This is a genomic window from Shewanella sp. LZH-2, from assembly GCF_016859145.1.
Classification (GTDB): Bacteria; Pseudomonadota; Gammaproteobacteria; order Enterobacterales; family Shewanellaceae; genus Shewanella; species Shewanella xiamenensis.
Map to the genome: position 1 here is coordinate 1,245,344 of NZ_CP069350.1, position 461,373 is coordinate 1,706,716.

390 protein-coding genes, 28 tRNA genes, 1 pseudogene, 1 riboswitch and 1 other annotated feature (2 of these 421 only partly in view) are annotated in these 461,373 nt (G+C 45.3%); of the genes and pseudogenes, 255 read left to right on the plus strand and 164 right to left on the minus strand.

What is annotated here, in order from left to right:
- Window positions 1-454, plus strand: the 3' portion of a protein-coding gene (locus tag JM642_RS05590) for a phosphatidylglycerophosphatase A (RefSeq protein ID WP_069454451.1). 41 nt of this gene lie to the left of the window's left edge; the window shows 454 of its 495 coding nt (coding positions 42-495); its start codon lies beyond the left edge, outside the window; its stop codon occupies window positions 452-454.
- A gap of 116 nt (window positions 455-570) precedes the next feature.
- Here the strand turns inward: JM642_RS05590 and recN are convergent, their stop codons facing one another.
- Both recN and JM642_RS05600 read right to left on the minus strand, forming a co-directional pair.
- The gene (recN, locus tag JM642_RS05595; RefSeq protein ID WP_037421122.1) at window positions 571-2,229 is read right to left on the minus strand and encodes a DNA repair protein RecN; all 1,659 of its coding nucleotides are present in this window, start codon (window positions 2,227-2,229) and stop codon (window positions 571-573) included.
- A 129-nt stretch (window positions 2,230-2,358) separates the two neighbouring features.
- Complete coding sequence (locus tag JM642_RS05600) at window positions 2,359-3,321, minus strand: AEC family transporter (protein WP_037421125.1); 963 nt, start codon at window positions 3,319-3,321, stop codon at window positions 2,359-2,361.
- 252 nt (window positions 3,322-3,573) lie between these two features.
- Between JM642_RS05600 and lldR the strand changes: the two genes are divergently transcribed.
- Window positions 3,574-4,473: a LysR family transcriptional regulator LldR gene (gene lldR / locus JM642_RS05605; RefSeq protein WP_088586863.1), complete on the plus strand. Its 900-nt coding sequence runs from the start codon at window positions 3,574-3,576 to the stop codon at window positions 4,471-4,473.
- Between the two features lie 2 nt (window positions 4,474-4,475).
- Here lldR and JM642_RS05610 read toward each other — a convergent pair whose 3' ends face one another.
- From JM642_RS05610 to barA, 3 genes are all read right to left on the minus strand, one after another.
- The gene (locus JM642_RS05610) at window positions 4,476-4,709 is read right to left on the minus strand and encodes a DUF3319 domain-containing protein (protein WP_037421131.1); all 234 of its coding nucleotides are present in this window, start codon (window positions 4,707-4,709) and stop codon (window positions 4,476-4,478) included.
- 142 nt (window positions 4,710-4,851) lie between these two features.
- Window positions 4,852-5,451, minus strand: coding sequence for a YjaG family protein (locus JM642_RS05615; protein WP_144344791.1), 600 nt, complete (start codon window positions 5,449-5,451; stop codon window positions 4,852-4,854).
- Window positions 5,426-8,233 (minus strand): two-component sensor histidine kinase BarA, encoded by a 2,808-nt coding sequence (barA, locus tag JM642_RS05620; RefSeq protein WP_203433101.1) that lies wholly within the window; start codon window positions 8,231-8,233, stop codon window positions 5,426-5,428. The genes JM642_RS05615 and barA overlap by 26 nt, the downstream gene beginning before the upstream one ends.
- A gap of 101 nt (window positions 8,234-8,334) precedes the next feature.
- On the opposite strand from barA, the gene rlmD reads away from it, so the two are divergent.
- Complete coding sequence (rlmD, locus tag JM642_RS05625; RefSeq protein ID WP_203433103.1) at window positions 8,335-9,684, plus strand: 23S rRNA (uracil(1939)-C(5))-methyltransferase RlmD; 1,350 nt, start codon at window positions 8,335-8,337, stop codon at window positions 9,682-9,684.
- Window positions 9,685-9,873: 189 nt separating this feature from the next.
- Window positions 9,874-12,081 (plus strand): GTP diphosphokinase, encoded by a 2,208-nt coding sequence (gene relA / locus JM642_RS05630; protein ID WP_144344788.1) that lies wholly within the window; start codon window positions 9,874-9,876, stop codon window positions 12,079-12,081.
- A gap of 663 nt (window positions 12,082-12,744) precedes the next feature.
- Here the strand turns inward: relA and JM642_RS05635 are convergent.
- The 4 genes from JM642_RS05635 to JM642_RS05650 all read right to left on the minus strand — a co-directional run bounded on the left by JM642_RS05635 (window position 12,745) and on the right by JM642_RS05650 (window position 15,561).
- Complete coding sequence (locus JM642_RS05635) at window positions 12,745-13,176, minus strand: ribonuclease E inhibitor RraB (protein WP_229777861.1); 432 nt, start codon at window positions 13,174-13,176, stop codon at window positions 12,745-12,747.
- A 519-nt stretch (window positions 13,177-13,695) separates the two neighbouring features.
- Entirely contained in the window at window positions 13,696-13,869 is a 174-nt protein-coding gene (locus tag JM642_RS05640) for a hypothetical protein (RefSeq protein ID WP_203433105.1), read from the minus strand.
- A 215-nt stretch (window positions 13,870-14,084) separates the two neighbouring features.
- Window positions 14,085-15,062 (minus strand): transposase, encoded by a 978-nt coding sequence (locus JM642_RS05645; RefSeq protein ID WP_088586145.1) that lies wholly within the window; start codon window positions 15,060-15,062, stop codon window positions 14,085-14,087.
- Window positions 15,063-15,120: 58 nt separating this feature from the next.
- Window positions 15,121-15,561, minus strand: a complete 441-nt coding sequence (locus JM642_RS05650) for a hypothetical protein (protein ID WP_088586868.1) — start codon at window positions 15,559-15,561, stop codon at window positions 15,121-15,123.
- 568 nt (window positions 15,562-16,129) lie between these two features.
- On the opposite strand from JM642_RS05650, the gene mazG reads away from it, so the two are divergent.
- The 11 genes from mazG to rpoS all read left to right on the plus strand — a co-directional run bounded on the left by mazG (window position 16,130) and on the right by rpoS (window position 26,575).
- The gene (gene mazG, locus JM642_RS05655) at window positions 16,130-17,065 is read left to right on the plus strand and encodes a nucleoside triphosphate pyrophosphohydrolase (RefSeq protein ID WP_140906926.1); all 936 of its coding nucleotides are present in this window, start codon (window positions 16,130-16,132) and stop codon (window positions 17,063-17,065) included.
- 116 nt (window positions 17,066-17,181) lie between these two features.
- Window positions 17,182-18,822: a CTP synthase gene (locus tag JM642_RS05660; RefSeq protein WP_037421150.1), complete on the plus strand. Its 1,641-nt coding sequence runs from the start codon at window positions 17,182-17,184 to the stop codon at window positions 18,820-18,822.
- A 213-nt stretch (window positions 18,823-19,035) separates the two neighbouring features.
- Window positions 19,036-20,331, plus strand: a complete 1,296-nt coding sequence (gene eno, locus JM642_RS05665) for a phosphopyruvate hydratase (RefSeq protein ID WP_037421154.1) — start codon at window positions 19,036-19,038, stop codon at window positions 20,329-20,331.
- A gap of 100 nt (window positions 20,332-20,431) precedes the next feature.
- A complete protein-coding gene (ftsB, locus tag JM642_RS05670; RefSeq protein WP_086023979.1) occupies window positions 20,432-20,731 on the plus strand; it encodes a cell division protein FtsB in 300 nt (99 codons plus the stop codon).
- 10 nt (window positions 20,732-20,741) lie between these two features.
- Window positions 20,742-21,491, plus strand: a complete 750-nt coding sequence (gene ispD / locus JM642_RS05675) for a 2-C-methyl-D-erythritol 4-phosphate cytidylyltransferase (RefSeq protein ID WP_172591540.1) — start codon at window positions 20,742-20,744, stop codon at window positions 21,489-21,491.
- 51 nt (window positions 21,492-21,542) lie between these two features.
- Window positions 21,543-22,022 carry a 2-C-methyl-D-erythritol 2,4-cyclodiphosphate synthase gene (gene ispF, locus JM642_RS05680; RefSeq protein WP_037421163.1) on the plus strand — a complete coding sequence of 160 codons (480 nt, stop codon included), beginning with the start codon at window positions 21,543-21,545 and terminating at the stop codon, window positions 22,020-22,022.
- Window positions 22,023-22,051: 29 nt separating this feature from the next.
- Window positions 22,052-23,179: a tRNA pseudouridine(13) synthase TruD gene (locus tag JM642_RS05685; protein ID WP_203433107.1), complete on the plus strand. Its 1,128-nt coding sequence runs from the start codon at window positions 22,052-22,054 to the stop codon at window positions 23,177-23,179.
- Complete coding sequence (gene surE / locus JM642_RS05690) at window positions 23,176-23,925, plus strand: 5'/3'-nucleotidase SurE (protein WP_037426213.1); 750 nt, start codon at window positions 23,176-23,178, stop codon at window positions 23,923-23,925. The genes JM642_RS05685 and surE overlap by 4 nt, the downstream gene beginning before the upstream one ends.
- Window positions 23,922-24,557 carry a protein-L-isoaspartate(D-aspartate) O-methyltransferase gene (locus JM642_RS05695; protein WP_203433109.1) on the plus strand — a complete coding sequence of 212 codons (636 nt, stop codon included), beginning with the start codon at window positions 23,922-23,924 and terminating at the stop codon, window positions 24,555-24,557. Before surE ends, JM642_RS05695 begins: the two co-directional genes overlap by 4 nt.
- A 59-nt stretch (window positions 24,558-24,616) precedes the next feature.
- The gene (locus JM642_RS05700; protein ID WP_203433111.1) at window positions 24,617-25,513 is read left to right on the plus strand and encodes a peptidoglycan DD-metalloendopeptidase family protein; all 897 of its coding nucleotides are present in this window, start codon (window positions 24,617-24,619) and stop codon (window positions 25,511-25,513) included.
- An 81-nt stretch (window positions 25,514-25,594) separates the two neighbouring features.
- The gene (gene rpoS, locus JM642_RS05705; protein ID WP_037421178.1) at window positions 25,595-26,575 is read left to right on the plus strand and encodes an RNA polymerase sigma factor RpoS; all 981 of its coding nucleotides are present in this window, start codon (window positions 25,595-25,597) and stop codon (window positions 26,573-26,575) included.
- Between the two features lie 83 nt (window positions 26,576-26,658).
- Here the strand turns inward: rpoS and mutS are convergent, their stop codons facing one another.
- The gene (mutS, locus tag JM642_RS05710; RefSeq protein ID WP_172589573.1) at window positions 26,659-29,229 is read right to left on the minus strand and encodes a DNA mismatch repair protein MutS; all 2,571 of its coding nucleotides are present in this window, start codon (window positions 29,227-29,229) and stop codon (window positions 26,659-26,661) included.
- A gap of 382 nt (window positions 29,230-29,611) precedes the next feature.
- Here mutS and recA point away from each other — a divergent pair, with 382 nt between their 5' ends.
- The 13 genes from recA (at window position 29,612) to JM642_RS05775 (ending at window position 37,128) form a co-directional block, all read left to right on the plus strand.
- Entirely contained in the window at window positions 29,612-30,685 is a 1,074-nt protein-coding gene (gene recA / locus JM642_RS05715) for a recombinase RecA (protein WP_037420979.1), read from the plus strand.
- Between the two features lie 74 nt (window positions 30,686-30,759).
- A complete protein-coding gene (locus JM642_RS05720) occupies window positions 30,760-31,170 on the plus strand; it encodes a regulatory protein RecX (protein ID WP_047537217.1) in 411 nt (136 codons plus the stop codon).
- A 554-nt stretch (window positions 31,171-31,724) separates the two neighbouring features.
- Entirely contained in the window at window positions 31,725-34,349 is a 2,625-nt protein-coding gene (gene alaS, locus JM642_RS05725; RefSeq protein ID WP_203433113.1) for an alanine--tRNA ligase, read from the plus strand.
- A 9-nt stretch (window positions 34,350-34,358) separates the two neighbouring features.
- A complete protein-coding gene (locus JM642_RS05730; RefSeq protein ID WP_037420970.1) occupies window positions 34,359-35,615 on the plus strand; it encodes an aspartate kinase in 1,257 nt (418 codons plus the stop codon).
- A 118-nt stretch (window positions 35,616-35,733) separates the two neighbouring features.
- Window positions 35,734-35,931, plus strand: a complete 198-nt coding sequence (gene csrA, locus JM642_RS05735; RefSeq protein ID WP_006082602.1) for a carbon storage regulator CsrA — start codon at window positions 35,734-35,736, stop codon at window positions 35,929-35,931.
- Between the two features lie 203 nt (window positions 35,932-36,134).
- Window positions 36,135-36,226 (plus strand) — tRNA-Ser (locus JM642_RS05740).
- 20 nt (window positions 36,227-36,246) lie between these two features.
- Window positions 36,247-36,323: transfer RNA gene (locus tag JM642_RS05745), tRNA-Arg, on the plus strand.
- Between the two features lie 30 nt (window positions 36,324-36,353).
- A tRNA-Arg gene (locus tag JM642_RS05750) sits at window positions 36,354-36,430 on the plus strand.
- An 82-nt stretch (window positions 36,431-36,512) separates the two neighbouring features.
- Window positions 36,513-36,589: transfer RNA gene (locus JM642_RS05755), tRNA-Arg, on the plus strand.
- 43 nt (window positions 36,590-36,632) lie between these two features.
- Window positions 36,633-36,709: transfer RNA gene (locus tag JM642_RS05760), tRNA-Arg, on the plus strand.
- A 43-nt stretch (window positions 36,710-36,752) separates the two neighbouring features.
- Window positions 36,753-36,829 (plus strand) — tRNA-Arg (locus tag JM642_RS05765).
- 36 nt (window positions 36,830-36,865) lie between these two features.
- Window positions 36,866-36,957: transfer RNA gene (locus JM642_RS05770), tRNA-Ser, on the plus strand.
- A 94-nt stretch (window positions 36,958-37,051) separates the two neighbouring features.
- Window positions 37,052-37,128 (plus strand) — tRNA-Arg (locus JM642_RS05775).
- Between the two features lie 417 nt (window positions 37,129-37,545).
- Here JM642_RS05775 and JM642_RS05780 read toward each other — a convergent pair.
- The 3 genes from JM642_RS05780 to raiA (JM642_RS05790) form a co-directional block, all read right to left on the minus strand.
- The gene (locus JM642_RS05780) at window positions 37,546-40,422 is read right to left on the minus strand and encodes a valine--tRNA ligase (protein WP_203433115.1); all 2,877 of its coding nucleotides are present in this window, start codon (window positions 40,420-40,422) and stop codon (window positions 37,546-37,548) included.
- Between the two features lie 15 nt (window positions 40,423-40,437).
- Window positions 40,438-40,902, minus strand: coding sequence for a DNA polymerase III subunit chi (locus JM642_RS05785; RefSeq protein ID WP_037420941.1), 465 nt, complete (start codon window positions 40,900-40,902; stop codon window positions 40,438-40,440).
- A gap of 1,168 nt (window positions 40,903-42,070) precedes the next feature.
- Window positions 42,071-42,427, minus strand: coding sequence for a ribosome-associated translation inhibitor RaiA (raiA, locus tag JM642_RS05790; protein ID WP_037420938.1), 357 nt, complete (start codon window positions 42,425-42,427; stop codon window positions 42,071-42,073).
- 297 nt (window positions 42,428-42,724) lie between these two features.
- On the opposite strand from raiA (JM642_RS05790), the gene JM642_RS05795 reads away from it, so the two are divergent.
- Window positions 42,725-43,414, plus strand: coding sequence for a cytochrome b/b6 domain-containing protein (locus tag JM642_RS05795; RefSeq protein WP_203433116.1), 690 nt, complete (start codon window positions 42,725-42,727; stop codon window positions 43,412-43,414).
- Between the two features lie 61 nt (window positions 43,415-43,475).
- Here JM642_RS05795 and JM642_RS05800 read toward each other — a convergent pair whose 3' ends face one another.
- Window positions 43,476-43,925 carry a cytochrome c gene (locus tag JM642_RS05800; protein ID WP_037420929.1) on the minus strand — a complete coding sequence of 150 codons (450 nt, stop codon included), beginning with the start codon at window positions 43,923-43,925 and terminating at the stop codon, window positions 43,476-43,478.
- Window positions 43,926-44,114: 189 nt separating this feature from the next.
- Here JM642_RS05800 and trpR point away from each other — a divergent pair, with 189 nt between their 5' ends.
- Entirely contained in the window at window positions 44,115-44,390 is a 276-nt protein-coding gene (trpR, locus tag JM642_RS05805) for a trp operon repressor (protein ID WP_011073277.1), read from the plus strand.
- Window positions 44,391-44,421: 31 nt separating this feature from the next.
- Here the strand turns inward: trpR and JM642_RS05810 are convergent, their stop codons facing one another.
- A complete protein-coding gene (locus tag JM642_RS05810) occupies window positions 44,422-44,799 on the minus strand; it encodes a hypothetical protein (protein ID WP_037420926.1) in 378 nt (125 codons plus the stop codon).
- 192 nt (window positions 44,800-44,991) lie between these two features.
- Window positions 44,992-45,654: a peptidylprolyl isomerase gene (gene slyD, locus JM642_RS05815; RefSeq protein ID WP_203433118.1), complete on the minus strand. Its 663-nt coding sequence runs from the start codon at window positions 45,652-45,654 to the stop codon at window positions 44,992-44,994.
- Between the two features lie 643 nt (window positions 45,655-46,297).
- Between slyD and thrA the strand changes: the two genes are divergently transcribed.
- The 5 genes from thrA to JM642_RS05840 all read left to right on the plus strand — a co-directional run bounded on the left by thrA (window position 46,298) and on the right by JM642_RS05840 (window position 55,963).
- Window positions 46,298-48,766, plus strand: a complete 2,469-nt coding sequence (thrA, locus tag JM642_RS05820; protein WP_203433120.1) for a bifunctional aspartate kinase/homoserine dehydrogenase I — start codon at window positions 46,298-46,300, stop codon at window positions 48,764-48,766.
- Window positions 48,763-49,701, plus strand: a complete 939-nt coding sequence (gene thrB / locus JM642_RS05825) for a homoserine kinase (RefSeq protein ID WP_109277911.1) — start codon at window positions 48,763-48,765, stop codon at window positions 49,699-49,701. Before thrA ends, thrB begins: the two co-directional genes overlap by 4 nt.
- 66 nt (window positions 49,702-49,767) lie before the next feature.
- Window positions 49,768-51,051: a threonine synthase gene (thrC, locus tag JM642_RS05830; RefSeq protein WP_203433122.1), complete on the plus strand. Its 1,284-nt coding sequence runs from the start codon at window positions 49,768-49,770 to the stop codon at window positions 51,049-51,051.
- Window positions 51,052-51,598: 547 nt separating this feature from the next.
- Window positions 51,599-52,483 (plus strand): transporter substrate-binding domain-containing protein, encoded by an 885-nt coding sequence (locus tag JM642_RS05835; protein WP_055647795.1) that lies wholly within the window; start codon window positions 51,599-51,601, stop codon window positions 52,481-52,483.
- Window positions 52,484-52,678: 195 nt separating this feature from the next.
- On the plus strand, window positions 52,679-55,963 hold the full coding sequence (locus JM642_RS05840) for a S41 family peptidase (protein WP_203433124.1): 3,285 nt from the start codon (window positions 52,679-52,681) through the stop codon (window positions 55,961-55,963).
- Between the two features lie 205 nt (window positions 55,964-56,168).
- Here JM642_RS05840 and JM642_RS05845 read toward each other — a convergent pair whose 3' ends face one another.
- The 4 genes from JM642_RS05845 to JM642_RS05860 form a co-directional block, all read right to left on the minus strand.
- Window positions 56,169-56,606: an OsmC family protein gene (locus JM642_RS05845; protein WP_055647797.1), complete on the minus strand. Its 438-nt coding sequence runs from the start codon at window positions 56,604-56,606 to the stop codon at window positions 56,169-56,171.
- 99 nt (window positions 56,607-56,705) lie between these two features.
- Window positions 56,706-57,056, minus strand: coding sequence for a DUF3325 domain-containing protein (locus JM642_RS05850; protein WP_037428781.1), 351 nt, complete (start codon window positions 57,054-57,056; stop codon window positions 56,706-56,708).
- Window positions 57,053-58,732: a PepSY-associated TM helix domain-containing protein gene (locus JM642_RS05855; protein WP_203433126.1), complete on the minus strand. Its 1,680-nt coding sequence runs from the start codon at window positions 58,730-58,732 to the stop codon at window positions 57,053-57,055. Before JM642_RS05855 ends, JM642_RS05850 begins: the two co-directional genes overlap by 4 nt.
- Before the next feature lies 1 nt (window position 58,733).
- A complete protein-coding gene (locus JM642_RS05860; protein WP_037420902.1) occupies window positions 58,734-59,102 on the minus strand; it encodes a DUF3649 domain-containing protein in 369 nt (122 codons plus the stop codon).
- 381 nt (window positions 59,103-59,483) lie between these two features.
- Here JM642_RS05860 and JM642_RS05865 point away from each other — a divergent pair, with 381 nt between their 5' ends.
- A complete protein-coding gene (locus JM642_RS05865; protein WP_037420899.1) occupies window positions 59,484-61,052 on the plus strand; it encodes a PAS domain-containing methyl-accepting chemotaxis protein in 1,569 nt (522 codons plus the stop codon).
- Window positions 61,053-61,281: 229 nt separating this feature from the next.
- Window positions 61,282-61,638 carry a ribosome-associated translation inhibitor RaiA gene (raiA, locus tag JM642_RS05870; protein ID WP_023266557.1) on the plus strand — a complete coding sequence of 119 codons (357 nt, stop codon included), beginning with the start codon at window positions 61,282-61,284 and terminating at the stop codon, window positions 61,636-61,638.
- Between the two features lie 65 nt (window positions 61,639-61,703).
- On the opposite strand, the gene JM642_RS05875 is transcribed toward raiA (JM642_RS05870), so the two are convergent.
- The 3 genes from JM642_RS05875 to JM642_RS05885 all read right to left on the minus strand — a co-directional run bounded on the left by JM642_RS05875 (window position 61,704) and on the right by JM642_RS05885 (window position 64,918).
- Window positions 61,704-62,399: a response regulator transcription factor gene (locus JM642_RS05875; protein ID WP_109277906.1), complete on the minus strand. Its 696-nt coding sequence runs from the start codon at window positions 62,397-62,399 to the stop codon at window positions 61,704-61,706.
- A 44-nt stretch (window positions 62,400-62,443) separates the two neighbouring features.
- The gene (locus JM642_RS05880) at window positions 62,444-63,586 is read right to left on the minus strand and encodes a histidine kinase (RefSeq protein ID WP_203433128.1); all 1,143 of its coding nucleotides are present in this window, start codon (window positions 63,584-63,586) and stop codon (window positions 62,444-62,446) included.
- Between the two features lie 609 nt (window positions 63,587-64,195).
- Window positions 64,196-64,918, minus strand: a complete 723-nt coding sequence (locus JM642_RS05885; protein ID WP_037420892.1) for a YebC/PmpR family DNA-binding transcriptional regulator — start codon at window positions 64,916-64,918, stop codon at window positions 64,196-64,198.
- A gap of 383 nt (window positions 64,919-65,301) precedes the next feature.
- Between JM642_RS05885 and JM642_RS05890 the strand changes: the two genes are divergently transcribed.
- On the plus strand, window positions 65,302-66,870 hold the full coding sequence (locus tag JM642_RS05890; RefSeq protein ID WP_203433130.1) for a methyl-accepting chemotaxis protein: 1,569 nt from the start codon (window positions 65,302-65,304) through the stop codon (window positions 66,868-66,870).
- A 323-nt stretch (window positions 66,871-67,193) separates the two neighbouring features.
- Window positions 67,194-67,418 carry a TIGR02922 family protein gene (locus JM642_RS05895; protein ID WP_037420886.1) on the plus strand — a complete coding sequence of 75 codons (225 nt, stop codon included), beginning with the start codon at window positions 67,194-67,196 and terminating at the stop codon, window positions 67,416-67,418.
- A 100-nt stretch (window positions 67,419-67,518) separates the two neighbouring features.
- Here the strand turns inward: JM642_RS05895 and JM642_RS05900 are convergent, their stop codons facing one another.
- Window positions 67,519-68,100 carry a TetR/AcrR family transcriptional regulator gene (locus JM642_RS05900; protein WP_055647802.1) on the minus strand — a complete coding sequence of 194 codons (582 nt, stop codon included), beginning with the start codon at window positions 68,098-68,100 and terminating at the stop codon, window positions 67,519-67,521.
- A gap of 129 nt (window positions 68,101-68,229) precedes the next feature.
- Between JM642_RS05900 and JM642_RS05905 the strand changes: the two genes are divergently transcribed.
- Window positions 68,230-69,297 (plus strand): alkene reductase, encoded by a 1,068-nt coding sequence (locus tag JM642_RS05905; protein ID WP_203433132.1) that lies wholly within the window; start codon window positions 68,230-68,232, stop codon window positions 69,295-69,297.
- A gap of 79 nt (window positions 69,298-69,376) precedes the next feature.
- Here the strand turns inward: JM642_RS05905 and JM642_RS05910 are convergent, their stop codons facing one another.
- Window positions 69,377-71,797: an ATP-binding protein gene (locus JM642_RS05910; protein WP_203433133.1), complete on the minus strand. Its 2,421-nt coding sequence runs from the start codon at window positions 71,795-71,797 to the stop codon at window positions 69,377-69,379.
- Between the two features lie 536 nt (window positions 71,798-72,333).
- On the opposite strand from JM642_RS05910, the gene JM642_RS05915 reads away from it, so the two are divergent.
- Together JM642_RS05915 and JM642_RS05920 are read left to right on the plus strand one after the other, a co-directional pair.
- Window positions 72,334-74,991 (plus strand): bifunctional diguanylate cyclase/phosphodiesterase, encoded by a 2,658-nt coding sequence (locus JM642_RS05915; protein ID WP_203433135.1) that lies wholly within the window; start codon window positions 72,334-72,336, stop codon window positions 74,989-74,991.
- A gap of 107 nt (window positions 74,992-75,098) precedes the next feature.
- The gene (locus JM642_RS05920; RefSeq protein ID WP_203433137.1) at window positions 75,099-76,328 is read left to right on the plus strand and encodes a DEAD/DEAH box helicase; all 1,230 of its coding nucleotides are present in this window, start codon (window positions 75,099-75,101) and stop codon (window positions 76,326-76,328) included.
- 367 nt (window positions 76,329-76,695) lie between these two features.
- On the opposite strand, the gene JM642_RS05925 is transcribed toward JM642_RS05920, so the two are convergent.
- Window positions 76,696-77,205, minus strand: a complete 510-nt coding sequence (locus JM642_RS05925; protein ID WP_144375292.1) for a hypothetical protein — start codon at window positions 77,203-77,205, stop codon at window positions 76,696-76,698.
- Between the two features lie 201 nt (window positions 77,206-77,406).
- Between JM642_RS05925 and JM642_RS05930 the strand changes: the two genes are divergently transcribed.
- The 12 genes from JM642_RS05930 to JM642_RS05985 all read left to right on the plus strand — a co-directional run bounded on the left by JM642_RS05930 (window position 77,407) and on the right by JM642_RS05985 (window position 87,636).
- On the plus strand, window positions 77,407-78,360 hold the full coding sequence (locus tag JM642_RS05930; protein ID WP_037420865.1) for a DUF523 and DUF1722 domain-containing protein: 954 nt from the start codon (window positions 77,407-77,409) through the stop codon (window positions 78,358-78,360).
- Between the two features lie 120 nt (window positions 78,361-78,480).
- A complete protein-coding gene (locus tag JM642_RS05935) occupies window positions 78,481-79,518 on the plus strand; it encodes a MerR family transcriptional regulator (RefSeq protein WP_203433139.1) in 1,038 nt (345 codons plus the stop codon).
- Complete coding sequence (gene phrB / locus JM642_RS05940; protein WP_203433141.1) at window positions 79,508-81,046, plus strand: deoxyribodipyrimidine photo-lyase; 1,539 nt, start codon at window positions 79,508-79,510, stop codon at window positions 81,044-81,046. The genes JM642_RS05935 and phrB overlap by 11 nt, the downstream gene beginning before the upstream one ends.
- A 44-nt stretch (window positions 81,047-81,090) precedes the next feature.
- Window positions 81,091-81,537, plus strand: a complete 447-nt coding sequence (locus JM642_RS05945; protein ID WP_037428819.1) for a nuclear transport factor 2 family protein — start codon at window positions 81,091-81,093, stop codon at window positions 81,535-81,537.
- Window positions 81,537-82,337: an SDR family NAD(P)-dependent oxidoreductase gene (locus JM642_RS05950; protein WP_069453298.1), complete on the plus strand. Its 801-nt coding sequence runs from the start codon at window positions 81,537-81,539 to the stop codon at window positions 82,335-82,337. Before JM642_RS05945 ends, JM642_RS05950 begins: the two co-directional genes overlap by 1 nt.
- Window positions 82,334-83,584: an FAD-dependent oxidoreductase gene (locus JM642_RS05955; protein ID WP_203433143.1), complete on the plus strand. Its 1,251-nt coding sequence runs from the start codon at window positions 82,334-82,336 to the stop codon at window positions 83,582-83,584. The genes JM642_RS05950 and JM642_RS05955 overlap by 4 nt, the downstream gene beginning before the upstream one ends.
- Window positions 83,581-84,372 (plus strand): DUF1365 domain-containing protein, encoded by a 792-nt coding sequence (locus tag JM642_RS05960; protein WP_203433145.1) that lies wholly within the window; start codon window positions 83,581-83,583, stop codon window positions 84,370-84,372. The genes JM642_RS05955 and JM642_RS05960 overlap by 4 nt, the downstream gene beginning before the upstream one ends.
- A 1-nt stretch (window position 84,373) precedes the next feature.
- The gene (locus JM642_RS05965; RefSeq protein ID WP_203433147.1) at window positions 84,374-85,630 is read left to right on the plus strand and encodes a cyclopropane-fatty-acyl-phospholipid synthase family protein; all 1,257 of its coding nucleotides are present in this window, start codon (window positions 84,374-84,376) and stop codon (window positions 85,628-85,630) included.
- Between the two features lie 42 nt (window positions 85,631-85,672).
- Window positions 85,673-86,224, plus strand: coding sequence for a DUF2878 domain-containing protein (locus JM642_RS05970; RefSeq protein WP_239000508.1), 552 nt, complete (start codon window positions 85,673-85,675; stop codon window positions 86,222-86,224).
- A gap of 20 nt (window positions 86,225-86,244) precedes the next feature.
- On the plus strand, window positions 86,245-86,793 hold the full coding sequence (locus JM642_RS05975; protein WP_203433149.1) for a chalcone isomerase family protein: 549 nt from the start codon (window positions 86,245-86,247) through the stop codon (window positions 86,791-86,793).
- Window positions 86,781-87,332 (plus strand): DUF3833 domain-containing protein, encoded by a 552-nt coding sequence (locus JM642_RS05980; protein WP_144375284.1) that lies wholly within the window; start codon window positions 86,781-86,783, stop codon window positions 87,330-87,332. The genes JM642_RS05975 and JM642_RS05980 overlap by 13 nt, the downstream gene beginning before the upstream one ends.
- 91 nt (window positions 87,333-87,423) lie before the next feature.
- Window positions 87,424-87,636, plus strand: a complete 213-nt coding sequence (locus tag JM642_RS05985) for a hypothetical protein (protein ID WP_047540153.1) — start codon at window positions 87,424-87,426, stop codon at window positions 87,634-87,636.
- Window positions 87,637-87,711: 75 nt separating this feature from the next.
- On the opposite strand, the gene JM642_RS05990 is transcribed toward JM642_RS05985, so the two are convergent.
- Window positions 87,712-88,056, minus strand: a complete 345-nt coding sequence (locus JM642_RS05990) for a DUF3634 family protein (protein WP_037420843.1) — start codon at window positions 88,054-88,056, stop codon at window positions 87,712-87,714.
- A gap of 154 nt (window positions 88,057-88,210) precedes the next feature.
- Between JM642_RS05990 and JM642_RS05995 the strand changes: the two genes are divergently transcribed.
- On the plus strand, window positions 88,211-88,396 hold the full coding sequence (locus JM642_RS05995; protein ID WP_037420841.1) for a hypothetical protein: 186 nt from the start codon (window positions 88,211-88,213) through the stop codon (window positions 88,394-88,396).
- Window positions 88,397-88,453: 57 nt separating this feature from the next.
- Here JM642_RS05995 and JM642_RS06000 read toward each other — a convergent pair.
- The 4 genes from JM642_RS06000 to JM642_RS06015 form a co-directional block, all read right to left on the minus strand.
- Window positions 88,454-88,529: transfer RNA gene (locus JM642_RS06000), tRNA-Thr, on the minus strand.
- Between the two features lie 21 nt (window positions 88,530-88,550).
- Window positions 88,551-88,626 (minus strand) — tRNA-Phe (locus tag JM642_RS06005).
- Between the two features lie 444 nt (window positions 88,627-89,070).
- A tRNA-Thr gene (locus JM642_RS06010) sits at window positions 89,071-89,146 on the minus strand.
- 21 nt (window positions 89,147-89,167) lie between these two features.
- Window positions 89,168-89,243 (minus strand) — tRNA-Phe (locus tag JM642_RS06015).
- A gap of 387 nt (window positions 89,244-89,630) precedes the next feature.
- Here JM642_RS06015 and JM642_RS06020 point away from each other — a divergent pair.
- Both JM642_RS06020 and JM642_RS06025 read left to right on the plus strand, forming a co-directional pair.
- Entirely contained in the window at window positions 89,631-90,182 is a 552-nt protein-coding gene (locus tag JM642_RS06020; RefSeq protein ID WP_144375280.1) for a cytochrome b, read from the plus strand.
- A 4-nt stretch (window positions 90,183-90,186) separates the two neighbouring features.
- Window positions 90,187-90,762 (plus strand): YceI family protein, encoded by a 576-nt coding sequence (locus tag JM642_RS06025; protein ID WP_172587811.1) that lies wholly within the window; start codon window positions 90,187-90,189, stop codon window positions 90,760-90,762.
- Between the two features lie 70 nt (window positions 90,763-90,832).
- Here JM642_RS06025 and JM642_RS06030 read toward each other — a convergent pair whose 3' ends face one another.
- Both JM642_RS06030 and mutY read right to left on the minus strand, forming a co-directional pair.
- The gene (locus JM642_RS06030; protein ID WP_023266529.1) at window positions 90,833-91,111 is read right to left on the minus strand and encodes an oxidative damage protection protein; all 279 of its coding nucleotides are present in this window, start codon (window positions 91,109-91,111) and stop codon (window positions 90,833-90,835) included.
- Between the two features lie 9 nt (window positions 91,112-91,120).
- Window positions 91,121-92,218 carry an A/G-specific adenine glycosylase gene (gene mutY / locus JM642_RS06035; protein WP_203433151.1) on the minus strand — a complete coding sequence of 366 codons (1,098 nt, stop codon included), beginning with the start codon at window positions 92,216-92,218 and terminating at the stop codon, window positions 91,121-91,123.
- Window positions 92,219-92,397: 179 nt separating this feature from the next.
- On the opposite strand from mutY, the gene trmB reads away from it, so the two are divergent.
- From trmB to JM642_RS06060, 5 genes are all read left to right on the plus strand, one after another.
- Complete coding sequence (trmB, locus tag JM642_RS06040) at window positions 92,398-93,114, plus strand: tRNA (guanosine(46)-N7)-methyltransferase TrmB (protein WP_037420811.1); 717 nt, start codon at window positions 92,398-92,400, stop codon at window positions 93,112-93,114.
- Window positions 93,115-93,161: 47 nt separating this feature from the next.
- Window positions 93,162-93,488, plus strand: coding sequence for a YggL family protein (locus JM642_RS06045; RefSeq protein WP_037420808.1), 327 nt, complete (start codon window positions 93,162-93,164; stop codon window positions 93,486-93,488).
- On the plus strand, window positions 93,488-94,402 hold the full coding sequence (gene glsB / locus JM642_RS06050) for a glutaminase B (protein WP_011621971.1): 915 nt from the start codon (window positions 93,488-93,490) through the stop codon (window positions 94,400-94,402). Before JM642_RS06045 ends, glsB begins: the two co-directional genes overlap by 1 nt.
- Window positions 94,403-94,580: 178 nt before the next feature.
- The gene (locus JM642_RS06055) at window positions 94,581-95,402 is read left to right on the plus strand and encodes a YggN family protein (protein ID WP_203433153.1); all 822 of its coding nucleotides are present in this window, start codon (window positions 94,581-94,583) and stop codon (window positions 95,400-95,402) included.
- 404 nt (window positions 95,403-95,806) lie between these two features.
- Complete coding sequence (locus JM642_RS06060; protein ID WP_011625622.1) at window positions 95,807-96,748, plus strand: LysR family transcriptional regulator; 942 nt, start codon at window positions 95,807-95,809, stop codon at window positions 96,746-96,748.
- A 624-nt stretch (window positions 96,749-97,372) separates the two neighbouring features.
- Here JM642_RS06060 and JM642_RS06065 read toward each other — a convergent pair.
- The 8 genes from JM642_RS06065 to JM642_RS06100 form a co-directional block, all read right to left on the minus strand.
- Window positions 97,373-99,220 (minus strand): DUF885 domain-containing protein, encoded by a 1,848-nt coding sequence (locus JM642_RS06065; RefSeq protein ID WP_203433155.1) that lies wholly within the window; start codon window positions 99,218-99,220, stop codon window positions 97,373-97,375.
- 152 nt (window positions 99,221-99,372) lie between these two features.
- Complete coding sequence (gene hemW, locus JM642_RS06070) at window positions 99,373-100,530, minus strand: radical SAM family heme chaperone HemW (protein ID WP_203433157.1); 1,158 nt, start codon at window positions 100,528-100,530, stop codon at window positions 99,373-99,375.
- Complete coding sequence (rdgB, locus tag JM642_RS06075) at window positions 100,530-101,147, minus strand: RdgB/HAM1 family non-canonical purine NTP pyrophosphatase (protein ID WP_011625625.1); 618 nt, start codon at window positions 101,145-101,147, stop codon at window positions 100,530-100,532. Before rdgB ends, hemW begins: the two co-directional genes overlap by 1 nt.
- A gap of 114 nt (window positions 101,148-101,261) precedes the next feature.
- Entirely contained in the window at window positions 101,262-101,696 is a 435-nt protein-coding gene (locus JM642_RS06080) for a DUF4426 domain-containing protein (RefSeq protein WP_172589097.1), read from the minus strand.
- 73 nt (window positions 101,697-101,769) lie between these two features.
- The gene (gene yggU, locus JM642_RS06085) at window positions 101,770-102,060 is read right to left on the minus strand and encodes a DUF167 family protein YggU (protein WP_037420787.1); all 291 of its coding nucleotides are present in this window, start codon (window positions 102,058-102,060) and stop codon (window positions 101,770-101,772) included.
- Window positions 102,060-102,608, minus strand: coding sequence for a YggT family protein (locus tag JM642_RS06090; protein ID WP_037420784.1), 549 nt, complete (start codon window positions 102,606-102,608; stop codon window positions 102,060-102,062). The genes yggU and JM642_RS06090 overlap by 1 nt, the downstream gene beginning before the upstream one ends.
- A gap of 74 nt (window positions 102,609-102,682) precedes the next feature.
- Entirely contained in the window at window positions 102,683-103,501 is an 819-nt protein-coding gene (proC, locus tag JM642_RS06095) for a pyrroline-5-carboxylate reductase (RefSeq protein WP_144344750.1), read from the minus strand.
- Window positions 103,502-103,724: 223 nt separating this feature from the next.
- The gene (locus JM642_RS06100; RefSeq protein ID WP_203433159.1) at window positions 103,725-104,438 is read right to left on the minus strand and encodes a YggS family pyridoxal phosphate-dependent enzyme; all 714 of its coding nucleotides are present in this window, start codon (window positions 104,436-104,438) and stop codon (window positions 103,725-103,727) included.
- Window positions 104,439-104,473: 35 nt separating this feature from the next.
- On the opposite strand from JM642_RS06100, the gene JM642_RS06105 reads away from it, so the two are divergent.
- The 4 genes from JM642_RS06105 (at window position 104,474) to hemH (ending at window position 108,390) form a co-directional block, all read left to right on the plus strand.
- Complete coding sequence (locus JM642_RS06105) at window positions 104,474-105,511, plus strand: type IV pilus twitching motility protein PilT (RefSeq protein ID WP_037420775.1); 1,038 nt, start codon at window positions 104,474-104,476, stop codon at window positions 105,509-105,511.
- Between the two features lie 9 nt (window positions 105,512-105,520).
- Window positions 105,521-106,633: a PilT/PilU family type 4a pilus ATPase gene (locus JM642_RS06110; RefSeq protein WP_037420771.1), complete on the plus strand. Its 1,113-nt coding sequence runs from the start codon at window positions 105,521-105,523 to the stop codon at window positions 106,631-106,633.
- Between the two features lie 171 nt (window positions 106,634-106,804).
- A complete protein-coding gene (locus JM642_RS06115; RefSeq protein ID WP_037420768.1) occupies window positions 106,805-107,338 on the plus strand; it encodes a glutathione peroxidase in 534 nt (177 codons plus the stop codon).
- A gap of 68 nt (window positions 107,339-107,406) precedes the next feature.
- Complete coding sequence (gene hemH, locus JM642_RS06120) at window positions 107,407-108,390, plus strand: ferrochelatase (RefSeq protein ID WP_172589094.1); 984 nt, start codon at window positions 107,407-107,409, stop codon at window positions 108,388-108,390.
- A gap of 63 nt (window positions 108,391-108,453) precedes the next feature.
- Here hemH and ruvX read toward each other — a convergent pair whose 3' ends face one another.
- The 4 genes from ruvX to JM642_RS06140 form a co-directional block, all read right to left on the minus strand.
- The gene (gene ruvX, locus JM642_RS06125) at window positions 108,454-108,879 is read right to left on the minus strand and encodes a Holliday junction resolvase RuvX (protein WP_203433161.1); all 426 of its coding nucleotides are present in this window, start codon (window positions 108,877-108,879) and stop codon (window positions 108,454-108,456) included.
- Window positions 108,880-108,908: 29 nt separating this feature from the next.
- A complete protein-coding gene (locus JM642_RS06130) occupies window positions 108,909-109,472 on the minus strand; it encodes a YqgE/AlgH family protein (protein ID WP_069453279.1) in 564 nt (187 codons plus the stop codon).
- 68 nt (window positions 109,473-109,540) lie between these two features.
- On the minus strand, window positions 109,541-109,870 hold the full coding sequence (yciH, locus tag JM642_RS06135; protein WP_047533731.1) for a stress response translation initiation inhibitor YciH: 330 nt from the start codon (window positions 109,868-109,870) through the stop codon (window positions 109,541-109,543).
- Between the two features lie 162 nt (window positions 109,871-110,032).
- The gene (locus JM642_RS06140; RefSeq protein WP_037420754.1) at window positions 110,033-110,347 is read right to left on the minus strand and encodes a hypothetical protein; all 315 of its coding nucleotides are present in this window, start codon (window positions 110,345-110,347) and stop codon (window positions 110,033-110,035) included.
- Window positions 110,348-110,525: 178 nt separating this feature from the next.
- On the opposite strand from JM642_RS06140, the gene JM642_RS06145 reads away from it, so the two are divergent.
- Entirely contained in the window at window positions 110,526-111,086 is a 561-nt protein-coding gene (locus tag JM642_RS06145; protein ID WP_055647824.1) for a DUF4136 domain-containing protein, read from the plus strand.
- Window positions 111,087-111,439: 353 nt separating this feature from the next.
- Complete coding sequence (locus tag JM642_RS06150) at window positions 111,440-112,081, plus strand: trimeric intracellular cation channel family protein (RefSeq protein WP_037420748.1); 642 nt, start codon at window positions 111,440-111,442, stop codon at window positions 112,079-112,081.
- Between the two features lie 38 nt (window positions 112,082-112,119).
- Here the strand turns inward: JM642_RS06150 and tpx are convergent, their stop codons facing one another.
- The 3 genes from tpx to JM642_RS06165 form a co-directional block, all read right to left on the minus strand.
- On the minus strand, window positions 112,120-112,710 hold the full coding sequence (gene tpx / locus JM642_RS06155) for a thiol peroxidase (protein ID WP_037429419.1): 591 nt from the start codon (window positions 112,708-112,710) through the stop codon (window positions 112,120-112,122).
- Window positions 112,711-112,820: 110 nt separating this feature from the next.
- Entirely contained in the window at window positions 112,821-113,648 is an 828-nt protein-coding gene (locus JM642_RS06160; RefSeq protein WP_037420742.1) for a mechanosensitive ion channel domain-containing protein, read from the minus strand.
- Window positions 113,649-113,679: 31 nt separating this feature from the next.
- Window positions 113,680-114,255, minus strand: a complete 576-nt coding sequence (locus tag JM642_RS06165; RefSeq protein WP_203433745.1) for an OmpA family protein — start codon at window positions 114,253-114,255, stop codon at window positions 113,680-113,682.
- Window positions 114,256-114,554: 299 nt separating this feature from the next.
- Between JM642_RS06165 and ltaE the strand changes: the two genes are divergently transcribed.
- Entirely contained in the window at window positions 114,555-115,568 is a 1,014-nt protein-coding gene (gene ltaE, locus JM642_RS06170) for a low-specificity L-threonine aldolase (RefSeq protein WP_055647827.1), read from the plus strand.
- Between the two features lie 162 nt (window positions 115,569-115,730).
- A complete protein-coding gene (locus tag JM642_RS06175) occupies window positions 115,731-117,194 on the plus strand; it encodes an HDOD domain-containing protein (protein ID WP_169547838.1) in 1,464 nt (487 codons plus the stop codon).
- Between the two features lie 4 nt (window positions 117,195-117,198).
- Here JM642_RS06175 and JM642_RS06180 read toward each other — a convergent pair whose 3' ends face one another.
- The 6 genes from JM642_RS06180 to JM642_RS06205 all read right to left on the minus strand — a co-directional run bounded on the left by JM642_RS06180 (window position 117,199) and on the right by JM642_RS06205 (window position 123,295).
- Window positions 117,199-117,771 carry a nuclear transport factor 2 family protein gene (locus JM642_RS06180; RefSeq protein WP_203433163.1) on the minus strand — a complete coding sequence of 191 codons (573 nt, stop codon included), beginning with the start codon at window positions 117,769-117,771 and terminating at the stop codon, window positions 117,199-117,201.
- Window positions 117,772-117,806: 35 nt separating this feature from the next.
- Window positions 117,807-118,631 (minus strand): M90 family metallopeptidase, encoded by an 825-nt coding sequence (locus JM642_RS06185; RefSeq protein ID WP_037429412.1) that lies wholly within the window; start codon window positions 118,629-118,631, stop codon window positions 117,807-117,809.
- A 122-nt stretch (window positions 118,632-118,753) separates the two neighbouring features.
- Complete coding sequence (locus JM642_RS06190) at window positions 118,754-120,478, minus strand: GGDEF domain-containing protein (RefSeq protein ID WP_203433165.1); 1,725 nt, start codon at window positions 120,476-120,478, stop codon at window positions 118,754-118,756.
- Window positions 120,475-121,902: an extracellular solute-binding protein gene (locus tag JM642_RS06195; RefSeq protein WP_235522191.1), complete on the minus strand. Its 1,428-nt coding sequence runs from the start codon at window positions 121,900-121,902 to the stop codon at window positions 120,475-120,477. The genes JM642_RS06190 and JM642_RS06195 overlap by 4 nt, the downstream gene beginning before the upstream one ends.
- 198 nt (window positions 121,903-122,100) lie before the next feature.
- On the minus strand, window positions 122,101-122,553 hold the full coding sequence (locus tag JM642_RS06200; RefSeq protein ID WP_037420723.1) for a hypothetical protein: 453 nt from the start codon (window positions 122,551-122,553) through the stop codon (window positions 122,101-122,103).
- Entirely contained in the window at window positions 122,513-123,295 is a 783-nt protein-coding gene (locus JM642_RS06205; protein WP_037420721.1) for an AAA family ATPase, read from the minus strand. The genes JM642_RS06200 and JM642_RS06205 overlap by 41 nt, the downstream gene beginning before the upstream one ends.
- 532 nt (window positions 123,296-123,827) lie before the next feature.
- Here JM642_RS06205 and JM642_RS06210 point away from each other — a divergent pair.
- The 5 genes from JM642_RS06210 (at window position 123,828) to JM642_RS06230 (ending at window position 126,358) form a co-directional block, all read left to right on the plus strand.
- Window positions 123,828-124,286 carry a GNAT family N-acetyltransferase gene (locus tag JM642_RS06210; RefSeq protein ID WP_037420719.1) on the plus strand — a complete coding sequence of 153 codons (459 nt, stop codon included), beginning with the start codon at window positions 123,828-123,830 and terminating at the stop codon, window positions 124,284-124,286.
- A 148-nt stretch (window positions 124,287-124,434) separates the two neighbouring features.
- Complete coding sequence (locus JM642_RS06215; RefSeq protein ID WP_011622004.1) at window positions 124,435-124,644, plus strand: DUF3820 family protein; 210 nt, start codon at window positions 124,435-124,437, stop codon at window positions 124,642-124,644.
- 127 nt (window positions 124,645-124,771) lie between these two features.
- On the plus strand, window positions 124,772-125,074 hold the full coding sequence (locus JM642_RS06220) for a hypothetical protein (RefSeq protein WP_011622005.1): 303 nt from the start codon (window positions 124,772-124,774) through the stop codon (window positions 125,072-125,074).
- 150 nt (window positions 125,075-125,224) lie between these two features.
- Window positions 125,225-125,764, plus strand: a complete 540-nt coding sequence (locus JM642_RS06225; protein WP_203433167.1) for a GNAT family N-acetyltransferase — start codon at window positions 125,225-125,227, stop codon at window positions 125,762-125,764.
- Between the two features lie 63 nt (window positions 125,765-125,827).
- Window positions 125,828-126,358, plus strand: a complete 531-nt coding sequence (locus JM642_RS06230; protein ID WP_037420716.1) for a GNAT family N-acetyltransferase — start codon at window positions 125,828-125,830, stop codon at window positions 126,356-126,358.
- 103 nt (window positions 126,359-126,461) lie between these two features.
- On the opposite strand, the gene JM642_RS06235 is transcribed toward JM642_RS06230, so the two are convergent.
- Window positions 126,462-127,157 carry a pirin family protein gene (locus tag JM642_RS06235; protein ID WP_047533700.1) on the minus strand — a complete coding sequence of 232 codons (696 nt, stop codon included), beginning with the start codon at window positions 127,155-127,157 and terminating at the stop codon, window positions 126,462-126,464.
- 10 nt (window positions 127,158-127,167) lie between these two features.
- Window positions 127,168-127,611: a DoxX family protein gene (locus tag JM642_RS06240; protein WP_011716306.1), complete on the minus strand. Its 444-nt coding sequence runs from the start codon at window positions 127,609-127,611 to the stop codon at window positions 127,168-127,170.
- A 164-nt stretch (window positions 127,612-127,775) separates the two neighbouring features.
- On the opposite strand from JM642_RS06240, the gene JM642_RS06245 reads away from it, so the two are divergent.
- The gene (locus JM642_RS06245; RefSeq protein WP_037420707.1) at window positions 127,776-128,669 is read left to right on the plus strand and encodes a LysR substrate-binding domain-containing protein; all 894 of its coding nucleotides are present in this window, start codon (window positions 127,776-127,778) and stop codon (window positions 128,667-128,669) included.
- Between the two features lie 108 nt (window positions 128,670-128,777).
- Here the strand turns inward: JM642_RS06245 and JM642_RS06250 are convergent, their stop codons facing one another.
- Entirely contained in the window at window positions 128,778-130,529 is a 1,752-nt protein-coding gene (locus JM642_RS06250) for a bifunctional metallophosphatase/5'-nucleotidase (RefSeq protein ID WP_203433169.1), read from the minus strand.
- A gap of 95 nt (window positions 130,530-130,624) precedes the next feature.
- Window positions 130,625-131,716, minus strand: a complete 1,092-nt coding sequence (locus JM642_RS06255) for a hemolysin family protein (protein WP_037424927.1) — start codon at window positions 131,714-131,716, stop codon at window positions 130,625-130,627.
- 144 nt (window positions 131,717-131,860) lie between these two features.
- Here JM642_RS06255 and JM642_RS06260 point away from each other — a divergent pair, with 144 nt between their 5' ends.
- The 13 genes from JM642_RS06260 (at window position 131,861) to JM642_RS06320 (ending at window position 147,283) form a co-directional block, all read left to right on the plus strand.
- Window positions 131,861-132,982 carry a bifunctional tRNA (adenosine(37)-C2)-methyltransferase TrmG/ribosomal RNA large subunit methyltransferase RlmN gene (locus tag JM642_RS06260; RefSeq protein ID WP_011622013.1) on the plus strand — a complete coding sequence of 374 codons (1,122 nt, stop codon included), beginning with the start codon at window positions 131,861-131,863 and terminating at the stop codon, window positions 132,980-132,982.
- A 32-nt stretch (window positions 132,983-133,014) separates the two neighbouring features.
- On the plus strand, window positions 133,015-133,803 hold the full coding sequence (gene pilW, locus JM642_RS06265) for a type IV pilus biogenesis/stability protein PilW (RefSeq protein WP_203433171.1): 789 nt from the start codon (window positions 133,015-133,017) through the stop codon (window positions 133,801-133,803).
- Window positions 133,800-134,924 carry a RodZ domain-containing protein gene (locus JM642_RS06270; protein ID WP_203433173.1) on the plus strand — a complete coding sequence of 375 codons (1,125 nt, stop codon included), beginning with the start codon at window positions 133,800-133,802 and terminating at the stop codon, window positions 134,922-134,924. Before pilW ends, JM642_RS06270 begins: the two co-directional genes overlap by 4 nt.
- A 42-nt stretch (window positions 134,925-134,966) precedes the next feature.
- Window positions 134,967-136,082, plus strand: coding sequence for a flavodoxin-dependent (E)-4-hydroxy-3-methylbut-2-enyl-diphosphate synthase (ispG, locus tag JM642_RS06275; RefSeq protein WP_037420691.1), 1,116 nt, complete (start codon window positions 134,967-134,969; stop codon window positions 136,080-136,082).
- 158 nt (window positions 136,083-136,240) lie between these two features.
- A complete protein-coding gene (gene hisS / locus JM642_RS06280; protein WP_047534061.1) occupies window positions 136,241-137,518 on the plus strand; it encodes a histidine--tRNA ligase in 1,278 nt (425 codons plus the stop codon).
- Between the two features lie 12 nt (window positions 137,519-137,530).
- A complete protein-coding gene (locus JM642_RS06285) occupies window positions 137,531-138,151 on the plus strand; it encodes a tetratricopeptide repeat protein (protein WP_047534057.1) in 621 nt (206 codons plus the stop codon).
- A gap of 11 nt (window positions 138,152-138,162) precedes the next feature.
- Window positions 138,163-139,350, plus strand: a complete 1,188-nt coding sequence (gene bamB, locus JM642_RS06290) for an outer membrane protein assembly factor BamB (RefSeq protein ID WP_203433175.1) — start codon at window positions 138,163-138,165, stop codon at window positions 139,348-139,350.
- A gap of 79 nt (window positions 139,351-139,429) precedes the next feature.
- Window positions 139,430-140,896, plus strand: a complete 1,467-nt coding sequence (gene der, locus JM642_RS06295; RefSeq protein ID WP_037420678.1) for a ribosome biogenesis GTPase Der — start codon at window positions 139,430-139,432, stop codon at window positions 140,894-140,896.
- Between the two features lie 510 nt (window positions 140,897-141,406).
- Window positions 141,407-142,921 (plus strand): flavocytochrome c, encoded by a 1,515-nt coding sequence (locus JM642_RS06300; RefSeq protein ID WP_239000493.1) that lies wholly within the window; start codon window positions 141,407-141,409, stop codon window positions 142,919-142,921.
- Window positions 142,922-142,930: 9 nt separating this feature from the next.
- The gene (locus tag JM642_RS06305) at window positions 142,931-143,305 is read left to right on the plus strand and encodes a cytochrome c3 family protein (protein ID WP_203433177.1); all 375 of its coding nucleotides are present in this window, start codon (window positions 142,931-142,933) and stop codon (window positions 143,303-143,305) included.
- A 96-nt stretch (window positions 143,306-143,401) separates the two neighbouring features.
- Window positions 143,402-145,051, plus strand: a complete 1,650-nt coding sequence (locus JM642_RS06310) for an aromatic amino acid ammonia-lyase (RefSeq protein WP_047534051.1) — start codon at window positions 143,402-143,404, stop codon at window positions 145,049-145,051.
- 139 nt (window positions 145,052-145,190) lie between these two features.
- Window positions 145,191-146,315 (plus strand): hypothetical protein, encoded by a 1,125-nt coding sequence (locus JM642_RS06315; RefSeq protein WP_203433179.1) that lies wholly within the window; start codon window positions 145,191-145,193, stop codon window positions 146,313-146,315.
- A 122-nt stretch (window positions 146,316-146,437) separates the two neighbouring features.
- Window positions 146,438-147,283, plus strand: a complete 846-nt coding sequence (locus tag JM642_RS06320) for a LysR family transcriptional regulator (protein ID WP_047534045.1) — start codon at window positions 146,438-146,440, stop codon at window positions 147,281-147,283.
- Between the two features lie 162 nt (window positions 147,284-147,445).
- Here JM642_RS06320 and xseA read toward each other — a convergent pair whose 3' ends face one another.
- A complete protein-coding gene (gene xseA, locus JM642_RS06325) occupies window positions 147,446-148,783 on the minus strand; it encodes an exodeoxyribonuclease VII large subunit (RefSeq protein WP_047534042.1) in 1,338 nt (445 codons plus the stop codon).
- A 122-nt stretch (window positions 148,784-148,905) separates the two neighbouring features.
- On the opposite strand from xseA, the gene guaB reads away from it, so the two are divergent.
- From guaB to tadA, 3 genes are all read left to right on the plus strand, one after another.
- Window positions 148,906-150,372, plus strand: a complete 1,467-nt coding sequence (gene guaB / locus JM642_RS06330; RefSeq protein WP_140907529.1) for an IMP dehydrogenase — start codon at window positions 148,906-148,908, stop codon at window positions 150,370-150,372.
- A gap of 116 nt (window positions 150,373-150,488) precedes the next feature.
- Window positions 150,489-152,066, plus strand: a complete 1,578-nt coding sequence (gene guaA / locus JM642_RS06335) for a glutamine-hydrolyzing GMP synthase (protein WP_203433181.1) — start codon at window positions 150,489-150,491, stop codon at window positions 152,064-152,066.
- Window positions 152,067-152,246: 180 nt separating this feature from the next.
- Complete coding sequence (gene tadA / locus JM642_RS06340) at window positions 152,247-152,798, plus strand: tRNA adenosine(34) deaminase TadA (RefSeq protein ID WP_275403231.1); 552 nt, start codon at window positions 152,247-152,249, stop codon at window positions 152,796-152,798.
- Between the two features lie 453 nt (window positions 152,799-153,251).
- Here tadA and mltF read toward each other — a convergent pair whose 3' ends face one another.
- Entirely contained in the window at window positions 153,252-154,688 is a 1,437-nt protein-coding gene (mltF, locus tag JM642_RS06345; protein WP_037420663.1) for a membrane-bound lytic murein transglycosylase MltF, read from the minus strand.
- Window positions 154,689-154,966: 278 nt separating this feature from the next.
- On the opposite strand from mltF, the gene purL reads away from it, so the two are divergent.
- The 4 genes from purL to cydX all read left to right on the plus strand — a co-directional run bounded on the left by purL (window position 154,967) and on the right by cydX (window position 162,935).
- A complete protein-coding gene (gene purL, locus JM642_RS06350) occupies window positions 154,967-158,848 on the plus strand; it encodes a phosphoribosylformylglycinamidine synthase (protein WP_203433749.1) in 3,882 nt (1,293 codons plus the stop codon).
- 1,240 nt (window positions 158,849-160,088) lie between these two features.
- Entirely contained in the window at window positions 160,089-161,645 is a 1,557-nt protein-coding gene (locus JM642_RS06355) for a cytochrome ubiquinol oxidase subunit I (protein WP_088212036.1), read from the plus strand.
- A 15-nt stretch (window positions 161,646-161,660) separates the two neighbouring features.
- Window positions 161,661-162,800 carry a cytochrome d ubiquinol oxidase subunit II gene (gene cydB, locus JM642_RS06360; protein WP_037420654.1) on the plus strand — a complete coding sequence of 380 codons (1,140 nt, stop codon included), beginning with the start codon at window positions 161,661-161,663 and terminating at the stop codon, window positions 162,798-162,800.
- 18 nt (window positions 162,801-162,818) lie between these two features.
- A complete protein-coding gene (gene cydX / locus JM642_RS06365) occupies window positions 162,819-162,935 on the plus strand; it encodes a cytochrome bd-I oxidase subunit CydX (RefSeq protein WP_011622029.1) in 117 nt (38 codons plus the stop codon).
- 546 nt (window positions 162,936-163,481) lie between these two features.
- Here the strand turns inward: cydX and JM642_RS06370 are convergent.
- Complete coding sequence (locus tag JM642_RS06370) at window positions 163,482-165,485, minus strand: Cache 3/Cache 2 fusion domain-containing protein (RefSeq protein ID WP_037420650.1); 2,004 nt, start codon at window positions 165,483-165,485, stop codon at window positions 163,482-163,484.
- Between the two features lie 270 nt (window positions 165,486-165,755).
- Between JM642_RS06370 and JM642_RS06375 the strand changes: the two genes are divergently transcribed.
- Window positions 165,756-166,001, plus strand: a complete 246-nt coding sequence (locus JM642_RS06375; RefSeq protein ID WP_037424904.1) for a DUF465 domain-containing protein — start codon at window positions 165,756-165,758, stop codon at window positions 165,999-166,001.
- Here JM642_RS06375 and JM642_RS06380 read toward each other — a convergent pair.
- Both JM642_RS06380 and JM642_RS06385 read right to left on the minus strand, forming a co-directional pair.
- Window positions 165,986-169,066 carry an efflux RND transporter permease subunit gene (locus JM642_RS06380; protein ID WP_203433185.1) on the minus strand — a complete coding sequence of 1,027 codons (3,081 nt, stop codon included), beginning with the start codon at window positions 169,064-169,066 and terminating at the stop codon, window positions 165,986-165,988. The two genes, JM642_RS06375 and JM642_RS06380, sit on opposite strands and share 16 nt — an antisense overlap.
- Before the next feature lie 2 nt (window positions 169,067-169,068).
- Window positions 169,069-170,184, minus strand: a complete 1,116-nt coding sequence (locus JM642_RS06385; RefSeq protein WP_203433187.1) for an efflux RND transporter periplasmic adaptor subunit — start codon at window positions 170,182-170,184, stop codon at window positions 169,069-169,071.
- A 137-nt stretch (window positions 170,185-170,321) separates the two neighbouring features.
- Between JM642_RS06385 and JM642_RS06390 the strand changes: the two genes are divergently transcribed.
- Window positions 170,322-170,942, plus strand: a complete 621-nt coding sequence (locus JM642_RS06390) for a TetR/AcrR family transcriptional regulator (protein ID WP_037424895.1) — start codon at window positions 170,322-170,324, stop codon at window positions 170,940-170,942.
- A gap of 175 nt (window positions 170,943-171,117) precedes the next feature.
- Complete coding sequence (locus tag JM642_RS06395) at window positions 171,118-171,993, plus strand: DUF6268 family outer membrane beta-barrel protein (protein ID WP_239000509.1); 876 nt, start codon at window positions 171,118-171,120, stop codon at window positions 171,991-171,993.
- On the opposite strand, the gene JM642_RS06400 is transcribed toward JM642_RS06395, so the two are convergent.
- From JM642_RS06400 to JM642_RS06410, 3 genes are all read right to left on the minus strand, one after another.
- Window positions 171,994-172,554 (minus strand): chalcone isomerase family protein, encoded by a 561-nt coding sequence (locus tag JM642_RS06400; protein WP_037424887.1) that lies wholly within the window; start codon window positions 172,552-172,554, stop codon window positions 171,994-171,996.
- 243 nt (window positions 172,555-172,797) lie between these two features.
- The gene (locus tag JM642_RS06405) at window positions 172,798-173,277 is read right to left on the minus strand and encodes a DUF2947 domain-containing protein (protein ID WP_203433191.1); all 480 of its coding nucleotides are present in this window, start codon (window positions 173,275-173,277) and stop codon (window positions 172,798-172,800) included.
- A gap of 104 nt (window positions 173,278-173,381) precedes the next feature.
- The gene (locus JM642_RS06410; RefSeq protein ID WP_172590048.1) at window positions 173,382-175,850 is read right to left on the minus strand and encodes a 6-hydroxymethylpterin diphosphokinase MptE-like protein; all 2,469 of its coding nucleotides are present in this window, start codon (window positions 175,848-175,850) and stop codon (window positions 173,382-173,384) included.
- Between the two features lie 382 nt (window positions 175,851-176,232).
- Here JM642_RS06410 and pseB point away from each other — a divergent pair, with 382 nt between their 5' ends.
- Together pseB and pseC are read left to right on the plus strand one after the other, a co-directional pair.
- Window positions 176,233-177,228 carry a UDP-N-acetylglucosamine 4,6-dehydratase (inverting) gene (pseB, locus tag JM642_RS06415; RefSeq protein ID WP_203433193.1) on the plus strand — a complete coding sequence of 332 codons (996 nt, stop codon included), beginning with the start codon at window positions 176,233-176,235 and terminating at the stop codon, window positions 177,226-177,228.
- Entirely contained in the window at window positions 177,225-178,370 is a 1,146-nt protein-coding gene (gene pseC, locus JM642_RS06420) for a UDP-4-amino-4,6-dideoxy-N-acetyl-beta-L-altrosamine transaminase (protein WP_203433195.1), read from the plus strand. The genes pseB and pseC overlap by 4 nt, the downstream gene beginning before the upstream one ends.
- A 15-nt stretch (window positions 178,371-178,385) precedes the next feature.
- Here pseC and JM642_RS06425 read toward each other — a convergent pair whose 3' ends face one another.
- Window positions 178,386-180,110 carry a glycosyltransferase family protein gene (locus JM642_RS06425; RefSeq protein ID WP_203433197.1) on the minus strand — a complete coding sequence of 575 codons (1,725 nt, stop codon included), beginning with the start codon at window positions 180,108-180,110 and terminating at the stop codon, window positions 178,386-178,388.
- Window positions 180,107-182,023 (minus strand): glycoside hydrolase, encoded by a 1,917-nt coding sequence (locus JM642_RS06430; RefSeq protein ID WP_203433199.1) that lies wholly within the window; start codon window positions 182,021-182,023, stop codon window positions 180,107-180,109. Before JM642_RS06430 ends, JM642_RS06425 begins: the two co-directional genes overlap by 4 nt.
- A gap of 207 nt (window positions 182,024-182,230) precedes the next feature.
- Between JM642_RS06430 and JM642_RS06435 the strand changes: the two genes are divergently transcribed.
- Complete coding sequence (locus tag JM642_RS06435) at window positions 182,231-183,142, plus strand: class I SAM-dependent methyltransferase (RefSeq protein ID WP_203433201.1); 912 nt, start codon at window positions 182,231-182,233, stop codon at window positions 183,140-183,142.
- A gap of 20 nt (window positions 183,143-183,162) precedes the next feature.
- The gene (locus tag JM642_RS06440) at window positions 183,163-184,365 is read left to right on the plus strand and encodes a methyltransferase domain-containing protein (RefSeq protein WP_144375211.1); all 1,203 of its coding nucleotides are present in this window, start codon (window positions 183,163-183,165) and stop codon (window positions 184,363-184,365) included.
- Between the two features lie 23 nt (window positions 184,366-184,388).
- Here JM642_RS06440 and JM642_RS06445 read toward each other — a convergent pair whose 3' ends face one another.
- The 9 genes from JM642_RS06445 to JM642_RS06485 form a co-directional block, all read right to left on the minus strand.
- Window positions 184,389-185,627, minus strand: coding sequence for an ATP-grasp domain-containing protein (locus tag JM642_RS06445; protein ID WP_203433203.1), 1,239 nt, complete (start codon window positions 185,625-185,627; stop codon window positions 184,389-184,391).
- Window positions 185,624-186,850, minus strand: coding sequence for a methyltransferase domain-containing protein (locus tag JM642_RS06450; protein ID WP_239000494.1), 1,227 nt, complete (start codon window positions 186,848-186,850; stop codon window positions 185,624-185,626). The genes JM642_RS06445 and JM642_RS06450 overlap by 4 nt, the downstream gene beginning before the upstream one ends.
- On the minus strand, window positions 186,822-187,556 hold the full coding sequence (locus JM642_RS06455) for an SDR family oxidoreductase (protein WP_203433205.1): 735 nt from the start codon (window positions 187,554-187,556) through the stop codon (window positions 186,822-186,824). Before JM642_RS06455 ends, JM642_RS06450 begins: the two co-directional genes overlap by 29 nt.
- Window positions 187,549-189,294 (minus strand): thiamine pyrophosphate-binding protein, encoded by a 1,746-nt coding sequence (locus tag JM642_RS06460; RefSeq protein ID WP_203433207.1) that lies wholly within the window; start codon window positions 189,292-189,294, stop codon window positions 187,549-187,551. The genes JM642_RS06455 and JM642_RS06460 overlap by 8 nt, the downstream gene beginning before the upstream one ends.
- Window positions 189,294-190,166: an N-acetylneuraminate synthase family protein gene (locus JM642_RS06465; RefSeq protein ID WP_203433209.1), complete on the minus strand. Its 873-nt coding sequence runs from the start codon at window positions 190,164-190,166 to the stop codon at window positions 189,294-189,296. The genes JM642_RS06460 and JM642_RS06465 overlap by 1 nt, the downstream gene beginning before the upstream one ends.
- Window positions 190,167-190,233: 67 nt before the next feature.
- A complete protein-coding gene (locus JM642_RS06470; protein ID WP_088585280.1) occupies window positions 190,234-190,515 on the minus strand; it encodes a hypothetical protein in 282 nt (93 codons plus the stop codon).
- On the minus strand, window positions 190,515-191,840 hold the full coding sequence (locus JM642_RS06475; protein ID WP_203433211.1) for a 6-hydroxymethylpterin diphosphokinase MptE-like protein: 1,326 nt from the start codon (window positions 191,838-191,840) through the stop codon (window positions 190,515-190,517). Before JM642_RS06475 ends, JM642_RS06470 begins: the two co-directional genes overlap by 1 nt.
- A 47-nt stretch (window positions 191,841-191,887) precedes the next feature.
- A tRNA-Arg gene (locus tag JM642_RS06480) sits at window positions 191,888-191,963 on the minus strand.
- 55 nt (window positions 191,964-192,018) lie between these two features.
- Complete coding sequence (locus JM642_RS06485; RefSeq protein WP_037420626.1) at window positions 192,019-193,194, minus strand: flagellar assembly protein FlgT; 1,176 nt, start codon at window positions 193,192-193,194, stop codon at window positions 192,019-192,021.
- Window positions 193,195-193,472: 278 nt separating this feature from the next.
- Between JM642_RS06485 and JM642_RS06490 the strand changes: the two genes are divergently transcribed.
- Window positions 193,473-194,105 (plus strand): FlgO family outer membrane protein, encoded by a 633-nt coding sequence (locus JM642_RS06490; RefSeq protein WP_037420623.1) that lies wholly within the window; start codon window positions 193,473-193,475, stop codon window positions 194,103-194,105.
- Window positions 194,102-194,551, plus strand: a complete 450-nt coding sequence (locus JM642_RS06495) for an LPP20 family lipoprotein (protein ID WP_037420620.1) — start codon at window positions 194,102-194,104, stop codon at window positions 194,549-194,551. The genes JM642_RS06490 and JM642_RS06495 overlap by 4 nt, the downstream gene beginning before the upstream one ends.
- A 122-nt stretch (window positions 194,552-194,673) precedes the next feature.
- On the opposite strand, the gene JM642_RS06500 is transcribed toward JM642_RS06495, so the two are convergent.
- The 3 genes from JM642_RS06500 to flgA all read right to left on the minus strand — a co-directional run bounded on the left by JM642_RS06500 (window position 194,674) and on the right by flgA (window position 196,210).
- Window positions 194,674-195,099 carry a flagellar protein FlgN gene (locus JM642_RS06500; protein ID WP_037420616.1) on the minus strand — a complete coding sequence of 142 codons (426 nt, stop codon included), beginning with the start codon at window positions 195,097-195,099 and terminating at the stop codon, window positions 194,674-194,676.
- 2 nt (window positions 195,100-195,101) lie between these two features.
- Window positions 195,102-195,428, minus strand: a complete 327-nt coding sequence (gene flgM / locus JM642_RS06505) for a flagellar biosynthesis anti-sigma factor FlgM (RefSeq protein WP_037420613.1) — start codon at window positions 195,426-195,428, stop codon at window positions 195,102-195,104.
- A 74-nt stretch (window positions 195,429-195,502) separates the two neighbouring features.
- The gene (gene flgA / locus JM642_RS06510; protein ID WP_203433212.1) at window positions 195,503-196,210 is read right to left on the minus strand and encodes a flagellar basal body P-ring formation chaperone FlgA; all 708 of its coding nucleotides are present in this window, start codon (window positions 196,208-196,210) and stop codon (window positions 195,503-195,505) included.
- A 205-nt stretch (window positions 196,211-196,415) separates the two neighbouring features.
- Between flgA and JM642_RS06515 the strand changes: the two genes are divergently transcribed.
- The 50 genes from JM642_RS06515 to JM642_RS06760 all read left to right on the plus strand — a co-directional run bounded on the left by JM642_RS06515 (window position 196,416) and on the right by JM642_RS06760 (window position 245,248).
- Window positions 196,416-197,336: a chemotaxis protein CheV gene (locus JM642_RS06515; protein WP_037420608.1), complete on the plus strand. Its 921-nt coding sequence runs from the start codon at window positions 196,416-196,418 to the stop codon at window positions 197,334-197,336.
- Between the two features lie 102 nt (window positions 197,337-197,438).
- On the plus strand, window positions 197,439-198,278 hold the full coding sequence (locus JM642_RS06520; RefSeq protein ID WP_037420607.1) for a protein-glutamate O-methyltransferase CheR: 840 nt from the start codon (window positions 197,439-197,441) through the stop codon (window positions 198,276-198,278).
- Between the two features lie 143 nt (window positions 198,279-198,421).
- Window positions 198,422-198,826, plus strand: coding sequence for a flagellar basal body rod protein FlgB (gene flgB, locus JM642_RS06525; protein WP_037424822.1), 405 nt, complete (start codon window positions 198,422-198,424; stop codon window positions 198,824-198,826).
- A 2-nt stretch (window positions 198,827-198,828) separates the two neighbouring features.
- Window positions 198,829-199,245 carry a flagellar basal body rod protein FlgC gene (flgC, locus tag JM642_RS06530; RefSeq protein ID WP_011716396.1) on the plus strand — a complete coding sequence of 139 codons (417 nt, stop codon included), beginning with the start codon at window positions 198,829-198,831 and terminating at the stop codon, window positions 199,243-199,245.
- 24 nt (window positions 199,246-199,269) lie between these two features.
- The gene (gene flgD / locus JM642_RS06535) at window positions 199,270-200,049 is read left to right on the plus strand and encodes a flagellar hook assembly protein FlgD (protein ID WP_037420602.1); all 780 of its coding nucleotides are present in this window, start codon (window positions 199,270-199,272) and stop codon (window positions 200,047-200,049) included.
- A gap of 69 nt (window positions 200,050-200,118) precedes the next feature.
- A complete protein-coding gene (gene flgE / locus JM642_RS06540; RefSeq protein ID WP_047539503.1) occupies window positions 200,119-201,480 on the plus strand; it encodes a flagellar hook protein FlgE in 1,362 nt (453 codons plus the stop codon).
- 171 nt (window positions 201,481-201,651) lie between these two features.
- The gene (gene flgF / locus JM642_RS06545; RefSeq protein WP_011716399.1) at window positions 201,652-202,395 is read left to right on the plus strand and encodes a flagellar basal-body rod protein FlgF; all 744 of its coding nucleotides are present in this window, start codon (window positions 201,652-201,654) and stop codon (window positions 202,393-202,395) included.
- Between the two features lie 10 nt (window positions 202,396-202,405).
- A complete protein-coding gene (gene flgG / locus JM642_RS06550; RefSeq protein ID WP_011716400.1) occupies window positions 202,406-203,194 on the plus strand; it encodes a flagellar basal-body rod protein FlgG in 789 nt (262 codons plus the stop codon).
- 12 nt (window positions 203,195-203,206) lie between these two features.
- A complete protein-coding gene (gene flgH / locus JM642_RS06555; RefSeq protein ID WP_011716401.1) occupies window positions 203,207-203,881 on the plus strand; it encodes a flagellar basal body L-ring protein FlgH in 675 nt (224 codons plus the stop codon).
- 11 nt (window positions 203,882-203,892) lie between these two features.
- Window positions 203,893-204,984, plus strand: coding sequence for a flagellar basal body P-ring protein FlgI (locus tag JM642_RS06560; RefSeq protein WP_037420597.1), 1,092 nt, complete (start codon window positions 203,893-203,895; stop codon window positions 204,982-204,984).
- A 17-nt stretch (window positions 204,985-205,001) separates the two neighbouring features.
- Window positions 205,002-206,156, plus strand: a complete 1,155-nt coding sequence (gene flgJ / locus JM642_RS06565) for a flagellar assembly peptidoglycan hydrolase FlgJ (protein ID WP_144375195.1) — start codon at window positions 205,002-205,004, stop codon at window positions 206,154-206,156.
- A 40-nt stretch (window positions 206,157-206,196) separates the two neighbouring features.
- Window positions 206,197-208,122: a flagellar hook-associated protein FlgK gene (gene flgK / locus JM642_RS06570; protein ID WP_037420590.1), complete on the plus strand. Its 1,926-nt coding sequence runs from the start codon at window positions 206,197-206,199 to the stop codon at window positions 208,120-208,122.
- Window positions 208,123-208,133: 11 nt separating this feature from the next.
- Window positions 208,134-209,345: a flagellar hook-associated protein FlgL gene (gene flgL, locus JM642_RS06575; protein ID WP_203433214.1), complete on the plus strand. Its 1,212-nt coding sequence runs from the start codon at window positions 208,134-208,136 to the stop codon at window positions 209,343-209,345.
- A gap of 94 nt (window positions 209,346-209,439) precedes the next feature.
- A complete protein-coding gene (locus JM642_RS06580; protein WP_144375192.1) occupies window positions 209,440-210,261 on the plus strand; it encodes a flagellin in 822 nt (273 codons plus the stop codon).
- A 254-nt stretch (window positions 210,262-210,515) separates the two neighbouring features.
- Entirely contained in the window at window positions 210,516-211,334 is an 819-nt protein-coding gene (locus tag JM642_RS06585) for a flagellin (protein WP_144375190.1), read from the plus strand.
- A gap of 131 nt (window positions 211,335-211,465) precedes the next feature.
- Window positions 211,466-211,852, plus strand: a complete 387-nt coding sequence (locus JM642_RS06590) for a flagellar protein FlaG (protein WP_047539514.1) — start codon at window positions 211,466-211,468, stop codon at window positions 211,850-211,852.
- Between the two features lie 47 nt (window positions 211,853-211,899).
- The gene (gene fliD / locus JM642_RS06595) at window positions 211,900-213,270 is read left to right on the plus strand and encodes a flagellar filament capping protein FliD (protein WP_203433216.1); all 1,371 of its coding nucleotides are present in this window, start codon (window positions 211,900-211,902) and stop codon (window positions 213,268-213,270) included.
- A 28-nt stretch (window positions 213,271-213,298) separates the two neighbouring features.
- Window positions 213,299-213,619: a hypothetical protein gene (locus tag JM642_RS06600; protein WP_047539517.1), complete on the plus strand. Its 321-nt coding sequence runs from the start codon at window positions 213,299-213,301 to the stop codon at window positions 213,617-213,619.
- Window positions 213,620-213,625: 6 nt separating this feature from the next.
- On the plus strand, window positions 213,626-214,039 hold the full coding sequence (gene fliS / locus JM642_RS06605) for a flagellar export chaperone FliS (protein WP_144375186.1): 414 nt from the start codon (window positions 213,626-213,628) through the stop codon (window positions 214,037-214,039).
- Between the two features lie 286 nt (window positions 214,040-214,325).
- Window positions 214,326-215,759 carry a sigma-54 dependent transcriptional regulator gene (locus JM642_RS06610; RefSeq protein WP_069453234.1) on the plus strand — a complete coding sequence of 478 codons (1,434 nt, stop codon included), beginning with the start codon at window positions 214,326-214,328 and terminating at the stop codon, window positions 215,757-215,759.
- A 107-nt stretch (window positions 215,760-215,866) separates the two neighbouring features.
- Window positions 215,867-216,949, plus strand: coding sequence for an ATP-binding protein (locus tag JM642_RS06615; RefSeq protein ID WP_109277549.1), 1,083 nt, complete (start codon window positions 215,867-215,869; stop codon window positions 216,947-216,949).
- The gene (locus JM642_RS06620) at window positions 216,942-218,282 is read left to right on the plus strand and encodes a sigma-54 dependent transcriptional regulator (protein WP_037420334.1); all 1,341 of its coding nucleotides are present in this window, start codon (window positions 216,942-216,944) and stop codon (window positions 218,280-218,282) included. The genes JM642_RS06615 and JM642_RS06620 overlap by 8 nt, the downstream gene beginning before the upstream one ends.
- Before the next feature lie 178 nt (window positions 218,283-218,460).
- Window positions 218,461-218,799, plus strand: a complete 339-nt coding sequence (gene fliE / locus JM642_RS06625; RefSeq protein WP_011625692.1) for a flagellar hook-basal body complex protein FliE — start codon at window positions 218,461-218,463, stop codon at window positions 218,797-218,799.
- A gap of 44 nt (window positions 218,800-218,843) precedes the next feature.
- Window positions 218,844-220,529: a flagellar basal-body MS-ring/collar protein FliF gene (gene fliF / locus JM642_RS06630; RefSeq protein WP_037420337.1), complete on the plus strand. Its 1,686-nt coding sequence runs from the start codon at window positions 218,844-218,846 to the stop codon at window positions 220,527-220,529.
- The gene (gene fliG, locus JM642_RS06635) at window positions 220,522-221,568 is read left to right on the plus strand and encodes a flagellar motor switch protein FliG (RefSeq protein WP_011716417.1); all 1,047 of its coding nucleotides are present in this window, start codon (window positions 220,522-220,524) and stop codon (window positions 221,566-221,568) included. The genes fliF and fliG overlap by 8 nt, the downstream gene beginning before the upstream one ends.
- Complete coding sequence (gene fliH / locus JM642_RS06640) at window positions 221,555-222,502, plus strand: flagellar assembly protein FliH (RefSeq protein ID WP_086903747.1); 948 nt, start codon at window positions 221,555-221,557, stop codon at window positions 222,500-222,502. The genes fliG and fliH overlap by 14 nt, the downstream gene beginning before the upstream one ends.
- Window positions 222,471-223,808: a flagellar protein export ATPase FliI gene (gene fliI / locus JM642_RS06645; protein WP_037420345.1), complete on the plus strand. Its 1,338-nt coding sequence runs from the start codon at window positions 222,471-222,473 to the stop codon at window positions 223,806-223,808. The genes fliH and fliI overlap by 32 nt, the downstream gene beginning before the upstream one ends.
- Window positions 223,809-223,819: 11 nt before the next feature.
- Window positions 223,820-224,263, plus strand: a complete 444-nt coding sequence (gene fliJ, locus JM642_RS06650) for a flagellar export protein FliJ (protein WP_037420348.1) — start codon at window positions 223,820-223,822, stop codon at window positions 224,261-224,263.
- 150 nt (window positions 224,264-224,413) lie between these two features.
- A complete protein-coding gene (locus JM642_RS06655; protein WP_172590031.1) occupies window positions 224,414-226,039 on the plus strand; it encodes a flagellar hook-length control protein FliK in 1,626 nt (541 codons plus the stop codon).
- Between the two features lie 83 nt (window positions 226,040-226,122).
- The gene (gene fliL, locus JM642_RS06660; protein WP_037420354.1) at window positions 226,123-226,644 is read left to right on the plus strand and encodes a flagellar basal body-associated protein FliL; all 522 of its coding nucleotides are present in this window, start codon (window positions 226,123-226,125) and stop codon (window positions 226,642-226,644) included.
- 40 nt (window positions 226,645-226,684) lie between these two features.
- Window positions 226,685-227,716, plus strand: a complete 1,032-nt coding sequence (fliM, locus tag JM642_RS06665) for a flagellar motor switch protein FliM (protein WP_144344712.1) — start codon at window positions 226,685-226,687, stop codon at window positions 227,714-227,716.
- Between the two features lie 12 nt (window positions 227,717-227,728).
- A complete protein-coding gene (gene fliN, locus JM642_RS06670; protein WP_037420360.1) occupies window positions 227,729-228,103 on the plus strand; it encodes a flagellar motor switch protein FliN in 375 nt (124 codons plus the stop codon).
- A 34-nt stretch (window positions 228,104-228,137) separates the two neighbouring features.
- Window positions 228,138-228,545 (plus strand): flagellar biosynthetic protein FliO, encoded by a 408-nt coding sequence (gene fliO / locus JM642_RS06675; RefSeq protein WP_037420363.1) that lies wholly within the window; start codon window positions 228,138-228,140, stop codon window positions 228,543-228,545.
- Complete coding sequence (gene fliP / locus JM642_RS06680) at window positions 228,545-229,288, plus strand: flagellar type III secretion system pore protein FliP (RefSeq protein WP_172588141.1); 744 nt, start codon at window positions 228,545-228,547, stop codon at window positions 229,286-229,288. Before fliO ends, fliP begins: the two co-directional genes overlap by 1 nt.
- Before the next feature lie 17 nt (window positions 229,289-229,305).
- Window positions 229,306-229,575 (plus strand): flagellar biosynthesis protein FliQ, encoded by a 270-nt coding sequence (gene fliQ, locus JM642_RS06685; protein ID WP_037420368.1) that lies wholly within the window; start codon window positions 229,306-229,308, stop codon window positions 229,573-229,575.
- A 4-nt stretch (window positions 229,576-229,579) separates the two neighbouring features.
- On the plus strand, window positions 229,580-230,377 hold the full coding sequence (gene fliR, locus JM642_RS06690) for a flagellar biosynthetic protein FliR (protein ID WP_069453227.1): 798 nt from the start codon (window positions 229,580-229,582) through the stop codon (window positions 230,375-230,377).
- Between the two features lie 17 nt (window positions 230,378-230,394).
- The gene (gene flhB / locus JM642_RS06695; protein WP_037424768.1) at window positions 230,395-231,525 is read left to right on the plus strand and encodes a flagellar biosynthesis protein FlhB; all 1,131 of its coding nucleotides are present in this window, start codon (window positions 230,395-230,397) and stop codon (window positions 231,523-231,525) included.
- A gap of 586 nt (window positions 231,526-232,111) precedes the next feature.
- Window positions 232,112-234,211, plus strand: a complete 2,100-nt coding sequence (gene flhA / locus JM642_RS06700) for a flagellar biosynthesis protein FlhA (RefSeq protein WP_037420379.1) — start codon at window positions 232,112-232,114, stop codon at window positions 234,209-234,211.
- A gap of 11 nt (window positions 234,212-234,222) precedes the next feature.
- Window positions 234,223-235,602, plus strand: a complete 1,380-nt coding sequence (gene flhF, locus JM642_RS06705; RefSeq protein WP_037420382.1) for a flagellar biosynthesis protein FlhF — start codon at window positions 234,223-234,225, stop codon at window positions 235,600-235,602.
- 4 nt (window positions 235,603-235,606) lie between these two features.
- Entirely contained in the window at window positions 235,607-236,488 is an 882-nt protein-coding gene (locus tag JM642_RS06710; RefSeq protein ID WP_037420384.1) for a MinD/ParA family protein, read from the plus strand.
- Complete coding sequence (locus tag JM642_RS06715) at window positions 236,481-237,194, plus strand: RNA polymerase sigma factor FliA (RefSeq protein WP_047539533.1); 714 nt, start codon at window positions 236,481-236,483, stop codon at window positions 237,192-237,194. The genes JM642_RS06710 and JM642_RS06715 overlap by 8 nt, the downstream gene beginning before the upstream one ends.
- Before the next feature lie 47 nt (window positions 237,195-237,241).
- Window positions 237,242-237,625 (plus strand): chemotaxis response regulator CheY, encoded by a 384-nt coding sequence (gene cheY / locus JM642_RS06720; RefSeq protein WP_007649667.1) that lies wholly within the window; start codon window positions 237,242-237,244, stop codon window positions 237,623-237,625.
- Window positions 237,626-237,638: 13 nt separating this feature from the next.
- On the plus strand, window positions 237,639-238,376 hold the full coding sequence (locus tag JM642_RS06725) for a protein phosphatase CheZ (RefSeq protein WP_037424753.1): 738 nt from the start codon (window positions 237,639-237,641) through the stop codon (window positions 238,374-238,376).
- A 15-nt stretch (window positions 238,377-238,391) separates the two neighbouring features.
- Window positions 238,392-240,695: a chemotaxis protein CheA gene (locus JM642_RS06730; RefSeq protein ID WP_203433218.1), complete on the plus strand. Its 2,304-nt coding sequence runs from the start codon at window positions 238,392-238,394 to the stop codon at window positions 240,693-240,695.
- Window positions 240,696-240,715: 20 nt separating this feature from the next.
- Entirely contained in the window at window positions 240,716-241,840 is a 1,125-nt protein-coding gene (locus tag JM642_RS06735; RefSeq protein ID WP_203433219.1) for a chemotaxis response regulator protein-glutamate methylesterase, read from the plus strand.
- Window positions 241,841-241,877: 37 nt separating this feature from the next.
- Window positions 241,878-242,372, plus strand: coding sequence for a membrane anchored protein in chemotaxis locus (locus JM642_RS06740; protein WP_109277579.1), 495 nt, complete (start codon window positions 241,878-241,880; stop codon window positions 242,370-242,372).
- Window positions 242,373-242,438: 66 nt separating this feature from the next.
- The gene (locus JM642_RS06745; RefSeq protein WP_069453224.1) at window positions 242,439-243,230 is read left to right on the plus strand and encodes a ParA family protein; all 792 of its coding nucleotides are present in this window, start codon (window positions 242,439-242,441) and stop codon (window positions 243,228-243,230) included.
- Window positions 243,214-244,194 carry a chemotaxis protein CheW gene (locus tag JM642_RS06750; RefSeq protein ID WP_203433221.1) on the plus strand — a complete coding sequence of 327 codons (981 nt, stop codon included), beginning with the start codon at window positions 243,214-243,216 and terminating at the stop codon, window positions 244,192-244,194. The genes JM642_RS06745 and JM642_RS06750 overlap by 17 nt, the downstream gene beginning before the upstream one ends.
- 7 nt (window positions 244,195-244,201) lie before the next feature.
- Window positions 244,202-244,696, plus strand: coding sequence for a chemotaxis protein CheW (locus JM642_RS06755; RefSeq protein ID WP_011073088.1), 495 nt, complete (start codon window positions 244,202-244,204; stop codon window positions 244,694-244,696).
- 153 nt (window positions 244,697-244,849) lie between these two features.
- Window positions 244,850-245,248, plus strand: a complete 399-nt coding sequence (locus JM642_RS06760; protein ID WP_037420401.1) for a DUF2802 domain-containing protein — start codon at window positions 244,850-244,852, stop codon at window positions 245,246-245,248.
- 90 nt (window positions 245,249-245,338) lie between these two features.
- Here JM642_RS06760 and JM642_RS06765 read toward each other — a convergent pair whose 3' ends face one another.
- Together JM642_RS06765 and JM642_RS06770 are read right to left on the minus strand one after the other, a co-directional pair.
- Complete coding sequence (locus tag JM642_RS06765) at window positions 245,339-245,647, minus strand: EscU/YscU/HrcU family type III secretion system export apparatus switch protein (RefSeq protein WP_037420403.1); 309 nt, start codon at window positions 245,645-245,647, stop codon at window positions 245,339-245,341.
- A 15-nt stretch (window positions 245,648-245,662) separates the two neighbouring features.
- The gene (locus tag JM642_RS06770; protein WP_203433223.1) at window positions 245,663-247,663 is read right to left on the minus strand and encodes a flagellar hook-length control protein FliK; all 2,001 of its coding nucleotides are present in this window, start codon (window positions 247,661-247,663) and stop codon (window positions 245,663-245,665) included.
- 220 nt (window positions 247,664-247,883) lie between these two features.
- On the opposite strand from JM642_RS06770, the gene JM642_RS06775 reads away from it, so the two are divergent.
- Both JM642_RS06775 and JM642_RS06780 read left to right on the plus strand, forming a co-directional pair.
- Complete coding sequence (locus JM642_RS06775; protein ID WP_037420409.1) at window positions 247,884-248,669, plus strand: VacJ family lipoprotein; 786 nt, start codon at window positions 247,884-247,886, stop codon at window positions 248,667-248,669.
- A 120-nt stretch (window positions 248,670-248,789) separates the two neighbouring features.
- Window positions 248,790-249,893, plus strand: coding sequence for a response regulator (locus JM642_RS06780; protein ID WP_037424734.1), 1,104 nt, complete (start codon window positions 248,790-248,792; stop codon window positions 249,891-249,893).
- Between the two features lie 312 nt (window positions 249,894-250,205).
- Here the strand turns inward: JM642_RS06780 and JM642_RS06785 are convergent, their stop codons facing one another.
- A complete protein-coding gene (locus tag JM642_RS06785; RefSeq protein ID WP_203433225.1) occupies window positions 250,206-251,708 on the minus strand; it encodes a peptide MFS transporter in 1,503 nt (500 codons plus the stop codon).
- Between the two features lie 475 nt (window positions 251,709-252,183).
- Here JM642_RS06785 and rfaH point away from each other — a divergent pair, with 475 nt between their 5' ends.
- The 18 genes and pseudogenes from rfaH (at window position 252,184) to glmM (ending at window position 272,462) form a co-directional block, all read left to right on the plus strand.
- Window positions 252,184-252,684: a transcription/translation regulatory transformer protein RfaH gene (gene rfaH / locus JM642_RS06790; RefSeq protein ID WP_144344705.1), complete on the plus strand. Its 501-nt coding sequence runs from the start codon at window positions 252,184-252,186 to the stop codon at window positions 252,682-252,684.
- 935 nt (window positions 252,685-253,619) lie between these two features.
- A complete protein-coding gene (locus tag JM642_RS06795) occupies window positions 253,620-256,325 on the plus strand; it encodes an SLBB domain-containing protein (RefSeq protein ID WP_203433753.1) in 2,706 nt (901 codons plus the stop codon).
- A gap of 95 nt (window positions 256,326-256,420) precedes the next feature.
- Window positions 256,421-257,410 (plus strand): Wzz/FepE/Etk N-terminal domain-containing protein, encoded by a 990-nt coding sequence (locus tag JM642_RS06800; protein WP_203433227.1) that lies wholly within the window; start codon window positions 256,421-256,423, stop codon window positions 257,408-257,410.
- Window positions 257,411-257,481: 71 nt separating this feature from the next.
- Entirely contained in the window at window positions 257,482-258,552 is a 1,071-nt protein-coding gene (gene rfbB, locus JM642_RS06805) for a dTDP-glucose 4,6-dehydratase (protein WP_203433229.1), read from the plus strand.
- A 69-nt stretch (window positions 258,553-258,621) separates the two neighbouring features.
- On the plus strand, window positions 258,622-259,491 hold the full coding sequence (gene rfbA / locus JM642_RS06810; RefSeq protein ID WP_203433231.1) for a glucose-1-phosphate thymidylyltransferase RfbA: 870 nt from the start codon (window positions 258,622-258,624) through the stop codon (window positions 259,489-259,491).
- Window positions 259,488-260,363: a dTDP-4-dehydrorhamnose reductase gene (rfbD, locus tag JM642_RS06815; RefSeq protein WP_203433233.1), complete on the plus strand. Its 876-nt coding sequence runs from the start codon at window positions 259,488-259,490 to the stop codon at window positions 260,361-260,363. Before rfbA (JM642_RS06810) ends, rfbD begins: the two co-directional genes overlap by 4 nt.
- A gap of 58 nt (window positions 260,364-260,421) precedes the next feature.
- The gene (gene rfbC, locus JM642_RS06820) at window positions 260,422-260,973 is read left to right on the plus strand and encodes a dTDP-4-dehydrorhamnose 3,5-epimerase (protein WP_203433235.1); all 552 of its coding nucleotides are present in this window, start codon (window positions 260,422-260,424) and stop codon (window positions 260,971-260,973) included.
- 43 nt (window positions 260,974-261,016) lie between these two features.
- Window positions 261,017-261,190, plus strand: coding sequence for a DapH/DapD/GlmU-related protein (locus JM642_RS06825; protein ID WP_203433237.1), 174 nt, complete (start codon window positions 261,017-261,019; stop codon window positions 261,188-261,190).
- A complete protein-coding gene (locus JM642_RS06830; protein WP_203433239.1) occupies window positions 261,180-262,112 on the plus strand; it encodes a hypothetical protein in 933 nt (310 codons plus the stop codon). The genes JM642_RS06825 and JM642_RS06830 overlap by 11 nt, the downstream gene beginning before the upstream one ends.
- Window positions 262,105-263,208 carry a DegT/DnrJ/EryC1/StrS family aminotransferase gene (locus JM642_RS06835; protein WP_203433241.1) on the plus strand — a complete coding sequence of 368 codons (1,104 nt, stop codon included), beginning with the start codon at window positions 262,105-262,107 and terminating at the stop codon, window positions 263,206-263,208. Before JM642_RS06830 ends, JM642_RS06835 begins: the two co-directional genes overlap by 8 nt.
- A gap of 92 nt (window positions 263,209-263,300) precedes the next feature.
- Window positions 263,301-264,530: a hypothetical protein gene (locus JM642_RS06840; protein WP_203433243.1), complete on the plus strand. Its 1,230-nt coding sequence runs from the start codon at window positions 263,301-263,303 to the stop codon at window positions 264,528-264,530.
- Window positions 264,523-265,371: a glycosyltransferase gene (locus tag JM642_RS06845; protein ID WP_203433245.1), complete on the plus strand. Its 849-nt coding sequence runs from the start codon at window positions 264,523-264,525 to the stop codon at window positions 265,369-265,371. The genes JM642_RS06840 and JM642_RS06845 overlap by 8 nt, the downstream gene beginning before the upstream one ends.
- Window positions 265,372-265,459: 88 nt before the next feature.
- Window positions 265,460-266,530, plus strand: a complete 1,071-nt coding sequence (locus JM642_RS06850) for a hypothetical protein (RefSeq protein ID WP_203433247.1) — start codon at window positions 265,460-265,462, stop codon at window positions 266,528-266,530.
- A gap of 33 nt (window positions 266,531-266,563) precedes the next feature.
- On the plus strand, window positions 266,564-267,445 hold the full coding sequence (locus tag JM642_RS06855; protein WP_203433249.1) for a glycosyltransferase: 882 nt from the start codon (window positions 266,564-266,566) through the stop codon (window positions 267,443-267,445).
- A gap of 11 nt (window positions 267,446-267,456) precedes the next feature.
- Complete coding sequence (locus JM642_RS06860; RefSeq protein WP_239000495.1) at window positions 267,457-268,383, plus strand: NAD-dependent epimerase/dehydratase family protein; 927 nt, start codon at window positions 267,457-267,459, stop codon at window positions 268,381-268,383.
- Window positions 268,380-268,934 carry a sugar transferase gene (locus JM642_RS06865; RefSeq protein ID WP_203433253.1) on the plus strand — a complete coding sequence of 185 codons (555 nt, stop codon included), beginning with the start codon at window positions 268,380-268,382 and terminating at the stop codon, window positions 268,932-268,934. Before JM642_RS06860 ends, JM642_RS06865 begins: the two co-directional genes overlap by 4 nt.
- A gap of 131 nt (window positions 268,935-269,065) precedes the next feature.
- A complete protein-coding gene (locus tag JM642_RS06870; protein ID WP_203433255.1) occupies window positions 269,066-271,006 on the plus strand; it encodes a nucleoside-diphosphate sugar epimerase/dehydratase in 1,941 nt (646 codons plus the stop codon).
- A gap of 104 nt (window positions 271,007-271,110) precedes the next feature.
- A pseudogene (glmM, locus tag JM642_RS06875) lies at window positions 271,111-272,462 on the plus strand (phosphoglucosamine mutase).
- Between the two features lie 78 nt (window positions 272,463-272,540).
- On the opposite strand, the gene JM642_RS06880 reads toward glmM, so the two are convergent.
- Window positions 272,541-273,308 (minus strand): HutD family protein, encoded by a 768-nt coding sequence (locus tag JM642_RS06880; protein WP_203433257.1) that lies wholly within the window; start codon window positions 273,306-273,308, stop codon window positions 272,541-272,543.
- Window positions 273,309-273,448: 140 nt separating this feature from the next.
- Window positions 273,449-273,895, minus strand: a complete 447-nt coding sequence (locus JM642_RS06885) for a copper resistance protein NlpE (protein ID WP_203433755.1) — start codon at window positions 273,893-273,895, stop codon at window positions 273,449-273,451.
- 389 nt (window positions 273,896-274,284) lie between these two features.
- Here JM642_RS06885 and JM642_RS06890 point away from each other — a divergent pair, with 389 nt between their 5' ends.
- The 3 genes from JM642_RS06890 (at window position 274,285) to rfbC (JM642_RS06900) (ending at window position 277,204) form a co-directional block, all read left to right on the plus strand.
- On the plus strand, window positions 274,285-275,646 hold the full coding sequence (locus JM642_RS06890; protein ID WP_144344672.1) for a GAF domain-containing sensor histidine kinase: 1,362 nt from the start codon (window positions 274,285-274,287) through the stop codon (window positions 275,644-275,646).
- Window positions 275,647-275,784: 138 nt separating this feature from the next.
- On the plus strand, window positions 275,785-276,675 hold the full coding sequence (gene rfbA, locus JM642_RS06895; RefSeq protein ID WP_203433259.1) for a glucose-1-phosphate thymidylyltransferase RfbA: 891 nt from the start codon (window positions 275,785-275,787) through the stop codon (window positions 276,673-276,675).
- The gene (gene rfbC, locus JM642_RS06900; RefSeq protein ID WP_203433261.1) at window positions 276,662-277,204 is read left to right on the plus strand and encodes a dTDP-4-dehydrorhamnose 3,5-epimerase; all 543 of its coding nucleotides are present in this window, start codon (window positions 276,662-276,664) and stop codon (window positions 277,202-277,204) included. The genes rfbA (JM642_RS06895) and rfbC (JM642_RS06900) overlap by 14 nt, the downstream gene beginning before the upstream one ends.
- A 19-nt stretch (window positions 277,205-277,223) precedes the next feature.
- On the opposite strand, the gene JM642_RS06905 is transcribed toward rfbC (JM642_RS06900), so the two are convergent.
- The 12 genes from JM642_RS06905 to JM642_RS06960 all read right to left on the minus strand — a co-directional run bounded on the left by JM642_RS06905 (window position 277,224) and on the right by JM642_RS06960 (window position 291,957).
- Window positions 277,224-279,602, minus strand: coding sequence for a YjbH domain-containing protein (locus JM642_RS06905; protein ID WP_203433263.1), 2,379 nt, complete (start codon window positions 279,600-279,602; stop codon window positions 277,224-277,226).
- Complete coding sequence (locus tag JM642_RS06910) at window positions 279,602-280,387, minus strand: capsule biosynthesis GfcC family protein (protein WP_203433265.1); 786 nt, start codon at window positions 280,385-280,387, stop codon at window positions 279,602-279,604. Before JM642_RS06910 ends, JM642_RS06905 begins: the two co-directional genes overlap by 1 nt.
- A gap of 10 nt (window positions 280,388-280,397) precedes the next feature.
- Window positions 280,398-281,108, minus strand: a complete 711-nt coding sequence (locus JM642_RS06915) for a YjbF family lipoprotein (RefSeq protein ID WP_203433267.1) — start codon at window positions 281,106-281,108, stop codon at window positions 280,398-280,400.
- Window positions 281,109-281,257: 149 nt separating this feature from the next.
- Window positions 281,258-281,506, minus strand: coding sequence for a hypothetical protein (locus JM642_RS06920; protein ID WP_037420505.1), 249 nt, complete (start codon window positions 281,504-281,506; stop codon window positions 281,258-281,260).
- Window positions 281,507-281,774: 268 nt separating this feature from the next.
- Complete coding sequence (locus JM642_RS06925) at window positions 281,775-282,899, minus strand: patatin-like phospholipase family protein (protein WP_203433269.1); 1,125 nt, start codon at window positions 282,897-282,899, stop codon at window positions 281,775-281,777.
- A gap of 267 nt (window positions 282,900-283,166) precedes the next feature.
- The gene (locus tag JM642_RS06930; protein ID WP_037420511.1) at window positions 283,167-284,879 is read right to left on the minus strand and encodes a proline--tRNA ligase; all 1,713 of its coding nucleotides are present in this window, start codon (window positions 284,877-284,879) and stop codon (window positions 283,167-283,169) included.
- 197 nt (window positions 284,880-285,076) lie between these two features.
- Window positions 285,077-285,706: an acyltransferase gene (locus JM642_RS06935; RefSeq protein WP_203433271.1), complete on the minus strand. Its 630-nt coding sequence runs from the start codon at window positions 285,704-285,706 to the stop codon at window positions 285,077-285,079.
- Window positions 285,707-286,441: a tRNA (N6-threonylcarbamoyladenosine(37)-N6)-methyltransferase TrmO gene (gene tsaA / locus JM642_RS06940; RefSeq protein ID WP_203433272.1), complete on the minus strand. Its 735-nt coding sequence runs from the start codon at window positions 286,439-286,441 to the stop codon at window positions 285,707-285,709.
- 95 nt (window positions 286,442-286,536) lie between these two features.
- Entirely contained in the window at window positions 286,537-286,917 is a 381-nt protein-coding gene (rcsF, locus tag JM642_RS06945; protein WP_037420516.1) for an Rcs stress response system protein RcsF, read from the minus strand.
- 76 nt (window positions 286,918-286,993) lie between these two features.
- On the minus strand, window positions 286,994-288,283 hold the full coding sequence (locus JM642_RS06950; RefSeq protein WP_203433274.1) for an amidohydrolase family protein: 1,290 nt from the start codon (window positions 288,281-288,283) through the stop codon (window positions 286,994-286,996).
- Window positions 288,283-291,357: an amidohydrolase family protein gene (locus JM642_RS06955; RefSeq protein WP_203433276.1), complete on the minus strand. Its 3,075-nt coding sequence runs from the start codon at window positions 291,355-291,357 to the stop codon at window positions 288,283-288,285. Before JM642_RS06955 ends, JM642_RS06950 begins: the two co-directional genes overlap by 1 nt.
- A 207-nt stretch (window positions 291,358-291,564) precedes the next feature.
- Window positions 291,565-291,957: an H-NS family nucleoid-associated regulatory protein gene (locus JM642_RS06960; RefSeq protein WP_037420523.1), complete on the minus strand. Its 393-nt coding sequence runs from the start codon at window positions 291,955-291,957 to the stop codon at window positions 291,565-291,567.
- 309 nt (window positions 291,958-292,266) lie between these two features.
- Between JM642_RS06960 and JM642_RS06965 the strand changes: the two genes are divergently transcribed.
- The 3 genes from JM642_RS06965 to JM642_RS06975 all read left to right on the plus strand — a co-directional run bounded on the left by JM642_RS06965 (window position 292,267) and on the right by JM642_RS06975 (window position 295,883).
- Window positions 292,267-293,016: an electron transfer flavoprotein subunit beta/FixA family protein gene (locus JM642_RS06965; RefSeq protein ID WP_037420526.1), complete on the plus strand. Its 750-nt coding sequence runs from the start codon at window positions 292,267-292,269 to the stop codon at window positions 293,014-293,016.
- Entirely contained in the window at window positions 293,017-293,943 is a 927-nt protein-coding gene (locus JM642_RS06970; protein WP_203433278.1) for an FAD-binding protein, read from the plus strand.
- A 95-nt stretch (window positions 293,944-294,038) separates the two neighbouring features.
- Window positions 294,039-294,235, plus strand: a riboswitch (Lysine riboswitch).
- A 79-nt stretch (window positions 294,236-294,314) separates the two neighbouring features.
- Window positions 294,315-295,883, plus strand: coding sequence for a Na+/H+ antiporter NhaC family protein (locus tag JM642_RS06975; protein WP_203433280.1), 1,569 nt, complete (start codon window positions 294,315-294,317; stop codon window positions 295,881-295,883).
- A gap of 92 nt (window positions 295,884-295,975) precedes the next feature.
- On the opposite strand, the gene JM642_RS06980 is transcribed toward JM642_RS06975, so the two are convergent.
- Both JM642_RS06980 and JM642_RS06985 read right to left on the minus strand, forming a co-directional pair.
- The gene (locus JM642_RS06980) at window positions 295,976-298,126 is read right to left on the minus strand and encodes a M3 family metallopeptidase (protein WP_203433282.1); all 2,151 of its coding nucleotides are present in this window, start codon (window positions 298,124-298,126) and stop codon (window positions 295,976-295,978) included.
- 171 nt (window positions 298,127-298,297) lie between these two features.
- A complete protein-coding gene (locus tag JM642_RS06985) occupies window positions 298,298-300,412 on the minus strand; it encodes a cytochrome c3 family protein (RefSeq protein WP_037428301.1) in 2,115 nt (704 codons plus the stop codon).
- A gap of 538 nt (window positions 300,413-300,950) precedes the next feature.
- Between JM642_RS06985 and JM642_RS06990 the strand changes: the two genes are divergently transcribed.
- Together JM642_RS06990 and JM642_RS06995 are read left to right on the plus strand one after the other, a co-directional pair.
- The gene (locus JM642_RS06990; RefSeq protein ID WP_203433284.1) at window positions 300,951-301,529 is read left to right on the plus strand and encodes a thymidine kinase; all 579 of its coding nucleotides are present in this window, start codon (window positions 300,951-300,953) and stop codon (window positions 301,527-301,529) included.
- Window positions 301,530-301,812: 283 nt separating this feature from the next.
- Window positions 301,813-304,884, plus strand: coding sequence for a transglycosylase domain-containing protein (locus JM642_RS06995; RefSeq protein WP_203433286.1), 3,072 nt, complete (start codon window positions 301,813-301,815; stop codon window positions 304,882-304,884).
- Between the two features lie 125 nt (window positions 304,885-305,009).
- Here the strand turns inward: JM642_RS06995 and JM642_RS07000 are convergent, their stop codons facing one another.
- From JM642_RS07000 to JM642_RS07055, 12 genes are all read right to left on the minus strand, one after another.
- A complete protein-coding gene (locus JM642_RS07000) occupies window positions 305,010-306,389 on the minus strand; it encodes a sigma-54 dependent transcriptional regulator (protein ID WP_203433287.1) in 1,380 nt (459 codons plus the stop codon).
- The gene (locus JM642_RS07005; protein ID WP_203433289.1) at window positions 306,386-308,197 is read right to left on the minus strand and encodes an ATP-binding protein; all 1,812 of its coding nucleotides are present in this window, start codon (window positions 308,195-308,197) and stop codon (window positions 306,386-306,388) included. The genes JM642_RS07000 and JM642_RS07005 overlap by 4 nt, the downstream gene beginning before the upstream one ends.
- A 99-nt stretch (window positions 308,198-308,296) precedes the next feature.
- Window positions 308,297-309,694 (minus strand): TRAP transporter large permease subunit, encoded by a 1,398-nt coding sequence (locus JM642_RS07010; RefSeq protein ID WP_037428311.1) that lies wholly within the window; start codon window positions 309,692-309,694, stop codon window positions 308,297-308,299.
- The gene (locus JM642_RS07015) at window positions 309,694-310,338 is read right to left on the minus strand and encodes a TRAP transporter small permease (RefSeq protein ID WP_037420550.1); all 645 of its coding nucleotides are present in this window, start codon (window positions 310,336-310,338) and stop codon (window positions 309,694-309,696) included. The genes JM642_RS07010 and JM642_RS07015 overlap by 1 nt, the downstream gene beginning before the upstream one ends.
- A gap of 65 nt (window positions 310,339-310,403) precedes the next feature.
- A complete protein-coding gene (locus JM642_RS07020) occupies window positions 310,404-311,423 on the minus strand; it encodes a TRAP transporter substrate-binding protein (protein ID WP_037420553.1) in 1,020 nt (339 codons plus the stop codon).
- Window positions 311,424-311,815: 392 nt separating this feature from the next.
- Window positions 311,816-312,046, minus strand: coding sequence for a hypothetical protein (locus tag JM642_RS07025; protein ID WP_011073026.1), 231 nt, complete (start codon window positions 312,044-312,046; stop codon window positions 311,816-311,818).
- Window positions 312,047-312,196: 150 nt separating this feature from the next.
- A tRNA-Val gene (locus JM642_RS07030) sits at window positions 312,197-312,272 on the minus strand.
- 25 nt (window positions 312,273-312,297) lie between these two features.
- Window positions 312,298-312,373: transfer RNA gene (locus tag JM642_RS07035), tRNA-Val, on the minus strand.
- 25 nt (window positions 312,374-312,398) lie between these two features.
- Window positions 312,399-312,474: transfer RNA gene (locus JM642_RS07040), tRNA-Val, on the minus strand.
- 40 nt (window positions 312,475-312,514) lie between these two features.
- Window positions 312,515-312,590: transfer RNA gene (locus JM642_RS07045), tRNA-Val, on the minus strand.
- A 27-nt stretch (window positions 312,591-312,617) separates the two neighbouring features.
- Window positions 312,618-312,693, minus strand: a tRNA-Val gene (locus tag JM642_RS07050).
- A 48-nt stretch (window positions 312,694-312,741) separates the two neighbouring features.
- Window positions 312,742-312,817 (minus strand) — tRNA-Val (locus tag JM642_RS07055).
- A gap of 514 nt (window positions 312,818-313,331) precedes the next feature.
- Between JM642_RS07055 and gltX the strand changes: the two genes are divergently transcribed.
- From gltX to JM642_RS07105, 10 genes are all read left to right on the plus strand, one after another.
- Window positions 313,332-314,741 (plus strand): glutamate--tRNA ligase, encoded by a 1,410-nt coding sequence (gltX, locus tag JM642_RS07060; protein ID WP_037431714.1) that lies wholly within the window; start codon window positions 313,332-313,334, stop codon window positions 314,739-314,741.
- Between the two features lie 104 nt (window positions 314,742-314,845).
- Window positions 314,846-314,921: transfer RNA gene (locus tag JM642_RS07065), tRNA-Ala, on the plus strand.
- Between the two features lie 59 nt (window positions 314,922-314,980).
- A tRNA-Glu gene (locus JM642_RS07070) sits at window positions 314,981-315,056 on the plus strand.
- 107 nt (window positions 315,057-315,163) lie between these two features.
- Window positions 315,164-315,239, plus strand: a tRNA-Ala gene (locus JM642_RS07075).
- 63 nt (window positions 315,240-315,302) lie between these two features.
- Window positions 315,303-315,378: transfer RNA gene (locus JM642_RS07080), tRNA-Glu, on the plus strand.
- 78 nt (window positions 315,379-315,456) lie between these two features.
- Window positions 315,457-315,532 (plus strand) — tRNA-Glu (locus JM642_RS07085).
- Window positions 315,533-315,630: 98 nt separating this feature from the next.
- A tRNA-Glu gene (locus tag JM642_RS07090) sits at window positions 315,631-315,706 on the plus strand.
- Between the two features lie 98 nt (window positions 315,707-315,804).
- Window positions 315,805-315,880, plus strand: a tRNA-Glu gene (locus tag JM642_RS07095).
- A 98-nt stretch (window positions 315,881-315,978) separates the two neighbouring features.
- Window positions 315,979-316,054 (plus strand) — tRNA-Glu (locus tag JM642_RS07100).
- Window positions 316,055-316,152: 98 nt separating this feature from the next.
- Window positions 316,153-316,228: transfer RNA gene (locus tag JM642_RS07105), tRNA-Glu, on the plus strand.
- Between the two features lie 326 nt (window positions 316,229-316,554).
- Here JM642_RS07105 and JM642_RS07110 read toward each other — a convergent pair.
- Window positions 316,555-318,384 carry an ABC transporter ATP-binding protein gene (locus JM642_RS07110; RefSeq protein ID WP_203433291.1) on the minus strand — a complete coding sequence of 610 codons (1,830 nt, stop codon included), beginning with the start codon at window positions 318,382-318,384 and terminating at the stop codon, window positions 316,555-316,557.
- A 181-nt stretch (window positions 318,385-318,565) separates the two neighbouring features.
- Here JM642_RS07110 and JM642_RS07115 point away from each other — a divergent pair, with 181 nt between their 5' ends.
- From JM642_RS07115 to JM642_RS07145, 7 genes are all read left to right on the plus strand, one after another.
- Window positions 318,566-320,191, plus strand: a complete 1,626-nt coding sequence (locus tag JM642_RS07115) for an AlkA N-terminal domain-containing protein (protein ID WP_203433292.1) — start codon at window positions 318,566-318,568, stop codon at window positions 320,189-320,191.
- A 109-nt stretch (window positions 320,192-320,300) separates the two neighbouring features.
- A complete protein-coding gene (locus JM642_RS07120; protein ID WP_203433294.1) occupies window positions 320,301-320,867 on the plus strand; it encodes a methylated-DNA--[protein]-cysteine S-methyltransferase in 567 nt (188 codons plus the stop codon).
- 37 nt (window positions 320,868-320,904) lie between these two features.
- A complete protein-coding gene (locus JM642_RS07125) occupies window positions 320,905-322,188 on the plus strand; it encodes a DEAD/DEAH box helicase (protein ID WP_203433296.1) in 1,284 nt (427 codons plus the stop codon).
- A 66-nt stretch (window positions 322,189-322,254) separates the two neighbouring features.
- Window positions 322,255-322,725 carry a dual specificity protein phosphatase family protein gene (locus tag JM642_RS07130; RefSeq protein ID WP_037420279.1) on the plus strand — a complete coding sequence of 157 codons (471 nt, stop codon included), beginning with the start codon at window positions 322,255-322,257 and terminating at the stop codon, window positions 322,723-322,725.
- 135 nt (window positions 322,726-322,860) lie between these two features.
- Complete coding sequence (locus tag JM642_RS07135) at window positions 322,861-323,760, plus strand: chemotaxis protein CheV (protein WP_203433297.1); 900 nt, start codon at window positions 322,861-322,863, stop codon at window positions 323,758-323,760.
- Between the two features lie 169 nt (window positions 323,761-323,929).
- Window positions 323,930-325,156 (plus strand): serine/threonine transporter SstT, encoded by a 1,227-nt coding sequence (gene sstT / locus JM642_RS07140; protein WP_037420273.1) that lies wholly within the window; start codon window positions 323,930-323,932, stop codon window positions 325,154-325,156.
- 77 nt (window positions 325,157-325,233) lie between these two features.
- On the plus strand, window positions 325,234-325,758 hold the full coding sequence (locus tag JM642_RS07145; RefSeq protein WP_037428213.1) for a CIA30 family protein: 525 nt from the start codon (window positions 325,234-325,236) through the stop codon (window positions 325,756-325,758).
- Window positions 325,759-325,823: 65 nt separating this feature from the next.
- Here the strand turns inward: JM642_RS07145 and JM642_RS07150 are convergent, their stop codons facing one another.
- On the minus strand, window positions 325,824-327,203 hold the full coding sequence (locus tag JM642_RS07150) for a Gfo/Idh/MocA family oxidoreductase (protein ID WP_047537287.1): 1,380 nt from the start codon (window positions 327,201-327,203) through the stop codon (window positions 325,824-325,826).
- A gap of 336 nt (window positions 327,204-327,539) precedes the next feature.
- Here JM642_RS07150 and JM642_RS07155 point away from each other — a divergent pair, with 336 nt between their 5' ends.
- A complete protein-coding gene (locus JM642_RS07155; RefSeq protein WP_140906740.1) occupies window positions 327,540-327,974 on the plus strand; it encodes a hypothetical protein in 435 nt (144 codons plus the stop codon).
- Window positions 327,975-328,107: 133 nt separating this feature from the next.
- On the opposite strand, the gene JM642_RS07160 is transcribed toward JM642_RS07155, so the two are convergent.
- From JM642_RS07160 to JM642_RS07170, 3 genes are all read right to left on the minus strand, one after another.
- Complete coding sequence (locus JM642_RS07160) at window positions 328,108-328,779, minus strand: RluA family pseudouridine synthase (protein WP_172589792.1); 672 nt, start codon at window positions 328,777-328,779, stop codon at window positions 328,108-328,110.
- Between the two features lie 79 nt (window positions 328,780-328,858).
- Window positions 328,859-329,308, minus strand: coding sequence for a protein disulfide oxidoreductase (locus JM642_RS07165; protein WP_172589795.1), 450 nt, complete (start codon window positions 329,306-329,308; stop codon window positions 328,859-328,861).
- Window positions 329,309-329,432: 124 nt separating this feature from the next.
- The gene (locus JM642_RS07170; protein WP_037428216.1) at window positions 329,433-330,047 is read right to left on the minus strand and encodes an acyl carrier protein phosphodiesterase; all 615 of its coding nucleotides are present in this window, start codon (window positions 330,045-330,047) and stop codon (window positions 329,433-329,435) included.
- A gap of 188 nt (window positions 330,048-330,235) precedes the next feature.
- Here JM642_RS07170 and JM642_RS07175 point away from each other — a divergent pair, with 188 nt between their 5' ends.
- The 9 genes from JM642_RS07175 to JM642_RS07215 all read left to right on the plus strand — a co-directional run bounded on the left by JM642_RS07175 (window position 330,236) and on the right by JM642_RS07215 (window position 338,458).
- A complete protein-coding gene (locus JM642_RS07175; protein ID WP_172589791.1) occupies window positions 330,236-330,442 on the plus strand; it encodes a hypothetical protein in 207 nt (68 codons plus the stop codon).
- Window positions 330,443-330,506: 64 nt separating this feature from the next.
- On the plus strand, window positions 330,507-331,544 hold the full coding sequence (gene queA / locus JM642_RS07180) for a tRNA preQ1(34) S-adenosylmethionine ribosyltransferase-isomerase QueA (RefSeq protein ID WP_144375777.1): 1,038 nt from the start codon (window positions 330,507-330,509) through the stop codon (window positions 331,542-331,544).
- A gap of 160 nt (window positions 331,545-331,704) precedes the next feature.
- The gene (gene tgt / locus JM642_RS07185; RefSeq protein WP_011622165.1) at window positions 331,705-332,829 is read left to right on the plus strand and encodes a tRNA guanosine(34) transglycosylase Tgt; all 1,125 of its coding nucleotides are present in this window, start codon (window positions 331,705-331,707) and stop codon (window positions 332,827-332,829) included.
- A 26-nt stretch (window positions 332,830-332,855) separates the two neighbouring features.
- Window positions 332,856-333,188, plus strand: coding sequence for a preprotein translocase subunit YajC (yajC, locus tag JM642_RS07190; RefSeq protein WP_037420249.1), 333 nt, complete (start codon window positions 332,856-332,858; stop codon window positions 333,186-333,188).
- 17 nt (window positions 333,189-333,205) lie between these two features.
- Window positions 333,206-335,056 carry a protein translocase subunit SecD gene (secD, locus tag JM642_RS07195; RefSeq protein ID WP_172589790.1) on the plus strand — a complete coding sequence of 617 codons (1,851 nt, stop codon included), beginning with the start codon at window positions 333,206-333,208 and terminating at the stop codon, window positions 335,054-335,056.
- A 12-nt stretch (window positions 335,057-335,068) separates the two neighbouring features.
- Window positions 335,069-336,016 (plus strand): protein translocase subunit SecF, encoded by a 948-nt coding sequence (secF, locus tag JM642_RS07200; protein WP_037420245.1) that lies wholly within the window; start codon window positions 335,069-335,071, stop codon window positions 336,014-336,016.
- A 261-nt stretch (window positions 336,017-336,277) separates the two neighbouring features.
- Window positions 336,278-336,595 (plus strand): DUF2007 domain-containing protein, encoded by a 318-nt coding sequence (locus JM642_RS07205; protein ID WP_037420242.1) that lies wholly within the window; start codon window positions 336,278-336,280, stop codon window positions 336,593-336,595.
- A 320-nt stretch (window positions 336,596-336,915) separates the two neighbouring features.
- Window positions 336,916-337,827, plus strand: a complete 912-nt coding sequence (locus JM642_RS07210) for a bifunctional precorrin-2 dehydrogenase/sirohydrochlorin ferrochelatase (RefSeq protein ID WP_055648740.1) — start codon at window positions 336,916-336,918, stop codon at window positions 337,825-337,827.
- Window positions 337,828-337,912: 85 nt separating this feature from the next.
- Window positions 337,913-338,458 (plus strand): YaeQ family protein, encoded by a 546-nt coding sequence (locus JM642_RS07215; RefSeq protein WP_037420235.1) that lies wholly within the window; start codon window positions 337,913-337,915, stop codon window positions 338,456-338,458.
- A gap of 44 nt (window positions 338,459-338,502) precedes the next feature.
- Here JM642_RS07215 and JM642_RS07220 read toward each other — a convergent pair whose 3' ends face one another.
- The 17 genes from JM642_RS07220 to JM642_RS07300 form a co-directional block, all read right to left on the minus strand.
- Window positions 338,503-340,932, minus strand: a complete 2,430-nt coding sequence (locus JM642_RS07220) for a S8 family serine peptidase (protein WP_203433299.1) — start codon at window positions 340,930-340,932, stop codon at window positions 338,503-338,505.
- Between the two features lie 585 nt (window positions 340,933-341,517).
- Window positions 341,518-341,916: a rhodanese-like domain-containing protein gene (locus JM642_RS07225; protein WP_203433301.1), complete on the minus strand. Its 399-nt coding sequence runs from the start codon at window positions 341,914-341,916 to the stop codon at window positions 341,518-341,520.
- Window positions 341,917-341,941: 25 nt separating this feature from the next.
- On the minus strand, window positions 341,942-342,154 hold the full coding sequence (locus tag JM642_RS07230) for a DUF2892 domain-containing protein (RefSeq protein WP_037428231.1): 213 nt from the start codon (window positions 342,152-342,154) through the stop codon (window positions 341,942-341,944).
- 40 nt (window positions 342,155-342,194) lie between these two features.
- On the minus strand, window positions 342,195-345,437 hold the full coding sequence (locus tag JM642_RS07235) for an efflux RND transporter permease subunit (protein ID WP_203433302.1): 3,243 nt from the start codon (window positions 345,435-345,437) through the stop codon (window positions 342,195-342,197).
- 35 nt (window positions 345,438-345,472) lie between these two features.
- Entirely contained in the window at window positions 345,473-346,486 is a 1,014-nt protein-coding gene (locus tag JM642_RS07240) for an efflux RND transporter periplasmic adaptor subunit (protein WP_099458386.1), read from the minus strand.
- Between the two features lie 186 nt (window positions 346,487-346,672).
- A complete protein-coding gene (locus JM642_RS07245; protein WP_037420219.1) occupies window positions 346,673-347,389 on the minus strand; it encodes an SIMPL domain-containing protein in 717 nt (238 codons plus the stop codon).
- A gap of 158 nt (window positions 347,390-347,547) precedes the next feature.
- The gene (locus JM642_RS07250) at window positions 347,548-347,934 is read right to left on the minus strand and encodes a VOC family protein (RefSeq protein ID WP_037428235.1); all 387 of its coding nucleotides are present in this window, start codon (window positions 347,932-347,934) and stop codon (window positions 347,548-347,550) included.
- A 100-nt stretch (window positions 347,935-348,034) separates the two neighbouring features.
- Window positions 348,035-349,330 carry an outer membrane protein transport protein gene (locus tag JM642_RS07255; protein ID WP_037420213.1) on the minus strand — a complete coding sequence of 432 codons (1,296 nt, stop codon included), beginning with the start codon at window positions 349,328-349,330 and terminating at the stop codon, window positions 348,035-348,037.
- A gap of 339 nt (window positions 349,331-349,669) precedes the next feature.
- Complete coding sequence (gene putP / locus JM642_RS07260; RefSeq protein ID WP_037420210.1) at window positions 349,670-351,121, minus strand: sodium/proline symporter PutP; 1,452 nt, start codon at window positions 351,119-351,121, stop codon at window positions 349,670-349,672.
- Between the two features lie 158 nt (window positions 351,122-351,279).
- Complete coding sequence (locus JM642_RS07265; protein ID WP_037420207.1) at window positions 351,280-351,984, minus strand: DUF3379 domain-containing protein; 705 nt, start codon at window positions 351,982-351,984, stop codon at window positions 351,280-351,282.
- Window positions 351,977-352,540: a sigma-70 family RNA polymerase sigma factor gene (locus JM642_RS07270; RefSeq protein WP_088586930.1), complete on the minus strand. Its 564-nt coding sequence runs from the start codon at window positions 352,538-352,540 to the stop codon at window positions 351,977-351,979. Before JM642_RS07270 ends, JM642_RS07265 begins: the two co-directional genes overlap by 8 nt.
- 80 nt (window positions 352,541-352,620) lie before the next feature.
- Window positions 352,621-354,282: a BatD family protein gene (locus tag JM642_RS07275; RefSeq protein ID WP_203433304.1), complete on the minus strand. Its 1,662-nt coding sequence runs from the start codon at window positions 354,280-354,282 to the stop codon at window positions 352,621-352,623.
- Window positions 354,276-356,339 (minus strand): VWA domain-containing protein, encoded by a 2,064-nt coding sequence (locus JM642_RS07280; protein WP_203433306.1) that lies wholly within the window; start codon window positions 356,337-356,339, stop codon window positions 354,276-354,278. The genes JM642_RS07275 and JM642_RS07280 overlap by 7 nt, the downstream gene beginning before the upstream one ends.
- The gene (locus tag JM642_RS07285; protein ID WP_047535099.1) at window positions 356,339-357,355 is read right to left on the minus strand and encodes a VWA domain-containing protein; all 1,017 of its coding nucleotides are present in this window, start codon (window positions 357,353-357,355) and stop codon (window positions 356,339-356,341) included. The genes JM642_RS07280 and JM642_RS07285 overlap by 1 nt, the downstream gene beginning before the upstream one ends.
- Window positions 357,349-357,942, minus strand: a complete 594-nt coding sequence (locus JM642_RS07290) for a DUF4381 domain-containing protein (RefSeq protein ID WP_047535101.1) — start codon at window positions 357,940-357,942, stop codon at window positions 357,349-357,351. Before JM642_RS07290 ends, JM642_RS07285 begins: the two co-directional genes overlap by 7 nt.
- A gap of 60 nt (window positions 357,943-358,002) precedes the next feature.
- Window positions 358,003-358,986 (minus strand): DUF58 domain-containing protein, encoded by a 984-nt coding sequence (locus JM642_RS07295; RefSeq protein WP_037420190.1) that lies wholly within the window; start codon window positions 358,984-358,986, stop codon window positions 358,003-358,005.
- Window positions 358,987-359,081: 95 nt separating this feature from the next.
- Window positions 359,082-360,038 (minus strand): MoxR family ATPase, encoded by a 957-nt coding sequence (locus tag JM642_RS07300; protein ID WP_140906728.1) that lies wholly within the window; start codon window positions 360,036-360,038, stop codon window positions 359,082-359,084.
- 272 nt (window positions 360,039-360,310) lie between these two features.
- Here JM642_RS07300 and fadI point away from each other — a divergent pair, with 272 nt between their 5' ends.
- Together fadI and fadJ are read left to right on the plus strand one after the other, a co-directional pair.
- Window positions 360,311-361,621, plus strand: coding sequence for an acetyl-CoA C-acyltransferase FadI (gene fadI, locus JM642_RS07305; RefSeq protein ID WP_144375784.1), 1,311 nt, complete (start codon window positions 360,311-360,313; stop codon window positions 361,619-361,621).
- A 5-nt stretch (window positions 361,622-361,626) separates the two neighbouring features.
- Window positions 361,627-363,744 carry a fatty acid oxidation complex subunit alpha FadJ gene (gene fadJ / locus JM642_RS07310; protein ID WP_203433308.1) on the plus strand — a complete coding sequence of 706 codons (2,118 nt, stop codon included), beginning with the start codon at window positions 361,627-361,629 and terminating at the stop codon, window positions 363,742-363,744.
- Between the two features lie 746 nt (window positions 363,745-364,490).
- On the opposite strand, the gene JM642_RS07315 is transcribed toward fadJ, so the two are convergent.
- The 3 genes from JM642_RS07315 to JM642_RS07325 all read right to left on the minus strand — a co-directional run bounded on the left by JM642_RS07315 (window position 364,491) and on the right by JM642_RS07325 (window position 372,506).
- Window positions 364,491-365,039, minus strand: a complete 549-nt coding sequence (locus JM642_RS07315; protein ID WP_203433756.1) for a hypothetical protein — start codon at window positions 365,037-365,039, stop codon at window positions 364,491-364,493.
- Window positions 365,040-365,148: 109 nt separating this feature from the next.
- Complete coding sequence (locus tag JM642_RS07320) at window positions 365,149-369,432, minus strand: EAL domain-containing protein (RefSeq protein ID WP_239000496.1); 4,284 nt, start codon at window positions 369,430-369,432, stop codon at window positions 365,149-365,151.
- Between the two features lie 284 nt (window positions 369,433-369,716).
- The gene (locus JM642_RS07325) at window positions 369,717-372,506 is read right to left on the minus strand and encodes an insulinase family protein (RefSeq protein ID WP_203433310.1); all 2,790 of its coding nucleotides are present in this window, start codon (window positions 372,504-372,506) and stop codon (window positions 369,717-369,719) included.
- A gap of 169 nt (window positions 372,507-372,675) precedes the next feature.
- Here JM642_RS07325 and sixA point away from each other — a divergent pair, with 169 nt between their 5' ends.
- On the plus strand, window positions 372,676-373,146 hold the full coding sequence (sixA, locus tag JM642_RS07330; RefSeq protein WP_047536562.1) for a phosphohistidine phosphatase SixA: 471 nt from the start codon (window positions 372,676-372,678) through the stop codon (window positions 373,144-373,146).
- Between the two features lie 75 nt (window positions 373,147-373,221).
- Here the strand turns inward: sixA and smrB are convergent, their stop codons facing one another.
- Window positions 373,222-373,752, minus strand: a complete 531-nt coding sequence (smrB, locus tag JM642_RS07335) for an endonuclease SmrB (protein WP_041416788.1) — start codon at window positions 373,750-373,752, stop codon at window positions 373,222-373,224.
- Window positions 373,753-373,832: 80 nt separating this feature from the next.
- Here smrB and prmB point away from each other — a divergent pair, with 80 nt between their 5' ends.
- The 6 genes from prmB (at window position 373,833) to JM642_RS07365 (ending at window position 379,412) form a co-directional block, all read left to right on the plus strand.
- A complete protein-coding gene (gene prmB / locus JM642_RS07340; protein WP_099458373.1) occupies window positions 373,833-374,777 on the plus strand; it encodes a 50S ribosomal protein L3 N(5)-glutamine methyltransferase in 945 nt (314 codons plus the stop codon).
- Window positions 374,778-374,905: 128 nt separating this feature from the next.
- Window positions 374,906-376,000, plus strand: coding sequence for a chorismate synthase (gene aroC, locus JM642_RS07345; protein ID WP_203433312.1), 1,095 nt, complete (start codon window positions 374,906-374,908; stop codon window positions 375,998-376,000).
- A 69-nt stretch (window positions 376,001-376,069) separates the two neighbouring features.
- A complete protein-coding gene (locus tag JM642_RS07350; protein WP_203433314.1) occupies window positions 376,070-377,239 on the plus strand; it encodes an MFS transporter in 1,170 nt (389 codons plus the stop codon).
- Between the two features lie 64 nt (window positions 377,240-377,303).
- Window positions 377,304-378,434 carry an ATP-NAD kinase family protein gene (locus JM642_RS07355; RefSeq protein WP_140907251.1) on the plus strand — a complete coding sequence of 377 codons (1,131 nt, stop codon included), beginning with the start codon at window positions 377,304-377,306 and terminating at the stop codon, window positions 378,432-378,434.
- A gap of 84 nt (window positions 378,435-378,518) precedes the next feature.
- A complete protein-coding gene (locus tag JM642_RS07360) occupies window positions 378,519-378,800 on the plus strand; it encodes a YfcL family protein (protein WP_011622202.1) in 282 nt (93 codons plus the stop codon).
- 3 nt (window positions 378,801-378,803) lie between these two features.
- Window positions 378,804-379,412, plus strand: coding sequence for an RNA methyltransferase (locus JM642_RS07365; RefSeq protein WP_140907252.1), 609 nt, complete (start codon window positions 378,804-378,806; stop codon window positions 379,410-379,412).
- A 194-nt stretch (window positions 379,413-379,606) separates the two neighbouring features.
- On the opposite strand, the gene mnmC is transcribed toward JM642_RS07365, so the two are convergent.
- Complete coding sequence (gene mnmC, locus JM642_RS07370) at window positions 379,607-381,706, minus strand: FAD-dependent 5-carboxymethylaminomethyl-2-thiouridine(34) oxidoreductase MnmC (RefSeq protein ID WP_140907253.1); 2,100 nt, start codon at window positions 381,704-381,706, stop codon at window positions 379,607-379,609.
- A gap of 138 nt (window positions 381,707-381,844) precedes the next feature.
- On the opposite strand from mnmC, the gene fabB reads away from it, so the two are divergent.
- From fabB to purF, 9 genes are all read left to right on the plus strand, one after another.
- On the plus strand, window positions 381,845-383,056 hold the full coding sequence (gene fabB, locus JM642_RS07375) for a beta-ketoacyl-ACP synthase I (RefSeq protein ID WP_181159844.1): 1,212 nt from the start codon (window positions 381,845-381,847) through the stop codon (window positions 383,054-383,056).
- A 150-nt stretch (window positions 383,057-383,206) separates the two neighbouring features.
- A complete protein-coding gene (locus JM642_RS07380; protein WP_140907255.1) occupies window positions 383,207-384,337 on the plus strand; it encodes a 4-phosphoerythronate dehydrogenase in 1,131 nt (376 codons plus the stop codon).
- Between the two features lie 2 nt (window positions 384,338-384,339).
- Window positions 384,340-385,356 carry an aspartate-semialdehyde dehydrogenase gene (locus JM642_RS07385; RefSeq protein WP_055648755.1) on the plus strand — a complete coding sequence of 339 codons (1,017 nt, stop codon included), beginning with the start codon at window positions 384,340-384,342 and terminating at the stop codon, window positions 385,354-385,356.
- Window positions 385,357-385,535: 179 nt separating this feature from the next.
- On the plus strand, window positions 385,536-388,865 hold the full coding sequence (locus JM642_RS07390) for a FimV/HubP family polar landmark protein (RefSeq protein ID WP_203433316.1): 3,330 nt from the start codon (window positions 385,536-385,538) through the stop codon (window positions 388,863-388,865).
- A gap of 112 nt (window positions 388,866-388,977) precedes the next feature.
- Window positions 388,978-389,763, plus strand: a complete 786-nt coding sequence (gene truA / locus JM642_RS07395) for a tRNA pseudouridine(38-40) synthase TruA (RefSeq protein ID WP_172591106.1) — start codon at window positions 388,978-388,980, stop codon at window positions 389,761-389,763.
- A 52-nt stretch (window positions 389,764-389,815) separates the two neighbouring features.
- The gene (folC, locus tag JM642_RS07400) at window positions 389,816-391,114 is read left to right on the plus strand and encodes a bifunctional tetrahydrofolate synthase/dihydrofolate synthase (RefSeq protein ID WP_047536579.1); all 1,299 of its coding nucleotides are present in this window, start codon (window positions 389,816-389,818) and stop codon (window positions 391,112-391,114) included.
- Window positions 391,107-391,937 (plus strand): SPOR domain-containing protein, encoded by an 831-nt coding sequence (locus JM642_RS07405; RefSeq protein ID WP_047536581.1) that lies wholly within the window; start codon window positions 391,107-391,109, stop codon window positions 391,935-391,937. The genes folC and JM642_RS07405 overlap by 8 nt, the downstream gene beginning before the upstream one ends.
- A gap of 110 nt (window positions 391,938-392,047) precedes the next feature.
- Complete coding sequence (locus JM642_RS07410) at window positions 392,048-392,536, plus strand: CvpA family protein (protein ID WP_011072963.1); 489 nt, start codon at window positions 392,048-392,050, stop codon at window positions 392,534-392,536.
- A 181-nt stretch (window positions 392,537-392,717) separates the two neighbouring features.
- Window positions 392,718-394,232, plus strand: coding sequence for an amidophosphoribosyltransferase (gene purF / locus JM642_RS07415; RefSeq protein WP_037420099.1), 1,515 nt, complete (start codon window positions 392,718-392,720; stop codon window positions 394,230-394,232).
- A 113-nt stretch (window positions 394,233-394,345) separates the two neighbouring features.
- Here the strand turns inward: purF and JM642_RS07420 are convergent, their stop codons facing one another.
- A complete protein-coding gene (locus JM642_RS07420; RefSeq protein ID WP_144345085.1) occupies window positions 394,346-395,830 on the minus strand; it encodes an alanine/glycine:cation symporter family protein in 1,485 nt (494 codons plus the stop codon).
- A gap of 372 nt (window positions 395,831-396,202) precedes the next feature.
- Window positions 396,203-396,490, minus strand: a complete 288-nt coding sequence (locus JM642_RS07425) for a hypothetical protein (protein ID WP_037420093.1) — start codon at window positions 396,488-396,490, stop codon at window positions 396,203-396,205.
- Window positions 396,491-396,691: 201 nt separating this feature from the next.
- Between JM642_RS07425 and JM642_RS07430 the strand changes: the two genes are divergently transcribed.
- On the plus strand, window positions 396,692-398,818 hold the full coding sequence (locus JM642_RS07430) for a DNA topoisomerase III (protein ID WP_203433318.1): 2,127 nt from the start codon (window positions 396,692-396,694) through the stop codon (window positions 398,816-398,818).
- A 249-nt stretch (window positions 398,819-399,067) separates the two neighbouring features.
- A complete protein-coding gene (locus JM642_RS07435) occupies window positions 399,068-400,237 on the plus strand; it encodes a porin (RefSeq protein WP_140907259.1) in 1,170 nt (389 codons plus the stop codon).
- Between the two features lie 86 nt (window positions 400,238-400,323).
- Here JM642_RS07435 and JM642_RS07440 read toward each other — a convergent pair whose 3' ends face one another.
- Window positions 400,324-401,850, minus strand: a complete 1,527-nt coding sequence (locus tag JM642_RS07440; protein ID WP_140907260.1) for a sigma-54 dependent transcriptional regulator — start codon at window positions 401,848-401,850, stop codon at window positions 400,324-400,326.
- Between the two features lie 165 nt (window positions 401,851-402,015).
- On the opposite strand from JM642_RS07440, the gene JM642_RS07445 reads away from it, so the two are divergent.
- From JM642_RS07445 to JM642_RS07455, 3 genes are read left to right on the plus strand one after another with little or no spacing between them, the layout of a single operon-like run.
- The gene (locus JM642_RS07445; RefSeq protein WP_203433320.1) at window positions 402,016-403,569 is read left to right on the plus strand and encodes a flavocytochrome c; all 1,554 of its coding nucleotides are present in this window, start codon (window positions 402,016-402,018) and stop codon (window positions 403,567-403,569) included.
- Between the two features lie 35 nt (window positions 403,570-403,604).
- Complete coding sequence (locus JM642_RS07450) at window positions 403,605-405,242, plus strand: aromatic amino acid ammonia-lyase (protein WP_203433322.1); 1,638 nt, start codon at window positions 403,605-403,607, stop codon at window positions 405,240-405,242.
- A 41-nt stretch (window positions 405,243-405,283) separates the two neighbouring features.
- On the plus strand, window positions 405,284-405,667 hold the full coding sequence (locus JM642_RS07455; RefSeq protein ID WP_203433324.1) for a cytochrome c3 family protein: 384 nt from the start codon (window positions 405,284-405,286) through the stop codon (window positions 405,665-405,667).
- A gap of 217 nt (window positions 405,668-405,884) precedes the next feature.
- On the opposite strand, the gene JM642_RS07460 is transcribed toward JM642_RS07455, so the two are convergent.
- The gene (locus JM642_RS07460; protein ID WP_203433326.1) at window positions 405,885-407,174 is read right to left on the minus strand and encodes an alpha/beta fold hydrolase; all 1,290 of its coding nucleotides are present in this window, start codon (window positions 407,172-407,174) and stop codon (window positions 405,885-405,887) included.
- A gap of 179 nt (window positions 407,175-407,353) precedes the next feature.
- Between JM642_RS07460 and JM642_RS07465 the strand changes: the two genes are divergently transcribed.
- The 9 genes from JM642_RS07465 (at window position 407,354) to JM642_RS07505 (ending at window position 418,108) form a co-directional block, all read left to right on the plus strand.
- Window positions 407,354-407,998, plus strand: a complete 645-nt coding sequence (locus JM642_RS07465) for an MBL fold metallo-hydrolase (protein ID WP_037431095.1) — start codon at window positions 407,354-407,356, stop codon at window positions 407,996-407,998.
- Between the two features lie 325 nt (window positions 407,999-408,323).
- The gene (locus JM642_RS07470; RefSeq protein ID WP_055648764.1) at window positions 408,324-410,063 is read left to right on the plus strand and encodes a methyl-accepting chemotaxis protein; all 1,740 of its coding nucleotides are present in this window, start codon (window positions 408,324-408,326) and stop codon (window positions 410,061-410,063) included.
- 213 nt (window positions 410,064-410,276) lie between these two features.
- A complete protein-coding gene (locus tag JM642_RS07475) occupies window positions 410,277-411,290 on the plus strand; it encodes an XdhC/CoxI family protein (RefSeq protein WP_088585388.1) in 1,014 nt (337 codons plus the stop codon).
- Window positions 411,290-412,012, plus strand: coding sequence for a nucleotidyltransferase family protein (locus JM642_RS07480; protein ID WP_203433328.1), 723 nt, complete (start codon window positions 411,290-411,292; stop codon window positions 412,010-412,012). Before JM642_RS07475 ends, JM642_RS07480 begins: the two co-directional genes overlap by 1 nt.
- Before the next feature lie 3 nt (window positions 412,013-412,015).
- The gene (locus JM642_RS07485) at window positions 412,016-412,513 is read left to right on the plus strand and encodes a (2Fe-2S)-binding protein (RefSeq protein ID WP_203433330.1); all 498 of its coding nucleotides are present in this window, start codon (window positions 412,016-412,018) and stop codon (window positions 412,511-412,513) included.
- A gap of 1 nt (window position 412,514) precedes the next feature.
- Complete coding sequence (locus JM642_RS07490) at window positions 412,515-414,761, plus strand: molybdopterin cofactor-binding domain-containing protein (protein WP_203433332.1); 2,247 nt, start codon at window positions 412,515-412,517, stop codon at window positions 414,759-414,761.
- A gap of 369 nt (window positions 414,762-415,130) precedes the next feature.
- Window positions 415,131-415,622 (plus strand): DUF1097 domain-containing protein, encoded by a 492-nt coding sequence (locus tag JM642_RS07495; protein WP_037420065.1) that lies wholly within the window; start codon window positions 415,131-415,133, stop codon window positions 415,620-415,622.
- A gap of 113 nt (window positions 415,623-415,735) precedes the next feature.
- Window positions 415,736-417,190, plus strand: a complete 1,455-nt coding sequence (locus JM642_RS07500) for a methyl-accepting chemotaxis protein (protein ID WP_203433334.1) — start codon at window positions 415,736-415,738, stop codon at window positions 417,188-417,190.
- Between the two features lie 480 nt (window positions 417,191-417,670).
- Window positions 417,671-418,108, plus strand: a complete 438-nt coding sequence (locus JM642_RS07505) for a hypothetical protein (RefSeq protein WP_203433336.1) — start codon at window positions 417,671-417,673, stop codon at window positions 418,106-418,108.
- 164 nt (window positions 418,109-418,272) lie between these two features.
- On the opposite strand, the gene xthA is transcribed toward JM642_RS07505, so the two are convergent.
- The 16 genes from xthA to JM642_RS07585 all read right to left on the minus strand — a co-directional run bounded on the left by xthA (window position 418,273) and on the right by JM642_RS07585 (window position 436,228).
- A complete protein-coding gene (gene xthA / locus JM642_RS07510) occupies window positions 418,273-419,085 on the minus strand; it encodes an exodeoxyribonuclease III (RefSeq protein WP_011072940.1) in 813 nt (270 codons plus the stop codon).
- Complete coding sequence (locus tag JM642_RS07515) at window positions 419,085-419,384, minus strand: YciI family protein (protein WP_203433337.1); 300 nt, start codon at window positions 419,382-419,384, stop codon at window positions 419,085-419,087. The genes xthA and JM642_RS07515 overlap by 1 nt, the downstream gene beginning before the upstream one ends.
- The gene (locus JM642_RS07520) at window positions 419,384-419,929 is read right to left on the minus strand and encodes a septation protein A (RefSeq protein ID WP_037428627.1); all 546 of its coding nucleotides are present in this window, start codon (window positions 419,927-419,929) and stop codon (window positions 419,384-419,386) included. Before JM642_RS07520 ends, JM642_RS07515 begins: the two co-directional genes overlap by 1 nt.
- A gap of 160 nt (window positions 419,930-420,089) precedes the next feature.
- On the minus strand, window positions 420,090-421,112 hold the full coding sequence (fhuF, locus tag JM642_RS07525) for a siderophore-iron reductase FhuF (RefSeq protein WP_203433338.1): 1,023 nt from the start codon (window positions 421,110-421,112) through the stop codon (window positions 420,090-420,092).
- Window positions 421,113-421,203: 91 nt separating this feature from the next.
- Window positions 421,204-423,417, minus strand: a complete 2,214-nt coding sequence (locus JM642_RS07530) for a TonB-dependent siderophore receptor (RefSeq protein WP_203433758.1) — start codon at window positions 423,415-423,417, stop codon at window positions 421,204-421,206.
- 84 nt (window positions 423,418-423,501) lie between these two features.
- Window positions 423,502-425,394 (minus strand): IucA/IucC family siderophore biosynthesis protein, encoded by a 1,893-nt coding sequence (locus tag JM642_RS07535; protein ID WP_203433340.1) that lies wholly within the window; start codon window positions 425,392-425,394, stop codon window positions 423,502-423,504.
- 4 nt (window positions 425,395-425,398) lie between these two features.
- Window positions 425,399-426,040, minus strand: coding sequence for a GNAT family N-acetyltransferase (locus tag JM642_RS07540; protein WP_050991358.1), 642 nt, complete (start codon window positions 426,038-426,040; stop codon window positions 425,399-425,401).
- Complete coding sequence (locus JM642_RS07545) at window positions 426,040-427,536, minus strand: SidA/IucD/PvdA family monooxygenase (RefSeq protein ID WP_203433342.1); 1,497 nt, start codon at window positions 427,534-427,536, stop codon at window positions 426,040-426,042. The genes JM642_RS07540 and JM642_RS07545 overlap by 1 nt, the downstream gene beginning before the upstream one ends.
- A gap of 580 nt (window positions 427,537-428,116) precedes the next feature.
- The gene (locus JM642_RS07550) at window positions 428,117-428,401 is read right to left on the minus strand and encodes a DUF2798 domain-containing protein (RefSeq protein WP_037428620.1); all 285 of its coding nucleotides are present in this window, start codon (window positions 428,399-428,401) and stop codon (window positions 428,117-428,119) included.
- Between the two features lie 193 nt (window positions 428,402-428,594).
- A complete protein-coding gene (locus JM642_RS07555) occupies window positions 428,595-429,020 on the minus strand; it encodes a hypothetical protein (RefSeq protein WP_037420023.1) in 426 nt (141 codons plus the stop codon).
- Between the two features lie 226 nt (window positions 429,021-429,246).
- Complete coding sequence (gene trpA / locus JM642_RS07560; protein ID WP_203433344.1) at window positions 429,247-430,083, minus strand: tryptophan synthase subunit alpha; 837 nt, start codon at window positions 430,081-430,083, stop codon at window positions 429,247-429,249.
- A 5-nt stretch (window positions 430,084-430,088) separates the two neighbouring features.
- Window positions 430,089-431,279, minus strand: coding sequence for a tryptophan synthase subunit beta (gene trpB, locus JM642_RS07565; protein ID WP_037428614.1), 1,191 nt, complete (start codon window positions 431,277-431,279; stop codon window positions 430,089-430,091).
- Window positions 431,280-431,387: 108 nt separating this feature from the next.
- Window positions 431,388-432,797 carry a bifunctional indole-3-glycerol-phosphate synthase TrpC/phosphoribosylanthranilate isomerase TrpF gene (gene trpCF / locus JM642_RS07570; protein ID WP_231640426.1) on the minus strand — a complete coding sequence of 470 codons (1,410 nt, stop codon included), beginning with the start codon at window positions 432,795-432,797 and terminating at the stop codon, window positions 431,388-431,390.
- 77 nt (window positions 432,798-432,874) lie between these two features.
- The gene (gene trpD, locus JM642_RS07575; protein ID WP_069455224.1) at window positions 432,875-433,918 is read right to left on the minus strand and encodes an anthranilate phosphoribosyltransferase; all 1,044 of its coding nucleotides are present in this window, start codon (window positions 433,916-433,918) and stop codon (window positions 432,875-432,877) included.
- Window positions 433,918-434,526: an aminodeoxychorismate/anthranilate synthase component II gene (locus tag JM642_RS07580; RefSeq protein WP_037420014.1), complete on the minus strand. Its 609-nt coding sequence runs from the start codon at window positions 434,524-434,526 to the stop codon at window positions 433,918-433,920. The genes trpD and JM642_RS07580 overlap by 1 nt, the downstream gene beginning before the upstream one ends.
- A gap of 10 nt (window positions 434,527-434,536) precedes the next feature.
- Window positions 434,537-436,228, minus strand: a complete 1,692-nt coding sequence (locus JM642_RS07585) for an anthranilate synthase component 1 (protein WP_052183955.1) — start codon at window positions 436,226-436,228, stop codon at window positions 434,537-434,539.
- A gap of 52 nt (window positions 436,229-436,280) precedes the next feature.
- Window positions 436,281-436,386: a sequence feature (Trp leader region), on the minus strand.
- A gap of 210 nt (window positions 436,387-436,596) precedes the next feature.
- On the opposite strand from JM642_RS07585, the gene JM642_RS07590 reads away from it, so the two are divergent.
- The 6 genes from JM642_RS07590 (at window position 436,597) to JM642_RS07615 (ending at window position 441,593) form a co-directional block, all read left to right on the plus strand.
- Window positions 436,597-437,457 (plus strand): PHP domain-containing protein, encoded by an 861-nt coding sequence (locus JM642_RS07590; RefSeq protein WP_037428606.1) that lies wholly within the window; start codon window positions 436,597-436,599, stop codon window positions 437,455-437,457.
- Window positions 437,454-438,074 carry an L-threonylcarbamoyladenylate synthase gene (locus JM642_RS07595; protein WP_037420004.1) on the plus strand — a complete coding sequence of 207 codons (621 nt, stop codon included), beginning with the start codon at window positions 437,454-437,456 and terminating at the stop codon, window positions 438,072-438,074. The genes JM642_RS07590 and JM642_RS07595 overlap by 4 nt, the downstream gene beginning before the upstream one ends.
- 197 nt (window positions 438,075-438,271) lie before the next feature.
- Window positions 438,272-439,060 carry a ScpA family protein gene (locus tag JM642_RS07600; RefSeq protein WP_037420001.1) on the plus strand — a complete coding sequence of 263 codons (789 nt, stop codon included), beginning with the start codon at window positions 438,272-438,274 and terminating at the stop codon, window positions 439,058-439,060.
- 3 nt (window positions 439,061-439,063) lie between these two features.
- On the plus strand, window positions 439,064-439,660 hold the full coding sequence (gene scpB, locus JM642_RS07605; protein ID WP_037419998.1) for an SMC-Scp complex subunit ScpB: 597 nt from the start codon (window positions 439,064-439,066) through the stop codon (window positions 439,658-439,660).
- Window positions 439,653-440,528, plus strand: a complete 876-nt coding sequence (rluB, locus tag JM642_RS07610; protein ID WP_037428604.1) for a 23S rRNA pseudouridine(2605) synthase RluB — start codon at window positions 439,653-439,655, stop codon at window positions 440,526-440,528. The genes scpB and rluB overlap by 8 nt, the downstream gene beginning before the upstream one ends.
- Window positions 440,529-440,630: 102 nt before the next feature.
- Window positions 440,631-441,593 (plus strand): exo-alpha-sialidase, encoded by a 963-nt coding sequence (locus tag JM642_RS07615; RefSeq protein ID WP_203433346.1) that lies wholly within the window; start codon window positions 440,631-440,633, stop codon window positions 441,591-441,593.
- A gap of 64 nt (window positions 441,594-441,657) precedes the next feature.
- Here the strand turns inward: JM642_RS07615 and JM642_RS07620 are convergent, their stop codons facing one another.
- Complete coding sequence (locus tag JM642_RS07620) at window positions 441,658-442,395, minus strand: YciK family oxidoreductase (RefSeq protein WP_037428600.1); 738 nt, start codon at window positions 442,393-442,395, stop codon at window positions 441,658-441,660.
- Window positions 442,396-442,656: 261 nt separating this feature from the next.
- Here JM642_RS07620 and JM642_RS07625 point away from each other — a divergent pair, with 261 nt between their 5' ends.
- The 3 genes from JM642_RS07625 to JM642_RS07635 all read left to right on the plus strand — a co-directional run bounded on the left by JM642_RS07625 (window position 442,657) and on the right by JM642_RS07635 (window position 447,481).
- Window positions 442,657-445,140, plus strand: a complete 2,484-nt coding sequence (locus tag JM642_RS07625; RefSeq protein ID WP_037428598.1) for a VolA/Pla-1 family phospholipase — start codon at window positions 442,657-442,659, stop codon at window positions 445,138-445,140.
- 111 nt (window positions 445,141-445,251) lie between these two features.
- On the plus strand, window positions 445,252-446,268 hold the full coding sequence (gene sohB, locus JM642_RS07630; RefSeq protein ID WP_037428596.1) for a protease SohB: 1,017 nt from the start codon (window positions 445,252-445,254) through the stop codon (window positions 446,266-446,268).
- Between the two features lie 193 nt (window positions 446,269-446,461).
- Window positions 446,462-447,481: an AraC family transcriptional regulator gene (locus JM642_RS07635; protein WP_037428594.1), complete on the plus strand. Its 1,020-nt coding sequence runs from the start codon at window positions 446,462-446,464 to the stop codon at window positions 447,479-447,481.
- A 443-nt stretch (window positions 447,482-447,924) separates the two neighbouring features.
- Here the strand turns inward: JM642_RS07635 and JM642_RS07640 are convergent, their stop codons facing one another.
- Both JM642_RS07640 and JM642_RS07645 read right to left on the minus strand, forming a co-directional pair.
- On the minus strand, window positions 447,925-449,106 hold the full coding sequence (locus JM642_RS07640; RefSeq protein WP_037428591.1) for an SO2930 family diheme c-type cytochrome: 1,182 nt from the start codon (window positions 449,104-449,106) through the stop codon (window positions 447,925-447,927).
- Window positions 449,107-449,243: 137 nt separating this feature from the next.
- Window positions 449,244-451,976, minus strand: coding sequence for an SO2930 family diheme c-type cytochrome (locus tag JM642_RS07645; RefSeq protein WP_203433348.1), 2,733 nt, complete (start codon window positions 451,974-451,976; stop codon window positions 449,244-449,246).
- 396 nt (window positions 451,977-452,372) lie between these two features.
- On the opposite strand from JM642_RS07645, the gene mprF reads away from it, so the two are divergent.
- Both mprF and JM642_RS07655 read left to right on the plus strand, forming a co-directional pair.
- Window positions 452,373-454,925 (plus strand): bifunctional lysylphosphatidylglycerol flippase/synthetase MprF, encoded by a 2,553-nt coding sequence (mprF, locus tag JM642_RS07650; RefSeq protein ID WP_203433350.1) that lies wholly within the window; start codon window positions 452,373-452,375, stop codon window positions 454,923-454,925.
- A gap of 7 nt (window positions 454,926-454,932) precedes the next feature.
- Window positions 454,933-455,664: an AcvB/VirJ family lysyl-phosphatidylglycerol hydrolase gene (locus JM642_RS07655; protein ID WP_172591075.1), complete on the plus strand. Its 732-nt coding sequence runs from the start codon at window positions 454,933-454,935 to the stop codon at window positions 455,662-455,664.
- Window positions 455,665-455,764: 100 nt separating this feature from the next.
- Here JM642_RS07655 and JM642_RS07660 read toward each other — a convergent pair whose 3' ends face one another.
- Both JM642_RS07660 and JM642_RS07665 read right to left on the minus strand, forming a co-directional pair.
- On the minus strand, window positions 455,765-456,832 hold the full coding sequence (locus JM642_RS07660; protein ID WP_037419975.1) for a DUF3083 family protein: 1,068 nt from the start codon (window positions 456,830-456,832) through the stop codon (window positions 455,765-455,767).
- Between the two features lie 144 nt (window positions 456,833-456,976).
- Window positions 456,977-457,576, minus strand: coding sequence for an arylesterase (locus JM642_RS07665; protein WP_169547874.1), 600 nt, complete (start codon window positions 457,574-457,576; stop codon window positions 456,977-456,979).
- A 52-nt stretch (window positions 457,577-457,628) separates the two neighbouring features.
- Between JM642_RS07665 and JM642_RS07670 the strand changes: the two genes are divergently transcribed.
- Entirely contained in the window at window positions 457,629-458,378 is a 750-nt protein-coding gene (locus tag JM642_RS07670; protein ID WP_144375821.1) for an ABC transporter ATP-binding protein, read from the plus strand.
- A 3-nt stretch (window positions 458,379-458,381) separates the two neighbouring features.
- Window positions 458,382-460,883 carry an FtsX-like permease family protein gene (locus tag JM642_RS07675; protein ID WP_203433352.1) on the plus strand — a complete coding sequence of 834 codons (2,502 nt, stop codon included), beginning with the start codon at window positions 458,382-458,384 and terminating at the stop codon, window positions 460,881-460,883.
- Between the two features lie 164 nt (window positions 460,884-461,047).
- On the opposite strand, the gene gltS is transcribed toward JM642_RS07675, so the two are convergent.
- On the minus strand, window positions 461,048-461,373 hold the final stretch of the coding sequence (gltS, locus tag JM642_RS07680) for a sodium/glutamate symporter (RefSeq protein ID WP_037426727.1). Its footprint extends 898 nt past the window's final position; the window shows 326 of its 1,224 coding nt (coding positions 899-1,224); the start codon falls outside the window, past its right edge; it ends in the stop codon at window positions 461,048-461,050.

A 461,373-nucleotide genomic window follows, 5' to 3' on the forward strand; every position in this document is an offset into this window, starting at 1 on the left:
CCTTAAAAATCCTATTCATTTTTTAGCCCTCGGTTTTGGCAGTGGTTTAGCGGCTAAGGCTCCAGGTACTTTTGGTACCTTGGCGGCAGTCCCGCTCTATTTATTATTGGCCCAGTTGCCCTTGAGTTGGTATTTAGCCCTGACCTTAGTGTGCGTACTCGCGGGGATTTATATCTGCGATAAGGCCGCTAAGGACATGGGCGTACATGACCATGGCGCGATTGTATGGGATGAAGTTGCAGGTTTATTGATCACTATGATTGCCGCCCCCGCTGGTATTCTGTGGCTCGCTGTCGGTTTTGTGCTGTTTCGGCTATTCGACATCCTAAAACCTTGGCCGATTCGATGGCTTGATGCCAAAGTTGAAGGTGGTTTTGGCATTATGATAGACGATGTATTAGCAGGATTTTTTGCACTTATTTGTCTGCAAGTAATTGTCTTTATTAGCCAATAATATCTTTAGTTAACCCAAACTAAAGTTCGTTACCCTATAAATGCCAATGCCTTATCTGCTGTAGATAAGGCATTGGTTATAAAGCTTTATTTTCGTTGCGGTGGCTTACTGTATTTTTACTGTAATAGTTCTCGTGCATTGGCGAGAGTGTTAGAAGTAATTGTATCGCCACCAAGAAGTCTGGCTAATTCTTGGATACGTTGCTCCCTATCCAAAGGCATCATAGTGGTTTCTGTACTGCCCGCCTTGTTGAATTTATTCACAAACATATGTTGATGGCCATTACCAGCAACTTGAGGTAAATGGGTTACACAAAGTACTTGAGTCGATTCTCCTAGACTACGCAGCATTCTGCCAACCACAGCAGCGGTCGGGCCTGAAATTCCCACATCCACCTCGTCGAAAATCAGGGTAGGAGTGGCAACCTTTTTTGCAGTAATCACTTGGATGCCTAAACCGATACGCGACAATTCACCGCCAGAGGCTACCCGTGAAATCGGTTGTAAAGGCTGGCCAGGGTTGGTTGTGACCATAAACTCTATATTATCGCTGCCATTTACCGACATAATCTCGGGATTAAAATTCACTTCAATGGTGAACTTACCCTTGGGCATGTTGAGTTCGTGGATAGATTGAGTCACTAACTTATCCAGTTCTTTTGCATAACGGGCGCGGCTCTGGCTCAGTTTTTGTGCGTTCGCTAAATAAGCTGTTTTACTCGCTTCAACTTGGAGTTGGATTTCCTCTAACTTAGTTTCATCATCATCGAGGGTTGTGAGTTCCGCTTTGAGTGCCAAATGATGTTCGGCTAATTTGTCAGGGCTAACATGATGCTTACGGGCCAGTTGCATAGCCTTTGAGAGTCGTTCCTCTAAATAGGCAAAATGCGCGGGATCGAGTTCGAGTTTACTCAGGTAATGCTGTAATTCTCCCGCGCTCTCTTGTACTTGAATGAGGGCCTCATTTAACATAGTACTGACATTGGTTAATGCGGGATCATAGCTTTGCAAATTTTCAGCAAGGCTTACAGCCTTGTTAAGCAGTGACTCAATATTGCTCTCTTCGCCATCAGTGAGTAAATATAGGCTGGCTTGGCAGCTATCCACCAGTTCAGTGCCATTGGCGAGGCGTTTATGCTCTTGCTCAATGTCCTCAAATTCACCGACCTTGAGGTCGAATTCATCTAGCTCTTCAACTTGATATTGCACCAGCTGTTTTCGGGCAATACGTTCATGCTGTGAGGCTTCTAATTGCTTGAGTTCGGCTTCGATTTGTTTGCAGCGTTGATAGCTTGCTGCCACTGTGTCTATCAGTAGTCTGTGATTGGCGTAGCTGTCGAGCAAGGTGAGTTGATGCTCACTCTTTAGCATAGCGTGGTGGGCGTGCTGACCATGGATACCGACCAGCAATTGCCCGAGTAATTTCAGTTGAGTTAACGGCACAGGATTGCCATTAATGTAGGCGCGTGAGCGGCCATCACTGCCAATAGTTCGACGCAGAATACACTCATCATCAAGTTCGAGATCGTTATCTTCGAGCCAACGTTTGGCAAGGGGAACATCGTGTAGTGAAAATCGAGCACTGACTTCGGTTTTACTTGCACCAGGGCGAACGCTGCTGGCATCGGCACGATTACCTAGGCACAAACCTAAGGCGTCGATGGCGATGGATTTACCTGCGCCGGTTTCACCAGTAATGCTGGTCATACCGGGACGAAAATCCAGTTCGAGAAAACGGACGATAGCGAAATTATTGATGCTGAGTTGGCAAAGCATAATGAGTTCCTGTCGAAAAACTTACCAAATCACTGTATTGATAAACAGTATATACTGATTTTATATACAGTAAAGTGGCTTTGGGTAAATATTCGACACATTGCAATAAGCTAGAGTTTAATCGCTTGTTTATGAATAGGTTTTAACAAGTTGTTCTAAAATAGGTAAGCTAAAAAAAGTCACTATAGTGCCAAATAATATCCCCTGCGCACTGGTTGAGGCTTGGGTGTTATAGCGCTGAGCAAGTAAATAGACGCTGGCCGCCGTAGGTAAGGCACTGAGGATTACACCCATCACTAAGTAATCTCCACTAACGCCAACGCTTTTAAGCATGAAGAAAACCAATGCGGGTTGTAGGATTAATTTAAAGAGGTTGATAAGGCTAAGTTCGATAAGATTCGTCAGGCTAAATACCTTGCTATCTTTTTGGTAGCGCATGGCTTTGGCTAATACCATGCCAACGGCAAATAAAGCGCAGGGGCTTGAGGTATTGCCAATTTGTTGGATCATCATCGCTACGCCAGAGGGCAGTGTTATCCCCAATGCCGAAATTGCAATGCCGATAAAGCAGCCGATAACGATGGGATTTTTAACCACAGCTAAACACATGATCACTACGGCGTGGTGTTGTCTGTGGGTATTTGTCGTAAGCTCCAGCGAGACCAAGGCCACGGCAAACATAAGCACGGACAATAAACTGGCTATGGCGGCGGCAACTAGGGCGCTTTGTTGTTCAGGAAATATAATCACCAGCAGCGGAATACCAATAAATGCGGTATTGCCAAAGGTGGCATTTAAGGCGCGCACGGCGGCAATTGCATGCTGTTTAGGATTGAAAAGTAAGGATATACCAACACAAATCAGATAAATCATCAGCATGGCGGCGCTATAGCCTGCAATAAATCCCCATTGCAGAATTTCTTCAATCGGTTGCTGGGCCAGTGCAATCAAGAGAATGGCAGGAAACGCAATATAGTAGACATATTGATTGAGCACTTGGTCGGTTTCTACTGGGAGAAAACGCAGTTTTTGTACAAGTGTGCCGAGCAGCATGATCCCGAAGACGGCAAACAGAGGGGTTAAAATGGTCATATCCCTCACTCATCCTTTTGTGTTTTTGCTTTCCCGCAAGAAGACGTTGTGGGTGCGCTAGCAGGGAATAATACCTAGGGTAATTGACGATAATCGGTGTTAGCGCAGTAAACTTATTGGCAAAATAGCATAGGATTAGCCTTGGAAGCTATTGCGCTATGGTCGTAGAAATGAATAATTCTACGTTTAAAACACAATGAGTTAGTGCCTTATATCTGTGAGCGGCACTCACGCTAAACGATGGGATTGAACATGGCTGATGATGTTGGCGCTGAGCTGCAGTTAATTTATCTGTTTGTGCATTTGGTGAATGCGGGCAGTTTTTCTCAAGCCGCGAAAGTGCTCGATATGCCTATCGCTACTGTGAGCCGTAAGCTGGCCAAGCTTGAAGAAAAGCTCGATAAGCAATTGTTTATGCGAAGTACCCGCAAGCTGCGATTAACCGAGGAAGGTTTAGCGTTATTTCAGCGATATCAGAGTGTGATTGCGCAGTTCGATGAACTCAGTGGCATTGGCAGCGATAAACCTGAAGGCACATTGCGGATAGCTGCGCCAATCTCAATTATTTCAATTATCTTTATTCACGCATTAAACGAGTTTGGCCGTTTATATCCCGATATTCGTTTACACATTTCCCAAAGCAATGAGTTAGTGGATTTAATTGATAAAGGGATTGATGTCGCGATTGTCGGTGGTGCACAGCCTGATTCCTCTTGGGTGTCGAGTACTTTAGGTGAGCTTGATTATCGTTTGTTTGCGACGCCGGAATATTTAGCCCATGCCCCTGAATTGATCCATCCCGATGATCTTGAAAACCATCAGTTGATCAAAGTTTGGCCGCTATTTAATTGGCATTTAAAGCATCCTAATGGCGAGTCTTTCTATTTTAATGGCCCAACAAAACTCACGCTCACGGATCTCCATGGCGCGATTCAGGCGACCTTAGATCATGGTGGTATTCTGTATGGGCCAGAATTATTCGTAAAACAACAGATTAAAGAAGGGCGTTTAAAAGTGCTCTTACCGGAATGGATTGGCGAACAACGTAGAATTTCGATTCTTTATCACCAGCGTAGTCAGCAACCGCTGAAAGTGAAGGTGTTTATCGAGTTTATGCAATCCAAAGCGCCTGAACTTTTTTCAATGGCTTAAGATTAACGTTTACGGGGTTTTAAAGTATTTTGGCTCATGGAGTTTTGCGTTTGCTTAGCATCTTGCAGGCTCGCGCGGGTGGCGGGCACAATCCCAAGCTCACGGTAATAATTCACTAAACGGCGTAATTCAAATAGAGAACCAATACGGTTTTGACCGCCTATGGTGAGTTTCCAGGTATCGGTAAGGCCTTCGCTATTGGTTAAAATAAAACCTTGATAAACAATTTTTTTCATATTGAATGGGTTATAGAGTTAACTCTATTCTCCGGTGATTCAAACCCGTCGCTGATGCTACCTAAGCAGTAAAAATGTTAGGTAACATCGCCGGATTTTCAAGGCAACTGAAGAGATAAACCCTAGACCTTAAACGGGTTTATTACGCGACGCTGATCCCGATATTCGATACACCCGCTTCGATAATCTCTTTGCGTAACCCCTTCACTAATTCGGCAGTGATCTTAGGGTTTTCTTCGATAATTTCCAGCAGGGTATTTTGCAGCGCGCGCTCTTCTTCCATCACTTCATGGGCGAAGACGTAGTCATCTAAGGCATCATCGGTTAACTCTACATCGCTGATAGTCTCGATATAGTTCGCCACAGTGCTTGAGGATAACTTGCTGATATTGGTTATATCTTCCTCAAGGTTGGTTTGAATCGCCCCAAGCAAAGTGGAAAGTGCAACCACGGCATCCATTGCTGGGTATACGCCATAGCTATCAAAATCGACAGGATCTGGGGTGTTATCTTCTAAGCGTTGCAGATGCACATCGATGTTGAATTTCAGCTTATTGTCGTACTGGGATTGCCAAAGAAGCTCGAGCACAGTGCTTAATACCGCAGGATCACCAAACTCACAAACCTCTGAAAACAGTTGATAGTTAGGCAACATTCGTTGGCAAAGGGCAATGGCAAAGAGTTTTTTCTGTGGTAGTTCTAGCGCTTTTAAACGCTTAAAGAAGCCCGTTTTTTTGGTCATCTGTTATTTCCGCTGATAGCTGTGATAGCACTTGTTTTGCCGCCGATTCTACCTTAGTTAGCTCATCAAGTAACTCTAGTATTTCCGGTTCGAGATCTTCGACACGGGCATCACGTTTCAATGCCGATTCAATCTCTTGGCATAATCGCTGTGTGGTAGGCACTCCGCAATAGCAACTGGCGCCATGAAGTTTATGGATAGTGCTGAGCATCGTGGTTTGATCGTTTTGACTCAGTGCCGTCTCTATCGCCGAGACCGTTTGAGGTAACGATTCCAATAACATGCGTAGCATATCTAATGCTAGGTCAGACTTATGGTTAGCTTGGGTTAAGCAAAGATCCCAGTTGAGGGTATGTAAATCAAAGTGAGTGAATTTGGGCCGAGTAATCCAGCGGTTAATCTCTGCTTTAAGTGCGGCTTCATCTATGGGTTTGGGCAAATAACCATCCATGCCACTACCTAAAATTAGCTCACGTTCCTCGGCAATGGCATGGGCGGTCACGGCAATAATCGGCGTATTGCGGTTCATCGACCCTTGGCGAATTTGCTTGGTTGCACTGATGCCATCGGTGCCCGGCATCTGGATATCCATAAAGATAAGATCAAAAGTGCGAGTCTTCGCCTGTTTTACCGCTTCTTCACCGCTATTGACGGCGATAACGGTAGTGACTAGCTCGTTAAGCAGTGTATCAATCAGTTTTAAATTGGCGAAGTTATCGTCCACCGCTAATACGGTAAGCGATTGGCGCGCCGCTGGAACTGTAATACTTGCGAGTGGTAATAGGTCATATTCCATTGGTGGATAGAGCATATTACGCGCCAGTTGGTGCTCGCTTACTGGCAGAGACAATACCACGTCAGCATTGGGGCGAATAAACTGACTTAACATGTCTTGCTCTTGGCAGTCGAATAGCACGACTAAACAATCTGTTTTTGTCTTGGCTAGATTTAACGTACTCACCAATTGATTGGGATTGCTAAATCCATGGCAACTTAATAACACATAATCAAACGGATGCTCAGTCGTTGATAGGGTTGTCTGCAAACTAGGAATATGTTGATGATGAGTGACCTTAGTATCCCACTGTGTTAGTTGGCGACTAATCACTGAATGGGTGAGCACTCTGGGCTCATAAAAGAGCACGGTTTTATCTTTCAGTTTTTCAAGCGGTAGTGAATCACCAATTTGGAATTGACCAAGGCCCAAAGGCAGCGTAAACCAGAAGTTCGAGCCTTTATCCACTGACGAGGTAAAGCCAATTTGCCCGCCCATTTGGTTGACGAGGCGTTTGGTGATGACTAATCCAAGCCCTGTTCCGCCAAAGCGGCGGGAAATCGAGGAGTCCGCTTGACCAAAGGCTTGGAACAGGAAGTCTTGCTGACTTTCATCAATCCCAATCCCGGTATCGATAACATCACAGCGCAGTACCACTTGTTCATCGGTCTGCGCTTGTAATTCTAATTTAACCAGTACGCTGCCTGAGTCGGTAAACTTGATAGCATTGCCCACTAAGTTATTGATAATTTGGCACACACGCATGGCATCGCCATTAACGTTGTCGGGGACGTTGGGCGCAATATCGACGACCAATTCCAGCCCTTTGGCCTGCGCACTGCCGGAGATTAAAGTGATTGTCTCACCTAGGGTTTCCCTTAAACCAAATGGCATGTTTTCTAACACCATTTTACCGGCTTCAAGTTTCGAGAAGTCGAGGATATCGTTGATAATCGCCAGTAGGTTAGTCGCGCTGCGCTCAATGGTATTAATGTAATCGACTTGGCTTGAGTGCAATGGGGTTTTAACGAGTTGGCGCGCAAAACCAATCACACCATTAAGCGGTGTTCGCAGTTCATGGGACATATTCGCCAAAAACTCTGACTTAATGCGGCTAGCTTCTAACGCGCGTTTTTTGGCTAAATCGAGCTCGACGTTTTGGATCTCAATTTGTTCTAAGGTTTCCCGCAGATCCGATGTCGCCTGATCGATATTTTGCTGCATCTCATCGTGGTATTCCGATAACGATCCTGCCATGGCATTAATGCCGCGTTTTAGCAGATCCAGCTCGCCGATAAGATTGCCTTCGAGCCGCGCATCCAGTTTACCCTCACGGATTTTGGCGACCACCCGCACCATTTCGGTAATCGGCTGGGTGACGTTTTTAACCAGACGAAAGGTAAACAACAGGTTCAATTGCACCCCAATCAACACGATAATAAAGGCGGCCACGGCGGCTCTGTGTTGCTCTAGCAAGGCGCGTTCTTTATTGATAATGACCGAAATATAGCCGAGTAACTCGCCATTATCGGTTTGGATATCAAAATTTGCAGGCTCGCCACCCGTAGGCTGAGCGGTGGCAAAGATCGGTGTGCGTAGAATAAGGCTGTCGCCTACATGTTCAATTTCGGTTTTGTGAAGATTGGTTAGCGCCTCTTTGTAGCGCATGATCTCGAAATCTTTATGGTAGTGCGATGTAACAAAGAGTTGATTATGGATATCAAAAATCGCAATCGATTTAACCAGCGTGGATTTATTGAGTTGGGCTGCGGCAAGGAGTCTTTTCGTTGCTTCCCTATCATTACCGACCAGTCCCACTTCGCTGGCAATCGCTAAAGGCTCGATAATATTACTGCCCTGTTCAATCAGCGTATCTTCGAGTTCATAGAAGCGATTTATGGTAAAGTAGCTGCCCAGCAGAATACCGACTAAGATCGTCGGCGCAAGCGCAAGCACCAGAACCCAGGAACGTAAGCTGTATTTGGTCATGTTGTTGACAGGGTTCATAGCCGCAGCGCAGTTTCCTAAGTTCTAGGGACGATATAATTTTATAAGACTGCCAGAAAAAGGGCGGTCTTGACCAGTTTTTTATTGATTTAGAGGCCGAAATGGCACAATTTTTTAAAGCAAAACCAAATAGTTCCAAGCAATTGTCCGCGAAGCAATCCTTTAGCGTGCAACAGCTCGATCACCTTGGGGCAGGTATAGCACAACATCAGGGAAAAGTCGTATTTATCCCCGGCGCTTTGCCCAGTGAAATCGTGCAGGCGCAGCTGACCGAACAAAAGAAAAACTATGCCCGAGCCAAGCTGATTAAAGTCGAGACGCCAAGCGCTGAGCGAGTCACGCCGCTATGTCCACACTACCAAAGCTGTGGTGGCTGTGATTTGCAGCATATGTCATTAACGGGGCAGCGTGAGCATAAGTCGGCGGCCTTGATTGATATTATGGCCAAATTTGCCGGCGCCGAAGGCAACTCAGTGCCCGCATTGACGGGCGAAGGTTGGCACTATCGCCGCCGCGCCCGACTTGCAACGTTATTTGATAAAAATACCAAGCAGTTAAGCCTTGGGTTTCGTGCATCGAGCAGCAACCAAGTGGTGCCTATTGATAGCTGTTTAGTCTTGGCGAAGCCCTTAGCGGATTTAATCGCCCCGTTTGCTAAGTTACTTAATCAACTTGCGGCCAAATCGAGTCTTGGGCACTTAGAATTGATTGACGCCGACAATGGTCATTTTGCGGTAATTCGAATCACTAAATCCTTAAACGATAAGGACATGGTAAAGCTTGCGCAGTTTGCCGAGCAGCATCAAATCCATATTTGTTTGCAAGACAACGACGGTGAGTTCCATGGGGTGAATGGCTCGCTGTTATTGCCCGTCTATCAGCTGCTCGATGATAAAGCCGATGCAACGCCTGTGAGCTTAACCTTTACCCCTGGCAACTTTGTGCAAGTCAATGCGCAAATTAACAAGGCCATGGTGGCGCAGGCGTTAGACTGGTTAGCACCGCAGCCGGGTGAGCGTATTCTCGATCTCTTCTGCGGTATGGGGAACTTCAGTTTGCCTTTAGCTAAACTGGGCGCCGAAGTGATTGGGGTTGAAGGGGTACCAGAAATGGTCAGCCAAGCCCGTGAAAACGCGGCGGCAAATGGCTTAAGCAATTTAACCTTTTACCATGGCGACTTAAGTGCCGATTTATCCTGCGAGCCTTGGATGGGCAAGATTGATAAATTGCTACTCGATCCTGCGCGCGCGGGTGCATTTGAGAGTTTGCAATGGCTTAAGAAGATGAAGCCCCGCCGAGTGGTGTATGTGTCTTGTAATCCGGCGAGCTTAGCCCGCGACAGTGCGGTGTTACTCGAGCGTGGCTACAAGTTACAAAAGTTAGGCTTAATCGATATGTTCCCGCAGACACATCATATCGAAGCCATGGCGTTGTTTGAGCTTGCAAAATAAGGCTTGTATGTCGGGCAAGGTTTTCTCATTTGCCCGCGTTATTCGAGTGTAAAGTAAGCAAAGCGTTTGAATAACGTAAAAAATGTGAAGTTTCGTCTCGTTGGGTTTGACAAGTCCGTGCCAATGCTGAAGATAGGAGTGCCGAGGTGGTGCCACTTTTCTCTGAGCACGAATAAGGAAATAAATTAGATGGTCTCTGTTCGCGAAGCGCACTTTAATGATCCCGATTTTCATCTTGAAGAGTGGGTGGCTCGCTATGTTAGTCATGTCGAGGAGGCGCAAACCTTACTCGCCCTGATTGAGCAGGTCGATGCTTTACCCGCTAAGAGTCCTGCCGCGAAAAGAGAACTGCTTGAACGTGCCCGCGAGATGATTGAAATCCTCGCGCCGCTGAATATGGACATTGAGACGCTGCAAGCGGCCATCCTGTTTGTGGTGTTTGATGCCGGTTTATTAGACGAAGAAGCGATCAAAGAAAAGTTTGGTGAGCCGCTGGCGCGGTTAGTCGCCAGCGTGGTGACCATGGATGCCATTGGCGCGTTAAAAATCAATCCCAATAGCCGCTCAACCGAGCCGCAAATCGACAATATCCGCCGCATGTTGCTGGCGATGGTCGAAGACGTGCGCGCCGTGGTGATAAAACTGGCCGAGCGTGTTTGTTTGCTGCGCGCCGTGAAAAATGCCGACGAAGAAACCCGCGTCTTGCTGGCCCGCGAAATTGCCGATATCTATGCGCCGCTCGCTAACCGTTTGGGGATTGGTCAGTTAAAGTGGGAATTAGAAGATATTTCCTTCCGTTATCTGCATCCAGATACCTACAAGGACATTGCCAAACAGCTTGATGGTAAACGGTTAGACCGCGAAGTCTATATCGAAAAATTTGTTGAACAGTTGCAGCAGCGCCTCGATGAGGATCATATCCGCGCTAAGGTGTATGGTCGTCCAAAACATATCTACAGCATCTGGCGCAAGATGAAGGGCAAACACCTCAAGTTTGATGAGTTGTTTGACGTGCGCGCCGTGCGGATTGTCACAGAGCGTTTGCAGGACTGTTATGGCGCCTTAGGCGTAGTGCACACTCTTTGGCATCATATTCCACGCGAGTTCGACGACTACGTGGCCAACCCTAAACCTAACGGTTATCAATCCATCCATACGGTTGTGGTGGGGCCTGAGGGTAAAACCGTTGAAATTCAAATTCGTACCCAAGATATGCATGAAGATGCAGAGCTTGGGGTTGCCGCGCACTGGAAATACAAAGAGGGTAATCACTCCGGTAAGCAAAGCGGTTACGAAGAAAAAATCAATTGGCTGCGTAAAATTCTGCAATGGCAGGAAGACGTGGTCGAAAGCGGCAACTTGGTCGAAGAAGTCCGCAGCCAAGTGTTTGAAGACCGAGTCTATGTGTTTACCCCAAGCGGTGAAGTGGTCGATTTACCACTCGGCTCAACCGTGCTCGACTTTGCCTACTATATTCACTCGCAGGTCGGCCATAAGTGCATCGGCGCTAAGGTTGATGGCCGCATTGTGCCGTTTACCTATCAGGTTGAAACGGGTGAGCGCATTGAGATCATCACCTCGAAACACCCCAATCCTAAGCGCGATTGGCTTAATCCAAACTTAGGTTATATCCGCACATCGCGGGCGCGCTCGAAAATTCAGCATTGGTTTAAGCAGCAAGACCGCGATAAAAACATTATCGCCGGTAAAGAAATGCTCGAAGCCGAGCTGGCGCGAGTCAGCCTTAAAATCAAAGATGCCGCCATCGCCGTTGAGCGTTTTAATATGGCGAGTATGGACGATTTGCTTGCGGCAATTGGCGGCGGTGATGTGCGGTTACATCAAGTCGTTAACCATATCCAAAGTAAGTTGCGCCTCGATGAGGCTAGCGAAGAAGATGCGGTAGAAGAATTAGTTAAGAAGAGCCAACCTAAATCTGGCACCAACAGCCGTGGGCAGGTGGAAGTGAATGGCGTGGGTAACTTACTCAGCCATATCGCCCGTTGCTGCCAGCCCGTGCCTGGGGATGAGATTTTAGGCTTTATCACCAAAGGGCGTGGTATTTCGGTGCATCGCTCCGACTGTGAGCAGGTGAAAGAGTTAATGCGCGTTCATCCAGAACGTGGCGTCGATGTGGTTTGGGGCGAGAACTATTCAGGTGGTTATCGCATGCGCCTGCGCGTCTTGGCCCATGATCGCAGCGGATTATTGCGGGATCTCACCTCAGTACTTGCCGCCGAAAAATCCAATGTGCTCGCCATGAGCTCGTCATCGGATATTAAGAATCAGACGGCAGCCATCGAGCTGGAATTAGAGCTATACAACCTCGATGGCTTATCGCGGGTGTTATCTAAGCTCTCCCAAGTCGATAGCGTGATAGAAGCGCGCAGATTGTAATTCTCGACTCCAATGGTTATCGGTTGTAAAAGGCGGTAGGGCATAAAGCACTACCGCTTTTTTGTATTTGGGAGTTTGTAGGGTAAAAGCGTTAAAATAGGAGTGCTAATACCTATACGGCTAAATCACTTATTTGGTCAATTGAAAGCTGCGGAAGATTGATGGATGAGCCATGGCACTTGCTCCCCGACGCGCAGCAAGTCCGTCCTTGGATGCTCGACCGCCCCGTCCATGGGGCGGACGGTCGTCTCGCTAATCTCCATGGCTCACCTTTTTAGTATTGGCGTAATCTGTCGGTTTGAAAGAAGGTACTTGTCTCGTTTTGGGACAAAAGCTTGCTAGATTATTCCCCCTTCTTAGCCTGATTTGGATTAGCTCTTCTAATAGCAATGCTTCGTTTGGCAACAAACCAACCAACACTCAATATCTCCAGTCTAAATACGGATAACAGGGGCATGGTAGGGATTTTAGCGGCTCGCGTGAATCAGTCTGGTGTAGAGTGATTCATGAGCTCACTTTGGGATATAAATGAGTTATCTCAATAACTCTAACTCGTTAAATTCGGATTAAAATATCTATGGATTTATCTTTTGCAAAATAGTAAGAGCCGCAACGAGGCCAAGTGAGCTATAGCAGACGGTTGGGCAACTTATATTAGATGCACTATTGCTTCATAGGTCCAACATCCATTCCATCGTAGCTATCCAAAGCATACTTATTTGCAAAGATGTATAGTTCATCGTTTCTTTTATCTAGTGTCTTAGGTGAATGAATTTCAACCTTTTCTACATGTAACCAATAGATATCTGGCTCATTAGGATCATCTTTATCAGACAAGTATATATCTACGTATTTATATCCTTGTTTTATTAATTCTTCGGCTGCTTGCTCTAATTTCTGTGGCTCGTGATGTGTAAAGAAATACCCCCAGAGCATGGGGCCAGATATATTCCATGATGTTTCATTTTTTATGTTCTGGAACATTTCGTTTAAGGAATCAAGTGTTATTTTTTTCCCAGGGATATCTCTCATATCTGCCCCATATGCATATGAATTGGCAATTATCAAACCTAGTAGGAATGTTCTAATATTCATTTTTCTTCTAACATTTTATCTGTGCGCATGCGCGATAATGGTTAACGTTGTTGGACCAACACAGTTAACTATCTGTATTGTAATGAACTTATCAGCTTCCGATTAAATATACCATCTGGGAAAACGCGAATGCACGTTTTCAAAACCAATTAACTAATCCATATCTCTAGTAATTATTTGATTTTAAATATTATTTTTCAATAAGACAAGCTAATGGGCGAAGGCGCGTAATGGGGGGAATGCTCATGAACCAGACTAGGCAAGTTTGATTCACTGTAACGATTTTTAAAATCTCTCATGGGCAGGTCATACTTTTTGGTATTCATTACTTTATGTATCTCAAACTATCAGACTAAGCAAGAGCTAGCCTTCTAGCCGTAGCAAGCTTTGGGGCATATCCTCTTCATTAAAACCTAATATCAGACTCAAAATAGCACTTTGAGCTTGGCTACTTTATTATTAGCGTTTTATTGCCCTTATTACGGCCTTAGTTGTGACTCAGCTTGAGTGTATTCCTGTTTACGCATCCTGCACCTGTGTCGACTCTCTTTCTTGAAAGGATATCTGCATGACTTCCCATACCACGCCTTCTACTACTGAGCTTTCAGCAACAGAGCTATCAACCAAAGAACCCTCTTCAAAAGTGCCATCACCAAATAAGCTTCCCGCAACCAAATAGATCGAGCCACCCATTTTGAATCAACAACATAATGCACTTTCCGTTTACCTACAACTTGTAAAAGTTAATATTGTTCAAAAAAGAACCATCAAAAGTCACAGGGATAGCATCTGAGGTAATAAATTGAGCTAATTCCTTCAAAAATAGTGTATTTCAGACGAGGTAAGTCATCCCATAGTGCTTGGGAAGTTTTAGGCAATGATTGTTGTCGAAGGGATATAAGCAGTTGTCAGTCACTGTAAAAGTGCTGGCAGCTTGCGACAAAGTGCCGTCGTCGCTTTTCTAAGTGTTCGCAGTAATGAGTCAGTTCTTGTAATGTGCCTACTGGACCATGAAATAGCTTACCAAACTCGGTAGTCAATTTGAGCCAATTGTCATGGGGGATATTTAATCTGGTCAGTAACTTACCACTATTTTCACTAATGCTTCCACGTTTATCATTGCGAATGATTCGGCCTGTATCTTCCACCAATTGAAGGTAATCGGTTAAGGAAAACGCAATGCCATTGGGTTGGTTGTCACACTCGTTACCAATAAACGGTAATAGATTACTCGGCTGCTCACCTTTTAATGCGGCCCGAATACGTAGTTGGATACTGGTATGGTCGGATTGTTCTAGTGTATCAGCAAGTTGCGCTCGAATCGGATTCAAATCAACATAGGTCATACAGGCTAATACCGCAGCTTCATCGAGTAGGGCTTGCGATTTAAATCGCCCCTCCCAGAAACGACCTGTACAGTTATCCTCTTGATTTGCTTGCCTTGCTATTGGTTCGTTAAGGCAGCGCATAAACCATGAGATATCACACAAACGACTACGATAAAGGGCGATTGAGTGCTTTAATCGGTTGACCTGATGGGCTTCGACTAACTCACCTTTAGCGAATTTTTGCGTTAACTCATCGCCTTTAAACAACTTATGCCACTGCTCAAGCACTTCGCGGTCAGTCCAACGATTTGCCGTCTCGATATCGACTCGCAACACCAGATGCAGATGATTAGACATCACGGCAAAGGCTGCGATATCAATAGCAAAAACAGCTTCAAGTTCAAACATTAGCGATTCTACCCAACCTCGACGATGGTCATAATTTTTACCCGAGTAACTGTCATCACCACATAAAAATGCCCGCCGCACCACGCGGCTACAGCAATGGTAATAGGGCGTGTCTTCAAGACTTATCTGAGTTCTGCGAGGGCGCGGCATATAAACCTCCTTGTTCAATGCTTAACCAAAGCATAGTCGGAGGTTAGCTACCTCGCTATTAAGGTTGGGTGTCCATGTTTTGTTCCCCAGATAGATAATATGAGCCACCAAATTGCTCGAATGAATAGCGACCATGAGAAAAGTACTTCGAGTATTTCTTTAGTAATGGGATAAGTGGAGTTCCTGTTGATGTGAGAAAATTCGTCTCAACCGCGCTCTGGGTTTCTGGCTTTAACTGCGTAAAGATTGCGTACAAGTCGTGACCTCGAACGGCTGACTCAGTATTTACAGCCTTCAGGAGTCCGTCGGGCGTGACTTCTGAAAATTTAACTAAGCCCTCTGATGCTTTTAGGCTTAGCTCACAACTGAAGGCGTAATTTACTATCAGCGGGTACACGTAACGTTCAAGTTCAGCGGTGTCATCATTCCAAATGTGCTCTGCAGCATTAAAAAATTGTTCAGCTGCCATCCATATATGACCATTTGGCTTTGTTCTCATGCAGATGCCTCCGATGCATCACGTCTTAGTATTTATACGCTGTGCTGTTTGCTGCACATAAATCGCTTGCTGGACTTGGCCGCTGCCACATCCATGTCAATTGGTACAAATGATGCTATAGGGATTTGCTTTTTTGCGATAGAAGTTTTTTATACGGTTTGATGGGTAATTACTTGATATCATTTTAGCTTTCTTATTGTGTTATGCTAACGATTGATTAATTATTGACTTTAAATCACTGCATTTAGAATAACACTCGTACCATATTTTTTCATTGGTTAGGAGGTGATAAAGGATCAGGCTAAAACTCTGTAGCATTACTTAAATTGGGTCAATGTTCTTCTGTTGGAGTTAGCTAGATGCCAATTTGCCAACGCACAATGGGGCATATCCTCTTCATTAAAACCTAATACCAGACTCAAAATAGCACTTTGAGCTTGGCTACTTTATCATTGGCGCTTTATTGCCATGATTACTGTGTTAGTTGCGACGCGACTCTGCTTGAGTGTATTCCTTTGTGCTCATTCTGCGTATTAGTCTGTGTCGACTCTTTTGAAAGGATATCTGCATGACTTCCCATACCACGCCTTCTACTACTGAGCTTTCAGCAACAGAGCTATCCACAAAAGAACTCTCTTCAAAAGTGCCATCACCAAACAAGCTTCCCGCAGCAGTTTCAGCAACCGATGTTGCGCCGTTACTGAAGATTATGGAGAAGCTACGCGATCCGCAAACGGGTTGTCCTTGGGATAAGGCGCAGACCTTTCAAACCATAGTGCCTTTTACCCTCGAAGAGGCCTATGAGGTGGCCGATACGATTGAACGTTTAGCCTTAGATGAATTACCTGATGAGCTGGGGGATTTATTATTCCAAGTGGTATTTTATTGCCAGCTAGGTAAAGAGCAGGGCAGGTTCGATTTCAGCACTGTCGTCAATAAAATCACCGACAAACTCACCCGCCGTCATCCCCATGTGTTTGGCGAAGCCACGTTTGAGGCCGATGCTAGTAGTCAGCAAATGAAGGCCAATTGGGAAGCAATCAAAGCCAGCGAGCGTGAGCAAAAGGCATTAGCGGCTGGGGTGACGTCACCAAGCGAGGTTTCTGTGCTGGATGATATTCCGCGCGCACAGCCAGCGTTATCCCGTTCTATCAAAATTCAACAGCGGGTCGCGCGCGTTGGGTTCGATTGGCCTGAGCTTGAGCCAGTTGTGGCAAAAATCCATGAGGAAATTGAGGAAGTGCTGGCGGAGGTGAACCAGCCAACGCTCGACCAAGCCAAAGTTCAGGCCGAAATGGGTGACTTATTATTTGCAGTGGTGAATTTGGCGCGTCATTTAAAGGTGGACCCAGAACAAGCGCTGCGCCAAGCCAATGTTAAATTTGAACGCCGTTTTAAAGGTGTTGAGGCATTTGCAAGGCAAAATAATAAAGCATTAGAAGAACATAGCTTAGAAGAGTTAGATGCCTACTGGGATAAGGTTAAACAGGGCGAGCCAAGATAAAGGGCAAATTATCCGGATTGGTGTTTGTCGAATGGCAACACCTTTGGTATACTACTGCCCCGTCCTAGTGCTTTCTTACAAGCACGTATTTTCAAACTCATTTTCTCAGGTTCAGCATGACTACAAGGTATATCTTCGTTACTGGTGGTGTGGTTTCATCACTAGGTAAAGGCATTGCAGCCGCTTCATTAGCCGCAATTTTAGAGGCCCGTGGTCTCAATGTAACCATCATGAAACTGGACCCATACATTAACGTTGATCCAGGTACCATGAGCCCAACGCAACATGGTGAAGTGTTTGTGACTGAGGACGGCGCAGAAACAGACCTCGACCTAGGCCACTATGAGCGTTTCATCCGCACTAAGATGAATCGTCGCAACAACTTCACCACAGGCCGTATTTACGAAGAAGTATTACGTAAAGAACGTCGAGGTGACTATTTAGGCGCGACAATTCAGGTGATCCCGCACATCACTAACGCGATCAAAGAAAAAGTATTAGCTGGTGGCGAAGGTCACGATGTGGCTATCGTTGAAATCGGCGGTACTGTGGGTGATATCGAATCACTGCCATTCCTTGAGTCTATTCGCCAATTAGGCGTTGAACTGGGCCGGGATCGTACCCTGTTTATGCATTTAACCTTAGTGCCATTCTTAGGCGCTGCGGGCGAAGTGAAAACGAAACCGACTCAACACTCTGTAAAAGAGTTGCGTTCTATCGGTATTGCACCAGACGTATTGATCTGCCGTGGCGACCGTGCGATTCCTGCCAACGAGCGTGCGAAGATTTCGCTATTCTGTAACGTTGAAGAACGTGCAGTTATTTCATTAAAAGACGTCGACAGCATCTACAAGATCCCAGCGCTGCTGCGCTCACAGGGCTTAGATGACTTAGTCGTTAAGCGTTTTGGCTTAGAATGCCGCGAAGCTGACTTGTCTGAGTGGGAAAACGTCATTTACCAAGAAGCCAATCCAAACGGCGAAGTCGTGATTGGTATGGTGGGTAAATACATCGAACTGCCAGACGCCTATAAATCAGTCAACGAAGCGTTAAAACACGCAGGTCTGAAAAATCGCGTATCAGTTACCATCAAGTATATCGACTCACAAACCGTTGAAGCCAAAGGCGATGAAGTCTTACAAGGTTTAGACGGTATCTTAGTCCCAGGGGGCTTCGGTGAGCGCGGTGTGGAAGGTAAGATTCAGGCGGCTAAATTTGCCCGTGAAAACAACCTGCCATACTTCGGTATCTGTTTAGGTATGCAAGTGGCACTGATTGAATTTGCCCGTAACGTTGCAGGCATGGCCGATGCTCACTCAACCGAATTCAATAAAGCAACGCCATTCCCAGTGGTTGGCTTAATCACTGAATGGGTTGACGAAGAAGGTAATGTTGAACAACGCCATGAAGCCTCTGATTTAGGTGGCACTATGCGTTTAGGTGCGCAGTTATGTCACCTGTTGGAAGGCTCAAAAGCGGCGCAAGCGTACAAAGGTAACACTTGTGTTGAGCGTCACCGTCACCGTTACGAAGTGAACAACAAGTACAGAGAACGTTTAGAACAAGCGGGTCTGGTATTTAGTGGTTTATCTTCTGACCGTAAACTGGTTGAGATGATTGAGCTCAAAGATCATCCTTGGTTTGTAGCGGGTCAATTCCACCCAGAATTTACTTCGACCCCACGCGATGGTCATCCATTGTTCGAAGGTTTCGTTGCTGCCGCGAGTGCACATCAAAAACGTGATCTGAAGAAATAAATTTTAAGGCCGGACCCGCGACAGTGGGCCCGGCCTTTTGTTACACTCAGGCCGCGTAAACATGAGTCAAAACTCATACCCATGTGTATAAACGACATGCGTCTAGACGGAAATAGTAAACGGAATTTAAAGATTTTGGTCGTACTCTACATCTGTTAATTCCCATTGGTATTGGTTTTTTCTTTTCTCTTTTAAACTTAAATCGAGGGTAATATGGCTAAGATTATTAACGTGATTGGTCGCGAGATTATGGATTCTCGTGGTAACCCAACAGTTGAAGCCGAAGTGCATTTAGAAGGTGGTTTTATCGGTATGGCGGCTGCGCCATCTGGTGCTTCTACCGGTAGCCGCGAAGCACTAGAACTGCGTGATGGCGACAAGAGCCGTTACTTAGGTAAAGGTGTATTAACTGCTGTGGCTAACGTAAACGGTCCTATCCGTGCTGCGTTAATCGGTAAAGATGCGACTGCCCAAGCCGAACTTGATCAAATCATGATCGACTTAGACGGCACTGAAAACAAAGACAAGTTAGGCGCTAACGCGATTCTCGCTGTGTCCTTAGCGGCGGCTAAAGCGGCTGCGGCATTTAAAGGCATGCCTTTATACGCTCACATTGCGGAATTAAACGGCACACCTGGCCAATACGCTATGCCTGTACCGATGATGAACATCCTCAACGGTGGCGAGCACGCGGATAACAACGTTGATATCCAAGAGTTCATGGTGCAACCTGTTGGCGCGAAAAACTTCCGCGAAGCTTTACGTATGGGCGCTGAGATTTTCCACACCCTGAAAAAAGTACTGCACGGTAAAGGTTTAAGCACTTCTGTGGGTGACGAAGGTGGTTTCGCTCCTAACCTGTCTTCTAACGCCGATGCATTAGCGGTAATCAAAGAAGCCGTTGAATTAGCGGGTTACAAGCTGGGTACTGACGTGACTCTGGCATTAGACTGTGCGGCTTCTGAGTTCTACAAAGACGGTAAATATAACCTGTCTGGCGAAGGCAAAGTATTCGATTCAAACGGTTTCTCTGACTTCCTGAAGTCACTGACTGAACAATATCCAATTGTCTCTATCGAAGACGGTCTGGACGAGTCAGATTGGGATGGTTGGGCATACCAAACTAAGATCATGGGCGACAAGATCCAATTAGTGGGCGACGATTTATTCGTAACCAACACTAAGATTTTAACCCGTGGTATCGAGAACGGCATTGCAAACTCAATCCTGATCAAGTTCAACCAAATCGGTTCATTAACTGAAACCTTAGCGGCTATCCGTATGGCAAAAGCGGCGGGTTACACTGCGGTGATTTCACACCGTAGCGGTGAAACTGAAGACGCTACTATCGCTGATTTAGCGGTAGGTACTGCGGCTGGCCAAATCAAGACCGGTTCACTGTGCCGTTCTGACCGTGTGGCTAAATACAACCAATTGCTACGTATCGAAGAGCAATTAGGTGAAAAAGCACCGTATCGCGGTTTGAAGGAAATCAAAGGTCAGGCGTAATTTAGCCGACCGATGTAAAAAGGCCACCACTTGGTGGCCTTTTTTGTTGTACTATCTGCAGTATCTTTTTTTAATCCAAGACATTGACGCTAATTCCTCCATGAAATTTTTTGTCATTGCACTCATAGTGCTACTCGGTTTACTGCAATATCGGCTGTGGTCGGGCGATAACAGTCTGCCCGAATACTTTGTTCTGCAAAAACAGATTGCGGCTCAGCAAGATGGTAATGCAAAACTCAATGAGCGTAACCAAGTGCTTAAAGAAGAAATTATCGATCTTAAGAGTGGTACCGAAGCGATTGAAGAGCGGGCGCGTAACGAGCTTGGCATGGTGAAAGAGGGCGAAACCTTCTATCGCGTGGTGGGCGGTGACCGTGCAGTATCGAGTCCCTCGCAGTAACGGAGCACAAATGGATATCGTCTTAGAAGCCGCGCCACAGACTGAAACAGAAGTCGCTATTCAGCTGGATCCTTTCTCACCTAATGTGGTTGCGATTGTGCCAGCCGCAGGGATTGGCAGCCGCATGGGCGCGGGTAAACCCAAGCAATATTTAACTTTGTTGGGACAAAGCATTCTGGCTCATACCTTAGACAAGTTATTGTCCCATCCGCAAATTAACCAAGTGATTGTCGCGCTGCATCCTGAGGATACCGAGTTTGCCGCGTTGCCCCAGGCCAAGCATCCCAAGCTGGTGACTGTTATTGGCGGCTCTGAGCGCGCCGACTCAGTGCTGGCGGCACTCGATAAGGCGCCCGACAATGGTTGGGCTTTAGTACACGATGCGGCTAGACCCTGCTTAACGGCGCAAGACATAGATAAATTGCTGGCTTCGCGGGTGCACTTTCCCCAAGGTGCCATTTTGGCGATGCCAGTCCGCGATACCATGAAGCGCGCCAATAGCTTAGGTGAAATCAGCTCGACCGTTTGCCGCGATAATCTCTGGCATGCCTTGACGCCGCAGTTATTTCCAACCTCCTTGTTGCGATTGCATTTAAAAGCCGCGCTTGCCGCAGGGGCCGTTGTGACCGATGAAGCCTCGGCGATGGAGTGGGCGGGTATTTCCCCTGGATTAGTCGCCGGGCGGGCGGATAACATTAAAGTTACCCATCCCGATGATTTGGAGTTAGCAGAGCTTTTTTTACTGCGCGCAAATGCTTGAAGGCAAGCTGAGCGAATTGTGCAATTTATTAAATACGTTAGGAAATAAGTCATGAAAATCCGTATCGGCCATGGTTTTGATGTTCATAAATTTGGTGAACCACGCCCGTTAATTTTATGCGGGGTCGAAGTACCCTACGAAACGGGGCTAGTAGCTCATTCCGATGGTGATGTAGTCCTGCATGCCATCTCCGATGCCATTTTAGGGGCGATGGCCCTTGGGGATATAGGTAAACATTTCCCCGATACCGATGCCGCCTATAAGGGCGCCGATAGTCGCGTCTTGCTGCGCCATTGTTATGCCTTAGCGCGGGCGAAGGGATTTGAGCTGGGTAATCTGGATGTCACTATTATTGCCCAGGCGCCTAAGATGGCGCCGCATATCGAGGATATGCGCCACGTGCTGGCAGCCGATCTTAATGCTGATATTGCAGATATCAACGTCAAGGCCACTACCACAGAAAAACTCGGATTTACCGGCCGTAAAGAAGGCATCGCGGTCGAAGCCGTCGTATTACTCAGCCGCCAATAGCCTGCAACTTTAAGAGATAAGAAAGACCCATGAGCGAACTACATTACCTGTACGGCAAACCGACGGGCACCGCAGATTTAAGAACCGTTAACAGCGACTTTATCGTCAAAGAGATTTTGCCTTTTAGCCCGTCGGGCGAGGGCGAACATCATTTAGTCCACATTCGTAAGGATGGATTGAACACGGTACAAGTGGCTGAAATGCTGGCAAAGTTCGCTAAGGTTCATCCCAAAGAAGTGACCTATGCAGGACAAAAAGATAAAAATGCCATCACAGAACAGTGGTTTGGCATTCGTATCCCAGGTAAAGAAACCCCTGCGTGGAGCGAGATAAACAGCGAGCGTTTAACCATATTATCCAGTAGTCGCCACAGCAAAAAATTACGTATTGGCGCGCTCTTGGGCAACCGTTTTATCCTTACCCTGCGCAATGTCACAAACGTGGAAGACATTATCAGCCGCATCGAGAAAGTCAGCCAAATAGGTGTGCCCAATTATTTTGGTGAGCAGCGTTTTGGGCATGATGGTAAAAACCTGGTGCTTGGTCGGCAAATGCTAGCGGGCAAAAAGGTGAAAGACCGTAATAAGCGCAGCATGTATCTGTCTGCGGTGCGCTCCAATCTATTCAATACCGTTGTCTCCTATCGTTTAGCGAATTATGGCACTAAACCCTTAGCGGGGGATTGCGTGATGCTGGCGGGCAGCAAAAGCTTTTTCGTTACGCCTGAATGGGATTTAGTGGTATTAAAACGTTTGATTGAGAAGGATATTCAACTTTCTGCGCCACTCTGGGGCCGCGGAAAAATGCTGCCGCAGGGCGAAGCCGCCGAGGTTGAAACCCAAGCCATGGCTGAGCTGAGCGACGATTGCTACGGCCTTGAGCACGCAGGTCTTGAGCAGGAACGCCGCCCATTGCTACTGGAACCTCAAGGACTTAAATACGAGCAAACCGCGGATGGATTGGTACTCGAGTTTATTTTACCTGCGGGTAGCTTTGCGACATCGCTGTTAAGAGAGCTGGTTGATTATCAAGATGTGAAAGAGCTGCAATGGCAAGCGACAGTTACGCCGGATACGAATGCTCCTGAGGCAAAGACTGCAACTGAAAGCGATGTTGCAGAGGTCAATCTAATCGACAATGGCGAGTCCAGTTTATGATCCGCATCCTTGTCAGCAATGATGATGGGGTGAATGCGCCGGGAATAAAAGCCTTAACGGAGGCGCTTGCCGAAATCGCCACTGTGATGACGGTCGCACCTGATCGTAATTGTTCCGGTGCAAGTAACTCTTTAACCTTGACTAATCCATTAAGAATTAATAGGTTAGATAATGGTTATATTTCGGTGTACGGTACACCAACAGATTGCGTCCACTTAGCCATACGGGAGCTCTGTGATGGTGAGCCGGATATGGTGGTATCGGGCATCAATGCTGGCGCGAATATGGGGGATGATACTTTATATTCGGGTACGGTCGCGGCGGCAATGGAAGGGCGTTTTTTAGGCTTCCCCGCAGTAGCGATTTCGCTTAATGGCAAAGCCTTTAAGCATTATCACACTGCCGCCGTTTACGCGCGGCGAATCGTGCAGGGGCTATTAGCGCACCCGATTGCCAGTGATCAGATCCTCAATATCAACGTGCCGGATTTACCGTTGGATGAGATTAAAGGCATAAGAGTGACGCGCCTTGGAGCGCGGCATAAAGCTGAAGGCATTGTGCGTACGCAAGATCCCGCAGGACGAGAAATTTTTTGGCTCGGCCCACCGGGTGTTGAACAAGATGCGAGTGAAGGTACCGATTTCCATGCCATTGCTCATGGTTATGTGTCGATCACTCCGTTAACCGTAGACTTGACCGCGTATAAACAGTTATCGATATTGCAAAATTGGGTAGATAAAATATGACTCGAGTTGCCTTAACATCGGCGGTGAATTTAGCGAAAAAGCTTCAGGATGCAGGGATCCGCAATCCAGCCGTGCTTAAGGCAATATCCTTTACCCCACGCGAATTGTTTCTTGATAATGCGTTAGCCCATAAAGCCTATGAGAATACAGCCTTACCTATTGGCCAAGGGCAAACCATTTCTCAGCCTTATATCGTCGCGCGAATGACTGAGTTACTGCTTCAACATAAACCCCATAAGGTGCTTGAAGTCGGAACGGGCTCAGGTTATCAAGCGGCGATTCTCGCCCAATTAGTACCAGAGCTTTGCACTGTGGAACGTATAAAGACGTTACAGATCCAAGCAAGGCAAAGATTAAAGCGGCTCGATCTGCATAATGTTTCCTTTAAGTATGGCGATGGCTGGCAGGGCTGGCAGAATCGTAGTCCCTATAATGGCATTATGGTCACCGCAGCTGCTGCAAAGGTTCCTGAAGCGTTATTATCCCAGTTAGCCGAAGGCGGCGTATTAATTATCCCCGTGGGGGAAGAAACGCAGCAATTGATGCGGATTACGCGTCACTTGGATAGTTTTAGTTCTGAAGTGATAGAGACAGTCAAATTTGTTCCTTTAGTAAATGGTGAGCTTGCATAGCGCGTTTATCGATTTATAAATTACTAAAACAGTAAGATAGCCCCAAAAAGGAGTTTTTATTGTTGAATGCGGGTTTACTTTTAAACCTCAGTTTACTGTTGTTGCTTGCGGGCTGTAGCTTTCAGGCGAGTCGCCCCGCACCTGTCGAAAGTCTTTCCCACAATTATTCAAAGCACAACAAAAGCAATATTAAATCTAATTCATATAAAGTTAAGAAAGGTGACACTCTTTACTCTATTTCTTGGGCTGCAGGCAAAGATTACGCCGAAATTGCTAAAATTAATCAATTAGATAAATCGTATACCATCTATCCTGGTCAGGTTTTGTATTTAACATATGACCATAATCAAAATAGCAAATCTTCTACGACTTTAGGTGGAATTAATTCGGCAAGCAAAGGTGGGTATCAGCATAATCAAAATAAAAAACAATCAGTTAGTGATGATTTTCCTCAGAATTCTGTATCTAGTGAAACACCGAAAAAAACACTTGATCAGAAAGCAAAGCCTGCGTATTCTGCAACAAGTTCCCAACAAAATATTAACCCTTCAATTATTGCTCCGACATCGACACTACCCGATAGTGTAAGCCAGTGGCAATGGCCTGTAAGAGGTAAATTGATAGGAACATACTCTGCCAATGAGCAGGGAAATAAAGGTATTAAGATCGCAGGAAAACGTGGAGATATCATCAAAGCTGCAGCAGATGGGCGGGTGGTATACGCAGGTAGTGCGCTTAGGGGTTATGGTAATTTAGTCATTATTAAGCATAGTGACGATTACCTTAGTGCTTATGCTCATGCGGATCAGATCTTAGTCGACGAAAAGCAACATGTCCTCGCTGGACAGACGATTGCTAAAATGGGTAGTACAGGTACTAATCAAGTAATGTTACGTTTTGAAATTCGTTACCATGGTCAGTCTGTTAACCCACTCAACTACTTACCTAAGCAATGATTGTTTAGGGCCTTGTTTTGGCATGGAGGATAATAAATTGCAGTAATACAAGCAGTTAAATTAGGTTTGGGAGATTCGATCATGAGCCGCATAAATAGCACTGCCGTAGAAGAACTAGTAGATTTTTCCGTTGATGCCGCAGAGTTTGATCTCGATAAAGAGGATATCGCCGCTGATTTAGTTCAAGAACTAGGACTCGAACAACAGGTTCAAGATGACCTGCAAAAAAATCTTGATGCCACACAACTCTATTTAGGTGAAATAGGGTTTTCCCCACTGCTTAGTGCAGAAGAAGAAGTTTACTTTTCCCGTAAAGCCTTAAAAGGCTGCGAAAAATCCCGTAACCGCATGATCGAAAGCAACCTGCGACTCGTGGTTAAAATTGCCCGTCGTTACAATAATCGTGGTCTTGCGCTGCTGGATTTAATCGAAGAGGGTAATCTTGGTTTGATACGTGCTGTCGAGAAATTCGACCCAGAAAGAGGTTTCCGTTTCTCAACCTATGCGACTTGGTGGATCAGACAAACCATCGAACGTGCAATCATGAACCAAACTCGCACAATTCGCTTGCCTATCCATGTAGTAAAAGAGCTTAACGTATATTTACGTACGGCTCGGGAATTAGCGCAAAAACTTGACCATGAACCTACGGCAGAGGAAATTGCCGAAAAATTGCAAGTCTCCAGTGTTGACGTCAGCCGTATGCTGAAACTCAACGAGAAGATCACTTCTGTCGATATTCCCTTAGGTGGCGATAACGACAAGGCGTTACTCGATGTGCTTGCTGATGACGATAACGTAGGTCCAGACTTTAAAGTACAAGACGAAGACATCTCTAACTCAGTTGTGAAGTGGTTAAATGAACTTAATACCAAGCAAAGAGAAGTGTTAGCGCGACGCTTTGGGTTATTGGGTTACGAGCCATCAACTCTTGAAGATGTTGGCGCTGAAATTGGTCTCACCCGTGAACGTGTGCGCCAAATCCAAGTGGAAGCCTTAAAACGCATGCGCGATTTGCTGGGGGCGCAAGGGCTATCTGTAGAGGCTTTATTTAGAAACTAATGCTTAAGGTTGTTTAATCAACCCATAAAAAAACGCCCATTTTTTGGGCGTTTTTATTATTAAGTTACGATGAACAAAGCTATTTAACTCAAGCGTTTAAGCTCATAGAGTAAATCCAGTGCCTGTTTGGGGGTCAGGTTATCGGGATTGATGGCTTTTAGCTTGCTTACGGCCGGATTTTCCACTGGCTCCGGCAGGGCTAACAGGGTTTGAATCGGTGCCTTTGTGCCCTCTACTTGATGGTCGCGGCTCTCAAGCTGATGTAACTTATGTTTTGCCGCCTTAATCACCCGAGCTGGTACCCCTGCAAGGGCCGCGACTTGTAAGCCATAACTCTTACTGGCCGCACCTTCTTGCACCGCGTGCATAAAGGCGATAGTGTCTTCGTGCTCAATCGCATCGAGGTGCACGTTATAGACCCCAGCCATGAGTTCCGGTAATTGTGTTAGCTCGAAATAATGGGTCGCAAACAGCGTCATCGCGCCGACTTGCTGTGCTAAATACTCAGCCGAAGACCAGGCTAATGACAGGCCATCGTAGGTTGATGTGCCGCGACCAATTTCATCCATCAAGACTAAACTCTGCGCAGTGGCATTATGGAGAATATTGGCCGTTTCAGTCATTTCCACCATAAAGGTTGAACGGCCTGAGGCGAGATCGTCTGAGGCGCCAATACGGGTAAAAATCCGATCGATAGGGCCAATAATGGCACGATCTGCGGGTACAAAGCTGCCAATGTGTGCCATTAGGGTGATCAGTGCAACTTGACGCATATAGGTCGATTTACCGCCCATGTTTGGACCTGTAACAATCAACATCCGGCGTTGATTGTGCAGAGTGACAGGGTTGGCGATAAAAGGCGTTTGACTCACACGCTCAACCACAGGGTGACGACCCGCTTCAATTTTTACCCCGATTTCGCTGCTCAGTTCTGGGCAGGTATATCCTAAGGTTTCGGCACGTTCGGCAAAGTTACTGAGCACATCGAGTTCGGCTGCTGCTCTGGCAAAGGCTTGTAGCTCATGCAATTTGGGGAGGATTAAATCAAACAATTCGTCCCACAGTTGTTTTTCAAGAGCGAGCGCCTTACCTTGGCTTGACAGCACTTTTTCTTCATATTCCTTAAGCTCGGGCGTGATATAACGCTCCATATTCTTAAGGGTTTGACGGCGTTGGTAATTTAATGGCACTTGCTGTGATTGCAGACGGCTGACTTCAATATAGTAACCATGGACTCGGTTGTAGCCTACCTTCAGCGTGGCAATGCCAGTGCGTTCTTTTTCCCGCGCTTCGAGTTGTACTAGATAATCGCTGGCACCTTCACTTAAGCCACGCCATTCATCTAACTCGGCATTGTAGCCTTCACGGATCACGCCGCCATCACGGATAAGCATGGGCGGGTTATCGACAATGGCGCGCTCAAGCAGTTGTTGCTCTTCGGGAAACTCGCCTAAGAGTTGGCCTAGTTTCACTGTATGGGGGGCACTTAACTGTGCTAATGATTGCTGCAATTGAGGCAATAGGTTTAATGCTTGGCGTAGTCGGGCAAAATCCCGTGGACGAGCGGTACGAAGCGCCAGTCTTGCCATGATACGTTCGATATCACCTAGGGCTTTAAGCTGCTCATGCAATGACTCATGGGCCGCGGTCGCGAGCAACTCATTGACCGCCGTTTGGCGAGCAAAAATCTGTGCATGGTCCCTCAACGGCTGATGGATCCAGCGTTGTAACATACGGCTGCCCATGGCTGTGGCAGTATTGTCGAGCACGGCTGCTAGGGTGTTATCCCGACCACCACTCAAATTTTGTGTCAGCTCGAGGTTGCGGCGCGTTGCCGCATCCAAGACAATCGTATCGGTTTGATTAAAACGGGTAATAGCATTGATATGGGGCAGGGCGGTGCGCTGGGTGTCTTTTACGTACTGCATCAAGCAGCCTGCCGCTTGCAGCGATAGGCGAGCATCGGTTATGCCGAAACCGTGTAAATCCTTAGTGCCAAACTGGGCCAACAGCAGTTTGATACTGGTATCGTAATCAAATTCCCACTCAGGGCGGCGACGTTTGCCTTTAAAATGATGCAATAACTCCAGTGCACCAAAATCTTCGCTATAAAGAATTTCGACCGGATTCGTACGTTGCAATTCGGCTTCGAGGGACTCCTTCGTTTCTAATTCGGCAATCACGAAACGGCCAGAAGACACATCAAGAGTCGCATAGCCAAAGCCCACTTTGCCTTGATAAACCGCGGCCAACAGATTGTCTTGCCGCTCCTGCAATAGCGCTTCATCGGTTAAGGTTCCTGGGGTGACAATGCGTACGACTTTACGCTCAACCGGACCTTTTGAGGTGGCAGGATCGCCAATTTGTTCACAAATCGCAACCGATTGGCCAATTTGAACCAATTTTGCGAGATAGCCTTCAACTGCATGGTAAGGGATACCCGCCATCGGGATCGGGTCGCCACCACTTTTGCCTCGGGCCGTAAGTGAAATGCCCAATAATTCAGAGGCTCGTTTGGCGTCATCATAGAAGAGTTCATAGAAGTCACCCATACGATAAAACAGCAGCATGTCGTGATGCTCTGCTTTCATGGTCAAATATTGACGCATCATCGGGGTATGTTTTTCTAAATCATCGGTATCTATAGGATTCATTAAATCGTTATCGTCCGCTATGCCGGCCCTGAAATAGGGAATAAAGTCATACAGTAATAGGAGATAAAATCAGTTGATTTGCACTATTACTGTCTAAAATCAATTGGCGCCAATCTTAGCAACAATTTACAGAAAATTGATCCTGAAAGCGTGGATATTCACTGATATCTTGATAAATCTGCAGGATGGGTGGGTAAAAGCTTGTCTAAATGGAAAAATTTTCTGACTGAAAAATAATTCATTCACAGGTATTGATACTGTATGATTGTACAGTATACTAGTCAGCAGATTACGACAAAGAGCCTCGCTTTTTGATCACCCGCTTTATTAAATTGAATATCACTTTTGACAGTACTGATGCTGTCTAGATGAGGGAACAGGAATGAAGGTCGATCCAAACAAAGAGAAAGCACTTGCTGCGGTATTGAGCCAAATTGAGAAGCAATTTGGTAAAGGCTCCATCATGAAGCTGGGCGAAGACCGCTCTATGGATGTCGAGACCATTTCTACTGGCTCACTTTCCCTTGACGTCGCCTTAGGGGCTGGCGGTTTACCAATGGGCCGTATTGTTGAGATTTATGGTCCTGAATCATCAGGTAAGACAACTCTGACATTAGAAGTGATTGCTGCTGCTCAGCGCGAAGGTAAAACCTGTGCCTTTATCGATGCTGAGCACGCTCTCGATCCTATCTACGCGAAAAAGTTAGGCGTAGATATTGATAACTTATTGTGTTCACAACCCGATACCGGTGAACAAGCTCTTGAGATCTGTGATGCGTTAACCCGTTCTGGCGCGGTAGATGTGATCATCGTTGACTCGGTCGCGGCATTAACACCCAAGGCAGAAATTGAGGGCGAAATCGGTGACTCACATATGGGCTTAGCGGCGCGTATGATGAGCCAAGCGATGCGTAAGTTAGCGGGTAACCTCAAGCAATCGAATACACTGTTAATCTTCATCAACCAAATTCGTATGAAGATTGGTGTGATGTTTGGTAACCCAGAAACCACAACGGGTGGTAATGCTCTGAAATTCTATGCTTCTGTTCGTTTAGATATTCGCCGTACTGGTGCTATCAAAGAAGGCGATGAAGTGGTTGGTAACGAGACTCGTGTCAAAGTGGTTAAAAACAAAGTGGCTGCACCATTTAAGCAAGCTGAGTTTCAAATCCTTTACGGTCAAGGTATCAACCGTACTGGCGAGTTAGTCGATTTAGGGGTAGCCCATAAACTGATTGAGAAAGCTGGTGCTTGGTATAGCTACAAGGGCGATAAAATTGGTCAAGGCCGTGCCAATGCGGGTAAATATTTGACTGAAAACCCAGCCATTGCCGCTGAAATCGATAAGACATTGCGTGAGTTATTATTGAGTAACCCAAGTGCACTGGCATCATCAGCATCCGATGATGATAATATCGAGGGGAATATTGATTTAGAAACAGGCGAAGTATTCTGAGCCAGTCTGCCCGTCAAATTGCGGTCGCGCTGTTAGCGCGCCGCGATTATTGCCGCCAAGAAATCCGCACAAAACTGCTCGAAAAAGGCTTTGAGGTCGCTGATATCGATCCTGTGCTTGATGATTGTGAAGCGTCAGGATTTATCAATGATAAGCGCTATGCCGAGCTTCTCGTTCGAAGCCACATTGCCCGTGGTCATGGACCAATACGCATTCGTCAAGCTATTGCTCAAAAGGGGCTTACTAAAGATTGTATCGAAGCTGCCTTATCTGCAAATGAGCATGATTGGTTTGAGTTGGCAAAAGCGAAAGCCATCAAAAAGTATACGGTCCCTAAAGTGCTTGAAGTAAAAGGCTCACTATCCCGCGAGCAAATCGCAAAAGAAAAAGCCAAACGAGTACGGTTTTTACTGAGCCAAGGCTTTAATTACGAACAAGTCACCTATGCCTTAGATTATGATCCTTTGGAAGATAATGATGACTAGGGCGTGTAGACGTTTCGAGATTACATTTTGTTCGTTCTGGCAAGTTCGTGCTCGCGAAACGAGGAATGATGTGTAGTTTACTCAAATGACGAGCGGCTCTTATGGCAGAAAGTAAGAGCAAGGGCTTGCCAGACGAACCCTTCGGGCAGTATTTGGCTGGCTTTTCTGCCGCGTTATCGTCCGTTTATGTAGAATAACTACACTGCACGGACTTTGCCTTGCATAAAAGCCAGCCAAACTGCTGCAAAAATAACCCTGAAACGTCAACACGCCCTAATGTAATCATATAAACTTGCCCTGGTAAGTTTGTGCTTATCATTCTTAACTCAGTTCATCTCCCTCACAGAATTAGTCCTTTTTCACCACTTTCACCTTGGGTTGTTGTGATAAGCCCTGTATTAGATGAAAACTCATCGAAAATATTAGACTCCGAAGCGCGATATCGCTATTCAAGGCTGGTCGTCTTTCTTCAGTCTGCTTATAATGCTGGGCAAATAGAAATACGGCTACCTTATGGTGTAGCTGGTCATGCTTACCCAATTCAGGACGATTTCATGTATCAAACGACAGCAGCGCTTAGAAGTGCTTTCCTCGAATTTTTCCGCAGCAATGGTCACCAAGTTGTGGACAGTAGTTCTCTTGTACCAGGCAACGATCCCACGCTTTTATTCACCAACGCCGGTATGAACCAGTTCAAGGACGTGTTTCTTGGCATGGACAAACGTAGCTATACACGTGCGACCACTGCCCAACGCTGCGTCCGTGCGGGTGGTAAACACAACGATTTAGATAACGTTGGTTACACCGCGCGTCACCATACTTTCTTCGAAATGCTGGGTAATTTCAGCTTTGGTGATTACTTCAAAGAAGATGCGATTCGTTTTGGTTGGACCTTCCTGACTGAAGTATTGAAGCTACCAAAGGAGCGTCTGTGTGTAACTGTTTATCAAACAGATGATGAAGCCTTTGAAATTTGGAATAAAAAGATTGGCGTTGCTGCTGAGAATATCATCCGTATCGGTGATAACAAGGGCGCGCCATATGCTTCAGATAACTTCTGGCAAATGGGCGATACTGGTCCTTGTGGCCCTTGTACCGAAATTTTCTATGATCACGGCGATCACATTTGGGGTGGACGTCCTGGTAGCCCAGAGGAAGATGGCGATCGTTTCATCGAAATTTGGAACATCGTATTCATGCAATACAATCGTCAAGCCTCTGGTGAGATGTTGCCGCTGCCAAAACCTTCAGTCGATACTGGTATGGGGATTGAGCGTATCGCTGCGATTATGCAGGGGGTTCATTCAAACTACGAAATCGATATTTTCCGCGCCTTGATCGCCAAAGCAGCCGAAATCATCGGCGTGACAGACTTATCTAACAAGTCACTGCGCGTGATTGCCGACCATATTCGTTCATGCGCCTTCTTAGTTGCAGATGGTGTGATGCCATCGAACGAAGGTCGTGGTTATGTACTGCGCCGTATTATTCGCCGTGCCGTGCGTCATGGTAACAAGTTAGGGGCAACTGAAGCCTTCTTCTACAAGTTAGTTCCGACCCTAATCGAAGTGATGGGCGATGCCGCTAAAGGTTTAGCCGATACTCAAGTGATTGTTGAAAAAGCCCTTAAAGCTGAAGAAGAACAGTTTGCCCGTACGCTTGAGCGTGGTTTAGGCATTCTGGATAGTGCGTTAAACGAATTGCAGGGCGACACCTTAGACGGTGACACTGTCTTTAAACTGTACGATACCTATGGCTTCCCAGTGGATTTAACCGCCGACGTATGCCGTGAGCGCAACATTATCGTCGATGAAGCAGGTTTCGAAGTGGCAATGGCAGAACAACGTAGCCGCGCGCAAGCCGCGGGTAACTTCGGCGCCGATTACAATGCTGCATTGAAAATTGATGCTGAAACCGCATTCTGTGGTTACACAGAACTCACAGGCAATGCCAAAGTCACAGCACTTTACCTGAACGGCGAGTCTGTTTCAGCGATCAATGCGGGTGATGATGCCGTAGTGGTGCTCGATGTAACGCCTTTTTATGCTGAATCGGGCGGCCAAGTCGGTGACAAGGGCGTATTAGTGGCTCAAGGTATTGAGTTTGCTGTTAGCGATACGCAAAAGTTTGGCCAAGCTTCAGGCCACAAAGGGACCTTAATGGCTGGTAGCTTAAGCGTTGGTCAAGTACTTGAAGCGAAAGTGGATAAAAAGCTACGTCACCGCACTCAGTTAAACCACTCTGTGACTCACTTATTACATGCTGCGCTGCGTCAAGTGTTGGGTACTCACGTTACTCAAAAAGGTTCGTTAGTTGACCCTGAGCGTTTACGTTTCGACTTCTCTCATTTCGAAGCAGTCAAACCTGCTGAGCTGAAACAGGTTGAAGAGTTAGTTAACACCCAAATTCGCCGCAACCATGAGTTGAAAGTCGCTGAAATGGCGATTGATGAAGCCAAAGAAAAAGGCGCTATGGCACTCTTCGGTGAGAAGTACGATGCTCAGGTGCGTGTTGTCACCATGGGCGATTTCTCTATCGAACTGTGTGGCGGTACCCATGTTGGCCGTACCGGTGACATTGGTCTGTTCAAAATTACCTCTGAAGGGGGGATTGCTGCGGGCGTTCGCCGTATCGAAGCGGTAACCGGCGCGGCAGCGATGGCCTATGTGGCACAGCAACAGGCACAACTTGAAGAAGCGGCAGCACTACTTAAAGGCGATACTCAATCCGTTGTGACCAAGCTTAAAGCCCAGCTGGATAAAATGAAGCAGCTTGAAAAAGATATGCAGCAACTGAAAGATAAGTTAGCTGCGGCAGCGAGTGCGGATTTAGCGGGTGATGCGGTTGTGGTTAATGGCGTTAACGTGCTGATTAAGAAGCTGGAAGGCGTTGAGGCGGGGGCACTGCGCGGCCTGCAAGATGAGTTAAAGCAAAAGCTGAAATCTGCCGTTATCCTGCTCGGTGTTGCTCAGGAAGGCAAAGTAAACCTTATCGCGGGTGTGAGCAATGACTTAGTTAGTAAAGTCAAAGCTGGTGAACTGGTTGCTATGGTTGCTGCACAAGTGGGCGGTAAAGGTGGTGGTCGTCCAGATATGGCTCAAGCGGGTGGTAGCCAACCAGAAAATCTGGATGCGGCTCTATCTCAAGTATTACCTTGGATTACTGAGCGTTTAGCTTAAGAGGTTGCTGTGCTCGAAAAACGAAAGCTTAGTGGTAGCAAGCTTTTTGTGAAGAAGTTTGGCGGCACCTCGGTGGGTTCGATTGAACGCATCGAAGTGGTTGCTGAGCAGATTGCAAAGTCCGCTCACAGTGGTGAGCTGCAAGTATTGGTCCTTTCTGCTATGGCAGGAGAGACAAATAGGCTATTTGCGCTTGCGGCGCAAATCGATCCCCGCGCAAGTGCGCGGGAACTCGATATGCTTGTCTCTACGGGTGAGCAAATCAGTATTGCGTTAATGGCGATGGCGTTGCAACGCCGCGGTATCAAGGCAAGATCCCTGACTGGCGATCAAGTGCAAATCCATACAAATAGCCAATTTGGTCGGGCGAGTATTGAAAGTGTTGATACGGAGTACTTAACCTCCTTGCTGGAACAAGGCATCGTGCCTATTGTGGCAGGATTTCAAGGGATCGATCCTAATGGCGATGTCACCACTTTAGGTCGTGGTGGTTCGGATACGACGGCTGTGGCGCTAGCGGCGGCGCTAAGAGCCGATGAATGCCAAATATTTACCGATGTACCAGGCGTTTTTACGACAGACCCTAATATCGACAGCAGTGCTAGACGTCTCGATGTGATTGGTTTTGATGTCATGCTCGAAATGGCTAAGCTAGGTGCTAAGGTGCTTCATCCTGACTCGGTCGAATATGCACAACGGTTTAAAGTACCGCTGCGGGTGTTGTCGAGTTTTGAAGCTGGTCAGGGCACATTAATTCAATTTGGTGATGAGTCTGAGCTTGCGATGCCCGCATCCGTACAAGGAATTGCGATCAATAAGGCCTTAGCAACCTTGACCATTGAAGGGTTATTTACCAGCAGTGAGCGTTATCAAGCCTTATTAGCCTGTTTGGCTCGACTTGAGATAGACGTTGAGTTTATTACTCCTTTGAAATTGAATGAAACGTCACCAGCGGAGTCTGTCAGCTTTATGTTGGCCGAGACGAAAGTGGATGTTTTATTGCATGAGCTTGAAGTTTTAAGTGAAAGTCTTGATCTAGGCCAATTGAATGTTGAGCGTCAACGTGCAAAAGTGTCCTTAGTTGGCAAAGGTTTACAGGCAAAAGTTGGATTATTGACTAAGATGTTAGATGTATTGGGTAACGAAACAATCCATGCTAAGTTACTTTCGACATCGGAGAGTAAATTGTCAACTGTGATCGATGAAAGGGACTTACACAAGGCAGTTCGAGCGTTGCATCACGCATTCGAGCTAAATAAGGTGTAATTAAATAACTGTTTGAGTATTGAATACTATTAATTTGTACTCAGCTGACCCTATAATAAGCCCATCTACCGGATGAGTGCCGTGTGTAAGCTGAATTAAGACATAAAGGAGCTATCGAATGCTGATTTTGACTCGTCGTGTTGGCGAAACACTGATGATTGGTGATGAAGTCACAGTTACAGTGCTAGGGGTAAAAGGCAATCAAGTGCGTATCGGTGTGAATGCACCGAAAGAGGTTTCTGTTCACCGTGAAGAAATCTATCAACGCATTCAATCTGAAAAATCAGGTACGCCTTCAGAAGGCGGTAACTTTTAATACGAAGCTTATGCGAGTATTAGTCAGATAAAAAAGTCAGTTTTTAAACTGACTTTTTTATTTTTGAAACCGAAAGATTGGCGTAAATCAACACATTGGCTTGATATAACCGCAATGTGATTAAAAACAGTTCAAATGGAATCGGTTTCAGAAAAAGGGTTTGACTTATTTTCGTCAAACAGTAATATGTGCGCCAAGAAAACGGAGAGGTGGCCGAGTGGCCGAAGGCGCTCCCCTGCTAAGGGAGTATGGGCTTTATCTCCCATCGAGGGTTCGAATCCCTCCTTCTCCGCCATTTCTTACAAATAAAAAACTGCGCGTGTAGCTCAGCTGGATAGAGTACCTGGCTACGAACCAGGCGGTCGGAGGTTCGAATCCTTCCACGCGCACCATTTTTTATTGAAGCAAGATAGATACAAGTCGCGCATGTAGCTCAGCTGGATAGAGTACCTGGCTACGAACCAGGCGGTCGGAGGTTCGACTCCTTCCATGCGCACCATTTCTGCATCAGTTATGTTTAACTCATCAGGTTTGAATTTCAGAAGAAATTTTGTAATTAGTGCTTCAAGTAAGTGTTTTAAGCGCGTGTAGCTCAGCTGGATAGAGTACCTGGCTACGAACCAGGCGGTCGGAGGTTCGAATCCTTCCACGCGCACCATATTCAATCTTAATGCGAATGTGTTGAGATAACTGTTAAAACTGCGCATGTAGCTCAGCTGGATAGAGTACCTGGCTACGAACCAGGCGGTCGGAGGTTCGACTCCTTCCATGCGCACCAATTAGCTGACAGAGCAATTGCTTTGTTAGCAAAACGCAAAAATGCGCGTGTAGCTCAGCTGGATAGAGTACCTGGCTACGAACCAGGCGGTCGGAGGTTCGAATCCTTCCACGCGCACCATTTTAGTAAGCAATAGCTTACAAATGCAGATTTTGCGGAGAGGTGGCCGAGTGGCCGAAGGCGCTCCCCTGCTAAGGGAGTATGGGCTTTATCTCCCATCGAGGGTTCGAATCCCTCCTTCTCCGCCATTCTATTCCTAGTGAATAGATTTAATTTGCGAGACTTAAGTGCTTCTTCTAGACTCAAGTCTGTCGGTAAGGTAGCAACTTACCCAGTATTTAAGCGCGTGTAGCTCAGCTGGATAGAGTACCTGGCTACGAACCAGGCGGTCGGAGGTTCGAATCCTTCCACGCGCACCATCTACTTAGTTAGATTAGATGAGCCCTGCAAGTAATTGCAGGGCTTTTTTAATGGGATTTTTCTGGATTATATTGCTTCAATCCTTATCTCTTCTCGAGCTTTACGCCTTGATAACCCGTCTTTTACGCCACGTTATGCTTGTTGAAATGCCAACGCCTTAAGCGATGATGTTTATCGCTCTGGCTTGCTATTTTACGCGCTATAAAGAGATAGCAATAAGTGCTATCTGGGCTAGCAAGATCTGCCGTAAAAGAGAGAAGGGGAGATAAGCATGGAACAAGGGATCGATGAGCCTCTTTGGGTCTTAGGGGGGCGAGTTCTGAGAGAGGTTTGAAGAGTGTTAACGCGATTTAGGATGGAACAGGGGAAATAAAAAGGGCTGTAAAATACAGCCCTTTTTAGCGTAGATGTCGTGATTAGGCTTCTAGCTTAGCAAACTCGGCTTTTTGCTCTTTTAGTTTGTCCATATCACGGCTGAGATCGGCCATCTTAGCGCGCTCTTTATCAATTACGGCTGGCGGTGCTTTTGCCACGAAGCCTTCATTGGATAATTTACCTTCGATACGGGCAATCTCTTGAGTCAGCTTTTCAAGCTGCTTGTCGATACGAGCCATTTCGGCCGCTACATCCACCAGACCTGCCATCGGAATTAATAATTCCATTTCGCCAATCAGACCTGTGGTCGACATTGGCGCCGTTTCACCTTCACCAAGAATTGTCATACTTTCTAAGCGTGCAAGCGTTGTGAAGAAGGCTTGGTTAGCTTCAACACGGGCTTTGTCTTGGGCACTCACGCCACGCAGTAGGGCATTTAATGGCTTAGAAGGCGCTATATTGAGCTCTGCACGGATATTACGAACCGCAACAATGACTTGCTTAACCCACTCGAGATCGGCCATCGCGGTCGCATCTACTTTGGCAGCATCATAGCTTGGGAATGGTGCCAGCATGATGGTGTCGCCTTGGGCGCCTGTCAGTGGTTTAACGCGTTGCCAGATGGTTTCAGTGATGTACGGCATCATTGGGTGCATCAGACGTTGCATCGCTTCTAACACATTGACCAGTGTATGGCGGGTGCCACGCATTTGCGCTTCATTGCCGTTTTGCAGCACTGGCTTAGTTAACTCTAAGTACCAATCGCAGAACTGGTTCCAAGTGAACTCATACAGTGTGTTAGCCGCAAGGTCGAAGCGGTAGTTTGCCATTTGGTCGTCGTAGGTTTTCACGGTTTGGTTGAATAAACCGATGATCCAGCGATCCGCCAGCGATAGTTCCATCTCACCACCTTGGTAGTCAGGTGAGTTCGGGCCGCAATCTTGGCCTTCGGTATTCATCAATACGTAACGTGATGCGTTCCAAAGCTTGTTACAGAAACTGCGGTAACCGTCTAAACGCTTCATATCCCAGTTGATATCACGGCCAGTTGAGGCCATTGCAGCTAGGGTAAAGCGCAGGGCATCAGTACCGTGGGCTTCGATACCATTTTCGAATTCTTTGCGGGTGCTCTTTTCGATCTTGGCGGCTAGTTGAGGTTGCATCATGTTGCCGGTGCGTTTTTCAACTAGGGCTTCTAGATCGATACCGTCAATCATATCCAATGGGTCAAGTACGTTGCCCTTAGATTTTGACATCTTGTTACCCGCTTCATCGCGGATAAGGCCTGTCACATAAACGGATTTAAAGGGTACCTGTGGCTTACCGTCTTCATCTTTGATGAAGTGCATGGTCATCATGATCATACGGGCAACCCAGAAGAAGATGATGTCAAAACCCGTTACCAACACATCGGTTGGATGGAAGGTTTTTAAATCTTCAACATTGTCAGGCCAGCCTAAGGTTGAGAATGTCCACAGGGCTGAGCTGAACCAGGTATCCAGTACGTCTTCATCTTGGCGTAGGGCGATTGCATCATCGATATTGTGTTTAGTACGTACTTCAGCTTCGGTGCGGCCCACATAAACCTTACCATTCGCATCGTACCAAGCGGGGATGCGGTGACCCCACCATAATTGGCGAGAGATACACCAATCTTGAATGTCGCGCATCCAGGAGAAGTACATGTTTTCGTACTGCTGCGGCACAAATTTAATGTCGCCATTTTCAACGGCTTCAATAGCGGTTTTGGCCATAGGTGCCACAGCTACGTACCATTGGTCGGTCAGCATCGGCTCAATAACTACGCCTGAGCGGTCACCGTAGGGCACTTTTAGGCCGTGTGGAGCGATTTTTTCGAGCAGACCTAAGGTTTCAAACTCTGCCACGATTGCATCACGGGCTTTGAAACGATCTAAACCTGCATAACGCTCAGGTAGGCTGCCATCTAAGGTGGTGTTGATGGTGCCATCGGTGTTAACCACTTCGGCTGATGCGCGAATGGCCGCATCTAAGGTCAACACGTTGAACATGGGCAGCTTATGGCGCTTACCAACTTCATAGTCATTAAAGTCGTGGGCAGGGGTGATTTTCACGCAACCTGTACCAAAAGCCATGTCCACATAGTCATCGGCAACGATTGGGATGCGACGATTAACGATAGGCAGCAGAATAAATTTGCCGATCAGTGCTTGATAACGCTCATCGTCTGGATGAACTGCAACCGCGCTATCGCCTAACATAGTTTCTGGACGCGTGGTGGCGACTTCGAGGTAATCTTTACCGTCTGCAGTCAGCTCGCCATCGGCTAATGGATAACGCAGATGCCACATGTGGCCTTGCTTTTCTTTGTTTTCCACTTCGAGATCAGAAATCGCGGTATGCAGCTTGGGATCCCAGTTTACTAAGCGTTTACCACGGTAAATCAAATCATCTTCATAGAGACGGACAAACACTTCTTGAACGGCTTTAGACAAGCCTTCGTCCATGGTAAAACGCTCACGGTCCCAATCCACAGAGGCGCCCATACGACGTAGCTGCTTAGTGATGGTGCCGCCCGATTGCGCTTTCCATTCCCAGACTTTTTCCATAAAAGCATCGCGGCCAAGATCATGGCGGCTCTTGCCTTCTTCGGCTTCAAGCTTACGCTCAACCAGCATTTGAGTCGCAATACCCGCATGGTCAGTACCGACTTGCCACAGGGTGTTTTTACCCTTCATACGTTGGTAGCGGATCAGGGTATCCATGATGGTATCTTGGAAAGCGTGACCCATGTGCAGACTGCCCGTCACATTGGGCGGTGGGATCATGATGCAATAGTTGCCCTGTGAGGCATCGCCGTGGGGCTTAAAGTAACCTTGCTCTTCCCAGTTTTGGTAAAGAGTCTGCTCAATGGACTGAGGATCGTATGTTTTTTCCATGGGAACGTATCTGTCTCAAGCTAAATTAAGTGGATGTGTTGCTAAATTTTGGGTTGTTAATTCAATCCCTAAGCCACGATATTGGCGGTAGCGTTCACGTGCTATCGCCTTATGTTGGTCGTCATTAGCTACAAAATCGAAGATTTGACCAAAGTTTACCGCAAATGGCGGTACTTGGTCTGCAAGATTAATCAGAAGTTGACGACTTTTGTTAGGTCCAAGTCGATCAAAACCGATTTCAACGGGGGAACCCGTGGTTGGGCCTTCACCTTTGAGGTTATGGGGGACAAATGCACTGGGTTCAAACTGCCATAGTAACTCGTCGATTTCGAAGGCGATGTTCTTGTCCTGACAGTGAATATAGACCTGCTGCTGGTTTATAAATCCCTGTTGGGCCAAGCGGCAAGCCAATTGATACATGTCACTAAAGGCCGTGTTCACGCCCATCGGCGGCAGTAGATAAAACAGCGCTTGAGTCATGATTTCAATGCCTTGCTTTGAGTTATGGACGAACGGGTAAGTCTACACTAAAACTCGAGCTGGGTTAACGCTTAGCTCTGGGGTTTTTAGCGGTAGATTAAGCTACGGGGGACTGGTGTTTCACTTAAACAGTTACTGTGCGAAATGTGCATTAGCTTAAGAACAAGCTTGATACTAAGTGCTTAAGTAAATGGTTGAACGACTATGGAGTATAAAAGCAAAGCGCACCCGAAGGTGCGCTGGTTGAAAGACTGGTCAAACAAACTATTCCTCCTAGGTTATTGAGCATTGTTATTAAAGGATTCATTGACGCTTTGTGAATAAACAAACAGATATTGCATTAGATTTGTTTATTCAGCATGTTAACTCACTTTTCAACTTACAACTTTAGCTTACATTTTCACTTACGATTACACTTTAGAACATAGATAAAGAAATCTGGCCGATATTAGTACTTAAAAAGGTACTGGGTATTTTGCTGTTAAGCAGCTCGCCTTGTTCCGTGTTATCTAAATTCTTTTTACTCACTATTTGTAATATGCCCACTTGCTCATATTACCGATAACGCTATTAACCTCCTCATATTGTTTGACTGTTAAGAAGCTAATTCACCTAAAGTGGCCTTTCATGGTACCTATGTGGCTCTATTGCTAACGTCCTCCTCTTGGTTGTTACATTTGTGCTTGAAGAGTGTGTAAGACTTAAACTGGCAATATGATGTAGTAGGTTACTCCTTAATGATCGACTCGTGAGTTAACACCCCTTAGTGCATTTGTCGTTAGTTTTTGGTCATCGGTTTGTACTTTTAGTAACCTCGCATCTCATTTGATAATCAGATGGGAAACGCATAAACATTACAGCTTGGCGTTACCGAATTTATGTGGCTGCTTTAATGCTTTATGTGACTACCTGTGTCACTGTTTTTGAGTGTGAGTTTTGTATGGCGGCGTACTCCTTCTTGTGGTGGTATTAAATGCTATTAAGCTGAAATTCACATCACTTCGATTCTGCTGTCACTTAGTAAAGTGTAGTAGTTCTTTAAAGGTTCACACTCTTTTTACTGGCCATTAGGATGGTCTATCAAACTTTTGCTAAAAAATGTGACCTATTAAACCTTATCTACTTTTATGCTCTCGAAGTGATGTGGTCTCGCACTACATTGAGTAACTTAAGCTGCATCTTCCTCCTCGTAATCATCCTCGACATTAATAGCCTCTTCGGGATGAGCAATGGATGTAAAACGTTGTGCTTCAGGTTTGTGGGTTAAACGATTGAGTTGCTTCTCTAATTTTTGACCCATAGCAGTGATAGCTGCATAAAGATTATCGTGTTTAGCTTGAGCAAAAAGTTCTCCATTTGGGATGCCAACCGACGCTTCAATTTTGAAACCAGGTTTCTCCTCGGTAATAATGACATGGGGATTAATCAACTGCACATCATGTCTAGAAAGTTTCTCCAAACGGCTTTCAATGCGTTCACGGATTGGGGCAGTTACTTCTAATTGCTTGCTCGTAATCTTTAGCATATGTCGAACCTTCTATTTATTTTCTTCAGTTTCAGATTACCAATCTACACCTTTAAAAACGAGATATAAATCACATTTTTTGTCCGGTTAGATACTGTTCGTTGGATATTTGATCGCTTAGACAAATCTCGGTGATTCTTAGCCGAAAAGGCTTGTATTGGCTATCAGAACAGGCCATATTTGATGGGATAACTCCGCAGTCTTTCCTATCATTTACCTATCTTTACTTTAAGTTTTTCATTAGATCCCGATAAAATACCTTCACTTATTTCATTGTTTCGTCGAGTGGCAGGTATTATGGAAACCGAACATATCAAAGTTAAGGTCTGGGATTTACCCATACGCTTTTTTCACTGGGGCATGGTGGCCCTAATAGCTTTATTGTGGTGGAGCGCCGAAGTGGGCGAAATGCAATGGCATCAGATCTTTGCTTATAGTCTGTTGATCTTGATTGGCTTTCGTCTTTTGTGGGGCTTAATTGGCAGTGATACAGCCAGATTTAGCCACTTCGTGCACCACCCTAGGGTTGTGTTTGAGTATTTAAAAGAAGTTCGAACAAAGGGCGTGTCTGTGGTATTAGGACATAATCCGATGGGCGGTTATATGGTAATTGTGTTGATTGCCATTATTAGCTTACAGCTAATCACTGGACTGTTTGCTACCGATGATGTGTTTACCGAAGGTCCGCTATACAGCTATGTGAGTGCTGATACAGGTTCGTTTCTCACTTGGTTACATAAGATGAATTTTAACCTGATCTTAGCCTTAACTGCCGTGCATGTGTTGGCGGTTATTGTGCACGCGCTTAAAGGTGACAAGTTAGTAGGTGCGATGGTTAGCGGTTACAAGCGTGTATCTAAGCTTGAGTACGCAAAGTTAGAGTCTCAGTTGGTTTTTAAATCACTGTGGCTGGCATTAATCCTGCTGTTAATCATCGCAGGGGTTGTATTTACTTATTTGATGTGGCCTGTAGTGCAAGTGCTTTAGCGAATGCTCAGGAGTAAAAAGCCTGCATATTGCAGGCTTTTTACAAGCGATTACGAGAACATTAATCTTTTTTGTAAACGTCATGGCAGCCTTTACAGCTCTTGCCTGTATCCATAAAGGCTTGCTTGATTTCAGCTTGGTCACCTTTTTGAGCAACAGTCGCTAAAATTGCAGCATTTTCTTGGAAGGTTTTCATCTTAGCGTCAAAGTCAGCCTTGTCTTGCCATACTTTGGCTAGGGCTTCGGTATCGCCTTTATCTGAACCTTCAATAAAACCTTCGAAAGGGATGTGTGAAAGCGCAGCGACATTTTTTGCGCGCATCGCAAAGGTTTCAGCATCGAAAGGCTTTTTACCTTTCATCATGGCGCCCATATCACCAAAGTTATAAGCAATTAAGCTGAATCCAGATTGGCGATATTGAATCGCATCTTTTGCATCTTCAAAATTGTGTGCTTGAGCAGTTGAAGCCAATAAGGTACCGGCAACGAGAGTTAGGAGTAATTTTTTCATCGTATTCTCACAAATTAGCGTCGAAGTGTGACATTGCTCTGCTATTGTACACAAATTAACTCAATGTACTAGAAGCAAATTTGTCAGTTTTTGTCTAGATAAGAGGGATAAACGTAACAAGTTATTTGCCGGTAGAGTAAATCTGCTAAACTGCCGTTGTAATGCTTAAACAATACTTATGGGGCGATTATGCGAGCCAATTGGGACTTAGTATTAGAAAAAATTTTGAGCCATGGGAATTATGAAGAGCTGTCGGTATTGTTTCATTTATTGCTGACCGAGGAAGAGCGCAGCGCTATTGCCGGTCGGCTAAAAGTCTTCCAGCTATTGCTAAATGGAGAAATGAGCCAGAGACAAATTGCTGCCGAGTATCAGGTGAGTATTGCGACTATTACCCGTTGTTCTAACTATTTAAAGAATATGGCACCTAGCCATAGGGATAAAATCCAACAGCTTATCAGTTAATTATTGGGTCTCCATTGGACTAGATATTTGATTAAAACTGGGGAGTTGTCGGTATTTTATGTCGGCGGTGGATGGAGCGTCTAACGAGAATATAAAAACTATAACTGAGTAACATAATGGCCAACAATGGATAAAGATTTTTAGGGAAAAATTTAAAAATAGCTAAGGCAGAAAAGAGATAAATAAAAGGCAATAAATCGTAAATTGTCTTAGGTAGATATCCAGATTTTCGACGTTTTACAGGATCGGTTCGGCGATTTTGAGAACGTAAATTGTAAATTCTGGCGCCCAAAACAAACACAACAAGAGCAGCAATCAGCGCATAATCAGGTTCTAACAGCATAAAGCTTAAACAGCCTAGTACCATATAGCCAAAGGGTAAAACTTCATATACTGGTTTTGCTAACATATGCACTCCGTTGCGTGATGTTTATATCGATTTGAAAATATTGTTTTTTTAGCTGAAAATGCTGTTTGATTTTAAACTTCCCTATTTATCTGCTGATTATAATCATTTGGCGATAAAAAAAGCACCTCCTTATTTAAGGAAGTGCTTTTTTATCAGCTCCTCTGGGAGGGCTATTAGGCTTGTGAACCTACATTAGCCGCGGCAGCCGCAGCCACCGTTGCCATCACATCCCGCTTTAGGTGTGTCACAAGCTTCGTGATCATGGTCATGGTGGTGATGCCCATGGTCATCAGAACCCCCACAGCAGCCACCAACATCATGACCTGAGCCACCACAGCATCCGCCGCCATGGTCATGTTCATGGCTGTGTCCATGACTGCCACATCCGCCGTGTGCATGAATATGTCCATGGGCAATTTCTTCAGCTGTCGCTTCACGTACATCGATGACTTCAATGTTAAAGCTGAGTGTTTGGCCTGCTAATGGATGGTTGCCATCAACAATCACAACATCATCTTTAACTTCGATGACTTGAACTGGACGCTGGCCCATTTCGGTTTCTGCAATAAAGCGCATACCTGGCACGATGTCTTCGATATCACCAAATGCTTCTAATGGTACTGCCTGGCGAAGGCCATCATGGTACGGACCATAGGCCTCTTCGGCACTGATCGTCACGTCCAGTTTTTCGCCCTTAATTTTACCTTCTAATGCGGCTTCTAATCCTGGGATTAGGTTTTCTGTACCATGCAGATACAACATTGGTTCGGCATCAAAAGAGTCTTCTAAAAGTCTGCCTTCTTGATCTGATAAACGGTAATGAATGGTTACCGCGCTGTGTTGGGTGATCTTCATATCGCCTCCGGTTCGGAATGTGCGCGCATAATAACGCGCTTTTAGGGTGCTGGCGATAATTTGAAGTTGCTTATGTTAGATATCGCACAGCTTTTTGTGAGTTCGATTTACTGAGATTAAGGACGATACAAAAGATGAATTGTGGTTTTTTATGAGTTGCCCTTTGTTATGTGCGGAAACAGACTGAAATGCTTTAATTTTCGAAAGATGGAAAATTTTCATTATAAATTATTTATTTTTTAATAGGTTAAGTTGATTGTAATTGTCTAGCATTACGTTTACGTAAACAGTTTTGTATTGATGAAAACGTATTTTTAGCCTATGAAAACTTGATATTTATTAATCTTGAATCACTAATTTACTCAAGTGAAAGATTTGTGCATAAATAATCCAGTTTGGGGGTTGACAAGGTTAGGTGAAAAAGGCAATTCTGTTTAACATCACATTGACATAGATAAGTCTAAACGTATGCATAGCCTTGGTTTCGTAGTAATTACCATTATTACAACCACCACTACAACCAGAGTGGGGGCGGGCTGATACACCCTAAAGAATTTTAACGACGAGCCCGCTTCCCACAAAGAAGCGGGCTTTTTTGTTTTTAGCTTATGTTTCTTAGTCGGGCGCGGTACAGGAGATCAAGATGAAAGTGATGAAATTTGGTGGTACCTCGCTTGCAAATTGGCAGCGATTTTCAATGGCGGCGGATATTGTTGCCAAGGCAGCGAAAGCTGAGCCGGTCGCGACAGTGCTCTCTGCGCCTGCAACAGTGACAAACGCTCTGCTAGAAATGGTCGATGTGGCGGTGAAAGGGGAAGATTATTCACCAGTCATTCAACACGTTGAGCGGGTGTTTACCTCGCTCTATCAGGATGCGGTTAGTTCTGGACTCTCTAGTAGCCAGAGCGAAGTGCTGTTCGCCGGACTAAGCGCGCAGCTTGCACGTTGGCAGGACAGATTACGCGGTATTACGCTGTTGCAGGAATGCCCAGACGGGGTGCGCGCCGAGATCGTGGTTGCGGGTGAGCGTTTGTCTGCTGCGTTGATGGAGCAAGTCATGCTGGCAAAAGGCATTACTTCGGCGCAGCTAGACCCACGTGAACTATTTTTAGGCCGTGGTCGTCCGCTAGAATCCGTGGTCGATATTGCCGTCAGCAAACCGCGATTCAAAAATCTTGCCCTCGATGAGAAGCGGGTTTGGGTGATGCCCGGCTTTACCGCCGCCGATGAAGACGGCAAGGTTGTGACCTTAGGCCGTAACGGTTCTGATTACTCTGCTGCCGTGCTGGCCGCTTGTTTAGATGCTTCAAGCTGCGAGATTTGGACCGACGTTGACGGCGTATACAATACCGATCCTCGGGTTGTTACCGATGCTAAGTTGTTGTCACAGCTCAGTTATCAAGAGGCGATGGAGCTGTCTTACTTTGGGGCTAAGGTGCTGCATCCTAAAACTATTGCGCCTATCGCCCAGTTCCACATCCCCTGTTATATCAAAAACAGCTTTAATCCCGATGCGCCCGGCACTCTGGTATCGAATCAGGCCGATGAAAGCGGTTTGCAGGTGAAGGCCATTTCTAATCTGGATAATCAAACCATGTTTGATGTATCAGGCCCTGGTATGAAAGGCATGGTCGGCATGGCGAGTCGCACACTGGCTGCAATTTCCCGTAGTGGCGTTTCTGTGTCACTCATCACCCAGAGTTCTTGCGAATACAGCATCAGTTTTTGTGTGGCGACCAGTGAGTCCGCCAAGGTGAAATCGGCGCTTGAGCAAGAGTTTGAGTTAGAAATTAAAAGTGACTTGCTAGAACCGATTGCAATGCGCCATGACTTAGCCATTGTCTCGTTAATTGGCGATGGCATGCGTACCCATAAAGGTGTGGCGGCGCGGTTTTTCCAAGCATTAGCACAGGCGAGTGTGAATATTATCGCGATTGCCCAAGGCTCTTCTGAACGTTCTATTTCAACAGTGATCGAACAGCGAAAGACCAAGCATGCGGTTGCCGCCTGTCATCAGGGCTTTTTCGATGTGCAGCAGTATCTAGATGTGTTTTTAGTGGGGTGCGGTAACGTTGGTGCAGGCTTACTGGAGCAGATCAAACAACAGGCGAGTGTGCTAAAAGAGCAGCACATTAGCATCCGTGTCTGCGGTATCGTCAATTCAAGCAAGATGTTACTCGATAGTGCAGGTATCGATTTAAACAATTGGCAAAACCTGCTTGCCGATAGCCAGCAGCCAAGCGATATACCTGCGCTATTGGCGTGGGTGAAAGAGCAACAGTTATTAAACCCTGTGCTGGTGGATTGTACTTCAAGCGATCAAGTATCGAACCAGTATTTAGAGGTGATGAACGCGGGCATGCACGTGGTGACGCCGAATAAAAAGGCTAACACTCGCGATTACGCCTATTACCAAGCTTTGCGTCAAACAGCATTAAAGCAACGTCGGCAGTTCCTTTACGAAACCAACGTGGGCGCAGGATTACCCGTTATCGATAACTTGAAAAAACTGTTATTCGCCGGTGATAAATTGCACAAGTTTAATGGCATTTTGTCAGGCTCCTTATCCTTTATCTTCGGTAAACTTGATGAGGGGATGTCACTTTCTGAGGCGACTAAACTGGCGCGGGAAAAATGCTTTACTGAACCTGATCCTCGCGATGATTTAAGTGGCATGGATGTGGCGCGTAAGGTACTGATTTTGGCCCGTGAAGTGGGTTTGAAACTTGAACTAAATGATATTGTTGTCGACTCAGTCTTACCCGCAGGTTTTGATGATTCAGGCGATGTGGAAAGTTTTATGGCACGTTTACCCGAGGCTGATGCGGCGATTGCGGCGCGAGTGGCGGAGGCGAAAGCGCAGGGTAAAGTGCTGCGTTATGTCGGGCAGATTGAAGAAGGCGCGTGTTATGTGCGTATCACCGAAGTCGATGCCACTGATCCACTTTATAGCGTAAAAGGCGGTGAAAACGCCTTGGCATTCTACAGCCGTTATTATCAGCCTATTCCCTTTGTGTTGCGTGGCTATGGTGCGGGCACAGAAGTGACTGCGGCAGGTGCCTTTGCCGATGTATTAAGAACCTTAAATTGGACTCGTGAGGTGAGTGTATGAGTTTGACCGTTTACGCTCCCGCCTCTATGGGTAATGTGGGGGTGGGTTTTGATTTATTGGGCGCTGCACTTGCGCCCATTGATGGCAGTTTACTTGGCGATAGAGTCACGATTGCGGCGGCGGATGCTGGGGTGAGTCTCACTCAAGTGGGAGCTTGGGCGCATAAGTTACCCAGCAATCCCGAGGAGAATATCGTCCATCAATGCGCGGTGTTTTTCTTAAAAGCCCTTGGGAAAGAAAACCAAGGCGTGGCATTAACCCTAGAAAAAAACTTGCCCGTCGGCAGTGGCTTAGGTTCGAGCGCTAGTTCAGTGGTTGCAGCGCTTTACGCGCTTAACGAGCATTTTGAGCGTCCATACGATAAGCAAGCGCTACTCGAACTCATGGGCGAATTTGAGGGCAAGATTAGCGGAAGCGTGCATTACGACAACGTCGCGCCCTGTTATTTGGGCGGCATGCAGCTAATGCTCAATGTGCCCGGCGCTATCTGTGAGGCTATTCCCAGTTTTAAACAATGGTATTGGGTGGTGGCGTATCCTGGGATTTCACTCTCAACGGCCATGATGCGTAAACTCATGCCAGCACAATACGATAAGTCTGTGGCCATCGATTTTGGGCGTTATTTGAGTGCCTTTGTGCACGCCTCTTATCAGCAAAACGCCAAGCTTGCGATTCAAGTATTAAAGGATGTATTGGCTGAGCCTTACCGCGCGGCGGCGATACCGGGTTATGACAATGCTAGGGCGGCGCTCGCCGAATTAGGCATGTTAACTACTGGCATCTCGGGCAGCGGGCCAACGCTGTTTTCGGTGACAGACGATCTTGCGACCGCTAACGCCGCCAAGGCGTGGTTGGAGGCTCATTATCTGACTGAAGCGGGGGGCTTTGCCCATGTGTGCCGTCTCGATGAGCAAGGCACGCGCCGAGTCGATTAATTTTCTTACTTTTAAAAGCATTAAGCCCAAGCCTTAAAGGTTTGGCACTGATAAGGTCGAGTGAGCATGGAACTATATAATTTAAAACACCCTTCACAGAAAGTGAGCTTTAAAGAAGCGGTGCAATTAGGACTTGGTAAAGACAGAGGGCTGTTTTTTCCTACACAAATCCCAGTATTGCACGATATTGAGGCGCTGCTGGCGATGCCTTTTGTCGAGCGCAGTAAAAAAGTGCTCGGTGCTTGGCTCGCCTCTGAACTGGGTCAAGATACGGTAGATCAACTGGTTGAGCGTGCCTTTAATTTCGATTTACCCTTAGTGGCAGTTGATGAGCAGCGCTCGTGCCTCGAGCTTTTCCATGGGCCGACCTTAGCATTTAAGGATTTTGGCGCGCGCTTTATGGCGCAATGCATCAATGTTTTTGCTCAAGACTCGCGCTTAACCATTTTAACGGCGACATCAGGGGATACAGGGGCGGCAGTGGCCGATGCCTTTTATGGTCTAGATAAAGTCAATGTTGTGGTGCTTTATCCTAAGGGCAAGATCAGTGAGCTACAGGAAAAAATGTTCACTACTTTAGGCAAGAACATCCACACAGTCGCGGTTGAGTCAGATTTCGATGCCTGCCAGCACTTAGTCAAACAGGCATTTGAAGATAGCGATGTGCGTGATGGTTTGCATTTAAACTCAGCTAACTCAATCAACATCAGTCGCTTACTGGCACAGATTTGTTATTACTTCGAAGCTGTTGCTCAGTCAAAACAGCGTCATGAGGCCGATCCTGTGATTGCCGTGCCCAGTGGTAATTTTGGTAATCTCACCGCGGGTTTGTTTGCTAAAGCCATGGGGTTACCCGTTAAACGTTTTATTGCTGCTACTAATGCGAATGACACTGTGCCACGCTATTTAGAGAGTGGCGATTGGCAGCCTAATGCCACTCAAGCCACTATGTCCAATGCGATGGATGTGAGTGAGCCAAGCAACTGGCCGCGCGTTGAAGCTATTTGCGAGAAACTCGGTTGGCCATTGGCAGACTTAGTGGGGATTCGCCTGTCAGAGGTGCAAACCTCGGAGGCGTTGGCAGATCTTTATGTTAAAGGTTATGTATCTGAGCCACATGCAGCGATTGCGGCTAAAGCGTTAACCCTTAACTTAGTGCCTGATGAAGTGGGGATTTTTTTAGGTACGGCTCATCCCGCTAAGTTTAAGGATGTGGTCGACAGGGAGCTTGCCCTTAACTTACCCCTTCCGCCTGAATTAAAAGTGGTAGAGCACAAAACAATATTATCGGCTGAATTACCAGCTGATTTTTCCCAGCTAAAAAACCATTTATTTGCGGTATTAAACTAGGGCGTGTTGACGTTTCGAGATTAAATTTCGTTCTGGCAAGCGCAAGCGCAAGCGCAAGCGCATGCTCACGAAGCGAGGAATGAAGTGTAGTTATTCTACTCAAATGGCGAGTGACAAGTGACAAAGAGCAAGTGCTTGCCAGACGAACTCTTTGGGCAGCACTTGGCTGAAGTTTCTGCTGCGTTATCGTCTGTTTATGTAGAATGCTACACAGCACGGATTTTGCCTTGCATAAACATCAGCCAAATTGCTGCAAAAATAACCCTGAAACGTCAACACGCCCTAATCTTTTAAACGACGATAAACAGGAACTTGATGAAATACAAAGGGAGTCGTTTGACTCCTTTTGTATAGATGTTTTTATTATTGTTCACGCTAGTTCGACCAATGGACTGTACAGAGCAACTTGATGGCATCAAGTTGGGATGCCGACTAAGCTTAGATCGAGTCATAAATAAGCCGTAGTAGCTTACATAGCATTAAGCCGTAAAAACTGAGCATTAAGCCGTAAAATCATCGAAGAATAACTCGCGACGGGGCAACGATAATGCCAAAGTGCATTTTTCAGTTTAGCCATATCTTGCTGTTATATATTTTTATTTTCCCCGCTTGGAGTGTTCCATCCGAAGCGAATGCTTCCGCTTGTTCGAATCCCATTAAAGTCGGTTATAACGATTGGCCTCCCTATGCCTGGCAAGATATGCAGGGGGAGGCTCAAGGACTGGATGTTGAATTACTGCGCGCGTTTGCTGAGTTTTTGGGATGTGAGATTAACTTTATCAATGTCCCTGCGAAGCGTTCACATCAAATGCTGAAAAGTGGCTCACTAGATATAATGATGGGTGCTACAAAAACCGTCGAGCGTGAAGAATATTCATTTTTTTCAGATCCCTACCGTGATGAAGAAGTGCGCTTATTCGTATTAGATGAAAACAAAGACAATGTTAAGTTAGAACGATGGCAGGATATTTTTACTCAAAAGTTGCGGCTATTAGTGCCAATCAGTGGTTGGTATGGTGCCGATTATGAGAACACTCGAGAACGTTTAGCACTGGAAAACTTATTGATACTGAGTCCTGATGTCGACAAATCAGTGCAAATGCTCACTTATGACAGAGCGGATCTGATGATTGGGGATGCTATAGCGATGCCCTATATTGCGAGTCAACACCAAGGGATCAGGTTATCAGCACTTAAACCGATATTGGACCATAATCCGATACACTTAATGCTAAGTAAGCAGAGTATGTCTCCCCTACAGTTAGCGCAATTTAATCGTGCCATTAAGGCGTTAACAATCAATGGTGAAATTGCGCGAATTGTCTATAAATGGCAGCAAATTTCGCTGGCACAGCAATCGAAAATCAGCAATCAACATGGTCCATTTTATCGCTTGTATGCTGGGTTATTAACGTTTGATATAGCAAGATAAGCGCTATTCTAATGAGTATGCAAAATGGTAAGTCTATGACACATTTGCTAAAACATCTCTTATTTTAAGTTACTGCTCTCTCTATCAATTTCTGCTAGCTTGTTGGGTTACTGGGTTAGACTTTGGGTCATTATTGGTGAATTTTGCCCACTTGAAAGTCCATTGCTAACAATAACAATAGGATAGAGATTACACATGAAACTTCGTCACTCCGTTGCCTGCTGCATGCTCGCCCTTGGCACTTTGTCTGCAGCGCAGGTATTTGCAGCACAATCGACTAGCAATCAAGGTTATTACCGCGCGCCAGCGTTGCATGACCAGACCTTAGTGTTTACCGCTGAAGGGGATCTGTGGACGCAAACCCTAGGCCAAAAGGCGGCGACGCGCTTGACTACCTTGCCAGCTGAAGAACTGGGCGCGGCAATGTCTGCCGATGGTAAATGGGTGGCCTATGTGGCCAATTACGAAGGTGCGAGTGAGGTCTATGTTATTCCTGTGACGGGCGGTGTTGCAAAACGAGTGAGTTTTGAAAATAGCCGAGTGCGCGTGCAAGGGTGGACCAGTAAAGGAGAGGTGCTTTATTCCACCGACACTGGCTTTGGCCCCGCGAATAATTGGATGCTGCGACTGGTGAACCCTGAAACCTTGGCGACGACCGACTTACCACTTGCCGATGCGGTGGAAGGGGTGATCGATGCCAATAATCAGTATGTCTATTTTACCCGTTTCGGCCTGCAGGTGACGGGCGATAATGCAAAGGTATATCGCGGCGGCGCTAAGGGCGAATTATGGCGCTTTAAACTGGGTGGTAAAGACGAGGCACAATTACTTAGCAAGCAGCACCAAGGCTCGGTCCGCCAACCTATGCTATGGCAAGACAGACTCTATTTTATTAGCGATAGCGATGGTAACGACAATCTCTGGTCAATGGCGCTTGATGGCAGTGATGCTAAACAGTTGACTCAGTATAAAGATTGGCAAATGCGCGCTGCCCGCATGGAACAAGGTAAAGTGGTGTTCCAGCAGGGCGCAGATATTCATGTTTTTGATATCGCCTCCGCTAAAGACTCATTATTAGATATTGAATTAACCTCCGATTTTGCCCAACGTCGCGAACATTGGGTAAAAGATCCGATGGATTATGCTACCTCCGCTAATCTTGCCCTTGCTGGCGATAAAGTGGTGATTACCGCCCGCAGTCATGTGGCGATTGCTGGGACTGATGGCTCGCGGTTAGTGCAAGTCGCGCTTCCTGGCACTTATCGTGTACGCAATGCCATTCTGAGTCAGGACGGCAAGTCGGTTTACGCCATCAGCGATATGAGCGGCCAACAGGAAATTTGGCAATTTCCTGCCGACGGCAGCAGTGGTGCTAAACAGCTTACTAAAGATGGTCATACTTTTAGAATGTCGCTGAGTCAGTCAAGCGATGGTCGTTATCTTGCCCATGACGATAACGACGGTAATGTGTGGCTATTGGATTTAAAGAAAAACACAAACCAAAAAATCATCAGCAACGGTGAAGGACTCGGTCCCTACGCTGATATTCGCTGGTCGGGTGACAGTCGTTTTATCGCGCTAACCAAAGCTGAAATCGGCAAGCAAAGGCCACAAATCGTACTCTATTCGGTGGATGAGAATAAGGCCCAAGCACTCACCAGTGACAAGTATGAATCCTATTCACCGACTTTCAGTAGTGATGGTCAGTGGTTATATTTTCTCTCCAATCGCCAGTTTACCGCAACGCCAAGCTCACCTTGGGGTGACCGCAATATGGGGCCTGTATTTGATAAGCGCAGCCAGATTTTTGCGATTGCCTTAGTGAAGAATGCCAAGTTCCCCTTCAGTAAACCAACGGAATTAGTGGCAAAGGCGGCAGAAAAAGCTGACTCAAAAGATAAACCGACGCCTGTAAAAATTGATTGGGCGGGAATTAGCGAGCGTTTATGGCAAGTACCTGTTGATTCGGGTAATTACAGCCAGCTATCCGCCATTGATGGTCGTTTGTATGTACTCGATCAAGCGATTGGTGACGAAAGCCAACCTAATCTCATGACAGTTAAGTTCACTGAACAGCGCCCTAAAGTCGAAGTGTTTGCTGAAGATGTGGCTAACTACAGTGTCTCTGCTGATGGTCAAAAGTTGTTGCTGCGTAAACAAAGTGATGAAAAGTCGCTGATGATTGTTGATGTGGGCGATAAACTCGGCGATACCGACAATGCCAAGGTACAAACTGACCAATGGCAATTAGCGATTTCGCCAAGCTTAGAATGGCAACAAATGTTTGAAGATGCGTGGTTAATGCATAGAGATTCCTTCTTCGATAAAAAAATGCGCGGTCTCGATTGGCAGGCAACCAAGGCTAAGTACCAACCATTACTCGCACGTTTAACGGATCGTAATGAGCTAAACGATATCTTTATGCAGATGATGGGCGAGTTAGATTCGTTGCACTCGCAGGTGCGTGGTGGTGATTTGCCGAAGGACCCTGACGCGGCGAAGGGCGCGAGTTTAGGCGCTCGATTACAGCAAACTAGCGACGGGGTGAAAATTGCCCACATTTATCGAAATGATCCTGAACTGCCGAGCCAAGCATCACCTTTGAGCCGTATCGAAGTCGATGCGAAAGAAGGCGATGTGCTACTCGCCATCAATGGCACGCCGGTGGGGAATGTGGCTGATGTGACCCGCTTATTGCGTAATCAACAGGATAAGCAAGTGTTACTGGAGCTTAAACGTGGTAGCCAAAACCATAAAACCGTAGTGATGCCTGTGAGCACTCTGGTCGATGGCCAATTACGTTATTTAGATTGGGTCAACCATAATGCGGAGGTCGTGACCAAGGCGAGCCAGGGCAAGATGGGTTATCTGCACTTATATGCCATGGGCGGCGGCGATATTGAGAGCTTCGCCCGTGAGTTTTACACCAATTATGATAAAGACGGTCTGATTATCGACGTTCGCCGTAACCGTGGTGGCAATATTGATAGTTGGATTATCGAAAAACTGTTACGCCGCGCTTGGGCATTTTGGCAGCCAACCCATGGCACGCCTAATACCAATATGCAGCAAACTTTCCGTGGGCATTTAGTTGTGTTAACCGACGAGCTGACTTACTCAGATGGTGAAACCTTCTCGGCGGGGATCAAGGCGCTGGGAATTGCTCCGCTGATAGGTAAACAAACCGCAGGCGCTGGCGTGTGGTTATCGGGTCGTAACTCACTCACAGATAAAGGGATGGCGCGGGTCGCCGAATATCCGCAGTATGCGATGGATGGTCGCTGGGTACTCGAAGGTCATGGTGTAACACCGGATATCGAGGTGGATAACTTACCCTTTGCGACCTTTAACGGCCACGATGCACAGCTCGAAACCGCCATTAGTTATCTTAAGGATGAATTGATTAAGCAGCCTATTCCAGCATTGAAGGCGCAACCTATGCCAGCGAAAGGTATGGCGGAAGATATAAAGGCTAAGTAGTTGGCTTAACGTAAATTTTTAACCGAAATTTAAGCTAATTCAGCTAAGCTGAGTCTGTTCAATGTTAGGGCGTGGTCTTGTAGTTCCCAAGACCAGGCCCATTTTTTTGCCTATAGATTTGGTGCTGGTTAACGGTTCATCGTTATTTTTGCGGCAAGGTAATTGGTCTATGGCAAGTCTATCTGCATGAACTTGCCTATAACCATCAAAACTTTATTTGAATATCCGTTGCTAAGCTATTAGCGATAAAGCAGTTTGCATGGGCTTTTTCGTGAATTTTCTCAAGTGTTTCCTGAGTGACTTCCACACCTTCAGCAAAAACGACCTTAGGATTTAAGATCATTTTAGTGACGGCAAGTTTACCAGCTTCATTTTTTCCTAGTTCCGCAGATGCTTCATCGACATAGGACACGACGGGGAGGCGTTTGAGGTGCGCAATAGCGAGGAAGGTCAGCATATGGCAGGAAGACAACGCCGCGAGCAGGCTTTCCTCTGGATTGACAAAATGTGCATTGCCCTTGTACTCAGGGGCTGAGGATGCCTGAATCGTTTGACCGCTGCCAAAGGTAATACTGTGATCACGGCAAAATTCGCCTTCTTCTGCTGGCGAGGTTTGCCAATTCACTGTTAAGTTAAAGCCCATGTTTTTCTCCTTATTGCAGGACATCAGGGCACTATAGCTTAGCTAAAAATACTTCTCCAGCATGGGGCGCACAGTTTAGTGCGCCATCTGTGAAACGGTTTAGATCCCACCACTTAACAGTAAGCTGCCAGTCAATACACTGCCAGTGACTATCCCTATGGGAAGGTGGCGTGGGCTGTAGCTTAGGGTCAAAATCACTAACATGGCGGCTAGTGAGATGATCCCCATAAACAGAATACTGCCATAGGTCCAGCCTTGTCCGTGGGCGCAGGTGCTTAAGCTAATGATTAATAACAGCCAAGCAAACAGGGTTAATAGGCGGCTCTGCCATTGTGACGGTGGGCGTTTAAACACATCTTTAAAGTGGCCAAACTTAGCTAACGCAAACAGCGCAAGGGAGAGATAACTAAGCCCGAGAATGCCGAGCATAGGGATAAATTCTGGCATCATGACTTTGCTTCCTCCAAGGGCGATGAGGTAAGTTTGGTAGCGTAAGTGGTCTCAACGGGTTTTCGCATAGGTTTTTTATCTGAAATAGTGTTTTTTCGATTCGTTTTTTGCAGTGTTTTTTCCACCACAGAGAGTTTTGTGCTGGCAAATAGCATTACTACACCGATTAAAACCGCTAACACATCAAAACCAACCAAAGCCCACTGTTGAGACTGGATATTATCAATAAAGTGGCTTGGCGATGTGAGTGCATTGAGTATGGGTAGCGCACAATAGAGTGTGCCAATCAGCACCAGAGCTATTTGCCAATCGCGTCTGCTGCGCCCGAAAAATGCCCACACGCCCATAGCACCTAAAGCAATAAAGAAGCTATGTACTTCCCAAGCAGAACGCGTTGCAAAATCGGCGGGTAATATGCGATTGGCATAGAAAAATGCAGCCGCACCCAAGGGCAAGCCTAAGATAAACATGAAGTTTAATCCCTCAACTAAGCGCAGGCCACTGCTCGGTTTCTCGCCTTTATCGATTGCCTTTTGCTGTTTCTGGCGCAAACGAATTGCCCACATTAAGGTGCCAGTCGCTACCATGGCGCAGCCGAGTAAGCCGCAGAAGAAGAACAAAATACGCAGCAACGGCGCAGCAAAACGCGCGGTGTGCAGTGACATCATAGTGTCGTAGGTTGCCACCGTTCCTGACACTTCGTGTGGACTGGCGTATTTGAGTTCACCTGTCACGCCGTTAAACACGAGGAGTGTTGATTCATCGGTGACCTCTTTGCCAGTATTTTGATAGAAGGTCACTTGGCTATTTTTATCTTGAGGATAGGAAACAATTACCTGCTTGATTGGCGCATTGCCCCATTCAGCCTGAACTTGGGGTAACAGTTGGCTTAAACGTACTTGCTCGGCATAAATGCCTGAGGCCTTCTCCGTTTGTCTTGCCGGATTGAGTTCTTTTAAAAAGGCTTGATTATCCTCAGGATAAGCTGTGCTTACCGTCCATGGGATATAGATCAGCATCAAGGTAATAAGGCCGGTATAGGTGATCATCAGATGATAAGGCAGCGCAATAACAGAACTGACATTATGGGCATCGAGCCAAGAGCGTGCGCCCTTGTTTTGACGAAAACTAAATAAATCCTTAAAGATACGCTTATGGATAACGATACCGCTGATAAGGGCAATCAGCATAAACATGGTGCAGATGCCCACAATGTAGCGCGCTGTAATGGCGGGCATATAGTGTAGGTCGAAATGTAAACGATAGAAGAAGTCACCCCCACGACTATCGCGGACGTCAGTGATGACGCCACTCCCATCAGCAAGTACCGTATGTTGCTCGATTTTGCCACGACGTTGCCCTTTTTCAGGCGGCAGTTGCCAAGCAAAGCTAAGCATAGGGCTACGCTGGGTCGGAAAATTTATTAACCAGCGTTGTGTTTCCGCTGGCGAATGACTCTCGATATAGTATTGGCCCTTATCAAGCTGGCTTATTAATTGATTTGCTTGATAGTCTTGAAATGTACCGCGGTGAAGTTCTGGCTCAGCCCATAGGCTGATTTCATGGCGAAAATAACTCAGGCTGCCTGCAAAAAAGATCAGCAATAATACCCAGCAAACGAGTAAACCCGCCCAAGTGTGTAGCCAAGATAAGGTTCTAAAAAAGGTTTCTTTCATCTTACTGTCCACACACCTTAAGCAGAGTAAAACACAGGAGGCTAAATAACATCAGATCCCGCCACGCATGCCAGGTTTTACGAACGCAAAAGGCATAAATAATGGCGATGGCATAAAACAAGAATGCCAGCATATTGGCCGTTAATGTGCTCTCAAATCGAGACATTGGCAGTATTTGAGTCAGTAAACAGGCCAGCGTTGCCGCTGCAATATAGCCAGCCAATAACGCAGCACTCGCGCGAACAAATACCTGCAAACCAAATTGAGTTTGCTCTTGTTTTAGCCACCGAATGGCGGCTTGAAAATAACCCGATACAGGACGTACAGCTATCGCTGAGAGGGGGGAATTTGATGTTGGGATATGTGACATAAGTGCTACTTATTTCAGTCAATATTAAACGGTTAATCCAAATGCCAATTCAGCCATAGCTGAATACAGCGGGCATTCTAATGAGCTATCAGGCTATTGTTTTGATGATTATAACGCAGTTGATTTAAATGATAAACAATATCATTTGCATTTATTGAGGCGGTGCACAAAATATCCTTAACGCATTTTGAGTGCTAGCTCGCGTTATGCATAACCCTGTGCAATATGTCACAAATGTTTGGTTTTATTGATGAGATTGATCTTACTTGTTTAGCATTTGGTTAAATTTTCTGCTTTCAGTGTGAACTTAATCAAAGTAGGTGTTCTGTCATTTTGGCAAAATCCCCTGCAACTTTCACTTGGAGTCATTTTGATATCCCTATGCAAACACATTCAAAAAAAGGTGAAAAACACCTATCTGAAAACGCAATCCTACTCTCTACGACCGATTTGAAAGGAAATATTAAGTACGTTAATCAAACCTTTTCGCAGATAAGTGAATATAGCGTTACTGAGTTGCAAGGGAGTCCTCACAATATCGTTCGTCACGAGGATATGCCTGCCGCTGCGTTTAAAATGCTTTGGGATAGAATTAAAAGCGGCAAACCTTGGATGGGCATAGTCAAAAACAAGACCAAAACTGGCGGTTACTATTGGGTCAATGCCTATGTTGCACCTGTATATGAAGATGGCAAAATTCATGAATATCAATCAGTACGTCGCCAGGCGACACCTGAGCAAATCAGAGCAGCTGAAGATGTTTATCAAGGCATTAATCAAGGTAAACAACCTAAAGCATTAAAAAAAGATAGATTAGGATTTCGGGGGAAAATTCTCTCCTCCATGTTTTTAGCTATTGCGGCGACGGCGTTTTTGGCATGTTACTCCCCTTTATTAGCCGCACTTGTGGGGGCTTTAGTTGCTTGGGTATTGTGGTACAAGCTTATGCAACCATTACAAGCATTGGTCAGCGTTGCTACTCATATTATTGATGATCCCGTCGCGATGGGTATTTATACCGGTAGACAGGATGAAATCGGGAAAATTGATCTGGCTCTGCGGTTTTTAATTACTGAAATCGGTGGGGTTGTTGGCCGGATGGCGGATTCAGCAAGTGAAATACAAGAGCAGAGCGTCAATCTCAAACAAACCATCACTAATACCTGGGAGCATGCCGATAGTCAGAGCGTACAAACCACCCAGGCGGCAACGGCAATGGAACAAATGAGTGCCAGTTTTGCTGAGGTAACAGATAATATCCATCGCACGGCATCTGAAATGGTCTCCAGCCATGAGGCTGCACAGCGCGGCCATTCACGGCTTGAAACTGTTATCGAAGCTATCCATCAACTGAGTGTGCAGGTGAGCCATTTTTCCGATGTGGTCCAAACCATAGAGCAGGATAGCCAAGCGATTTATCAAGTGTTAGAAGTTATTCGCTCTATCGCCGACCAAACTAATCTACTGGCGCTTAATGCGGCAATTGAAGCGGCACGGGCTGGGGAGACTGGCCGGGGATTTGCTGTCGTTGCCGATGAGGTGCGGCAATTGTCTAGCCGAACCAGTCAGTCAACTTCACAAATTGAGCAAATTGTGAGTCGATTTAAAGATAGCACGCAAAAAGCGACATCGACGATGACGGCCGGACAGGAGCAGGTTAAGCGCTCAGTCTCTTTAGCACAGGATGCCAGTGTGGCTTTTGGTGAGTTGTTATCCTCTATCGCTCGGATCAACTCTTTAAGTGATGACAATGCAGCAGCAATGACTCAACAGACATCTGTGGCGGCGGAAATTAGCCGTGCTATCCATGTGATCAGCGATTTGGCGCAGCAGAGTTTAGAGCAGACTCAAGATGCGGCGGCAAGGGGCGAGCAGGTTTCGCGCTTATCGACAAAAACTCATCACCTATCGCAGCAATTCTGGCAACAAAGCGTGCAGCGTAAGTATTAGCACTTGGCATTCAACTGGTTGATTTATTTTTTTTGTCGGTTATAAATCAACCAGTTAATTTATTTTAACGTTCCCGTATTGTGCTATTTCTTTGATGAGCCTCACATTTAGCTGCTGCTAATACCTGTTTCATTCGAAATATTTGTCTAGGGGGCTTGTGTTTTATTTGCCATGCCCCAAGCTCTAATGTGAAGCGAAAAAAAAGTAAAGACACTAAAAGGGACAACCTATGAAAATTAATCTTTCTGGTCACCATGTCGATGTTACTGATTCTGTCAAAGAACACGTTAACGAAAAGTTTTCAAAAATCGCCACTCATTTCCCCACTCTCATTGGGCTCGATATCATTATTGCTAAGGAGCATGGCGAGTTTCAGGTTGAAATTCGAACAAATTACGAAGGCAGTCGCATCTCCGCCTCAGGTACGGATGAAATCATGTACCCCGCGATTGCTGCAGCAGCTAAAAAATTGGATGCTGCACTAAAACACCGTAAAGGTCAGTTAAAGGCCGATTTACATGAAAAGCCGACCTGCACAACACCACCTATTGCCCATGAAATTATCCAAGAGATGGATTTACGCTAGTTTTTTGCGGCAGTGATTACATTGAAAAGGGCCTTTAAGGCCCTTTTTCGTTGGTGTGATCCGTCCTAAATTAAGCCGATTTGTAAGCCTCTTAGTACTGCTTGAGTACGGTCTCGGCAATTGAGTTTAGCCAAAATGGTTGAAACGTGGTTTTTCACGGTTCCTTCGGCCAAAAATACTGCATCGGCGATTTCTTTATTGGAAAACCCTCCCGCCATATAGCGTAAAATCTCTTGCTCGCGAGCCGATAACAACGCTTGAGCTGCAATGTTGAGAGGCGCAGGAGATAGAGATGTAGGAGATCGGTGCTGCATCTGTTCAAGTACTGAAGGTTCTATCAGATACTCACCTTTGGCAACTGTTTCAATGGCATGCAGTAACTTATCCAGAGACACATCCTTCAATAAGAAGCCATTTGCGCCAGCATGTAAGCTATTTAAAAACAATTCGCTGTCATCAAAGGTGGTTAACATTATTACTGGTAAGGGATTTTGTGCGGCGCGAAGCTGTTTTAGCAAACTAATACCATCGAGCACTGGCATGCGAATATCGCTTAATAGTAAATCTACGGCTTCAGTTTCCAGCAGCCTAAGTGCTTCTTGACCATTCTCGGCCTGCCAAGTCACCTTGATATGCTGAGAAATGGCAATCAGGCTCGCGATCCCCTGACGAACTAACTGTTGGTCTTCCACTAATCCCACCCTGATAGTATGAGGTGCGGATGGGTTATCAGTTGTGATTGCCGATTGAAATTTTTCCATAAGTAGCGACTTATTCCTTGTAACCCGTTTTGTTGGGATGTCTTTTACATTGTTGTATTTTGTGGCAGCCGGATAATAAGGCTACAACCTTTAGCATTTTCATTGGGCTGCAAACACACCTTACCATTAAAGGCTGATAACCTTTCCTGCATGCTATTGAGCCCGATACCTGTTGAAGCGGTTTGGTTAATACCTTGACCATTATCGTTAAGTTGAATGATAAGTTCGGTTTGTTGCTGTTGCATCGACAGCGTGAACTGATTGGCCTTGCCATGGCGCACCCCATTACTGATCCCTTCCTGCAATACCAGTAATAAGGCTTGAGCCAGTTCAGTCGACTGTAGCGGCACTAATGATTTATACCGCAAGCTAACATTAGGTAAACGGCTTGCTATTGCATCAAGCGGCGGCTTTAAGTCGAGGCCAATATTAACCCGCTGCGCACGAACCACGGCGCGGATACTCTCTAATAATTCCTTGGCAAGTGATTTACTCTGATTGACTGTGGATTTGAGCTCCGTAGGTGCTTGATGACTTAATAGCTCAAGTTGCAATGATAACGCAGTGAGTTGGTGGCCGAGAATATCGTGCAAATCCCGTGAGATCCTCAACCTTTCTTGCTGCTCGCTGGTTTGACTCAGCAAGGCTCTCGTGGCGATAAGTTGTTGATTAAGATGTTCCTGTATCCGGCGAGACTCGCGCTCGGACAATCTCGCTTGACTACTGCTGTAAGCAAATAGCTGGAATCCCATATAAATAAGGACATTAAAAATAATACTGTTTGAGGTGTGTGAGTGCAGAATGAAGTAATAGCTAAGATTGGCTAACAGGATTTGTCCTATCGCGGCATTGCGGCTAAAGAACTCGGGTAACAGTGACGCCCATATTACGAGCAAGATGGGTAACAAAGAATGCTCACTTAACAGCATTAAGCCGAGGGTACAGCAAACAAGTACTATGGTTAAAAACCTATTTATCTTGAGACTTTTACGAGAATGTTCGAAGATTGTCAGCAATAAAAACAATAATATAAACAATGCATAAAGTGCTATATGGCAACTTTTGTTGAGCGTGGGTAGCTTGGCTTGAATATCTTGATTAAATCCCAGCCAAGCGACAAGTGCCCAAGTGAGGCTACCCGCACCAATTAGCATCGTTTCTGCTTTGGTTAATCGATTTCCTTGCACCTATTTGCTTCCTTCAATCACAATTTATCATCCATTCTAAGGTAAGTATTCCATAAGAGACTATGTCTATCACGCAGGCAAAGTCTTAATCCGCTAAGTTATTCGAATTATTTATTTAATTCAGTTTGTGAAGTTTTATCTGATATGTGGTTTATTAACCACGCCTAATAGCGCCAGCTATATGGAGATGCTGCATATTTATTTCAAATCAATATATTAGAGTCCTATCTCAATGTGAGCAGCGTTTTTGATAAAACCAAGCTACGTTGTTTTTATTAAGCGGGAGTTGCGGTGTCGTTAACCTATGAGGTAATGAGTTAGTGATAGTAGGAATGCAACCTTGGCATTGCGATACCAATTGCCGGATGCGGTAACGCTTTGTTACTCGCAGGTGTTAGTGGTCGGTGGGTATTGTATGGATATGGCGCCGCTTTCGGCAGTGGCAACTATTTTCCATAATGATTATGGCCCATCGCGATGATGAGTCCCTCCATGAAGCGCGCTACGAGATCTCGCGCGTTTGGCCAAGTGTGCTGCGATTGAATTTCATGCATGATCGCAAATAAAAACGCAGCTCATTGGCTGCGTTTTTGTTAAGTAAGATTTTAATTAATCTTGAATTTCTGCATTGTGATAAACGTTTTGCACGTCGTCACAATCTTCTAAAGCGGCGATAAATTTATCGAATACTGCCACATCTTCACCGGACACTGGGGTCATGGTTTGAGGCACAAAAGTGATGTTCTCGACTTCAAAGTTGATGTTAGGCATTGCATCTGTCAGTGCCGTTTTAACTTTGAAAAACTCGGTGTGTGGTGCGATAACACTGATCATGCCATCTTCCACTTCAACGTCATTCACATCGACATCAGCCATCATCAGAATTTCAAGAATGGCATCTTCATCTTCACCAGGAAAAACGAATACGGCAGACTGGTCAAACATATGGCCTACTGTACCGGGTGTACCAAGTTTGGCATCGTTTTTTACGAAGGCTTGACGTACTTCCGTAAAAGTACGTTTTACGTTATCGGTTAAGCAGTCGACGATGACCATACAGTTACCTGGGCCGAAACCTTCATAACGGGCAGTATCATAATCTTCACCGCCACCACCTTTGGCTTTATCAATAGCACGTTCAATAACGTGTGCTGGTACTTGATCTTTCTTCGCGCGTTCGATTAAACGACGGAGTGATAAGTTGCCGTCCGGCTCGACACCACCTTGTTTGGCGACTACGTAAATTTCTTTACCGTAGCGTGAGTAAAGGCGGGTTTTCTGGCCAGCTGTTTTCGCCATGGATTCTTTACGGTTTTGATATGCTCTGCCCATCTTGATCTCGTTAGCTCAAAAAAATTGCGCCGATAGTAGCAGTTTTCTTGCCGTATGTGCAGTCACTCGAGTTGGAATTCTTGTCAATAAAGCGATAAGCACCACATTTTGTCAGCTAAAAATGGGCAGAGGATTTTAGGAAGGATTTATTGGGTAATTCGGCGAAATCTATACTAATGTCTAATGCCATAAGCGCGTTAGAGCGCTGAAGATAGGCTATAGGTTTTAGGATGAATAGTTCAATTTAGTCAGAAGGATAGACTCACTACGCAGTGCTTGAATTTGTCTATTCTACTTACTGCGGCGAATCAAATAGCAATGGATAGCAAGTGAATACTCACTTCTCTCACTTTGCATGTGCGTTTTCTTGGTGAGATACAAATATGGAATTACAACATAAAATCGTCATTGCACTGAGTTTAGTCTTAGTTGTGTTTGGCAGCCTTTTACTTAATGCCATCTCCTTATCCGGTTTGACACATGCCTTGGTTTTAGGCGGGATAGTTTGTGTGTGGGTATTATGGATTGTTAAGCGTTTTTTGAGTATCAAGGCGCCAAATCCTGATGAAAATGCTCTTAGGCTCAATCGGTTAAGCTCTCCTGAACATGATATCAGTGTCCAAACCAGTAAGATTGCAATTGGTGCAGCTGAGGTATCACATTTTATTGATTTATTGAATAAATCGATTGAGTCCAATGGTGAACATGCGAGTGCTATCGCGGTGGCTGCGGCGCAATTGAGTAATACAACTGCTTTGCTTGGGGATAATGCCAGCAGCATTTTAGTCCAAACCCAAGAGGCTGAGCGCTTGAGTGTGCAAGGCAGAACTCAAGCACAAAAGGGCGTATCTGCTATCGAATCATTAAATGCTGATATCAACACTGCCGCTCAGCAAGTGCAGGCCTTAAAGTCAAAAGCTGAACAAATTCAAAAAATCACCGAGGTCATTAATTCGGTTGCGGAACAAACAAACTTACTGGCATTAAATGCTGCTATTGAAGCGGCAAGAGCTGGAGAGCAAGGGCGAGGCTTTGCTGTGGTAGCTGATGAGGTTCGAAGCCTTGCCGGAAAAACGGCTGGAGCGACCCAAGATATCGGTAAGATGCTGCTCGAAATTCGTGCTGAAACAGACAAAAGTTCAGCGTTAATGGAACGAGTGGTTTTGCAAACTGCTGATGTTGTCGGTGCGATGGGGGAGTTGGATGGTCACTTTACTGATATCTCAACCTCTGTAACTCGTTCTGCGCATGCCCTTGGAGATATGGAAGAATCCCTTAAGCAATACAATCATACCACCAATGAGATTAGCAACTCGGTAGCGCAGATCCGTGACTCGCTGACTGCGACAGGAAGACAAAGCATGACGGTTTCTGAGCAGGCGTTTACCCTGTCATTAACGACAGAGGGTATATTTAAAGCATTGTCTCATTGGGATACTCAAACCTTTGATCAACAAGTGCTATTAGTCGCTAATGAAGCGGCAAAAGCTTGCGGAGAGAAACTTGCGCAAGGATTAGCTAATGGTAGTTTTACGGAAGCAGAGTTGTTTAGTCCCAAATATCAGCCAATTGCCAATACTCAGCCGCAGAAATATACCACAGCATTTGACCGTTTCACCGATCAACATTTTCCCGCGATTCAAGAACCGATTTTAGCTAAGCATAGTGAGATCATTTATGCTGGAGCCGTTGATAAAAAAGGTTATTTCCCAACCCATAATAAACGCTTTAGCCAAGCATTAACGGGCAAAGTTGAGGTTGATATGGTGCATAATCGCACTAAACGCTTATTTAATGACCCAACGGGCAGCCGTTGTGGGACACATACGGATCCTGTTTTACTGCAAACCTATAAGCGAGATACCGGGGAGATTATGCATGACTTGTCAGTACCCATTTATGTTAATGGTAAACACTGGGGCGGTTTTCGAGTAGGGTTTAAAGCGAAGTAACAGTAGTTTAATATAGAATTAACGCTTTTATTTTGTAGATAAATATTCATCTGCCCTTGTTACTTAAGTGTGATCGATTGTGCGGATTTGATTAACAAAATAGAAATAGATTGGCATCTATTTGCCGAAGTGCTTAAATGATGTGATATTCATGGCGCGATGATGTCTTTATCTTTTGTACAAAGCTATATCGCTTTGAGTTTTTAATTTGTTGATTTTAAATGGTAAAACAAGTTTTGGGTTTTGTTTTCATAAGAGATGAATGGAGACTCTTGCCACTTTGATCGATAGCAGTAGATACTGCTTAATGTGAGTTAAAAGTTATGCAAGCAACACAAGCGACTGTTACAGTTTTGTATTATGATGCGCCCGTTGGGTTAATTATGCACAATTCGGTGTTACAAGGTTTACCTGTTAGCGAGTCAGGTCGTGTGATGATTCCTGCAAGTTTTCGCAAAGGAAAATCCATTATTGCCGTATTAGAAGGTGAATGTAAGATTTTGAACTCACTCGGTGAGCGTGTTTTTGCACAGGCAAATATAGGTTAAGAAAAAATATACTGGCAAAACATCATATTGAAAGGACGATAAGTTGATTTATCGTCCTTTTGCTTTATGTGTTCGGTTAAATAAGCGTCAGGTTCGACTGTTATCTGCAAACATCATCAAACAGTTTATTGGCTAATTGCTGCAATATCTCCGCCTGCGGATGGGTGTGGGCGAAGGTTCGTAAGCCATAAATTCCCATCATTAAATATTGTGCTCTCTGCTCGCTATTGAGCTGCCCTTGTAACATTCCTTGAGAAGCTGCAAGTTCAAATTGTGCGGTGAGTGCGTTTTGCCATAGATGGAGATTCTGACTGATAATATGTTGAATCTCATCGTCTTGCTCGGCGATTTCATTTAACGCTTTGGTCAGTAAACAGGCTTGCTGGCTATCGCAGCTGATACATTCGACGACGACATTATCTAAGTAAGTTTTTAAATTTTTAAGCACTGGCTGGTTGTTGGAGAAGATAAGCTTGAATTGCTCGTTTCTATCCTGTTGATATTGCTCGATAGCGGCAATGAGTAATCCACGTTTATTACTAAAAGCACAGTAAATGGACCCAGGGTGTAATCCGGTGGCTTGGGTGAGATCTTGCATGCTGGTCTTGGTATACCCCTTACGCATAAAGGCCGCCATTGCCCCTCTGAGTACTTGCGCCCTATCAAACTCTGCGTTTCGCATTGCATTCTTACCTCTTACCGATACTTGCCGGAGATTCTAACTAATTTTGAACAAACATTCAAAAATGTTCTTGAATGATCATTCAAATAGTAATATCTTGAACGTACATTCAAGAATGGGGTTTAACCAATGACGATTGAAAATGCAGTGAACTCTGTAGGTAATCTATTCGACACCTATAAGCTTAATGACACGATAACCTTAAAAAACCGTATTTTGATGGCGCCATTAACGCGCTGCATGGCTGATGCCGACTTGGTTCCTACCGATGATATGGTGGCTTACTATGCACGCCGTGCTGAAGCCGGATTGATTATCTCCGAGGCCACGATTATTCGCCCAGATGCCCAAGGCTACCCAAACACTCCCGGTATTTTTACCCAAGGGCAAATTGCAGGCTGGCGCAAAGTGACTGATGCTGTGCATGCCAATGGCGGTAAGATTTTTGTGCAATTATGGCATACAGGCCGTGTTGCTCATCCACATTTCTTCGGTGGTGGTGATGTGCTGGCTCCTTCTGCCCAGAAAATTGAAGGCAGTGTGCCAAGAATGCGTGAATTGACCTATGTAACGCCAAAAGCTGCAACGGTTAAAGATATTCAGGGGCTGGTGCGTGATTATGCAAAAGCGGCTGAGAATGCGATTGAAGCCGGCTTTGATGGCGTTGAGATCCACGGTGCTAATGGTTACTTGATTGATGAATTCTTACACCATGATAGTAATCGTCGTACCGATGAATATGGTGGCACACCAGCCAATATGTCACGGTTTGCCTTAGAAGTGGTCGATGCAATTGCTGCGCGTATTGGTAAAGACAGAACGGGTTTACGTATTTCCCCTGGCGCCTATTTCAATATGGCAAGCGATAGCCGTGACCGTGCGGTTTTTGATTATTTACTTCCTGAGTTAGAAAAACGCGATCTGGCCTTTGTGCATATCGGTATTTTCGATGACAGTATGGAGTTTGATTACTTAGGCGGCTCTGCATCAAGTTATGTTCGTGCACACTATGGCAAAACGCTAGTGGGTGTGGGCAGCTATAGTGCACAGACGGCGAGCAAGGCCATTGCTGAGGATAAATTTGACTTAATTGCAATTGGTCGCCCCTTTATCGCTAACCCCGATTATGTTGCTAAAGTGCGTAAAGGCGAGGAGCTGGTGGCTTATAGTGATGAGATGTTAGCAACCTTGATTTAAGGTTTAGATTGCAACGCTGGTAAAAAAGGGTTAGCTAAGCTAACCCTTTTTGCTTTTTGTATCTATTGTTCAATCGAGACTATGAATTCGTTTTGCTGAGTGCTCTCAAAGCATTAAGTTTGTGTTGGGCAATGCCGAACACGCAATCTGATGCATAGTGCTCTGTGTGTTTACTCACATCGGTTTGCACTATCGCAGCGGCTTTACCTAATAGCAAAGTCATCGCTTGAGTAACATGGTTAATCGCCCAAATATGGAATTCACCACGCTCAACCGCTTCCACAATATCTTGGCGTAGCATTAAGTTTGCAATATTCGACTCGGGAATAATCACTCCTTGACTCGAGGTTCTACCCTTGATTTGACACACATCGAAAAAGCCTTCAATTTTCTCATTAACCCCGCCGATAGGTTGGGCTTCGCCAAACTGATTCATTGAGCCAGTAATGGCAATATCTTGTCTTAAGGGCAATTCACTGATGGCGGAGATAATAGCGCAGCATTCGGCCATTGATGCACTATCACCATCGACACCGCTGTAGGATTGCTCGAAGGTGAGGTAAGTGGTGAGAGGAATTTGCGCGGTTTTACCTAACACAGAGGCTAAATAGGCGGTAAGGATTAAAACGCCCTTAGAATGTATTCGCCCACCCAGTTTGACCTTATGTTCGATGTCCAGCACTTCTCCTTTACCATACGCGGTCGTGGCGGTGATGCGATTAGGCAGACCAAATTGATGATCTGAAGTAGAAACAACAGATAATGCATTGATTTGACCAACGACTTTATCGTGAGTATTAATTAGTGTGGTGCCATTAACGAAGCTTTCCATGATGTTGTCATGCAGGCGGGAGACGCGTTTCTCTTGATTTTTAAGTGCCTGTTCAACATGTTGCTTTTCTATTTGTTCACTTGCTGCGGCTTTTGCGCAAAAGTTGGATTCCCGTAATAGGTTGGCAATATTGGCAGAGTGCAGTGAGAGCTTTTGTTGATCCTGTGCCTCACGTGAGCTGTATTCAATGATGCGTGCGATGGCGCTACGGTCGCAGTGCAGCATGTTGTTATCGTGGACAATACTGGAAATAAATCGGGCATAATGGGCTTCGGAGTCGTCGGTTCTATCCATGACATCTTCAAAGTCGGCAGTTACCCTAAATAGTTCACTGAAATCAGGATCATAATGCTGTAATAGTTGGTAGGTTTCATGGTCACCGAACAGGATAATTTTAACATCTAACGGGATCGGTTCCGGTGCTAATGAAATGGTGCCTGACAATGAGACTTCCCGCTCTAATGAACTCAGATCCAACTTGCGTGAACGCAATGCTCGCTTTAACCCATCCCAAACATAGGGGCGTTCAAGCACTTTGATGGCATCCATTAACAGCACGCCACCGTTTGCCTTATGTAAACTTCCTGGGCGGATCAATGAAAAGTCGGTAAACACTGTGCCTCTGAAGGTGGCGTTTTCAACATAACCAAACAGGCTGTGGTAGCTTGGACTTTCTTCGACCACGATGGGGAATTTCTGTTCGCCTTGGCATACAAGTACATTGACCTGATAGCGGCGGGGCATTTTCTTTTCAAGTGAAGCGTAGGCAAGGGCGAGTTGTTCTTCGCTTTCTTCAAGGAAAATATCTAAATTACTTAGGATATCTGCCTGCATCCCGGTTAAAAATGCTCTGACATCTGGTTGATGTTTATATTTATCCTTCAAGGGTTTAAAAAAGTGGATCAACACATCCTTGGCAACTTGTTCATCATGTTCCTGCTGAGTATCACTAAATTCTTCTTCCCATTCAGTGTTTTGGCGAATAATGCTCCTTAGTTTTACTTCTAGCCCATTGATATTACTTTCAAATTGACTACGCTCGGCTTCCGTGAGGGCGCAGAAGCTGGCTTCATCATGGGGTTCATCACCATTGAGGGCGATCATTTGATAATCTCCCTGCATGGTTAAGCTCAGACTAATATTTTTTTGTTTGGCCTCTTCGCTGAGCTCAGTGAGTGCGGCTTCTTGCTTTTGTATCAGTTGGCTTTTAAGTTTTTCAGCTCTGGCATAGTACATTTCATTATCAAAGGCTAAGGGTAATGCTCTTACCAGTTTGAGCATGAGTTTCTCGATGGATTTCTTAAACTCTTGCCCCGTGCCAGCGGTGAGTTTTAGCACTTTAGGGCTGCGGGTATCGTCAAAGTTGACCACATAGCACCAGTCAAATAACGCAGGTTTTATGGGATCGTGGCGATTGAGATAGCGCAGCATCATGGTTCGTTTACCGAGACCATTTTGGCCGATCGCATAGATGTTATAGCCCTTTTCTTTTATCCCCATGGCAAATTCTACCGCCTGTTGGGCACGTTCTTGGCCAACAATATCATCGAGTGGCGTGAGCTGGGCTGTAGATTGGCACTCAGTATTAAGCTGTTTAAGTTCTGACTTTCGGTAAAGCTGCTGGCTCGTTAACGGGATGGCGGGTGTGGCTGTAGGCACGGTAGGCATAAAAATCCTTGTTTTTCTTTCTGATTATTTCCATTGTAGACAATAGGATAATGTTATTGTCAATGAAAAGACGGTAATTTCTACTTAAACAATCCTTATGCGAGGGGGCTATACCTTGGGATTCGGCCCTGTTTGTAGGCGTGAATTTTTGCTTGCGAAACGAAGATGAAGATGTTTGATTTTTATTCAAATGTTTTATTGCTAAGCTTTTACTGACGTACTCATTTTTGAGTAGCTTTGAGTCTAACCTTTATCGACAGTGAGTCTGTTGGCGATAATGGTGTTTAAATTTCGTTATCTGAAACAAACTAATCTGCTAATAACTCAAATAATTATGTATTAGTGAATGACGCTGATTGAGTGTCTGCGGTAATATCTGTCAATTGAGCATGGGATTGTACTGGTTTTGTACTTCAGCCTAGGCTCAGATTTTATTAAGACAGTGGGTGGGTATTGTTGTTGGTGTAGTGTTTTTTAGGGGGGCGCTTGTTGTCCTTATTTAACATGGAATTGTAGAGGCTATAGTTAGCAAGCTTATGATTGATTTTGCAATTTCACAAAAGCAGTTAACAGATTGGGCAAACGACTTACAGTTAGTCGCCAATATCACTCAGTCGCATGCGGTGATTTTAACTGCGAATGCAGCGGGTGAATATCGTCAGTTAATTCAGTCTGAACGATGCCAACTTGTTGATATAGAAGCTCTTGTTCGGCATTTTAATCATAAAGCTCATTTAAACCTCTATCAACATGCGACACCTAAAGTTAATACCCCATCCACTCGCTCCGCTTCCCATTATCCCTTCAACGAATCAAGTACCTTTAGCCATCATCAGGTTAATATTCCGTTAGATGTACGTCATGCTGCTGCATTCAAGCAAGCCTTGATCCCGGATGTAAAATCAACGCCAAAATGGCGTGATACCGGACTTGGAAGCTTAATTTATTTGCCTATCATCTGGAATTCTGGAGCGCATTTCGGGGTATTTTGTTTATATCATCATACTCCTTTACAGTTAGATGATAAGGCACTGCAACTCGCTTCCCTAACGGTTAATAGCCTACAGCTTAATTTGAGTGAGTTGCACAGGGCCCAACGACTGCAAATGGCCGCCTTGCGCGGTGATGCGAAGTCGATGGATGTTATTGACTTGCAGATCTTTATCGATAGTTTTGAAGAGCATATTTGGGTCAAAAATACCGACGGTGTTTACACCATTTGCAACCAAAGTGTTGAAAATGCGTGGGAGCTACCCCGCAGTGACATTATTGGCAAGACGGACGAAGAGCTATTTGGCAAAGCGATTGCGGATATTTTTCTCAATGGTGACAAACTTGCTATTGAGACTGGGGCGCCAATTATTGTTGCTGAATGTTTAGATGGTGAGAATCAAAATAAACACTTATGGCTAGAGACTCTTAAAATCCCCGCCTTAACGCCCGAGGGGGAACTGGCGGGCGTGATAGGCATGACCCGTAATATCTCTAAACATAAAGAAGTGGAAGAACAACTTACCCTCGCTACCAATGTCTTTAAACACTCCCTTGAAGGTGTAGTCGTGACTGATAGGCACGGTAATATTACCGATGTTAATGGTGCCTTTTACGAGATTACAGGTTACTCGCGGGAAGAGTTACTTGGGCAAAATCCACGCCTATTTAATTCCGGCCGTCACGATAGAGCTTTTTTTGAAACCATGTGGAATCATTTACTCGATGCTGGTAAGTGGAATGGTGAAATTTGGAATCGACGTAAAGATGGCACTATTTTTCCGCAAAATATCACTATTAGCGCCATCTACGATGAGGTTGGGGAGATCCGCTATTTTGTCGCAGTTTTCGCTGATATCTCCGCTCAAAAACAGAGTGAAGCGCAACTTGCTCATTTAGCTTATTTTGACCCACTGACTCATTTGCCGAATCGCATGAAGCTGATGATGCAGCTTAAGCAAGAACTCAGGCATGCGAAACGACTTAATGCCCAACTAGCGACAGTCTTTATTGATGTGGATTTGTTTAAACACATTAATGACAGTTTTGGTCATAGTATTGGCGATGAAATGCTGGTGGAACTGGCTAAACGTCTTCGCAGCCAATTACAGGAGCAAGATGTGTTGTCACGTATTGGTGGCGATGAGTTTGTGGCGCTGATTTCCGGCATTCAAGGCCATGAGGATGCTACAGCGGCAATTAACCAATTGCGCCAAGTATTTGATCTGCCTTTTGTGGTAAGCACCGGGGATCATTTACGCCTTACCGCCAGTATGGGGATTTCCCTTTACCCAAGTGATGGTAGTAATGCTGATACGCTGCTACGCAATGCCGATGCCGCCATGTATCGCGCTAAGAGTGAGGGGCGAAATAATTATGCCTTTTACACTGAATCATTGACCAAAGAATCGATCGAGCATTTAAAGTTGCAGAGTGCACTTTATGGTGCACTTGAGCAAAATTCTCTGTATTTGATGTATCAACCCAAATTAAATTTGGTGACCCGCAAAACCGTTGGAGTTGAGGCGCTATTGCGTTGGAACGATCCGATTTTAGGACAAATTTCCCCAGGGATGTTTATTCCCGTCGCCGAGAAAATTGGCTTAATTTACGATATTGGTTTGTGGGTGCTTGAAACGGCTTGCCAGCAAGGTGTGCGTTGGTTGGCTGACGGTAAACAGTTTGGCCGCATTGCGGTTAACGTCGCAGGACAGCAGTTGCAACGTGGCTCCTTTGTGGAGGACGTGAAACGTATCCTAACGCAAACAGGCTTACCTGCAACGTGCCTTGAGCTTGAAGTGACAGAAAGTGTGATGATGAATAATCCGGATGTCGCGATTCGTGATTTAAAATTGTTAGGTGATTTGGGCATTGAGCTCTCGGTCGATGATTTTGGTACGGGTTATTCATCACTGAATTATTTGAAAAAACTTCCAATTCATAAGCTTAAAATCGACCAGTCTTTCGTTCGAGACATTCCCTTCGATACCAACAATACCGCGATAGCTAAAGCTGTGATTGCCCTTGGCCATGCCTTAAAATTAGATATTGTTGCGGAAGGGGTAGAAACCACCGAGCAAGCCGAGTTTTTAACTCAAAATTTTTGCGACCAAGCACAGGGATATCTCTTTAGCCGCCCACAATTACCAGCGGATGTTGAGGCCTTTTTTACTGAAGCGGAATTGTTTACCAAACCTAAGTAGTGGTGTGGCTGTGACCGATAAGCATGATATTAAAGGCGCGATCGTAAACTGGTCGCAGTCAGTCCGGTCTGCTAACATTGCGGCATGATTGTTTTTGGTGATGTTTCATGTCTTTTAGCGCGCTTTCCTTAAATACCCAATTAGTTAACACCTTAGCTGAACTTGGTTATCAACAACCCACGCCTATTCAAGTTGAAGCCATTCCCGCCATTTTAGCAAAACAGGATGTGATGGCGGGGGCTCAAACTGGGACGGGGAAAACTGCTGCTTTTGCTTTACCCATTCTGCAACACTTAATCGCTGATAACGAAAACCTTAAGGCGCCAAAAGCAATCCGCGCCTTAGTTTTAGTGCCAACAAGGGAGTTGGCACTACAAGTTCAGCAAAGCTTTGTAAAATATGCGAAAGGCACAGATATTCGTGTGGGCATAGCCTACGGCGGCGTCAGTATCGAGGCGCAGCAAGCGGTGTTTAACGCCGGGATTGATGTGTTGATTGCAACCCCAGGCCGCTTGCTTGATCATTTACGTCAAGGTGCACTCAATCTTAACCAATTGAACACACTGGTATTTGATGAAGCAGATCGGATGCTTGATATGGGATTTATGGATGAAATCAAAGCCGTACTTAAGCAAGTGCCCGCTCACAGACAAACGTTGCTATTTTCCGCCACTTTGGATGATTCGATTTTTAGTTTCAGCAAAAACCTTCTGCGTAATCCCAAACTGATTGAAGTGGCTAAACGTAATACGACCGCGGCCCAGATAGAGCAGCGAGTCTATGCGATTGATAGCGATCGTAAAACTGAGTTTGTCAGCCATTTAGTCCGTAGCAAAAATTGGCAGCAAGTGTTGATCTTTAGCCGCACTAAGCAGGGTGTCGATAAGCTGACCACTCAGCTCAATCAACTCGGGGTGGCAACGCAAGCTTTCCATGGCGACCTGTCCCAAGGTGCGCGGGAAAAGGTATTGCAGGAGTTTAAACAAGGACAAGTGCAAGTCTTAGTTGCCACCGATGTGGCCGCAAGAGGACTTGATATTGCTGAGCTACAGTATGTGATTAATTTCGAATTGCCGTTTATTGCTGAAGATTACATTCACCGTATCGGTCGTACTGGTCGCGCTGGCAGTGCCGGGATGGCTATTACGCTTTTTAGCCAAGAGGATGCGCTACTGCTAGAAGAAGTCGAAGCCTTGCTCGATAAGCGTTTGCCACAACAATGGTATCCTGGCTTTGAACCCGATTTTAACAAAATGGTCTCTGAGCCAAGACGCAATAGCAAAGCTGCTCAAAAACAACGGGCTAAAAAACGCGCCTTAGGTGGTAAAAAGCGCTAATTAAGGCGACAAGGTTGTTTAAGCTTTTATTCTGATAGCGAGCCGCCCTTTGATAGGGCGGACGATCATTTCGCTAATGGTTTTACGTGATGATTCAGTTGGCTTGTTGTTCTTGCCATACCGCTCGCGTTATTAACTAACCTGAGCTCGGGATAAGTAGAGCCGCTGAATAGGCATCTTTTCGGGCCTCTCTGCGTTGCTCTGTCTAACCATAGCTCGCTATGGCATACGACAGAGCGCCTTGATATGCGCAAAAATCTGCGCATTCAGTCAGGAAAAAGGTTCTTCTTTTCAAAAAAATCATTTATAGCATTGATTTTGATTGTTAAATTTAGATTTTTCCGACACTCGTCACCCCGAGTTCAGGTTAACTAAAATACACTTCAGCCTGGTTATTGCGTTGTCGTTCTTCATTTTTCTCAGTGGCTTCTTTAATTAGCTCCACTTTTTGAGCTTGGAGTAATTCAATTTTTTTTGCTTTTTCCTCTTCGGATAAGCTGTCATCACCTGCTATTTTTGCTATCTCCGCATCTAGCTGTTTAAGCTTATCCCTATCAATGCCTGTGCGTTTATCGAGAATCGCCTGCATTGCGTCTTCTAATCTATTATGCGGCTTTTCAGTCTCTGCCGTACCGGCAATATGTTGCACATTAGCGGTGTAATGTTGTTTGGCATTAGGCGCAAGCTGACTATAGGTATCACTGCTTTCAGCATCTCGAGTCACGCCGCCAGATAGGGTGACTGTATCTTGCGGGGCTATCATTTGAGCTCTCGGATTTTCCGCAGGGCTTGATACACCTTGCGTTTGCTGAGTTTGCAACGATTTTACTTGGTTCAACGCGATGGCCGCATAGCTATTGGGATTGATGACAGTCATTTCCTTATTTTTCCTCGTCGATTTTCACTTTCAGATGCCGCGCCAATAGGGCAAATAAATTAAGCAATATCAAGGCCAAACTCTGGCGACTTTCGTTGGATTTTTAGTAGAAAAATATTTTTATAAAAAATTGTACAAAAACTTGATCCTTGTACAAGATTGGTCCGTAATAGTATCTAAATTGATACAAGGAATTTCATTATGTACAAGTTTAATCCGCAACGTATTCAAATAGGGATAAGTGCCTGCTTATTGGGGGAAAAGGTGCGTTTTGACGGTGGTCATAAAAATTCCTCTTATTGTAATCAAGAAATTGCCCCATTTTTTGATTATGTTCCTATCTGCCCAGAAATGGCGATTGGCCTAGGCGCACCTCGTAAAAGTATTCGTTTAGTACGCGATGGTGAACAAATACGGGTACAGAGCGCGGATGGAAGTTTAGATGTCACCGAAAAACTCAATGATTTCAGTGAGCGCAAAGTAGAAGAGTTAGATTTTTTAGGCGGTTATCTACTATGTGCTAAATCCCCAACCTGCGGTATGGAACGTGTGACAGAGTACAAGATTGGCACCAATAACGGCTCTAAATCCGGTATTGGCGTATTTGCCCGCAAATTAATGGAGCGTTATCCCCATTTACCGGTTGAAGAAGAAGGGCGTTTGCACGATATGGTGCTGCGGGAAAACTTTTTTACTCGGGTCTACGCCTATCACGACTGGCATACAATGCGTCACGAGGGGCTGACTAAGCATAAGTTAGTGAAGTTTCACTCCCGTTATAAGTACTTATTAATGGCCCACAGTCCTAAATGGTATCGCGAGCTTGGACCGATTGTGGCCAATATTGAGGATATTGAAGCGACCGCTGACCGCTATTTTACAGGCTTTATGACCGCCTTAAAAATTAATGCGACCCGTAGAAATCATACCAGCACCTTGCAGCATATTCAGGGCTATTTTAAAAAGCACTTAACCAAGGAGCAAAAACAAGAACTGTCTGAAATGATTATGAAATATCGTCAAGGACTCTTGCCTCTGTTAGTACCTATCACCTTGATTAACCATTACTTAAGACAATTCCCAACGCCATATATTGAAGATCAAGTGTACTTAAATCCCCATCCGGAGGAGTTAAAACTGCGTTATGCCTACTAGGTTTTTGCTGATATGTGCGTTTGATAAAAATGGCTTAGCAGATACAAACCACGATTGGCGAAATGGTTTAGCACAACATGCTTAGGCCAACCAATCTGATTCATGAGTTAAGAGACAAAAATGGAAGATCATAATTTAGAGCTTGTAGCTGATAATCCCAGCAGTAGCGAATTACTGCCGATCGGTGAGGTGTCGCGGCTTACTGGCGTTAATGCGGTGACATTAAGGGCATGGCAGCGGCGTTTTGGGCTTGTTATCCCTGAGCGTACTCCCAAGGGGCACAGGCTGTATTCTGCCGAAAATATTCAACAAATCCATGAGATTAATGCATGGTTAGCAAAAGGCGTTGCCATCAGTAAGGTAAAGCCATTATTGATGAGTTCGGCTAAAGCGATAGATGTCGCGAGTGTGCAATCTCAATCGTCTGATTTTTGGCATGAGCAGATATTGGCGTTAAACACTGCATTTTTTGAGTTAGATCAGCTCAAGTTTCACCAAATCTTAGATGAAGCCTTGGGCTTATATCCATTTCAATTGGTTAAACAAAAACTGCTACAAGCTTGGTTTGCACAATTAATGCCTTTATTGGAGCCGCGTTTAGATGTGGAGCTGCTGCTTGCTTGGTTAGACAGTGAGTTAGCTAGCCGTATCGGTGGGCGTTTAAGCGTAGCGGGGCTAGCAAGCTCGCCCCAGATTGCGTTAGTGCGTTTGCCTTATGTTACATCGCAAAAAAATACAGAGCCTACGCTTGCGCCCAGTTCAAGCCTTACTAACCGTTTGTATTGCCTTGCACTATTACTGGAACTTGCCGATTTAAGAGTCTCAGTGGTCAACTTAGGCGTGCAACATGTCAGCAGTCTTGGGCTAATCAATAACAGGCTTAAGGTTGATGCTTTAGTGTTATTGCCAGAGGCGAATCACTCACTATCAAAGCAGACAGAGCTGCAAATGTTGCTGGAGACTAAGTCACTCGCTTGCTATCTCGTTGGCCCTTTCGCGCCGACACTAACCACTTTATCGGACTATATCGCCCCTAGTGTTACCGAGATCATTCTGCAAATAACGGCCGCAAAGCAGCAACATAAAAAACAGTATCGTAGACAGAAAAACCAGGCTAATGCTGCACTGATTGAAGGAGAGAGCGCCGATGAGCATTAATCAATGCGGTTTGGAGAAACAGGCGTTAATGTGGTTTCGCCAAGATCTGCGCCTTACCGATAATCAGGCGTTTACGGCCGCCTGTGATTGGGTAAGGCAACATCATGCCGCCAAGCTTAAAGCGATTTACATTGCCACCCCAAGTCAATGGCGTCGCCATGATATCGCGCCAATTCAACTCGACTTTATTCAGCGGCATGTGAATCTACTGGCCCAAGGACTGGCGAGTTTAGGAGTTGAATTTGAACTCATTCAACTTGATAGCTTTAAAGATATTCCCGCATTTTTAACGGGTTATTGTGAAGAGCATACTATTGGACGGGTATTTGCAGGACGAGAACCTGAGATCAATGAGCAAAAGCGCGATCAAGCTTGTATTGAAGCGGGGATTCCTTTGGTGCTTAGTGATGAACATTGCTTATTACCACCTGGAACTGTGCTTAATTTAAGCGGTGACATGTATCGGGTGTTTACTCCTTTTAGCCGCAAGTGGCGAGAGGTTGCCGCAAAGCAGCCTATTGTGCCGCTGGGTGTGCCAGCACCGCTTGGTCCTATCTTATCGGAGCCTAAGCCATTATTTTTTAAAAATATCGGCTTTGCTGATTCTCCGACTAACAAGGGCACTACGCCATCAGAAACAGGTTTAAATCAAACCATATCAACCCCGCTTATCTCGAGTGAACAGTGGGCGGCAGGTGAGGGGCAAGCCAAGCGGCTGCTTAATCAATTTATTCAGCAAAAAGTGCAAGACTATAAGCAAGATAGAGATTTCCCCGCCATTGATGGCACCAGTGTTATCTCCCCTTATCTGGCGATTGGTGTACTCAGTCCAAGGCAATGTGTCGCGGCGCTTTTACAACGTTTCCCTGAGGTAATGGTTGATGACACTAGTCCCGGGCGTACATGGCTAAATGAGCTCATTTGGCGGGAGTTCTACCGTCATTTGCTGGTGGCTTTTCCTGATTTATCCAAGGGACACAATTTTAATCGCCAAGCCGATCATGTGCCATGGCGCAACAATCACGATGAGTTTTTAGCTTGGTGCGAGGGCAAAACCGGCTATCCGATAGTGGATGCGGCTATGCGGCAACTTAATCAAACCGGCTGGATGCACAATCGCCTGCGTATGGTGGTGGCGAGCTTTTTAACCAAACACTTGCTTATTGATTGGCGTTGGGGTGAGCGGTATTTCCGCCAGCATCTTATCGACGGCGATCTGGCGGCTAACAACGGCGGTTGGCAGTGGTCGGCAGGATGCGGTTGTGATGCGCAGCCGTATTTTCGGATTTTTAATCCTATGAGCCAGAGCGAAAAGTTTGATCCAGATGGCCGCTTTATTCGTAAGTACTTACCAGAACTCGCATCTTGGGGCGTTAAGCGATTGCATCAACCGAATCAGCAAAAAATGCCTTCGTTGTTTGAAGCACCATTATTTGCATCGCAAGCGGATTATCCCTATGCGATTGTTGAGCACAATGCGGCAAGAGCAAGAGCGCTGACGGTACTGGGTGTGCTGAAAAAGGCTTAGACCACAAGTTCAACCTTAATACTTATCCCTTAGGGAGTGTCTGGATGATAAACCAAGCGAAGATTGAGCATAGCGGATTAGTAGATGATTTTATCAGCCTCTATCAAGCGTTAAATAAGGATAATCTGCATCTACTTGCAGAGGTCTATGATGACAATATTTGTTTTATCGATCCGATGCATCAAGTGAATGGCTTAAACGCGTTGACACAGTATTTTGCCAAGCTTTATCAAAATATTGGCTATATTCATTTTGAAATCAAAGAAGTATTACAGGATGACACTCAAGCATCGCTGTTTTGGCAAATGCAATATCGTCATCCTAAGCTCAATAAAGGAGAGATAGTTCGGGTTGATGGGATGAGCCAGCTTAAGTTCCATCAGCGCATTTATTTTCATCGGGACTATTTCGACCTCGGGCAAATGCTGTATGAACATTTGCCTTGTATGGGCGGACTTATTCGCTTGCTTAAAGATAGGGCGGCTAAGTAATGACCTCATTGCTCACCAAAAAAATCAATACAGTGCTGATAACTGGGGCAAGTTCAGGTATCGGTTTGCAGTTAGCAAAGGATTATTTGGCCTTAGGTTGGCATGTGATTGCCTGTGGCCGTGACGCCTCAAAACTTGATTTGTTGGCGCAGAAGGAACTGATAGGCGCCACTTGCTTGAGTTTTGATATTAGCGATCGTGTTCAAGTCCAGCAGGCTGCTACTGAGCTAGGTGATATGCTCTCGAGCAGTGAATGTCTATTGGATATCGTGATCCTCAACGCCGGTAGTTGTGAGTATATCGACGATGCAAAACATTTTGATGATCAGCTCTTTGAGCGAGTCATACACACTAACTTGATTGCGATGGGCTACTGTTTAGGGGCATTTTTGCCTCTAATGCCAAAAGGATCGAAATTAGCCTTGATGAGTTCCAGCGCGATTTATTTACCCTTTCCCCGTGCCGAGGCTTATGGCGCATCTAAAGCGGGCGTTAAGTACTTGGCTGCGAGTCTGTCACTCGATGTTGCGCAAGATGATATTAGTGTCAGCGTGATTTGCCCTGGATTTGTGGCAACCCCCTTAACCGCCAAAAATGACTTTGCCATGCCAATGCAAATTGATGTGCATGAGGCTTCGTTGGCGATTCGTGTTGGTATCGAACGCGGCGACGCAGAGATCCATTTTCCAAAACGATTTACTTATTTGTTGAAATTGATGTCATTTTTACCAGCATTTGTATGGCAAAAAATGATCCAAAGAGATAGCCAAGCAAAAGCGCTAAAGGACACCGGAAGATGAAAAATATTGCCATTGTAGGTACTGGGATTTCAGGGCTGACCTGCGCTCATCTATTGAGCCAGTCACACAAAGTGACTGTATTTGAGGCTAATGATTATATCGGTGGTCACACTGCCACTGTGGATGTGGATTATCAAGGTAAAACCTATGCGATAGATACTGGGTTTATCGTATTTAACGATAGAACTTATCCCCGTTTTGAGCGGTTATTAGCCCGCCTTAATGTCAGTATTTTGCCGACAGAGATGAGTTTTAGCGTGCACAATGCGCTCACTGGGCTTGAATACAATGGGCATCACTTTGCGAGTTTGTTTGCCCAAAAGCGTAACCTTCTGAATCCGCGCTTTTGGGCTTTTTTAAATGAAATTGTTCGGTTTAATAAAAGCTGCAAGGCTATTTATCAGCAGGATCAATATCCTGAAGCCAACCTAGGTAATTTCCTCGACAGAGAAGGTTTTTCAGCTTTTTTTGCTGAGCATTACATTCTGCCAATGGGCGCGGCGATTTGGTCATCGAGCATTGAAGATATGCGTGCCTTTTCGTTGCGCTTTTTTATTCGTTTCTTCGAGCATCATGGGCTGTTAAATGTGACTGATAGACCACAATGGTATGTGCTGAAGGGCGGTTCTCGCAGTTATATTCCTGATTTAATTGCACCATTTAAAGATAACCTCCATTTAAACAGTCCAGTCAGTGCCATCGAGCGACATGAAGATTGCGTTAAGCTGCAGGTTAATGGTCAGTGGCATGTGTTCGATGAAGTGATACTCGCTTGCCATAGCGACCAAGCGCTTGGGATGCTAACCGATGCTACCTCCGCTGAAAAAGCCATTTTGGGCGACTTACAGTATCAAAATAATGAAGTGGTGCTGCACACGGATACCCGTATTCTACCTAAGCGTAAAGCGGCTTGGGCAAGTTGGAATTATCGCTTAGATGGCGATAAAAAACGTCCTGCATCAGTGACATATAATATGAATATCCTGCAGCGCCTACCTAGCGACGCGCCAACCTTTTGCGTAACGCTTAATCAGAGTGAGCTCATTGATGAGTCGAAAATTCTGCGGCGTTTTAATTACGCTCATCCAGTCTTTAATGAACGCAGTTTACAGGCACAGGCAAGGCGGGAGGAGATTTCTGGCAAAAACCGCACCCATTTTGCAGGGGCCTATTGGCACAATGGTTTCCATGAAGATGGTGTACGTAGTGCATTAGAAGTTTGCGACCATTTTGGGATCAGCCTATGAGTGAGCTCAATAGTGGTATTTACTACGGCACTGTGACGCATAGTCGCTTTACCCCAATAAAACATCACTTTAGCTACAAAATGGCGTTGCTGGCGATTGATTTGGATGAGGTTGATTCTATCAGTCGTATGGGGCGGATATTTGCTAGTCAGCGCCGCGCCTTGCTGAGATTTAATCCTGCGGACTATCTCACTACGTTTACCTCAAAGGACAATCTTAACCGCAAACTCGATATAGAGGAGCCGAGTGCTTCAGCCCTCAAGAGTCGAGTGCTTCAGCAAGTGGCAGAATTGGGCGGTGAAGAGCGATGTAATCGAGTGCTATTTGTTGGGCAAATTCGGCATTTTGGCGTGTATTTTAGTCCGGTAAATTTCTATTTTTGTTATAAAAATCAACAGTCTTTATACATGCTTGCCGAAGTGAGTAACACCCCGTGGGATCAGCGCCACTGCTATTTAGTGGATTTATCGGCTCCTGAAACAACGGATAAAGTGTTCCATGTTTCGCCTTTTATGAATCTTGATATGCGCTACCAGTGGCATGTGGCCCCCCCCACTGAACGCTTAAATATTGGTATTGAAAATCTGCCGAATCATTCAGGCAAGCGTTTATTTAATGCAACGCTTTCGATGACTCGCCAAGACATTAATGCCACATCACTTAGGACGCTGTTGTTTCGCTTCCCTTTTATGACGTTGAAAATTTTCGGTGGGATTTACTGGCAGGCGTTAAAGCTGTTCTACAAACGAGTGCCTTTTGTGCCACATCCTGCTCAAATGGAGAAATAATATGGAAAACACTGCATCGCAATCTTCAGTTGTTACGGCAAAATTGCCTGACAGTCTTGCCCGTAAGCTACTGCTCAAGGCCTTAGAAAATCTCCCTAACGGATGTTTAACCTTAGTCGAGGGGGATAAAAGCTATCGTTTTGGTGAGCACCACAGTGAGCTACATGCAACGCTAGTCGTGAAGCATCCGAGCTTTTATCGTCAAGTGATGTTTTCAGGCTCCATCGGTGCAGGTGAGGGCTATATTCAAGGCCATTGGACCAGCCCTGACTTAACCAAAGTCGTGCAACTTTTTGCTCGAAATCTGCCGTTACTTGACCAGATTGAAGCTAAATTTAGTTGGCTTACTGGCTCGATTAATCGCTTTAAGCACTTGCTTAACCGTAATTCTCAACAGGGCTCTAAGCGTAATATTCTTGCCCATTACGACTTGGGCAATGCGTTATATGAGCAGTTTTTAGACCGTGAAATGCTGTACTCCAGTGCCTTGTATCCCCATAGCGAGGCAAGCCTTGCTGATGCGCAGCTACACAAGCTCAAAACCATTTGCGAGCGGCTCGATTTAAAGCCGGGGCAAACCCTATTAGAAATCGGTACTGGTTGGGGCGCTTTGGCGATTTACGCAGCTAAACATTATGGCGTGCACGTTACGACCACTACCATCTCCGATGCCCAATATGCCTATGCTAAAGCGCGGGTCGAACGTGAAGGGCTAAGCGATAGTGTGACTTTGCTGACCGAGGATTATCGAAATCTTAGCGGTCAATACGATAGATTGGTGTCTATCGAGATGATTGAAGCCGTAGGTCATGAATATTTGTCTGGATTCTTTAAAAAGCTGGAAACATTGCTCAAACCCGAAGGGCGGATGTTATTACAGGCAATCACTATTTCAGATCAGCGTTACGATAGTTATCGTAAAAGCGTTGATTTTATTCAGCGATATATTTTCCCTGGCGGCTGTTTGCCTTCGGTTCATCAAATGGTTGGCCATTTGGCGAAGCGCACCGATATGCAGGTCTGGTCGATTGATGACATGGGCTTAGATTACGCCAAAACCTTAAAGGATTGGCACGACAACTTTGATCGTTCCGTTGCCCAAATCCAAGCCCTTGGTTATGGTGAAGATTTTATTCGCATGTGGAAGTTTTACCTCAGTTACTGCGAAGGCGGATTTTTAGAGCGCACCACAAGCACTGTGCATTTAGTGGCTGTACGCCCCGGGTATCGTTTACCTAATACGATTAACCGTAGTTAACGTCGCGCAGAGATGCTCTCTATGGTCAGATACATTCAAAATATGTCTAAGCTTCAAGGAGTTATTATCTACAACGCCTTGAGCTTTCAGTGTGTTTGGTGGAGTAGCATCTTATGGGGTAATCGAGTGTTGTTACTCAATATCTCATTGTTATTGATTCATTTTATACTGTTGGCTTTGGTTGAAAACCGACAAGCTGTGTTTCGGGACTTCAGTACCATGATTAAGGTGGGGTTGCTGGGTATTGCGATTGATACCTTGCTCACTTTGTTCGGGGTATTTGAGTTTACCGTTTTACCTTGGTGGCTCGCTTGTCTATGGCTGCATTTTGCCTTGAGCCTGCACCATAGCCTCGTTTTTATGCGTGCTTTACCTATTATTTTGCAGGTTATATTGGGTGGTGTTTTTGGCAGTCTTAGCTACATTGCGGGCGCGCAATTTAATGCGGTGACGCTTCCTTTTGGCGAAAGTATTTCCATGATTATCCTTGCTGTTGTTTGGACTATCTTATTGCCGCTGTTTATCAAAATATCCCGTAGTTATAGGCAGATAAGGCGTTATGGGCTAGAACATCGTCGCTTGTGTGATCGTTAATTTTCAAGTGGAGGAATCGGATGTCTATGCTATCGACTAAAACGTATCTTAGCGCCATCTTTGGGTTGTTACTCCTTTTTCCTGGATATGCAAATTCAACCGCTACGGTCGATAACTCGGTGACCCAGGATCTTGTTGAGGTTGGGCGCGGCGAAATGGATTGGCTGTGGTTCAACTTATATAAAGCTCGTCTGATGACGCCAACCGGTCAGTATCAGCAGGGGGAGTATCCGCAACTGTTAGATATTGAATATTATCGTGATATTGATGCTGCAGATTTACTGGAAGCCACAGCCGACCAATGGCGACATCTAGGTTATGCCGATAGTGATATTGGTCACTGGCTTAATTTACTAAAGGGCATTTGGCCTGATGTCACGCCAGGTGATCATTTAAGTTTTAAGATTATCGATGCAAACCAGAGTCAATTTTATTTTAATCAACAACCCCTCGGGCTTATCCAAGAACCACAATTTGCACAGGCTTTTTTAGCGATTTGGTTATCGACTAAAACCAGTCGTCCAAGTTTACGAGCGCAATTACTAGGAGAAAAATCATGCGATTGTTAACGCTAAATTGGACTAAAAATGTCATCTTAAGTTTATTGATGCTCAGCCTGTTATCTAGTTGTTCCTCGGTTGAAGTAGCTGATTATCAAGGTACAAATCCACCATTAGTATTGGAAAAATTCTTTAATGGCCCGCTTAAGGCATCGGGCATCGTTGAGGATTTTAGTGGCAAAGTGATCCGTAAATTTAATGTCACTATGGAGGCGAGTTGGCAAGGGAACGAAGGCGTTATCGATGAATGGTTTGTCTATGATGACGGTGAAACCCAAACCCGTATCTGGCGTATAACCTCCCTAGGTGATGGACAGTATACCGGCACGGCAGGCGATATTATTGGTACTGCAGTAGGTGAGGCGAGGGGAAGCGCGCTGCGCTGGCGCTACGATATGTTATTGCCTGTTGATGGTGATGAATACCAAGTGCATTTTGATGATTGGATGTTTTTAGTTAATGACAATACCATCATCAATAAAAGCGACATTATTAAGTGGGGGGTTACCGTTGCTAAGGTGACTTTAGTGATCCAAAAGCTAGATTAAGCGACTTGCTGCCATGGTTAACGGTATAGCTTGGCTAATAATCGCTCTCTGACTGCTCTAGACTGGCTCAAAGCAATCTATCGTGAATCATATAATGAAAAAGTATTGGATGTTACTGGCTGTGTTAGCAAGTATTTCATTAACAGCTTGTTCTAACATTGATTTTCGTTTCGAAGACACTTCAGAGAAACAAGCAGATCCTCATCAATCGAGTGGCGATCCTATGATGCAAGATAATGAGCGCCGTGTTCGTGATGCGCGCGAAGATGGAAAGCTAGAGCCAAAGGATCCGATTAAATTCTAAGATTGATCAATCTCAATAGAGTTTGAGTGGATTGTGCAGCCCTTACTTTGACATAAGGGCTGATGATTCGGAAAATTAACCCGCTTGACGACTATTATCCACTGTCTTCTTATCGTAATACTCAAAGGGAAATTGATTACGGATCCTTTGTTGTAGATTGTCATTTACATTGGCAGATATATGTAGTCGGACGTCGGTATTTTTCTCGGCTCTGATAGTACAAGTGAGTTTATCTGCTTTAGCAAGATGTCGACATTCCTTCTCGAAACGCTCGGGGATTTTGCCTTTGTGGTGAGTCATACGGCCGTCTTTAAAGTGCATTTCGAAAATAGTCGATCCCTTCTTACCACCAAATATCAGCTTATAAACCAGAAACAAACCAATTGCGATAAAAATAAGTTTAAAAATCGTAGCTGTCATGATGTCTCCTATCTTATGTTTATAGAATAAAGATACTCTGGAGTAGCAATGTTTAACAGTGCGCTAACACGCAATTTTAATTTGGCAACGTTAGGTTTATGACCTAGTGTTAATCAATTAAGGAAATATCATCCCCTTCGTTAAGGAAAACGCTATGTACCTATCAAATGCAGACCGTTGGTCGTTATTGTGTAAAATGCAAATTGAAGTGATCGACAAATTATCTTCGCACTTTCCTGAGCGAAAAGAGCCGCTAAGCGAGTTAACTCATGGTTGGCGACACTTGCAGCATCAAGTCCAAACGGGGGATAGGCCGATAGTGCATGAGCTGATAAAGTAAATTGCTAAAATCACAGATACAAAAAAGCCACTCAAAGAGTGGCTTTTTTGTTTTTTATGGTGCCGGCACCAAGAGTCGAACTCGGGACCTACTGATTACAAGTCAGTTGCTCTACCAACTGAGCTATGCCGGCTAAACTTTTACTGCTGAATAATGGTGCCCGAACCCGGAATCGAACCAGGGACACGAGGATTTTCAATCCTCTGCTCTACCGACTGAGCTATTCGGGCAACTAAACTAAGCGTTAGTTGTCTACTTCAAACCGTGAGTTTAACACCCCATTCGTTCGAAGTGCGCGTATCATATAGTGCACGCTTTCAGTGTGCAAGCCCTTTTAATTCGACTGACCAAGTATTAAACAAAATGCGCAATATTTATCGCTTTACTTGAATGTGAAAGGCTTACTTAGCCTAACTATCAATGGCTTAATACAATTAAATAGTGGGAGGCGCGAATAACACCTTAGTCTCTGCCTCCGAACTTTGAAAATTTGCAAAGTTAAGTGTAAAGCCTTTAATTAATATTTGTTTGAATGGTGTCAGGAGCAAAAGTCGAGCTTGAAACCGCTGCAATTATCGAGAGTAGGTTGGCTGTGACTTAGAGTGGAGTTATATGATTTGATTGAAATCCCAAAAACAAAAAAGCCACTCAATGAGTGGCTTTTTTGTTTTTTATGGTGCCGGCACCAAGAGTCGAACTCGGGACCTACTGATTACAAGTCAGTTGCTCTACCAACTGAGCTATGCCGGCTTAACTTTTACTGCTGAATAATGGTGCCCGAACCCGGAATCGAACCAGGGACACGAGGATTTTCAATCCTCTGCTCTACCGACTGAGCTATTCGGGCAACTAAACTAAGCGTTAGTTGACTACTTAAAACTGACAACTCAATGCTGTCTCGTTCGAAGTGCGGCTATATTAGCGAGGGTATTTAGCCGCTGCAAGTGCTTTTTCCTGATAAATGATGTGTTCGACTGTTTAATGTGCACTTTGGCTGTTTTTTATCTATAAACCTATCAAAATCGGTTCAGTTTAATATCACTAAGTTGTATTTCCACTCGAATATATTGCCTTTACTAACCTTGCTATCAGCTTCAAAACGTTAAAATGGCAAACATTCTAAATTTTAGAAAGATATGAGCTATTTTTACTGATTTTAGTTTTTAATTTTCGTTCTATGATAATGACTATTATTTAATTATGTGGCAGAAGTATAAAGGTTCGGAGTGGCAGTATGTTTAGAAATACTAAGTTAAGTTATGGACTTATTGCTATTGCAAGCCATTGGTTGAGCGCTGTAGCCGTGATTGGATTATTTGCCATGGGGGTTTGGATGGTTGAGTTGACCTACTACAGCCCATGGTACAAAACGGCGCCACATTGGCATAAAAGCGTCGGGATTTTGCTGCTGGCGGTAACGTTATTTCGTTTAGTTTGGCGTTTGATTAATCCAAAGCCTGCACCAGAGCAAAATCATCAGCCATGGGAAAAGGTTACTGCCCAGATTGCCCATGGCGCGATTTACCTCTTATTACTGCTGATTATGGCCGCAGGCATTTTGATTTTAACGGCAGAGGGGCGAGGAATTATGGTGTTTGACTGGTTTGAGTTACCTGGTCTGACGCCGCTGATTGAAAATCAGGCTGATATAGCGGGGGATATTCATCAATATGCCGCCTATAGCTTGATTGCTTTGGTTGTACTGCATGCCTTAGGTGCTCTAAAGCACCATTTTATCGATAAAGATTCAACATTACTCAAGATGATTAAATTTAACCGAGGATAATATAATGAAAAAACAACTATTAGCGGCTTTGATTGGCGGGTCTTTACTGGTTCCTATGGCTGCATCTGCTGCCGATTATGTGATTGATCGTGAAGGTGCCCATGCCTCTATTACCTTTAAAGTGAGTCACTTAGGTTATAGCTATGTGGTTGGCCGTTTTAATGATTTCAGCGGTGATTTCAGCTACGACGCTAAAAATCCAGCTGCAGCCAAAGTGAATGTAAAAGTGAACACCTTAAGTGTGGATTCAAACCATGCTGAGCGTGATAAACACATCCGTAGCGCTGACTTTTTAAATGCTGCTAAATTTGCCGAAGCGACTTTCGTTTCTACTTCGGTTGAAGATAAAGGTAATGGCGATATGGTTATCAAGGGTAACTTCACGCTAAACGGTGTGACTAAACCGTTGGCTATTCAAGCGCATGCTGTGGGTGAAGGTCAAGATCCTTGGGGCGGATATCGTGCCGGCTTTACCGGTACTACCACGTTTGCGATGAAAGATTATGGCATCAAGCTGGACTTAGGTCCGGCATCTGCCAATGTTGAATTAGATTTAGTGGTAGAAGGTGTGCGTAAGTAAGCACGCCATTTCTCCTGTAACAAAAAAGCGCCAACGGCGCTTTTTTACTTTAAGAGATAGTCACTTAGGTTTATTCCTGATCTTTTTCAGGCACAAAGCCTTCAATTTCCACTTCTTTTCCTTCGAAGAGGAAAGAGGTCATTTGCTCTTCCAAAAACTTACGATCATCAACATTCATCATGTTGAGTTTCTTTTCGTTAATCAGCATGGTCTGCTTCTTCTGCCATAGGCCCCAAGCTTCTTTACTGATGTTATCAAAAATGCGTTTACCTAAATCACCTGGATACAGTTGAAAGTCTAGGCCGTCGGCTTCTTTGTTTAAATATACGCAATTGACTGTACGCGCCATGATTATTCCTTACTGACTGTCGAGGTTGCTAGCATTAGCTACGAGTGATCCCAAGTTGGCTAACACGCGCTCGGTTGCGGCGGCGAGTCCCACTTTGGAAGGTTGATTGATGTTATACCAGAGAGACTGGTTTTGTTCCATGACTGCGCCCACGCTCGTTTTACCACTTGCCCATTTATCTACGTTCAGCAACATAGGCTGAATATCTAAATGGAAATGACTAAAGGTATGCCTAAAACCAATTAATGGTTCGAGTTGAGCGGCTTTATAACCTTGGGCTTCAAGCTCTGCATTGAGTGCGGCTTGAGTATTAAACTCGGGGAAGCACCAGAGTCCGCCCCAAATGCCAGCAGGAGGGCGCTTAGCCAAGAAGACTTGGTTATCTTTGAGCAAAACTAACATCCAAGCAGATTTCTCTGGGATAGTTTTCTTCGGTTTTTTACCCGGGAAATCGGTTTGCCTACCCATAAGTTGGGCCTTGCAATCGATAGCCACAGGGCAAGCGGCGCAATTGGGTTTGCTGCGAGTACAAATACTGGCACCAATATCCATCATGGCTTGGTTATATTTTTGAATATCCTGCTCTGGCGTTAACTGTTCAGTTAATTGCCAGAGTTGCTCCTCCACTGGTTTTTGTCCAGGCCAGCCCGCAATCGCGCCATGTCTTGCTAGGACGCGCTTAACATTGCCATCGAGGATCGGATGCTGCTGCCCAAGTGATAGGGATAGCACTGCACCCGCTGTCGAGCGGCCAATGCCTGGCAGTGCTAGCACTTTCTCAAAATTCGTCGGGAATTGTCCTTGATATTCATCGCGGATCATCTTAGCGGCTTTATGCAGATTGCGAGCCCTAGCGTAATAACCAAGGCCAGTCCAATGGTGCAATACTTCATCATCCGGGGCGTTAGCGAGGGCTAATACATCGGGGAAACGCGTCATAAAACGCTGGTAATAGGGAATAACAGTCGCCACCTGAGTTTGTTGCAGCATAATCTCTGAAACCCATACACTATATGGGGTTTTATCTTGCTGCCAAGGGAGGGTTTTACGACCGTGGGTGTCGTACCAATTAACGATACGTGTTGCAAAGGAGGCTGTAGATTTCATCGGCGCAGTGTAGCGGGAGATAGGGCGGCAAACAAGTCACTCTCACAGGAAAAACAGTGCTAGATTCGCTCAGGCGAAGAATCTTGTTATACTTCGCCTCCATTAGTGCTTGCACTGTAAGTTGAACTTTGGATAATGCCCTTCTTTTTAGAGGGTGTTGTCCACGAGACGAGGCAAAAATGAGCGAAGTCACTACCGCTGAATTTAATGAAGAAGGCAAGTATCTGCGTAAGATCAGAAGCTTTGTCCTAAGAGAAGGGCGTTTGACTAAAGGTCAAGCGCAAGCCATTGAGACTCAGTGGCCAACAATGGGCTTAGATTACAGCCCAACACCATTGGATTTAGCCGAAGTTTTTGGCCGCGAAGCTGACACTGTACTGGAGATTGGTTTCGGTATGGGCGCTTCTTTAGTGCAAATGGCGCAAGAAGCACCAGAGCTGAACTTTATCGGTATTGAAGTCCATAAGCCTGGTGTTGGCTCATGCTTAAGTGATGCCGCTGCCGCGGGCGTGACCAATCTTCGTGTGTATCACCATGATGCGATGGAAGTATTAGAACATGCGATTGCCGATGGCAGCCTGACGCGTGTGCAGTTGTTCTTCCCCGATCCTTGGCATAAAAAGCGCCACCACAAACGCCGTATCGTACAAGCTGAATTTGCCGAATTGATCCGCCGTAAACTGAAGATTGGCGGCGTATTCCATATGGCAACCGACTGGGAAAACTACAGCGAACATATGCTGGAAGTGATGAATGTGGCGAGCGGTTACAAGAATCAATCTGCCGATGGTACTGTTGTACCGCGTCCGGATCATCGTCCACTCACGAAATTTGAAGCCCGCGGTCATCGCCTTGGCCATGGCGTATGGGATCTGATGTTCGAGCGTATCGCTTAATATCGTTATCTTTTTATTGGTTTTTTAACACAACGGGGAAAATCACTATGGCAACGAATCGTAGCCGTCGTTTACGTAAGAAAATGCGCGTCGATGAATTCCAAGAGTTAGGTTTTGACATCACTTGGACGTTCGATGCATCTGTCTCTGAAGCTGAAATTGATGCAACTGTCGATAAGTTTATTGATGAGGTGATTGAAGCCCGTAAGCTAGGCTTCCATGGCGGTGGTCATATCGAATGGGAAGGTATTATTGCGACCCAAACTATCGGGAAGTGCACCGAGGAAGATATCGCTGCTGTTAAGGCATTCTGGGCGGGTCAAAAAGTGACTCAACTCGAAGTTAGCGAACTGTACGATATCTGGTGGAGTTAATGCCAGAACAGGCGTTATTAGAGGAAGTGGTCGACAAAGTTCGACCCTTGCTCGGCCAAGGAAAGGTTGCTAATTATATTCCTGCGCTAGCCAATGTTGATGCTGGCAAATTGGGCATAGCCGTGACCACTATTGACGGTGAAACCATAGGCGCAGGCGATTACCTTGAGCCATTTTCAATTCAAAGTATTTCTAAAGTTTTCAGCTTAACCTTAGCGCTAACTTTATATGAAGAAACCGAAATTTGGAGCCGCGTCGGCAAAGAACCCTCGGGACACTCCTTCAATTCATTAGTCCAAGTCGAACTCGAGCGGGGTAAACCTCGCAATCCCTTTATTAATGCTGGCGCATTAGTCATCGCTGACTTATTACAGAGCCGTTTAGGGGCACCTAAGCATCGGATGTTGGAATTGGTCAGGGCGTTGAGTCAAAACGATAAAGTTTGTTTCGATAAGCAAGTGGCGGATTCTGAATATCAGCATAGTGCTCGCAATGCGGCCATCGCCTATCTGATGAAATCCTTCGGCAATTTTCAAGGTGATGTCGATACAGTGCTGCGCACTTATTTTCATTACTGCGCCTTAAAAATGAACTGCGCCGATCTATCGCGTGCGATGCTGTATTTAGCTAATCGCGGTAAAACTTTAGACGGTACCGAGCTTATTTCGCAAGTGCAGACTCGACAGTTAAATGCCCTGTTAGCAACGTCTGGCTTGTACGATGGCGCTGGTGAGTTTGCCTATCGTGTCGGAATGCCAGGCAAAAGTGGTGTCGGTGGCGGCATTATTGCGGTGATCCCTGGGGAGCTATCGGTCTGCGTTTGGTCACCCGAATTAGATAACCAAGGTAACTCCCTTGCGGGGACGGCGATGCTTGAGCATCTCAGCCAGCGTCTCGGACGTTCAATCTTCTGATTTAACTCTTTTATTAGCACTGCTAGGCTAAATATTAGTGAAATTCACTAATCTGCTATCGGTGCTAATTTTTATAACTCCATACTAATCATATTGTTACAAAGTTGGCATATCTTCTGCTATTTGTCTTTTAGCATGTTAGCTTAGTCGAATCCCTCAGATTAAAGGATGAACAACAATGAAGATAAATTCGCTATTAACTGGAGTGGCATTATCGGGCGTTATTTTAGGTGCTTCTGGCTTGCAATCAGCACAAGCGAAAACCGAGCCGCAAATTGATGAGCGCTGTGAGGTTTCCCTTAATTATGATGTGAGAGTCGAACCTAAAAAATTAGTGATGAGTGAGAAGGGCGCCGAGAAGTATCGTATCGAGGTTGACAAGTTATACGTTGAAGGCAAGCAGGTAACTTTAACTGATAAGCAGAAGAAGCTAGTTAGCCAATATGCCGATGAGGTGTCAACTCAGGTACCTGAGGTGATTGAATTAGTCAATGAAGCGGTTGCACTGGCCTCTCAAGCTGTGAGTATGGCGTTAACGCCATTGATGGGCGATGCCGCTGGCGCTAAGTTTGATGAAATGATGGCAGGTGTGCAGAAGCGTGTCGATGCCGTAGCCTACAAGCAGGGCGATAGTTTTTACCTTGGTGCGACCGAAGAGTCGATGCAAAACACTTTTAACGATGAGTTTGAACAGGAAATGGAGCAAATCGTGCAAAACTCCATTGGCACCCTGATGATGAATATCGGTGGCCAAATTCTTGCCGGCGATGGTGAGTCCTTCGATGCTAAGATGGAGGCATTTTCACAAAAAATGGATAGATTAGGCGATGATATTGAGCAGCAAATTGAATCCCAATCCAAGGGGATTGAAGCGAAAGCCGACCGTTTATGTGACCGTTTTGAAAACCTGCTAGTGCTTGAAAATCAACTGCGTAAAGAAGTGCCTGAGTTAGCACCTTATGTGTTGACGCAAAACACTCACCACGAATTGCGTGAGTAGATATCGCAGAAGATATCTAAGGGAATAAACAGGTTTTTACGCTAGAACGTTTGCCTAGCTGACAAAATGAATAAAGCAGTATAAATGATCAATGCCTCAGCACCTTTGTGTTTGGGGCTTTTTATTGGGGAATTGTTACCAAGCACCTTGATATTAATCCCAATGCTTGCGGCTATTTAGTGTGGAATGTTACATTCTTCAGACTAATGTTTGGTATACTCTTAAAATATAATGAAAAGCTGGCAACTCAGTCAGATAAAACACTCTACTTTAGCTGACTTTTTCGGTTTAAATCTCTACAACGAACCCATTTGCTGTGAGATATTAAGGCGTTATGGAATGCTGCATTCCTGCGTTATTCCGAAAGTTTAAATCACTGTCGAAACTGCTTAAGGCGACTTTCCATGTTAGAACTGTTAGAACCTATTGCGATTTTTACTCATGTGGCCAGAGCCGGAAGTTTCAGTGCGGCCGCAAGAAGGCTTGGGATCTCTAAATCTAAGGTTAGTACGCAGGTAGCCGATCTCGAGCATAGACTCGGTGTTCAACTGATCCAGCGTACTACTCGCAGCTTAAGTTTGACTGAAGCTGGGCATTTGTTATATCTGCAAGGTGAAGAGTTACTCCGCGATGCTGAGCAGGCGATTGCTAGCGTGCATAATTTAAACGATGCGACCCGCGGCGTGTTAAAGGTGGGTATTTCTCAGTCCTTTGGCGCTATGCATATCATTCCCGCATTGCCATCATTTATGGCAAAACACCCTGAGCTCGAACTGCAAGTCAGTTTGCTTGATCATAAGGTGGATGTGGTCAGTGAAGGTTTAGACTTACTGTTAACTATGTCTGAGCAGCTTCCTCTTGGTATGGTGGCGCGACCTTTGATGAAGTGTCAGTTCCTACTCGTTGCCTCACCCGATTATATTGCTAAACATGGCGAACCTTCGCGTCCAGAGCAATTAGTCGACCATAACTGCTTGGTGTATCAAGGTGAGTGGCATGAGCACAGCATGTGGCAGTTTAAAAAGGGCGATGATTACTGTGAGATAGGTGTCTCAGGTAACTTTAGGGTGGATAACGCTCCTGCTTTAAAATCAGCTGCGATCAGTGGCTTAGGGGTTGTATATCTTGCTAGTTACTTGATGGAAGATGAGATCGCTAAAGGTACCTTGGTGCCACTATTGAGAGATTGGCAATTGACTCATCATTTACCGCTACAGGCGGTGTATCCACGTCGTAAGCATTTAGCGCCTAAGGTGAGTGCTTTCATTGAGTTTATTAAAGACCATATTGGTAATCCACCTTATTGGGATATCCCTTATGCTGAACTTTTCAGTGAGCGTCAGTAATTTTGGAAACATTGTTCTTAAAATGCGTTTAATGCGTTTTGGAAACGTTTGGTGATATTTTAAGTATAATTAAATCAATTACTTATATGTTTTTTGTCTTGCATTTTAGTTTGGTTTTTTAGCATTGTCTAAAACAAGTTTTTGAAGCTTGTATTGAAGTCTGTTCTTAAATGAATACAATGATTGCCAGATGATTCGGAATGACCTGAGTCCTATGCTTTTATTGGAAATGACCCCTTTCGATATGAGTGTACAGGTCTGCAATATTGCGGTTTCGAATCACCGCCAACAGAAGTTTGCGAACTAAAACAATGTTGGCTTTTAAACCATCATCCTAGTTTTTGGTTTACCTCAGCTTATTAGGCTGAGGTAATTTTTTTCTGATGGTTTAATCGTGGGAAATGAGTTTTGTCTCTCTGTACCCTAAAGTCACACCGAGTGTTAAGTATTGAGCTTAATTCATCAAATATAGTGATCCACAGTGAGATAGGGTTTTATGACCAAGCCGGTGATAAATCCAATAAAAAAGCCACTTGATAGTGGCTTTTTTATTGGCTGCGATTTAACGATGTTATTCGCAACGGCGTTCAAGGGAGGCTAGCGTTAGCCTCCCAAGCTTTATGCTTAGGCTTTATTAACGCTGGCAATCCATTGATCGACTTGCTCTTCTAGCACATCCAAAGGCAGCGCGCCGTTAGCCAAGACTAAAGTATGGAAATCCCGGATATCAAACTTATCACCCAGTTGTTTTTCCGCCTTGTGTCTCAGTTCGAGTAACTTAATCATCCCAACTTTATAGGCTGTGGCTTGCGATGGCATAACGATATGACGCTCCACCATTTTCTTCGCATCGGATTTTGCGTTAGGGGTATTATCGACGTAATAAGCAATCCCTTGTACGCGGGTCCATTGCTTGGCGTGGATCCCGGTATCGACGACTAAACGGCAAGCTCGCCATAACTCCATCGCCAGTCGACCAAAATCGGAGTACGGATCGGCATATAAGCCCATTTCTTTCGGGAAAGACTCACTGTAGAGCCCCCAACCTTCGATATAGGCGGTATAGCCACCGAACTTACGGAACTTAGGAATATCCTTCAGCTCCTGCGAAATGGCGATTTGCATATGGTGCCCAGGGATCCCTTCGTGGTAAGCCAGTGCTTCCATTTGGTATTTGGGCATGGCCTTCATATCGTAGAGATTAGCGTAGTAGCTGCCAGGGCGAGAGCCATCGGGCGCCGGTTGTTCATAAAAGGCTTTACCCGCAGATTTTTCCCTAAAGGATTCAACCTGTTTGACTATCATGGCTGCCTTTGGCTTGACCTTAAAGACTTCATCCAAGCGTGAGCGCATATTATCGATAAGCTTGGTTGCATCGGCTAAATATGCCGCCTTGCCTTCGGCGGTATTTGGATAATAGAACTGCGGATCATCGCGCATAAAGGTGAAGAACTCTTGCAAGGTGCCGTTAAAATTCACCTTTTTCATTATGGCGCGCATTTCATTATGGATGCGTTCCACTTCGGCAAGACCGAGCTGATGGATTTCATCCGCCGTCATGTGGGTAGTCGTCGTGCGTGCAAGGGCATTGTTATAAAACGCCTCGCCGTCTGGGAGTTTCCAAACCCCATCGCGGGTATCGGCCTTGGCTTCTAAGGTTTTGATATAGGCGATAAGCGTCTTGTATGCAGGCTCAACTTGCGAGACTAGTGCTTTTTCTGCATCGGCAATCAGTTGGGCTTTTTCTGCCTCGGAGATGCTGAGTGCATTCACTTTTTTGCGAAAATCCGCTAACAGTGCACTGTCTTCGCCTTTATCGAAGGGGGCGCCTTTAATGATGTTTTGGCTGTCAGATATCACGTAACCGAACACAAATTTAGGCGCAATAATGCCTTTATCAGCGCGCACTTCTAGCGCCTGTTGCAGTTGGCTTAGGCGTTTGGGCACGCCATTTAAGCGGCTGATATAGGCCTTAGCATCGCTGACATCGGTGATCTGGTGTTGATTAATCAGGAAGGAGGCGATCATCGAGTGGCCACCATGCATCTGATTTACTGGGTAGTTATGGTAACGCCACTGATAGTCTTTAATTTCGTTATTCAGGTTTTGGGTGAGTAATGTCAGGCTTAGGCGAGTTTGTGGGTCAAGTTTACTCGCATCCAGTTGATTCACTTCGGCCAGTTGTTTCTTAGTGCGCGCCAACTCACGGGCATCCGCCTCGTCGCCAATGTCATCCCACTTATCATAGTCCTGCTTAATGCCCATATAGGTTTGCGCAATTGGGCTTGCCATAATGTTTTCCATGAAGATGGTTTCAAACAAGGCGTTGGCTTTTTCTGACTCGCTTTGGGCGGCAATACTTTTACTGGTTACATTATGTGAGTCATTTAAGCTGGGCACTGCATAGGAAGGCAGTACAAGCAGGGCGGAGAGAGTAAATGCGACTAAGCTGATGTTCGTTTTTATTGGCATGATCAGGCTTCCTTAACAATGTTCAGGCAATTCTAAAGAAGCAGGGGAAAAATGTATGAATATAAATGTTAGAAAATGTGTTAGCCATAATAGATATCTCATCGAGAAACCTAGGCTAACACATTATTTATACGGGGAATTTAATCAGTGAATTAACAAAATTGCGTTAGTAAATCGTTCACAAACATGTGACCTTTACTGGTTAATTGCCAATGTTCAGCTGATTCGGTGAGTAAACCCCGTTGTTTGGCCTTTTCCATCCCATCCTTTAAGGTGTCTCGGTGTAAACCGGTTCTGTCTTCAAACTCTTGTTTAGGGATTGGCGTCATTAGGCGCAGACGATTCATCAAGTATTCGAGGGCGCGATCTTCTTGAGCGACTTCAGTTTGTTCGAAGGTATAGTTGCTGGCCGCTAAATAACCTTTAGGGTGTTTAATTTTGACCGTACGAATGATGCGATTTTCTTCAGGTAAGGTCACTTTGCCATGGGCACCGCAGCCTATACCTAAATAATCGCCGAACTGCCAATAGTTAAGGTTATGCCGGCACTGATAGCCAGGTTTGGCATAGGCCGAGATTTCATACTGCTCATAACCGAGTGCCGCTAACTTTTGTTGCCCTTGTTCGTAGATCTGCCAGAGATCTTCATCGTCGGGCAGTTGCGGTGGCTTGGAGTGAAACAGGGTATTGGGCTCAATCGTCAATTGATACCAAGACAAATGCGGAGGATTGAGTGCGGCTGCGGTATCGATATCTGCCATGGCTTCGGTGAAACTTTGATTCGGAAGTCCATGCATCAAATCCAAATTAAAACTTAAATAACCCGCTTGGCTGGCTTTTTGGGCGGCGGTTTGGGCTTCGTTTTGATCGTGAATTCGCCCCAGCAGATTAAGCTTATCCTTAGAAAAGCTTTGTACCCCAATCGATAACCGGGTGACCCCGGCGGCGCGGTAGGCGCTAAAGTCATCGTGCTCTAGGGTGCCTGGGTTGGCCTCCATGGTGATTTCAATATCGTCACTGAAGGGAATGAGCGCATTGGCACCATCTAATATCCGTTTGATTTGATTGGCATCAAACAGAGACGGCGTTCCACCACCAATAAAAATAGTGTGCAGCTTACGGCCCTGTACTAAGTGCAAGTCTTGGTGTAAGTCCGCTAGCAGCGCATCCACATAGGCCTTTTGGGGTAATTCGCCATTTTGCCCATGGGAGTTAAAGTCGCAGTAAGGGCATTTTTGTACACACCAAGGGATATGGATGTATAAGCTCAACGGCGGCAGGGTTAACTGAGGTGACACATTCACTGACATTATTGGGCGTTCCCGTCGGTAAATACGCCTTTTTCCTGCATGGCAGCAATCAGTTGCACTAACGCTTTACCACGGTGACTCAAGGCATTTTTCTCGTCACTGCTCATTTGGGCTGCGCTACAATCATGGTGTTCTGGAATAAAAATCGGATCGTAACCATGACCGTTGTCACCCCGTTGCACGAAATCGATTTGGCCTTCCCACGAGGCTTGGCAAATGATGGGCGTTGGGTCTTTCGCATGGCGCATATAGACTAAAACGCATTGGAATCTGGCCGTACGCGGCGCAGGATTATCCTTTAATGTGTCTAAGAGTTTTAACACATTGTCTTGATCCTTGGCATTCTCCCCCGCATAGCGCGCAGAGTAGATGCCCGGTGCACCTTGGAGTAAATCGACTTCTAATCCCGAGTCATCGGCAATGGCGGCAAGTCCAGTAATTTGTGCCGCATGTCTGGCTTTGATAATGGCGTTTTCGACAAAGGTGGTGCCCGTTTCGGCCACTTCGCTAACGTTAAATTGGCTCTGTGGCAGCACTTTTACGCCGTAGGCGGCGAGCATTTGATCGAATTCGGCAAGTTTACCTTTATTGCCACTGGCGAGGACGATTTGTTGCATGGGATACCTATTTCATTGAGCGATGTTTACGGCGGCAATGATACCCAAGCTTGGCGGTAAAGGACAGAAAAAGGCAGGACGATAATTGGTATCGTCCTGCCTGTGAGGCTGAAATTATTCGACGTAGAACTTTTGTTTAAACTGTAGGTTAGTATTCAGCTGGTTCCTATACTTGATGGCGATGTTGAAATTAATCTCTTGATCATCACGGTATGGCACTTCAGCAATATAGTAAATGGCGTTACCTTCACGGATTTCTCTAAATTTAAGATCGATACGCGCATCAAGTAAGTTATTGGCAACGCCAGTGATTTCTACGGGAACAGCGGGTGAGCCTGTTTCGCTCGTATCTAATACCGCGATGTTGATAATACCTTTGTAGCTACTACGCTCAATGCCATAGGTTTTAGCAATACTGGGGGTCAGAAAGGTACTTCCTAACGCGATATAATGAATATCAAAATTACCGACGGTTTCTTTTTGCTCGGCGTTTGCTACACCACAAAGGCTCGCGGTTAATGCGAGCATGATTAGGAGGTTACGTAACATAATGTTGTACCTTAACTTAATATGAGAGATTGCTTGATTATATGTATCGGAACCTAGACTTCCAACGCTGTGTTTATTCGAGCAGTGTCGCGATTTCTGTCGGGACGTTTTTAGGAGCGCTAATCCGTACCTGTTTATGGCGCCCCAATTCGCCCTTAAGGATGTGAACATCGCTTTTAGGGACTTTAAAGGCCTTGGCTAAATACTTGCTTAAATGGGCATTGGCCTTGCCATCGATAGGCGGGGCGGTAATGGCAACTTTTAACTCATCACCATGAAGCCCAACTATCTGATCGCGACTCGCTTTAGGTTGAATATACAAATTAAGCAGCAAGTCGCCTTGCTGCATAATGACTGCGCTCATTAAATCACAGCCCAAAAAGGTACGTATTGCGCCAACAGCATGTTGATAAAGTTCATGCCGATAATCACCAACATTACCGACAGGTCTAAGCCACCAATTGGCGGAATGATGCGGCGCACTGGGGCCAAAATGGGCTCGGTTAATTGCCCCATAATCATCACGATCGGATTATAGCCTTGATTGAACCAGCTCAAAATCGCCCGGATGATCAACATCCAAAACAGCAAAATGCCCGTCTGTTTGATGACAGTGACAAGCGCAAATACAAAGAACAGCACAATATCAATAGCGCCACCGGCGATAAGGCTCAATAGCAAGACTTTTACGATGACAACCAATAATGCCAACACAAACGAGGCTGTATCAAATCTTCCTATTGATGGGATCACTCGGCGCATTGGGGCGATGAGTGGGTGAGTTGCTTTCACGATAAATTGACTAAAAGGGTTATAAAAATCGGCCCGTGCCAAGGGGAGCCAGAGCCGCAAAATCACTACCATCAAATACAAATCGAAGAGTGTGCTGATCAAGAAGGTTAATGCATTCATCGAGATTTCTGCCTATATGAGTCCAATTAAAAACGCCCGTTATCTTTGTTTGAGCCGTCGGGAAAGTGGTTTAATTAAAATGTTTTTGCCATTTCTTCTGCGCGATTAATGCAGTTTTCCATGGCTTTTTTTACGACGCCACGGAGATCTGCTGCTTCGAATGTGGCGATGGCTTGCGCCGTTGTCCCACCTTTAGAGGTGACATTTTCCCGTAAATTACCCAGCGTGAGCTCAGGATTTTGTTTAGCCATCATAGCAGCACCAAGGGCGGCTTGCTGCACTAAGCTTCTGGCTTTGGCTTCGTCCATGCCCATTTGTTTACCCGCATCAATCATCGATTCCATCAGCAGGAAGAAATATGCTGGTGAGCTACCAGCAAGGGCAATGACTTGATTAATTTCAGATTCTTCATTTACCCACACTATTTCACCGCCGCTGGACATCAATCGTTCAGTAATCGCTTTTTGTGCATCCGATAGGGGTTGCGGTGCGTAGAGTCCCGTCATGCCGACGCCGATTTGCATTGGGGTGTTTGGCATAGTGCGAACCAGCGTGATGGGTTGTGCTAAATACTGGCTGTAGCGTTCAGCTTTAATCCCTGCGGCAATGGTAATGATCAGCTTGTTAGACATATCAATGTCTTGCAGTGCTTGGCAGACTGGTTCCATTAACTGCGGCTTAACGGATAATACGATGACATCGGCATCTTGGGCGGCGCTAACATTATCTTGGGATACACGCACACCAAAGTCGTGAGCGAGAGCGTCGAGTTTACCTTGGCTTGGGTTGGTCGCCTGAACCTGTGATGCTGGATAACCGCTACGAATTAAGCCGCTGATAATACTACGGGTCATATTGCCCGCGCCGATAAAGCAGATTTTTTGTTGACTCATGTGTACCCCATAATGTCTGGCCTAGGGCTGAATCCTATGGTTCAGCGATGACAAAATTAGACCGGATAAAAATTTCTATTTAATGTCTCTTTACAGTATTTGGGCTTTAGCCTGTAAAAACAAGACCAAATACCGAGTCAGTTGCTATACCTTAGTTTTCAATCTGTGATAGCGATGGTTGGCAATGACCTCTTTAATGGCAATAGGTTTGATACTTATCGACTCAATTGATCGTTTCTTTTGAGGAATAATCCCGCTCTCCAAAGATGGCGCTGCCAATGCGCACCATGGTTGAGCCGCACTCGATAGCGATGTCCAAATCATTACTCATGCCCATTGATAGTGTATCGACATCGGGATAATGCTGTTTCAGTGTCTCGAATAACTGCTTGAGCTCGGTAAGTTCCCAGGTTTGCTGGGTAATGTTATCGGTTGCAGTGGGAATAGCCATTAAGCCTCTGAGCCTTAACTGCGGCAGTTGGCTGATGATATTGGCTAGCGGTAGCATTTGCTCGGCATCAATACCAGATTTTGTGTCTTCATCACTGATGTTGATTTGAATACACACGTTAAGCGGCGCAAGGTGAGTGGGGCGCTGCTCATTAAGCCGCTGGGCAATTTTTTCTCGGCTAAGGGTGTGCATCCAATCGAAGTGCTGGGCAACTAAGGCGGTCTTATTGGATTGTAGAGGCCCAATAAAATGCCATTCAATATCGGGATGAGTATCTTTTAGCGCTTCAATTTTTGTCACACCTTCTTGAACATAGTTCTCACCAAAGCAACGCTGGCCTGCATTATAGGCGGCTATAATATCTGCGATAGGTTTAGTTTTACTGACGGCAAGTAAGCGAATAGTGTGAGGTAAGCGTGCGCATTTTTGCGCCGCTTGCGCGATCCTGCTCTGGGCGTGGGCGAGTCTGTCTGCTATTGTTGTCATGATGTAATTATCTAGTTGCAAGGATATCCCAAACTATGGAAATCACTGAGTTATTAGCTTTTAGTGTAAAACACAAAGCCTCGGATCTACACCTCTCTGCAGGGATATCTCCCATGATCCGTGTCGACGGTGAAGTGAGAAAAATCAATCTGCCCGCGCTCGATCATCAGGGTGTACACAGCCTTGTTTATGACATTATGAATGATAAACAACGCAAGGACTTTGAAGAACATTTAGAAATCGACTTTTCGTTCGAAGTCCCTAATTTAGCGCGTTTCCGTGTGAACGCCTTTAACCAATCTCGCGGCGCTGCGGCGGTATTTCGTACCATTCCCAGTGATATCTTGTCACTTGAGCAGTTAGGTGCGCCTGAAATTTTTAAAAAAATTGCCAGTTTTCCCCGTGGGTTAGTGTTAGTCACTGGGCCTACAGGTTCCGGTAAGAGTACCACACTTGCGGCCATGGTCGATTACATCAATGAAAACCGCCATGATCATATCTTAACCATTGAAGACCCAATCGAATTTGTTCATCCCAACAAGCAATGTTTGATTAACCAACGGGAAGTGCATCGCCATACCCACAGCTTTAACGCGGCACTGCGTAGCGCATTGCGTGAAGACCCTGACGTTATCCTCGTGGGTGAGATGCGTGACCTTGAAACCATTCGTCTGGCGATGACTGCGGCTGAAACGGGTCACTTAGTTTTTGGTACCTTACACACCACGTCGGCGGCTAAGACTATTGACCGTGTGGTTGACGTTTTCCCTGCCGGTGAAAAGGACATGGTTCGTACCATGTTATCTGAATCATTACAGGCGGTTATTTCGCAAACCCTGATTAAGAAAATCGGTGGTGGCCGTGTTGCTGCCCACGAAATTATGATGGGTACGCCCGCTATCCGAAATCTTATCCGTGAAGATAAAGTGGCGCAGATGTACTCCGCCATTCAAACGGGGATGGCCCATGGCATGCAAACTCTTGAGCAGTGTCTGCAAAACTTAGTTAACCGAGGCCTCATTACCCGTGAGGATGCCATGGCGAAGAGCTCAAACAAACAAGCGACGTTTTAAGGATTTATGATGGATGTCCGTCCGTTTTTAAAAGTCATGGTGGAGCGTAAAGCCTCGGACTTGTTTATTACCGCAGGGTTTCCGCCGAGCGCCAAAATCGATGGTGAGTTACGCCCGTTAGCCGAGAGTGCCTTCACGCCCGCGCAGTCTTTGGATTTTGTCGAGTCCGTGATGACGGAGGCGCAAAAGAAGGAGTTTCACACGACTCGTGAGTGTAACTTTGCTTTTGCGGTTAAGGAGTTGGGGCGTTTTCGCGTCAGCGCATTCTGGCAGCGTGAGTCTCCGGGTTGTGTTATGCGCCGGATTGAGACGAAAATCCCTGAAGTGGATGATTTAAAACTGCCACCGATTTTAAAAGATCTGGTGATGAGTAAGCGTGGACTTATCATCATGGTGGGGGGGACAGGGACCGGTAAATCGACTTCCTTAGCTGCATTAGTCGGTTACCGCAATGCCCATGCCCGCGGGCATATCTTGACGATTGAAGACCCTGTGGAATTTGTGCACGATCATCGCAAAAGTATCATTACCCAACGTGAAGTGGGCATAGATACAGAGTCCTTTGATGCGGCGCTGAAAAGCTCGCTGCGTCAGGCGCCTGATGTGATCCTTATCGGTGAAATTCGAACCCAAGAAACCATGGAGTTTGCGCTCTCCTTTGCTGAAACGGGCCATCTGTGTATGGCGACACTGCACGCGAACAACGCTAACCAAGCATTAGACCGGATTATGCACTTAGTGCCAGAAAGTAAACATCAACAGCTATTATTCGATTTGTCACTCAACCTGCGTGGCATTGTGGCGCAGCAGCTGGTGGCTAAAGTTGATGGAACAGGTCGTCGGGCGGCGATTGAAGTCTTGATCAATACGCCACGTGTCGCGAGTTTGATTGCTAAAAATGAACTGCATCTACTCAAAGAAACCATGGCCAAATCGAATGAGCAAGGCATGCAGACCTTTGACCAAGCTCTGTTAAAGCTCTATGTCGATGGGGAGATCAGTTATGCCGACGCGCTTCACCATGCTGACTCACCCAACGACTTGCGGTTAATGATTAAATTGCAAAATAAAGAACCCGCCAGTTCGAGCTTTATGGAAGGCGTGACCTTGGATATGGATTGATCCTATTTTGTCGTGTGTTAAAGCAGCTCGATTGAGCTGCTTTTTTGTCAGCTAAAGCAATCGATAACTCCTTGTAGCTTTTATTTTTTTATTCAATATGATCTTTACCGTAGCAAGTGACGTAATAAGAATAAGTTCGCCTATCTTGGATCATTGAATAAGAAGGACATTATGATGAAACTCCCGCTATTTATCTTGACTAGCTTGATGAGCACCAGCGCTTTGGCGGCAACATGCCCAAGCTACCTTGATGTTGAAGTGCGTAAATTGCACTCAGAACAGAGCGTTAACTTATGTGAGCTCACTCAGGGTAAGCCTGTGCTGCTGGTCAATACCGCCAGTAATTGTGGTTATACGCCGCAATTTAAAGCCTTAGAAGCACTCCATCAACAATATAAAGATAAAGGGTTAGTGGTAATTGGTTTCCCTTCGGATGATTTTTTCCAAGAGGAGAATGATGAAAAAGACACAGCTAAGGTGTGCTACATCAACTATGGTGTCACCTTCACCATGCTCGCGACGTCTCCCGTCCGAGGTAGTGATGCTAACAGTGTATTCAAATACTTAGGCGATAAAGCTGGCTCACCCAAGTGGAATTTCTACAAATATGTAGTGAGTGGCGATGGCAATACTGTGCAGCAATTTAATTCTAAGGTTAAACCCGATAGTGCCGAGCTTAAACAGGCAATAGAATCCGTGCTTTAATGCCCAATTTATTCATTTACAAATTTTAAGAGGCTACTTTGGCTAGGTTTTTAGGATTATCAAAAGAGATGGGTCACGCAACGCGTGGCAAAGTGGGTGTGTTGTTACTTAACCTTGGCACGCCAGATGCGCCAACGGCATCGGCCGTAAGGCGTTACCTTGCAGAGTTTTTATCCGACCCTCGGGTGGTAGAAATTCCAAAACTCCTCTGGATGCTGATTTTACATGGCATAGTGCTGCGCGTTCGCCCAGCAAAGTCCGCGGCACTTTATCAAAAGGTGTGGACAGAAGCTGGGTCGCCACTGATGGATATCAGTTTGCGGCAAACGGCTAAATTGTCTGATAAATTAACCGCCGATGGTTATCCAGTGTCGGTTCACTTAGCTATGCGCTATGGTAACCCTTCAGTGGCAAACACGTTACAGGATATGCATAAGCAAGGGATTGATAAGATAGTTGTTTTACCCTTATATCCCCAATATGCTGCGCCGACAACGGGTTCCGCTTTTGACGCTATTGCCAAGGAACTTTGTCAATGGCGCTATTTGCCCTCGCTGCATTTTATTAATACTTATCACGATAACCCTGAGTTTATTGCTGCATTAGTCAATTCGATTAGTGCCGATTTTGACAAACATGGCAAGCCACAAAAGTTAGTGCTGTCTTACCATGGTATGCCTGAGCGTAATCTTCATCTGGGTGACCCCTATTATTGTTTTTGCATGAAGACCACTCGTCTTGTGGCTGAGCAATTGGGTTTGGCCAAAGATGAATTTGCGATTACATTCCAGTCACGTTTTGGTAAAGCTAAATGGTTACAACCTTACACGGATGCGACGATGGCGGCTCTGCCGAGTCAAGGTGTGCGTGATGTTGCGATTGTGTGTCCAGCATTTAGTGCCGATTGTTTAGAGACGTTAGAAGAGATCGTGGGCGAAAATGGCCATATCTTTACTCATGCTGGGGGGGAGAAGTTCCGTTATATTCCAGCGCTAAATGATAATGATGACCATATCAGCATGATGGCGAGCTTGGTTAAACCCTATCTGTAAGCTTTATAACAGTTGAGATAAAAAAGGATAGCTCAGGCTATCCTTTTGTTTTGATATCGCTCATTAGTCGCCGAAATGATTTTCAAAATAGCTTTCGACAATCAATACGGCTGACACAGCATCAACTTGACCTTTGGTGAGGGCTTTGAAGCCGCCGAGTTCAAATAGCCTAGCTTTTGCATCTGTGGTGGTGAGTCTTTCATCCTGAGTGACAATTTTGACCCCAAACTTAGCGTTTAGTCGATTGGCAAATTTTCTTGCTCTGTGGGTCATTTCTTGTTCTGTACCATCCATGTTGAGCGGTAAACCCACGACGACTAAATCGGGTTGCCACTCTTGGATGAGTTTGGCTATTTCATCCCAATTTGGAATGCCATCAACGGCCTTAAGAGATAAAAGTGGTGCTGCGCTGGAGGTAATTTGTTGCCCTACGGCAACGCCGATGCTTTTTGTACCAAAATCAAAACCTAACACGGTTTTAGTATTCATCTGATATTAACTCGTTAAATAAAGTGAGATTAGGCGTGGCCTGCCTGTGTTGAAAGTTGCCAAGCCTCAAATCCCAGTGAACGGCTAGCTTGTTGCCATCTATCTTCGTGGTTTACTTCAAAGAGTAAGGTGTGATCAGCGGGGATCGTAAGCCAAGAGTTATCGGCAAGTTCTTGCTCTAACTGATTTTTACTCCAGCCAGCATAACCTAATGCCACGAGAAACTTATCTGGCGAGCGCTTACTGCCTATAGCGGTTAATACGTCTCGAGATGTGGTAAGCATCAGTCCCGAGCCTAATTCCGTACTATTGGCCCAATAGGGTTGGGAAGTATGCAGTACAAAACCTCTATCTTGGGAAACTGGCCCGCCCATTAAGACTTGCGATCCCATCGCAAAATCGGCAGACACTTGCTCTGTTGGGAGATCCATCTGCTCGAGCAATGAGTTAACTTCAATGCCCAGCGGTTTATTAATCACTAGTCCCATGGCGCCTTTTTCATCGTGCTCACATAAATAGATGACGGTGCGCTCAAAAAAAGTGTCATCGAGTGATGGCATGGCGATTAAAAAATGGTTCTGCAAACTCTCCATTAAATGCTCCGTTCAGCCCACATGCATTGATCGATAGATAAAATCCAGCTACTTAGGATCGTGGCGTATCAACCGCCGGCTAATTTGACTTTATAGTTTTGTTTTTCAAGCAACTGTTTGAGTAGTTCACGGTTATCGGTTTGCACTTCGATCGTGAAATCTTTAACCGTCCCACCACAACCACATTGTTTTTTAAGTGTTTGTGCTAGTGCTTTTAAGCCAGCATCGTCAAGCCCTAGGCCTGAAATGACCGAGACACCTTTACCTTTACGGCCTTTGCTGTCTCTGTGGATACGCACAATGCCATCGGATGCGGGGAGTGCTTTTGCTTCTGGTTCGGCAGTAATGCGACCTTTATCAGTGCTGTATACTAAGGAAACGTTGGGATCTACTCTCATAAGTCATCTTTTATCTGAATGTAAACTGCTTAAGTCTATCAAATTCATTATGCTTCGTGGAGGTAAAAAGTAGAGGTAAAAAAAGGCCACAGACAGAGACTGAAAGTGGCCGAAGGTAAATGCTAGCTCTTTGCAGGGAAGTAGCATGTTTTCAAATGGAATTTATAGATGTTGCAAAACCATAGCGATTAATGCCAATGCGGTGAGTAGGGCGCAGGGCATAATAAAACGATGTAATTTGGGAAGTGCAATTAAACAGGCTGTGGCAACAAAACCAAATGCGGCAATTGTGGTGTAGTCTGCACCATTTGATACAGCTTCGAATATCAGCCAACTCATTACAATCAAAGGCAAAAACAATAACATCATCGGGAGATGAGGCGTGAGTTTATTGTTATTGGTGTCGATTGAGGCTTTTTGTGGCGCTAGCCAGAAAATTGCTGATGCAACAATCAATGCGCTAATGAACCAGTACATGTTATTTATCCCTTAATCGCTTTAAGTGATAATCATTATCATTTAAATCGATTACTGAAGTCAAGCTGAATAACGCTCTGCTTTTCATTATATTGAGTTGTAGAATCGGCCATTGCTCTGTAAGCTAAATTTATTTATCGGCTCATTTGTGTTCTTTACGAAATCCAAGGAAATCACCATGAAAAATTTTATCGTAGGGTTAGCAGTGCTGGCCTTGAGTGCTTGTAGTTCTCTTAAGTCTGGTTGGGACTATGATCCCAGTGCCAATTTCTCTCAATACAAAACCTATGCTTGGGTAGCACAAAAGACCGATGCTTCAGGTTATCATCTCGATGGTCTGATGGATCAGCGAGTGCGTGATGCAGTTAATGCACAACTTTCTGCTAAGGGCATGACGTTAGTCGATACAAAAGACGCTGATGTCCTAGTTAACTACCTGACTAAAATCGACAAAAAGATTAATGTCGATACTTTCAATACCAACTTTGGCTATAACCCTTACTATGGTCCTGGTTGGGGATGGGGTGGCAACATGCAAACACAAACCACGGTGAGAGAATACGAAGTTGGTACGTTGATCATTGATTTAGTTGATAATAAAACCGCTAAGTTAATATGGCGTGGTTCGGTGGCTGACACCATTCGTGATAAAAATACTCCTTCTGAAAGAGTCCAGCTCATCAATGACGCCGTTGGAAGTGTCATGGCGAATTATCCTCCGAAACCTGAAAACAAATAATTTACTTTTAGTCTAAAAAAGCGGCTATTAGGCCGCTTTTTTGTGGCCAAAATTTAGGCTTGAATGACGTGATGTTGAGTTTTCTACAAAATTTCAAAGTTTAATTGATTATGCTTTATTAAAACTTATCAAAAAATAAGCTTAATTGAATGTGGTGGACTGCTATCTATTAGTTAATTTATTGTTATTTAAGGATTGTGGCGTAGCGTGATATTGAAAATTAGAAATGACTAATGCATAAATGGTATCAATAGATTAAATATTCTAATGACAAAATTTAAATAATCTCATTATCCAGCCCATGGATTATCAGGCAAAATCCGTTTTTTATGCATGGGTAATAAGTAGTTTAAATGCAAGAAGCGCAATTTATCGGATTATTATGGCTGATTGGGATTTTGGCTGAGGCCATGACTGGGGCATTAGCAGCTGGCCGTAAGCAGATGGATTTATTCGGCGTAGTCATTATCGGTTGTGCTACCGCTATCGGTGGCGGCACCTTACGAGATATGTTACTTGGAAATTACCCTTTGATTTGGGTCGAGAATGTCCACTATCTAATTGCGATTGCATTTGCATCTTTGTTAACTGTCGCGATTGCGCCAGTTATGCGTTATTTGTCTAAGCTGTTTTTGGCAATCGATGCCTTAGGCTTAGCGGTATTCTCAATTGTTGGCGCGCAAAAGACCCTGATGCTTGGTTTTAGTCCAACTATTGCGGTCGTTATGGGATTGGTTACCGGTGTTTTTGGTGGTGTTATTCGCGATATTCTTTGTAATCAAGTGCCTTTGATTTTTAAGAAAGAGCTCTATGCGGTAATCTCACTCTTTACGGCGGGGTTATATATCACGCTAAACGCCTATCAATTGGCTGAATGGATTAATCTATTAATTTGCTTAAGTTTTGGATTTAGCTGGCGGATGTTAGCATTACGCTATCATTGGTCTATGCCTACCTTCGACTATCAAGCCAACGGCGACCAACATACGCACTAGTAAAAAATAGGGCATTAAATGCCCTATTTTTATGCTTATTACTGTGCTTGAATGGTTTTTAGCGCCTCTAGCGCGGCATCATAGTTTGGATGCTGGGCAATGTTGGGTACTAATTCTTGGTACTTGAGTTTACCTTCGGCATCGACGATGAAAATCGCCCGTGCAAGTAAGCCATAATCTTCAATTAACAGACCATACTTCTCGCCAAAATCACGCCAAACAGAATCGGATAACACTTTAATATTTTCGACATTCTCAACTTTACAAAAACGTTTTTGCGCGAAAGGTAAATCCGTGCTGATGGTTAGCATGACGACATCATCAGAAAAGTGGCTGACCTCACTATTAAAGCGTTTAGTTTGTAACGCACAAACACCCGTATCCAAGCTAGGCACTGCACTAATCAGGATGGTTTTTCCCTTAAAGTCGGTTAAGTTGATTGGATTGAATTTATCATCAACGACTTTAAATCTTGGGGCCATTTGCTCAAGTTGAGGTAATTTTCCTTCTAGGGTGACAGTCTTTTCACCCATCATTACTTGGGTTTTATTGCTGGCAATCGCCATAGGGCTGAGCAGCATTAAACTAAAAACACAGCCAGCGGCCAGAAATGAAACATACTTTGGCATATTCTCTCTCTTACTCAGATATGTGTGCATATTCGGTTAAGGTACGCCAAAATCCGACTTATCACCATAAAAAAGGCCGGTTTTCACCGGCCTTCTAATATCACTGCTGATTATTTGCTCTCGGGCAGTTGTTTTACATGAATATCCATTTGTGGAAATGGAATTTCAATATTGGCTGCATCAAGCGCATTTTTGATTTGTTCTAAAATCTCGAAACGAGCTGTCCAGTAATCCGCCGTTTTTACCCAAGGACGAACTACAAAGTTAATTGAAGAATTTGCTAGTTCAGACAGACCCACGGTGTAACCCGGTTCTTTCAGCACATATTGGTTGTTATCTAAAATCTCGGTTAAAACTTTTTTAGTCTGGGCAATATCTGCAGAATAAGACACGCCAATGACTAAATCGATACGACGATTTTCTAAGGCTGAGTAGTTGGTGATCGTGCCATTCATGATTGAAGAGTTGGGCGCAACGATAACCTTATTATCTGGTGTACGTAATTTAGTTGAGAAAATGGTGATTTCATCAACAGTGCCAGCAATACCAGCAGCTTCAATATAGTCACCCACGCGACATGGGCGGAATAACACCATTAACACGCCTGAAGCAAAGTTAGATAATGATCCTTGCAGCGCTAAACCTATCGCTAAACCGGCGGCACCGATAACTGCGACTAAAGATGCGGTTTGCACACCAATTTGGCCTAAGGTGGCGATAATGGTGAAGACAAACACAACAGCCCACGATAAGTTGGCTACAAAAGAGACTACCGTTGGATCAACTTTGCGGCTGTTGAGTAGCTTTCGCACTACCTTTTGCGCAACGCCGGAAAAATATTTACCGACAAAAAAGATAACAAGGGCAAATAAGATCTTCACTCCATAGGTCATGATCAGATCTGGAGCCTGCTTTAATAAGCCTTCAAGGTTTTCCATTAAATTACTCCCTAAAAATACGCTAACAAAACTACTTATTATTGACGAAAAATTGTACTCGTCGATTTAATCTGCGACCTTCGCTGGAACGATTATCTGCTACTGGTTCAGATATACCTTTACCGACAACGGTAAAGCGATTTGGGTTGAATCCATAGTCTTCAACCAAAATTTGTTTCACATTTTGCGCACGTTGAAGTGATAACTGATAATTAAACTCAGGTGTGCCGACAATATCTGTGTGCCCAACCAAGATTAAATGAACATCAGTATTTGACTCTAAAAATGCTTTGACTAAGGCTAATGCTTTCCACTGCGATAAATCTACCTCTGCTATCGCAAACTCAAAATACACAATGGCTGTCTCAATATGATCACAATCAGGAGCTGAATAGGTGCTGGGGTCATTGAGATTGCATTGAATAGTAGTGGCCGTGGCTTCGACTTCATAAACACAGCCATTTGCCATCACCGTAGTGTTAGCGGTTGTGTTGGGGCAGGCATCTTTAATATCGGGCACGCCATCTTGATCTGTATCCTGCCATGCATAAGCTGGTAGCATGAGGGTTAAACTCAATGCTAAAGAGGCTAGTTTAATCCATTGCATTACGGATATATTCACCACAAATCACCTTATGTTTAATATCTAGCAGTCAAAATCACTAGGAGATTGGCATCGCTTTAGCAGGAGCATCCTAGTTGGCTATTGTAGCTTTTAAACGTTATAACGCCAAGTTTTGCCATTTATTCGATATAAATCAATTATATCAGATTAAATTTTGCATTAGGTTGTATGTTTTATCGGCAGCTATGTCAGCAAGCTATACAATTTTTTCCTTTAAGGCTAGAGTCGCTAGGCGTGTTTGACATGCGCATAGGGGATAGGCAGAAGAAGTTGAGGACAAAATGATAGATTTACGCAGTGATACTGTAACCCAGCCTACTGAGGCAATGCGTTTAGCCATGTCGAGGGCTGAAGTGGGTGATGATGTTTATGGTGATGATCCGAGCGTTAACCGTTTACAGGACATGGCCGCCGAGATGTTTGGTTTTGAGGGAGCACTTTTTACGGCATCTGGCACCCAAGCCAATCTACTGGCTTTGATGTCGCATTGTGAGCGCGGGGATGAATATCTATGCGGTCAGCAAGCTCATAACTATAAATTTGAAGGTGGTGGTGCGGCGGTGTTAGGTAGTATTCAACCACAACCGCTAACAAATCAATTAGATGGGACTATTGCTCTTAGCGAAATTGAAGCGGCAATCAAGCCTGATGATATTCATTTTGCCCGAACGCGCTTGCTGAGTTTGGAAAATACTATCGGGGGGAAAGTGTTGCCCCAAACCTATCTTGCCAATGCGCAGGCACTGGCTTTTCAGCGCGGTTTAAAAATTCATTTAGACGGTGCAAGAGTGGCTAATGCCGCAGTGGCACAAGGGATCGCTATTGCTGATATCGCCGTACACTTTGATTCCGTTTCGATCTGTTTATCAAAGGGATTATGCGCGCCAGTCGGATCGTTACTCTTAGGCGATGAACGCCTCATTAAAAAAGCGACGCGTTGGCGAAAAATGCTTGGTGGCGGTATGCGTCAAGCTGGGATTCTAGCAGCTGCGGGGGAGTTAGCTCTAACTGCGCAAGTTGAAAGGTTGGCAGATGATCATCAAAACGCTGCATATCTGGCCCAACAGTTAAGCCTATTAGACGAGTTTGAAATTGACTTGCCATCCGTTCAAACCAATATGGTGTTTGCAACCTTAGCTTCTCATATCGATGAACAGGCCTTAGCGCAACGCTGTCGTAATGAGGGCATTTTGATTAGTCCTGGGCGTACCATACGTTTTGTTACCCATAAAGATGTCTCGCGCCAGGATATTGATAAAGTACTGCGGGTTTTTAAATTACATCTGCAGGCATAATTGATTAAAGTCCAAGTTAAACCTTGGGCTTTTCTTTGTTTTCAGTTCAGCCTATTGCGGATTTAAAAATCAATCGTTGAATTGTGAACCAGATGCAAGGCGAATTTTTTAAGCCTATCTATACTAAAAACAATAACATTAAACCATCAAGGGAAAGCTAGGTTGAAACCTAATAATACTAATAAAGGGGTTGATTATTGGACAAAACGGATAAGTGAGTTGGAAATGCCAGCGCTTTGTTCCACCGTCCAAACGTTAGAAAAGCTTGCCAAGGATGACGTTTCTTCACTTGCCTTATTAGGGCGTAGCGTGATGCATGATAACGCCCTCACATCACGTATTTTACGGGTCGCAAATAGCGCTATTTACCATAAGGGCAGTACGCAAATTTCTACTGTAAGCCGAGCCGCTATTGTGCTTGGTTTTGATGCAGTTCGTAATATTTGTATCACTGCACAATTATTATCTAGCTTGTTAGAAAGTAAAAACCTCTCGCCTTCAGTATATCAAAGATTAATCAAATTAATGGCTAAGGCATTTCAAGCTGCCATGTTAACTCGGATGATGCTGAGTCATTATGATGATGATATTCAAGAGGAGGCCTTTATAGCCTGTTTGCTTTTTCATATTGGTGAGAGTGCGTTTTGGAGTATCGGGGGAGAATTTACCGAAACCCTCGATAGCCAATTAACGAAATGTGAAACTCCAGCAGAAGAGCGAACTCTTATTCGTGAATCATTAGGTACCTCTTTTTCACAGCTAACCCAGAGTATTGCTCGCCATTGGGGATTGGGGGAATTATTGATCCAAGCGGTAAATAATCCCGATGACTCTCGTCCTGAAATACGCTGTATATTTTTAGCGGATAAACTTTGCGAAACGCTCTCTGTGGCGATACCAGATCAGATCGATCTTGAGAAATTTATAACTCAAGCGGCCAACTTTACCGGGCTGGATGAGAGTGAATTTACCTTAAGAATGCAGCGTTGTACCAAGGCGACCCATAAATTAGCTGAAGCCTATGGCGCTAAAGTGTTGATTGACTATCTACCTGATCCCAAGAGGCTCGATAAGCTTGAGTCTCGTTTGCCAGAAGTAGAACTACCGATTTTTGCCGCCAATTTAAATATCCAATTAGCTAAACTGCGTGAGCTTACCGCTTTTGCAATCAATAAAGCCGATTTTAATCAAATCATGCAAACCGTACTTGAGGGTATTTTAGAGGGGGTTGGAGTTGATCGCTGTGGTGTGTTGCTGTTGTCTCCTAGCCGTAAACAGCTACAGCCAAGAATTATGCTTGGCAGAGATGCAGAGGAAATGAAGCGATTATTTATTATCGAACTTGGGGATAAAAAGGGGTTATTTCCAATGGCGATGGAGCATAAGGAGTCACTTTGGGTTGATAATCCGAGTGCAAAAAAATGGCAAGAACAATGTCGTGAGTTAAAAGTGCAATTGCCAGAGTCGGGTTTTTTAGTGGCGCCCTTGTTGGTGGATAATAAAGTGATCGGCTTTTATTATGCAGATAGAGGACCATCTGAGAGGTGTTTTACAGAAGTGGATTTTCAAGCTTTCATCCACTTCTCACAGCTGGCAAATGTGTGTTTTACCGTGTCCTTAAAATAACGAGTTACTGTGCTTTTTTAATTTCAGCAGTGATTTTTTTCGCTAAACCATTGGGGATGGGAAAACTTAAATGATATTGAGCTATTTTCCATTCTCCATTGGTTTTGATTAATGTTCCTGTACCACGACTCACGCCATAACTCGGACTATTGAGCAGTTCGTCGAACAGAATTACATCACCATGTTGCACTAAATGGCGCGAAGTTAAATCGTAGCGCCAGCCTTTTGTGGGACGGGAATAGTGTTCAAATTCTGCCATTCCCCAGCGCTCATTCGCATCTGTTCCGATAAAAATCCCATCCTGACGATACAGTGAAAAATATTTATCCCAATCGGCACTACTGGAATATTGATTCAATTGATCAAGTACTTGAGCTGCGGCTTGTTCATCGGCAGATGGGACTGATATGCCGCTTGTTGCTGGTATGATGGCATTATTATCATTAGCATGGTTATTCGAGCTGAAGAGTAACGCGACCACAACAAGAATGAACATAGTGGTACAGAATCGACTTGAATTTTGCCGAGTGGCATTATGCGAAGTGGCTGAAAGATGTTTGTGTTTAGCTATTGTCATAGGGTATTCCTTGTGTTTATTACTTTGTAATGACATCAGTGCCAATTGAGCGGATCGACTTGATAGAAATGACTTAACTCTCGATAAAGTGCTGGATGTTCTTGGTTGAGTTCTGCTGGTTTTTCAAAAAAAACTTCGGTCGCTACGGCAAAAAATTCTGCTGGGTTGGTAGCCCCGTAGCCATTAAATAGGGCTGGTTTACCGACGGCAGTATCTTCAACTAGTTCATTAAATGCTTGATTAAATACGCTTGACCAAGACAGATAATCTTGGCCACGAGCTAAAATTGGGGCGCCATTGGCGTGGCCATCCTCTTGATCTAATTGATGGGCAAACTCATGGATGACAACATTGTTGCCATCGTGTGGATTGGCAGCGCCTTCAAGCGTATTTTTCCATGAAAGTATTACTTGTCCTTGCTCCCATGATTCTCCAGCGAGTACGTTACGTTGCTCCCTGATTAAGCCTGATGGATCTTGTCGTTGGCTGTCGACTATAAATGCATCGGGGTAGACCAAAATTTGTCTTAGTTTAGGGTAGAAATCGGTCTTGCGATTAAGTAGCAGTAGGCATGCTTGGGCAGCAATAGTGACTCGAATTTCATCGGTTATGAGTAAACCATCGCAGCCAACAAAATGCTTTTCATCTAAAAATACCTGAATATGACGTTTAAGTTGCAATTGAAGATCTGCAGGTAATGCATGAAAAAATGGAAGTCTTCTTTTTAGTATTGCTCGCCAAGTCTTTGGAAAGGGGCTTGCCATCACTTGTTTACGACGGAGGTTTTTGCGCCAACGACTGGAGGCCAACCAAGCAATCGCACTGAGGCCAAATATTAGAATCGTTAAACTGGCGAGCATAGTCCCTCAGTGTGTTATTGGTGTCAGTTATATTAGCTAATGGGGATTGAGCGTACTGAACTCAATCCTTTGGTTAAAAATAAAACGCTTTCAGTGAGCGGCTTAATGCGGGATGAGTGGTGTTAGTGAGCGCCAATGAAGACTTCTGTGCGATTTCGCCCTGCTAGTTTGGCACGATAGAGCGCCTCATCAACATGGCTTATCAGCTTGTTTGCATCGAGTAATTGCGGAGGTTGCCAGCAGGCAATTCCTAAGCTAATGGTGACAATCCCCATGTTTGATGAGCCTTGATGGGGAATATGCAAGTCTATAATGGTTTCGCGCAGATGTTCGGCAATTTTGTAAGCATCTTCAATATGGCTTGAGGGCAAGAGTAACATAAATTCTTCACCACCATAGCGAGCTAGAATATCTGTGGGACGTTGTAGAATTGCTTTGGTGGCATCGACGATCTGTTTTAAGCATTGATCACCGACAACATGGCCATATTGATCATTAAATTCCTTAAAGTGATCTAAATCGAACATCACAATACTCAATGGCATATTATGATCGTTGGCGTAACTCAATTCTTTTAGTATTTGGCTATCTAAATAGCGGCGATTATAGCATCCAGTGAGTCCATCGGTTTCTGCCATCGCTTTAACTTGAGCTGCGTAGGTTTTTAGGGTTTCAAGTGAACTCACCATTTGTTGTAGTTCAAGGTTATCGGTAATCGGCATTTGGGTATCGAGTTTTTCATTGGCGATGGCATTCATTGCATCACGAGTCTCAATCACGGGTTTAATAATACCTTTAGCAATAAAGTGCCAACTGGTGAGCCAGATAAAAAAGCAATAAAGAATACCTCCACAAAAGATGAGGATGACAAACGAGGTACTATCACTCTTGAGATCGGTGCCTGCGATCTGAATTTCTTCTTCAACATGGTCGACTAACTCTTGGGTGAAGGTTGCTATTTGCCTCGCTGCACTGGCTTGATAGCCAAAATGAGCATTGGCTATTTGAGTACTTTTTAAGGCATTACGGGATAGCTCAAATAGGTTGTCATTGCCAACCATGTTTTGTTTTATTTGCGATAACCAGTTGAGATAAATTGTATTACTCGAATGCATAGACGCGACGATATTTTCCATTTGAATAAGTCGTCGCATCGCTTCCCGTTGAAGGTGATTTAACGTCGCTATATTTGGGGTATTTTTTACTTCATCTAATAACACAAACAGGTGCTCACCTTGGTGCTGGTACTCCGAAATTGCTTGATGTTCTATCTGATTGTTGGTAATTCCACTGAGATCTTTATGGTTAACTAATAGAGCGAATCGTTCATGGGTCTGATTCAGTTGAGTCTGCATTTCATCAGAAAATGCTGATGACATACCGGCCAAATTTGTTTGAATATTTTGTGCCTGTAACTTTGCCTGTAAAGCACTGTCTGTAAGCGTATTGAGCAATGGGAGTTGTTGCTGATAATAAAGCTGAGTATCAATCGTTGTGTTTAGGGCTTGATACATCTTGGGAGTGGTTTCAAGACTTAGTAATACTTTTGTATCTTTTAACAAATGCTCCCATTGATTAGTTAACTCTGAAAGTAGGGACAGTCGTTGTTGCTCAGTATCATAGTGGTTTAATTCTGTGGTGATAATTTGCAACCTTTCACTGTTTTTCGCTAGTTGCAGCGCAGTGGTGACTTTTACGACATCACTATTTACCAGTTGCTCAATTTCAGTTCTCAATTGTTGTGACAATAGGATAGCGATAATGCCATTGAGTAACGCCATGCCGAGAATAATATAGAAGGCTAGCGTAATTTTCTGTTTAAGACTGGTCAGTCGTTTTGAGTTCATTTGTTTTTCTTGTCGATTGCAGGGACTTCCCCGTAGGTGTTCTGCAAATGTTTAATTTTGGTACTTAACTCAATAAAAATATCTGTACTATTGGCTTCATGCTGGCTTGCGGCATAACAAGCATGGCTTAATTCTGGATAAATCTGCCCCATTGCTGTAGTGGTAAAGTGTCCTACTTCCAATACTTTAGTCGACCAGAACAAGTTAGCAATGTGGCTTGCCTCAAATGCACCAGCAACAGACCTTTTTGAAGCTTGTTTAAATTCGGGAGCCGTAACGACATCCATTCGGCATGGATTTCCGCCGCCAAGTGCATAGGCATATTGGGCTTCAAAAGTGCCCATATATTTGAGTAACCAATAGGCGGCTTGTGGATTTTTACTGTCGTAGCTCACCGCAAAGGCATAGGCACCATTGTAAGGAGTTCCTCCGGGGACTTGAGATACTCCAAGTCGAGCACCAGTTATATTGGCTTCAACTTTAAAAGAGGCTGGCCAAAGGTTGTTATAGGCAAAGGGCCATATGGCTACCTGTCCCGTCGCCATAGCATGCGCGGCTTCATTAAAGGCAAACTTATCATCAGCAGGATAGGCATAGGGCATTAGTTTGCGATAGATTATTCCAGCGGTAATTGCCTGTTGATTGACACTCGGAACTTCAAAGTGAGTCAGTTTTTTTTGTTGATCATAAATAGGCCACATCCAAACGCCGCCTAAACTCCAAATAATGCTGGAAAACTCATCGTTAATATGGGGTTTATTACCCGACATCAACGCTAGGCCATAAAAGTTATGGGTCAATGGTTTGTCTGCAAGGAGTTCACCCGCTTTTCGCGTAAAGAAGACGGCTTGATCTTCTAATTCTTGAAAGTTGGTCGCGGGTTTGAGTGGGTAGCCAAACCGTTGTTGAAAGTGAGACTGTTCGGTTTTATTTTCAAATAAATCGGCGCGGTAATGACTTCCCATTACGTAGTTATTATAGGGAATTGCGTGCAATTCTCCGTGGTAGGATAAAATATTCAGTAATGATGGATAGTAGGGTTCGAGGTAGCTTTCCATCGCTTTTTCACCGTCGGGATCATAGAGTTTTGCTAATTCCAACAGGGGGACTGTATAGCCGTTTGCCGCCCATTCTTTTGCCCAGCCAGCCTCCATAGTGAGCAGATCGTATTTTCCTTCCCCCATTAATAATGCGTGGGTCTGAAGTTCGAACATGCTTTCAAGTTCGGTGCTAATCACATTGACTTTAACACCGGTTTTTTCGGTGAATTTGGGTAGCATTTGCTGGGTGAGATAGTCAGTCCAAAAGCCTTTTTCGGCAACTAAAGTGATTGGCGTTTTATTCGGCAAGGGGGGAATTTGATCCAAAGAAAACTCCGCTAAGGCGGGAGGTGCTAGCGTTAATCCCAGTCCGAATAATAGGATTGACAAACGTGTTAACAAGAATAACTCCTTAAATACTCGGGCTATTGATGCTAATCAATAGCATTAATCAGCTCAGCTGTACATTAAGGATAGATTTGTAAAAAAATTGACTCAATTTTTTTATCGGTTTTTAGACAAAAAAAGTCCGATGACCTAATTAATTCAGATCATCGGTAAAGGGTGGGAGATGGTGCGCAATTAAGCTTGTTTTATTTGCTGTTCGCGCATCTGCCTCAATGCGGTTGGCAAAGCATAATGTTGTTCAATTAAAAAACGGATCAATTTAGATTTAGAAATATCACTTTCCTCTGAGAGCGTTGCTAAATGGGCTATTGCCGCCTCACTCAGTGAAAATGTGGCTTTGCGGTAATGTGGCCGTTCGTCGTCAATCGTGGCATCAAGGGGTCTTGATGCCGTTTGTGGTCGATGCAAAGTCACCACATTGGAAGTTTCCAAGGTGACTTCAACTGGTGCGACTTCAAGCGGTGATTCTTTCACTCGCTCCATCGCCGCCACAGAGTTGCCCGTGCTTGGAATATGACTTTCTCCCATAGCATAAAGGGTTGCGGCATCAATAAACTCATCGAGGGAGAGGGGCTGGACGCCTCCCCTAGATGGCATAGCGTTTTTCTTGAGGTCGCTGAGTCCCATATTGTCCTCTCAGATGATTCGGCTGAGGTTGATTGATAGCGGCACGATGCGCGGCTATTGGTGTGCTTGGTTTGAGTAAGGCCGTTAACGAGGCTGCGCAGTCCACTTGAAACATTTCACAGGCGATAGCACGGATTTCAGCTGCGGCTTTACCCTTTGGTTCTATCTCCATCACCGACAATCCAGACTCTTCACTGTCATCATAGATATTACGACTATAGGTAATTGCATCTAATACATTGATATCGTAGGTTTTACAGACCTCTTTAGCCTCTAAAATACGATTCGCTTGATTGGGAAGGTTGGGGCATTGTGTGATAACGAAAGACGCGTGTAATTTAGGGTTAATCATCTTACAAGTCGCGACTATATCATCCATATGACTCACGGTTTTTAAATCTCGGCGTTTGGGCCTGAGCGGCATTAATATATGCGATGCAACTGACATGGTTGCCCTTAATGCAAGATTATCCTGCCCACCACAATCAACGAGTACAAAGTCATAGTGTTGTTCTAAGCTCAGAAGATCGTTACGGATCTTGCCATAAAGTTGTACACAGTTGATGCTTGCCAGTTTCGGATTATTGTTTCTGGCTTGGATCCAATCCGATGTGGTTCGCTGTGGATCGCAATCCACCATGATGACAGAGGCACCACATTCGGTGGTGAGAAATACTGCGATATTTTGTGCGAGGCAACTCTTACCGCTGCCGCCTTTTTCGCCGCCGACTAACACTATCATGACGAGTTCCTCAATGCTTAGGCTATCACTTGGGCGGTAATATGTTGCTTATGGTTTTTTACCGCACCTTGTTGTCATAAACGAATGTAAACTCTGTGTTAATGTTGGTCAATTATCTGATTTTTGACGTTTTTCTATAAAATGTCGCGTGATTAATATTTGACGCCACCATGTAATATGCCGTTAATTTGACTCTTTCTGCTAGCGGGGTTACTTAGGCGATTTTGAATTTTAGTTATCTGATTATTAAGGTTTTTAGTGAATTTTTAACATCAATTGATTATGAATGTTTGCTCTCCATTGCGGCAATGATATTGAAATTAAGGCTTGGTATAGTTTACTTTGAACGTTTATTTTAATTTTTTATGCAAAAATATTATTAAAATATTGGCCTCTCACGACGACTTTTCAAACGAAAGTTGTCTTGCATAAAGCTTGAGTGTCATCAAATTGCCACCTTGTTGAGTTAGTCTTTCCCATTAATGCCGTCTAATCACCTTGATTTTTCTACCATTCGTGAAGGGATGCCCAAATGGATATTAAAATGTTAATGCCTATTGAATTTGAGCTGGTTGAATCTGCTCCTTTATTTCATGAGTTGCTGAATCTACGCGATGCGGCTGGGTATCCTTGTATCGGCGTTGAGATGGCTGATGGGCATCCGTTACAGCCTTTATATTGGGTATCTATTCGCTTAACGAGTGATCAGTCAAAAAATACCTGCGCGATAGTGGCAACAGCCTGCGTATATGGTGATAAGGCTAACCATCTGGCGATTGAGGATTTTATTGTTTTACCTGAATACCGGCATGTAGGGCTGGCAAAAATAATGTTAGAGCGAGTCATGACTTTTGTTGATGAGCATGCGAGTCAAGAAACTTGTGTGAGCATTAACGTCCACGGAGAAGAAGAACGACTCTGTATTGAGTACGGTTTTGAGTATTCACATTGTGCGAATCTTGGACCGAATCTGCGTAAAATCTACGCTTGATGCCGTATCAACTCAGGGTAAGCCTGTGGTTTGCTCTGAGTTTATCCCCCCTTAGTCGTTCTCAGCTTGTATTAGCCATAGGCATTCATCGGGTATTAGGGTAGCATCCTCAATCTAGTTTTCTGTCTGAGTTCAAGCTAATACTGTCATGGATCAACAACAGCTTATCGATGCCGTAAATCAGGTCATGCCCTTTGGCAAATATGCTGGCCGCCGCTTACTCGAATTGCCTGAACCCTATCTTGTGTGGTTTCATCAACAAGGTTTTCCAAAGGGAAAATTAGGGGAGCAGTTAGCGCTGATTTATGAGGTAAAACTCAATGGCCTTGAGGGCATGTTAAAACCGCTATTGAAATGAGTTCCCTACTAAGCGATAAAAATCCTACTTTTGCGATAAGTGTTGTATTTCGTGATAGAGATTGGCGATTTATTACCTATGGCATGTTTTAATGCTGCATATTAGTAAAACACAAGGAACAAAAGGCATGATGGCAAAATTGGTAAAATTAGCGGCTGTAGCAACATTAGCGTTAGGTATGTCAAGTGCTTGGGCACAGGGCGTAGTTCATGAAGGTACTGTGGTTGATACTATGAATGGTGGCGGCTACACCTATGTTCAAATTAAAGAAGCTGACAACACGTTTTGGGCTGCAGGCCCAGAAGCTGAAGTCAAGAAAGGTGACAAAGTAGCTGTGGTTGAGCAAATGTGGATGAACCAGTTCACCAGCAAAACCTTAAACCGCACCTTCGACAAGCTGTTGTTTGTTGGTCAAATCGAGAAGAAATAATCGATGTCTTAGCAACATTCATGTTGCAATGAGTTCCTAAACCGCCTCGCCTTGTTCGAGGCGGTTTTGTTTTCAGCGGTGTTCGGCTTAAATAAATGTCAACGCTATCACTTCTCAATAAATAACTGCAAAATACGGCAAATACTCGCAATGATATTTGAGCATACCGTGCCAACGTCTAACCAAACTAACGAGAAAATTGAAGTCGTCGCTTATCAGCGTTGCTATGCAAGTGCGGTCAGTCAGCTTTTTCATCACTGTGTTCATCAAATACAGCATGAGCGTTATACTACTGCGCAGTTAAATGCCTGGTCACCCTCGCCCCGTTCCAGTAAACATTGGCATTTACGTTTAAGTCGTTCCCAAGCTTGGGTTATTTTGGTGACAGATGCGCTGAGCTTAACTAAGATTTGTGCAGGTTTTATCAATGTTGAAACGGATTTTCGCCATAGGGGATATATCGATAGTTTGTATATTCATCCTAATTGGCAGCGCTGTGGACTCGGTGAACTGGCTATCAGACAGTTAGAGCAATGGGCGAGGAAGCAAGGTTACAGCCAATTAAGTGCCGATGCTTCTTATCTTTCCCGTGGGCTGTTTATTAAACTCGGATTCGTCCAACAGCAACGCAGCTATCAACAAAAACTGGGCCAAGTGTTGCCGAGTTTTTATATGACTAAAAAACTGTAACTGAATGGGAATGCACTGCCTGTGTGCCCATTGGTCATGATTAACCCATAGGAGTGGACTCCAATGCAGATACGCTTATTTTCTCCTGCGGACGTGGCGCAGGTAGCGGCGGTATTTAACGCCAGTGTTATGGAGGGCGCACAGGAATATTATTCGCTGACAGAACGTTTAGCGTGGGCGCAAAATCAAGGTGAGGCACGTAGCGATGCCTACTGGCTGGCCAAGTTAGAAGATACAACCACGTGGGTTGCACTTGAAGACGATAAGCTGGTTGGTTTTATCAGTTTAAGGTTGTGCCCCGATAAAGAGCTTGATTGCTTAGTCGGCGAAGTTGATTGTCTGTTTGTTCATCCTGAATATGGTCGTGCTGGTGTAGCGACACATTTATACTTGGCACTACTCGAAGAGTCGAAAAGGCTAAACCTTAAAAGACTCACAGTTGAAGCCTCCTATCAGGCGCGGCCTTTCTTTGAAAAACAGGGCTTTAATTGCATTCGCCGTAATGAACTACGCCGCTATCTCACCGCTGAAGACAAACAAAACGACAGGGCGCAGGTGTTAGTGAACTTTAGTTTGATCATGTCCTTATCATAGGTTCGCGCTTGAAGAGACTATTCTGTTTTAGCCATACACCATACACAGAGTAATAAAAAACCGCCTCGTTTCCTTGGCGGTTTTTATTGGTCAGTAAGCATCATCAGGCTAAGTCAAACACCAGTGCTGTGACTGGGCTGTCAGTGGCGCTAAATCTAACCACTTCTTCGGCGGTGATATGCGCGCCATCCCCAGGGGTGAGCACTTGGTCATTGACCTTAAGCGTACCTTCCACCAGTTGCACATACAGCTGACGCTGCGGCTTAAGCTGCGGCATATGCACTTGCTCTTGCGGTGCCAGCATTAGGCGATATAAGGTCGCATCCTGCTGCACTTTTAAGGTGCCATTTTCACCCGTTGGCGTGACCACGGCTGTGAGCGCCGAGGTTTGCTCGAAGGCTTTTTGCTGATAACCCGCATCAATGCCTAAGGTGTCTGGTTGGATCCAGATCTGCAAAAAGTGCAGTGGCTCAGTGTTTGATGCATTAAACTCACTGTGATAAATCCCTTTACCGGCGGACATTAACTGAAACTCACCCGCTGGTAAGGTCTTAATATTACCGAAGCTGTCCTTATGAGCTATGGTGCCTGAAATCACATAACTGATGATTTCCATGTCTTTATGGCCATGAGTTTCAAACCCCGCGTTCGGCGCGACTCTGTCATCATTAATGACTCGTAGGGAAGACACACCCATATGCCGCGGATCGTAGTAACTAGCAAACGAGAAGGTATGTTGACTCTTTAACCAGCCTAAGTCTGCCTGTCCTCGGTCCTGCGCTTTACGTATACGGATCATCGTTAACTCCTTATTTTAAGCGTGCGGCTAACAGGTTGTCGGCACTCAGTTTACCTGCACCTGACACGGCCAGAGATACCGTAGCGGCTAACAGGGCTAAACCAAATTCATAACCGTTATTGCTAAGGAACAGACCGTTACCAATGTGAACCGAGAAAATCGCGACCACCATAGTAAAGGACAATACCAGTGCCGTTGGGCGAGTCAGTAAACCGATAATGATCAGCAAGCCACCAAAGAATTCGCTTGAACCTGCCATCAGCGCCATTAAGTAACCTGGTGTTAGGCCGATGGAGGCCATCCATTGTCCTGTGCCTTCTAGGCCATAGCCGCCAAACCAGCCGAAGAGTTTTTGTGAGCCGTGGGCCATGAGGATGATCCCGATAGGAATACGCAGGGCCAATGGGGCGAAACTAGGCGCAGAGGTCAGTAATTTTGTGATAAGTGCTTTCATGGGATGTTCCTTAATTCAAATTTTTTAACTATGTCGTTAATGGGGTAGTCGGTCGAGATTTAGCGTCAATCTCTCCATTGGTTTACAGTCTAGACTTGACCTTTAAGAAAGAAAATCGGAACATTTTCAACGTATATTTCAAAAAATTTGAATATGGAGCGCTTATGTTGCCAGTGATGAGTCTCGATGGATTGATAGTGCTAGATGCTATTGATAAGAAAGGCAGTTTTTCGGCTGCGGCTGAATCCTTATTCCGAGTGCCATCGGCGCTGACCTATACAGTGCAGAAATTAGAGAGCGACTTAGGGGTAAAATTATTTGAACGTAAGGGGCAGCGCGCCGAGCTGACCTTAGTTGGCCAACTGGTATTACGCCAAGGGCGGGAGATCTTAGCCGCCACCGCAAGGCTTGAAGAGGCGGTTCGGCAACTCGAAACGGGCTGGGAGTCGGCGTTAACCTTGGCCATAGACACTGTAGTGCCCGATTTACCACTGTTAAAACTGATTGCTGAATTTACCGAGTTAGGTAAACAGGTGACCATCAATATCACTGAGGAGTCATTGGGTGGCGGTTGGGATGCACTGTATTCGGGCCGCGCCGATATTGCCATTGGGGTCACGGGGGAGTTACCTAAGGGGCAATATCACTTAGTTGAGATCGGTATGCTTGAATTCATCTTTGCCCTTGCGCCTCACCACCCCTTAGCGCAGTTTGACCATCCAATCCCGACCGAAGCCTTGTTGCAATTTCCCTCCGTGGTGGTGGCCGACAGCTCAACGGCGCTCGCGCAGCGCTCCAGTGGGTTATTTGATAGTCGCCAAGTCATCCGCGTGCCGAACATGCAGACCAAGATTAAAGCGCAGCAACTTGGGCTAGGTGTAGGTTATCTTCCCAAGCATTTGATTCGCGAAGAACTCGCTTCAGGCGCATTGGTCGCATGCAAGGTTGAGATCCCAAGACCGGCGCAGCCAGTGTTTCTCGCATGGCGCAAGGGAAATCAAGGCAAAGCGCAGGCGTGGTTTGCCGAGCGTTTACCCCATTGCGACTGGTTGTTTTAGTGAGGTGTAAAGAGCAAGTATTGATAGTGGATTGAGTGAATCACAGTACTTAACCTTTCGGCTAAGTACTGTGATTGATAAAGAGGATAGAGGTTTGTGGCAGTGCGCTTACACTGAACGCTTCAAATGGCTGGTGTAATGCACATGGGGTGAGAGCAAGTCCGCTAAATTGGGGTTTGGTGCCCGATTGAGGAAGCGAATAAAAGCCTGGGGTAGGGTGAGCGTCTCAATCGGCTCTTGCCAGCGTGCCTGTAACAGTGGGTGATAACCTTCTTTCCCCGCAGCGGTATAAGAGGTCGATACCCCCATATAGAGCGCATCGGGTTGCACTGGATACCAGAGTGATAAGCCATCCTGCTGCATCATTTCGAGCTTGAATAAACGTTCCCCTAAGGGGCGTCTACCATCGTAGTAATAACGCAATCCATAGGTATAGGGGAAGCTGCCAGCGCCTGTGCCGCGTACACTGTTATTGGTGGCGGCGTTAATCGCCGACTCCAGCGCCTGATACAGAAATTGGCCTTGGATTTCGTATTTGACTAAGGGCAGTTCGAAGGGCAGCAATTGGCCCAACACATCGGCGAGGGTCAGTCTGCCTTGGGCGACCGATTGCCTGACACCACCCGCGTTATGCAGGGCAAAGTGGATGCGAGGGTCTTCAAGTTTAGCCTCTTGGAACATACTGCGACTTACCCAAGGCGCGATTTCACTACCATGGGGTAGCGCCTTAGAAGGCAGTCTAGTGTGTACCAGATTCTTAGGCACTAGTGCTAAGACTTTGTTTTCCATCTCGGCAATCGCAGGGCGATAGATATCGTGGATCACGCCATGAATATCTTCATCGGCTTCATCCCACAATATATAGGGATGTTCATCAAAGCGTTGGCGCACGGCTTGATAGTCGGTGTCATCCACTTGCTCACTCGAACTCAACATAAACTGCTTATCGAGCATAAAGTAGTTGCCACCGCTTAAACTTATCGCGCGGCCAGCTTCATCAAACTCAACTTCGGCCAAACCTAAGGTTTCGGCGTATTTCCCTGCATGGACAATTGGCGTGCCATTGATGGTTTCGCCATAGGGAATATTGCTTAACCCCAAGGCGCTAAAGTCGCCCTGTAGAGTATGGGTATGGCCGCCAACGATAAGGCTGATACCATCGACTTGTTCTGCGAGCCGTTTATCCTGATCTAAACCTAAGTGACTCAGCACAATAATGTGCTTGATGCCTTTGGCATGCAGATGCGAGACGGTTCGCGCCGTGGTCGCAATCGCATCGACAAAGTGGGTATCGGGATCGGGTCTGGCAATGTCCTTCATCTGATCCAGAGTAATGCCGATGACGGCGAGCTTTTTGTCATAGAAGGGCTTTTCGAGGTAGCTGGCAAGCTGTGTTTTTTCATCATAGGCCAGAATATTCACCACAGTACGCAGGTTACCCGGCTTGCGGATATCCTCTTGGCTCAAGTCCATATTCCCCGCTAGCAGCGGGAAATCGATTTGCTTGGCAAATTCGGCGAGCCGCGCATTACCTTCGTCAATATCGTGGTTGCCAATTACCATGGCATCGGGGGCAAGTAAATTCAGCAGATGGGCGTTGGCTTTACCCTTAAAATGGCTGAAATACAGTGTGCCTTGGAAACTGTCGCCCCCATGTAAAAATAAAAACGGGGTATTGCTTCGGGTGGCTTGCTCGCGCGCCTGGCTAATTTGATATCCCAAACGAGCATAACCACCGCTGTGGCTGGTAATATCTAAGGACTTAAGCCCAAGATTAAGGGGAAAATGTACGCGGCTAGGCTCAAAATTCGAATGGGTATCGTTGATGTGCGCGAGTGAGAGAGTGTATCTCTGTGTCATAACTTACCTCTTTTACGGCGGGAGATTATAACCTTCTCATCAAAAACAAGAAAGGGAGCTAAGCTCCCTTTACTTTAACAATGACTAAATCAAGATTAACCCGAGCGTGCTTCATCATCGTCGGCTGCGGCTTCGAAGTCGCCATCATCCGAGAGGCGAATGCCTTTTTGCTTCATGCGTTTGGTCCAGAGTTTACGCGCCAATTGCTGCATGTCGGTCGCGGGGTCATTCACATCGACAATCTCTAATCCCAGTAGCGACTCGATAATATCTTCTTGGGTCACAATACCTTGGCTACTGCCGTATTCGTCAACCACCATGGCAATTTGGGTGTTGCGCTTAATCATCCGCTCAAATAACGGCAGGATTTTGGCCGTTTCGGGTACGACAAACAGGCTACGCTTGAGTTCGCCAATTGGCGCGTCAGGAGTATAACGCTCAGCCAGCAACACATCGGTGCGGGTGATATAGCCGATAATATCGTCGTGGTCCTGATCGTATACCGGAATACGCGTAAAAGGCTTGTCACGATATTCTTGCACAAACTCATTTTGCGTCAGTGAAATAGGCAAAGAGAACATCACGGTGCGCGGCGTCATAATCGCGGTAACGGGCACATCACGCACCTTAAGCATTTGGGTCAAAATCTTGGATTCTTGTTCGTCTAACTCACCGGATTCTTGACCGATTTTGGCCATCGCGCTCATTTCTTGGCGAATATATTGGCCTTCTTCACCTTTACCTAGCAGGCGAGTCACTTGCTGCGACATCCAAATTAATGGCTGGGTAGCACGCTTCATCCACGTAATGGCAATCGATACGCTTGGGGCTAAACGGCGCCAGTGGTTGGCTCCGACAGATTTAGGAATAATCTCTGAGAAGAACAGAATAATAAAGGTTAACACTCCGGAGAAAACGCCGAGCATATCATCCCCAAAGACCTTAGCGGCTTGCGCACCAGCAACGGCGGCACCTACGGTATGGGCAACAGTATTGAGGGTCAAAATAGACACCAATGGCGCTTCGATGTTCTCTTTCAGTTTACGCAACCTTGTCGCCGCAGCACTGTCAGTTTGTTCGAGCGTAGCGATATAACTAGGGGTAACCGAGAGCAACACTGCTTCGAATACACTGCACAGAAAAGAAACTGCAACAGCGACAAGCACTATAATGATGAGGGTTAACATATTGGTGGTATTACAACTCCATAATTTAGGCCAACATTGACCCTCGGCGATTCTAGCATAGGAGAATGGAGTTGCTGGCTAAAATTTTTCTGCGTCTGTATAATTCGCCGCCCTGTTGCAGGTTTTGGTGTTGAGGTTAGTCCTATGAGTGAAAAAAAGATCAATTTATTAGACCTTGATCGTAAAGCGATGCGGGCATTATTTGCCGATCTGGGTGAGAAGCCTTTCCGTGCCGATCAGCTGATGAAGTGGATCTATCATTTCGGTGTCAGTGACTTCGAAGAGATGACTAACATCAACAAAGTGTTACGCCAAAAACTGGCGGCGCGATGTGAGATTGTGGCGCCCGAGATTTCCAGCTATCAAAAATCCGCCGATGGCACCATTAAGTTCGCCATCCATGTCGGTGAAGGCCAAGAGGTCGAAACTGTTTATATTCCTGAAGATGACCGCGCTACCTTGTGTGTGTCGTCCCAAGTGGGCTGTGCCCTCGAATGTACTTTCTGCTCTACGGCGCAGCAAGGCTTTAACCGTAACCTAACTGTCTCTGAAATTGTTGGCCAAATTTGGCGTGTTTCGCATTTCTTAGGATTCGCGAAAGATACTGGCGAGCGCCCCATTACCAACGTGGTGATGATGGGGATGGGTGAGCCTCTACTTAACCTTGCTAACGTGATCCCTGCAATGGACATCATGCTCGACGATTTTGGCTTTAGTCTGTCAAAACGTCGCGTAACGCTATCGACCTCAGGCGTTGTTCCTGCATTAGACAAATTAGGTGATGCCCTCGATGTCGCATTAGCCGTGAGTATCCACGCGCCAAACGATGAGCTGCGCGATATTCTGGTTCCGGTGAATAAAAAGTATCCACTGCAGGAGTTTCTTGCAGGGATCCGCCGTTACATCGCCAAATCTAACGCTAACCGTGGCCGTGTCACCGTGGAATATGTGATGCTCGATCACATCAACGACAGTACCGAACAAGCCCATGAATTAGCACAATTAATGAAGGATACCCCCTGTAAGGTAAACCTTATTCCGTTTAACCCATACCCAGGTTCACCCTATGGCCGTTCGTCAAACTCGCGCATCGACCGTTTTTCGAAAGTGTTAATGGAATATGGCTTAACCGTGATTGTGCGTAAGACCCGTGGTGACGATATTGATGCCGCCTGTGGACAGCTGGCTGGGGATATTCGCGATCGAACCAAGCGTTTAGCAAAAAAACGCATGCAAGAAAATCAGATTTCGGTCACAATGAATTAACTCTTTGTTTGCACAGATTTATAGGCTTGCCCATGAAGCATGGATTGTCAGGGTTTTCATTAGCAATAGCCCTGTCATTATTAGTGACAGGATGCGTAACTGAGCGTACCTATTCAGGGACTGATATTCCGGTGTCGGAGCGAAAACTGGATAAAGTTGCCGCTGCGCGGGAGCGTATGCAGCTCGGTTTAACCTACCTTAATCGAGGTAACTCGGAACAAGCCAAGTATAATCTTGATAAAGCAATCGAATATGCGCCAGAGCTCGAAGATGTGCATGTGGCAATGGCTTATTACTATCAAACCGTAGGCGATTTAGTACGTACCGAACAGGCGTATCAGGACGCTATCAATACTAAGGACGCCTCTGGCGATTCCATGAATAACTTTGGGGTGTTTTTGTGCCAACAAAAGCAATACGAAAAAGCTGAAAAAATGTTTTTGGCTGCAATAGAAATGCCCAAATATACGCGTACCGCATCCAGTTATGAAAACTTAGGTCTTTGCAGCAGAGACGCGGGACGAGCAGAAAAGGCACGACAGTATTTTCAGATGGCGTTAAAGTATGACCCGAGACGCTCGGTGTCTTTACTGGAGCTGGTTGAGATTGGGATAGATAAAGGTGATTATGTTGATGCGCGTAACCAGTTAGCGCGTTACCACCAAGTTGCGGCCCAGACTCCAGAGAGTTTAACGCTCGGAATAAAAATTGAGCAGGCGTTGAATGATGATGCTGCCATGAAGCGATTTGGCATTTTATTGCTTGCCAAATTCCCAGCATCGCCTCAAGCCAAGCAATATAGAGTTAATTTGCATCAATGAAAGATAACGAAATGAACGCGTCAGTAGAACCAGTGACAACAGAAGAAGCTGAGTCGACGCCTAATGTAACGCTCGGAAGCGTACTCAAAACAGCTCGTGAGCAGATGGGCTTGAGCATTGCGGAGACAGCTGTGAAGCTGCATTTGCGGCCTGGTATTGTTGAAAATCTCGAAGCCGATGATTTTTCTAATATTGCCTCATCAACCTACGTACGCGGATACGTTAAAAATTATGCGCGTATGCTGGGGGTCGACAACACGCTCATCGAAGCCTGTCTCGCAAGGCAGGTGCCCTATGTAACACAGCCTGCGATGCAAAGTTTTTCCCGTAAGACCACTTATCAAGCTCGTGACACTAAATTAAAGTGGCTGAGCTTTTTTATTGTCATCGTGTTGCTCGGTCTGTTTGTGCTTTGGTGGATGCAACGAACGACGCTAGTGACTCATGTCGATATTTCAAAACCAACCGCTGAAGAGTTAGCCGCGGCGAATCAAACCTTGCCGGGTGATGTTTTGCTCACCGAAACGGATGCGAGTGCACGTTTGAGTGAGATCGCGGTCAACGGTTCAATGGCGACCGATGGTCCAGTAAAAGATACTGATGCTAGTACTATTGACCCGAATATCAGTGATATGGCGGCAATGGAAGCTGGGCAGGTGTCTGCCAATTCGACAGTCAATGCGAGTGAGCCTAATACTCCCCCAAGTGCATCAGGTGCGGTGCAAACGGCAGGGGTGACTGCGCAAAACACGCTTTCTACACAAAATTCTTATGCAACAAACGCAGCGGCTCAAAATGTACCAACAGCCAGCGCGCCGGTGAACAGTGCCACGCCAGCGGCTTCGAGTGAACAAACCATGCCTGTGGTTGCTGGACAATCCAATATCAATATTCAACTCACGGGTGATTGCTGGATCAACATCGTCGATGCCAAGGGCAAAGCGATTGTTGATGGGGTCCGAGGTGCTGGCGCAACTATTCAAGCCAGTGGTGTGCCTCCGTTTAAAGTGATCTTAGGCGCGCCGACTGTTGTGTCTAGTTTTACGGTTGATGGTAAAGCCATCAGTCTTGCTGAATTTCCTAAGGGTCGTGTTGCGCGTTTGACTATCCCACAGGCTTAAGTCTCACGCTTAGCGCAGAGTACCGAAAAGAGCGTATTGAGTATGTATAACGAAACACCCATAAAGAGACGTCCTTCAACCCGCATTTATGTGGGCAATGTACCGATTGGTGATGGTGCACCGATTGCAGTGCAGTCAATGACCAACACTAAAACGACTGATGTTGAGGCGACCATTGCCCAAATTCGCGCCTTAGAAAAAGTGGGTGCCGACATTGTGCGTGTCTCTGTGCCGACCATGGACGCGGCCGAGGCTTTTAAAGTGATTAAGCAATCGGTGTCAGTGCCCTTGGTTGCCGATATCCACTTCGATTACCGTATCGCCTTAAAAGTGGCGGAATATGGGGTGGACTGTTTGCGTATCAACCCAGGCAATATTGGTAACGAAGAGCGTATCCGCAGTGTGGTGGAGTGCGCCCGTGATAAAAACATTCCAATTCGTATCGGGGTTAATGGTGGTTCATTAGAGAAAGATCTGATGGACAAATACAAAGAACCTACGCCAGAAGCCCTGCTCGAATCGGCCATGCGCCATGTGGACATTCTCGACCGTTTGAACTTCGACCAATTTAAGGTCAGCGTAAAAGCCTCCGATGTGTTCTTAGCGGTAGAATCCTATCGTTTATTAGCCAAGCAAATTCGTCAGCCATTGCATTTAGGTATTACTGAAGCGGGTGGTGCGCGTGCGGGGGCGGTCAAATCTGCCGTCGGTTTAGGTATGCTGCTTGCCGAGGGCATTGGTGATACGCTGCGTATTTCCTTGGCGGCCGATCCGGTGGAAGAAATCAAAGTCGGCTTTGATATTCTAAAGTCACTGCGTATCCGTAGCCGTGGCATTAACTTTATTGCGTGTCCTTCTTGCTCACGTCAAGAGTTCGATGTGATCAGCACCGTAAACGAGTTAGAACGCCGCCTCGAAGATGTTACCACCGCGATGGATGTGTCGATCATCGGCTGTGTGGTCAATGGCCCAGGTGAAGCCTTAGTGTCGCACATTGGCTTAACGGGTGGACATCGTAAGAGTGGTTACTACGATGAAGGCGAGCGTCAAAAAGAGCGTTTCGACAATGACAACCTAGTCGATTCCCTCGAAGCTAAAATTCGCGCCAAGGCGAGCCAAATGGCTAACCGCATCCAAGTGAAAGACACTACTGAGTAACAACCGCAGCCGAATAACCTCATAGGTTAAGCGTTATAAAAACATTCAAGGCTTGAGCTAGACCTCGAAACTGACGGGGTCATTTTACGTTTAGTGTTGAACAGCCTATAATGCCTGACATTTTTTATTAATTTAGCGAAATCGGACGAGTCGATACAGTGGCAAAACAGATCCAAGCGATTCGCGGAATGAATGACATTCTGCCAACTCAAAGTCCTCTATGGCAAAAAGTGGAAGCGGTACTACGTTCAAGCGTTGCTGCTTATGGTTACAGCGAGATCCGCACTCCAATAGTGGAAAATACCGATCTTTTTAAACGCTCTATCGGTGAAGTGACTGATATTGTTGAAAAAGAAATGTACACCTTCGAAGATCGTAATGGTGATAGCCTGACGTTACGCCCCGAAGGTACTGCCTCAACCGTGCGTGCGGGTAACGAGCATGGTCTGCTTTATAACCAAGAACAACGTCTGTGGTATTTGGGCCCCATGTTTCGTCATGAACGTCCACAAAAAGGCCGTTACCGCCAATTCCATCAATTTGGTGTTGAAGTCTACGGTATTGGTAGCGCTGATATCGACGCCGAAGTGTTGATGTTATCTGCCCGTCTATGGGAAAAACTCGGCATTAGCGAGCATGTGACGCTTGAGCTGAACACTTTAGGCGATCCTGCCGAGCGCGCCGCTTACCGTGAAGCCTTGATTGCCTTTTTAGAGCAACACAAGGACAAACTAGACGAAGATAGCCAGCGCCGTATGTACAGCAATCCGCTGCGCGTATTGGACTCAAAAGATCCCCAAGTGCAAAGCATTTTAGGTGATGCGCCTGCGCTGATGGATTACTTAGGCGAAGAATCCTCACAACATTTTGCACAATTGCGTGAACTCCTCGACGCGGTTGGCATCCAATACCGAGTTAACCCGCGCTTAGTCCGTGGTCTGGATTACTACAATCGCACGGTTTTTGAATGGGTTACCAATAGCTTAGGCTCTCAAGGCACAGTACTTGCGGGCGGTCGCTACGATGGTTTAGTTGCTCAATTGGGCGGTAAAGATACGCCAGCCGTCGGTTTTGCGATGGGATTAGAGCGCATCGTTTTACTGCTTGAAACCTTAGAGCTGACCCAAGATATCCCAGCGGCTGTTGATGTGTATGTCGCGGCGATGGGGGATAGCTGTTTGGTTGAAGCCATTAAAGTGGCGCAGGAGTTACGCTCAGCGTTGCCCACACTGCGAGTGATGAGTCACTGCGGTGGTGGTAACTTCAAGAAGCAAATTAAGCGTGCCGACAAAAGCGGTGCACAAGTAGCCTTACTCATCGGTGAAGAAGAACTCGCCGAAGGTGTGGTTACCGTAAAATACTTACGCAATGACAACGAACAACAACGGGTCGCTCGAAATGCATTAAGCGCATTTTTAGCTGAACTTAGCAAATAAGGGGACGTGCGCGTGGAAATTTATAGCACAGAAGAACAACAAGTTGATGCTATCAAACAGTTCTGGAAAGACTATGGAACCTCGATTGTTATCGGGGCGGTCGTTGGTTTAGGCGGCCTGTACGGTTGGAACACTTATTCCGACATGAAAATCGTGAAGGCCGAAGAAGCATCACAGGCGTTCCAAACCTTAACCACCAAATCAAGCGACGAAGCGGCCATGATTGCTGGCGTGGCTGAGTTTTCGAAAAATTACGACCAAAAGGGCTATCAATCACTGCTAGACCTGATCGTTGCGAAAACCGCGGTGGAAGCGAAAGATTTTCCTAAGGCCGAAGAAGCACTGAAGAAAGTGATTGCTGCTAAGCCAGGTGCAGGATTAGACACTATTGCAACATTGCGTTTAGCGCGTATTCAGGCTGAACAAGGTCAAGTTGACACTGCGTTAGCCACGCTAGATCAAGTGACTGATAAGGCTTTTTTAGCACAACGTGAAGAACTGAAAGGTGACTTCTTTGTTCGTCAAGGCCAAGCCGATAAAGCGAAAACTGCTTATCAGGCAGCAATGGATAACGGCGGTGTTGTGACCAGCCCTGCACTTAAAATCAAACTTGATAACTTAAATCAAGCATAAGGGATCCCTTGATGAAGTCTTGGTGCAAGAACCTGCTAGCCGCTGGGTTAAGCCTAGCCATGTTATCCGCCTGTTCTTCTAGTGATGTAGAAGAAGAACCGGTAAGTGAGTTAACTGCGATTCAGGCGACAGTATTTCCTGAAGTAAGTTGGAGCGCCTCTGTAGGTGACGGTGTCGGGGATTACTATTCTCGTCTCACACCAGCAGTTCGTTACGGTAAAGTTTTTGCGGCCGACCGTTATGGTGAAGTCGTTGCTTTTGATGAAGCAACGGGTGAACAGGTTTGGAAAAAAGATTTTAGTGAAGAGTTCCGTGATAACGCCTTAGCCAAAAACAAAGGTGCACGTTTGGCTGCTGGTGTAACAGCGGCACGCAATAAGCTCTTTATCGGCGGTGAGAGTGGCCTTTTGGCTGCGCTGAATGCAGAAGACGGCCAAGTATTATGGCATGTGATTGCGGGTGGCGAATTGTTATCTAAGCCAACCGTGGCTGACGACGTCGTGGTGGTGAGCACCAGTTCAGGTTCATTTGAAGCCTATAACGTTGATACTGGCGCAAAACTGTGGGTTTATAACATGCAGTTGCCTAACCTGACGCTCCGGGGAACGGGTTCAGCAGCTTATGAAGCGGGTGGTTTCTTTATTGGTACCGCCGATGGCAAAGTGGCTGTTGTCGTCAAAAACAACGGTCAAGCTGCGTGGGAGCAAGCCATCTATAATCCTACAGGTGGCAATGAGTTTACCCGTATGGCCGATGTGGATATGACACCGTTGATCCTTGGCGATAATTTATATGCGGTCAGCTACAACGGTAACTTGGTGTCAATGGAACTGCGCACCGGACGGATTATTTGGACTCGTAAGTACTCAAGCTTCAATGAGTTAGCTACGGCGGGTTTAAGTTTGTTCTTGGTTGATGACCACAGTCGTATCTATTCAGTAGATAGACGTAACGGTTTAGAGTTGTGGAGCAACTCTGAGCTGGTCAATCGCACACTCACTTCACCAGAGGTATATAAAGACTATTTGGTCGTGGGTGATTTTGAAGGTTATCTGCACTTTATCGACCGTAGCACAGGCAGTATTGTCGGTCGTATCCAAGTGGACAGCTCTGGATTATTCAGCCAGCCATTAGTGGTGGATGATAAAATCTACGTGCAAGGTCGCAGCGGAAAGTTAGCTGTTGTAACACTTCCTTAGTTAAAAGTGTTATCCTTGTAGAGCCCCTGGAAGTGTGTTCCGGGGGCTTTTTATTGAAAAGTTTTTTAGAGGCGAAATCATGATCCCTGTAGTGGCCCTTGTTGGTCGGCCGAACGTCGGTAAATCCACCTTATTTAACCGCCTTACGCGTACGCGTGATGCGCTGGTTGCTGACTTTCCTGGCCTAACACGTGACCGTAAATATGGTCGAGCATTCTTATCCGGCTATGAGTTTATCGTGGTAGATACCGGCGGTATCGACGGCACTGAAGAGGGGATCGAAACTAAGATGGCCGAGCAGTCCCTTGCCGCTATCGAAGAAGCCGATGTAGTCTTATTTATGACCGACGCGCGTGCTGGGTTAACCGCTGCGGATTTGTCTATCGCTCAGCATTTACGTAGCCGCCAAAAAACCACCTTTGTGGTGGCTAACAAGATTGACGGTATTGATGCCGACTCGGCCTGCGCCGAATTTTGGTCTTTGGGTTTAGGTGAAGTCTATCAAATGGCTGCCGCCCAAGGTCGCGGTGTAACCAATATGATTGAGTACGCCTTAACTCCTTACGCTGAAGCCATGGGCATTGAGCGCCAAGGCGAAGAGGAAGAAGTTGACGAGCGTCAGTACACTGAAGAAGAAGCCGAAGCTGAGCAAAAGCGTCTACAGGACTTACCGATCAAACTCGCCATCATCGGTAAACCTAACGTGGGTAAATCGACTCTAACCAACCGTATCTTAGGTGAAGAGCGTGTGGTGGTTTATGACGAACCAGGCACCACTCGTGACAGTATTTACATTCCGATGGAACGCGATGGTCGCGAATACGTGATTATCGATACTGCTGGTGTACGTCGCCGCAGTAAAGTCCATGAAGTGATTGAAAAGTTCTCGGTGATTAAAACCTTGAAAGCGGTTGAAGATGCTAACGTGGTGTTACTTATCATCGACGCCCGTGAAGGCGTTGCCGAACAAGATCTTGGCCTATTAGGGTTTGCCCTAAACGCAGGCCGTGCGTTAGTGATTGCCGTTAACAAGTGGGATGGCATCGACCAAGGCATTAAAGACCGTGTTAAGAGTGAACTCGACCGTCGTTTAGGCTTTATTGACTTTGCCCGTATTCACTTTATTTCGGCGCTGCATGGCACGGGTGTTGGCCATCTGTTTGAGTCGATTGAAGAAGCTTACGACAGTGCGACTCGCCGCGTGAGCACCTCAATGCTGACCCGCATTATGCAAATGTCGCAGGATGACCATCAGCCACCATTGGTGAACGGTCGCCGCGTGAAACTGAAATACGCCCACGCCGGTGGTTATAACCCGCCAATCGTGGTTATTCACGGTAACCAAGTCAGCAAGCTACCGGATTCTTACAAGCGCTACATGATGAACTACTTCCGCCGTTCATTAAAAGTGGTTGGTACGCCAATCCAACTGCGTTTCCAAGAGGGTGATAACCCGTTTGAAAACAAAGTGGAAAAGCTGACCATGAGCCAAGAGCGTCGCCGTAAACGTGCCTTGAGTCATATTAAAGACCGCAAGGCAAAATAAGACTCAAACGAAAAACCGAGTCATTTATTTAAGTGAATCAATAGAAAAGGAACCCTAGGGTTCCTTTTTTTTAACTGAACGGTCATAAATAGCCTTAACACTTTCCAATAATTATTTGGAAATTAATATCAAATAATGTATTAGCTAATTCAGGAAATCTTTAAGTTACCCCTCTTGAACTGAAGACGTTATTTGCTGTTTACACTAAATTTTTGTCTGATGCTAAAAAGTTAATCATCAATATTTATCTCACGACTTTTCCTATAGATAGATCTAGATCACGCTCAGATTATAAGAAAAACTTATGGACATAAATGGCGGTCGTTAGTCACATTAACAAATGTTTAATAAAAATAATATGCTCATACATCGTGATAATTGTTAGCCTATTTTAAATGTTGCTTACAAGATTATCGATTTTTTAATTAGCAGTAAAATTAATTCCAAAAATTAGATTTATTGCGATTTATTATTTCTATTAATTTTTTTGATTATTAAATAGAATATTTAATGGGTGAGGGTATTATGGCCGGAAGAAGAGATTTCCTTAAGTTAGCAACAGGCGTTACCGCCGCTATGGCATTTCCAATTAAAGCATCGAACGATAATTATGGAAGAGCTTGGGATAAAGAATTTGATATTATCATTATCGGCAGTGGTTTTGCTGGCCTGTCGGCTGCTTATTCAGCTCATAAAGCAGGAATAAAAAATATCATAGTGCTAGAAAAAATGGAGGCATTTGGTGGTAACTCAGCTATATGTGGTGGCTTGATGTGTATGCCATTAACGCCGATGCAAAAAAAATTAGGAATTAAAGACTCCGCAGAATTAATGATCAAAGATATGCTTAAAGCTGGGCGTGGTTTTAATCATCCTGAACTATGTCGCACTTTAGCTACAGAAGCGCACAAAGCCTACGATATGCTGATGGAATGTGGCGTAAAGTTTCAAGACAAGGTAATTCGTCTCGGTGGGCATAGTGCTCCACGTGCACATTTACCCGAAAGTGCATCCGGTGGTGGCATTGTCGTTCCTATGCATAACTACCTTCGTAAGGCTGGGATCATATTTCAAAATAGAACGAATGTTGAAGAAGTCATTCGTGGCGACAGTGGTGTGACAGGAATTGTCGTCAGTGAAAAATACGATTTTAAGAGTGGTTCCAATAGAGGTCAATTCGCTTATAAGGCTAAAAAAGGGGTAATTGTTGCTTCTGGTGGATGGGGACAAGATCACCAGTTTATTAAAACAACAATGCCTGCATATCAGGAACTTGAAAGCACTGCTCAGCCTGGCGCTTCAGCAACCATGATTAAGTCATTATTGTCTATTCGAGCCCTGCCGGTAATGTTAGACATGTACCAGTTAGGTCCTTGGGCTACACCAGATGAGAAGGGCGCAGGCCCTGCGAGTTTCTTTGCGGATTATGCTTTTGCAGAAGGGATCGCAATTGACCCTAAAACTGGCGCGAGATTCATGAATGAATTAGCAGACCGTCGAACTCGTGCGGATGCGCAGTTGGCAGTATTGGCCTCAGGTACGAAAGAAAAACCGAATATGCCATTTGTATTTTGTGGTGAAGCAACGGCAAATCATGCTGAAGGTTTTAAAGCGGCTTACCGTGATGGTGCAATTAAAAAGTCAGAAACGCTTGATGAATTAGCTAAACGTTATGATGTTGATATTGATGCATTACAAAATTCAGTAAATGAATGGAATGAGATTGTTCAAGGTAAAGCAAAAGATCCGTTTAATAAACCTTTAGATGAGAAAACAATTTTAAAACCTCCATTTTATTCAATCCGATTGTCACCCAAGTTACATTATTGCATGGGGGGGGTTGCTATTACACCTAATGCAGAGGTTATTGATTCTAACACTTGTGAACCAATTTCAGGCTTATTTGCTGCTGGTGAAGTTACTGGTGGTACACATGGAATGGACCGATTAGGCGGTTGCTCTTCTATTGATGGTCTCGTGTTTGGACAAATTGCAGGAAATCAAGCTGCGATTAGAAAAGTGTAATAGGTGATAATGATGAAATATATACATAAATTAGGTTTGGTTAGTGCTTTATTAATGACATCTTTATCAGCCTACACTACGGAGAATACGTTAAGTGGAGTCCCAATTAAAGAACATCATTTTAAGTTGATGGGAAAAGGTGGCAGTTGTAAAACATGTCACGGTAGCGGTATCCCGAATGAAAGACCAGATTCAAGTTTTTGTATTAGATGCCATGGTACAATGGATGAAATTCCAACGAAAGAAAATAAATACGATAAATCACCCCATGACTCTGCTCACTATCGGAATACATTGGAGTGTACAGCTTGTCATTCAGAGCATAAACCATCACATGCTATATGTAGTGATTGCCATATAGTGGAGTTTCCAAATTTAAAGTAATTCCAATTTAATAGACTCTATTTGTTGATTCTTAATTAATCTTGATTCGAAAAATAACTAGGTATTTTTATATTAAACTAATAATAGGACGTTGCCATGAAATTAAAAACTATACCGCTTGTAATAGCCGCTATATTACCTATGACATCAATCGCAGCAACTCATACGCTTGATGGTACTTCATTGACTGTAGATAAACTTTGGGAAATATCTAAGTCCGGTGAAGATGTTAACATTTCGAAAGAAGGTTGGGAGCGTATTCGAGCGTCTTATAAAGCACCTATTGATGCAGCTGAAGATGGGCGATCTATTTATGGATTAACGGTTAATTATGGTGCGCTGAAAGACCAGCGTGTCGCGGGGTCTTCGGTCGAAAATGAGCCGAATCGTTCAGAGTCGATTAAATTTAATGAGCGGCAAATGCGAATTCAAGCAGCAGGGATGGAGCCATTTTTACCTGAAGCTGAATCTAAAATGGCGATGGTTATCCGTTTGAACCAGATGGCTGCTGGATTTACTGGGATGAGTGTTGAGGCTGCCAATGCCTACATGGAATATATCAACAATGATGTTTATCCATTAATTCCTTCACGAGGTTCAGAAGGTGCAAATGATTTGAGTATGGTGACACATGTCGGCTTAGCCTTAATGGGTGAGTGGGATGTCATGTACCAAGGAAAGCGGCGCTCTTCAGCTGAGGTACGTAAAGAGCTAGGATTGAAAAAATATCAGCCATTTGGGATGGATGGTATTTCAATTCTCTCAAATAGTAATGTAGCTGAAGCACAATCGGTTACGGCAGTGAAAAAAGTGGAGCATCTACTCGATCTATCATCTGTGATAATTGCGTCTAGTTTAGAAGCGTTAAATGGTAACGTGTCTCCTTTTCTATGGCATACAGTCGATACAAAAGGATGGCCACAGGGACATGAAGCGGCAGAATCTATTTTATCTCATTTAAAAGGTTCATATCTTTGGAGTGTTGATGCTAAGCGAAATTTACAGGACCCGTTAAGTTTTCGATCATCAGGTCAAATCTTAGCAGCAGCGAAAGAAGAATTACGCCAAGCAAAAGAGTTACTCAATACCGCAATCAACCATACGACAGATAATCCAATAGTGCATACAGATGCAAGAGATGATTTATGGTACAGCAATAGCGATTATGTTAATGGTTTACGGGTTGGTGGAAAAAATGTTTTTGTAAACTCAGGTTCTAATTTTGATAATACCCAGCTAGCAGTGCAGCTGGAGTCTTTGAGTCGTGCACTTGCTCAAGTGATTCATATTTCAGCCTGGCGTACTACCCAATTAGATGACGGTCACCGTACAAAATTAACAACATACTTAATTTCTAAGGAAAATGTCGGTGGTGATGGTTTTGCTAATATTGCACAGTCAATGTCCGGTCTTTATGCTGAAGCAATGTCTCTGACCAATAGTGCTGCAATTTATGGCGTACCAACATCTGTTGGTATTGAGGAAACTTTTAGTAACGTCAATTTAATTGCAAATCGCTTAGATAAAATTGCAGATATTGCTTATGAAATTTACTCTTATGAGGTGTTGCATACCACACAAGGTATGGATATCAGAACAAAAGAATATAGCCAAAAAATGGGAAATGGTACGAGTGAATTTCTTCATGAATACCGTAAATATGTTCCATTTGTATCTAAAGATAGAATTTACACTCCTGATATAAATAACGGTGTTAAATTTTTAAAAACCTACAGTACAAGATAATTTTTGTTACTTTCTAAATGATGGTTGTCGTGCAAGGCATTTTATATATGCTTTGCACGCTATAAGTCGACCTAGTATAACTATTTCATTTTTCCATGAATAATATAATTCTTTCAGTTTAATGTCTTTGGAGTAATTGATGAACATTAAGTTATTATGTAAGTTTATTTCTGTAATTGTTGGATTGTCTGCGTTTAGTATTTATGCGGATACGCCAGATGAAGGAATTAAATTTGGCGGTTCGGTTAGAGCGAACTATGCTTATAGAGATTATGACCAAGCTTCAAAAGATAAAGGGGGGGATTTTTATTTTGATGTTGCAACTTTAACGTTAAATGGAAAAATAGGGGACTGGGGGATATCTGCAGATTATAGACTGTCATCAAAAACGAATTTCATTAAACATGGTTATGGTTTCTATGATGTAAATGATGATCTGCAAGTTCAAGTTGGTATTAATAAGGTTCCTTTTGGTAATCGAGAGTTAATATCAAATAGTTGGTGGTTTGGTTTGCCATATTACTTAGGGTTTGAAGATGACTCTGACGTAGGTGTTAAAGTGGTTTATGAAAACCAAGGTTGGCATACAGATGTAGCCTTTTATAAAAGTGCTGAGTATGGTGCGACCGAGAACAAGCGTTATTCGACCGATTTGTATACCGGTACCATCAATGGCACTGAGTATCACAATGAAGAGACTAACCAGTTAAACGTGCGACAAACTTATACAACAGAATACGAAGGCGGCTCGACTACCTTTGGTGGCTCTGTGCAGTATGGCCAAATCTACAACAGCGAGACGGGCAACAATGGCGATCGCTATGCTGTAGCATTGCATTTAGACAGCAGCTACAAAGGCTGGAATTTACAAATACAAGCCATGCAATATGAATACGATGCTGCAGATGCTATTGACTCTAATAAAATTGGCGTGTCAGTAGTAAGCTGGCAGTATGAAATTGCTTCTAAGGGCCAAGCCTATAACATCAACATTGCCAAAACCGTGAACACAGATTGGGGTAGCATTAAGTTCTACAACGACTTTGGTTTAATGACGGCAGATGTTGATGACGATAGCTACGATAACAGTATGCAAAACGTCACTGGTATGGCGATTTCTGCAGGTCCTACCTACACAATGATCGACTTTATTATGGGTAAAAATATGACCTTCTCTACCGCCAATAATGATCATATAGGTTTACCTGAAGTAGGTGATGATTGGGATAAAAGAGTTAATATAAACTTTGGCTTCTATTTTTAATGGTAGATCTAGTTCACCATATTTTGATATTTGTTACTTTTGACACGTGTTGTGATATTTTTGTTGGGCAGAAGTAGGTTTTTGACTATATTGTCATTATTTTAAATCAAGGTTTTTAATCTATGATTAGCAGTGGCACTGTTCATGCTTTCTATTTTTCAGCAAAATATTCCAGCTTTTCACGGGCTGCGGAGATATTGGAGACAACGCAGCCTAATATAAGTGGACAAATAATAAAATTAGAAAAAGATCTTGATACAATACTATTTATTAGAAAGCAAGGCCGCGTTTCACTGTCTAAAGAAGGTGAGAAGCTGTATTTGGTTGCAGAAAAAATAGTCAATAGTTATAAAGAGTTTGATAGTGTTGTAGAATATTTTTTTGAAGAAGAACCAATAGTAATTGTTACTCAACCTAGGCTTTACACAAAGTATGTTGCACCTTATTTGACAGATGAGTTGATAAACAATAATTTATTTCATATTAAAACTGGCGAGTTGACAGCAATTAAAAGTTGGCTGGATAAGGAAGATGCTGACATAGTGATTACTGAAGGGTTATTTGATAGTCATTCTAGATATATTAATGAGGGTGTTATTGATGTATTAAAGTTTAGTTGGGCTAAAAAAGTTAATGAACAGTTTGATATCCCCTGTCCAACACTCGTTCATTCAAAAGTCTGGGATCATTGGCATGATTTATCATCAGCTTTAAATCGAAACAAAGAGTTTAAGCGTAAGTTAATTATTGATACGCCAGATTTTGCTGAGCGTTTGATTGAGTCTGGTGTTGGTATTGGACTGCTACCGAACATTATGATTAGTAATAATGCTAATTTAGAAGTATGTCATGGTCCAACTAGAAACAATGTTCTCGGGCCAATATGCCTTTATTCAAAGAAATATTCACAACATAAAAATTTAAGGTCATTGGTTAATATGTTTAAAAAGGAATCAAGTGACAGTTAGTCGTTTATATAAAGATAATATTTTTAGCCTTTAGGACTAAATCTTTAGTTTATTAACTGCACGTCATGCGTGGCAGCTAATGCTTGAAGAGTAAATGGCAGAAAGCCTATCACTTTTTGCCACATACTCCCCAATAAACTGCAAAATAATAAAGGCTTAATATTATGGGAGACGAGTAACGGTAGACATTAGACGCTCGTTGGACAGTTGAGTTGTAATTGTATCACCAAGACTGATTTGACTTGCAGATGTGATAACTTCACCGTTTTTGTCAGTTGTGATGCTATAGCCGCGACTTAAGGTGGCTAATGGACTGACAGTTTCCAGTTGATGGGCGGCATATTTAATTCGCTGCTCGCTTTGATTGAGTGTATCTTGCATTGCGTCCCGCAAACGCGTTGCTAAATAGCTCAAACGATTGGCCTCAAGTGCGAGTTTATGTTTTGGTGATTGTTGCTCGAGGCGACTTGCCAGTTGCTGCTGACGGCGACTTAAGCCATGCAGTTTGTTAGAAAGTGCGGCTTCGAGCCGTAATTGCATCTCATCGAAACGCTGCTCAAATTGCTGTAAGGTGCGTTTAGGGTCTAAGCGTTGCAGTCTGTGCTCGAGCAAACTTAAGCGTCTCTCTTGCTTGAGTTGATAGTGGCTTGCGCTTTGTTTAAGGCGGGCAAGTACTGTGGCTAAACGTTGGCTTTTATTGTCACTGTCCTGTGAGAGCAGCTCTGCGCCTGCTGAGGGCGTGGGGGCACGCACATCGGCGACATAGTCGCTTATTGTGGTATCGACTTCATGGCCCACGGCACTCACTATGGGCAGTGCGCTGTTATAAATGGTATGGGCGAGCGCTTCGCTGTTAAAACACCATAAATCTTCTAACGAGCCACCGCCGCGGGTAAGTAGTAATACATCCACCTCAAGCCGTTGATTGGCGATATTTATCGCTTGGCAGATATTCATATCCGCATTTTCACCCTGTACTTGTGTCGGATAAATAATCACTTCAATCGATGGGTCACGGCGGGCAAGCACATGCAAGACATCACGGATCGCCGCGCCCGTGGGGGAGGTGATCACCCCGATGCGTTGAATATTTTTCGGAAGCTGGCGTTTAGTGTCGGCGGCAAATAATCCCTGCGCGGCGAGCTTCATTTTCAACGCTTCAAATTGTTGTGCCAGTAAGCCGTCTCCTGCGGGGAGCATTGACTCAATCAATAATTGATAGTCGCCCCTAGGCTCGTAAACACTAATCGCACCTTTTACGATCACCTGCTGGCCATTCACAGGTTTAAAGCTCACGCTTTGGTTGCGTCCCTTAAACATGGCGCAGCGAATTTGTGAATAATGATCTTTAAGGGTTAAATACCAATGGCCTGAACTGGGGGCTGAAAAGTTGGAAATTTCCCCATTTAGCCAGATCTTACCCAGTTGTCCCTCAAGAATTTGCCTGACTTCACCATTGAGGCGTGAGACGGTATAAATATTATTTTTAGGGACTTGCATGTGTTTTCTCGCGCAAATGGGATTTTTTCACTATTTTCCATTTACCGCTCCCTAGATGCAAGGTATAATCCCGCCGCAATATTTCACCTCTAAAATCCTACTCAACTGGGGAGATGTTGCCTATGCTACGTTTAATTAAAGAAGCGCTAACTTTTGACGATGTGTTACTTGTTCCTGCGCATTCTACTGTACTCCCAAATACCGCCATTCTTAAAACTCGCCTGACCAATACCATTGAACTGAATATTCCGCTTGTGTCTGCCGCTATGGACACTGTGACCGAAGCGCGTCTTGCTATCGCCATGGCACAGGAAGGTGGCTTAGGTTTTATTCATAAAAACATGAGCATAGAAAAGCAGGCCGAAGAAGTTCGTAAAGTTAAAATTTACGAAGCAGGTGTAGTTCAACAACCTGTAACGGTAACGCCTTCAACCACACTTGCCGATCTTAAAGTGCTGACCGCTAAGAATGGTTTTGCGGGTTATCCTGTAGTCAACGACGCCAATGAGCTGATCGGTATTATCACTGGCCGTGACGTACGTTTCGTGACTGACTGGAGCAAAACCGTAGAAGAAGTGATGACGCCTAAAGCGCGTTTAGTCACGGTTGCCGAAGGCACTAAGTTAGATGAAGTGCAAAAATTAATGCACTCTCACCGTATCGAAAAAGTATTAGTTGTTGATGATAACTTCAAGCTGAAAGGCTTAATCACAGTTAAAGACTTCGAGAAAGCCGAGCGTAAACCTAACGCCTGTAAAGATGAGCTAGGTCGTTTACGTGTGGGCGCAGCCGTTGGTGCGGGTGCGGGTAACGAAGAGCGTGTCGATGCGCTGGTGAAAGCCGGTGTCGACGTGCTACTGATTGACTCTTCCCATGGCCATTCTGAAGGCGTACTCCAACGTATCCGTGAAACCCGCGCTAAATACCCAGATTTACAAATTATCGGTGGTAACGTGGCGACAGCGGAAGGCGCATTGGCCTTAGTTGAAGCCGGCGTTAACGCAGTTAAAGTCGGTATTGGCCCTGGTTCTATCTGTACCACACGTATCGTGACGGGTGTGGGCGTGCCACAAATTACTGCGGTTTCTGATGCGGCCGAAGCCGTAAAAGGATTAGGTATCCCTGTTATCGCCGACGGCGGTGTGCGTTTCTCTGGCGACTTAGCCAAAGCGTTAGCGGCGGGTGCATCATGCATTATGGCGGGCTCAATGTTCGCAGGTACTGATGAAGCGCCGGGCGAAACCGAGCTTTATCAAGGCCGTGCCTATAAGTCATACCGCGGTATGGGTTCTTTAGGCGCCATGTCTCAAGGTTCTTCCGATCGTTATTTCCAATCTGACAATGCTGCTGACAAGCTTGTGCCAGAAGGCATTGAAGGCCGTGTACCTTACAAAGGTAAGCTGAAGGAAATCATCCATCAGCATATGGGTGGTTTACGTTCATGCATGGGTTTAACAGGCTGTGCCACTATCCAAGAGCTGAATGAAAAAGCCCAGTTTGTGAAAGTTACTTCAGCGGGCATGGGCGAGTCCCACGTGCACGATGTGACTATCACTAAAGAAGCGCCGAACTACCGTTCAGGTTCTTAAGCGTTTGTAATACCGGGGCGGCAGTTAGCCGCCCCGGTATTAAGATCCGTATGCCCTCAAGATTGCACCTCTCGTCTTGAGCTAAGTTAAAACAATAGATGAAATAAAGGTTATCCATGAGCGATATTCATGAGCATAAGATACTGATCCTCGATTTTGGATCTCAGTACACCCAACTGATTGCCCGTCGTATCCGTGAAATTGGTGTTTACTGTGAGTTATGGGCATGGGATGTGACAGAAGCCCAAATTCGTGAGTTTGCCCCGAACGGCATTATCCTCGCGGGCGGCCCAGAAAGCGTGACTGCGGATAACTCTCCCCGCGCACCTGAATATGTGTTCAATGCTGGCGTACCTGTTCTTGGTATTTGCTATGGCATGCAAACCATGTCTGAACAGCTTGGCGGTAAAGTGATCCAAGGCGTGGGTGAAGGCGAATTTGGTTATGCCCAGATTGAAATGCTTGCCGAATCTGCCCTGTTTAAAGGTATTGAAGATGCCGTTAGCAGCGATGGCAAGTCTCTGCTGGATGTATGGATGAGCCATGGCGATAAAGTGTCGGCGATCCCAGAAGGCTTTGTGGCCGTAGCTAAAACCGATACTTGCCCATTTGCGGCCATGTCTTGTGAGGAAAAACGTTTCTACGGCGTACAGTTCCACCCTGAAGTAACCCATACCCGTCAAGGTATGCGTATGCTGTCGCACTTTGCCTTAGATATCTGTGGTTGTGCGGCCAACTGGAAACCTTCTTCAATCATCGAAGACTCCATCGAGCGCTTGAAAAAGCAAGTGGGTGACGATGAAGTGATTTTAGGTCTGTCTGGTGGTGTGGATTCATCTGTCGTGGCCATGCTGCTGCACCGCGCAATTGGTAAGAAGCTGACCTGCGTATTTGTTGATAACGGCTTACTGCGTTTAAACGAAGCGAAGCAAGTGATGGAAATGTTTGGCGACCACTTCGGTCTCAATATTGTCCATGTGGATGCGGAAAACCGCTTCCTTGACGCGCTGAAAGGCGAAGCCGATCCAGAAGCGAAACGTAAAATTATCGGCCGTGTATTCGTTGAAATTTTCGACGAAGAAGCCAAGAAATGCTTTAACGCTAAATGGTTAGCCCAAGGCACTATCTATCCAGACGTGATTGAATCTGCAGGTAGTGCAACTGGTAAAGCCCATGTGATTAAGTCGCACCATAACGTTGGCGGTCTGCCAGACGATATGGAGTTAGGTCTGGTTGAGCCACTGCGCGAACTCTTTAAAGACGAAGTGCGTAAGATTGGTCTCGAGTTAGGTCTGCCATACAACATGCTTTACCGCCACCCGTTCCCTGGCCCAGGCTTAGGCGTACGAGTACTTGGCGAAGTGAAGAAAGAATACTGTGATTTGCTGCGCCGCGCTGATGCGATTTTCATCGAAGAACTGCACAAAGCTGATCTTTATAACAAAGTCAGCCAAGCATTTACTGTGTTCTTACCGGTTCGCTCTGTGGGTGTGATGGGCGATGGCCGTAAATACGATTGGGTGGTGTCACTGCGTGCCGTTGAAACCATTGATTTTATGACCGCGCACTGGGCACATTTGCCATATGATTTCCTTGGCCGCGTATCAAACCGCATCATCAATGAAATCGACGGTATTTCCCGCGTAGTTTACGATATTTCAGGTAAGCCACCTGCAACCATCGAATGGGAATAATTGCTTGTCTTAATGGCATGATGAATTAACGAAAGGCGCCAAGTGCGCCTTTTTTATTGGTTATAGGTATAATTGCCCAAATTGTTGAATAAAGAGAATCCTTAAGTGGAGCAGACAAAACTGGACCCAAAAACCTTGCATGCGAAGACGCATAGCTCTGATGAACTTGGTTGTGATGAAGTGAGTGGTGGTGAGCAAACTTGTCCCAAGCAAGCGGCTCTTGAACAAGCTCAAGTAGATGAACATTGGATGCGGGTCGCGATGGCCATGGCTGAGAAGGCCGAGGCTGAAGGCGAGGTGCCAGTGGGGGCGGTGTTAGTAAAGGATGGGCAGCAAATCGCGACTGGGTATAATTTGTCTATCAGTCAGCATGATCCCTGTGCCCATGCTGAGATCCTCTGTTTGCGTGCCGCTGGGCAAACCGTTGAAAACTATCGACTCCTTGATGCGACCTTATATGTGACCCTCGAGCCTTGTGCCATGTGTGCTGGTGCTATGGTGCATAGCCGTATTGCTAGAGTGGTATTTGGAGCTCGGGATGAAAAAACGGGCGCCGCGGGCACCGTGCTTAATCTCTTGCAACATCCCGTTTTTAATCATCAAGTTGAGGTAACATCTGGCGTGTTAGCGCAGGATTGTGCCGACCAATTGAGCCGCTTTTTTAAACGTCGTCGGGAGGAAAAGAAGGCTTTAAAACAGGCTCAAAAGGCGCAGCAGGAGAGGATTTCTTAAGGACTAAATTGAGTTATTGTTTTGATTTAGTCTTGCGCTTGCAGAAAGGTAAAAAACAGTTTGTGACGATTCAGCACTCGGCGATGACGAATTTTAAGTAAAGTACGACGGCGAGACGCATTGTTATTGATGGTTTTTCTTCTCATATAGACCCCATTTCAATCTTGTTATTGTTTAAGTTAAGGCTACTTTGCTTGGGTTACCATTTTGGTTGAGAGACAATGGTTAACACTGCAATCATTTTTGTCTTTATTTGTCATTACGACAGTATCAGTAGAGATCTCAGGCGGCAATCCCCCCAGGATGCATCTGCTCTATAAAGCAGCATTTTTACCTCAAAGTGGCTTCACTTTAGCGTGTATTCACTTAATCTAAGATTAAAAGCTAAGGCTTATTCTGTTGGCGTTTCAACACTGTGGCGTAACTCAAACTATTTGGCAGATATTTGTTGGGCTACTTTGGCTTATCAGGGCTTAAGGTGCCAGATACTGGTGCGGGTGTATCTTCTGAAGCGAGATCGCTGGGTTCGACGTCATCACTATTTTGCTGTTGAGACTGATTATCGACCCAGACTAAGGTGTCGTAGTAGCGACGAATGCTATCCACATAATGCACGGCTTCACTACCGCGGGCGTAACCGTAGCGAGTCTTTTGGTAGTATTTGCGCTTTTGCAGCAGTGGTAACACCTTTTTAAGATCTCGCCACGCGTTGGGATTTAACTCCATAGATTCAGCAAGTTTACGGGCGTCTTCCACATGGGCATAACCGATATTGTAAGATGCCAGTGCAAACCACATGCGTTGACTCTCGGGAATCGACTCGGGTAAACGGTTGATCATATCCCGTAAATAGGCGGCGCCGCCGCGGATACTTTCTTCCGCATCGAGTCGGTTGGTGATGCCAATTTCTTTGGCGGTCGGTTGTGTCAACATCATCATACCGCGCACGCCAGTCGGTGAGCGGGCATTGGGATTCCAATGGGACTCTTGATAACTGGTTGCTGCTAATTTTCGCCAATCTAAGTCACCGGCGTGGGTTTCAAATAACTGGCGGTAGCGTGGTAACACGGTTTCGATGGCGCGTAGGAAGGCGCGGGTGTCGATATAATCGAAACGTTTAACATGGCCAAAATATTTTTCGTTTAGGTGATCGAGTGTGCCTGCTAATTTTTCTTGGTGCCAAAATGCTAGCAGTTGACTCATCAAACCATCGCTATGATTGGCGGGTAATAACCAGACTACGTCGAGCTTCTCTTCAAGTACTAATCCTGCGCGGAGATCGGGTAAGTAGCGGCGGTTTATTTGTACGCTACTGGAGTCGGCTATGGTGTAGTCAATTTCTTTATTGGCGATCATTGCCAGCAGTTCTTCGCTGTCTTTATCTGTCACTTGATCCCATACCAGCGTCGGATGGCGTTTCTGCAATTGAGTCAAGGTTTCGACAAATGCTGAGTCGGCAATAACAGTAATTTTACCTTTTAAATCAGTAATATCTTTTGGGGTAGGCATACCTTCACGGTAAACCAATACTTGATTAACCCGATAAAGAGGCGGGCCTAAACGGAATTGCTCGCGCCGTGTTGGGGTTTCTGTCATCCCTGCGGCGATGATATCAATCTCGTTTTTTTTCAGTGCTTCATAGAGCTCTACACGACTGGTATAGGGCACCATTTTTAAGGGGACATCGAGGTATTCGGCAAAGAGCACGGCCATATCATAATCGAAACCGCTGTTGCCTTGGCCCGAGGTCATATAAATTTGCGGGCCATAGAGCGTGCCAACTCTTAATTCGGTGAGTTTATGGGGGACGTATTCTGTTTCTTCCACGGTAACTTGCTGACAGGCAGTCAGTAAGAAACCCAAGATAGTCAAGAACAGAAATCGAGCCATTAAGTACACTTTATTAAATAAAATCAAAAAGATGAATAGTAGAAGGTCAGTGAGGTAACTAAGATAAACTAGCTGACATTGCTGTGATTATATCCGTTTGTCACCGATTACGTAAAAAAATCGTATCGAATGGTGTGCAAACCAAGAAAAAAGGTTTGCTTTTTATCTTATAGGAAACACTGTTTTGCGTAAGGTCACAGGTGATTTGTGACAGACATTTCCCTATAATAGCGCCATCTCTGACCCCTGCAATTATAAATATAAGGTGAATTGACGTGATGGAGATCATCCGCGGAGCCCCAGCACTCTCGACGTTTAGAGTGCAAAAGCTAATGGAGGCCTGCGTAAACGCTGCGCTTCCGGTACGCCAAATCTATGCTGAGTATGTTCATTTAGCGGATTTGAGCGAGTTGCTTGAGACCAATGAGCGCAAGCAACTTGAAAAAATTCTCACCTATGGACCTGCTATCGAAGCCCATACCCCCCAAGGTTCACTCCTGTTTGTTACTCCCCGCCCCGGCACAATTTCCCCATGGTCTTCAAAAGCTACTGATATCGCCCACAATTGTGGTCTAGGTAAGGTAAAGCGTTTGGAACGTGGTGTTGCCTATTATGTGGAGTCAGACACTTTGACTGCCGAGCAGCAACAAACCCTTAAAGGGTTATTGCACGACCGTATGGTTGAAGTGGTTCTTGACGATTTTGCAAAGGCCGATGTGCTGTTTAAACGCACTGAACCGGCGCCTTTCAAGAGTGTGAACGTGTTGGCTGAAGGTCGCCGAGCCCTTGAAGTGGCCAACGTCGAAATGGGTCTGGCGCTTGCTGAAGATGAAATCGATTATTTAGTCGAAAACTTTGTCCGTTTGAACCGCAATCCAAATGATATCGAACTGATGATGTTTGCTCAGGCCAACTCCGAGCACTGCCGTCACAAGATTTTTAACGCAGATTGGACAATTGATGGCGAGGCGCAGCCTAAGTCTCTGTTCAAGATGATTAAAAACACCTTTGAAACCACACCAGACCACGTGTTATCTGCCTATAAAGATAACGCCGCTGTGATGGAAGGTTCGGTTGCGGGACGTTTCTTCCCCGATCCAAACGGTGTTTATAGCTATCACACTGAACCAATGCACGTACTGATGAAAGTGGAAACCCACAACCATCCTACGGCAATCAGTCCATACCCTGGTGCGGCGACGGGTTCAGGTGGTGAGATCCGCGATGAAGGTGCAACCGGTCGTGGTTCTAAACCTAAAGCGGGTTTAACTGGCTTTAGCGTATCGAATTTAAAAATCCCAGGTTTTGTTCAACCTTGGGAAGGTAATTATGGTAAGCCGGAGCGCATCGTTAGCGCTCTGGATATTATGACCGAAGGCCCATTAGGCGGCGCCGCGTTTAACAACGAGTTTGGTCGTCCAGCCCTGTTAGGTTACTTCCGTACCTATGAGCAAGAAGTCTCTAGCCACAATGGCGTAGAAGTGCGTGGTTATCATAAGCCTATTATGTTAGCGGGTGGTTTAGGTAATATTCGCGAAGAGCATGTACAAAAAGGCGAAATCACCGTCGGTGCTAAGCTGATCGTACTCGGTGGCCCTGCGATGAACATCGGTCTGGGCGGCGGCGCGGCTTCTTCGATGGCGTCAGGTCAATCGAGCGAAGATTTAGACTTTGCGTCAGTACAGCGTGAAAACCCAGAAATGGAGCGCCGCTGTCAGGAAGTGATCGACCGCTGCTGGCAGTTAGGCGATAAAAACCCAATCCAATTTATCCATGATGTGGGCGCGGGTGGTTTATCTAACGCATTCCCTGAGTTAGTGAATGATGGCGGCCGTGGTGGTATCTTCAATCTGCGCAATGTGCCATCGGACGAGCCGGGCATGAGCCCGCTGGAGATCTGGTGTAACGAATCGCAGGAACGTTATGTACTTTCGGTTGCTGCCGAAGACTTGCCTTTATTTACTGCAATTTGTGAGCGTGAGCGCGCACCGTTTGCGGTAGTGGGCGAGGCGACGCAAGAGCAGCATTTAACCCTAGCCGACAGCCATTTCGATAACAATCCCATCGATTTACCACTCGAGGTGTTATTAGGTAAAGCACCTAAGATGAGCCGTAATGTGGTGTCTAAAAAGGCGGTTTCACCTGCACTTGAGCAAAGCAATATCGATATTAAAGATGCGGTTAAACGCATTCTTAGCTTGCCAACAGTGGCGGACAAAACCTTCCTGATCACTATTGGTGACCGCACGGTAACGGGTCTAGTGAACCGTGACCAAATGGTTGGCCCATGGCAGGTGCCAGTGGCTGACTGCGCGGTAACGGCGGCAAGCTTTGACACCTACGCCGGTGAAGCCATGTCACTGGGTGAACGTACGCCGCTGGCACTGCTCGATTTTGGCGCCTCTGCCCGTATGGCGGTGGCCGAATCGATTATGAACATCGCGGGTGCGGATATTGGTTCGTTCAAACGTATCAAACTGTCGGCTAACTGGATGTCGGCCGCAGGTCACCCTGGCGAAGATGCGGGTCTTTATGAAGCGGTTAAGGCCGTCGGTGAAGAGCTGTGTCCAGAACTTAGCCTGACCATTCCTGTCGGTAAAGACTCCATGTCGATGAAAACCGCATGGCAGCAAGATGGTGTGAATAAAACCGTGACATCACCAATGTCATTGGTTATCACGGCCTTTGGTGTGGTGCAGGATATTCGTAATACCGTGACGCCAGAGCTGCGCAGCGATAAAGGTGAAACCTCTTTATTGCTAGTTGATTTGGGCGCGGGCCAAAACCGCTTAGGCGGTTCTTGTTTAGCGCAGGTTTACGGTGAGTTAGGCGATGTCGCACCAGACTTAGACGATGCTGCACTGTTACGTGGTTTCTTCGAAACCATGCAAAAGCTGGTGGCTAATAAGTTAGTGATTGCTTACCACGATCGTAGCGATGGTGGTTTATTCACGACCTTGGTGGAAATGGCCTTTGCGGGTAACACTGGCTTAGACATTGATATAGAAGATCTACAGGGCACTGATTTAGAAATACTCTTTAATGAAGAGCTTGGCGCTGTGCTGCAAGTGAGCCGCGATAACGCTGCCAAAATCGCCGCTCAGTTTGCCATCGCTGGCGTACCTTGCCATGTGATCGGAACGCTAGCCGATGATCAACGCATCACCATTAAAGAGGGTGAGCGTGAAGTGTTCAGTGAAACCCGTGTTGCACTGCGCACTGTGTGGTCAGAAACCACTTACCGTATGCAAGCGCTGCGTGATAACCCAGCCTGTGCATTAGAAGAATTTAAGCTTAAGCAGGATGAAACTGACTTAGGTTTAACGGTTAAGTTAAGCTTTGACCCGAGTGAAGACGTTGCTGCGCCTTATATCCTCAAAGGTGCAGCACCTAAAATGGCAATCCTGCGTGAGCAGGGCGTAAACTCCCATGTTGAAATGGCTGCTGCGTTTGATCGCGCAGGGTTTGAAAGCCGCGACGTGCATATGTCTGACATTCTGTCAGGCCGCATAAGCCTCGAAGAGTTCCAAGGTCTGGTGGCCTGTGGTGGCTTCTCCTACGGTGACGTATTAGGTGCCGGTGAAGGTTGGGCTAAGTCGATTCTGTTTAACGAGCGTGCCCGCGATGAGTTTTCACGTTTCTTTGAACGTGACTCAAGCTTTGCGCTCGGCGTGTGTAACGGCTGTCAAATGCTGTCAAATCTGAAGGAAATTATTCCTGGTAGCGAGCATTGGCCACGTTTCGTGCGTAACCGTTCAGAGCGTTTTGAAGCACGTTTCAGCTTGGTTGAAGTGCAACAAAGTCCGTCATTGTTCTTCCAAGGTATGGCGGGTTCACGTATGCCAATCGCTGTTTCCCACGGTGAAGGACATGCTGAGTTTGCTAGTGCACAGGCGCTGGCCTTAGCTGAGGCCTCTGGTACTATCGCGCTGCGTTTTGTGAATGGTAAAGGTGAAATTGCCACCCAATACCCACAAAACCCGAACGGTTCGCCAAACGGTTTAACCGGTATCTGTACTACCGATGGCCGTGTGACCCTGATGATGCCACACCCTGAACGTGTATTTAGAACGGTTGCGAACTCTTGGCACCCAGATAACTGGGGTGAAGACAGCCCATGGATGCGCATGTTCCGCAATGCGCGAGTCAACTTAGGCTAAGGTTTTTATTGAGAAAACCACGACTTAAGTGAGCAAAAAAAGGAGCGAAATTTTTCGCTCCTTTTTTATATATAAAACGCATCTTTTAAAAAGATAAGGTATTTTAAGATCTTAGTCTTACATTTGTTAAATCTAATAAAATGAAGTTTAAAAATATCAATTTTAAAGACTAATTACCCCTTAATAAGTAGTTCACACAAGTGAAACAAAATTGACTTGCCTTAATTTAGTCGCTGTACTTGCCTGTATTCTCGAGAGATAAAAACAAAAAGCCCCCAACTCATCGAGAAGGGGGCTCGTTTTGCGCTAACAAAACTTCAAATCAAATCAGTATTATTTCAGAGTAAGCGGTGAACGATTACAGCTCACGAGCTGTATAAAGTTCAACAAAAACACGCTTATAGCTGTTAACCAGACGTTCAAATAAGTTTGTCATATCTCTTTCTCCACACCAAAGTTATACCTATGTGCGCGGAGTTTGGCTTGCCTGGGGCACTTCACCAGTCACATCAAACCGTCTCCTTAACACAGGAGATATATTAACCAGTTCAATCTATCTTCTCAAACGAGAAAAAGTACATTTAACAATTAGAAAAACTAATCAATACATGTGGTGATTTTATTGTTTTAAGTTGTTTTGATTTTGTATATGTTTGAATTTAATTATGTATTTTTAGTTTCCTCAAATCGAATAGATAATGTTTTATTAGTGTGAATATTGTTTTTAATTTGTTTTTATTGGTTTTTGGTGCTTGTGGCGCAGTTTCGTGCTCAAACAGTCAAAAATGGACTTTTTAATTCAGTATGAATTGCTCTCTACCCCATAATTATGACTCTGTCAACTGTGGGTAAAAGTGAAGTGTGTGCCCCGTAGCAAAACCCATCTAAAGCCCTGAGTTTGATTGATTTGAATCAAAGGCGGGTGGTATAAAATACTCACAAATGAAAGCGATTAAATATCTTAACTATCTGATATTTATATCGATGGGATCATTTGTAGGATTGGGTGGTGAGGTGGAAGTCTCAAAGCCGAGCGATAGTGTGACTAGGGTCTCAGTATGCGAGGAAAAAGGGGATTTTTAAGCCTTGCTGCTTCGATGTAATGAAAAAGATGAAATTTAACGGTTTATACTGAATCCAGCTATAAACACAAAATGAAAACTCACTATCCTACAAAGGCACTTGCTACGAATGGCTCAAGTAGTCGTAGCAATTGGACGCACCACGTAAGGAGTCACCGATGATTGTTGAAGAGGTTGTTGAGCTATCACGGTTGCAGTTTGCGCTGACAGCCATGTATCACTTCCTGTTTGTTCCCTTAACCTTGGGGTTAGCATTTTTGCTGGCTATCATGGAATCACTCTATGTGATGACGGATAAACAAATTTATAAAGATATGACTAAGTTCTGGGGTAAGTTGTTTGGTATCAACTTTGCCTTGGGTGTTTCAACGGGGTTAGCGATGGAATTCCAGTTTGGTACTAACTGGTCTTACTATTCGCACTATGTGGGCGACATCTTTGGTGCACCACTGGCCATTGAAGGATTAATGGCATTCTTCTTAGAATCGACCTTCGTGGGTATGTTCTTCTTCGGTTGGGATCGTTTCTCTAAGCGTCAACATTTAGCGACAACCTGGTTGGTCGCCTTTGGTTCCAACTTCTCCGCATTGTGGATCTTGGTGGCAAACGGTTGGATGCAGAACCCTGTGGGTAGCGTGTTCAATTACGAAACCATGCGTATGGAAATGACCAGCTTTGCTGATGTTATCTTCAACCCTGTTGCACAGGTGAAGTTTGTTCACACTGTGGCTTCTGGCTATGTGACTGGCGCAATGTTCGTATTAGCGATCAGCTCTTACTACATTCTGAAGAAACGTGACTTACCTTTTGCTCGTCGTTCATTTGCGATTGCAGCCAGCTTTGGTATGGCGTCTATCCTGTCTGTTATCGTTCTGGGTGACGAATCAGGCTATAAAGTGGGTGAAGCGCAGCGCGTTAAGTTAGCGGCAATTGAAGCTGAGTGGCACACAGAGCCAGCTCCTGCAGCCTTTACTGCAGTTGGTTTCCCAAATCAAGAAACCATGCACACCGATTTCGCGGTGAAGATCCCTTACGCTATGGGTATCGTGGCAACACGTTCTTTAGATGAAGAAGTGACTGGTCTACGTGACTTAGTGGCTGAACACGAAGTACGTATCCGCAACGGTATGAAAGCTTACGAGATGCTGGTGAAACTGCGCGCTGGTGATAAGTCTCCAGAGTTACGTGAAGCGTTCGAAGCGGCGAAAGTTGACTTAGGTTATGGCTTACTACTGAAGCGTTACACCGACAATGTTGTAGACGCGACTGAAGAGCAAATCAAAGCGGCTGCGAAGGATTCTATTCCAAATGTGGCGCCGATTTTCTGGAGCTTCCGCGTGATGGTTGGCTTAGGCTTTGTGATGTTGTTTGTGTTCGCGGCGGCCTTCTGGCAAAGCACACGTCATCAGATCGAAGAGAAGAAATGGGTTCTTAAAGCAGCACTCTTTAGCTTGCCATTACCTTGGATTGCGATCGAGTGTGGTTGGTTTGTGGCTGAATATGGCCGTCAACCTTGGACCATCTCTGAGGTACTGCCGACCTTTATGTCTGCTTCGAGTTTAACGACTGGGGACCTGTGGTTCAGTATTCTTTCGATTTCACTGTTCTACACTGTGCTGCTGGTGATCGAGATATTCTTGATGCTTAAGTTTGCCCGTCTTGGCCCTAGCAGTTTAAAGACTGGTCGTTATCACTTCGAGAAACTAGAAGCCTAAGCAGAGGATTTCATTATGTTTGATTATGAAATATTGAGAGTTATCTGGTGGGCTCTGATCGGCGTACTGTTCATCGGATTTGCGGTCACTGACGGTTTTGACATGGGCGTGGGTGCACTTTTACCGATTATCGGTAAAGACGATACTGAGCGCCGTATTATGGTCAACACTATTGCCCCCCATTGGGACGGTAACCAAGTATGGTTAATCACCGCAGGTGGTGCCTTATTTGCGGCATGGCCTATGGTGTATGCAGTGTCTTTCTCTGGCTTCTATGTGGCCATGATGTTAGTGCTGTTTGCCTTGTACACTCGTCCAGTTGGATTTGACTATCGCTCTAAGATTGAAAATCCAAAATGGCGTAAATCGTGGGACTGGGCCTTGTTCTGTGGTGGCTTTATTCCACCGTTGATCATCGGTGTAGCCTTCGGTAACTTACTCCAAGGCGTGCCATTTAACTTCGATGAGTTCCTGCGTGCGACTTATCACGGTGGTTTATTTGGCCTGTTGAACCCATTCGGTTTACTGGCGGGCTTAGTGAGCGTGAGCATGTTTATGATGCAAGGCGCTGCTTGGCTGCAAATGAAAACCGACGGTGAGCTGCGTGTACGTGCCGCGAATGCGACTCAGCTATGTGCACTGTTAGTGGCAGTATTATTTGCCGCTGCGGGTGTGTGGTTAGCCAATGGTATTGATGGTTATGTTATCACTTCAACCCTTGACCACCATGCATTGTCAAACCCAACGCTGAAAACCGTAGCCGTTGAGTCTGGCGCTTGGTTAGCTAACTACGATAAGTATCCTATTACTATGCTATTCCCAGTATTAGGTGTGGCATTACCACTGTTAGTGATTGTGGTGAGTCGCTTAAATCGTTCAGGTTTCGCATTCTTATTTAGCTCGCTGACTGTGGCGATGGTGATCTTAACTTGTGGTGCAGCAATGTTCCCATTCGTTATGCCATCTTCATTAGATCCTAACGTGAGCTTAACCATGTGGGATGCGACTGCGAGTGAAATGACATTAACTGTGATGACTTGGGCGGCGATTATCTTTGTTCCAATCGTGTTAAGTTACACTGTATGGACTTACTTCAAGATGTTTGGTCGTTTAAACCGCAAACATATTGAAGATAACAAAGCCTCACTCTATTAGAATTAAGGAGCATCTACTATGTGGTATTTCACGTGGATATTAGGGGTTTTGTTAGCCTGTTCCTTTGGTGTGATCAACGCCCTGTGGCTTGAAAACACTGAGAATATGGACCGCTCAAGCGATGACGCTGAGTAATCGCTAAACTCCAACAGCGTAAATCATCTAAAACCCTGCATCTGCAGGGTTTTTTATTGGAATAAAAAATACCAGTACGCTAATCCTAAACACGCTGCTTATTCGCATGCATAGACAATAAGCCTGTTTAAGGAGGAAAGATTATGACTGAAATTATCGATAGCAGGGATAAGTCTGTGCTGTTGAAAATGGTTAAATCAATCGTAACAACATGAGAGGCAAAGTTTCTATTGCGTGCTGATGTGTTAGGGGATCAGCGGTTGGAGGGATGCTAGGTAATGTCGGAGTTTGATGTTACCTAAACGAACGAGAATGCCGCAGAAACGTTAGTCAAACATTGCCCAAACAGGCGTCTAGCTCGTTCGCTATTTGTCACTTGCTGTGTGAGGAGAGTAACGGCACATTGCTGCGCGTTTTACGAGGTCGAAATGGCTAGAGCGAACAACATCTTGCCTCAATACATCAACTAAGCTTTGATAAAGTGATAAAAAAATACCGCCCTGTTGGGCGGCATTAAAGCGTGGGGCTTAATTTTAGCTGTATTGGTTAAGCCTTAAACTGGCTAATTTGCTGCTTAAGCGCGACGGCGAGGGAAGATAACTCATTTGCTGAGTTTACTGTTTCAGCCGCTCTATGCTCTCCTTCATTGGCAAGCTCACTAATTTGATGCAGATTATGGGTGATCTCTTGGGCAACACTGCTTTGTTGCTCAGTCGCAGAAGCAATATTGCGCGAGCTAATCGCAAGTTCTCCAATCCTGCGGGTAATTTCCTCAAGTTGTTTGCCTGTTTCTTCCCCTTGATTTGCCGATGCAATACCCAGTTGATGGCTTTGCGACATTTGGTTTGTTGTCGTTTTAACTTGGCTTTGAAGCTTATCGATTGTTTGACCAATTTCCAAAATCGATGATTGCGTCCGTTGAGCTAAAGTTCGAACTTCATCTGCGACCACGGCAAAACCACGCCCTTGTTCACCAGCTCTGGCCGCTTCAATGGCTGCGTTGAGAGCAAGTAGGTTGGTTTGCTCGGCAATACTGTTAATCACTTCTGTAACTTTGCTGATCGCTTCACTTTCTTGGCTAACTTTCTCTACGGCTTGGTGACTTTGACTAAGTTGTTGGCTTAATTTAAGTAGGTCTTGTACTAAGCGTACTTGTTGCTGTTGACCTTCTTTCGCGGCGATATCGACCTGTTGGCTTTGAGTTGCACCCTCTTGAGCGTGATTTGCTACATCGCGGATTGAAGTGGACATTTCCTCAATTGCCGTAGCAATTTGATCCGTTTGCTGCATCAACGCTTGAGCTTCTTCGCCATTTTGTTTGGCAATACGCTGCGCTTTTGATGCCTGCTGTTCAATACTCTGCACCGAAGCTTGCAAGGCACTGATTAATTGACGCAGTTCCGATGACATAGTGGAAACACTTGTGGTGATCTTATCGACTTCGTTTTGACTACCTAAAGCTGATGCGGGGAGGTGGTGACTAAAGTCTCCTGAACCTAAGATTTCCATATGGTGTTGGAGTGTGTGCAAAGGCTTGAGTGAGCGCAGTAGCACTAAGGACAGTAGTACGGTAATTAACACTATGCCTGAGACGGCCACAATGGCATTAATCGTCAATAAGAGAAGGCTTTCTTCATTTAATTCATTTGCGTTAACTTGACCAATCAGCATCCAGTTCCAACCGTTAACACTTTGACTGTAAGCAAACATCGGTTGGTTTTTGCTGTTGCTATAACGCCATTCAGCTTGATCTTGGGTGGCTTGGCTGAGGGTTAAGCCATCAAGCATAGACTCTGTCACAGGTTCGCCAGTATTAAATTTGGGATGAGCGACGAGAACGTTGTCTATCTTACGCATTAATAGGAAATGGCCAGTTTCTTCTAGAGTGATTTTATTCACCGCATCTTGTAATTGAGTTAAGGATTGCGTGATTTCAAAACCGATATATAAGATCCCAATCACTTTTCCTTGGAGATCCTTAATGGGTCGATAGACGGTCATGTAGTCTTTACCAAAAAGTTTGGCGTAACCTTCATAAACCTCGCCCTTGATTAAGGTCGGATAACCTGGATGGGTTTTACCTAAAAAGGTACCTAAGGCGCGGCTGCCATCGGGTTTTTTAAGGGAGGTTGCAATACGAACAAAATCATCTCCAGCGAGAGCAAAGACCGTAGCGGTGCCACCTGTGAGGTTAGCAAAACGGTCAACTTTACTCTTTGAAGAGTTGATTTGTTCTTTTTCATGTAGCAATGCAGGCGTGTTTACGCCAAGTACATTGACCGTTTTATCCAAGATACTGAATTGACCAGGATACATTTCTTTAAATACATCGGCATTGCGTCTTGCTAGTTGCAACAAGCTATCGTATTGAAGCTCAAGCATATCGGATACAGCGTGCATTTCGGCTTTCATGGCACTAATGCCTTTGTCCTCGAGCACATTTGAAGCGGATTTATAGGAAAGAGTACTGAGTATACAGAAAATAATAAGGGTAAGGGCAAACGCGAGAGCACCGATCTGTTTTGCAATAGGCCAATTTTTATAGTTCATTCTGCGATCCTATAGGGTAAAGGTTAACGCTAATGTAACCTAACTTTTACGTCATGGTCTTGATATGGGTCTAAGATTTTCTATTATTTATAGATAGTTCGCTGACATATTGCCAATTCCTACCACGATAACCTTGCTTTATTTTAGCGGATAGGAATATAGCACTTTGCGATAGGGAATGCGGTCTAGAGTGATAAGTTTTGGGGTAAATGGATGACTTCCCATGGCTTATCGCAATCGAACCAATACAAGACGACAAGGAGTGACACTATGTTGGGTGAAAATCATGCGTTAATTTATGAGTTTCCAGATTTTGCTGACCATATTCATCATCTTAAAAAAAACAATGCAATTTTCGCGACCATGGCGCAGCGTTACCATGAGTTAGACCATAACATTCGCGCTCTAGAGTTAACCAAAGTGCCCACCAATGATGAGCACTTTGTGGCCTTAAAATTAGAACGGCTTCACCTTAAAGATAAGTTGTATCAATATCTGGTTCATGATGCTATTTGAGGCGACAACGGCGATGTATCTGACCTATTGCGGTTTTTCATTAGTAGCAGATACATGGTTGGCACCCAAACGAGTGATAGCAAGGTTGTTAGCAAGGTGCCTCCCGCGATAGCGATGGCAAAGGGCGGCCAAAATCCGCCACCTGCAATAATCAGCGGAATAAATCCCCCCACCGTCGTGATTGTGGTTGAGCTGATATGCCGTCCACAGCCGCTGACAATATTGATAATTACAGCTTTATCTCCCGCTCTGCCATTCGGTGTATCTTCCAGCTCAGCCAAAATCACAATCGCCGCGTTGATCGCAAGCCCCATTAGGCCGAGTAGGGCGATGATCACAGGGAAGCCAAAGGGATAACCAAACACATAGACCGCAAGTAGCCCAAGCCCCGCCGACTGTAATGCACTCAGTAAAATAATCGCTGTTAGCCTAAAGGAGTTAAAGGACAAGACTACTGTAGCTAGTAATAAGGTAACCACTAAAATGATATTAGACAGTAGATTACCTACCGCTTCATTGCGTTTAGCACTTTCACCGCCAATTTCAATTCGATAACCTGCCGGTAGTTTGATGGCGGCCACTTTATCTTTTACATCATTTAAAACTTGGGCAGGTAATACCCCGCTGACGATATAGGCTTCGATCGTGTTGACTCGTTGACCATTACGCCTAGGGATCGCCCCGCGACTGACTTGCACCTCGTTGTGGGACAGCGCAGATAAAGGAACGGCAGTGCCCGAAGGGGTCATTAGCTGGATTTCCGCAATACGGCTCGCCTGCTCGCGGCTACTCTCACCTAGACGCACGCGTATAGGAAGTGACTCGGTTTGTTCTAACACGCTGCCGCCAATCACTCCAGTTGTAGACATTTGGACTTGTCTAGCAATATCCGTCAGGCTTAATCCGCTGATTAAACTCGCATCTTCATTGACCTGAAGCCATACCTTAGGTGCGCCAGCACTTAAGGTGGCGCGGGTGTGGATCACATCGGGCGTTGCAGCCAAAATATGACGGATTTCATCACCCAAGGTGCGTAATGTTTCCAGATTAGGGCCAAAAATCATCAACTCGACCGGGGCATTAAAGGGCGGGCCTTGCTCCAGTTTACGCACCAACACCTGCGCTTCTGGAAAGTCTTTATCCAAGCTTTGCTGCAACTCTGGGATAAGGGCGTTGGCGCGCTCAAAGTCGCTGGCTTTCACCATGGCTTGAGCATAGTTAGTGGCCCCCTGTTGGCGCTGAGTTAAGTTGTAATAAAACGAAGGGGTATTGCCACCCACAACCCAATCGACTTGGCTGATACCCTCGATTTGATGCAACTGCTTATCCATCAACTGCACTTGGTTTAAGGTGTTTTCGAGGCTGACATGGGGGGCGAGATACAGCTCAATTTGGAACATATCCCGATCCGATGGCGGGAAAAACTGCTCAGTCATCTTGCCTGAAGCGTAAAAACCTAACAGCGGTATTATCCCGATAAGCGTTGCGCTCAGCAGCGGGCGATTGAGTGCAAACCTTAGGCTTGCTTGAAAGTAACCGCTTACTAAAGGCACGTTGATGCCATGTTGATACCAGACAGGATGTTTACCTTCGAGGCTAAAGCGTCCCGCAAGACCGGCGATCAAAGTATGGGAAATTACATAGGAGCCAAAGAGTGCAAACATTACCGATATAGCGATGCCACTCACAAACTCTCCGGCTGCGCCGGGCATTAATACGATCGGCGCAAAGGCTAGAATAGTGGTAATCGTTGAGCCCGCCAAAGGCAACCACAGGTGATGTAAGGTCTCAGTCACAGCGTTTAAGCGACTCATACCCTGTTGGCGGCGCTGGGAAATGGCATCAACAATTACAATGGCATTGTCCACCATAATCCCTAGAGCAACGACTAAACCTGTGACCGACATTTGATGAATGGGTAAGCCGATATATTTCATGCAGGCTAAGGTAAACAGGGCGGTTAAGGGAAGCGACAGGGCAACGATAATCGCGTTTCTTAAGCCCAAGGTCAGCAGTAAGACGGTGAGAATAATCACAAACCCTTGTATTAGGTTGATAACGAGTCCGCCAAGCCGGTCACTGGTGTAACTGTTTTGCTCAAATAACCATTGCACTTTGATATTTGCGGGAAGCTCGTTGTTGAGCTCATCGACCAGTTGCTTGACTTGTCCTTGCCAGATATCAACACGGGTGTTATTCAACATTCGCGCTGCGACAAACACGCTTTGCTCGCCGTCAACGAGAGCGATGCTATCTGCTGGTTTTTTAGCTTGGCGGCTGATAGTCGCAATATCGCCCAGACGAATGATTTGCCCATCGTTATCGACTTTAAGTGGTACTTGGCGAATACGGTTCTGCGAATCGAGCTCACCCGAGACTTCGACAAGGGCGCGAAAGTAATTGTTATTGATCTCGCCTGCGGCAATTTTACTGTCGGCGCTGCTTAAGATTTTCGCTATGGTACCCGGTGTTAATTGCAACTGGCTCATCTTATAGCCATCGAGCTGGACTAGGATTTCTTCCTCGGGTGCGCCGTAGAGTTTAACGAAATCGGTGCCGGATAAGAGTCTGAGCCTGCTTTGTAATTCCTTGGCATAGCGGTTGAGCATATCCACCCGTGGTTGACTATTATCGTTCCACACTAGGCTTAAAATCGCGGTGTAGGCGTAGCCGACTTGATCGTCTAAGGTCGGTGTCTGTATGTCATCGGGGAGGGGGTTTCTGGCATCGGCCAGCAGATCTCTCGCCCTTGACCACACTGGCGCAGTATCTGTCACTGTGTCTTTGAGCTCTAACTGGATCACCGAGATACCGGGTCTTGAGGTGGATTGAATCAGCTTTATTTCCTCAAGGCGACGTAATTGATTTTCTAATACTTCGGTGACAAGTGCCTCGACCCGCTCGGCGGATGCGCCGGGATAAGGAGTGATGACAGAGGCAAAGCGGTTGGTGATATGTGGATCTTCGGTGCGAGGCAAGCTGGACATCGCGCCAAATCCCGCGACCAGCAGTAGGGCGATCACTAGGCTGACTAAGCGACCATTTTCGACGAAGGCTTTAATCATGATTACCTCGTCGTTGCTATTGTTGTGGAAACGGCTTGGCCAACGACTAATTTATGCAAACCTTGAGTCACATATTGTTCGTCGGCTTTAATCGCTCCTTGGATATAAGCCATATCCTGCGTGGTGTAGAGGATATCGACATCGCGACGCTCTATTTGAGTTGAAGCGCTATCAGCTGTTTGTTGCGCCGTAACATAGATATTCCAGCGTCCTCGAATACCATCAATCAGTGCTGAAATTGGCACCCAGTAGCCTGCTTGTTCAACGGTTTGTTGTTGATGTAAATAGGCTATTTCTCCATTTATCACCTTAGCCTGTGCCGGTAGGCTAATCCGCAGTTGTACCGTGCGGCTAATGGGGTTGACCTCGGCACTGATCCCAGCGACTTTAGCCATAAATAGTTGATTCTGGACACTAACCTTTACTTCTTGTCCGGTAGTGAATTGGTTAGCAATAGCAACAGGGACACCGATATAGGCCTCGGTATTGATGCTACCAACTAAGGTAAAGACGGGGTTACCCGCGGCAACGACTTCCCCCAAATTATGTTGGCGCTGACTGATGATGCCATCAAAGGGGGCGAGTAAGTGTGATTTGTCGAGTTTGAGTTGATTGGCATGTTGCGAGGCGAGCAGGCGTTGTTTAGCCGCCTCTAGGCTGGTGAGTTGAGTTCGAGTTTCATCGAGCAATTGTTCAGAGACATAACCGGATTTCTTCAGTTCTAGATTCCGTTTGAGAGTGCTGGTGGCAAGGTCAACATCGGCTTGGGTTTGCGCTAAGCTTGCTTGGATTTCTTGGCGTTCGGCTTCAAGTAAGCGGGTATCCAGTTTGGCCAATACTTGCCCCTGAGTCACCTTAGCGCCACTATCGACAGTTAACTCACTGAGCTTACCCGATAATTCAAATCCGACGCCCGTGGTATTGCCCGCACGGATTGTGCCAGTGAATACTTGCTCACTCTGATAGCCAGTCGACAAGCGCAGCGGCGCCGTCGTCACGGTTTGTAATTGCGCAGTATTGGCATGCTCTGTCACTTCCTTTTGACAGGCCGTTAAGGTGGTGACGGCAATCACGCAAACGCAAAATACACGCCAAAAACATCGGGCCGCTTGATCCATTTGAATCCTTCCGTTGTAAGCTTAAGGTTAATTTTATGTAACTAGACTTGCTAGTCTAGTTGTGAGGAACTGGACTGTCTAGTCTATTTTATGCTTAACTAATACGAATTAATTATGTTGCTACCTTGAGTGAAGATATGACTCAGTCCACCGAGATCCCGATGAGCCGCAGTGAACAAAAGAAACAGCAAGTGCTAGTGGCGGCCATTGACTTGTTTTGCCGCCAGGGTTTTCCCCATACCAGTATGGATGAAGTCGCTAAATTGGCGGGTGTTTCTAAGCAAACCGTTTATTCTCACTATGGCAGTAAAGATGACCTGTTTGTGGCTGCGATTGAGTCAAAATGCGTGGGTCACAATTTACATGATGACTTACTGAGTGATCCAAGCCAACCCGAAGCCACTATCACCGAGTTTGCGTTGCAATTTGGTGAAATGATTGTCAGCCCTGAGGCTATTACCGTCTTTAAAGCCTGTGTGGCGCAATCGGAAAGCCACCCTGAAGTCTCACGCTTATTTTTTGAGGCGGGCCCACAGCATATGCTTGCGATGCTGACAAAATATTTAGTGGCGGTTGAGGCGCTTGGATTGTATCGATTTCCACAACCGCATCACTGTGCGGTTCGTTTATGTTTAATGCTGTTTGGTGAATTGAAGCTCAGGTTAGAGTTGGGGCTAGAAACCGAGAGTTTATTGGGGGAACGTGAGCAGTATATTCGGGGTTGTGCCGAGATGTTCCTAAAAGCTTATTGTGTTTAACTAAAGTGGCGTTAAGGTATCAGTTTGTATCATTCTTCGATTAAGAATGAACTTTTGTCTTGGGTAACGCGTATTATACGCAACATATCATCAACCAGTAATGCAAGGAGCAGGCGTGGCTAAACCATTTCATTCACCAGTCAATATTAACCCCAGCATAGTGTTCATAGGGTTGATGCCTTTGTTGAGTTACTCCGTTTTCGCAGCTGAGCCTCGCCAAGAATATAAGCCTTTTAAGGTCAGCGTATCGCAAATTAGTACCCAGAGTGCCAACGTTGCTAATGGTGAAACTGAGTTGCAGCGGGATAGCCTGTTACTCAACGCTGGCGTGACTATGCCCTTGAGTCAACAATGGTCCGTTGGGATGAGACTTGGCTACGACAGACTTGACTACGATTGGCGTAATATTCGTTTAACAGGCGCCAATAATACGGCAGCATTGTTTAGTGATGCGGGTGAAACCTGGGAAAATATCGATCGCTACCGTGCGAGCCTATCTGTTAATTATCGGATGGATAAGCATTGGTCATTTATGCTTTCGCCACAAATCCAATATGCTTATGCCGATACCGCGTCCGCCAGTAATGCTCAAAGTTATGGTGTGGTTGCCTCGGCCATGTATGCTTTTGAGTCGGGAAACATGCTGGGCTTTGGTGTGGCCTACTTGAATGACATAGATGAAGTGCGTACTTTGCCTTACCTTGCTGTGAGCTGGCAGATTAATGATCGCTGGCGTCTAGCAAACCCTTTCCAAGCGGGCTTTAGTGGGCCAGCAGGATTGGAACTTAGCTATCAGTTCAATCCCGCTTGGAACGTGGGCTTGGGTAATTCGCGCCGCACGGAGCGATTTTTAATTGCTGATGATGAAACGGTAGTCGAAACCAATGAATGGGTGAGCTATCTACGAGCTGGTTGGCGTATGACACCAGCAATCGCGTTAAATCTCTACGCGGGCTATTACTTTAACGGTGAATTAGAAGTGACCGATGAGGCCGCGCTTGATCTCGATAACCAAGGCGCAGCGGCCTTGGATCTCGAGTTTCGATTTTAATTACTGGCCCAGCATGGCTTCTTTGAGGCTTGTCTGGGCTGGTTTTTCACCTAACCAAATCTTGAGTAAGGCTTGACGGAACATTTCACCTTCAATCGTGGCTTGTTCTTGGCCATTTTTATAGGCGGTCACACCACGGCTTTTGTTGGCGACTAAGGTAAATTGGTCACCTTGTTTAATTTCGTCCTTAAATAGCGCCATAAACGCATCAATTTGTGGCTGAATGTCAGTCGTATTATCGGCGGTTGCGTGCTCAAAACCTTCGGTTATCGCATCACGCATTTTCTCAGACGTAATCATTCCAGACGTAATATTAAGGCGAATCGCGGCTATTGGAGCATTGATCACCTCGGCGGTGGTTTTGCTGGGAGTGGGCACGTACAGACTACCGACATACAAATCCATAAAGAATTTGCTGCGGACACCGGCGCCATTTAATTGCAGCGCCTGAGCGTCGAGCGTAATGCTGTCGGCGACTTGAACACCTGACACTTCTTTAGCTTGGGTAAATAGTGGAAAAAGCAAAGCAGTAGTGAGCGTTAAGGTTGAGAGTAACTTCATTATACACCTCATATTTTTAGTTATGGCCGTTGAGTGTATCAATCATCTGAGTGACTCGAACGGTGATTTATCTGTAGATTGCGAAGCGATACTAATCGAAACCCAAGAGGAGCGATAGCCTAATCTGTGCAAGCTATCGCTGGTGACTTAGGCAAAACAAGACGACTTTTCCTTGTCGAGCGCATTAAAAAAGCGATATGTGTGAAGAAATATTCGACCTGTTTAGTTTATTAGCTGACAGGGTCAGCCACGAACGCCTAATTTATATTGGCCATTTTGCTCAAACATCACCGCTTGTTTTTGTTTTGGAGAGATCAGAATTGGACCATCATCAAAGAACAAAAAGCACTTCCAATTGCGGACAAACACATCCCAACGAGTCTCAATCACTTGATATTTTTCGTAGCAAAAATAGACCTGAGTATCCTCTGGCCACTGAATAAACTCTGCCAACAACTCGGGTAGACTGTTATCTTCACTGTCCCACGCACTCTGCCAATGATCTGTTTTGACCCATGCGTTGGTTTTGGCGGCCCAATCCCCTTTAGTAAACTGTTCGGCGCGGCTACTTTTATTGCTAATCCACTGATTCCACACCAGCATGGCGCTTTTATCCGTTAGCGGCAGAATGACAGTCTTGTCATCATCGCTCACAGGTAAGTCTTTGTGGTTAAAAATCCACTTACGGCGATAGGTGTCTAAAGGTATGTAGGTATGAGCCAAGCAATATCTCCTAGGAAATGGCAAGATTGAAACAGGCTCATTATAAGATGCTAAGCATGAATAATAAAATCGCCAAGTGGAGATATCACCACTTGGCAACTAGGTTATTGTGCTTCAGTCATGATTCGGGTTAGTTCTGCCACATAATGTTGTGCTACCTGATTACTCGGATCGGCATTGAGGGCATTGGTAAACGCAGTGTGTGCGCCTTCAGCTTGGCCAAGTTCAACCATGAATAAGCCAAGTTTTATCCAAGTCTGCGTATCTGAAGGATATTTTTCTAAGTAGTCTAGATAGACGTTGACTGACTCTTGGATTTTTCCGCGTAGCTTAAGGATATGCGCATACTGTGGCATATACTCGTCGCTATAGGCCAAAATTTTGACAAGGGTTGACTCGGCCAGCTCAAGTTTGCTCAATTTTAGCGCAAGCAGAATAATGTGTTTTAACTCCATTTCTGTATAGAGATCTTCGGGTAATGCTAATAGTGCATCTAAGGCTTGCTGATGTTGTTGCTCTAGGCTGAGTTGTAACGCGAGAGCCAAGTGATACAGCCTTTGCAATTCTGGATTGCCATCGACAAATGGCAGTAGATTTTCTACTGTTATCGATAGACCTTGATTGTTTCTCATTGCGTAAAGCGTCATGATTTTTGTGTAGATATTTTCCGCAGTAGACGCTTTATTTAATGCCTCAACATAGACTGGGCTTACTAGGGTAATATCCTGAGAAAATTGTTCTGTTAATTCATTCCATATCACCTGATCGGATTCAGATAATGTGGGATGTTTATGGTTTTTATTCCAAATATAAATACGGCCTGATTGGTTTTTTTTCAACCAAATAGGTGCAAGCAGCGTTAATGAGGTGGAATTTAATTCGAGTTGTCGAAATTTAAGATTATCATAGGATTTTTTAGTGAGTTCCAAAATATCATGGCATATTGTATTGAACGCTTCATAATAGTTTAGCGTCATTTCATTGATATGGGATTGTGTCCAACTATCGGTATTTCTTGAAGTGAGAAAATGTGAGAACTCATAATAACCGTAGGTTTTAATCAACCGAGACAGTGTGGCGTAGTGAAGATTAATCTCTTCTTCTATTTGGTTGATTTTATCCAGCGTTAAACAAGCGTCCTGTGGATCCTCATTCAGTGTTTTTGCAAGCGTTAGCGCTTTTTTAGTTAGCTGCCTTAATGTGTCTAGTTGGCTAATGGCTTTACTGCACTCTTGTATTGCTGAATTTAAGTCATCCTCAGTATTGGGCGTTGCCTCGTTGATCACTTCAATGACGGATTTATCCGTAAATGATGAAAGCACTATTGCCGTTGTTGGCATGTGAACAATACCCTCAATTTTAGCCGCATTGATTGACAGGTTAATAAAGCTAATTTCGGGATAGGTCTTGGCTTCTTCAGCAAGAGATTCCATTGCATGAATGAGCTGAATTGGGGTTTCTGCTGGCAGTCCTGCGTAGGTTTCAACCCATTTATTATTACGGCCTAGACTTGGACCAATGCTGGCTTCAACCGTTCCTTTTGCATGGCTATAACCGGATTTTGAATAGCAATAATCGACGCCACTTAGCAATAGGGTAGCAAAGCCCATTTCGATAGCAAGGCGTATTGAGCTGTTGGTGACCGTTGGGCCGACGGTGATGATATTGTCATGATCATGCTTGCCACTCCAAGGATAGCGTTGACCCAAATAGGCTTTAGGGCCATTCCATTGGGAAAGGACTTTATGACTTACGTGATAGGAATTTACCAGCAAGGTTTTGTGGCTTAATTTAAACATGTCACGGCTTACGTCGAAACTAAAATCCTGAGGGTCGACGCAGGTAATTATGTCTACGGATATGCCATTATCGGCTAGTTTTCCTGCGATGCGTGAGACGGCGATAATAAATAAATTGTCGTTATTGTGTTTTATCCAATTGATATGTTCGTCAAGGGAAGGACCGCCTGCGATGATTAGGCAAGTTTTTCCGCTAAATCTATTCCGTAGTATTTTGGCTGGCGTTTGATTATCGGCAATATTTTCAAGCTGGGTTTGGAAAAAGATTTTTTGGGTAAAACCGATCCTATGGGTGAAGAAATCATCTTGGACTTTAGTTTCGATGCGATTGAATAAGGCAATATAGGCATCTAAGTGCTGGGATGCAACGCCTAAGGATTGATGGACTTCATATTGGCCTTTGATTAAAAAGACTTTTATCTCATCTTGCTCCATTAACTCTGTAAAACCGGCTTCATTGACAATACTGATTGCAGATTGTTTGTCTGAGGGGATATCGATGACCAATAAGGGCATGACTTCATCTAATTCAACAAAAAGAAATTTGCTGCCGAGGGGGAGCTTCTGCTCCAACACATAGTTGGCCAGTAGTCCAGAGTCCATGCCTACCACAATATGCAGCTTATCTTGTTGAGAAAATGATTGCCTGAAACGGCGATTGTATAAAGTTTTAGAGTCAATACTCTCAAAGGTGTGGCGGTTAATACTAGGTAAGTAGTATTCGTTAAAGCGACTGATCGCAAAGTTATTCAAAATGTGGGCTTGTAGTTGCATGTTTTCCTCGATTAGAGCGAACAACTGAGCGATTAAACGGATGATACGCCAGCATAATGTCACTTCATTCATTGTCTGAGCAAGTGTTGCTAGGACTTAGCAAAATACGTTCCAGCAAAAAATTGACACTAACTAATAGACTGGTACCTTGCTTGAGCTGTAAAGCATTTGTTTGCTAGGTATCTAGCAATAAGTATATAAAAAATTTATATTTTATCGATATTTTCCTATAATGAAGTGGCTTGTATGCATAACATTTCAGATCATATTATTCCGACGAGGATTTTTGGCGTGGATCTTGTAAGAGTTGGAGAGTTGACGAAATGGCTCATCGTTGTCACAAGTAGCTAATCGAAGGTTTAAATCGCGAGTGGGGAACTCTATGTTTGATAATAAAACAATTTTGATTACGGGTGGCACGGGGTCATTTGGACAAAAATACACCAAAACCATTCTCGAACGGCATAAACCGAAGCGATTGATCATATTTTCTCGTGACGAGTTAAAACAGTACGAAATGCAGCAAGTGTTTAACGCGCCATGTATGCGTTATTTTATCGGTGATGTGCGCGATGGGGAACGCCTGAAACAAGCCTTTAAAGATGTGGATTTTGTGATCCATGCCGCCGCACTTAAACAGGTTCCCGCTGCTGAATATAATCCGATGGAATGCATAAAAACCAATATCCATGGGGCCGAAAATGTGATTCGGGCCGCCATCAGTAATAATGTTAAGAAGGTTATCGCCCTCTCAACAGACAAAGCCGCGAGTCCTATTAACCTATATGGTGCGACTAAGTTGGCCTCCGATAAGCTGTTTGTCGCCGCCAATAACGTAGTGGGAGATGGCAAAACCCGATTTGCCGCAGTTCGCTATGGTAATGTCGTGGGGTCACGTGGCTCAGTCGTGCCATTCTTTAAACAACTGATTGCTAATGGTGCGACTTCGTTGCCCATTACCCATCCTGATATGACACGTTTTTGGATTACTCTTCAGGATGGTGTTGATTTCGTTTTAAAAAACTTCTCCCGTATGCAGGGCGGAGAGATCTTCGTACCCAAAATTCCTTCCATACGCATCACTGATCTTGCCGCAGCCTATGGGCCGAGTTTGGAGCAGCAGATTGTAGGTATTCGTCCCGGGGAAAAAATGCATGAGGTCATGTGTCCAGGGGATGACTCCCATCACACGATCGAATTTGATGATCACTTTGTCATCACGCCAAGTATTCGTTTTTTTGGGCGTGAAACAGATTTTTGTACCAATGCTTTAGGAGAGAAGGGGCAGGCTGTGCCGATGGGATTTGAATATAATTCTGGCACTAATCCACATTTTTTAACACAGGCTGAAATTCTTAAACTGGATACCGTTGCATGATCCCCTATGGCCGACAAGACATCAATCAGGCTGATGTTGATGCTGTGATTGAAGTGCTTAATTCTGATTATTTGACTCAAGGGCCTAAGGTTCCTGCATTTGAATCAGCAGTTGCTTCTTATTGTTCAGCTCGCTATGGCGTAGCAGTAAATAGCGCGACTTCTGCCTTGCATATTGCATGTCTCGCTCTTGGGGTTGGACCAAACGATATAGTATGGACTTCTCCAATTACCTTTGTCGCCTCGGCAAACTGCGCGCTTTACTGTGGAGCTGAGATTGATTTTGTCGATGTGGACCCTCTAACGGGTAATCTTTGTCCACATGCATTGGGAATGAAATTAGAACAAGCGGCTCGGATAGGGAAGCTCCCTAAGGTTGTTATCCCTGTACATTTATGTGGTCATAGTTGTGATATGGCAGCGATAGCAGCTCTTGCTGAACAATATAGCTTTCACATCATTGAAGATGCCTCGCATGGGATTGGCGGGAGCTATCATGGATACCCTTTAGGTAGCTGCCAATACTCTGATATTACCGTTTTTAGCTTTCACCCCGTCAAAATTATCACCAGCGCCGAAGGCGGTATGGCCATGACAAACAACTCAGAATTAGCTGAAAAAATGGCCCTTTACCGCAGCCACGGTATCACTAAAGCCCCCGATAAAATGCTAAGACCTGATGAAGGGGACTGGTATTACGAACAAGACGCCTTGGGATTTAACTATAGGATGACGGAGTTACAGGCAGCACTTGGTTTGTCGCAAATCAGCAGGCTTAATGCTTTTGTTTTGAAACGCAATGAACTCGCCGCTATCTATCGTAAAGAACTCGTTGGTTTACCATTGAGCTGTGTTGAACCTTTATCAAATACTCAAAGTGCCAGACATTTACAAATTATCCGCCTAAATGACGCATCAAGAAGAAAGCCGCTATTCAACGATATGAGAGCTGCAAATGTACAAGTGCATGTGCATTATTTCCCCGTACATCTTCAACCTTACTATTTAAAACAAGGATTTAAAGAAGGTGATTTCCCACAAGCAGAGGCATTTTATCAACAGATATTGACCTTGCCACTCTATCCTTTGATGACTGATAAGGAACAAGCTTGCGTTATTAACACCTTGTTAGCTGTACTGTAAGAAAATTCAACGGTGTTAGTTTACCGCTCCCAATAAGTGGCGGATATCATCTATAACCGCTTGTATTCCTTGGTGTGATTCAAAGACTCTTGTTGCTTGGTTTTGGATAGACCTTCTTTGTTCGGGCTCTGTAAGCAGTTGTTGTAACATCTCCTTTGCTTCTTCCAATGTGTTGCTCACTAGACAACAGCGTTCTTGATTGAGGGCGATGAGTTCGGCTTCATCACAGAGATGTTGAGGGGGAAGAAGTAGGGTTGCTGCTTTCCCATAAATGGACTCAAATAGCGATAAGCCATAACAGCTTAAAATGATCTCTGATTGAGCGATTATCTCTTTAAGGTTGTCAGGATTTTGTTGAACCACTATGGCTGAATTGGGGGGCAGTTGGGGAGCAGGAGCCAGTGGGCCTTGAATCCATAAAATGGGCCAATCAGTACCAATGGAGTCCAGTATCGTTGGGAGTTCTCGGCCATAGCCCAACGCATCGCTACCCCCCGTGAGAACTAGAATTTGTGCTTGTTTAGCCGCTTGTGGAATTGTGCTAAAGAGATAATTTTGCCAGCCAGCGGATATTTTTGGATGATGGGCTGGACAATTGAAGCTTGGAATAAATAGCCAATCCAGTACATCCAGTAGCGGTACCATTTTATCTATGCCCACTCGCTTTGTACCACGCTTAGCTAGCCCTGCTAGCCTATTGGCAAATGATTTTAAGTCGATAAAGTTAGGATGAAAATCAACTAGTACTAATGGATTTTGATCTTCGGTTAGTGCGCTGAGCAATGCTTGCTCATCCTCATGCCACACTACTTTTGAGCTTGAGTCTAATCGTTGCCCAGCTTCGCTATAAGCGTGAATATTTACTCCTATGCTTAAATGTTCTTGCAATGCATTGGCAATCAATTCTGAGCGCTTGAAATGTCCTAAACCTATTTGAGGCCCCAGATGACAATAGATACTCGCCTTAGCATAGTTTTTGTTAGCTGCCTTTTGTTGTACATGGGCATTTATGGCGAACAGGGCAGAATCTTTTAGTAACTCTTCTTGTACCCACTCTAAACTGACAACTGTTTCAGTTGGATTGTTTACATACCATCGGCGATAGACTTCAACCATAAAGCGATAGTCTGCATAGGTATCTACTGAGATACGATGGGTGATTTTTCCATAATTACCGCTGTCATCGATATATAGTTTTGTTAATGCAGGTCTTAATTTATCACCATATCCCACATGCTCCCGTGACATTACACAATCACTAACGGCCATCAACCTATTCCAGCCAGATCTAGTATAAAACCCCATCCCTTCATGGAGTGAAATGATCCCTTCTTTGAGTGTGATAGTGTCTTTATCCGAGGCTTTCAGGGCTCGCAGAGCGTGATCGATAAAATTGGGGTCTATAAGTGGGCAATCACCACAGATATACACGATATAATCAGGCTGTTGTCGTTGGATGATCCTATCAAGCCTGCCCATCAGATCATTAACATCACCTTCAAAGGGGACACAGGTTAGCTGGTTTTCTTGTGCCCAATTGATTAGGGGTTGGTTGAACTCATCTGCAGTTGTGGCAAGTTCTATTGCACTAATTGTGCTACATGTCTTTAGGCGCCTTAAAATATGGCCAATGATAGGAAGAGTATTACCAGCGGCATCACAAGCAAGTGGTAGCAAATGTTTACCAGCTAAGCGACTAGAGTTAAGGCGTGCGCCAATGATGGCGAGTATTTTGGTCATAGATTAATACTCTCAGGGGTAATGCAGAGATTGAAATCGAGTAAATTGCCACCTTCCTTGAGTGTCTCATCGGCTTCTGCTAACGAAAACCATAATCGATTAAGGTATTTATCATCTATTTTTTTACTCGAAATCATGGGGAGTGCAGCACAATTGGCGGGATCCCAAGTTAATCGCACGCCACATTGGCCGCTGCCAAACCGAATTTGGCCAGCAGTAGCACCAATGGCGCTATTTGCGGAAACAATTGAAGAAACAGGAGAACCTTGGTCCATATCCTCTTGTATTTGAAAAAACTCTTCCTGTTCACCACCGAGATTGGTCTGGTACCAGGCTCTATTATCACAGCCGAGTAAAGTCAGATAACTGAGTCGGATTGAGGCTTCAGGGCGCTGCTTGTCCTCAAAGAAAAGGCCTGTATGCAAAGATTCATGCTCGATACGGTACCATTTAATGATGGCGCCACTTTTTAATGATTGACGGCAATAAATCACTAAATTGCCCTCTGCGCAGCCCAATTCATAATTCACCCGATTGAGATCGGTGACACGATCACGTGCACGAAATCGTTCCATTAACAAATGATTCGAGTAGAAATCAGCACCATAACTAATATGGTCGAAGAAACCATGGGATAAGGTACCTAGGACGGGTTCAAAGCCGTGGGACTTAAAGGCTAATTTATCAATAGCCAATCCACGGTTACCATTTAGGCTCAGGTGTACTTTAGGGGTACGAATATGCAAACGACGTCTTTGTGTATCGTACTCAATCTGAATATCTTCTTGTGCTTCCCAAGGCGCAAATACTGGTGCATTAGCGGGATTAGCAACCAAGTTAAGTTGCTGATAGCGTTTTGCGGTGATATGGGTACGCAGATCGCTTGCCCACATACGGCATAAGTTTCGCCAGTCTTGCTCTGTTGCATGTGGATTATGTGCGAGTGTGGTGAATCGTTGATAGCATAGACTGTTGAGTAGGAGGTCATTACGACCACTTAATCCCCAGCGGCTAACATTATATTTAGCTTGTTTTTTGACTGAAACCGGATGCTCTGCATTGGTGATTTCCACCGCATTTGATTCTTGCCAAAACTTAAGAATGTGTTGAGGCAACTGCCAACAATAGTTGTCCATCCCCGCAAGAGTGTTAAAGAGGGTGGAAATCCGCTGCCATTCCCCTTCAACGTGATCCGCCTCAGTTTGATAGCGCCCGGGACGAAAGTCGAACACTTCGGCATCACTGCCATAAACTGGAAAGGCCAACATGCCAGGTTTGAAGATTTTAACGAGATAGTGCAGATAATCTTCTAGTGTTAATTCACCATGAACATAACGCTGGAACTTTTGAAAAGCGATTGCGTGGTTCCAAATCACCTTAATTGTTCTACCACTTGCGGCTTGTAAACTCTGTGGCCTATCTAACAGTGTGTTGGACCAGTTTGGATTATGGGAGTAGGGATTATCCCATTCCACCACTACAGCTTCAAAACCTTGATCGATATAAACATCTAAGAGCCCTGCTGAAACGGCTTGCTCATTGATATAGGCAATTTGAGGACGCACCCCAAGCAAGGTGTGATAGGTATCCTGCCCAAGACGGAGGTTAGCCTGATTGACTTTTGCAGGAACCAAAGGCCCAATAATTTGGCTATCACCGCTGGCGATAAGTTCGCACATTCCTTGTTGGAGCAATAGTTTGAATTCCTGTACCCACAGAGGGTCAACCTGTTGAACTGCTTCTAAGGTATAGGCCGTCATTTCAATTCCAACAGGAATACCTTTTTGCGCTATCTGTAGGAGTGGCCAATAGCATTTGCGAATGACTGCGGCATGTTGTTCATTTTCAATGGAGGAAAAGGCCAAGTTTAAATGGAACACTGTATATAGTGCGACGGATTGAACCTCTGGCATTTTCGCTTACACCTTAGTTGTTAAATGGCTAAATGAGATAGTTAAGTTTAAAAATTACAAATGCAGTAGATGTATCGCCAGTTACTAACCAACGACTAAAATCTTAGCAGTTATCAGTGGGTTGTTACAACGTCATATTAATTGGCTTAAAATTTGCGTATTCTTTGATACGCCAACTTACTGGCATTATCCACCTGAGGAATAGAGATGCATCAAAAAACATCCGAACAACATATGGGACATCTCGTTGACGAGATCAATGGTTTCCAAGTGATTGAATGTCAAATGTGTGGATTTAAACACATCCATCCTCTGCCAACGTTAGCCGAGCTTGAAAAAATCTATCGGCATGAATACTACACTCTAGATAAACCTCTATTTCTCCAAGAAACAGAAGAGGATAAAAATTGGTGGAACACAGTTTATTCCGATCGCTATGATACTTTTGAAGAGTTTTTACCTACTACGGCTCGACGTATATTAGATGTAGGTTCTGGCCCAGGTTATTTTGTGAGTTATGGCCAGAAGCGGGGTTGGAAATCGATGGGAATTGAACCATCTGCGCAAGCTTGTGAGCACGCAAGGGGGTTAGGGGCTGAAGTCGTTGAGAATTTCTTTAATCATAAGACCGCGACTTCACTAGGAAAATTTGATGCAATTCATGCAAATGCTGTTCTTGAGCACATCCCTAATCCAAGAGAAATGGTATCACTTTTTAGAGAATCTCTAGTACAAGGTGGGATATTATGTGTTGTTGTTCCTAATGATTACAACCCATTTCAAGAAACGCTGCGAACGTATGAGGGATATCGTCCCTGGTGGGTGGCACCACCACATCATCTTAATTATTTTAGCTTTGAGACCTTAGGAAACTTACTGACCTCTGCTGGATTTGAGGTTGTGCTGCAGGAGACGACTTTTCCAATCGATATGTTTTTACTGATGGGGGATAATTATGTTGATTCTCCAACCCTTGGACGTACTTGCCATAAAAAGCGAATTAGATTCGACAGTCAATTATCACTGTCGGGTAATAATCATATTAAACGAAAATTTTATCAGGCACTTGCTTCCGCAGGAATGGGGCGAGAAGTCGTCCTTTTTGCAAAGAAAATCTAGGTAAGTCATTAGGGATATCTATGAGTAATATTAAAGTATTGATCCAAGCTAGCTCTCGTTCTTGGGCTGGAGGACGGGATATTTGCATGGGGCTTGTGAATGGTGAAATTACCGTTGCTCGAACGATTAAGCGTGCATTAAAAGCGTTTCCAGCGGCTCAGCTATGTTTGGTGGCTCCAGAATTTGACCAAGATGGGGAATTGGGTGGGGTTATTGAGTATGTTAAAGACAAGCGTTTGAAAGCATTTTACGGGTTTGATGAAAGCCCCCTAAAACGTATGATTGCAGCATCAATAGAGTTAGCTGACAATGATTATATTGTTCGTATAGACGGTATTCATTTCTGTTTTGATGTTGAACTTAGCCAAAAGATGCTAGCTCTTGCACTGCAAAAAAAACTAGATTGTATAAAATTACCTGCTGATTTTCCTGTTCATTTTAGTTCGGAAGTTTTCCGTGTTGGAGCTCTTAGGGAGTTAGTAAAGTTACTGGATAAACCTGAGTTGGAAAAGTTTAATATTCATCCAAAAATTTATTTTGAACTCAATCGTTATAATTATAATTTTGAATATTTAAGGACCTTACCACAATATTCTGATGAATATTTGAGAGAATGTCGAAATTTGGCGAAGGACATTTATGATATTCCCCGTTTAGAAGTAGGTAGTAAGCGTACGATCTGGGCTGATACACCTAGTTATCACTATCAGCTGGCTCTTGAGTATTTAAACTCTAATATGAAAGTTTTAGATATTGCTTGTGGTAATGGATACGGCGTGAGAATGATGTCTACATTTCTTGCTGAAGTTCATGGAGCTGATTTGGATCCCGAAATTATCAATTTAGCTAAAGCTTATACCCATGAAAAAAATGTAGAATATTATATTGAAGATATTACTAATTTGTCTTTCGAAGATGATAGTTATGATGCAGTTACTTGTTTCGAAACATTAGAGCATATACCTGAGGATGATTGCTTGAAAGAATTACGGCGAATCATTAGGCCTGGTGGTATGTTGGTATTAAGTACGCCTCAAAACAGCTATGGGCATATTCCTGTCAATGCCTGTCATATAGTGGAATACAGTTTAGATGCTTTACTTAAATTAGTCGGACGATATTTTCTCGTAGTTAAGGTGATTGGAATTAAGGCCGGAACTATTCATAGTGATGCCGACCCATACGGAACTAATACGGTTCTAGTTTGTATTAAACCATTTTGAAAAAATTGCTTAATACTTTGATTTTATTTATTTTTTGCTTCGTAAACCACTTTGATTTTTGATAGTGCAGTCTGAGCTCTTGTAATTGCCATAGCTTTATCATCAGCTGTGGCGATTGCGAAACCAGTTCTTTGTGTATGATTGGCAAGTGGATAAATAATACTTCCCGGTTCAATGAAGATTTTTAACATTTCAATCCCAGGTTCGCTGCTTGCATCTGAAACTCCTTCAATATGAATCACTTTACCTGAAGGTAAATCAAGGTAACGTATCGCCACTGCGCGCTGCTGCTTGATTGAAACATCTTCATCGCTTAACTGCTCTCCTAAGGCTAGTTTTATTGCCTTTTCAATGAAGTTGACCCCAGTTGCAAGAGGTATTTGGACTGTTGAAAAGAATCCTCCTGATAGCCGCCCTGCAATTTCAATAACCTTAGCACCCTGATCCGTGTAGACCATATCTCCTTTGGCCACGCCTTGGTTGATACCAAGTGCTTCCGCTGCTCGTTCAACAGTGGCTATAACCTCAGCTTTGATGTTTGCATTAACGCCCGTAGGGGCATCGCCGCCATTTTCAATGATAAAAGGCTTTGTTCGAGGGAGCCACTCATAGTTACGGTCGGCAAAACCGAGGGTATAGTAGTGTCCACGATCGACCAAGGTTTCTGTACTGAACTGTGGGCCCTCGAGATATTCTTCTAACATGACCCTTGAAGTGGGGGATTCTTTAGCTGCCAATTCCCATGCGCTATCAAGTTCTGAGGCCATATCTATCAGTTGAACCCCACGTGCGCCACGGCTATCAACGGGTTTAATAATTAATGGAAAACCTATGGCACTAGCTTGTTCGGTTAATATCGATTTGTCCGACACATCAGCAAAGCGGGGAATGGGAATCCCCTCTGATTGCAGTTTAACCTTCATCGCCAATTTGTCCGAGACTAAAAAAGCACTTTCCAGTGATAGCCCTGCAAGTCCCAGTGCATTACTAACTGTTGCTACGCTAAGTGGCACATCTGCACACATAGCGATCACACCGTCCACTGAAACACCCATGTTGATCAGAGCTTGGGTTTTACTTAGGATTCCTTGGCCATGGTAGGTGCTTTCAATTATTCTCCAATCTGCCATTTCTAAGCCTGGAGCATTTGGATTACCATCGACAATGATGAGTTTTAGTCCCATTGATTTGGCGATTTTTATGCCTTCACAGGCTTCGACGCCTGCACCAATGATCAGTAAGTGTTTATTTTTATGTGTCATACTATTGCTCTAGTATCATCAACATTATGCAGCCGTAATGTATTTATCCCTTTGTTTCTAAGCCAATATAAAGCATCAAAAATTTCCTTTTCAGAGGCATAAGACGAGATTAGTACGGTATCTCCAACTTGCCAGTCGATTTGTTGTGGATCTTTGCAAATCCATTCTCCCTGTCTTAAGCCCCACTTTAGGGATGAAGTGTCCGTCAGGCCAACAATCCTGCTGTGGTCAAGCAGATCAGTGTTAGCGAGCAGTTGACAGGTGTGTATTCCTGCGCCCCAGAGGAAAATCCGCTGGCTTTGTTGTAATGACAGTTTTATACGGTCAACACAGTTTTGCCAGTAACTAAGCTCTTTTTGACGGTATTCACTTAGTCTTTTACGGTTTAGCTGGACGTCCATCTTCATCACATCATAGTGGTGCTGCTCACGTGTGCTGGCCAGTATACCTATTATAGGGGAGAGGTTGCTGTTAAAGTGTTCAACCACAGAAACGGGCCAATAACCTGCCTGCGTTAGGCTGCAGATCAGGTTTTCTTTGGTGTAATAGTTAACATGCTCAAAGGTCAAAAATCCTGGACACAAACTTGCAGCGGTAGCCATTAAGGGGACTTCTACATAGATAAATTTTTCACCCGGTGTATTTTGGATTTTACGGCATTTATCGAGGGTCACTTGTGGTTCGTAGATATGCTCCAAAACATGGGTTAGCAGGATCAGCTCAAAATCTTTGTCTGTCTCGAAATCTTCAGCTGTTCCATGAATGCAATCAATATTATAAAGGCGTTTGGCAATCTCGACTGCAGTACTTCCCGGCTCAACGCCCATAACAAGTTCAACTCCCGCTTGGCGAAATCGTGAGAGGGTGTAACCATCAGAGCTGCCAATCTGCATTGCAGACTTAGGCAAATGACCAATACCCCGCTTAATAAATTGGATTTGTTCATCTAAATCGCGAATTTTTGCGCTACTTGGTAGCCCTTGGCGACCTGGGTTGGTATACACTGCAATTGAACTATAAATAGTCATCATATCATCGTAGCTAACTGATGGACTTTGACATACGGAACCGCACTTAGGGCAGATTGAAAAGCCGATTTCTGTTGGTGCAAGACCCGGCAACATCCAAGTTGAGCTAAAAACATTGTCGGTTTTGGCTGCGCATAAAAAGCAATTTCTTATCATTAGAGCATCCTTATCCGAAGTACATTCCGCCATTGGCATTTATGGTTTGTCCACTGAGATAATCACTATCTTGGGAGGCGAGAAAGAGGGCGATTGAGGCTATATCTTCAACTTGGCCAAGACGTCCAACTGGAATTGCCGCTGCTTTTTGTTTGCCAGCCTCAGTATTCAATTCATGCTCAGTCATTTCTGTTGCAACTAAACCTATAGCAATCGTGTTGGCTCTTATCCCATCTCGCGAATAGATTTTTGCAATTGATTGGCTTAGGTTAATAAGCCCTGCCTTGGCTGCGGCATAGTGAACTTGGTTAAAGCCTCCCCACTGACCTCCAATGGAGCCAATGTTGATGATTCTGCCAAAGCCATGCTGTTGCATTGCAGGAATACAAGCTTGTGCGAGCAAGAATGGGCCGCGCAGATTAGTGTTCAGCATAGTGGTAAAATCATCGGCAGTAATGTCGCTAAAGGGCTTTTCCTGGGCTATGGCGCCATTATTAATCAGTACATCAATACTTCGATTAAAATATTTTTCGACCTCAGTAATACATTGTTTAATACTCTCAGGTTTTGATTGATCCAATGCAAAAGCGGCTACCTTATCTCCTAAGATGTTAGCTAATGACACGGCTTTATCTTGGTTATTAAGGTAAGTTATAGCGACCCAATATCCCGCCTCCGCAAAGGCTTTGGCGATACCGGCACCAATTCCTCTGCTTCCACCTGTGATTAAAACGAGTTTAGACATTTGATGGATCCCTTGGATTACCTTGCATGTCAAAGTAAGGCCACATTTTATCTGTTGTTTGACCCCCTAATAGCATTGGGAGGACATCATGCTGTGTGGCAATTTCGATATGAAGCAGAATAGATTCATCGGTCTCAATAAATTCAGCCAATGTTTGTTCTAGTTTAGCGCTATCACTACAATGCAATGCTTTAATGCCGTAACCTTGAGCTATTAAGGCAAAATTAGGCGATTGTTTGTTACCGCAAGCAGTATCGGTTTCCCAATTCATTAATTGGAATTGAGATACTAAGCCTAGTCTGTGGTTATCCAGAACCAGTATTTTGATCTTAAGGCCTAACTCCTTGATCACGCCCAGTTCTTGGATATTCATTTGAAATGAACCATCACCCGCAATACATAAAATGGTGGACTCTGGTGAGTGGATTGCAGCACCTATTGCGGTTGGAAGGTCATATCCCATGGTGCCATGGCCTGCCGAGGTAAAAAGCTGGCGATGGGGGAGGGCAAATCTAAAGTGCCTTGCAACCCAATGTTGATGTGCGCCAACACCTGTGGTGACGATAGTGTTCTCTGGTAAAGAGTTGCTTAGTTTTTCTAGCAAGAGTTTAGGTGCAATTCCTGGATAATCTGGGTAGGGCCAAGCTAATTGCGCTTTCCACTGCGAAATAGTGTTATGCCATAGCGATAGATTAGGTGGCGATAATTGAGCAAATTTGGGGTATAAGGCATCAAAAAATTGCTCAAGTTCAGCTTGAACAGCCTTATTGTGAGCGATACGACTATCAGTTAATTCTCCAATATCTAAATCGACTCTAAAAATTTTCGCATTGGAGGCAAAGGCTGTTTTCAGTGTGCCAGTTTGGCGAACATCTAATCTGGAACCTAGTACCAGTAATAAATCACACTCAGCAATGGCTTTACCTGCTAATTGGCTACCTGTATGGCCATGAAACCCTAAAGACCCAGAATCATCGGTGTCCAAAACTCCAACGCCTAGCAAGCTATGGCTCACTGGCGCAGGCCAGTAGTTTCTTAAGGTACGGATTGCATCCACTAATGCGGGTGATGTCATACCATTGCCGCAAATAATCACTGGTTTTTGCGAATGTTTAATGGCATTGATTAGTTCATCTATAAAAGTGCCTAGCTCAGTGTTATTGACTGGATAAGCAACCATTTCGGGAACTTTGATGGATTCAGTTGCTGCACTGCGTTGAACGTCCATTGGTAAATCAATCGAAACCGGGCCTTTTCTGCCTTCTAAAGCCAGTTGCCATGCAATAGGAAGAATAGCGTATAGCTCTTCACTGTTTTTAGGTTGGAATTGTCCCTTAGTGATAGGTTTCATCAATGATGGGGTATCAACTTCTTGGAATCCAGATTGTCTTACTCGTTTTTGGCCTGTGAGGTCGCTAGTACCCACTTGGCCCGTAAATACTAACATCGGAATACCATCAAAATAGGCATCGGCGACGGGCGTTAATACGTTGGTTACACCTGGGCCTGATGTTACTGCCACTATACCTGGTAATTGGGTTAGTTTACCTTGAGCCAGTGCAGCATAACCGGCGCCTTGCTCATTTCGTGAAGTGTAAACGGTTACTCCGAAACGTTTGCAAGCATCTAATAAAGGAGCGATGGTTCCACCGGGATAATTGTGAAATGCTTTAATCCCTTGGTGGGCTAAAAATTCAATAATAGCATCTGCTACTACTGTAATTGGGGACATACTCATTATTCTGATACTCCAAACTTTTCTCTTTGAGACTTCATTGGGCGTAATCCATCTTGCGGATCGGCTCGCCATTCTCTATCTGAGGCTTCGCTGGCAACAAATTGTTTTACTGGGTTTCCATCAATGACAGTTGCAAGTTTGACTCCCTGAATTACCGTTGCAATTTGTTGTGGTAACCAGCAATGACCAGCAGCGTATTCATCGCCTGTTTCATCTAAATCTAAATGGAACTCGACAACATCGGCTTCCCATCTGTGTACGGCTCGATTAATGACAGCACTGGAAACAGTATGATCAGACCATCCAACTTTAACTTGGTAACGATTTCTAAAACTACCTAAAACGGCTAAGTTACATTCACGTTCTGGGGTTGGATATGCAGAAACACAGTGCAGTAAGGTAATGTCACTGGCACCATTTTCTTTCAAGGTTTTTAACGCGTGATCGATTTCTTCTATCGTGGCCATGCCCGCTGAAATCACAACTGGTTTTCCTGTTTTCGCGCAGGCCGCGAGTAGGTTGTCCCAAAGTAATTCATAGGATGCGATCTTGTAGAAATTCACAAAGGGTTCAAGCTCTGCTACCGCGTCGAGATAAAACGGGGTACAAGAAAACTGAATACCGTATTCATCGCAGGATTGCTTGAGTTGGGGCAGAAAACTGACGGGCAACTCCCATTGTTTACGCTTACGATGCATTTCACTCTTAGATAGAATCTCAGGTGCAAACAGTTCTTCAATTTTAAACAGTTGAAACTTAACGGCATCGCAACCTATGTCAGCAGCTGTTTTGATAAATTCTATGCAACGCTGTAAGTCTCTATGATGGTTACTAGAAACTTCGGCGATAAAGACAGGGGAATGTTTAGTCATAGTGGCTCACACAATGGTGTTGATAACGTATTAACGGCAAATGACAGGGAAGCTTTAAATTAGTGTTTTAGCGACTGACAAGGGCAATGAGCTCATACTCTAAGTAATCAGCAAGATTAAGCCAATCGTGTTGCTCCTGAGCTTGTAGCATTGGCGCCAGCATTTGCTGAAACGAGGGTAATTGCATCAGCTCGGGGTGATGTTTCTCTATTGAATCGAGACATAAACGAAATTCCACTGATGCCTGAGCTTCCTTGCCTAAACGGAAGGAGTGGGCCGCTTGGCAAAGCATGTCTTCAAGGGACTGTTTTGGTGAAGGTTTTGGCGAATTATGTGGTTTAGACGACATTAAATCAGCTCCTTATATTGCGAACCGCGGATCTTCGCGCCCGATAAACTGGCTTGGTAAAACTTCACCTGTGGATGTTTAGCAATATAGCGTTCTAAATGTCGTAAATAAGCGCGAAGATTTAGATCAGTTGCAATCCGTTGACCTTTACCATTAATCAACCAATGTTTTGCTTCTCTCACCTTTTGTATCACAGCTTCAACCCATATTTTTTCAGATTTGTCCTTGCTTTCAAATGGATAATCATTCCAAAAAGCATGACTTTTATTATTGCAGTAACAAAAGTCACAGCCTAATAGTGTGATTTCCTTAGCATGTAACTTAACGGCTAAATCAATTGCTGGGTGAATCACACTGCCATTTGTAAACAGTCTCAGCTTGGGGTTCAGCTGGGCCATGCTGTCGTAAATTTTACTTGTGCCATAAGCCACAAATCTTGGCCCTAGCCAATGGGCTAATACTTCGGGGGCTACCCGAGGAAAATACACAAGATTGATTTCTTGGGTTTCTGACAAAGGCAAATGATAGGAGGATATTAAACCGTCAATACAGACCACGATATCAGGCTTAATCTGATGATGAAGTAAGCCACGTAAAGCCGTATCCGCAGCAATCAACAAGGGTTTCGATGGGCTTAAACTCAGTTGCTTAAGATAAGCATAATGTTCTTCTAAAGACGGACCTGAGCCTATAACAATTGCTTTGTATGGATTGTAGCTTTTCGTTAAATGGGCAGCATCAGGATCGTTGGTAATAAAAACCTGATTATCGGCAAAGCGCTTAAGGATCTCAGGATCATCGATTTGATGGTGTCGATTGGTGAAATCACGATTAAGCTCCATCACCAAGAGATCCCTCAGTGTGGCATTGTCATCACTGACGAGATTGAGATCTGGGGTAATGGCAACATTCGGAAATTGCAGCGTGGCACTGGGCATCGCATTTAATAGCACATTCGGATGACTGAGCCATTCCCTTTGATCGGTGTAACAAAGCAGTAATGCGAATACGGCTAAGTTTAAAATGCAAACTTCGATTTTTTGATATTGCGGATTATCCGTTAATAGACTCGGCACATCACCCATACCCACGCCATAAACCGTGACTTGGTGAACATTTGAGGGAAGGGTACTAATAAACAGCTGTGCTTCAGCGATACGGTCATGGCGACTGCTGAGCTGAATACCATTAACACTGATAGTTTGGTTTTGGCCTTGAACTAAGTGCGCATCAAGATGGTCAATTGATTGGCTTTTTATCGCAGCAGCCACAATTGGCCAGCGTTTAGCAATAATACTCAGATTAGTGGCAAATAGTTCAGTCATTCCGTTTCCTCGGAAGCTTTCGTGTTGATATTACCGACATCACTATCTGGTCTCTCCACAGGGACTCGAACCCCGATCGGCCGCTTAGGAGGCGGCTGCTCTATCCTGTTGAGCTATGAAGAGACGCTGGTGATTATACTGGTTTTATCTTTGATTAAAAGGCTTATGATTTAGTTGCTTAAATCTTAAGCGCGATGTCGTTTATCTGTACATTGTAAACCGCATTTTGGTCAACGAGTACGGCTGTTGCACTTTCTTCACTCACTTGTTCAATTTGCACTGTTGCTCGGCTTTTGGTAGCAATGGCACGCATTTCATTGAGTCTATCCGGTAAATTGCGTTGTAACACCACTTGGAACTTATCACCAACTCGAATGCCATGTTTTCGGCCTAGGTTGAGAATAATCCGATCTCCTTGACGACTGACAACTTGCCCAAGTAGTGGTCTACAGTTGAGCGTGTTATCAATATCGCGAGTCGCTTCTTGCAGCAGTTGGCTGATATTTTTGCCGTAGGATGAACGCCAAAATCTATCACTATTGGGGGCAACAATGGCTTGTTCCTCAAATTCCCACCGAGCCGATGTGCTGTAGGTTTTGTTCCATACTTCTTCACCGCTAATGCCGTGATAGAGGCTAAGCTTTAATTGGAACTGCCTTTGTGGCGCTTCATCCCACCATCCCATAAAGGTGGCTTGTACTGGCTCGGTTGAAATATCAATAATTTGCGGTAGTAAAATGTATTGGCTATCGGTAATTTCACTCAGCCAACTCGGAAGTCTATAGCCGCGGATATCGACCAGTTCTTGTGCGATATCGAGTCTTTCTTTGGCATGGATATGGCTGTATCCAGTTGATGAGTAGCCATCAATACTGTTACCGAGTCTTTCGGAGATGACTTCTTCAAATCCTGATAATTGGCCGTAGCGTAATTGTGCTCGATCTTTTATTTGGGCTTGGGGAATAAGGATCGCGGCTTTTAATTGGCCCGTAGGGCATTGTTGTGTTGGGTCATCATTTAGATCGAGCCTGAGCGACACATAAATTTTATTCCCTTGAATGCGTTCACTTACTAACTGAATACTAATCGCTTGAGCGTTACGATTAATGGCGAAGCTGTCTTGCGTGAGATTGCCGTTGGTGGTTTGTTGTTCACTGGATATTTGGATCCCGGTGCTGAGGGTGGCATAGCTAACCGCTTGATTGATGGCTTCTTCCCGCGCTTGGGCGATGTTGCCATTAGTGATGATTGCTTCACCACTGGCTTCGACCCATTCTGCTTGCGCTTGATTAGCTTGAAGTGCGGCCAGCAGTAGGCTGCTAATGATGAGCAAGTGCTTTCTGAGTATGTTCATTAATAAGCCCTTCAGGTCAATTGTGCCAATCAGTTGAGTCAGTTTAATGGCGGTTTTATTGGCTGTAAAAGCAAGTTTCGTGCCTAATTTATGAAATATACCCAAACCATCTGAAGTTGCTGAATAGGTATAGAGGGTAAAGTTATTGGCACTGTTGTCGATAATCAGGTGAGTTAATCAAGGATTGTATTTTGACTTGGTCTAATATTTGCAATCTTTTTGACTAAAGATTGCGGCTCGCTTTGAGGCGCATTGATATCGATAATGAGGTTATTCCCATGCTAAAGCGTGCGTTCATTCCCCTGGCTCTTTTGGCGCTGATTGGGTGTGCGACTAAACCCGTTGTGCCGCCAAAACCTAGCCTAGTTGATGGCAATGGTTTGCCGCCGACAGCGGTGATTAATCATTTAGCGCAGCGTATTGTGACTGAGCTAGTCAAGCAAAATGATGCATTGCGTCCTGATCAACCTATTGTTGTAACTACACCAGTATTAGTTGGCGACATGACGAGTACGAATGCGGTTGCGCTGCAATTGCAGCAGGGACTCATGGCATCGTTGCACAGTTTTCAATTTAATGTGGTGGAGTTAAATCTCGCTGATGGACTGCGTGTTACTGGTGAGGGCGATTTTATTTTGACGCGTGACTGGCAAAAATTGTCTACTAATTTGCCTGTTGACCATATTGTGGTATCCACGATGAGCCCGACGACCAATGGCTTAGCCATTAATACTCGAATCGTTACCTTAAGTAACAACCGAGTGGTGTCAGCTTCACAGACCTTTGTTACACAAAAAGAATTAAGCAATTATATGCAGCCCTCTGAGCAAGTGATCTCCCACGATGGGATTTTATATCGTCAGTCGGCTCCCGGTATGAATGAAGTGCGTGTATTAGGAGATGGAAAATGAAACGCTACCTGTTGGTGATTGCGGCGCTTCTACTGACAAGTTGTGCCTCTAGAGACAAGTATGTACAGTGGGAAGATGTTCCTCCATCTAGCTTCCCTAAACTAACGGCCATTGGTTATGCCCCGTTAGCGACTCAACCAGCGAAAGAGCAATCTCAAAGAATGTTGATGGCGATGCAAGCATCCAAAATTGTGGCTTACCGTGAGCTAGCTGAACAAGTATATGGTCAAAAGATCACCGCTAACAGCAGTGTCAGTGATTGGATGCTAACCGATGATAATGTTAAAGCTTCAGTCACTGGGGTGATCCGCGGCGCAAGAGTAGTTAAAAGTTATCCCGCAGGTGAGCATTATGTTACTGAGTTAGAACTTGATTTTTCTAAGGTATGGCAAATCTATCAACAGCAGAGTCGGCCACAGAGAATTAAAGAAGTCACTTACTTTTAAGGTGTCATCTCCTATCAACCAGAAGACAAGCATGAGATGGTTTGGGTACAGATAATCGATAAACAAAAACCGCGCTTACTAAGCGCGGTTTTTGTTTGAAATCCGTTTGTACTTATAACACCTTACGCTTTTAGATCATTGCCTAAGCTTGAGATTGTTGAGGTTTTACCTTTATCGTTATACGTCAGCGTGGTGGCATTTCGGCTCGCCTGCAAGGCTTGAGCAAAGCGGTTTAGGCTTGCAAGATTCATCTCGATCAAACTAGCATTTTGCGCGTTGAGATCTTTGCATTCCGCGAGAGCCTCTTTAACCACTGCCATTTTATCGGATAGCTCAACTTGCTCCGTGAGTAAGGCTTTATCGCTGTGACTAGCCAGCAAGTCATCATTTGCTTTAAGGGCTTGTAGACATGTTGATTTTTGCTCAGCAAGCGACAAAAGCAAATCGGCGTTTTGGTCAACCAAAGCGCCTTTTTCCTTAAGAATAATTTGTTTAAGAACAGCCAAATGGGCGTGTTGTTGATCTACCAGTTTAGCTATTTCTGTCATAGTTACTCTTTATTAAGCTCATTTAATTCTGCTTCGAAGCTGGCAATATTTGCAGCCAACTTTTCGGGATCAATTTTATAACGACCTTCGGCAATGGCTTGTTTTATTTCGGCCACTTTCTTTTGGTCGACTTCAGGTAGGCTGGCCATTTTGGTTTGAGCTCCTTGTAACTGTTGAGCTTGAGCCGTAATGACAACAGAGTCACCTTTTAGTTGAGTTGATTTAGCCGCTACCTGAGAGGTTTTCTCGCTTTCGCTGCTTTGTTTAGTGCTGTTTGAACGGACTTGTGCGGCCGCTCCGGCGTTAAATTTGCTAATATCAATTGCCATTTTAGGCTCCAGCGTCATGTATACGGATTTCTTAACTGGGGTATCGGCAGCTTATCGAAAAGCTTTAGCTTATTTTACATTCTAACTTCTACTTCGCCAATCTCCGTAATTATGGCATCTAGCTCTTTGTTAGAACTGCTATTTTTGATTCGAATTTGGTCGCCGATATTACCATCTTGCAGCGCCTCTCCCACAGTTTTTAGTACGAAGTTATTTGAACGCACATAAATCGACACTGTGTCATTTTTACAGACAAAGCAAAGGTTGTTCGCAAAAATAGGATAATTTTTCGCGACTCGGCGTTTAACTCTAACGCCTGTAAGCTGATTAGTATCGCTAAATTGCATACCACGCAAACTATTTTGGTCAACATAGCGGATCTCGACCTGTGAAGGACTGATTAATTCACCTGGCGCTAAGGTTTCGGTTGCGACCACAACAGGAAAAAGAATGTCTACTCTAACAGACATAAAAATCTGCCAAGGGTAGGCGAGATCGGGGGTATCACAACTGACTTTTATGGTGTTATTACGGCTAATTTCGCGTTCTGAAGCTAATTCGACCCTTATTGGTGATGTGCACTGTGCTGGCAGCATTCGGTTATCGACCGTTTGTGGATTAATGTCGACTTTCGCATTTGCAGGTACAGCAATCTTTTCATTAATAAGGGCTTTAGCTAATTCGGATATCGCCGATACGCTAGGTATCACGGGTTCAGCCTTAGCTGTCGTGGATAGAAAAAGTGCGAAAATACTCAAAAAATAGACTAAATTTACTTTCATAATGAAGAGACTAGCTTGTAACGCCAGAATACACCTATACTTTTATCAAGCGTGAAACTGTTCAATGCTTCTTTCTTAGATTTTTGGTGTCAGAAGTTTGACTTAGTTTCAACTATGTTTATCGATAACAAGACGTAAGCAATTAATATGCCTATACTCAAACGAGTTTTAGGGCCGTACATAAACAGAACAACAAGGCAGAGTTATGTCGAGTATTCTTGATTCAGTCAACAAACGAACCCAACTCGTAGGTCAAAACCGGCTAGAACTATTGCTATTTAAGTTAAATGGTCGTCAACGGTTTGGGATAAACGTATTTAAAGTGAAAGAGGTTTTGCAATGCCCGCCATTAACAACATTGCCTAAACTCAATCCTTACGTCAAAGGAGTTGCCCATATTCGCGGCACAACTATTTCTGTTATCGATCTGAGTGCGGCAACGGGAGGGCGTCCGTTAGCGAGCACTGAAAATTGCTTTATCATCATTTCGGAATATAACCGTAGTGTGCAGGGGTTCTTGGTTAGTTCTGTTGAACGTATTATCAACATGAACTGGGAAGCTATTATGCCGCCACCGCAAGGTGCTGGGCGTTATTCCTATTTAACCGCGGTTACCGAGATTGAAGGTGAGTTGGTTGAAATCTTGGATGTTGAAAAGATTTTAGATGAAATCTCACCTGTCAAAACGGCTATTAGTGAAGAGGTTAATGAGCAACTTACTCTCGATAGAAGTCAGCATTACCATATTATGGTGATTGATGATTCTGCGGTGGCACGCAAGCAAATTATTCGGTCGTTAGAGTCGTTAAATTTACAAATTGACACGGCAAAAGATGGTCGTGAGGCACTTGATAAGCTCAAGGCCATTGCAAGTGAAATGAATAACGTTGCCGATGAAATTCCACTCATTATCTCCGATATTGAGATGCCCGAAATGGATGGTTATACCTTAACGGCTGAGATCCGTGATGATCCTAAGCTTAAAAATATCAAGGTGGTACTGCACACCTCATTAAGCGGTGTCTTTAACCAAGCCATGGTACAAAAGGTTGGTGCCAATGACTTTATCGCAAAATTTAACCCTGACGAATTAGCTGCGGCAGTGAACAAGCATTTAAGTTTGTAGTGAGAGTGTGGGTTAGTGCCTAGTTGAGCTTTACGCTATAATCTAGCCCTTATTACATGATTGTTGTGCACTTATTTTGGTGCTTGCTATAGGATCTAGGACGTGAATGTGCCTGATAAATCACTCGCTGAAGCAGAATATAATCAATTTAGGTTGTTCTTAGAACAACATAGCGGCATCGTGCTAGGTGAAAATAAACAATACCTCGTACGTAGTCGTCTCGCGCCATTGATGGGCAAATATAACCTTCCTTCGTTATCCGATGTGGTAAAGCATTCGATGAAACCCACGGAACGAGCTTTACGAGCTGAAGTTATTGATGCCATGACCACTAATGAAACCTTATGGTTTCGTGACCGTTATCCATTTGAATTGCTTAATAATGTGCTATTACCAGAATACAGTAAGTTAGGTAGACCTTTAAAGATATGGTCTGCAGCTTGCTCGTCGGGTCAAGAGCCATATTCTTTAGCTATGACCATATTAGAGTACCAGCAAAAAAAACCTGGGGCGCTGCCTGGTGGTGCCTCGATTCAAGCAACGGATCTTTCGCCTTCTATGTTGGAGCGTTGTAAAAATGCTGAGTATGATAGTTTAGCGTTAGCACGTGGATTGTCTGAAGAACGTAAGCGGCAGTTTTTTGATGCTTTGCCTTCTGGCAACATGCGCATAAAAGATAACGTTAAACGTCTCGTCAATTTCCGAGCTCATAACTTGCTCGAGAGTTACACTTTGTTGGGTAAGTTTGACATTATTTTTTGCCGAAATGTGTTGATCTATTTTGCCCCTGAGGCAAAAGCAAAAATTTTGCGGCAATTTGCTGCCGCGTTAAATCCCAAAGGTATCCTCTTTTTAGGCGCATCCGAATCCATTGCTGGCCTTACTGATGAATTTGATATGGTTCGTTGTAACCCTGGCATTTATTACCAAAAGAAAACTTAAGGATTTGATTTTAATTGATAATTACCGGCATAGTTCGGTAATTTTTTTATCTGCTATATCCCTCACAAACTTTATTACCTCCCATAAAAGTATTGGCACATGAATTGCTTTGTTCCCGTGAGTGACACGATGGAGGCAATTTTATGGCGATTAATTTTGATAAGGCACTGGGTGTTCACCAATTCACCTTGGGGATCCGTGCTGAGCGGGCTGAAGTGATTTCAAGCAATATCGCAAATGCTGATACGCCACATTATAAAGCCCGTGACGTCGATTTTTCTGCCGCCTTAAATGTTGCTAAAACCCAGCAACAACAGCGTAATAGCTTAGAGATGACCGCTGATGAGCAGCATTTTGGGCTAGCGCAGCTAACCGGGCAGTACGTTAAATTTCGAGTGCCGAATCAACCCGATACAGGGGATGGCAATACTGTCGACGTTCAACAAGAGCAATCAGCATTTATGCAAAATGCTCTCGAATATCAAATGTCTCTGGGGTTTTTAGACAGTAAATTTAGCGGTATGAAAAAAGCGCTGAGAGGGGATTAATCATGAGTTTATTTAATATCTTCGATGTTGCGGGGTCTGGCATGTCAGCCCAGTCTCTGCGGCTAAATACTACCGCGAGTAACATTGCTAACGCAGATTCAGTCTCCAGCAGTGTAGATAAAACTTACCGTTCTCGTCATCCTATTTTCGAAGCCGAAATGGCCAAGGCGCAAAGTCAGCAACAAGCTTCCCAAGGTGTCACGGTGAAAGGCATAGTCGAGAGTGATAAGCCCCTATTAAAAGAGTATTCGCCGGATCATCCGATGGCGGATGCTGATGGCTTTATTTACAAACCAAATGTCAATGTCATGGAAGAAATGGCTGACATGATTTCAGCTTCTCGCTCATATCAGATGAATGTTCAAGTGGCTGAGGCGGCAAAATCTATGCTGCAACAAACACTTGGGATGGGTAAATAATATGCGTTATTTAGGAGGTACGTTGTGAGCCTCATTAACCAACTGAGTCAAACCTCATCGCAGCTGACTCAAACAAACACTCAATCGAATACGGTATCAACCAATACCACGAAAACCTCGACTAGCTCGACAGGTAACCCATTTTTGGATGGATTACGTTTGCCGAATAGTTCTGCTGTTCCAGAGGCTAAGAGTCAGCAGCTCACTCAAGAGGATTTTTTCTCATTACTCAGCCAGCAGTTATCGATGCAGGATCCCTTCAAGCCCGTTGATAACGACCAGATGATTGCACAGATGGCATCTTTTTCTACTGTCGATGGCATTTCTAAGTTAAATGATCAAATTGTTAATTTAAACAGTGTGATGACATCAAGCCAAGCTTTGCAAGCATCGGGATTAGTTGGGCGAAAAGTGCTGTTACCGACTGATACGGGTTATATCTCTGCAGAAAGCCCAGGCTTAAATGGTGTGATCAGTACTTCAGAGAAAATTCCCGTCATTAATGTTCGAATCGAAGATGATAAAGGGCAGGTCGTTAGAACATTTACTGTTGATGGTAGTAAGGGTGGTAACACTGATGTCAAGTGGGATGGTTTGAATGATAAAGGAGAACCCGTTGCTGCAGGTAATTACTCGATTAAAGCATCGGGTTTGGTGAATGATAAATCACAAGCGTTAGCTGTATCGACCTATGCGCATGTGACCAGTGTTTCTTTAGGTACAGCAGCGACTGGCGCCATTTTGAATCTCAAGGGTGGAATGGCCTTTAAACTGTCGGATGTACTTGCGATTAGTGAAGTTTAATCGTTATCAAGATTGTAAATGGACATCACACTTGTCCATCATTGAATTGAGCAAATGTAGAGGTGAATTATGTCGTTTAACATTGCATTGAGTGGCATTTCTGCTGCGCAGAAAGATTTGAACACTACTGCGAACAATATCGCGAATGCTAACACCATTGGCTTTAAAGAGTCGCGTGCTGAATTTGCGGATGTTTACGCTAATTCAATTTTCTCAAACTCAAAAACCGCTGTGGGTGGCGGTGTGGCTACGAGCCAAGTGGCGCAGCAATTCCACCAAGGTAGTTTGCAACTGACGAATAACTCGTTAGATTTAGCGATTAAAGGCGGTGGCTTTTTTGTAACTGCGTCCGAGATAGGTACCTTGGATCATCAGTTTACTCGGGCAGGTGCTTTCAAAGTCGACAAAAATAATTATATGGTTGACTCAGCAGGGAATTTTTTGCAGACCTTTCCAGTAGATAAAGATGGTAACTCTACCTCTGTCAGTTTAACGACAGCTAAGCCAGTACAAATTCCTGATACTGCAGGTAGCCCTGTTCAAACTGAAAACGTGACTTTGCAGATGAATTTAAATGCAAAAGAAGGTTCACTCGATCCTGCTGCTTTTGATCCTTTAGACTCCAAAACCTATAACAGTGTGACATCCATGACGATTTATGACTCTCTGGGTGAGCCACATATCATGACGACCTATTTCGTCAAGCCAAATAATGGTTCATATAATGGTGAAAACAACTGGGTTGCATACTATGCCATTGATGGTAAACAAGTTGATATTTCTGGCCCTGCTGGTACATATCAGACTGACACCAATGGTGATGGCACTCCCGATGCCTCTGGCACAGCTCAAACGGCTGGCGGCTGGAAGGGATCGGTTCTGAAGTTTAATTCTGTCGGTGTGTATACTGGGAGTGATCCGGCAGTCGTTGCCACCGAAGCGCTAGGGGTTGGCGGCGCTGGTGTGTTAGGCCCTGGTGCTGATGGTACTCAAGCCGTGACTATTAAATTTAATGCACCAACCCAATATTCAGCTCCCTTTGCCGCCACTGAATTGTCACAGGACGGTACCACAGTAGGACGTTTAACCAATGTCGAAATTGGTGAAGATGGTTTGATCACTGCCAGTTACTCCAATGGTTCAACAGTGCCATTAGCCCGCGTTGCTTTAGTTCGCTTTGCAAACGAACAAGGGTTGACACAAGTGGGTAATACCTCGTGGAAAGCCAGTTTATCGTCAGGTCCTGCGCTGGCTGGTGAGCCTAACAGTGGTACGTTTGGTAGTCTCAGTTCTTCAGCGTTAGAGCAATCTAACATTGACTTGACGACTGAGCTGGTGGATTTGATTTCGGCACAACGTAACTTCCAAGCCAACTCACGTACGCTGGAAGTGAATAACACTCTGCAACAAACTGTTCTGCAAATTCGTTAAGTTAATCTTGCCTCTGCTAAGTGTTGCCGCAAGCGGCAACACTTAGCCTCTTTCTGTTGTGCATTCATTCGTTTATTAAAATCTCCTAATTTATCAGTTAACTAGCTGCTTATTTTATTGGCATGATGCTTGCTTTGCTATTGTCAGGTTGAAACTTTGACGGAGCAGTCTGTGGACAAATTCCTTTATATCTCCATGAGCGGCGCTAAGCAAAATATGAATGAGTTGGCGTTGCGTGCCAACAACTTAGCCAACGCAAATACCGATGGATTTAAGTCGGATATGGCGCAAGCCAGATCGATGCAAGCCTTTGGTGAAGGATTGCCGACAAGGGTCTTTGCCATGGTTGAAACCCCCTCCGCCAATTTTCGTTCGGGCCCGATTAAATCTACTGGACGCGATCTTGACGTTGCCATTAAAGGTGACGGTTGGTTTGCCGTGCAAGCACAGGATGGTAGTGAAGCTTATACCCGTTCTGGCAGTCTCAGTTTTGACTCAACAGGTTTATTGCATAACGACCGTGGTAATCCCGTGATGGGTGATGCCGGACCGATTGTGTTACCGCTGCCAATTGAAAAGGTCACTATTTCACAGGATGGGATTATCTCTGTTCGTCCTCAAGGTGCGACGACAGAAGTCGTCGAAGAGGTAGGAAGATTAAAGTTAGTAAACCCTGGCAATGCACAAATGATGCGCGGCGAGGATGGATTGTTCCGTTTGGTATCCGGTGATCCGGCGCCTGCCGATCCCAGTGTATTTGTAGAAAGTGGTGCTGTAGAGGGCAGTAACGTCAACCCCGTAGATGAGATGGTGTCCTTAATCGACCTACAGCGACAATTTGAATTGCAAGTGAAGATGATGAAAACCGCGGAAGAAAATGACCGCGCTTCATCTTCATTAATGCGGATTAGTTAGGAGATAAATTATGCATCCAGCGTTATGGATTAGTAAAACTGGCTTAGACGCACAGCAAACCGATATTGCGGTGATTTCAAACAACGTCGCTAACGCCAGTACTGTGGGCTATAAAAAAAGCCGCGCGGTATTTGAAGACTTACTTTATCAAACTGTTAACCAAGCGGGTGGGATCAGCGCCTCTAACACTAAGTTGCCAAACGGTTTGAACATTGGTGCGGGTACCAAGGTGGTAGCCACCCAAAAAATGTTTACCCAAGGCAATATGCTGACCACGGATAACTCGCTCGATTTGATGATTGAAGGTCCTGGGTTTTTCGAAGTGCAGCTCCCCGATGGGACTACGGCTTATACCCGTAATGGTCAATTTACCTTAGATGATACTGGGCAAATTGTCACACCGGGTTCGGGTTATGTGTTGCAACCTGCGATCACTATTCCTGAGGATGCAACCAGTATTACGGTCTCTGCTGAAGGGGAAGTTTCGGTAAAAACACCAGGTGCGGCGGAAAACCAGGTCGTTGGGCAGCTCAGTATGACCGACTTTATTAACCCGTCGGGTTTAGATCCTATGGGACAAAACCTATACACCGAAACTGGTGCGAGTGGTACGCCTATTCAAGGCACTGCATCACTTGATGGTATGGGAGCGATTCGTCAAGGTGCGTTAGAAACCTCTAACGTGAACGTGACCGAAGAGCTAGTTAACCTCATTGAAAGTCAGCGGATCTACGAGATGAACTCCAAAGTGATTTCGGCGGTCGATCAGATGCTGGCTTATGTGAATCAGAATCTATAGAGGCACATGATCATGGCTAGATATCTACTATTGGCTAGTACGCTCTTGCTGGCGGCATGTAGTTCAACTCCAAAGAAGCCGATTGCGGATGATCCCTTCTATGCCCCAGTTTATCCCGAAGCACCACCGACTAAAATTGCTGCAACGGGGTCGATTTACCAAGATAGCCAAGCGGCGAGTCTTTACTCGGATATTCGTGCCCATAAAGTCGGTGACATTATCACTATCGTGTTGAAAGAAGCGACTCAGGCGAAAAAGAGTGCCGGTAATCAGATCAAAAAAGGTTCTGATATGACACTCGATCCCATTTATGCCGGCGGGAGCAATGTGTCTTTAGGCGGTATTCCCCTCGATTTACGCTACAAAGACAGCATGAATACTAAGCGTGAATCCGATGCAGATCAAAGCAATAGCTTAGATGGCAGTATCTCCGCCAATATTATGCAAGTGCTCAATAACGGTAACTTAGTTGTGCGCGGTGAAAAGTGGATTTCAATCAACAATGGTGATGAGTTTATTCGCGTGACCGGTATTGTGCGCTCGCAGGATATCAAGCCAGATAACACCATTGATTCAACCCGTATGGCCAATGCGCGTATTCAATATAGCGGTACTGGTACTTTCGCCGAAGCGCAAAAAGTGGGCTGGTTAAGCCAGTTCTTTATGAGCGATTGGTGGCCCTTCTAAGGAGTCATATTATGAAATATAAACTCATTTTGGCCGTTGTTATGTTGGCGTTTTCGATGCCAAGCCAGGCTGAACGCATTAAAGATATTGCTAATGTGCAAGGGGTACGAAATAACCAGTTAATTGGTTATGGCTTAGTAGTGGGGTTGCCTGGTACGGGTGAGAAAACCAATTACACAGAGCAAACATTCACCACGATGCTTAAAAATTTCGGCATCAATTTGCCTGAAAATTTTAGACCCAAAATCAAAAACGTGGCCGTGGTTGCTGTGCATGCCGATATGCCAGCGTTTATTAAACCAGGCCAAGAATTGGATGTGACCGTTTCAAGCCTAGGTGAAGCAAAAAGCTTACGTGGTGGGACGTTACTGCAAACCTTCCTCAAAGGGGTTGATGGCAATGTATATGCGATTGCCCAAGGCAGCTTAGTAGTAAGTGGTTTTAGTGCCGATGGTTTGGATGGTTCGAAAGTGATTCAAAACACGCCAACGGTTGGCCGTATTCCTAACGGCGCAATTGTTGAACGCAGTGTGGCTACGCCGTTTTCTACTGGCGATTATTTGACGTTTAACTTACGTCGCTCGGATTTTTCGACCGCGCAGCGTATGGCCGATGCGATTAATGATCTGCTCGGCCCTGATATGGCGCGCCCGTTGGATGCAACGTCGATTCAGGTCAGTGCGCCAAGGGATGTATCACAACGGGTGTCTTTTTTAGCTACGCTCGAAAATATTGAGGTGGAACCTGCTGAAGAGTCTGCCAAAGTGATTGTGAATTCGCGTACTGGCACGATAGTCGTTGGGCAGAACGTCAAGTTATTACCTGCGGCTGTGACTCATGGTGGTTTGACTGTGACGATCGCCGAAGCGACTCAGGTGTCTCAGCCAAATGCGCTAGCCAATGGCCAAACAACAGTGACCAGCAATAGCACGATAAATGCGACTGAAAGTGATCGCAGGATGTTTATGTTTAATCCCGGCACGACCTTAGATGAATTAGTGCGTGCCGTGAATTTGGTCGGTGCAGCACCTTCAGATGTCCTTGCCATTCTGGAGGCGTTAAAAGTGGCAGGTGCTTTGCATGGTGAACTTATCATCATCTAATTTCTGTCGGGAAAATCATGGAAAAGCTTTCAAGTTCATCACATTTTCTTGATCTGGGCGGGCTCGATAACCTGCGCGCCCAGGCTCAGAAAGATGAAAAGGGCGCTTTGAAAAAAGTCGCCCAACAATTTGAAGGCGTTTTTGTGCAAATGCTGATGAAGAGCATGCGTGATGCTAATGCGGTGTTCGAGTCAGACAGTCCTCTCAATAGTCAATACACCAAATTTTATGAGCAGATGCGGGATCAGCAATTGTCCGTCGACTTATCGGATAAAGGTGTGCTGGGACTGGCTGACATGATGGTGCAGCAGTTGTCTCCTGAGTCAAGCCAGCTAACACCTGCATCGGTGCTACGTAATGATGGTGGCATGAAACTAGAACATGACGCTAAAGCCTTTAATATTCCTGTTCAAGCCCCATCGACTGCTGAAGCTATAAATAGCAACACTTCAGAACAAGCCGTACAAGGTGTACCTGTATCGATAGCGCGTCCAAATGTTGAATTTGAAAAGGCCGATGGTGTCACTTCTTCCTTAGACATTGACCGACCTGAACGCTTGTTGGCGATAGATACACCTAAGCCAAGCTGGTCTGAGCAACCCTTATCACCGATAGAACCTGTTATCAGCGGCCAAATATTGCCGACAGTGGCATTTAGAGAAACGCAAAAGACGCTTAAGTTTGGTAGCCGTGAAGAATTTTTAGCGACGTTATATCCCCATGCAGAAAAAGCCGCTAAAGCCCTTGGCACTAAACCTGAAGTGTTATTGGCTCAATCGGCCCTCGAGACTGGTTGGGGGCAAAAAATTGTTCGCGGAAATAACGGCGCTCCTAGCCATAACTTATTCAATATTAAAGCGGATCGTCGTTGGCTGGGTGATAAAGCTAACGTGAGTACCTTGGAGTTTGAGCAGGGTATTGCCGTTAGACAAAAAGCCGATTTCCGGGTTTACAACGATTTTGAGCATAGTTTTAACGATTTTGTTTCCTTTATTGCTGACGGTGAGCGCTATCAAGATGCCAAGAAAGTGGCAGCGTCACCGACTCAGTTTATCCGTGCATTGCAGGATGCGGGTTACGCTACCGATCCAAAATATGCTGAAAAAGTGATTAAAGTCATGCAGTCCATCAGTGAAGAGCTGAAATCGATACTGCCAGGAGAAGACAAATGATCATTCTTCATAAGACATTAATGTTGAGGAGTATCGGCTAATGGCTATCGATCTATTAAACATTGCCCGTACAGGGGTGCTCGCTTCTCAGTCGCAACTAGGGGTGACCAGTAATAACATTGCTAACGCCAATACCGCGGGTTATCACCGACAAGTGGCAACCCAAACCACCTTAGATTCTCAACGTCTTGGAAATGGTTTTTACGGTACTGGGACATATGTTTCTGATGTAAAACGTATTTATAATGACTATGCCTCGCGCGAACTGCGTATTGGCCAAACGACCCTGAGTGCGGCTGAGGCTAGCTATGGCAAGCTTAGTGAGCTGGACCAAATTTTCTCCCAAATTGGTAAAGTGATACCACAGAGCTTGAACGATTTGTTTGCAGGCTTAAATAGCTTGGCAGACTTACCTGCTGATTTAGGTATTCGTAGCTCAACCTTAAATGATGCCAAACAACTGGCAAATAGCTTGAATCAAATGCAGTCAACCTTGAACGGGCAGCTAAATCAAACCAATGATCAAATCACTGGGATGACTAAGCGCATTAATGAGATCAGCACTGAACTTGCTAATCTCAATCTTGAGTTGATGAAATCGCCTAATCAAGATCCGATTTTATTAGATAAGCAAGACGCGCTCGTGCAAGAGTTAAGTCAGTATGCGCAGGTGAATGTGATCCCCTTGGATAATGGGGCAAAGAGCATCATGTTAGGCGGTTCTATCATGTTGGTTTCGGGGGAAGTGGCGATGTCGATGAGCACGACGACGGGCGATCCCTTCCCCAACGAATTGCAATTGGTATCGACCGTTGGCTCACAAAGCGTAAAAGCCGATCCTAGCAAGTTAGGAGGGCAGTTGGGGGCATTGTTTGAATACCGTGACCAAACCTTGATGCCTGCGAGCTTAGAGCTTGATCAATTGGCCTTAGGGGTTGCAGACAGCTTTAATAAACTGCAAGCGCAAGGATTTGATCTTAATGGTCAAGTTGGCGCAAATATGTTCAAAGATATTAACGATCCTCTAATGTCCTTAGGCCGTGTTGCTGGTCTTTCTGGTAATACAGGTAACGCGACCTTAGGCGTCAATATTGATGATACCAGTACCTTAACGGGTGGCTCATATGAGCTGTCGTTTACGGCGCCGTCGACCTATCAACTGAGAGATACGCAAACCGGCGCGATAACGCCGCTTACCTTAAACGGCACTAAGTTAGAAGGCGGTGCTGGATTTTCTATTGATATTAAAGCTGGCGCCATGGCCTCTGGAGACAGATTTGCCATTCGTCCAACCGCAGGGGCCGCGAATGGCATTGAAGTAGTGATGACCGATCCTAAAGGTATCGCTGCCGCGGCGCCCAAAATTACCGCAGATACTGCGAACTCAGGTAACACTCAAGTTAAGCTCACGCAAATTACTGACCGTAATGCGGCGAATTTCCCTGTAAAAGGGGGGGAGCTGACTATTCAGTTAAATACAACTGCCGTGCCGCCGACCTTTGAAGCCTTTGATGCCTCAGGCGCATCACTCGGTGCTGCTGCGCCTTATACGCCACCGAGCATCAGTGCATTTGGTTTTACCTTTGAAGTTGAGAGTAGCGGCGCAGCCGCGGGTGACAAATTTACCTTCGATTTATCTTTTGCAGAGGGCGATAACACCAACGCCGTTGCGATGGCAAAACTGAGTGAAACCAAAGTGATGAATGGTGGTAAGTCAACGCTTGCAGACGTATTTCAAAAGACCAAACAGGATATTGGCAGTCAAACAAAAGCAGCTGAAGTACGAGTAGGGTCTGCAGAAGCCATTTATAAGCAAGCTTATACCCGAGTTGAAAGTGAATCAGGCGTGAACTTAGATGAAGAAGCGGCCAACCTGATGCGTTTTCAACAAGCTTATCAGGCTTCTGCGCGAATTATGTCAACCGCGCAGCAAATTTTTGACAGTCTATTGACTTCAGTGCGTTAGGAGAAGTGACGATGCGATTATCAACCGCGCAGCTCTTTAATCAAAGTATTACTAGCGTGCTGCAAAAACAAACCGCAACGAGCAAAATTTTAGAACAGCTTAGCACTGGCAAAAAGGTCAACACCTCTGGGGATGACCCTGTTGCGGCTTTAGGTATCGACAACCTAAATCAACGTAATGCCTTAGTCGATCAATTTATGAAGAATATCGACTATGCCAATAACCGCCTTGCCGTTACAGAAAGCAAGTTGGGCAGTGCGGAAGACTTAACAGGTTCTATTCGTGAACAGTTGATGCGTGCTGTCAACGGCACTTTATCTGACTCAGAGCGGCAAATGATTGCCGATGAGATGAAAGATAGTCTTGAAGAACTACTCTCTATTGCCAATAGCAAAGATGAATCGGGTAATTATCTGTTCTCTGGGTTTAGTACCGACAAACAACCCTTCTCTTTTGATAATTCCACTCCACCCAAGATCGTATACAGCGGCGATTCTGGGGTTCGCGATAGCTTAGTGCAATCAGGTGTTGCCATTGCAACCAATATTCCTGGCGATCTCGCGTTTATGAAGGCTCCCAATGGGCTTGGCGATTATAGCGTCAATTATTTGGCCAGTCAGCAAGGGGACTTTAAGGTTCAAACGGCAAAAATTGCTGATCAGGCAACTTATGTGGCTGATACTTATACCTTTAATTTTTCTGATAACGGTTCTGGTGGCGTCAATCTGCAGGTGCTTGATTCAGCAAATAATCCAGTCGCAAACGTTGCTAACTTCGATGCGACGAATCCTGTCAGTTTTAATGGCATTGAGGTCAAGATAGACGGAAAACCCAGCGCTGGAGATAGTTTCAGCATGGAACCTCAGGCTGAGGTCAGTATATTTGACACGATCAGTAATGCGATCGCTTTGATCGAAGATCCTAACGCAGCAAATTCTCCCCAAGGAAAAGCTCAGTTGGCACAGTTATTGAATAATATCGATAGTGGCGTCAATCAGATGAGTTCAGCCAGAAGTGTGGCAGGAAATGGTCTGAAAACCGTCGAGCGTTACAAGGATACTCATACAGAGGAGAAAGTGGTGAATACTTCGGCACTATCACTTCTGGAAGATCTGGATTATGCGTCAGCGATTACGGAATTTGAAAAGCAGCAGCTTGCATTGAACGCAGTCTCTAACGTGTTTAGTAAGGTGGGTTCTGTTTCCCTGTTTGACTTTATTTAACAGAAAGCAAAGACCTAACCATCTGTAAGATAAATTGTTAAAAATTTAGCCAAGCTCCAAGCCTTGGCGGTATAACTAGGAAGAGGAACTCAACATGGCTATTACAGTTAATACCAACGTGACTTCGATGAAGGCACAGAAAAATTTAAATACCTCCAGTAGTGGTTTAGCAACCTCTATGGAACGTCTATCGAGCGGTCTGCGTATTAACAGTGCGAAAGATGACGCTGCTGGTCTAGCTATTTCTAACCGCTTAAATAGCCAAGTTCGTGGTTTAGAAGTAGGTATGCGTAACGCTAACGATGCGATCTCCATTGCCCAGATTGCTGAAGGTGCGATGCAAGAACAGACTAACATGTTACAACGTATGCGTGACTTGACGATTCAGTCTGAAAACGGTGCCAACAGCTCTGCTGACTTGGCTGCTCTAAAGGCTGAAATGGATCAACTGGCAACAGAGATTGATAGTATTGGTAATAGTACTGCTTTTGGTAATACTAAATTACTAACGGGTACATTCTCTGCTGGTAAAGTATTCCAAGTGGGTCACCAAGAAGGTGAAGATGTCAAAGTTACGGTAAAAGCCAGTAATAAAAACTCTTTATCAGTGGCAGCGTTAGCTAATGCAACGTCCGCCAATAGAGCTTCTTCATTGGCTAAAATTGATGCTGCGATTAAAACAATCGATGCTCAACGCGCCGATTTGGGTGCGGTTCAAAACCGCTTAGCCCATAACATCAGTAACAGTGCGAACACTCAAGCAAACGTTGCCGATGCTAAGAGCCGTATTGTGGATGTGGATTTTGCGAAAGAAACCTCTGCAATGACCAAGAATCAGGTATTGCAACAAACGGGTTCTGCGATGCTCGCTCAAGCAAACCAATTACCGCAAGTGGCGTTGTCACTATTGGGCTAAATTAAGCTCGCGCATTTTTGTAGAGTACTTTTGCCTACTTTTTCTAGCTAAGGTTAGAAAAGTAGGCAAAGTTTTAGTTAAGGAAAAGTTTATCTTTATGAAAATAAATGTTTTTTATAAAGATAAAAATTTTTCTCAAAATAGTCCTAAAGATAAAAAAATTGCTGCCGTTATATTTACTGTAACCACTAAGACCCGCCTGGCTTAAGTAGACAGGCAAGTTTAGACAAGCCAGGTATAAAGAGGAAACGATCATGGCCATTACAGTAAACACAAACGTTACATCTTTAAAAGCACAGAAAAACTTAAATACTTCCGCTAGCGGTTTGGCCACTTCAATGGAACGTTTATCCAGTGGTCTTCGCATTAATAGCGCAAAAGACGACGCAGCAGGTTTAGCTATTTCTAACCGCTTAAATAGCCAGGTTCGTGGCTTAGAAGTGGGTATGCGTAACGCCAACGATGCGATCTCTATTGCACAGATTGCTGAAGGTGCGATGCAAGAACAAACTAACATGTTACAACGTATGCGTGACTTAACCGTTCAGTCTGAAAACGGTGCCAACAGCTCTGCTGACTTAACGGCACTGAAAGCTGAAATGGATCAACTTGCCAATGAAATCGATGAAATTGGTAAAACCACGGCTTTTGGCACAACTAAGTTGTTAGCGGGTGGTTTCTCTGCTGGTAAGAGTTTCCAAGTTGGTGCACAAGACGGTGAGGATATTAAAGTTACGGTAAAAACCAGTAACAAATCTTCTTTATCAGTCGGGTCATTAACAAATGCTACATCAGCTAATCGTGCATCTTCATTAGCAAAAATTGATGCAGCAATCAAAACAATTGACGCGCAACGTGCGGATTTAGGTGCTATCCAAAACCGTTTAGCCCATAACATCAGTAACAGTGCTAACACCCAAGCAAACGTTGCCGATGCGAAGAGCCGTATTGTAGACGTTGACTTTGCGAAAGAAACGTCACAAATGACCAAGAACCAAGTGTTGCAACAAACAGGTTCTGCAATGTTGGCGCAAGCTAACCAATTACCTCAAGTGGCCTTATCACTGCTTTAATCATCTATTGAAGCATAAGGTTCTAAGGGAGGTTCGGTGACGGATCTCCCTTTGCCACATAAATGATCATTAAGTTATAGTGTTTGTTAGGCTGTATAAAAGACAAATGCTTATGATGGTGAGGTATAGCTATGGATACTAATATAGCAAGCACGTCAATGCAGGTTCCTAGCCGTATTGATTTGGCTCAAGTACCACTGAAAGCACCGACGGCGGATGTTGAGTTAAAACGCAATGCTGCCGTATCAGCTGTTGAACAGTCTACTGAGCAAAGAGCAACAGAAGATGAACAAAATCCTGAAAAGTTAACCCAAGTAGCTACTGAACTTTCTGACATGATGTCAATGATGCGTAAAGGGCTTGCATTTAAAGTTGACGAAAATTCAGGGCAAGCAGTAGTAACAGTCTTAGATAGAGATACTGGTGATGTCATCAGACAGATGCCGAGTGAGGAAGCACTAAAATTAGCAGAAAAATTGTCAGAAGTGACAGGTCTGCTAATGAAGACAGAAGCTTAAAACTCACACCACACAGTAAGTTATCCGTTGATGAGTGAGAGGTTTTTATGGCATTAACAGCGACAGGTATGGGGTCTGGTTTAGACATTTCTAACATCGTAAAAGTGTTAGTGGATGCCGAGAAAGCCCCCAAAGAAGCGATGTTTAATAAGACGGAAGACAGCATCAAAGCAAAAGTTTCTGCAATGGGGACTTTAAAGAGTGCGCTATCTACGTTTCAGGATGCCGTTAAGAAACTTCAAACAGGTGATGCGTTAAATCAACGGAAAATATCTGTTAGCACTGATGCATACCTTAGCGCAAAAGCTGAAAAAACAGCTCAAGCTGGTAGCTATGGGATTAAAGTTGAGCAATTAGCAACTAACCATAAGATTGCTGGTACCAATGTTGCCGATGCTACACAACCAGTAGGGGAGGGTAGTTTAGCATTTGGTGTTAATGGTAAAAGCTTTTCTGTTGATATAGCAGCTACCGATTCTTTGGCTACAATTGCCAAAAAAGTCAATGAAGCTTCTGATAATGTTGGTGTCACTGCAACTGTGATTACCAGCGATGCAGGAAGCCGGTTAGTGTTTAGCTCAAATAAAACCGGTGAAGATAACCAAATTAGTCTTACCGCAACGAATTCGTCTGGTTCTGGGGTTACTGATATGTTTGGTTCTGGCAATACTTCGATATTGCAAGATGCTAAAAATGCAGTACTTTATATTGATGGTCAAAAAGTCACCTCACAAAGTAATGAAGTAAAAAATGCCATAACCGGTGTGACACTGAATTTAACCAATGCCGATGTTGCTAAAACAACGACGATTAAAATTGAGCAAGACAATGAAGCTGTAAAAACAAACGTTCAAGCTTTTGTTGATGCCTACAATAGTTTAGTGACGGCCATCGATAAGATGTCCGCCTACGACAAAGACAAAAAAACGGCTGCCGCACTACAGGGCGATTCTATGATTCGCTCAATTGAATCCCAGCTTCGCAGTGTGGCAAGTGGACGTGTTCCCACTGCGGATGGTGGTTCAATAGCGCTTTATGATATTGGTATTAAAACAGACAGATACGGAAAATTATCCGTAGATGACACAAAACTCAATAAAGCACTCACCGAAGATATGCCGAGCGTTGAAGCACTGTTTGCAACTCCAGATAAAGGTCTTGCTAATCGGTTTAACGATCTTGCTAATAGCTATGTTAAATCAACAGGTTTGATTGCTGATCGTCAGTCTAGCTATACGAGTCAGCAAAGTCGTTTAGCTGATCAAAGAGCTGCATTTACATTGAAGATGGACCAGCTAACCGCCCGTTTAACCAAACAGTTTAATGCGATGGATCTTGTTGTTGGGCAACTCAATCAGCAGAGTAGCGGTTTAGTTGACCGACTAAACTCTTTGCCTGGTGCAGTTAAAAAGAGCTAAATCGATCTAAGTAAAAAGGAATATTGTTGTGAAGCAACTCGATGAGCTTAATATTACACTTGCGCAAGTGTTAGAGCAGCTAAACCGAATTCCTGCTGAGGATCCCCAAACAGATGACTTGGTCTCAAATTTGCAGAGTATGGTAGACGAGCGTCAACTTTTACTCAATGTATTAGTCGCCGATGCCAATATGACGGATGCTAACTATCTTCAGCGTCAGCTTGAATTTACTCAGGACTTTTCGAAAAAGGCGAGTATTATCATGGCTGATAGGCAAGCATTATTACATGCGAGCAATAAGAATAAGCGCCAGATCAGTGTTTATGAGACTATAGATTCAAATAGGTAGGTGTTTATGAGAGGATCACTGCAATCATATCGTAAGGTTTCACTTGAAAGTGAAATTACAGTTGCTTCCCCACATAGAATTATTCAGTTGATGTTTGCTGGTGCTCTACAGCGCCTTGCACAAAGCCGTTATGCGATTGAGCAGAATGATTTAGTCAATAAAGGGATTTATATAAATAAAGCCGTCGGTATCATTATTGGGCTAAGTAATAGTTTAAATATGGATGCTGGTGGGCAAATAGCTAAAAATTTGAGTGATTTATACGATTTTATGTTACGTAAGATTTCTGAAGCTAACCTCAATAACGATGTAAAGGCCATTGATGATGTTTGTGATATTTTACGAACCATCAAAGAGGGGTGGGATGCCATCCCTATAGATAAACACAATATCTCTTCCCATACTGAAGAAGCTCGTTAACCCTACTTTTAAGTAATGAAAAAGACGCACCCTAAAGTGCGTCTTTTTTGTCTTGTGTCAATTAATTGACCTTTTTAGCTAGAATCATAGCTTAAATGAACTAAAATCAATTCAGTTTGGCAGAATCGGCATTCGAGGCTTGCTTCTCGACTGCTGATAATACAATATTCATCACAGTAGTGATGGTGGCACAGATTGTTACATTGAATTTGTTAAGCTTTTACAGCAACTAATCATAAATAATTAATGCGAATTGATACCTAATTAGCGCTTTACGGCCTACTGAATGATGCAAACAGATCAACGAATTTTACTTGTCGGAACCCCATCAGAGCGCTTAAGTCGCTTGTGTTGCATTTTTGAATTTTTGGGTGAGCAGATTGAAATCGTCGCCATCGAAAAGTTAAGTATTTGTCTGCAAGATACCCGGTTCCGCGCTTTAGTGGTCAGTGCTGATAATATGCCTGCTGATGCACTCAAGTCACTTGCGAGTCAGTACCCATGGCAACCCATTTTGTTATTTGGCAATGTAGATGATCTGCAAGTGTCGAATGTGCTGGGTCAGATTGAAGAGCCACTAAACTACCCACAACTAACTGAACTCCTGCATTTTTGTCAGGTTTATGGGCAAGTCAAACGTCCACAAGTCCCAACCAGTGCAAATCAAACCAAACTGTTTCGTAGCTTAGTGGGTCGTAGTGAAGGCATTGCCAATGTGCGTCACTTGATTAGCCAAGTCGCCACCTCTGATGCCACTGTATTAGTCTTGGGTCAGTCGGGGACGGGTAAGGAAGTGGTTGCTCGGAACATTCATTATTTATCTGAGCGCCGAGATGGTCCTTTTATTCCGGTTAACTGTGGCGCGATTCCGCCTGAGTTATTGGAGAGTGAATTATTTGGCCATGAAAAGGGCTCTTTTACTGGGGCAATTAGTTCTCGTAAGGGCCGTTTCGAACTTGCCGAAGGTGGCACGCTGTTCCTCGATGAAATTGGCGACATGCCTTTGCAAATGCAGGTAAAATTGCTGCGCGTGTTGCAAGAACGTGTCTTTGAGCGTGTTGGGGGAACTAAAACGATTAATGCTGATGTACGTGTCGTAGCGGCAACCCATAGGGATCTTGAAACTATGATCAGCAGCAATGAGTTCCGTGAGGATCTTTATTACCGTCTTAACGTCTTCCCGATCGAAATGCCAGCATTAAGTGAGCGTAAGGATGATGTTCCTTTACTGCTGCAAGAGTTAGTGAGTCGTGTCTACAACGAGGGACGTGGCAAAGTTCGTTTTACTCAGCGTGCTATTGAATCGTTAAAAGAACATGCTTGGTCAGGTAACGTCCGGGAATTATCTAACCTTGTTGAACGCCTAACGATTTTATATCCAGGCGGTTTAGTCGATGTGAACGACTTGCCGATAAAGTATCGTCATATTGATGTGCCTGAGTATAGTGTTGAACTCAGTGAAGAGCAGCAAGAACGTGATGCGCTCGCTTCGATCTTCACCAGCGAAGAGCCAGTAGAAATTCCTGAAACGCGTTTCCCTAGTGAGTTACCACCTGAAGGCGTTAACCTCAAGGATCTGCTGGCAGAGCTTGAAATCGATATGATTCGCCAGGCGTTAGAGCAGCAGGATAACGTGGTTGCGCGTGCTGCAGAAATGCTCGGTATTCGCCGTACTACCTTGGTTGAGAAAATGCGTAAGTACGGAATGACGAAAGAATAGTCATTTTGATGTTATTTATCTTATTGTTTTATCTATCTAAATTCATTTCTTAATTTGGCATAGAATCTGCAACACTCCGTCATAAGCAATTTTTTGACGGAGTGACTATGTCTGCTCATCCACTAGCGCAAATTGAAACATTCAAGCACACTAGCAAACAATGGAACCAACTGCGTGAGGCCGCCAATATGTCCAATCGGATGGAGCATATTTTACAGGCTATGCCCTCTGGCGTGGTGATTTTGAACGGTGATGGTATTGTCACCGATGCAAACCCCGTAGCCGTCGAATTGCTGGAGCAGTCGTTATGCGGCGCCCGCTGGATTGATGTGATCCATACGGCGTTTGCGCCACAGGACGATGATGGCCATGAAGTCTCATTACGCAATGGCCGCCGAGTCAAATTTGCGATTACCCCATTAACGCCGGAACCTGGCCAATTAATTGTGCTAACGGATCTGACCGAAACTCGTCTACTGCAAAAGAATCTTTCCCATCTGCAGCGCCTGTCAGCCCTCGGTAAAATGGTCGCGACGCTGGCGCATCAGGTGCGTACGCCACTGTCGGCTGCACTGCTCTATGCTGCGAATCTGGCCAGTCCTAAATTATCGGAATCTGCTAAGGCAAAATTTCAACAGAAGTTAGTCGATAGACTCAATGAGCTTGAACGCCAAGTGAACGATATGCTGCTGATGGCCAAAGGTCGTCAAGATGAGCTGGGCGAACTAGTTAATCTTAATGATGTTATCGAGAATGTTGTTGCTAACTGTGAACCAATAGTTGCTAAGCATGGCGCTGAACTGGCGGTAACCAATATTTCTAATAGCTTAATGCTGGCGAATGTGAATGCGCTGAGTTCAGCCGTCAATAACCTCGTGATGAACAGTCTTGAAGCAGGGGCAACGCAGATCCAAATCGTTGCTAATGATAGCAATGAACAGTTACATCTCAATGTCATCGATAATGGCAAAGGATTGGATGCCAAAATGCAGCAAAAAGTGCTGGAACCTTTCTTTACCACTAAAGCTCAGGGGACAGGTTTAGGCTTAGCCGTTGTACAGTCTGTGGTGCGTAATCATGGCGGCCAACTGCAATTAAGCTGTATGCCCAATAAGGGTTGTACCGTTTCGCTTACTTTCCCACAGGCTAAATCTGCTACTGTATTGCCGCTGGAGAAACCCTATGTCTGAAGCCAAATTACTCTTAGTTGAAGACGATGCATCCTTACGCGAGGCGTTGCTGGACACCTTAATGTTGGCACAATACGACTGTATTGATGTGGCATCTGGTGAAGAAGCCATAATCGCACTAAAACAGCATCAATTTGATCTTGTGATCAGCGATGTGCAAATGCAGGGGATTGGTGGCTTAGGCTTATTAAATTACCTACAGCAACATCATCCCAAATTGCCCGTGCTGTTAATGACGGCGTACGCCACTATAGGCAGTGCGGTCAGTGCAATTAAATTGGGCGCCGTCGATTATCTGGCAAAACCCTTCGCTCCAGAGGTGTTGCTCAATCAAGTTTCCCGCTATTTACCACTCAAACAAAATAGCGATCAACCTGTGGTTGCCGATGAAAAGAGTCTCGCGCTCTTGTCTCTGGCACAGCGGGTGGCAGCATCCGATGCTTCTGTGATGATCCTTGGGCCAAGCGGCTCGGGTAAAGAAGTGCTAGCCCGTTATATTCATCAACATAGCAGCCGTGCCGACCAAGCATTTGTGGCCATCAACTGTGCGGCCATCCCCGAGAATATGCTCGAGGCGACCCTATTTGGTTATGAAAAGGGCGCCTTTACCGGTGCTTATCAGGCATGCCCCGGTAAATTCGAACAAGCACAGGGCGGAACTTTATTACTCGATGAAATTTCAGAGATGGATTTAGGGTTACAGGCCAAACTGCTGCGCGTATTGCAAGAGCGTGAAGTAGAGCGGTTAGGCGGCCGTAAAACCATCAAGCTGGATGTGAGAGTGCTGGCAACCTCAAATCGTGATTTAAAAGCCGTGGTTGCCGCAGGGCAATTCCGGGAAGATCTCTATTATCGTATTAACGTGTTTCCACTGACGTGGCCTGCACTGAATCAACGCCCTGCGGATATTTTACCCTTAGCTCGGCATTTACTCACAAAACACGCAAAGGCACTGAGTATCATCGACGTACCCGAATTTGATGAGGCCGCATGCCGCCGTTTACTTGGCCATCGCTGGCCAGGTAATGTGCGAGAGCTCGATAACGTTGTGCAGCGAGCCTTGATTTTGCGATCAGGTACGGTGATTACTGCCAATGACATTATTATTGATGCTCAAGATGTGCCGTTATCATCCGATGATGCTGAATATTGCAGTGAGCCAGAGGGGTTAGGTGAAGAGTTAAAGGCGCAGGAACATGTGATCATTCTCGAAACCCTAGCGCAATGCCAAGGCAGCCGTAAGTTGGTTGCTGAGAAACTAGGGATCAGCGCACGCACCTTAAGATACAAGATGGCCAGAATGCGCGATATGGGGATTCAATTGCCCAACTAACTTGTGTTTTGTACCTTGTCTAAAGCCATTGCCACTGGGGTCACCCTTTGGCAATTTCATATCTGACGATTCCCTCAATTCTTTTTAACACGGCTGAGTAAAAACTTGGCCGTAGTTTTGCATGTCCTCGTTATCTTGAGAGTTTAATCGTCAATAACTCGACGATGGGGAGCACGACATGCAAATTGGCGCGAATTCATTACTGCAAGAAATGCAGTCACTTCAAGGTGAAATCAAACCCTCTTTTGGGATTTCACCTAATAATATTGTGCAGCAAGTGAATAACACCAGTGGTGCTGACTTTGGCCAGCTACTTTCACAAGCCATTGGTAATGTGAGTGGTTTGCAGTCAACCTCATCTAACCTCGCGACTCGCTTAGAAATGGGTGATACCACCGTGAGCTTGTCTGATACTGTTATCGCCCGCGAAAAGGCCAGTGTTGCCTTTGAAGCCACTGTCCAAGTGCGCAATAAGCTCGTTGAAGCTTATAAAGAAATAATGAGCATGCCTGTTTAGGCCTTGAATAACGCAATTAGCAGGTACGAATCGTGAGCACAGAAATGATTGTCGGATCGAATGCCGGCGTAATGGACCAAGGGGTCCAACAGGAAAATAAATCCGGCGTGCTGGGGAGTCTCGGTGGCGTCGATATGATGCGTCAAATCACCATGATTTTAGCCCTCGCCATTTGTTTGGCGTTAGCCGTGTTTGTCATGATCTGGGCACAAGAACCTGAGTATCGTCCATTAGGTAAAATGGAAACTCAGGAAATGGTGCAAGTACTCGATGTACTTGATAAAAACAAGATCAAATATCAGATCGAAGTTGATGTTGTTAAAGTGCCAGAAGATAAATACCAAGAAGTCAAAATGATGCTTAGCCGTGCAGGGGTTAATAGTCCTGCTGCATCGACCCAAGACTTTCTTACCCAAGACAGTGGTTTTGGTGTGAGCCAAAGAATGGAACAGGCTCGCCTCAAGCATAGCCAAGAAGAAAACCTTGCCCGCGCGATTGAACAGTTACAAAGCGTAAGCCGCGCTAAAGTGATTTTGGCACTCCCCAAAGAAAACGTATTTGCCCGTAATACTTCTCAGCCAAGTGCAACAGTTGTAATTAACACTCGCCGTGGTGGCTTAGGCCAAGGTGAAGTTGATGCCATCGTTGATATCGTCGCTTCTGCGGTTCAGGGCTTAGAGCCTTCACGCGTCACGGTAACCGATTCTAATGGTCGCTTACTCAACTCCGGTAGCCAAGATGGTGTTTCTGCGAGAGCTCGTCGTGAGCTTGAGTTGGTACAGCAAAAAGAAACCGAATACCGCACCAAGATTGATTCGATTTTATCGCCTATTCTCGGGCCTGATAATTTCACCTCCCAAGTGGACGTGAGCATGGATTTCACCGCCGTTGAACAAACGGCCAAACGGTTTAATCCAGATTTACCGTCACTACGCAGTGAAATGACGGTTGAAAATAACTCTACTGGTGGTTCGAGCGGGGGGATCCCTGGCGCATTATCGAACCAACCTCCGATGGAATCTAATATTCCTCAGGAGGCTGATAAAGCTACCGAAAGTGTTACCGCAGGTAACTCGCACCGCGAAGCCACTCGTAATTTTGAATTAGACACCACCATCAGCCATACCCGTCAGCAAATTGGCGTAGTGCGCCGCGTGAGTGTGTCAGTTGCGGTGGACTTTAAACCGGGCGCTGCGGGTGAAAATGGCCAAGTGGCACGCGTTGCCCGTACAGAGCAAGAATTAACCAATATCCGCCGTTTACTGGAAGGCGCGGTAGGTTTTAGCGCGCAGCGGGGTGATGTTTTAGAGGTAGTCACTGTTCCCTTTATGGATCAATTGGTTGAAGATGTGCCTGCCCCTGAACTTTGGGAGCAACCTTGGTTCTGGCGTGCGGTTAAGTTAGGTATCGGTGCCTTAGTTATCTTAGTGCTGATCCTTGCTGTGGTGCGCCCAATGCTCAAACGCTTAATCTATCCTGATAGCGTTAACATGCCAGACGATGCAAGATTAGGTAATGAGCTCGCCGAGATCGAAGATCAATATGCTGCTGACACCTTAGGGATGCTCAATACCAAAGAAGCAGAGTATAGTTATGCCGACGATGGCTCAATTCTTATCCCTAATCTGCATAAAGATGATGATATGATTAAAGCTATCCGTGCGCTTGTGGCCAATGAGCCCGAGCTTTCAACCCAAGTCGTGAAAAACTGGTTACAAGACAATGGCTGAGAATAAATCAAAAGACGCCGCTGAAACCTCAAGTTTCAATATTAAGGATCTCAGTGGCATCGAAAAAACGGCGATTTTACTGTTAAGTTTGAGTGAAGCCGATGCCGCCTCTATTTTAAAGCACTTAGAACCTAAGCAAGTGCAAAAGGTCGGTATGGCGATGGCGGCCATGGAAGACTTTGGGCAGGAGAAAGTCATCGGGGTGCATAAGCTGTTTCTCGATGATATTCAAAAGTATTCTTCTATTGGCTTTAACAGCGAAGAGTTCGTCCGTAAAGCGTTAACGGCGGCCCTAGGTGAAGACAAAGCCGGTAATTTAATTGAACAAATTATCATGGGCAGCGGCGCCAAAGGTTTGGATTCCCTTAAATGGATGGATGCGCGCCAAGTCGCGACTATCATCCAAAACGAGCATCCACAGATCCAAACCATTGTTTTATCGTATTTAGAGCCAGATCAAGCCGCAGAAATTTTCGGCCAGTTCCCCGAGAACACCCGGTTAGACTTAATGATGCGTATTGCTAACCTTGAAGAAGTGCAACCTGCGGCATTGCAGGAATTAAACGACATCATGGAGAAGCAATTCGCCGGTCAAGGCGGCGCGCAAGCAGCGAAGATGGGCGGCCTAAAGGCGGCAGCCAACATTATGAACTACCTCGATACCGGTGTCGAAAGTCAGTTAATGGAAACCATGCGCGAAACCGACGAGGAAATGGCGCAGCAAATCCAAGACTTAATGTTCGTATTCGAAAACCTGATCGATGTGGACGACCGTGGTATTCAAACCTTGCTGCGTGAAGTGCAGCAGGATGTATTGATGAAGGCGCTGAAAGGCGCAGACGATCAGCTCAAAGACAAAATTTTGGGCAATATGTCGAAACGGGCCGCCGAATTGCTGCGTGACGATTTAGAGGCCATGGGCCCAATCCGGATCAGCGAAGTGGAAATCGCCCAAAAAGAAATTCTGTCAATTGCGCGTCGATTAAGTGACAGCGGTGAAATCATGTTAGGCGGCGGTGGTGGCGATGAGTTCCTCTAATCGGAGCGACAATAGCGACAATAAATTGTCCCACAGGGTGGTCAGCGACGCTGAGCTTGAGTTTAGCCATTGGCAATTGCCCGATGTGACCCAAACCGAAGAGGTGAGTATTTCAAACCTCTTTGGTTATTCGCCGCAGCAAGCGCCGAAGGCGGTGGCCGCCGAAACTATTGCGCCACCCACCATGGCGGAAATTGAAGATATTCGCGCTCAAGCCGAAGAAGAAGGCTTTAACGAAGGTAAGACACAAGGTTATGCCGAAGGACTGGAGCAGGGCAGACTTGAAGGTTTAGAGCAAGGCCATACCGAGGGCCTAGCCCAAGGTCATGAGCAAGGGCTTGAGGCTGGGCTTGCTGAAGCCAAGGCATTAGTCAGCCGCTTCGAAGGGCTGTTAAGCCAATTTGAAAAGCCATTGCAAATACTCGATGGCGATATTGAACATTCCTTAATGACACTCACTATGGCGCTGGCTAAATCTGTGATTGGTCATGAACTTAAAACTCATCCAGAACAAATCCTGTCGGCGCTACGTTTAGGGGTCGAATCTCTGCCAATCAAGGAGCAAAGCGTCAGTATTCGCATGCATTCCGATGATGTTGCCTTGGTTGAAACCTTATATTCCAGTACCCAATTGAACCGTAATCAGTGGCAATTAGAGGCCGATCCTAGCTTAACGGTGGGGGATTGTATTATCAGTAGCCAACGCTCGTTGGTCGATTTAACCCTTTCCTCACGGATTGATGCTGTGTTTGAATCACTGCGTAATCAGCAATCTCACTTAGCGTTACAGCAACAACAGCGACAAGCTGCACTTGATGACGAAAATGCCGCTAAAATCGTCCCTAAATCGACACTGGACGATAATGAACTGTTAACACAACCGCAAGCTGATGGAGAGCAAGATGCACAATCGCCGCCATCAACTGCTGAATAAACTGAATCATTGCATCAATAAAGTGCCACCATTTCGCGCCGTTGCCTGTGGGCAATTGGTGCGCGTGGTCGGCTTAACCTTAGAAGCGAGTGGCTGTCGAGCACCCGTCGGTAGTTTGTGTTCTATTGAGACCATGGCTGGAGAGTTAATTGCCGAAGTCGTTGGTTTTGATGATGAATTATTATATCTCATGCCAATTGAAGAGCTGCGTGGCGTGTTACCTGGTGCGCGGGTTGTTCCCCTTGGAGAGCAGGCGGGTCTGAATGTGGGCTTATCCCTGTTAGGGCGCGTGCTCGACGGTAATGGTGTGCCGTTAGACGGCCTCGGCGCGTTATCTACCGAACAGCAGGCGCCAAGACACAGTAACGCCATCAACCCACTTTCTCGCCGTGCGATCACTGAACCACTCGATGTGGGCGTACGCGCCATCAATGCCATGCTAACTGTTGGCAAGGGACAACGTATGGGCTTGTTTGCGGGCTCCGGTGTGGGTAAGAGTGTGCTGTTAGGTATGATGACCCGAGGTACAACGGCCGATATTATTGTGGTGGGGTTAGTGGGGGAGCGTGGCCGCGAAGTTAAAGAATTTATTGAAGAAATCCTAGGTGAAAAGGGTAGAGCGCGTTCTGTTGTGGTGGCGGCACCCGCCGATACTTCACCGCTGATGCGCCTTCGCGCCTGTGAAACCTCGACTCGTATCGCTGAATATTTTCGTGATTTAGGCTATAACGTATTGTTATTAATGGATAGTCTGACTCGTTACGCCCAAGCGCAGCGTGAGATTGCCTTGGCTGTCGGTGAACCTCCAGCCACTAAAGGCTATCCACCGTCGGTATTTGCTAAATTGCCGCGTCTGGTTGAACGGGCGGGTAATGGCGGGCCAGGACAAGGTTCTATCACCGCATTTTATACTGTGCTGACCGAGGGTGATGATCAACAGGACCCAATTGCTGATGCTTCTCGGGCGATCCTCGATGGTCATATTGTGCTGTCACGATCGCTTGCTGATTCTGGGCACTATCCTGCCATTGATATTGAGGCTTCTATTAGCCGTGTGGCACCTATGGTGATTTCCAATGAACATCTTGAGGCCATGCGCCGCGTCAAGCAAACCTATTCCCTTTATCAGCAGAATAAGGATCTGATTTCGATTGGCGCTTATGCACAAGGAAGCGATCCTCGTATTGATAATGCGATACGTCTACAACCTGCAATGAACGCTTTTCTGCGGCAAACCATGCGTGATGCCTTTAGTTTTGCTGATAGCCAAATGATGCTCGGGCAACTCGCTGCGCAATGTAAATAATTGAGGCCGTTATGGCGAATGCCGATCCCCTATTACTCGTATTAAAGTTAGCCCTCGATGCTGAGGAACAGGCTGCGCTGCTGCTAAAGTCGGCACAACTTGAGTGCCAAAAGCGCCAAAATCAGCTTGATGCGCTAAATAACTATCGCTTGGATTATATGAAGCAGATGCAGTCGCAGCAGGGGCAGGCCATCAGTGCGAGTCATTATCACCAATTCCATCGTTTTATTCGGCAAATCGATGAGGCTATTGCTCAGCAAAATCGTGTTGTAGCCGATGGTGAAAAGCAGAAACACTACCGTCAGCAGCACTGGCTAGAAAAACAAAAAAAACGTAAGGCTGTAGAACTACTGTTAGAAAATAAAGAGAAAAAGCGCCAAGCCATTGAGCTCAAAAAAGAGCAAAAAATGACGGATGAATTTGCTTCGCAGCAATTTTTCCGTCGTAAGAAGTAATTAACCAACCCGACAGTCAATAATACTCGAATTTTTAATATCCATTTGTTGGCATTTTATTTGCTTGATTTATGCCAGATATAGTCAAAGCCGTATAAATTGACGTTTGCCCACGCTCTTTTTCCTCTGGGCAGATGTTTAGGAGCTTTTATGCAACAAATGAACAATATCCTATTAGTATCTAGTGCGAAAAATGGTACTGGCTCAAGTAAAATATTGGGGCAAGATGCTAATAGTGAAGACTTTTCTGCCGCTTTGGCTTCAGTGGCATCTATTAGATCACCCTCGACTAACACCAATGTTTCTCCAGATGTTTCTGCCAAATCGGCAAAACAGAAAACAGATATTGATGATACTAGTGCAGATGATGAAGCTGATATTAGCTTGATTTTTGCTCAAATAGGCATGGCAAACGAGATGAAAAAAGCGGCCGCTCCGAGCGACTCTTTGCCGCTTGAAGCTCAATTAACGACAGAAGATGCCGCTAGCATCTTAGCTCCTGCAACAGAGGATGGCGCTTTACCAACGGAAGAGACTATCAAGCCAACTTTTTTAGATGAGCTAGCGAAATTTGCTCAGTCAAATGAAGTTACCTTAACGAATGATACATTAGATGCACAAGTTTTAGAGCAAACGGGTACATTTGTTTTTCAACAAGAACGAGCATCTGCACTTCCAGAAGATATTATAAATAAACAAAATCAGTCAATTAATACAGTAGGTTTGATTGCAACGGCGAATACTGAAACTGTGGATAAGACTGGCGCTTCGACCGATGATACCCTTATAGATGATGCATCAATGCTTGCAGAGATGCGAACTGAAAAATGGGTTAAACCGCCAGAAACCCCCATTTTACCGATTGAAGGGGAATCTATCTCTGAAGCTAACAAGTTAGAGACGAAAGAGGTTGAACTAAGCAATAAGTCGATAAATCTGTCGCTCCCATCAACAGATAAAACGACTGCGCCAACGGTTGGACAGTCACCGTCAGTCAATACAGCTAATGTGTCAGTTACCGATGCTGATGCCGTGATATTAAACTCTACGACTAAAGAGCTTAATGCCTTAGGTGCGGTTTCGGTTGAGCCTAATGCTATTGACGACAATCCTTCACGCGCCGAAATTTCGGCAGGATTATTGTTAAAAGATGCCAAGTTAGCCGTCACACTGGATTCGCGGCAAGAAAACGCCTTATCTTCGCTCGATACTGGCCATGAAGAATCTGTTACAGAATTTAAGCCTGCTGATTTTAAAGCGGTATCGATACAACACTCTTTAGCTAACCAGCAAATTCAACGCCAAGAGATACCACAGGTTCATCTTTCCTTACGTCAAGGCGTTGAAAACCAAAATCAGATGCAGGAAATGATCCAGCGCTTTTCTCCTGTGATGAAACAGCAGCTTGTCACTATGGTTAGCCAAGGTATTCAACAGGCGGAAATTCGCCTAGATCCACCCGAACTTGGACACATGATAGTGAAAATACAAGTTCATGGTGAGCAGACGCAAGTGCAATTCCATGTTGCTCAGGCACAGACCCGCGATGTGGTTGAGCAAGCGATTCCTCGTTTACGTGAATTATTACAAGAACAAGGCATGCAGCTCGCTGACAGTCATGTCTCTCAAGGTGACCAAGGACAACGCCGTGAGGGAGGATTTGCAGACAGTGGCGGTTCAAGTGGTGGAAATGTGGATGATTTCTCGGCAGAAGAACTCGATTTAGGTTTAAATCAAGCAACTAGTTTAAATTCGGGTATAGATTATTACGCTTAAGCAGGTAACCTATAGTAACAAAGTGGATTATAAACTGAGCCTTAATCCCATTCCCAAATTTAGCCTATTAAAGAGAACAGAAAATGGCCAAGGAAGAATCACTAGAACTTGAAAGTACTGAAGCACCAAAAAGTAAAAAGAAGCTATTTATTTTTATCGGTGTGGGTGTCTTTGTTGCGCTATTAATTGGTGGCGCGCTTTGGTTTTTCCTTGGAAGTAGTGAAGAGGCTCCTGTCGAGGCCGAAGGTGCTAAAACCGAAACGGCTGCGCCGGCAGCTGAGCCAGCATTAGCAGCTTATGTGCCGATGCCTCGCCCATTTTTATTTAACCTTCCAGGACCGGATCGCGCTCGGCTTGTCGAAATCAAAGTGCAACTTATGGTCAGAGGTCAAGATGATGATGTGTTGACCCAAAAGCACATTCCATTGATTGAAGATGCGCTGCTAACCACTTTTAGTGGTGCCGATGTGCAAAAGCTAAGTACACAGGCGGGTAAAGATGAATTACGACAATTAGCCCTGTTGAGCGTACAAAACACGTTGCAATCTGTAACGGGACGTAAAGTCGTTGAAAAAGTGCTCTTTACTGGTTTTGTCATGCAATAACCTTTCATCTTCAGCACCTTAAAGAGGCGAAGACAATACTGTGAGTGATTTATTAAGCCAAGACGAAATTGATGCGCTCTTACACGGGGTCGATGATGTCGAAGAGGATGATGAGCTTGATGCCGCTGGGCAGGAGGCTCGTTCCTACGATTTTTCTTCCCAAGATCGGATTGTGCGTGGTCGTATGCCCACGCTCGAAATTGTTAATGAGCGTTTTGCCCGTCACCTGCGGATCAGCATGTTTAACATGATGCGTCGCGCGGCCGAAGTGTCGATCAACGGCGTGCAAATGCTCAAGTTTGGTGAGTACGTACATACCCTATTCGTCCCAACCAGTCTGAACATGGTACGTTTCCACCCCCTAAAAGGTACTGCGCTGATTACCATGGAAGCGCGACTGGTATTTATTTTGGTGGATAACTTTTTTGGTGGTGATGGCCGTTTCCACGCCAAGATTGAAGGGCGGGAATTTACCCCCACTGAACGGCGTATTGTGCAGTTATTACTTAAAATTATCTTTGAAGATTATAAAGATGCTTGGGCACCCGTGATGGATGTGGAGTTTGATTATTTAGACTCCGAAGTTAACCCTGCGATGGCTAACATTGTCAGTCCAACTGAAGTCGTTGTCATTAACTCCTTCCATATCGAAGTGGATGGTGGTGGTGGTGATTTCCACATCACGATGCCATATTCGATGATTGAGCCAATCCGCGAATTACTCGATGCGGGCGTACAGAGTGATAAACAAGATACCGATATGCGTTGGTCACAGGCGCTGCATGACGAGATTATGGACGTTAAAGTAGGCTTTGATGCCACAGTGGTTGAGCACGAACTCACACTCAAAGAGGTAATGAACTTTAAGGCTGGGGATATTATCCCTATTGAATTGCCAGAGTACATTATGATGAGAATTGAGGACTTACCGACTTACCGCTGTAAAATGGGACGTTCACGCGATAATCTAGCACTTAAAATTTACGAAAAAATTCCTCGTCCTGAGACGGTCAAATCCGAATTACAATTAGTGACGCGTAAAGGCAAAGCTAGAGACATATCAGAATTATAAAGGTGGAGTGAGATGAGTACAGATGATGATTGGGCAGCAGCGATGGCCGAACAAGCTCTGGAAGAGGCTAATGCCGTTGATCTTGATGAGCTAGTGGATGACTCACAGCCGATTAGCAAGGCAGAAGCGGCTAAGTTAGATACCATTTTAGATATACCTGTGACGATTTCGATGGAAGTTGGTCGCAGCTTCATCAGTATCCGTAATCTGTTACAGCTGAACCAAGGTTCAGTGGTTGAGCTCGATAGAGTTGCAGGTGAACCGTTGGATGTGATGGTTAATGGCACGCTTATCGCCCATGGTGAGGTGGTGGTGGTAAACGATAAATTTGGTATTCGCTTAACAGATGTAATTAGTCAGACTGAGCGAATTAAAAAGCTTAAGTAATATCACTCATTAAGAAAAAGCCTGAAGGAGCGAGATGAGCACATCGGTAATTCTCTATGCCGCGTCAGCAGCTCAGGCGAGTGTCGCTGAAGTGGCCACCCAAGGTGCAGTGGCGACAGCAAAAGTGACTGAGCCATCACAAATGGCAGCAGCGGCGAGTATGCTCGGTGGGCTTATTTTAGTTCTATTACTTATTTTCGCCTTAGCTTACCTGCTAAGGCGATTTAATTTAGTGCCAACCAATCATAGTGTGCTCAAAACCCTTGCAGTAACATCCCTTGGTCAGAAAGAGCGCCTTGTTTTGGTTCAAGTGGGTGAACAGCAGTATTTACTTGGCGTGAGTGGGCAACAAGTTAATTTAATTGATAAATTAGCTGAGCCTATCGAAATTGAGTCCGTATCTTTTGCGGACAAGCTACGGCAGGCGAAATTAAAACAATGATGAAGTACATACTCACTTTTATAGGGATCAGTGCACTGATGTTTGCGACCTCGGTAGGCGCTGCCGATGGTGTACTGCCTGCGGTAACCGTAAAAACCGCCGCCGATGGTTCGACCGAATATTCGGTTACCATGCAAATCCTATTGCTAATGACTTCGCTGAGTTTTTTACCCGCCATGGTCATTATGTTGACGTCCTTTACCCGCATCATTGTGGTGCTCTCCATTTTGCGCCAAGCGATTGGTTTACAGCAGACACCGTCTAACCAAGTCTTAATCGGTATGAGCTTGTTTATGACCTTTTTCATTATGGCGCCGGTATTTGATAAAATTTATGATCAAGGGGTAAAACCTTATATTGATGAACAGCTTACTCTGCAACAGGCCTTTGATAAGGGCAAAGAGCCGTTAAGGGCATTTATGTTGGGGCAAGTACGTACCACGGATCTCAAAACCTTTATCGATATTTCGGGTTACCAGAATATTAATTCACCCGAAGAAGCACCAATGAGTGTGCTTGTGCCTGCATTTATCACCAGCGAGCTCAAAACGGCCTTTCAAATTGGTTTTATGTTGTTTGTGCCTTTTTTAGTACTCGATTTAGTGGTGGCCAGTATCTTAATGGCCATGGGGATGATGATGCTCTCGCCTATGATTGTGTCATTGCCCTTTAAAATTATGCTGTTTGTACTTGTTGATGGCTGGGGGCTTGTGATGGGCACCTTAGCCAATAGCTTCGGTTAGACAGGCGGAGTACTGAGATGACGCCAGAAGCGCTAATCGATATTTTTCGCGAAGCTCTAGCCGTTATTGTGATGATGGTTTCGGCTATTGTTCTGCCTGGGCTCGGCATTGGCTTAATTGTGGCGGTATTCCAAGCTGCGACCTCAATTAACGAGCAAACTTTAAGTTTTTTACCTCGACTTATTGTGACCTTGCTTGCTTTGATGTTAATGGGTCATTGGTTAGTACAGACCTTAATGGATTTCTTTATTGAAATGGTTAACCGTATTCCTCAAGTGGTAGGTTAATCCCATGGAGTTGCTGCTTGATACGTTAATGCAAACCATTGCTTCGTATATGTGGCCACTGTTTCGAGTCGCCAGTATGCTGATGGTTATGGTGGTGTTTGGCGCGGCAACAACTCCTACTCGTGTGCGTTTACTTCTTGCTATTGCCATAACCCTCGCAATAGCCCCCGTGTTGCCGCCCGTTAAGGATGCAGAACTCTTTTCCTTAAGCGCCGTTTTTATTACTGCACAGCAAATTATTATTGGTGTTGCCATGGGGTTTGTGACCCAAATGGTGATGCAAACCTTTGTGTTAACGGGTCAGATTATCGGCATGCAGACCAGCTTAGGTTTTGCCTCTATGGTTGATCCGAGTTCAGGACAACAAACTCCAGTGATTGGTAACTTCTTCCTGTTGCTCGCAACCTTAATTTTTTTAGCTGTTGATGGTCATCTGTTGATGATCCGTATGCTTGTTGCCAGTTTTGATACACTGCCGATTTCTAATGTGGGATTAACGTTGACCAGCTATCGCGCGTTGGCGGAATGGGGGTCTTATATGTTTGGTGCGGCATTAACTATGTCGCTGTCAGCAATTATCGCGTTATTGGTAGTCAATTTATCCTTTGGGGTTATGACCCGCGCTGCACCACAGCTAAACATTTTTTCGATTGGTTTTCCGATTACGATGATCGGTGGATTGTTAATTTTATGGTTAACCTTAACTCCTGTTATGGCTCATTTCGATGAGGTGTGGGCATCGGCACAGCTTTTGCTGTGTGATATTTTAGGGCTTCAGTGTCAAGCCGATGGCATACTTTAACCGGATAGGAACGCGTAATGGCTGAAGAAAGTAGCGGCGAACGCAGCGAGGAACCCACTGGGAGGCGCCTCGAACAGGCGCGGGAAAAAGGTCAGGTTGCCCGTTCCAAAGAATTAGGTACGGCCACAGTTCTGCTTTCGGCTGCAACAGGACTGTATATGCTCGGCCCTGGTATTGCAAAAGCACTTTCCAATGTGTTTGAACGTGTGTTTACCATGGATAGAGCTGCAATTTTTGATACTAATCAAATGTTTAATGTCTGGGGCGTTGTCGGCGGCGAAATAGGTTGGCCGTTGCTTAAGATTATGCTGCTGATTGTGGTGGTGGCATTTATCGGAAACGTGTCCCTTGGTGGAATGAATTTTTCTACCCAAGCCATGATGCCTAAAGCCAGCAAAATGAGCCCGATTGCGGGTTTTAAACGGATGTTTGGTGTGCAAGCCTTGGTTGAATTAACGAAGGGCATTGCTAAGTTTTCTGTTGTTGCGTTGGCGGCATATTTTCTTCTAAATCATTACTTTAATGATATTTTACTCCTTTCTGCCGATCATCTTCCTGGGAATGTCTACCACGCCTTAGATTTACTGGTATGGATGTTTATCCTACTTTGCTCTTCCGTATTATTCATTGTGGTAATCGATGTGCCATTTCAGATCTGGAACCATAATAAACAGCTGAAAATGACAAAGCAGGAGGTCAAAGACGAGTATAAAGATACCGAGGGTAAACCTGAGGTCAAAGGGCGAGTCCGCCAAATGCAGCGTGAATTAGCGCAGCGACGCATGATGGCCGAAGTTCCCAATGCGGATGTGATTGTGGTGAACCCTGAGCACTATGCAGTGGCGATAAAATATGATGTTAAGCGCTCTGCAGCACCTTTTGTGATTGCTAAGGGCGTCGATGAGGTTGCCTTTAAAATTCGTGAGGTAGCAAGGGCGCATAATATTGCCATTGTTACTGCACCACCACTTGCGCGGGCGATTTACCATACAACGAAACTTGATCAACAAGTCCCCGAAGGCCTATTTACCGCGGTAGCACAGGTACTCGCTTATGTATTCCAGTTAAGGCAGTATCAAAAAGGGCGTGGCCGCAAACCTATCCCTATCCCCGTTAATCAACCTATTCCTGAAGATCTGAAGTACTAGGGCGTGTTGACGTTTCAGGGTTATTTTTGCAGCAATTTGGCTAGCTTTTATGCAAGACAAAGTCCGTGCAGTGTAGTTATTCTACATAAACGGACGATAACGCAGCAGAAAAGCCAGCCAAATGCTGCCCGAAGGGTTCGTCTGGCAAGCCCTTGCTCTTACTTTCTGTCATAAGAGCCGCTCGTCATTTGAGTAGAATAAACATCATTCCTCGTTTCGCGAGCACGTGCTTGCCAGAGCGAACAAAATTTAATCTCGAAACGTCAACACGCCCTAGGAACGATAGATGTTTCAGTATTATTTTTGCAGCCAAATGCAGCCATCAGGAATCGTCTTGTAAGCCCTTACTCTTACTTTCTGTCATAAAAGCTGCTCGTCATTTGAGTAGAACAACCACACATCTTTCTTCGTTTCGCCCCAGAATGAACAAAATGTAATCTTGAAATCTCAGCAAGTCCTAGTAACGAGTAAATAGTGCTCTAACCTAAAGTTAGCTAGCTACATATTAGCTTCACTACCTGATTGTTAGTTGTTGGCGTGCTTTTTGCTTTTAGGCTGTTATACGTCAAAGTTTAGGTATCTGTGAATGGATGTTAAAGCCTCCCTAGGCCAAGTAAAACAGTTGAAGCTAAGCTCTTTTAAGGGCATAGGTACGCCAGCACTAGTGCTTGCAGCATTGGCGATGATTGTACTGCCAATTCCCCCGTTTCTACTCGACATCTTATTTTCCTTTAACATTGCTTTAGCCTTGATTGTGCTTTTGGTCGCGATTTATACCGATAGACCTTTAGACTTTGCTGCCTTTCCAACCGTTTTATTAGTTGCGACACTGCTTCGACTTGCACTTAACGTGGCATCGACCCGTGTGGTATTACTCGAAGGTCACAACGGTGGTGATGCGGCGGGTAAGGTCATTGAAGCCTTTGGCTCCGTTGTGATTGGTGGTAACTATGCCGTTGGTCTAGTTGTATTTATCATTCTGATTATTATCAACTTTGCTGTTGTTACCAAAGGTGCTGGCCGGATTGCTGAGGTGAGTGCTCGCTTTACCTTGGATGCGATGCCTGGTAAGCAAATGGCAATTGATGCTGACTTAAATGCGGGCATCATTAATCAAGATCAAGCCAGAACCAGACGGGCTGAAGTCACCCGCGAAGCTGACTTCTATGGCGCAATGGACGGTGCGTCTAAGTTCGTTAAGGGCGATGCTATCGCGGGTATCATGATTTTAGTGATCAACATTCTCGGTGGTTTTATTATCGGGATTGTGCAGCATGGTTTGACATTCTCTCAAGCGGTTGAAATTTATACCCTCTTAACAATAGGTGACGGGTTAGTCGCCCAAATCCCAGGCTTATTACTGTCAATTGCTGCGGCATTGATGGTAACTCGCCAAAATGAATCTGGCGATATGGGTCAGATGTTGATGAGTCAGATGTTTGACAGTCATAAATCGCTAGGGATTGCTGCTGGCGTATTGTTCGTTATGGGGATTGTGCCTGGAATGCCGCACATGGCGTTTTTAAGTTTCGCCGTTTTAACGGGATGTGCGGCTTATTTTATATTTAAACGTAATGAGGCTAAACGTGCCAAAGCCCTCGAACAAGTCAAAACGGGCCCAACGGAAAGAGCTGAAAGAGAGCCTAAGGAACTTAGCTGGGACGATGTGCATCATGTTGACACTATCGGTCTTGAAGTGGGTTACCGTTTAATCCCCTTAGTCGATAAAGGTCAAGGTGGAGAATTACTCAGCCGGATCAAGGGCGTACGTAAAAAGCTTTCGCAAGAATTGGGATTCTTGGTTCCTGCGGTTCACATACGTGACAATTTAGACCTTTCGCCTAATGCCTATCGTATTTCTCTTATGGGCGTTGTTGTGGGTGAGGCGGATATTCGCCATGACTGCGAGCTCGCCATTAATCCAGGACAAGTGTACGGTAAGTTAGATGGCATTGAGACCCGTGACCCTGCCTTTGGTCTAGAAGCCGTGTGGATTGCCCCCGAACTGCGTGAACATGCCCAAACCTTAGGGTATACCGTGGTGGATGCCGCGACGGTAGTGGCAACTCATATCAGCCAAATATTGACGAATAATGCAGCAAAACTTTTAGGCTACGAAGAAGTGCAACAACTGATGGATATGCTTGCTAAACACTCGCCTAAGTTGGTGGATGGCTTTATTCCTGATGTGATGCCGCTCGGAAATGTCGTAAAAGTGATGCAAAACCTATTAAATGAAGGAGTTTCTGTCAGAGACTTGCGTACCATAGTGCAAACTTTGTTAGAATACGGCACTAAGAGTAACGATACTGAAGTGTTAACAGCGGCGGTGCGTATCGCATTGAAGCGCATGATCGTTCAAGAGATCTCTGGCCCTGAACTCGAAATCCCTGTCATAACTTTGGCGCCAGAGTTGGAACAGATGTTGCATCAATCAATGCAAGCAACGGGTGGCGATGGCCCCAATATCGAGCCAGGTCTTGCGGAGCGTATGCAACAATCCTTAGCGGATGCCGCTCAAAAGCAAGAAATGGTCGGACAGCCTGCCATTTTGCTAACGTCTGGTATGTTACGTGCGACCCTGTCTCGCTTTGTTAAATATACTATTCCTAATCTCAGAGTGATTTCTTACCAAGAAATCCCCGATGAAAAGCAAATACGCATCGTATCTGCCGTCGGCCAGTAGAGGACGCATAAGTGAAGATTAAACGTTTTTTTGCCAAAGACATGCGTGCTGCACTGGCCCAAGTGAAGGACACGCTCGGCTCCGATGCGGTGATTATGTCCAATAAAAAGGTGAACGGCGGTATTGAGATTGTCGCTGCCGTTGACTACGACGAGCCAAAAGCGAAAGCGCCTGCTGCCACTCCGACCTTTATGGATGTGAGTGATGACTTAGTTTCGCTCGGCGCCAAAGCGCCGATCCGCGCTGAAACTAAGCTAAAACCCTCGGCGCCAGCGGACTCACTCCAAGCCTTGCTTGAGAAGCAACAAAATCGTTTAAACCAACAACTCACGCATCAACAACAAGATGCTGAGCTTCCTGCATGGGCTAAAGGATTACAAGCCACCGCAGCTGCGCCTAAAGCTGAGCGCCGTGATATGGGCAATCCCTTCGATAAAAAGTCACAGAGTTCGCAAAAGCAAAATGCCGATCTTGAAGCCATGCGCGACGAGTTATCATCCTTACGTAATTTGTTGACCCATCAGGTTTCAGCATTGATGACTGAGCATAAAAAGCGTATCGACCCTGTCGGTGCCATGCTGGAGTCAAAGTTGTTGGAGGCCGAGTTTTCACCAGCGGTGGCAAACAAATTAGCTGCGCTGAGCCAACACTATACTCCTGCAGAATTAGTTCGTGCACTGCCGCAAAGTCTTGCTAATATGCTTGATAATCAAGGTGATGATATTGTTAAGCAAGGCGGTGTTGTGGCATTAGTTGGTCCCACTGGTGTGGGGAAAACCACTTCCTTGGCTAAACTGGCCGCACGCTTTGCTGCTCACCATGGTGCTGACCAAGTGGCATTGATTACCACAGATCATTATCGTATTGGCGCCTATGAGCAATTGGCCACCTATGGCAAAATCATGGGCTGCCCAGTCAAACAAGCCCATGACCTTGCTGAACTAGAGCAAATTCTGTATCAGTTTAGAAATCGCAAGCTAGTATTGATAGATACCGCGGGTATGGGCCAACGAGATATGCGGCTTTACCAGCAACTTGATAATTTAACTGCAAATAGCAGAATACCTATCCGCAGTTATCTGGTACTGTCTGCCACAGGACAGCGCCGCGTGCTGCAAGATGCTGTAAATCACTTTAAACGCATTCCCTTATCTGGTGTTGTACTCACCAAACTTGATGAATCTGTGTCGTTAGCGGGCGCATTAAGTGTGTTGATCCAAAGTGGATTGCCATTAAGTTATGTTACGGATGGGCAGCGAGTGCCCGAAGATATGAAAGTTGCTGATACTTTGATGCTCGCTGAGCAAGCATTAGCGGCCTTAGAAAACACAGAACAACAATCGTTACCAGACACAGCGTGGTCAGATAATATGACCTGTGCATTTGAGTAGAGTTATGACCCTGGATCAAGCAAGTGGTTTACGTATGATGAATCAACCCTATAACGAAAAAGTGAAAGTAATCGCGGTTACGGGTGGTAAAGGTGGTGTGGGTAAAACCAGCGTATCCATCAATACTGCCGTAGCATTAGCCGAGAAGGGCAAGCGTGTCTTAGTGCTTGATGCTGACCTTGGCTTAGCAAACGTCGATGTCATGTTAGGGATCCGTGCTGAACGTAACCTTTCCCATGTATTGTCTGGCGATGCTGAGTTAGATGACATTATTGTCCGGGGGCCTAAAGGTATTGGGATTGTGCCAGCCACATCGGGTACTCAGGGAATGGTAGAGCTAAGTCCTGCGCAACATGCGGGCTTAATTCGTGCTTTCAGTGAGATGCGCACCCAGTTTGATATTCTCATCGTGGATACTGCCGCGGGGATTTCTGACATGGTACTCAGTTTCTCCCGTGCGTCACAGGATGTGTTGGTTGTTGTTTGTGACGAACCAACGTCTATTACTGACGCCTATGCATTAATCAAAATCCTCAGCCGTGAACACGGCGTCTTCCGCTTTAAAATTGTTGCAAATATGGTGCGTAGTTTACGCGAAGGTATGGAATTGTTTGCTAAACTCAGTAAAGTGACCGACAGATTCTTGGACGTGGCACTTGAATTAGTTGCGACCATTCCATTTGATGAAAATTTGCGTAAATCGGTTCGCAAGCAAAAGTTAGTGGTTGAAGCTTATCCTAAGTCTCCCGCTGCAATTGCTTACCAAGGCCTAGCGAATAAAATTATGAGCTGGCCAGTACCACAGCAACCTGGTGGGCATTTGGAGTTTTTCGTTGAGCGCTTAGTTCAACGACCAGATTTTCAAGAGGAAAAAACGAGTGAATAAAGCCGCAGCGTATACTTGTTTAGACAATAAAACGTCAATCGTTGAACAGTATGCACCGTTGGTTAAAAGAATTGCACATCACTTGCTCGCCAGATTACCTGCCTCTGTACAGTTAGATGACCTGCTACAGGCGGGGATGATGGGATTGTTAGAAGCATCATCTAAGTTTGATGGCGGTAAAGGTGCAAAGTTTGAAACCTTCGCCGGCATAAGGATCCGTGGCGCCATGTTGGATGAAATCCGCCGTGGCGATTGGGTTCCTCGTTCTGTCCACCGAAATAATCGTCGAGTTGCCCAAGCTATTGATGAATTAGAGCAAGTGCTAGGTCGTGATGCGCGCGACACAGAAATTGCAGAAAAACTTGATATGACGCTCGATGAGTACCATCATATTCTTAACGATGTTTCTGTTGGTAAAATCATAGGGATAGAAGACTTAGGCGTATCACAGGATATACTCACTACAAGCGATGATATTAGCGATGGTACGTTTGAGGTCTTGGCAGAAACCCAGTTTCATTCTGCACTTGTTGAGGCGATAAAATTATTGCCCGAAAGGGACGCGCTAGTGCTATCGTTATACTACGATGAAGCATTGAATTTAAAAGAGATTGGCGCCATTCTTGAGGTAAGCGAATCGCGTGTTAGCCAGATATTAAGTCAGGCAATGTTGCGACTCAAAGGCAAACTCAAGCATTGGACATAAGTATAATTATTAATTGAGCACTGAATGTCAGCTCACCGGAGGAAACCTTGGACAAGAATATGAAGATTCTCATCGTTGATGACTTTTCGACAATGAGACGTATCATCAAGAACTTGTTGCGAGACTTGGGCTTTAACAACACCCAGGAAGCGGACGATGGCTCAACCGCCTTGCCAATGTTGCAAAAAGGCGATTTTGATTTTGTCGTTACAGACTGGAATATGCCAGGCATGCAGGGTATCGATTTACTTAAAGCCATTAGGGCCGATGACTCCTTGAAGCATCTACCAGTATTAATGGTCACTGCCGAGGCAAAACGTGAACAAATTATTGCTGCTGCACAAGCGGGTGTGAATGGGTATGTGGTAAAGCCTTTTACCGCAGCAACATTGAAAGAGAAGCTAGATAAAATATTTGAACGACTCGCTTAAGCAGGGATGAGCTATGAAGTCACATACATCAGGGCTCATCACGCTCGAGCATGCTCAGCGTTTAGTCGAACTGTTAAGCGCGAATGAACAAAATCAAGCTGATGATTTATTAAGAGAACTGGCAGCTCCTCTTCAGAGGGAACTTTTTGATGAGGTAGGCAAACTCACTCGCCAATTGCATAGCGCTCTTATGGATTTCCAAATCGATAATCGGTTAGTTGAGTTAGCAAATACAGAAATACCCGATGCTAAGGAACGGCTAAGTTATGTCATTGACATGACTGAACAAGCTGCAAATAAGACTATGGATGCTGTTGAGGAGTGCTTGCCGTTAGCGAATGCATTAACCGCGAACATCCAACAAGTGATGCCATCGTGGGACAAATTAATGCGTCGTGAAATTGCCCTCAGTGATTTTAAGGTGCTTTGCCATAACGTTCAGCATTTGATGTCGCGAAGTGAATTGGACTCAAACCGATTACGCGAATTGCTCAACCAAATATTGATGGCGCAGGATTTTCAAGACCTGACTGGACAAATGATCCGCAGGGTAATCGATCTAGTGATGGAAGTTGAAAGTAATCTGGTGTCTATGCTGACGGTGTTTGGTGAGCAGCCAATGATTGAGAGTCAGATTACTCAGAAAAATAATATTGAAGCTGAAGGGCCGATAATGAATGCCGAGCTTCGTCAAGATGTAGTAACAGGTCAAGACGAAGTGGATGATCTGCTATCGAGTCTGGGTTTCTAACTGGGAGTCAATTTGATGGCCTTTGATGTAGATGAAGAGATACTCCAGGACTTTTTAATCGAGGCGGGGGAAATATTAGAGTTGCTTCAAGAGCAGCTTGTTGCCCTTGAGAATAATCCTGATGATACTGACTTGCTAAATGCCATTTTTAGGGGGTTTCACACCGTAAAGGGCGGCGCAGGTTTCCTAAGTTTGACTCCCATGGTTGATGTCTGCCATGAGGCAGAAAACACATTCGATTTATTGCGTACTGGCAAGCGCAGTGTCACAGCAGAATTAATGGATATTATTCTTCAAGCTGTTGATGCGATTAACACCATGTTTGCTCAAACCCAGCAGGGAGAGCAACAAGATCCTGCTGATGCTGCATTACTTGCAAAGTTAAAGTTACTTAGTTCTGGTGAGCCTCTGCCGTCAGAATTAGGACAAACTGCGTCAGAGCCTCAATCTATTGCTGAGCCCGAACCCGTTATTGAAACTGTTGTTGACGTTGTCGCAGTTGAAGAGATGCCTGTTGAGGCTGTGAGTTCTTCAAACTCAAGTATTGATGAGATTAATGAAGCGGAGTTTGAGGCTTTGCTTGATGCACTGCACGGTAGTGGAAAAGGTCCCGGTGTGACTAACACTACTAATGCTGATGTTGTGGCAGTACCCACTGCGTCAACTCCCTCTGTATCAAATACAGCCAAGCCCAAAGTACAACAAGCTACCAGCTCGGGTGATGATATCACTGACGATGAGTTTGAAGCCCTGCTTGATGAGCTTCATGGTTCAGGAAAATTTAATGGCAAAGTAGATACACCTATATCACCTCAGCCTAAGGTTGAAACTGTTGCTGTGCCAGTGTCAACACCAACACCAACTGCTGTTGCTGTCGATTCAGACGAAATTACTGACGATGAATTTGAGCGTTTACTCGACGAACTTCATGGAAAAGGTGGGGCACCAGCCAAAGCTGTTGCAAAAGTGGAATCTGCGAAACCGACTCCCACTCCTGCCACATCTACTGCGGCTCCTGCTGTGCCTAAAGCCAGTGTTACTCCGGTAACACCTCCAGCGGTTAAACCTCAGGCCGAAGTTGCGCTCGCCGAGAAGGCTCCTGTTAAAGCGGCCGCAGCCTCATCTGCAAATGTTCCTCAAGGTGAAACGACCGTTCGCGTAGATACTGCACGACTCGACCAAATCATGAATATGGTGGGAGAGCTAGTATTAGTACGTAACCGTTTGGTGAGTTTGGGCATTAGTCGTGATGACGAAGAGATGTCTAAGGCACTCGCGAATCTAGATTTAGTGACTGCTGATTTGCAAGGCGCGGTCATGAAAACCCGTATGCAGCCTATTAAAAAGGTTTTTGGCCGTTTCCCTCGCGTTGTTCGTGATTTAGCCCGTACGCTCAATAAAGAAATTGATTTAGTGTTGGTCGGTGAAGAAACTGACCTTGATAAAAACTTGGTTGAGGCGCTGGCGGATCCTTTAGTTCACTTGGTCCGTAACTCGGTCGACCATGGTATTGAAATGCCAAATGACCGTGAAGCCTCTGGCAAACCCAGGACGGGGACGATTACTCTATCGGCAAGCCAAGAGGGTGACCATATTCTGCTAAAAATCGAAGATGATGGCGCAGGTATGGATCCCGAAAAGTTAAAACAAATTGCCATTAAACGTGGCGTGTTGGATGAAGATTCCGCTGCGCGTATGACGGACAATGAAGCTTATAACTTGATCTTTGCCCCAGGCTTTTCGACCAAGGTCGAGATTTCAGATATCTCTGGTCGTGGCGTGGGAATGGACGTGGTTAAAACCCGTATCACCCAACTCAACGGTACTGTGCATATTGACTCGATGAAAGGCAAAGGCACCATACTTGAGATTAAAGTGCCGTTAACCTTGGCAATTATGCCAACGCTTATGGTTGATGTTGCGAAACAAGTTTTTGCATTACCTTTATCCAGTGTTAATGAGATTTTTCATCTCGATCTTACCAAAACCAATATTGTTGACGGACAACTCACTGTCATCGTTCGCAACAAGGCCGTGCCGCTCTTCTATCTAGAGCATTGGTTGCATCGAAATAAAACTACCTTCAAACATGGTGACAAGAAACATGGTCATGTTGTGATAGTGCAGTTAGGTATGATGCAGATCGGTTTTGTTGTGGATGCACTGATTGGCCAAGAAGAGGTGGTGATTAAGCCACTGGGAGCCTTGTTGCACGGTACGCCAGGTATGGCTGGGGCAACGATTACATCCGATGGTGGTATTGCGCTTATCTTGGATGTTCCTGGGTTATTAAAGCATTATGCGAAAAATAAAAGTTAGTTCCCAAGTTAAGGAATGGAATGGCCATTAAAGTATTAGTCGTTGATGACTCAAGCTTTTTTAGACGACGTGTTAGTGAAATAGTCAATCAAGATCCTGAACTGGAAGTGATCGCGACGGCTGCTAACGGGGCTGAAGCGGTGAAGATGGCTGCTGAGCTTAATCCCCAAGTAATCACTATGGACATTGAAATGCCTGTGATGGACGGTATCACAGCCGTCCGTGAAATCATGGCAAAGTGTCCAACCCCGATTCTGATGTTTTCATCATTAACCCATGATGGCGCTAAGGCTACCTTAGACGCCCTAGATGCGGGTGCGTTAGATTTTTTACCTAAACGTTTTGAAGATATCGCGACCAATAAAGATGAAGCGATTTTGTTATTGCAGCAAAGAGTCAAGGCTCTTGGTCGTCGTCGAATTTTCCGTCCAGTGGCGCGTCCTAGCGTTGCCCCAATTCCCCCAAGACCAAGCACGGGCTCGGTATTAGGGAATGTGGCCACACCTGTTCAAAGTGCACCTGCGCCAGTGCGTACGTCACCTGTATCGTCTATTCGTGCTAGTGGTAAGCAATACAAATTATTGTTAATCGGTACGTCGACGGGGGGGCCTGTCGCCTTACAGAAAATTTTGACTCAGTTTCCAGCAAATTATCCGCACCCTATTTTGCTGATCCAACACATGCCAGCCGCTTTTACCCCAGCATTTGCAAATCGTTTAAATGGTTTATGTAAAATCGAGGTAAAAGAAGCGGCAAATGGCGATATTTTGCGTCCAGGTTGTGCGTATCTAGCGCCAGGTGGAATGCAGATGATGGTAGAGCGTGCAGGCGTCACAGGCCGAATAAAAGTGCTCGCTGGTAGTGCTGAAATGAATTATAAGCCTTGTGTCGATATCACTTTTGCTTCAGCCTCAAAAGCCTACGGTGGAGATGTGCTTGCTGTAGTGTTAACTGGAATGGGAGCTGACGGCCGAGAAGGAGCACGCATGCTTAAAGCTGCTGGTGCGACCATTTGGGCGCAGGATGAAGCGAGTTGCGTCGTTTATGGCATGCCTCAAGCAGTGGCCAGTGCGGGAATTGCCACTCAATCCATTTCACTGGAGCACATGGCTGAATCGATTTTAAAAGAGTCTGCACGTGGCTAATAGCAAGTCACAGATAAGCACAAATATTGTGCTTATTATGGTGCTAATGATGATGACGATCGTTTGTCTTGGTGCCTTAAGTTTCGATTATCATCGAAAAAACATAAAATTGCTTGCTGATGTTAAACGCTTAGCATCGACCCAAGTCGTGCTCATGGTGCCTGATGAGCAAGCTAAGGTCATTGCTGATTGGCTTGCCACACACCCAGAACAAACTAAGGCTATGCTAAAAATGGTGGCGCCTGGTGAACATAATGCGGTGACTCTTGGGCCTGAAATGCCAGCGGCGGATGGTAATAATATTCCGCCTTTACTTGAAAAAGTGCCTGAGATGGATAAACAACAGTTATCCTCTCAGTCACCTGCTGAATCATCAGTCTCTTTGCGTTTGCAAAATGAAGCAGCATTGACAACAGAGGTTCGACAGGAGTCGACTCAAGTTCCTGTGGTGATTTCGGAAAATGCCGACGGTGTTAAGGTGATAAGCCTGCCTAACGGTGGCATAAGAGTCACGACAAGGGAAGAAGAGTAACGTGGTGGGCCGCGTAATCATTTCACTTATAAATGGCACAGAATCAACATTTAAGAGGTCAGTGCTTTGAAAGTCTGGACCATAGCGAATCAAAAAGGTGGGGTCGGTAAAACCACTTCGGTAGCAAGTTTAGCGGGAGCCCTCGCTAAACGGGGGAAGCGCGTCTTGATGATTGATACCGATCCTCATGCTTCACTCGGTTACTACCTTGGGATTGACTCAGAAGAGGTGCCTGGTTCTCTTTTTGATGTATTTGTTGCGCACAATCATCTTACAAAAGAGCTGGTTAAATCGCATATCGTACCAACTTTGGTGGATGGTTTAGATTTATTACCGTCGACTATGGCGCTAGCAACACTTGATAGAGCTTTAGGCCATCAAGAAGGCATGGGACTTGTCTTGCGTAATTTGCTTGCCCTTGTTGCTGATGAATATGATGTTGCCATCGTCGACTGCCCGCCTGTCTTAGGTGTGCTGATGGTAAATGCGTTAGCCGCGAGCCAACATATTGTCATTCCTGTGCAAACAGAGTTCTTAGCGATTAAAGGGCTTGAGCGCATGGTCAAAACTATGGAAATCATGGGGCGGTCAAAGAAGACTCGTTACAGTTATACCGTAGTCCCAACCATGTTTGATAAGCGTACTAAGGCATCTCCTGCTGCGTTGCAGGTGTTGAGTGAACAGTATGGTGAGAGTCTATGGCGTGATGTTATTCCTGTAGATACTAAGTTTAGAGACGCAAGTTTAGCGCATTTACCCGCCTCCCATTATGCAAGCGGTTGTCGTGGTGTAAAGGCCTATGAAAGATTATTAGATTTTCTTTTAGCTGGGGAGTTTGGCCATGTCAAAATCGGTTGATGAAACTGTTTTTGATTTTTTTGAATTATTATTGCACGAAGACGATAGTGCCTTTGGTGCTTCCCCCATTAAATCTCAAGAAAATGTTGTGACCGCTTTTGATAGCAGTAAAAAAACGGAAACTCAGCAGCTCAATAATGCCATTTTGGCAGAGCATGAGCGGTCTAAAGCGGATGTTAAAGCTACTCTAGAGCCTGAAGTACAACCTATTCGGGCAAAAAGCATTGTTACTGTCTCCTCTAAGGAAAGTGCTGAGCCGTTAGTGAATAAACAGTCGCTAGAACGACTGCTTGCGCCAGTCCTAAAAGCGGAAGCTACAGTTGTTGATAAGCCAACGGAGGTTATCGAGCAACCTTTACCAGCACCCAAGCAACCTGTAGTAATAACGGTAGCTGATGTCGATGAGACTGCGAATGTTGCGCCGACGCAAGTCGATAACTTATGGACTGTGCCCGACACTCAAGTCGGCTTTGCGCCTCCAAGTGTGACAAAAGATCTGCAAGAAGTACTCGATGATGAGTTTCAAGTACTATTCTTTAAGGTAGCTGGGTTGACGTTAGCGGTTCCATTAGTCAGTCTCGGTGGTATCGTCAAAGTAGAACGGATTAATCATATTATTGGCCGTCCTTCTTGGTTCCTTGGTGTACAAACTCATCGAGAAGAACAGTTAAATCTAGTGGATACCTGTGCATGGGTTATGCCAGAAAAATACACAGATAAACTGGCGCAATCGGTAAATTATCAATATCTTGTATTATTAGAGGGCAGTAATTGGGGATTAGCTTGTGAGTCCCTGCTTAATGCAGTAAAAATTACCAAATCGCAAGTAAATTGGCGCAGCAAAGCAGGGAAACGTCCTTGGCTAGCTGGTGTGGTTAAAGAACAAATGTGTGGCATTTTGCACGTACAAGCCTTAGTTGAAATGCTTGATGCGGGTTTAGGCTGTCAGGACTCCATTGGTTGAGGTAAACATGAAAGATACAAGAAATGTCGCAGCCGTGGCTGCAAGTAAAGATGATGCAGTATTGCAATGGGTTACCTTTAAGTTAGACAACGAAACTTATGGTATTAATGTCATGCAAGTGCAAGAAGTGCTGCGTTACACCGAAATTGCTCCCGTACCTGGTGCACCACACTATGTTTTAGGGATTATCAATTTACGCGGTAATGTGGTTACTGTTATTGATACCCGCTCACGTTTTGGGTTGCAATCAGCAGAAGTGGATGATTCGACACGTATCGTGATCATTGAAGCAGAAAAGCAAGTCATTGGTATTTTGGTCGATAGTGTTGCTGAAGTCGTTTACTTACGCCGCTCTGAAATTGATAACGCGCCTAACGTTGGTACAGAAGAGAGTGCGAAGTTTATTCAAGGCGTCAGCAATCGTGATAATGAGTTGTTGATCTTAGTTGATTTAGACAAACTATTATCTGATGAAGAGTGGGCTGAGTTAAATCAACTCTAAATATTCATCGGAGGCGGCAGATAGTGTCTATCTGCCGCTTTGCTTTTTGTTATGCGAACGATTCATTTGGCTTTAATTTACTCTTTTAGTTTTAGAATGCCACTTGATGAGTCGGTGCTGATTTCAGCTGATTGTGATGCGTAGGGATGATGAATGGGCGATGAATTTTTAATCGCAGCCTTAGTTTATGTGATTGCGTGTTTAGGTTTAGTTCTTTACCTTCAGAAACAATTAAGTAAGTTGCGCAGTAAAGTTGAAGCGTTAACCGTATTAGTGAAAGAGGGCGATCGTCAGCGCGAGGGATTTAAGCGTGAAATGCAGGAGCTTCGAAGCGGTACCATTGGTATGGGACGTCGTGTGATTGAGCTTGAAAAACGCTTACATCAACAATCTGAACGCATTGAAGAATCTACTCAACAGGATCCCCAAGCAAAGCTTTATACGCGTGCGATGAAGATGGTGGCCCTCGGAGCTGGTGTAGATGAGCTAATCAAAGAGTGTGAATTGCCTAAAGCTGAAGCTGAGTTGTTAATTCGTTTACACCGTAAATAGATGAGCAATTTAGGACGCACTTCGTGATTCTCGGCCACAGCAAAGTGCTGTTCTAGAACGTTGTGGCTCTAGGAGCTAGCCACTTTTGCTTTAAGCCTTATCAACAATCTTCTTATGCATATTGTTCCATTGTTCTGGGAATTTTCCGTCCAACATATATACAAATGCGATTAATTCGGCGATGAGCAGATACAGCTCTCTTGGAATTTCTTCGCCTAATTCAAGCAATCGAAGAAAGTTACTCAGGTGCGGATCTTGGTGAATATAAACGCCTGAGGCCTTTGCTAGAGCGATAATTTCGTCAGCGATTAGCCCTTCACCCGATGCGACTACTTTAGGCGCATGTTTTCCGTCATAACTCAAGGCAACTGCTTGCTGGGTTTTGTATTCTTCCGCCATAGATAGACTCTTTAATTATGCTCTTGTTTTCACAAGAAAATGATCACCAGGCAGCAACGTTGCTGGAACTGGTGCTAATTGGGTGGATAATTCACCCGGTGTAAATCCTAATTGCGATAGTTTTTGTCCCAGTGGAGCCAGAAAGTTATCTACTCGGCGAAGTAATGACTGACTGTCACCTTTGAACTGAATATCTAGTACTTGTTGGTGAAAACGTGCCGATATCAGTAATGGACCCTGGGCGAGATTAAACTTCAATTGTAAATTCCAGCCTTTATGATGTTGCTGTTCATCGCTATCGGCTTCTCGCTCGAATTTACCTTCTAATTGTTCATGACGTTGATTAATCCCATAGGGAAGGGCAAAAAACCACACTAAATTACCATTATTTTCACTACTGGCTTGTTGATAAAGCTGTAGGCTTGAAGCTAGTTGTACCATGCTTTCTAGGCCGCCAGCTTTACTAAATTGTCCCAGCTGGTGGTTAGATAATCCGATTCTAGTTTGGAGTTGCTCTAAGTAATCGGCCAATTTAGCACTCATTTTACTATTGGCATTATTTGCCCTAAACCCCAATAACAACTGAAACAATGAGCTAATGGCTCCCGCATTGAATAGCATTGAGGCTTGACCGAGCTGCGGCGTTGCTAAATTTAAGGTTGCGAGACCAAGGATGCTGTCTTTTAGTTCGTTTGGATCGCTTAATTGGCCTAAAGGATGTGGGCCTAGATGAGGCAAATGTTTTAACAGCTCGGCAGCTAAGTTTGTGCTAGCTCGAGAGACCATCTGCTCGATGGGGAGAGCACCGGCCTTGGTAAAGGCTTTTTGAAGCACTTGATTAACATTGATATTGGCTTCGTTGAGTTTATTTTGTTTGTCTGCACCTAACGAGTCTGATGGGGTTTTAAGATTTAGCTGTGTTTCATTACTGGACAAATTTTTGGTCATCGCTAACTCATTAGCGGGGACCTGTGGTTTAGTCTGTAAGCTGCTAAAGTCCGATTTTGCATGTTGACTTTGCAAAGTATTTGATGCCGTTACGGTATTTTTTACATCCGATGCGCTTGCATCTTTAGTCAGTGCCTTAGGTTCAGGAATAGCCGTTTTGGGATCAATTTGTTGATTGGTAGTTTGTCCTGTCGTCAGCTTTGCTTCAGTAGTGGATTGTAAATTGACACTAATAGCAATCTTGGATGGTGAGTTTTTTACGGATGTCACTTCATCCGCAATAGAACCCGTTTGAGTCTGGGATATTTTTATGTCGGAAATTGATCCACCTTGGGTGCTAGACGTATTTACTTTTGCAGCAGTGCTATCCGTTTGGGGGACTAAGCCCTCAAGTTTCCGTAAAAAACTCGCAATAATCTGAACGGGTTCCATTTTGCTTATCACAACATGACTCGCTTGCTTATCAATAATGGGAAGCTGAGTTTCATTTATCGGAGCGCCAATTTGGATTTCGAGTTTGCTCAGTATTGGGGTCAACACTAAAATAGGTTTCCCTTGTAAAAGGGTAATTTTTGCTTGATATTCACCCGCATTAAGTCGTGTTCCTGGATCCTGTGGCACAACAGTTCCATTCGTAAATTGGAATTCTTTTCCAGTAACAATGACATTAGGGAGAGGGTAGCCCTGTGGGCGGGCAGAGAGAGCATATAATTTTGTCTCTGAAATCCCATTTTGTTGTGCAAGTAATGTGATCGCTTCTGGGAGCTTAAGGTTGACTGTCGAACCCAAGGCAATCAGTTGCGAGGTTTGTGTCATAGCACTCGATTCAGTGGGGCTATTCACGACTTGATTGACTAAAAATTGACTAGCAATAATTAATGCTTGGCGCTGCTGAGCATTAACGAGCTTTAAATTATATTCTGTACCGTTTAGAATAATACTATCGCCTTCAGGAGATAGTTGGACTTCAGCGGGAATAGGACGCGCATTGGTGCTCAGGGCAGTGTTTTGAGTCCCTGAAGTGATTAATGGCGCGTTGGTAATCTGACTAAGTGGAATCGACTCCATACTAAACCTTTGTTGGAATAACTCGCGGTGCGTTATTTAAAAAATTAACAATTGACCAAACTGTTTTGCCAAGTATGCTTATGCGCTTTGTAAAGTCAGTGGCATTTTGTCTGTCATACTTAGTATACGACTCGGATGACTAATCTTTTATCGTCACTTGTTGATGGTCACTTTAACGAAAACTCGTGAACTCGGCAGTACATTTATTTAAGAGAGCAATATGAAGTTGAAATGGATAGGGGTACTTTTAGGCTTTGCATTACTGCCCAAGGTTTATGGCGCAGAGGTAGCCGTACCCGATAGCACTCCAAAGGACGGGGCTTCAGCTGTAAAAATTACTTACGAAGATCCAAGAGATCCCTTTGAAGGGTTCAACCGGGCCATGTGGGACTTTAACTATCTGTTTCTCGATAGGTACCTATACCGGCCAGTTGCACATGGTTATAACGATTATATCCCGTTGCCTGCTAAAACAGGGATTAATAACTTTGTGCAAAACTTGGAAGAACCCAGCAGCGTGGTAAACAACTTATTGCAAGGCAAATGGGGTTGGGCGGCGAATGCGGGTGGTCGTTTTACGGTTAACACGACGATAGGGTTACTAGGCGTTATTGATGTGGCTGATATGATGGGAATGCCACGTAAGCAGGACGAGTTTAACGAAGTGTTGGGCTATTACGGTGTACCTAATGGTCCCTATTTTATGGCACCCTTTGCTGGTCCATATGTTGTTCGTGAACTCGCATCAGATTGGGTTGATGGTCTATACTTTCCACTATCTGAACTCACAGTGTGGCAATCCGTGGTTAAATGGGGCCTTAAAAGCTTACATGCTAGAGCCTCGGCAATTGACCAGGAAAGACTTGTTGATAATGCGCTCGATCCCTATGCCTTCGTGAAAGATGCGTACTTACAACACATGGACTATAAGGTCTATGATGGCAATGTTCCTCAAAAACAAGAAGATGATGAGTTACTCGACCAGTACATGCAGGAACTTGAGTAAGCTCATGCGCTAACTTGGCTGCAGGCATGAATATGCAGCCAAGCCCATGCCGTATAAATGATTCTTCCCATGTCATCATTGAATGATTGCTGTTGCAGTAAACGTTACGCGGGAATCTTTATGGCGTTAAATGGTGTTTCAATTCTGTGGGTTGAAGATGACCCAGTATTCAGGCAAATCGTTGCTACCTTTCTAAATGGTCGCGGTGCACAGGTAGTGCAGGCTGGCGATGGAGAGCAGGGGCTGATTCATTTCAAGCAACAACGTTTCGATATCATACTTGCCGATTTGAGTATGCCAAAGCTTGGTGGCTTAGATATGCTTAAGGAAATGAGCAGGTTAGAGCCATTAGTGCCTTCTATTGTTATTTCAGGTAACAATGTTATGGCGGATGTTGTCGAGGCGCTGCGCATCGGTGCGAGTGATTATTTGGTTAAACCTGTTGCCGATCTCTTTATTATCGAGCAAGCCATTCAACAAGGGCTGCAGCGAAATCACCCCGATGATATTACTCAGGCAGACTTTGATGCTTTATCTCACCAAGAGTTGAATGATAATTTAGCCTTATTAGAGCAAAGTGTTGAAGCGGCCAAACAAGTTCAGCAGCAACTTTTCCCAGCCTCAAATATCAGTTATCCCGCCGCCAAAGTTGATTACAGCTTATTTAAAAGCAGTGATATCAGTAGCTACTTTATTGACTCAACAATGGTGGGCAGTGATCATTTGATCATGTATATGGCTCACCTCTATCCCGAAGACAATCGCGCGGCGTTTGCTTGTGTTTTGCTACGCAGTTTTGTCAACCAAAAGCTGAAAAGTTATCGAAGTGGTCAGAGTAAAACCATTATCGAGCCGTTCAATATGCTGAGCTACTTGAATGAGCGTTTAGTCAAGTCCGGTTTGGATATCACCGTAGATATTGTTTATGTCGCAATCGAACTAACTCGTTATCGTGCCGCCATTGCCTTAGCAGGCAAGGGACTGAGGTGCTATTTACGTAATGACAAAGGCTTAAGTCCATTGGCTATTTCAGAAAGTTTACCACTAGGGGTATTAGATTGGGGTAAACCGAGTGTTCAGTTTCGAACGATTCTGCCGCAGGAGCAACTTTGTATCGCAACCAATGAGCCTGAACACAAGCAGCAGTTATTAGATAATCAATTTAAAGGATTAGTCTACAATTCAAACTTGCCTGCGGGTGGTTTTATTCAATTAAGTTTATAAGAAGATAAGGTGCTAGGACGCAGCCAAAAGCGCTGCTAGAACGCCACTGCGTGGCTCGAGAAGCTAGACTCTAGCACCTAGCACCTAGTCCCCATATTCTAATTTGTCTGTGTGCGAAACATCCCATCTCTAACCTCAACGTGCTTTGGGAGCAAAGCAATAAAAAACGCTGCATTTCTGCAGCGTTTTTATCGAATATAGAATTATTCAGGATGGTAGAAGCATCCTATCAGGACGAAGCCCGATCTGCTTTTTCTCACAGCTAAGTCACCTAGAGCAGCGCATTTGGCTGCGTCCTAGCTTCTAGCTGCGTTATCTCTTAATGGCTTCGTGTTCAGCGGTTACCGCAATTTCATCTTCTAATGCTTCTGCTTCATTGTGATGTTTGCTTTCCGCACCGTGCATCCAATCGACTAATTTGTCAGCCATAAAGTATAAGATCACACCAGAAAGTGCCGCGGTAATGGCAATACCTGCAAAAATGGACATCGCGTTGGCTAATTGCTCTTCTTTACCGCCACCGTGGCCAATAAGCGAACCCACAAAACCTGCAACATAGTTAGCCATAGCGATAAAAAGGAACCAAGCCCCCATCATTAATGATGCAATACGTAGCGGAGCGAGCTTAGTTACCATAGATAAACCAATCGGTGATAAACACAGTTCACCCATGGTATGGAAGAAATACGCACCCACTAACCACCACATGCTTGATTTAGCGGTTGGATTGCCACCCATCTCGACAACTGCACCAATCATAAAGAGGAAACCGATAGCTAACAGCACAAGACCTAAAGCAAATTTAACCGGTGAGTTAGGTTCATTTTTACCTAAACGGATCCAAATAGAAGCTACAACAGGAGCAAATAACACAATGAATATAGCGTTAAGAGATTGGAAGTAGGTCGTTGGTACTTCCCAGGTGCCAATGTAACGGTCAGTGAATTCATTGGTAAATAAATTCATTAAGCCGCCTGCTTGTTCAAATCCGGCCCAGAAAATAATGGTGAATAAGCCTAACACCATAATAACCTTGATACGGTCGCGCTCAACTTTAGTGAGAGGTTCTTTACGAACGTTACCTAATTTAGCTTGGCGCTCACGCTCAAGTCTTGCCGCAGGAACAGTACCAATATTTCCAAGTAATTTTTGGGCAAACAAAAATTGAATGACCAGAGAAAGTAGCATCCCCACACCGGCACAGAAGAAACCTGCTTGCCAGTTATTGATAAATACTTCTTTACCGTTGATAACTTCTATATTACCAAAGCTGGTATAGGCCCAAGCTACAACGAAACCAGATAATGCGGCACCTAAGTTAATCCCCATGTAGAAGATAGTAAAGGCGCCATCGCGTCGGTGATCTCCTTCCTCATACAGATCACCTACCATAGTAGAGATATTTGGTTTGAATAAACCGTTACCTAAAATCAGTGTGCCCAAGCCGATATAGAAAATAGTCGTTTCAATACCAGGAAACCATGCATGGGGAGCCGCAAGCATAAACTGGCCAGTTGCCATTAAAGCGCCACCAAAATAAATGGCTTTACGTTGCCCCAGAAAATTATCAGCTAACCAACCACCGATAAGCGGTGTTAAGTAAACTAAAGCCGTGAAGGTACCATAAAGTGACAGCGCGTCAGCTTGGGTCCAACCTAAACCTCCACCTTGCTTGCCAACTTGATCAACTAAATACAGTACCAAAATGGCACGCATTGCATAATAACTAAAACGTTCCCAGAGTTCTGTTGTAAACAGTAGGAACAGACCTTTGGGATGGCCAAGCATTGTCCCTTGTGGTTTTGCTACGCTCATGAAGTTTCCACCTTAAGCTCGTGATTGCCTGTGGCGCCCCTGAAACAGGATGATGTCACCACAGAAAAATGATTGTTGCTCTTCTCATTTATCTTGAGTCAATTCGATATTTAGCTCTAGCTTAAAAGCATGAGTAAATTGTTGAATTGCTGAGATTTAAGTATGAGTTATTGTTACGTTCTTATAATAAAAGTAATATTTTAAGCGTTAATTAGGATATTTTCGCTAAAATTCCCACCTTATATACCCTTTAAAAGTCACTAAAGTCAATTTTGACTTGCTAACTGGTGAGATTATCTGCAACTCGCCACCAAATATCGATTTATGTTGATTTTCCTAATATACCGGCACTTTGTTTAGATACCGAACAGCAAGGGTTTTAAGGCAAAAAACTGCTTCCATCCGTCTTGACAACTTTGTTATGATTGCGACCCGTGAATGGACGTCACTTAACATAGGGTAGTGAGATTAATCGATGAAGGCATGGTACCTTTTGTACTGTAAACCTCGTAGTGAAGCGAGGGCACAACAAAATTTAGCTCTTCAAAATTTAGAGACATATTTGCCAATGGTCTCTGAAGAAAAATCTCAACGCGGTCAGAAGCGGATCTGTCGTGTGCCTTTATTTCCCAATTATTTGTTTATCAATTTTGACCCAAGCCAAACTAGCGTTAAGCAAGTCCACTCTACTCGCGGTGTGAGTCGTATTGTCAATTGTCAGGAAAGAATGACACCCATTGATGACCGAGTCATTCACGCCATTCGCATGAAAGAATTAACGCCTTCCCAATCTGTTTTAGAGACTCCGTTAGAGCTAAAAACAGGGGAGAAAATTCGTTTTAAAGACGGCCCGTTTGCAGACTTAGAAGCTATTTTTCAAGAGAAATGCCCAAACAAACGTTGCCACGTTTTATTTAATATTATGGGACAGATCAATATGTTAACTGTGCCAGAACAGTCTGTAGAACGAGTGTGAGTTGTGAACTATTTTACTATGTTGATTAAGACTTTAGCTTAGAGTTGTGTAAGACATTTGCCATAGCCTGAGTTATTTCATTTCAAGTAATATAGAGCTTGAAATTAAAAATATATAATTTTCAGTGTGTTATATTTGTTTGTGCATTGAGGTGGTATCACAAAACTAAATTTGCACCATTAAAAGTTAAACATAATTTGTGTGCATGTTTTTTGAGCAAACGACGTAGTGGTTTGGCTGTACAATTTTTGCCACTGAACTAAATTGTGTGCAACAAAAGTTTTACTTGTTTTTTACGCTGTGGCATATGAGGCTCGCGGGCTTAAATTGCCAGCAGGGCTTAGGTCTTTTGAAGATGGTAGCCAAACTAAAGATGGTTAACTGATAAGTTTGGGACTTTAGAAAGCCAACAATTAAAAACAGCAAGTAACAAATGCTAAGGTTTTGAAAAATTAGAATATTCGCAGCGCGAAGGGCAATATAGAGGCCGTAATCTATGGGCGGTAGCGTGCCTGAAAGGCATCGAATGAATAGTTTCATTCGTTAAGCGGACGCCGCAAATAATTGTCTGGAACAATTATTAACAGCGTTAGCTGATCCGAAGGATGAAGTGCTAGATGCACTGAATAAGGCCTCTGGCCGCCACGCGATAGAAGTGTCAGGAACACTTCAAAATTGCTTTAGCAAGCCCGCAGGGTGGAGTATATGGACATACGGAATAATCGGTAGCGTGTCTGAAAGAAAAGAAGGACGTTGCTTCGCAACTGCTAGGACGCTGCAAAGAGCGCTGCTCTAGGACCTAGAATCTAGAAGGAGCGTAGCGACGCTCTGCTTTATCATTGTTTTTCATCTTTAAACCCAATCGGAGATATCTGGTGTTACAACAACTTAAAAAATACATCAAGGCGGCCCCTCGAGTCGCGATATTCGCAAGCATGAGTGCTGCAATATTGATGGGCGCTCAGGCGCAAGCCGTTACGCCCTCTCCGCAGATGATTGAACAATTCAAACAATTACCCAAAGCAGAGCAACAGCGCTTAGCGAGACAGTACGGAATTGATCCCAGTATGATTTCTGGTAGTCAAGCTCAGCCGCAGATAGCAAATCCGCAGGTTGTTTCCGAGCGTGACATGCAACCTGAGCGCATCAATGCGGCAAGTGATAAGAAAGAAAAAGCGGAATTAGATTTTTCTGCGGATTCTTCCAACCTTAAACTACGTCGCTTTGGCTATGAAATGTTTGCAGGTGAGCCTAGCACCTTTGCGCCAGTATCTGATGTGCCAGTCCCTGGGGAATATCTTGTCGGTCCAGGCGATAACATCAAAGTACAGCTTTATGGGAAAGAGAATAAAGAATACGACTTAGTAATTAATCGCGAAGGAGTCATTCAATTCCCCGAATTAGGGCCCATTCCTGTAAATGGGTTAACGTTCACTGAGTTAAGAGAAACGCTGGGGCAGCGTATTCAACAACAAATGATTGGTATTGAGTCCAATATCACCATGGGGGAATTGCGCTCTATTCGTATTTTTGTGGCGGGTGATGCTTACAAACCTGGTTCATATACGGTTTCTAGTTTATCGACTATCACCCAAGCGTTATTTGTTGCTGGTGGTGTTAACGAAATTGGCTCATTACGGAATGTACAACTTAAACGTAATGGTAAACTTGTCGGTACATTAGACTTATATGATCTGCTGTTAAAAGGGGATGCATCGGGCGACCTGCGCTTACGTTCTGGAGATGTCGTCTTTATTCCTTCAATTGGTGGCCTTGTTAGTGTCTCTGGTGAAGTAAGACGTCCAGCTATTTATGAGTTGAAAAACAACGAAACCATGGCTGATGTTATTGCTATGGCAGCGGGTTTAAATCCTGGCGCCTATCCTAAAAGCAGTTCGGTTGAGCGTTACAACAGTAAATCGCTAAAAACAGTCATCAATGTCGACCTTACTAGCGAACAGGGCAAAATGACATTAGCCAAAGCGGGTGATGTTATTCGTGTTAAAAACGCTTCTGAACAGTTTGAAAGCGCCGTGACCGTAGTCGGTGCTGTCGTACGTCCTGGTAAATATCAATGGTTTTCCGGACAAAAAATCAGTGATGTTTTTCCCTCAATTTGGGGGGATTTAGCCATTTCTGCTGATTTAGATTATGCCTTAGTGGTTCGTGAAGTGAACCAATATGGTGATATTGAAGTTCGTCAGTTTTCACCGGGTAAAGCCATTAATGACAAAAATAGTGACCAAGATATCGCTTTAAATCCCCGTGATAAAATCATTATTTTTAATTTTTCTGACGATGTACAAAATCGTTTCGAGCTGAATAAATTAGTTAAACAGCGCGTAGAGAAGGTGACCTCTTTAAACACGAATTCTCTGATCAGTTCTGATTTATTCAAAGCAGGGTTTGTTCAGCTTGATAAAAGTAGATTAACTCAGCGTACGCAGTTGGCTGGAGTGGTTGTTACTGATAAAACTGAGTCAGAAGATGTGGCTGTGGTTAAAGGTGTCGTCAACAAAATGTTGGCAAACTTATTTGATGATACAGAGTTACTCAAACTCAGTAATCAAATGGCTCGCCAAGAATTACTCTATCCGGTCATGGTTAAGCTTAATAACCAGGGGCGAGCAGGAGCTGGGATTCAGGTTGTCGGGATTGATGGTCAGGTACGTTTACCCGGTCTGTACCCATTAACCGCAGGTGCAAGAGTCAATGATTTAGTTATTGCTGCTGGTGGCTTAAAAGAAGGCGCCTACACAACTAGAGCCGAATTAACATCAACGGTAGTTGATAATTCAGGTTCTAAAACTGAGCATAAAAATATTGACCTTGCTTTAGCACTGCAAAATAACTCAAGTGCTAATTTATTGTTATCTGGCAGAGATATTCTTACTGTGATGACAACGCCAGATTGGCAAGAGACCAAAGTGGTTGAGGTCAGAGGCGAGGTTAAATTCCCTGGCCGTTACAATATTCGCCGTGGTGAAACCTTAAGTGACTTAATCACCCGTGTGGGTGGCTTTACCGAATATGCGGCATTACCTTCAGCAGTCTTTGTTCGTGAGTCTGTGCGCCAACAAGAGCAGATTGAAATCAAAAAGCTGGCGGACCAACTGCGTCGTGATATAGCTACCCGCGGCATTTCAAAGGATGGCACGGTAGTTAATTATGCTGATGCACAGTTAATGCTAACCGACCTTGAAAATATTAAAGCGGTTGGCCGTTTAGTTGTCGATTTACCTGCAATTTCACTTGGTATTACTCAGGCTGATTTGCAGTTAGAAGATGCCGACATTTTATATGTCCCTTCAACTAAGCAAACAATTGCTGTGATGGGTGAAGTCCAACATCCTGCCACCCATAGATTTAAAGAAGGTTTAACAATCGACCAGTACCTAGCTATGTCTGGTGGTGCGAGAGAACGTGCTGATGAGGGAAGAACCTATGTTATTCAGGCTAATGGTTCAGTTCTAATGCCTTCGCGTTCAAGCTGGTTCAGCGGTGGTGATCAATTGCAACCTGGTGATACCGTAATTGTGCCATTAGATACCGAGTACAAAGATAACCTTACACTCTGGTCACAAGTGACTGGCATTATCTATAACACCGCAGTTGCTATCTCAGCCATCTCTGGGCTGTAGAAATAATGAGCTAGAAAGGCATTCGGCCTCTAATTTACTTATAGCTCGCCCTAGGTTCAGTACCTAGGGCATATAACCTAGAATCTGAAGAACCAATGAACACACAAATTACTCAAAATCCAAATATATATCAATCCGATGCCAGATTTCCTCAAGTGCAAGACGATGAAATCGATCTTCGCGAACTGTTCTCTGTCATCTGGCGTGGTAAATGGATTATTTTGGTTGTTACCGCTTTATTTGCCGTTGGTGCTGTGGTCTTTGCCATAAAGCAACCGAATATCTATAAATCTGAAGCCTTACTGGCCCCCGCATCTGAAGAACAAGGTGGTGGTTTAAGTGCGTTAGCTTCTCAGTTTGGTGGTCTAGCTAGCCTTGCTGGCGTGAATCTGGGTAGCAAAGGCGGTACAGATAAAACCGAATTGGCAATTGAGGTATTAAAGTCTCGCCAATTTACCAGTGATTTTATTCAAAAGCATAATATCCTTGCCGATTTAATGGCGGCTGAAAAATGGGATAGGGATGCAGATAAACTTATCTATGATCCTGAGCTATATAACGAGCAAACCAATACTTGGGTGCGCGAAGTGAAAGCGCCATTTAAACCTGAGCCATCTATGCAAGAGGCCTATAAAGCCTTTAGCAAAATGATTGTTGTCAATAAAGCCAAAGATACGGGAATGGTGACTTTATCAGTTGAGCATTTATCTCCGACAGTCGCGCAGCAATGGGTTACTTGGTTAATTCAAGATATTAATAAAGTGATGAAAGATCGTGATGTAGCAGAAGCACACCGCAGTACTGAGTTTTTAAATAAACAAATCGCTTTAACCAATGTCGCAGATATTAAAACCGTACTTTATAAACTCATTGAAGAGCAGGCAAAAACCATTATGTTTGCCGAAGTGCGTGATGAATACGTATTTAAAACCATTGACCCCGCATTAGCGCCTGAAGAAAAGGCTAAACCAAAACGCGCATTAATTTGTGTATTAGGCACCATACTTGGTGGCATGTTGGGCGTGATGTTAGTGCTATTAAGACATTTTGTAAGAAAAGAAGAGATTCCTGATTCTAGATTTTAGAGGTTGTGCGGATGCACACTATTCTCCTTCTTAAATAAGCGAATTATTTTAATTTATCGAGGTCTTTTGTTGTGAAAATTCTAGTGACAGGTGGTGCAGGCTTTATTGGTTCGGCAGTGGTAAGAAATATCATCGAAAACACTAATGACAGTGTGATTAACCTAGACAAACTGACCTATGCAGGTAACTTAGAATCACTCACTAGCATTGCGAATAATGCACGCTACACATTCGAAAAGGTTGATATTTGTGATCGTGCTGAGCTTGAACGAGTGTTTTCATTACATAAGCCAGATGCCGTTATGCATCTTGCTGCCGAGTCACATGTCGATCGCTCAATTACCGGGCCAGCAGATTTTATTCAAACGAATATAGTGGGTACGTACACGCTGCTCGAAGCTGCTCGCCATTACTGGATGCAACTTGATGGAGAGCGTAAAGTTGCATTCCGGTTCCACCATATTTCAACCGATGAAGTGTATGGTGATTTGCCACATCCTGATGAAGTGGAGGCTGGCTCTGAACTGCCATTATTTATCGAAACTACTCCTTATGCGCCTAGCAGCCCCTACTCAGCTTCTAAAGCTTCAAGCGACCATTTAGTTCGTGCTTGGCTACGTACCTATGGTTTACCGACGATAGTAACCAACTGCTCCAATAACTATGGTCCTTATCACTTTCCTGAAAAGTTAATTCCATTAGTTATCTTGAATGCTCTCGAAGGTAAGCCATTACCCATTTATGGTAAAGGTGATCAGATCCGCGACTGGCTATATGTCGAAGACCATGCTCGAGCTTTATACAAAGTCGTTACCCAGGGGAAGGTTGGTCAAACCTACAATATTGGTGGTCATAACGAAAAGCGAAATTTAGAAGTAGTGCAAACTATTTGCAGCATCTTAGATTCATTAGTACCTAAAGCCACACCTTATGCTGAGCAAATCACCTATGTCGCTGATAGACCAGGCCATGATCGCCGTTATGCTATAGATGCAAGTAAAATGAGTGCAGAGCTTGATTGGCAGCCACAAGAAACTTTTGAAACAGGCTTACGCAAAACGGTTAAATGGTACTTAGCTAACCAAGAATGGTGTAAGCATGTTCAAGATGGTACTTATCAACGTGAGCGCCTAGGTATTTAGTAACATATGGCATTTTTAAAGGCTATGTTTTTCAATCGCAAGCCTTACTGATTTAGGAACTTATTTCAAATGAAAGGAATTATTTTAGCTGGTGGTTCAGGTACGCGTTTATATCCATTAACTCGTGGTGTATCTAAACAATTATTACCAATTTATGATAAGCCTATGATTTACTATCCGCTTAGCACTTTAATGCTCGCGGGTATTAGAGATATCCTGATTATTACCACCCCAGAAGATAACGAAAGCTTTAAACGCCTATTGGGTGATGGAGCGGATTTTGGGATCCGCTTGCAATATGCAGTACAACCGAGTCCCGATGGTTTAGCGCAGGCTTTTATTATCGGCGAAGAATTTATTGGTAATTCGAGTGTTTGTTTGGTGCTTGGTGATAATATTTTTTATGGACAATCCTTTTCCAAGACACTTAAAAACGCTGCTGTTCGTCCGATTGGCGCTACTGTTTTTGGGTATCAAGTGAAAGACCCAGAGCGCTTTGGTGTAGTTGAATTTAATGCTGATATGAAGGCTATTTCTATTGAAGAAAAGCCAAAAAAACCTAAATCAAATTATGCAGTAACTGGGCTTTATTTTTACGATAACAAAGTCGTACAGTGGGCAAAACAAGTAAAGCCATCACACCGCGGCGAGCTTGAGATCACAACTCTAAATGAAATGTATCTTAATGCAGGTGAGTTAAATGTCGAACTATTAGGACGTGGATTCGCTTGGCTTGACACTGGTACCCACGAGAGCCTACATGAAGCATCCTCATTTGTTCAAACCATTGAGCATGTTCAAGGATTAAAGGTGGCGTGTTTAGAAGAGATCGCCTATCGCAATGGCTGGTTAACTGCATCGCAACTTAAAGAACTCGCGAAACCCATGCTGAAGAATGACTATGGGCAGTATTTGGCACATCTGGCGGATAAACAATGAAAATCCTTATAACTGGAAGTAATGGCCAAGTAGGTAGCTGCCTAGTTAAAATCTTAAGCCAGATGCCCGAGATTGAGTTTTTAGCGTTAGATCGCGATCAGCTGGATATTACTGACCATGATGCAGTAAATAAGCTGGTTAATGAATTTAGGCCAAATGCAATTATTAATGCAGCAGCGCATACAGCAGTAGATAAAGCTGAACAAGAAGTTGATCTATCCTATGCCATTAACCGCGATGGCCCACAATTTTTAGCCCAAGCGGCTAACAGTGTTGATGCAACAATGTTGCATATCTCGACAGACTATGTGTACGCAGGCGATAAGGTCGGTGAGTATATTGAGACCGATGCTGTTGCACCTCAAGGGGTATATGGCCACAGTAAGCTTGCAGGCGAACTTGCCGTTGCAGCAGCATGCCCGAGGCATATAATTCTTCGTACTGCTTGGGTGTTTTGTGAAACTGGCAATAACTTTGTTAAAACCATGCTTAGGTTGGCGCAAACTCGTGATGAACTTGGCGTGGTCGATGATCAATTTGGTGGCCCAACCTATGCTGGTGATATTGCTAGTGCACTAATCACAATGGCTAAAGCATTGCATTCGGGCAATAACCACTATGGTGTTTATCATTTTGCAGGCTTGCCGCATGTTAGCTGGCATCGATTTGCCATGGAAATTTTCGCTAAGGCAAAAGAGCAAGATGTACTAAATAAAGATATATTGGTTAATGGCATTACTTCAGAACAATATCCTACTTCAGCCAAACGACCTGCTAATTCAAAATTGGATTGTCGTAAAATAGAAAAAAGCTTTGGTATAAAGCCTAGCTATTGGAAAGTTGCATTAAATAATTTGAATAGTTATATATGAATCATTACGCGGTTGCATATTGGTCTCTTACCACTAACGATTAACAACACGCAATAACATGAAAATAATAGATACGAAAATCCCCGATGTCAAAATCATCGAACCTAAAATATTTGGTGATGAACGTGGTTTCTTTATGGAAACTTGGAATCAAAGACAATTTGAAGAACTTGTTACCGGAAAAAACACACAATTTGTCCAAGATAATCATTCTAAATCTAAAAAAGGAATTTTGCGAGGTCTACATTATCAGACTATGAATACTCAAGGAAAGTTAATTAGAGTAGTTTCTGGTGTTGTGTTTGATGTTGCTGTTGATATACGAAAAAATTCACCTACATTTGGGAAATGGATTGGCGAATATCTTTCTGCGGAGAATAAGCGACAATTATGGATACCTGAAGGATTTGCACACGGATTTTATGTGTTAAGTGATGAGGCTGATTTTCTATATAAGTGTACTGACTATTATAATCCTAGTTGTGAAGTTTCTATAAAATGGGATGATCTTGACATTGGCATTGAATGGCCAATGAAGGGGGTACCAGTATTATCAAATAAAGATAGACAGGGCATTAGACTCTCAGAAATTACACCATTAGAGATGTGAACACATATGAGCTTAATCAATTTAATAGAGTTTGAAGAAATAGGTGATTGGCAATCATTGTTGGATAGGAGCTGGGGCAACTATTTTGCCTGGAACAGTATTAGAAGATTTTTGTGTTGTAGGAGCTAATAGTGTTGTCAGAGGGCATTTTAAAGAAGGCTCTGTTATTGCTGGCGCTATGGCAAAAGTAATACGGGTTGAAAAATATGATATATGATAATTCCAGTGAATCAAAGAAAGTTGTAAACGAAACTCAGGTTTCTGTGTATGATTTGCTTTATTCATCATTTAAATTTAATATTTTCAACCAGTCAAAAGTTGAGTATATATATACTCATTTTGACAATAAAATCTCAATGATATTCGGTGTTAATAATGGTCGGATTTCTGCTCCATTTAGTGCTCCATTTTCTTTTATCAGATATTCATCTGAATATTTAAAATACTCGCACATTTATTCTTTTTTTTGCTCACTTAAAAACTCATTTTTAAACAGTGAAATACAAAGCTTAAAAATAACGCTGCCTCCAAGTATTTATAATGAGTCAATAATTTCAAAAATAAGTCATTCTTTAGGAGATTTAGGGTTTAAACTATCATATAGAGATCTAAACTCTCATATTAATTTAAATGAATTCGAGGTATCATTACTTCCTTCATCAACAAAAAAAGCCATAAGACAGAGTAGTAAATATGAGTGTAGTTTCATTAAAGCTGATTCAATTAATGACATAAGAAGAGCATTTGATATTATTAATGAAAATAGAAGAAGCAAAGGATACCCACTCAGAATGAGTTGGGATCAAATGCTTGATACAATTAATTCGGTTGCGAAAGCTCATGTTTTCATTGCTAAAGTTGATGGTGAAGAAGTTGCTTCAGCTTTTGTTTTTGAAGTTAATAATGATATTGCTCAGGTAATATATTGGGGAGCTACAGATATTGGTGAAAACAAAAATGTAATGTATTTCTTACCATTTCAGATATTTAGCTATTTTAAAGAGTTAGGCTTTAGACTCTTAGATATTGGCCCTAGTAGCGAATTTGGTGTGGTTAGTAATGGGCTTAATGATTATAAACAACTTATAGGTTGTATCACATCTATTAAAGAAACATGGATAATTGATAAAAATGATTAAATTTTTAAGTCTACAACAATTAAATTCTAGATACATGGATGAATTGAAAGATGCATGTAATAGAGTAATCGAGTCAGGATGGTATATCTTAGGTAATGAGCTCGAGTCTTTTGAGTTTGAGTTTGCAAGTGCTATTGGTGTTAAAAATTGTATTGGTGTAGCTAATGGCCTAGATGCTTTAACTCTAACACTCAAAGCTTGGATTGAAATGGGTAAGCTAAATCCTGGTGATGAAGTTCTAGTTCCTGCTAATACATTTATCGCTTCTATCATGTCTATTACTAATAATGGGTTAAAACCTGTTTTTGTTGAGCCTGAAGAGAAAACGTTTAATTTAACAAAATCTGCTCTAGAACTATCACTAACGAATAAAACTAGAGCAATTCTTCCTGTTCATTTGTATGGCTTGATAAATCCTATGAATGAAATAATGGATTTTGCAAATGAAAACAACTTGTTAGTTTTAGAAGATTGTGCTCAATCACATTTAGCAGAGCTAGATGGTATCAAAGCTGGTAACTGGGGACATGCAGCTGGTTTTAGTTTTTATCCAGGGAAAAATCTTGGTGCATTAGGTGACGGAGGCGCTATAACTACAAACGATGATGAATTGGCAAACGTCTTGCGTTCGTTAAGGAATTATGGTTCAAGTATAAAATATAAAAATGACTTTATTGGTACAAACTCTAGGTTGGATGAAATTCAAGCTGCAATATTAAGGGTTAAATTAAAATATTTGCGTACAGATACACAGAAAAGAATAGAAATCGCAGAATTTTATAAAAATAGTATCATTAACCCTTTGATTACATTGCCTGTTTGGGATAAGCCTTTTTCGCATGTTTTTCATTTGTTTGTTATCAAAACATCTTATCGAGCTGAATTGCAAACTTACCTTTTGAAAAATGGTATTGAGACTTCAATTCATTATCCTATTCCACCACATAAACAAAACGCTTATTCTAATTTTAGTTATTTAGATTTGCCTGTCACAGAGAAGTTGCATAACGAGGTGTTGAGCATACCACTTAGTCCAGACTTGACAGAACAAGAACTGAATAAAATTGTAAGTGTACTTAATAGTTTTAGTTTGTAACATCAAGTTTATATTATTTGTGAGCACAAAATAAAGCCTTCAAATGTCTAATTTAATTGCTGATTTTTGTGCTCACAAAAGGAATAATTTAAATGTTTTATAGGACTTTTCTTAATTCACTTATCATAATTTTAAAAATAATTTTTGGTTTTGTACTTACTAAAATTGTTGCCGTTCAAGGTGGTCCTATAGCAATTGCTCAATTTTCTCAATTTCAGACAATTTTGAGTATTATACAAAATTTACCTAATGGATCTTCAAATGGGGTTGTAGCAAATACACCAAACTATAGAAAAATTGATCGAATTGAGATTTTATGGGGTAGTTCATTAGTTATTTCTGTAGCTATTTATTCAGTTTTATTGTTGATTTCAATTGTGCTATTTTTATTTTTTGAGTTGAATATTAATGCATATCCCTATATTCTGATCGCAATTTTTTTATACCCTTTATACCATTTTTACTCCTTAGGTAATGCTATAAATACTAGTTATGGATTTTTTAATGAATATTTTTTTTCAAATATAGTATCAATTTCTAGTTTCATATTTTTACTATTAATCTCGTATTTTTGTTTTGATATTTCTAACGTATATTTTTTTGCATTATTTTTTTTCCCTTATTGTTCTTTTTTTATTTTCCATTCTATATATAAAAGGCATAATTCAATATTAAAATATTTTTTTTATGCCGATCTTTCAACGATCCGTACATTGTTTAAGTTTGTCTTTTTATCATTTATCAGTGTTTTTTTTACTCCGATGATAATTTACTTCATAAGAGAAATTTTATCTTCAGAAGTTGGTGAATACGCAATGGGTAATTGGCAATCTATATGGAGGATCTCTGAAGTTTATACAAGCATGTTAATATTAAGTATTTCATCCATAATACTTCCTCGTTTTTCTTATTCCAATACCAAGAGCCAAATTATTAAGACTTTTAAGTTCTCATTATTTATGATTTTTCCAATTTACTTAATTGTTTTTTTTGTACTGTTAATATTTACCGAACAAATATTCCATCTTTTATATAGTGAAAGTTTTGTTATTGATCGTGAAGTTTTGATTTATCAATTAATTGGTGATTTTTTTAAGTTGTTAGGTTGCATATTGACTTTCTTTCTTCTGTCTAATTCTAAGTTACAGCTTCTTGCGATATTGGAAATTCTTTTTGGAATATTTTTTATTCTTGGTGTTTCATTTTTTGTTTCAGACTTTGGGGCTTTGTCTGTATCAATAATTTACCTGCTTATTCAAATGTCTTGTGCTTTTATACTTTCTATATATACAGTTAGATTGGTATCAAATAAATATGAATGACTCTAAAGATATACATTCTTCTAATACTCTAGTTTCTTATTGTATTCCTTCCTTTAATCATGCTAAATATTTGCCAAAATTATTAGATGTCATAATTGACGAAGCTACTCAGTTAGATTTTTTATATGAAATCGTAATTTTAGATGATGGTTCAACTGATGATACTCGTTCTGTTTTGAAACCATATTGTAATGTTAAAAATTTAAATATTTTATATTTTGAAAATGTTGGGGTATCTAAAAATCTTAATCGAATAAAACAATACACAACTGGTATCTGGATACGTTTGATTGCTTCTGACGATCTAATTGTCAAAGGGTCTACCATTAAAATGATTAATGCTGCAAAAGAAAATACTCTCTGTGTAGTTGCTGATGGAAATGTTATTGATGAGTCTGATAATATTATTTTTCAGTCTTTGATTGAATATCATGGTGGTTCAAAATCAAAACTACGAAACAAGTTAACACTACCATATGAATTTATTTCAAATTATTCTTTAGCAGGCCCATGCCTTTTGATTAATCGTAAAGTTTATGATTTTTATCAATATGATGAGAAATCACTTATTGATGACTTTGATTTTTTTGTGTCGCTTTTAATTTATGATAAAAATTGCATAGATTATGTAGATGAAAATGTATGTAAATATAGAATTCATGGTAATAATAGCTCAAAATCTACTGATGTAAATCGTAGAATACTTAATCAGAAATCTATGCTCATGCTGGTTAATAAATTTCTTAAGTGCAACCAATTCAAGTGTCATTTTATTAAAATGAAATTTGTTATTACTCTTAAGATTGTTTTTTTAAACATTATTAAAATTTTTAAATTATAAAATCATGTTTAGTTCATTCTCTTTCTATACTTTGTTTCCTATTTTATCTCAGGTTTTACTTTTGTTTATATTTTATGAACTTCCCGAGGTGATTTTTTTAGATGTTTTGGTTTTACCGATCATATTTGTTTTTTTGTTTTCATTTTTTACATTTTTTGTAAGTAATAAACTCGAAGTAGCTATTACACGTTGTGTAAAGCCAGCAAGATGGCGTTTAGAAGATAGTTTTATTTTACTTTTTTGCTACTCAGTAATTTTACTAGTACCTATTGATATATTCTTTAATGGTTTTAAGTTGGCAAATCCTTTAACTTATGCTGAATTTAGTGGTTTAGGACGTTATGTAAGACATATAACTAATTTTTCTTGGTTAGTAACTTTATTTTGCTTCATTAATTTTAAACGAGGTTTGCAGTTTCGTTGTTTATTAATATTTTCTTTGATTACCCCAATTTTATTTGTTGATAGAAATAGATTGTTAATGTCTTTTTTTTCTCTTCTTTTGGTTTGGTATTTTTCGACTTCACTATCAAAAAGGAAAAAAAATTTCAAATTATTGATTTTCACCACTGCTATTTTAATGCTTTTTTCTCTAATAGGAATGCTTAGGTCTGGTGATAGTTTTCTTGTTGAAACAAGTGGTGACTCTCTAGTTAATGGTTATTTTCCTTTGAAGGCATTTTTCTACGAACTACCTATTGCGTTTCAACAAATTATTCTGTATGTAACGACGCCAATTCTAAATTTTTCGTACATGCTGCATTTAAACTTTTTTTCTGATGTCTTCTGGCTCAAACAACTGGCTTTTGTAAATAGAGATATCTTCCCTGATTACCCATATTCTCCTGTTCTTGTGCCAAGATATAACGTAGGCACAGAGTTCTTTCCTATTTTGTTATATTCAGGTCTATTAGGTGTGGTCTTAAGTTCATTTGGTTTATTTTTATTTTTTGTATTTTTTTACAACTTAATTTGTAAATTCCCTAGTTTTTTTACTTTAGTTTTATTTGTCAAGATAGCTTATGTTGTTCTTTTAGTTGGCTTTGCTCCTCAATTTTATATTTTTTATAATTTTTTCTCGCTTTTACTGATTTTTTTACTGATTTTAGGTTGTGTTGTTTTCCGGCTTTATTTTTTTTCTTTTTTAAAAACGAAGTGATTAAGGGTTTTTATGTCAAGGTTCTGTGTTTTATTGGCTGCGTATAATGGTGGTGAATACTTATTAGAGCAACTCGAATCTATATATCATCAGTATGAAGTTGAATTAGATATATATATCAGTTTGGATTCGTCTAATGATAATAGTGAGGAAATAATAAGAAATTTTGCAAAGGGCAGGAATATAAAGCTCTTAAATAGCCAAATCGTTTTTGGTTCAGCAGGGAAAAATTTTTTGCATTTGATTTCTGTCGTAGATTTTAGTGGTTATGATTTTATTGCATTTGCTGACCAAGATGACATATGGGAGCCTGTTAAGTTATTAGAGGCAGTTAAATTGATGAGTTTGTATTCTGCTGATGGGTATTCATCCAATGTAACTGCAATTTGGGAAAATGGCGATGAAAAATTAATTAAGAAATCTGATCCTCAAACAAAATTTGATTTCTTGTTTGAATCGGCAGGGCCTGGCTGCACATTTGTTATGACATATAAATTATCTACGAGTATACAAAGTTTTCTCCGAAAAAACTCTAGTGATGCTTCTGGAATATGGTTGCATGATTGGTTTTGTTATGCTTTTGCAAGAGTTAATGATTTTAAATGGATTATAGATAATAATAGCTATATGCTCTATAGACAACATACAAATAATTCTGTTGGAGCAAATTCTGGCATAAGATCTTTTATAAAGCGCATAAACAGTGTCATGAGTGGAGATGCATTTGAAAAGGTTATTTCTCAAGCTCGCATTCTTGCTGTTGATAATTTAAAACCAATTGTTCTACTTAAAAATAATTCTTTTAAAGATTCTTTAGAGCTTTTAATGCTATCAAATCAATGTCGAAGAGCTAAAAGGGATAAAGTATTTTTCTTTTTAGCTATTCTATTAAGTGCATTTCGTCGAGGTAACTGATGCAGTATGTTATGGTTACAGGAGCGACAGGTTTTGTTGGTAGGCATTTGTGCAGTTTGATTGAAGGTTGCTTGCCTGTTGCCAGAAAGAATCCTTTTAGTGGTTTTTCTTCAATAATTGTACCTGAATTTAATGAATCTGTTTGTTGGGGGAGTTTAATTAAAGTAGATGTTAGTTGTGTAATTCATCTCGCAGGTGTTGCTCATAAGGCCAGTTCTTCTTGTAATGAATTATATTCTGTAAATACTGAAGCAACGTTACATTTAGCTAGAGAGATAGCTAAGATAGGTGTAAAACGCTTTATTTTTGTTAGCTCGATAGGGGTAAATGGGGCATCAACTCATTCTCAGCCATTTGATATAAACTCAGCGTCCAATCCTCACAATGTGTACGCTCAATCAAAGCATGATGCTGAAATAGGTCTTAAGAAGATAGCTGCTGAAACTGGCCTTGAAGTTGTTATTATTAGGCCTACTTTGGTTTATGGGCCTAATGCACCGGGAAATTTTGGTATATTAACTAAATTTGTCAAAAGATCGTCTGTGCTACCTTTTGGTCTTGTCAATAACAAACGCGATTTCATTGCTGTTCAAAATCTTGTAGATCTTCTTATCACTTGTGTAAATCATCCCAACGCTGCTGGTCATACGTTTTTAGCTTCAGATATGGAAACAGTGTCTATAAAACAGTTTACAAGTGCTATCGCTGATGGACTAGGTAAGAAAGTATTTCAATTGCCAATTCCTGTTAGCTTGATGAGATTCGGGGGTAAGTTGATGGGGAAATCTGCTATGGTTGAGCAATTGGTGGGTAATTTACAAGTTGACTCTTCCAATATTAAGGAAGTATTGGGTTGGACACCGCCATTAACAATGAAGCAAGCTATGGCTACACTACGTGATTCCGGTAAATCTAGTTCAGGTAAAGAGTTAATATGATCCGTTTAATTGATTTTCTTGCAGCCTTCTTTGGGTTGTTGTTGCTATGGCCAATATTATTAATCGTCACCATTATTGGTCTGTTTGATACTGGTTCACCGATTTTTATCCAAACTCGTGTCGGTAAACATAAAAAACCATTTAACTTAGTTAAGTTTCGTACTATGACTAAGGATACCGCATCGGTTGCTAGCCATCTTGCCAGTAATGCCGCAATTACAAAGTTTGGTGGTTTTTTGCGCAAAACTAAAATAGATGAATTACCACAACTGATTAATGTTCTAAAAGGCGAGATGAGTTTGGTTGGCCCACGGCCTAACTTATTTAACCAAGAAGAATTGATCGCTGAACGTGATGCGTTAGGTGTGTATAATGTGTTGCCTGGTGTTACAGGGTTAGCCCAAGTGCAAAATATTGATATGTCAACGCCTAAATTACTTGCTCAAACTGATAAGCAGATGATCGATACCTTAACCTTAGGTCGCTATTTTAAGTACATTCTTATGACGGCTACTGGCAGTGGCAGTGGTGATGCTGTTAAACCAAGTTAGATATCGCATTTGGATTTAGCTGTAACTCGTTATCTCATGTATACTCATTTGCTCGAAAGACTTGATGTCTATTATCGATGCATAAGCCGTTACTAAAATTCATGAATTACTTAATTAAGCTGGAGCAAAAGATGGATTTTTTGCAGTTTTTATTCTCATTAAAGCGGTCACAAAAGCGTTTAGTTAGTGTAGCGATTGACTCTGTGTTTTTGCTGTTTGCCTTTTGGTTTGCTTTGCTGGTGCGCTTGGACTCGATAGATGTATTGTTTAAATCGCACTATTGGGGACTGATTGGGTTAACTATTCCTATCAGTATCGCTGGGTTTGTGAGGCTAGGGCTTTATCGCGCAGTGCTGCGTTATATCGGCTCGCAAGCGTTTACTGCAATCGTGGCTGGTGTCGGCATTTCTACCATAGCTCTGGTTTTACTAGCCTATTATGGCGGAGTGGACTTACCTCGCACAGTGCCGTTCATCTATGCTGCTTTTGCTCTCGTTTTTGTTGGGGGGGCACGTGCACTAATGCGTTCATTAGTCGGTGCAGGTATTAACCGCCGTGGTGAGCCGGTTATCATTTACGGTGCTGGTGTCAGTGGCCGGCAAACGGCGATTGCACTTGCACAAAGTCATGAATACCATCCTGTTGCTTTTGTCGATGATGATGAAAGTTTGCACAACACATCAATTCAAGGTTTGCATGTTTATTCGTCTAATCAACTCAGTAAGCTTATAAAACAGCGACCTACAACTCGTGTGTTGCTGGCAATGCCGAGTGCATCACGTTCACGTCGTCAGGAAATTATTAATCAGCTTGAGCCGCTCACTGTTAAGGTGATGACCTTGCCTGCCATGGCGGATTTAGTAAGTGGTGATAAGTTATTTAGTGATGTGAAAGAAGTCGAAATCGAAGATTTATTGGGTCGAGACTCTGTTGCACCAAGACAACATTTACTGACGGCAAATATTAAAAACAAAGTTGTTATGGTTACAGGTGCTGGTGGCTCTATCGGCTCAGAGTTATGTCGCCAGATTCTAAAACAGCAGCCTAAACAATTAGTTTTATTCGAGTTATCGGAGTTCGCACTTTATTCGATTGACCGTGAACTTTCTGCGACTGCTAATGAGCTTGGTATTGATGTTGAAATTGTCCCTATCATGGGGTCTGTGCAGCGTGAAAACCGTGTGCAAGCGGTAATGCAGGCGTTTAAAGTGCAAACGGTTTACCATGCCGCAGCTTATAAGCATGTGCCTTTAGTTGAGCATAATGTGGTTGAAGGTGTGCGCAATAACGTATTTGGTACTTTGTATACCGCGAGAGCAGCGATTGCGGCAAAAGTAGAAACCTTTGTTTTGGTCTCTACCGATAAAGCCGTGCGCCCTACAAATGTGATGGGTACCACTAAACGTATGGCGGAACTGGCATTGCAAGCATTAGCAAAAGAGGTGCATCAAACGCGTTTTTGTATGGTGCGTTTTGGTAATGTGCTAGGGTCTTCTGGTTCAGTTGTGCCATTGTTCCGTAAGCAGATCGCTAATGGCGGTCCGGTAACTGTTACTCATCCTGAAATCACCCGCTTTTTTATGACGATTCCAGAAGCATCTCAGCTGGTTATTCAAGCGGGTGCTATGGGTAAAGGCGGTGATGTCTTTGTACTTGATATGGGAAAATCGGTCAAAATCGTTGATCTCGCATCTAAAATGATCCGCTTAAGTGGTTATGATGTGAAGGATGAAGCAAATCCCAATGGTGATATCGCTATTGAATTTACCGGCCTTCGTCCTGGTGAAAAATTATATGAAGAGTTACTGATTGGCGATGATGTGACAGGTACAGACCATGAGCGGATTATGACCGCGAATGAAATTTACCTGCCATGGGCTGAATTAGAGTTAATTTTGAATCGTTTGGATAAAGCCTGCCATGAGTTCAACCATGAGGCGATTCGTGAGATTTTACTTTCGGCACCAACTGGTTTTGCCCCAACTGACGGTATTTGTGATCTAGTTTGGCAGCAAAGGAAATTATTTAAACCAGCTGATACAAAACCGAAAGTGGTAACGTTAGTTTCTTGATTCAATGTCTTATGTCGTTTAGATGTTGAAAGGTTAAATCTTTTTTAAAAGCCAAATCCCCATGGATTTGGCTTTTTGTCTTTTAGCGTTTTTAAGGATTTAGTATGTCTAGGAAGTATTTTGGTACTGATGGTGTGCGTGGCAAAGTAGGAACATTCCAATTACGCCTGATTTTGCGATGAAGTTAGGTTGGGCGGCAGGTACAGTGCTCGCATCCACAGGCACTAAAGAGGTGCTAATTGGTAAAGATACCCGTAGTAGTGGGTATATGCTTGAATCGGCAATGGAAGCGGGTTTTTCAGCCGCTGGTGTCAATGTGGCTTTGATTGGTCCTATGCCAACGCCCGCGGTGGCTTATTTAGCTTCAACTTTTAGGGCCGATGCGGGCGTGGTGATCAGTGCTTCCCATAATCCTTTTTATGATAATGGTATTAAGTTTTTTTCAAACACAGGCACTAAGCTGAATGATGCACAAGAGATTGAAATTGAAGCGCTATTAGAGCAAGCACTTGAGCATAATGCGTTGCAATGTGTTGCTTCTGAAAAACTGGGTAAAGTGCGCCGCATTGATGATGCTGCCGGTCGTTATATTGAGTTTTGTAAGGGAACCTTCCCAAATCATTTAAGCTTGGCGGGATTAAAGATTGTTGTCGATAGTGCCCATGGTGCTGCCTACCATATTGCACCGAATGTATATCGCGAATTAGGGGCTGAGGTGATTAGCATTAACGACAAACCCAACGGCGTGAACATTAATGATCATTGTGGCGCAACACATTTAGATAGCTTGCAATCTGCGGTGATGATCCACGAAGCGGATTTAGGTATTGCGCTTGATGGTGATGCTGATCGAGTCATGTTTGTTGACCATAATGGCCATGTAGTGGATGGCGATGAGATTTTGTTTATTTTGGCGCAAGCGGCATATCAAAAAGGTGAAATGCAGGGCGGGGTGGTTGGTACGCTTATGTCGAATCTCGGATTAGAACTGGCACTTAAACAAATGGATATTCCTTTTGTGCTGGCTAAGGTTGGTGACCGTTATGTGGTTGAACAGCTCAAACAAACGGGTTGGAAACTGGGCGGCGAAGGCTCTGGGCATATTTTGAGTTTGCAGCATGCTTCAACTGGCGATGGCATTGTGGCATCTTTGCAGGTTCTCAAAGCCATTCTAGAGTCAGGCAAACGTTTAGCCGATATTAAAGCGGGCATGACTAAGTTGCCACAAGTGCTTATCAATGTGCGTTTAACCTCTGGCAGTGCTGATAGTATTTTGGCTAAAGACAGTGTTAAACAGGCAGTGCTAACCGCTGAGGAAGTTTTAGGGGATAAGGGGCGAGTATTATTGCGTAAATCGGGTACTGAACCCTTAATTAGAGTGATGGTTGAATCCACGGACATTGCCTTGACCCAACAACAAGCTGAATATATCGCTCAGGCAGTCAAAGCGGCATAAGCGAGGAGATTGAATCTAGGGCGTTGCTTCGCCAACTGATAGGACGGCCTACGGCTTCTAGAACGCCACTTCGTGGCTCTAGAACCTAGATCCTTTTATGCATTCTATAACGATGCGCAGCACCTGGCTTTGTGTATGGTTTAGTGGATGCTGGTTATCTGCTTTGGTTTGCTTAATTGTTGATTGTCCCTTGTTTGAACGGTTTGCTTCGGGAGTTATTACTTCTAAGAGCCGTATTTCTGGCGATTGTGCTGCTGAATTTTGGACTTCTGGGTATTGCACCATGTCGTAACGCTTAAGTTGGATCATTTGATCTTGATAAACTAAGCACATTGGTTCAAGGCAAAGTAGCCATTGTTGCAACTCGTTGTTGTACAGTTTTTTTGTTTGATAAACCTTATCGTCATGGCTGGTTTCATAGGACGTAAGGTTTAACGAGCCATTAAACTCCAGCCGCTCAATATGCGCGCGATACTTGCCGCGTTTGATCATCACATTAAAGTCGATAATTTGTTTATCTAAGAGTTGGCTTTCAATCTGAGTTTCGCCGCTAAAACAAAATGCAGGTTGGTTTGGGCGGAGTACTAACTCGCTTGATTTAGCCGCATTGTCAGACATCATCAGCTTTACGCCTTCGCCTTCCAAGATACACAACTGTCTATCGATGCCAGGAAATGGTGAGAAGGGGCCGTTGCTCGAAATGGTGGCAATGCTGATCCTATAATCAAAGTTAGTTAGGTCAGCATCCTTTGGCGATATTAACAGTTGTTTAGTACTACCGCCGCCGTTTTTCCATAAACTCGATTCACAGTCTTGATAGCGGATAATTTGGATATCTGGGTTCATGTCTTAGTAACTCTTTTCATTCTGGTGACCGCCGATGTGCGAATCTAGGACGCTGACAAGCTTGCTCTAGAATCTAGAATCACAGCGTTCTAGCTGGGTGGAGCACTCAACTTCTCACCGTCACGCTGCAAAGCTCTTGTCTACATCTCTTTCTTTTTCAATATATAGTGCTCAGCCAGTTCGCCGCTGATCCGGTTGCCTTCGTTATCTAGCATAAATAGCTGGTTTTCACCGACGAGGTATTTACTGCCATCGGATAAAGTAATTTTTGAGCCCTTGCCATCCCAGTCAAATTTTCCTGCCACCTTGAAGATGCTCTCATCTTTGCCCAAATAAATACTTTTTAATTCAAAGCTGTTATCTGCCAGTAGCGTTAGCGTGGTTTGAATACCTTCGCAACTCGCACAGGGTAAAACACCTTCATACATGCCTGGCCAATCGAGTGCATTTTGGCTGGTATCGCCAAGGGGGATGGTCTTTTGAGTTTCTGTATTGGCTGTGGAGTTTTGATCTGTTGCATGTTGCGGATCGCTGCAAGCGGTTGCCATGATTGCCACTAAGGCGATAGTAAAGAGTGGACGTTGCATATTCATCTCAAGCCTCTGATTTATTGATATTAAGGATGATAACCGCCATCTACGATGGCACCAAACTTATTTACTATGCTAAAGGGTCATATTAAAGGCATTAAGGCTATGCTCGATATGGCATTTGGGAGCTTAATTTCAGCGGCGCTTACGGCTTCATTGCTATAGTGTTAAATCCGATAATATGCCGCGATCGCAGTTGAGCAGGGGGAACGAGAAGCGCTGAAATGCTATTCTGTAGAGTAATGACCTAGTGAGTTTGCAGATAGAATCTATACTAAAGACTATCACTTTAAGGTTAGTACTTAAGACTCTTGCATAAGCATTGGCCACTGAAGCTATTGTCAGATTTCAATGTCTGGTGAAGCCACGCGGGGAACTCCATCATTATGACGCGGATGTTAGATAGGATTTTATTTGACGTGAGTCGCTCTTCAATTATTGATGGTGGCGATTTAGCTGAGGCATCGCAACTCATTGTTGCTTCAGTGTGCCAAGGCTTAAACATCAGCCGTGCCAGTATTTGGTTATGGACTGAAGATCATCAAAGTATGCACTGCTTTTACCTGCTCGATAATATGCAAAGACAAGAAGCTTTTGTCTTAACGCGTGCTGATTATCCTTATTATTTCAGTTTATTAGATAATGAAAGAGCAATAGTGGCTAATCAGGCTCAAACCGATAGAGCAACCCATGAGTTTGTAAAGGTTTACTTAGTGCCTAATGGTATTACCTCCATATTAGATAGCCCTATCCGTCATCGCGGTAAGATGGTGGGCATTATTTGTTCTGAACATCAAGGTGAGCCAAGAGAATGGACCCGCGATGAAAAAGCCTTTGCTTCCGCCTTGGCCGATTTATTTGGTCGGGCAATGAGTGCAAGGGAAATTTTAGATTATCAGCAGCAATTAAAAGCCATTAATGCGGATTTGGAAGCGCAAGTTGAATTAAGAACTCAAGAATTGGAAACCGCATTGGCGGATTTACGTTCAACACAACATCACTTAATTGAAAATGAGAAAATGGCGGCCTTAGGGAGTTTAGTGGCAGGGGTTGCCCATGAGGTCAATACGCCTTTGGGGATTGCTGTGACCTCCGTAACTCATTGTTTAGATGAGGTCGCATTGCTAAAAAGTACATTTGAGCAAAATGAACTCGACGAAGATAAGTTTTTAAACTTTATCAATACGATGCAAGATGGTTTGGGACTGATAGAGCGAAATTTGGCGCGAGCAGCGGAGTTAGTCCACAACTTTAAGCGGACCGCGGCGGATCAGTCGGTACTTGAACGTGAGCGATTTAATTTAAAGACTTATCTTTTCCAGATTTTTAGCTCATTAAGGCCATTAATGCGTAAGAAGAATATTACCTTAACCGTTGACCTTGATGACCAAATTTTTATTGAGTCTTATCCTGGGGCAATAGCGCAAATTTTTACCAATCTAGTTGCCAATAGCTTTCGGCATGGGTTTCCTGACAATTTTGCAGGTGATAAACAAATTACTATCCGAGTTGAACAGCAAGGCGCGAATGTTTGCATGAGTTATCAAGATAATGGTGTCGGTATGACTGATGAGGTCAAGATGAAAGCCTTTGAGCCTTTTTTTACCACCGCCCGCAAAGACGGCGGCACAGGCTTAGGAATGTCAATTATCTACAATTTGGTTACCCAAAAGCTCCATGGCAGTATTATTCTGACCTCTTCGCCTAACCAAGGCGTAAAAGTCGACATACAACTTCCTGAGAAATAAAGCGGAATCTAGAACCTATAAGCCTAGAAGTCGCATAGCAACGTTCTGCCTTTTCTCGTAAGCCATTGGCTGCGCTTAGTTTGCAGTTATATGCTACAATCTGCGCCTTGATTCAATTCACTAATCCTCGATATATCAATGAGAAAAGGCATTCTATTGGCGGGTGGTACAGGCTCTCGCCTTTATCCGATGACGCAGGTTGTGTGTAAGCAATTATTGCCTATCTACGATAAGCCAATGATCTATTACCCGTTGGTGACACTGATGCAGACGGGCATTAGAAACATTTTGATTATTTGTACTCCTAATGATTTGCCACTTTTTAAGGCATTACTGGGTAATGGTCAGCGTTGGGGGATCCAGCTTGAATATGCTGTACAGCCTTCACCAAGGGGATTAGCTGAGGCCCTTATCATTGCTGAACCCTTTCTTGCTGGCCACTCCTGTGCGTTAATTCTTGGCGATAACTTATTTTATGGCCAGCAACTTAACACAAACTTACAAAAGGCGACCCAGTTAGCCGTTGGCGCCACCGTATTTGGCTATCATGTGGCGAATCCTAATGCTTATGGCGTCGTTGAGTTTGATGCTAATGGTAAAGCCATTTCCATCGAAGAGAAACCGAGCGCAGCCCGCTCTTCCTATGCCATTCCCGGTTTATATTTCTTTGATCATAGAGCCAGTCAACTGGCTAAAACGGTTGCTCCCTCTGCGCGAGGTGAGCTAGAAATTGTGGATGTGATCAATCAGTATCTGCTGCTTGGGGAGTTGCAGGTTGAAATCATGGGGCGGGGCACCGCTTGGTTGGATACAGGCACGCCCGATGCGATGGCTGAAGCGACCCAATTTATTGCCGCTATTGAGAAACGACAGGGCTTGAAAGTGAATTGCCCGGAGGAAGTGGCATTCCATTGTGGCTGGATTAATGCCTCGCACCTAGCTGCCTTAGCTCAACCTTTACTTAAAAGTGGCTACGGTGAGTATCTTTTAGGCTTATTAACTAAACAGGTGTTTAATGAAGTGCATTGAAACCGAGCTGGCTGAAGTACTAGTCTTTGAACCTAAGGTATTTGGCGATGAGCGTGGCTTTTTTATGGAAACCTTTCGGCAAGCGTATTTTACTGAGTGCTTGCTGAGTCGCGGATTTGAAGCGCCAGCGTTAGTGCAAGATAACTATAGTCGCTCGCAGCAGCATGTATTGCGTGGATTGCATTACCAGCAACAATATCCGCAGGGCAAATTAGTCCGAGTGTGTGCTGGCAGTATTTTTGATGTTGCCGTCGATATTCGGCCACAATCCGCGACCTATGGCAAATGGGTTGGCAGGATTCTTTCTGCAGATAACCATTTGCAAATGTGGATCCCCCCAGGGTTTGCCCACGGGTTTTATGTGTTAAGTGAGTATGCTGATGTGTTATATCGTTGTAGCGATTATTATGCGCCGGATGATGAGTATGTACTTGCTTGGAATTGTGCCGAGTTTGCGATTGAGTGGCCACTGTTAAACAACACACCCATTCTTTCCGCAAGAGATGCCCATGCCGCCGTTAGCGTTTAGACGCTAACGGCGGTTTCGGTTATTTTACAGGCTTATTTTCAGTGCTGGGGCGAGTGAACCAAGGTGAGCGAGCATCAGTATTATCAAAGAGGTAATACTTACGGCCGACCATTTGACCACCATCGCGGGTGAGCGGCATCCAACTGATTGTCGCACGACTATGAGTTGATTTAATCGTCATTAAATCAAATGGGATAGAGATATAGAAGCCTTTGGTAAAGCTACCCTCACCATATTCCTCAGAAGAAAGGTTGGTCTTAGTCGCAAAGGCGCCAACAATCACACCGCTGTCAAATTGTTTTGAAAAATCAACCGTTACCCCTTTATCTTCAGTCAGATATTGACCCGCACTGATCCTCAATAAAGTATTGGGGAACCAGTCAGGTTGATAATAGACGGTTGCATTACCTGTGACAGTCCCAGTTTGTGCTCGGTATGACTGACCTGTAATTGGGTCATATTGATACTCATCTTCAAAGAAGCCAAGCATGCTATCTGGGTCGCGCTGCTTAACATAATTCACATCAACACCAAAGGCCCATTGACTGTTTAGAGGACGGTAAAGAGCCTCACCACCCACACCGCCATACATCATTTCTAAATAACCGCCATAGGCTTGATAGGATATATTATCGGTTAAATTATCCATCCAGGTCAGTTGTAGGCTATTCACCCTCACTGGATTATCACTAACATATTGACGGATAAGTGTACGAACACGTTTTAAGTCAGTTCCATCAGGTGGCACGTCGTATAAAAACTTGTCGTAGTTATCGTAAAGATTCAGATAAAGGGAACCTGAAAAATCTAAATTATCGGTAAAGCGATAATTTGCGCTGCCTGTTACCCCAATATTGAACATATAAAAACCTTCAGAGCCTCCGAAGGATTGGGCCATGGTGGGCGAAACATCAAAACTAAGCTTATCTAACCAATCTTTATCAGTGTTATTGACTTGTTGTCCCTGTGGTAAGCTGGGAACACTCACAACACTGGCATCAGTGATTTTAGCATTCAGATAGCCATAACTTGCCACTTGGGCAAATTTTTGCGCATCGATGCGCGTTTCTGTTATTGGTTGGCTATAACGGGTTTCAATCAACCTATACTCTTTGATACGAGTTGCATCAGTGCTATTAGCGAGTATGGTTGCCGCTCTTTGATGTGCTTCATTTCTATCACGGAATTTGGTTTGTTCACCGACGACAGTGATGCTGTCTTTATCCAAATAAATTCTGGCGTTTGCGTACCCTGCGATGGTTTGTAAGTCTTGAGCGACCTTATTCCAATCTACTTGGGTATTCGCAACCGTCTGACTGGAAGCGTTTACAGGCTCTAGATTAGCTACTTCTGCATTTTGCTCTTCTGATTTATTTGTTGCGGAAGTATCAACACTAACAGTCACTTGTTCGACTGTTGGTGTGTTTACTGGCGCGGAGGACTCTGTCTGTGAAAGGGTTAATGGCGCAGCCGGGAGTGGCTTATATTTTGCGGCAGCAGGATCGGTTTTAATCTGCGATAAGGTATTAAAATTAGTTTGTAGACTAAAACCAAGCGTCCAAGTATTACCGCGCTCATAACTTAAATGCAGATCCCCCCAGTTGCCAAACCGATAGAGCATCCCATAGTTAAATTTGCTGTCCTGAGGCATTGGAATGCCGCCACGTACAACGGGGAAATCCGATTGATAGTCGTTACCGTCGTACTCCACTTTTAAGCGAAGAGGCTTCCATGGCGTTTGGTATTCAACACCACCAAAGAGCGCTGCGCAGCCTTTAAACCAACGTTGGTAATCTACGGTTCCACCTTTACCACCATAGGAGGTATCTCTGTCGCAGTTGTAATTAAGATCTTTTTTGTCCGAGGTTAGATTACCGCTATTGCCAATATAGCCCCAGCCAATGCCGAGGGTAAAATCTAATGGGCCGACTCGTTTTGTTGCGGCAATAAACTCACCATCAAATAAGCCTGTGCCGCCAAAGTCCCGAACCCCAATCGAGGTTTCTGGCAGCCAGTTACTTTCTTCAAGTAGACGTACCTTAAAATCAATTCCTTTATCTGTGTATTTAGTGCTTCCGCTAAAGCTCGGATCATCGCTATAAAGTAAATCCTGTACTTGGGTATAGCGGATTGTTGTTTCAAACCAAGGGAATAATTGTACTGAGGCGGTGAAGTGTTGGTATTCGTCGTTATAACTTGTGGCAAAGTTAAACTCACCTTCTGGTGCCATGCGGCCAGTCGGCATTTGCATTAGACCAACGCCACCAAAATCTGACTGTGAAGGTAAGAGTGTTGGATAAGAAAATTCATCGGCGCTAACATGTAATAAAGGTAGCAGTGCTAATGACAGCGCAGATAAACGCCCGAACGTATGCAAAGTGGGAGTTGACTTTTTCATTACAGAGCCCGATTTTTGAGTAATTCAATAATATTGTTATTTAATTCGGCATGGTCATCAAACAGCGCCGTGAACTCCACAAAGAGTATTGCTCCAGGGGCGATATCCTGAGCCTGATGATTCCAATAGGCGATAGGCTGTTTTATCGCATTGCCATCGGGTTGAATAATCCACACAAAGCTATCTTCAGCATTATCGAGTAAACCTGCTTGGTTTAGATAATCTTTACTGCTGGCCCGCGATTGCCATGCTTGTTCACCCGTTTGCGCGACCGCACCAACGACAGTGACCGTAGTTGGTCGTGGTGGTAGCACCAGTAAAAAATCACCATCGATAACCGGATTATAAGCGTCGGTAATCCGGACTAAGTCGAGATCTAACGGCTGATTAACTCGCTGGCCTAGTTTGATGTTGCGCAAAAACTGGGCAAATTTGGCCAGTTTAGCAATATATTGACTATTATCGACCTGCTCTCCCATGTCTGCTAATTGTTGCAATACTTGCTTGCGAGTGACCTCTAATTCAGCAGTATTGTTTGTATCCAAGAGGGCTGCACCTAGCCAATAAATTGAGACTGGCTCATTTTTTATCGTTTGATTATAAAGGGGAAGTTGTGTTAACCCATCTTGTACCGCTTGCCCTACTCGAATAGCTGTGGGATAGGTAATGTGTAGCTGCGGCGTGTGAGACGCTGAGGTAGTGACAGAAAGTTGGGTATTGGCTTCTACGGATGGCAAAAACACTGAACTTACTAGTAGCGCCAACGGGGTAATATAGGATCTCATTATGGCTCCACTAAGCAGCAAAAGGCTTCAGTAAGGTGATATCAATAAACGGCAGATTAGGCGCAATTTTCTGATGGCTTTTAATAACGTTGCCTGTTTGTGGATCTAGCCAAAACTCATTTTGATATTGGATATTGAGTGCATCCACAGAGACGTGTTCACTAAAATGCAAAGCTTGTGTAGGAGCGCCATTGATTAGAATATTTTCGTCACCAATCAATTTAAATTCTGATCTTGCTCGGTAGCCATAATGATAACCAGGTTGCCAATCGAGGGTTCGAGTCCAAGTTTTAGGGGTGGAGCTTAAGTGTAATCCTAATAACAGTGGATCTGGCTCATCACTTTCAACAGCACTTAAATTACCAGTGAGCAAATTATGGGTTTTGACTAGGCGGCCGTTAACTGTCACTAACATGCCCTTATCCGCTGATAACCATTTAAGTTCGAGTGCTTCGGGCGAGTTTTTTACTGAAGATAGGCTGATTTTAGGCTCTGCAAAGGCTAAAACCACAAATGCCTGAGCCGTATCTTCCATTTTTACATAGATGCTGGCATAAGGATTAGCCGATACTTGCTCAGGGGAGAGAACCACATCGTCACTCCCAAAAAAGGCGAGTTTTGCAGTATCGTTTAATGCGCTAATTCGTTGGCTACAGCCCGATAAGCCTAGACATACTGCCGAAACAGCAATAAAGGAAAAGATTTTTTTATATATACGCATCCGAGTTGCTTATTCTCAATAGTAGTTGTTAACCAATGTAAATATATGATGGCGTGATTTCAAGCTAGATTAAGCATACATTTTGTTTACAAAAAGCCTAAAAAAAACAACCGCCAAAAGGCGGTTGTTTAAATACACTGACTAAAAGATTAGTTAGTGCCAGTAGTTGTGCCAGTACCAGTACCAGTACCAGTTGCTGCTGGGCTACCATCAGAACTGTTAGCTGCAACTAAAACACCAGTTACAACTGCACCAGCTGCGATACCGCCAGCAACGATAGCACCAGTAGCGCCACCAACACCAGTACCACCAGTAGTTGTACCAGTTGTGTTAGCGTTAGCAGTAACTGAACCTAACATTGAAATAGCAGCGATAAGTGCTAATGAAGTTTTTTTCATCGTGATTCCCTTTTAGAAAAAATTAACCTAATTTTTAGCTAATCTAGTACAGCATGATAGGTGATTCAACTTAAATGATCAATGTTAAATCTATTCCGCCATTCAGACTTTAGACTGATTTACAGCTTAGCTGCTACTGAATAATCCTTAATTTTTAATGAGTTTCGCACATTGTGGTTAAGGAATTATGTCATCGTTTAATTTATAACACGGCAAGATACGGGCTTCAATTCGATTTTACTTAGCCTTTTTATTGTGAGTCATCGCACTAGGCTAAATTGAAAAATGCTTTCAATTCGTCAAGGTGCGCCATACCGTCTTGATAGCCTAAATCGATCAATGCGCTGGTATAGGATTTTTCAAACAAGAGATAAGACACAATACTGGAGTCAGACTGCCTATCGATACCAAAAAATCCCAGTAAGGTTTTAATTGCCCAGGGCATATCGTCATAGAAGCGGGCGGCGATTTTACTTAAATCTTCGCTGGGTTTTATCACTAAGGTTTTTATGGGGTGTAATGCTAGTTGCGCACGACTTTCTTCTGGAATAAGGGAAAGCGTATGATTTATGCGCTCTAGGCGCTCTAAATCGCTATTTAAGGTATCGGAAAAGATGGTATCCAACAGATGACCCGCGATGGTCGCTGTCTTCGGATGATATTCTAGCTCCATCGGAAAATGCTTATGGGGACTGTCTAGGTTTATCACCAATAGCTTATTAGCCCCCAAATGGATTGGACTTGAAAGCGGCGCCAGCTGGTGGACTGAGCCGTCACCATAATAAGCTTGATTAAGTTTAATTGACGGGAACACCATGGGAATGGCTGAGCTTGCTAACAAGTGCTCGGTATTTAACATGCGCCGCTCACCGCTGCGTCTGGCGCGGGTCCAGTTTTCAATATCCCGTGCCGCTTGAAAAAACGTCACCGAACGCGAGTTGTTATAGCAGGAGGTATCGACACTCAGAGCGGTTAAAGCGCCGTTGCGGATATTGCGATCAATTCTTTTAAAATCGATAAGTTCATTCAATAAGTGCCGTAAAGGTTCATTATCGAGCAGGCTGCCAGCATCTGTATTGACCTTATCGTCCTGTAAGCCTTTTAGCGCCATTTTTGAGAGGTGCTTTAACACGCTAGGAAGAGTGGCTCGGTACACTTTTCTAGTTTCAAAATGACGCCATACCCATTCGAGTTTTTTGACACCTAAGTGAAAACATGAGGCATGGGTGGCGATTGAAGTACCATTAATGGCACCAGCGGAAGTGCCACATATGATTTTGAAGGGAATGCCATGGTTGCGAGGATAAAGCTGGACCAGTGCTTTTAACACTCCCACTTGATAGGCGGCACGAGCGCCACCGCCACCGAGAACTAATGCTGTTGATGTTGGCAATCTTAATACTCAACGACTTGTTATTATGATTTTATTAAAGCAATGCCTTGTCTAAAAAAGCAAGTCTGAGCAGTTATCTTAATGACATTTCTTTAGTTTTTGATGAGAAGAGTCAAAGGTAAGCACTTGAGAGCTTGTTTGCCATCAACAGACGGGAAATAAAAAACGCACTTAAGTTAAACCTAAGTGCGTTGCTGTATTGAGAGGTTAATGGTAAGCCATTAACTCACACAGGCTCAATGTGCATTCAGTGCCAAAAGATAGTGCTTAAGCTTGCAGATTCTTTAAGAAATCGACGATTTGGTCGAATGGTACGTCTTGTTTTTCACCGGTGCGGCGGTTTTTGTATTCAAATACACCCGCGTCGATATTGCGATCACCAATCACCACAGTGTGAGGAATACCAATGAGCTCCATATCGGCGAACATCACGCCTGGACGCTCTTTACGATCGTCCAGTAGCACATCAATACCCGCAGCGCTTAAGTCTTTGTATAACTGCTCGGCGATATCGGTGACGCGGTGCGACTTGTGCATATTCATTGGCAGAATGCCCACACTAAATGGTGCAATCGCTTCTGGCCATACAATGCCACGGTCATCAAAGTTTTGCTCAATCGCAGCTGCCACGATACGGCTCACGCCAACACCGTAACAACCCATCAGCAGCACCTGTGATTTACCGTTCTCATCGAGAACAGTCGCATTCATCGATTTAGAATAGTTAGTGCCGAGTTGGAAGATATGACCCACTTCGATACCACGAGCCATGGCATAGGTACCTAAACCATCCGGTGTTGGCTCGCCTTCAACCACGTTACGGATATCAGCCGCTTGTGCCAGTGGCAGATCGCGCTCCCAGTTGATACCAAAGTAGTGTTTATCATCCACGTTTGCACCGGCAGCAAAATCGCTCATCACGCTAACACTGTGGTCGATGATGATCGGCATATTCAGGCCGACAGGGCCTAATGAGCCTGGACCTGCGCCAATGGCGTCACGGATCAGGGCTTCTGGGGCAAATTCTAATGGTGATGCCACTAAATCTAATTTATCTGCCTTGATTTCATTTAGCTCGTGGTCGCCACGTACAATCAGCGCAACCAGTGGTGCAGCGTCGGTCGCACCCTTAACAATCAAGGTTTTCACTGTTTTAGTGATATCTAAACCGAATTGCTCAACTAACTCTGCAATGGTTTTCGCATTGGGGGTATCGACTAAACGTAATGCTTCAGTCGCCGCGCCGCGCGTTTCGGTTGGCATTGGCGATTCGGCTTTCTCGATGTTAGCGGCATAATCGCTACCCGTAGAGTAGGCGATTAAGTCTTCACCGCTTTGTGCTAATACATGGAACTCGTGTGACATGCTGCCACCGATAGAACCGGTGTCCGCTAAAACTGGACGGAAGGCTAAGCCCATGCGCGACAGAATGTTGCTATAGGCTTGATACATTGCCTCATAGGTTTCATTCATGGTATCCACATCAAGATGGAAAGAATAAGCATCTTTCATCAGGAACTCGCGAGAACGCATCACGCCAAAGCGTGGGCGAACTTCGTCGCGGAATTTAGTTTGAATTTGATAAAGATTCAGCGGTAATTGTTTGTAAGAGCTGACTTCTTTGCGGATTAAGTCGGTGATCACTTCTTCGTGGGTTGGTCCCAGAACGAAGTCACGGCTATGACGGTCTTTAAAACGCAGTAGTTCAGGACCAAACTTGTCCCAGCGACCTGTTTCTACCCATAAATCAGCCGGTTGCACCATAGGCATAAGGATTTCAATCGCGCCCGCTTTGTTCATCTCTTCACGAACAATCGCTTCGACTTTACGTAATACACGCAGGCCCGTGGGCAAGTAGCTGTATAGGCCTGAAGCGTTACGGCGGATCATACCCGCACGTAGCATTAATTGATGGCTGATGACTTCTGCATTCGCAGGTGTTTCTTTTTGAGTAGAAAGTAGGTATTTGCTAACGCGCATTACCGATGTCCAAATTTGAGTTGAATGGGCGCCATTTTATCACCTGCTTTGATGATGTCACCTATGGATTTAGGTTAAATTCAACTAGCTGGGAGACAAATAGCATTTTTGATGCTGGATAACGGATAAAGAAAGATAAGCGCTGCGCCGCTAGGGTGCGACTTCGTCATTGCTCGTATCTAGATTCTCGTCGCTGCTCACTTATTTCGCCGATCGCCAATCACCCGTGCAGGATTACCGGCGACGATGGCCCATGCGGGGACATCTTTAGTGACAATACAGCCCATGCCAATCACCGCATGGTCGCCAATGGTGACACCATCAACTATCCCAGCCTGTGCGCCAATCCACACATCTTTACCTATCACGACTCCTTTAGAGTGGGAGGCTTGTTGATAAATGGGCGTATCGGGCGCCATGCCATGATTAAAGGCGTAGATTGTCACATGGTTAGCAATGCGAGTTTGATCGCCAATTTGAATCCCCACTCGACCGCCATCGAAGGAGCAGCCATGATTGATGGCGACTTCATTACCAAGGGTGATAGGGCCATGTAAAAAACATTCGGCGGCAATCATGCAGTGATTACCTATCTTGATATCGCGATTGGGCTCGGCAAATAACTGTGCCTCGGGAGCGATAAAACAGTTATCACCAATGGTGACGGTTTCGAGGGCGCAAAGGTTGGTTTGAATTTCATCCTGCCAAGGTTTAGCCCAGACTAAGTGTTTTTCTTTGAGTGAAAAATACAGCCAGGGCATCCAAGACAGACGCTTTTTGTGTTGGCTCTGATAATCAGGCAATGCGGTTGTGTTTAGCGTCTGCATTTAGCCACATTTCCCGGGTTTGAGTTCGAGCACTTGAATATATTCCCGATCATCCTCATCAACCGCCATCCGCCAAAAGATATCCAAATCATACAAAGCCACTTGATATAGCTTGGTATCATCCTTGGCTTTTTTATAGGCAGGGCGAGGGTCTTGTCCGAGTACGCCGCGGATAAGTTCGGCCAAATCAGTATAAGCGTTCTGTTTGCTATAGGCGTTAATCTGCGTTGCCGCGAGCTCGGAAAACACCACGCTAATCAGCTTAGGCGCTTCTTGGGCGATACCGCCGACGGCACCTTCAATCGAATCTGAGAAGGGAATATAGGGCTTAATATCGATAATGGGCGTGCCATCGACAAGATCCATGCCTGAAATCTCCAAGCATACTTTGCCTTTACGTTGCACCACTCGGTGGAGTTTTACCACGGATTGGCCAATGCCGTTTGGGCGAAAAGTCGAGCGGGTTGCGAATACACCGAGTTTTTCATTACCACCTAAACGCGGTGGGCGAACTGTGGTTTTCCAGCCTTGGGCGAGATTTTCATGGAAACAAAACAGCAACCAAAGGTGCGAATATTGCTCGATGCCACGCACAGCGTCGAGATGATTGATATGGCCTTCCAGCTCAACATAACCGCGTGCTTCCACCAAACCAGGTTGCCTTGGAATGCCAAATTTTTGTTTGTAGGGGGTACGGCAGGTAGCCACAGCGGTAATTTGGTTGGTAAATGTCATGCAAAAAACACCTAAAGGAAGGAGCAACAACCCAAACTCAGATGGCTTAGGTTGTAAAGTACAACAAGAATGGCGTGCAGTATACACGCGATGAACTAGTCGGCGGTGGCCATTTTAATCGCTTGACCGACACATAACGCTCGGCTGATACAGCCTTGCGCAGCTTCTTCCATCATCACGCATTGTTTGATGATGATACCGTTAGCACCTTTATCAGCCGCAGCGCGGCGGGCTTCGGTTCTCGCTTCGCTTAAGGATGCTGGCACGCCATTTACATCCGCTTGGCAAGATTCTCCTTGCACTAAGCCTTTCAACTCGTAGTGGCCTTTAGGCAAACTATCACCTTCAAATAGCGTAACATCGCCCGCCTTGAAGTAGTCACTAATCGCCTCACCGTCTAAATTGCTATTAAAACTGTAGTCGCTGGCACAGGCGCTAAGCAGGAGCACTAATGCACTTGAGAGGATGATTTTCATGGTTTGACCTGAGATTAAGGGTAAAGAAGCGCAGTCCCATGACTGCGCGGTGCTGTGCGATTTATCTCAGTAAATTCTATCGCTTAAGATACTTTTGATAAAGCTGCTGGTGGCGATTATTCAGATCTATTTGTCTTCCTTCAATCCAGATCGCATCAATTTTGTTACTCATGGGGTCGAGGATATCTCCGTCACTCAGCACAACGCTGCCCTGATAGCCTACTTCGATAGCGCCTAAATCGTTAATCCCTAACAGCTTTGCAGCATCTAACGTGACAGATTTTAACGCTTGCTCTGCCGTAACGCCATAAGCTGCGCTGTAACCTGCGGCATAGGGTAGGTTACGACTGTTCCAATCCGATGAAAAGCCAAGCGCATAGGGAATGCCTGCGCTCGCAAGTAACGACGGGATTTTAAACGGTAAATCTACCGGTTCATCTGTACGTTTAGGTAGGCTTAGGGTGTGCGGATAAATCACACTGGCATTCACTTCCCTTAAACTTGAAGCTAATCGCCACGCATCATAACCACCGACAATGACCAATTTAAATTGATATTTTTTAGTCAGGGCAATGACTTGCTCGATTTGGTTAACACTGTCTGCGTGGGCAAATAGCGTTGCTTTACCTTGATACAGTGGCAACATGGCCTGCCAACGCAGATTAGGCTTGTGGTCGGCATCCGGTGTATTTTGGCTCAAAAAGTAGCGGTAACCATCTTCAAAGGCAGTGATGAGTTGATTGATTGCCTGCTGATTTTTTTCAATCGCTTTGGCTTTTCCTTTTTCATCCTCTGGCATGCGTTTTATCTGTGGCCAGTAAACATGAAATTGGCCTTCACTGGGGTGCAATGCATCTTCAATGGTCCACGCATCGAGATCGACGACCACCGATTGGCCCGCGAGTCCGTCACCACTAGGGACAATTTGTGCGTGAGTGATGCCATTATAGCGAATGGTTGGCAGCAGCTCCGAATCCGGGTTGTAAGCCGTTGCTGCACTAATTTGCGGGTTAAAGTCACCGACTTCAGCGTTATCTACGGTCGGGCGAACCATCTCGATTTCCACTAAGCCAAGACTGGTATCCAGTGCAACAAGGCCTGGATATAAATGCTTACCCGTAGCATCGATGATCTGCATCTGGCCATCAGCCTCATTGGCGCTAAGCTGTGGCCCTAGCGCGCTGATTTTACCGTTTTCAATCAAGACATCGGTATTGGTTAAAACCCCTTGGCTGACCGTATGCACAGTGGCGTTTTTAATCAACACACCGTGAGTTTGTTTTGGCGCAGGGATGAGATTATGTGCCTGCACGGACAAGGTGATGGCAAGTGTCGACAGCAGCAAGGTCGTGGGTAAGTGCTTCATTATTTTGCTCCCTGATGATGTTGGCCCCAAGCCTGATAATGGGTATCGCAGTGCCATTGTGGCTCGTTAAGCGGTGTAACTTTTTCACCCGCCTTAGCGTTATCATCACTACTGAGAATTTTTTGGATAAGAGCGGCACGCTCAGCCACCACTTGCTGCTGGGCAAGCTGGTCTTGGTCGCGATCGAAGTAGCGTTTGCCTTCAACCCAAGCCTGGGTCACTTTGGCATAAATCGATAGCGGCTCGGCGTTCCATAGCACGATATCGGCCATTTTGCCTGGGGTGAGTGAGCCGACATACTCATCGACTCTGAGCTGTTTCGCTGGGTTGATGGTCACCATATTCCAGGCATCTTCCTTTGACATACCGCAGTACATCATTGACTTAGCCGCTTCTTGGTTGAGTCTGCGCTGCATTTCGTAGTCATCGGAATTGATACTCGTCAGCACACCTTGTTTTTGCATTAGGCACGCGTTTTGAGGGATCGCATCATAGACTTCGAACTTATAGGCCCACCAATCGGCAAAGGTCGAGGCGCCCGCACCATGGGCAGCCAGTTCACTGGCAACCTTGTAACCTTCAAGCACATGGGTAAAGGTTTGCACTTTAAAGTGGTAGGCTTCGGCTAAGCGCAGGAACATTAAGATTTCCGACTGTACATAAGAGTGAATATGCACATCGCGCTGTTGCTTAAGCACTTCGGCCACCGCCTGCAAGCGATAACTTGGGCGCGGTGCGAGGGTTTTCTTCTTCTCACTGCTGCGTAAATCATCATAATCCTTCAGCGCATTCTCATAGGCGAGTGCTGCATCGAAGGTTTCTTCAAATAAGGCTTTTACCCCCATGCGCGTCTGCGGGAAGCGCTGCACAAACTTTTCGCCCCAGTTACTCTGTTTAACGTTTTCGCCAAGGGCGAATTTGATACTGGTAGGGGCATTGGCAAACTTTAGCTGTTCTGCGCTTTCTCCCCACTTCATTTTGATTAACTGGGATTGGCCACCAATAGGATTAGCGCTGCCATGGAGTAATTGTGCGCTGGTCACGCCACCCGCGAGTGCGCGATAGATGGAGACATCTTCAGGATTAATCACATCGCCAATCCGCACTTCAGAGGTGACTGCGTCTGTGCCTTCGTTGGTGCCGCCGTTGATGGCAATATGGGAATGCTCATCGACAATCCCCGCTGTTAAGTGCTTGCCCGTTGCATCGAGGACTTGATATCCAGAAGGCGTGTTGAGTTGCTGGCCGATTTTTTCAATCTTGCCATTGGCCATTAGCAGATCCGCATGTTCCAAGATACCTTGTTTATCTGAGGTCCACAGGGTGGCATTTTTAATATGGAGTTTCTCGGCTTTGGGCGCCTCACTTAAACCATAGGCGACGTTAGGGTAGGTAAGTTGACTGACTAAGGTTTGCGTTGCATCGGCTTTAGGCGTGTTTACTTGCTCCGTCTTTGGCGGAGGTGTAAGGGCAATACCAGCAACATTGATGCTACGACTTTGGGCGTCTACCATCCGGCCTTGAATGCCGTCTTTGGCAAACCAGAGGGTAAAACGGCTGATCCCATGAATGCCCGCATCAGTTAAATTGGCGTTAAAGCTGACGCGGCCATCGTTTTCAAGCTTGAGGTTGGTGAGTGGAATACTCTTCTCGCCACTGCTCAGATTTCCTTGCAAAGTGGTTTTACCTGCTTTGTCTGCTTCTTCAAGGCTCAAATCTAAAGTTAAATTATTCAACGTCAGCTGATAGTCACCCAACATCTTGGCTTGTGAACGTGAGCGGATTGCTTGTTCTTGTCCCTGTAGCCAGACACTGTAAATTTGTCCGTCTTTAAAAATATTGCCCTTAGTAATGACAAAGTCCGCCATATAGCCCGCGGCAAGTTTACCGGTCAAGTCAGCGGTTCCTGCCATTTCAGCAGCTTGAGTGGTGAGGGCCGCAAGGGCTTTATCTTCGCTGAGTCCTTGCGCAATCGCTTGACGAAGGCGTGGCCAAAACGCCTCGGTCTTAATGCCAAATTGGGTAAACGCAAAGGGGATACCTGCATTTGCTACTGCGGCAGGGTTTGTGGGCGCGCGCTCCCATTGTCTGAGTTCTGCAAGGGAGACTTCGCGATCGGCATCATCGGTACCCACATCGGGTGCTTGTGGGTAATTAAGAGGAAGAATTAAAGGATAATTCAAAGCCTTTAATTCGTTGATCCGAGCATATTCTTGGCCACTTGCGAGTAAGTTGGCGGGCTGCTTATGTTCTTTGAGTAGGTTAGCTGCACGCAATAAATCGTTCAGATTTTTTGTTTCAAATACGATTGGTTTCTCGGCTAAGTTATCTAAACGTTCGAAGGCAATATTAAATTCAATTTGAGGTGTAGCTGAACTATTAACCGATTTGTGCTTATTTTGGTTATACCAGTTAGCATCGGCAAAGGTTTGCCTGATAAGCGCAATACTGCCCATTAAGGAATTGGGATAATCTTGCTCGGAGGTGCCTTTATCAAAGGCCATAAAAGGTTGGCTGCGCGCCCGATAAATCACCTCGTTAGCATTTTTATCGGCTAATGATAGGCTGACACCCGTGCCTCGGAAAATACCATCAAGCTTACTGCTTTGCACACTGGTAAAACCGTTTACGATCCAATCTTTAGCACGTTGCTTATTGGGGTAAACGTAATTAAACCATTCTTTTTCAGCGTGAATTGCACCATTCTCAGCATTGCCACCGATACGTTTAATATCATATACCGGACGAGTTAGCCCCAATTTTGGATATTCAAACTCGATAGCATAATCGGTAAAGGGATCGATAAAACCGGGATAAATAGTATAACCACTGAGATTGACCTTTAATGCCGCCGCGGGGATATCACCTTGGTCAATAATGGCTTTGATCCGATTGTTTTCAACTAATAATGTGGCATTTGAGAGTCGTTTCCCCGGTGCAAGAATTAATTCTGCATTGGTCAATGCAGTTAACTTATTGACGGGAGTGATGGGATTGGCCTCGGCAAAAATGGGTTGAGATACAAAACTACTTATTATGCCGCAGCTTATTATTATCTTATTGTTTATCTGCATTTTTTATTCACTTAGACGGAGGGTGAATAAAGAGTAACCTAAAGTAGATGTAAATACTAAAGATGAATTGTAACGCAATTTAAGCATTTACTTGAATGACAATGGGCGGGGTGGGATAGGCATAAAAAAGCTCGCAGGGCGCGAGCTTTTTTATGTTACTCAATGATAATAGCGAATGGCTATTGTCATTACCATTACGGTATTGGATTAGATTAAGAAATCATCCATAGAACGGCCTTTATTGACTTCGTTCTTAAATACTGTTGGCATACGGCCTTGACCTGTCCACTGGATCACTTCGCCATCAACTTCAATTTGGTATTTCGCTGGACGAGGAGCGCGTTTCTTGCTCGAGGCTTTAACTGCAACACCACCTAAATCGTCGATTGATAAACCAACGGCTTCCATTTGTTGACGGATTTCTTCAATTTTTGCATTACGAGCAGCAATAGCTTGCTGTTCTTCTGCTTCCATTGACTCACGCTCAACTAAAATTTTATCTAGTTTAGCCGCTAAATCACGCAGTTCTTCAACGCTAAGATCTTTTACAGCAGCTTTAAAACGACGACCGTGAGTTAATATCTCTAAAAATTCGCTCATATCTATTTTCGTCCCACTCTATTTTTATTACAGGATAATGGTGAACAACAGCTAAATGATAGAAACTAATATTGCTCGAATCAAATAAAATTATGCAATAAACAAAAATTAAATATTATTTAATTTTTGAACTTTTTATATATGGCAAATAAGTGTTCAAAAATGTGGCCAATACGACAGTCTTAAAAATGCAAACAAGCGTTTGACTTTGGTTGACGTTAACGTTAACAGGACGTAAAGTGGCTCTATCCTGCATTGGTGATCACCAATGTTTTGTCCATGTACATGAAAGTGTAGGAAGGAAGCCCTATGAAAGTATTGGTGCCTGTTAAGCGCGTAGTTGATGCCAATGTGAAGGTCAGGGTAAAAGCTGACAACACCAGCGTTGATACCGCAAACCTCAAAATGGCGTTGAACCCTTTTTGTGAAATTGCAGTAGAAGAAGCGGTTCGTTTAAAAGAAGCGGGCAGTGCTACTGAAGTAGTGGTCGTGAGCATCGGCAATAAAGCCGTTCAAGAACAATTGCGTACCGCATTAGCACTAGGTGCTGATCGCGCGATTCACATTGATACTGAAGAAGAGTTAGCACCAGTATCAATTGCCAAATTACTTAAAGCCGTACAAGAAAAAGAACAAGCGCAATTAGTGCTGTTTGGTAAGCAATCCATTGATGGTGATAATAACCAAACGGGCCAAATGTTTGCTGCATTAACGGATATGCCGCAAGCGACTTTTGCTTCAGCAATTAAAGTTGAAGGTAATTCACTTCAAGTTGCTCGTGAGATAGATGGTGGTATGCAAACCTTAAATCTACCATTGCCAGCTGTGGTGACTGCGGATTTACGTTTGAATGAGCCACGTTATGCCTCATTACCTAATATCATGAAAGCCAAACGTAAGCCATTAGACGTCCTGACGGTAGCTGATTTAGGTGTGACGCTCAAAGCGCATCAAACGGTGATCAAGGTAACGCCGCCTGCTGAACGTAAGGCCGGTATTATGGTTGCGTCGGTAGCAGAGCTGGTTGAAAAGTTAAAGAATGAAGCGAAGGTGATCTAAATGGCCATTTTAGTATTAGCAGAACACGATAATGCGGCGCTGAAACTGGATACCGCTAAAGTTGTCACCGCAGCTCGTGCGATCGGCGGTGATGTACATGTATTGGTGGTGGGCCATCAATGTGTTGCAGTGGTGCAAGCTGCTCAAGCTCTACAAGGTGTCGCGCAAATATTAGTCGCCGATAACAGTGCTTATGAAGCGCATTTAGCCGAAAACGTGGCTAAATTGCTGGTGGACTTAGCACCAAACTACAGCCATATTCTCGCAGCGGCATCGAGTGCGGGTAAAGACACGTTACCGCGTGTGGCAGCGCTTTTAGATGTGGCGCAAATTTCTGAAGTGATTGCTGTGGTAAGCAGTGATACTTTTGTGCGTCCGATTTACGCGGGTAACGCCTTAGCGACAGTTCAAAGCCATGACGCTATCAAAGTGATGACAGTGCGTGCCAGTGCGTTCGATGCGGTTACACAGGGTAATAATGCTGCTGTGACTACCTTGGATAAAGTGTTTGAAGCCAAAGCTCAGTTTGTGTCTCAAGCGCTGACAGTTTCAGCACGTCCAGAGTTAGGAAATGCTGGCATTATCGTATCTGGTGGCCGTGGCATGGGCAGCGGTGAAAACTTCGGCATGTTAGAGCAACTGGCTGATAAGCTTGGTGCCGCAGTAGGTGCTTCGCGTGCGGCGGTTGACGCAGGCTTTGTTCCGAATGACTTGCAAGTCGGTCAAACCGGTAAAATTGTCGCACCTAATCTCTATATTGCAGTAGGTATTTCAGGCGCGATCCAACATTTAGCGGGAATGAAAGACGCTAAGGTGATTGTGGCTATCAACAAAGACCCTGAAGCGCCTATCTTCCAAGTTGCCGATTATGGCCTCGAAGCTGACCTGTTCGAAGCCGTTCCGCAGTTGATTGCAAGCTTAAGTTGATTTTATTTGTGAGCTAAGTCAAAGTAAGCGGCTTCGCGGTGGTAACTGCTTAGCCGCTTATGTTTTTATGAGCCTCACGCCCATGTATGGGCGTTCTTAGAAGTAGAGGCGCACCAAATATCAGTAGTGATCAGTAGGGTGATTCCGTTGATCGTTCACGAAAGGATTTGGTGCCGAAGTAGTTTGATTTATCACGATCAACTGCTGGGGTTGTGTCTAATAGGTACAACACTGCCATAGTATTTCCAGATACGGATATTAGGAATAGTTACTATGGAGCGCTACTGATAGGACAGGTGATCTTGGGTATCTATTGCCTTTTCCCACCAGTTCAGTCGCCCTCCATTCGTATTTTGACGAAGAAATAATCAATGACTGTAGTTAGTTATGCCGATTCGGCGCTTTCTTTGCTCCCGCCTGTGGTTGCAATTGTATTGGCGATTTTTACTCGCCGAGTGCTTCTTTCCCTCGGTTTAGGAATTGTGATTGGAGTATTATTGCTCAATCAATTTTCTCCTGTGGCCAGCGGTGAGTTTTTATTTAGCAGTGTAAAAGGACTTTTTTGGTCGGAAGATAGCGTAAATTCTTGGAATTTATACATTCTCGGTTTCTTGATTGTATTGGGGATGATCACCGCTCTAATTACTGTGAGTGGTAGTGCTCGGGCATTTGCTGATTGGGCAAGGTTACATATTCGTAATAAGCGCGATGCGAAATTACTGACCATGTTTTTAGGCTGTGTTGTTTTTATTGACGATTATTTCAATAGTTTAGTCGTTGGGTCTGTCGCAAGGCCTGTTACCGACCGTTACCATATTTCCCGCGCTAAATTAGCTTATTTATTAGATTCTACCGCAGCACCAGTTTGTGTCATTTCACCGGTATCAAGTTGGGGCGCTTATATTATTGCGTTAATTGGCGGAATATTAACAGCACATGGTTTTGCGGACTCTGGTCATTTGAGTGTATTTATTCAAATGATCCCTATGAATTTCTACGCAATTTTCTCTTTATTATTACTGCTTTGTGTGGCGTTTATGGGCTTAGATGTTGGCCCTATGCGTGAACATGAATTAAATGCCATGCGCGGTAATTTATACGATGAGACTAAAGGTTTACCGCCAGGTGCTAATGCTGATTTACCCGAAGCTGAAACAGGTAAAATCCTCGGGTTATTCCTACCTATCACAGTACTGGTATTTGCGACCCTGTATTTTATGATCGATAGCGGTGCCCAAGTATTAGCTAAAGAAGGCATTGAATTTAATATTATTTCTGCTTTCGAGAAAACCGATGTGAGTTCATCACTGTTCTTTGGTGCCCTGATTGGTTTAGCGGTTGCGCTGGTACTTAACTTAGTGCAAGGCGTTGAAAAATCAATGGTATTAAAAGGTGTAGTGCAGGGAGCTCGCTCTATGTTGCCTGCGATTTACATCTTGTTATTTGCTTGGACCATTGCAGGTGTGATCGGCCAGCTTGAAACCGGTAAGTTTATGGCTAGCCTAGCCACTGGGAATATTCCCTTTGCTTTCTTACCTGCATTAATGTTTGTGTTAGCGGGCCTGACTGCATTCTCTACTGGAACCAGTTGGGGTACGTTCGGGATTATGCTGCCGATAGCTGCGGATATGGCAATGGGAAGTCACACAGCCATGATGTTACCTATGCTGGCTTCGGTATTAGCGGGGGCGGTATTTGGTGATCATTGTTCACCGATTTCTGATACCACTATTTTGTCGTCGACGGGGGCCAGTTGCCATCATATCGACCACGTAGTGACGCAGCTTCCCTACGCAGTAATCGTTGCGCTGATCAGCATGATCGGCTACGTAGTGCTTGGCTTTACTGAATCGGTCAATGCGGGATTAGTGACTTGTAGCATATTGTTTGTATTGACGATTTTTGGTCTGCACATTAAATCCAAAAGTACGGCTTTATAAGTCCGTGATTTAACTTCGCTCTTATCTTGAGAATATAAAACAAATCAGCCAGCAACTATGCTGGCTGATTTTTATCTACTCAGTATCTAAGATTACTGAGTCTGATTGAGCCCACGGCGGTTGAGTAAACCTTCAGTGGTAGGCTCTTGGCCGCGGAAGTTCTTGTAAGCTTCCATTGGCGCAATACTGTTGCCCACTTCGCGAATGGTCTTACGGTATTTCATGCCGATCTCACGGTTTAGGCCGCCTTGGGTTTGCACATAGGCAAAGGCGTCAGCCGCTAAAATTTCACTCCACATATACGCGTAGTAACTTGCAGAGTAACCACCTGGGAAGGCGTGGGCAAAGTAAGTTGACTTATAACGTGGTGGTACGGCGGTGATATTTAAGCCGTGCTTTTTCAGCGCATTAGCCTCAAAGGTCGCTACATCTTGCAATGGTGCATCAGGGCTTAATGAGTGCCATTCCATATCCACTAGCGCCGCAGCCATATACTCTAACGTATCGAAGCCTTGGTTAAAGCTGCCGGATTTTAACAGTTTTTGCAGTAACTCATCAGGGATAGGCTTGCCTGTTTCGTAGTGCTTGGCGTAGTTGGCTAACACTTTAGGGTGGGCCGCCCAATCTTCTTCGAAAGTCGATGGAAATTCCACAAAGTCACGGGATACCGAAGTCCCAGAAAGACTTGGGTAAGTCACTTTGGAGAACATACCGTGGGTACCGTGGCCCATTTCGTGGAACATCGTGGTGACTTCGTTATAGCTGACGAAGGTAGGTTGGCCATCAGGCGCCTTTTTAATGTTCATCACGTTAACTACGACAGGCTTAGTACCTTCGAGGAAGGATTGCCCTACAAACGAGCTCATCCATGCGCCACCGCGTTTACCTTCACGGGCAAAGTAATCAGCATAGAAAATCGCCATGCTTGAGCCATCGGCATCAAACATTTCATAGGCTTTCACATCTGGGTGGTATACGGGCAAATCTGGACGTGGTTTTAACGTCACGCCATACAACTCTTTAAGCGTATAGAACACGCCGTCTTCGAGGACGCGGTTAAATTCGAAGTAGGGACGAATGCTATTTGCATCAAGAGCGTATTTTTCTTGGCGGACTTTCTCTGCGTAAAACTCCCAGTCCCATGGTGCGAGCTCAAATTTGCCACCGGTCTTGTTGATCATCGCTTGGATATCGGCCGCTTCTTTCTCTGTGTTGGCGACTACTGCTGGCACCATAGAGCCAAACATGCTGTAAACCGCTTCTGGCGTTTTTGCCATTTGCGGTGCAAGGCGATAGCTAGCCCAGTTCTCATAACCTAAGAGAGCGGCGCGCTCGGCACGTAATTGGGCTAAGCGAGACACTAAAGATGCGGTCTCGTTTTCACCCGTTAAGCCACGGTTTGCCGAGGCTTCCCAAATGCGCTGGCGCAGTTCACGGTTCTCTAAAGAGGCGAGTATTGGCTGGCGAGTAGTGTTGGTGATATTGATTAAGTACTTACCTTCATGGCCTGCTGCCTTGGCATCGTTTGCTGCCGAGGTGATTTCGCTGTCACTTAGGCCCGCCAGTTGTTCTTTGTTATCGACAACAATAGCGATTTCTTTGGTTAAGCGTAGTAAACGTTGAGAGAACTCGTTGGTCAGCGTTGATTGTTCTTCATTTAGGGCGCGGATTTTTACTTTTTGCTCATCGGTCAGCTTAGCGCCAGCCATGATAAAGCGCTGGTGATACACCTCAACCAAACGTACCGCTTCAGGCGTTAAACCTAAGTTATTGCGGTCGTTATAAATGGCTTCAATACGAGCGAATAGCGCAGGATTAAGGTTGATGTTATCCGAGTGAGCAGCCATTTTGGGGGCCATTTCACCTTGGATTTTACGCAGGGCTGGATTGCTGTTCGAACCTGCGAGGTTGTAAAACACGCTCGATGCACGGTTGAGCAGGGCGCCACTTTTTTCCATGGCGACAATTGTGTTATCAAAGGTTGGCGCAGCAGGATTGTTAGCAATTGCTAAAATTTCTTGATACTGCTCTTTAATACCTTGTTCTAAAGCGGGCTGAAAATGCTCGTCTTTAATAACACTAAAATCAGGTGCTTGATATTGCAGTGTACTGGCTTGGAATAAGGGGTTTTGGGTTTGTACTGCGGTGACATTTGCAGCTTTTGTATCTTGAGTGCTACAGCCTGCGAGTGCTCCGGTCATCAGTGTGGCGCCAATGGCGATGGCAATAAAACTTTTACGCATAGTTGAGTGATTTCCTTAGAATTGTAGTTTTTGTGACTCTAGCGTTACTAACTTAAATAGGACTGAAAACCTATGGGGTGAAGTTGTAAGTAAAAGTAAACAAAAAAAGCGCCCCAAGGTTACGGGGCGCTTTGAACTATTTTCTTGCAGGGAAAATAGCGGGACGATTAACTATTTACGGGTGAAGTTGTGGTATTTGTCGATACCTGAGCTGCTACCTGTGTTATGGCAAACAGCACATGCTTCTCCTGTTGGTTGTTTGAACCAATCACCTACGGCAGGAACGCTGATCTCGCCACCATTGCTAGCCATGTGAGCTTTGACTGCATCGCCTGTGTGGCAAGCATAGCAGTTAGCGGTAACAGGGCTGGTCATTTTGTTACCAGGTTCAAGGATGTATTGGTTTGGTATTTTGTTTAAATCAATCGCGGTTTCGTGACAGGCAACACAGCTTGTGACTGGGTTGATTGCACCTGCACCGTTAGCGGTTTTCGCTTGAGTGCCATCGGCCTTCATCTCACCGACATTCGCACCGTTGCCCCAGTGCCAGCTGTGCACCATAGGACCAAAACCAGCACCGAGTGTGGCTGATGTCCGTGCCATACCGTTATCATGGCAAGCTACGCAAGCCTTACCGCCTTCGTCAAATGCGCCATTTTTGTGGAATGCGGTGGCATCATTGTGGCAAGTAGTACAGCTGTTATCACTGACTACGGTGCGACGTTCAAAGGCGGATACTTTGGTTGCAGTCGCAGGATCGACTACATCAGAGTATGCGGTGAACGAGACCCCCATTGAGCCGTCATAGCCATTGGCTCTGAGGCTGCCATTGCTTTGATAGCGTTGGTTACCGTCGTACTCCATCCAACCTGCGGTGCTGAAGGTCACACGTGCAGAGTAGACATAGTTGGCGTTTACAGGGCTGATATCGGTCAGCAGATGACAGATATTTTTAGTACCATCAGCATTGTAGCCATAGTAATAGTTAGTACGGTTACCAGGGCGACCGACTAAGCTATTTTTTTCGTAGGAATGCAAATAAGCACCTGCGTAAACAATCGGTTTCTTAGCATCAAATACCAGCGGATTTGAGTAGTTGAAGTTATCTTTAATGCTAAAGATATTACCGTCAGTATCTTTTACTGTCAGAGTGGTACACCAGCCTGGTGCGGTAACGGCAGAAGCTGCACCAGTTGGCGCATAATGATCTGTTTTTGTTGAAATATCATCAACTTTAACAGGGGTAGATAATTCAAGTTTATACTTAGCACGTAATGCTTGGCGCTCAGTAATACCTGTTTTACCTTCATGCATCGGACGGACATCGGCACCATTACTTGGCACAATCGCGCCTGGTACACCACCAGTATTGTGACAGTCAATACAGCCTGGGCCTGAAACACTAATATTGGTTGGAGCTTCAACGTGGCAAGAACTACAGTTCATCACGCTGAAATCTTTAGTAAATTTCTGGTGATTAATGTGGCCAATCTTAGACAGTGTGTTGGTTGCATAACCGCCGATAGAGAAACCTTCGGCATTTTTTGCTGCAAAGCTAACTGAGCCGTGACAGACTAAACAGCCTTCAACGAAGGTGACTTCGCTGTCCATACCGGTTGCTACATAACTAGCGTGACGACGTGGGCTTGTTGAATAGTCTACGTGACAGGAATAGCAACTATCGGTCGTGGTTGAATGAGTTCCCTCTGGCTTGTTCACCACCAGCGGTGCTGAGCGAGCAATGCCAGTTTCAGCATTACCGCCGACTCTGAGCCATACAATACCTTCGGTACCAGCGTTAACACCTTTCATTGGGGCTTTAAAGCTATAGTGACCATCGCCTAATGAAGTGAGCAAAGCGCCCTCAGTTGCTTGAGTCGCAGCGCCACCGATATTGACGTTATCTTTGACAGGATTGCCACTTGCGTCGGTTTTGTCGGCTTCATTTCTATTATTGATAAAGCCTTTATCGGTTAATGCTGCAACTTTGGCTTCAGCATTTTTCAGTCCATTGATTAAGTTGCCATTTTCGTCAGTGATCTTAAATTCATAGGTGATATTGCCTTCACCAAAGCTATAGTTCAGTACTTTTACATTGGTGACTGTTGAACTCGTGACTGGTGGTGGAACCCAAGGTTCACCCGGTGTTCCCGGTGTGCCAGGTGTCCCCGGAGTGCCTGGCGCGCCATCTACACCATCTTTACCATCACTGCCGCAACCTACGAGAGCACCGGTAAGTGCTAAGGCGACAACGTATGCCAGTTTTTTAGAGGTGAATATTCTCATCATAATCTCCATTAATCCAATACGCATTTAAAGGCACGGATTGCAGCACTAACGTTTGCAGGGGAGATTAGTGCTTTGAACCGCTGATTTCATTTGCAAGCATCGAATACTTTTATTTTTTGAATTGAGTACTTTTGGTCTCAGATGAAATATTACTGTTATTGATATGTTTGTTTTTTGAGCCAAACCGCATTTAGGACTATAACTTTGGAGGTAGATCGCATTTCTAAACTTTTGTTAATGTGATTTTTCTTAATTAAAACAGTATTTAAGGTTAAATTAAGGTTGTTGTAACAATTGCGCCTTTATGGCTTTATCTGTTTCCATATGTTGAGCGTTGAATAGAAATACGAACAATGATTTTTAAAGTGGATTGACCATGAAACCGATAAAATATCCATTCTAGATATTTAGATTGAGATTTCAGTATAAAAGCTGAGCAAGCCCTAGTGTGCTAGGGTCAAGCGCAATGCTAAACTAAGCGGCATAAACTCTGGTGACAGAGATATGATCAATCAGTTTGAAAAAGGGATTCATTTTGGCGCAATTGTACTTTTACTATTCAGCAATGAATGCGGGTAAATCTACCTCTTTATTACAATCTTCCTATAACTACCGTGAGCGCGGTATGAATACGTTAGTGATGACGGCTTCTATCGATGATCGATACGGTAAGGGCAAAGTAGCTTCGCGGATTGGTATTGAGACTGAGGCGCAGGTTTTTAGCCGTGATGACAACTTGATTGAAATGATTACCGCTGCCCATCACGTGAATCATCTGAGTTGTGTGTTGGTAGATGAATGCCAGTTTTTAACTAAAGAACAAGTCAAACAACTTACATATATTGTTGATAATATAGACATTCCTGTATTGTGCTATGGGTTGAGGACTGACTTTCAAGGTGAGCTTTTTAGTGGTAGCCATTATTTATTAGCTTGGGCAGATAAATTAATTGAGCTAAAAACCATTTGTCACTGTGGTCGCAAAGCGAATATGGTGGTGCGGCTAGATGGTGAAGGAAAAGTCATGCGCGAAGGTGAGCAGGTCGCAATTGGCGGTAATGAAAGTTACGAATCGGTATGCCGTAAACATTTTCGTGAGTTTATTTGGGATTAACCTAAGCTCGGTTAGCACTTAACCAAAATATAAGAATTTTTGTGCTAACCACTTTGAGGCTTGCTGCCAAGTCATTAAAATATGGTGAGATATAACACATATAATCCATCATCCAAGAGCAGTTAGATCTTGTTCGAGCAAGGTAATAAGAATGTATCGCGGCGATACACTCAGATAAGCATAAGTGTGAGTTTTGCCGTTGTACTTCATGTTGATGCATTAAGCATAAGTTGGGAAAAATCCCACGTAGAAAGGATGTGTTAAGTGATTTTTTGGAGCCGTTTTGCCTAATTCTACGCAAGAAATGCAATTTGAAAACTATCGTCCTCGTTCGCCACAACCCGAGCCTAAGGCAAAGCGTGAGCGTAAGCCTAGATCCAAAGGGCGTGCTTGGTTTCTATTATTTATTCTGGTTTTTTGTTTAGCGATTTTGATTGGTCAGGAGGTCAAAACCTCTTATTACCAGTCTAAGTATATTCACCAATACGCTAAAACTCTGACCTATGAGCTGAAAAACGAGCCCACTCAGTCGATTATCTATCCAAGTTATGGTCCCTTCGATGAGCGTCATGGCTACAGTAAGTTGCCACAATATATTGATCGCTTATTGCAACGTAATTTCCAAGTGACACAGCAGGTTGAGTTTTCTCCTGCGTTGCAGGAATACGCCCAGATAGGCTTTTTCCCGCCTTACCATGAGAAAGCACAATCGGGTTTGACCTTGCTCGACTGTCGCAATACCGATCTCTACGAGTTCACTTATCCAAAACGTGTGTATCAGGATGACGATAAAATCCCTAATGAAATCGTCAATACTTTGCTGTTTATTGAAAACCGCGAGTTGTGGACCACAGAGCCAAAACTAAATCCGGTGATTGATTGGCCACGTTTTATTGTGGCGGGGATGAGCCAAATCGCTGAAATGGTGGGGATGAATGTCTCAACCGCGGGTGGCAGTACACTGGCGACGCAAATTGAGAAGTTCCGCCATTCTTCTCAGGGATTAACTTTAAGTATCAAGGATAAATTGCTGCAAATAGCCTCAGCAACAGTGCGAGTGTACCAACAGGGAGAAATCACTGAACCAGCCCGTAAACGTATCATCCAAGATTACTTAAACACAGTGCCATTATCCTCAGCCCCTAACCATGGTGAAGTGCATGGCATAGGTGACGGCCTATGGGCTTGGTTTGGTACAGATTTCGATACAGCAAACCAGCTGTTGTCTTCACCCCAAATTAAAGCTAATACGGCCAAACGTGGCCAAGTGTTTCGCCAGGTGGTGGCACTGATGATTGCTCAGCGTCGTCCTTCCTATTACCTATTACAGGGACATGAAGATTTAGAGAATCTAGTTGATAGCCATATCCGTTTACTCGGCCAATATTATCTGATTGACCGTAAACTCAGGGATGCCGCACTAGGACAAAAATTACAGTTTAAAGTCGCTAAACCTCAGCGTAATACCCAATCGGGCGCAGACAAGGGCGTTAACACTATCCGTATTCGTACTGCGGGTATGTTGAATGTCGGCTTATATGATTTGGACCGACTCGATTTGACCGTGAATAGTAGCCTACACAGTGAGTTACAACAGCAAGTAAGTAACTACTTACGCAGCCTTGGGCAAACTTCAACGGCTGAAAAAGTCGGACTTTTAGGTGAGCGTTTACTCGAACCTAGCCAACTGCAAAACGTACTCTACAGTTTTACGCTGTATGAAAAAACCGCCACGGCCAATCGTGTACGGGTACAAACAGACAGTACTGACCAACCTTTCGATATTAACGAAGGTAGTAAGTTGGAGCTTGGGTCGACGGCAAAGCTAAGGGTGCTCGCGACTTACCTTGAGATCATTGCTGAAATTCACGATAAGTATTCGAAAAAGCACGGCATTGAGTTGGAGTCGATTGTGATTGAACCTCGCGATCATCTCACGCGCTGGGCGATTGACTATTTGATTGTCAATCCCGATAGGCGCCTTGATCGCATGCTCGACGCCGCGCTGCAACGGGAATATTCAGCCTCGCCTAATGAGCAGTTCTTCACTGGCGGTGGTTTACATGTATTTAATAACTTTAAGAAAACAGAAGATCTTAAGGTTCCGACCATGTATCAAGCACTGCAAGACTCGATCAACTTGCCCTTCGTGCGCTTAATGCGGGACATCGTCAACTACAGCAGCAGTATGCAAAACGAAGGCAATATGGCGCGCTTACTGCGCAATGATAAGGATCCGCGCCGAGAGGAATATCTGCGGGTATTTGCTGACCGAGAGGGCAATACCTTCGTGACTAAGTTCTACCGTAAATATAAGAAAGTGGCGCCCAATGAGCGTTTAGAACTGTTTTTCGATGGTCAAACCCAAGCTGAACAACAACTCACTGCGGCTTATCGTTATTTGCAGCCTAATGAGTCTATCGCCGCCTTTAAGGCCTTTTTACAGCAGCGGCTACCACAAAATAGTTACACCGATAAGCGCATCAAAGAGCTATATAACAAGTACGGCCCCGAAAAATATAACCTCCCAGATCAAGGCTATATCGCGCGGGTGCATCCGCTTGAACTCTGGGTACTCGATTATTTGAATCAACATCCTGAAGCTAACCTCAACGATGTGAAAGAGGCCAGTAAAGATGAGCGTCAGGAAGTCTATCGCTGGCTGTTTAGAACTCGGCACAAAAACGCGCGGGATGTGCGTGTACAAGTAATGCTGGAGGTCGAAGCTTTCCTTGATATTCATCAGCGTTGGGCGCGTTTAGGCTATCCCTTTGAATCTATGGTGCCTTCTTTAGGTTCGGCGCTCGGTAGCTCGGGCGACAGACCTGCTGCTTTAGCGGAATTAATGGGGATTATTCAAAACGATGGTTATCGTTTACCGACGGTACGGATTAATCAATTGCACTTTGCTGAAGGTACGCCCTATGAAGTACGGCTCGAAAACCAAAATACCCAAGGCGAACGAGTGATGCGTCATGAAGTCGCCCAGGCGTTAAAGGCGGCGTTGGCAAATGTCGTTCAAAACGGTACTGCACGACGTCTTAAGGGCATCTTTACCGATGATAACGGCGAGATGCTGGCCATTGGCGGCAAAACGGGTACGGGCGATAACCGTATTGTGACCCAGATGCAGCAGGGCCGAAAAGTCGCTACCACGGCGATGAACCGTACTGCGACTTTTGTGTTTTACTTAGGTGATAACTACTTCGGCACCTTAACTGCCTTTGTGCCGGGCAGTAAGTCCGATGATTTTAGTTTTACCTCGGCGCTGCCATTACAAGTGATGAAAGGGATGATGCCTATTCTTGCGCCTTATGTGAAATCATCAAAAGGCATGTGCGTGCGGGATGAGTAATGACTCACTTTTGCAATATGCGTTTTTGAAACATAAGCATTGTAATGCGAGTTTGCAGTTCCTTAGATAAAGCAAACCCCGCAGCCGTGAACCGGTTTGCGGGGTTTTTATTGGCACCGACAGGCTTACTCGTCGGCGTTGATATATTGCTTGCGGTCTAAATCGTACTTACGCATCTTGTCGTACAAGGTTTTGCGGGGCAGTTCGAGTTGTTCCATGGTTTGCTTAATACTGCCCTTGTTATGACTTAAGGCCTCTTCAATCAAGACTCGCTCAAAAAACTCAACCCGTTGCAGTAAGGACATACTGGTATGCAGACTCGGTGCATTACCTAAGGTGCCAGCGAAGGCGGCTTCACCACCGAGTAACACATAACGCTCTGCCAGATTTCTAAGTTCGCGCACATTACCCGGCCAATCGTGGGAGGTAAGGATGGCATTTTGCTCGGCATTGAGGGCAATCAAGGCCTTGTGATAGCGCGCTGATGCCATACGAGCAAAATGTAAGAACAATAAAGGGATATCTTCGCGGCGATCCCTGAGTGGTGGAATTGGCACAGTCACCAGATTCAAGCGATAGAGCAAGTCTTGGCGGAATTCCCCTGTGTCACATAGGGACTTTAAATCCACTTTAGTGGCGGCAATCACCCGAATGTCCAAATGGATGCTTTTATTGGAGCCTAGGCGTTCGACCTTGCGATCTTCGAGCACCCGCAGCAGTTTGACTTGTAACGACAGCGGTGTACTTTCGATTTCATCTAAAAAGAGTGTGCCACCATTAGCGTACTCAAACTTACCTATCCGTAGCTTATCGACGCCGGTAAACGCGCCGGCTTCGGCACCAAAGAGTTCGCTCTCAATTAAATTTTCAGGAATAGCGCCGCAGTTAATAGCGACAAAGTTGGCCTGATTGCGACTACTGTGGTCATGCAGATAGCGGGCGACCAATTCTTTACCCGTGCCAGTTTCACCTTCGATAAGCACATCTGCGGGGGTGTCGATAACTTGGTCGATAATATGGCGCATACGCAAAATGCCGACGCTGTGGCCTAATATTCTCGGCCCTGGCACGTTATGGCTTTCTAACTCTTTCTTTAACTTGCGGTTTTCGAGGGTGAGGCTGCGTTTATCCAAGGCACGTTTCACCACATCTAACATATGCTCGTTGTTAAAGGGTTTTTCGAGAAAATCGTAGGCACCTTGCTTTAACGCATTGACTGCCATAGCGATATCGCCAAAGCCAGTGAGTAGCACGACGGGTAAATCGGGATCTTGCTGGCGAATTTGCTGCATTAGGCTGATGCCATCGAGTTGCGGCATATTCACATCTGAAATCACCACACCTGTCCAGTCTCTATCAAGGAGTTTAGCAATGCCTTTAGGATCGGTGGTGGCAAAGGCTTTGATGCCTTCAAGCTCAAACAGTTGTACTAGGACTGTGCCAATATGGGGCTCATCGTCGATGATCAGTACGCTATAGTCTTGAATTGAATTGGGAAGACTCATGATGACTGGCGTTCCTCAGCTAAATAAATCGGTAAAATAATGTGGAAAATGGCGCCGCCGTCCTCGGCATTGGCAACATTAATCTGCCCCTGCATAGACTCAATAATGCGCTGGGAAATGGATAAACCTAGGCCAAGTCCTGTACGCTCGCTAGTGGTAAAATAAGGCTCAAAAATTTTCTCCATTTGGCTTTCGCGTACTCCAGGGCCTGAATCTTGAATACTGATACAGAACTTGTACTGACAGTTTACCCTAATACTCAGTGTACGTTTTGGAGATTGCTGCATGGCGACTACCGCATTGCTCATAATATTGACAAACACTTGCTGCAGGCGCACTTTGTCGCCCCAAACCTGATATTGGCCTTCAGGTAGCAATACATCGAGTTCAACCCCTTGTTTGTCGATTTCGGGCTGCACTATGGTCAGAGCTTGTTTTATACAGCCCTTAAGATCGGTGGCACTATCCGCACCTTTGCTCTTACGGGTAAAGCTTTTAAATTGCCCAACAATATCGGCTAAGCGGTCGGTCAGCTCAATAATAATTTTCAGGTTATCCAGTGCCTTATCTTGCATATTGCGGGCAAGGAAAGTTTGAGTATTTTGCGCGTAGCTGCGAAGAGCCGCTAAGGGCTGATTAAGCTCATGATTGATACTGGCGGATAAACTACCAATCACGGTCAGCTTAGCGGCTTGGATCAGTTCATCTTGGGTATCTTTTAGACGATCATTTGCCTGCTGCAGATCTTGGGTACGCTCCTCGACCCGTTGCTCTAACAAACTTTGTGCTAATTGCATACGCTGCAAGTTACGGCGCCGCTCACTGCTAAAGAGTAAACCTAAGGCAAGCAGCAAGTAGATAGATGCCGATAGCAGCATCAATGCGGGTAAAGAGTCATGTAGCGGTTTTAATGGTGCAAGAATATGTACTCGCCAACCCGCTTTAGTCATCAAATGGTGGGTATCCATATATTGCGATTGATTATTGCCTTGGCGGATTTGGTAGATATGGCCGCTGCTGAGGCTATTTTCTTGATATTGCGGTTTTATTAATAGTTCACCTATCGGGCGTTCGGCGTAACGCTTTGAGGCATTTAAGGCATATTGTTTGGCCTGAGTCAGTGGTGTGAGTGAGGTTAAGCGCCATTCATCTACACTTGAAATAAACACGATATCGTCGGGATCGCTGATTAAAAATTGGTATTGGCCAGCCATTGCAATACTGGTGCTTTGCTGTTCAATATCGGCGATATCCACTTTTACAATAATGGCACCCAGAATGCCTTTTCCGCCTTGCTGATAAATAGGATAAGAAAAGTAAAAACCGCGTTTATCCGAGCTAGTGCCCACCGCATAGTAGCGGCCTAAATTGCCCGAAATCGCATCGGTGTAATAGGGTCTGAAGGAGTAGTCTTTGCCGATAAATGAAAATGGCTGTTGCCAGTTGCTGGCTGCGACTGCAATGCCGAGGGCATCAATAAGATAAATATCAGACGCCTCTGTCACATGCTGAATTTCCTCTAAATACAGGTTGAGCTCTTGCACCTTCTTGGCATTTTGTTGATCGTTGAGCACATTGGCGAGCATGGGATTGGTTGAGAGTACATGAGGGATGCTTTCATAGCGTGACAGGGCGCCATCTAAGAAGCTGACTAGCTCTTTGAGTTGTTTCTCAGATTGTTGTTGGATGTCTATTTTTCCCTGATAAAAATGCACCCAGTACGTTAATTTTAAGATGGCAAACAAACCCGCAAGTAGCACTATGGTCATGAATAGACGTTTTTTGGCTTTAGGCGTCATGGGCAACATAGCAGGCGATCCTGATCCACACTGAATAAAACAAAGCGAGCCTGAGTAGGCTCGCTTAAAAACTATCTAGAATCAAGGAATAATCTTTATTCCTGAAGATTAATATCCATTAAGCTTATCCAGTAATTCTGGCAAGAATAGCGAGATTTGTGGCACGTAGGTGATCAGCGCCAGGAAGGCCAACATCAGTGCTAACCATGGCAGTACGGATTGGATCACCCAACCAATGCTGCGGCCAGTGATCCCCGCTGTCACAAAGAGGTTAAGCCCAACAGGCGGCGTTAGCATACCAATCTCCATGTTGACCACCATAATGATGCCTAAGTGGATAGGATCAATACCAAGTTGAGTGGCAATCGGAAATAGAATTGGCGCCATAATTAACACGATCGCTGATGGCTCCATAAAGTTACCCGCCGCTAATAGCAGTAAGTTAACAATGATTAAGAAGCCCCAAGCGGGTAGCCCCATCCCCACAATATACTCGGCAATAATATGGGGAATACGTTCAGTGGTGAGCACGTGTGCAAACAACATGGCGTTGGCAATAATAAACAGCAGCATGATGCTGACCTTGGCACCATCACGCACCACATGGCGAATTTCTTTGTCGATTGGGGTTTTTATCAGCCCTAGCACCATATGACCTAAGTTACGAGCGATCGCGCTTGGGATGGCTTCATTAGGGTTACGCCATGCGACATTTTTCAATGGACCAATATCACGATATCCAAATACCGCAATAAAGTATGCATACATACAAGCCACGGCAGAGGCTTCAGTTGGGCTGGCTACACCGCCGTAGATTGAACCTAACACGATAAAGATCAGCGCCAGACCGCCTAAGGCTTTGGCACTGGAAATTCCCAGTTGCTTAAAGCCAGGGAAGGGACGTGATGGCAGATTCTTAAAACGGGCGACGATATAAATCACTATCATCAGTAGGAAACCCATCATTAAGCCTGGGATTAAACCCGCCATGAACATTTTAGCCGCAGAGACTTCTGTCGCCGCTGCATATACTAGCATCACGATTGAAGGTGGGATCAAAATCCCTAAGGTGCCAGAGGTGGTAATTACCCCTGAAGCAAACTTTTCGGGATAACCTGCTTTCACCATGCCAACGATAACAATTGAGCCAATTGCGGCTACTGTCGCTGGGGAAGAACCTGAAACCGCAGCAAATAACATACAGGCCATCACAGAGGCCATGGCTAAACCGCCACGGATATGGCCGATACTATCCATTGCAAAGTCGATGATCCGCCTTGCCACGCCACCGGTTGATAGGAAAGCCGAGGACAGAATAAAGAAAGGGATCGCCAGCAGGGTATAGTGCTCTGACGATGACTCATAAAGTTTTAATGCCACAGAGGCGAGGGAATCGTTGGAAAAGAATAAAATCGTCAGCATGCTCGAGAAACCTAACGCAATTGCGATAGGCATACCTAAAAACATACAGACGAGTAGGGCAGTAAAGAGGGTCGCAATGGCCATTACTTCGCTTCCTTATTGTCTGTTTCTTGTTGCGCGTGCTGAGCAGCTTCATCAATTAAATGCATACTTTCTTTCGCTTCATCGGCAAATTGGAATCCAGAGACTTGGTTGCGCAGGATAGCGATAAACAGTTCTAAGAAACGCCAAGTCAACATGCTAAAACCAATCAATAGAATGCTTTGGGATAACCAAATTGGCACAGCGCCGTCTTCAATATCAATTTTTAATGTGTTCCAAGCAAAGTCAGGATCTAAGCTGTTTAACAAAAACTTAGGGAAATGAATATCTTCCATCGGAACGCCAATTTGGTACATCTGCGACAGATATTGCCAGCTACCTTTTAGAAATAGTCCGCAATAAGCCAAGCAAATCAATGCTGTCACTAGAGATGTGAGCTTTTTAGCTTTAGGTGGTAGATTTTTTACAAACGCATCAACACCGATGTGAGCGCCGACTTTCACCCCATAGGACATACCAAAGAGTACAAACCAACCACACAGGGTTAAGGTGAGTTCTTGGATCCATAAGAAACCGGTATTGAAGAAAAATCGTGCCACTACCTCTGTAAACACTAAGAGTGTCATTAAGGTGATCAAGAGATTGAGCACCCCTTCTTCAAAGTAACCAAAAATTCGCGATATCACAGCTGTACTCCCCTCGCTTAAATACCGCTTAACCTCAAAATGAGATTAAGCGGCTTATTTCATTATTATTTATTTGCAGCAACAGCGGCTTCAATCACATCTTTACCGACTTGGTCTTCAAACTTAGCCCATACTGGTTTCATCACATCAACCCATTGTTGACGTTCTGCTGGGGTTAAGGTCACCAATTGAGAACGTTTTGAATCAAGGATTAATTGCTTGTCTTCGTTATCTTTTTCTGCAGCGATCTTGTTACCTAAAGCGATAGATTCGTCTAATGCTTCTTTGATCACTTTACGTTTATCCGCAGGTAAGCTTTTCCAGAAGGCATCAGAGGTCACGACCATGTAATCCAATACGCCATGGTTACTTTCTGTAATATGGCTTTGAACTTCATAGAATTTTTGTGAGTAAGTGTTAGACCAAGTGTTTTCTTGACCGTCAATCGCGCGGGTTTGTAGCAGGGTGAACACTTCAGAGAATGGTTTTTTCACTGGGATAGCGCCAACAGCATCAAATTGTGCGGCTAATACGTCAGATGCCATTACACGGAATTTTAAGCCTTTAGCATCGGAAGGTTGCTTGAGTGGTGCGTTAGCAGAAAACTGCTTCATACCATTATGTAAATAGCCTAAACCCACAATCCCTTTGCGGCTCATTGAGTTGAGTAATGCTTGACCGGCTTCACCCTGTTGGAAACGGTTTACTGCATCCATGTCATTGAACAGGAAAGGCAAGTCGAAAACTTGTAAGCGTTTGGTGTAACGTTCAAATTTTGAGAGTGAAGGTGCTACAAATTGCACATCATTTAGCAATAGTGCTGCTAACTCGTTGTTATCCCCAAATAACTGTGAGTTAGGAAATACACTGACCTTGTATTCACCCGGTAAACGTTGCTCAACGAGTTCTTTAAACTTCAGTGCCATTTGGCCTTTGGGCGTATTTTCTGCCACAACATGCGAAAACTTAATTTCAATCGGTTCTGCAAATACGTTAAAGCTGGTTGCGAATACTGAGGCAACGGCGAGCATTTTGACTAAGGTTTTGAGTGGACGGGTCAATCCAGTTTGTTGATTCAATGTCATTTTGAGTTCCTTTTTCTGTTGTTAGGATTTGTCCTCAGTCTTGGTTAGTTTGTTACCAAGTGTGAGTAGGAATACAGCCTTGATTTCCCTGAGGTCTGTCTTAATAAAGGCAAATACCACGCCAACTTACGATGGATTCTGTAAGTGTTTGGTTAATAAAGTGTAGTTCATTTGACGTTTGTCACACTTTTAGTTTTGTGGGTGAGATCTCGCTCACGTTGATTTTGGCTATGGGTGGAAATCCACCCAAACTGCATTTTGTGAGATATGAGCTGAGGTTTTTAGCTTGATGGTTAACTGAGCAAAATAAGTTGCTTTTAGATCAAAAACGGTTTGAAAAATGACTGTGGAGTAGGGGGAGGTGACATGGCTAAAATAAAGCCCAGTGACGGTCAGCCGTGATCTTCGCCTATTCGTTTTAAGATCTCATCACTTGGGAGTAACTCCAAGTGTCCACGTTCATCGAAATACCAGCCAGTAATAAACCCTTTTTGGCGCATACTCACAAGGTTTTGCATGACCTCACGGGCTTCTCTTAAGGCAGTTTGCTCGTCACAGGCATGAGTATGTTTAAGATAAGCGGCGATATTGGTGAGGGATGCGGATTGACTGACGCTAGCCATAGTGCTGATCTCCAAATTGCTCAAGACAATGGATCAGCGCGTTTTAGCCAAAATTAGGGTAAATGCTAGGTAATGGACTCAATTAACGTCATGCTGATTTAGAACAAGCATAGTTGAGATAATAAGGTGGTAAAGTTTTTGAAGTGAATATGGTGGTCGCTACTGGGATCGAACCAGTGACCCCCTCCTTGTAAGGGAGGTGCTCTCCCGGCTGAGCTAAGCGACCCGGGGTAAATCAGTAGTGCAGAATATGGTGGTCGCTACTGGGATCGAACCAGTGACCCCCTCCTTGTAAGGGAGGTGCTCTCCCGGCTGAGCTAAGCGACCCGGGGTAAATCAGTAATGAAGAATATGGTGGTCGCTACTGGGATCGAACCAGTGACCCCCTCCTTGTAAGGGAGGTGCTCTCCCGGCTGAGCTAAGCGACCGGAATTCTTTCAATACAAATTTTTATGTCATTCACAAATATGGTGGTCGCTACTGGGATCGAACCAGTGACCCCCTCCTTGTAAGGGAGGTGCTCTCCCAGCTGAGCTAAGCGACCTGGGAATGACTACACAGTGAGGTTATATGGTGGTCGCTACTGGGATCGAACCAGTGACCCCCTCCTTGTAAGGGAGGTGCTCTCCCGGCTGAGCTAAGCGACCCGGGTATATAACAACATGTAAACCATGATTAAATTTGCATTTAACACATGGTGGTCGCTACTGGGATCGAACCAGTGACCCCCTCCTTGTAAGGGAGGTGCTCTCCCAGCTGAGCTAAGCGACCTCTGCTGTGTGGAGCCGTATTATAGGGAGGTTCGATCGGGTGTCAACGCTTTTTAATGAAAAAAGCATTGGTCGCGCTATTTTTGTTCGCATTGACTTAATGTTAATCACGGGCTCATTTAAAGTGTTACTTTATTGGGCAATTTAAGATTGAGTGATTTAAGCAAGCTTTGTATATCAGCCCATAGTGAATATTACCGCACAAATAACCACTAAACTTTATCAGGTTTTCTATATCGACGAGACGATGGATTTTTAGGTCGGTTATAGGGCATGAGTTCAACAGCGCTGGTATACATTTATGATCCTGAGTCGAGGTGAGTGAGCGCGTTTAGTTTCTATTATGATTGGTCAGCTAGCGATATCTATATCGAATTAATACATCGACTTTTGTGTTATCTGTATTATCAGCGGATATGTTCCATTTGCAGCGCTGACTTAGGCTGCTAGAATAAGCCCACTTTTTATCGTGATTGTCTTTATCTAGACGACTTTATATAGGTTAGTGTCCCACTATGACAACTAAGACGCGTTTTGCCCCTAGCCCAACAGGCTTTTTGCACGTGGGCGGTGCCCGTACTGCACTTTATTCTTGGTTACAAGCTCGTGCCAATAACGGTGAGTTTGTTTTACGTATCGAAGATACGGATATTGAGCGTTCTACTCAGGCCGCTTGTGATGCCATTTTAGAGGGCATGAACTGGTTAGGTCTAACGTGGGATGAGGGCCCGTACTATCAAACTAAGCGTTTTGATCGTTATAACGAAATCATCGCGCAAATGTTAGAGCAGGGCACAGCCTATAAATGTTATTGCTCGCGTGAACGTATCGATGCGTTAAGAGAAGCACAAGCGGCAAATGGCGAAGCACAAAAATACGATGGTTGCTGCCGTGACTTGCCGGCGCGTGATACTGATGAGCCTTTTGTTGTACGTTTTAAAAACCCTATCGGTGGTTCAGTCGTATTTGATGACCATGTTCGTGGCCGTATCGAATTCTCAAACGACGCGTTAGATGATCTGATCATTGCTCGTACCGATGGTGTACCTACCTATAACTTCTGTGTAGTGGTAGACGATTGGGATATGGGGATTACCTGTGTAGTGCGTGGTGAAGACCATATCAACAACACGCCACGCCAAATCAACATCCTTAAAGCATTGGGTGCACCTATTCCTGAATACGCCCACGTATCGATGATCTTAGGGGATGATGGTGCCAAGCTGTCTAAGCGCCATGGTGCGGTAAGCGTGATGCAATACCGTGATGATGGTTATCTGCCTGAAGCACTGCTTAACTATTTAGTACGTTTAGGTTGGTCACATGGCGACCAAGAAGTGTTCTCTTTAGAGGAAATGAAGCAGTACTTTAAGTTAGATGATATTAACAAAGCCCCTTCAGCCTTTAATACCGAAAAACTGGTTTGGTTAAACCAACACTATATTAAGACGCTTGATCCTGAATATGTGGCTTCCCACTTACAATGGCATATGGACGATCAAAAGATTGATACGTCAAATGGTCCAGCTTTATCAGCTGTAGTGACAGCATTAGCTGAACGTGCCAAAACGTTAAAAGAGTTAGCTGCATCTAGCCGTTACTTCTATGAGGATTTTGCAGAGTTCGATGCCGAGCAGGCGAAAAAGCATTTACGTGGTGTGGCGCTTGAGCCATTACAATTAGTGCAACAAAAGCTAGCGGCATTACCGGAATGGACCGTTGAAGGTATCCACCAAGCGATTGAAGCCACCGCTGCTGAATTAGAAGTAGGTATGGGTAAAGTGGGGATGCCATTACGTGTCGCTGTGACCGGAGCAGGGCAGTCTCCAGGCTTAGATATCACCTTATTCTTAATAGGAAAGGCACGCTCTGAGCAAAGAATATCCAAAGCGATTGAATTTGTAGCAGATAGAATAAATTCCTAAAAAACGAGTTGACACATTTAGGTGCGCTGCATAGAATGCGCCTCGCAGTTGAGACACAGACGAGCAAATGCTTGTAGTGCACTTAAATGTGGTTTAATAAGTTTGGGGCTATAGCTCAGCTGGGAGAGCGCTTGCATGGCATGCAAGAGGTCGACGGTTCGATCCCGTCTAGCTCCACCAAACTTACCGCCGATATTAAGCGAGAGTTTTTAACGAAATTCAAATTAATATGTCCTTGTGTCCCCTTCGTCTAGAGGCCTAGGACACCGCCCTTTCACGGCGGTAACAGGGGTTCGAATCCCCTAGGGGATACCACTATGTTTTACGACATAGTGCTCCTACCAAATAGCTAACGAGTTGTCTGGTAAGAACAAATCTAAATTTCTGCGATATACTGAGTTTCAGTTTTGTCGAAAGAGTTTGGGGCTATAGCTCAGCTGGGAGAGCGCTTGCATGGCATGCAAGAGGTCGACGGTTCGATCCCGTCTAGCTCCACCAATTTCGCCATATTAAGCGAGAGCACTGTTAGTCATAATAGTTGTCAAATTAATATGTCCTTGTGTCCCCTTCGTCTAGAGGCCTAGGACACCGCCCTTTCACGGCGGTAACAGGGGTTCGAATCCCCTAGGGGATACCACTTTCATCCCAAATGACTAACGAGTTGTTTGAGATAAATAGCAAGACCTCAGTTATGAGGAAAAACATAAGTCCTTGTGTCCCCTTCGTCTAGAGGCCTAGGACACCGCCCTTTCACGGCGGTAACAGGGGTTCGAATCCCCTAGGGGATACCACTCTATCTCTAATAAGATAGAGTGCATCACAAATGACTAACGAGTTGTTTGAGATAAATAGCAAGACCTCAGTTATGAGGAAAAACATAAGTCCTTGTGTCCCCTTCGTCTAGAGGCCTAGGACACCGCCCTTTCACGGCGGTAACAGGGGTTCGAATCCCCTAGGGGATACCACTCTATCTCTAATAAGATAGAGTGCATCACAAATGACTAACGAGTTATTTGAGATAAATAGTAAGACCTCAGTTATGAGGAAAAACATAAGTCCTTGTGTCCCCTTCGTCTAGAGGCCTAGGACACCGCCCTTTCACGGCGGTAACAGGGGTTCGAATCCCCTAGGGGATACCACTCTATCCCTAATAAGATAGAGTGCATCACAAATGACTAACGAGTTGTTTGAGATAAATAGCAAGACCTCAGTTATGAGGAAAAACATAAGTCCTTGTGTCCCCTTCGTCTAGAGGCCTAGGACACCGCCCTTTCACGGCGGTAACAGGGGTTCGAATCCCCTAGGGGATACCACTCTATCTCTAATAAGATAGAGTGCATCACAAATGACTAACGAGTTGTTTGAGATAAATAGTAAGACCTCAGTTATGAGGAAAAACATAAGTCCTTGTGTCCCCTTCGTCTAGAGGCCTAGGACACCGCCCTTTCACGGCGGTAACAGGGGTTCGAATCCCCTAGGGGATACCACCTCAACTAAAGTTAATCGCTAACGTTAGTTGAAGACAATAAACCATCGAAAGATGGTTTTTTTGTATCTATTATTTTATCGTGCCACAAGCCACAAGCCACAAGCCACAAGCCACAAGCCACAAGCCACAAGCCACAAGCCACAACGTTTATTGGTTTCCTCTGTTTCTATTGGGTTTAGACTTGCTTACTGCATATTGGGATAAAGTCTTGGAACGATGTCTCGCTGTTAGTATGCAACAACGCTATTCAGGACGGAGCAGAACAAAATAAAAAGGCGACTTAATGTCGCCTTTAAAATCAGTTCATTAAGTTACAACTCGGCACTATTCAACCCCTAAAAATCCGCCGGTTTGGTGAGCCCATAACTGGGCATAGATACCGCCAGCAGCAATCAGCTCTTGATGGGTTCCTTGTTCAACAATCCGACCTTGATCAAGCACGATTAATCTATCCATTGCGGCAATAGTCGATAATCGATGGGCGATTGCAATTACGGTTTTGCCCTGCATCAATTCGTACAAGCTTTCTTGAATCGCAGCTTCAACTTCAGAGTCCAAGGCAGAAGTGGCCTCATCGAGCAGTAAAATAGGGGCATTTTTTAATAGCACCCTAGCAATCGCGATACGTTGTCTTTGTCCGCCAGAGAGTTTCACGCCGCGTTCACCGACTTGTGCATCTAAACCATGATTGCCATTAGGGTCGGTTAGTTCATTAATAAAATCATGGGCCTGAGCTTGTTTAATCGCATGTTCGAGTTGGATTTCGCTCGCCCCTGGATTGCCGTACAGAATATTTTCACGAATCGTGCGGTGCAGTAGGGATGTGTCTTGGGTGACCATACCAATCTGTGAACGTAGCGAATCCTGTTTGACGGACTTAATGTCTTGTCCATCGATACAAATTTGGCCTTTCTCAACATCGTAAAAGCGCATTAACAGATTGACTAAGGTAGACTTACCCGCGCCCGAGCGGCCAACTAGACCGACTTTTTCGCCCGCTTTGATCGTGAGGTTGAGTTCGTCGATTACGCCAGTATTTTCACCATAATGAAAGCTCACCTGATTAAAATCGATCCGACCTTGTTCCACTACTAAGGTGTTTGCATCTGGCGAGTCTTGAATGAGTGTTGTCTTGGAAAGGGTGTTCATCCCATCGGTGACTGTACCAATATTTTCAAATAATGAACTGATTTCCCACATGATCCATTGCGACATCCCATTGAGGCGCAGCGCTAAACTCACGGCAATTGCAATTGCACCCACCGAGATGGCATTGTCACTCCAGAGCGCGATTGATACGGCGGCAATGCTGAACGCGAGTAAGTAGTTAATGATTTGTACACTGACGCTGATCCCTGTGACGAGGCGCATCTGGCGATAAACCGTGTCGAGGAAACTGCGCATACTCGCTTTCGCGTAATCAGCTTCTTTATCCGTATGGGCAAACAGTTTTACCGTGGTGATATTGGTGTAACTATCAACAATGCGTCCTGTCATCGTGGAGCGGGCATCGGCCTGTTCGGTTGAGACCGTTTTAAGCCGCGGCACAAAGTACCATTGCAGACCAATATAGAGCGCTAGCCAAATCAGCATCGGGACCACTAGGCGCACATCGGCACTGGCCACCATCACCAGCATGGAGGTGAAGTACACTAAAATGTATACCAGTACATCGAGCAACTTCATTACGGTTTCACGCACCGCAAGGGAGGTTTGCATCACCTTAGTGGCAATACGGCCAGCAAAGTCATTCTGATAGAAGGAGACGCTTTGTTTGAGCAGATAGCGGTGCGCAAGCCAGCGGATCGACATGGGATAATTGCCCAGCAAGGTTTGATGCATGATTAGTGCATGAAATAGCACTAACAATGGCATCACCACTAGGACCATTAAACCCATTAATATCAGCGTTGAACCTTCATCCTGATAGAGCGTCTCTGGGCTTTTTTTCACTAACCAATCGACTAATTGTCCCATAAAGCCAAAGAGTGAAACTTCGAGCATGGCGATGAAGGCTGTCAGCACTGACATTAATATCAGCGGTAATTCATAACCCTTAGTGTAGTGACGGCAAAACGCATACACCCCCGTGGGAGGCTTGGTTGGTTCGCCATCCGGTAGGGCTTCCACCCAAGATTCAAATCGTTTAAACATGAATTGACTCTATTTTATTGAGAAAAGTAAATGGGGAAAACGTCGAGGTGTCTAGCATATAGGATCTTGCACTTTAAAAGCACGCGATGATCCAGTTCCGTTTTCCGCGAGTGTGCTAGCATAGGGTGACGTACAGTAACCGACAAGTACAAAATTGTGAATAAGATTGTCGGATAGCCAAATGAAGCTGATAGCAGTGAGTCCAAAACCAACCACTAAACCACTAGTCGTGCCGGTAATAAACGATTTGCAAGAGTGCTACTTATCCGCGACGATTTGCCGCGAGGCTCGCATCAGCCGTGATCCACGTTTTGACGGTAAGTTCTTTGTGGGCGTGTTAAGTACGGGTATTTACTGCCGAACTGTGTGCCCTGCCGTTGCACCTAAAGAAGAAAACGTACGTTATTTCGACTCGGCCATTAAAGCCGCACAGGCGGGGCTGAGGCCTTGCCTACGTTGCCGCCCCGACAGTGCACCAGGCTCTAATCCGTGGAAAGGTACAGGCACAACCCTAGACAGAGCTATAGGTTTGATTGAAGCTGGCGCCTTATCGGGTGAGCATGGATTAACGGTCGAGGCCTTGGCGGACAAACTGGGGATCAGCAGCCGTTATCTAAATAAGTTATTTACCTCTGGATTTGGCACTTCGCCTAAGCAATTTGCACTCTATCGTCAGTTAATGTTCGCAAAACAGTTGTTGCATCAGACGCAGCTGCCCATCACTCAGGTTGCGCTTGCCGCAGGCTTTAACAGTATTCGCCGTTTCAACGAGGCATTTCAGCAGTCGCTGCAATTAACGCCCACACAGTTAAGAAAATCCAGTCTGAAGTCGACTGCCAAGTTAGAGGAAGGGGAGAGAACTAATAAGGCTAGTCCACAGCAGATGCCAGTGCATAGTTTGAGTCTATATCAGTATTACCGACCGCCGCTCGATTGGCCGGCGCAATTAGCTTTTTATCGCCTGCGCGCCGTGGCGGGAATGGAGTGGTTTTGTGAGGGGGCAAATCATGACTCCAACGACATGATGCCCCAAGATACACTTGAGTATGGTCGCACCCTGCAACTTGAGGATATCCGCGCAGTGGTGCGTATCGCCCATGAGGCACATTTGCATCGCTTTAAAATCACGCTGACATTAACACCCGACTCGCCCTTGGCGGGCCTACAAAAACTCATCACCCAAGTGCGGCGCATTTTAGATCTCGATGCCGATATGCAGCTGATTGAGCACAACCTACAGCGTTTGACCGATCTTAAGTTAATCCCTAAATCAGGTCTTAGGATCCCGGGAGCAGGATCTTTATTTGAGGCGGGTTGCCGAGCCGTTTTAGGTCAGCAGGTGAGCGTAGTGCAGGCCACTAAGTTACTCAATTTATTGGTCGAAGCTTATGGCGAACGTTTTAGCTTAAACGGGCAAGAGTATCGCTTGTTCCCTACACCGCAGCTGATCCGTCATGCCTGCCTCGATGAGCTTAAAATGCCTGGCGCGCGCAAACTGGCGCTCAACGCGCTTGCAGCGTTTATCTATGAGCACCCAGAAGCCACAGCCGATGATTGGATTAGGGTAAAAGGCATTGGCCCCTGGACCATTGCCTATGCCAAATTATGTGGGCTTGGCGATCCAAATATCTTCCTGCACACGGATTTAATTGTGAAAAAGCAATTACTGGCGACGATGGGTGAGCAGACAGGGTTGGATACTGAAGCACAAAAACAACAGGATTATTCAGCGATTGTTGAGCGGATCAGTGCGGATATCGCCCCTTGGGGGAGTTATTTGACCTTCCTGCTGTGGTCCAATGCATAGGGCATTTCAGGCCATGTAGTTATTGATTCAGTACCGAGGCTCTATATGAGAGCCACTATTTGAAACACAGTACTAAAACACTGTACTAAAGCCGTTGACGAGAACCACTATGAGCCCGAATTTATCGCAACTGATTAGCGCCCCAACGGCCAAAGATTATCAGCCCTGCGCTGTCGATATTTTAAGTACCCCTGTGGGCGTACTACAACTTAATGCCAATGCCTACGGATTGAGCCATTTAACGGTCGTCGGGTCGAGTCGTACCGAGATCCCCCTAAAGGTCGCAAGTGATGACGAACTCGCGCGTGCTAAAAGTCATATTGAGCAGGCAAAGGCGCAGCTTCTGGATTATTTTCGCGGTGAGCTAACCCAGTTCCACTTAAGCTTAGCGCCCAAGGGCACCGAATTTCAGCAGCAGGTGTGGCAAGCCTTGGTGCAGGTCGGTTATGGCCAGAGTTGCAGTTATGGCGAGATCGCCCAGCGTATCGACAGGCCAAAAGCCGTCAGGGCGGTCGGTGCCGCCAATGGCGCCAATCCCATCGCGATTATTGTGCCCTGTCACCGTATCATTGGTAAAAATGGCCAATTAACGGGTTATGCCTATGGACTTACGATGAAACAACAACTGTTAATGCTGGAATCGACAAGCAAGGGCGCGCATTTTACGTTAGAATAGCGGTCATATTTGTTATTGATGAGCCATGTAATTTTTTATGACCCAAGCTTCTTCCGCCGTTGCCAGCTTTGCCGAACTTGGCATTATTGCTCCCTTATGTAATCGACTCTCTGAGCTGGGTTATGTTTTTCCCACTCCGATACAGGCGGCTACCATTCCTGCCGTACTCAGTGGACAGGACGTGTTAGCAGGGGCGAATACAGGTTCTGGAAAAACTGCTGCTTTTGCAGTGCCGTTATTGCAGCGATTGAGTGAAGCAAAAAGTGCTGATAAGTCGGCAGGCCAAGTGCGGTGTTTGGTGCTCGTACCTACCCGCGAATTGGCGCAGCAAGTCGCCGACAGCTTTTTATCCTATGCATCCCATTTTAATGGTCAGCTTAAGATTGTCGCGGCCTTTGGTGGTGTGTCTGTCAATCTGCAAATGCAAAGCTTACGCGCTGGCGCCGATGTGTTGGTCGCAACTCCTGGGCGTTTACTGGATTTATTAGCCAGCAATGCGCTTAAGTTAAATCGCGTCTCGGCCTTAGTGCTGGATGAAGCGGACCGCATGTTAAGCCTTGGGTTTACTGATGAATTAAATCAAGTGCTTGAGGCGCTCCCTGCCAAAAAACAAACCTTACTGTTTTCGGCGACATTCCCCGAAGAAGTGCGCGCGCTAACGACCAAATTACTCCACCAACCGCTTGAATTTCATCTGCAAAGTGAGCAAGAAAGCACCATTGTGCAGCGTGTGATAACCGTTAACCGCGAACAAAAAACAGCGTTATTGGCCCATTTGATTAAACAGCATCAATGGTCACAGGCGTTAATTTTTGTCAGTGCTAAAAATACCTGTAACCACCTCGCGCAAAAGTTGTCAAAACGGGGAATTAGCGCCGAAGTCTTCCATGGCGATAAAGCTCAAGGTGCGCGGACTCGCGTCCTTGATGGGTTTAAAAATGGTGACATTAGTGTGCTAATTGCGACTGATATCGCAGCCCGTGGTATTGATATTGATAAACTCCCCGTCGTGATTAACTTTGATTTACCAAGAAGTCCAGCCGATTATATGCACCGTATTGGTCGTAGCGGTCGTGCGGGCGAGGCGGGCCTCGCGGTGACTTTAATTTCCCATGAGGAATATCACCACTTTGGTGTGATTGAAAAGAAAAACAAAATCAAACTGGTGCGTGAACAAATCCCCGGATTTGAAGCCAATGCTGAAATACCGCTGGATGTGTTAGCGCAGGAAAAACCTCAGGCCAAGCCCGAAGGCTCTGGCAAGAAAAAGCGTAAACAGTTACCCGTGGCGAATGTTGAGTTTTGGGGTAAAAAGTCTTAATTCCTCAGGTGTGAGTTATGCTTAGCATATCTTCAGGTTGTTTCGAATTGGTTTGGTAGAGGCAGTATGCAGCATTTATTTTGGTTAGTTGAAGGTAAAATCGCGGGCCGCAGTGGCCCTAATAAGGACCCTTGGGATTTAGCAGAGCTTAAAGCATCGGGGATCCGCGCCGTGTTATCCGTTAATGGCGGAGAAGGCTGCGAGCCCGGTAGTTTTCAGCACCATGGTTTGCGTTATGAATGTATCCCGTTTTCCAGAAACGTGCCGCCACAGGAAGGGGATATCGCCATTTGTGTCGCCCAACTACCCAGAGCGTTAGCCTTTATTCAACAATGTGAAGCCGATGATTTACCCGTGTTAATCCATTGCCGTTCGGGCAAAGATCGTACTGGGCTCATTATGGCTTATTACCTCATGGTTAATGGTGCTGCGCCGTTGCATGCCGTTAGCCAAGTTCGTAGTATTCGCGACATTGCTTTTAGCGCTGAGGGGTGGGATCAGTTTGCCTTCGATGTGCTCTATGCTTTGCAGGATTAGTCCTTGAGAAGGGAAGATTGTTCCAAAGATAAAGTAATTGGCTGATTTGATCACATTTGACCTTAGTCATCACTTTTAAGGCATGTTAAGGTTAATATACTGGCAGTTTAATTTGAGTGAGCGCTTAGTTTTATCATGAAAAGTAAGGCAAATCAGTCACAAGGGCTACTCCTTTTTCGGTTATCTCAACATCAGGTATTTGCCTTAGGCACGCTCAAAATTCGTGAATTAGTGCCCTACACGCCGCTGAGTAAAATTCCTCAATCCCATCCCACCATCCTTGGTGCAGCAACCATTCGCGGCCATACCATTCCTGTGGTGGATATGGCGGCTGCCATTGGTTATCGGCCAATCAGTGATGAAGAACGTAAACATTGCTATATCATCATTACTGATTGCCAGCGCATGATTATCGGCTTTTTAGTGCGTGCTATTGATAAAATTATTGAGTGCAATTGGCGTGACATTGAAGCGCCATCGGCAAATTTAGGGAGAAATGCCTTTTTAACTGGGGTGACGCGCTACGATAATCAGTTAGTGCAGTTACTTGACGTGGAGCTGTTACTGTCTAAGGTGTTCCCCGATGCACCGGAGGCCAATCGAGCAATCCTAACGGATGTGCAGCGGGAGAAGTTAAAACCCATGCGGATTCTGTTGGTCGATGATTCTAAGGTGGCCCGCAAGCAACTTTCCGATGCGCTCGATAGTATTAATATTCCCTATTTCGTGACCCCTGATGGAAGAGAAGCGCTCTCTATTATGGAGCAGGCGGCTGCTGAGCGTCACCCGATTGATATTTTAGTTAGTGACATCGAAATGCCGGGGCTCGATGGCTATGAGCTGGCATTTGAAGTCCGAGATAATCCACTGTTGGCTAATGCTTATATTATTCTCCATACCTCGTTGTCGAGCGAAATCAGTGTCAGCCAAGCTCACCAAGTGGGGGCAAATGAGGCGCTGACGAAGTTTGATGCCCACGAGCTGGTAGAAGCCATGCTACGGGGGGCTGATTTAGCGGCTAAGCGGTCAAATTAGAGCGTGTTGGATTTTTGTAAGGGTTTTGCAGGGACTGGGTAATTTAATTCGCTTATTTCCCTGCAAAGCTAGACAAGTTCCATCACATCCTATAAAACCTTATTGGCCTCAATTTTGAAGGTGTGGGATGGGGAAACTCAGCCGAAATATAATAACGATAGGTTAAGTAATGAAACAAGAATCATCTTTTTTAGCCAAGTTGGCTAATAGCAGTTTGGTGCTGCAAATTCTCGTCGGGATTATCGCTGGTGTCGCTTTAGCCAGTTTTTCACATGAATGGGCCAAACAAGTCGCTTTTTTAGGTAGTTTATTTGTTGGTGCATTAAAAGCGATAGCGCCTATTCTAGTCTTTATTCTCGTGGCATCCTCCATTGCGAATCAAAAGAAAAATACTCAAACGAATATGCGCCCAATCGTGGTGTTGTACTTATTGGGTACCTTTGCTGCGGCATTAACTGCAGTGATTTTAAGTATGATGTTCCCGACTAATCTGGTGTTAGTTGCGGGTGTTGAAGGCACCAGTCCGCCACAGGGAATTGGTGAGGTGATTAACACCCTGTTGTTTAAACTGGTTGATAATCCCGTGAATGCCCTGATGACGGGGAACTATATTGGTATTTTGGCTTGGGGCGTGGGTCTTGGCTTAGCCTTACATCATTCGAGTGATTCAACCAAACAAGTGTTTGCGGATGTGAGCCATGGTATTTCGCAAATGGTGCATTTTATCATTCGGTTAGCGCCTATTGGTATTTTTGGTCTAGTTGCTGCCACATTTGCTGAAACCGGTTTTGCGGCAATTGCGGGCTACGCTCAGTTATTAGCCGTATTGCTCGGTGCGATGGCTATTATCGCCTTAATTATTAACCCGCTGATTGTTTACGTTAAAATCAAACGTAATCCCTATCCACTTGTGATCCGCTGTCTGCGTGAGAGTGGTGTGACGGCATTTTTCACCCGCTCAAGTGCGGCCAATATTCCAGTGAATATGGCATTGTGTGAAAAGTTAAATCTGCACGAAGATACTTATTCAGTCTCTATTCCGTTAGGGGCAACCATCAATATGGGCGGCGCTGCGATTACGATTACCGTACTGACTTTAGCTGCGGCACATACTTTGGGGATTCAAGTTGATCTGCTGACAGCCTTGCTGCTTAGCGTGGTAGCTGCGATTTCTGCCTGTGGTGCATCTGGTGTGGCGGGTGGTTCGTTATTGCTTATTCCGCTTGCTTGTAGCTTGTTTGGCATTTCTAACGATGTGGCGATGCAAGTGGTTGCTGTTGGTTTTATTATCGGCGTGATCCAAGATGCAGCCGAAACGGCACTGAATAGCTCTACGGACGTGATTTTTACCGCTGCTGCTTGTGAAGCCGCTGAAAACAAAGCTAAACTTGGATAAAGTGTGCTGTTGTTAGTGTAGAAGAAAGTATCATAGGAGCAGTCACTTCGGTGGCTGCTTTTTTTATGGGAGTAGTTATGATCCTTTTCGATTTTAAAGAGTTAAATGCGGCAAAGTCTTGGTATGGCGTTAATGATACTGTGATGGGCGGTTTGTCACGCAGTAAGCTCACCATCTCTCCGTTAGGCTATGGGATGTTTAGCGGCCATGTGTCACTCGCCAATGGTGGCGGGTTTGCCTCGGTGCGCTGTGAGTTTGAACCCAAAAATGTGAGTGAATTCACTGGGATTTATCTCGAACTCGACCGTGATAGAAGTAAGCACTACAAAGTGAATCTCAAAGATGCCGACACGCCGCAGAGTACGGTTTATCAAGCACCGATGCCCGATGCTAAGCATCAGTCTTTTGGCGTTAATGGTGGCAGTATTATTCACTGGCAACGTATTGAAATCCCCTTTACGGCGTTTCATCCCCAGTGCCGTGGCAAGCCGATTGAGCGTGCTGAGATTGATTTGAGCCGTCTCACAAGTATTGGGCTAGTTATTGGTGCGCAGCAAAGTGGTGATTTTGCATTAAAAATTAAATCAATAGGCTGTTATTGAGTCATAAGGGGATAAGCTAATGCTTGTCCCCTTAATCTACTGCTACACGCTCAACTCAGCGCGATTTAGGCTCCCACAATCCCTAGGGGCTTAGCATGTTCCCATGCGCCGCGGGTAAAGTCGGGAAAGTTTACTGAGTTACTGCGGTTATTGAGTGATTGTTCACTTAAAATATTGACCACAGACCAAGCCGCACCATCATAGACATCCTGATCGAGTGCCTCGCCGTTACGTAGGCAGTAGATCATTCGCCAAAGCATCACAAAATCCATGCCGCCGTGACCGCCGTTGATTTCGGCTTCTTTACCAATACGTTGCCACAGTGGGTGATCGTATTTGTCATACCACTTTTGCATGTCCATATCCCACTCGTGGTAACTCTGACCAAAACCCCCATTTTCGATTGCGATACGATTAGGGAAGCCAGCAAACACACCGTTAGTGCCTTGGATTAGATTATGGCGACTGTAGGGTCTTGGGGTGGTGGTATCGTGTTGAACCATAATGGTTCTGCCTTTCACGGTTTTAATCAGGCTAGTGCTCATATCGCCATTAATGTATTTGAGCTGATTACGTTCATGATCGGCGGGAAATTCTCGCTTAGCATATAAAGCACGACCTAAAGCTGGCGAACTCATGGAAGTCAGGTAATCGAATCTGTCACCGCGGTTGATATTCATATACTGGGAAATAGGCCCTAAACCGTGAGTGGGATATAAATTACCATTGCGTTTAGTATGCCAATAAGTGCGCCATGATCCGGTTTTATGATCAATTTCTTTCATTTGCCAGCGCAGTTCATGGATATAAGCGGCTTCGCCGTGGAGTAATTCGCCAAATAAGCCTTGGCGCACCATGTTAAGCACCATCAGTTCTTCACGACCGTAATTGACGTTTTCCATCATCATGCAGTTTTTCTGGGTACGCTCGGCGGTATCGATGATTTGCCAGCACTCTTCGACTGTGAGGGCGAGTGGTACTTCAACAAAGGCGTGTTTACCACTTTCCATAGTGTCGATAGCCATTGGAGCATGCCATTCCCACGGAGTGGAAATAATCACAATATCGATGTCATCACGGTTTAATAGCTCGCGATAGCTCAAATCATTGCCGGTATAGATCGCAGGTTTTGGCCGTTTTTGTTTAACGATATGCTCAACCGCTCTATCAATAACCGCTTGGTGCGTATCGCAAATGGCTTTTAGCTCCACGCCGTCTAAGTGACAAAACTGTTCGACATGGCTAAATCCACGCTCTCCCACACCGATAAAACCAACTCTAACCACCTCCATTTTAGGGGCAATGAGTCCAATAACTGATTTCCCACGACTGGGTTTCGGGGCAACGTTACTGGCGGTAGCGTCGAGGGCAATATTGGCCGTAACAAGGCCGGCAGTGACGGCGCCTGCGGCTTTCAGAAAATGGCGGCGATGAATATTGTGCATAGGCTTCCTGCTTTATTGTTGTTTATTTGTAGGGCGATTTTAATCCATCTTGTTATATCAGAATCTCACTGTAAGTGGACATTAAAAGATGTAACAAGCTCATTCATACGTAATTAAATAAACCGTATTGCAACAGGTTATTTATCTTTACTTTAGCGATAGGTAAATAGTGATAAAGATCGCGTTTTTATTTTCTAATTAAGCTACACTGCCCATTAATTAATCAAGCTAAATTATCTTTTAGTTTTTAAATGTTTAGCAAATTAAATTTAACCAAAAAATTACATTTTTTGATGAGTTTGACGTAATTTGCGACTCGGGGGAGTAAAGCGGTAAATGGGTTCTATGCTTAATGTACTACCACAACTGACGTTCACTTTAGGTGATTGGGTATTGCATAAGGATATCAGGATGTCTGGGATTGAAAAACGCCGTCGCCTACATTGGCGGGAGACAGATATGCAAAATCGTGAAATTATTGGTCGTTGGTTAGATGAGCGTCCACTGCTAGGTGACAAAATTACCCTCTATAAAGAAGCAGATAAATATTATTTAGAAACTTGGTTCAGTGATGGCTGCCATAGCTTAGATGAAGTCAATTTAACTGATACGCCACAGGGCAAAAAAGTAGAAGATGTGGGCGGTAATTTCTTCGGTGAGTATTTTATGGTAACGCCTAATATGCAACTGCAATTTTGCAACGAACAGGGTAGTTATTTTCAAGTAGATAAATTAGTTGTGGATATTGATTTTAATCAGCGCGTTGCTTAAAACGGTTGTGATTTTTTAATGGCAACTGAGTTGGGCGAATAATATTCCCTCTCAAGCTTATCCCTGTGTAGCGGGATGGTCAGGTTTGGTTAAAACAGAGGTCGCTTAACGCGACCTCTTGTATTTTTGCCGATTATTCATTGAAAGAATGCTGACTGTAAAAATGCATCCTTTTACCCGAATACGGATGGGTAAAGCTCAAGCTTTGGGCATGGAGACACAGTCTCGGTCTGGCCTTGATCACCTCAGCATTACCATAAAATTCATCCCCTAAAATGGGATGCCCAAGGGCGAGCATATGTACCCTAAGCTGGTGGGTTCGGCCCGTTTCTGGGGTTAATTCCACTAAGGTGCTGTTTTCGCGTCTTTCTAGCACTCGGTAATGGGTCAAAGCACTTTTCGCGCCAGCCGTCCCCGCCGCTTGGGTCTTTTGATAGGGTGGATGCTCGGGGTCGGGGGCGATAGCTAAATCAATTATACCTGCATCCAGCTCGACCAGTCCCATGACCTCAGCAATATACACTTTCTCACTTTGTCGATCTTGAAACTGGGTTTTTAAGTGGGATTCGGCTTTTTTATTGCGCGCAAAAACCATAATGCCTGAGGTGGCGCAGTCGAGTCTGTGCACCAGAATCGTTTCAGGATAAAGACGTTGCAGCCGAGTGAGGGCACAATCGAAGGTATGTGCGGCTCTGCCGGGATTAGACAATAAGCCCGAAGGTTTATTAATAACGATCACATCTCTATCTTGATAGCGAAGATCTAACCAAGGGACTGAAGGGGGCTGGTAATCAAATATCTGCATCGTATCCTCATCTTTTGCGAGGCCATACTAGCAAAATATCAGTTACTAAGCAGTATATTCTCAACAATGTCATGGGGCATTAAAACTGCGCTAACCATAATCTAAACTTCATCCCCCAGGTAGACGTGACTCCTGAGGTAACGTAACGAATATTTCCTTGCGTATCGATAACATAAATGGCTGGAAATGCCATCGCGCCCCAGAGAGCACTTTGCGTTCCACCATCATCATTAAGTACCGGAAAGTGATATTGATGTTCATCCATAAAGGTTTGAATCTCACTATCACTACCTGAAGCAACGGCGACTGAAATCACCCGATGATTTTGGCTGATGGTCTCAACCATCGGCGATGTTACGCGGCATACTGGGCACCAGGTTCCCCAGAAATAGACTAATGTTGGCTCAGTTTGGGCTGTATTAAGTGCAAACTTGCCGCCATCAATGGTAATACCGCTTAATACTGGCGCTTGGCCTGTGACCATATCCCGTTGTAAATAGAGGCTTACCCCATAGAGCAGTAGCGCCATAATGGTTAAATCCCTAAGCTGCTTTAGCCAAAATCGAGGGCTTTGCAGTTTTTGTTTCCATCCCTTTGGATGAGGTGATTGCTCCCTTGAGCTTGCTCTTATCACTGAGATGGTCTCCTCGGGATTATTCGGGTAAATAGTCACTCGGAGTTTTACGGCTCCAAATACGGGTATAGGCCATCAACTGGGGGTAGAAGGTACGAAAGGCGGTTTCTGTCTCAATCTGCATTTGGGCTAAAATTTTATCCGCACCGTTAAATAAGGCACTGTGCGGATGACCTTTGGCCCTTTGGGTTAATGCCTGTTGAATGCCCTTAGGTGTGGCGTAGCCGTTTAACCAATCTTGACGGCGCATATCGGCGATAATGTCTAGGCATAGCTGAGGGTGATACACATCGCTTTGCGCGGCAAATTCTGCCAGTTCACTATAGGCTTTTTGGCTAAAATCAGGCAGTGACAGATGATGATATTCTTCCCAGTAGAAGGCTAAATAATAATCGAAACTGATGAACATCAAATCTGCTGCTATACTTGTTAACTGTTTAGGAAACAATGCGATGAGTTCTTGAGTCAACTCATGGGTCGCACAGAGCTGATTGATTTCATGGTTTAACCACAGTCCTTGGCGTAGTGCTTGTGGGGCATTGTCTATCGACGCGGTAATAAAATTGCCTGCTAGATTGGCACCAAGGTGGGTTTTACTGATATCAGCCAGATGTAAGTGTGTAAGAATGTTCATTTTTTGTGCTTGGTTAATCGCGTTGGTTCACGTTATCATGGGCAGGCGCGCTGAGGAAAGTGCAAATAGGCAAAAATCGTGTGCTTTTGTAAGGTAGTGCTAGATTCAGCATTTCTAACAGGAGTGTAAATGCTGATGCTAAAGACAGAAAATGCGCTAATCAACTAACCTGTTAAGGATCATGGACGATGTGGAACTGGTTCATCAAAATGCTTGGTAAAGACGAGCGTCCCAAACGTAAAAAAATGCTGGTTGATATTCCCTATGAGCAACATAGTTTCAGCATCGATCATTTTGCTCGCACTCGGGCTAAATATGATGTGGATGACGCATTGAGCTCAAATACGCTCAATGAGCAGGATGCAGTGACCGATATGGATATCGCGAACAAGTAATCTTGATCTTATTGGCCTCTAACCATAGACTAGCCGCCGTTCTAAGCTATCTAGAGGCCTTTGCATGCGCGTAACAGACTTTTCTTTCGATCTTCCCGACGAACTCATCGCTCGTTATCCCATGGCGCAACGTACGGCGTCACGTCTGTTAACCTTAGATGGCAATACTGGCACGCTCGCCGATAAACAGTTTACCGATCTGCTGGAGATGATTAATCCCGGCGATTTAATGGTATTTAACAATACCCGGGTGATCCCAGCACGTTTATTTGGCCAAAAGGCCAGTGGTGGCAAACTCGAGATTTTAGTTGAGCGTATGCTCGACGATAAGCGTATTCTCGCCCATGTGCGCAGCTCTAAATCCCCGAAAGTAGATAGCATTATTCATCTCGACGGCGGTTATGAGATGAAGATGGCTGCTCGCCATGACGCCTTATTTGAACTCGAACTCTTATCCGATCTCACAATTTTAGAAGTGCTCGAAGCAGTAGGGCATATGCCATTGCCTCCTTATATCGACCGTCCCGATGAGGATGCCGATAAAGAGCGCTATCAAACCGTGTATAATCAGAACCCCGGTGCGGTTGCCGCGCCAACGGCGGGTCTACACTTTGATGATGTCATGCTTGAGGCATTAAAAGCCAAGGGCGTAAGTATCGCCTTTGTGACTCTGCACGTCGGTGCAGGCACCTTCCAACCCGTGCGCGTCGATAATGTGCTCGAGCACAAAATGCATTCCGAGTGGGCCAATGTGCCGCAGGATGTGGTGGATTTAATTGCCCAAACGAAAGCGGCAGGCAAACGTGTGGTTGCTGTGGGCACGACGTCTGTACGTTCACTGGAGAGTGCGGCCCGTGCAAGTGAAGGCGAACTTAAAGCCTTTAGCGGTGATACCGATATCTTTATCTACCCTGGGTATCAGTTCCAAATCGTCGATGCCATGATCACTAACTTTCACCTGCCGGAATCGACGCTCATCATGTTGGTTAGTGCCTTTGCGGGTTTTGATCATGTTATGGTGGCGTATCAACACGCAATCACGCAAAAATATCGCTTCTTTAGCTATGGCGATGCCATGTTTGTGACGAAAAAAGCTCACTAGACCAAGATTTTGTTTTAAAATAGCCGCCCACATTGAGTTTGGGCGGATATTTTTTCAGCCAAAGGTTGAACCTTTTTGAACTGTCCCTATCTCTATTGTTAATCAAAATGGCGCTTGCCATTAAAAATGTAGTCAGACTGTTTATCTGGCGAGGTGAATGATGAAATTTGAACTTGACACTACCGACGGCCGTGCGCGCCGTGGTCGCTTGATTTTTGAACGTGGTACAGTGGAAACCCCAGCATTTATGCCTGTAGGGACTTACGGTACGGTAAAAGGGATGACGCCAGAAGAAGTGCGTGCTACTGGCGCCGATATTCTGCTCGGTAACACTTTCCACCTGTGGTTACGCCCTGGCGAAGAAATCATGCGTAAGCATGGTGACCTTCACGATTTTATGAATTGGCAGCGTCCTATTCTGACCGATTCGGGCGGTTTCCAAGTGTTCAGTTTGGGTGACATTCGTAAAATTACTGAAGAAGGTGTGCATTTCCGCTCGCCAATTAACGGCGAGAAAATCTTCTTAGATCCTGAAAAGTCAATGCAAATTCAACATGCATTGGGCAGTGATGTGGTAATGATTTTTGACGAATGTACTCCGTATCCAGCAACCGAAGATGAAGCGCGCAAGTCAATGCAGATGTCACTGCGTTGGGCTAAGCGTTCACGCGACGAGTTTGACCGCCTGGAAAACCCCAATTCATTATTTGGGATTATCCAAGGCAGTGTGTATGAAGATTTACGCGACGAGAGCTTAAAAGGCTTAGTCGAAATTGGTTTCGACGGTTATGCCGTCGGTGGTTTGGCCGTAGGTGAGCCTAAGGAAGACATGCATCGCATTCTTGAGCATGTCTGTCCACAAATTCCTGCTGACAAGCCGCGCTATCTGATGGGGGTCGGTAAGCCAGAGGATTTAGTTGAAGGTGTGCGTCGTGGTATCGACATGTTTGACTGTGTGATGCCAACCCGTAACGCCCGCAACGGCCATCTGTTTACCAGTGAAGGTGTCATCAAGATCCGCAACGCGCGTCATCGTGATGACACTTCACCGCTCGATCCTAAGTGTGATTGTTATACCTGTAAAAACTATTCACGGGCATACCTTTACCATTTAGATCGTTGTAATGAGATTCTGGGTGCGCGTTTAAACACCATTCACAACTTGAGATACTATCAAATGTTAATGGAAGGTTTGCGCGGTGCGATTGAGACGGGTACATTAGACGCCTTTGTGAAGGACTTCTATACCAGTCAAGGTCGCGAAGTACCAGAGTTAGTCGATTGATTTTTTGCTAATAAGAAGAGAAAACTATGTTCATTTCAAATGCATATGCAAATGCTGCTGGCGCTCCACAGAGTGGTGGCACTATGGAATTGATTTTCATGCTGGTGATTTTCGGCCTGATTTTCTATTTCATGATTTTCCGTCCGCAATCGAAGCGTGTTAAAGAGCACAAAAACCTGATGTCATCACTTGGAAAAGGTGATGAAGTGCTGACCAGCGGCGGCATTTTAGGCAAGATTGCAAAGATCAGCGATGACAATGACTACGTGTTACTGAGCTTGAACGACACGACTCAAATTACAATTAAAAAAGATTACATTGCAGCTGTATTGCCTAAGGGCTCTATCCAGTCGTTGTAAGCCAAGAGGGCTCAGGCGTGTTAAATAAATACCCAATGTGGAAGAACATTATGGTGGTGCTTATCATCGCCATAGGTTGTTTCTATGCCGTACCTAACCTGTTCGGTGAAGATCATGCGGTGCAAGTAGTGGCGACTCGAGGTGCTGAAGTCACGGCATCTACCCAAGCCAGAGTGAACGAGCTGTTAGCCAGTAAGGGCATTGCGGTAAAGCGTTCTGAGCTTGAAAAAGGCCAATTGTTGGTTCGTGTACAAAACGCGGATCAACAATTGTTGGCCAAGGAAACCATCGCCGAAGACTTAGGTGATAAGTTTACCGTAGCACTTAACCTTGCCCCTGCAACACCTAAATGGCTCGAGTCTATGGGTGGTAGCCCAATGAAACTCGGTTTGGACCTTCGTGGTGGTGTGCACTTCCTGATGGAAGTGGACATGGGCGAAGCCATTCGTAAGATGGAAGAAGCCAAAGTGGCTGATTTCCGTTCACAATTACGTGAAGAAAAAATCCGTTACGCGGGCATTCGCAACAATGCTCAAGGTATCGAGATTAAATTCCGTGATGCTGAAAGTTTAGCCAGTGCAGAACGTTTCTTAAAATCCCGTAGCAACGATATGGTGTTCACCGATGTGAGCAAGGGTGAAGATTTTGCCCTGCAAGCCGTGATGAGCGAAACCTATCTCAAGCAGATTAAAGAAGAAGCTTTGCAGCAAAACATTACCACTATCCGTAACCGTGTGAACGAGTTAGGGGTAGCTGAGCCTGTGGTACAACGCCAAGGTGCTGAGCGTATTATCGTTGAGTTACCAGGTGTACAAGATACTGCTCGCGCCAAGGAAATTTTAGGTGCAACCGCATCGATTGAATTCCATATGGTGGACGATAAGGCTGACCCTAATGCGGCGCAATCTGGCCGTATACCCGCGGGTTCTGAGGTGTATCAACGCCGTGAAGGCGGTCAAGTGGTGCTGAAGAAGGAAGTGATGCTAACGGGTGATCATATCACTGGCGCACAACCCAGCTTTGACCAATATAGCCGTCCACAGGTAAGCATTAACCTCGACGCTAAAGGCGGTACCATTTTTTCTAACGTGACTAAGGACAATATCGGTAAACCGATGGCGACCTTATTCATTGAATATAAAGACAGTGGTGAACGTAACGCCGATGGCAGCGTCAAAATGCTGAAAATCCAAGAAGTGATTTCAGTAGCGACGATTCAAGCACGTTTAGGCCGCAACTTTGTGATCACGGGGTTAAGCCACGGTGAAGCACAAAACCTCGCGTTATTGCTACGTGCAGGTGCTTTGATCGCGCCAGTATCGATTGTGGAAGAGCGTACCATTGGTCCAAGCCTGGGTGCGGAAAACATCGAAAGCGGTGTGCAAGCCATGATCTGGGGTATGGCAGTCGTGCTTATCTTCATGTTGGTTTACTACCGCAGTTTTGGCTTTATCGCCAACTTGGCCCTAACGGCCAACTTAGTGATGGTGGTTGGGGTGATGTCTATGATCCCTGGCGCCGTGTTAACCCTGCCAGGTATTGCGGGTATGGTGTTAACTGTGGGTATGGCGGTTGATGGTAACGTACTGATTTACGAGCGTATTCGTGAGGAGTTACGTGCTGGTCGCAGCGTGCAACAGGCCATTCACGAAGGTTACGGCAACGCATTCTCTACTATCGCCGACGCTAACATTACTACCTTCATAACAGCATTGATCCTGTTCGCCGTAGGTACGGGCGCGATCAAAGGCTTCGCAGTGACCCTGATGATCGGTATTGCGACATCAATGTTTACCGCTATCGTGGGAACCCGCGCAATCGTTAACGCGATTTGGGGCGGTAAGCGCGTGAAGACGCTGTCTATCTAAGGGGAAGTGATAATGTTAGAAATTTTATCTTTAAAACGTACGGTTAACTTCCTCCGTCATGCGCTGCCTATCAGTATTATGTCGGCCATTTTGGTATTGGGTTCGCTTGTTTCTCTGGCGACTAAGGGTATCAACTGGGGCTTAGACTTTACTGGCGGTACTGTGGTTGAGATGGAGTTCACTCAACCTGTTGATTTGAACGTGTTGCGAACAAAACTGTCATCGCCTGAATTAGATGGCGCGATTGTGCAAAACTTTGGTTCAAGTCGCGACGTGTTAGTTCGTCTGTCAGTGAAAGAAGGCGTGAGCAGCGATGCCCAGGTTAAATCTGTGATGACAGCTGCCCAGCAAGTGGATGCCGGCGTTCAACAAAAACGGGTTGAATTCGTCGGTCCTCAGGTGGGTAAAGAACTGGCAGAGCAGGGCGGTTTAGCCGTGTTAGTTGCACTAATCTGTATCATGATCTACGTTTCGTTTCGTTTCGAATGGCGTTTGGCTGCGGGTTCAGTCGCGGCATTGGCCCATGACGTGATTGTGACCTTAGGGGTGTTTTCAGTATTTCAACTGGAGTTTGACCTAACAGTATTAGCTGGTGTGTTAACGGTAGTCGGTTACTCACTGAACGATACCATCGTGGTATTTGACCGTATCCGTGAAAACTTCCTCAAGATGCGTAAGAGCGATCCTGAAGAAGTCGTGAACGTTTCAATTACCCAAACCATGAGCCGTACCATTATCACGACGGGTACGACGCTGGTGACAGTTGTTGCGCTGTTCCTGAAGGGCGGCACCATGATCCATGGCTTTGCGACCGCACTGTTACTGGGTATTTTCGTTGGTACTTACTCTTCTATCTATGTGGCGAGTTTCTTAGCGATCAAACTCGGCATTTGCCGTGAGCATATGATGCCAGTTGAGATAGAGAAAGAAGGTGCAGATCAACCACCGATGATGCCGTAAATTGGTCTCAAATTAATCTATTTTAGATACCAATATTGTTGATAAAAATGCCACTTTTAAAGTGGCATTTTTTTCGCCATGATTACTCACTTTCGATAATCTGCTATCAAACTCACAACTTTATAGTGACTAATGCTGTAAAACGTAAATGTTAAATTGATTAACAACTGGCGTAAAAAACAGCACTCGACAGGCTCAGTTATTTCACTGTAGGATGTCGGCTGCCGCTATTTTTAAAAGATAAATGCAGTAGGAAGTCGCATGGAAGAACGTAAAACATTAATTGCTGGTGGAAACCTATTACAGGCCCATACATGGAAGGGATTATTAGAAGCCTGCGGTATTCATGTGGAGTTGCGTGGAGAGGCCTTGTTGGGTGGCGTTGGTGAGTTACCTGCCAATCTTCACAATGTTGAGCTTTGGGTTCGAGAGTCGCAGTTGGCTAACGCACAAGCGCAATTAAGCGGCTTGGATGTGGTTAGTCCCCAATGGCAATGTGTACAGTGCCATGAGATGAATGAGGGCAGCTTCGAATTGTGTTGGCATTGTAGTGCTGAGCGTAGCGAGAGCCATAATTAATTTACTCATCAATCCATCTATCGTCGGGATCCATATTCCCGACCATCATTGCATATTTTTATTTAGATAAAAATTTTCTAACTTATTCATATTATTAAGTATTTATTGTTGAGTATCGTGTTAATCTACGCTGACTTATCATTTAGTTAGTACGATAAGATATGCCTGCATTATTCTGTCAGATAATGCGTTTATTCATAATGTTGAGTTAACGCTGTTTAGAATCAGAGCCTTGATTTTTATAGGCCAAAACAGATGTTAACCCTGTGCATGAAAATAATTGAAGTTTGTTTTTACTCAATATTTATTAGGCTTATACGATGCAATATTTCCCGTTATTTATTGATACCGTTAATCTGAATGTGCTGCTTGTTGGGGCAGGGGATGTAGCGAGTCGTAAACTTGCCTTGCTGACGCGTACCGAAGCGAATATCCATGTTATTGCGCCAGAGGTAAATTCTGAGGTGCAAGCCTATGCTGATAAGGGACGGATATTATTGTCACAACGATCAGTCGTGCAGGCTGATATTCAAAATTACGATCTTATTTATCTCGCAACGGCCAACGATAAACTCAATAGTGAATTAGCGACCTTAGCCACTGAGCGTGGCATTTGGGTTAATGCCGTGGACAATCCCGCTTTTTGCCGTTTTATTACGCCGTCCATCGTGGATAGAGGGCGCCTTGTTGTGGCGATCAGTACGGCAGGGGCCGCGCCTGTATTTGCCCGTACCATCCGAGCGAGATTAGAAGCCAGTCTACCGCAATCCTTGAAACCGCTATTTGACTTTGTGGCCGACAAACGTCTCGAAGTACAACAACGCCTCACCAAAACCGCGACACGTCGATTATTTTGGGAACGTTTTTTCGATACCAATGGTGATAGGTTTGATGCACGTACGCTAGAGCATTACCAAAATGCTTTTAACCATATCGTCAGCCGTGGAGAAATCCTGTTATTGGATGAGGCTACCCCCGTCGAGTTATTGCCGCTGGCGGCCATGCCGTTACTGCAACGCCTTGACTGGATTTATAGCCAAGAGACCTTAACGGATGAATTATCAGAATTCGTTCGCCGTGATGCTAACCGCGGCGGATTACTCGCTCTGAGCGAAATAACTCACGAATATGAGCAGGGCACAAGAATGCTGATTGTTGCCGATACTCAGAAAATTAATCAGCTAAAGGCCCACTTTCCTGTCGCGAAGCATTTACGCCCCGGGGCGATTTAGTCTTCTTTATCGTAGTTTGTTTGAGCTGACGGCGAGTCTTAGGTAGACTCGCCGTTATTTTTTATCATTAAGCTTAGGATGTACTATGGCGCTTAAAGCGACCGTGTTTAAGGTCAATCTTCAGATCGCTGATATGGACCGGGGATATTATCAAGATCATCAACTGACGTTAGCGCAGCATCCTTCGGAAACCGATGGTCGCATGATGGTGCGTTTGCTTGCTTTTATCCTCAATGCTTCCGAGACCTTAAGCTTTACTAAGGGATTGTGTGTGGATGACGAACCCGAACTGTGGGATAAGAGTCTCTCAGGGGAAGTAAACCTGTGGATTGAGTTTGGCCAAGCCGATGAAAAATGGCTGCGTAAGGCGAGCGGCCGCGCGAAAGCGGTGCAGCTGTTTACCTACGGCGGACGTAGTGTTCCTATTTGGTGGAAACAGAATCAAGCGGCATTAGAGCGCTATAAAAATTTGAAAGTATGGAATATTGCCGAAGAGTCAGTGACGGCGATGGAGGCGTTAGTGAGCCGCACTATGTCGCTGCAAGCGTCTATCAGTGAAGGGCAAGTCTGGCTATCTGACAATGAGCATAGTCTGCTTATCGAACCAGAGATGCTTAAGGATTATCAATAATACAAGAGCCTGTGATTGCAGGCTCTTGTGTTAATTCGCTGTGATTATTGGAATTTCAATTCCCAGCTATCGATATAACCTACGTCACCACGGCCGCTATCTACCGCTTTGAGTTTCCACACACCGCTCGACTCAACGCCAGTCATATCCACTGTGTAGCTCTTATTGATATTGTCAGTGCCAGAACCTGTTCTATTGTGCAATGTTGAAGTTTGACCACTTGGGCTGATCAATTGCACTTTTAAATCACCGATATAAGGATGAACAATATTAACCACAGCAGTAACCGTTCCTGAATTGCCAGTGCGGGTCACTGTAATTGGGCTAGTGATCCCTGCTGTTTTATTATCAGGAATATTGTAGTTATCGGTGTTGGTGTAGCTTGCAGGCGTGGTAGGAGTACCACCACCGCTTTGGGCTGTGTAGCTTGCGGTTAACGATACACCGCTAAAGGATGAATAACCTTTCACCATCGCGTAGTAAGTACCTGATTGAACGTTGCTGATTGGGCAAGATTCACTGTTACCACCTTTGTATGGACGGCAATCGTAGTTTGAGGTCGTCGGCGCTGCGCCGTACTGTACGTACAGATCCGCATCACCCGTGCCACCGTTCATCACAAAACCTAAGTTAGTTGCACCCTGTGGTACTTCAAAAGAGAAATGCAGTTCTTCACTGGCGGCGCCGCTTAGACCAGTTTTTGGCACACCGTTCACTAACACGCTGTCAGTTGGTGTAGGGTCAACCGGATCCGTAGGACCATTACAGGACGCATCTAAGAAGGTTTTCGCTGCAACGGCATTGACCAGACCATAACCATAGTAATCATCACGGCCAGCTGTGCCTAAGTCTTCAGCCGTTTGCTTGAGTGCATTACGCACCTGAGCAGCGCTACATTCTGGGTGATAGCTCCACACTAAGGTTGCTACGCCTGAAACATGTGGAGTCGCCATCGATGTCCCGTTGTAGTACTCGTAGTCTTTATTACCTTGGTTGCTTACGGTAACGGTTGCGCCTAACTGGTTACGCAGTGCTAGACCGGTTGCACGGTCAACAGACACTGACACCATGTTGATTTCGCTGTTAGCATCGACCAAGAAGGGGTTTTGTAGTCCAGGTAAGGCGGTGTTACTGTACACGATAACAGCGCTAGCGCCCGCATTCTTACAGGCTTTTACCGCATTGATTTCTGGATAAGAAGTGCCTTGGTTACCCACACGCTCAACTAGACAGACTTTGTTGGTCATATTGCCGCAGTTGAAGGTTGAGCCGCTAACCGTACATTCGGCTAAGGTTGCGGTTGCCGTGCCATTGAATGGATTGGGGGCATAGTTAGTGCCTGATGGCGTAAAGCGATTGTGTGGCACAACGCCGGAGTTAAAGTATGACTGACCACCGATAGTAATATCGGCTAAACGTCCTTCACCGCGTGTAACTGTAGAGAGAATGGCTTCACCAGGACCCGAGATCTCGACTTGGTTGGTGTATTGCGAGAAGGCTGAGTGGTCCTTGTGATTATCAACAGACGCTACTGACATTACCGCATCGTACGAAGCGGGGTAGCTATGGGTATTGTTACCATCGTTACCCGCGGCTGCAATCAAGAGTACACCGTTATTGTAGTGGGCGGCTAAGGCATTGCGCTCGGTTGTACTTGAGCCTGCGCCACCTAAACTCATGGTGACCACATTGGCGCCATTATTCACGCAGGTATCGACCGCAGATACGAGTGAAGATGAGTAACCCCAGCCAGCTTCATTAAATACTTTAATCACATGGATATTGGCATTTTGATTTGGCATCACGCCAATCACGCCGTCGTTGTTGGCGATCGCCGCGATAGTACCAGCAACGTGGGTACCATGGGCATTGTTATTGCCAGGTTCAAACCAATTACCTGTGCCGGAGTTATTGGTGCCTGTGACATTGTTACCGCTTAAGTCGCTGTGACCACGGTCATAACCTGAGTCGATAATACAGATGGTGCGGTTACCCGCTTGGCTATCGCTTAATTGGGTCGCACCCACAAAGGTTTGCCCCCAAGGGGTTGTTTCACTTAAAAAGCGGCGTGGCATGTCTTCTTCCACATATTCCACATCGGCGCGGGCTCTTAATGCCTTAATGCCATTGTTATCTAGCTTGACCGAGTAGCTGTTACTGCGGCCAATACGCTTCATTTCTTTGGCTTGCGCCTTGTTCAGCACACTGTGCTGGGCGCTAATTTCAGCCACTTTAGGCTGGTAGTTCATGGTGGTGGGTAATTGGTCGCTGACTTGAGCACTATCGACAGACATCAGAGCGGGAGCATCGGCATTTTTAAATTTAACGATATAGCGCTTAGGCAAAGGAGAGGTCTGTGCTTGCATCGCTGCGTTGAAACCCGGTACGTCGGGGGCAGCATGAACACTTGCTGAAATTGCAATAGCTAAGCTGGATAAACTCAGGGCTATTTTAGTGGTTCGGTTGATTGTCATGTTTTTCTTCCATGTTCAATTTAGAGTTAATCATTATTATTTTGTGCTTTTAAAGAATAACTACGACTCAGATGCTACTCGATTAGTGAATTTATCTTTCGTGTAAGTATTTGTAAATTAAATGTTAATGGTATGGCGGTTGGTAAAATTGTCTGAGGTAATAAGCGAATTTATTGAATAAATAATCAATTGTTACAACTTGTAACGAATGTGTTGGCACTATTTATGTTTATTTATGTGGAAAAGGTGAATAAGTAAAAGTGAATTCTAGCGGCTTCAACAGCGAATAATGAGTTAAGGGTATTGTTTAAGTGGTTGAAATTTAAATTTATAATTTTTTGGAATTAAAAGATGAGAAATCTATAGTATTTTTCAGTGTTTGATGTTGAGTTTAATTCAAGTGATTGATTATGCAATTTTATTGAGTTAATGCGTCGGTGGTTTGGCATTTGCCAATTTATTGGCTTTTATGCATGAGCGCAACAGGATAATCGACTAGTGAGTGGTCGGTGAGATACATGAATCTCGGCAGAAATATAAAAAAGCGCCAACAGGCGCTTTTCCATCGTGAATCGAAACAGCAAGTTACTCTGTTTTAGGCTGAGCGTCGGCTAAGGTCTGATAACCGCCACCGTTATAGGTTTGAGTGTAACCCGCCGCGACTAAGGCTTCGGTCGCGATACTGCTGCGTCGACCGCTGCGGCAATACAACACCACTGGCGCATCTTTGGCGATACCGCGTTTAGCGAATTCTGCGGCGACTTGCTCAAAGGGAATATTAACCGCATTGGCTAAATGGCCCGCGGCAAATTCCTCAGGGGTGCGAACATCAAGCACCATGGCCCCAGCAGCGATTTTCTCCCATGCTACTTGAGGCTGTTGATCTGCCGCATTTGCTGCATGAGGTACTATGGAGAGTGACAAAAGACTCAATAGGGCTACTCCAAGTAATTTTTTAGTGCCAAACAGTAACTTGTTAAACACTGACTTTCTCCTTTGCAAATCTGCATTAACGTTGTTTAGCGATTTCAGCTTCGGATTTGATGCCGAGTTTGCGTAATACCATTGCCGCTGGGCAAAAACCCGTGAAAGCGCTTTGGAATAGGTTAGCGCCTACGAAGGCGGTTAACCACAAAAAGTTATGGTGAACAAAAGCGGTTAATACCAAAGACAGTAACACCATAAATCCGGCAAAGGCCATAATGCTGCGTTCGAGTGACATAGCTTGCTCCTAGAGGCAGCGCGATGGCTGCTATTGTGGGTTAATCAGCTGTTTGAGTTAAGTTTATGCGATTTTTCATCGCCGCGTAGTAAAGCACAGGGATCACGATTAGGGTCAGTAAGGTCGAGATAAAAATCCCGAAAATCAGACTGATCGCAAGTCCATTGAAAATCGGATCATCTAAAATAAACAGGGCGCCAATCATGGCCGCCAAAGCGGTCAGCATAATCGGTTTGGCTCGCACCGCACCCGAGTGGATCACTGCGCGCTCAAAGGGCACACCTGAGGCGGTTTCCTGATTGATAAAATCCACTAATAATATCGAGTTACGGACAATAATCCCCGCCAAGGCAATCATGCCAATCATCGAGGTGGCGGTAAATTGCGCACCAAGCAGGGCATGACCCGGCATCACTCCAATCACCGTCAGTGGGATGGGCGCCATAATGATAAGCGGCACGAGATAGGATCTAAATTGGGCGACGACCAATAAGTAAATTGCAATCATGCCCACGGCATAGGCGATACCCATATCTCTAAAAGTTTCATAGGTGATCTTCCATTCCCCGTCCCAAAGTACGGCCACTGAGTCTAAGCCTGTTGGTTGGTGGATATAATGCTGATCGAAACCTAAGCCACCGTCGCCGTCGATTTTGCCCGCCATGTCGAACATGCCATAGAGCGGACTGTCGAGCGGGCCTGCCATATCGGCAATCACCATCACCATAGGGATCATATTCTTATGGATAATAGGGGCATCGATTTTACCGCGCTTGATGGTCACCAGCTCAGACACGGGCACGGATTGCCCAGTTTGGCTTTGTAACTTCATGTTTAGCACTTGTTCTAAATCGATTTTCGCCCCTTCTTGCAGTTGCAGGCGGATAGGCACGGGGTGTTTTTGCTGAGCAATATGCAAGTAGCTTACATCCTTACCGCCCACTGAGGTCGCAATTAAATCAACGATATTGCTATAGGGCACCGCCATCAGGCTAGCTTTAGAGCGGTCGATCATCACCTGCCATTTTTGCTGTGCTGCGGGTAAGAAGATATCAATATCGACCACATCTTGAGTCTCACGGAACAGTGACTGCAGATCATAAGCTGTTTGTTCACGAATCGCAGGGCTTGGGCCATAGACTTCGGCCACAATCGGCGACCAGACTGGTGGGCCTGGTGGTACTTCAACCACTTTTATATTGGCTTGATATGGCGCACCTATTTGCTGTAGTTCCTCTCTCACTGAGAGTGCAATGCTATGGCTATCGCGTTTGCGATGCTTTTTATCGACTAAATTGACCTGAATATCGCCTAGTTCTTGGCTATTACGTAGGAAATAGTGACGCACTAAGCCGTTAAAGTTCATTGGCGCATTGGTGCCAGCATACAGCTGCAAATGTTCCACCTCGGGTATAGTGGCAAGGTAACGACTTAAATCCTGAAGCACGCGCTGGGTTTGTTCCACTGGTGTGCCTTCTGGCATGTCCACCATCACTTGGAACTCTGACTTATTATCGAAGGGGAGCATCTTTAACACCACGAGCTGACCTATGGGCAAGGCCACGGCGATACCGATCAATACAAATACACCCGCAGCGAGTCCAATCCGTGCTTTACGGGCGCCTTTACCTAATAGGAAGGGGCCAATTAGACGGGTAAACAGGCGCACCATTTTACTTTCATTTATCGCGGCATCGTCGCTGTGGACAGTTTCGGTCGCTGGGCCACTATGGTGTTTGAGCAGCTTACGGCTTAGCCAGGGCGTGACCACAAAGGCAACCACAAGGGAGATCAGCATGCCCATACTGGCGTTGATGGGAATCGGGCTCATGTATGGGCCCATTAATCCTGACACAAATGCCATGGGCAGCAGGGCGGCGATAACCGTAAAGGTGGCGAGAATCGTCGGGCCGCCGACTTCATCCACCGCAACGGGGATGAGTTCACTAAAGGATTTTTTACCCAGCGCCATATGCCTGTGAATGTTTTCCACTACCACAATGGCATCGTCGACCAAGATCCCGATGGAGAAAATCAGCGCGAAGAGTGACACTCGGTTGAGGGTAAATCCCCACGCCCATGAGGCGAATAGAGTGATCGCCAAGGTGATAATAATGGCGACACCGACCACTAAGGACTCGCGGGCGCCCATGGTTAAAAATACCAATACGACAACGGCGCTGGTGGCAAAAATCAGCTTAAGAATAAGGGTGTTAGATTTATCCGCCGCCGTCTCACCATAGTTGCGCGAAACAGTCACTTCGACATTGCTGGGGATCAATACATTCTTGACCTTAGCAATGCGAGCAAGCGTTGCATCGGCGATATCGACAGCGTTTTGCCCCGGTTGTTTACCTATGGCAATCGTCACCGCAGGGTAAATATCTGTCTTGTCACTGTGCCAAACGCTTTGAGTGGGAATATCACTCTTTAAACTGATGTCGGCGATATCGGCCAAATAAACAGGGGTAGGCTTGCCGTTTTTATCCTGCGAAATACTCACAACGAGCTGTTTTACATCGTCTATTGTTTGTAAAAATTGCCCAGCCTGAACCTTAATCTCTTGATTACCTTGTACTAAAGACGCAGGCATCGAGATGTGATTATTGTCATTTAGGCTTTGTCTCAACTTGTCGTAGGTGAGATTAAAGCTATTCATTTTGGCGGGATCGATGCGTACATTGGCCACTATCTCATGTTGGCCGACGGTGTATATCTCCCGCGTGCCAGGGATACGCTTGATTTCGGTTTCTAACCCTTGCGCAACATGGGTCAATTGTTCGGCCGAGACCTGTTTGTCCTTGGACCATAAGGTCAGGCTAACAATAGGTACATCATCAATGCCCCGAGGTTTAATTAATGGTTCACCCACACCCGCGCCCTGCGGCAGTTTATCCATATTGGAATAAATCTGGTTGTAGAGACTCACTATGGCATCATTGCGGGTTACGCCGACTTTAAAGATCACAATGATCATGGCGCCATCGGGTTGGGAGAAAGAATAGAGCGTGTCTATCCCTTTGATTTCAGAGATCACTTGCTCGGCGGGCAGGGTGACTAAGTTTTCAACTTCGACCGGAGTGGCGCCAGGAAAGGGGATAAAGACATCGGCAAAGGTAACGTCAATCTGTGGTTCTTCTTCCTTTGGGGTCACTAAAATAGCAAATAAGCCGAGCAATAAGCCTAAAAGTGCCAGCAGCGGTGTGATGGCACTGTTTTGGAAGGCGGCCGCAATCCGACCCGAAATACCAAGTGTCATCGGAGATTCATTAGCGTGTTTCATTCAACAACCTCATCAAATTGATATCGCTAGGGAATTTATTGCTTTTGCTCAAGCAACACTTGGTAAGCATCCATGGCGACAATATCTCCGGATTTAAGTCCTGCGAGTATTTCCACTTCACCATTGACAGGTTCTGATACTCGTACCTGAGTGAGCACAAATTGCTCGCCTTTTTTCAGGTACACACTGCTGAGTTCGTTCATGGTGATTAGCGCTGAGGTCGGTAGCTGGATTTTTTCTCGCTCGCCATTTTTAAACAGCGCCTTGGCCCAAGTTCCGGGTTGCAGGTTAGGTTCATCCTTTGGCAGGTTAATCCGCACTTGATAGCTATGGCTCACGGGATCGGCAAAGCTAAAGATGGTGAGGTCCTTAGAGAGGATTTCACGACCATCATTTAAGCGTACTAAAAATTCAGGGGCGCTTTTTAGCTGTTGAATATAGCGTTGTGGCACTTGGGTGATGGCGCGCATTTGGCTTGGTGAAAATCCAGAGAGTAGCGGCTGACCGACAATCACGGTTTCACCTAATTCGACTAAACGCTCGGTAACAATCCCGCTAAATGGGGCCGATACCACAGTATATTTGAGTGACTCAGTCGCCTTGATAACCCGCGCCTTAGCCGCACTCACGGCTTGTTCGGCAGCTTTAGCATTGGCGGTTGCTTCATCCATAGCGCCTTTTGAAATCGCGCCTTGGGGAAAGAGTTCTTTGTAGCGTTTATATTGTGCCTGCGCCTCCACATTTAGTGCGGTGGCTTTGGCGAGATCGGCTTCATAGCTTGCGAGTTCAGCGCCTTGTTCTTTACTAGTTATCTCGAGTAAGGCTGCGCCTTCTGGTACCACATCATTGACATCGTAGTTGAGTTTGACGATACGCCCTGAGGTTTGCGCTGACACCGTGGCAGCTTTTACCGCCTCAATATTGGCATCTAAAGTCACCCAATTCGCGTAGGGTTTGCTCATCACTTCCAAGGTTTCTAAAGAAGATGCCTGCGTCGTGAAGGTAGAAAATGCTAATAATGTGAACAGAGTTCGTGATATTGCAGCCATAACAAATCATCCCAAAAGTAATTCATGAGTAAATTCTAATGGAGTTGGTTTCAATAGGCAATCAATATTTATTAGAAAAATTTAATGTAATCGGTTTCACTAATATAGGGGAAAGGCGAATGCGTTTTCCCTTACATCAATCGCCATCGTCATCATTTTTAAGCCGCAATCAGAGCGGCTTAAATATCAGTCGTTTAAATAATAGGTCAGCGTAGAAACAATGCGAATTTGTTTTATATAAGGCGTGCTGCTGTCACGATCGGAAATCGTGAACTGGCCTTGGCTGGCACTCTTAATCTTACCCAGACGCGATTGTGAGTCCTTAGCAAACTTTTCGGCCACTTCCCGCGCATTTTGCGTTGCTTCCTGCACCATGGTCGGTTTGACATCATTGAGCGCCGTAAATAAAAACTCAGTGCGGTTTTCATAGTCTTGGCTGGCGATAGCAATGCCTTCTTTAACTAAGTTTATCATTTGCTTACGGGTGCTTAGCATGAGATCAATTTGTGAGGTATAGACAGAGAGATTAATCTTAGCCGAGTAACGATACCTGACATTGGGGTCAACATAGCCTTGGGCCTGACGGTCTTCGATGGATGGCAATGACACTGTAATCTCACTGTCGCTAAATCCACTTTCTTTAAGGAAGGCGACGACTCTGTCGGTTTTTTGCTGAACAGTTTCATAAAGCTTAGGGAGGTTGTTGTCGACCTCAGTAAAGTTAATCGGCCAGATAGCGATGTTGGCTTTGACTTCTTTTTCTGCAAGACCTTTTACGGTGACTGTACGTTCTAGTGCTTTCATTTCTAGTAGCGCTGAGCTGGCGCTTTGTCCAACATAAACCATGCCTGCACATAAAAAACCACCGAGCACGATGGCGGGAAGTAGATAATTGCGTTGCATAACAGACTCTCTTGATAGAATTCCTTCAGATACCTTACTTCAATTAGCTAGCTTTGTGCATAGGCAAATGCCTAACACATTCAACTTTATACTAAATGCTCAGGTGTTATTCAGGATTAGCGTCATGCTGTCGCAAAAGTGGCTTGTAAGTTAACCTGTTAGCTCATGGGTGGGATTGCACTAGGTTGCCACAATTCGACTTTATTACCATCGGGGTCAATAAACCAGCCGAAACGGCCGAATTCAGAGTCTTCAATATCGCCGATTTGCTCGCCGCCACCCTGCGTGACTTGAAGTAGGGCTTGCTCAAGATCGTCCACGATAAAGTTCACCATAAAGCTTTTATTCGTGGGGGCAAAATAGGTCGTGTTATCGTCAAACGGTGTCCATACATGGTAACTCGGGATGGATTTATCACTATGATAGAACGCCGCGCCTCCCCAGTTTTCAATAGGGATCTCAAGGTGAGTTTTATACCAGGTTGCTAAGGCAACGGGATCGGTACTTTTGAAGAAAATACCACCAAGTCCAATGACTTTTGCCATAAGGGTTATAGAGTGAGAGGAATATGGATTAACTTTAGGCAATAAATACGCAAGATACAAAAAAGCCGCAAAAATGCGGCTTTTTTGTGTTCGAAACAGCTTAGAACTGGTAGCTGTACTGTACTGAGTAGTACATACCGCTTGATTCTGTTACTGCGTTCACAGGGCCTGTGATTGCGCTGTTTTCAATCAGGTGAACTTCTTCACCCTTAATAAAGGCAATACCAAAGTCAAGGGTGTTTTGTGGATTGATGTGGTAGCTCATACCTGCTGTGTACCAGTTACGGTCAGAGTCTGGGAATGAAATCGAACTAATCTCGTCTACAACGCCTTGGTCATGCATATAACCCGCACGAACGGTGAATTGTTCGTTGATGGTGTAAGTACCACCTAAGCTGAATAACCATGAATCTTTCCATTGGTATTCTTTAAGGGCGATATCACCTACGCTTTTAGTGGCGCCTACAGCTGCAATTGTTGCTGTACCGTCTTTAGCTGTGATTTGATCAAAGTTGCCCCACTTACTGTATTGCGCGGTATAGTGCAGTGCAAACTTAGGTGTAATCTGATGGAAGCCCGCAACTTGGAAAATATCTGCTAGCGGTACATCTAAACTATCAAAACTGGTCGTAACAGGAACCGTACCCACGCCAGGTATTGTTGTTGAGGTGATGGTGCTGATATCCCCTTCAACATTGACTGTTGGGCTGAAACGGTAGCTGATACCGAAACGGTTATCTTTATCTAACTCAACAGTGGCACCCACGATACCACCAAATGCCCAGCCGTCTGCGTCTACGTCAACCAGAGGCGTGGTGCCCATATTACGGGTTAAACGACCTTCACCATAGACGGCATCTACACCCGCACCGATGCTGAACATATCGTTGATGCGGTAAGACACGCTGGCGTTAAAGTTGACCGTGGTTACTTCTGTTTCACCAAGTAGGTCATAAGGTGCTGGTGAGCCTGCTGGCAAACTCTTCGAAAGTGAGCTGGCATCGGTACCTGTGCCGAAGTTAGAGAATGCCGCAAAACCTACGGCGAATTTATCGTCGATTGGGTGGATATAGAAAATGTTTGGGATAACTTTAGAGCTACCCGCATCATCGATGCTGCCTAAGTCATAGGCGCCACCGGCAAAGTTAACGTCTTTAACGTCAACAGTAATATCGGCATAGGTTAAGCCGAAAGAGATCGCATCTTTATCAAATAATGCCATCGCTGCGGGGTTACGCGATAACACGGAAGCGTTGTCAGCAATAACAGCATCACCTGCAAAAGCACGACCCATACCAGTGGCCGATTGACTGTTTAATTGGAAACCCGAAGCGAAAGTCTGTGAGCTCGCCAATGCAACAGCAACAGCAAGCAACGTCTTGTTGAATGATTTCATTATTATTCTCTCATTATTTTGATATTGGATTTTGTTCGGTCCTAGTTACCAGAACAACGCGCAAATCCTTTTATAGTCTTCGGCATGTTAGGGATTGTGTGTAATCTCAACAAGTCCGACCAGATTTGAAATTTGTTAAATTTCAGTTAATTAAAACTAGGTTGTACTTTAGCTTGAACGAATGGTCTGGCCAGATGCTTGGTATCTATGACTTTTAATTGGTGAGGTGGTTTTAATTGAGGTTAATACTTTGTAATGAGGCGAAGGTTAATAAAATTATACAAATTGTAAAAAGCGTACACTTGTACGCTTTTTACAAGAAGAAGCGATATTCGGCGGTTATAACGCTGACTTAAATTGCTCAAATTCGGCGGTGATTTCATCGCTTGGTTGAGTGAGTTTACTCACAATTATACCGGCGATAATGGCAAACATAAATCCGGGCAAAATTTCATATAAGTCAAAAATACCGCCAGAAAGTTGCTTCCAAAACACCACGGTTAACGCACCGACGATAATCGTTGCGATAGCGCCATTACGGCTATAGTGCTTCCAAAACAGCGACAAAAGCACAACTGGGCCGAAGGCCGCACCAAATCCCGCCCACGCATAACTCACCAAGTTTAATACACTACTTTCAGGATTCAAGGCGATAACACCGGCAATCACTGCAATTGCAAGTACGCCCATGCGACCAACCATCATAAGTTCACGGTCATCTGCTTTAGGGCGTAACCATTTGCGGTAAAAGTCTTCGGTAATCACACTCGAGCACACCAATAATTGAGAATCTATGGTACTCATAATGGCCGATAAAATGGCCGCAATCAGTAAACCTCCTATCCAAGGATTAAATGCCGCCTGAGCTAAGTGAATGAAGACAGTTTCGGCATTTGCGAGTGGTTCATTGGCAAAATACAATGATCCCGCCAAGCCTGTCGCTAGGGCTCCGAGCAGGGATAAAATCATCCAGCTCATAGCAATACGGCGTGACACAGGCAGCGCATCGGCACTACCGATCGCCATAAAGCGCGACAAAATATGTGGCTGACCAAAATAACCTAGTCCCCAAGCCAAGAGTGATAACAAACCAATCACGGTAGTTTTATCGCTGATTAATGCCAGCATGGCAGGATCGATAGATTCAATGCCTGCATGACTCTCGGGATGAGAAAATACCGCAAACGGGATGATCAGCAGGGCAATTAACATCAAACAGCCCTGAAAGAAGTCGGTCCAACTCACGGCAAAAAAACCGCCAATAAAGGTATAACCTACGATAATTGCTGAGCCTATTACCAAGGCTACGTTGTAATCTAAGCCAAAGACCTTTTCAAATAGAATGGCACCGCCCACCATACCTGAGGAAGCGTAAAAGGTAAAAAACACTAGAATCGTGATCGCGGAAACCAGCTTGAGATACCCCTGTTTATCGTGAAACCGTTTCTCGAAAAAGTCGGGTAGGGTGAGGGCGTTATCTGCTAATTGGGTATAAATGCGTAAGCGTTTGGCTACAAATAACCAGTTCAGCCAAGCACCTATCACTAAGCCAATGCCAATCCACGCTTCACCTAAACCACCTAAATATACCGCGCCGGGTAAGCCTAACAGTAACCAACCTGACATATCGGAGGCGCCAACGCTGAGTGCGGTTACGGCGGGGCCCATTTTGCGGCCACCTAAAATATAATCATCCACAGTATCGGTAGCACGGTAAGCCCAAAATCCGATGCCCATCATCAATACTAAATAGCCAACAAATGTGATTAAAATTGGGGTTTCAATCGTCATATTGTTTTTATCCCATCTTGTTATTATTTAAAGTGGCAAGCATGCTACCAGATGTTTGAGCAAGAGCCCATTAGTAGATGGAGATGTGATCGAAATCCGACCTCCGAACGTGAAAAAATATCGGAGGTGGATTTAAGAAAGGTTTATATATTAGTTGGTTAGATAAAGGTGTTGTTGATTTCGTCTTTTACAAAGCTAAGGTCTGCTTGATCCTCACCCACAAGCAAAATATAAGCATCGCGGGTTTCAAATCCCATTCCTTTATATTTGCCATCGGCAAAGGTGTTATCCAGTACCATACGTTTTTCAATCGGCACAATAAACAGTGTGACTTTGCCTTTTTCTGCTTGTAAAACTAAATGCAGACTCTTAACACCTTGAAAATCACAGTAAGAGGTGTAGTAAACTTTGCCTGGTTGTTCGATAAATTTTGCATTTTGAAGGTTTTTCATCGAGGCAAGCTGCGCATTCACTTGGCTGAAATTGACATTCTGATCAACCTGCAACGCCACTCCTTCATGGTAGACATGGGCTAATGCATGCTCAGCTAAATCCACTGGACCTAAACGTAGCAGGCTAAAACTGATGCCCACGATAAAGGCGATGGAGGCAGCCATCGCCACTAAAAAGCCCGTTTGACGTCGCTGTTTGTGGTGTTGTTGTAGTTGTTGGCGTAGGATGAGTTTATCGGCTAAGTCTTCCGGTACTTCCACTTTTAAGGCTTGGTTGAGTTTTGCATCGAAGCGTTTAAGCTCAGAAACCAGGGCCTGATGCTCAGGTTTGGCACGCATTTGCTCAAGAAACTCTGGGTCTTGATTATGAGGATCTTCATAAGCTTGACGTCTAAATTTAAGCTCATCCATTGGATTGACCTCTTACCTCTGTTTTCTCAAGTAATTCTTTCAATTGGTTCCTCGCCCGAAATAAGCGCGTCATTACTGTGTTACGATTCAGTTCCAACAGTTCGGCGATTTCATCCCCACTAAAACCACCAATCAATTGCAGTAGTAATGGCTCTCGATATTCGATATCCAACTTAGCGATTTGCCTTCTCAACCAGTACTGCTCGGTTTGCTCTTCAGTGCTGGAGGCTATGTGATCTTCTAAGCTGTCTTGCTCGACATCGGCGTAATCAAATTGTTTGCGCTCGAATCGACGGGCATTTTCACGTCTTAAAATCGTGATCAGCCAAGCCTTCGCCGCTTTATCATCCTGAAGGGAATCTAAAGAGCGCCACGCACGCAAGAAGGTTTCTTGGGTTATATCTTCAGCAACCGACTTATCACCGCACAACCAAAAGGCATAACGGAAAATATCGGCGTGCAGCGCCTTGACTAGGCTGTTATATCGTCGTTGTTTACTCAGCATGTCAGAAGAGACCGCAGGCTCAACGGATTTCTTTCGCCAGTTAGTAAACATTTTTTTGATTTTTTCTTTTTATTTTACGATTCAAAATATTACACCTTATTTATTCGAGTAAGCCGTCGCGCTGTTTAGGATTAGCCGTTTGGATTTAGCGGCCGTAATGGCGTAGATGGCTGCACCATGGTTTTTAGATTGCCGCTTTTTACCGCGCTTAACAATGCTTTTACCGCGTCAGCCAGTTGTGTACCGCTATTTGCTTTTCCGTCGTAGGCCAATGCTTGTAATTGGCGAATAGCCTCTGCTAATTCATTCGATTGTGCGGCAATTTTATCGAGCGTCATAGGGCGAGCGGCCTGCTCACTAAAGTATTGCTGTAATTGCTGCAAAATATCGCTGACATGACCTCTAGCGCAGGCCTGCTCCAAGCCTTTAAGACCATTGCCAAGGACGAGTGGTTGAGGTTGAACCTGAGTGTTAACAGGTCTTTGGCGCTTAAGTGCACGGCGCCAAGCAACCAAGGTCACGCCCCATGCAATCAATGTTACTAGCCATAGCAGGGCAAACAGATTGGCGCTCCAACTACCTTCATTGCGGGTGCTGGTATTTGCTTGCCAGTTGGGTTCGATGGGCGTATCGACCACGGCGCCACCTTTTACTTCAATAGTGCGAGCGGGCAGGGTCGCGATTTCTTGGCGTTTAAGATGTGGATTCCACCAAGGTACTTTCACTTCAGGTAAGGTAAAAGTGCCTGCTTTACTGGGCACAATCGCTGAGGTAATACTGTATTGGGACACTATCTGCGCGTCACGCACAAAGCTCTGGCGCTGGGGTTTTTCGGGATAGGATTTGAGCTCTGGCGGCAGCCCTTGCACAATATCCGGTAGACTATTCTCATCGGCATTGGATGCCAACAAGGTGATTGTGCGGGTAATGGGACTACCAACAGTAAACTCTTTTACATCCTCAGGAAAACTCTCTTTTAATACTACCAAGTCGGCTACAAGCCATTGCCCCTGGAAGCTTGCTGGGGCCGGATTTACTTGAATGCTTAAGGACGGCGCACCTGCTTGCATAGGACGGCTTTCATTAAAGCCAAACATGCCACCGCGGCGTTGTGATTCTACTAATACATCACCAGAAAAGGTGGCGCCTTTAATGTTCACTTGGCCGGGCAAATCGGGAATGATGCCATAGGTGCGCTCAATGACGCGGTAACGACGGCCATCGATGATCTCCGAGCCGTCTTTATCTTCGCCAATTTGCTTAATCTGCGCGCCTTCGATAACGGGAGCATTAAGCACACCGCGTTGCAGTTCGACCGCAAGGTAGAGCTTCACTTTATAGGTGATAAGCTGGCCGACGTAGGCCTCATCACTCGATACCTTAGCATCGATAAACAGATTCTTAGCCTGCTCAGGTTGCGCACCGGCTTCGACTACTTTGAGGGGAATTTCGGCGGAGCTGACGCCATCAATACTAAAGGATGGAATGGTCAGTTGACCCTTTTGCTTTGGCGCTAGCAGCACTTGCCAGCGTGTTTCTTTAACCGCGTCAAAGTTCATGATCTGAGTGCTGCGGCTCACGCTGGTGCGGCCCACAATAAAATCCTTTAGCAAGATGGAGGTGTCGAGTTTACCTGTGTCGACCTCATCGTCGGCACTGACATTGAGCACAAAGTACTCTCCCTCCATTACTGGATTGCGATCGACCGACGCCTCGAGTTTGCTCAGGGCAAAGGCGGGATTGATAACCGCGATGCAAAGAATGAGGAGGATAAAAAATTGTCTGATTACCACTGTTCGTTATCCCTTGATATTTGGCCATTTTGACGGCGTTTTTGATATTCGAGTTGCATCTTGTTTCGCAGCAACACCTGCGGATCTTCACTCACGCCTCGCAGGGCTCGCTGCATCTCAGCGGGCAAAGGTTCACTGTTACTGGGAGGGGCTTCTAGTGTTTCACTGATGGCGGTTTCAGTGTCTTTATCTGCCTGCGACTGTTTCTCTTTATCCGCTTTTTGCGCTAGGGCTTGTTGTTCTTGCTCAGTGTTGGACTTATCATCTGCGACCTTTGCCTGCATTTGGGCTTCGTTGCTGGCTTGCTCTTCTGCATTATCTTCAGCATTGTTATCGGCGCTATTTTGCTGATTGGCTTCTTGCTGTGCCTGCTGTTGTTCATTTTTAGCTTCTTGCTGATCTCGTTGTGCTTTATCAGCATCTTGCTGTTTATCCTGCGCGCCTGGCTCAGCATTATCCTGCTGCTCGGATGAAGTGTCTTGATCCTGCGACGGTTTTTCGTCCGCTTGGTCGGCATTATTTTGCTGTTGGGACTGTTGCTCTTGAGACTGCTCTTGAGCTTGGTCGTTTTGCGAGGATTGCTGATCTTGCTGCTGGTTTTGTCCTTGCTGCTGATCGTTTTGGTTCTGTCCCTGTTGGTTTTGGTCGCCCTGAGACTGCTGATCTTGGTTGTCAGCATTTTGCTGGGATTGTTGCTGATCCAGCAGTTTTTCCGCTAACTCAAGGTTGGCCTTGGCCTGTGGGAAATCGGGTTGCTTGTCGAGCGCTGCTTGGTACCGTTCTTTAGCTTTATCGGGTTTGCCCATTTGCATCAGCGCGTTGCCTTGATTGTAAAGCCCATTGGCTGAATTATCTTGCTCAAAGGTTTTTAGCGCTTGTTCGAAATTGCCTGCCTTATATTGCGCAGCGCCTTGCCATTGGGGCGTTTCAAATTTTTGGGCGGCATTGGCATAATCTTCGGCTTGATAGGCCCGCATCGCTTGCTGCTCTTGGGTGTGCCAGAGCGAATCCGAGGCGCTGGCGTGGGCGTTTTGCGGCAATGCGCCGAATAATAAACCAGTTAATCCCATCAACAGCCAGTTGGCGAGCATACCTTGCTTAAAGCTCAGCAGGGCAGGAATGAGTAAGAATAAGGCGAGGTAAGGGCCGAGATCCTGCCAGGTTTCACCATCGAGATCCGTGGCTTTGGCATCACCACTATCGCTTAACCAATGTTGAAGTTGGACAAGATCCTCACCATCGGCGCGATTGGGGATCATAGTGCCACTATGGTTATCGGCTAATTTCTGCAGCAAGCCAAAGTCGGTTTTCGCGACGACAACCTCATTACTGCTATCTCGTTGTAGTTGACCATCGGGTAAGCGAATTGGTGCGCCTTGGGGGCTACCAAATCCCATAATCGCGAGGCGATATTGGCTGCCTGATAAGGCTGAGTTGGCCTCATCGAATTGTTTAGGCGTGATGCCATCCGTCATCACAATAATATCGCCACGAAGATGTCCACCCTGTGCCAGCAGGTTTTTGGCTTGGGTTAATGCGGCGGCTAAGTTTGACCCTAGCAAGGGCATTATCTCAGGGCTTAAGGTGGGTAATAAATTGAGTAGTGTGCCCGTATCGCGGGTTAAGGGGCTTATGGTAAAGGCATCGCCGGCGAAGGCGATGAGCCCGGTTTCCCCTTCTTTTAGGCCGCGTAATAAATCCGTCGCCCTAAACTTGGCTTGGGTTAAACGGTTAGGTGCCAAATCGGTGGCAAACATGGAGACGGACATATCCATCACCAGCACTCGGCCTTGCTCCGCGGCGAAGACGGGCAAAGATTGTTTATTGAGGGCGGGTCCCGCTAACGCTAACACGGCGATAAACCAAGAAAAGGCCAAGATATACAGCGGCCTGCGGGACTTTTGTGAACCTTCTGTGACTAATATTTTTGCCAAATGTGGCGCAATATAACGATTCCACGCACTGTTAGTTGCATGCTGGCGCCAAAGCGCCCATAAAATAATCCCTAACGGCAATAGGGCGAGTAACCATTCAGGACGAATAAAATGCAGGCTCATTAACGGACATTCCCCCGCGGTGTGGCTGATAAAACAAGGGTTTTAGCGCGAGTAAAAAACGGTAACTGCGCTAGTGCAATCCAGAGACTGGTGAGAAGTGCTAATGCGAGCGGCCAGTAAAATAGCTCCGCTTGAGGGCGATAACTGAGTTGATCGCGGCTAACGGGTTCAAGTTTATCGATTTCTTGATAAATCTGTTCTAACTCCTGACTATTGCGGGCGCGGAAATAGCGGCCGTGGGTGACATCGGCAATCTGCTGCAGTTGGTTTTCATCCAAATCCATTGACGGATTGACGCGCTCACGACCAAAGAGTGTGCGTCTTTCCATGACATCGGCACCCACGCCAACGGTATAAATCGTCACTTTACGATTGGCGGCAATTTGGGCCGCTTGCTCAGGATCGATATTGCCGGCGTTGTTTGAACCGTCAGTCAATAAAATCAATACTCTGTTACTCTCATCCATTTTATCGAAACGTTTTACCGCGAGTGCAATCGATTCGCCTATCGCCGTTTGTTTACCAACGAGGCCGATTTGGGCCTCTTTTAAGAACTGGGCAACGGAACGTCTATCTTGAGTCAGTGGTGCCTGTAAATAGGCGTGATCGGCAAATAAAATCAAACCGATGCGATCGCCTTTGCGGCGTTCAATAAACTCACTGACCACGTGTTGGATGAGGGTAAAACGGTCGACCACTTTGCCGTCGATCACCATATCTTCAATCTGCATACTGCCGGATAAATCCACCGCCAGCATGAGATCGCGACCTTGGCTAGGGAGCTCAATTGGATCGCCAAGCCATTGTGGACGGGCGATAGCAAGCACTAACAAGCACCACATTAACCAATAGCGTTTACGGCTTTGACGGTTGTGGCTAGTGATATTGGCCTTGCCCGTTTGACTAATACCGGGCAGTTGCAGGCGCGCACCTTCGGCATGTACTGATTGCCGACGCCAAAAAATAAAAGGTAAAGGCAGTAAAATCAATGCAAAAGGCCAGGCTAAAGTTAACATTGCTCCTCCGCAGGCTTTGCTGGAGCCGGTGTTAATGCTGCTGACGTAGCCGGGTTTGGGTTTGTAGCCGCGTGCATTATCGGTGCGCTTAATTTGGCTTTTGAGGCAAACCAGCTGCGGGCGAGGGCCTGTAACTCACGGGCCTCGTCAGCGCTTAGTGGTTTAGCCTGATGACGCTTTCCCAATAAGGGCCCAATGCGGCCACGCTGTTTTGCGGGCAAATGGCTATCTAACCAAGTTGCCCAAGCGGGGCCATCGAGTTTCGCTATTTCTTCCCTTGGTAAGTAACTCAGTGCAGTTCGTTTTAATAGCTGATTGACTTCCGAGGCGTACTGGCTTGAATTGGGGTCAAGTACTGCAAACAAACCTTGGGCGGCTTTTTTCGGCGCTAAGTAAGCGGCGCGTTTTTTAAGCCAAAGGATCGCGCTGATGATTAGCACCAGCAGGATAGCAAGTACTAACCAATAGCCTACGGCCCATGGCCAAGCACCAATAGGATCGGGGATAATAATATCCTGCAAATCCGCCAACATGGGATTTGGCGTTACAGCCTTATCCGAGGCTGGCGGTAAAGTTTGTGGGTTCACGCTTTGGACTCACTTATTCTTTCGGTTCATTGTCAACTGAATAGCTTCTCTGCCATGTGGTTACTGCAGCAATGCTAATTGCTCTGCAAGCGGTAAGCCTGCATCGATAAATTGGGTGTGTACCCTAAGCTTTTGCATCATGGTAATAAAGTCATTCTGTTGCTGGTGTTGCAGCGCAAGCCACGCCTGATAGCTATGGCGAGTCAACACTAAGTCTTGCTCCCCATCTCGGACGGGTAAACTGAACTGTTTAGGCAAATTCAGGTTACCTTGCCTCAAAGGGTCTGTTATCAAATACGCGCCAATATCACAGTGGCGTTTGAGTTCTGTCAGCGGCGCGATACATTGCGGCGTAAAATGGCTGCCATCGGTGATGATCCAAATTAATGAGCCCGGTTTAGCGATGCGTTGCAACCGCTGGCAGGCGCGCAGGATATGATCAGGATCGCGCGGATGACTGCCGAGCTGATTGAGTTGCTGCTCGTGCACTCGGCGCAGGCCTGAGATGAGCTGCAATATCCCTTGGCGGCGACTGCGGGGTTTTAATTCAAGGTGCTCCGATTCGCAGGCGATTAAGGCGCCGAGTCGGTCGCCGTGGTTAATTGCGTTCCAGCCAAGCGTGGTAGCCAGATGCCCCGCTTGAACCGACTGTAACAGCAAACTCGAGCCAAAATACAGACTCTGGCTTAAATCGAGCAGCAGCAGAATAGGGCGCTCGCGCTCTTCGATAAAGAGTTTGGTGTGGGTTTGCCCAGTGCGGGCTGTGACGCGCCAATCTATGGTGCGGACATCATCACCTTGCTGATAATGGCGCACTTCGGCAAATTCCATCCCGCGGCCTTTGATTAGACTGCTGCGATGACCTGCCAGATTGGCACGTGCTCGGCTGTGACGCTCTGGGATCGCCCGAGCTATGGTCTGGCAGGCGAGCAGTTCCTTCTCGGTTAAATGCAACCCGTCGGCAAACAAGGGCAAACCATTAAGAGGTAAGCCATGTTGTGCAACATCATTATGTAGGGATGCGTTTAGCGCACTGTTATTCATTCAAAGTCACTCATTTAAAGCCATTTATTTAACTTAACGTTAGTTTGTTCGCCACCTGAACACATAGCTATGGGACTGTTTTATGGCGTTCAGGTCTAAGGCACGGCGACTTGAGTCAAAATATGGTTAATCACTTGGTCGCGGCTGACCCCTTCGGCCTGCGCTTGATAGCTCAGCAGCAGTCTGTGCCTTAATACATTGGGCGCAACAGCTTGAATATCCTCGGGAGAGACAAAATCGCGCTCGTGTAACCAGGCTCTGGCGCGGGCGCAGCGTTCAAGCGAAATCGTCGCACGAGGACTCACACCGTACTCTAACCATTTGGCCAGTTCGTCGCTGTAACGCGCGGGTTGGCGGGTTGCCATAATAATTTCGACTATGTATTTCTCTAGCGGTTCGGCCAGATAAATTTCCATAGCTTCGTCACGGGCGGCAAAAATATCCGCCTGAGCAATCGGCTCAGTGGTTGGCAACTCGTGGGTGAGTGCTTCCTTACGGGATTGACGCAAGATTTCGATCTCGGTGTCGCCACTTGGGTAATCCAAATTCAGGTGCATTAAAAAACGGTCGAGCTGAGCTTCGGGCAGCGGATAAGTGCCTTCGTTTTCCAAGGGGTTTTGCGTTGCCATCACTAAAAATAACGGTGGCAATTGATAACTATTTTTTCCCACGGTCACTTGACCTTCCGCCATGGCCTCTAATAACGCCGACTGCACTTTAGCGGGGGCGCGGTTGATTTCATCGGCGAGGATCAGGTTATGGAAAATTGGACCAGCTTCAAATTCAAAGGTACCGGTTTGGGAGCGATAGATATCCGTTCCTGTTAAGTCGGCAGGCAGCAAGTCAGGGGTAAATTGGATCCGGTGAAAATCGCCTTCAACTCCGTCGCAAAGGGCTTTAACCGCGCGGGTTTTGGCAAGTCCTGGTGGACCTTCTACTAATAAATGGCCATTGGCGATGAGGGCAATGAGCAGATTTTCGGTCAGTACTGGCTGCCCTAAAACAACCTTATTTAGGTAAGTGCGTAATGCATGGAAGCGACTCAAAGGCATGATGCTACTCGTTTTTAGGTTGAAAATATCAATTGAAAATACGTGTGTGGGCTTAAGACAACGAATATGGTAAAGAATTCCCTAAGGGTTTGGCTAGTGTTAAAAAAACAAACAGGTGTTTAAAACTTGCTGACAAGAAGTTAGAATCAGATCACACTTTAATGGTCAGACCTGTTATTAGGCTTTTTTGGTGCCAAACAGCAGGGCAAACATGGAAATCGATAGCGCCGCCTGAAATCTCTCAGCGATAGCGCACATAAAGAGGGTGACAAATGAGTGATAGACAACAGGTAACTAATGCAAAGGGTGAGCGTATCGCTATTGTGGCGGGCTTAAGAACGCCATTTGCGAAACAGGCGACCGCATTCCACGGAGTATCGGCGCTCGATATGGGTAAAATGGTGGTTAACGAACTGCTTGTTCGTAGCGAACTGGATCCTAAATTGATTGAGCAACTCGTGTATGGTCAGGTGGTACAAATGCCTGCGGCACCGAATATTGCCCGTGAAATCGTATTAGGAACGGGTATGGATGTGTCTACCGATGCCTATAGCGTGACCCGTGCCTGTGCGACCAGTTTTCAATCTGCGGTGAATGTGGCTGAGTCAATCATGACCGGCAATATCGACATCGGGATTGCCGGCGGTGCCGACTCTTCTTCTGTATTACCTATTGGTGTGTCTAAAAAGCTCGCCCATGCCTTAGTTGATCTAAATAAAGCCCGCAGTTTTGGCCAAAAACTACAGATTTTCCGCCGTTTAGGCATTAAAGATTTATTGCCGGTGCCGCCTGCCGTTGCCGAGTACTCTACTGGATTGTCTATGGGGCAAACCGCAGAACAAATGGCCAAGACTTACAATATTAGCCGCGCCGATCAAGATGCGCTGGCGCACCGCTCCCACACGCTGGCGAGTGAAACTTGGGCTTCAGGCCATTTACGTGACGAAGTGATGGTGGCCCATGTTCCACCCTACAAACAGTTTATTGAGCGCGATAATAATATTCGTGAAAACTCTGATTTAGCCTCTTACGCCAAACTGCGTCCCGCTTTCGATAAAAAGCATGGCAGTGTGACTGCAGCGAACAGTACGCCGCTGACCGATGGCGCCTCGGCGATCATTTTGATGAGCGAAGGTCGTGCTAAAGCCTTAGGTTATCAACCTATTGGTTACATTAAGAGCTACGCATTTACCGCGATTGATGTCTGGCAAGATATGCTAATGGGCCCATCTTATGCGACGCCATTGGCATTAAAGCGCGCTGGCATGGAATTAGAGGATTTAACCCTCATCGAAATGCATGAAGCTTTTGCAGCGCAAACCCTAGCGAATATGCAGATGTTTGCCTCCAAAAAATTTGCCGAAGAAAAACTTGGCCGCAACCGCGCCATTGGCGACATCGATATGAGCAAATTTAACGTGCTCGGTGGTTCTTTAGCCTATGGCCATCCATTTGCGGCTACAGGTACGCGTTTAATCACTCAGGTTTGTCGTGAACTTAAACGTCGTGGCGGCGGAACGGGTCTGGCAACTGCCTGTGCTGCGGGTGGTCTTGGTGCTGCAATGATTGTGGAAGTGGAGTAATGGCGATGGAAAAGACATTTAATTTAACCCGCCGTGAAGACGGTATCGCCATTCTAACGATGGACGTACCCGGCGAAACCATGAATACCCTCAAGGCAGAGTTTGGCCCTGAGATCAGTGAGATCCTGTCTGAGATTAAACGCGATTCGAGTATCCGTGGCCTAGTGCTGATTTCGGGCAAAAAAGATTCATTTGTTGCCGGTGCCGATATCTCTATGCTTGATGCTTGCCAAACGGCGGGCGATGCTAAAGCCTTATCCCTGCAAGGGCATGTGGTGTTTAACGAGTTAGAAGCCTTAAATATCCCTGTGGTTGCAGCTATTCATGGCGCCTGTTTAGGAGGCGGTTTAGAGCTCGCGCTCGCATGCCATCAACGTGTGTGCAGTGATGATGGCAAGACCATGCTGGGCGTACCCGAAGTGCAACTCGGTTTATTACCCGGTGGTGGTGGTACTCAGCGTTTGCCTCGTTTAGTGGGCATTACCACTGCGCTGGATATGATGTTGACAGGTAAACAAATTCGTCCAAAACAAGCGTTAAAGATGGGTTTAGTTAACGATGTGGTGCCACAGACTATTTTACTGCAAACCGCAGTGGAGATGGCGCTTGCGGGTAAAAAAACAGCTAAGCCAGTTAAAAAATCACTAGTAAACCAATTGCTTGAAGGTACTGGCTTTGGTCGCAACATTATTTTTGATCAAGCCGCTAAGCAAGTCGCTAAGAAAACCCAAGGGAACTACCCCGCGCCTGCAAAAATTATTGATTGCGTGCGTCAAGGTATGGCGAAGGGAATGCAAAAAGGGCTTGAGGTAGAAGCCAGCCATTTTGCTGAACTGGTGGTGTCGAAAGAATCTGAAGCGCTGCGCAGTATTTTCTTTGCAACCACAGAGATGAAGAAAGAAACCGGCGCCGAAGGGGCAACACCACGTAAAGTCAAAAAAGCCGTGATCTTAGGTGGCGGTTTGATGGGCGGTGGTATTGCTTCGGTCACCACGACTAAGGCTAAAATCCCTGCGCGGGTAAAAGACATTAACGAAAAGGGCTTAAGCAACGCGCTTTCCTACGCCTATAAGTTATTGGATAAAGGCGTTAAACGTCGTCATATGACGCCAGCTGCACGCGACAATTTAATGGCGCTGATGACAACGACAACAGAATATAAAGGCGTTAAGGATGCCGATATTGTTGTTGAAGCGGTATTTGAGGATTTAGCGCTCAAACATCAAATGGTTAAAGATATTGAGCGTGAATGCGGTGAGCACACGATTTTTGCGTCTAACACCTCATCATTACCCATTGGCCAAATTGCACAAGCGGCAAGCCGTCCTGAAAATGTGATTGGCTTACATTACTTCTCACCAGTAGAAAAAATGCCGCTGGTGGAAGTGATTGCCCACGCCAAAACCTCCCCAGAAACCATTGCCACCACGGTCGCTTTTGCCCGCAAACAGGGTAAAACGCCAATCGTAGTACAAGATGGCGCGGGGTTTTATGTTAACCGCATCCTCGCGCTTTATATGAACGAAGCCGCACAATTGCTGCTAGAAGGGCAAAGTGTTGAACATCTCGATAAAGCGTTAGTGAAGTTTGGTTTCCCCGTTGGCCCTATTACTTTGCTTGATGAAGTCGGTATTGATGTGGGCGCTAAAATCGCTCCCATTCTTGAAAAAGAGCTTGGCGAGCGCTTTAAAGCCCCAACTGCTTTCGACAAGCTGTTAAATGACGATAGAAAGGGCCGTAAAAATGGCAAAGGTTTCTATCAGTATGGCGCTGCTAGCAAGAAAAAAGCCGTCGATGAAAGTGTGTATGGTGTATTAGGCATCAAGCCTGGTGTCGATAAAGAAATGAGCGCGGTAGCGGAACGCTGTGTAGTGCAAATGCTCAATGAAGCTGTGCGCTGCTTAGATGAAGGCATTATTGCCTCACCGCGCGATGGTGATATTGGCGCCATCTTTGGTATTGGTTTCCCACCATTCTTAGGTGGCCCATTCCATTATATCGATACTTTAGGCGCGGATAACTTAGTCAAAATACTTGAACGTTATCAAACGCAATATGGCGATCGATTTGAGCCTTGCCCACGCCTTAAGGCGATGGCGGCAGAAAAAGCTCGCTTCTTCTAATACTTAGATGTTTTGGTTAAAAAAGCGGCAATGCTATGCCGCTTTTTTATTGCCTCAAGGCTACGTTTTGCCTAAAAAACGTTCACATTTATTGGGGGGATCTTGTATTATGGCCACCTATTACGGCAGTTGTGCTGTTATACCGTATGTGCATATCTGATGTTGATTAATGCTTATAAGTAGCCTCGCTCGGGGTCTATTTGTATAGCGAATTGCTATTTTTGGTTTTCAATATCAGGACTTAGTCGATAAAGAGGTTGCTGTGGGATTGATGTTTTATATAGTTGCTGCCTTGTCGGTGAGTTGTTCGTGGTGTTTTGGGATTGCGGCTTTTAGAGCTGGGTTATCGGTAAGCTATTGGGCTGTAATGGGATTTATACTGGGTCCTTTAGCGTTTCCACTCTTTTCCTCCCATAAGCGTATAGCACTAAGAAGAGTGTCTCAGAGTTCTGACGGAAGTCTAACCGCTTAATATAGATATGATTTGTCATAAATGTGGCCAATAAAAAAGGAGCATCAAGCTCCTTTTTTATTGGCCTAGGCCGTGCGCTAGCAGAGTTGCTCTAGACTATCTAAACGTAAGGTTTCCACATTTAGATGGAATTAATTCCACCAACCCTTTGCTGGGATCACTTCAAGGTGGTTTAAGCCTTCTGGTAATTTTACTTTTTTACGAACAGGCTTTGCGAAACCAAGTGCTTTTTTGATTGAATTTAACATAGACACTCTCCTTCACATGATTAATATTATGCGATTTGCTCAAGAGATTTGAATTTCACATATGGAGAACCAGCGACTTCGAGAGGTTTGAATTTCACATATGGAGAACCAGCGACTTCAAGAGGTTTGAATTTCACATATGGAGAACCAGCGACTTCAAGAGATTTGAATTTCACATATGGAGAACCAGCGACTTCAAGAGGTTTGAATTTCACATATGGAGAACCAGCGACTTCAAGAGGTTTGAATTTCACATATGGAGAACCAGCGACTTCAAGAGATTTGAATTTCACATATGGAGAGCCAGCGACTTCAAGAGGTTTGAATTTCACATATGGAGAACCAGCGACTTCAAGAGGTTTGAATTTCACATATGGAGAACCAGCGACTTCAAGAGATTTGAATTTCACATATGGAGAACCTGTGACTTCTTGATTAACTTCTTTAGTCGCTTCAGATGATACAACTGTTTGAGAGAGGCTTTTCTCTACAGTTACAGTTGTTTCAATGGCTGCGGCAGTTGTTACAAAGCCGATTGTAGATAGTAAAGCTGCTGCGGTAAGAATTCCTTTCATCGTTTTATCTCTCAGGGTAGTTGATAATATTTTATTTTTTGACACTGGACATCTATTTGCAGATGTTGTGCCAATGTTTCAAACTACTGACAGAGAGATAATTAGATGATCAAATAATGTTGTGGTGGGGCATGAATTTACTCCGGTCATCTTGCAGCAATTGAGTAAACTCGGTCTCATTAATCGCTTTGCTAAAGATATAACCTTGTATTTCTTCACAGTTTAGGGCGCGCAGGATATTTAGCTGTGCTGCTTGTTCAACACCTTCTCCAACCACGGATAGTCCCATATTATGAGCAATGGTGATAATAGAATCGACCATCTTCAAATCACGATCTGACTTATCAATATCATCGACAAAGGCTTTATCGATTTTTAGCGTATGGATAGGGAATCGTTTTAAGTAAGAAAGTGACGAATAACCCGTACCAAAGTCGTCTAATGCTAGATTGACACCCATTTTCGTCAATTGCTGCATAACGATAATGGCCATTTCCGGTTGTTTAATCACCGTCCCTTCGGTGATTTCGAGTTCAAGATGTGCAGCTGGCAATTGTGTTAATCGTAAAATAGATTCAATTCGTTGTTGCAGATCGGGCAGTGCAAACTGACGTGACGATAAATTGACGGCGACTCTCCCTTTAAACAGACCCAGTTCACGCCATTTTTGGGCGGCAAAACAGGCTTTTCTGAGTACAATTTCGCCAATTTCAATAATGAGGCCATTTTCTTCTGCAAGAGGAATAAAATCATTCGGTGGAATAAGTCCTAAGATTGGATGATTTAATCTCACTAAGGCTTCCATTCCGGTAACATGACCATGCTTTAGATCAACTTTAGGCTGGTAATACACCTCAAATAAATCATCTTTTAAACCTTCCCTGATAAGATTTTCAATTTCTAATTGCTTAATCGCATGTTGGTTAAGAGATTCTGAGTAGAATTGGTAACAATTACCGCCAGCCGATTTGGCATGGTACATGGCAATATCCGCCTTTCTCAGTAATGCTTGTTCACTCTGTTCATCCTCTGGATAAAGTACAATCCCGATACTTGCACCCAAAACAAGTTGCTCATTGCCTATTTCATATACAGCTTTAAAAGCTTCAATAATTCGTCCCGCAATTGCCGCGCAGGCACTTATATCAGAGGTTTTATCGAGCACAATGGCAAATTCATCTCCACCTAAACGATAGATGCTCGTGTTTTTCGGTACGGAGGATTTTATTCTGACAGATACCAGTTTAAGTAATTGATCGCCAATTTGATGACCTAATGAGTCATTAATACGCTTAAAATTATCTAAATCGAGTACCATTAATGCATGATTAATTTCTTTATTGACTAAGTTCCCTAATGTGACTTGTAAGTTTGAACGGTTTGGCAGGCCAGTCAGTAAATCATTGTTGGTGAGTTTTCGAAGCTCTTCTTCCTGCTGTTTACGTCTTGATATGTCGGAGAAAACACCTACATAGTGTGATAGTTCACCCGACTCATCGTAAATCGCGTCTATGGTGAGCTCCATATGGAAATGGCTTTTATCACCACGACTAGCTTCGACTTCACTCGCCCATCGACCTTGCTGCTTCAGCATACTGCGGATCTGATTTGAGAAGGACTCTGGATATAACTCAAAGGTAAGCAAGTTACCAATAAAATCAGTTCGATTTCGCTGTGAAATTCTACAACATGCTTCGTTGACCTCGACAAAACGATACTCGCTGTCGAGAATAAACATGCCTTCTGAAATATTTTCGATGGCTTTTTCGAATAGTTTTAATTGTTCTTCTTTTTGTTTAAATTGACTGATATTTTTAATAGTGCCAGTCATTCGAAGGGCATTATCTTTATCATCTCTTTCTACAATTTTGGCCCTATCTAAAATCCAGATCCAGCTATCATCTTTGCCCTTAACTCTATATGCCGCTTCAAAGTGATCTGTCTCACCATAGAAATGTTTATTAAGTGCTTCTCTGACGCGCTCCTGATCCATGGGATGAATGTTGCTTTCTTCATCATTATTACCTGAACGGTGGCCATCCCTTGGGAACTCTAATGCACCCCAAATATTCGAGCGGAAAATATTACCCGTTTCTATATCCCAGTCCCACATTTCATCGCCACTTCCCCAGAGAGAAAGCTTTAGGCGTTCTTCACTCAGCGCAATTTGACGTTGAACCTCACGTTTACGTAAGATTGATTTTGTAACTCCAAGGAGTATGAAAATTACAATAGCTAAATAAAGTGATTTTGCTAAACTCGATAACCACCAAGGTGGTGTAACTATAACTCTTAAAACCTTTACGGGACCATTTTTTTGTGTCAACGAATCAACTGCATACACTTTAAAAAAATACTCGCCTGGAGATAAGTTAGTATAGGTTGCTGAATTTATTTTATTTGATGCGATCCATTCGTTGGATAGACCATCCATTTTGTAATAATAAGATGTAGATGATGGCTCTGATGTTGGTGAGTTAAACGTAAGTGTGAATGGGTAATCTGAGTATTTCAGCTTTATACTTTCTGATTTACTTATTGAACCGGTAAAATACTCTCCGTCACCCACTATTATAGAGTTAAAAACACGCAATCCAGAGATGAGCGTCTCAGGTGGAGAGGATTTTTTTATATGTTCAATAATTATATCTTTAGATATTAAACTTAATCCATCAATACCGCCGAAGAAAATGTTTTCATTATCAACAACACCACTTCTGGTATTATATTCATATTGACTGCCATTGTTAGTTGAAAGAATATAGCTATTATCTCCTTCAATTAAAACTATTTGACCAAGGGATGATGCAAAAATATTACCATCTAAGGTTAATATCGAGTAAATTTCTTTATTGTCAGAGAATATTTTTTCTACTTTTTTACTATCGGGGTCATACTCCATTATTGATGTTGCAGTTCCAAATATAATTTTGTTTTTAAATTTTGAAATGCTGTAGGTTAGTTCTTCTGATAACTTATTAAAAATACCATCGACGTAATGATATAAACCATTCTGGCTTGCTAAATAAATGTTAGAATCTGATATGTAAAGTGTCTCGAATATGGGATCGCTTTTATTTGTTGTAATTGTTTTATTGATAAGATTGTTTTTTATGATGATAGCCTTGCCTGAAGTGGTTCCGGCGATAATATCTTGTTCTTTATTAATCACATCAATGGTTGTTATTTGCTCGTTTTCTAGTATGTTAGTTATACTTCCATCTTTATTTAAAAAAATTATTCCAGTTTCACTTCCAATATAAATTCCATTTTTGGTCATTACTGCATTTTTATAACCAATAATACCTGTTTGGTAAGTTTTTATTAAGTTAAGTCTATTGTCATAACATCGAAGAATACTATCGTTGGACGAAACTAGTATGTTGCCATCAAAGGTCTTGCTAATATGCCAAACATTATCTTTTATTAAATTTGTGCTTAGTATGAGGTTCTTTGACTTCCTTACTAATTCAAATCCTTGATTATTCATTCCTATTGCTAGATAATTTTTTGTTGCAAGTAAGTATGTTTTATAGCTTTTACCTTTCCCCTCACTTAGAGTGCCGATCAGGTGCGGCTCGTTATTAAGTGAGTATATTTTGTTTTCTTCTATTCCAAAAAAATCACTTTCACTTTGACTTAAAAATGTATATTTATCATTTGAAATCTTTGTTATTCCACTATCATTGTGGCTATAAAATCCATCATTTGTTGATACGTAAAGAGTATTGTTGTACTTTTCTATATCGAGTACATTGTCAATGATCTTGACTATGCTTCCATTATTTATTTCGTATAGATTACCACTATAACTTTTTATGAATATTTTTTTTCCTATATTTAAACTTTTCTTTACTTCAAAATATTCATTTTGGATGAATTCATAACTTATTTTTTGATTGTTTAAGTTAAGGCTAAGTATACCCTTATTCGTTCCTACTAAAATTTCTTTAGTCAAGTCATTGTTGGATAAACTCCATATTTCACCATTCAAATATTCATTTTTTATATTGATGCTTTTAAGTGATTCATCATATTTATCGTATATAACAAGTCCCTTGTCTGTACCGATAAGTAGCTCACCATCTTCAGTGATTAATAGGCTTCTAATGAAAGAGCTGGGTAATCCAGAAGCGCCTTCGTCAGCATAATAATGTTTAAACTCTTTCCCATCGAATCTGTTGAGTCCATTAAGTGTACCAATCCAAATGTATCCTTCATTATCCGTAACAATGGAGGTAACGGTGCTTTGGGAAAGTCCTTCTGGTACACCAAAAGATTGTGATTGGAGAATTATTGGAGATTTATTTGAAAAGGGCGACGCGTTTACGTCTTCGAATGCATAGATGCCAAAAAAAGCGAGCAAGACGATTTTTAAGAGTATTTTTGGCATAGTGTTGTTCTTAGTATTGTCCGAGGATGCCATGAAACAATTGTGTTACATCACTTTTCCAGAAATAGAAGCTTTTGTCAAAAGTGATAATGTAAAAATTCCTTTAAATTGCAGACAGATGGCGTTAGATAGTGTGCAGCATTTGATCTGAGGGATGGATTGACCATGTTTTACATTAATTTTTACTACAAAGACCAGAGATACTACTGCACAAATGCATGAATGCAGCGGTTTTGTTTGTTTACAGTAAATGCTGGATTAATGATCTAACAGCTTTTTTTAGGTTAAAAATTGAACTTTTCAGCATTTTGTTTGAACAGTTTTAGATCGGTAATCATATTGTCAGATTTGAGGGCTGATTGAGATACATGCTCAGAACCGGTACTAAAAAGCACTAAGCGATCACTATGCTTTGTGCGCATTTTTTGCATCATAAACTTGATTAAATCGGGGCGGGTGAGCTTGCTGATTTCAGCCACAACAAGTTCCCGTTGATTGAACTGATAATCTCGATTACCGACACTCACCCAATAACGTTGGCCACGAGTTTTAAGATTGGCATCATGTTCCATTACCTGGTTGATGAGTCCTTGTTTGGTGCTTTCCCATTCTTCATTCGTTATTTGCATAACAGCATAGTTAAAGTCCGAGATAAACTCGTCGATTGCTTCCAGTAAATGCAGTGGACCTGTTGTGGGTGATTGAATATAGAAAATGAGCCCAGGATGGCGATTCAGCGGAAGGTAACCTGTGCCAACCATGTAGCCTAATTGTTTTTCAGTGCGCAGTTCATGGAAGAAGGTTGAGGACATCGCGTGATTGAGTAAGCTAAACAGTGCCATTTTTTCTGGCGTTGCCCTTGCTGATTGATAATAGACGATAATGGCGCTGTCTTGATGATCTATCGCCAGTTCTCTTAAAAGGGTGCCTTGTCCGGTTAAATTAATTAATTCACGGGTGGATTCTGCGCTAGGGCTAGAGACCAGAGACAAGATATGCTCCAGACGTTTGCCGAGTGCCTGCGCCTCTGAGACTAACCAATCGCCGTAAATTAATCCTTCTAGATAAATTTTTTCGTAAAATGCCCTTACATGGTTATGTAGATCATTTAAGGTTATATTTTCAAGTGCTTGGGCCATTCTGGCTGGTTCGTAACTGCGCTTCTGTAATGTTGCTGTCAGGCTGGTAAACAGTTGTGAAATCGGCTTAGCTTGAGCCAAATTTTGCCAACTACGTAACAGCTGAGACTTGATTAAGGCAAATCGTTCTTCGGTAAAATTACGTTCTCTTGCTTTATGGATAAGCAAAGCTAACAGTGTCTCTTGATTACCGGTAAAACCGGATAAATGTAGCGTTATGCCCCCTTGGTGTGGATAGATGTTGTAGCTTAATCCTGCGACTTCAGCTTGATAAGTAGGCTCGGTTAGATAATCCAGTAACATCTCGACATACAAGCGGGTGAGAGCGGCATGTTTGGGGGTTTTACTTGCTTGCTCAGAGTCGAGTGATAAATACATATGCCCTTTAGGGACATTAAATTCATCATCTTTTTTATGCCAAATACGATATCCCGTGGATTCCGCAACGATAACAGGGGCTGCGACTTCGCTTTTATCGGGACGAGCAATAGAATCAGCCACAATGAAGGGATTCGCTGTGGGTAACTGGAGTTCTGGACGAATCTGAGTGACTTGCCAACGGGCGAGGGACTCAGGCTTTATCGGCAAAATTTGGTATGGCGTGTGATACCAGTTAGCTTTACGGTCGTTCTTAACGGACTGTGCAATAAGTTGCAACCGCATGTTTTGCGGTGTCATTAGTGCCAATAACTCGAGTGTTTCGGGCACGTCTAAACCATCCATACGATAATCACCAAAGAGCAAATCTTCCACTTCATAGTGGTGCATATTGATGCTTAAGTGGCTGGCCAAATCGAGGGATTTAACGTGTTCTTGATAGCGAAATGCCATTTTTAGCAGATTTGCTCGCTCCAAATAGCGCCAGTCTTCAAGGCCTTGAGTTTTGATTAACTCAATATACTCAAAACAGCTGCAAACAATGTCTTCAATATTGCTCATGCCTTTATCTGTGAGCTGCAGGCCAATGCAATAGTCCTTGAAGTTATAGCCATTGACACCGCCACCTGCCGATAAATTATTCACTAAACCTTGTTCTTTAAGATACGACAACAGGCTGCCTTTACTCTCATTACCGAGAATATGGCTAATGTAGGTGAGTGGTTTACGTTTGTAGTAGTGGTCGATGCCTGGGAAATTAAAGCTGATACTTAAACGTTTTTGTTCCTTTAATGGGACAATATTGATTTGCTTAAGCAGTTCATTTTGTGAAAACAGCGGAACATCAGGATACTGTTTGACTAAGTTTAAGTTACGGATCTCGCTGAAATATTGTATTGCAAGTGCTTGCAACGCATCTAACGACACAGGTGCAACTAAACACAGTGTCATTAAATTAGCACTGTAGTGAGTTTGATAAAACGCCAATAACTCGCTTCTAACCTGTGCCTGCGTTCCTCCTAAAGTAACTAAGTTTCCCACGGAGAACTTTGAGAATGGATGCTGTTGATTGACGGTTTCTTTTAGCACTTGATAGCTGCGGCGGATATCATCTTTCAGCTTTAAACTAAATTCAGATTCAATGGCTTGGCGTTCTCTATCCACCAATTCCAAGTCAAATTTCGGCGCGATAAAGAATTGGCTAAATCTGTCTAAGGAGTCGGCGAAAACATCAGCATTGATGGTAAAAAAGAAATTGGTATGCTCGGTGCCTGTCCACGCATTGTTACTGCCGCCGTGCTGATTGATAAATGAGTGGTATTCGCCTGAGTCGGGGAATTTTTCAGTGCCTAAAAAGAGCATATGCTCTAAAAAATGCGCCATACCGGGTCTATCTACAGGATCATCAAAATGTCCCACTGCGACCGCCATGGAGGCGGCGGCTTGGCTAGCGTCCAAATCTTCCACCAATAATACCCGCAGCGCATTATCTAACACGAGATAACGGTACTGGCGATGATCGTTTGGACTTTTGTAAATAGACTGAGAGGCTTGCAAAGAGACACTCCGATGACGATGGCTTGTTATATATTGATAGTCTTAATGGTTTTTGGCAAATATCTCTTGTGCTTATCGACTAAAGATTAACTCTTGCAAGGTTTGTCGAAATCCATTTTAGGGCTACAATTGGGATAAAACAAAAACAAGTATGGGTAACGAGAGACGTATGCAGCTATTTTTGATGCGACATGGTGATGCTGGATTTAATGCTCAGTCGGATAGGGATAGAACGTTAACCGATGTTGGAAGACACCATACAGTGTTAATGAGCAACTGGTTAGCCCGAAGCGTCAGCGATTTTGATCTTGTTTTGGTTAGTCCTTACTTGCGGGCTCAGCAAACTTGGCAAACATTGAGTCAACATTTTCCTGAGCCGCGCAAATGGCTGGTTGCCGATGATCTCGTGCCATCTGGCGATCCTGCTAATGTTGCCGCATTAATTTTGGCCTATGCCGAATTGTATAAGGCCGATAAAGTGTTGGTGATTTCCCATATGCCGTTGTTAGGTTATTTGGTGAGTGAGTTGGTAGCGGGTGTTGAACCGCCTTTGTTTGCTACCTCTGGGATTACATTAATCGATAAACATGCCGAGCAAGCCTCTCTTGTGTGGCAGCATGCTCCTCATAGTATTAGTTAATAAATTCAATATAAACAAAGGGCTCACAGATGTGGGCCCTTTGTTTTAGTATGCTTTTTTATAGAGTTGGATAACTTATCGTCGATGGGGCTGGTCACCAATATCAATAAGTACCAATAACGCGGCATCGCCACCCCATTCTTTGGGCGCTTGGTGAAAGGCTTTTACCATAGGATGTTGCACCAACCACATCGGCACCTGTTGTTTAAGTATGCCAGTGCCATAACCGTGCATCACACAACAACATTGGCTTTGCTGTTTTACACAGGCTTGAATGAGCGCAGCTAATTCCAGCTTGGCCTCAGATTGGCGATAACCGTGTAAATCCAGCAACAAATCCGGTTGATAATCGCCACGTCTTAAACGTTTAAGCTCGAGGCTATCGACTCCTTCATCAAGCCAGCGCATCGGCCCTTGAACGGGGAGTAGCGGTTGATAAGTATCTGAGAAATAACTATTAGCATGCAACTGTTGCTCTTTTAGTTCAATTTCTTGTTTGGTTTTTAGGGGCGCGCGAAAATGCCGCTTATCTTGGGTGATAGGTTTTATCCCCTCGATTAGCGCCGAAAACATCGCCATGCCTTCTTTGTCATCGTCTTTATTCATGTCGGGTATTCTATTGAATCCTATGGTTTCTGAATAGAGTTCAGTTACAATGTTTGTGAACATACAAGCGGGAGAGCGTTTTGGATAAGATCTTTGTAGATGAAGCTGTGACAGAGTTACGCACCATAGGTGACATGTTGCGTTGGGCGGTGAGCCGCTTTAATGATGCCAATGTGTACTATGGCCATGGTACAGATAATGCGTGGGATGAGGCCATCGCATTAGTGTTTCATGCGCTGCACTTGCCCGAAGAAATCGGCCAACAAGTGATTTTAAGTAACTTAACCAGCAGCGAAAAACACAAAATTGTCGAGCTTATCATTCGCCGCGTACGTGAGCGTTTGCCTGTGCCTTATTTAACCAATAAAGCGCGCTTTGCAGGGCTTGAATTCTATGTGGATGAGCGCGTATTGGTACCTCGTTCACCTATCGCCGAGATGATCGCCAATCGCTTTAGTCCTTGGTTATACGGCAAGCCAGTTAATCGCATTTTAGATTTATGTACCGGCAGTGGTTGTATCGCGATTGCCTGTGCCTATGAATTTGATGAAGCTGAGGTCGATGCGCTCGATATCAGTGATGATGCCCTCGATGTGGCGCAAATCAACGTTGAAACCTTAGGGGTGATGGACAGAGTCTTTCCGATGCAATCGGATCTGTTTTCAGCCATTCCTGAAGGTCCACAATATGATTTGATTGTCTCCAATCCGCCCTATGTGGATGAAGAAGATATTGGCGATATGCCAGATGAATACCACCATGAGCCTGCGATTGGTTTAGCCTCGGGTCGTGACGGCCTTGACTTAACCAAACGCATTTTAGCGAATGCGGCCCAATACCTGACACCAACAGGCATTTTAGTGGTTGAGGTGGGTAACTCTATGGTGCATTTGATGGAGCAATTCCCTGAAGTACCTTTCACTTGGGTTAACTTTGAACACGGCGGCGACGGTGTGTTTGTGCTAACTCGTGATCAATTGATCGAACATCAATCGCTTTTTGCCATTTATCGCGACGCGCAATAATCACAATAAGCACATAAATTAGGTTGAGTCTTTTCCCGCTGCCAGTTAGGCTTGCAGCGGGAAAAAGAATTGTCCAGCCATTGCTGGGCGCGGAGCGATAAGCAAATCATTTAAGGTGTAAAAAGCGGATGTCTGGAAACAGTATTGGTCAAAATTTTGTGGTGACTACCTTTGGTGAAAGTCACGGTGTGGCGCTCGGTTGTATTATTGATGGTTGCCCCCCAGGGCTCGAACTCACCGAAGCCGATATGCAACATGATTTAGACCGTCGTCGTCCTGGCACATCCCGTTACACTACCGCGCGCCGTGAGCCTGATGAAGTACGGATCTTATCCGGTGTGTTTGAGGGCAAAACCACGGGTACTTCCATTGGGCTTTTGATCGAAAACACCGATCAGCGCAGCCAAGATTACTCTAATATCAAAGATTTATTTCGCCCAGGCCACGCAGATTACACTTATCAGCAAAAGTATGGCTTGCGTGATTACCGTGGTGGCGGCCGTTCATCGGCACGCGAAACCGCTATGCGGGTTGCGGCGGGTGCTGTGGCGAAAAAGTATTTAAAACAAGTGCATGGCATTAGTATCCAAGGCTATATGTCTCAACTTGGACCGATTAGTGCCGAGACCCTCGATTTTAGTCAAATCGAGCAGAATGCCTTTTTCTTCCCCGATGCGACTAAGCTCGAGGCGCTTGATGAATATATGCGCGAGCTGAAAAAATCCGGTGATTCGATTGGCGCCAAAATCTCTGTAGTGGCGACTGGCGTTCCCGTTGGACTGGGTGAACCCGTTTTCGATAGGCTCGATGCCGATATCGCCCATGCCTTAATGGGCATAAACGCGGTAAAAGGCGTTGAAATCGGTGATGGTTTTGGCGTTGTGACGCAAAAAGGCTCGGAAGGACGCGATTTAATGTCGCCGCTGGGTTTTGAATCAAATCATGCCGGTGGCATACTTGGCGGCATTTCATCGGGTCAACCCATTGTCGCCCATATTGCATTAAAACCGACCTCGAGTATCAGTGTGCCGGGCCAAAGCATGACGGCCCAAGGTGAAATGGCGGAAGTGGTGACTAAAGGTCGTCACGACCCCTGTGTCGGGATCCGCGCGGTACCGATCGCCGAAGCTATGCTGGCGATTGTGTTGATGGATCATCTGTTAAGACACAGAGCTCAAAATCAGGATGTTCGCAGTCATACACCGATCCTCGGCATGAGATAGGTGCGATGAATGAGACAGTCTGCATGGAATAAAGATGCATAGCGGCTGTGTAATATATGGAATGCGTTAATGCCAACTATCTCTAGCACAAGCCAGCAATTACGCTGGCTATGTGCCTGTTATTTTTTCTTCTTTTCAATTCTCGGCACTATGATCCCTTACCTTGGGGTGTTCTTCGAAAACCGTGGATTTAACCCTCAAGAAATTGGTTTTTTGCTCGCGATTTTAATGGCGACCCGTATCGTGGCACCCAATGTATGGGCCAAGGTGGCCGATCGCACTGGCATGCGCGCCGAATTGGTGAAGATGGGCGCGGGCGCGGCGATGCTGGCGTATTTGAGTTTCTTCTACCACGGTGGTTTTGTGTATATGGCGCTGAGCCTTGCGCTGTATACCTTCTTCTGGAACGCGATTTTAGCGCAGCTTGAGGTGATCACCCTCGAAACCTTAGGTGAAAATGCCAGCCGCTATGGACAAATCCGCAGCTTTGGCAGCATTGGTTATATCTGCTTAGTGGTCGGCGCCGGTTTTGCCATCGGTCAATGGGGCACCGAGGTATTGCCCTATATTGGTTTAGTTTTGTTTACGGGGATGCTGGTGTGTGCCTTGCCATTGCCTGCCAATCGGGCTGTGCGTCCACAAGGACAAGAGCGCCAGCCACTTAAATGGACTAAACCCATTCTGTGGTTCATGGTGTCGGCGATGTTATTACAGATGAGCGCAGGGCCTTTTTACGGTTTCTTTGTGCTCTATCTTAAGCAGGCGGGTTACACCGAAGCGGCCGCGGGGATTTTTGTCGCCCTCGGTGCTATGGCCGAAATCGTGATGTTTATGTTTGCGCCTCGCTTGCTTGGACGGTATGGCGTTAATACCTTGCTTGTCGTCAGTATTGCCATGACCGCCGTGCGCTGGTTGCTGGTCGCCTTTGGTGTTGAGAGCATGTTGTTACTGGGTTTAAGCCAAGTGCTGCATGCGTTCACCTTCGGCTTGACCCATGCGGCCTCGATTCAATTTGTGCATCGAAATTTTGATGCCAGTCATCGCAGCCAAGGGCAAGCCCTTTATGCCAGCTTAAGCTTTGGGGTTGGCGGCGCACTCGGCACTTGGATTTGCGGGTATATCTGGGGTGATGGTAGCGGCGCTGTATGGTCTTGGGTATATGCGGCGGCCTGTGCCTTTACGGCCATGTTAGCGGTATTTTTGATCCCTAAGGATGGGGCGCAAGCGGTTACGTCATAAGCTGACATTGATTGTGAAAAATAACTCATTGTAAAAACTAAAATAATGAACAAGAGAGGTTAAGGTGATCCGGTTTCGTTTAGGCTTAGTCATCAATCCACTAGCGGGTTTAGGTGGCAGTGTGGGGCTTAAGGGCAGCGATGGCGTGGCCGAGCAGGCACTCGCCTTAGGTGCCGAGCCCAAGGCAATAAAACGCATGATGCAAGCCTTAGAAGTGATTGCCCCTTTTGCCAAAGATATCGAAATCATTACCGCCTCAGGTGTGATGGGGGAGGATGCCGCCAACGCCTTAGGTTTTAACACCCGTGTGGTGTATCAAACTCCGGATAAAACTCAAGCGATAGACACGCAAGCCGTTGTGCGTACCTTGCTTGATGAACCGTTAGATTTATTACTGTTTGCGGGGGGCGATGGCACGGCGCGTGATGTGTATAGCGTGTTTGAACAAGCCGTTATCGACGATAAATTACCCGTGCTTGGTGTGCCGGCTGGGGTCAAAATCCATTCGGGCGTTTACGGCATCACGCCCCATGCCGCGGGTATGGTGGTCAAAATGTTGCTCGAAGGTGAGTTAGTCAGCCTAATGAGCGCCGATGTGATGGATATCGATGAAGTAGCTTTTCGCCAAGGCACGGTGCGCGCCAAACGGTTTGGTGAGCTATTAGTGCCCGCTGAACCCCGTTATGTGCAAGCGGTGAAGATGGGCGGAAAAGAAGTCGATGAGCTCGTGCTCGCCGACATTGCCGCCGATGTTATCCAGCAGATGGAAGACGAGCTGTACATTATGGGCTCGGGCAGCACGGTCGCCTTTGTGATGGAAGAGCTTGGGCTCGATAACACTCTGTTGGGGGTTGATCTTATCCAAGATAAAACATTAGTGGCGAGTGATTTAACCGCCAAGCAGTTACTCGACCTTACCCAAGATAAGCCGGTAAAACTGGTTATTACCTTGATTGGCGGGCAGGGGCATATTCTCGGTCGTGGCAACCAGCAGTTGTCGCCAGAGCTGATCCGCCGCCTCGGTAAGGACAATATTATTATCCTCGCCACAAAAACTAAGCTAAAAGCACTTGAAGGACGCCCCTTAATTGTGGATAGTGGCGACCCTCAATTAGATCGTGAGCTTTGTGGCTATTACAAAGTGACGACGGGTTACCATGATTATGTGATGTATCAGGTGGCCAACCCCGACTAATCAGATTTATTCTCCTCGGAGATTGCAAGCACCGAGGGGCCAGCGGCCATTTGGGCGAAATACGTTATTGGAGAGTTTGACCCGATGTTAGAGCAGTATGAAGAAGCACTAGAACAGTGGATTGAGTCTGTCGTAAGCCATGGTGATGACGATGCCTTATTTGCCTGCGGTTATCTGCAAGGCCATGTGGCGGTGGTGTTATCGCAACTCGAAGACGAAGGCGAGAGCACGTTAGAAGCCTTACTTGAAAAAATGACCGACTGTTTAGCACTGGCGCGCCAAGAATTAAATGATGCCGATTTTGCATTAGTGGAAGCGGCGTGGACACAATTGCATGGCAAAATTGTTAGTCATTTAGCGGCCTAATTGATGAGTATATCCAAGACGACTTCGGTTGATACCATGGCTGAACCTGAGGGGCAGCAAGCGGTTTATATCGGTCTAGTCAATCCGAAAACCCCGACGAACGTAGGCGGCATTATGCGCGCTTCGGGTTGTTATGGTGTCGATGCGGTGTTCTACACGGGTAAACGCTATGAATATGCCGCCCGTGGGCCGCAGCAATATAACGCCGATACGCAGAGCGCCGCCGAGCGCATTCCGTTAACTGGGGTGGCCTCCTTACTCGATGCGCTCCCCTCTGACACTAAGCTGGTGTGCGTGGATTTAGTCCTAGGGGCGACACCCTTACCTGAGTTTGTGCATCCCGAGAAAGCCTTTTATGTGTTTGGCCCTGAGGATGGCACTATTGGCCAAGAGATTATCGATAGGGCGGATGCCGTGGTGTATGTGCCTACGGTAGGCTGCATGAATTTGGCGGCGTCGGTCAATGTACTGCTGTACGATAGATTAGCGAAAGCCCATCGTGAGCAAGTATCAGCTCAAACCGAGTTCGATGGTGATGCCTTGATCCGTCAAAGTCGCGACAATAATAATCGCACTCGTGTTAAAACCACTAAGCGTGAGTCTTCGAAGTAGTCTTAAGGATCAGCGTATTATCCCAAAAGGATTAAGCAATGGCTTAATCCTTTTTTGTTTTTGCACTTATATCTTTAGAAAATACCCGCATTGGAGTGCTTGGTTTTCTCTGAGCGATAAAGTTTAATTGCTGCAACTAAGCTCATTAATACGGTCACCAATAAAAACCACTAAAATCACGAAGCTCACATCCATTAAAGTGCTTTACCCTTTAGTAATTTGCGTAACCACATCCGATTTGGGTTGAGTTTATTTAAGGTTGGCCAATCCAGTGGCAGCGGCTCACCAGTTAATTGTGCCGCCAAGCATTCGGCCGCCAAGGGGCCGGAGCTTAATCCCCGCGATCCTAAACCGCCCAGAATATAAAGGCCATTGAGGATGGGAGCTGGGGTCGTTTGCCAATAATGCTTGCTTTGTTCGGCCTGCTGCTGATTGAGTTGATGCTGTTCATAGCGCGCCAATATTTCAGCCACATCGGGCGCGCAGCCCATCATCGGGAAATGATCCCGCGTTACCATGCGCACGCCAACTCGGGCGCTATTGCCGCTGATGTCGATATCGTCAACCCAGGCTTGATCGGGGTAGCTTTCTTGCATTTTCCCCAGGTTTTCCCGTTGCTCCTGCGGGCAAAAATCGAGGTGAGCTGCCGCTTTTACATAACTGGCGCCAAGACAATGCAACCCTTGATGACTCGGCGTGAGGTAACCATTCGCGCATAACACTGTCGCCAATTGGCTCAGTTTAAATTTGGCAGGGACGTGGCTCACTTGGCCGCGAAACGGACTTATCTGCAAACGTTCACTGGCTGAAAACTGTGTCACCTGCGCGCCATTGGCGAGCACGAGTTGGCTGTATGGTCCAAAACGTTGGCTTTGAGTGTGGAGATACCAAGCATTTGTATCACACTTGATTTCGGTGATGTCGGTATTGAAATGGCACAGCACATGGGCAAGTTGCGAGGCCTTATCTACCGCCGCCTTGGCGTATTCAAATGGGCATACCCAGCCTCCAAGGGGATAGAAAAATCCAGCCTTATCAATCCCTATTTGAGCTATTTCGTTGGCTTCATTCGCATCAACGGCGTAGGCGATTTCCACTGGCCAGTCTTGGCTTTGGATGATTTTATCCAGCCGTTGTTGACTGCGCTCATCATGACCTGTTTGCAGCACGCCACAAAAATCATGGGAAATTGGCGTCACACCAGATGTTCCGTTCGTGCCCATCGTTGATGCAAGACTCAGCGCCTCGATTCGGCGGCGACTGAATAGAAACGCCTGTTGGAAAAAACGGCTAAGTTCATCATTTTCTGGCGTGAGTAGGGGATAGATCGCCCCTTGGCGATTACCAGACGCGCCTTGGCCTAACTCATTATCCTTACAAAACAATATGCTACTTTGGCCTCGTTCGGCGAGTGATAGCATCAGATGTGCTGATGCGAGTCCCCCGCCTATGATGGCAATTGGCTGCTCTTTAGTGGCGAGTGCCGAAGGTTTTGGGGTAAATGCCTGAACGGTATCGGCTTGCTGACGCAGCAATTTACGCTCATGGATCAGAATATTGTCGCTGATAATATGGTTTCGCAGTGAGTCGCAGGCATTTTCATTGAGAGCGTCTTGGCTGACGTCAAGCGTGCTAAAGCCGCAGCTGTGGGCAAGGTGCTGTGCTGTTTCACTAAGATTAAGCCCAATCAGTAGGGCATCATCCGCACTCAAGCGTGCCATTTGCCAGAGCTGCTTACCATTTAGCTGCGCAGATATATGCGGTAAAACCAGCCATTGCTGAATGGGATGAGAAGTACTGTGGGGGTGTTGGCTAAGTGCTGTGTTCTGATCGCCAAAATGCAAATCGACTGTGATTAGGCCGTCATCAAAAATTAATCTCTGGCACCCTATAATGCGCGCAGGCTTTGCCTTAAGTATGGCATTGGCAATGGGTTGTAAATGAGGCTTGGAAATTAAACTTTGCGATTGATCCCAAAGTAATTTAAGTTCGTAATCGTTAATGGGATTGGGCTCAAACACTTTGACTAACAGACGCGTTTTGCCTTGAGGTTGAGTATGCGTTTGCCAGTGATGCAGTAAAGATAGTAGCTCGAGTCCATCGCCTAATCCCCATTGCCCCATGACGTGCAAGCCCTGAATGAGCTGGGTTGATTGCGTCGGTAAGCGAGAGAGTTGAAGGAGAGTAAAATTGTCCAGAGACTTTGCAGTAGTCAATGCGCATGGGGGATAAAGGTTGATTAGTTGCGGGTAATCACGCTTAAATTGGTAAGATTTTTGGGGCTTAGCAGTCAAAGAAATATACTCTCGGTCTCATATTAGGCATTATTTTACCCGCCTTTATGGAAAGCTGACCACTTAATTGAAGCAAAACAGATACTATTGGCTCAGCAAAAAGTAGGTACTGACATGTACACAATGGATAGCAATAAAATGAAAAGAGTCGTGATCACCGGAATGGGTGTTGTTTCAAGTATCGGTAATAACAAGCAAGAAGTGACTGAGTCACTTAAAGCGGGCCGTAGTGGTATTACACATTCCGCTCAGTTTGAAGAAATGCAACTACGCAGTCATGTATGGGGCAATATCAAATTAGATCCTTCAGAGCTGATTGACCGTAAAGCGCTGCGTTTTATGGGCGATGCTGCGGCATATGCTTACATTGCAATGCAAGAAGCCATTAAGGATGCTCAGTTAACTGAAGAGCAATATTCAGATCCTCGCGTAGGGTTAATTGTGGGTACAGGCGGCGCTTCGTCTTCTAACCAAGTTCAAGCGGCTGATATTCTACGCGAAAAAGGCGTAAAACGCGTGGGTCCTTATATCGTGCCACGCATTATGTCGAGCACGGCCAGCGCTTGTTTAGCGACACCCTTCAAAATTAAAGGTATGAACTACTCAATCAGTTCAGCCTGTGCGACCAGTGCTCACTGTATCGGTCACGCCGTTGAACTTATCCAAATGGGTAAGCAAGATATGGTGTTTGCGGGCGGTTCGGAAGAAGTGGATTGGACTCTGACCATGGGCTTCGATGCGATGGGCGCGCTATCGACTAAATACAATGCCACTCCAGAAAAAGCCTCTCGCACCTATGATGCTGACCGTGATGGTTTCGTTATCTCTGGCGGTGGCGGTATCTTAATCGTTGAAGAGTTAGAGCACGCTCTGGCTCGTGGCGCGAAGATTTATGCTGAAGTGATTGGTTATGGTGCATCATCAGACGGTTACGATATGGTGGCTCCGTCTGGCGAAGGTGCGGTGCGTTGTATGCAAATGGCACTGGCCGATGTGGACACACCAATTGACTATATCAACACCCACGGTACTTCTACTCCAGTAGGTGACGTGCGTGAATTAGAAGCACTACGTGAAGTCTTTAAAGACAAGTGTCCACCGATTGCATCGACTAAGTCTATGACGGGTCATGCATTAGGCGCCGCAGGCGTACATGAAGCGATTTACAGCTTAATCATGATGGAAAACAGCTTTATTGCCCAAAGCATCAACATCGATAACTTAGATGAAGCTGCGAAGGACATGCCAATCGTGCGTGAATACCGCGATGCAGAGCTAAACACTGTTATGAGCAACAGCTTTGGTTTTGGTGGCACTAACGCAACGTTAGTGATGCGCAAATATAAGTAAACTATTATTTTTGTTAAAAAAGGAAGCTTCGGCTTCCTTTTTTATTAGCTAAAATTGAGCAATGCGACTCAGGGATTGGGTTTATGATCAGAGTCTTGCTAGAATCCTTGGCTACTCACTCTCTAGCCCATTTTTATCAGAAAGGTCCCCATGAAGATTGTTGTCGATGAAAATATGCCCTATGTCGAACCCTTATTTGGGGCGTTAGGCGAGATAATCCCAGTTAATGGCCGCACATTAACGCCTGAGCAGGTGCAAGATGCCGATGTGCTGCTGGTGCGCTCGGTCACCCGAGTCAATGCCGCACTGTTAGATGCCAATCCAAAACTTAAGTTTGTCGGCAGCGCCACCATAGGGACTGATCATGTGGATCTGGCCTACCTTGCTGGGCGTGGCATTCCCTTTTCGAATGCACCCGGCTGTAATGCGACCGCTGTCGGGGAGTTTGCCTTTATTGCGATGTTAGAACTGGCGGCGCGGTTTAACTCGCCGCTCAAGGGTAAAGTTGTGGGGATTATCGGTGCGGGCAATACTGGTAGCGCAACGGCTAAATGTCTCGAAGCCTACGGCATTAAGGTATTACTCAATGATCCCATCAAAGCGGCCGAAGGCGATCCCCGTCATTTTGTGAGCCTTGAGACCCTATTACATGAAGCGGATATCATCAGCCTACATGTGCCCATCACTCGCTCTGGCGAGCATAAGACACTGCATTTATTCGATGAAGCGCGCCTGATGAGTCTTAAACCTAATACGTGGTTGGTGAACTGTTGTCGTGGTGATGTAATTGATAATCAAGCCTTAATTAAGGTCAAGCAGCAAAGGGATGATCTTAAATTGGTGCTCGATGTATGGGAAGGGGAGCCGAATCCCATGCCGGAGTTGGTGCCTTTTGCTGAGTTTGCCACCCCGCATATCGCCGGTTACAGCTTAGAAGGTAAGGCTCGTGGCACTTTTATGCTGTACCAAAAGTTGTGTGAGTTGTTAGCCATTCCGGCCACCAAACGCTTTTTCGAGCTATTGCCTCCATTTCATTTTAAGGCGGTTGAACTCGAACAAGTCCCCGATGAAAAAGCCCTATTACAGCTCGCAAGATTCGTCTACGACCTGCGTGATGACGATGCCGTATTCCGAAATGGCTTTGCAAGGTCGAATGGCTTCGACACTATGAGAAAAAATCACAAACATCGACGCGAATTTAGTGCATTGGCGCTGGCTTATCACGGCCAATCTGAGGTAGATTGGTTGTCCAATTTAGGTTTTTCAGGAGTCGGTCGGTAATTATGTCGCAGGAATTTAATGTTGTCGTTTTAGGTGCATCGGGTGCAGTGGGTCAAACAATGATTGAGATCCTCGAAGAGCGTAACTTCCCGGTTGCGAACTTATATCCTTTAGCCAGTAGCCGTAGCGCCGGTGAAACGGTCAGCTTCCATGGCAAACAAGTTACCATTTTGGACGTCGAAACCTTCGATTGGAGCCAAGCGCAGTTAGGCTTTTTCTCTGCCGGTGGTGATGTCTCGGCCAAGTGGGCGCCTATCGCAGCTGAAGCGGGTTGTGTGGTGATCGATAACACCTCTCACTTCCGCTATGACATTGATATTCCATTGGTTGTGCCTGAAGTTAACCCCCATGCGATTGCTGATTTCCGCAACCGTAATATTATTGCCAACCCGAACTGCTCGACCATCCAAATGCTGGTGGCTCTAAAACCGATTTACGACACTTATGGCATCAGTCGTATTAACGTGGCGACTTATCAATCGGTCTCTGGTACGGGTAAAAAAGCGATTGAAGAACTGGCAAAACAATGCACTAAGCTGCTGCAAGGTCTGCCTGCTGACGCTGAAGTTTATCCAAAGCAAATCGCGTTTAACGTATTGCCGCAAATTGATAAATTTATGGACAACGGCTACACCAAAGAAGAAATGAAAATGGTCTGGGAAACCCAGAAGATTTTTGGTGACGATGACATTCTCGTTAATGCGACTGCTGTGCGCGTGCCGGTATTCTATGGTCACTCAGAAGCCGTACATATCGAAACGCGTCAAGTCGCCGATGCAGAAGATATTAAAGCTTTACTGCGTAATGCCGAAGGAGTGGTATTGTTCGAGTCCGATGACGAATATCCAACGGCTGTGACCCATGCAGCGGGTACCGATCCTGTTTACGTGGGCCGTGTGCGTAAGGATATCTCCCATTCTCACGGTATTAATCTTTGGGTAGTGTCGGATAATATTCGTAAAGGCGCAGCCTTAAACAGTGTGCAAATTGCCGAGATTTTAGTGAGAGATTATTACTAAGTCTTAAGTAGCAATTGATGCCCAATGAAAAAGCCTGCTGCCAGCAGGCTTTTTTTGTTTTACAATTGTGAACAGTAGCAGGGCTGGGATTTCTAGTTTATAGTAATCTCAATAAATACAATTGCCTAAAGCCTGTTATCAGCGAGATAACTTAAATAGCGCTTCAAAGGGAAGGATTGATGAAATTTCGCACTTCGTATCTTGTGGGCCTGATGGCCACCGTTTTAGCTGTTTTTTCCACGACCTCTTTTATTGATCCTGCGATAGCTGCCGATACTCCCAAAATAAAACCTTTAAAAATCATGGGACCAGATGGACAAATCCGTCAGGTCAATCATCAATATGGGCCAACGACCGCTAAAGATACTTTCTGGAGTATTGCGCAAAAAGTCCGTCCCGATGCCAGTGTCAGTGTTTATCAAGTCATGGCTGCAGTATTTGATGCCAACCCCCATGCGTTTAACTCCGACAGTTACAATAGCCTCGAACGTGGCATGATTTTGCTGATCCCTTCGAAAGAAGTGATGTTATCCATTCCCAATAGTGTAGCGATTGCCCGCGCCGAACGCAGCGATAAGCAAGTCCGTAATACCGCCAAAGCGGCGACTAAACCAGTATCTAAACCGACTGTTGTTACTCCTGTAGTTGAAAATAAACCTAAGGTAGAGCCTCAACCTCAAGTCGATGTTAAACCCGAAGCGGCTAAGACCGAAGTTGCTAAAACGGATGCCGTTGCGATGCCACCCGCTGCGCCGAAAATGGTGAGTTCCGATGTGAATACTCGCCTTGAGGCCGCGGAGAGCAAAAATTTATCCTTAACTGATGAGTTAGCCAGAGCACAAGATCAGCTCGCCGTGAGAAATGCCGATGTTGAAGCCCTTAAAGCCAAAATTGAGGATTTAAACCAACAAATTGCAGTATTAGAGGAAACCTTACAGGCGAGTAAAAAGCAAAATCTTGCACTGAAGGCTGAGGTGGAAGCTGCTCAAGCCCCATCAGATGCCGATGCGCAACCGCAAACGCCTACTGAGCCTGAAGATCTATGGCGAAACTTGATAAATAATCCGCTGCTATTGGTTGCAGCAGCGGTGGTCCCTGCATTGTTACTACTGCTGCTTGTGTTCTGGATGCTTCGTCGTAAGCGTAATAAAGAACGCCGTGAGTTAGCAGCCCAGCAGGTAGCCATGGCGACAGGTGCTGCTGGTGTGGCAACGGGAGCATCAGTGCTGGCGATGGATGACGATGATCTTGACGATATGGCTGTGCATTTAGACACTGACCATGCTGATTCCATCGATAGCTTATTAGATGTCGGTAGCGTGAGTTTACAACCCGAGCATGAAATGACCGATGGCCATGAGCAGATGGACATCGCTTCTGAAATGTTTATTGACCCAGGTGTTAACACTGCGGCAGAACCACAATTTGAAGAGGACGAAGGCCAATCCTTAGATGATCTCTGGGCTGAGGCCATGGGCGACCAAGAGGAAGCCTTTGCGGAAGAAGAAAAACCCAAATCAGGTAATATTCTCGAAGAAGAGGATCTTGATGCATTATTGGCAGGGCTTGGCTCCGAAGAGCCTGATGCGCCATCTACTAATGAGAACCTTGATGAATTAGCGGGATTTGATATTCCAGCCGACCCAGAGGTGGTTGATGCGGCAGAGTTAGATACCGATCAAGATTTAGCCGCATCGCTTGCTGCGGAATTAGATAATGAACTTGAAAATATAGCGTTAACTGAAACGGCTGAAGATGATATTGATGCCTTGCTCGCCGGGTTTAATCAATCTGAAATGAACGATTCAGTATCTGAGCCAGTGGCTGAGGACGACCTCGATGCATTATTAGCGGATTATGGTAAGGAAAACACCGCTACAGCATCCGATCTAAGCGATGAAATTGCTGCTGAATTAGATAATGAGTTAGCAGAGCTAGGGGTTGCACAAACCGACGATATTGATGCGTTACTGGCCGATTTTGATAAACCAGCTGCGCCAGAGCCTGACTTAAGCGATGAAATCGCCGCAGAATTAGATACTGAACTTAATGATATCGGTGTCATTGAATCCGACGATATTGATTCTCTGCTCGCAGGTTTGGATGCACCAACCGCGCATGATCCTGCGCTTGCAGCAGCCATTGCTGCCGAATTGGAAGAGGAATTAAACACCGACCTGCCAGTCAATGATGATCTTGACCAGTTGCTCGCAGGTTTTGAGGCCCAAGATTCGGCGGAACAACAAACGTCTAGCGATGAATCCGACATCCCTCACGATATGCTGGCAGCAGAGCTCGAAACGGCATTACCTGAAGAGTTATCGTCTGCAGAGGATGATCTCGAATCTCTTCTCGCCGAATTTGATGTGCCAGAGCAGGCTGAAGCCGACGCGGATGAGTTTAATTTCGACCTCGAAACCACCTACCCTGAGACAGATGATAAGCTCGAGGATGAAGGCTTACTCAAGGGCATCGGTGCTGCCCATGCGATTGATGGTACGGATGATACCTTTGAGCTTAGCGATACGATTGCGAAGAGCCCAGATGATAATCCAAACGAAACCGCAATTGAGCCAACATTTACCGGTTTCGATGCTGATAATCAAGCGGATGATACGGTACTCGCCACAGCAGCTTTAACGGCTGCGACAGTTGCCGCCGCGGCAAAAGTTAAAGAGAAAGAGGCTTCTTTCTTTAACGACTTAAAAGCTAACAAGAGTAAAGATCCCCATGTACTGGATTGGGACACTGAGCTTAACTTTGCGCCTACGTCTAGCGCACAAACTGACAGTCCTAAATCCGAACCTGTTGCACCCGTGGATCCTATCGCTGTCGATCCGCAAGCGGTTTCCTCGCGTCAACCTCTGGAATTTGTTTTAGACGAACCGATTGATAAGGTTGAGCCTACATTTGAGATTATCACTGACAAAGATGATGATATTGTTGATGAGGATGTCGCTCATGAGTTTGCCTTTAGAGCGGACTTAGATACTGATGACGATATCGATTTAAGTGACGACAATGTGCTTGCTGCTTTTAGTGCCAATACCGAAGTTGAAGATGATGAGGTATTAACACCAGAAGATAGCTTTGCCCTCGATGATGAGCATACTCTCACGGTCGATGAAGCATTAGCAGCGCTAGATGCGCGGGAGTCACGTCAGTCGAAGAAGTTTGTACCTGAGCATGATTTGACTAATTTCCAAAACGAACATGGCTATATCGATATTGAAAAACTGCTTAATGACGCCGAGCAGGATAACACCGAAACAGATCTCTATCCTGAAATGGATGTGGAGATGAGTGATGTGGGTGCCCTGATTGGTGATGCAGCCATGATTGATGTGGACGATGAAGAGAACTCTGTTAACGCTAAGCTCGATTTGGCCCGTGCCTATATCGAAATCGATGACAGTGACAGCGCCAAAGCGCTACTCCGTGAAGTTCAAATTGATGGTAATGAGCGTCAACAGGACGAAGCGGCTCGTTTACTTAAAGAGATCGGCTAAGTTTGAACTGGCATTAAGCTTTAATGTTAACGATCAACGGCGCTCACAGCGCCGTTTTTTTTACGGGCTGCTGTGATAAAATGCGCCGCTAAATTAATTGTGAGGATGTGTGATGCGGATTGCATTAGGTATTGAATATGACGGCAGTGGCTATTTTGGTTGGCAGCGTCAGGCCGAAGTCGATTCAGTACAAGGGCAATTAGAACAAGCCTTGTCTAAGGTGGCAAACGAGCCCATTAGCTTGTTTTGTGCAGGAAGAACCGATGCTGGTGTTCATGCAACGGGGCAGGTAGTGCATTTTGATACCAACGCCGTACGTAACGAAGGTGCCTGGACCTTAGGTGTTAATGCCAATTTACCCGATAATATTGCCGTACGCTGGGTAAAAGAGGTAGATGAGAGCTTCCATGCCCGCTTTTCGGCCACGGCTAGACGTTACCGCTATGTGATTTACAATCATAATCTTCGCCCAGGGATCCTACGCCACGGTGTCAGCCATTATCATGGTGATATCGACGCTGATAAAATGCATATTGCGGCGCAGGCGCTGCTCGGCGAGCAGGATTTTACCAGTTTTCGTGCTATTCAATGCCAATCTAAAACTCCGTTTCGCAATGTGCACAGCGTTAAAGTGACGCGTCAGGGCATGTATGTGATCGTCGATATATCTGCCAACGCCTTTTTGCACCATATGGTGCGTAATATTGTCGGTTCGCTGCTGGAGATTGGGCTTGGCAACCAGCCATTGACCTGGATGGCGGATCTGTTGTCATTAAAAGATAGAAATCAAGCCGCGGCAACGGCTAAACCGAACGGACTTTATCTTGTGGATGTGACATATCCGGAGCAATATCAATTGCCAAAGTTAGCGCTTGGGCCATTGTTTATGTTGGATTAATGGCTTTTATAGTGGCAGAGCTTAAATGCGTTTCGAAGGAAGGAAATAACCGATGACCATAGCCCCAAGTGAATTGACAGCCTTAGTTGCGCCAGGAGCAAACGCGCCACTGGATCAATGGCTCGCGTATTTATTATCGATTCACCCAACCGAAATCGACATGGGATTAACTCGGGTTTCTAAGGTTGCCGAGCGCCTTAATGTATTGGATTTAGGGCCAAGTCAAATTGTCACTGTTGCTGGCACCAATGGTAAAGGCACGACCTGCGCCATGCTAGAGAACATCCTGCGTTTATCAGGGTTGACGGTGGGCGTCTACAGCTCGCCCCATATGCTCAAATACAATGAAAGGGTGCGCATCAACGGTCAGGACGCCAGCGATGACGCCTTTGTAGCGGCTTTTGAACAGATTGAAGCGGCACGTGGCGAGATTTCGCTGACCTTTTTCGAATATGCCACCTTGGCGGGCTTAATCCTATTTAAAGCGGCCAAGCTGGATGTGGTGATCTTAGAAGTCGGTCTTGGCGGCCGTTTAGATGCCACTAACATGATTGATGCTGATATCAGCGTCGTGACCTCGGTTGATTTAGACCATGAGGCGTATTTGGGTAATACCCGTGAGCTGGTTGGCCGCGAAAAGGCGGGGATTTTTCGCCAAGGAAAACCTGCCATTGTCGGCGAGCCAAACTTGCCCCATACCGTCAATGATGTCGCCCAACACCTAGGCGCCAAGTTGTATCGAGTCGGGACAGAATTTACCTATCAGCAAAATGGCAACACTTGGGACTATCAAGGGCAAGTACTTAAATTAACACAGCTTAGTCTCCCCACATTGCCATTACCCAATGCTGCGACAGTGATTGCCATTGTCGAACAGGGTTGGCCACATATTGCTGCCGATATTATTGCCAAAGGCATCAGCAGCGCCCGTTTAACTGGACGTTTGGAGCAAGTCAATGAGCAGCCACTGATTTTACTCGATGTGGCTCATAATCCACATGCTGCAAGGTTTTTAGTCAAGCAACTCACGCCCATCGTCGCGGGTAAGCGAGTGTTTGCCCTGTGCGGTATGCTAAAGGATAAGGATATTGGCGGCGTATTACCTGTGGTTTCGCCCTTAATTGACACTTGGTACTTAGTGAGTTTACAGGGCGAGCGTGGCGCTAATGCCAGCTTGCTACGTCAAACATTAGCTCAAGACTGCAAGGCCCTCGAATTCGAGGATATCGCCACGGCTTGGACGGCATTAAAAGCGCAAATTCAACCCGATGATGTGGTAATTGTGTTTGGCTCCTTTTACACTGTGGCAGGTTTTAAGTCTCTCTTTAAGCAGGATAACCGTTTTGTCTAGCCAGTTTCATAATCGATTAGTCGGCACTGTGGTGCTGGTCGCCCTCGGGGTGATTTTTTTGCCGGATATTTTAGACGGTAAGAAGGAGCGGCAAGAGGAGCAATTTGCCGAAATTCCCTTACGTCCTACCGCGATAGCGCATAAAAATGCCGATGACACGTTTGAAGTGCTATCTGCGCAAGACGTGGATGGCAAAGATGTTATGCCAGAAGAGCCTTCTCCCAATGATGAGGCGACATTAGCGCAGGCAGTGGGCGCGGATGCTAAGCCAGAGTCTAAACCTGAATCTGCATCTGAACCCGTGCAAGCTGCGGCTAAGGAGCAACTTAAGCCACAGGCCGTACAAACTGATGCCAAGGCTGAGTTGAAGGAAACGGCAAAAACTGAAACGGCAAAGTCTGAACCTAAAAAAGATGCACCTAAGCCTGCGATAGCTAAAACCGAACCTAAAAAGCCAGAGGTTAAACCAACCACGGTTGCAAAAGCTGAAAAGCCTAAGGCCGAAACGGCGAAAACTGAATCTGCAAAACCTGCCAAAGACGATGGCATAAAAGTGGTGAGTCGTGATTCATTAAAGCCCGGACTTACCCTGCAACTGGGCGCATTTAGTAATGCCGCCAATGTGAAAGCGCTAGTGGCGCAGTTGCGTAAAAGCGGTTACAAGGCGTACACAATTCCAGACACACCAAAGGATGGCGTGTTGACTAAAGTGTTTGTGGGGCCAGATGTGTCAGAAGTTAAGTTGAAGAAAATACAAGAAGAAGTTGAAAGTCTGACACGTTTAAAAGGTCGGATTGTGCCTTTTAATCCGTTGGAATCTTAATGCAGAACTGCCGAGGCTGAAATAATTTATTTACCTCTCTAGGGGTGAGAATCGTTTCAGTCTCTGGTAGAATCGCGCCGTCTTAAAGCCTATGCTGGAAAGCCATCTCAATGGTTTGGATTGATTACGCTATCATCTTCGTTATCGGGTTATCGACTCTTATTAGTCTGATCCGTGGATTTGCCAAAGAAGCCATGTCGTTAGTGGTATGGTTTGCTGCTTTCTTTGTTGCCAGTCAATTTTATCAAGACCTCGCCATCCATCTGACACAAATGAACGATGAGATGCTGCGCAATGGCGTTTCTATAGCCATTCTTTTTATCACCACATTAATACTCGGTGCCCTTATCAATTACATCATAGGGCAATTAGTGGTTAAAACCGGATTATCTGGCACTGACAGACTTTTAGGTCTGTGTTTCGGTGCTATTAGGGGCGCGTTGATTGTCAGCGCGCTGCTGTTTTTTATGGATGCTTTTACAGGCTCACCTAACGCCCAATGGTGGAAGGATTCTGTATTAGTGCCCGAATTTGGCGTTGTCATCCAGTGGTTCTTTAACTATTTGGAAAACACCTCCAGCTTTGTACCCAAACTATAAAAAAGACAATAAATTTATCCTAAGTGATGAAAAATAAGTCTGCTTTGAACTCTGTCGCGCTATTGGTGCAGACTCAAATCGAGGCGAAGGTCGCTGCTCAAATGGCTGGGCAGTTACTTCGTGTTTTACTTATATTTCACATGAAAGGGCATAGAACATCTTACAATGAGGAAGCTTACCCATGTGTGGTATCGTCGGAATAGTTGGCCAATCATCGGTTAATCAGACCATTTATGATGCACTGACTGTGCTTCAACACAGAGGTCAGGATGCGGCAGGTATTGTCACCGTTGATCGTGGTGCTTTCAGACTACGTAAAGCCAATGGTCTGGTCAAAGACGTATTTGAAGTCAAACACATGCAGCGCTTACAGGGCAATGCGGGCATTGGTCATGTGCGTTATCCTACTGCTGGCAGTTCCAGCGCGTCAGAGGCGCAACCTTTCTATGTTAACTCGCCATTTGGGATTTCATTAGCCCATAACGGTAACTTAACCAACACGCTTGAATTAGCCGAAGGCCTGATTAAAAAGCGTCGCCATGTGAATACCACATCCGACTCCGAAGTGTTGTTAAACCTGCTCGCCGATGAGCTACAAAAAACCACGAGCTTAGCACTGACGGCTGATGAAGTGTTTGACACTATCGCTAAAGTGCATGAACAAGCCCGTGGCGCTTATGCCGTTGTGGCGTTGATTGTTGGCCAAGGTTTAGTCGCGTTTCGCGATCCTTTCGGCATTCGCCCCTTAGTGCTGGGTAAGCACGAAACCCCAACTGGCACTGAATATATGGTTGCCTCTGAGAGTGTAGCACTCGATGCTGTCGGCTTTGAAGTGATGCGTGATGTCGCGCCGGGTGAAGCGATTTATATTTCCCTCGACGGTAATCTTTACACTCGCCAATGTGCAAAAGAGCCAAGCTACTCGCCCTGTATCTTCGAATTTGTGTATTTTGCGCGTCCAGATTCTACTATCGATAATGTCTCGGTTTACGCCAGCCGCGTGAACATGGGTGCCAAGCTCGGTGAAAAGATCAAAAAAGAATGGTACGACCATGATATTGACGTGGTGATCCCAATTCCGGAAACCTCATGCGATATCGCATTAGAAATCGCCCGTTGCATGGACTTACCTTACCGCCAAGGTTTTGTGAAAAACCGTTATATCGGCCGTACCTTTATTATGCCTGGCCAACAAGAGCGTAAAAAATCGGTACGCCGTAAACTCAATGCCATCAACACTGAGTTTAAAGGTAAGAATGTCCTGTTAGTCGATGACTCCATTGTACGTGGTACTACTTCAGAGCAAATCATTGAGATGGCCCGTGAAGCAGGAGCAAAGAAAGTGTACTTTGCTTCGGCTGCACCGGAAATTCGTTTCCCAAACGTGTACGGTATCGACATGCCAACCTCGAATGAGCTTATCGCACACGGCCGTGATGCCGATGAAATTGCTAAGCTTATCGGCGCCGATGGCATTATCTTCCAAAATCTGCCGGATCTGGTCGAAGCGGTGAGAATGGAAAACCCAGAGATCAAACGTTTCGAAACGTCAGTATTTGATGGTCACTACATCACCAACGACGTTGATCAGTCCTATCTCGATCATTTAACGCAGCTTCGTAACGATGATGCCAAAGCTGACCGCAATAAGGATATTGGCACTAACCTTGAGTTACACAACGTCTGCCATCCATAAGACGAAACGCTTAAGATGAAAGAGTGTGCTTGGCGTTAAGCGTCGGCACACTTTAAAATGCACAATAAAAAGCCAGTGATAAGTCACTGGCTTTTTGTTTGGAATTTTAAGCCTTAGGAGATTTTTGGATTCTCGTTGGATTGGCTCTGTGTTAGCTCATCCTGCGCATTTTTACGTTCAACCCAATAGTCCGCATGGTGAATACCGAGTTTTTCAGGATCAAACTGTGGCTCAATACCTTGTTTTTGCTGAGATTCATAATCTTTAAGACAAGTGAAGGCAATTTTTTGCAGGAGAATAATGGCAATAATGTTTAACCACGCCATAATTCCCACACCAATATCACCCATCCCCCAAGCCAAGTCTGCGGTTTTCACTGTGCCATAGACTGTGGAGGCCATGAGCACCACTTTCAGTACCACTGTAAGCCAAGGACGATTCACTTTGCGATTGATATAAGCGATGTTTGTTTCGGCAATATAGTAGTAGGCCACAATGGTGGTGAAGGCGAAGAAGAATAGCGCAACGGCGACGAACATATTACCAAAGCCTGGCATCATGCTTTCCATTGCGGTTTGTACATAACCAGGGCCCGCCGCAATCCCCGCAATCCCGGTATAAAGCGCTGCGCCATCAGGGCCCTGCACATTATACAGGCCTGTGATCAGCAGCATAAAGCCAGTGGCTGAGCAGACGAACAGGGTATCAACATACACTGAGAAGGCTTGCACTAACCCTTGTTTGGCTGGATGACTCACTGCGGCGGCAGAAGAAGCGTGCGGCCCAGTACCTTGACCCGCTTCGTTGGAGTAAATACCGCGTTTTACCCCCCACATAATCGCAAGACCTAAAATCGCACCAAAGCCTGCATCGAGTCCGAAGGCACTTTTTAGGATCAGCAGAATAATGTCGGGCAGCTGGTCAATGTTAAGGGCGATAATCACGCAGGCGACAATGATATAGCCGAGCGCCATAAAAGGCACTACAGTACTGGCGAACTGCGCAATCCGTTTCACCCCTCCAAAAATAATAAAACCTAATAGCATCGCAAGAATGGCTGCTGTGACATTAGGGTCAATATTGAAGGCGGTTTTTAAGCTTGAACCAATCGAGTTGGCTTGTACCCCAGGCAGTAAAATCCCGCAGGCAAAAATGGTCGCAATGGCAAATGTCCAAGCGTACCACTTCATGCCTAAGCCTTTTTCAATATAAAAGGCGGGGCCGCCGCGGTACTCACCGTTGATTTTTTCTTTGTAGACTTGTCCTAAGGTGGATTCAACGAATGCTGAGCTTGCGCCCAGAAACGCTACCATCCACATCCAAAAAAGAGCGCCAGGGCCACCAAAGGTAATCGCCGTGGCAACACCAGCGATATTACCTGTACCAACACGACCGGCTAAGGTCATGGCTAAAGCTTGGAAGGAAGACACGCCAGCATCGGTGCTTTTGCCATCAAACATTAGACGGATCATTTCGGGTAAATGACGTAACTGTAAAAAGCGTGAGCGCAGGGAGAAAAAGAGTCCTACACCGAGGCAAAGATAAACGAGCGCGGGACTCCAGACGATATTGTTGACCGCATTAACAATCTCATTCATATAATTCAACTCCAATATTCTGTTGTTTTTTGCAGAGTTTTTAAGATTTTTTTAGGTGATTTTGGGTACTAAACAGCCAATTAGGCCTAAGGTTAAAACGCGTGTGTGCGTCCAAGAGCTTCAACATAACGATTTTTTTAGTCACTTCATAGCTAAAGTTGTTAAATATTTGATAATTTAACGTTCTTAATTTGATGGGGTTACTGAGGAGCTTTATTTGGCAGCGTGTTATCTCTGCTGCATTGAGATTTGTAATCTAGTAACTTGAATCATTGAGAAAAGCGGGGGAGATAAGGCGAATTGATTGAGACTATTAACTCAGCCAAAGTGGATAGCGGGGACGGTATTTGTGCAAGGCAAACAAAACTTGGCTTAAATTACCAGCCATAACAGCATCCACAGTCCAAATAGCCATGCCAGGCTACGGCGGCTAACGCGATGTTTTAATAGCAAAGATAGACTTACAGCTACAGGTAGAAACAGGATAAAAGCCCAAGAGAGGAACGGAACCTCAAGATTTAATGTTTCAAGACCCATCCCACAAAGCAGACTTAATGCCAGTAATAAGAGGCTATGAAATAGCATTAATTGATTGAATCTTAATACTAATGCTGGTTTAAATGCGGGTTTAGCATGATAGGGCAACGTCAGTGTATTCATCTCTTTTTCCTGATTCCTCTTTAAGTGATGGAAGGAATAATAAATTTAGATGAGAATAATTCTCAACTAAATTTACACAGCTTTAGTGTTCAGTTAGAGCTTAACGAACTAAATTGGCTCTTGAGCTAAAGAAGGCTGTTTGCACTCTTGTCTGCTTTGGGCTAAATTACACTGTAATTATATCCAGTGTTTAATGTAGATATGATCCTCTATATTGCTGAAAAACCAAGTCTTGGGCGTGCAATCGCCGATGTGCTACCAAAACCCCACAAAAAAGGTGACGGGTTTATTGAAGACGCCCAAGGAAACTGCGTGTCTTGGTGTGTTGGGCATTTGCTTGAACAGGCCGAGCCCGATGCCTATAACCCCGAGTTCAAATCGTGGAAGTTTGAGCATTTACCCATAGTGCCCGAGAAGTGGCAGCTTAAACCTAAGGCCGCGACCCGTAGCCAACTCACTGTACTTAAAAAGCTGGTAAAACAGGCCGATACCTTAGTGAATGCGGGTGATCCAGACAGGGAAGGGCAATTATTGGTTGATGAAGTAATCGCCTATTTGGGCGTGACGGGCGATAAATTACAGCAAACGCAGCGACTCCTTATCAGCGACTTAAACCCGCAGGCGGTGAAACGTGCCTTGTCGCAACTTCGTAGTAACCGTGAGTTTATTCCTTTGTCTACTTCTGCACTTGCCCGGAGCCGTGCCGATTGGCTCTATGGCATGAATATGACACGGGCCTACACCATCCAAGGGAAAAAGGTCGGCTATCAGGGCGTGCTATCCGTCGGTCGAGTGCAAACCCCGCTCCTTGGGCTTATCGTGCGCCGCGATGAGGAAATCGCGCGATTTCAATCTAAACCCTTTTATGAAGTCTTAGCGCATTTAGTAACGGATAAACAACAATCTTTCACTGCGAAGTGGCAACCCAGTGAAGCCTGTTTACCTTATATGGACGAAGAAGGGCGAGTGCTTGCTAAGGGCTTAGCACAAAATGTGGTGCGTCGGATCACCGATAAACCCGCCAAAGTGACCCAGTTAAGCACTAAGGATAAACAGCAGAATCCGCCATTACCCTACAGCTTATCGGCACTGCAAATTGATGCAGCCAAGCGGTTTGGGATGAGCGCTAAGGACGTGCTCGATACCTGCCAGAGTTTATATGAGCGCCATAAGCTGATTACCTACCCGCGCTCTGACAGCCGCTATTTACCTACAGAGCAACATGGTCTAGCAAGCAGTGTATTAGCGGCCATTATGGGGGGGGGGCCCGAGTTAGTCGCACACGCTGAGGCGCCGAATCCTCGGCTTAAATCTAAGGCGTGGGATGATAAAAAAGTCGATGCCCACCACGCCATTATTCCAACGGAAAAACAGCCCAATTTAGGCAGTTTAAGCCAGCGGGAAAGGCAGCTTTATCTACATATTGCCCGCCAGTATTTGGCGCAGTTTTACCCCGCCTATTGCTACAGTGAAACTGCGGTCGAAGTGACCATTGAAGGTGGTCTCTTTAAAACGAAGGCTAGACAGGATAAATCCCTAGGTTGGAAACAACTGTTTGCACGGGAAGCTGATGAACATAAAGAGTCTACGGGGCGAGAATCGCTTAAAAACACTGATGATAAAAGTACCGATAAGGATGCAGAAGATGAGGTGTTTTGTGGCATTTTACCGCCTTTGGCCCTAGGACAAATCCTTCACTGCAACCAAGGTGAATTGGTCGAGAAGCAAACTCAGCCCCCCAAAGCCTTTACCGATGCGACCTTGCTGAGCGCCATGACGGGGATTAATCGTTATGTGACTGACCCTGAGATCCGCAAAATTTTAAAGGAAACCGATGGCTTAGGGACGGAAGCGACCCGCGCAGGCATTATTGAACTGCTATTTAAACGGGGATTTATTCAGCGTCAGGGCAAGTCGATTGTGGCCACTGAGGTGGGCAAGGGCTTAATTAATAGTTTACCCCTTAGCGCCACAACACCCGATATGACGGCGCTGTGGGAGGCAAGCCTAAATGGCATCTGCCATAAGGAAATCTCTTATCAAGGATTTATGCAGCCACTGCTGGGGACGCTAAATCACTTAATCGAAAATGCGGGCGCCCAATTACCCTCAGCCCTCAATGGCTTAAAAGGACAGGGTTTTAAGCGAGCAGCTAAAAAGTCCGTCTATCGAAAAGCTGGAACCAGAGGCGCTGCTGGCGGGAAAAAAGCCGGAACGGGCGCTAAAAAAGGAAATGCTAGAAATTCAGCCGCAGCATCTTCCACATCCACAACAGCTAAACCGACCGTCCCTAGACGGCGAACGAGCAAAGCGACCGCCCAAGCCTGATGACACAAATGTAATCAAACTGTCGCTAATGTTCGCGATTTGGTAACGATATTTAATTTATTCCGCGATATTTAATTACCGCCAATCACGTTATTTCGTGATTGGCCGATCCACTTCTAAAAAATACCTGGAAACTCAACTTTTCTGCTCCGTGGCATGCTAACTGCTTTGCCTTGGCCGGAGAATATAATAAGCCAATCAAATCATAAGATTATTTATGATTTAGCTGAATGAATAGGTATAGATGATATGAAAAAGAAATTGCTTGCAGTGATGATCCCCGCGATGTTATTCACAGGTACAACTCATGCGGTTGAGTTGTATAACGATCAAACCAATAGTGTCAATATGATCGGATGGTTAGGCTTTGCGGCGTTAAATGATGGTCATGAAACTTCAGTTATCGATAACTTTTCCCGGGTGGGATTTCGTTTTGACCGCCAAGAGAAAAACGGCTGGCGCTCCTTTGCCCATACTGAATGGGGTATTAATATGGTCACCAGCGACGATGGTCTAATTTATACCCAAGGCCAAGGTGGCGGCCAATTATCCGCTTCAAAAACCTCAGATTTCCTATTTAACCGCTTAGGTTATGTTGGCATGTCGCACGACAAATGGGGCACCCTCAGCTTTGGTAAGCAGTGGGGAGCTTACTACGATGTTGCCTATACCACGGATGTGCTCAATGCGTTTACTGGCTGGTCGGTCGGTGCTTATACCTTCGGTGATGGTGGGTTAACGGGGGCTGGACGTGCCGATGCGGCGCTGCAATACCGTAATACCTTTGGTAAACTGCATATCGCGGTGCAATACGCTTCAAAGCAAAATAGCGATGTAGCACTTTATGATAACCAAGGTCATGCCTTAAATGATGGTTCAGAGCTGAGCTTTGATCCTAGCTATGGTGCCAGCGCGACTTACTACATTACAGATAAATTTAAGGTGTTAGCAGGCTTTAACCGTGGCGACTTTACTGGAAACCTCGCCGGTAAAGACGTAGACAATACCAATCAAATCATTGGTATTGGTGCGCAGTACGGTCGTTTTTATCAGTATGCGCCGGGCCGTGATGCAGATGGATTATATGTTGGTTTTAACGCCCATAAGAGTGAGCAAAATGAGTTAGTGGGTGGCGAGCTTTACGATTCTACAGGTGCTGAATTTATCGTGGCTTATCAATATGACAATGGCTTTGTGCCGAGTGTATTGCTGACCTATCAAGATTTGGATACCGATGAAAACACGGCAATTCAAGGTAAGTGGACCCGCCAGTTTGCGGTACTTGGTCTGCATTATCGTTATAGCCGCGACACCATTATGTACGCCGAAGCCAAGATTGACTTCAGCAACATGGACGATAAGGCCTATGAAGATCTGCAAGACAATAACTACGCTGTTGGTATTCGTTATTTCTTCTAAGCTCAATGGCTTGAGCGACTAATTCGGCAGCATAAAACAAAGGCCACATTTTTGTGGCCTTTTTATTTACGATCCATTTTTGAGTGTTACACAATCCCTAACTTCTTCATTTTACTGCGTAATGTATTGGCATTGATGTCCAGTAATTCAGCGGCACCACCTGGGCCATACAGTTTGCCCCCTGTGATCCTTAAGGCATGGCTGATGTATTTTTTGGTCATCACATCCAGCGGCACCAACTTATCGGTGGCATGGCTTGGGTCGATAATCACGGTCTGATTGGATGGGGTTTTCACTTCTTCACAGTGTTGCGGTGCCAGAAATCGAAAATCGAGTGGCCCAGCAGGATGCTGGATCATGGCGCGTTCAAGTACGTTGATAAGTTCTCGCACATTCCCGGGCCAGCCATATTGATTGAGGATATTCAGTTGGTCTGGTGCAATCCTTGGCAACTGCGGCAAATTAAACTTGGCACTCAGTTGCTCGATAAAATGTTGTACCAATAGAGGAATGTCCGTGCGTCTTTGTCTTAATGACGGGATTTCGATCGGGAAAATCGCCAGTCGATACCAGAGATCTTCACGAAACACCTCTCTGTGCACCATGGCTTGAAGGTTTCTGTGGGTCGCCGCGATTATACGAATATCGAGTTGCACCGCATCGTGGCCGCCAACGCGGGTGATACAACTATTTTGCAGTACCCTGAGTAACCTAACTTGGGCCGAAAGCGGCAATTCCCCTATCTCATCTAAGAAAATCGTGCCGCCGTTGGCCTGCTCGAAGTAGCCAATTTTGCGTGAATCGGCGCCAGTAAATGCGCCTTTTTCATAACCAAAAAGCTCGGAGTCAATCAAGGTATCAGGAATGGCGCCACAGTTTACCTTGATAAAAGGCTTACCCGAGCGTTCCGATAATTCGTGAATGGCGTTGGCGATGACTTCCTTGCCACAGCCCGTTTCCCCAAGCATTAACACTGTGGTGTTGATTTTGGCGATGGATTGCACCTGTTGCATTACCTGTTTCAGGCCAGAATTAGCGCCAACCACGCCATTTTGAACATCTAAGGTGCGGCGTAGACTCACGTTTTGCTTCGAGAGCGCTTCATTCTCTTTGAGTAAGTTGCGATCCCTTAAATTCAGCGCCGTGATCAGCGCGAGGTTTTGCATATGCGGTGCGATTAAGTCGGCATGGCGTGGTCTAAATACTCCAGTGGTTTTGGCATAAAAACCGACTATCCCAAGATGGGTGTTTTCAATCGACATTCGCAAGATAATCAGTGACCGAATATCTTTAATCACTTGAGGTGCGACTAATGCAGTAACAGGATCATGCTCAATATCGTTAACAATTCTAACCCTTGGTCGCTCGGGATCTTCTAAGTATTGCGCCATCTTCTCAGGAATTTGGACGCGCTTATCGAGCGTACAGCAATGGGTGTTATCTACATGGGCGATAAACTGTATATCATTAAATTGTTTGCGAAAAATATTCACAAATAGCCCATCAATGGGGAGTTCATCCCGAATAAACTCAAAGTAGCTCTGTAGGGATTTCTCCAGTTGCAGACTACTACAGAGCCTTAGGGTTGATTCGTAATAAAAGTGTTTTTCCATTGATATTTCAAGTTGATCACTAAGTATCGTGATTGTAGATCTTTATATTTCGTGATTTTGTGCCTGCAATCAAAATTCACCACTTAAATACTTCCTTTTAGGTGCTTGGCACAGCACCTGCACTTTCATGCTGACAAGTTCCAGTGATTATTGAAGGAAATCAGCATGAGTAAAACCCAAGATATTAATGCGGGGCGTCGCCAGTTATTAAAGGGAGGCATGGTCATGGCCGCAGGGCTGGGGGCGAGTATCGCGTTGCCTGCCTCTGCCAGCTGTGACTCGGCTCCTGTTAATTTCGATGAAATCGTAGATGTGCTCGTGGTTGGCAGCGGTTTTGCGGGCATGTCAGCAGCGTTGCAGGCCAGAGAAGCCAGCGTGAGCGTGATGGTTATCGATAAGATGCCCGTGTTTGGTGGCAACTCGACCATCAACGGCGGCGCGATGGCGGTCGCGGGGTCAGCCCTACAGAAGCAGGCAGGGATTGAAGATTCGGTCGATGCAATGGTGGCGGACATGCTGCGGGCTGGTCGCGGCATGAACGATGTGGAAATGCTCAAACTGGTATGTAACGGCACAGCTGAATCCTGCCAGTGGCTGATCGATTACGGCGTGAACTGGAAACCGTTTGTACAGCACTTTGGCGGCCACTCGGTACAACGAGTGCTACAAACCGTTGAAAGTTCAGGCGCAGGCATTATTCGCCCCCTAATTAAAGCCGCCCGGGACAAGGGCGTCATCATGAAAAATCAGACCAAGCTCGAAGGCTTTGTACAAGATGAGGCCGGACGGGTGATCGGTGTCGAAGTTCGCGAAGGTTTTTATTTTCCCAATGACCGCACGGGTAAAATATCTCGAATCGGCGCGCGCCGTGGCGTGATTATGGCGACTGGCGGTTTTGGCCGCGATATTGAATACCGCATGATGCAATTACCTGAGTTAAATAGTGATTTAGATTCAACCAACCATGCAGGTGCCACCTCCGAGGCGCTCAAGCAGATGATGCTCATTGGGGCCAATCCCATTCATTTAGACCAAATTCAGCTTGGCCCATGGGCATCCCCCGACGAGAAGGGATTTGGCACGGCTTCCCAGTTCAACACTATCGCTACTTATCCCCACGGCATTGTTGTGGATGTGCGCACAGGTGAGCGTTTCTTCAATGAATTAGCCGACCGTAAAGCCCGTGCCGACGCCATTATGACCAGACGAGATGAAAAAGGGCAACCTGTCTATCCCATTGGTTTTACTAATGCTGCCGGTGCCAGCAAGGCACAGACCTTAGATTGGGGCCTGAAATACAAGGTCATCAGCAAGGCCGAAACCTTAGACGAACTGGCCGCTATTTACGGCATGCCGGCCAAGGCATTAAAGGCGCAGGTTGCGCGTTGGAACGAAGCGGTGAAGACAGGCATCGATAAAGAGTTCGACCGCCCCATGCAGGAGGCAATAGTGCTCGACAAAGGGCCTTGGTATGCGGTGCGCATGTGGCCGAAGGTGCATTACTGCATGGGCGGCGTGAAGGTGAATACTCAATCCGAAGTGCTGCATTTGGTCAGTAATAAAGCCATTCCCGGATTATATGCCGCTGGCGAAGCCACGGGCGGTATCCATGGTGCCAGCCGTTTAGGGGCCTGTGCCGTGGCTGAAGGAGTTGTCACTGGGCGTAATGCTGGCCGTAACTGCGCCGCAGCGAGTGCTGTGACACTTAAGCAAGCCTAGATTTTACTAAATATAACAAAATGTTGGAGATGATTATGAATAAATCAGTGTTGATGGCTTCACTCACCTTGAGCTTACTCTCAGGCAGTGCGTTAGCGATGGAGCAAGTCGTGCTTGATGGTAAACATTTAACCCAAGACCAAGCTTGGGCCATTGCCGATGGCGCTAAAGTAAAAATTGCTCCACAAGCGAAAACCCAATTAGTGAAAGCACACGAGCTATTGATGGAAGCCGCACGTCTAGGTAAACCCGTTTATGGTCTAACCGTAGGTGTTGGACTTAATAAAGACCACAAACTGTTCGATGCTAATGGCAAATTGAGTGATGCAGTACTCGATGCCTCAAGAAGTTTTAACTTTAGTACTTTTCGTGCTCATAGTGCAGGCGTGGGTGACGCTGCGCCCATCCGCTTAACACGTTTGGCATTAGCTGTGCGGTTAAATACTATGCTAGCCGGACAAACCGGTGTGCAGCCTGTGGTGGCAGAGCTTTATGAAGCTTATCTTAACAAGGGGTTGACACCTGTGATCCCAGCCAAGGGCACGGTAGGTGAGGCGGACATTCTACTCTCATCCCATGTCGGTTTAGCCATGGTTGGCGAATGGGAAGTATTCTATAAAGGTCAGCGTGTTAGCAGTAAAGAGGCGATGGCTGATGCAGGGATTGCACCATTAGTTCCAATGGGGAAAGATGCGCTGTCGATTTTATCTAACAACGCCTTTGCTGTGGCGTATGCAATGCAAGGTTACCGCGAGGCGAAGCAACTATTGGCCGTGTCGCCCACCGTCTTTGGCTTAAGCCTTGAGGGATTAAACGGTAACGTGGCGCCATTCTTGCCACAAACCAATGATATTCGCCCATTCCCTTATATTAAAACCGCCGCTAGTGACATTTTAAAACAACTCGATGGCAGCTATTTATGGCAGCTGAATGATGAGCGTCCTTTGCAAGACCCGCTGAGCTTTAGAACGACAGCTTATACTTTTGCTGGCGCCGAACAGGCCTTAGCTTCATTGGATGAAGTACTCAATATCCAAATCAACCATTCAGATGATAACCCCGCAGTAATTGTGGGTGCCTCAAACCAGTATGCGCAGTTCCCACAAGTGGCTAAGTATTTGGTTGAAGGGCAGGGTGGTGTATTCCCAACCACTAACTTCGAGCCGCTGCCTGTGGCTCTCGCGGTGCAAAACCTGAGTGTGGCCTTGACCCATGTGTCCCATAACAGTGTGATGCGGACCATTCATTTGTCTGATGAACACTTTACTAAGCTAACACGTTTCTTAAGTGCGCCAGAAAACCAAGGCCATGCCTTTGGTGCAATTCAAAAAGCCTTTGTGGATATGCAAGTGCGTAACAAGCAGTTAGCGACGCCAGTCTCCTTCGATGGGATTTCTATCGCTGGTGGTATTGAAGATACCTTCACTAACCTTAAGTTAGCGTCGGATAACCTGATCCAAATCGTGGATAACACGCGAGTTATCTATGGTTTAGAGCTGCTACATTCAACTCAAGCGATTGATTTACGTAAACAAGCGAACCCTGAGCTGCAACTTGGTAAAGCGACGCAAGCCATGTACAAGGCTTACCGCGAGAAAGTGCCTTTTGTTGCGAAAGATCGCCCATTCACGCCGGACATCCGAGCGTCGACTGACTTTATTACACACTATTAATCTGCGATGCGGGGCACCATGCCCCGCCTAGGAAGACTCTGATGTTAAAACCCGTATTTATTCTATTACTCGGTGCCATACTGGCAGCACCTATGGCTGCTAATGCAATGAATATCAAGGATTACCATAAAGAGGTAATGACTGGAGCCGATGGTAAAGTCGATTGTGCGGCATGCCACGGTGATGCAAAACGTAAAACCGTTCCCGATGCTGCGACTTGCAGTCGTTGTCATGGTTCACCCGAGGACGTGGCTAAGTTGACTTCGCGCCCTGCGGATGCGGGTCATTCGGTTGAGCCGAATCCCCATAACAGTCTGCACTATGGTACTGATCTGCCTTGTACTTACTGCCATCAGGAACACAAAGAAAGTAAAGTCTATTGCAATCAATGCCATGAGTTTACTTATCCTCAAATGAAACGTTAATTTCATCCTCGTTAAACACCCGCTCCCCTGTATTTTGACGATTATTGTCATGCACTCAACTTTGTTGAGTGCATTTTTCAGCAAAAAAAAGAGTAATCCAACTCGGATTACTCTCACGGAAAATAGGTCGTTGAACGTTGTAGCCAAAATCACTCATTTGGATGAGGAGCCTGCACACAATGACAGCTTTTACTTAATTAACCCTTAAAATTAACATTTATCTTAAGAGTTCACCGCGGTTGAGACTGATGAGCTTATCTAAGATCCGCTCGCCATCCATTCGAATACCATTGTGTTCATATTCTGAGGTTAACCAATACTTTAGGTGCGCTACCTGTTTGGCGGTTTCTAGGCTGAAATCCATCTCTACATACATATCTTCGCTATAAATCGCGGCCGCAACTGGGACGCGGTTTTGGCTGAGCTGCTCAAGATTGTATAGCGCTGGCCAGTCCGTTTTATGGGCAAGAATATTGGCTGCGGCTTTAAGTGGCGCTAAATGGCTAAATTGTTCAAACATCCAAGGGTAAATCATCTCGCCAGTAAACAGGAAAGGCTTACCCACTTGATAGTTAAAGGCCGGATACTGCTCCCGTACCCTATGGGCAGACCACTGTGACGCACTGTGTTGGCAGTAGATGGCCTCGTGTAACAGGGCAAAAATTGGGTTGGTGTTATAGTCGAGTAATTGGCAGAAATGATTTAAAAACAGCGGGTTGACATAATCACCTTGGGGCGAGTGCACTAGGGCCTGTTCAAGTAAATAGTAGACTGACTCAGGGCCTTGCTCCATGCCTAAATTAATGCCAAGCAGTTGCAGCATTTCAACCGTGAGGCGCTCACCCGTGGCTAACTGCACTGGATGTTCGAGTAAATGTTTGGCGAGGCGAGTCACCAGATGCTGCGCATCGTGGAAGCGCTGGAAGAAGTCCTTATTCTTGGCGAGTACGCGCTGATAGGTGGCTTGATAAACCTCATCACTGCTGCGCGTTAAGGAGGGAATACCACCTGTGATATAGGCTTCACTTACGCCCTGAGGCGCAGCACTTAAGTAGTGCAGCACGCAGAAACCACCAAAGCTTTGACCGAGGATAGCCCACTTGTCGGCGGGGCAGAGCTGGGTGCGAATGGATTCGGCGTCACGGACGATATTGTCGGCTCTAAAATGGCTTAAATATTCGGCCTGTTGCTCAGGGGGTAAGTGACTGAGGCTCAGATAATTGATTGGGCTAGAAAGGCCTGTGCCCCGTTGATCGAGCAATAAGACTCTAAACTCTTTGAGTGCTCGACGGATCCAGCCGCTACTGCTGGCGGGCCGCATAGCGGCAAAGCCAGGACCTCCTTGGAAAAAGACGATATAGGGTAATTTTTTATCTTTATTTTCAATGGCGCAAAGTTCTCTCGCAAACACAGTAATCTGCTCACCAATGGGTTGTTGGTAGTTGAGTGGCAAAGTAAATGTGTGTTTCTTGGCGAAAACACCAGCGAGCATCATATCGGGTTTCATCAATTGACCTTAAGGGCTAGGCTTGTTATTTATGGCAGATTGTATACAAAAGCCCTGTTGTCGCAAGTTAGGATTATTTGATTAGCCTTTGGTTGAGATCAATTTTTATTATAAAAAATTGAGCCATGATAACCCTCTTAGCGTAATCTATCGGCTATGGATAACACGAGATTGAAGCTATGAAGTACCAAATTATTCCTGTGACACCTTTCCAGCAGAATTGCAGCTTGATCTGGTGTGAAAAAACTAAGCATGCAGCGGTTGTCGATCCGGGAGGGAACGTTGACCGTATTTTAGGTGAAGTCACTAAATTAGGGCTGACCCTTGAAAAAGTGTTACTCACTCATGGTCATATTGATCATGTTGGCGGTGCTAAGTTATTAGCACAACAAACGAATGTACCCATCGTTGGTCCACATGAGGCGGATAAGTTTTGGATTGAAAATCTGCCTAAACAGAGTCAAAACTTTGGTTTTCCCCACTGTGATGCCTTTGAACCCGATCAATACCTGTGTGATGGCGATACCGTCACCGTGGGCGAGCAAAGTTTGACTGTGCTGCATTGCCCTGGCCACACACCAGGACATGTGGCGTTTTATTCGGCCTCATCCAAGCTTGCATGGGTCGGAGATATTCTCTTTAGAAGCTCGATTGGCCGTACTGATTTTCCTCAGTCAAATCATCAAAGCTTGATCCATTCAATCACCTCTAAACTCTGGCCTTTAGGCGCTGACGTGGAATTTATTCCTGGCCACGGACCTATGTCTACCTTTGGCGAAGAGCGTGAACATAATCCCTTTGTGGCTGATCAGTTACTGCTCTAAGTTGCATAACACTGTGTCAATTGACTTAATATCAGCCAAAATGCGAGTTTTAATCAGGTACAATTCATATTTACTGTGCCTGATTAAACCTGCAAACCTCATCTCTGCTTGACACACGTCTTAGGTCTTTTTAGTTAGATTTATCCGCAACTATCTATTTTTAAGCATTATATTTTGACCTAAACCAAGTATCGGTTATTTACGCAACTGAGAATCGCTCGTAACTCTGTGTATTATTTCATCAAAATTCTGTTTTTTTTACGTTTTAGCTACATTTTACTGACTAGACTTAAAGCTAACGTTGTAGGTGTCTATCGGGGTAACTATGAATACAAAAACGATGATGAGTGTTGTTTTTTCCACAATCGTCGCTAGTGCAGTGATTACGGCGGTGCTGAGTTTTAATGTCAAATCTAAGATTGAACTCTTTAATGATGCTGCGAATATTCGCTATCAATCCTACCAAATTGCTGATGAACTTCGGCAAAGTTCTGATGATTTGACCAGACTCGCCCGTACCTATGCGGTGACTGGGGATGAAAAGTACGAAAAAATGTATATGGATATTCTGGCCATTCGTAACGGTGAAAAACCTAGGCCGGAAAAATATCACCAGATTTATTGGGATTTGGTGCTCAGTTATGGCGATAAACCTAAGCCTGATGGCGCCAGAGTGGCCATCAAAAGCCAAATGAAGGCTTTGGGGTTTTCCGATGAGGAGTTCCATTATCTCGAGCAGGCACAGCAAAATTCTGATGCTTTAGTCGCCCTTGAGGTCAAGGCGATGAACGCGGTGAAAGGAATTTTTATCGATCCAAATACCCAAACCTACAGCATTAAAGGTGAGCCGAATCTCGCGATGGCGAGGGAATTACTACATAGCGATCAATATCATAGTGAAAAAGCCAAGATCATGCAGCCGATCGATCAGTTTTTTACCGCCTTGGATAAACGCACTGAGGGTGAGGTGAGTAATCGATTGGATTCTTTAAATATGGCACTCAATGGTTCGCAGTTTGTACTCTTTTTGGTGATTTTAGTTGCCGTTGGCGGCTTTATTATTGTTAAAAGTAGGATTGTGACTCCACTCGTACAAACCTGTCGCGAATTACTTGATATTCAAAGGTCTAAAAATCTTGCCCGCAGGATCTCAGTTTCGACTCAGGGTGAAATTGGGGAAATTGTTAGCCAAATTAATTTATTCATTTCATCTCTAGCCAGTTCATTAGCGACGACGGACAGTATTGCGAAGGAGGTGGCGGATCTAGCTAAACAAACCAAAGCTTCGATTCAAGTTTCCCGTCAAAGCTCAAACCGAGTCGCCAAAGAGCTCGATGCCAGTGCGAGCGCGATGGAAGAAATGACGACCACCTTAGTGCATGTTAGTGAGAGCACCTCGAACGCCGAAATTCGGGCAGCAGAAAATGAAACCCATGTGGGCGTTGGTCAGGATACGGTTTCAGAGGCATTGAATGCGATGGCGGTGCTCGAAAGTGAATTTACGACCACCCAAGATTCGATGCAGCATTTGGTGAATGAGAGCACTCAAGTCAGTAATGTATTAAGTGTGATTAAAGCGATTGCTGAACAAACTAACTTATTGGCACTCAATGCCGCCATTGAGGCGGCGAGGGCGGGTGAGCAAGGGCGTGGTTTTGCGGTGGTAGCCGATGAAGTGCGTTCACTCGCACAGCGCACTCAAGATTCTACCAAGGAAATTGATGATATTGTTGCCAGTTTACAAAATCGCACCAATCAGGTGGGCAGCTCAGTCACCCAAGCGGCTAACTTAATGAAAAAAGCCTCAGGTGAATTGCAACGTATCGTGACGGTCTTTGATGATATTCGCCATAGCACTGCGGCGATTCATGGGATTAATACCCAAGTAGCGGCATCAACCGAAGAGCAATCTCTGGTGTCTAAGGATATTGCCACCAGTCTTATGGTGATCCGCGATAATTCCCGCGAAGTGTCACAAATTATTGAGCAAATCGAATTCACCTCTATTAGCTTAGATAATCAATCCCAAGCACTACGAACTAAGGCTGGAGAGTATCAGTTTTAACCCTTAGTTCAAGGCTATCTCACACTTGTTGACAGGGATGTCAGCTTTATCCTTTAGCTATTTTGTGTTTCCCCGCTTTTGCCCTTTTAAATTCAATTTTCCTTTGTTAGCTTGTTCTACATAAAGATAATTTTTTAATCAGTTACGCTGATTTCAATCGTGGATGCATTAAATGTGTCCCTAAGTTAGCGAAATAGAGAGGAGTCAATGTCGATGGATCACCAAATGGAAGACTTATTAGAACATTGGTTGCCCCTCGCGGATGATTCATGGGTGCTGGCGGTGATTACCCATATCCAAGGCTCGTCCTACCGTAAACCCGGCGCCATGATGTTATTCCACGAGTTTGGCCAAGGCGCAGGGATATTAAGTGGTGGCTGTTTAGAGGCCGATCTTCGCCGTCATGCGCAGCAAGCCATGCAATCGCAACAGATTACTTGTATCACCTATGATGCAACCGATGAATCCGATGCCAGCTACCGCCTAGGTTGTGGTGGTAAAGTCGATATCATGTTGATCCCTCTGCTTAAAGAAAATCATGATCTTGGCCTAGTGGACATAGTACAAGCGTTTCGCAAGGGGCTGTCGGGCTACTATCAATTGCCCTTAGTGCCTGCGGGCAGCGATGCTCGCAGTTACGCTGCACAGTTTTATCCGGCGCAAAGTGCCCCTTTTCCTACGGCGGATTTTCCAAAGGCGGGCATACTCAGTCAGCCTGAAGGGGAGGCGCTTATCATCCCACTCAGACCACGATTTCATTTAGGGATTTTTGGTGGAGGAATAGATGCTAAACCCGTGGCAGCGATTGCCCACAGTTTAGGTTGGCAGGTGAGCGTGTTTGATACGCGCACCGCCTATGCGAGAAGCGCCGATTTCCCCCATGCTCATATCGTCAAGCAAAGCCTTGATGATGCCGAAGCGCTTGTCGCGCAATTAGATTGCGCCGTGGTCATGCACCATCACCTGAATTTGGATGCGGCGGCGCTCAAAGCTATTCAACCTTTTGATCTTAAATATGTTGCCCTCTTGGGGCCCGCTCATCGGCGGGATAAAGTGCTGGCGATGGCCGAACTCAATACGGAGTCGTTTAGTGGCTTTTTCTCGGCACCTGCGGGGCTTGCTCTTGGTGGCGAGTTACCGAGCGCCATTGCCTTGAGTATCTTGGCCCAATGCCATGGGGTGCTTCATGGCGCGGCATTTTCCTCGCTCGATGGAATGATGCCTTAATGCGCATCAGGCAAAGATTGCTCATTGCTGTGCTCGCGGCAGGCGAGAGTCGGCGCTTTCAGGGGGCGAAGCTGGCACAACGTTTATCAACAGCGGCGAGTGAAGGGCAAAGGCAGAGCATCTTACAACGCCATATCGACCGTTTGGCTCGCTTCACCTCGGCTCCATTAGTAATGGGATCATCCAATCAAGTTACCGCTGAATTGCTGATAGTGCTTGGTGCCCATCAAACATTATTGCGTCCGCAACTTGACGCTCTCGGAGCGCTAAAACTGACGTTGCTTGATAATCCTAATTGGCAAACAGGTTTGGCGTCGTCTCTGCGAGTTGCGGCGGACTTTGCAAAAGCGCAGCAGTTTGATGGCATGTTACTCACCTTAGCGGATCAAGTTGCGCTGACATTTGAAGACTATCGGCAGGTGATTGAGACTTGGCAGACGAGTCAACAATCTGTGGCCGCTTTTTATACGAACGAAGCTGACATGTTGAATGGACAAGGGACGTTGGATGAACAAGGAACGTTGGATGAATTAGGCGCCCCTGCTATTTTTAATGCCTCAATACTCGATTTATTAACGGATTTGACTGGCGATCGCGGCGCCAAATCTATCTTAAAACAACTGGCAAATGTGGATGAGTTAGTGGCTGTTCCCTTACCCCATGCCGCGATTGATATTGATACTAAAGCCGATCTTGCGTCGTGGTTGGCACTTAAGGAGTGAGTTATGGCAATACCATCCTCGGAGGCGGCACAGGACCAGAGCCTTGCGATGCCTTCCCAAAACCTGACCATTAATGGCAGATCTTTTACCTTAAATGCGGATCCGAATATGCCTATCCTCTGGGCGTTACGGGATATTTTAGGCTTAACGGGCACTAAATATGGCTGCGGCGCGGGGCTCTGCGGCGCTTGTACCGTGCATGTAGATGGTCAGCCTGTGCGCGCCTGTTTAACCAGCGTATCCCAGGTGCAAGGTAAACAACTGACCACGATTGAAGGGCTGGATAATCAAAAGCTTAAAAATGCTTGGGCCGAACACAATGTACCCCAGTGTGGTTATTGTCAGGCGGGGCAATTAATGTCAGCAGCGGCTTTAGTCACTCAGCATCCCAAACCATCGGCGGAACAAATTGATGCTGCCATGTCGGGTAATTTGTGTCGCTGTGGTACTTATCCTCGGATAAAAGCGGCGCTGCAAAGCTATGCCAAGCAGGAGGGCTAAGATGAGTACATTCACCGCAGTTGAAAATATCAGTCGCCGCGATGTGTTAAAACTCTTCGGCGCCGTCGGGGGCGGCCTCGCACTCGGGGCGAGTGGCCTCAGTTGGAGCCCCATGGCATTGGCACAGGACCAACAGGCGCGGCTCAATCTGTTTATCGCCATCGGTGAGGATGACAAGGTCTATTTGACCTGCCACCGCTCCGAAATGGGTCAGGGGATCCGCACGGGGATTTTACAAATCTTGGCCGAAGAGCTGGAGGCCGATTGGGATAAAATTGTGCCTATTCAAGGGCTCGCCGATAAACGCTACGCCAGCCAAAATACCGATGGTAGCCGCAGTATCCGCGAAAACTATGATCGCATGCGTGAAATGGGCGCAATGGCTCGAACCATGCTTGAACAAGCCGCTGCAGCCCGCTGGAAAGTGCCAGTGAGTGAAGTTCAGGCTAAAGATCATCAAGTGCTGCATGCCAAATCTGGCCGTGCTGCGCGCTTTGGTGAATTAGCCCTCGATGCGGCGGGATTACCATTGCCCGCAGCCGATTCGCTGCGGTTAAAGGCAGTTAAGGATTTCAAGCAAATAGGGGCTTCGCGTCAGATAGTCGATATGCAGGCCATGCTCACTGGTAAGGCTGTCTATGGCTATGATATCCAAGTGGATAACATGCTTTATGCCAGCATTATGCGCCCACCCGTATTGGGGAGCGATGTCGCAAGTCTTGACGATAGTGCGGCGCGCAAGGTAGCGGGTGTGGTCGATGTGTACCGTTTGCCAACGTCCAAGGGCGCTCCCGCTTTTCAAGCCCTAGGCGGCGTAGCTGTGGTGGCGACAAATACTTGGAGCGCGTTGCAGGGGCGTAAAGCCTTGCAAGTGAGCTGGACTGAGTCTGCCAACAGCAGCCACGATTCTAAAACCTACCTGCAAGAGCTGGTGGACAAGGTACAAGCCCCTGGCAAGGTGGTACGTCAAGTTGGTGATGAGGTCAAAACCTGGCCGAAGGACGATACCCTTAAGGCGATTTATACCGTGCCTTACCTTATCCATTCCTCCATCGAGCCGCCTGTGGCCACCGCGAATGTGACCGAGAAGGGCTGTGAAATTTGGGCATCGACACAAACACCGCAGAGTACCCAACAAAATGTGGCCGCGGCCTTAGGTATCGCCGAGGATGCGGTGAAAGTGAATGTGACGCTACTGGGCGGCGGCTTTGGGCGCAAGTCCAAACCAGATTTCAGTGTGGAGGCGGCGCTACTCTCCAAGCAATTTAAACGGCCGGTGAAGGTGAGTTGGAGCCGTGAGGATGAGATCCAAAACGGTTATTACCATGCCATCAGTGTCCAGTGTTATCAGGCCTTGTTCGATGCCAACAACAAACCCACGGCGCTGCTGGCGCGTACAGGCTTCCCGTCAATCAGCTCCACCTTTGCCGAGGGTGTCGAATATCCATCCGGCGGTGAGTTGGACTTAGGTTTTGTCGATGTGCCCTTTGCCCTCTCCAATTTACGCTACGAGGCCGTTAAGGCCACAGCCCATAGCCGTATCGGTTGGATGCGCTCGGTATGCAACATTCAACATGGGTTTGGCGTGGGCAGTTTTGTCGATGAAATGGCCCATAAAGCCAAGTTATCTTGTCCCGATATGTGGCGCATCTTACTGGGGCAACCAAGACGAGAGACCTTTGAGAACCAAGGCTTTAAATATGGTAACTATGGTGAAGACTTAAATCGTCATCCCGTTGATGTCGGCCGTTACCTCAAGGTGATTGAGGCGGTTGAACAGGCACAGGCTAAGGCGCCTAAAGCGGGTAAACATCAAGGTTGGGGCTTTGCGGTGCACCGAAGTTTTGTGAGTGTGGTGGCGGTAGCGATACGGGTTGAGGTTGGTGAGGATAAACAGCTTAAAGTGCTCAATGCCATTGCCGCCATTGATGCCGGCACAGTGGTTAACCCCGACAGGGTGAAAGCGCAGACCGAAGGTGCGATTGTCTTTGGTCTAAGCTTGGCGCTAATGGGGGAGATCAGTTACCAAGAGGGTAAGGTGATGCAGTCTAACTTCCATGATTATCCGCTTCTACGTTTACCCCAAGTGCCAGAGATGGAGATCATCATTATCGACTCGGATGCACCGCCTGCGGGAGTGGGGGAGCCCGGCGTACCGCCTGTGGCACCTAGCCTGACCAATGCGATATTTGCCGCAACAGGCCTTAGGATCCGCGACCTGCCAGTTAATAAACAGTTAAAGGTGTGATGCCTTAAACCACACCTGAGTGAGCAAAAAAGCGCCTAATAAGCGCTTTTTTCGTTTTTTTACCACAAATAAATTGCTTGTTAGCAAATTTACGGGCATTAATGCCGAAAATTAGCAATAGATCAGGTTTTTGTTACCAGAATAGAGGTAATTTAACCAATATGTTTACTCAAGTGACCTAAGGTATGCGGACTCGCGTACACATTCATTTGAATCGGTTACTAGTCGGCCTGTGAGTCAGTTTTCGATTGCAGATCCCTACTAAAAATTGATCGACACGGAAGTGAAGGGCGCTATAACACCATAATACAGCCGCACCTTGAGCGCATTTGAGTAGTTAACTTCCGTGAAAACAATAAAGGGGTCATCATGGAAAATCGTTGGCAAGTCGCTATTTCTGCGGGGCTATTAGCCGCAATATGGTGTGGTATCGCAGATACTTTTCATCTTGTTACTTGGATTGGCTTTTTAGGTTGCAGCACGTTTTTTGCTCAGCCTAAAGCAGGCTTTCAAGGCGTGATGATGGCGTGGTGCACCAATCTCTCCGGTGTGTTTTGGGCTTGGCTAATTATCAGCGGTAGCAGTTTTTTCGTATCGCCTGTGGCGGGTTATCTGTTTACAGGTATCGCTACCTCGGCAATGTGCCTACAGGCCAGTTATCAAAAACTCAGTTTTATTCCCGGTGCCTTTATCGGCTGTTGTATTACCTTTGCTATGGCTGGGGATGTGGCCAATATTGTGCCGCCTTTAGTGTTAGGCGCCCTGTTAGGTTTTTGCATGAGCTTATTGACGGCGCAGTTAATCACCCTTCGCCAAAAATGGTCAGCATCAACAGGTTCTGAAATCGCCAGTGCCGATTAATCTTCCATCACTTTTGTGTTCGCATGATAGCCATGCGGTAACTGAGTGATCGAATAGATGAGCTATAATGCTGATTTAGTACCCGATAGCTTTAGGTCTTAGGAAATATCAAGATGAAACAAATCCAGTTTCGCACCATTGATGCCATATTGATCAAGTTTAGTCTTAACGGCAAATTTTGGATTGTCTGTTCTATGGTGGCGTTAATCACGGCTACCATCGCACTTATCAATTACCAACATGCTCACCGCAACCTAGAAGCAGCCTCTTTGGCTCGAGTTCAGGCGACGGTTGATGCCTTTGCCCAAGTCGCAAATGCGCAACAGTTACAGGGCGATGCATTATCACAATTTGCCCGAGACAATGGGCTGAGTGTTGTCTCTCGCCAAACTGAGGCGCAGCGCCAAAGGGATAATGTTACCGCCAGCGCCACGGTGGCATCTGGCAGCGCGCTCGCACTGTCGCAAAATGTGTCCGAATGGGAAAGTGATGGCCGCAGCGATGCCAACTTAATGTTTTGGCTCGCGTTAATCGGTTTATTGCCCTTATTCCAGTTAAGCTATTGGATTTCAACCTCCCTCGGCGGTGGTCTGTGGGATATGTACATGGCCATCAAACGCTTAGCAGATGGCGATTTGAGTTTTAGATTAAACTTTTTCGGTACCGATGACTTCAGCTTAATCGCCCGCGAAATTGACCGCTGCGCCGACAATATGAGCGAAATGGTGAGCGCTATCCGCAATAATGCCCAGACGCTCTCCCTTGCCGCCGATGAGTTTAATCAGCAGGCTAAAATCAGCGGTGAGTTAATTGGTGCCCAACATCAATTTTTAGATTCAGTGGCAGTGGCCATGGCACAAATGACTTCGGCCATTGAAGAAGTATCGGTTAATGCCAGTAATACTTCGCAACAGACTAAGGACAACGCCACTCAAATGAACGCTAGCCAAGGACGTATTAGCCATACGGTGGAGAGTATTGGCTTGCTTTCCACAAAAATTGGTGCGGCATTTTCATCGGTAGAACAATTATCTAAGGATGCGGCGGCTATTGATGCGGTAGTGACAACCATCAATAGTATTTCTGGGCAGACTAACTTGCTGGCGCTGAATGCGGCCATTGAAGCGGCGCGTGCGGGTGAGCAAGGTCGCGGTTTTGCGGTGGTTGCCGATGAAGTGCGTACCTTAGCGGGACGTACTCAACAAGCGACAGTTGAGATCCAAGCGATGATCGAAGGCTTACAGTCTGGTACTCGTCAGTTATCCAATATCACCACCGAGATTGTGGACCGCGCCGATGAAGGCCGCAGTGCCATTGTTGAAGTGGGTAACGATGTCGAAGGGATGGCGCAATCGGTTAATGCCGTCTTTGATATGAGTAGCCAAATTGCCGCATCGGCGGAAGAACAAAGTGTTGCCGCCCGTGATATTGCTGGCCAGCTTAATGAGATCCGCCATCAATCCGATACCATTAAACAAACAGCGCAGCGCAGTGTCACCCTAGCACATGATTTGCAACATGCCTCGGTTCAGCTTGAAGGCATTTTAAAGCAGTATCGCACCAGCTAAGTGGTTGCTTTTATGTGGATATGTGGATTAGCTTTATGAATCCTCATTAGCTTTGAAGCTGAATTTCGCTCCCTTGGCGAAGTGTAATAGTCAAATAAACATGGCGGTTACATCTGATGTACCGCCATTTTTATATTCTTAAAATTAGGCAATATCGTTCATTTAGTTTAACTGTAAATTGACTGTACATTTGGCCAAAAACTTATACCCACAGTCGTTTTGCTATTCAAAGGTAATAGGGCGAGTAACGTTGTCGAGATAGAAAGCTAAAGGCTCACGTGCGACCTTGAGGTTATGTCAGTCTCAACTTTTTTCTAATGCATTAGCTCGATTTTTCCTCTGATGAGGTCCTGCGACTTTTGATGACGCTCATCCAAGCTACTTTAGCCTGTGTAGGTTGTAGAAGAGCAGAAAGTGCATTATGTTGTTGAGCTAATACGGATGGCAGGATTTATTTTCTTATTGCGAAATGGAGTTTAGATGCAGTCTGAAACAATCTATAGAATATCAATTATCATTCTTTGCTTGGCTAGTTTCTTCTTGAACTATATGACTGGTGGTTGGGAGTATCATAGTGACATCGTCAATGCGATGGAATGGCACGGTTTTAATTCACAAATTCCGCATTGGCTTAAATTGTCCATAATTGGTCCTTTGCAGGTTGCGGCTTTAATTATGCTAAGTTTTAACCTGATAGCGAGGAATATATTTGCAATTCTAAGTTTAATCAGCTTGTCAATTTCATTGTTTGAAGGTGTTGCGGCGTACAGTGCTTTTGAAATTTTTATTGTACAAATCTTCTATTTTTCTAATGGTGTAATTTTAACGCTTTCTTTTACAACGTTAAGTGACAAATTTCGCTCTCCCTTCATTGATAAGGCCTCACAATTGTCACTATCACCAGAAAATAAAACATAGAAATCCAAGAGGCCGTTCAAATTTCTGTGTCAGGTTAATCTCAGTATGTCGATGATCGAATGTAATCACTCAATCATTAATCGGAGATTATATTTTAATGACAAACAAAAACATCGGCTTAGGCCGATGTTTTTTATATCGATAAAAGTAGACACTCAAGCGAGTTAGGCTTCTTTAAAGGTGCTCCAAATTGGCGCGTGATCTGAGGGTTTATCGATGCCGCGCAGCTCGTAATCGACGTCGGATTCGACTAAACGCGCGGCCAGTGACGGCGTGGCTAAGATCACGTCGATGCGTAGACCGCGGTTATCATCGAAGCCTTTGCTGCGGTAATCGAACCATGAATAACGTTCGCTGCGGTCGGGATGCAGTTGACGGAAGGTATCCACCAGTCCCCAATCTTGCAGGGTTTTGAGCCATTCACGCTCTTCGGGTTGGAAGCTACATTTTCCGGTTTTTAGCCAACGCTTGCGGTTGACTTCACCGATGCCGATATCCAAATCGATGGGCGAAATATTGATATCACCGATAATGGCGATATCTTCATCGTTGCTATGATTAGCGTGCAAATGCGCCATTAAGTCCTGATAAAACTTACGCTTAGCAGGGTACTTAGTCGGATGGTCAATGCTTTCGCCCTGAGGGAAATAACCATTCAGCACAGTTAGCGGACGGCCATTTGCCTGCGCAAAGGTGCCGATAATCATGCGGCGCTGGGCATCTTCTTCATCGGTCGCAAAACCCTTTTGCACCTTCAGCGGGGCAACTTTGGAGAGCATAGCTACGCCATAGTGTGCCTTGCCACCGTGGTAATGCACGTGATAACCCATGGCCTCAACTTCGGCGAGCGGGAAGGCTTCATCGTGCACTTTGGTTTCTTGCAGGCCGATAATGTCGGGCTGATGGCTGTCGATTAACGCTTGCAATTGATGCAGGCGAGAACGCAATCCATTGATATTGAAAGAAACGATTTTCATTAAGGCAGAACTCGTTTGAAGGGTTTAACCACAACGCTTTGATATACGCCCGCCGCAAAGTAAGGATCGGCATTTGCCCAGGCTTGAGCCGTGGCTAACGAATCGAAATCCGCAACCACTAATGAGCCGCTAAAACCCGCATCACCTGGGTTTTCGCTATCGATAGCAGGGTGTGGACCTGCAACGAGCAAGCGACCTTCATCGGCCAGTTCCTGTAAGCGTGCTAAATGTGCAGGGCGTGCTGCTAAACGTTTTTCTAAGCTGTTCTCAACATCTTGAGCTGAAATCATATACCACATTATTTGAGTTCCTTGCGTTGATCTTCGGGAAGATGTTTATAAAGGTAAAAGACGGTGATTACGGTATTAATCAGGGTTAAGGCGGTGAGGCCAAACACTTTAAAATTCACCCAAGTTTCTAATGGCAGACTAAAGGCGACATAGATATTGACTAGGCCACAGATGGCAAAAAAGCTTACCCAGTACCAAGTTACATGTGCCCAAATCTTATCGGCCACCTTCATCTCTTTACCCAACATGGACTTTAAAATCGACTTGTCGAGTAGTTGGCTCACGCCAAGGGCTAGGGCAAATAACGCATAAATAATAGTGACTTTCCACTTGATAAAGGCATCATCATGGAACACTAAGGTGAGGGTGCCAAACACTGTCACCATAGCGAAGGTAATCAGGTGCATCTTCTCCAATTTTTTATACAGCGCATAGGTCACGACTAATTGCAGTGCGGTGGCTGCGATTAAGGCGCCACTGGCGATATAAATATCGAAAAATTTATAGACGGCAAAAAAGATAACGAGTGGCAAAAAATCAAGCAGTTGTTTCATAAATAATCGTGTTAAGAAGACGTGGGCTTGAGTGTAGCACGGGGGGCTAGAGGGAAAAAGCCGTGAAAGGTGACCGATTGCTAACTGTTGCATGAAAGCGGCGGCAACGGCTGTTGTAATCCATATAGTCCATCAAGTCTGCGAGCTGCGACCGATAAGGCTAAGCGTGAGCAGCACATTTTGCTTGGGCGCGCGTAGCTAACGGGCAATCGCCGCAGCGATGACTATTCGTGAGTTGATACCTTAAGCAGCACACGCGGCGAATATTGCCCACGTCAGCAACTGGGGCGGGTAGCAGATTAATGCTGTTATAGAGTGGATTAACCTCGCCATCGTCAAAGGATGTTGTGTTAAATAGCAGCGCCTTGAGGTGCTCAAATTCAATTTCTGGCAATGCCATTTCGCCTAAATACCAGTGAATAAGGTAGCCTAAATGGCTCCAATACAGCTTGGCGGGTGTTGGGCTTAGACCGGTTAATCGCTCAACGCTAGGGATTAGATGGTTTTGAATCCACTTAATAAGTTGTCGCTCGCGGGGTGGCGTTAAGACCGTGGTTTTAACTATGGCGGCTTTCACCTTAGGAGTGGGTGTTAATTGAAACTCAAAACCTGCGACTCTGCCCGAATTGTGGGGCCGAAGATAAAAATGCTCAGGCGCTATATCAATCAGCTCAATTTGCTCAATCGTGCTCGCGAGCGAGTGCGGCGCGTTAATAATCCATTCCAACATGGGGGGCACTAACAGACCGAAATACCACTGTCCCCAGAGCGAGTGCAGGGCTTTGGAATTATGGCTATGGCTGAGCAAAATCTGCTCGGGTATATTTTCTGTCGGGATGGAAGATATGGTTTTTGCTAAAGGAGGATAGGCTTTGGCAAAATCCAGTAATAGCGATTGATACACGGCTGGCTGACTCCAAGTATCAAAACTGAGTCCTTGGGGCTTGGTGGTTGCCACAAAGTGCTGGGCATAAAATGGGGCGCGCAGCGCCAGTCGTTGATTAAACGCTTTGGCGACTTGAGTTAAATCCGCAGGGCTTAGCACTGTTAAGTCGGTTGTTTGCGCGCCGGCCACAGTGCCAACACTCTGTGAGGGTTTGTGATGACACTGCTTGGTATGTTCAGGTTGAGTTCCTCTGGAAAGCTTGGCTAATGTCGGTAGCGTTTCCCTTTGGCGCGCCATAATCACTCCTTTGGCTTTAATTGATTAAACTGCGGTGAACGCTAAACTCACCGCAGCTTTTATTGATTAACCGCAGGTTATCGACAGTCCGTTAGAAGCGATAATCCAAATTCACACTCACGCTGCGCGGGGTGCCATATTGGAATTGGCTATATTGCCCCACTTGGCTGTAGTAGGTTTTATCTAAGGCGTTGTGCACATTGGCGCTCAGCTTTAGCTGCTCGGTAAAGGCATAACTTGCCATTAGGCTGGCCAATGCGTAGGAGTCTTGCTCAACCTCTACTCTGCCTAAGGGCGAGTTGACGGTTTGATAGACTCGGCTTTGCCAATTAACCCCAGCGCCAACTTGTAGCTTGTTCCAATCGCCACTAAAGGTATAAGTGGTAAAGAGTTTTAGCTGCTGGCGGGGGGACGTGGTGTTGATGCGATTGCCCTTAGGATCATCGGTACTGAACTGGGTGTAGCCGAAGTAGATATTCCAGTCATCGGTGATTTTGCCTGTGGATTCAAACTCAAAGCCTTGGGTCTTAGTGCCGTTAACCTCTCGATACACTGGGATAGTGGTGCCTGGCAACACATCTCCGGTGCGTTCACCAACATTGTCTTGGCGAATTTCAAATACCGACAACGACATATCTAAGCTTTCATCCATTAAGCTGGCTTTAATGCCCGCTTCGTAGTTTTTGCCTTTGACGGGGTCGATGTAGCTGGCATCGATGCGCTGCAAGGTTTGCGGCGCAAAAATATCCGTATAACTGGCGTAAAGCGAGTATTGCTCGCCCAGAGCGTAGGTCAGGCCAAAATAGGTGGTGAGCTCATTGTCGACGTTGAAATCATACTTGCTGCCAAAGTTATCTTGGTCGGTTTGCCACTGGTTAAGGCGCAGGCCTGCGAGCAATGCCAAGGCATCGGTTAGATTAAGCTGTGTGGCCACATAGGCGGCGCTTTGCTCGGTTTCGCCGAAGGAGCCCGTGGTGTGAGTCTCCTTCCACTGAGGTTTTGGATACTGGAAGTTGGCATCGCGAAAATCTCCCAAGGGCGGTACGGCGGCCGTGGGATAATAGTACGGGTTGGCAAACTCTTGGCGTTGACCCGTCCAGCCAAAAGTGAGCTGATGTTCTTGGCCAAACAGGGCAAACATTCCCTGCGCCCGTAAGTCGAGGTTATGTTGGGTTCGGCTACCGTCAATATAGGCGATGGAACCTGCGGTTGCACCAAGATTGGTCACAGGATCTGGATAACCCGTAGCCCACAGCACATTATATTCCAGTGAGTTATCGCCATAACTGTAGGTGCCTTTTAGCTCCCAACCGTTATCAAAACGATGTTCAAGGCTGGCGAAGGTATTAAGCCCTTGGGTATGCGCCGAGGCCCAATCGGGGGCGGTGGAAGTGGCGCGATCGTAATGTGTTCGGCTGCCATCACTGTGGAACAGCGGCAGCCCGCCGGACATAGTGGCATAGGGCGTGGTGTCTTGATAATCCACGCCTAAGGTCAGCAGTGTGCTGTCGGTAATATCGGTTTCAACAATGCCATAGAGGGTGGTGCGTTGCTGCTCGTATCTGTCTTGGAAGGATTCTTTATCCTGATAGGCGGCGACAACCCGGCCACGAATGCTGCCACTGTCATTTAAGCCGCTGGATAAATCGACCATGCCGCGCAGATTGTTCCATGAGCCGACACTCACTGAGGTGCTGCCCATAAATTCTTGCGTCGGGCGTTTACGAATAAGGTTAATCGCGGCCGAAGGATTACCCGCGCCTGTCATTAACCCTGTGGCGCCACGGACAATTTCCACCCGCTCGTAGATGGCGGTATCGATAAGGTTATCGCCGTAGTTAAAACGGGTGTCATAGGTGGTGGGAACGCCATCGTAAAGAATGCTAGTGACCGCAATCCCCCGCGAGCTGATGCTGTATCTGTCGTTGTCCATCGGCCTAGCATTGATGCCAGCCACGCTGGTCATGGCGTCGATCACGCTGTTTAGTTGTTGATCGTGCATCATTTGGCTAGTCACTGAGGTGACGGATTGCGGCGTCTCTAAATAGGACAAATCTAAGCCCGTTGCCGTATTCATCGCCTGAGTTTTGTAGCGATTATCGTGGAGATCCTTAGCGCCAACGACATTAATGATTTCAATGTCTTTGGTGGTTTTTTTCTGGGTGTCGCTGGCATCGGCATAAGCATAGGGCATGCTGAGTATGGCTGAGCAGAGGATAAGCTCTGGGCGTGTGATGGCGAGTTGGCAGTGAGCAGCGAGTCGGTTGAGGGCGAAGGTTTTCATAATAATGATCTTAAATTCCATTTTGGCGGTTTGATTGACTAGGTTGTTTTTGGGCACAGATGAGTGCCCAGGGTGGGCGCAGGCCCACTCAAGGTTGAAAATGCTTTAGGGTTTTAGCTTCTTATTTGCTGAGCCAATGGCATGGCTTTGCCTGAAGGCGGCCAGCGGATTATCAAGTCCGCCCGCAAAGCGTAGATTTTTTTCTCGGTCGGCAAGGTCAATCATCTGCTGGTTGTTATTAAGCTGAATGCGATTCAGGCAAGTGCGGACGAAGCTGTCTTTAAAGAGATCGTATTGTGCAAACTTGTCCGCCAACTGCGGATGCTGCGCTTGATAGTCGCGTACATTGTCTGCCACCAACTCCCAAAATAGCGCTTCGCTCACCGCGGTTTGCTTATCCAGAATTGGCGCTAAGTAACGGAAAATACAGTCAAAAATATCGAGCAAGATATAGTTGAGCTTCATCTCTTCTTCAAGCTCGACCGCCAGGCGTTGCACCTCTTTAGGTAGTGGCTCGCTACCGTTGAGTACTGCGACTTCTTCGCCGATATCCTTCATCAATATTTTGACTGGGATACCGGCATCAAGCACTAAAATCAGGTTCTCGCCATGGGGCATAAACACCAGATCATAGGCAAAGAAAGCGTGCAGTAGCGGCGATAAGTAGAGCTTGAGATAGCGCTTGACCCACTCCTTGGCGCTTAAGCCTGAGTGCTCAATTAGCGCAGTAATAAGTGCCTGTTCTTGATGATCTATGTGTAATAGCGCTGCCATGGTCATCAGGGTTTGCTGTGGCTCAATATGCGGTAGTGGGCTCTCACGCCATAGCGCCGACAGCATTTTCTTATAGGCGCTATCTTGGGTGAGTGTCTCTTCGTAATACCTGTGGTGATAACCAATCGCGGCGATTTCTTTGAGGATCACAAAACCTTGCTCGGCAAAATAGCTGTCGCTTTCGATAAGCTTGGCTACCCAAGCGTTGATCTGCGGGGTGCAGCTCATATACAGCGGCGAAAGCCCGCGCATAAAGCCCATATTTAAGATAGAAAGCGCGGTTTTGACGTAGCATTTTTGCGGCGCACTTAAGTTAAAGAAGGTGCGGATCGATTGCTGAACTTGGTAGCAATCTTGGCTTTGGCCAAGGTAAATAATGTCGCCGCGGGCGATTTCGCCGGCAAAGGTGCGGGCAATCTTTTCGCGCCATTGCCACGGATGAACGGGCATAAAATAAAAGCTATTGGCCGCTTGCCCCAGTGCGCTTAAGTGTTGTTGAAACTCGGTGAACTGTTCACCAAGCTCCTGTTTTAGCAAGGTATCATGGTCTAATCCTTCGAGGGAGGAGAAGGTGGTTTTGTCCTTACGCACCGCAATCCACACTAGCTGAAGCGCGCTGGCACTCTCGGGGGCAAATTGGTAATAGTCCTGCATATCAAAACCAATGCGGCCATTGTTGGCAATAAACACCGGATGCCCCTCGGTCATGCCCGCCTCAATAGTTTGATAATCGGCCTTAGCGAGTGTAGCGGCGGGGATGGCTTGATGGGCCAACTTGTAGGCCTTGCTGTAGAGGGTGCTGGTGATTTCTTCAAGATAAGTGGGCAACAGGGTTTCACTGATGCCAAGCACATTTTTTAAGCTGATTATCAGCCTCATGGCATCGAGGGGTCTTTCAGTGCCCGCACTGGTGACTCGGATAGAATCTGTCGCGATATCAAGGTGGTCGAGCTGATAATGGCGCGCGCTAAAGTAATACGTGCAGTCATTTAACCTGAGCTCATAGTGATTTACCTTTGCGCCTTGGGCGTAAATCTGTGGGGTGATGAGCTTCTCATGGGTAAACTCACAGAGGATTTTTTTCACTAAATGGCGATTGGCTGCCTGCCAATGTTGGGGCGTTAAATGGACGGGCACATGGGCGTAAGAGGGTAAGGCCTCGATATTCGGCAACTCGGTTTGGGCGCATCGTTTGAGTAATAAGGCGTTAGTGGCTAAGTTCATCGGTTCACCTACAAAGTGATAAGGTTAAAAGTGACTGGGTAACAGGACGATTTTTACTCGGCAATTGGGGGGCGGCTTGAGTTGCCGTCTGGCGGCTTTGGGCACTGCAAAAACCTAAAAACGCAGCTTTGGTACTGAGTTGGATGGCTTTTTGGTAGCGGATCCCAATCTGGCAATTTAAGCGGTGAATTTTGTGATTTTGCTGATCTGGCTCGACTACCAGTCGCGTAAACGCGAGGGTTTCAAGGACAAGTTGGGCGATAGCCTCCATCACTTGGCGGGATAAGCCATGAACGGGTTTGCCTTCAATCGGCGCAAGGATTAAATGCATACCGCAATCGAGCGGCTTAACCTGATAGTGCAGGCCAATTTCGTCATGGGAGGGATCGTATAACTCCACCATAAACAGCGGTTTGGTTTGCCATTCACCGATCAGCGAGAGCTTGTGCTCGCTTGGCGCCATCGCTTGAGCAAGTGCATCAAGACTCATCCCCTGCATGCCCCAAAACTTGGCATAGTCTTGGTTAAGCCATGATTGCAGCATGGCAATGTCTTGCTCAAGGTTCAGTGGTTTAAGCACAAACTCATTGATTACAATCTGTTTTGAGAGCAAATCTAAACAGCGTTGGCTCCATTGGCTGGCCATTACAGTGCCTCCTTATTCGGTGCCATTAAGGCCGATGTACTGCCACCAGAAGGGCTTATCCGTAGCACGGTTTGTGGCTCATTACTGGGTTGTTGCGTGGGCTTGGCTGACGGATTTAACTCCTGACAAGGCTTAGAAGACGCAACCGCTGAGTGAGTGTTGCTTTCGACGGGTTGGTTTTTCGCGTCGTTGATGTTGTTGGGGTCAAAGGTTTGGAAGGCGATCCGCGTTTCAATCGGATAGGGGGCGTAACCTAAAACCGCTTGCAGAATGATGGCATTGCGATAGCAGCCCATACCCAAATCGGGTGAACTAATGCCATGGGTATGTAGGCCCGCATTTTGGATAAAAATATCGCCTCTGACATCGATGCCATAGTCACGCTGGATGGCGAGTTGGCCACGATCATCAAATTCGATTTGTGATTTAATTCCTTGAATAAAATCAGGTAAACGATATTGATAGCCAGTGCCTAAGACGACGGCACCTGTCCGTTGCTCGAAGGCATATTCTTGCTCGAGGTGGTTGAACTTGAGTGTCAGCTTGTCGCCCGAGGTGTCGATTGCTGTCAGTGCCACGTTAGTCAGCAGCTGGCATTGGATATCGCTGACTAAACGCTTTTGGTAAAGGAGGTCATAAATATCGTTGATTAGCTCGGCATTGATCCCCTTGTAGAGTGACTTTTGCTCTGCGATTAAGTGATGGCGTTTTTCCGGCGACAGCTCGTGGAAATAATCAACATAATCTGGCGAGGTCATCTCTAGGGTGAGTTTGGTGTATTCCAGCGGATAAAAGCGTGGCGAGCGGGTCATCCAATTTAATTGATAACCATATATTTCAATATCTTGTAGAAGATCGTAAAAGATTTCCGCAGCACTTTGGCCACTGCCAATCACTGTGATAGCACTTTGGCTTTGCAAGTAGGCTTTTTGCCGGATATAGCTGGCGCTGTGCATGACACGCGGGTCTTGAATTGGGCAATTATCGGGTAGATAGGGAGTCGTGCCAGTACCTAATACCAGTTTGCGGCAGCGATAAGTGTGGGGTTTACCACTGCGTCTATCTACTCCCGTAACATGGTAGATGCCTTCACCGGCGTTGTAATCTAATTGTGTGACCTTAAAACTGAATCTCAGATTGGATAGTTGTGTGCTAACCCATTGACAATACTGGTTATACTCATTCCGTGGCAGGAAAAAGTTTTCACGAATATAGAAGGGATACAGCCTGCCAGTTTGTTTGGCAAAATTCAGGTAGCTATAGCGGCTGGTGGGATCGGCCATGGTCACTAAGTCGGACATAAATGGCGTTTGCAGCCGAGAGGCGCTGAGCAACATGCCTGGATGCCAATCGAACTCGGTTTTGGCATCAACAAATAAACAGTTAAAGCCATCAATAGGCTCACTCAGGGCAGCCAATCCGAGATTGAATGGGCCTATGCCTATGCCGAGTAGATCGAAAATCCTTCGATCGTTTTCCTTTTTTGGGGTAGTCACTTACGCCTCCTTGAATTCCTATTAAAACGGTGCAGCCACCATCGACTGATTGATGAGTAGATGAGTGGACCTCTCTACTGACTGTTGCTTTATGAATCATTCTTTTGTGCTGCCGAACAGGAGCTTTACCGCTTGTTTTGCTATTACTCGCTCAGTGCAACGAGGAATAAATTAGCATCATAAAAGTTACAAATGCAAATCATTCTCATTTGTAACTTATCGGATGAGTCGTACTTTTGACTGTTAAATAAAAGGCTGAAATACGGTTTGTCGGTGAGTTGATCAATGGGGAAGAAGGAAGGTCTAAGAGGTGTCTAAATATATCAACAAAAATAATATTTATTTAAAAACAGTTAATTAAGTTGTTTTTTGGTTGGTGAGATTTTGCACTAATTGTTTTTAGTGGCTTTTTAGGAGGCAACGAAAGTATGAATAACTGCTGAGTGTAAATCGACTGTAAATCCGAATTAGTTCGTCAATAAACACTGCTAGTAAGCCATAAAAGATCGGATAAGCAAACGTAAAAGCCATCTTAAAAATGGCTTTTTGTTGAGTCAAAAGCAGGGGGAGAAGTAAAGGCCTAAGGTAATTGCACAAAAGCGGCGGTAAGTTTACGCACTAGGGGCAATACCATCAGCAGAGTCGGGAATGCCACCACCCAAGAGATAAACCATGCGCTCAACCAGAGCTCAACAAATTGTGCTGATGCGCCGACACCATTAAAAGTACTGATCCCAGAAACGATACAACTCATTAAAATAGAAAGAAAAAATGGCATCACAACTGTGGCGTATTTTGCGGGTAACTTTGGTGTACCAAAAATAGTGCGGCTTTTATTTGTTGGTACAGAGTGTAAGCTGGACATGGAAACCTCAACAGGGTGTGACTTAGGCGAAAGAGCTTGCTGATTAGTGCTTAAGATTTACATGTATTTATGTAAACCCAAAGCGCAATCCGTTCGCCATTTTAGGAGCAAAACACGGCAAAAGCTATGGTGATACAGACCGATACTGGTCGTTTTGCGTTGGGTGAATAATCAGAACTAATCGTTTTATCGCCTAGGCTTGCCAATTGGTTGCCCATAATTCCCCAGTAACGTTGACCCAATGACCGCGAGAAATTGGTGAGGTACCGAGTTCATTATCAAAGGGTAGGGTGAAACTTGATTGCAGTAAATACACAGTATCATCAGGCGTTTGGGTGATTTCAACAATTTGTCCCGAGGCCTCAAAGTGACAATTATGTTTGGGGAATTGCAGACTTTGGCGATGTTCAATAATGTCGGTTTGCAAATTTGCCTTGGCTAAACGGCCAAACAGTTCAACCGTCACCCATTGATTGACGGGGAAACGTTGCTTAGCTTGTTGATCATTGCCTTGATAGTAAAACCACACTGGAGCGCCATTATCCCATTGGGCAGCGACTTCACCTTGAAAACCACAGCCCCAAGGTGTGACGTCGAGAATATAGATCCGATACTGCATATAAAGTCCATTTACCATAACAAAAGCGTCGATATTATTTGCGCTATATTAACATTTATCTCGTAAACGCATGAGACATAGATCCTAATATAAGCCTTGGGTTTGACAGTTTTAAGATGCTGTTGATTCTGTGCTAGCCATGGTTGTTACTGCTATGGGGAATATATAAAAAAGGGCCAACTCTGCTGATTTGGCCCTAAATCGGGATGTTATTCAGATGAATAGATTAGGTTGCCGCTTTCATCGCGCGGGTAAAATCGCCTAATGCTGCTAGTAGTTTCACTTCATCCTGTTGATAGGTTTCGATAATTTTCACCACGGCCGAGCCAGAAATTGCACCCGCGGCGCCTGCTTGAATGGCGGCGCTCACTTGAGCAGGCTCTGCAATCCCAAAGCCTAATAGCGGTGGCGGCGCATTAAATGCTTGCAGCTTAGCTAAAATTTCTTCAACGGGCGTACCTGCCTTAGTGTCTGTACCTGTTACGCCAGCGCGGGACAATAGATAGGTATAGCCTTCACCACTTTGGCTGACCTTCGCAAGGGTGTCACTGTCGGCATTGGGCGGCGCAATAAAAATTGGCGCAATGCCATGGGCTTTGGCCGCTTGAATAAATGGTGCAGCTTCTTCAACTGGCACATCGGCAATTAACACTGAATCCACGCCCGCTTGCTGCGCTTTGGCATAAAAAGCATCTATGCCATTGCCGAATACGAGGTTCGCATACAGCAATAACCCAATTGGAAGTTCAGGGTATTTAGCGCGGATCTTGGCCAGCAATTCAAAGCAGGCTGTTGGTGTTGTACCCGCGGCTAAGGCTCTGAGATTTGCGCCTTGGATCACGGGGCCATCGGCGAGCGGATCGGAGAAAGGAAAGCCTAACTCCAGCGCATCGGCACCGTTTTGCACTAAGGTGTCGATAATTTTCATTGACAGCTCAGGGCTTGGGTCGCCTAAGGTGACAAAGGGCACAAAGGCGCCGCGGCCTTCGGTTTTTAAACGGCTAAAAGCGGCGTGATAACGGCCGGCTTGATGAGGGATAGTTTGGTTTGAAATGCTGCTCATCTTAGTTATTCCTCTTTACCGTTTAAAATGTCTGACACAGTGAAAATATCCTTATCGCCTCGGCCTGAGAGGTTGACAACCAAAATGGTCTCTTTGGTGCACTCTTTCGCCAGACGCATTGCATAGGCTAGGGCGTGGGCCGATTCGAGCGCCGGAATAATCCCTTCGCTGCGAGCCAGTAATTGGAAGGCTTCTAGGGCTTCATCATCGGTGGCCGATTCATAGCGGGCACGGCCGATGGCGTTCAAATGGGCATGCTGTGGGCCGACCGAGGGAAAGTCTAATCCTGCTGAAATCGAGTAAGACTCTTCAATTTGGCCTTCGTTGTCCTGCATCAATGGGGCTTTCATACCAAAGAAAATCCCGGTTTTACCATGTTTTAGCGGCGCGCCGTGCATATGGGTATCAATACCTTTACCCGCAGGCTCGACGCCAATCAGCTCAACATTGGCTTCATCAATAAAGTCGGCAAACATCCCGATAGCATTGGAGCCGCCGCCGACACAGGCGATGACCGCATCGGGCAGGCGACCTTCGCGCTCAAGTATTTGTTTTTTGGTTTCTTCACCAATAATACGTTGGAATTCACGCACTATGGTCGGGAACGGATGTGGTCCAGCAGCTGTGCCGAGCAGATAGTGGGCTTTTTCGTAGCTACCAGACCAGTCGCGCATCGCCTCGTTACAGGCGTCTTTCAAGGTGGCAGAACCAGAGGTTACAGGGATAACCTCGGCGCCCATCAGCCGCATTCTAAATACGTTGGGTGATTGGCGGGCAACGTCTTTCGCGCCCATATACACTTTGCATTTTAATCCCAGCAGTGCACAGGCAAGGGCGGTGGCAACACCGTGTTGGCCTGCGCCGGTTTCGGCAATGATTTCTTTTTTACCCATACGCTTAGCCAGTAACGCTTGGCCTAATACCTGGTTGGTTTTATGGGCGCCGCCGTGGAGTAAATCTTCCCGCTTGAGGTAGATTTTAACCATGGGATTGGGGCTTAAATTTCGGGTTAAGGTGAGCGCCGTGGGGCGACCCGCGTAGTTTTTCAGTAAGTCGGTAAACTCGGCTTGGAAGGACTCATCGGTTTGTGCGTCGACAAAAGCACCCTCAAGTTGCTTGAGGGCGGGGACTAAAATCTGCGGTACATACATACCACCGTATTCGCCGAAATAAGGGTTAAGCTTTAACTGTGACATACCTTGTTCCTTATCCTATTTATTTGTTTCGATGGCGGTTTAGGTTAACGCCATCGAGTTTCAATTCTTGCTAGCCTGTGCTTTGCACAGTTTTTTATAAAAGTGGGTCTAGAGTCGTAATTGACTAAATGCCGCTTGGATCTTCTCTGCCGACTTAATGCCAGGGGCGGTTTCGAGGCCAGAGTTAAAATCTAAACCGTAAAACCCTTGAGCATTGGCACGGGCAGCATTGTCCGCATTGAGGCCACCCGCGAGCATGGCCTCGGCTTTATGGGCAATGGGGAGTTGCCAATCAAAGACTTGCCCCGTGCCACCAAAACCTGCGTCATTCTTGCTATCAAAGAGATAACGCTGCACCCCTCTTGGCATAGCAGCAAGTTCGCAGCTTTGAGCATCGACACTGATCGCCTTCCAAATTTGGGTGTTCAGTCCGGCCTGTTGCAGCAATTGGCTTAGCTCGGCAATTTCCAACTCAGTTTCGCTGCCGTGCAGTTGCAGCGCGGCTAAGCCACATTCTTGGGCGATACTCACCATGAACTCAGGCGTGCTATTCACACATACGCCAACAAACTCAATGGCGGGCAAGTTGGCGGCACGGTATTGCTCGACTAACTGTTTGGCGGCATCTTTTGTGAGTGCTCGTGGTGATTTTTCAGCAAAAATGAGTCCAGCATAAACTGCGCCCGCAGTGGCTGCTGCTTGAATATCCTCAAGTCGGGTGAGACCGCAGACTTTATTGTGACCGAAGATCAATTTACGACAGGCTAAATCAATGTCTTCTTCGGCCATAATCGAGCTACCGACCAAGAAGCCATCGACCAATGGACTTAAGCGGCGTACTTGATCGTTAGTGTAAATGCCCGATTCGCTGATCACCACGCGATCGCTGCCGATGTGTGGCGCAAGGGCTTCTGTGGTGGCTAAATCGGTACTTAAATCTCGCAAGTTACGGTTATTTATGCCAATAATTGGTGCATTTAAGGCGATGGCTCGTCTTAGTTCTTCCTCATTACTGACTTCGGTCAATACATCGAGTTGATACTTGGCCGCTTCGCTGGCAAGTTGCTGATATCGCTTATCATCGAGCACAGAAAGCATCAGTAGAATCGCATCGGCGCCCTGATGTGCGGCCAACTTGATTTGATATTCATCAACAAAAAAGTCTTTACACAGAATCGGTTGGCTCACTTTGGCCCGCACTTTCGGGATATAGCCCATGTCCCCTTGGAAAAATTGCTCATCGGTTAAGACCGAAATCCCCGCAGCATACTTGGCATAAATCGAGGCGATGGCTTCGACATCAAAGTCTCTACGGATTAAGCCTTTGGATGGACTGGCTTTTTTGCACTCTAAAATATAACCCGCCTTCGGGGCTTTTAAGGCGGCAAATAGACTACGGTCCGAGATTTTTGGGGTTAAGCTGTCTTCAGGAAAACGCAACTTAAGGGCGGCGATATGGGCGGCCTTAGTATCGACGATACGGGTTAAAACGTTGGCTTTTGCGGTACTGGTTTGCATGCTACCCCTTACATCCTGCGATGCTTGATTATCTTCCGAGCGATGCGCGTCGGGTTGTTGAACCTGTGCCATGGTCATTATTCCTGTGCTTCGCTGCTGACTTTAGCGAGTTGATTCAGTAATTCAAAGGCTTTGCCGCTTTTTATGGTATTGAGCGCAAGGGCGGTGCCGGCTTTGACTGAGTCCGATAGGCCACACAGATATAAGGCACAACCCGCATTGATGGCAACCGCATGGGTGTGGGCATCGCTGCCTTGTCCTTGCAAAATCGATTGCGTGATTTGGGCGTTCTGTGCAGGCTCGCCCCCTTCAAGCTCAGTAATGTGGGCTTGAGGCACACCAAAATCCGCCGGTGTTAATTGATATTCAATAATCTCACCGTCTTTGAGTTCGGCGACCTGTGTGCTGCCATGGAGCGCTACTTCATCTAAACCACTGCCATGTACCACCATGGCTCTTTGCGTGCCAAGGGCTTGCAGTACGCGGGCGATAGGCGTCACTAGCTCTGGGCTATATACCCCAAGCAACATAAATTCTGGGCGCGCTGGGTTAATCAATGGCCCTAACACATTGAATAAGGTGCGAGTTTTCAGGGCTTGGCGCACAGGCACTGCATGTTTGACACCGCCATGGTAGTGGGGCGCAAACAGGAAGCACAGATTGAGTGATTCGAGGCAGCGGCCCGCCAGCTCGGGTGACATAGTTAAATCGATGCCAAATTGGGCGAGTAAATCTGACGAGCCCGATTTGCTCGAGACGGAACGATTACCGTGTTTTGCAACCTTGGCGCCAGCAGCTGCGGCGACAAAGGCGGCAGTGGTGGAAATATTAATGGTATTAAAACCATCGCCGCCGGTACCGACGATATCGATAATCCCTTGGCTACGGCTTGAAGCTGGATAGGGGAAAGGCTTAGCGGCTGCGCGCATCGCATCGGCGGCGCCACTGATTTCGGCAATGGTTTCACCGCGAATTTTAAGCGCCATTAACATGCCCGCCATCACGGTTTCATTCATTTCACCTTGGATAAGGGTGCTAAAGAGGCTGGCGGTTTGCTCGCGTGTTAATGCCTTGCCCTGAAACAAAATATCGAGCAGGGGCTGAATCGATGTTGCATTCATTATTGCGCTCCTGCGGTATTGTGGGCGATGTCTTGAGTCAAAAAGCTTAAGGTTTGGGTTAACAATGTGCTGCCCAAGGTCGTTAAGATGGATTCGGGATGAAACTGAAAACCGACTGCCCTGTGCTCGGCATGCAAAATCGCCATAGGCATATCTTCTGTGGTGGCAATAACATCAAGACAATCAGGTACTTTTGTGGCTACTAAACTGTGGTAGCGGGCGACAGGTAAGGGCGAAGGTAAGTTAGCAAACACGCCTTCACCATTATGGAAGGTGGGACTGGCTTTACCGTGCACGACAAAAGGCGCGCGCTCCACTTTACCGCCGTAATATTCCACCATGGCTTGATGACCTAGACAGATCCCAAGCATAGGCACTTTGCCCGCGACTTTGTCTATTAGCGCCATCATGGAGCCCGCTTCATGGGGCGCACCTGGGCCTGGCGATAAGACTAAGGCGCTAGGCTCGGTTTCCGCCAACAGCTTGTCGGCAATATAGTCGGCGGCAACATCGTTACGGTAGATCACCACTTCACAGCCAAGGCTTCTAAACTGGTCGACTAAGTTGTAGGTAAAGGAGTCGAAGTTATCGAGTAAATAGAGTTTCATCTTAGGCTCCTTATCTTGGTTGTTCAGTCGAAGTGGTCGCAGTTGCTTGATGGCTTTCATCCAAGCCTGCGCCCATCTTGATGGCAGAAATCACCGCCTGCGCCTTTTGGCGCGTTTCATCGGCTTCACTCTGGGGATCGGAATCAAACACCACGCCAGCACCCGCTTGGATATGGGCTACACCGTTTTTCACAAAGGCGGAGCGGATAACGATACATGTGTCCATATCCCCAAGGGCATTGAGGTAACCCACTGCGCCACCATAGCTGCCTCGGCGGGTCTTTTCCGCCTGACGTACGAGTTGCGAGGCGCGCACTTTCGGGGCGCCAACCAGAGTGCCCATATTCATACAGGCTTGGTAGGCGTGGAGTGCATCTAAGTCTTGGCGTAGTTGACCTGTGACGCGGCTGACTAAATGCATCACGTGGGAATAACGGTCGACTTTAAGTAACTCGGCCACTTTGCGGCTGCCGCTTTGGCTGATACGGGCGATATCGTTACGGGCTAAATCGACCAACATTAAGTGCTCGGAGAGCTCTTTTTTATCTAAACGCAATTCGAGTTCGATACGGCTATCGAGGTCGAAATCAATCTCGCCGCTGGCGGTTTTGCCGCGCTTACGGGTGCCTGCAATCGGGTAGACTTCGACCTGATTATTGCTGGCTTCATATTTCAACGCGCTCTCTGGCGAGGCACCAAACAGGGTGAAGTCATGGCCCCTGAAATAAAACATATAGGGGCTGGGATTGGTTAAACGTAGTGCGCGGTAAGCCCCTAAGGTATTTGGGCAGGGCAGGCTAAAACTGCGTGAGGGCACCACTTGGAAGATATCGCCCGCAATAATGTGTTCTTTTAAATCGATAACGGTTTGTTTAAAGGCCTCATCACTGATATTGACTTGCTCAGTCGCTGTTATCCCAACCAGCGCGGGCGCAGGTTCTATATCATTGGCTAAGGTTTGGCAGTCAGCGCTAATGTGGCTAGCTCGTTTGGCTAAGGCTTGGGTCACTTCAACCAGTTTTGCAGAACCTTCACTAAAATTGTGGGTGATGATTTCGGCTTGTTTCTGCTTGTGATCAATAAGAATTAAGGTTTCGGCAAGATAAAATAAATAATCAGGGCAATCATTTGCACCATTTGGTGCTTTAGGCAGTGGCTCCACTGTATCAATCAAATCGTAGGAAAGTACGCCACCTAAAAATAAGTCTTCGAATGCTGGCGTCTGACCACAGTCGATATGTTTAACAAACAAGCGTAAACCATCAAGTGGCGAGGTGGACTTTAAGCGGGCATCTTCGTCCTTAAGCTCAGTGTCTTTTTGTAGCGTGACCACTAAGTTGTGGCCATCGCGTTGGCATTGAGTTTGGCTTGAGCGAGCACTAAAAAATTGCTCGATGGGGGCAAGTAAACTGGCACCATTGTCGCTCAGTGCGCTAAAGCGTAAACAATACCCGTCGCAGCGGATCATCAGCGCCGCATGGGTCATCACCATGCTCTTAAGATTTTCCTTGCTGTTTATTTCTGCTGATTCCAACAACATGGTATGGGGCGCATCTTGAGTGATGTGTTGGTACAAACGCAGCGGATCGCTATGGTATGCCAAGGTGGCCTTGATCGTATGTGAACGTGCAAATGTCTGCGGAGGTGAGGGGAAATTCCCTCCGTCGGCTTGGGTAACCTGATTAAATGTCTTTAGGGTCATGCTGTTATCTCGCTTTTATCCGTTTACCGCGTTGCAGACATTTTTCGCACCAACAAAAAAGCCCGCATTTCTGCGGGCTTTTGTTGATTCTGTTACTTTCAAATGAGCACAGAGCTTCACACCACCCGCTACGTTGGGAAGTGCCACCACCAAATGATGTTGAAAGAAGCGTTAGTATGGGTCATTCAAAAGGGTCTCAATAATTCGTTAGTTGAGCTATAGAAAACATGAGCCTGAGGCGAAAGTCAATTGAATATTTTTCAAAATGATGGATTCATGTGGCTAACTCACTGTGTCAAATGCGGTTCCTGCTGGATAAAGTGTGAGATAAATGCACATTTCATCTTAAATTAACGTACAATAACGGCATGAATACTCAAAGCATCTTGGCTGACTTGCACAGCCACACGACCGCATCTGACGGTCATCTCACGCCGTCCGAGCTGGTCGCCAGAGCCCTTGAAAAGGGCGTGCAGTTATTTGCGATAACGGATCACGATACGGTTGCAGGCTTAAGTGAAGCCCGCGCCTTCAATCAAGCGCAGACCGAACCGTTAAAGCTGATTTCTGGGGTTGAGATTTCAACCCGATGGAATAGTTACGATATTCACATTGTGGCGCTCAATTTTGATGAAACCCACACAGAGTTATTAACGTTTTTAGAAAACCAGCGTGACTTACGTGAGCTTCGTGCCGAAGAAATCGGCCATCGATTGGCTAAAGCCGGGATCGAAGGCGCCTATGAAGGCGCAAAAGCAATTGCGGCAGGCGCAGCGTTAAGCCGTGGTCACTATGCTCGTTGGCTTGCCGATCACGGTTATGCGGTGGATATGCCCAGTGTATTTAAGCGTTACTTAGCCCGTGGTAAGACGGGTTATGTGCCCAATAATTGGGGCGATATGGCCAGCGCAATTAAGGTGATCCACAACGCGGGCGGGCTCGCGGTATTGGCACATCCGAGTGGTTATAAGCTGTCTGCCAAGTGGTTAAAGCGTTTAGTGCGAGAATTTAAAGAAGCAGGCGGGGATGCCATGGAAGTGGTGCTCGGCCAGCAAACGGTGGATGATAGGGCCAATTTAGTGGCGCTGAGTGTCCAAAATCAGTTGCTTGCATCGATAGGAAGTGATTTTCACTTTCCAAGCAATTGGATTGAATTAGGTAAAAATCTCTACCAGCCTCAAGGTATTGATTGGGTCTGGCAGTCGGGATCTTGGATGGAACGACCATGAGTCAATTTTTTTATGTACACGAAGTAAATCCACAGACACGTTTGATTAGTCAAGCCGTGGCTGTGCTGAAGTCCGGCGGCGTAATTGTGTATCCAACCGATTCGGGTTATGCCCTCGGTTGCATGATCGGTGAGAAAGACGCAATGACGCGCATTACTCGCATTCGTCAAATCGAACACGATCATAATTTCTCGTTAATGTGCCGTGACTTATCTGAATTAGCGACCTACGCCAAGGTGGATAATCAGGCCTATCGCATCCTAAAAAGTTGCACGCCAGGGCCGTACACTTTCATTTTTAAGGCGAGTAAGGAAGTGCCCCGTCGTCTGCAAAATGACAAGAAAAAAACCATTGGTATCCGCGTGCCAGACAATGTGATTGCCTTAGCACTGCTCGAGGCGTTAGATGCGCCGTTGATGTCGACCAGTTTAGTGATGCCAAACGCAGAATTTGCCGAGTCGGACCCTGAACATATTCGCGACCTGTTAGAGCATCAAGTGGATGTGATTATTCATGGTGGTTATTTAGGTGAAAAGCCAACCACTGTCATCGATATGTCGGAAGATGGGTTCGAAGTCCTGCGTGAAGGCGCTGGGGATGTGACTCCGTTTCTGTAAAATCAGGTTTGTCTCAGCGATAGTGTATGGCAGCGTATGTTAGCCCGATAAAACCGTCATTTGGCAGTTTTATCGCCATTAAATTACGGGTATAATCGCGCGTTTGCGAAGAAGCGAGTCAACTCGATTTAATGAGACTGATACTGTTTGCTTGGGAATGGCGGTTTCAAGGTGATTGTTTTACATGGGGATAGCGGATGCAGGGCACGCAACAAAGTTTACCCTTAGCCGTTGTTCGTGGTCAGGCGATGACCGAAATGCCGCAGGATTTGTTTATTCCACCTGAGGCGTTGGAAGTGTTCTTGGAGTCCTTTGAAGGGCCGCTAGACTTACTTTTGTATCTGATCCGTAAGCAAAAATTAGATGTTGTCGATTTACCCATTTCTCAGATCACCGCGCAATATTTAGAATATATCGCGATGCTCACTCAGGCGCGTATTGAACTGGCCTCGGATTATTTGGTCATGGCGGCTACACTGGCTGAGATTAAATCCCGTCTGCTGCTGCCGCGTATGGTGGCGGAAGATGAGGTGGAAGAAGATCCACGGGCCCAGTTGATCCGTCAATTGAAGGCCTATGAGGTAATCAAGGAAGCCTCGCAAAAAATTGATGATTTACCTCGGCTTGAACGCGATGTGTTTCAAGCAATCGCGGCACCTTCACCGAATATCAAACCTTTGGTGATTCCGCCTGATGTATCGTTATTTGAAATCGCCCGCGCCTTTGGCGAGGTGCTTAAACGTATCGATGCCAATGAAGATCATCATGTTAAGCGTGAACAGTTATCGACCCGCGAGCGCATGAGCCAAATTTTAGCCATGCTTAATAGCGAGACGTTTACGCCCTTTGAGCGTTTATTCAGTGTCGAAGAAGGCCGCGCCGGTGTGGTGGTGACCTTTTTAGCGCTAATGGAATTGGTCAAAGAATTATTAGTGGAATTGTACCAAACAGAGCCGTTTTCAACTATTTATGTAAAGGCCTATTAATTGATGCAGATAAATCCAATTCAATTAAAACAGCTTATTGAAGCGAGTCTGTTTGTATTGGGGAAACCCTTGTCGGTGAAAATGTTGAAAGAAACCGTGTTGGCGGATTTCAGTGTTTCCAGAGACAAAATCAAAGCCGCATTGGACGAGTTGCAACAGGATTATCAGGAACGGGGTGTTCAACTTGTGAAAGTGGCTGGAGGTTATCGCTTCCAGACCTTGGAAGTCCTGAGTCCGTTTTTGCAACCCCTGTGGCAGGAAAAAGCACCTAAGTATTCGCGGGCAACATTAGAGACTCTGGCGGTGATCGCCTATCGTCAACCTGTGACCCGTGGCGATATTGAGCAGGTGCGTGGTGTGGCCATTAGTAGCCACATCATCAAAAGTTTGTCAGATAGACATTGGATTAAAGTCGTTGGCCATAAAGAAGTCCCGGGGCGACCCGCACTCTACGCCACGACCTTAGAATTTTTAGCCTATTTTGGCTTAGATACCCTCGCGGATTTACCCGCGCTTACGGATACTGAGTCATTGCAGGCGGTATTTTCGGGTTTGAAAGTAACGCCTGAACAGTCAGAAGAGCAAGATACTAATGAGTGAAAAATTGCAGAAAGTCTTGGCCCGTGCAGGCCATGGCTCCCGTCGTGAGATGGAGGCATGGATTGCTGCAGGCCGAGTTAGTATTGATGGCGTGATTGCCAATCTTGGCGATCGTATCGAAGCTGATGCAAAAGTACGTATCGATGGTCGAGCCATATCGCTCAAGTCTGCCGATGATGTGATTTGCCGCGTGCTGGCCTATCACAAACCCGAAGGTGAGATTTGTAGCCGTAAAGACCCTGAAGGTCGTCCAACTGTGTTTGATCGCTTGCCTAAAGTGCGTGATTCGCGCTGGGTTGCGGTAGGCCGTCTGGATATCAACACTTCAGGCCTATTGCTGTTTACCTCTGATGGTGAACTGGCAAACCGTTTGATGCACCCGTCTAACGAAGTTGAACGCGAATACGCGGTTCGTACCTTTGGTGAAGTACCAGAGGCTGCGGTACAACGTCTGCGTACCGGCGTGATGTTAGAAGACGGTATGGCGCAGTTTGATGCCATTAAAGCCGCGGGTGGTGAGGGTATGAACCAATGGTGGCACGTGTGTTTACGTGAAGGCCGTAACCGTGAAGTGCGCCGTTTATGGGAATCCCAAGAGGTGCAAGTTAGCCGTCTTATCCGTGTGCGCTATGGTATGGTGGAATTACCTAAATCTTTACCCCGTGGTGGTTGGATTGAATTGCCAATTGAGCAAGTTAACTACCTGCGCCAATTAGCGGGCCTTGAACCTGAAACTCGCACTATGCTGGCTGCAGATAAACACAGTGTGGCCCGTGCGCAGGTGAAGAGTGCCAAAATTCGCCGCGCTGTACGTAAGCATAAAGTCACCTCAACGGGTAAATCGAAGCCAACGCGTCAACGTAGTTAATCGGTTTATGTTACCCAGTTAAAAGGCCGCTTGCGGCCTTTTTTGCTTTCTGTAGCCTATGGTTATGCTATAACAAGCCTAAAGATGACGAGGAGATGAACCATGGAATTAATATCGGTCAAGCGAATTTGGGCGCAAGGTGAGCATAATGCTTTTACCGATCTGGTGTTATACCAAGGGGCATTATTTTGTGTATTTCGAGAAGGCTCTGCTCACGTATCTCCTGATGGCGCTTTACGTATTCTTTGCTCCCATGATGCCGGGGAAAATTGGCAAAGTGTGGCGCTGCTGACTTCGGCTCATGCTGATTTACGGGATGGCAAATTAATTGAATTTCGAGGTGAGTTGTTGCTATTGGGTGGTGGTACTTTGCACAATAAATCAGGTTTACAATCCTATCTTTGGCGCTCAAAGGATGGCGTACATTGGTCCGAACCGCAGGCGGTAGCTGATAAAGGTTACTGGTTATGGCGTTTAACTGAGCATCAAGATGCACTTTATGGTGTGGGATATCGGGCGGGGCCTGATGGAGATACCCGTTTCTACAAAAGTGACGATGGACAGCTCTTTAAACCTTGGATGCCTGTTTTTAACGACCAAGGTTATGTAAATGAAAGTTCGCTTGTATTTCACCAAGGGAGTTGTTTTTGTTTATTAAGGCGCGATCCCGTGTGGAGTGACGAGTTTTTAGGTTTACTGGGTCACAGCTTGCCACCTTTCAAGCAATGGACTTGGCAAACACTCGATAAACGCATCGGTGGGCCAGTGCTGTTTGTCTATCAATCCCGTTTGATGGCGGTTGTACGTCTTTATGAAGGGAACATTCGCACTGCACTTATTGAAATAAATCAAGATACGGGCGCTATTCATGAGAGGCTCACGTTACCTTCGCAGGGCGATACTAGTTATGCTGGCATTGTTCTGAAAGGTGATCATCTTTGGGTGAGTTATTATTCAAGTCACGAGCAGGTATCGGTTCCCGATAATATTCAAGTCCAAAGTGATAACTTGCAAGAGAAGTCTAAAACAATGATTTACTTTGCTAAAATTAGACTCAGCGACTGAGTAAAAGTAAAGGGAACCATTCGGTTCCCTTTACTTTTATACCACAGCGTTTAGTGAGCCTTACTTACTGGGCATTGAATTGCTGACCGTTAATATCGCTAGAGTCCTGTCCCATTAAATACAAGTAAGTCGGCATGATTTCTTCGGCCGTTTTTAAATCGAATGGATTTTCGGCAGGGTATGCTTTAGCACGCATTTCGGTGCGCGTTGCGCCTGGGTTAATACTGTTCACGCGGACTGAAGTGCCATCACATTCGTGGGCGAGTACCTGCATCATGCCTTCGGTGGCAAATTTCGAGAAGGCATAGGGCCCCCAGTAGGCGCGGCCCTGACGACCAACACTGCTGGAGGTGAAAATAATCGAGGCACTTGGTGCTTGGCGTAGCACTGGCAGTAATGCCTTGGTTAGCATCACTTGTGCGGTGACATTGACTTTAAGTACATCTTCAAGTGAAGGAATATCGATGTGTTCAAACGGACCTAGGGCGCCGAGTAAACTGGCATTATGCAGTAAACCATCTAAATGGCCGAACTGTTCGCTGATCGTGTCGGCCATATCACGGTAGTTTTGTTCGGTCGCACCTTTTAAATCCAGTGGCACAATGGCTGGCATCGGATAACCCGCTTGCTCGATAACATCGTAAACGGCTTCGAGTTTTTTAACGGTTTTACCGAGTAAAATCACCGTGGCGCCATGCTTGGCAAATTCGATAGCCGCCGCGCGACCAATGCCTGCTCCTGCACCAGTGACTAAAATAGTTTTACCTTTAAGTAAATCTTTTGCTGCTTGATATTCCAACATGAGCCTTTTATTCCTCTTGGCGAAAATGCCCGCCACTTCTAGAGTCGCTGAACTGCTAAACGCATGTTTCAAACAAATGAATGAAACTTTGTTATAAATAGCTAAAATCTTTGTGACAAACTTGTGGCTAACTCAATATTTTTACGTTAACTTGAAATGAGTTAGGGGCTAACATAAGCCCTATTAGTCATAGCTTTTGCGCTATTGTGACTAATTTCTTGGGGAAAACAAAACTATTACAACAAGATTTGGGGAAAAAAAATGAAAAGACTCATTTTGTGTGTTGCGATTGCATCAGCACTGGGCCTCACAGGATGTGGCGAGGACAGTTATAACGAACTCAAGGATAAGACGGAGCCGCTCATCCCTGAATCCCGTATGGTATTCGACCCTGCTAACTCTAAAGTTCCTTTGCCAAATGACCTCCTGTTCAGCGGCACTAAGGATGGTACTTTATCTATACCGGGTGAAAGTTCTGGTAATTATACCGATCCTCAGATTGCACTCGGTGCATTAGATGGATGGTCAACTACGTCGCCCATTTCAATTGATATCGATTTAGCAAAAGATCATGATGGCACCCAGCTCACCCTGATGGCGGCATCTGTTGCCCAGCCTGGCGCGGTAAGAATGTTTGAGGCTACCGTGGGGGGCGCTTTGTCCTCTGATCCTGAGTGTAAAGCCAAACCGTCAGTATCAGCTTGTAAAGTAGGGGCTGAATTACAATTTGGTGTGGACTTTGTTTCTACTGCCTCAGGCAATAAAGTCGTCATTATTCCACTAAAACCGCTTAAAGCGGGTCAGTCTTATATTTATGCGACCACTAAGTTAATTCAGGATTCAGAGGGACGCGGCATTGCCCCTTCAACAACCTATGGTACGTTGAAGATGGATATCAATACGCTGCCTCTAGAAACGCCAGATCAACTGATGTTGCAAACCTTAATCAATAGTTATGAGAAGGGGATAGCAGCTGCACATAATGTTGATACTTCAACCATTACCTACTCTGGCTTGTTCACTACTCAATCAGTCGCAAATGTTTATGAAACCACAAAACTGTTGATGGCAAGAGGCGCTCCCTATGCACCTAGTTTTGCACAAATGCCTACTCCTACTGGGTTAACTGTGGCTCAGGCTGCGGGATTAAAACCAGCAGATGGTATGGCTTACGTGGTTTCAAATTTAGCGGATGTCTATACTGCAAAAATTAAATTGCCAATTTACGGTGATTGTTCTTCTGTCAGTTGTTTATCTGCAGAAGGTAAACCACTAATAAATGGGAGTTGGAAAGCCCAAGGCGATAGCCCCGTTTCTGTGCTATTAGCGCTGCAAGCGGGCACCTTAAGTCAAACAAACTTTGGTATGCAGGCTGTCGCTAATGGTATTGCTAACCCTGCTGATGCATTAGCTAATCCTTCGCTAATGGCAGGTAAAACCTGGCTATTAGACGATGGTACTGCGGTTGATAAAACCAAACATTTGACCAAATTTAACCCAATCCCTGCGATTAAAGGTTATGAAACGGTACCTGTACTGATTTCTATGCCTAATGCCACTAAACTCGCGGCCTTCTATCAGCAGCAAGGCTTAACCTTTACACCACCAACATCAGGCTGGCCAACCACGATTGCGCTGCATGGTTTAGGTGGCGGTAAGGAAATGTCTTTAGCTTATGCGGGTTCTTATGCGGCCATGGGCGTGGCAACGGTAGCTATCGATATGCCTTTACATGGTGCTCGTTCATTTGATGCCAATGGGGATGGTATTTACGAAGTTTCGGCAACCGATCCCTCTTTTGGCAATGTGATTGGTACTCCGGATGCCTTTAAAAATGGTAACCCGTTAGTCTTTGTCAATATCTCAAGCACACTTTCTGTGCGAGATAACTTCCGTCAGGCAACCATGGATCACCTTGGCGTGCGTTTAGCCTTAACTGGCTTCGCACAAGGGCTTGCGCAGGCTAATCAACCACAAGTATTTGATGTCTCTAAGATCAGTGCGCAGGGGTTAAGTTTAGGTGCGATTGTGGGAACCGATTTTGCTACCTATGCCAGCACGGGGATGAGAAATCCAACCACGGGTGAAGCCTTACCTAACCCTTATGTGATTAATGCGGCTTCTTTGGTTGCTCCTGCTGGTGGTTTAGCAGGCGCTTTTGCCGGTTCAGCCACCTTCGGTCCCGTACTGTTTAATAATGTCACTGCTTCGGCGACATTCAAAGCTTTAGTCGATAAGGCTAATACGGCAGGATATGAGCCAGGCAGCCCTGAATATGCGGCTTTAGTTCAGGCGGTTTACGCGCAATTTATTCCTACTTTTGCCTTTGCTGTGCAAACGGCGGTGGACTCAGCAGATCCGGTTAACCATGCTGGCATGTTAAAAGCAACAGGATTACCTGTGCACTTAATTGAAGTCGCCGGTGATGGTAATGGTAACTTAGCGGATCAAGTGTTACCTAATAGTGTCGATAACTTCCCATTATCAGGTACTGAACCGCTGATCTCTGCAATGGGTTTACCTTGCGTCGATGCTACGACGAAAGGGCTTGGTGTGGTGCGTTTTGCCAAGGGCCATCACAGTTCTATTGTTGACCCAAGCGAGAAGAGTTCTACAGATGGTATGGCAGCTGCGGCAACGGTAGAGATGCAGACTCAAGTAGCCACCTATGCATCGACTGCGGGTAAAGGTGAGGCCACTATTTACGTCACCGATCCAAGTGTGATCGCGACTTGTCCTAACTAATCCGAGTTAAATCCTAAAAACCCAGCCTTTGCTGGGTTTTTTTATGGCGCTTTAGGCTGTTAGAATAGCGCGCATTAAACCGGATCACCTTAGGTCCCAACGGAGAGTACTTTGGAATTTCTATACGAATATGGCATGTTTTTGGCCAAAGCTGTGACTATCGTTGTTGCGATTGTTGCTGTGATTATTGTCGTCCTCGCGTCCACTGTGAAGCACAAATCGGATAAAGGTGAACTGAGGATCACTAACCTTTCAGAAGAACTGGAAGAACTAAAGCACAGTTTGAAGGAGGAACTGCTGACGAAGAAGCAGTTTAAAGCCTACGAAAAACAGCTGAAAGCAGACGAAAAGGCGAAGGAAAAAGCGGCCGAAGAAGACCACAAAGGCAAGGTCTTTGTCATTGATTTTAAAGGCAGTATTGATGCCGCCGAAGTAGCATCTTTGCGGGAAGAAATCAGCGCAATTTTAACCATCGCCGAAAAGGGTGATGAAGTTATTGTCAAGGTCGAAAGTGGCGGTGGCATGGTGCATGGTTATGGATTGGCATCGAGCCAGCTCGATCGTCTGCGTCAGGCCGAGATCCCATTAACGATTTGCGTGGATAAAGTTGCCGCCAGCGGTGGTTATATGATGGCCTGTGTCGCCAATAAAATATATGCCGCGCCATTCGCCATCGTGGGTTCTATCGGGGTAGTTGCTCAGTTGCCTAACTTCAACCGTTTGCTGAAAAAGCACGAAATTGATTATGAGCAACACACAGCCGGTGACTTTAAGCGCACCTTAACCGTCTTTGGCGAAAATACTGACGAGGGCAGACAGAAGTTCCAACAGGAGCTCGAAGAAACCCATGAGCTGTTTAAAGCTTTTGTAACCAAATATCGTCCTCAGCTCGATTTGGCAAAGGTGGCAACTGGTGAACATTGGTACGGTCAACAGGCGATTGAATTAGGCCTTATCGATGCGATTTCAACCAGTGATGATGTGTTAATGCAGTTAGCGGGCGAACGTACCGTGTATAAGCTGCGTTATCAGGTGCGCAAGAAACTAGCCGATAAAATCGCCCATGGTGCGTCCCTGTCGGTAAATGCGATTTTTAATCGATTAGTTGAGAAAAATCGTCCCATGTAAGCCGACGCATTGACTTAATACAGATGAAAACGCCTGCGAATATGCAGGCGTTTTTGTTTTGTTTGGGCGCGAAATGAAATAATACATTTTTTTAACATTAAGTTTGGTTTAAGACTATTCAAAATAAGCGAGATCTTATACAACTAATCACCTAGGGAATTAAAAGCTGAACAAATCACATTAAGGATATTCCATGTTACAGCGCGTCGATTACAAGACGAACCTGATGGTAGGCGATCAAACCTATCCCGCATTTGAGCTGCGTAATATTCTCGACTTTATTGCCTCACAGTTAGGCGAAAAAGCCTTACAGCAAGTCTGTGGTCATATTGGTGTTGGCCGGACTGAGCTTAATCATTGCCAGTTTGTCTTTGTCTGGCAGGTGGAATATGCGATGGAGTTTTTACGCTTACAGGGTGGAGATCCCGATATTGGTACTAAATTAGGGCTGAGTTATCGGGTGAGTAGCTTAGATGTATTGTTGCCCCATCTTGCTCAACTTAGCTCATTGCAGGCCTGCTTACAGTTTGTGATTAATCACCCGAGTTTAGTTGGTAGTTTTACTGATTCTTTGGTACGTCTAACAGATGACAGTGTTTGCATTCGTTGGCTTAATACGGGTCGTATTGATAAAGCACAATACGGATTTCAGTTTTTACACAGTATTGGGTCACTATTGGGGCTCGCCAGAGAGCTGACTGGGGAGGCGATAACGCTAAGTCAAATTAATTTGGTTGGGTCAGGTCGAGACTGCCGTTTTTTAGAGGAGGCAACGGGTGCGAAAGTGCAGTTTAATTGCGAATATTACGAATGGAGTATTTCCCTTGATTATCTTGCTCTTGCAATAAACTATCCTTTCCCTAAATTTGCAGAGGTAACGCCTTCAGCTTTTACCACCTCCTTTATCGAAACCGTATTGATAGCGATCCGCGCACATTTTCCCCATGTACTTCATTTGGATGAAATGGCGGCGCAGCTGCATATGAGCGACCGCAGTTTTCGGCGTAAACTTGCTCAGCTGGGATCGAGTTATCAGCGTCTCGTTGATCAGGTGCGCTGCCAACGTGCGGTCGAGTTGATTTTAGCCAACAAGCTAGATATTGAGGCGATTGCCGAGACCTTAGGTTACAGCGATGTGAGCCATTTCCGTCAATCCTTTAAGCATTGGATTGGCCACCCGCCAGGGTATTTTAGTCGGCTTAACTGCGGCTAAAGGATAGTGAACTAGCTTAATTGGTTAAAAACGGACGCGATACTTTAAGGGAAACGGCGCTATCCTATATTCAATTTCATCCTTGTTTATCCCATTTATTTTTGTTTAACGTCACTCCATTGCTATGCAATGTGAGTGACATTAGGGCGTGTTGACGTTTCGAGATTAGATTTTGTTCGTTCAGGAAAGCACGTGCTCGCGAAACGAGGAATGATGTGTAGTTATTCTACTCAAATGACGAGCGGCTCTTATGACAGAAAGTAAGAGCAAGGGCTTGCCAGACGAACCCTTCGGGCAGCATTTGGCTGGCTTTTCTGCCGCGTTATCGTCCGTTTATGTAGAATAACTACACTGCACGGACTTTGCCTTGCATAAAAGCCAGCCACATTGCTGCAAAAATAACCCTGAAACGTCAACACGCCCTAGTACTACTCAGCACTTTCCTAAATACAATTCCCTAAACTCGGTGCCAGTGAATCTATCCATTGACGAATTAATTCAACGCCTTCTTGGTGCTCAAGATTGCGACCGATAGGCGGCATGCGATCTTTCGGTTCAGAGAGCGTTTGGCGATACAGCAAAATTGAATGTTCAGCATTGCCGGGGACAATATCGTAATCAAGTCCTTTCGCACCGCCATCCCATCCCGGAGGCTGCTTGCAGATCCCATATTGATAACTGGTGTGATCGATATAAAAACCGAGGCGTAATCCAGAGATACTGGCAAAGCCTTTAGCGCTATGGCAGTGGGCGCAGTTTACATCTAAATAGCCCTTAGCGCGGGCGGTTAAATCGGCTTGATGGTTGTCAATTGCATAGGTTTTGGCCACTTGGCTTAACTCGGGTAACTGCTCAAGCTTGCCTTGTTTGGCCCACAGGCTGAGTTGATTGACGCTTTGTCCTTGGTCGACTATGTCGCGATTCAATAAGTGGGCTTTAAGGCCAATCGGAATGATTTGGCTGCTGTTATCTTGGTTGGTTTGGTGACAAATTTTGCACTCGGCGCGGCTCGGTATGTTGTAATCGAAGCTTTGACTTTGGCCTTGGTTAATCAGGGTATGATGCACGCTTGCACCTGCGGTAAGCAGCTTTGCCTCACCTTGTTGCCATTGATAAACCAGACTCGTCCAACCTTGGGGGCGTTTTATCAATAGCCGCGTTTCGATTAGCGTTTCGTTGGCTATGCCTGTGATAGCCGTATCCTGTGGAAGAGCAAAGGTTTTAACCAGCACGGCGCCAGTTGGAAACTCAAATGCCTCCTGCGCTTGGTACTGTATGCTGCTGCCCGCGGGTAAATAGATAAAGCGGTATTTGCTGGCATAGTTAGAAAACAGCTGCGTAGCGAGCTGATAGCTAAACCCCGGAGCTTGTGGCTGTATGGTTGGGTTTGTCGGGTCGATAAAGAGACCATATTGACTTAACACTGGGCAGTCTTCTGCCATCAAGGCGGGCCAGTTAACTTGCCCTGAAGTATTAACACAAAGGCTAGTTGGTATCGTTGGATTGGTTGGGGTCGTGGGCGGCGGTGTTTGGCCGCTATCGCTGCTTTGGCTGTCACTACCGCCGCAGGCTGTGAGCAGCACAGTGATAATCAACACCAACGAAAGTGTTTGGCGATTTTTCATGGATTATCAGCTCGTTAAGATGTCATTAGAAAATAAGAAGGCCTCGAGTTGGCCTTCAATGTCAGGGGTCGCTCTGTCTTGAAGTGGTAAGCAAGTGGGTGATTGCAAGCATGCTTTCACCCACTGTTACGTTAACGCTAGCGTGAGCAGCTTGCTGCGGGTAGACGTTTAATCCATTCGCTGATCAACGCTACGCCTTCATCATGGGCTAAGCTTCGGCCAATTTCAGGCATACGATCGCCCGGAGTCGTGCTTTGCATTCTAAAGTGCAGGATGGACTCAGCGGCATTGCCTGGGACTATATCGAAACCTAAGTTTCCACCGCCATAGGCAACCGGTGATTTACAGGTGCCATGGGAGAAACCTGCATCATCGCTGTAGCCACGCCAGTACTCGAGTTTTAGGCCAGTATTAGAGGCGTTGCCCTCGGGTCTATGGCAATGGGCGCAGTTGATGTCGAGATAACCCTTAGCCGTTTGCATTAATGCGGTATCGCTTAAGCTTGCGACGGTCGCTTCGTCACCATCGTGGTAGGCGGGCACTTGTGGCACTTGGCTTAGGTTGGGCAATCCTTGCAAAATACCAAGGCTTTCCCATTTCAGCAGTTGGTTCATACTGCCATCTTGATAGCTGAAATTGCGGTTCAAATGGCGCGCCTTAGGACCAATAGGCACAAACACGGCGTTGCTATTGTTATCAGCTTTAAACTGGTGACACTGCTTACATTGGTTCATGCTCGGGACCATGTAGTTAAAGGTCAGACTTTCCCCTTTATGGCTCAACGTTTGACTGCTAATCGCTCCCGCTTTCGCCAACGTGGCATCGGTTTTATCTGCATTCCACACATAGGGCAGTGCGCTCCAGCCCGTTGGACGATGGATGAGTAAGCGGGTTTCAATCAAGCTCTCGTTGCTAATACCGCGCTTACTGGTATCGCTTGGCAAGGCAAAGGATTTGACGATAACGCTCCCCACAGGGAAATCAAACGCTTCTTTTTCGGAGTAACTGGCTTTTTGTCCCGCAGGTAAATACACAAAGCGATATTTACTGGCGTAGTCAGTAAAGAGCTGCGTGTTGAGATCGTAAGGGACACCACCCGAATTCGGGCCTGTGGTGGGGTTTTTGGCATCGCTAAACAGGTTGTAATCCGACAGTTTAGGACAGTTTGCTTTCAGCAGTGCATCCCAACTAACATTTGAGCCAGTCGCTTTACACAGACTTTGATCGCCATCGCCTACTAGACCGCCTTCGCCTTCACCGATAGTACCACCGCCACCGACCAATACGCCGCCATCACAACCTGCGGTATTATCGTCAACCCCGCAGCCAAATACTTGGCCTGCAAAGGTGACGGTATGCACAGGCAGACTCACTTGAGTACATTTCAGTAGGGCGTTTTGGGTCTTTTCATATTGCACATCGGCGATGCTGATATCCGTATTGCTGTTGGCATAGAGCCGGCCATAGGATACGTTGCCGTTATCACTGGCGCAGACGTTATCGCTACCGTCAGTGGCAAAGGGCGTCTCTTTCAAACCGAGGTAAGCGGCGGTGCCGTTATTAGCAAGCATTTCCCCTAAGCCGTCGTAGAGTACGCCGGGTAACGTGCCATGATTTATGATATAGGCTCGAATAATATCTTGAATTAAATAACCTTTTGGCTTGCTACCATAATCGGTAATTACGTTGTCGTGTAAATAAATATTACGTGGTACAGGACGCCAACCATCCTCAATCGCTTGACCAGGTTGACCATAGTTGCCGACAAAGGAGGTCATATCGGGTTCTGCAATAAAAAAGCTACTCACAGTCACTCCTAGGGTGTCGTGACGGGTAATTTGGTTATTGAAAATTTCCACATCTGCGGTGGATAAAATGATCACTCCAGTGCCTGGCGGCACAATATGCACACCTGCGGGGTTAGCAGAAGCATTGGCGAAGTTCGGCGTGTTGTTGTCATACACTTTGTTGTTGAAAATCCGCACGCTAGAGCCGTATCTGTGGTTATTGATCGGCAAGTCGAACACTAAAATCCCACCCGTATTACCCATCGCTTCATTGTTATACACGTCGGCATATTTGGAGTTTTCGATTTCAATCCCCGCCACGTTTTCTTTGGCGATATTGCGACGCACCACAATATATTGGGACTGCCCAACATAAATCCCCGCATCGGCACTGCCGCGAACATAACTGTCTTCAATCAGAATGTTTTCACATTCAACCGGATACAAACCATAGGCACCATTATCTTTATCGAGTTCGCCTTCCCATACTGCACCAACGCGGCGCAGGATAATGCCGTTAGTGTTTTTAAGTTTGATACCATTGTTTTTTGCCTCATTAACCGACAGATCTTGAATGGTAATGTTGAGAGCGTTTTGGACGAAAATCCCATCTCCCGAGTTAGCTTGGGCGAAATTAAGGATAGTGTCCTTCATCCCGTAGCCCATGATAGTGACGTTTTTGGCATAACTGCCATCCCCATCTACATCGCCATCGAACAGCAAAGTTGAGTCGATATTAAAGGTTCCTTTAGGAAGCACGATCACTGCACCACTTTGCGCGTTAATTAAGGCTTCTTGAATACGCATCGTGAGGTTATCGCCAGCGGGGATTTTGATTGCACCTTCGGGAAAGGTGGGTCCAGTTTCAGGTGGCTGCACCACGGGTGGCGTTACCACTGGGGCGGGATCATCGTCAGAAAAACAACCCGTTAGATTAAAAGCCATCAGTAGGGCGACCCCTGTAGGCATCAGCCAGCTTGCTTTACCTTGAGTTATTTTTCTGTGGGAGTTGCTCGGCCAGAGCTGGCGTGATTTTGCCTTAATGCCCTTGCGTGAGAGTGGGTGTGTCGTCTTGTTGAACATAGGTGCTCCTGCTTTTGTTATAATTTCGTTAACAGGATGCGCTCGGAGCTGAAAAAGGCAATGTGAAATATGGCCAAAATCATGCCGTGTACAGTGAAAGATAGGACATGCAACCCATTCATTTTTTTAGAATGGTTAAGCGAAAAAAGCTGACCACTTAATGGCTGTTTTAAACTATTTTGGGGATATTTAAGCCAGATTAGAACAAAGTGTTTACAAGATGAATAAAACATCATGAAGCGAATGATTAATTAGATTGCCTCTCCAAAATCACTATGTTAAAAATCGTTCGATTAAATAGGGTTGAATAATAAAATAAAGTTAATTTTATTTTAATGTCCTATCAATGCTTATTGTTGATTTTATTTGCAGATTAAACAGCGCTTGGAGAGTAAAATGGGTAGGCGGATCCGTGTGATTATTAGTTTGATAATATTCACAGTCTCGTTGTTTCTGCTATATAACTTAGAGCAGGATTATCAGTTAAATGATATTTTTTTAGAGATTAAACAATTTGCACCATCAAAAATTTTATTAGCGGTTTTATTGACGTTGGTCAGTTATCTACTATTAACATTATATGATTATCTTGCCATTAGAAAACTAAAATCGCCCTTAAGTTATCAACAGGTAGCTCCTGTTTCATTTCTGGCATTTACCTTCTCTAATACGATAGGTTTTTCATTATTGACCGGCACATCTATACGCTACAAATTTTATTCTGAATTAGGTTTGAGTGGCAATAATATTACCCAGGTTGTACTCGCTTGCTCAGTGACATTTTTCCTTGGACTTTTCTTTATCTGCGGACTTGCTCTGATTAGTTTTCCTGCAGAGCAACTTTCCGACTTACCGTTGCCAACTTGGTTTTTCTCTCTTAATCGAGTGATTGGTATCTTGATGTTGCTGGGTGTCATTAGCTATTTTGTATTTAGCCTGATCTGGAAAAGGTCTATTCATTTTCGTGGGTTCGAATTGGCACCACCGATTTTTTCCTTATCTCTAAAGCAGTTTCTAGTATCGAGTATTGATTGGATCGTTGTGGGGACATTATTTTACTCTCTACTACCTGAGGTGGATGGATTAAGTTATTTACAGGTCCTTAGCATCTTTTTTGTAGCCAATGCAATCGGGGTGCTTGCCCATGTGCCTGGAGGGATTGGCGTATTTGAAACGGTAGTTACTGTTACCTTATCGCAATATTTACCTGCCGAACAAATTTTAAGTTCAGTGATTATTTATCGATTAATGTATTACATAGTGCCATTTGTTTTAGCGCTGATGTATTTTGTGGCAACCTTAGTATTAACTAATAAGGATAAGTTTTCTAAGTTAAATGTTAATTTACAGATTGTCAGGCAATTATTGCCACCATTATTAAGCATTAGTGTTTTTGGCGTTGGCTTAGTGTTGTTGCTATCGGTTGTTAACCCTTCCATTATTCATAAATATCATTGGCTAGGTGCGATAGTGCCGCTACCAATTGTGGAACTATCAAGTTTGATATTGAGTGCGAGTGCTATTTTACTCTTGCTATTATCACACGGTCTATTTAAACGTTATCAAAAAGCGTTTGAGTTAACGCAAAAACTCTTATTGGTAGCCATGGTGTTTATTGTACTAAAGGGCGCTCAGTGGCAGATATCCCTCGCACTTGGTCTTATCTATTTATTAATGCTGCCCTGCGAGCAGGTTTTTTATCGCCAAGGTTCTATTGTGGGAATTAAATATTCTTTTGGTTGGGCCTTATCGCTGGCGGCGGCATTATTTTTGATGATGTGGGTGCTATTTTTTGCCTATCAGGATGTGGATTACGATCATTCACTTTGGTTTACTTTTTCTCAAGATAGCCATGTGTCCCGTGCATTGCGGGGTGGGGCGGTTGCCCTAGTGATCTTGTTGATTTTTGCCTTTCGCTACGTGTTAGCGATGAGAAGACCGCAAACCCGTCTATTGGATGAGCATACTTTAAGCTGCGCTATGGATATCGTCGCTAACGCTCCAAGTAGCCACGGATTTCTTGCTTTAGTTCAAGATAAGTCATTGTTATTTAATGAAGATAACGATGCATTTTTAATGTATGCCCGCGCAGGACATTGCTGGGTTGTGATGGGCGATCCGATTGGAAATCCAGATAAATTTGATGATTTACTCTGGCAGTTTAGGGAGTTATGCGATGCTTACGATGGTTGGCCAGTATTTTATCAAGTCACGCAAAAGTATTTACCCCACTTTTTAGAACAAGGGTTGAGCCTATATAAACTCGGCGAGGAGGCCATAGTGCCCTTGGCGGAATTTGATTTACAGTCGAGTAAGTATCGTAGCTTGCGTCAAAGTCATGCGAAGGCTTTAAGGGAAGGGTTACGGTTTAAAATTATCGAGGCCAGTGAAGTGAAGGCCCTATTGCCAACGTTAGAGGTTATTTCTTCGAGCTGGCTTAAGGCGAAGCAAGGTCGAGAAAAGGGATTTTCAGTTGGGTATTTTTCTGCTGCTTACCTGTGCGCCACGCCGATGGCCTTAGTGTATTTAAACGACGAGCTTGTAGCTTTTTCCAATGTGTGGGCCAGTGCGGCCAAAATAGAGTTTTCGGTTGATTTGATGCGCTATCAGCCTAGTTTATCGGGCAGTAATATTATGGATTTTTTGTTTACAGAACTCTTGCAATGGGGCAAACAGCAAGGATATCAGCTGTTCAATCTTGGCATGGCGCCCATGTCTGGATTGACTGATAGAGCCTTGGTGCCATTTTGGACTAAGCTTGCCAAAACGGTTTATAAGAAGGGGAATAAATTTTACAACTTTCAGGGGCTTAGAAGGTATAAGGATAAGTTTAATCCAAGGTGGGAGGCTAAGTATTTGATTTGTTATGGTGGGCTCTCTTTACCTGTAGTGGTGGGCAGTCTTGTGACCTTAACGAGTCGTGGTACAACTGGCGTGTTTAAAAAGTAGGTGCGAGATGACGAAATCCTTAATCAAGCTACTTAGCGTTTTACTTTTATGTTCCACTGCTAACGTCTTTGCTGATGAGTTTACCGATAATCTGGGGCTGACCCTATTGCCTGTCGAATCATCAACTCAGGTAAAAGCTGCGTCATCCCATGCCAAACCACCGTTGGTGATTTTTTTGAGTGGTGACGGTGGCTGGGCAACGCTTGATAAAGCCGTAGGGGGCATTTTGCAGCAGCAGGGCTGGCCTGTCGTCGGCTGGAGCTCGCTGAAATATTATTGGAAACAAAAAGATCCTAAAGAGGTCACCCAAGATACCTTAGCGATTATTGATAAGTACCAGGCGGAATTTGGCACGCAAAAAGTGATTTTGATTGGTTATTCCTTTGGGGCCGAAGTGATTCCCTTTGTGTTAAATGATATGCCCACTCAATATCGGCAGAATGTCGTGGGCGCTGTGCTGCTTTCTCCTTCACAATCTTCGGATTTTGAAATCCATGTGAGTGAGATTGTCACCTCGGATAACCAATCGGCTCGTTACTTAACCTTGCCCGAAGTGAACAAACAAACCACTGTGCCTATGCTTTGTCTCTACGGTAAAGAGGACGATGCGCCGCTGCATTTATGTCCAGAGGTCAAGCAGCCCAATGTCACTGTGATGGAATTAAGCGGTGGCCACAGTTTTGATGACGATTACGATAAAGTAGTCAAGCTGATAAAAGGTTGGCTGAAGTCAAGTTAGAGGGCTTTAGTGCATGGCATCGTATAAGCGTAATGCTTTGCAATTATAGATAAAAGGGCGCAAATGCGCCCTTTGTTATCGGTCGTGCTACAGCGAATAATTAGAGCTGGTAGCTAATGTGCTGATGGAAGCGCACCACGAGATCTTCACGCTCAGGATCTAGCCCAATCTCGGCGGCAAAGGTTTTCAATGCGGCTTCAACGTTATTCATAAAACGGCCATAGCCTGAGTCATCACAGTCCTTCGCACCCGCGACAATAGTAAAATGCGCGGCTTCGACTAAGTTATCAGCATCCCAGCGGCGAATTACTTGCTGCTCAGTTGCGTTCGGGTCAAAACCAATCATCTGCACTTCGGCCTTGCTGTCGAGTTTTTCAAACTTACTGTTACGTACTAAGGGAGTTAAGCCGTTGGCTATCATAGCCAAGCGCGTTAATTGCTTATTGGTAGCCGCCTTGATGAAATTATCCTCAAGGTGTTGATATAACGGGCTAAAGTCAGTTGCTGACTCTGGTAGTAAACCTTGTTTGAGTTTGCGACTCAGCGGCAGGCTGACGGTGACATAGGTGAGTGAACTGACATTTTCCGGCAGGTCACATTTTCTGGCCTTGTATCTTGGTGCAATGGCTCTGAGTTTATAGCCGTAGGTTTCTTTATTACCTTTTGATTTGGCGAATAAATCATAGGATAAATGCTGGTGGTCGCGGATCTTTACCTTAAGATCTTTAATCGGCAGCTTAGGCATTAATTCGTTTAATAGCTCCCGTACACGGGTATGGAAATTAGCTGAGTTGCTGCGGATTTCATCGCCAGTCGCTAAGAAAACAATACGCAGTTTGCGGGCGCGGTAGTTGTCCGCAGTGAACAGATTTTGTGCCTCGTGATAGGCGGGATTGTAAAAAAACAGAATTTGTTCAGCGGTTTGGAAACAATACGCTTCGGTATGGTAACGCACGACTGGCAGTTTATCGTTAGTGATCACATGGACGTTACGGAGATCGTGTTGTTCTGCCAAGTTAAAAATAATGCGGCTTAAGGTTTGATAACAGCTATGGTAATCGGGGTATTGCGCCAGTAATTCATCCGTGACTTTAATTTCGGCGGTGATGTACTGATTGGTACGAGCTTCCTTGGGTATGTACACTTTTTGCTGATGGCTAAGGGACATATTGACTCCTTGTTGGGTTAACCATTTGCTAACACGAATTTTACTGTTTATCTCAGGCGTTAATGTTGCGTTGGAGCATGTTTTTATCGCTTAAATACAAGTTTACATCAGCAAGCTGTTTATTAGCTTAAAATTGCAGCGATTTTATTGAGTTAAGGCTTTTTCAATCCAAGGTTGCATCCAAGTGGCAATCTTCTCTTGGGCCTTTTCATTGGGATGAATACCGTCTCTTTGCATCAACTCTGGATGGGGAGCGACCTCCTGCATAAAGAAGGGGATAAGGTCAATATCCTCATCTTTTGCAATCTCTTGATACACTTGGGTGAACTTTTGGCTATAGCGAGGGCCATAGTTAGGCGGTACCATGATTTCGGTCAGTAGCACTTTAGCACCGCTATTTTTGGCTAGGGTAATGATTTGGGTTAGGTTATTTTTGAGTTGCGTCGGGGGGAATCCACGTAGACCATCGTTACCACCGAGTTCGACTACTACCAAATCGGGGGCAACGGAATCGAGCAGCGCAGGCAAACGACGCAAACCGCCCGCTGTCGTTTCACCGCTCACCGAACCGTTGGTAAATTCATGCTCGGGTAAGTTTTTTTGCAGCAGTGCCACCCAGCCTACTTGTTCCGACATGCCATAGCTGGCACCTAAGCTATCGCCGAGGATCAACACTTTCGCCGCCTGAACTGGCGTGGTTATAAATAGACTTAACAGGATGCAGGCGCTCACGGCCTTTGCCATAGGCTTGCATCTTAGCAATTGACGCAAGAACGATTTGTATAAGAAGGATCCTATGTCTAACGTCGTTTCAAAAAATAGTGCCATTAATGTGGTTAACCTCGAAAAATCGGTGACTACTCAGGAAGGTTCGCTCACTATCCTCAAGGGCATTAACTTAGATGTCAAGCAGGGCGAAAGTGTTGCGATATTAGGACCCTCCGGCTCGGGTAAATCGACGCTACTTGGCTTACTCGCCGCGCTCGACACCCCAACGGCGGGGGAGATTTGGCTCGATGGCCAGGCCCTATCACCGCTCAATGAAGAACAGAAAGCCGCGCTGCGTAAGCAAAAAGTGAGCTTTATTTTTCAATCTTTTATGTTAGTTGATACCTTAACCGCCCTTGAAAATGTGATGCTACCGGCCGAGCTTGCCGGGGTTAAAAATGCCAAGGAGAAGGCCGAGGCCATGCTGGGGCGCGTGGGGTTATCCCACCGTTTGACTCATTTACCTAAACAGTTATCCGGCGGTGAGCAGCAAAGGGTTGCGATTGCGAGGGCCTTTATTTGTGAACCTAAAGTGCTATTTGCCGACGAGCCAACCGGCAATTTGGACAGTGTTAACGGCCATAAAATTGCCGATATGTTGTTTGAGCTGAACCAAGAGAGCCACACCACGCTCATCCTAGTCACCCATGACTTACAACTGGCGAAGCGTTGCCAAAGGCAACTGGTTATGGACAACGGCCACTTGCAGGAAGAGTTGGATTCGGCCCAATCGCACAATGTGAGTGACAACCTTGAATTAAGCGCCAAGGAGGCCTAACCCATGGAGCTTAATTTGGCATGGCGCCTGTTTAAGCGCGAGTTGCAACAGGGGCAGTTGTTATTGATTATCCTCGCCATTACCTTGGCGGTGCTGTCGGTTAGCGGTCTTGCGCGGGTCAGTGAGCGTTTGCAAGTTGCTATCAACGGACAAGCGACTCAGTTTATCGCCGCCGATCGTATTATCGACTCTCCCGTTCAAATTGACGCCAGCATTCTGGCCAAGGCCGATGAGCTTGGCCTTAAGCATGTCACCAATATGCAATTTAATTCCATGGTATATGCGGGGGATAAGTTTCAGTTAGTCACAGTGCGTGCGGTTGAGTCCGGTTATCCACTTAAGGGAGACATCGAACTTAAAGCGGTCAATGGCCAAGATGTAAAAGCCCAAGACTTGCCCCACGCCGATGAGGTGTGGTTCGAGAGTCGCTTAGGGGGACTCTTGGGATACCCGCAAACACTGGAATTAGGCAACAGTGAGTTTCGTTTAAGTCAAGAAATCAGCCGCTTACCCGATGCTGGCTTTAATCCGTTCGCTTCTTCCCCCGTGGTATTAATGCGGATAGAAGATGTCGCCAAGACTGGGGTTATCCAACCCGGCAGCCGTGTGACGTATCTGTATCAATTTGTGGGTGAAGAAAGCGCCTTAAGCGCCTTTGAAAATAGCGTTAAGCCGCTGCTGAATAATTCCCAGCGCTGGGTCGATGTGCAGTCTGGCGACTCGCCAATTGCTGGTGCGGTAAAGCGGGCGGAGCGATTTTTACTGCTGGCAAGCTTGCTCGGTATTGCCCTTGCTTGCGCCGCGATAGGGATTGCCGCCCAGCGTTACTGCCAACGTCATTATGATGTGGTGGCTATGCTTAAAACCTTTGGCGCCTCATCAACGCAAATTCGTCGACTATTCGGCATTCATTTACTGCTCGTGACGCTGTTTGGTATTGTGCTGGGGTTAATCGGCGGGGCACTGCTGGATTTAGGCATTAATCAACTGTTACCCCCTGAAATCGCTGCCTATTCGCCGCCGTTGACGCGACCGCTACTGCTTGGGATCAGCACAGGGCTTATCAGCGCCTTTATGTTTTCGGCCTATCCTTTAATGCGTCTGCTGGCGATTCCGCCGCTGCGCGTTTTACAAAGGCAACTCGAAGGCTTGCAGCTTGGCATGTGGCTGCATTTACTCTTAAGTTTAGGGGCGATGGCCCTGTTGGGATATTTGTATTCCCAAAGCTGGGCGCTGACACTGACGGTAGTCGCGGCTGTGCTGCTACTGGGCGTATTGCTCAGTATTTTAGGTTTTGTGATGATCCGCCTTGGCCACAGTGTCGGCATGAAAACCACCAACCCATTGCAACTGGCACTTGCGGGGTTACGCCGCCGTGCGCGGCAAAATGCGGTGCAACTGGTGGGCTTTAGTGCGGCTTTGGTATTGTTACTGACGATTTTGGCGCTTAGACAGGATTTACTCAACGAGTGGCAAAAACAGCTGCCCGAGAATGCACCTAACTATTTCTTGGTCAATATCGCCCCCGATGATGCTAAACCATTAAACGACTTTATGGCACAAAAGGGCATAGCAGCCACGGATATCTACCCCGTCATTCGTGGCCGGCTAACGCAAATTAATGGTGAGATCTTGATCTCTAACGAGCAGGCCGAGGCCGGAGATAAGGGGCGAGTAGGGATTTCCCGCGAGCTTAATCTCACTTGGCGCAATAGCTTGCCTGCCAACAACGAGTTGATTGAAGGGCATTTTAATCAAGCTGCTGATGAGGTGTCGGTGGAATCCGGTGTTGCCGATCGTTTAGGGCTAAAACTGGGCGATACGCTGACCTATATGATTGATAACCAAGAGCTAAGGGTTAAGGTCGCCAGTATTCGTGCCGTGCACTGGGAAACATTACAGCCAAACTTCTTCATGATCTTCACCCAAGAAGCGTTGGCGCCCTTTGCTTATACCTCGATGGCAAGCTTCTACCTCGACGACAAGAATGCGGATTTGCAAGGTAGTGATGCCCCGAAGAACACAGTGATCCTCGAACTTATCCAGCAGTTCCCAACCGTGTCGATTATCGATGTTGGCGCCATGGTGGGGCAATTGCGGCAGATCATTGAGCAGGTGTCACTGTCGCTGACGTTAGTCTTGATCCTCGTCTTACTAGCGAGTTCCTTAGTGCTTATCGCCCAAACCGAGGCGGGAATGGCGACGCGCCAGCGTGAACTCGCGGTGCTGCGTACCTTTGGCGCCTCGGGCTGGTTACTGCGTAGTGCCACTGGGCTTGAATTTGCCTTACTGGGGGGCATTGCTGGTGTGCTTGCAGTGATAGTGGCGGAATTTGCGCTGTATCTGTTAAAGACCCAAGTGTTTGAACTCAATGTGTATATGCACTGGCCCTGGTGGGGGATTGCCCCAGTCTGCGGCGCCTTATTGGTCGCGCTGCTGGGTGTATGGCGCTGCCGCCAATTACTCAATCAATCCTACGCTGAATTATTAAAAGTGGGCACTTAAGATGAGGTCAGTTTGGAGCTGAGGCAAACGCTGTAACACCCCATTTGTAAAATGAAAAGCACTGGAATAAACCAGTGCTTTTTTATTGGCGGTGAAATCGTTGCTATCATTGGATGACAACGATGATGACTTTACCGTTCATTTCATTACAAAGTCTTGTATGGTTACATTATAAAACTGAGGTAGCCCTGCAATACAATCAAATTGACGATATCGATAAAGAAGGCGCCGACAATCGGTACCACCATAAAGGCCTGAGGAGAAGGGCCAGTGCGGGATACCAGTGCGCCCATATTCATCACTGCGGTTGGGGTGGCGCCCATACCAAAGCCACAGTGACCGCCAGTGATCACTGCTGCATCGTAATTGCTGCCCATCACTTTAAAGGTTACAAAATAGGCGAACAGCGCCAGCACGACGGTTTGCACCAACAGGATAATCAGTAGTGGGATCGCTAGATCTAAAATTTCCCACAACTTGAGATTCATCA

Excerpts from the sequence above, each read along its gene's own strand:
- JM642_RS07125 (WP_203433296.1), top strand. The coding sequence starts at position 320,905 with ATGACCCAAGCTTCTTCCGCCGTTGCCAGCTTTGCCGAACTTGGCATT.
- JM642_RS07165 (WP_172589795.1), bottom strand. The coding sequence starts at position 329,308 with ATGGCGCTACTGCTCTATGGGGTAAGCCTCTATTTACAACGGGATATG.
- rcsF (WP_037420516.1), bottom strand. The coding sequence starts at position 286,917 with ATGAAAATCATCCTCTCAAGTGCATTAGTGCTCCTGCTTAGCGCCTGT.
- JM642_RS06840 (WP_203433243.1), top strand. The coding sequence starts at position 263,301 with ATGTTTTATAGGACTTTTCTTAATTCACTTATCATAATTTTAAAAATA.
- JM642_RS05845 (WP_055647797.1), bottom strand. The coding sequence starts at position 56,606 with ATGGGCTTTAACTTAACAGTGAATTGGCAAACCTCGCCAGCAGAAGAA.
- fliQ (WP_037420368.1), top strand. The coding sequence starts at position 229,306 with ATGACGCCAGAAGCGCTAATCGATATTTTTCGCGAAGCTCTAGCCGTT.
- JM642_RS05865 (WP_037420899.1), top strand. The coding sequence starts at position 59,484 with ATGCAAACACATTCAAAAAAAGGTGAAAAACACCTATCTGAAAACGCA.
- fhuF (WP_203433338.1), bottom strand. The coding sequence starts at position 421,112 with ATGGCGCGCCAAAGGGAAACGCTACCGACATTAGCCAAGCTTTCCAGA.
- JM642_RS06380 (WP_203433185.1), bottom strand. The coding sequence starts at position 169,066 with ATGATTAAAGCCTTCGTCGAAAATGGTCGCTTAGTCAGCCTAGTGATC.
- flgM (WP_037420613.1), bottom strand. The coding sequence starts at position 195,428 with ATGGCAATTGATATTAGCAAATTTAACGCCGGAGCGGCCGCACAAGTC.
- JM642_RS06730 (WP_203433218.1), top strand. The coding sequence starts at position 238,392 with ATGGCCTTTGATGTAGATGAAGAGATACTCCAGGACTTTTTAATCGAG.
- rdgB (WP_011625625.1), bottom strand. The coding sequence starts at position 101,147 with ATGCAACAAATCGTCCTCGCCAGTGGCAATAAAGGTAAACTTGCCGAA.
- JM642_RS07555 (WP_037420023.1), bottom strand. The coding sequence starts at position 429,020 with ATGCAGTATCGGATCTATATTCTCGACGTCACACCTTGGGGCTGTGGT.
- JM642_RS07500 (WP_203433334.1), top strand. The coding sequence starts at position 415,736 with ATGAAACAAATCCAGTTTCGCACCATTGATGCCATATTGATCAAGTTT.
- JM642_RS05855 (WP_203433126.1), bottom strand. The coding sequence starts at position 58,732 with ATGAAAGAAACCTTTTTTAGAACCTTATCTTGGCTACACACTTGGGCG.
- JM642_RS07440 (WP_140907260.1), bottom strand. The coding sequence starts at position 401,850 with ATGGAAAAACACTTTTATTACGAATCAACCCTAAGGCTCTGTAGTAGT.
- JM642_RS06985 (WP_037428301.1), bottom strand. The coding sequence starts at position 300,412 with ATGAGAATATTCACCTCTAAAAAACTGGCATACGTTGTCGCCTTAGCA.
- JM642_RS07315 (WP_203433756.1), bottom strand. The coding sequence starts at position 365,039 with ATGAAAGGAATTCTTACCGCAGCAGCTTTACTATCTACAATCGGCTTT.
- mprF (WP_203433350.1), top strand. The coding sequence starts at position 452,373 with ATGGGTAGGCGGATCCGTGTGATTATTAGTTTGATAATATTCACAGTC.
- JM642_RS07595 (WP_037420004.1), top strand. The coding sequence starts at position 437,454 with ATGAGTCAATTTTTTTATGTACACGAAGTAAATCCACAGACACGTTTG.
- JM642_RS06060 (WP_011625622.1), top strand. The coding sequence starts at position 95,807 with ATGTTAGAACTGTTAGAACCTATTGCGATTTTTACTCATGTGGCCAGA.
- JM642_RS07320 (WP_239000496.1), bottom strand. The coding sequence starts at position 369,432 with ATGCCAAAAATACTCTTAAAAATCGTCTTGCTCGCTTTTTTTGGCATC.
- JM642_RS06025 (WP_172587811.1), top strand. The coding sequence starts at position 90,187 with ATGAAAAAACAACTATTAGCGGCTTTGATTGGCGGGTCTTTACTGGTT.
- JM642_RS07170 (WP_037428216.1), bottom strand. The coding sequence starts at position 330,047 with ATGAACATTCTTACACACTTACATCTGGCTGATATCAGTAAAACCCAC.
- xthA (WP_011072940.1), bottom strand. The coding sequence starts at position 419,085 with ATGAAAATCGTTTCTTTCAATATCAATGGATTGCGTTCTCGCCTGCAT.
- JM642_RS07430 (WP_203433318.1), top strand. The coding sequence starts at position 396,692 with ATGATCCTCTATATTGCTGAAAAACCAAGTCTTGGGCGTGCAATCGCC.
- thrC (WP_203433122.1), top strand. The coding sequence starts at position 49,768 with ATGGAACTATATAATTTAAAACACCCTTCACAGAAAGTGAGCTTTAAA.
- JM642_RS06270 (WP_203433173.1), top strand. The coding sequence starts at position 133,800 with ATGAAAGATAACGAAATGAACGCGTCAGTAGAACCAGTGACAACAGAA.
- JM642_RS05930 (WP_037420865.1), top strand. The coding sequence starts at position 77,407 with ATGTACAAGTTTAATCCGCAACGTATTCAAATAGGGATAAGTGCCTGC.
- JM642_RS07155 (WP_140906740.1), top strand. The coding sequence starts at position 327,540 with ATGGGTTCTATGCTTAATGTACTACCACAACTGACGTTCACTTTAGGT.
- JM642_RS07645 (WP_203433348.1), bottom strand. The coding sequence starts at position 451,976 with ATGTTCAACAAGACGACACACCCACTCTCACGCAAGGGCATTAAGGCA.
- JM642_RS06915 (WP_203433267.1), bottom strand. The coding sequence starts at position 281,108 with ATGCGTATATATAAAAAAATCTTTTCCTTTATTGCTGTTTCGGCAGTA.
- JM642_RS06445 (WP_203433203.1), bottom strand. The coding sequence starts at position 185,627 with ATGACACATAAAAATAAACACTTACTGATCATTGGTGCAGGCGTCGAA.
- JM642_RS05860 (WP_037420902.1), bottom strand. The coding sequence starts at position 59,102 with ATGTCACATATCCCAACATCAAATTCCCCCCTCTCAGCGATAGCTGTA.
- folC (WP_047536579.1), top strand. The coding sequence starts at position 389,816 with ATGACCATAGCCCCAAGTGAATTGACAGCCTTAGTTGCGCCAGGAGCA.
- JM642_RS05900 (WP_055647802.1), bottom strand. The coding sequence starts at position 68,100 with ATGCGAAACGCAGAGTTTGATAGGGCGCAAGTACTCAGAGGGGCAATG.
- fliP (WP_172588141.1), top strand. The coding sequence starts at position 228,545 with ATGAAGTACATACTCACTTTTATAGGGATCAGTGCACTGATGTTTGCG.
- JM642_RS07655 (WP_172591075.1), top strand. The coding sequence starts at position 454,933 with ATGACGAAATCCTTAATCAAGCTACTTAGCGTTTTACTTTTATGTTCC.
- JM642_RS06800 (WP_203433227.1), top strand. The coding sequence starts at position 256,421 with ATGAACACACAAATTACTCAAAATCCAAATATATATCAATCCGATGCC.
- JM642_RS06910 (WP_203433265.1), bottom strand. The coding sequence starts at position 280,387 with ATGAGATCCTATATTACCCCGTTGGCGCTACTAGTAAGTTCAGTGTTT.
- phrB (WP_203433141.1), top strand. The coding sequence starts at position 79,508 with ATGAGCATTAATCAATGCGGTTTGGAGAAACAGGCGTTAATGTGGTTT.
- JM642_RS06130 (WP_069453279.1), bottom strand. The coding sequence starts at position 109,472 with ATGGAGAGTTTGCAGAACCATTTTTTAATCGCCATGCCATCACTCGAT.
- proC (WP_144344750.1), bottom strand. The coding sequence starts at position 103,501 with ATGAGTCAACAAAAAATCTGCTTTATCGGCGCGGGCAATATGACCCGT.
- JM642_RS05945 (WP_037428819.1), top strand. The coding sequence starts at position 81,091 with ATGATAAACCAAGCGAAGATTGAGCATAGCGGATTAGTAGATGATTTT.
- trpR (WP_011073277.1), top strand. The coding sequence starts at position 44,115 with ATGCGAGCCAATTGGGACTTAGTATTAGAAAAAATTTTGAGCCATGGG.
- JM642_RS06950 (WP_203433274.1), bottom strand. The coding sequence starts at position 288,283 with ATGAAGCACTTACCCACGACCTTGCTGCTGTCGACACTTGCCATCACC.
- JM642_RS06755 (WP_011073088.1), top strand. The coding sequence starts at position 244,202 with ATGAAAGATACAAGAAATGTCGCAGCCGTGGCTGCAAGTAAAGATGAT.
- JM642_RS07455 (WP_203433324.1), top strand. The coding sequence starts at position 405,284 with ATGTTAAAACCCGTATTTATTCTATTACTCGGTGCCATACTGGCAGCA.
- JM642_RS06880 (WP_203433257.1), bottom strand. The coding sequence starts at position 273,308 with ATGAACCCAGATATCCAAATTATCCGCTATCAAGACTGTGAATCGAGT.
- tpx (WP_037429419.1), bottom strand. The coding sequence starts at position 112,710 with ATGCCAAAGTATGTTTCATTTCTGGCCGCTGGCTGTGTTTTTAGTTTA.
- fliD (WP_203433216.1), top strand. The coding sequence starts at position 211,900 with ATGGCATTAACAGCGACAGGTATGGGGTCTGGTTTAGACATTTCTAAC.
- JM642_RS06210 (WP_037420719.1), top strand. The coding sequence starts at position 123,828 with ATGGATATTAAAATGTTAATGCCTATTGAATTTGAGCTGGTTGAATCT.
- guaB (WP_140907529.1), top strand. The coding sequence starts at position 148,906 with ATGCTACGTTTAATTAAAGAAGCGCTAACTTTTGACGATGTGTTACTT.
- JM642_RS06055 (WP_203433153.1), top strand. The coding sequence starts at position 94,581 with ATGAAGATAAATTCGCTATTAACTGGAGTGGCATTATCGGGCGTTATT.
- JM642_RS07530 (WP_203433758.1), bottom strand. The coding sequence starts at position 423,417 with ATGGAATTTAAGATCATTATTATGAAAACCTTCGCCCTCAACCGACTC.
- raiA (WP_037420938.1), bottom strand. The coding sequence starts at position 42,427 with ATGCTAAAGATTACGAGCAAGCAATTAGAAGTAACTGCCCCAATCCGT.
- JM642_RS06390 (WP_037424895.1), top strand. The coding sequence starts at position 170,322 with ATGACTCAGTCCACCGAGATCCCGATGAGCCGCAGTGAACAAAAGAAA.
- JM642_RS06395 (WP_239000509.1), top strand. The coding sequence starts at position 171,118 with ATGCCTTTGTTGAGTTACTCCGTTTTCGCAGCTGAGCCTCGCCAAGAA.
- JM642_RS07295 (WP_037420190.1), bottom strand. The coding sequence starts at position 358,986 with ATGAATAACAGTGCGCTAAACGCATCCCTACATAATGATGTTGCACAA.
- alaS (WP_203433113.1), top strand. The coding sequence starts at position 31,725 with ATGTATCAAACGACAGCAGCGCTTAGAAGTGCTTTCCTCGAATTTTTC.
- JM642_RS05835 (WP_055647795.1), top strand. The coding sequence starts at position 51,599 with ATGCCAAAGTGCATTTTTCAGTTTAGCCATATCTTGCTGTTATATATT.
- JM642_RS07420 (WP_144345085.1), bottom strand. The coding sequence starts at position 395,830 with ATGAATGAGATTGTTAATGCGGTCAACAATATCGTCTGGAGTCCCGCG.
- JM642_RS06495 (WP_037420620.1), top strand. The coding sequence starts at position 194,102 with ATGAAACGCTACCTGTTGGTGATTGCGGCGCTTCTACTGACAAGTTGT.
- pilW (WP_203433171.1), top strand. The coding sequence starts at position 133,015 with ATGAAGCATGGATTGTCAGGGTTTTCATTAGCAATAGCCCTGTCATTA.
- glsB (WP_011621971.1), top strand. The coding sequence starts at position 93,488 with ATGCCAGAACAGGCGTTATTAGAGGAAGTGGTCGACAAAGTTCGACCC.
- JM642_RS05915 (WP_203433135.1), top strand. The coding sequence starts at position 72,334 with ATGATTGATTTTGCAATTTCACAAAAGCAGTTAACAGATTGGGCAAAC.
- aroC (WP_203433312.1), top strand. The coding sequence starts at position 374,906 with ATGTCTGGAAACAGTATTGGTCAAAATTTTGTGGTGACTACCTTTGGT.
- eno (WP_037421154.1), top strand. The coding sequence starts at position 19,036 with ATGGCTAAGATTATTAACGTGATTGGTCGCGAGATTATGGATTCTCGT.
- JM642_RS06455 (WP_203433205.1), bottom strand. The coding sequence starts at position 187,556 with ATGTCTAAACTCGTTTTAATCACAGGTGGAAGCAGAGGAATTGGTGCC.
- JM642_RS05965 (WP_203433147.1), top strand. The coding sequence starts at position 84,374 with ATGGAAAACACTGCATCGCAATCTTCAGTTGTTACGGCAAAATTGCCT.
- JM642_RS07665 (WP_169547874.1), bottom strand. The coding sequence starts at position 457,576 with ATGGCAAAGGCCGTGAGCGCCTGCATCCTGTTAAGTCTATTTATAACC.
- JM642_RS07120 (WP_203433294.1), top strand. The coding sequence starts at position 320,301 with ATGAGCCCGAATTTATCGCAACTGATTAGCGCCCCAACGGCCAAAGAT.
- JM642_RS07280 (WP_203433306.1), bottom strand. The coding sequence starts at position 356,339 with ATGAGCCTGCATTTTATTCGTCCTGAATGGTTACTCGCCCTATTGCCG.
- JM642_RS05935 (WP_203433139.1), top strand. The coding sequence starts at position 78,481 with ATGGAAGATCATAATTTAGAGCTTGTAGCTGATAATCCCAGCAGTAGC.
- JM642_RS07385 (WP_055648755.1), top strand. The coding sequence starts at position 384,340 with ATGTCGCAGGAATTTAATGTTGTCGTTTTAGGTGCATCGGGTGCAGTG.
- JM642_RS06785 (WP_203433225.1), bottom strand. The coding sequence starts at position 251,708 with ATGAGCGTAGCAAAACCACAAGGGACAATGCTTGGCCATCCCAAAGGT.
- JM642_RS05780 (WP_203433115.1), bottom strand. The coding sequence starts at position 40,422 with ATGGAAAAAACATACGATCCTCAGTCCATTGAGCAGACTCTTTACCAA.
- JM642_RS07215 (WP_037420235.1), top strand. The coding sequence starts at position 337,913 with ATGGCGCTTAAAGCGACCGTGTTTAAGGTCAATCTTCAGATCGCTGAT.
- JM642_RS06885 (WP_203433755.1), bottom strand. The coding sequence starts at position 273,895 with ATGCAACGTCCACTCTTTACTATCGCCTTAGTGGCAATCATGGCAACC.
- JM642_RS07235 (WP_203433302.1), bottom strand. The coding sequence starts at position 345,437 with ATGAAACACGCTAATGAATCTCCGATGACACTTGGTATTTCGGGTCGG.
- mazG (WP_140906926.1), top strand. The coding sequence starts at position 16,130 with ATGACTTCCCATACCACGCCTTCTACTACTGAGCTTTCAGCAACAGAG.
- JM642_RS05950 (WP_069453298.1), top strand. The coding sequence starts at position 81,537 with ATGACCTCATTGCTCACCAAAAAAATCAATACAGTGCTGATAACTGGG.
- fliH (WP_086903747.1), top strand. The coding sequence starts at position 221,555 with ATGAGTTCCTCTAATCGGAGCGACAATAGCGACAATAAATTGTCCCAC.
- JM642_RS07435 (WP_140907259.1), top strand. The coding sequence starts at position 399,068 with ATGAAAAAGAAATTGCTTGCAGTGATGATCCCCGCGATGTTATTCACA.
- JM642_RS07020 (WP_037420553.1), bottom strand. The coding sequence starts at position 311,423 with ATGACATTGAATCAACAAACTGGATTGACCCGTCCACTCAAAACCTTA.
- JM642_RS07515 (WP_203433337.1), bottom strand. The coding sequence starts at position 419,384 with ATGTGGTATATGATTTCAGCTCAAGATGTTGAGAACAGCTTAGAAAAA.
- JM642_RS06930 (WP_037420511.1), bottom strand. The coding sequence starts at position 284,879 with ATGCGCGTTAGCAAATACCTACTTTCTACTCAAAAAGAAACACCTGCG.
- JM642_RS07460 (WP_203433326.1), bottom strand. The coding sequence starts at position 407,174 with ATGAAACCCGATATGATGCTCGCTGGTGTTTTCGCCAAGAAACACACA.
- mutS (WP_172589573.1), bottom strand. The coding sequence starts at position 29,229 with ATGAATCCTATAGATACCGATGATTTAGAAAAACATACCCCGATGATG.
- JM642_RS06145 (WP_055647824.1), top strand. The coding sequence starts at position 110,526 with ATGAAAAATTTTATCGTAGGGTTAGCAGTGCTGGCCTTGAGTGCTTGT.
- gltX (WP_037431714.1), top strand. The coding sequence starts at position 313,332 with ATGACAACTAAGACGCGTTTTGCCCCTAGCCCAACAGGCTTTTTGCAC.
- JM642_RS06860 (WP_239000495.1), top strand. The coding sequence starts at position 267,457 with ATGGTTACAGGAGCGACAGGTTTTGTTGGTAGGCATTTGTGCAGTTTG.
- JM642_RS05785 (WP_037420941.1), bottom strand. The coding sequence starts at position 40,902 with ATGACTCAAGCGCTGTTTTATCTACTGCCGCCGATGGGCGTGAACACG.
- ruvX (WP_203433161.1), bottom strand. The coding sequence starts at position 108,879 with ATGAATACTAAAACCGTGTTAGGTTTTGATTTTGGTACAAAAAGCATC.
- JM642_RS05925 (WP_144375292.1), bottom strand. The coding sequence starts at position 77,205 with ATGACTGTCATCAATCCCAATAGCTATGCGGCCATCGCGTTGAACCAA.
- recN (WP_037421122.1), bottom strand. The coding sequence starts at position 2,229 with ATGCTTTGCCAACTCAGCATCAATAATTTCGCTATCGTCCGTTTTCTC.
- lldR (WP_088586863.1), top strand. The coding sequence starts at position 3,574 with ATGGCTGATGATGTTGGCGCTGAGCTGCAGTTAATTTATCTGTTTGTG.
- JM642_RS06905 (WP_203433263.1), bottom strand. The coding sequence starts at position 279,602 with ATGAAAAAGTCAACTCCCACTTTGCATACGTTCGGGCGTTTATCTGCG.
- csrA (WP_006082602.1), top strand. The coding sequence starts at position 35,734 with ATGCTGATTTTGACTCGTCGTGTTGGCGAAACACTGATGATTGGTGAT.
- cydB (WP_037420654.1), top strand. The coding sequence starts at position 161,661 with ATGTTTGATTATGAAATATTGAGAGTTATCTGGTGGGCTCTGATCGGC.
- JM642_RS07135 (WP_203433297.1), top strand. The coding sequence starts at position 322,861 with ATGAAAAGTAAGGCAAATCAGTCACAAGGGCTACTCCTTTTTCGGTTA.
- JM642_RS06795 (WP_203433753.1), top strand. The coding sequence starts at position 253,620 with ATGAGTGCTGCAATATTGATGGGCGCTCAGGCGCAAGCCGTTACGCCC.
- JM642_RS05685 (WP_203433107.1), top strand. The coding sequence starts at position 22,052 with ATGAGCGAACTACATTACCTGTACGGCAAACCGACGGGCACCGCAGAT.
- ispD (WP_172591540.1), top strand. The coding sequence starts at position 20,742 with ATGGATATCGTCTTAGAAGCCGCGCCACAGACTGAAACAGAAGTCGCT.
- JM642_RS06765 (WP_037420403.1), bottom strand. The coding sequence starts at position 245,647 with ATGGCGGAAGAATACAAAACCCAGCAAGCAGTTGCCTTGAGTTATGAC.
- rfbC (WP_203433235.1), top strand. The coding sequence starts at position 260,422 with ATGAAAATAATAGATACGAAAATCCCCGATGTCAAAATCATCGAACCT.
- JM642_RS06260 (WP_011622013.1), top strand. The coding sequence starts at position 131,861 with ATGAGTGAAAAAAAGATCAATTTATTAGACCTTGATCGTAAAGCGATG.
- flgC (WP_011716396.1), top strand. The coding sequence starts at position 198,829 with ATGAGTTTATTTAATATCTTCGATGTTGCGGGGTCTGGCATGTCAGCC.
- JM642_RS07360 (WP_011622202.1), top strand. The coding sequence starts at position 378,519 with ATGTTAGAGCAGTATGAAGAAGCACTAGAACAGTGGATTGAGTCTGTC.
- JM642_RS06780 (WP_037424734.1), top strand. The coding sequence starts at position 248,790 with ATGGCGTTAAATGGTGTTTCAATTCTGTGGGTTGAAGATGACCCAGTA.
- fliN (WP_037420360.1), top strand. The coding sequence starts at position 227,729 with ATGAGTACAGATGATGATTGGGCAGCAGCGATGGCCGAACAAGCTCTG.
- JM642_RS06870 (WP_203433255.1), top strand. The coding sequence starts at position 269,066 with ATGGATTTTTTGCAGTTTTTATTCTCATTAAAGCGGTCACAAAAGCGT.
- JM642_RS07010 (WP_037428311.1), bottom strand. The coding sequence starts at position 309,694 with ATGGCCATTGCGACCCTCTTTACTGCCCTACTCGTCTGTATGTTTTTA.
- JM642_RS07380 (WP_140907255.1), top strand. The coding sequence starts at position 383,207 with ATGAAGATTGTTGTCGATGAAAATATGCCCTATGTCGAACCCTTATTT.
- JM642_RS07620 (WP_037428600.1), bottom strand. The coding sequence starts at position 442,395 with ATGTTGGAATATCAAGCAGCAAAAGATTTACTTAAAGGTAAAACTATT.
- JM642_RS05840 (WP_203433124.1), top strand. The coding sequence starts at position 52,679 with ATGAAACTTCGTCACTCCGTTGCCTGCTGCATGCTCGCCCTTGGCACT.
- JM642_RS07220 (WP_203433299.1), bottom strand. The coding sequence starts at position 340,932 with ATGACAATCAACCGAACCACTAAAATAGCCCTGAGTTTATCCAGCTTA.
- queA (WP_144375777.1), top strand. The coding sequence starts at position 330,507 with ATGCGCGTAACAGACTTTTCTTTCGATCTTCCCGACGAACTCATCGCT.
- JM642_RS06375 (WP_037424904.1), top strand. The coding sequence starts at position 165,756 with ATGTTGGGTGAAAATCATGCGTTAATTTATGAGTTTCCAGATTTTGCT.
- secF (WP_037420245.1), top strand. The coding sequence starts at position 335,069 with ATGTTAGAAATTTTATCTTTAAAACGTACGGTTAACTTCCTCCGTCAT.
- JM642_RS05875 (WP_109277906.1), bottom strand. The coding sequence starts at position 62,399 with ATGGAAAAATTTCAATCGGCAATCACAACTGATAACCCATCCGCACCT.
- yggU (WP_037420787.1), bottom strand. The coding sequence starts at position 102,060 with ATGAGCGCAGTCATTATGCAGCAAGGCGACTTGCTGCTTAATTTGTAT.
- JM642_RS06315 (WP_203433179.1), top strand. The coding sequence starts at position 145,191 with ATGAACATTAAGTTATTATGTAAGTTTATTTCTGTAATTGTTGGATTG.
- JM642_RS07490 (WP_203433332.1), top strand. The coding sequence starts at position 412,515 with ATGAGTACATTCACCGCAGTTGAAAATATCAGTCGCCGCGATGTGTTA.
- fliO (WP_037420363.1), top strand. The coding sequence starts at position 228,138 with ATGAGCACATCGGTAATTCTCTATGCCGCGTCAGCAGCTCAGGCGAGT.
- JM642_RS05920 (WP_203433137.1), top strand. The coding sequence starts at position 75,099 with ATGTCTTTTAGCGCGCTTTCCTTAAATACCCAATTAGTTAACACCTTA.
- JM642_RS07255 (WP_037420213.1), bottom strand. The coding sequence starts at position 349,330 with ATGAAATCATTCAACAAGACGTTGCTTGCTGTTGCTGTTGCATTGGCG.
- xseA (WP_047534042.1), bottom strand. The coding sequence starts at position 148,783 with ATGCAAGTCCCTAAAAATAATATTTATACCGTCTCACGCCTCAATGGT.
- JM642_RS05600 (WP_037421125.1), bottom strand. The coding sequence starts at position 3,321 with ATGACCATTTTAACCCCTCTGTTTGCCGTCTTCGGGATCATGCTGCTC.
- fliR (WP_069453227.1), top strand. The coding sequence starts at position 229,580 with ATGGAGTTGCTGCTTGATACGTTAATGCAAACCATTGCTTCGTATATG.
- JM642_RS06980 (WP_203433282.1), bottom strand. The coding sequence starts at position 298,126 with ATGCGTAAAAGTTTTATTGCCATCGCCATTGGCGCCACACTGATGACC.
- JM642_RS05885 (WP_037420892.1), bottom strand. The coding sequence starts at position 64,918 with ATGGGCAGAGCATATCAAAACCGTAAAGAATCCATGGCGAAAACAGCT.
- JM642_RS06235 (WP_047533700.1), bottom strand. The coding sequence starts at position 127,157 with ATGATCCGTATACGTAAAGCGCAGGACCGAGGACAGGCAGACTTAGGC.
- JM642_RS06080 (WP_172589097.1), bottom strand. The coding sequence starts at position 101,696 with ATGTTACGTAACCTCCTAATCATGCTCGCATTAACCGCGAGCCTTTGT.
- JM642_RS05650 (WP_088586868.1), bottom strand. The coding sequence starts at position 15,561 with ATGAGAACAAAGCCAAATGGTCATATATGGATGGCAGCTGAACAATTT.
- JM642_RS07160 (WP_172589792.1), bottom strand. The coding sequence starts at position 328,779 with ATGCAGATATTTGATTACCAGCCCCCTTCAGTCCCTTGGTTAGATCTT.
- JM642_RS06935 (WP_203433271.1), bottom strand. The coding sequence starts at position 285,706 with ATGCAGACGCTAAACACAACCGCATTGCCTGATTATCAGAGCCAACAC.
- JM642_RS07470 (WP_055648764.1), top strand. The coding sequence starts at position 408,324 with ATGAATACAAAAACGATGATGAGTGTTGTTTTTTCCACAATCGTCGCT.
- trpD (WP_069455224.1), bottom strand. The coding sequence starts at position 433,918 with ATGAATGCAACATCGATTCAGCCCCTGCTCGATATTTTGTTTCAGGGC.
- JM642_RS07670 (WP_144375821.1), top strand. The coding sequence starts at position 457,629 with ATGTCTAACGTCGTTTCAAAAAATAGTGCCATTAATGTGGTTAACCTC.
- guaA (WP_203433181.1), top strand. The coding sequence starts at position 150,489 with ATGAGCGATATTCATGAGCATAAGATACTGATCCTCGATTTTGGATCT.
- JM642_RS07615 (WP_203433346.1), top strand. The coding sequence starts at position 440,631 with ATGGAATTAATATCGGTCAAGCGAATTTGGGCGCAAGGTGAGCATAAT.
- JM642_RS06385 (WP_203433187.1), bottom strand. The coding sequence starts at position 170,184 with ATGGATCAAGCGGCCCGATGTTTTTGGCGTGTATTTTGCGTTTGCGTG.
- ispF (WP_037421163.1), top strand. The coding sequence starts at position 21,543 with ATGAAAATCCGTATCGGCCATGGTTTTGATGTTCATAAATTTGGTGAA.
- JM642_RS06105 (WP_037420775.1), top strand. The coding sequence starts at position 104,474 with ATGGAAATCACTGAGTTATTAGCTTTTAGTGTAAAACACAAAGCCTCG.
- JM642_RS07265 (WP_037420207.1), bottom strand. The coding sequence starts at position 351,984 with ATGGATGAGCTTAAATTTAGACGTCAAGCTTATGAAGATCCTCATAAT.
- JM642_RS07110 (WP_203433291.1), bottom strand. The coding sequence starts at position 318,384 with ATGTTTAAACGATTTGAATCTTGGGTGGAAGCCCTACCGGATGGCGAA.
- JM642_RS06500 (WP_037420616.1), bottom strand. The coding sequence starts at position 195,099 with ATGACAGAAATAGCTAAACTGGTAGATCAACAACACGCCCATTTGGCT.
- JM642_RS07675 (WP_203433352.1), top strand. The coding sequence starts at position 458,382 with ATGGAGCTTAATTTGGCATGGCGCCTGTTTAAGCGCGAGTTGCAACAG.
- hemW (WP_203433157.1), bottom strand. The coding sequence starts at position 100,530 with ATGTCAGTGAATGTGTCACCTCAGTTAACCCTGCCGCCGTTGAGCTTA.
- thrA (WP_203433120.1), top strand. The coding sequence starts at position 46,298 with ATGAAAGTGATGAAATTTGGTGGTACCTCGCTTGCAAATTGGCAGCGA.
- JM642_RS06725 (WP_037424753.1), top strand. The coding sequence starts at position 237,639 with ATGAAGTCACATACATCAGGGCTCATCACGCTCGAGCATGCTCAGCGT.
- JM642_RS06430 (WP_203433199.1), bottom strand. The coding sequence starts at position 182,023 with ATGCCAGAGGTTCAATCCGTCGCACTATATACAGTGTTCCATTTAAAC.
- JM642_RS06775 (WP_037420409.1), top strand. The coding sequence starts at position 247,884 with ATGAAGTTGAAATGGATAGGGGTACTTTTAGGCTTTGCATTACTGCCC.
- JM642_RS06090 (WP_037420784.1), bottom strand. The coding sequence starts at position 102,608 with ATGAATGCATTAACCTTCTTGATCAGCACACTCTTCGATTTGTATTTG.
- JM642_RS07270 (WP_088586930.1), bottom strand. The coding sequence starts at position 352,540 with ATGTTTACTAACTGGCGAAAGAAATCCGTTGAGCCTGCGGTCTCTTCT.
- purL (WP_203433749.1), top strand. The coding sequence starts at position 154,967 with ATGGAGATCATCCGCGGAGCCCCAGCACTCTCGACGTTTAGAGTGCAA.
- fadJ (WP_203433308.1), top strand. The coding sequence starts at position 361,627 with ATGGAAAAGACATTTAATTTAACCCGCCGTGAAGACGGTATCGCCATT.
- JM642_RS06770 (WP_203433223.1), bottom strand. The coding sequence starts at position 247,663 with ATGGAGTCGATTCCACTTAGTCAGATTACCAACGCGCCATTAATCACT.
- JM642_RS07495 (WP_037420065.1), top strand. The coding sequence starts at position 415,131 with ATGGAAAATCGTTGGCAAGTCGCTATTTCTGCGGGGCTATTAGCCGCA.
- trpB (WP_037428614.1), bottom strand. The coding sequence starts at position 431,279 with ATGTCACAGTTAAAGCTTAACCCTTATTTCGGCGAATACGGTGGTATG.
- JM642_RS06970 (WP_203433278.1), top strand. The coding sequence starts at position 293,017 with ATGGCCATTTTAGTATTAGCAGAACACGATAATGCGGCGCTGAAACTG.
- JM642_RS06190 (WP_203433165.1), bottom strand. The coding sequence starts at position 120,478 with ATGAACTCAAAACGACTGACCAGTCTTAAACAGAAAATTACGCTAGCC.
- JM642_RS06470 (WP_088585280.1), bottom strand. The coding sequence starts at position 190,515 with ATGTCGTCTAAACCACATAATTCGCCAAAACCTTCACCAAAACAGTCC.
- JM642_RS06185 (WP_037429412.1), bottom strand. The coding sequence starts at position 118,631 with ATGCTCGCCAGTTTAACGATTCTAATATTTGGCCTCAGTGCGATTGCT.
- JM642_RS06620 (WP_037420334.1), top strand. The coding sequence starts at position 216,942 with ATGTCTGAAGCCAAATTACTCTTAGTTGAAGACGATGCATCCTTACGC.
- JM642_RS06225 (WP_203433167.1), top strand. The coding sequence starts at position 125,225 with ATGATATTTGAGCATACCGTGCCAACGTCTAACCAAACTAACGAGAAA.
- JM642_RS05810 (WP_037420926.1), bottom strand. The coding sequence starts at position 44,799 with ATGTTAGCAAAACCAGTATATGAAGTTTTACCCTTTGGCTATATGGTA.
- JM642_RS06205 (WP_037420721.1), bottom strand. The coding sequence starts at position 123,295 with ATGATAGTGTTAGTCGGCGGCGAAAAAGGCGGCAGCGGTAAGAGTTGC.
- putP (WP_037420210.1), bottom strand. The coding sequence starts at position 351,121 with ATGACGATTGAAACCCCAATTTTAATCACATTTGTTGGCTATTTAGTA.
- scpB (WP_037419998.1), top strand. The coding sequence starts at position 439,064 with ATGCAGATAAATCCAATTCAATTAAAACAGCTTATTGAAGCGAGTCTG.
- JM642_RS06760 (WP_037420401.1), top strand. The coding sequence starts at position 244,850 with ATGGGCGATGAATTTTTAATCGCAGCCTTAGTTTATGTGATTGCGTGT.
- tsaA (WP_203433272.1), bottom strand. The coding sequence starts at position 286,441 with ATGACATTTACCAACCAAATTACCGCTGTGGCTACCTGCCGTACCCCC.
- flhA (WP_037420379.1), top strand. The coding sequence starts at position 232,112 with ATGGATGTTAAAGCCTCCCTAGGCCAAGTAAAACAGTTGAAGCTAAGC.
- JM642_RS06255 (WP_037424927.1), bottom strand. The coding sequence starts at position 131,716 with ATGTTAACCCTCATCATTATAGTGCTTGTCGCTGTTGCAGTTTCTTTT.
- JM642_RS06110 (WP_037420771.1), top strand. The coding sequence starts at position 105,521 with ATGGATGTCCGTCCGTTTTTAAAAGTCATGGTGGAGCGTAAAGCCTCG.
- JM642_RS06240 (WP_011716306.1), bottom strand. The coding sequence starts at position 127,611 with ATGAAAGCACTTATCACAAAATTACTGACCTCTGCGCCTAGTTTCGCC.
- JM642_RS06220 (WP_011622005.1), top strand. The coding sequence starts at position 124,772 with ATGATGGCAAAATTGGTAAAATTAGCGGCTGTAGCAACATTAGCGTTA.
- JM642_RS07640 (WP_037428591.1), bottom strand. The coding sequence starts at position 449,106 with ATGAAAAATCGCCAAACACTTTCGTTGGTGTTGATTATCACTGTGCTG.
- JM642_RS06475 (WP_203433211.1), bottom strand. The coding sequence starts at position 191,840 with ATGACTGAACTATTTGCCACTAATCTGAGTATTATTGCTAAACGCTGG.
- JM642_RS05850 (WP_037428781.1), bottom strand. The coding sequence starts at position 57,056 with ATGATGCCAGAATTTATCCCTATGCTCGGCATTCTCGGGCTTAGTTAT.
- hemH (WP_172589094.1), top strand. The coding sequence starts at position 107,407 with ATGGGTCACGCAACGCGTGGCAAAGTGGGTGTGTTGTTACTTAACCTT.
- JM642_RS05795 (WP_203433116.1), top strand. The coding sequence starts at position 42,725 with ATGGAAACCGAACATATCAAAGTTAAGGTCTGGGATTTACCCATACGC.
- JM642_RS06655 (WP_172590031.1), top strand. The coding sequence starts at position 224,414 with ATGCAACAAATGAACAATATCCTATTAGTATCTAGTGCGAAAAATGGT.
- JM642_RS06585 (WP_144375190.1), top strand. The coding sequence starts at position 210,516 with ATGGCCATTACAGTAAACACAAACGTTACATCTTTAAAAGCACAGAAA.
- JM642_RS06425 (WP_203433197.1), bottom strand. The coding sequence starts at position 180,110 with ATGACCAAAATACTCGCCATCATTGGCGCACGCCTTAACTCTAGTCGC.
- JM642_RS06465 (WP_203433209.1), bottom strand. The coding sequence starts at position 190,166 with ATGACTAAACATTCCCCTGTCTTTATCGCCGAAGTTTCTAGTAACCAT.
- JM642_RS06560 (WP_037420597.1), top strand. The coding sequence starts at position 203,893 with ATGAAATATAAACTCATTTTGGCCGTTGTTATGTTGGCGTTTTCGATG.
- JM642_RS06485 (WP_037420626.1), bottom strand. The coding sequence starts at position 193,194 with ATGAACATACTCAGAAAGCACTTGCTCATCATTAGCAGCCTACTGCTG.
- JM642_RS05800 (WP_037420929.1), bottom strand. The coding sequence starts at position 43,925 with ATGAAAAAATTACTCCTAACTCTCGTTGCCGGTACCTTATTGGCTTCA.
- JM642_RS06160 (WP_037420742.1), bottom strand. The coding sequence starts at position 113,648 with ATGGAAAACCTTGAAGGCTTATTAAAGCAGGCTCCAGATCTGATCATG.
- JM642_RS06440 (WP_144375211.1), top strand. The coding sequence starts at position 183,163 with ATGAGTAATATTAAAGTATTGATCCAAGCTAGCTCTCGTTCTTGGGCT.
- JM642_RS07580 (WP_037420014.1), bottom strand. The coding sequence starts at position 434,526 with ATGAAACTCTATTTACTCGATAACTTCGACTCCTTTACCTACAACTTA.
- JM642_RS06230 (WP_037420716.1), top strand. The coding sequence starts at position 125,828 with ATGCAGATACGCTTATTTTCTCCTGCGGACGTGGCGCAGGTAGCGGCG.
- JM642_RS07300 (WP_140906728.1), bottom strand. The coding sequence starts at position 360,038 with ATGCCTTTGAGTCGCTTCCATGCATTACGCACTTACCTAAATAAGGTT.
- JM642_RS06960 (WP_037420523.1), bottom strand. The coding sequence starts at position 291,957 with ATGAGCGAATTTTTAGAGATATTAACTCACGGTCGTCGTTTTAAAGCT.
- JM642_RS07635 (WP_037428594.1), top strand. The coding sequence starts at position 446,462 with ATGTTACAGCGCGTCGATTACAAGACGAACCTGATGGTAGGCGATCAA.
- thrB (WP_109277911.1), top strand. The coding sequence starts at position 48,763 with ATGAGTTTGACCGTTTACGCTCCCGCCTCTATGGGTAATGTGGGGGTG.
- JM642_RS07660 (WP_037419975.1), bottom strand. The coding sequence starts at position 456,832 with ATGTCCCTTAGCCATCAGCAAAAAGTGTACATACCCAAGGAAGCTCGT.
- JM642_RS07585 (WP_052183955.1), bottom strand. The coding sequence starts at position 436,228 with ATGACCCTAAAGACATTTAATCAGGTTACCCAAGCCGACGGAGGGAAT.
- JM642_RS07150 (WP_047537287.1), bottom strand. The coding sequence starts at position 327,203 with ATGCACAATATTCATCGCCGCCATTTTCTGAAAGCCGCAGGCGCCGTC.
- JM642_RS07175 (WP_172589791.1), top strand. The coding sequence starts at position 330,236 with ATGTGGAACTGGTTCATCAAAATGCTTGGTAAAGACGAGCGTCCCAAA.
- fliJ (WP_037420348.1), top strand. The coding sequence starts at position 223,820 with ATGGCGAATGCCGATCCCCTATTACTCGTATTAAAGTTAGCCCTCGAT.
- recA (WP_037420979.1), top strand. The coding sequence starts at position 29,612 with ATGAAGGTCGATCCAAACAAAGAGAAAGCACTTGCTGCGGTATTGAGC.
- JM642_RS07210 (WP_055648740.1), top strand. The coding sequence starts at position 336,916 with ATGCAATATTTCCCGTTATTTATTGATACCGTTAATCTGAATGTGCTG.
- yajC (WP_037420249.1), top strand. The coding sequence starts at position 332,856 with ATGTTCATTTCAAATGCATATGCAAATGCTGCTGGCGCTCCACAGAGT.
- sstT (WP_037420273.1), top strand. The coding sequence starts at position 323,930 with ATGAAACAAGAATCATCTTTTTTAGCCAAGTTGGCTAATAGCAGTTTG.
- JM642_RS06965 (WP_037420526.1), top strand. The coding sequence starts at position 292,267 with ATGAAAGTATTGGTGCCTGTTAAGCGCGTAGTTGATGCCAATGTGAAG.
- JM642_RS05910 (WP_203433133.1), bottom strand. The coding sequence starts at position 71,797 with ATGCCTACCGTGCCTACAGCCACACCCGCCATCCCGTTAACGAGCCAG.
- JM642_RS06030 (WP_023266529.1), bottom strand. The coding sequence starts at position 91,111 with ATGGCGCGTACAGTCAATTGCGTATATTTAAACAAAGAAGCCGACGGC.
- JM642_RS05640 (WP_203433105.1), bottom strand. The coding sequence starts at position 13,869 with ATGGGTGGCTCGATCTATTTGGTTGCGGGAAGCTTATTTGGTGATGGC.
- JM642_RS06165 (WP_203433745.1), bottom strand. The coding sequence starts at position 114,255 with ATGCAATGGATTAAACTAGCCTCTTTAGCATTGAGTTTAACCCTCATG.
- JM642_RS07625 (WP_037428598.1), top strand. The coding sequence starts at position 442,657 with ATGAAAAGACTCATTTTGTGTGTTGCGATTGCATCAGCACTGGGCCTC.
- JM642_RS06100 (WP_203433159.1), bottom strand. The coding sequence starts at position 104,438 with ATGACAACAATAGCAGACAGACTCGCCCACGCCCAGAGCAGGATCGCG.
- sixA (WP_047536562.1), top strand. The coding sequence starts at position 372,676 with ATGCAGCTATTTTTGATGCGACATGGTGATGCTGGATTTAATGCTCAG.
- pseC (WP_203433195.1), top strand. The coding sequence starts at position 177,225 with ATGATCCCCTATGGCCGACAAGACATCAATCAGGCTGATGTTGATGCT.
- JM642_RS06490 (WP_037420623.1), top strand. The coding sequence starts at position 193,473 with ATGCTAAAGCGTGCGTTCATTCCCCTGGCTCTTTTGGCGCTGATTGGG.
- smrB (WP_041416788.1), bottom strand. The coding sequence starts at position 373,752 with ATGAATAAAGACGATGACAAAGAAGGCATGGCGATGTTTTCGGCGCTA.
- JM642_RS05895 (WP_037420886.1), top strand. The coding sequence starts at position 67,194 with ATGCAAGCAACACAAGCGACTGTTACAGTTTTGTATTATGATGCGCCC.
- JM642_RS06320 (WP_047534045.1), top strand. The coding sequence starts at position 146,438 with ATGATTAGCAGTGGCACTGTTCATGCTTTCTATTTTTCAGCAAAATAT.
- trmB (WP_037420811.1), top strand. The coding sequence starts at position 92,398 with ATGAGCGAAGTCACTACCGCTGAATTTAATGAAGAAGGCAAGTATCTG.
- JM642_RS05955 (WP_203433143.1), top strand. The coding sequence starts at position 82,334 with ATGAAAAATATTGCCATTGTAGGTACTGGGATTTCAGGGCTGACCTGC.
- truA (WP_172591106.1), top strand. The coding sequence starts at position 388,978 with ATGCGGATTGCATTAGGTATTGAATATGACGGCAGTGGCTATTTTGGT.
- JM642_RS07285 (WP_047535099.1), bottom strand. The coding sequence starts at position 357,355 with ATGTTAACTTTAGCCTGGCCTTTTGCATTGATTTTACTGCCTTTACCT.
- JM642_RS06740 (WP_109277579.1), top strand. The coding sequence starts at position 241,878 with ATGGTGCTAATGATGATGACGATCGTTTGTCTTGGTGCCTTAAGTTTC.
- JM642_RS06460 (WP_203433207.1), bottom strand. The coding sequence starts at position 189,294 with ATGAGTATGTCCCCAATTACAGTAGTAGCAGATGCTATTATTGAATTT.
- JM642_RS07475 (WP_088585388.1), top strand. The coding sequence starts at position 410,277 with ATGGATCACCAAATGGAAGACTTATTAGAACATTGGTTGCCCCTCGCG.
- JM642_RS07485 (WP_203433330.1), top strand. The coding sequence starts at position 412,016 with ATGGCAATACCATCCTCGGAGGCGGCACAGGACCAGAGCCTTGCGATG.
- JM642_RS06215 (WP_011622004.1), top strand. The coding sequence starts at position 124,435 with ATGGATCAACAACAGCTTATCGATGCCGTAAATCAGGTCATGCCCTTT.
- flgJ (WP_144375195.1), top strand. The coding sequence starts at position 205,002 with ATGGAAAAGCTTTCAAGTTCATCACATTTTCTTGATCTGGGCGGGCTC.
- fliE (WP_011625692.1), top strand. The coding sequence starts at position 218,461 with ATGCAAATTGGCGCGAATTCATTACTGCAAGAAATGCAGTCACTTCAA.
- JM642_RS07540 (WP_050991358.1), bottom strand. The coding sequence starts at position 426,040 with ATGGCCAGCCAATGGAGCCAACGCTGTTTAGATTTGCTCTCAAAACAG.
- rfbA (WP_203433259.1), top strand. The coding sequence starts at position 275,785 with ATGAGAAAAGGCATTCTATTGGCGGGTGGTACAGGCTCTCGCCTTTAT.
- fliF (WP_037420337.1), top strand. The coding sequence starts at position 218,844 with ATGATTGTCGGATCGAATGCCGGCGTAATGGACCAAGGGGTCCAACAG.
- JM642_RS05960 (WP_203433145.1), top strand. The coding sequence starts at position 83,581 with ATGAGTGAGCTCAATAGTGGTATTTACTACGGCACTGTGACGCATAGT.
- JM642_RS07230 (WP_037428231.1), bottom strand. The coding sequence starts at position 342,154 with ATGTCACTCGAACGCAGCATTATGGCCTTTGCCGGATTTATGGTGTTA.
- mltF (WP_037420663.1), bottom strand. The coding sequence starts at position 154,688 with ATGGCTCGATTTCTGTTCTTGACTATCTTGGGTTTCTTACTGACTGCC.
- JM642_RS05890 (WP_203433130.1), top strand. The coding sequence starts at position 65,302 with ATGGAATTACAACATAAAATCGTCATTGCACTGAGTTTAGTCTTAGTT.
- JM642_RS06835 (WP_203433241.1), top strand. The coding sequence starts at position 262,105 with ATGATTAAATTTTTAAGTCTACAACAATTAAATTCTAGATACATGGAT.
- JM642_RS07390 (WP_203433316.1), top strand. The coding sequence starts at position 385,536 with ATGAAATTTCGCACTTCGTATCTTGTGGGCCTGATGGCCACCGTTTTA.
- JM642_RS06710 (WP_037420384.1), top strand. The coding sequence starts at position 235,607 with ATGACCCTGGATCAAGCAAGTGGTTTACGTATGATGAATCAACCCTAT.
- JM642_RS05995 (WP_037420841.1), top strand. The coding sequence starts at position 88,211 with ATGTACCTATCAAATGCAGACCGTTGGTCGTTATTGTGTAAAATGCAA.
- JM642_RS05905 (WP_203433132.1), top strand. The coding sequence starts at position 68,230 with ATGACGATTGAAAATGCAGTGAACTCTGTAGGTAATCTATTCGACACC.
- JM642_RS06610 (WP_069453234.1), top strand. The coding sequence starts at position 214,326 with ATGATGCAAACAGATCAACGAATTTTACTTGTCGGAACCCCATCAGAG.
- JM642_RS07505 (WP_203433336.1), top strand. The coding sequence starts at position 417,671 with ATGCAGTCTGAAACAATCTATAGAATATCAATTATCATTCTTTGCTTG.
- bamB (WP_203433175.1), top strand. The coding sequence starts at position 138,163 with ATGAAGTCTTGGTGCAAGAACCTGCTAGCCGCTGGGTTAAGCCTAGCC.
- JM642_RS06410 (WP_172590048.1), bottom strand. The coding sequence starts at position 175,850 with ATGCAACTACAAGCCCACATTTTGAATAACTTTGCGATCAGTCGCTTT.
- flgH (WP_011716401.1), top strand. The coding sequence starts at position 203,207 with ATGGCTAGATATCTACTATTGGCTAGTACGCTCTTGCTGGCGGCATGT.
- fabB (WP_181159844.1), top strand. The coding sequence starts at position 381,845 with ATGAAAAGAGTCGTGATCACCGGAATGGGTGTTGTTTCAAGTATCGGT.
- flhB (WP_037424768.1), top strand. The coding sequence starts at position 230,395 with ATGGCTGAAGAAAGTAGCGGCGAACGCAGCGAGGAACCCACTGGGAGG.
- mutY (WP_203433151.1), bottom strand. The coding sequence starts at position 92,218 with ATGAAATCTACAGCCTCCTTTGCAACACGTATCGTTAATTGGTACGAC.
- JM642_RS06865 (WP_203433253.1), top strand. The coding sequence starts at position 268,380 with ATGATCCGTTTAATTGATTTTCTTGCAGCCTTCTTTGGGTTGTTGTTG.
- JM642_RS06200 (WP_037420723.1), bottom strand. The coding sequence starts at position 122,553 with ATGGGACTCAGCGACCTCAAGAAAAACGCTATGCCATCTAGGGGAGGC.
- JM642_RS07445 (WP_203433320.1), top strand. The coding sequence starts at position 402,016 with ATGAGTAAAACCCAAGATATTAATGCGGGGCGTCGCCAGTTATTAAAG.
- trpCF (WP_231640426.1), bottom strand. The coding sequence starts at position 432,797 with ATGCAAACCAGTACCGCAAAAGCCAACGTTTTAACCCGTATCGTCGAT.
- rfaH (WP_144344705.1), top strand. The coding sequence starts at position 252,184 with ATGAAGGCATGGTACCTTTTGTACTGTAAACCTCGTAGTGAAGCGAGG.
- JM642_RS05615 (WP_144344791.1), bottom strand. The coding sequence starts at position 5,451 with ATGACCAAAAAAACGGGCTTCTTTAAGCGTTTAAAAGCGCTAGAACTA.
- barA (WP_203433101.1), bottom strand. The coding sequence starts at position 8,233 with ATGAACCCTGTCAACAACATGACCAAATACAGCTTACGTTCCTGGGTT.
- JM642_RS06590 (WP_047539514.1), top strand. The coding sequence starts at position 211,466 with ATGGATACTAATATAGCAAGCACGTCAATGCAGGTTCCTAGCCGTATT.
- JM642_RS07025 (WP_011073026.1), bottom strand. The coding sequence starts at position 312,046 with ATGGCTAGCGTCAGTCAATCCGCATCCCTCACCAATATCGCCGCTTAT.
- JM642_RS07145 (WP_037428213.1), top strand. The coding sequence starts at position 325,234 with ATGATCCTTTTCGATTTTAAAGAGTTAAATGCGGCAAAGTCTTGGTAT.
- JM642_RS07130 (WP_037420279.1), top strand. The coding sequence starts at position 322,255 with ATGCAGCATTTATTTTGGTTAGTTGAAGGTAAAATCGCGGGCCGCAGT.
- yciH (WP_047533731.1), bottom strand. The coding sequence starts at position 109,870 with ATGAGAGTAGATCCCAACGTTTCCTTAGTATACAGCACTGATAAAGGT.
- JM642_RS07520 (WP_037428627.1), bottom strand. The coding sequence starts at position 419,929 with ATGAAACAACTGCTTGATTTTTTGCCACTCGTTATCTTTTTTGCCGTC.
- JM642_RS05975 (WP_203433149.1), top strand. The coding sequence starts at position 86,245 with ATGTCTATGCTATCGACTAAAACGTATCTTAGCGCCATCTTTGGGTTG.
- JM642_RS07005 (WP_203433289.1), bottom strand. The coding sequence starts at position 308,197 with ATGTTGCCCATGACGCCTAAAGCCAAAAAACGTCTATTCATGACCATA.
- fadI (WP_144375784.1), top strand. The coding sequence starts at position 360,311 with ATGAGTGATAGACAACAGGTAACTAATGCAAAGGGTGAGCGTATCGCT.
- JM642_RS06305 (WP_203433177.1), top strand. The coding sequence starts at position 142,931 with ATGATGAAATATATACATAAATTAGGTTTGGTTAGTGCTTTATTAATG.
- JM642_RS06140 (WP_037420754.1), bottom strand. The coding sequence starts at position 110,347 with ATGTACTGGTTCATTAGCGCATTGATTGTTGCATCAGCAATTTTCTGG.
- rluB (WP_037428604.1), top strand. The coding sequence starts at position 439,653 with ATGAGTGAAAAATTGCAGAAAGTCTTGGCCCGTGCAGGCCATGGCTCC.
- JM642_RS06450 (WP_239000494.1), bottom strand. The coding sequence starts at position 186,850 with ATGCCAATGGCGGAATGTACTTCGGATAAGGATGCTCTAATGATAAGA.
- JM642_RS05610 (WP_037421131.1), bottom strand. The coding sequence starts at position 4,709 with ATGAAAAAAATTGTTTATCAAGGTTTTATTTTAACCAATAGCGAAGGC.
- flgL (WP_203433214.1), top strand. The coding sequence starts at position 208,134 with ATGCGATTATCAACCGCGCAGCTCTTTAATCAAAGTATTACTAGCGTG.
- JM642_RS07115 (WP_203433292.1), top strand. The coding sequence starts at position 318,566 with ATGAAGCTGATAGCAGTGAGTCCAAAACCAACCACTAAACCACTAGTC.
- JM642_RS05635 (WP_229777861.1), bottom strand. The coding sequence starts at position 13,176 with ATGAATATTAGAACATTCCTACTAGGTTTGATAATTGCCAATTCATAT.
- rfbD (WP_203433233.1), top strand. The coding sequence starts at position 259,488 with ATGAAAATCCTTATAACTGGAAGTAATGGCCAAGTAGGTAGCTGCCTA.
- JM642_RS06370 (WP_037420650.1), bottom strand. The coding sequence starts at position 165,485 with ATGAACTATAAAAATTGGCCTATTGCAAAACAGATCGGTGCTCTCGCG.
- JM642_RS07205 (WP_037420242.1), top strand. The coding sequence starts at position 336,278 with ATGGAAGAACGTAAAACATTAATTGCTGGTGGAAACCTATTACAGGCC.
- JM642_RS06065 (WP_203433155.1), bottom strand. The coding sequence starts at position 99,220 with ATGCCAATAAAAACGAACATCAGCTTAGTCGCATTTACTCTCTCCGCC.
- rpoS (WP_037421178.1), top strand. The coding sequence starts at position 25,595 with ATGAGCCGCATAAATAGCACTGCCGTAGAAGAACTAGTAGATTTTTCC.
- surE (WP_037426213.1), top strand. The coding sequence starts at position 23,176 with ATGATCCGCATCCTTGTCAGCAATGATGATGGGGTGAATGCGCCGGGA.
- JM642_RS06615 (WP_109277549.1), top strand. The coding sequence starts at position 215,867 with ATGTCTGCTCATCCACTAGCGCAAATTGAAACATTCAAGCACACTAGC.
- flgG (WP_011716400.1), top strand. The coding sequence starts at position 202,406 with ATGCATCCAGCGTTATGGATTAGTAAAACTGGCTTAGACGCACAGCAA.
- JM642_RS05695 (WP_203433109.1), top strand. The coding sequence starts at position 23,922 with ATGACTCGAGTTGCCTTAACATCGGCGGTGAATTTAGCGAAAAAGCTT.
- ltaE (WP_055647827.1), top strand. The coding sequence starts at position 114,555 with ATGATAGATTTACGCAGTGATACTGTAACCCAGCCTACTGAGGCAATG.
- flgE (WP_047539503.1), top strand. The coding sequence starts at position 200,119 with ATGTCGTTTAACATTGCATTGAGTGGCATTTCTGCTGCGCAGAAAGAT.
- ftsB (WP_086023979.1), top strand. The coding sequence starts at position 20,432 with ATGAAATTTTTTGTCATTGCACTCATAGTGCTACTCGGTTTACTGCAA.
- JM642_RS07535 (WP_203433340.1), bottom strand. The coding sequence starts at position 425,394 with ATGAACTTAGCCACTAACGCCTTATTACTCAAACGATGCGCCCAAACC.
- JM642_RS07480 (WP_203433328.1), top strand. The coding sequence starts at position 411,290 with ATGCGCATCAGGCAAAGATTGCTCATTGCTGTGCTCGCGGCAGGCGAG.
- raiA (WP_023266557.1), top strand. The coding sequence starts at position 61,282 with ATGAAAATTAATCTTTCTGGTCACCATGTCGATGTTACTGATTCTGTC.
- fliL (WP_037420354.1), top strand. The coding sequence starts at position 226,123 with ATGGCCAAGGAAGAATCACTAGAACTTGAAAGTACTGAAGCACCAAAA.
- JM642_RS07000 (WP_203433287.1), bottom strand. The coding sequence starts at position 306,389 with ATGAGTCTTCCCAATTCAATTCAAGACTATAGCGTACTGATCATCGAC.
- JM642_RS07350 (WP_203433314.1), top strand. The coding sequence starts at position 376,070 with ATGCCAACTATCTCTAGCACAAGCCAGCAATTACGCTGGCTATGTGCC.
- JM642_RS06975 (WP_203433280.1), top strand. The coding sequence starts at position 294,315 with ATGACTGTAGTTAGTTATGCCGATTCGGCGCTTTCTTTGCTCCCGCCT.
- JM642_RS06355 (WP_088212036.1), top strand. The coding sequence starts at position 160,089 with ATGATTGTTGAAGAGGTTGTTGAGCTATCACGGTTGCAGTTTGCGCTG.
- JM642_RS06400 (WP_037424887.1), bottom strand. The coding sequence starts at position 172,554 with ATGAAGTTACTCTCAACCTTAACGCTCACTACTGCTTTGCTTTTTCCA.
- JM642_RS06830 (WP_203433239.1), top strand. The coding sequence starts at position 261,180 with ATGATATATGATAATTCCAGTGAATCAAAGAAAGTTGTAAACGAAACT.
- JM642_RS07450 (WP_203433322.1), top strand. The coding sequence starts at position 403,605 with ATGAATAAATCAGTGTTGATGGCTTCACTCACCTTGAGCTTACTCTCA.
- JM642_RS07590 (WP_037428606.1), top strand. The coding sequence starts at position 436,597 with ATGAATACTCAAAGCATCTTGGCTGACTTGCACAGCCACACGACCGCA.
- rfbC (WP_203433261.1), top strand. The coding sequence starts at position 276,662 with ATGAAGTGCATTGAAACCGAGCTGGCTGAAGTACTAGTCTTTGAACCT.
- JM642_RS07245 (WP_037420219.1), bottom strand. The coding sequence starts at position 347,389 with ATGCAACGCAATTATCTACTTCCCGCCATCGTGCTCGGTGGTTTTTTA.
- pseB (WP_203433193.1), top strand. The coding sequence starts at position 176,233 with ATGTTTGATAATAAAACAATTTTGATTACGGGTGGCACGGGGTCATTT.
- JM642_RS06045 (WP_037420808.1), top strand. The coding sequence starts at position 93,162 with ATGGCAACGAATCGTAGCCGTCGTTTACGTAAGAAAATGCGCGTCGAT.
- ispG (WP_037420691.1), top strand. The coding sequence starts at position 134,967 with ATGTATAACGAAACACCCATAAAGAGACGTCCTTCAACCCGCATTTAT.
- flgB (WP_037424822.1), top strand. The coding sequence starts at position 198,422 with ATGGCGATTAATTTTGATAAGGCACTGGGTGTTCACCAATTCACCTTG.
- JM642_RS07550 (WP_037428620.1), bottom strand. The coding sequence starts at position 428,401 with ATGTCCAGCTTACACTCTGTACCAACAAATAAAAGCCGCACTATTTTT.
- JM642_RS06300 (WP_239000493.1), top strand. The coding sequence starts at position 141,407 with ATGGGTGAGGGTATTATGGCCGGAAGAAGAGATTTCCTTAAGTTAGCA.
- rlmD (WP_203433103.1), top strand. The coding sequence starts at position 8,335 with ATGGCACAATTTTTTAAAGCAAAACCAAATAGTTCCAAGCAATTGTCC.
- JM642_RS06920 (WP_037420505.1), bottom strand. The coding sequence starts at position 281,506 with ATGAAAAAAACTTCATTAGCACTTATCGCTGCTATTTCAATGTTAGGT.
- JM642_RS07240 (WP_099458386.1), bottom strand. The coding sequence starts at position 346,486 with ATGGCTGCAATATCACGAACTCTGTTCACATTATTAGCATTTTCTACC.
- JM642_RS06115 (WP_037420768.1), top strand. The coding sequence starts at position 106,805 with ATGATGAAACTCCCGCTATTTATCTTGACTAGCTTGATGAGCACCAGC.
- JM642_RS05970 (WP_239000508.1), top strand. The coding sequence starts at position 85,673 with ATGTCTAAGCTTCAAGGAGTTATTATCTACAACGCCTTGAGCTTTCAG.
- JM642_RS07465 (WP_037431095.1), top strand. The coding sequence starts at position 407,354 with ATGAAGTACCAAATTATTCCTGTGACACCTTTCCAGCAGAATTGCAGC.
- flgA (WP_203433212.1), bottom strand. The coding sequence starts at position 196,210 with ATGAAAGTAAATTTAGTCTATTTTTTGAGTATTTTCGCACTTTTTCTA.
- JM642_RS06890 (WP_144344672.1), top strand. The coding sequence starts at position 274,285 with ATGACGCGGATGTTAGATAGGATTTTATTTGACGTGAGTCGCTCTTCA.
- cydX (WP_011622029.1), top strand. The coding sequence starts at position 162,819 with ATGTGGTATTTCACGTGGATATTAGGGGTTTTGTTAGCCTGTTCCTTT.
- relA (WP_144344788.1), top strand. The coding sequence starts at position 9,874 with ATGGTCTCTGTTCGCGAAGCGCACTTTAATGATCCCGATTTTCATCTT.
- JM642_RS06735 (WP_203433219.1), top strand. The coding sequence starts at position 240,716 with ATGGCCATTAAAGTATTAGTCGTTGATGACTCAAGCTTTTTTAGACGA.
- JM642_RS07365 (WP_140907252.1), top strand. The coding sequence starts at position 378,804 with ATGAGTATATCCAAGACGACTTCGGTTGATACCATGGCTGAACCTGAG.
- purF (WP_037420099.1), top strand. The coding sequence starts at position 392,718 with ATGTGTGGTATCGTCGGAATAGTTGGCCAATCATCGGTTAATCAGACC.
- JM642_RS06955 (WP_203433276.1), bottom strand. The coding sequence starts at position 291,357 with ATGCAGATAAACAATAAGATAATAATAAGCTGCGGCATAATAAGTAGT.
- JM642_RS06515 (WP_037420608.1), top strand. The coding sequence starts at position 196,416 with ATGTCGAGTATTCTTGATTCAGTCAACAAACGAACCCAACTCGTAGGT.
- JM642_RS05645 (WP_088586145.1), bottom strand. The coding sequence starts at position 15,062 with ATGCCGCGCCCTCGCAGAACTCAGATAAGTCTTGAAGACACGCCCTAT.
- fliG (WP_011716417.1), top strand. The coding sequence starts at position 220,522 with ATGGCTGAGAATAAATCAAAAGACGCCGCTGAAACCTCAAGTTTCAAT.
- JM642_RS07600 (WP_037420001.1), top strand. The coding sequence starts at position 438,272 with ATGCAGGGCACGCAACAAAGTTTACCCTTAGCCGTTGTTCGTGGTCAG.
- JM642_RS06750 (WP_203433221.1), top strand. The coding sequence starts at position 243,214 with ATGTCAAAATCGGTTGATGAAACTGTTTTTGATTTTTTTGAATTATTA.
- JM642_RS07425 (WP_037420093.1), bottom strand. The coding sequence starts at position 396,490 with ATGAATACACTGACGTTGCCCTATCATGCTAAACCCGCATTTAAACCA.
- JM642_RS06845 (WP_203433245.1), top strand. The coding sequence starts at position 264,523 with ATGAATGACTCTAAAGATATACATTCTTCTAATACTCTAGTTTCTTAT.
- flgK (WP_037420590.1), top strand. The coding sequence starts at position 206,197 with ATGGCTATCGATCTATTAAACATTGCCCGTACAGGGGTGCTCGCTTCT.
- JM642_RS05990 (WP_037420843.1), bottom strand. The coding sequence starts at position 88,056 with ATGACAGCTACGATTTTTAAACTTATTTTTATCGCAATTGGTTTGTTT.
- JM642_RS06180 (WP_203433163.1), bottom strand. The coding sequence starts at position 117,771 with ATGACAATAGCTAAACACAAACATCTTTCAGCCACTTCGCATAATGCC.
- JM642_RS06245 (WP_037420707.1), top strand. The coding sequence starts at position 127,776 with ATGTTGCCAGTGATGAGTCTCGATGGATTGATAGTGCTAGATGCTATT.
- JM642_RS06580 (WP_144375192.1), top strand. The coding sequence starts at position 209,440 with ATGGCTATTACAGTTAATACCAACGTGACTTCGATGAAGGCACAGAAA.
- JM642_RS06020 (WP_144375280.1), top strand. The coding sequence starts at position 89,631 with ATGTTTAGAAATACTAAGTTAAGTTATGGACTTATTGCTATTGCAAGC.
- trpA (WP_203433344.1), bottom strand. The coding sequence starts at position 430,083 with ATGAGCAGCATTTCAAACCAAACTATCCCTCATCAAGCCGGCCGTTAT.
- slyD (WP_203433118.1), bottom strand. The coding sequence starts at position 45,654 with ATGAAGATCACCCAACACAGCGCGGTAACCATTCATTACCGTTTATCA.
- JM642_RS07250 (WP_037428235.1), bottom strand. The coding sequence starts at position 347,934 with ATGGCAAAAGTCATTGGACTTGGTGGTATTTTCTTCAAAAGTACCGAT.
- JM642_RS06150 (WP_037420748.1), top strand. The coding sequence starts at position 111,440 with ATGCAAGAAGCGCAATTTATCGGATTATTATGGCTGATTGGGATTTTG.
- JM642_RS05980 (WP_144375284.1), top strand. The coding sequence starts at position 86,781 with ATGCGATTGTTAACGCTAAATTGGACTAAAAATGTCATCTTAAGTTTA.
- JM642_RS05660 (WP_037421150.1), top strand. The coding sequence starts at position 17,182 with ATGACTACAAGGTATATCTTCGTTACTGGTGGTGTGGTTTCATCACTA.
- fliI (WP_037420345.1), top strand. The coding sequence starts at position 222,471 with ATGCACAATCGCCGCCATCAACTGCTGAATAAACTGAATCATTGCATC.
- rfbA (WP_203433231.1), top strand. The coding sequence starts at position 258,622 with ATGAAAGGAATTATTTTAGCTGGTGGTTCAGGTACGCGTTTATATCCA.
- JM642_RS06435 (WP_203433201.1), top strand. The coding sequence starts at position 182,231 with ATGCATCAAAAAACATCCGAACAACATATGGGACATCTCGTTGACGAG.
- tgt (WP_011622165.1), top strand. The coding sequence starts at position 331,705 with ATGAAATTTGAACTTGACACTACCGACGGCCGTGCGCGCCGTGGTCGC.
- fliS (WP_144375186.1), top strand. The coding sequence starts at position 213,626 with ATGAGAGGATCACTGCAATCATATCGTAAGGTTTCACTTGAAAGTGAA.
- JM642_RS06250 (WP_203433169.1), bottom strand. The coding sequence starts at position 130,529 with ATGACACAGAGATACACTCTCTCACTCGCGCACATCAACGATACCCAT.
- JM642_RS07410 (WP_011072963.1), top strand. The coding sequence starts at position 392,048 with ATGGTTTGGATTGATTACGCTATCATCTTCGTTATCGGGTTATCGACT.
- JM642_RS06310 (WP_047534051.1), top strand. The coding sequence starts at position 143,402 with ATGAAATTAAAAACTATACCGCTTGTAATAGCCGCTATATTACCTATG.
- der (WP_037420678.1), top strand. The coding sequence starts at position 139,430 with ATGATCCCTGTAGTGGCCCTTGTTGGTCGGCCGAACGTCGGTAAATCC.